The sequence below is a fragment of the Bacillus sp. SD127 genome, from assembly GCF_058566445.1.
Window position 1 is genome coordinate 2,871,851 of the sequence record NZ_CP191226.1, and the last position, 456,304, is coordinate 3,328,154.

The following is a 456,304-nucleotide window of genomic DNA, read 5'->3' on the forward strand; positions in this document are numbered from 1 at the left end:
ATTAGGCATCAGGATCAGCATTGACGATTTTGGCACGGGGCATAGTTCTCTAAGCTATTTAAAGGACTTTCCGATCCACAGGCTGAAAATCGATAAATCATTCATCGATGATATTCAGACACACCCAAAATCAGAACAAATTACAGGTGCCATTATTGCCATGGGCCATCAGCTGTCTTTACAAGTCATTGCCGAAGGCGTGGAAAACTCCGGTCAAAAACAGCTGCTTGACGAAAAAGGCTGTGACCATTTACAGGGCTTCTTTTTCAGCAGGCCGATACCGCCCGAACAGCTTGAACACTTGATATTGAACCAGCCGCCGCGTTAACAGCGCCGGCTTTTTTTTATACCCATAAGTTACTACACATGAATCACCCCTCTCATCTCCACAATAATGAAAAAAGGGGTTCATCGATATGCATACAATGTGGAAGGGATCCATCAGCTTCGGTTTGGTGAATATCCCCATCAAGCTTTATGCCGCCACAGAAGACAAAGACATCAAACTGCGAAGCCTTCATAAAGAAGATCATGCGCCAATTAAATATGAAAAAATGTGCACCAACTGCGAAAAAACGCTCAGCCCTGACGAAATTGTGAAGGGATATGAATACGTAAAAGGAAAATATGTCGTGCTGACTGATGAAGATTTAAAAAGCTTAAAGCAGGAGCATGAAGAGAAAGCGGTTGAAATTGTCGATTTTGTTCAACTGCAGGAAATTGACCCGATATATTTTAACCGCTCCTACTTTGTCGGACCCGGAGATAACGGCACGAAAGCCTATACTCTTCTTCGCGAGGCGCTTCGATCCACCGGAAAGATCGGGATCGCCAATATGACGATCAGGTCGAAACAGCAGCTTGCCATTCTCCGCGTATATGAAAATTGCATCGTAATGGAATCCATTCATTATCCCGATGAGGTCCGTAGTGCTGCCCACGTACCCGGAGTGCCTGATCAATCAAGTGTAAATGATAAAGAATTGCAAACCGCCATTACACTGATAGATGAGCTGACAACTGATTTTCAGCCGGAACAATATGAGGATACGTATCGAAAAGCCTTGCTGCAAAGAGTCAATGATAAGCTGGAAAATAAAGAAACAGCCGTCACTCCTGACAAAGCGCCTCCTCGTGAGGATGTGATCGACCTGGTCAGCGCACTTCAAGCCAGCATCGATCGAACCAAAAGGCCGAACCGGGAAAAACCAGCGGCAGCACCAGCCGAAGGCGGAGAACCGAAAGGAGCCGGAGAAAAAAAGCAGAAAACCACTAGAAAAAAAGTCTCCGGCACATCATAACCAATGGCGTTTACCATGCAGCCCGTCCTTACTTCTTCACCTCCAAAAGGAGCGGAATGGCGTTACGAAGTAAAATATGACGGGTTTCGCTGTATTCTCCGTATTCATCCGTCAGGCGTGACATTAACGAGCAGAAATGGCTTAGAGCTTAACAGCACCTTCCCTGAAATTGCTAATTTTGCCGAAACTGCTTTTCAGCATATAGAAAAGGAACTTCCGTTAAAACTTGACGGAGAAATCGTGTTTTTGGCGAATCCATTCCGTTCAGATTTTGAACATATTCAAGTGCGGGGACGTTTGAAAAGGCCGGAGAAGATACAGGAATCCGCAAACTCTCGGCCTTGCTGCTTTCTCGCATTTGACCTTTTGGAACGAAGCGGACAAGATGTATCGACTTATTCCTATACTGACCGAAAAACATCGCTGCATGAGCTGATGTCTGCTGCAAAGCTTCCGGCTGAGCCAAATCCTTATGCAAAGGAAACCATTCAGTATATCCCCTCCTACCAGCACTTCGATCCGATTTGGGAGAAGGTAATAAAGTATGACGGAGAGGGAATTGTAGCAAAAAAAATCAACAGCAAATGGCTCGAAAAAAAACGGTCATCTGATTGGCTGAAATATAAAAACTTTAAACATGCCGATGTTTGTATCACAGGATTTAATCCTCACAATGGATTTCTGACGGTTTCTGTGTTAAAAAACGGTGTAATGACGCCTGTAGCCTCTGTATCACATGGGATGAGCGAGGAAGAAAAAAATGCAATACGCGCGATTATGGAACAGCACGGACATAAAACAGCATCAGGTGAATATACGCTCGAACCATCGATCTGCGCTACTGTCCAGTACTTAACGATTTTACAAGGCACGCTTCGAGAGGTTTCGTTTGTCAAATTTCAATTTCAAATGGACTGGACCGACTGCACCTTTGCACAGCTTGTGCGCCGCTCAAAGCCGGTTCATCCAAAACTGCAGTTTACAAGCCTGGATAAAATCATATTTGAAAAGCATAAAAAAACAAAAGAAGATTTCATCCAGTATATGATTGAAATCAGCGACTACCTGTTCCCGTTTCTCAAAGACCGTGCTGTCACGGTTATTCGCTATCCGCACGGATCAAGGGGCGAATCCTTTTTCCAAAAAAACAAGCCGGATTATACACCGGACTTTGTCCAATCCTTTTTTGACGGTAGCCATGAACATATTGTCTGTAAGGACCTGTCCACCTTATTGTGGCTTGCCAATCAGCTCGCTTTAGAGTTTCATGTTCCTTTTCAAACGATTACAAGCAGAAGGCCGGCAGAGATTGTCATTGATTTAGATCCCCCGTCCCGAGATGACTTTCTGATGGCTGTTCAGGCAGCAAATGAACTCAAACGGCTCTTTGAATCCTTCGGCATCACATCGTATCCGAAGCTTTCCGGCAACAAGGGGATTCAGCTTTACATTCCCTTGTCACCAGAAGCATTTACGTACGAGGACACACGCCAATTCACACAGCTGATTGCCGAATATTGTACCAATGCATTTCCGGATCTATTTACAACCGAACGCCTGATCAAAAACAGGCATGGAAAATTGTATCTCGATTATTTGCAGCATGCTGAAGGAAAAACGATTATCTGCCCCTATTCCACCAGGGGAAACGAGCTTGGCACCGTAGCAGCGCCGCTGTATTGGCACGAGGTGCAGCCATCTTTAACACCGGCGATGTATACAATCGATACCGTCGTTGACCGGGTCAAGAAACACGGATGCCCGTTTTATGAATTTTACCGCATTCCGCAGGATGAACCTCTTGCCGCTATTTTGAATCAGCTGAAGAAAAAGAGCTGACTTATCCGGTCAGCTCTTTTTGTTGTTTCAACTGTATTTTTTCTCCAAACGCTCACTTTCCTGGCGCTGCAGCGGGCCCAAGGGTTCATTATACAAATCGATATCAACCGCATATTTCGGCCGTTTTTTCACTTCAGAGAAAATCGTTCCGATATATTCGCCGATAATCCCGATTCCCATGAGCTGCAATCCGCCCAGAAACCAAATGGAGATGATGAGAGACGCCCAGCCCGCATTAGTGTGGCCAAGCATTTTTTGAATGACTGCGCCAATCCCTGCCATGGCGCTTACCAAAAATAATAGAAAACCCAAAAGCGTAAAAAAGCGAATCGGGGCCACACTGAAGGATGTGATTCCGTTAAATGCGAATGAAAGCATTTTTTTCAGCGGATATTTCGTTTTTCCGGCAAAACGTTCTTTGCGGTCATACAAAACTTCGGCTGACCTGAAGCCGATCATAGGAACGATGCCCCTTAAAAACAAATTGGCTTCCGGATAGCGCGCGAGTTCTTCAAGCGCCCTTTTATTCATTAAGCGAAAATCGGCATGATTGTAAATTAACTTAATCCCAAGCTTATTCATGAGCCGGTAAAACCCTATAGCGGTCGTCCGCTTAAAAAAGGTATCGGTTTTCCGGCTGCGGCGCACGCCGTACACGATTTCAAAACCATCGTGATATCTCAGCATAAATTCTCTGATAACAGAGATATCATCCTGCAGGTCGGCATCAATCGAAATCACGCAGTCTGATTTTTGCTTTGCTTTATGCAAACCTGCTAAAAGCGCTTTTTGATGTCCGACATTGCAGGCTAATTTTAATCCGGTTACCTTCTTGTTTTTCACACTTTCCATGGCAATCAAAGACCAGGTGCGGTCTTTGCTGCCGTCATCAACAAATAAAATTTTACTGTCTTCGGATATCATTTTTTCTTCCATTAAGCTGTTTACAACCTCCGTCAGCTGACGGCTTGTCTCTTTAAATACTTCCTCTTCATTGAAACACGGAACGACGATGGTTAACACTGGCTGTGGCTGTTTCAATCGATATCCTCCTTATTTTGTTTCGTATAAATAAATGCGCCAGGCGGAATCTTTATGGTCAAATGTTTTCACGAGCGCCAGGTGGTTTTGGTCAGCGTTCATGATGGGAACCGAAGAAAAAATATATTGTCCGCCCATTTGTTTAAACACATCTGTATTTAATTCAAGATGATTGATTGTTTTCTTCGAATTCTTTTTAAAGTCATATCGTTTGCCAAGCTCATCGACGAACAGATAGCAGCGGCTCCCCCATTCATCAAAGTATCGTTTCAATTGGGCGTTTTTTTCTAGCTCTTTTTCAATGATTTTTCTAAATTCATATTTATATGAGAGCGGGTACAGGTTGTTATATGTATCTAAGGTGTAAAAACCGTTGTATTGGGCAATAGACGGATGCAGACCGATACTCGCCACCCTGTACGAATCTTGCGGGCGCCCGATATACTCCTTAATTTCTTTAAATTGGTCAGACGCGTAAAATTCACGAAACGTCGGCGCGTTGTAGTGAACGCCATACGTATACTCCTCATTAAAAGGCGCAAGGACCATCAGCTGCGCAGTAACTGCCGCATACACAAGCCATCGCCACTTTTTCCCCATCCGCCAGATGAGGTACAAAGCGAGCGCAAAACTCATGTAGATCACCAGCGGGCGCAAAAAATGAAAACGGGCAAAATTAAATTCAGCTAAAAATGCAAATTTCTGCTTTGGAACAGCCCATATTTTGTTGAACCAAAACGCATACCACAGTGACAGCGCATAATTCAGCACGCAGAGAAAAAGATAAACGTTTTCTTCCCTTGTCCGATTTCGTTTGAACAGCACAGCAAAAAATACGAGTAATAAGATTGGAAGAATCACAACGGTATGAACTGTCATGACATGGTTGTGTCCGTAGACAAAGTTTTTGACGGACAAACGCAGAGAGTGCCAAACATCATGCCTTGATGAAATAAATTCAATCCGGTGCATCGGCGCGTGTGAAATCAACATCGAATAGACAAGCCGGTACTCGACAAATAGATAAATACTTGTCATAAAAGCGATGCTGCCTAAGAAAATGAAATTCCATTTTCTTTTTGTGATGACATCATACAGCCAGAAGCATGCCATCCCAGCCAAGAAAAAGAAGAAGCCTAATACAAAGCTTGAATACAACGGCAGCAAACCGAGCGTCAGCCATTCTCTCCATGAGATATCCCCTTTTCGGATATTCAAAAAAGCCCACAGCGCCAAAGGGTATCCAAGCGTGCTCAGCATTCCAGAAGGCCAAAAAGGCGTTAAGGCAAATGCGAGTGATACGCCAATTCGGATCAATGCCGCTTTCTCCTCCGGAATCACATGTTTCTTCAGCAGCACATACATTCCGAAGAAAGCGACAACTCTCGTAATGGTCTGGCTTACCGCATAGGCGGTCATAGAAGAAAACAACGCGTGCAGCCAAACAATTCCGCTCCACTCAGTGCCAAACGCGTCCCGTGGCAGTCCGTTAATGATTTGCGGAATGGCCGCATCAACTTTGCCGATGATTTCTCCGCTGTCGGCCAGCACCTTGTACCAAGCGATATTGGAATCCAAATTATCGTGTACGCGAATATGGGCGTCTTCCTTCAAAATAAAAAGCGGGGAGACATACAGCAAAAGGAGAAATAAAGCCATCAAAAGATAATATGTTTCTTTTTTGTGTTGTCTTAATCGTAACATCCCTAACACATCCATCTGTTATTCTGACTTCTATTGGGCATGATCTGCCTCACCTGTCAAAATTTATTATCCCTTTTCCCTTCTAAAACATTCATCAAATGACAATCCTTTCTGCATTTTTCAAACTGGTCTTCAACCCATTAATTCCCGCTATCCATAAGGCTGGATCACTTACTATACTGGTAGAAGGGAGGGGATACATGTGTTCATCTTACTTTCATTGGTCATACTTGCTGTTATGCCATTTATATATAAAGCAAACCGCAACACAAAAGATGTGAAGGTCAACACGATTTCAATTGATCAGCAAGACGGCCTTCCAACAAGAAAAAAACTGAATATCCTTCATTTATCGGATCTTCATTTAGAAAACATTTCTGTTTCGCCTGATGAGCTGTATCGTTTAACAAATAATCAACCTGTAGACCTCATTGCGCTTACCGGAGATTTTCTTGACCGGAAACGAAATATTCCAAAGCTTGCCGGCTACTTGCAGGCACTGCAACAACTGAAGCCTGCGTATGGCATGTACGCGGTGTTTGGCAATCATGATTATGTATTAAAAGAAAAGGACTTTCAAAGATTAAAGCGAGTGCTGGAGGAAAATGGCTGCATTACGCTGCAAAATGAACATGTTCACATCAATACTGATGCAGGGCCTGTTAATATTATCGGAATTGACGATTACAGTACGAATCGCAGTAAAATCACAAACTCTTATAAAGGCCTTCAGAATGGCTATCACCTTGTATTGACACATGATCCAAACATTATTTTAGAGATGCAGGATATTCATTTTGACTACCTGTTATCAGGCCATTTTCACGGAGGGCAAATCCACTGGCCAAAGCCGTATCATTTGGTGAAAATGGGCAAGCTTGTACGCATGAATATGATTAAAGGTCTTCATTATCATCACGATAAACCGTTTTATATCAGTGAAGGTTTAGGACAAACTGGCGTTAATATCCGTGTAGGAAGCCGCCCCGAAGTGACTTTCCATCAAATTTAAAAAGACTGTGCTGACCATGGCATCAGTCTTTTTTTTGATAGGTTTGCTGAAGCTTTTCTTTCGAGATAAACAAATAGGATGAATCCGGCAGATCTCGCAAGCTCACTGGCTTTGACGTTAAATATAAAATCGGCATATGGGTGATTTTTTTAAAGGATCTGTAAAAAGGATTGACCGGGGTTACCACGTCAAAGCCGAGCCTTTCTACCCCTTTATCAAGCATTGTAATGCCAATGATCCCTTTGATTTTTTCGCTTTTTTTATGATTGTTGATATAATCCAGCAGCATCGGCATGGATTGATATACTTTTTGATAAATGATGATTCCTTTTCTGACCGCGCTTTCAATGCTTTGCAGTTCCCTGATCAGCTTGATGTTGTGCAGATGGATTTTAACGAGCACATCGTTTTTTCTTATATGCGTTCCGTCACTCAGCACCACATGATGCCCTTTGTATTTCGTCAGTCTGACTCGCAAGACGCATTTTCGCTCATCTTCAATCAAAGTCAGCCTCGAAAAAAAGAAATAAATCGGGTCAATCACTCTCCAAATGGAAAGGAAACAGGTTTTCATCTCTTCACCTTCCTTATCATCAAAAAAACACCCTTATATTTTGTGATGATTCTCCCCAAAATATAGTTGCCATATTTTTAAGGAGGACAGACATGACAAACATTCTTATTTTTCCTTTTTTAAGCATTTCCACCGGGCATCATCATGTTGCTGATACCCTGAAGGCTGATCTGGAATCTAAAGGACTGCATTCAGAAAAAATTGATATCTTTTCACATACGTATAAACGTTTAGAACAACTGTCCTCCTCAGCTTATTTAAAATGGATTCAATATTTCCCGAAAACGTACAGCGGAATATACAAGCTTCTCGCTTGCGGAGAGTGTAAAAATGTCAAACGCTATGCCATGTATGAATGGCTGTTTATGCAAAGCATGAGACAGATTCTCAAAGAAAAACAGCCTGATATCGCCTTCTGCACACACGCCCTGCCTTCTTACCTGCTAAACCGGCTGAAACCGGAATATCCAAACATGACCATTGTAAATGTATACACGGATTTTTTTGTGAATCAGGTATGGGGGCGGAAGAACATTGACTACCACTTTGTCCCGATCATGGATATCAAGAAGCAGCTCATGACCGAAGGAATCAGCCAGGAAAAAATATTTTTGACCGGCATTCCCGTTCACCGGGCTTATGAAACAGGAACCGCAGAAACCTGTCAGCATCGTCTGCCTTATACCGTTATGATCACAGGCGGCAGTATGGGAGTCGGAGGTATTTTTAAGCTGGTCCAGGAGCTGTCGCCAGGCGGAAACATCTTATACAAAATATTATGCGGCAGAAACGAAAAGCTCTACCGCTATGTCAAAAGTTTACAACATCCTTTTATCGAAGCGATCCCATACCTTCACAGCAAAGCAGAAATGAACAGTCTGTACGCACAAGCCTCAGGCGTCATGACAAAGCCAGGAGGCGTAACCATCAGTGAATGCTTAAAGAAAAGGCTTCCGGTTTTTATCTATCATGCGCTGCCGGGACAGGAGGAAATGAATGTGAACCTGTTAAAAGAACGGCAGCTTGTCACAGATATAAGAAACTGGGATATGAAGCGGGCAGAGGAACGCATTTCCGCATTTTTTCAATCGAATGAACGGGCAGCAGCAGAGAAGCAAGTCAGGGAGTATCTTGGCCAAATGTGTGACCGGGAGATTGGGGAGGTTTTAAAAAGGATATTAGATGAATGTGAACATAAAAAAACACCCTCCTGAAAAGAGAGTGTGGAATGACTAACGAAACAGTAAATGCTGGCTGTGAATACCTGCTTTCTTCAGCAGGAGGATCAGCTGGTCCTGCTCATCAGACGAAAGGCCTGAAAACGCTCTCGCTATACGGAGCGCATGGATTGGATAAATTTTATCCAAATACTCATTCCCTTTATCCGTGAGATGCGCGTAAACGGAGCGTTTATCTTTCGGGTCCTGCTCCCTGACTAAAAACCCGTTTCTTTCTAGCTTGTCAATGACATATGTGACGTTTCCGCTTACAAGCAGAAGTCGCGACCCAATTTGCTGTAATTTTTGCGGGCCTCTCGTATACAAAAGTTCCAGTACGGCAAATTCTGTGGGATTAAAGCCGTGCTCTTTGCTGTCACGGATGCTGTGTTCAGACACACTTTTGAAAGCCCTTGCAAAAACTCTGTACAAATTCATCGCACGCTCAACTTCTTCTTCGTTAAACGATAATCTCATCATATCTACCCCGTATATAGAATTTTTATAAAAAAATAATGAAAACCCTTACATATAATAAGAGTTTAATGCCCTTATTATTTTTATTCGCTATAATTCGAGAAATTCCTTTTTAGGAAACAAAAAAATCCTTATACTCGTTATTTTGTATAAGGATTTTTTTGGTGATATGGTATGCTGCGAAAGAAATATGCGTATTCCTTCCGCAGTTCAGAAAGTGTCATTTTGTTCATTACTTCTTTATTATAAACTCCGATTTGAAAGAGTTTTTCTGAATAATGGCTACGTTCTTTTTCTAATGCAGTTTTCAATAAATTACTCATAGCGTCCTCCTTCATTTTAAGGTATCCTCTAAATAAGATACTCTTTTTAAATGAATGTGGTGTGAATCTAATGTAAAGAATTTATGTTTACGAAGATTTTCGGTAAAGTCCGTTTTGAACTGATCTTAAAAGCTGAAAAGCATGTTCTCCGGCAAGCTGCATAAACGTTTCAAGCATTTCATCCCGTTTCATATCCAACTCGATTATTTCCTTTGCCAGTGAGACCGCTTTTTCTTCCTCCATGATTATCCTTCCTCCTCATTTAATCGTTACATAAAGGATAAAACGCGCTTATAGGTTACGCATCATTCTTGTTAATTTTTCTGCCGTATTTTTTCAAAAATCTGCTATTTCATGTTAGAAAATATAACAAGCGTCAGGTTTTTTCTCTATGTTTTTTATATACTATTATCAAAAGACATCCAGGGGTGGAAAAATGACCACAGAAGATCATTCTTATAAAGACAAAAAAGTGATTTCAATCGGGATTGTCAGTGAATTGACAGGGTTATCCGTAAGACAGATCAGGTATTATGAGGAGCGTAAGCTGATTTATCCGCAGCGTTCTTCAAGGGGAACGAGAAAATATTCTTTTGCCGACGTCGAGCGGCTGATGGATATCGCGAATAAACGCGAAGACGGCGTGCAGACAGCTGAAATTTTAAAAGATATGCGCAAAAAAGAACAAATGGTAAAAAACGATCCGCAAGTACGAAAAAAAATGCTGGAGGGGCAGCTTAATGCTCACTTTAGGTACAAAAACCGTTAAACGATAAAAGTCCGCCTCGCAATCTGAGACGGACTTTTATCGTTTATAATGAGTGAATGAATGCAGTCGCAATACCAAAGTAAATTAATAATGACAAAATATCATTTAACGTCGTAATGAGCGGGCCTGACGCAATGGCCGGGTCTACATTCAGTCTATGCAGAATAATGGGGATGATTGTTCCGGACATCGTGCCGATAATTAAGGTCAGCAGCAGTGAAGAGCCTACAACAAATCCTAAAAGCACATTCCCCTGCCATATAATGGCGATCACCGTAATTAAGACAGAACAGACGGCACCGATATAAATACTCGTTCTGAGCTCCCGAAAAATCAGTTTCACAATCGTTGTTTTATTCATTTCTTCTTTAGATAAACCTCTGATGACAACCGCGAGAGACTGTGTTCCTGTATTCCCTGTCATCCCTGACACCATCGGCATAAAGAATGCCAGCGCCACGACCTGCTTCAGCGTATCTTCAAAATAGCTCATGATGCTGCCTGAAATCAGCCCGATGAACAAAAGCAGGATCAGCCATGGAAGGCGGCGGTATGCTGCAACATATGCTTTTGTATCGAAGGTAATGGCTTTACCTGATGCGGCGAATTTTTCGTAGTCCTCATCGGCTTCCCGAATAACGACGTCGATGATATCATCGACCGTCACGATCCCGACAAGCACATTGTTTTCTTCCACAATCGGAATCGCTAAGAAATCGTAACGTTCAATCAGCCGCGCCACTTCTTCCTGATCTTGAAGCGCGTCTGCTGCAATGACACGGGTAAACATCAAGTCTTGTACCTTTTCTTCCGGTTCCCCGAGAATCAAATCGCGATATGACAAAACGCCGACAAGCTGCTTACTGTCATTTATAACATATAAGTAGTTGATAGACTCTGCGATTTCCGCGAAACTTTTTAGTTTGACGACCGCGTCTTTTACCGTGTAATGCTGAGGAATCCACACATAACGGTTGGTCATCATGCGCCCCGCTGAATCAGCCGGGTAGTTCATAAGGAGCTGAACAGCTTTTGACTCTGATGCTTCCATGCTGGATAAAAGCTGTTCCTTCAGTTCTTCATCCATTTCTTCAAGCAATTGAGCGAGGTCATCGTTGTCCATTTTGTTCATGGCGAGTGTTGCTTTTGTTTTTCCGACTTTATTTAAGACGGCTAGCTGAAATTCCCGTTCCAGTTCGCCGATCATATCAGTAATATCATCAACAGTTAAATAAGATAAATAGCGGGCGCGGTGTTTTTCCGGCATTTCTTTAAAAATAAACGCCATATCATAGGGCTGAAGCTCATCAATAACACTTCTGAAATCCCTGATTTTTCCGTCTCGCAATAAGATAATGATGCGTAAAATGAGTTCGTCATAGGTCATGTTTTGAACCATCGGGACTCGTACCTCCTCTACGGAGACGTGCCGGCCTCGCCAGAAGGTGCGGCAGATCGTCTCCTCATCGTGTAATCAATTGTCTTGCTGTCATAGTATATGGGTACTTCTTCAGATTGACTCGAATGGGGAGAATCCATACTCCGCACCTCCTTTTTGTTCAACATTTCGTTTTCAAGGCATAAAAAAAGCCTTCTGGATTGAAGGTGAAAGAAGCACGGCAAAAAAAGCGTGCGGGCGCCTTCAATCGTAGAGCTTTAGCACTGTATGGCATAGGAGCAATCATCCAGCTGCATTAAAAATCACCTTATGTCGATGATTTCTGTTGACCCATTGGCGTCTTTGGACATTTTTGGGCAGCAGCGTATCTCCATACAGGAGCCTCACCTAACGAAGTTCGTAATTGAATTGACACACTGAGATTACAGAAAAAAACAAGCTATGTCAACTTAAAAAAGTTATTTATGCGTTTACATCTCATCAAATGAAATAAAATAAGGGCCTTAGCCCTTATTCTGTTGTTTGCGTCTCATCATCTTCAGAAAGCAAATGATAGGTTTCATGAAGAAATAAGGCGTATTCCCCTTCCTTCGTCGGATGTGGAACATACTCAGCCTGATTGATGTATTGTTCTTCTTTCTTTTCCAAGCGCTTCGCCTCCTTTTCTTATTAGATTGTCCAAAAAGCGGTTCGTTATCATGAAAAAAACCCCGCGGGTGCGGGGTTAGTCGTCTAATTCCTGTTTCATAATACGTCCGTCCTTTGCAGAGATGTCAAATTCTGCTTCAGTCCCTTGTTTCGTTTGAACCTCAATTTCGTAGATATAAGCACCGTCGTCTTCATCCAGCTTGCTTTCTGTGACGGTTCCAGCTGTTTTCTTTAGAGCAATCTGTTCTGCTTCTTCTTTTGTCAAAACAACTTGCTCTTTTTTCTCTTTTAACGGGTCATTGAGCGCTTGTTTGGTCTTGATATCCACATAAACATCATAATCTTCACCGTCTTTTTCGATTTCAACTTCATAAGCTTCTTTGCCATTATAGATGTCTCTGTCGATGTCATCCACTGTTCCGTCAACAACTGTTTTGGCAATGGACTCCGCTTCTTGTTCAGTAAGTCCGCCAGTTTCAGAAACAGACTGTGTTTGTTCATTATTTTCTTTCGCAAACGCGTTGTAGCTGAACCCTCCGGCCGCTAAACACCCTGCTAATAAGCCAATCATCCATCTTTTCTTCAGCATATGTGATTCCTCCCTTGTTCATTATGAGATCAGTTTACACACTCAACATGAAAGGAAAACGAGAGAAAGATGAGAATTTGATGAGAAAACCATTAGTCTTCATAGATAATATTAGAAACTTTGCCGGTATAGGCGTTTATTTTCACCGTAGCTTCCTTGTCATTCGGGAGATCAACATCTACTTCAAACAGGAGAGTGCCTTCGCTTTCTTCCAAATCGGCGTCATCCGCTTTTCCTCCAGCCTCACGCTCTGCAATGGCTTTTGCCTCTTTTTCCGAAATTGTTGTCTTTTGTTTGTCTTTGCTGCTGATTTTATCAGCGGACACCACCGCTTTTGTCTTCATATCTACCTTCACTTCGTATGTTTCCCCATTATTTTTTTGAATGGTATACGACGCAACTCCGTGTTTTCGCGTGTGTTTTTTGACGGTGCCCGGCACCCGCACCAGAGCGAGCTGCTCAGCTTCTTTTTCTGTCATCTCAGATGTGTTCGTCTTTTTCACTCTGTTCATTGACAATATGTCGCCCGATTTAGCATCAGCTTTTAGAAAATAAATTCCTTTTGGATTTTCCAAAGTCATATCATACGTTTTTTTATCATTGGATTGCGTCACTTTTGTGATGTCGCCTTCATAGGAGGTTTCTACTTTTTTTATGACTGCCTCCTTTGACAGCGCGTCCTCATGGGTTTGCTGAATGATAAGAACCGCGCAGATGACAATGGCTAAAACGGCTGCCGCAGCAGCAGCTCCTGTTTTCATTCGTTTTGTCATAGCGCTCCCCCATTCTGTTCTCTAAATTGCATCGTGACATTTGTTCCCTGTCCCGGTTTGCTTTTTACAGACAGGTCAATACCATGCTCATCGGCAATATGTTTGGCAATGGATAGACCTAAACCCGTTCCGCCTGTTTTGCGGTTACGTGCCTCATCCGCCCGGTAAAAACGTTCAAACAGGCGCGGGATATGATCTTCAGGTATGCCGATTCCTTCATCCCTTACGGACAAAAACGGACGTCTGTTATTGGTTCCTGCGGAAATCACAATGGCCTTGTCACTATACTTTATGGCATTATCAAGCAAAATCGTCAGCAGCTGCTTTATGCGTTCTTCATCTGCCGTTACAAGCAAATTCTCCTTGTCCGTCTCAAGAAGGATGTCGCGTTTATAAACCGGCTGGAGTGTTTGTATGACGGCGCGCGACACTTCGATCAGGTCAACCGTTTTCAGATCAAGCTCCAGTTCTTTATGGGTCTTGGCCAGCGTAAGCAGCTGATTGGTCAGTTTTTTCATATGGACCGCTTCTGAATGAATAGCTTCAATGGATTCCTCAAGCACTTCAGGCTTTTTTGCCCCCCAGCGTTTCATCAGATTGCTGTAGCTTTCAATAATGGTGAGCGGGGTTTTCAGCTCGTGTGAAGCGTCTTGGACGAATTGCTGCTGTTTATCGTAGTGCTCTTTCAGCATGCTCGCCATCTCATTAAAGGTCAGCCCCATTTGATACAGTTCGTCATGCGACTGTCCTTCCAGAGAAATTGTTTTGAATGCTTTTTCTCTCTGTATGTCTTTCATCGTTGTCACCAATTGTCTGATTGGATTGGTGATATGGCGGGCGAGTAAGCTGCCGGCAAAGAAGGAAGCGATACAGACAGCCGCGCTGGCCGCAATTAAGATGATTCTTAGCAGAAGAAGACTCTCTTCTGTATGCTCCAGCCTTTCCACGAGCTGAAGCGATACGACTTGTCCGTCTGTCCAAATGACCGGGACAGCTGCTGCTGCAAACAGTTTGCCTTCATGCTTTGTCACGTCTGTCGTTTCCCCGCTGTGAAAAGAAAGAGGGAAGTCTTTATATGCTTTTTCCTTTGTGATGGTCATGACGGCTTTCCGATCCGCACTCACTACCCGCACCATTCCGTTTGCCGGAAGATAGGCCTGCAGCATATCCTGCAAAGCCACCCCTTGTGTTTCGGCGGTATGAAGAGCTTCGGTGATATTGTCCGTTTCATCGGCAAGACGGGCCGCATCCTTTGAGGTGAGTGCCGATGAAAAAATGAGATAGACCGCAGTATGAACCAACATTAATAAAATCAACAGCCAAATGGAAGTATACAGATGAATCTTTGTCTTCAGCTTCATCATTTACCCCTTAATGGTATAGCCGACCCCGCGTACGGTATGAATCAGCTGTTTTTCGTAAGGATAGTCCAATTTTTTTCTGATATATCTTATGTACACGTCGACGACATTTGTATCACCGATGTAATCAAACCCCCATACAGAGCTGAGAATTTGCTCCCTCGTCAGCACTTGCTGCGGATGCTTCAGCATATAGACAAGCAAATCAAATTCCCGGGGCGTTAATTCAACCTCTTTGTCTCCCCGTCTGACTTCACGTGTTTTCTCATTCACCTGCAAATCATCATATGTCAAAAATGTGCCGATATCCTCTGTTTTGCTTCCGGTTTGGCGGAGTGCCGCTCTGATTCTGGCAAGCAATTCTTCAATTTCAAACGGCTTGGTGACATAGTCATTCGCACCGATGTCAAGCCCCGTTACCTTATCTGGAACGCTGTCGCGGGCTGTTAATAAAATAACCGGTGTCTCTTGATCCGTTTTCCTCAGCCGGCGCAGCACTTCAAGCCCGCTCAACCCCGGCAGCATGACATCGAGCAGCAATAGGGAATACGAACCTTCCGTGGCCGCGTTAAGTCCTTCAGAGCCATTATGTTTGATGGTGACGCTGTATCCTTCATATTCCAATTCAAGCTGAAGGACCCTCGCGATTTTTTCTTCATCTTCCACAATTAATATGTGCCCTTTTTCCAATTCCGATCATCCTCTCATGTTCCTATATGAAAAAAATGATTTCATTGTTTACAAAATGATTCTTATCATCTATTATGATGTCAAAATAAAAAATTGTATACGGAAAGCACTAGGGGTGCTGTTATGGCTGAGATAAAGCGCGCAAAAACGCGCTTTGATCCCTTATGACCCGATCTGGATAATACCAGCGTGGGGAAGTGCAGGTTGACCGAAAGGTGTATTTTTTCGTGCGCTTACTCGATCTATGACTGCATATTCCCTAAGGATATGCAGTTTTTTATTTTACCAAAAAAACAGGAGGTCAGAGAAATGGACAACTTATGCGGTACAAGCAGAATCGCCGGATTTCGGTTTTCTTTATACCCAATGACAGATGATTTTATCAGTGTGATCAAGTCTGCGCTGAAAAAAACGGATACGTCAAAGGTTTGGACAAAGACCGATCATATCAGTACAGTTTTGCGCGGATCGATCGCTCATGTATTCGACGCCGCTAAAGCCATCTACCTGTATGCAGCAAATAGCGAAAAGCACATTGTCATGAACGGGACGTTTTCCATCGGCTGCCCGGGCGATACACAAGGAGATACATATCTGACAGCAGATGAAAAGCGAGTCAATGAAGAATCTGTTCACGACCTGAAAGCAGAGGCTCCATGCCAATTTGCACTTTATCCGATGAATGAGCCGAATTATATGGACATTATCATGAAAGCTGTTGAAATCGCTAAGGCTGACGGCACCTTTGTACAGGGTGTTCATTACGCAAGTGAGATAGACGGAGATGCACACGACGTGTTCCGGACACTGGAAGCCGCTTTCCGCATGGCAAATCAGCAAACAGCCCATGTCACCATGACCGTGAACTTCTCGGCAAACAGTCCATCAAGAAAACAGAAAGCAGGGATAAAATGAAAAGCTGGAAAGTAAAAGAAATTGTCATCATGTCTGTTATCAGTATTGTTTTTGGCATTGTGTATTTAGTATTCACCCATTTCGGGAACGTACTTGCAGGGATGTTCGGGCCCATCGCTTATGAACCGATTTACGGCATTTGGTTTATCGTGTCGGTGATTGCCGCGTACATCATTCGTAAACCGGGCGCGGCCCTTGTTTCAGAAATCATCGCAGCTCTCGTTGAATGTTTGCTGGGAAATCCTTCAGGCCCGATGGTTATCGTTATCGGCATTGTTCAAGGTCTCGGAGCAGAAGCTGTATTTCTTGCGACACGCTGGAAAGCTTATTCCCTTCCTGTGCTGCTTCTGGCGGGTATGGGGTCTTCGGTGTCCAGCTTTATTTATGATTTCTTTGTTTCCGGTTATGCGGCGTACTCACCGGGCTATCTGCTCATTATGCTTGTGATCCGTCTCGTTTCAGGTGCGGTCCTGGCCGGCCTACTCGGAAAAGCTGTCAGCGATTCTCTCGCATATACGGGTGTCTTAAACGGAATGGCACTCGGAAAGGAACTGAAAAAGAAACGGAAACGGGTATCAAATCATGCAAGCCTATAACAAGTTGCTTTCGGTTGACCGGCTTAGCTTTTCATATGAAGAAAACGAGAAACCGATTTTTCAGGATATAACGTTTGAGCTCCAAAAAGGAGAATGCGCTTTATTGTTAGGGCCGAGCGGGTGCGGAAAAAGCTCGCTTGCCCTCTGTTTAAACGGGCTTTACCCTGAAGCTTGCGACGGGATGCTGTCTGGGCATGTATTCTTATTTCAAAAAACGATCACTGACGCTGAAACCTCTGAAACAATCGCTCAGCATGTCGGAGTCGTCTTTCAGGACCCTGAGCAGCAGTTTTGTATGCTGACAGTAGAGGATGAAATCGCCTTTGGATTGGAAAATCTGCAAATCCCCCAAGAAGAAATGGTGAAGAAAATTGATGACGTTCTGGAAAAATTACACATCACTCATGTAAAGGAAAAAACGATTTCCACTCTGTCAGGGGGACTGAAGCAAAAAGTCGCGCTCGCCTGTATTTTGGCGATGGAGCCTGAGCTTATTATTCTGGATGAACCGACTTCCCTTTTAGACCCTTATTCAGCACGGGAATTCGTTCAAATGATCAAAGAGCTTCAGCAGGAAAAAGGCTTCGGCCTTCTCGTGATCGAACATCAGCTTGATGAGTGGGCGCCTTGGGTTGAAAGAACAATCGTACTGGATGGAGCAGGCAAGAAAGCCTTAGACGGGCCGACTAAGGATATGTTTCAGCATCACTCAAACATGTTAAGAACAATGGGAATCGCTGTGCCAAAAATTTGTGGCTTACAAGAAAATGTGAGCATACCGTTTACATTGTCAAAAGAAACGCTGTTCAAGGAACCCTTCCCTGCTGGGCCTGCTGAAGAAGCGGCGGTTCTTTCTGCTGAACACGCAGTGCAGGTCCAGAGCTTATCGTTTTCAAGAGGACAGCAGACCATTTTCAAAGACATCAGTTTTTCATTGCGTGCAGGCTCTTTGACGGCACTTGTCGGGCCAAACGGCACAGGAAAATCTACGCTGTTGTCTGTTCTCGCCCGTTTGCTCAAACCGAAAAGCGGCAAGATTCTTCTGCATGATAAGCCGCTGGAGTCTTACAAAGAAAAAGAGCTTCGCAAACAAATGGGATTGGTTTTCCAAAATCCAGAGCACCAGTTTGTGACTGACACAGTATATGATGAGCTGCTGTTCGGCCATGCGGCAAATGCCGAAACCGAGAAAAAAGCGCAGAACCTGCTGCAGCGTTTCGGCCTTGCACATTTGGCGGACCACCATCCGTTTGCGATCAGCCAAGGGCAAAAACGGCGGCTGAGTGTCGCCACAATGCTGATGCACGATGTAACGGTTTTGCTTTTAGACGAACCGACCTATGGCCAAGACGCCAAAACAGCCGCTGAATGCATGGAAATGATTCAGCATATCCAGACAGAAGGCACCGCTGTCCTCATGATCACACACGATATGGAGCTTGTATCTTCATATGCTGACAGCGTGCTTGTGCTTCACGGCACACATTTGGCCTTTGACGGAACACCGGAACAATTATTTTCCAGGGAAGCCGAGCTCGTCCAAAAAGCAAAGCTCACCCTCCCCCTTCGATATGAATGGATGACATACCAGCAGGAGGTGCGTGATGAAGCAGCCGTTACATCTCATTAACCCGGCAGTAAAAGCAGGGGCGGTTTTTTGCTGTGTCGTCATGCTGTCGTTTATTTACAATCCTTACACACCGGCGTGCTTTTATATCATGATTGTTGCGGGTGTCCCGTTTGCGGCCAGAATACCGCTGAAAAAATGGCTTTTGTTCACGATTCCGTTTTTGATTTTAGCATTCGGCTGCGTATGGACAGCCGCTGTTTTCGGCAAGATTCCGACGACCGCAGATAATTTTCTGTTCCAAGCCGGCCCTTTTTCGATCAACAGTGAAAATGTGGCTGTCGGCATCTCACTCGGGTTTCGTATTTTGTGCTTTTCTGCCTTATCAATGATGTTTGTTTTTACAACCGATCCGATTTTATTTATGCTGAGTCTTGTGCAGCAGTGCAAGCTGTCCCCGAAGCTTGCATATGGCGTCATTGCCGGATTTCGTTTTCTCCCTCTGTTAAAAGAGGAGGTCCAGCTGATCCAGCAGGCACATAAAATCCGAGGCGGGGCGGCGGAAAATGGCTTAAAAGAAAAAATAAACGCGTTAAAGCGCTATACCATCCCGCTATTAGCAAGCGCGATCAGAAAAGCGGAACGAACAGCTCTTGCGATGGAATCAAAAGGATTTACAGGCAGCCGAAACCGGACGTATTACCGGTCGCTTACCGTCAGCCCGCGCGACTGGCTGTTCTTTTTCCTCATTCTCTTGTTATTCGCAGGATCTTTTCTTGTGTCTTTATGTTTTACCTCATAGAAAAAGCCGCTATGTTGAATAGCGGCTTTTTTATTATTGATGATAGTTCAATGCTTGGGCAAGATTGGTTTTAATATTAATGTTCGTAAAATCAATTCCAAGCTGTACAGCGGTTTGCGCAATTTCTGGTCTGATTCCAGACAATGTGGATCTGACACCGATTAAAGTAAGCGCCTCAATCAATTTAAAGATTTGGTGCGCCACCATTGTATCAACAACGACGACACCTGAAAGATCGATCAACAGATGCTCAACGCGTCTTTTCGCACATGCATTAAGCGTGTTCTCAAGAATAAACTTTGCCCGTTCAGTATCAATATCACCGACAAGCGGCAGCAGAGCTGTCGTTTTGCTCAGAGTAATGACAGGCGAGCTTAATTCCAGTATCATTTCTCTCTGGGCATTTAATTGCTGTTTTGCATTCGATTCAGCGTGATCGACGAATGTATAAATGGTAAAATCAAAAACTTTCACAATCAAATCGGCCCATTTTTGTTTCTCTCCCGGTCCAAATGCCGACTCGTTTTCTTCTGCGAACTTCTCAAAATACTTCGTATATAATCTTCGATTTCTCATAAACTCACGGATGACGTATTGCACCGGGGTATCGAGATGTTTTTGATCATTCGTCAGCTCAATAACCCATTGTTGAAATTCATCGAGAAATTGTTTTTCCGGTAAAACATACATGTAATTCAGATGCCGGTAGAACTCTCTGTCCTGCTCTTTCAGCTCCTCGGTTACAGTTGCATTATGTAAGGCATAAATCGAATTCGGATCGCTTTCCTCCATTGTGTCAATCCATTCCTCGGCCATTTGTTCTACATGCTCAGAAAAAAACGCAAATATTTTTTCATTCAGTTTCATCACACTGCTCCTTTCCCAACTTCTATTATAACTTGACTGACAGCTGAATCCCAGCCATACACGCTAGAGACATCCATTATTTTGAAAATTACTAATCCATTGGATTGTATCCTATTTTTTCAAAATGCTTCAAACGACACTGTCCGAGCGGCTGCTTTTTTCATATAATGTGAGATAACACCCTTGTATCCACTTGCAAGCATAAAAAAGGAGGGCTTTTTTATGAATGGTGAAATCCGCTTGATCCCGTATGTGACGAATGAGCAGATCATGGATGTGAACGAGCTTCCTGAGGGTATTAAAGTGATTAAGGCGCCAGAAGTGTGGTCAAAAGGGGTTAAAGGCAAAGACGTAAAAATTGCTGTATTGGACACCGGCTGCGATACGAGCCATCCCGATTTGAAAAACCAAATCATCGGCGGAAAGAATTTCACAGATGATGACGGCGGCAAGGAAGATGCCATTTCCGACTACAACGGACACGGCACACACGTTGCCGGAACGATTGCGGCTAACGATTCAAACGGCGGCATCGCCGGGGTTGCGCCTGAGGCAAGCCTTTTAATTGTAAAGGTGCTTGGCGGTGAAAACGGCAGCGGAAAGTACGAATGGATTATTAACGGCATTAACTATGCTGTTGAGCAAAAGGCTGATATCATCTCAATGTCCCTTGGCGGACCGAGCGATGTGCCTGAACTGGAGGAAGCGGTCAAAAACACCGTCAAAAACGGAGTGCTAGTCGTTTGTGCCGCGGGAAATGAGGGTGACGGCGACGAACGCACAGAGGAGCTTTCCTATCCTGCTGCGTATAATGATGTAATTGCGGTTGGATCTGTTTCAGTAGCGCGTGAATCGTCAGAATTTTCAAACACAAACAAAGAGATTGATCTTGTTGCACCTGGTGAAAACATTTTATCCACTCTTCCCAACAAGAAATACGGGAAGCTTACCGGCACATCAATGGCTGCCCCTCATGTCAGCGGAGCGCTTGCTTTAATTAAAAGCTTTGAAGAAGAATCTTTTCAAAGAGAGCTCTCTGAATCTGAGCTTTATGCGCAGCTGATCCGCAGGACACTTCCGCTCGATATCGCAAAAACATTGGCCGGGAATGGATTCCTGTATTTAACCGCTCCTGATGAGCTGTCAGAGAAAGCAGAGCAGTCACATTTACTGACCCTATAATATTATTTTTCTCATATAATATATACCGTAAATTGTAAAAAAAATTTCAAAATCTTTGTTGACAATGAATTTGAATTGCTGTTAAGATTACCAACAAATGATTCAACTTTTCAAAAAATTAATAACATTTTCTCTTATCGAGAGTTGGGCGAGGGATTGGCCTTTTGACCCCAACAGCAACCGACCGTAATTCCATTGTGAAATGGGGCGCACTGATTTTCGCGCCGAGATTTATATCTCTTAAGGCACGGTGCTAATTCCATCAGATTGTTTCTGAGAGATGAGAGAGGCTGTATGTTTTGCAAAAAAGCCTCTTTCTCTCATGGGAAAGAGGCTTTTTAGTTGTGAGAAAACCTCTTAACAGCCTGTATCCGCGGGTCAACAAGAGTGTTTTACATATAAAGGAGGAGAAACAATGACAACAATCAAAACATCGAATTTAGGATTTCCAAGAATCGGACTGAACAGAGAATGGAAAAAATCGCTTGAAGCGTATTGGAAAGGAAACAGCGATAAAGATACGTTTTTGAAGCAAATCGATGAATTATTCTTATCCGCAGTGAAAACGCAAATTGACCAGCAGATTGATGTTGTGCCTGTTTCTGATTTCACACAGTATGATCATATTCTTGACACTGCGGTCAGTTTCAACTGGATCCCGCAACGCTTCAGACACCTGACTGACAGTACAGATACATACTTCGCCATCGCCCGCGGAATAAAAGACGCCGTATCAAGTGAAATGACAAAATGGTTTAATACAAACTACCATTACATCGTGCCGGAATATGACGAGAGCCTAGAGTTCCGCCTGACAAGAAACAAACAGCTTGAAGACTACCGCCGAATCAAACAGGAGTACGGCGTTGAAACAAAACCTGTTATCGTCGGCCCTTATACGTTCGTCACGCTTGCAAAAGGCTACGAGCCATCTGAAGCTAAAGCAATTCAAAAACGTCTCGTGCCGTTATATGTACAGCTTTTAAAAGAGCTTGAAGAAGAAGGCGTAAAATGGGTTCAAATTGATGAACCTGCGCTTGTCACCGCTTCAGCTGAGGATGTACGCGGCGTAAAAGAGTTATTCGAGAGCATCACAAATGAGCTTTCTTCCTTGAATGTGCTTTTGCAAACGTATTTCGATTCTGTTGATGCTTATGAGGAGCTTATTTCTTATCCTGTACAGGGTATTGGGCTTGATTTCGTTCATGATAAAGGCAGAAACCTGGAACAGCTTAAGACACACGGCTTTCCGAAAGATAAAGTGCTGGCAGCCGGTGTCATAGACGGACGCAACATTTGGAAAGCGGATCTTGAAGAACGCCTGGATGCCGTGCTTCATATCCTCAGCATTGCACAGGTTGATGAACTGTGGATTCAGCCTTCCAGCAGCCTTCTTCATGTTCCGGTAGCGAAACACCCAGATGAGCATTTGGAACAAGATCTGCTGAACGGATTGTCCTACGCGAAAGAAAAACTGGCAGAGCTAACAGCTTTAAAAGAAGGCTTAGTATCAGGCAAAGCCGCCATCAGTGAGCGAATTCAGCAAGCGAAAGCGGACATCAAAGCGCTCAAACAATTTGCAACAGGAGCCAATTCTGAACAAAAGCAAGAGCTGGAACAATTAAGCGATAAAGACTTCAAGCGCCCCATTCCGTTTGAAGAACGCTTAACCCTGCAAAATGAATCTCTCGGACTCCCGCTTTTGCCGACAACAACAATCGGAAGCTTCCCGCAGTCTGCTGAAGTACGCAGCGCACGCCAAAAATGGCGGAAAAACGAGTGGTCTGATGAACAATACCAAAACTTTATCAACGCGGAGACGAAAAGATGGATTGATATTCAGGAGGAATTGGATCTTGATGTTCTTGTTCACGGTGAATTCGAACGGACAGACATGGTTGAATACTTTGGTGAAAAGCTGGCCGGCTTCGCCTTTACGAAGTACGCCTGGGTTCAATCATACGGTTCACGCTGTGTACGCCCGCCGGTCATTTATGGAGATGTAGAGTTTATTGAACCGATGACAGTGAAAGATACTGTATACGCTCAATCGTTAACATCCAAGCATGTAAAAGGAATGCTGACAGGTCCTGTTACGATTTTAAATTGGTCCTTCCCTCGGAACGATATCTCGAGAAAAGAAATCGCATTCCAAATCGGACTCGCCCTCCGCAAAGAAGTAAAAGCGCTTGAAGACGCGGGCATTCAAATCATTCAAGTCGATGAGCCAGCCCTGCGTGAAGGCCTTCCGTTAAAAACCCGTGATTGGGATGAATATTTGACTTGGGCTGCCGAAGCATTCAGATTAACAACCTCTTCCGTGAAAAATGAAACACAAATTCATACACATATGTGCTACAGCAACTTCGAAGACATCGTCGATACGATCAATGATCTTGACGCTGATGTCATTACGATCGAACACAGCAGAAGCCACGGAGGATTTTTGGATTACTTAAAAGAGCATCCGTATTTGAAAGGGCTCGGGCTTGGTGTTTATGACATTCACAGTCCACGTGTCCCGTCAACTGAGGAAATGTACAACATTATCGTTGATGCGCTTGCTGTATGTCCGACTGACCGTTTCTGGGTAAATCCTGACTGCGGTTTAAAAACAAGACAGCAGGAAGAAACAGTCGCAGCCTTAAAAAATATGGTTGAAGCGGCGAAACAGGCAAGAGCTAAGCAGACACAGCTTGTATAATACGAAAACCATCTGCAAATGCAGATGGTTTTTTCTTTTAGAAAACGGGAATCGGTTTTCGATGCTCCCCATCCCCTTCTTTTAGTATTTTGGCTGTTCCATTTTTATCAAATGCCACAAGGCTCAATGATGTATCATGTATGTAAGCAGAATTCCATATGTCATGAATGCCTCTTCCCTTTATGATATTTAACAGCATTAATATAAAGACAGAATGGGTAACCAGAAGAATATTCCCGGAAGAATGGCTGTCTAAAATCAATTGGAGAGCCAGCCTTGCCCGGCTTTCGAGGTCAAAAAACGTTTCACATCCCGGCTGGCGATATGCTTCAGGATGATGAAAATAAGCATGAAAAAGATCAGGTTCGTCTCTTTCAATATCCTCTTGTTTTTTCCCTTCCCATGGCCCCAGAGACATTTCTCTGAATATACGATCTTTCACCAGCGGCAGGCAGCGCGGTCCCAATATAGCTTTTGCCGTCTCTTCTGTCCGCTTGCTCGGGCTGATGTAAACCTGATTGAATTTAATATCCTTCAGCCGTTCTCCAAGAGCTCGGGCATTGTACAGCCCAAGTTCTGTTACACCAGAATCCAGCCAGCCCTGCATTCTTTTTTCTACGTTCCAATGTGTCTGTCCATGCCTGGCGATATACAAATGCAGCATATGCTCCCCCTCCCTTTTTTTCATCTTAGCAAATCACCCAAATATTTTGTTTATTTTTCATTTTTTTGAGAATGTTTTTTGCACTTCTTTTCGGCTATACTTATATCATTCGATCGACTGGGAGGGTATGGGATGAATCATGAAACGTTTTTAAAGCGGGCTGTCGAGCTTGCTCGTGAAGGAGTGATTGCTGGAATCGGCGGGCCTTTCGGAGCTGTTATCGTGAAGGACGGGGCCATTATAGCCGAAGGACAGAACAACGTTACTACAAGCAATGATCCGACTGCCCACGCGGAAGTAACTGCTATTCGAAACGCCTGTAAAGCGCTTGGGACATACCAGCTGGATGACTGCATGTTGTATACGAGCTGCGAGCCATGCCCAATGTGCTTAGGCGCCATCTACTGGGCCCGGCCGAAAGCCGTTTACTATGCTGCTGAGCATACAGATGCTGCTGAAGCCGGTTTTGATGATTCATTCATTTATGAAGAAATCAATAAACCTGCTGAAGAAAGAACGATCCCCTTTTATCACGTAACTCTCACGGAGCATTTATCTCCGTTTCAAGCATGGCGGGATGTTGACCATAAAAAAGAATATTAAAGGATCAGGCATGTGCGGCCTGATCCTTTGTTAATTCACTGAGCAGCTGCTGTGCCTGAGTACACCTCGGGTTTGCTTTCAGCGCTTTTTGCAAATATAAAACTGCTGTCATATGTTGATGCAATTCAGCGTGACAGACGCCCAGCCAGCAAAGGGATCGAAAATCAGCGGCCCCTTTAACCTGTACGTACTGATGGTTTTCACCTTGCGTTTGCAGACAGGATTCAAATGCTGTAATCGCTTCTCTGACTTTTTTAAGCTGATACTTCATTATCCCTTTGTAGTAGTAAAGGGTGCTGTAATCTGGATAATGCCGCAGTGCTTCATCAATATCCCGCTCAGCTTCTTCATACCGTTCAGAATCAATGAAGAGTTGAAACTTGATATAATATAAAACCGCTGGAGGAATTTGCTTTTTGCTGTTGCATTCATTTATGCACTTCATTGCCAGGCGGATGGCTTTGCTCTGTTCACCGCCTCTGTCGTACTCAGCTGCTTTCTGATAAATGAGAAGCGGGTCGGCATATGACGTCAATAATTCTGTATTCAATATGCTTAAATTACGTTTATGCTTACACTTTGCCTCCTGCTCCAGATAGCCGTAATGGTGAATAACACAAGGGAGAGAGAAAGCGCCGCTTGCCTCCTCACCCACGGGCTTTTCGCAAATTCTTCCCTTAAACGTTATCTTCCGCTGATTCCGTATCAGCCTGATCTGCATTTGTTCAAATGCTTCGTTTTCATCCCATTGCTTTCCCGTATAGTTTATAACCTTTACGTAACCAAGGGACTGCCTGCAGTCATTCAGCAGTGAACGCAGCAAGCTTCCCGTATCCACGTCTAACTCTTCATCTGCATCCAAAATCAAAATCCACTCACCCTTGGCATGCTGTAAACTGATGTTTCTTGCCTGCGAATAATCCTGTGTCCATTGATGATGATAGACCTGAGCATGAAAACTTCTGCAAATTTCTACTGTTTGATCGTTTGATCCGGTATCAACGACAATGATTTCATCAGCAATATGCTGCACACTCTCTAAACAGCGGACAATATGACGTTCTTCATTTTTGACAATCATACAAACTGACAGCATCGGTCTTTTCATTCGCTCACCTTTTCTCTAGTCTGAATCCACCTATACTACATGTATTCACACTTCGAAAAGATCATAACCAATCCGTTCATATCAAAAAAACATCCTGAGAACTCTCAGGATGCTGCAAATTATTTTAATTCCAATTTTACATCAACATTTCCTCTTGTCGCTTTAGAATAAGGACAAAATTCATGAGCAGCCTCGACAAGCTTTTGGGCCTGATCCCGATCCAATCCCTTTGTATTGACGACTAGTGTGACTCCAATTTTAAAGCCGCCGTCTTTCTCATCCTTCATGAGGCTGACCTGTCCTTCAATTTCTGAATCAATGTCAATATTTTGTTCTTTGGCCACGTGTTCAAGCGCGCCGCCAAAGCATGCTGCATAACCTGCGGCAAAGAGCTGTTCCGGGTTTGTTCCAGTTTGTCCTTCTTTTTTTGCATTGGGCATGACAATGTCAAAATCGAGAACCCCGTCATCTGATTGAATATGTCCTGAACGTCCGCCGCGAGCAGTGGCTTTTGCTGTAAATAATGCCATTTGTTTTCAGCCTCCTTATTTGTCTTTAGTTGTTATATTTCCCATACACATCTTTTTAAACATGTTTTGTTTGCCGAGAATAGGAAAAGTGGTGATTTTCAGCTACAATAGTATGTAATGTCAGAAAGAGTTGGTGAACACAGATGCAAAATGGATTTGATCATATGAAATTAGAGAATCAGCTTTGTTTTTTGCTTTATGCGAGTTCGCGGGAAATGACAAAGCAGTACAAGCCGCTGCTTGAAAAGCTGAATGTGACATACCCTCAATATTTGGCTTTGCTTTTATTGTGGGAACACGAAACACTTTCCGTCAAAAAAATGGGCGAGCTTCTGTATTTGGATTCCGGAACGCTGACACCGATGCTGAAACGGATGGAGCAGCAGGACTTGATTACCAGAAAAAGATCTGAAGAGGATGAGCGGTTGGTGATGATCAGCCTGACAGAGAACGGAACGTTATTAAAAGAAAAAGCGGCTGATATTCCGGGAACGATTCTGGGACTCTCAGGCCAGTCCGGCGAGGAATTAAAACACTTAAAATCGGCTCTATATACATTGCTTGAAACGCTGCACCAAAAAAAATGAGGATGCCCTATGTGAGGCATCCTCATTTTTTATTCAGCGACTTCCAATGTGACATCGATATTGCCGGATGTTGCTTTTGAATAAGGGCAGACACCGTGCGCTTTTTGCACAAGTGCCTGTAATTCTGATGCACTGACTCCTTTTCCTTTCACCTGCAGCGTCACACCCAGTTTGTAGCCCTGATCTGCTTCATCCTTTAGCAGGCTGACATGCGCTGTAACCTCTGTCTCCACTTTTACTCGTTCTGTTCTTGCTACAAGCTGAAGTGCACTGTCAAAGCAAGCTGCGTAACCTGCCGCAAACAGCTGCTCCGGATTTGTCGCTTTTTCTAATTTCTTTGCTCTCGGTGTTCCCGGCATTGCGACATCGAGCTCGAGAACGCGGTCTGATGAAATTACCTTTCCTTCTCTTCCTCCTACGGCTGAAACGGATGCTGTAAATAATGGCTGACTCATTTTTGTATCCCCCTAAATATATTTTATACAATTAAATTGTACACAATCTAATTTGGAGTCAATTTTTTAGTGCACAAAAAAAAAGCTTATCCCGTTACGAGATAAGCTTTTTCATCGAACATTGCCCCGCTATTCGCGAATTTGTCCTGTTCCTTTAATGATATATTTTGTAGAAGTTAATGCAGGAAGCCCCATCGGTCCTCTTGCATGAAGCTTTTGTGTACTGATGCCGATTTCTGCTCCGTAGCCAAATTCAAAGCCATCGGTAAAACGGGTCGACGCGTTATGATAGACCGCGGCGGCGTCTACAGCCGTTTGAAAGTAAGCCGCATGCTTATCGTTTTCAGTTAAAATGGCTTCAGAATGATTAGTGCCGTATTTCTGGATATGCTGCACAGCTTCCTGTACACTTTCAACCGTCTTTACACTGATGACAGGCCCTAAGTATTCCGTTCCCCAATCTTCTTCTGACGCCTGTTTGCTTGAAGAATGAAGCCCGCATACGAATTCATCGCCGCGGATTTCGACTCCCGCTTTTTCCAGCTGCGTCAGCAATTCTTTTCCGTGCTGCTCTGCCCACGCTTTGTGGATCAGCAGTGATTCAATCGCGTTGCACACGGAAGGGCGCTGCGTTTTGGCGTTTATGACAATCTTTTCAGCCATTTGCTGATTTGCCGTTTCATCTATGAAAATATGACAGTTGCCGGCTCCGGTTTCTAATACCGGGACTGTTGATTCTCTTACAACGAGATCGATCAGTTTTTTTCCTCCGCGCGGAATCAATACATCCAAACCGTCATTTAACGTAAAGAGTTCTTTTGCTGTCTCTCTGCTCGTATCCTCAATCAGCTGCACAGCGTTGATTGGAAGCTCTGATTGCTCAAGCGCTCTGTGAATAACACTGACGAGTGCTTTGTTGCTGTGAATGGCTGAGGAGCTCCCCCGCAGGACAACCGCATTTCCTGTTTTCAGGCAGAGGGTAGCCGCATCAACTGTGACGTTTGGCCTCGCCTCGTAAATCATTCCGGCAACACCGAGCGGCACACGGATTTTTTCAATAAACAGGCCGTTCGCTTTTTCAATTGTTTCAAGAGATTCGCCGACTGGGTCAGCCAGATCAATCAATAGCTCTACCGCGTCCGCGATGTCGCGTATGCGTTTCTCATCCAGCGTGAGACGGTCAATGACATCGGGTGTTAACCCATTTGCTTTTCCGTTCTCAATGTCTTTTGCATTTTCCGATAAGAGAAAATCCAATTCTTTACGGAGTCCATTTGCAATGAGACTGAGCGCCTCATTTTTTTCAGCCGTTGTTTTCATCATCATTTCAGCTGCTGCTTCTTTCGCCAGCGTCGATTTTACAGAAACTTCACTCATTTTTCCGCCCCCTAGTCTTTTAAGTTGACCCAGTCATTCCTGTGAATGACCTCAAACGTTTTGTCAAAATCAAGCTCATTGCTTCGTTTTCCTTTTGCCTCCATAATCTCCTCAGATGAATAATGGGTCTGGCCTTTGCCGATCACACCGCCCGGTCCCCGGACTTCAACGACAGCCCCTTTTGGAAAGCTTCCGTTCACGCCCACTACGCCAGCCGGTAAAAGACTGCTTCCGTTATGAACCATCGCCTCTTCGGCACCCGCGTCAATGACGATTTCCCCTGATATCGGCGAGTGGAATTGAATCCATTGTCTCGTATTGTTGACTGAGGATAGCTCCTTGTCGCCGATATAAGTCCCATCTCCCCTGCCGTCTAAAATATCCGCCAGCTTTTGTTCGCCGCTGCCTGTTCCGATGAATACTTTGACCCCAAGAGACAGTGCGGTTTGTGCAGCTAACAGCTTTGATTTCATACCGCCCGTGCCGACCCTTGATCCGGCTGAACCCGCGTATCCCAGCAATTCAGGGGTGATCTCCTGCAAATAATCAAATCGTTTCGCATCAGGATTTTCATTTGGATTGGCATCATACAGCCCGTTAATGTCAGTCAGGATCATGAGCTGGTCTGCATGAATTAATCCGCTGACCAAAGCAGAGAGCATATCATTGTCGCCAAAAGTCAATTCTTCAACAGACGTAGAATCATTTTCATTAATAACCGGGATAACACCGCGCTCCAGCAACTCCATAATCGTTGCATACGCGTTTCGATACCGCTCTCTCTTCGAAAAATCATTTCTCGTCAAAAGGATTTGTCCCGGGGTAAGTGAGTATTGTTTAAATTGATTCATGTATTGCTGCATTAACAGTGTTTGTCCGACCGCGGCTGCCGCCTGCTTTCCCTTGAGGGTAACAGGACGGGACGGATAACCGAGACTGGAAAACCCCGCCGCTACTGCTCCCGAGGTAATCAAAAGCATTTCATGCCCCGCTTTTTTCAAAAGAGAAATTGCCTGAACGTGTTCTCTGATTTTCACCTCATCAATGCTTCCTTTGCTATTTGTAAGCGAACTGCTTCCTATCTTCACTACTATTCTTTGTTTTTTCATTTATTCTCCTCCGCGGCTCTTCGCCAGCCAACTTACAATAAAAAAACCCATTTCATCCTCATTCATAAGGACGAAATGGATTTCCGTGGTACCACCTTGTTTGAACGCACTTCAGCACGTTCCGCTTCCCTGTAACGCCAGGTTATGCGCCTAGGTTTTCCCCCTAAGACTCCAAGGCAGGTTCGGCAGGTTTCATGCGGCAAAATGTTTCAGCCACTCATTTTGCTCTCTGTCACAGAAAGGTCTGCTTACTAATCCTCTTCAACGCTCAATGATTTTTTTATATTATGCAAAGAAAAAAGCCTCTTGTCAAGGTTTTTTCCACATCAAAAAAGCCCGCATTGCGCGGGCGTCTGGCAGTCTAGTTAAAGACAATGGTTTTATTTTCGTGAACGATGACGCGGTCTTCCAGGTGCCATTTCACAGCGCGGGCAAGAACGCTGCGTTCAATCGTTCTGCCGATATTTTTCAGCGCGTCGGCATTGTCGCGGTGGTCAACACGCTCAATGTCCTGTTCAATGATCGGACCTTCATCAAGGTCATTTGTGACATAGTGAGAAGTTGCGCCAATCAACTTGACCCCCCGCTCATAAGCCCGTTTATACGGATTGGCACCGATAAAAGCAGGCAGGAAGGAATGGTGGATATTGATGATTCGATTCGGATGAGCCGACACAAAATCAGGCGTTAAGATCTGCATGTAGCGAGCAAGAACGATCACATCAATATCATATTGTTCCAGCAGTTCAAGCTGCTGTTTCTCAACTTCCGCTCTGATATCTTTGTTCGCTTTTAAATAGTGGAATGGAATGTTCAGCGGTTCAACAAGGTCTCTCGCATCTTCATGGTTGCTGATGACAACCGCGATTTCCGCCATGAGATTGCCTGTTTGCCATTCCCAAATGAGCTCATGCAGACAGTGAAGCTCCTTTGATACAAAAATAGCGACACGCTTCAGCTCGCTGGCCATCGTTAAGCTCCACGTCATGTCGAATGTATCCGCAATAGACGAAAACGCATCCTGAAGTTTTTCTTTTTTCTCCTGAATGCCTTCACAGTCGAAGTCAATTCTCAGGAAAAAACGCCCGCCTTCAGGATCTGTCGTATATTGATTGGATTCAATAATATTGGCGCCATGTTCTAATAAAAACGCAGAAACCGCAGCAACAATACCCGGCTGATCAGGACAGCTGACCAAGAGGCGCCCTTTATCTTCATTTCCGTCACGGTATTCATTTAACCGCTGGGTCATATATGATTTCATGAATAATCCCTCTTATCTTTGTAAGTCTAAACTAATTATCCATTATACTGAAGATTTGATAAAAATCAATTTATGACAGAATTTTTAAACCGACGGCTGAGCACAAGATTAATGCGATAAAGAAGATCCGTTTGGCGTCTTTCGGCTCATTGTAAAAGAGAATGCCGATAAGCGCCCCGCCCGCGGTGCCGATTCCTGTCCAAACGGCGTAAGCGGTGCCCATCGGAATGGTTTCCATAGCAAATGATAATAAGGAAAATGAGGCGGCAAAACCGATAATGATCAGCACCACCCATTTCGCACTTTTTTCTTTCGCAAATTGATTCATAAGTGCGACGCCTGCCATTTCCAAAAATCCCGCGCCTAATAAACTGATCCAATGAAGCATTATGCCTCGCCTCCTTTTTCATCAGCCTCATCCTGTGTCACAAGCTTCAATCCGATCACACCGATTAAGAGCACGCCGATTAACAAAAGCTTCGGCAATCCGACCGGTTCGTGAAACAGAAACATTTCACTCATCACCGTTCCTGCCGTGCCAAGGCCTGTAAAGACGGCGTATACGGTACCGACCGGCAGGCTGGCTGTCGCCTTCATTAACAAATAAAAGCTAACTATGATACCGACGGCAGTTCCGCTCCATGTTAAGACTGAGTCAGCATGCTTTAAGCCCACAACCCAAACAACCTCAAACACGGCGGCTAGCACAACCAATCCCCATTTCATATCACATCATTCCTTTCTATTTATGCAATAAAATTCTCCGAAAACAAAAAAACCCCGGACAGTCGACTCATAATGAGCTTGACTCTCCCGGGCTTTTTTCCCTCCGTGTGCATATGCGCTGTTATGATGCGCATATGTGTTTTCTCTCGGACCAGTCCATGTTAATTAACATGCGGAACCCTAGAAAACTTTATCTGGTCTTATGATACTACACCTCGACGCTGTCTTCAATTGTAAGATTTTCTTTCATACACAGCGATCGGTTTATTCCATTTTCTGATCGTCCGGCTGTAAAGCATGCCGATTTTCTCTGCCACCCGTAAAGACGCTTTGTTATCCGGGTCAATCAAAGCTGCAATTTTTCCGTACTGCCTCTCCTTGAAACCATAGTCCAGGCAGGCTTTGGCCGCTTCTTGCGCATAGCCGTTTCCCCAGTGCCGGCGGGCAAACATATAGCCGATTTCCATTGCCGTTTCATTTTCGGTTTGCTGAGGCACGATTCCGCATTGGCCTAAAAAATCCCCCGTCTGTATGTCTTCGGCGATCCAGAGACTGACCCGGTACCCTTTTTCATTTCTTTTGTTCCAAGCGATCCACTCGCGAGTTTGCCGTTTATCTTTTAAACCGGAATAATATTTCATCACTTCAGGGTCGCTGAAAAGCTCAAGTAAAGATTCTTGATCCCGGTCCTCCATACAGCGCAAACGAATCCGTTCGGTCACAAGCTTCGTTTCAGCGTCCATTTTTGATCATATCCTGCTTCCATTCTTTTTTAAGGGCTTCAATATGGGCTTGATGATAGCGATTATGGTCCGCCATATGCCATATCCCCCATCTTACTGTTGCCTTGTCACCCTCGTAAGAAAGTGTTTGATGCAAATCGCTCTCGGTCAAGGTCTTACATACCGATTTCAGCTCGTTTATGACATGTTGATGTCTTGTCAAAAGTTCTTCTAAACCCAGCTGATTCTTTGGTTCAGGCAATCGTCCGCTTTCATCTGTCATCGGGCCGTAAATGTCTTCAATATGTTCTGGGACCCGATTCTCCTTTATGCGCCACACCCATCTGATATCAACATTTGCGATATGCTGCATCAGCTGTGCCGTGCTGTTTTTTGTTTGACAGCACCCCTTATAATATAGCTCTTTGTGAGTCATGCGGCTCACAATGGATGCCAGACGGAGGCTGTTTTCTTCCACTGCAGAATACAGCAGACTGACTGTCGGCGCCATGTCTTTTCTAATGAATAAGTCCCTCATGTTCCATTCCCTCCTTACCTATGTGTACATTTTGACGTAAGGGGGGACATTTCCTTTGCAGAAGGCACAATCTAATCTATCAAGAAAGCGCCAAAGATGTCGGCAGCACATTTAATTGTTATTTCCAGGCTTGTACAAATACGGATCATGGTGCGCATCGTTGGATGTATTCAAATCGAGTGAGATGTCACCGCGGTCATTTAACGTGCCGAGCGTGACCAAAGACAGCTGTTTTGGGCTGTGTCCTTTTTCCTTAAGTTTTTCAAACAGCCAGCTTCGGTTTTTTTGCAGGTACTTCAAATTGTGATCAAGGATCTCGCCGTCCAATATGAGGGGTATCGGGATAAAGTTCCGTTCAGCCTCTATATTCAAATCCCGCACCTGCACTGCTCTCGCTTCTTCTGTCGGGATCACGCTTACTTCTCCCGTTTCTTCAATGATGGCAAGGTCAATATCAGCCGGATCAGCATAGCCCTTTTCTCTCAGTTTTCCGAGCAGCTCATTGACGGTCAGCCTCTCTTTTTTGAGTCCACGCTCATCGATATCCCCGTTCCGGATTAACACTGTCGGACTGACCACCAGCAGCCATCTCCACTTATTAGAAAGAGCAAGCTTGCTCATCAGAAGATAAAGCAATAAAAAGGCGCCTGCGTAATAAATAGACATCGGCAGCTTGGATGTGAGGATTGGCTCACTGATGATGGTTCCGATTGCGAAGGTCAAAAGCAAATCAAAATTGTTCATTTGTGACACGGCTTTTTTTCCGGCAAGCCGAAACAAAATATATGCAATCGAAAACACGATAACAGGCTTGAATAAAAATGCCCATACCATCCATAACACTGATCATTGCCCTCCATCCGCTAGTCATAATGAATATATTGTTCCCAGTAACTGAAACACTATGCATATCTTACCTCTTCATCCAGCATCCAAATAGGCGAACGTGCAGAATGCAGGCACATAACATAGTAGAAAGTCATGTTATTGGAGGGACAGCATGAAACATCAGCATAAGAGTGCCAATTGGCACTATGAAAGCATACAGTCAAAATCCGCATCCTATCAGCCATACCATACAGCTGACAGGCTGGCCGGTTTAGAGCTTAAAATGGAGCATTTGATCAGAGCCATCGAGGTGAACAATGAATTGCTGAGAACGATTCAAGAGCAGCAAAATCGCGTATGCACAAATGGAGGCGGATCAGTCATTGTGCGGATGTAGAAGAAGGCGCGTCCGCCTTCTTCTATTTACCTAAAAAAAGCCCTTCTCATATAGGAGAAGAGCTGTGTGTATTAAGAAATGGACTGTGCGATGCTTAATTGAGGACCGAACAGTTCGTAATGAATAGACTCTGGCGCTGATCCGAGTTCCGATACAAGCTTATGCATTTGAGTGATAAATGACGGTGAACCGCAAATATAATAATCCGCATCTGTATTGGCGATCAGGCTTTTGAGGAACTGCTGGTCAATTTGACCTTCATGAAATTGAATGTCACCCGCGCGGTCTTCTTCTGTCGGCTCGCGATACACAAATGCCGTTTTAACAGAAGAATGCTCTGCTGCCTCTTCTGCTTCATCGCGTAGCGCGTGGTATTCACTATTTTTCGCGGCATGGATAAACAGAATCTGCCGCTCAGGCTGTTTGGAAACAGACGTTTTCAGCATGCTGATCATCGGTGTGATGCCAACTCCGGCACTAAGCAGAACGAGATCTTTGCGGGATGAAGAATCTAAAACAAAATCTCCTGCCGGTGCGCTGATTTCTAATGAATCCCCCTCATGCAGCCCTTCGTGTAAATAAGAAGACACAGCACCGTCTTTCTTAACTGAAATTCGATAATAGTCTTTTCCCGGCATATCAGACAAGCTGTATTGACGGATATGCGTATATTCAGAATCAGGAATCCGGACTTTGATGCTGATATACTGCCCTGCTTGAAATTCAGGTAACGGCTTGCCGTCTTCCGGTTTCAAATAGAAGGATGTTATTTCTTTGCTTTCACGCACTTTTTTCGCAACGACGAAAGGCTTATACTCCTTCCATCCGCCAGTTTGGTGTTCCGCTTGTTCATACATTTCTTCTTCAATTCCGATAAAAGCGTCAGCTATAACTCCATACGCTTTCTCCCACGCCTGCATAATGTCAGGGGTCGCTGCATCTCCCAAAACATCTTTAATCGCAATCAGCAAATATTTGCCGACAATCGGATAATGTTCAGGCTTAATACCGATACTGCGGTGTTTATGGCCGATTTGTTTGACGACCGGAATGATATTGCCAAGCTGGTCAATATTGGCTGCAGCTGCAATAACGGCATTTGCCAGAGCGGTACGCTGTGTTTTTTTCTTTTGGTTTGTTTGATTAAAAATGTTTAAAAGCTCAGGATGATCTTGGAACATGAGGTCGTAAAAACGTCCTGTAATGGATTCTCCGTGCTGCTGTAATACTGGTACAGTGCTTTTTATGATTTCGATTGTTTTGTTATCTATCATCGTTTAACAACCCTTCCGAAAAGATGTATTTAAAATATATCTTTAAAATACATGATCCTGCCTTTAAAAGATATATTTAAAATGAATCTTTAATAAAGTTGTCACAAAATTATCAATTTAACGTGACAATTGTTGCTTTTTTATAGAATCCCCTAGCAAAAACGGACTAACCTCTGTAATGATCACATTAACAGCGAAATAATGGAAGGCACAAAAAAACCCAAAACAACGTATGTTTTGGGTTTCATGTTTACCAAGGCTTGTCTGTTCCAAGCGCATTTGCCAGCGCCTGACTGTGTTTTTTTCGGTTTTTCCGTTCACTGGCACGCTGAACCGCTGTGTTATGCAGCATGATTTCCTCTTCTGTTTCCGGTACAACTCTCGGCACAGGCACCGGCTTACCGTTTGAGTCTAATGCGACAAAGGTCAAAAAAGATGTCGCGGCGAGCTCCCGTTCACCAGTCATCAGATGCTCTTTGATGACTTTCACAAACACCTCCATGGAAGATGTGCCGACCCAAGTCACATATGATTCCAAGCAGACAGACTCCCTTTGCCCGATCGGTTTCAGAAAATCGACAGAGTCCATCGAAGCCGTTACCGTATCACGTCTGCAATGGCGCGCTGCGGAAATAGAGGCAATATCATCGATATAACTCATCAGTTTTCCGCCAAACAGCGTATTATGATTGTTCGTATCGAGAGGGAATACCCTGCTGGTTTTCACAACCTTTGACTCTTTACAAAATTTTGTTTCCTGTGCTTCCATACCTTTCTCCCCTTTGATGTCTGATCGATTAGTAAATGCACTCATATTCTCCTATTAAACAATATTCTCATCCATTTGTCTAAAATTTAAAATGATTTGTCTGTCAGGTTTTCTTTCTTAAATGTTTAATGATTTGGCTGACAAGGGAATAATATACGTATTCTTCACACGGTCAGGAGGAGAAACAAATGGATGTATCCGTTCCAAAACATCAGCACAAAACGGTATGCCAAACAGAATATGACACCTTGAAGAAAGTTATTTTATGCAAACCCGAGCATATGACAATTAAGGACGTTATTAATGAAACCCAAAAACATTTTGAAGATGACAATATTCAGGTCAAAACCGCCAAAGAGCAGCACAAACGCTTAGTAGAAGAGCTCAGGTCACACAGCATTGAGGTCATCCTTTTGCCTGTTCAGCACGGACTGCCTGAGCAGGTATTTACCCGGGATATCGGTTTTGTCATCGGGGAAAAAGCCTTTCTTTCCAGCATGACTGAGCCCATTCGCCAAGGGGAAGAAGCTGTGATAAAAGAATTTTTCCACAATCAAGGGATTCCTTATACCCGGATGCTGGATACTAGCATTGAAGGCGGGGACGTCGTCATAGATGGTGATACCGTTTATGTCGGAATCAGCCAGCGCACGGACATCTCAGCGGTCGGCCAGCTGCAAGAAGAGCTTCCTGAATATACCATCATCCCAGTTCCGCTCCATGAAAAATTTCTGCATCTGGACTGCGTATTTAATATTATTTCTGAAAGCGAAGCATTAATCTACCCTGAAGCCCTTCCGCAGCAGGAAGTCGATATGCTGGCAGAGCGTTACAATCTCATTGAGGTACCCGAAAACGAACAATTTACACTTGGCACAAACGTCCTGTCTATCGGCAGAAAGACCATCATCAGCCTGCCGGGCAATCGTCATGTGAATCGTGAATTATCCAAAAGAGGCTATCACATCATCGAAATTGACTTGTCAGAAATTATCAAATCAGGCGGTTCCTTCAGATGCTGTACGATGCCGCTCATTCGAGGCGAATGAAGAATATTCCCCTTTTTCATGTTTTGAACAGCGTATTTCTTTAAGATACGTTAATATAGAGATGACATCATTTTTAAGGGGGAAATCGCATGACAAAGTACATAGGATATGTCGGAACATATACAAAAGGCGGAAGTGAAGGCATTTATTCATTCGAGCTGGATACTGAGAAAAAAACACTCAGCGAGCCAAAACTTGCCGCAAAGCTGGGAAACCCCACATATGTGACGCCGAATAAAGACAACACGATTCTTTATTCAATTGAAAAAGCAGACGGTAAAGGCGGTATTGCTGCCTATAAAATCGATAAAAACAGCGGCGAATTAACATTTCTGAATCATCAGTTAATCGATGGCCCATCGCCATGTCACGTGAGTGTCGATGATCATCAGCAATTCGTATTGACAGCCAACTATCACAGCGGGAAGGTGCACGCTTTTCCGGTTCAACAAGACGGAGGTTTGCAATCTCCCGCTTCTGAAGCCGCCCATACAGGAAAGGGTCCGCATGAAAGACAGGAAAAGCCGCATACACACTATGCGGGCTTTACACCTGAACATAATTACGTCGTAGCGGTTGACTTAGGAACAGATAAGCTGTACACCTATAAGCTGAAAGACGGTGAATTGACTGAATCCGGAAGCCATTCCTTCGCTCCCGGTGCAGGCCCTCGCCATATCGCTTTTCACCCGAAAGAAAAATACGCATATGTCATGACAGAATTAAGCAATGAAGTCATTGCGCTTGAATACAATCCGACAGCCGGCGAATTCAGAGAACTTCAAGTCGTCTCTGCCATCCCTGATGATTTCACAGATAACAGCCAGGGGAGCGCCATTCACGTCACTCAGGATGGGCGTTTTGTTTACGTTGCAAACCGTGGCCATGACAGCATCGCTGTGTTTGAAGTAAATCAATATTCAGGCGAGCTGGCATTTGTGGAAAGAGTATCGACTGAAGGAAACTGGCCTCGTGACTTTGTGCTGGATCCAACGGAGACCTTCCTCGTTGCTTCAAATGAAGAAACAGGCAATCTCGTATTGTTTGAAAGAGACACAGAGACAGGCCGACTGACGCTGCTTCCTTCAACCGTTTCTGTCCCTTATCCAGTGTGCGTGAAATTTTTACAGCAATGATAAATGAAAGCTGGCTCCCAACAACGGAGCCAGCTTTTTGTTTATCTCACCTTTTCTTTCGTTTCAGCATTTCGATATAAATGGCAGGCAACGAAACGGCCGGCTTCGATTTCTTGAAGCAAAGGGCGTGATTCCCCGCATTCAGGCATCGCCTCCGGGCAGCGCGTCCGAAACACACAGCCGCTCGGCGGATGTACCGGACTCGGCAGCTCCCCTTTTAAAATGATGCGCTCACGCTTGTCCTCTAATTCGGGGTCCGGAATCGGAATCGAGGACAGCAGCGCCTTCGTATACGGGTGCAGCGGTTCACGATACAATGTGCCGCTATCTGTAATTTCCATCATGTGGCCTAAGTACATAACGCCGATTCTGTCGCTGATATGCTTTACCATCGATAAATCATGGGCAATAAACAGAAATGTGAGCCCTTTTTCTTTTTGAAGCCGCTTCAGCAGGTTGACCACTTGCGCCTGAACCGACACATCAAGCGCAGAAATCGGTTCGTCCGCTACGATAAACTCCGGATTCAATGAAAGCGCTCTGGCAATCCCGATTCTCTGCCTTTGACCGCCGCTGAATTCATGCGGATAACGGCTGCCGAAATCCGGGTGAAGCCCCACTGCCTCAAGCAGCTCGTCCACAACGAGAAGCCGCGCTTTATGGGTATTGTAAAGATTGTGAATTTCCATCGGCTCTAGAATGATTTCTCGAACGGTCATCCGCGGATTGAGCGATGCATAAGGGTCCTGAAAAATCATCTGCAGTTTGCGGTTATAGGCAAACTGCTCTTTCTCACTGAGGGCGTGAAGATTTGTTCCGCGGTATTTGACGCTTCCTTCTGTGGGATGGTAAAGACGCATCAGCACTCTTCCCAAGGTTGATTTCCCGCAGCCGGATTCTCCGACAAGCCCGAACGTCTCCCCCTCATGAATCTGGAAGGTTACCCCGTCGACCGCTTTGACTGTTCGCTTTTTCCCTGCATCAAAATGCATTTTCAGCTGACTGACCTCTAGCAGTGGTGTCATGTGTCTCCCTCCTCATTCTGAAAAACAGCGGCGTGCCGCACAAAGCTCTTTTTCATATCCTGTATCTTTCAGCGTGATAATTTCGATCGATTTCCCTGTTTTAGGAGAATGGAGCATTTTTCCGTCTCCTATGGACAGACCTACATGATGAATTGCTCCATTTCCTTCCTCATATGCATAAAACAGCAGATCACCTGCACCGATGTCGTGAAGCGGCACTTCCTTCCCTGTTTTCGCCTGGTCTCCCGCATCACGGGGAATCCTGTATCCATTTGCTTTAAATACGCTGTACATAAAACCAGAGCAGTCAAATCCAAACCCGCTTATACCTCCCCATAAATAAGGAAGCCCGAGAAAACTTGCCCCTGTATGAATGATGTCTTCGGCCGTTCCTTTTTTATCCCGAACAAGCGCCGCATCAGTTTGTCGCAGGAGCCTATCTCCGAAAGGAGTCGCTACCTTGAAAAAGCCGTCCTCTTCCCCAATGAGAGGCAGAGCAGTTAAGAAGCTCAGTTCAATTTCCTTATCTCCGGTATCCCCATACAAAAAAGCTGTTGGTTTAGTGATCGCCACGGTGTGATTCGATTGTGGGAGATTTGTGTTTTCCAGCTGGTTCTTTTTCATCCAGCCCGGATATCCGCGTTTATCCTTGCGGGATGACTGGCCGGGCACAACGACAGACACCCATTCATCCTGTTCTGCCGTGACCAGCACCTCCTCACCAAAGAGAACCTGCGTCTGAATCACATTATCTGTACATAACCCAAGCCGCTGATCATAGGTCATGCTCTTCAGCCATTCTCTGATCGACACGGTTGGATCGAGCATTTTGTGATCAAATGGACGAGGAGTATCAGGTGCTGTCCATATGTTGGCAACTGCTGATATAACAGTATGGTTCATGTCTCTATCCCTCCTTTCTGATGCACGACACCGGTAATGCCAAGACCAGCTTTGTCAGGCATCGTAATCGTGCTGCCGCTGTAAATAATCCCGCCCTTGATCAAATCCGTTTTCAGCATGAGCGGGGCGTCGAAATCAAAGCGGGTAATGTTTTTTTTGCTTGCCGCGAAATGCGCCGCAGCTGTTATGCCGAGCTTTGTTTCGATCATGCTGCCGACCATGCACTCCACCCCGCAAATCTCAGCCATGGCATTGATTTTCTCTGCACCGCTGATTCCTCCTGCCTTCATCAATTTAATATTGATCAGGTCGGCGCTGCGGGTTTGAAGGACTTCGAATGCCTGTCGCGGAGTAAATACACTTTCATCAGCCATGATTGGCGTGTCCGTTGCATCCGTAACTTTCTTGAGCCCGGCAAGATCATCCTTATGGACAGGCTGCTCGACAAGCTCAATGTCCAGGCCGGCATCCTCCATTTTCCGAATGGCCGTTACCGCTTCTTTCGGCACCCATCCCTGATTGGCATCCAAACGCAGCTTTACCCCAGGCCCGACACGCTTTCTGATTTCTTGAATACGGGAGATATCTGTCTCAATGTCATCTCTGCCAACCTTTATTTTTAGCGTTTGAAAGCCTTGTTTAAGAAAGCTCTCTGCATCCGCCGCCATCTCTTCAGGCGAGTTCACACTGACGGTGTAGTCCGTTTCAAGTGTGCTTCGATACCCGCCGAGCATTTGGTAAAGCGGCTGTCCGCTCATCTGCGCCCAGCCGTCGTATACAGCCATTTCTACAGCTGCTTTTGCGCTTTGATTCCCTTCCAGAAGATGCTGGATGTCATGCAGAATGGCCTCGCAGCCGGACAGTCTTCTTCCAAGCAGTGCCGGCTTTAAGACGTTGTGAATCGCACTTTCAATACTGTCCATGCTGTCTCCGGTAATCACAATTGTCGGAGGCGCTTCTCCCCATCCGATTGCGCCATTATCATAAGTGATCGTTACGATAACAGATTCAGCCGTATACACTGTGCGAAGCGCCGTTTTAAACGGCTTTGTCAGCGGCACGGCGACCCGTTTCGTGTCTATTTTTGTGATCTTCATACTCAAAGCGCCCCTTCAGAAACGCCCGCCTCAATGACGACCGTTTTTTCGGCTGTATCCATGGCAGCGTGCGCACCGATCGGAACGGCAATACTCGGCGAACAGTGGCCGATCTTAAACCCTCTAAGAGCAGGCCTTCCGGCGGACACAATATAGTCTTCGAGCACCTGCTCAAGTGTCAAAGATTTCTCCCGCTTCACCGGGATGCAGTTATGAAAATCACAAACAAGAATACCGGCTGCGTCCGCTAGCTTCCCTGCCATTTTCAGCTGATTCAGCATCCGGTCAATTTGATACGGCTCTTCATCAATGTCTTCAATAAACAGGAGCTTTCCCCTCGTATCAATTTCAAACGGCGTGCCGAGTGTCGATGACAGCAAGGAAAGATTGCCGCCGACAAGCTCTCCTTCCGCTTTTCCCGGAACAAGCACCGTCAGCGGAGAAAGCTTTTCTGTATAGGTGAATACTGTCTCTTGAAACAGCTGCTCATACGACGCTTTTGTCAGGGGATGAACGTCTTCCAGGCCTATATCTGAGCTGAGCATCGGCCCGTGAAAAGTGACGAGGCCTGTGTTTTGATGGATGGCGGTATGTAAAAACGTAATATCACTGTATCCCCAAAAGATTTTAGGATGTTTGCGGAGCAAGCTGTAATCAATGCCTGAAGCGATCCGTCCCGTGCCAAAGCCTCCGCATGCGCACAGCACCGCTTTCACCTCCTGGTCTTTGAACATCTCGTGCAGATCAGCCAGCCGCTCATCATCCTGTCCCGCTAAATAGCCGTGCTGGTTTTTCAGCGCCTTGCCCAGCTTTACCTGAAGACCGAGCTCCTCTAAAAACAAAAGCGCCGTTTCAAGCTTTTTCGGATCAGGCGGGCTTGCAGGTGCGATGACACCGACTGTATCGCCTTTTTTCAGTGCGTTCGGCTTGTGATTCAACTCCGATCAGCTCCCTTCATTTGCTCTGCACCCTACGTATACGTGAAAATAAGAGAAAAAATACCGCTCCTTCACATAAAGAGAGCAGTATTTTCTCTATCGCCGCGTTAGTTTTTATCGGCCCATTTTAAATCGATGTAGCCGACAGGGTGCCGGACGATGTCCTTTACATGTTCGTTTTGCAGATTGACCTGATTATAGAAATACACCGGAATGATCGGCGCTTCATTGATGAGAAGCTTTTCCGCCTTATGCATGAGTGAAAAACGCGTTTTTTCATCCGCTTCATTTTTCGCCTGTTTCATCAGCTGATCATATTCTTTGTTGGTCCAGCCTGTGCGGTTCATTGAATTTCCTGTTTGGAAGGCTTCCAGAAAACTGATAGGGTCCGCATAGTCAGGCAGAAATGAGCTTTGTGAGAATTGAAACTTAAGCGCTTTTTGCTCCTCTAAAAACACGTTCCACTCCATATTGGCCAGCTTCACATCGACGCCAAGGGTATTTTTCAATTTTTGCTGGATGGCTTCAGCAATCTTTTTATGCTCCGGTTTCGTACTGTAAGTAAGCATGATCGCAGGCAGCTTGTCATACTTCTCTTCCTTCATTCCTTTTTCCAACAGCTGCTTCGCTTTGTTTCCATTTGGTGTGATCAGGTCTCCGCCCGCTTCCCGGAAATCCTTGCCGTCAGGCTGTGTAAACCCGGGCGAAACAAAAGCGTGTGCCGGTTTTTCATTGTTTTTCGTGACGTATTTTACGATTTCCTTCTGATCAACAGCCATTGCGAAAGCTTTTCTGATGTTTTCATTTTGAAACGGCTCCATATTGACATTAAAGCGGTAAAAGTATAAACCCGCCTGATCAACGATGTGCACGTTGTCTTGATCCAGCAGCTGGTCACTTAGCTCAGCCGGTACGTATGCGGTGTCCAATTCACCGGACTGGAACATTTGGTAATCTGTATTTCTGTCACTCACCATTGCCCATTTCACTTTGTCAAGCTTCACGGTTTCTTTATCCCAGTACGTATCGCTTTTTTCCATTGTGATGCTGTCATCATGCTTCCATTCTGACAGTTTAAACGGGCCGTTTCCGACAAATGTATCGGCTTCAGCAAACCACTTTGGATTTTCTTTGTCGACTTTTTCGTTAACCGGAAAATACGCCGGGTTTGACACCACGCTCAGGAAATATTTTTGCGGTGCGGCAAGCGTCACTTCAAGGGTGTGATCATCCTTTGCCGTCACCTTCACATCGTCTCTTTTCCCTTTTCCGCTGTTATAGGCTTCGCCGCCTTCAATAAAATAGCCGAGAAACGCGGAAGAAGCTCCTGTTTTCGGGTCAAGCATCCGTTTCCAAGCGTATTCAAAATCTCCGGCTGTCACAGGGTCTCCGTTCGTCCATTTCGCATTTTCCCGAATCGTAAATGTGTACGTTTTCTTGTCTTTCGACACAGACCACTTCTCTGCCATCGCCGGCTCCGGTTCATTGTCTTTGCCGAGGCGCGTTAACCCTTCCATGATGTTATTTAACGGCTGCCAAGACACGTTATTAAAACCGATCGGCGGATCAAACGATGTCGGTTCATTTTCATTATTTAAGTACAGTACCTTTTCTCCGCTTGTCTTTGCCTTATCTTCTCCGCTTTCTTTTCCAGCCTGCTCATTAGCTGTACATCCCATCAGCGCAAATGAAAGTCCCAGTGCAAGGCCCATTCCCCATAGCTTCTTCACTCTCTTCATCCTCTTCCCCCTTTTTCGTTATTCATCCTTCGCTCCCGGCAGCACCGCATGCTCAGCCCGTTTATCCTGAAGCCAGCAGTGTACAGCGTGCGTGCCGGATCGAACAGTGTGATAAGGGTATACCCTGTCACACACGATCATTCTGCTCGGACAGCGGGCGGCAAATGGGCAGCCCGGCGGCGGTGAAAATAAATCCGGCGGCGTGCCGTCAATCGGAATCAGCTCCGCGCCCTCAAGATCCAGCCGCGGGACAGAATTCAGCAGCCCTTTTGTATAAGGGTGCTGCGGCTTGTAAAATATATCTTTTCTCGTGCCAATTTCCGCTATTTTTCCGGCATACATAACAGCCACCCTGTCAGCAACCTGGGCAACCACGCCTAAATCGTGTGTGATCAAAATGACAGAAACCTTTGTTTTTCGCTGAATCTCTTTAAATAGTTCCAGTATTTGCGCCTGTATGGTGACGTCAAGGGCAGTTGTCGGTTCATCCGCTATTAAAATATCAGGCTCGCAGATCAGCGCCATCGCAATGACAATCCGCTGTCTCATGCCGCCGCTGAATTGATGGGGGTACTGCTTCAGGCGTGCTTCAGGATCCGGAATGCCGACCAATGCAAGCATGGACAGAACCTCTTTCTCAGCCGCCTTTTTCGTCATCCTTTTGTGACGAAGAAGCGCTTCCGCCAGCTGGTCGCCGACAGTCAGCGTCGGGTTTAGCGCCGTCATCGGGTCTTGAAAAATCATTGAAATGTCCGCGCCCCTTATGCTCCTCATTTCTCTGTCAGAGAGACGGCAAAGGTCTTTGTTTTTAAATAAAATGCTGCCGTCTGTCACCTTCGCTGAATAGGGCGGGAGCAGTCCCATAATGCTTTGAGAGGTGACGCTCTTGCCGCAGCCCGATTCACCGACAATGGCAAAGGTTTCGCCTTTGTACAAATCGAAGCTCACGCCTCTGACCGCCTGAACCGTCCCGCCGTAAGTCGTAAAAGAAACGTGCAAATCATTGACTGACAGAACTTTCTCCATACAGCTACCTCCTTAGCTTAGGGTCCAGTGCATCCTGCAATCCGTCCCCCAGCACATTAAACGCGTACATCGTTAACGAGATGAAAAAGGCAGGAAAGAACAGGCGCCACCAATGCCCGGACAAAATGGTCGGCAGGCCGTCATTCGCCATCACACCCCAGCTGGCAAACGGCGCTTGAATGCCGAGACCGAGAAAGCTCAAAAATGATTCTGCGAATATGGCGGTAGGTACAGTTAAAGTCATTTGTACGATGATCGCGCCCATTGTATTCGGCAGCAAATTTTTGCGGATGATGCGAAAGGTTTTTGCACCAAAGGTTTTCGAGGCGAGCACATACTCGTAATTTTTTATTTGCAGCACTTGGCCTCTTACAATTCTCGCCATGCCGACCCATCCCGTAACAGTCAGCGCTACGATAATGGTGCCGAGCCCCGGACCCATCAAGACCATCAGCAAAATGACAACAAGAAGATACGGCAGCCCGTACAGCACTTCAATAATCCGCATCATGACACTGTCTGTTCTGCCGCCTTTATAGCCGGCAATGCCTCCGTAAATGACACCGATCAAAAAATCAATCAGTGCAGCCATCACTCCGACAAATAACGAAATCCTCGCTCCGTACCATGTTCGTGTAAACACGTCCCGGCCAAGCTCATCGGTACCGAACCAATGATCTGTAGAAGGCGGAAGATTTTGTTCTGTCAGCGATTGGCGCTCGACACTGTGAGGAGATAAAAAAGGACCAATTGCTGCCATCACAAATAGAAATAAAAGAATAAAAAGCCCGGCCATCGCTAGTTTATTTTTTTTCAGCCTTCTCCAGGCATCCTGCGCATAGGATAAACTCGGCCGTTTGACTGAATCGGTCTCTTGGGTCTTTTCCTGATTCGAAACAAACCATTCGTCCGGCACCTGAGCGTGCTGCTGCGGCTGGCGTTCATCTGTTTGTACAGGGAGATTCATACGCTTCACCCTTTCTTATGCAGTTTAATGCGCGGGTCCAGCAGACCGTAGGCCAAGTCGACCAAAAACAGCATTACGATCAAAATGACGCTGTAAAAAACGGTCGTTCCCATAATCACGGGATAGTCCCGCTGATTAATGCTTTCGACAAAATATTTTCCCATTCCGGGAATGGCAAAGATTTTTTCAATCACAAAACTTCCTGTTAAAATGCTGGCAACGAGAGTTCCCAGTACGGTAATGACGGGCATGAGCGCGTTTCTGAGTGCGTGTTTTACGATAATTTTGAGCGGAGACAGCCCTTTTGCTTTCGCTGTGCGGATATAATCCTGTGTCAGGACTTCGACCATGCTTGATCTTGTCAGCCTGGCGATAATCGCCATCGGTCCAACTGCAAGCGCTGCGGTCGGAAGCACCATATGGATCGGGCTCGTCCACGTAGCGGCGGGAAATAGTTTAAAATTGACGGCAAACTGCTGAATAAGCAACGTCGCCATAATGAAATTCGGGATGGAAATGCCGAGTACCGCGAGGCTCATCGCAGCGTAGTCCAAAAAGCCGTTGCGGCGCAGCGCGGCAGTTACGCCAAGTATCAGCCCTGAGATCACAGCAATGACAATCGCTGCCATCCCAAGTTCAAAGGAAACGGGAAATCCGCGTTCCAGCATATCATTTACGCTGTCTGACGGTTTTTTAATAGAAGGGCCAAAATCGAATGTAATGATGGATTTTAGATAGATGATGTATTGGATAATGAGAGGATCGTCTAAGTGATAGTAGGCTTCGAGATTTCTTTGAACCGCTTCATTTGTGCCCCTCTCCTCATTAAAAGGAGATCCGGGAATGACCTTCATCAGAACGAAAGTCAGGGTGGTAATGACCAAAATCGTAGCTGCCATTGCCCAAAAACGCTTCATTATATATCTTGCCAAAGCCTTAACACCCCTTTAGCAGAATGATGTTCGCATTGCCAGTTCAGTCATGACAAGCATAGCCTGATAGGCTTCAAGCATATCCTTCGCCTGAAATTGAACGGTTGTGGTTCCCGGTTTGATTTCTGTACCCGGCATTAGATGAGCCCACTCAGCTTGGCCGTAATTGGCAAATTCAATGCTTAATACAGGCCTGTCAGGCGGTGTAAGCGGTTTAACTTTATCTTTGTTCTGCAAGGCATATGCGGTTTTTTCTGTCAGCAGCCGGCCGGCTTTCGCAGGCGACAGACATTTGACTGCAGACCTTGAAATCGTTTGTTTAACAGCAGCTGTCGTGACATTCGGGATGAGCTCTTCAGCTTCTTTGGCCGCCCGGTCATCACCGGCTACCATTATTACCGGGACATCGTAATAACCGGCAACGTAAGCATTTAATCCAAGCTCACCGACAGGCTGATCATTTATGTAAAAATGACGGACACCGAAAATCATGCTATGAGACATGACACCGGGAGTTGAGGCTCTTGCGTGATAACCGAGAAACAAAGCACCCGTGAAAGTATCATCTAGCCCCTGCACCATTGAAAATGGTTTAACATCGCCGGAGATCAAATCTGCCTCGGGATGAAGCTTTTCAATCATCAAATTATTCATTTTCGAATGGCTGTCATTCACCAGCACCTCCGTACACCCGCTGTTAAACGCTTCGGTAATACAGTAGTTTGCTTCTTCGGTCATGATCAGCCGTCCGCGTTCATAATTACGCTTGCCGGAATCAACAAAGGTATCATCCGGAAGACCTGAAATACCCTCCATATCTACTGACATGTACAGTTTCATAACGCTCCTCCTTTTTTACTAAATTATGAATATTCTAACAGATTATATTAAAAAAAGAGGAAAAATGCAATATAGCTGGGAAAAATCACTAACGTTCAGAGATAAAAAAGAATCCTCTTTCAAGGATTCATGTTTCTTTTGCTGCCTGTTCTGTCAGCTGCTCATATTTTTCGAGTGTTTTTTCAAATACTTGATCAAAAACATGCGGCACAGAGGCACGTATCACCGCCGCTCCCTCCCCTGTAATTCCGCCTTTCGTTGCAACACGGTTCAGCGTCTCCTCAAAGGACATCTTCTTTTCGATCAGCAGCTTGCCTGTCCCATACAGTGAGTGTATCAGGAAATCAAAGGCTTCTTCTTTTGTCAGGCCGCTGTTTCTCACAGCCGACAGCGCTAATTCTTCAAACACTGCGGCGATGAAGCCCGGAGCAGAGCTCGTCAGATTACTGGCGGCATCCAAATTTGATTCTTTTATTTCTCGCACACTGCTGAAAGCCGATAACAATTCATACAAACGTTCTTTCTTCTGTGCCGCCAGTGCTTCACTGTGAACAACCAGTGAGATGCCGGCTTCCGCTTCAGATGTAATGGCCGGAATCACCCGTGATATTCCAGCTGCCGTTTCACCCTCTAAAAGCCGCAGAGGCACACCAGCCGCAATGGATACAATATGAGTATTCCGGTTCACATACGGGTGAAGCCGGCGTACTGTTTCAATGACATGGAGCGGCGGGACACATATAAAGATCAAGGCGCACTTTTCCGCCCATATCTCAAGCGGTTTTGCCGAAACGTCTGGATAATCAGCGAGCAAAGCCTGAAGCCGCTCTCCCTTAGTTCTTGTCTCAACAAACAGCTCATTTTCCTCTACTTGTTTATGCTTCAACAGCTGCCTGGCGATCATATCCGCCATGCTGCCATATCCTATCAATCCGATTGACTCCATCGTTTCAGCCCTTTCATGTACAATATTCCTTATAAAGTGTACCGTTTTTCGCACTTTTTCACAATTTCCCATAATGTTTTCATTTTTATCCCACAGTTTTTGTTTATGATAAACTCAAGTCATAAAACTGCCATAATCAAAATGTAATGAGTTGAAAATAGAGAGAAACGGAGTGAACATGATGGATAACTATCGTGACGAAAATAGAACAGAAGGACAAGAGAATGAGGTTTTTTTAACGAAAGAGAATGATCAAAACCCGTCTTACTCAGCCCGCAATGTGATTCATGATCAAGAGAAGAAAAAACGCGGATTCGGATGGTTCAGGCCGCTGCTTGGCGGAGTCATCGGCGGAAGTCTCGCCCTTGGCATTTATACGTTCACACCGCTTGGCGACCACGATTCTCAGGACGCACCGAAACAGACGTCCAGCCAGCAGCAAACTCAATCTGTTACAGCTAAAAGCACATCCTCTGAATCAAGCAAAAGCTCGACAAGCTCATCTGCATTTAAGAGCGAGGATTCTTCTAAAATCTCAGATATGGTGGAAGATCTTTCACCGGCGATTGTTGGCATCACAAACCTTCAGGCTCAGTCAAACAGCTCTTTGTTTGGCTCTTCCGGTTCCAGCTCTGATTCAAGTGAAGATACAGAAAGCGGCTCAGGATCGGGTGTCATTTTCAAAAAAGAGAACGGCAAGGCTTATATTATTACGAATAACCACGTTGTAGAAGGCGCAACTTCACTCAAGGTGTCTTTATACGACGGCACTGATGTGACAGCTAAGCTCGTAGGCAGTGACTCTTTAACAGATTTAGCTGTTCTTCAAATCAGTGATGACCACGTAACAAAGGTAGCAAACTTCGGTGATTCATCAGATCTCAGAACAGGCGAAACCGTCATTGCGATTGGAGATCCGCTCGGAAAAGACCTGTCTCGCACAGTAACACAGGGAATTGTAAGCGGCGTGGATAGAACAGTTTCAATGTCAACCTCAGCCGGTCAAACAAGCATTAACGTGATTCAAACTGATGCCGCGATTAACCCGGGTAACAGCGGCGGTCCATTGTTAAATACAGACGGTAAAATTGTCGGCATTAACAGTATGAAAATCAGTGAAGATGATGTTGAGGGCATCGGATTTGCCATTCCAAGCAATGATGTAAAACCGATAGCTGAAGAATTGCTGTCTAAAGGGCAAATTGAACGTCCGTATATCGGTGTCAGCATGCTTGATTTAGAACAAGTGCCGCAAAACTATCAGGAAGGCACACTCGGCCTGTTCGGCAGCCAGCTGAATAAGGGCGTATATATCCGCGAGGTCGCTTCCGGCTCTCCTGCTGAAAAGGCTGGATTAAAAGCAGAGGATATTATCATCGGCCTTAAGGGCAAAGAAATCAATACAGGCAGCGAATTGCGCAATATCTTATATAAAGACGCAAACATCGGCGACACCGTCGAAGTGAAAATTCTCAGAAACGGAAAAGAAATGACGAAAAAAATCAAACTCGATCAAAAAGAAGAAACACCTTCTTAAGAAAAGCGCCTCAGGCCGCAAAAGCTGCCTGAGGCTTTTTATTAGATAAAAGACCTATACACTCTACGAAACTTTCTGCCGAGACACCCGTATATGATACAGGCTGACATCATTCTAATCAGATGCTTGAAGCATTGTTTAAAAAGGAGGAATGACATGAAAACCGTAGGATTGAGCATAATTTGCGCAGGATTGGCTTTTCTGATGCTGAGCTTTCTCCTTCCTGCATCAACATTGGCATGGGGAGTTACACTGGGTACCAGTATTCTATTAAACATAACAGGCACTGCTGTGATTATGCGTTTCTTAAAAAACCCTCAATCTAACAGCTGATTTCAGTAGCGCCTAAGACGAAAGCTTTTAGGCGTTGCCGTTTTTATTTCAGCTCGCCTGAACCGCAGTGCAAGTTCACAGTCCCTTCTTCTCTTCTTCTTCCTTCCCTATCAGCATCTTTTACTTTGATCATCATGCAGGACATAAAAAACCCCTGTCCGTAATGGACAGGGGTTCAGGTTAGGACATATGCTGGTCTCTATAGAGTCTTTTATTTTCAATCCCGTACGATTTCTGTACGATGTAAAGCGGCCGGTCTTTGGCTTCATCATAGATTCTGCCGATATATTCACCAATCATGCCCAGTATCAGAAGTACGATGCCGCTGAACAGGAGCTGGATGACGATAAGCGATGACCAGCCGGTAATGGTGCTGTCGGTGAACAGCTTCAAATACAGTACGATAAACATATACAGAAATCCTGCGCCTGACATTAAGACCCCGACATAGCTTGCCAGCTTCAGCGGTTTATGTGAAAATGTCGTAATGCCGTCCATTGAAAGCTTCAGCATTTTCTTAAGCGGGTATTTCGTTTCTCCGGCAAGCCTTTCATCACGTACATACTCAACTGCCGTTTGTTTGAAGCCTACCCAGCTGACGAGTCCTCGGACAAAAGGGTTTTTTTCCTTTAATTTTTTCATTTCATCACAGACTTTTCTGTCCATGAGACGGAAATCCCCGGTGTCAATCGGGATATCAATATCTGTCATGCTGCTGAGAAGCCGGTAAAACATGGCCGCTGTCTGTTTTTTGAAAAAGGTTTCCCCTTTTCGTTTTGTCCGTACGGCGTATACGACCTCATAGCCTTCCTTCCACTTTTCAATCATGTCTAAAATTAACTCAGGAGGGTCCTGCAGATCGGCGTCAATGACGGCGATTGCATTCCCCTGTGCATAATCCATTCCCGCTGTAATCGCGATCTGGTGCCCAAAATTCCTGGAAAAATCAATGATTTTCACTCTCGGATCAATCAGACTGTGTTCTCTTAAAATCTCAATACTGCGATCTTTGCTGCCGTCATTGACAAATAGCAGCTCATAGTTTTCCTTCGTTTGATCCATGACCTCTTTTAAGCGCTGATAGGTTTCATGAATGACAAGCTCTTCATTATACACAGGTACCACAATTGAATATTGAATATGTCTGCTCATGTTTTTTTCCTCCTATTCATCAGCATGTAGTTCGTATAATGCAGCTGACTGGTTCATTCCGCCAGGCCCGCCGCCCATTTTGCCGGTTTGGCCTGAAGCGTTGCTCTCGCTTGACGTACCTGATGAATCAGTCTGATCAGATGATGTCTGCTGATCAGCGCTTGACTGCCATTTATCAGAAGAAACTTTCTTGCCGTTTTCTTGAACCCATTCGACAATTTCATTGTTTCCGCCTTTCCCCATTCCTGAAGCCAAGAAGTATTTCACTTTTCCTTCTTTTACGAGCTTTTTAAATTGAGTCAGCGTGATGGCCGGGTCAGAACCGCTGAATCCGCCGATCGTCATGACGGCCTTTTTCGTTTTGATGATATACGGAGCCGCTGTGTTTGAATCAGTTGTGGCGAATAAATATTCCGCTCCGGAGTTGTTTTCTTCTAAATACTCAATTAATTTTTCATTTACACTCGACTCGTTCATTCCCATGCCTTTTCCGCTGCTTGAAGAGAGCTGCGGCCCTGTTTCAGGAAGAGAGCTGTTTCCTCCGTACAGGAGAGGTGTGCTTGCCCAATAAATCGGCATCACAAGCAATACGAGAAGACCTGCAAGTGATATATAATATGTGAGCGGTTTTTGGCGCTGTTTAAAAATCAAAAGAGCAATGGCAGATAACGCACCGATAACCCCTACGCCGATACTCCATCCAACACCGATTTGATCGTTGTAGTTTCTCAGAATAAACAATTCAAATCCTGTTGTGGCAATCATCGCCGCCGGCAAAAGCCAAGACTTCCAGCCTGTATGGTTTCGGTATAACTGAACGAGCGCAACCCATCCAGCTCCGATAAGTGCAGCAATCGGCGGCGCCAGCATAATGAGATAATAATGATGGAAAAATTCTGCTACGCTGAAGAATCCGGCAATCGGCACAAGCCATGCAACCCAGAACACCGTCTCCTTCTGCTCAACAGATAATCTTCTTCTTTCTCTCGCGCCTGCAATCAGCAAGCCTGCAATTCCAAAAAGCGCAAATGGCAGCAGCCAGCTGATTTGATCAGCTAGCTCTTGTTGGAAGAGCCGAAGCGGGCCAGGTGTTCCCGTTCCGAACATACCTGTACCTGATTGCATTTTCGATCCGCCTGAACCGCCCTTACCTCCGTCGCCGCCAGGTCCGCCTTGTCCGCCATCTCCTCCGCCGTTAGGAGGGCCTCCTTGACCGCCGCTTGGCATTTCCCCATTGGATGGCGGTGCCGTCATATTGCCATTTGCAGATTTGTCATCGTTTGATGAGCTGCTGCTTGATGACTGATTAGGCGGTGCCTGAGCGTCAGATGAACTGTTCTCCGAAGAAGGCATTTCTTTTGCTGTGTCTCCGCTTGACCCGCCCTGACCGCCGCCGAAATTTTGCCCTGTCAGCCGCTGAATTCCGTTGTATCCGAAAGCCAATTCCAAAACAGAGTTGGTTTGGCTGCTTCCGACATAAGGACGTTTGCTGGCAGGGATATTGTCAACGATGAGCGGCCATGATAACGAAACTGCCGCTAATACGACTAATGCGCTTCCTAATGAAATGATTTTTTTCTTGATTGTGGCATTTGCCGCAATCAGGTAGAACAATAAGAAAGCCGGTAAAATCATATAAGCTTGAAGCATTTTTGTGTTGAAACCTGCACCAACGACGAAAAATGCTGCTAACAGCCAGATCAGCTTTCCTTTTCTGATGGCTTTAAAGAGAAGCCATGTAGCCAGCAATAAGAAAAATACCAGTAATGCATCAACATTGTTTGTCCGGGCCACAGCCACCGCAATCGGTGTACATGCCATGATGAAAGAGGCGATTCTTGCTGCCGTCTTACCGAATGTCGGTTTTATTAACAGATACATTAAAAGGACAGAACCTACACCAGCAAGTGCCTGAGGCAGGATGACGCTCCAGCCGTGCATACCGAATATAAGTGCGCTGATGGTTTGTATCTGGAACGTAACAGGCGGTTTATCAACCGTTATAAACCCCGCCGCATCGAATGAGGTATAGAAAAAATTATGAAAGCTTTGCATCATACTTGTGACTGCAGCGGTGTAATAAGGATTCACCGTATCATCATTCCAGATGTTATAGATATTTAAAAATGCAGATGCGAGCAAAATGAGAATCAGGAAGATGTCCAGCTCGCGTTTTTTCTTTTCCACGTTTGTCTTCACTCCTTTTCGTCTAACTTTGAAATAGTGTAACAAGCAAATATGAAAAAACTATTAATAAACAAAGGCAATATTTTTGCCAAAACCAATTCATACGATCAGTCCATAAAAGCAAAAGTTTTCGGGTCTTTATCCTGATCTAAATCTGATATTTTGTACCTAATCATCCATATGTAAGCCGTTTTTGAACAAAAATAGCCTTCCGGTGACGCCGGAAGGCAAAGAATCACAATATATCGTTATTGAATCGGCTTCAGTCTTGCTTCGATTTCCTCTCTTCTATGCTCAAGATATGGCGGAAGAGCGATGGTTTGGCCAAGCTCATCAATTTCTTCATCAACCATAAAGCCCGGACCGTCTGTAGATAATTCAAACAGAATGCCGTTCGGTTCTCTGAAATACAGCGCCTTGAAATAGTAGCGCTCAACGATGCCTGAGTTGCTAAAGCCTTCCCGGCTGATGATGCGGTGCCATCCGGCAAGCTCTTCTTCGTCTCTCACGCGAAATGCGACATGATGGACACTTCCTTTTCCTTGACGTTCGCGCGGAAGATCATTTCTTTCAATTAAATGGATTTCTGTGGCCGCACCGCCTTCTCCAGATTCTAAAATGACCGCTGTTCCCTGTCCTTCAACCGGCTCTCGGCTGACCTCTGTAAACCCAAGAATATTGGTTAATACATGTAATGTTGGTTCAGCGTACGGCACTGTCAATTCAACAGGCCCTAACCCGCGAAATGAAAATTCTTCCGGAATGCCGCTTTGTTTAACAGGCAGACCATAACCTTTGCCTTTCTCATCAGCAGTCAGCACAAGGCGCTGTCCTTCATGATCTTCGAACGCCAATATGTCACGTCCGGCTCTTTGGGCGATGCCGCTATGCGCTACCTGATGCTCTTCAAAACGTTCTTTCCAGTAATGCAGCGCTTCTGTGCTTGGAACACGCAATCCAATAGAAGAAATACTGTTTGTTCCCGCATGAAACGGCGCAATACGGGGAATCTCAAAAAACGTCAGTTCCGTTCCCGGATTTGCCACTTCATCTCCGTAAAATAGATGGTACATCGTCGGTTCATCTTGGTTTACGGATTTTTTGACGAGTTTTAATCCTAATACTTTACTATAGAAATCTAAGTTTTTTTGCGCGTCAGCTGTTAATGCGGACACGTGGTGAATGCCGTTGACTTTCATATGCTGTCCCTCCAGGTCAATTTATCTCGATTTCGAGATATTATATTAAAGATGTATATTTATTTTCCTAATTACAAGGTATTTTATTCACATACGAAAGTCAACATATCAGCTTCATCTAGGTCCGGCATCCTGCTAAGTCCCGATGTCAGCCGTTTAATGTGCTCATTCTCCGCTTGAACACCTTTCGCAAAACACGAACTTTAGATAAGATTACACTCAATTTCATTCGTTTCAATAGATAGTAAATAGACGATTTCACAGATTTTACGAATGGAAATAAAGCAAATATCGAAAATCAGAAAATTTATTTTATTTCACTTTTCTAAAATAGGGTTTACAATATGAAAAATAGATTCTTCATCACGAAGCTTCATCATAGGAGGTTAAGGACATGCATACTGAAGAAAACGGTTTAAAAAAAGAGATAGGCCTCTTGTTTGCCCTTACTCTTGTTATTGGAACCATTATCGGTTCCGGCGTTTTTATGAAGCCCGGTGCTGTGCTCGCTTATTCAGGAGACTCAAAAACTGCGCTATTTGCGTGGCTGTTGGGCGGTATATTAACGCTGGCAGGCGGACTGACGATTGCAGAAATCGGTACGCAGATTCCGAAAACAGGCGGACTTTATACGTACCTTGAAGAAGTGTACGGCGAGTTTTGGGGATTTTTATGCGGCTGGGTGCAGATCATTATTTACGGCCCGGCGATTATCGGGGCACTCGGTTTATATTTTGGATCTTTAATGGCGAATCTTTTCGGCTGGGGTTCAGGACTATCAAAGGTAATCGGTATTATCGCAGTTATCTTTTTATGTGTAATTAATATTATCGGTACAAAATACGGCGGTTTTGTTCAAACGCTGACTACGGTCGGAAAGCTGATTCCGATTGCTTGTATCATTATTTTCGGCCTTTGGAAAGGCGATCAGCATATCTTTACAGCAGTAAACGAAAGCATTTCTGATATGAATTTCGGTGCAGCCATTTTGGCCACATTGTTTGCTTATGACGGATGGATCCTGCTTGCAGCTCTCGGCGGAGAAATGAAAAATCCTGAAAAGCTTCTGCCTCGCGCAATGACTGGCGGACTGTTAATCGTAACAGCCATTTATATCTTCATTAATTTTGCGCTGCTTCACATCCTGTCCGCAAACGAAATTGTGACACTTGGAGAAAATGCGACAAGCACTGCTGCCAGCATGCTGTTCGGTTCAATCGGCGGAAAGCTGGTCAGTATAGGAATTATTGTCAGCATCTTCGGCTGTTTAAACGGAAAGGTTCTTTCTTTCCCGCGTGTGACCTTTGCGATGGCAGAACGAAAACAGCTGCCTTTTGCTGAGAAATTGTCCCGCGTGCACCCGACATTCCGCACACCGTGGATTGCGATTTCTTTCCAAATCGCTGTGGCGATCATCCTGATGCTCATCAGTAATCCTGATAAGCTCTCTGAAATCTCTATTTTTATGATCTATATCTTTTATGTGATGGCCTTTTTTGCAGTATTTATTCTTCGCAAACAAACAAAGGGAAAAACGCGTGCTTACAGTGTTCCGCTTTACCCGTTCATGCCGATATTGGCGATCGCAGGTTCATTCTTTGTATTGGGAAGCACACTCATTACAGACACATTAAGCTGCGGATTATCAATTCTCATCGGTCTGGCCGGACTCCCTGTGTATTATTGGATGCAAAAACGAAAAGCCAGCTAAAAAAACGGTTCCCTTGTTTAGGGAACCGTTTTTTAGTGAATCAGAAGATAAATGTTGACAAAAAAAACACAACTTTTGATATACTTTTTACGTTAACCAGAAAGATTTTGCAAACTTGGTTCGTTTTTTTGAGGTGAAGTAGGCCAAAATAAGGAGACACGTTTTATCGAAAAAGTCAAGCCGCGTTTTTTTCGACTTTTCCTGTTTTTTTTCGACAAAAGGCTATATAATAATTTGATGTGTGCATTGTTCATTCAAACTATGGAGGGTTTTTAATGATAAGAAGAAAAAAAGATAAGTTCTCACTCCTTTTAACAGAAATTGCAAAGAACATAGACGAAACTGCAGAATATTTTTTGAATTTTAAGGTCACTAACCAAACGACGCTTAAAGAGTTTGCAGATACGTTAAAGGAATATGAAACAAAAGGTGACAATCATGTTCATGTCATGATCAAAGAGCTTAACAAAGCATTCATCACTCCTATTGAGCGCGAGGATATCCTTCAGCTGACAAACAGCCTGGATGATGTGCTTGACGGAATCGAACATTTCTCTGCCATGATGGAGATTTTCTCAATTACTTCATCAGACGAGCATATCGATAAATTCAGCGGATACATCAGAGAATGCGCGAAAGAAATTTTGATTACAATTGAGCTGCTGGCAGAAAACCGCTTAAAGGATATTCAGCCTCACGCGATCAAAATTAAAGAGTATGAGCACAGCTGTGACAACCTGCACAGAAAATCATTAAAGAATCTTTTCGGAAATGAAACAGATCCAATTAAAGTCATTCAATATCGTGAAATTTACGAAACACTTGAAGAAATTGCCGATTCGTGCCAAAGTGTTGCCAATAATCTTGAAACCATCATTATGAAAAACGCGTAACGAGGGGTAAAAATGGATATTCTATTTATATTAACGATACTAATAGTCATTTTTGCTCTGGCGTTTGATTTCATCAACGGGTTTCATGATACGGCGAACGCAATTGCGACTTCAGTATCAACAAAAGCGTTGAAACCGCGCCATGCCATTATAATGGCGGCAGTGATGAACTTTGTCGGAGCAATGACGTTTACAGGTGTTGCCAAAACCATTACGAAAGATATTGTAGACCCTTATACTTTGGAAAATGGCTCTGTTGTTATTTTGGCTGCTTTAGTCGCAGCAATAGCGTGGAACCTGCTCACTTGGTATTACGGCATCCCAAGCAGCTCATCCCATGCCATCATCGGGGCGATTGCCGGTGCAGCCGTTGCGGCAGCCGGATTTACTGCGTTAAATTATAAGGGCTTCATTAAAATCATTGAGGCACTCATCTTATCACCAATTATTGCCTTTGTCCTTGGTTATATTCTTTACAGCATCGTCAAGCTGATCTTCAAAGACAGCAATTTGGCGAAAACGAACAAGCAATTCCGCAGAGTGCAGATTATAACTGCTGCCCTGCAATCCTATACACACGGAACAAACGATGCGCAAAAAGCAATGGGAATTATCACAATGGCTCTCATCACAGCAAATTTACATACTTCTGCTAATGATATTCCAACCTGGGTGCAATTCGCCTGCGCGACAGCCATGGGTCTCGGAACTTCAATCGGCGGATGGAAAATCATTAAAACCGTTGGCGGAAAAATCATGAAGATTCGTCCGGTAAACGGTGTATCCGCTGACTTAACCGGGGCAGCCATTATTTTCGGCGCCACATTTATTCATTTGCCGGTCAGTACAACCCACGTCATTTCTTCATCAATCCTTGGCGTCGGTGCATCACACCGGGTAAAAGGCGTAAACTGGGGCACAGCTAAGCGGATGCTCATTACATGGGTCATCACGCTTCCGATTTCAGCGACACTTGGTGCTATCGCCTACTTTATTTTAAATATGATTTTTTAATGTGGAACCGCTTCTTAACAGAAGCGGTTTTTTTGATGGAACAGGAAAACCAGCCGCATCTCTCGAATACAATAATCAGAACCTATTTCAGATGCGAGGGATTGATGTATGCTTTTATTCTTTCAAATCATGGTCTGGTGCACTATGGCCGCTTTAGGCTTATACGTATACGCCACATGGCGGTTCGAAGCGAAGGTCAAAGAAAAAATGTCCGCCATCCGAAAAACATGGTATTTGCTGTTTGTTTTGGGCGCCATGATATACTGGACATATGATCCCTCTTCCCTGTTCACAAACTGGGAACGGTATGTCATTGTCGCTGTCAGCTTTGCTTTAATTGACGCTTTTATCTTTTTGAGCGCTTATGTGAAAAAACTGGCCGGCAGTGAACTGGAAACAGACACAAGAGAAATTCTCGAAGAAAACAACGAAATGCTCCACATGTATCTCGATCGGCTGAAAACATACCAATATCTATTGAAAAACGAACCGATTCATGTTTATTATGGAAGTATAGAAGCATATGCTGAAGGAATTGATAAACTGCTGAAAACCTATGCTGATAAAATGAATCTGACGGCCAGCCTTTGTCACTATTCGACACAGTCTGATAAAGACCGGTTAACCGAGCACATGGAGGATCCCGCTGACGTGCAAACGAGGCTGGATCGAAAGGATGTCTATTACGACCAGTATGGAAAAGTAGTGCTCATTCCCTTTACAATTGAGACACAGAGCTATGTCATCAAACTGACGTCTGACAGCATTGTAACGGAATTTGATTATTTGCTATTCACATCATTAACGAGCATATATGATTTGGTGCTGCCAATTGAGGAGGAAGGTGAAGGATAATGGAAAACGCGTTTCAAAACGGATGCCATCCGCGGGCAAAGAAACCGTTTAAAATCCTGAAAAAACGTTCAACCACCAGTGTCGCAAGCTATCAAGTCAGTCCGCACACAGCAAGAATCTTCAAAGAAAACGAACGGCTGATTGATGAGTATAAACGAAAAAAAGCATGATCACACTAAAAGGACAAGAGAAACAGCTCTTGTCCTTATTCCTTTTCTTAAGGGGCTACATATAATAAAACAAACAGAGGATAATGTCAGGTGATACAGTGAAAAAATTGGTGCGGCGTGTGAAGGTTATTGATTACGGGAGGTTTGGCTTTTCCGGGTATTCGCTTCGGGTGAGGGAGCGGAGTGCAGGAATTTTAAAAAAATTGAAGAAGAAAAAATAAATCCCGGAGCAACTCCGGGATTTTTATGTTCTTTCATCAGCTAACTTGAGCTGAGATCTTCGCTTTTGTCGCAGGTCCGTAGATACCGTCGGCGGGTAGACCGTTAACAGACTGAAAACGCGCAACCGCGTCTGCTGTTTTCGGCCCGTAAATGCCGTCGATTCCGTTGTTCACAGCTCCTTTATCAGGATAAAAGTAGAGAGCCGCCAGCGCTCGTTGCACCTGAAAGACGTGTTCGCCTGAGGTATATGGTGTTGTCAGCTGAATGATACCGTCAGGGAGCGGATAGAGTTCTGGCTCTGCAGCGGACGAAGGAGCACTTACAATTAACACTTGACCAACCTGAATGAGATTCGGATCTTCGATATTGTTCCACTCTTGCAGCTGAGCAACAGTAACACCGAACGCTCTCGCTATGGATGTAAGTGTGTCACCTTTTTTTACGACGTAAGTTTGGCTCCCGCCGCCGCCAATTCCCGCTTTAAACGAGTCCCACGTATCCAACAGTTTGCGAGGGCATTCCTTCCCTGACCAATATTTATGAGGCACGACGTTAGCGAGACTGATACCGTGTTCATCCATCAATGTTTTGATCAGCCACTGGGCATTAGCTGTTGCTTGTGCAAAGTCACCATCCGCATTTTCACAAATTTCAATCCCAATAGAAGCCCGATTGCCGCTTCCGTTCCCGTCTCCTGCATGCCAGCCGTTTTCATTTAACGGCAGATGCTGATAAATCTCTGTATCATCAACTGTAAAATGCCAGCTTGTCGCCGTATCAGGGTTTTTCAAATAGCGGGCATGCGCTTGGGCATCGGCGCCTGCTGCCGTGTTCGCTGTATTGTGTACGGTAATATAAAGAGGTGTCATCGCGTAGCCTGGACGGTTATTTGCACCGACCGGAATAAAATCTTGAATAATGTTAACCATTTTCATCTCTCCTTATTTCGTCAGATTATTTTCCTTTAACAAGTCGCGTTGCTTTTTCCCTCTTTCTGTTACATAGTTGTTTTTAAACCAAGCTGCTAGTGTTGTCCCAATTGTGAAGATCACTGATCCTGCTGAATACAGAGCATCTGCAAGCTGATTCACCTGCTCTTCCTGTATGTCCAATGGTGATTTGCCAAACATCAGCATGCTCTGGTTGATGAGCGCAAGCAAAAGAAGCACCGTCCTAGTGACCGTGCCTTTATCATACGTTTTCATGATAATCCCCCTTAATGCTGCAGCAGGTTGTACATAATGGCGATCGCTCCGCCAATGATCCCTGTGCACACTGCTGTAATGATGGCACCTGTAATGGTGCGCTTAATCCATGTTGTATTTTCATCAATTTTGTTTAATTTTTCGTTCAGCGTCATGATTTGCTGGTCTTGCCGGTCAGACACGCGTTCCAATGCCGAAACTCTCTGTTCGAGCGCTTTTTGTTCACCTTTTATGTCTGCTAAATCCTGCTGAAAGACATTAACATCTGCCTCTTGCTGCATTACTCACTCCTCCTTCACATGCAGATCACCTCCCTTCCGAGAGCCAAAACTGTTATGAAACAGCGGTTCCTTTTACCGAAAGAGTACCGCCGGTGATACTGACGATCTCCATAATGATCTCCTTAAACCCTTTAATATCAAAGGCCCACGCCTCAGCTTTTCCTAATGTACTCAATGCAGAGCTGGCATCATCAGTTTTCACGCCTCTGATCGGTAGTTTCTGTCCTGACACCGATTTGCCCCAAAATTTGACTTCGCTCATTTCCGCTGTGCCGTATACTTCAACGAGTAAATGCTCGGCACCGTCAACAGGTAAAGCAGCACCCTCACTGGCGGACTCTGCATTTTCATGAAAGACAAAGTCAAATGTTTTGCGGGCCTCCACTTTCAACCGTCCATCGTGTGTTTGATTCTCCTGAAAGTCAATCTGCAAAGGCGCTTTTCCACTGACACGCACATCCATTTCACCCGCACCGACTGATTGGTATAATACAAAGTCTGATTGCTGAAGATTCCCGTTCACATAGCGGAAGCGGTAATAGCGTTTAGAAAGATATACCCAGTCCGTCGCTGTCAGGACACCTGCTGCGACATTAACTGATGCTGTCGTCGTCCAAACATTGTTATTGTCACTTTCTTCTATAAAGAGCGTACCTTCACGATCTGCATACGCCCAGCCCTTCACTTTTGAAATCAGAACTGCGCCAAGCCTGTCCTGCCCGAGCTGACTGTATGCCTCAGTCGCCTTTAAGGAAGCATTTGTTAAAATCTCCGCTACACCCGACAAATTCGAAACAGGTGTCACAAAATCATTTTTTCCTCCTCGATAGGGCTTTACAGCTCCGGCTTTTCCAGTCTTATCGAGAGGAAATTCATATTGATACTTGACCATTTTTATCCTCCTTTTCATGTAAAAACGAGCAAAATAAAAAAGCCTACATGGCTTTACCGGTAATTTCTTCATACTGGCCAGAAGTGATCAGTTTTTTGTTCACGCCTTCTGCCAGATCCTCAAATGAACAGTCTTGATATGCGATGGCCTGTTTCACCATATCCGTTGTCGCCCACTCATAGTAGAGGGCAAGCACCCAATAATTCATTCAGCACTCTCTCCTTTCAAAGATAATAATGAAAGCTTTATATCTGACAGCTCGCTCCCCAACGTTTTGTTTAGCTCTTCAAGCTGCTTGCGTGCCAGCTTTTCCTGCGATAATTCCTGAGCAAGCAGCTCCACCTGATCAGGCGGCTCGTACGGAGGATTTTTTTGCGATTCCTCCCACCAGGCTTCCAGTTCTTTTTGCGTCGGGATCGGGGCGCGCAGGTTCCATTTTTCAATGTAGGAACCATTTCCGTCATTCCGCAGCTCGAAATCCTTTCTTGGCACAGCGTCAGGGTATTTGTACATGATTGCATCGTATAATATCATTTTGCACCTCCTATAGTGTAGGGAAATTTCGGCCTCCAAGTTCTAGGATATCAAAGTAATTTTTACTAACGGACGTATCATCAACAATATACCGAGTTTCTGTACCTGTGTACCCCACATAAACGTAGATTTCGACATAATCACCCGCATTAAGCGATACCGCAACCGATCCTGTAACAGTTACATAAAATTCTTTTGAATCACTATTATCTTTAGGAGCTGGCGTTCTAAACTGATTCATTAATTTATATTGCGAACCATTCACATACGTATACAACTCAAAATTGGAATACTGTAATGTATTTTGAAAATATAAGCTGGCATTAACCAAATACATACCAGCGTGACTTGCTACAAATCTACTGTTCGATGGATCATACAGTTTATTGCTATCCTTCAATACATTTTTAAATAATATTTTATTTTGTTCCCCTTTATTCAGCGCTTGTTTACCTGTTGTTTTTGCAATCATATGCCCGAAACCAGAGATTTTTTCCCAAGGAGTCCATCCTGAACCAGACCACCAGTGACGTATCCAAGTTCCGGTACTATTTGCATATACACTTGTTTCATTACCTGTGCCATAAAAATATTGTGTAAAACGATAATCACTATATTTTTCATTTTTCACAATTCCATACCCTAGCGGATAACCTGTTGTATTTCCTTGGCCAATATCCATTAGTGTTAACCCCGGAGGATAATCATTCCCTCCAGTTCTTGCGTCTTGTATTGCATTAGAGCCTGTAAGAATGGTTAACTTTTGGTTTGTATAATTTGTGTCAACATAGTTTTTAGCATCAGCCAAAGCTTTATCTGCTTTGGTTTGAGCACTTACCTCAGTCTCGATCTTATTCCATCCTTTAAACACGCCATCTGTATGAATCGTTGCCATCCAAAAGGTTCCGTCGTAACTTCTAGATGCAAAAATGGTTTTTCGCCCGCCACCTCCTGTTTCGATAACATCATAGTTATACCATGATCCATCTCCTGAAACAGGATTGTTTGTTATGACATTCCCTAATGCATAATAAAAACCAGAGGGCAGCGTTAATAAGTCAGTTCCATCTGGGATTTTAGTCCGGCAACCCTGAGTATCAGTTAATTTATATAGTTGTGCATTATTCCATTTGTCCTTATCGGCTTTTGTTACGTGGATATCTGTTTTATTGGCATGTGCATCTATTTTGTCCTGTGAACCTTCAACCGATTCGATCTCTCGCCAAGGTGTCCAAGCCTCTGAATTAGCCACTTTATTCCTCATGAATTTCCTTCGGCCAGTAGATATTGTGTCAATGCTACTATAAGACGTGTATTCTTGATATGCATACGTGCTGTAGTTATAAACCATTAAATAACCATTGTTATCCACTGGAGCATTTAATGCTGTAGTCACACCACTCATGTAATAGAATCCTGTTTCGGTGATCGTATTGAAATCTGCACCTTTACGGTACTTTGCGACACCGTTATCCTGAGTTATTTTAAAGAGCTGTGAGTCGTTCCACTTGTCTTTATCGGATTTTGTTACGTGAATATCTGCTTTATTGGCATGTGCATCTATTTTCTTTTGAGACCCCTCTGTAGTTTCTGATTCAATCCATGCCGTCCATGTTGTAGAATCATTTTTTCTTATTCTAAAAAGTGATTGTTCTCCCTTAAATCCGTCATAAGCTATTTGAACAAGTGTGTTTTTATAGCTCATCACAAGGAGAAAGCACATGTTTAGGCCCGGACCGTTCAAGCCGTCATTGTATATCAAGTACATACCAGTATCGATTAAATCATTATAATCAGTAATTTCGTTCACACTCTTGTAGAAGACTCTACCATCATCGCCTGATATCTTACTTAACTGCGCGTTGTTCCACTTTGACCTGTCAGTAGCAGTAATGTGTATCGTATCGTCATTCACGTGCAGTTCAAAATCTTTTTTTGGTGCCTGCTGCACATTATCCACATTCCCCAGCCCGATTTGCGCCTTTGTTGTGTTGTGGGGGTTGTTCATGTCGTTTTTGTGGGCAGCCAGGTCTGTGTGGGCGTCTTTTATGCCTTTTTCCCAGCGGTTGACGTCGTCCTCGTTAATTGGATCATCCGGAAGCCAGTCTGTTTTTTCTTCGTATGCCATATTTACACCACCTCAAAGGTAAATCTGAAATCGAGTGTTCTGTTTTCACTGACGTCCAGGTCTGTTTTTCTTTCTGTAATGATGTTGCCCAGCTCGTCTAAAATTTGTACCGTTTCTATATGTTTAATATCTTCCTCACGTTTTGTCAGAACGGTCACTGTTGCTCCTTCAATGGTGAGCTCCACTATTTCTGTTTCTTGGCCGTTAAGCAGCACGTGATGAATCCTGCTTTTGAGATCGGTAGCTGTACGTTCTCTGTATATGGTTGAAATCAAGTTAAGACCACCTCATTATTGTTAAGGGTGACAGAATAACCGACCTTCAGCTCACTGGCTGTTCGGTATCTTCGGTGATTCAGGATGACTCTGTCCTTTATTTGGAGCGTCTCATTCAATCCGCCTCTGAGCGTATACGCCAGATGTGCCGGCTTCATATTTTCCAATGCTTCGATCAGCTCATTCATGTGCTGGAGATCATCAATATTGATGTCTACATTAAAGCGGTATTCACCGGGCAGCAGGCGGACTTGTGCCGACGGTTTTTTTAAGAAACGGTTCACCGCCTGCTCAATGGCCCTGTAGGTGATCGGCGGGATGTTCGACATCTTCGAAATGAGCCGTAATCGCCTGATTTCATCGGTGTCTCCAGATTCCCGCGGCACGTTTAAAATCTTTTCCCAGCGGCTAAGCCCCCATGTTGCTGTTGGCACAAATAACTGGTCTGTCAGATCAAATATGCTGTTATTTTGCTGATCAAACTCAGGTGCTTCCGCTTTCAGCAGCTCCGACATTTCTTTTAAGCTGGTGAGAAACGGCGGCAGATATGAAATCATGTCATCTTGTTTGCTCAATGATCTTCACCTGCCCAAGCTTAGGGATTTCTACGTCGCTCAGCACTAAATTTTCGGAAGTGCCGTTGATTTTAATATTTGAATAATCACTGACAGACGGCGAATTATAGACGATGTTATTAATTTGAGAAAGGCGGATAATGTTATCTTCGAATGCCATTTTCTTAAAGAGATTTAAAACGCCTTCTTGAATTTCTGTCTTTACTTCATCAATCGAGTGATTGACTTCTGGAAGCACCTCGGCAGAAATCTCAACTTCCTTCCAGACCGCGCTTTCTACTGTGACAACGGCTCCGATTGGCGCCTGCCCCTCGCCCTGACCGGGCTCAGGATCAATATAGTCTTTCACTTTTTGAATTAAGATTTCAGAAGCCGGTTCAAGGTTAGCATTCGTGACGACAATTTTAACCGTCCCGTCTCCGTTCCAAAGCGGGAAGATCTTTGCCTTTCCAACACCGTCCACTTCTTCAGCCCACTCTTTATAATGCATTTTATTGGCGCTGACAGCCTCACGCCGAACCCTCGTAAAATACCGTTCTCTTAAGCTGTCATCTCCTTCTTCTTCACGCCCGGGAATCAGAATCTCTTTGACAATCGCTTTTTCCAATCCCGGGATGGTATCCAGTGACAACAGATTGCGTCCGGTCAGATTGGCGTTTCCTGCTTCTCCCGGCGTTTCACAGACAAGCGTCCCGTCTCTTGTATATTGAAAATAAAGATTGTCCACATAGAAGCGGGAGCCTTCAGGAATTCTGACGCCAGCTGTGAACTCCCCTGCTCTCACGGCCTTTGTGGCAGCTGTCCGTTCAATCCCCGCTTCCGCAGCGCGCCGGTCCAAAAACTCTCCTTGCGCAGTATCAGAAAACACAAGCTCAAGCACGGTATCAAGCCATATATACGACTTCGCAAGCTCGGCTGCCGCCGGGGCTAATGCGTTATAAATAACACTGCCTTCTCTCGTGTCAATATCTGCGGAGATGCTGTTCAGCATACGCTCCATAATATCTTCAAAGGTCTGGTCCTCAAACATCTTCGCCAATCACCTCCTCAATCTCAAGCGATCCTTCATCTGTCTCGACTACAAAGGAAACATGAAATGCATCGCCTTGTTTTTCTATCTCAAAGTCTGTTACAGCGGAAATACGGTCATCATAAACAAGTGCCTCCTCTATGAGCCTTGGAATCTCCATTTTTTTGTAGGCATCAGTCGTCTCATGATCTGTAAGCACGTCCTGAAGCTCATTTCCGACATTATGGCTATAAACTGAATACGCATATCGTTCAGTTTGTAAGGCGATATACACAAACTGTCTGATTGCTTCAAGCCCGGTAATCAACTCATTTGTAATTCTTCCGTTTTCAAAATCTATTTTGTAGGTTTGCGAGGTTTCAATGACTTCGCCGTCATCTTCAATATCCTCAAACTCCACTTCTGGTGTCAGGGCCATGATGCCCACTCCTTTATACATGCTAAATAAAAAACCACTTCGTCCGAAGCGGTTTTGTTTACAGTTTATCTAAAATAAAAAACGATTGTCCGCCTGTCAGAGCTGCAGTCATGACGCGATCCCCCAGCTCGAGTGCATCATCTCCTCCGGACTGCATCCGTTTTGGGATGATGAGGGCGTCAGCCGGTATAATCAGTTTGCTGTTTTCTTTTAATTTGATTTCAACAGGAGAAACCGAAACCACCTCAGCTGGGAGCAGCTCCACCGGAGATTCAGCATCAACCGCACCGACGGCCAAATGTTTGATGGCTTCACTCAGTCTCATCAGGAAACCCCTTCCGGCATCGTATTCTTTTCGACAACATCAATGGTCATCGTATGTTTCGTTCCTTTAAACTCATGCCGGTCTGTATCTACCCAGTAGATTTTCTTAATCCCTGCCTCCGGAATGGATATATAGACAGGCAAGCCGCTCTGCACTTCTGGAATGCCGATGGCCTGAATATTTTTCAGTTCTTTTTTTACGCCCTTTTTTTCAGCAAGGCGTACGTCGGCCCTCTGCTGAAGCTGCGCCTGGTTAATTTCGTCTGTTACGGTCTCCGTATATTGAAGCACGCCGTATTTGTTTAAGCCTAAATTGTCCTTCGCAGACGCTTTATACGTCTTATTCTCCTTCTGGCGGCGCAGCACCACCCGTGTTGCGGTATCATTTATAGACGTGCTGTATTGGTAGCCCGTAATATTGACGCCGGTTTCCAGCACCCATACCTCTGATGGATCTGGCCAAGCGCGCAGACCGAGCTTTCCTTTTTCCGAATACAGCTGATAATTCCTGCCCGTCTGGCTCTTTGTCTGTTTTAAAGCCTTCAATATGATGTCGTACAGGCTCGTATCATTTTTAATCACAAGGCTTTTGATCGTATGACTTGTGTTCGCAATAGAGGTTGTCGGAATTTGAAAATCATTGGCGATCCTCCTGATCATCTGGTCAGCACGCTGATTGGAAAACACGTACACATCCTGATTTTTGACCAGATATTGCAGCATATCGTACGCACTGAAGGCAAGCGTATGTTCATCAGGCGTTCGGGCGAAGACGATCCCGCGGAAAAGCTCTTTTCCCTTCCACTTAAACAAGACGGTATCTCCTTCTGTGACGCTGTAATACGTTTGGTCGCCCTGTTTGATGACGATGGTCGCTTCTATGGAGCGCGGCGCTTGATATCGGTGTCCCTCCAGCGACACGCTTTCCGCTACCAGCTCAAGCCATTCTGTATCTTTAATGACGAACAATTCTATCATCATACATCACCTGCTTCATTGCGGTATCTTTAATTTTTGACCGGGAAAAATCCAGTGGCCCGGCTGCCTGATATTTCGTTTACTTCGCTTGATCATCGCTGTTTTATTGGCGTTCCAAATTTTGCGCCATTGCGTGCTGTTCCCGTAAAATCTGCCGGCAATGTCCCAAAGCGTGTCTCCCTTTTTCACTGTATAGGTTTTCGGAGAGGCCTTTGACGGACGTTTTGCCTTTGTTTTTTTCTTTTGCTTGATTTTTCGGGGGGAAGCGGTTTTGTATTCTTTTAATTGAATATCAAACGAGCGATCACCGATATCCTGCTGGCCTTCGCTGTAGGAAAATCCCTCAATGCTGCAGGTCAGATTGACTTTTGTCCCCGTAATCAAAAACTGGACCGTTTTTTTGGCCTTCATCCATTTTTCAATTTTTGTTATCGCGTTTTCCGGCGACGGGAAGTTTTGATATTCAGCTATCGGGCTGTATTTCTTCGGAAAAAACGAAGAGAACGAAATTTCTTTCGCTCCCTGTTCGTCAATAAATGTAAGGTCACCAAACTTGGCTACTTTAACCGTCTCATTCTGAACCGTATTTGAAATATTCAGCTGGTCGGGAAGTACGGGGAGCCGCAGCTTGTCCTTCCCTTGTGAAATCCAAAATTCATATACGGATTTAGTCAAATGCAACGACTCCCTTCGTTCCAATATTGATATCCTTTTGCAGTTCGTCTATAAGCGCCTGCTTGATTTTCGCTGCAAGAGTTTCGGCGTCTTGTCCATTATGGAAGTGCTGGTCACCATTAAATTGAATATAAATTTCTTTTGATCCGGATACCGCTGTCGTTGGCCGGCTTGCCGAAGTAACAGCGGAGACTTGGCCTGAAGAAAGCTCAGACTGCTGGGATTGAGACGGATCTGTCACTTCCATACCCAGAGCTTGCGCTGCTCTCTGAAGGAGGTAGCGGCCGCGTATGCCTCGCTCCTCCGGAATGATCCATTCCCGCTTGTTTCCTTCACCGACACGGGCGATTTGTTCTTTTGTGATCAGTCCGCCGTTGGCATAACCGACATAGGGACCGCCACGTTTCAGGCTTTTAATGCCAGGTACATTATCAATTGAGCCGTATCTGCTTTTGATATAGCCGATAGCGGCAGCAGCGTTGTGAATCGGATTTCTGATGTTACCCATGCCCGGTGCTTTATGAGCATTAAATGTGGTCGGGACTGTCTGCATGAGTCCTTGTGATGGATTTCCCGCCTTCGCGTTGCTATCCCACAGGTTAATAGAGTTCGGGTTGCCTCCTGATTCATACTGAGCAATCGTCATCAATCCTGGAAGCCAGCTTAAAGGTGTCTTTGTGGCCATCATTGCAGCCATAAGCCACTGCTTCACATTTCCCCCTACTGCACCCATTCCGGAATAAGCAGCTGCCAGTGAACCGGCTTGCTTTTCAGCGTATTTTTTCACATCGACAGAATCCAATCCTTTTACTACCCCGACAGATGCAAAGCGGCCGAGACTCATCATAACTCGAGAAGGCGAATGGATATCTAATTCTTCACGGAAAGCCTTCTCAACTTTTTTCGCGAGTTCCTTGGCAGCTTCATGGACTTCACTTGCCTTTGAAGTCATACCTGAAACAAAATTCCCGATCATGCCGCTACCCCAGCCGTTTGATGATTCTTTAGATCGCAAAAACGGCTTATTCACATGTGTATTTACATATTGATCAGTACCGGTTTGGGAACTATTTTGTCCTGAAGTAAATCCTTTGATTGTACTGCTTCCCCATGATGAAGATTTGTTTACAGTAGCTTGGAACGGTGTTTTGACTTTTGATTGTAAAAAGCCGTCTGTTCCGGTTGCTGTGCTGTTTTGCCCCTTAGCATAGCCGCTTACCATCTGTTTTCCGTAATTTGGTGAAGAAGAAATCATTTGTGTAAATGGCATATTGATGTTTTTCTTTTTCCAATCTTCCATTTTGACCGGCTGATTGCTGATGCCTTTACCAAAGCCTTCTGAAAATTGCTGTCCGAGGTCTGAAGCTTGGCCGTTAAGGCTAGATGTGTTAATAGAAGATGGCATTGAAGCAGAATGGCTGCCAACAGTGTTTAGAGCTGTCCCACCTGAAAGTGTAGAGGCTGATGCCATATCATCGACCACATGCATGCCCAATTTCGATGCTGCTTGCCCTAACAGCATTTTGCCGCGACCGCGATTATTATCGACTGGAATGACAAATTCCTTACCTGCCTCACCGATCCAGGAGATAGTCGGTTTGGTAATAAAACCACCTGTGGCGTTTTTGTCAGCTTTCATCCCAAAGTCTCTGTGAGCCTTCTCTCGTCCTTTTTGAAAATGATCTACCTTTTCTTTAACCCAAGACGTCACTCCGCCGCCCACTTTTTGAGCAGTTTTTACTACTTTTCCGCCTGCAGACTTTACTGCATTCCAAGAATCTCCTAATATATTTTTTCCCCACTCTTTTACTGAGCCCCATTTTTCAGACCACCAGTCTTTATTAAATAGGCTGTCTTCAAGTGTGGATTTGAATTTTTTCCAAAGCGACTTTGTGTTTTCCCATTTTTCTTTTGTCCAGCCTTTAACACCTTCCCATTTACCGGACCACCAGTCTTTATTGAATACTGTTTCTTTTACTTTCGACTTAATTGATTCCCAAACAGAAACGGCACCGTTCCATTTTTCTTGAGCCCAGCTCTTAACGCCTTCCCACTTACCGGACCACCAATCTTTATTAAAGACTGTTTCTTTTACTTTTGATTTTACAGAGTTCCAGACAGAGGAAGCTTGATCCCATTTTTCCTGTGTCCAACCTTTTACAGACTCCCATTTTCCGCCCCACCAATCACTATTGAAAAGTGTAGACTCTAATGTACCGTATGCATAACCAGCTTTTTCTGCCCACCAATTTGAGTCAAAAAAAGTAGTAGAAGCTGTATCTTTTATATTAGTCCATGTATCACTAAGGCCTCCGAGAGTATCACTCGTTGTTGTTTTAACACCTGTCCATTTTTCATTCCACCAATCACCATTAAATAATGTATTTGAAATGTTCTCTTTGATTTGAGAAGTATCAAACATCTTACCAATGTTCTTACCTGCTTCTTCGCCGCCTATTCCGCCTACTAAACCGCCGCCGACTCCGCCGATAGCTCCCCCGATTACTGTACCTTCCGGACCCACAAAGGATCCGATTGTCGCACCAGCCTCTGCTCCGGCAGTTGCTCCTGCTTCTGCGCCGGCAATGCGTCCTCCGATTGAACCAACCTTTTCACCAGCATTATCTTTATTGATTCCAGCTAGATCGAACATTGCTAAAGCAGATCCTACGTATGGAACAGCCTTACCCATTCCTCTGAACGCTTTTCCTAGTTTGGATGAATCCTTCCCTAGCGATTTTAAGCTTCCGAGCCAGTTCTTGAACTTCGAACCAGAGGACCGTGGCGCACTTTCACCGGATGTGCCGCTCTGGCGTCTTCTTATTACCTCTCCAGGAACCCTAAGTGTTCTGTTTGGAGCCTTTGTCGGGCTTTTCTTTTTTTTATAGGTTTTTCTATTTTTACTGCCCGGACTGTTACCCCCGTCTTCACAGCAGCAACAGCAACAATTTCCTCCTGTATTACGGTTAAGGACTTTATTATCCGTTTCAGAATTTTCACCAGAATCGTCCTTTTTTTGAGGTCCTAGAATTTTATCAATGATCTTATCAAACACATCATTTTTCAGCTTTTCTATCAATCTTTCTTTGAAACGATCCAAAAAAGCTTTGCCTATTTGGTTGAGCGTATCCTTAATCCAAGGCCAAGCTGACTTTGTCCACCAATCCTTCAGCCATCCTTTGATTTTCCCGACCCAGCCAGGTTTTTGATCAGAACTTTTGTCAGCGCCTTTATCCGAAGCTTTGTCTGATTCTTTCTTAGATTTGTCTTTATTAATCGGGCTTTCTTTTTTATTGATTTTGTCTGATATTTTTGTCTTAACAACGACCTTTACATAATAGGTTTTTTCAAATTTCTTCAAAAGTGCTGTTAATCGATTCACTGTTTTTGTAATTTCATCGATAACTTTTAATTTGACTGTATATCCGTTTTTCAAATTTTTCTTGATATAACCAATAATCTTTTTAACGGCTGAAGTAACCTTGTCATCTGGAACCAAAAGGAATGATAGTTTTTGTTTAGATAGCATCTTCTTTATTTTTTTGTACGCAGCTGCTGTCCGGTCTACCAAAGATACAGTCAGCTTCTTTTCTTTCGGCAACCGTTTTAGTTTTTGTTCAATCGCTTCCAGCTTTGAAGTGGCTTGGTCATCAAGTACAACTTTGATTTCAAGTGATTTCGCGAATTTCAAAATAATGTAGTCATTTATTTTTCTCAGCCGGTAAAATGCCTGATCTTCTGCTCTGATACTAATTTTGATTTGCCGATTAATGGTCTTTACTTTTTTTTCGACCTCTTGGAATCCTTTATGTATCCGTTTTAGTTTTTTAGATACCTTGTCTTCGAGATCAAAGCGGGCTGTTAATTTTGCGATTTTAATTCCCTCCTCTCCTTGATTCTTTTTCTAATAGATCTAACTTATATCCAATCAACCCAAATAAAAGAGCTTTAAAGTGCTTTGGTGCTTCATATAATTCAAGAAGCTGGGATGGCGAATAATGAAGTTCATGCATTGCATAATACAAATACACAGTTTCCTTATCGCCATCCTTTACTAGTTTTTTGCTTCTTCTTCTAGATCTTCAAGATCATCTTCAAAACCATTGATTTCAATTGCTTTATTCAGCCAGTTTGCATATTCTCCTCCCACCGATAGTACACGTTTGGCGACTTCCACCGGGTCTGCTGTTTTGTATGCCTCTCTTAAATCTTTTGAACGAAAATCCGGATAAATAGTGGATTCGATGGCAATTCTCGCATAAAAGCGCTGGGAGTCTAAATCTTTAACGCGTCCGCGGCCTTTCACATTTTTAAATGTTGTATTTTCTTTCTCCAGTTCATCAATTCGTTCGGTGGTAATTGGTTTTAAAATAAACGGTATGACATTCCCTTTTTTATCAACAAAACGTTTAGAGATCGGCACTTTGATTTCTTCGGCTTCGATTGTTTTTCCCGGCATAAAAAAGGAAAGATCATATACGTTTTCGTTCTTCTCGCTCATGTAAAAAACTCCCTTATCTTTAAATTGATTTCATCATTTACAAACAGACCTTTCTCAGAAAGGTCTGCTTATGGCTTGTTCAGTTTTGATTAAAACGTGTCAGAAAGCTTTTCAGGCACGTCGAAGTCTTCAAATGTAAACGGAACTTCTTCCTCTAATGCTTCTGAATCGACATCGAGGCTGGCGATTTTTGCGGAGTCGAAGTTTACGTCGTAAAGCGTGACTCTTTCTGTTCCTCTTCCGGAAGATTTATCATCTAACACAGCCTGCAGGGTGAAATAAGGATCGCTGCCTTTTTTGACGTAATCCATCATAAGGATCACAAATTTTGATGTGACTTTGTAAAACGTCGCTGTGCCTGTTCCGTTTGCGCCTGTTGTTTTATGGCCTGTCATGCGACGGCCCATAATATTTACTTCAGACTTGTTTTTCTCCACATTTGCTTCAAATGTTTTGATATGCGCCATTTCTTCGCCATCGAGAAATAAGCGTCCTTCTTTACCTGAAATCGTGTTTTGTGCTTTTAATGCCATATTAGTTTACCTCCACATTAAAGTAGAATTTTTCTGCCGCGTCGACAGGCTGTACAGCAAGGTCAATCAAGAAGCCGTCACGGTCTTCATTCATTGAAATTGTGATATCTTGATCAGAATCAAAACCGGTAATGCCGCCCGCATCCTGAAGTGTTGTCATGTATTGCGTAATCATCGTTTTCACATACTGAAGCCCGTCTTCAGAGGCCGGGATGTCGCTTCCGCTTCCCTTTCTTGATTTGATTAATGCTTTCAGCTCGCGTGTTAAATCGTTATTGACTGCGTCGAGTACACGGACGATTTTGTTTTTCGCAAACTTCTTGTTTTTCTCAGCCGTAAACGTGACAAGTGAGTTAATGTCTTTTTCTACGCTTACCGATTTATCGCGGGCGTCAAATGTGAATAAAAATTCGCCTTTGGCTAAGCGTTCCACAATCGCGTCGTGGTCAAGGCGGTTTAAGACATCAACGGCACCTTCATACTCCACAAATGTGAGAGATTGGTTAAAGGTTGCTCCCGCACTTGCGCCGGCTACCCACGCCGTCGCTTTGTCCGGTGTCACTTCTGTTCCATCTTCCAGCAGCACACCTTCTGTCACGTTGATGATGCCTTCATAGTCACCGCTGTAGTTGGCTGTTACCCCTTGGACTTTTTGCCCTTGACCGTCACGCAGACGCTTAATGAATGCGGCAAAGGTCGCCTTCAGCTGATCTCCTTCTGCAACCGGCAAAGCGATGACATCAAAGCTCTCCGTTTCAGCCGCAGCCAAGAAATCAGTATAGTCTGAGTTGACCGGCGCTTTATCTGTACCGCCGGATAAACGGATACCCGCAGATGCGTTCAGCGTCTCGGCAGCCGCGTCTCCCTCTGATCCAGTCAGCGGAATTGAAGAGGAAAGGTCTCCTTTTCCGGTAAATGTCACATAGCCGTTTGCTGTTAATTCTTCAGCTTTTTTGACAGTCTGTTTATCCACTTCTGATTCATCCATATACGTTGTGACATCAAATGACGCTGCATCCAGTACATTTTCATTAATGCGGATGATGATGTCATTCCCTTTTGATCCTCCGTATAGAGCAGTCGCTTTAACGCCTTCGGCAATATCGGCAGATGCTCTGACGCCTTCAGTGAGGCGGTACATCAATACCGTTTTCGCGTTTTTCTTCGCTTCACGCAACAGTAATAAAGATGGATCGTCGATGCTGAGACCCACTTTTTTGTTTAAATCCTCCACGCTTGAAATGGAGACGAATGTTTTCGCTTCGCCCCAGCTTGATGCGACCGGAAGTGCGACCGTCCCCCGTTCACCGAGTGACACCCGTTCCTGTGCCGTCGTTTTAAAATTGAAATAAATGCCTGCACGGTCCTTTTCTTTTCCTGCTGTAAATGTTCCGCCATTCATTATTGCATGACCTCCTTAGTTAAAAATGTTTGTATCAATTGACTTGCCTCTGATTTCGTCAGGCGTGTTTTGTCCACGCCAAATAAAGCCCCCTGAAGGATCTCCGGCTTAACGCCGAACAGTTCCTTTGCGTGCTTGATCAAATCCGCTGTATCAAAAAGAGCTTCCCGGCTCTCTGTATGTACAGCCTTCGCTTGTTTCTGCTTTGCCACCGCTATTTCACCCCGCTGTTCATATCGATATCCTGTAAGACAGGCTGTTCTGTTTTATGATAATAATATCGGCTGCTCCACCTGATCACCATGACCGCCTCGCCCCTGTCTCCCACCCTTGTCTCAATTCGGGTGATGCGAAGCATATCCCCTGTCTTCTCACCGGATTCACTAAGCAGCGGAACTATATTTCTCGCTTCTCTGATGGCATCCGCCAGCCTGTCCGCTTCATCCAGCGCCTGCACGGAGTCAAGATGAAACAGCTTTACATTGAGACTGTAGGTTTTTTTAAATGTGGAGACTGTATCTGTTTCTTCAAAAACAGATGGCGCAGGGACATATAAAGACGGCACTTGAAACTGATCAGGCAGCTCGCTTTCATAAATGGGAACAGACCACTGGCTGTACAAAAAAGCCATGATCGATCCTGTTTCGCTGTTCATCCGGCTCCTCCTTTACATCTTTTTCAGCCACTGGCGCAATTTATGTTCCATTGATTTTGCAAACATCTGTTCATATAGAAGCAGTGCATGCTCCCAATAGCTCGTGCCGGGTATCCATTTTTTCTTGAGTGCCATGCCTGTGAAAGAAGCCGGATCATAGATAAACCGTGAGCCTTGAAAATGCCCCGGCACCCATCTCACATCGTCTCCTTTTGACGTCCAGTGGCCGTCATTGAGAAAAGAAGCATATTCAAGCTGGGTCCCGACCTCAAGTGAGAGTCCGCCGCTTTGTACCTTCCAGAGGTTGTCCTCTGAGCCTTTCTGAAAGGAGCTGAGCAGTTTTTCTGTATCTATCGTTTGCGTGCTGATGAGTTCAGATTGTACGATCTCCAGAAAATCTTGCCCACACTCTTCAAGCCACCGGGACGCCTCGCGGGAAAAACCGCCGGATGCCGCTTCTTTTAACGATGCGTTCAGCTTTTTAAGTCCCGCTATCTTCATAGACTTTCATCTCTGACAGCGATGACTTCCCAATGATGGTGTCTGATCTTTTTTGGCAGCTTCAGAATATAGCTGTTGTGTTGCCAAATGATTTTGTCGTTCATCCGGATATCCGCAGAGAATGGAAAATGGACAAGCAAGCTGTGATACACGGTTTGATCAGGCTCCTCCTGAATCAGCTGCTGCGTTTTTTCTGTAAAGTAGCAAGGGACATTTTCTTCATCAGGTGTATTCGGATATGAAAAGACCGGCTGAAGCTTGTCCGCCGGAATTCCGAATCGTCCCGCCGGCGGCGGCTGCGCTGTTTCATGATAAATATCACAGCGATGGATCAGCATCTGCTGATAACTCATAACGACCGCACCTTCAATCTGGCAGACTCCGGAACATAGTCCGGTGCGATAAACTCTTCCAGCAAATGATATACATCGGGCTTTTGAATGCCGGCTTCACCGGAAACCGTGTAGGAGTAATCCCCCATTTTCTCAGACTGATATCTTGATGCGGCTGATTCGTCGCTGTTTACTAGCGCAAAGTATTGGGCGAGCTTCAGCAAAGCTAATCTCGCCTTTTCAGGGAGCGGGTCGTAGATGCTGTCTGTAAAGCTGTGCCCTGTAATGAGGGCCGCTTCCGATTCCGCCTCGATGATATCCTGCGCCAGCAGTTCTTCCGGCCTGTTTTTCACCTGGTCATAGACCGAATAGGCGGTAACGTCCGTCGGTTCGATGAGCATATAAGCTGGCCACCCCATTTCGATTATTCTTTTACGTTAATTAATTTAGCGCAGGCATCCTCTTCCTCGAACTTGCTGTCCAGCTTCGCCGTTAAGACAATGATGAACTTACGGGAGCGGATATCCTTGTCGACTTCAATTCGAATATTGCGTGAGAAGCCGAGAATGATATTTTTCGGATGTGTCAGAATGATATCGGACGCATCATATTGCGCGTCTCCCTCTCCGACTGCGTACGGCTGGATATTGGATACCCCTTTTACCGGTACGCCGAATGCTGTGGACAAGCCGCCCTGAACAGCCTGGTCCCCAAGATTTGTCTGGCGGTCCGCCACGCGGTCCTTCCATTCAACTTCTAAGCCGTGCGATGTATAGAATCTGAATTCCTGAGGGATGCGCAAATATTTTGGCGGAACAGCCTTTAAGCCTTTTTTAAATGTCGCTCTGGACAGTTCTTCACCGTTCATATCGACGATGTGTGACACTGCTTGTTTACGGATGCCGTCCAGCTGCGCCAGGTATGGATCTGCTGATGCAGTATCTCCGTTTACGATCAGCTCTTCAATATCAACTGCCGCCCGCTCTGCTAAAATTTGCATGATCGTTTGCTGCAGTCCGCCTTTTTCAATATTGTTTTCGAGCGTGTCGTACGTAATGTTAATTTCCGCAATGACTTCCTTTGTGTTCAGCTGGACAGTGCTTGTCGTCGGAACCGTCAGTTCGTCTGCTGTCAGCGCCTTTCCTTCTTGAGCCGCGCGCAAAATACGCTGGCCGAAACCGATTTTCTCAAATTTTTGCGAATCGTTTTCCATTTGAATCACACGGGATTCACTGAAAATCGTCGGCGTGTTTTGCACCATGCGGATAAAAGCTGATGCTTGTGCAGGGTTCATGAGCCCGCCGCTTTTTAAAGCAGAAAGCGACATTTCCGCTTTCCGAATGATCTCTTGATTTCTCAATTGATTTCCTCCTCTTTGACTGGTTTACAGCAGTCCGCTCCAGATTGATTTTTTGACTTGCTCTGTATTGCCGGCCGCATCGTCCGCCGTCTGTTTAGAGGCTCCCCGAGCTTTTTCCAGGGCCTCAATGCGTTCGATCAGCGGGGCAATCATGTCCTCAACGAGCTTCTTCAGGCGCTCGTCATCTCCCGTCTGCTCCGGTTTTTCCTCTGTTTCTGTGTTTTTTTCAATTGTCTCCAGCCGTTTGAGCAACGGATACAGCGCATGCTCGATTGATTCCCTCATGTCTTCTTTCCTCATTTCTTCAGTCTCCTTTCCTGTTTTGTCGGCCAGCAGCTGCTTAAACACGCTTAGAAATCCGGCTTTTTCAACCGGTTCTTCTTCATATACATCAGCAGTGCCCGCCATGCTGTAGCCGGTGATGATGCCGGCTTTGATTTGTTCCCACACCTCATCTGACGCTCTTGTCACAAGCACCCACGAGCCCTTTGTAATCCGTTTTGTTCCGATGATAAAATCATCGGGCGCCACATAGGATTCAACGACCACACCTGTGCCGCCTTCAAAGCTGTGATTGATATCAATCTCCCGCGCGTCTGCAAGAAAGCCATGCGCCGCTTTTTCAATTTCTTCTGCGGTCATATAGTCGCCGTGGGCATCTGGAACATCAGGCTCATACACAATTCCGTATACGAGCTTTTGTTCATCCTGCTCGCTTTTCGTAAACAGCCGAACTTTTTTTTCAAATGACGGAGGTTCGGCTGACTTCGTAAAGAAAAATTCTGTCTGGTTTGCCGCCTTGTCCACATAGCTGACAAAGCTGATTTTGGCATTTTTCAATTCCCGCGCCACCTGCTTGATTCACCTCCCTTCAGGACGTTTTGATATCTTCGATGCTGTCCTTCAGCTCCTGCATAAGTGCTGTCAGATTTGTCTTTTCAGCATCCTGTCCGGCAGGGCGTTTGTAAATGTCCTCCGGCCACTCCTCAAGCGTTTTGCCGAGCACCCGTCCGGCAAGGTCTCGCAAATCATTCGGCGAAACGGCTCCAGCTGTAATAAAAGGACCGAGCACTTTCGCAATCTCAAGCGGATCACGAAAGTCCGGTCCTTTTAATGTCAGCCTCACATCGTGAAGATTCAGCTCCGGCAAAAGCAGTGTGTTCAATTTGTTGACAAGCGTTTTCCGCTCTGGCTGAAACACCTGCTCCTCCGTAATTTTTCTCGCTGTATCAGCCGTAGCCCGGTTGTATTCCTGAGCTTCTCCCGTATAAAGCGGCGGCAGACGGAAAGCAGAGCGCAGCTTATTTCTGCTTTTTTCATCATATTCAAGAAACAAGGCGTCGTTTTGCAGGATTTCCGCAAGGGATTTGATTTCCACAGAAACCGGCGTGATATCTTCACCGCCGTGAAGGTCCTTCTCCTTCGCGATGCCTTCCGCCTCAATCAGAAGAAATTTATGGGCGTTTTCCACACCTTCAAGGTCATTCATATACTCCTGCAGTTCCCGGTAAGAAGCTTCAGACAGCATCCCGTTTTCCACCGTAATCGCAGCGGGTACGTGACGCCCCTGCTTAAAGTACATAAAATTGAGCTCTTCCGCTTTCCGGGCGCCGTATAAATTGACGATATTGCCTACCCAGCGGGGCACGCCGTATACGCCGCTTCCGATTTTAAGATGGATCACTTCGTTTGCTTGGTGCTTTTCAGCCAGTGTGCTGACATACTCGCCCGTGCGCATGTCCATTTTTCGGGGATCGCCGTATTCTTTGAAAAATACTTTTTTTCCATTGATCATCTGTACAAATTTCCGAAACCGTTTTTGCCTTTTGATTCTCTTCACTTTTCCGTTTTCTTCATACATAAAAGATACTTCGACAGGCTCGCCGGCTCCGCATACGCGCATATATTTCACATCCAAATATTCAATGCCAGCCGGTTTTCCCATCCCGTCGCGAAGCACTTCCATAAAGCCGTTTCCGGTTTTTTCCCTGTCTTCAATGGCATAGCCTAAAATCATTTCAGCAGATTCATCAAAGTGAAGGCATTTGTAAAAGGCTTCAAGTCTGGCCCAGTCTTTTTCTGCTTTTTTCTTTTTCTCCTGGTCGACATCCGTGGCGTTGACATCAAACGTGTACTCCACATCAAAACCAAAACCAGTAATATTCACTCTGTACGCATCAATGCATTGCTGAAGAATGGTTGAGTATTCAGCAATTGTTTTGAGCTCAGTGATATTGTAGGGCGGAGCGATGATATCCTCTCCGTACAAATCAGAAAAGTCGTCTTCATAAATTTGCTTTGTCTGAGGAGCAGATGCATTGGCTTTTAAAACCGTTGCTCTGACTGTTTGATTGTGCGGCATTTATGACCTCCTCCTTTCTCGGTTCGGACGGATTCGTTTTTGCGCTGTTTCCTTCACATCTGCGACCTCATAATCATCGAGCGCATACCAAATAGCAGAAAGCGTATGCGGGTCAATCGTGAATTCATCCTCAATCAGCGCGCCGTTTTTATCTTTGGCGTACGTCAGTGTCTTGAGCTCATAGATGACATTTTCACAGCGGTCCGAACAGAAGATCTTTTTGAAGCGTTTCACCTTTTTGGTGTATTGAAGCCTGGAGCCGGGAAACTTCCTGGCTCCGACCATCCGAAAACCCTGCTGGCGGAAATATTGAATGCTTTTCGGCTCAGCAGAGTCGGCTTTGATCATTTCCTGTGTTTCAGCCAATTCCCGCAGCTCCTCAGCGGTCCTGTCATCTGTCATTTTGTTTTTATAATACTCCCAATAAATGTAGAGATATTTCTTATCAGGATCGACGGCGAGACGGACGACAGCATTGTAGGATTCTTCGAAACCAAAATCCATGCCTGTGCGAAGGATCGGCTGGCTGATGGCGGCAATACGTTCTTCAATACGGTCGTGCGGGAGCACCTCAAACTGCGGCAGCACCCTGATTCCATTGACGCCGAACCTGCCTTTACGGGCAATTCGGTATAAGTCAGGATCATATTCCTTCAGTCCGTCAAGCTGCCTGATATAGCTTTTCGGGAGAAAGAGGTTGTCGTTTGCCGTGGAATGATGGTAATACGTATCTCTCCTGACAAGTGTCCGCTTTTCGTAAAGCTCGCTGTCATCCAGCACAAACCGCTGATTGCGTTCATCCCGAAAAAAATGCCGGTACGTCCAATTGGAGGTGCCGACGGGATTGGTGGTGCAAATCATATGCAGCTTCAGCTCAGGGTGGCGAAGACGGCCGATTAATTCCTTAAAGCCTTCATACTTCACCTCAGAGCACTCTTCAATCCATATTAAAGAAATGTTGTGAACAGATTTCAGCTTCGCCGGGTTGTCCATTCCTTTGAACATGATCCGGCTGCCGTTTTGAAACCGCAGCTGAAGCGGGGAAGAAAGTGCTGCGGCTGCCTTCGAGAGACCAAGCTCTTCAATCACCTCTTCAAATAAAGCGAAGGTCGAATCCCGGTGGGTATCGAACACCTCGCGTATGACGAGCGCCGTCCGCTTTTCCTTCAACAGCTTTAACACGATTTTCAGCGCCGTATGATAGCTTTTTGATGAGCCGTAGCCGCCGACGAGAAACTGGTACGTCTGCTCCCAATTGAACACGTAATCTTCAAAATGAGGATTGATTTCTTTTACAATCATGCCTTGTCCTCTTTTCGTTTGATCATGATTTCAATTGGCTCGCGGCCGTCATCAGTTTTTTCCGCTTTTTGTTTCGCGAGCTTTAACTTCTCATTTTCTATTTTTTGTTTAAATTGATCCGGAAACAAATCAAAGTATAATGACAGCTTTTCAAGTGCTTTCATCTTATCGGCAAGCTTAATGGCGATGCCTTCCTTGCCGAGCTTTGCCTCCGTGACAATGGTGCCGTCAACGAGACCGGAGTCTTTGACGTCGACAAAGCTGATTTCCTTCATGATCGGGTTATCATCTTCATCAAACAGCGGTCCCGACTTTCCGACGGCCTGCACCTCTTTTTTGCCAAAGGTCACATAATCCGTGATATCGGCGAACGCGATTTTGACATATACCTGCAAAACGTCCATCGCTTCAATAAACACTTCATTCACCATTTCTTTTTTTATCCGCCTGATTTCAGCGGCAACCTTTTCATTCTTTAACAGCCGGCAGCCCGTCACATGGGCGCTGTCCGGAGAATAGCCCGCCTTGATCGCTGATTGTGTCGCATTGAAGCTTTTTACATAGTACAGGCAGAACAGCCGCTGCCGTTCATTTAATTCATCGTTTTCTATGCGGCGCTGCTTAAGTCCGTTTTCAGAAAACAAAACTTCTTTCCATCCGTCCTGTTTTTTCCAGATGCCGATTGTTTTCGCCGAAACGCCGATTGTGTCTGCAATGGCCCTGTTTGTGATATTTCCCTGATGGTGCTGATAGATTGCTAATGCTTGTTCTCTCTGTTGTGTTTTCATGCTACGGCATCACCGCCACCTCCAGCATGGATTTCTATTCATAAAAGCGGCCGGTTATGCCGTCCGCTTATGTGTCATGCTCTTTTCACTTATAGGTGGCAAACGTATGACAAGCATTCAGGCAAGCGATCGGTTTATTTCCTCCTGCTGTCTTTGCATCTTTAATAAAGCCCGTTTGATTGTTGTCTGCACAGTTGATTTTTTGACGCCAAGAAGATCGGCAATGCGTTCATAAGAAAAGCATTCCACCTTGTGCAGCAAAAACATTTCTTTCTCCCTGTCCGTTAAAAGGGATAAAGCTTCTCGGATTCTCTCCCTGTCTTCCTCAGATACCTGTCCGTCCGGCTCAAACATCATATCGCAAGAAAATGATTCTATGATTCTTGGATCTTTGATCATCAGCCGCTGATACGCATCACGCCGGTCAATCGCCCGTCTGATGCCGGGCTGTCTTCCTTTTTCAAGCCATTCTGTTACATATTCAAGGTCTGTGATGATGTTTCTGATAATCTTTTTATCCTTCATGTCCTCAGCTGAGAGCACTGATTCATCTGCTTCAGCGAGCGGTTTATATTGTGTTCTTGTTTGTTTTAATGTGCGTTTATATTCAAATAATAAGTCTTGCATTCTATGATTCCTCCTCATTTGTGCAATAAAAAAGCGGACACCAATCAACGCACAAATGCTGTGCATGTTGATCAGTGTCCGCAGGCTTTCCGTCTTGGACGTATTCTTTTTTCGCTTTAGTTTAATTTGTAGCCGATTTCAAATTCTACTCGGGCAAGGTCTCCCTTTCTCGTTTCAACAAGCGTTTTCCCGTGCTCCGGAGCTTCTGTGATCCAGGCTTCATGCTTTATGCCGTCGACTATAATAACGCGGATTTTCCCATCCTCAAGCTGGCTGTCGAGCGTGATGGAATCAATATTTACGAGCTTTTTAGGGTTGATCATATGTCTTTTCCTTCCTTTCGGGTTCAGCACTTTTGTTAGCTTTTTCTAATACCCTTATGATGTGCTCCTTGGAGTGAGCGGAATTCCCGTTTAGAAAATCCAGCGCCGCTTTAGCCGCTTCCTTCAGCTCAGGTGCGGCTGCCATCAAGTTGGCATTGCTTATTTGCGAAAAAGAGCTGAGGTCAAATACAGCGGCGATCAGCCGGCCGTTTGAATAAGGGAATCTCTCTTTTTCTTCTTCACTGTAAGCAGAATAGATATAAATTGGCTTCGTATCTCCGCTTGCGACAGCACGCCACGGCGCAGGACTCATTTCAAATTGTTTTGTTTCTTGCATCTGCTTCACTTCCCATCATCCTTGTACCATTGTTCGATGTTTTTTTCTGTCCGCTTCGCCCGAAACAGCAACGCGAACAGAGCAGCCAGCTGTTTAATCACGGGCATTCAGCCCCGCTTTTCCGGCTGTCAGCATTTGTTCCAGCTTTTGAATAACCGGCGTTAAATCATTGCCGGACCGGCAGTTCGGACATGGATGAAAAACCGCTCCGATCCCGGTATGTTCAACAATTACTTTCTTTGTCTTACAGAGCCTGCACATTATCTGATGCCCTCCAATCTATGATTCAGGTCATACGCTGTTCCTTTGATAATCACTAAATAATCACTGCACATTTCATAGATTCTCGTGCCGATCGCTTCATCAACCCGGACGAGCGTTTCAATCGTAAGCTCGCTTGAAAGCAGAATCGGTTTATGATTTAAGTAGCGGTAGTTCAAAACGGAATACATTTGTTCCAGCTGCCAATCAGTGGCGCGCGGTTTGCCGTTTACCGGTTTAAAGAGATCATCAATGAACAGCACATCTGCCTGCTTTATTCGATTCAGCTTGGCTTCCAAAAGATCAAAATCATTTTTTAAATCAGTAAAGCCTTCAACGAACGGAAAATAAATGACCGGCACATGGCGCTTTCTCATCAGGTCATTGGCCGCAGCGGTAAGAAGATGTGTTTTCCCGGAACCAGGCTGACCCAAAAGGGCGATGCTGTTTTTCCGGCTGTCCTTGATTTGTTCATAATCCGCCACAAACTCTTTGGCGCATTCAAACGCGTCCTTGACGGCCTGTGGCTTCCCTTGGGTGCGGAATTCATGGAAGCCAAGCTGTCTGAAAGCAGGTGTAATTTCACTTGCGCCAAGCAGCCGTTTCACTTTTCGTTCTGCCATACAGCTGCACATTGTCCACACTTCCAGACCGTCTTGCCGGCTGAGATATCCTCCCTGATCCTTGCAGCGCGGACAATCATACCGGCTTGCGTCTGATTCGGCCGGTTTGTCCGCCAGTAATGGACGTCTCCCTTTTCTCAACTCGTCTAAAATCTGCTCGATTGTATGTTTTGTCATTACTTTCATTCCTCTCATGTTGTATTGCGGCGGTCTTTTTGGCTTGCTGCGCGAAAAATCGGTCTTCGATGAATTTCGAACAGTAGCGAAAGGCCTTTATCGTTTCTGAAGCAGCAGTTCGCCGGTTTTCAAAAGCTTGAAAACATTCCTCAAGCCATTTGATTGTTTGCGTTACGGGAACGCCGATGGCGACAATACGGGCGATGGCTTGATAATCTCTGGAGGAAGGATACACGGTGCGTCCTTCTTGAGCCGACCGTAATTGTGTAAACCGCTTCGCAATGTGATCCACTGCATCATCAGCAGCAGTATATGTTTTTGCTTTATCTATATTAGAGCGGTCTTCTTTGTCCTGTGCCAGCGGCGAAAATGACCGCTCATTATCGCTGCGGTGTGCAGTTTTGTCCGATCTGAAGCTGAATTTTTTAGAGTGCTTCACAGAAATCATGAGTCCGTATGGCGCGCGGGCAGCCTTTATGTATCCATGGCTTTCAAGAAGCTCCAGCCATCTTCTGACTGTTTTTTCACTTACACCGAATACGGCCGCCATCTCTCTTGCTTTTAATGGCTTATGGCCGAGCACAATTCCCCAGCTCACGCCGTCCTTTTCAATTTCTTTTGTCGTTGAGCTGATAAACCAGAGAAACAGCCACAGGGCCGAGCCTATTTTGTCATAATGTTCTGAATTCAACAGCCCTGAATACATAGGAAAAGGATAGCTTTTATCCATTTTCATTGCGTTTCACCTCTTCTTTTAACAGCAAGTACGCTTGAAATTGTTCTCGATTTTCAAAATGGAATACCGGAAGGCCGCATGCCGTAAAAGAAATGGAGCCGCCGGATTGTCCGAGATGGCGCTGATCTATCGGATGTTCACTAAAAACGATTTGAATCGGATGCATGTGATCACTCCCCCGATTTGTTTTTGATACAATTCGTATCAACTGTTACCAAGTATAAACGATACATTCTGTATCATCAAGTTATTTTTGATACTTTTTTTATCATAACTTTATTTTGATACAGATTGTATCTATAATCATAAGTAACTTAGGGAGTTTAAAAAAGAGAGGTCATAGTATGATAGGCGGCAGATTGAAGAGTCTCAGAGGGAAAAGGACACAGGAAGAAATCGCATCTCACATCGGTGTATCGCGCGCACGATATTCTCATTATGAAAACGGGCGAAGCGAACCTGATTACGACACACTGCAAAAGCTGGCTGATTACTTCCAAGTGACAACGGATTACTTATTAACAGGAAAAGAAAAAAAATCTGATGATGATATGTTTTCTGATCCGGACTTGCAGCTCGCATACCGGGATATGCAGGATTTTTCCCCTGAAAGCAAACAGCAGGCCATCGAATTTATCAACTATTTAAAAGAAAAAGAGAAAAACCGGAAATCGAAAAACAAATAAATATTTCTCTGTTCTCTAAAACATATAAAAAATAGACCGATATAAAGAAAAAGTGTTTATTTTTTAAAGAAAAGGGAAAGATTTCAACACACTTTTTAGTCCTAAACGGGCTTTTCTTTCTCGCTACAAACAGAACATATGTTCGAAAGGGAGTATTCAATTGGGCGATTACTTATCACATCTGGAGGAATACGTAAAAAATTTATACAGCCGGCTGGGCATCACCTCTCCCCATCACATTGACATGCTGAAAATCGCAAACGATCTTGATATATGGGTTCATTTCGAGGATATGGGAAGCATGATGGTGAAATACGACGGCATGTACAGTATCATATTGAACCAAAGAAAGTCCCAGGAAGAGCAATGGGAGGATTTTGGCCATGAACTGTGCCACGTATTAAAGCATGCAGGCAATCATTTTCAGATGAACAAGCTCTTCAGGGAGCTGCAGGAATTTCAGGCGAACCAATTTATGTACCACTTCTGTGTGCCAACCTTTATGCTGTTGCAGATGGAACTGCCGCAATGGAGAAGTCAGGCTCTTGCAACCATTGCGACGGTATTCCGGGTGACAAAGGACTTTGCTGAGAAAAGACTTGAAATGTTTGAACGGCGTAAAGCAGGTATTCAATTTCAGAAGCGGCTTGCTTATTTATTATCTGATAAGCGGCCAAAAGCGGAATATGAGGAAGATCAGCCCCCATTACAGGTAGCGGAAGCAAAAGCACTGTACAATATCAGAAGGCGCGGCTGACATGAAAACGGTCTGGGGACATATGTCCTCAGACCGCAGAGAAACTAGCATTTTGACATGGGAGGCATCGTATCATGCAACCACTTCGGTGCCGGTTTAAGATGAGGTTCCGGACCAAATGCAATCGGAGCCGGTATATATCTGAATTCTCCCCGGCCGTCAAATGATTCGCCATGAGCCCACCTTCCCTGTGAGCTTTCATCCCCTCTGGAAAAGTTAAACAGGTCATAGGATACTTCCTGCTTTTCTAGCTCACGCGGAAATGTCGTGGGAACGACAATATCCCGTTCTCTTTCTTCCAGCTCTTTAATCGCTGCATACCACATATTTTGATGATAAGTATCCCTCGCAATCAAAAATGACAGCATATCTCTTACCCCGGGATCATCAGTCATGGCGTAAAGCCGTGTCACCTGAAGGCGCCCCTGGGCTTCCGCATTTAAGTTTGCACGGAAATCCGCCAGCAGATTTCCGCTTGAGATAATGTATTTTGCATTCCACGGATAGCCCTCACTATCTGATGCCATCGCACCCAAGCCGGACACAATAGCGTGCTGAGGATTCATCCCTGACATCACTGCTGCAATAGCGGGGTTGCTTTTGTAAGCATTCTCCTGTACATCAGCGGGAGCATCATCCAGAAGCCTGGAAATCATCGTAGCCAACATTTCCACATGTCCGATCTCTTCCGTCCCCACATCACATAGCAAATCTTTATACTTGGCATCCGCCCTGCAGTTAAAACCCTGAAACAAATATTGCATCATCACACTAATTTCACCAAATTGGCCGCCCAGCACCTCTTGGAGCTTTTTCGCATAAACAGGATCCGGATGGGAAGGCTTTGCCTGATACTGAAGCTCTTTAATATGATAAAACATCGTTTATTCCTCCCTGCGCATTCAAACAATCACAGCATATGAAGGAATAGGCAGTTATTGCAGGTCCTGCTTGCTTCTTCCATAAAAACCAAGCTTAACGGCATTCACATATCGAGAAAAAAGATTGTTTTCTATGTATTGTCCCTTACGGCAGCCAAAATTGTGAAACAGCGCGCTCCGCTGCGCCGTACTCAATTCCAGCTGCAGCCCCATCTCCCTTTTCGTCCGATTGACGATATTTTGCGGATGAACACCTGCCAGCCGGTCTTTTTCACTGACCAGTTCCGCACTGAAACCTGCCTCATTCAGCAACTCGCAAATGGCTTCTGCTTTTATCCGATCCGCGCCCCCGACCAATGTATGCGGCTTTTTCAGATCATGATAGCCGTGAAATGCCAGCGCGAATCGGTGGGCGTTTACTTTTTCTATGGCAAGCGGTTCATCAAAACGAGTGCTTGTCAGGTGGAGCGAACGGTTGTTGCGCTGCTTCAATCCTTCAAAGATATAAATGGAACTTTGATCAGCAAATGCCCGCACCAGTTCGCTGACGCCCGGCTCAATTCTTCCGCCGTGAGGGCCGATGACAATATGCTCGCTCCCGCTGTTCTCTTCATAAATAATCCGGTATTCCGATTCAGACGCAGAAAGAGATAAAAAACTGTCATACATATCTTTCATGTTAAGCGCTCTCCTTTATCAGTCAGCACCAGTTTACTCTACTCATCTATGAATGAAAACCTTTTTATCGTATTTCCATATCAGGAGATATATGAAGGGATTTATCGATATCTTGCTGGAATGTGTCAACTCTTTCAACAGCTGAGGCGATAGAAAAGTAAGCACTTATTTTACTAGAAAGAAAAACTGCGGCGTTTAAATGGGGGCCTTATGCGGTCGATCTACAGGTGGATTAAGTATAAATGTTATAAATCATTCTTTTAAAAGGCTTATGTAAGCTGGCACGCTATCCATTTTTATCAGTTTGTTTTTGAAAACAGCCTTTTTTTGATAACGAATACATTTGACCATACCATCTCTTTTTTAATCCATATAATAAAACTGATCAAACATTAAAGGAGGCGTTAGTATGGGTTATTATAAAAAATATAAAGAAGAGTATTACACTTACAAAAAGAAGTACTACAAGAAGTATTACGACCACGATAAAAAGTATTATGATGATCATGAGAAAGATTATGATTGCGACAAAAAATACTATGACCATGACAAAAAATATTATGACCACGGCAAAAAGTGTTATGATCATGACAAGCATGACTATGATTACAAAGTAGAATATAAAAAGTATTACTAAACCTTTAACGTTCTATTTCTTTTCCCCGGTGATCACCGGGTCTTTTTATTTTCTATTTTATTGCTCGAAGGTTTTTTGCTTTTCTAGATTTCTTGTTAACTTTATGCCTAGCAAATTGTTCATAACTCTTAACATCCTATTGTGGCGCGGCGCTCTCCTGCTGTGCCAAATCAGTCAAAAGGTTCTTGCTGCCGTTTGTATGTAAGGTAAAAAAGGAAGCTCCATCCAAGTGAAGCTTCCTTTTTTCATTATAGTTTTTGTTCAATTTTAGCTTTCGTTTTCGGCCCGTAAATGCCGTCTGCCGTTAATCCGCTGACAGATTGAAAGCGTTTGACAGCATTTGCTGTTTTTGGCCCATATACACCGTCCACCCCATGATTCTTCGCCCCTTTATCAGGATAAAAATAAAGAGCTGCCAGCGCAGTCTGAACCTGCTTTACTTTTGTGCCTTTTGTCAGCGGGCTCGTTACTTTGATTACCCCCGATGGCAGCGGATAAGAGGATGCGGCATGGCTTTTAGAGGAAGAGGCAGTCCCGGAAAGCTTGATCTCCTGTCCGACTTTAATGTAATTTGGATCAGTGATGTGATTTAAGCTTTGCAGAGTTTTCACACTGATACCGTGTGATGCTGCGATGCCGGACAGCGTATCTCCTTTTTTCACATGATACACTTGCGCAGAAGGAGAAACCTTTTTCGCTGAGGCGCTGCCGTTTAATTCCGCTTCAATTGCCGCCTTGACTTGCTCCCAGCGCCCCTCTGATAAAATGCGGTGCGGGCAGTATTTTCCGTTCCAGTCTTGGTGCTTTCTGACTCGATCAATTCCCCAGCCCCGCTCCTTCAAAAGCTGTGCCACAAAAGAGATCGCCAATGCCTCGGCTGCCTCGTACTTTGGGCCTCCCGATTTGCTGTAGCAAATTTCAACGCCAATCGACTTGCGGTTGCCTGTACCGTTTGTGCCGTCACCAGTATGCCAAGCGTTACGGTTAAGCGGCAATCCCTGAATCACCTCTTTATCATCAACCGCGAAATGAAAGCTTGTCGAGCTGGTGTTCCCGATCATGTAGCTAATTTCGTTGGCAGCGGACGCGTCGTTTGCCGTGTTGTGAATGGTAATATATTCAGCGGACATCGCATTCGGGCATTTCAGCGCGTACTTTGCCTCAGAAACCAAATTTTTCTTCACTTGAATGCTCACCTATCATCTCTCCTTTTTCTTTTTTCATCAATAGGTGGCATTCGTAGGACGAAAAGCACCGCTATATGGATAATTGTGCTAAGCTAAAGTTCAAAAGGAGGAGACATTCTTGAATACGTACTTAATGCTGACTACGAGAACAGATCAATTCAATCAGAAGCATGCAGCCGGACACTATGAATTTTTGGACCGTCTGCAGGCAGAAAAACGCTTAAAAATGTTCGGGCCTTTCAGCGACGCCACAGGCGGAGCCTACGTCATCAAAGCGGGCTCACTGGAAGAGGCGCGCGAAATCGGACAAGCTGATCCATTGGTGTTCAGCGGGTCCTCTGAGCTGACCATTAAGGAATGGAAGCTGAAATAAAAAAGACCCTTCCGCAACCGGAGGGTCTTTTTTTGTCATCATCATGTTTGATTGCGTGCCGCGATATGAAATGTTTTTCCCTCTGTATCTGCTGTTTCTCCTGCATGGACCATCACCTGAGTAAAGCTGAACCCGACCGCAACGAGCAACAAACCTGTCATCCATTTAGATTTCATATAAACAATCTCCTCTCTGGATTTGTTTTTGTGCGTGCACCATTTTCTCATAAAAGGAAAGTGCTTTTTCAGGCTGTCCATTCTCTATATAGTATTGGGCAGCATCATGCGCCAGCTCTTCAATGTAAGGATACAGCATATGTTCTTCAAGAAATTGAAAGGTGTGTGAGACTGATTCTGTGTCAATGTTTTTTCCGTATAACGCATGTAAAAATTGAAAAAGCTCCACGAATAATTCATCACTATACTGACGGGCGATTTCCAATCCTTGACGATATTGCTTTTGCGCTTCGGCATCATTTTTTTGTTTATACAGAACTTGTGTTAATGAGTAGATAGAATGCGGAAGATTATCGAACTTTTCCGACTTGCAAATAGAAACAGATTTCTCAAAGTATTCGGCTGCCTTTTGCAGTTCACCCATTTTCTCGTAACAGTTCCCGAGATTGTAAAGGGCCGAACTGATCAGGCGGGGATTGCCTTCTTTCTTTGCAAGATCTAAAGCCAGTTCTAAATGGGGCAATGCTCTTTCTGGATACTGCATATCATCATAATTACCTGCAATAACGAATTCACATTGGATTCTGCGGACAGTGTACGTTTCATACATCTGATACGTTTCTAACGCCTGAACGGCATAGCTCATAGAGACATAAGTCTGCTTTAAATTGTAAAAGATCTCAGCCATTTTAAAAGCAAATTCAGCTTTTTCAATGTCGTCTGACACAAGGGCAAGGTTCTTTTCTGCCCTCTTATAGTACATCATGGCACTGACAAACATTTTCTGCTTAAATTCATACATCCCGCGAAAAAAGTTAAAGTAGTATTCGAGCAGTCCTGTCAGCTTGTACTGATTCCCCTCGATGTCTTCTAATAATTCTGAAAACTCTAGCTGCGAGGTGTCCTCTCCCAAAGGCTTAATGTAATCCAGCATAACACGGTGCCTAAATTCCATTAAAGAATAATACAGCAGCAAATCTTGATCTTCTTCCATATCCTCGATTTCTCTTTCTACTTCGAGCTTGACCCGTTCGGCTTCAGCTACGTGAAACTGCCGGATATGGGTATACCATTCATTAATTTTAAGCCCGACATAAGAGGACGGAATAGTCTGCTTCATCCTCAATTAATCCCCCCTTTTATATACCCGAGATATGTCATATTTTATCATATTTACAAGAAAAAGAAGAACGCAAAAAGACCGCAATTGTCGAATTTCGGCTAACCGCAAAAAATACAATCACTTCTCAGCATATTGCTTGTTAATTTATGCCCATTGATATAGGATTTCATTGCACCATTTATTTTTACATATGGAGGAGATTCTATTGAGCCAATCCACTCAAATTGTGAGTCACTTTTTGTCACATCGCAATGTGACGATTGAGCTGACAGAAAAAATCAGCAAAAATCATTACAGCTACAAACCGACGGAAACATCAATGTCAGCAGAAGAGCTTGTCAAGCACATCCTGACGACTTTCCATCTGTTCGCAAATGTCATTAAAGAAGGCAATGCCTCACCTTTTCAAAACCAGCAGGAAGAAACGGAAACAGATCTCAATGTTTTGGCTAAAACGTTTACAGAAAAAACGGCTGCCATCCTTGAGCAGCTCACTGAGGAACACCTTGACAGAGAAATTGACCTGACAGCCACTTTCGGAAGAAAAGTCACTGGCAGCGCATTGCTTCAGCTTGCGATGGAGCATGAAATTCACCATAAAGGCAACCTGTTTGTTTATGTAAGGGAAATGGGCCATACGGAGCTGCCGTTTTATCAGCAGCGCATGTAACCTAAAAAAAGATACCTGATCTAAAGGTATCTTTTTTATTGCCTTCAGTTCACTACCGTATCCAATATACCCCATTCCCAGTGACAGCCAGTATTTGCATATAGCTGACTGGTTGACCTCATTCAGCCAAATACCGACCGGAATTACCTGTTTTAACCGGTCAAACTCAATCCCATCTCGTCCTGACACTCATTATAGGGCAAATGAATAAAGATATTGAGCATACAAAAATCAAAGAAACACCCGTACAAATATTCAAAAAATTTAATTGATTAAAGCGACCTAATCATATATAATCTGATAAAAATAGTCGGGTTTTCAGGAGGCCTTTATCATGAGTGTTAGCATCATTTTGATGGGTTTGTTAGTCGGTGTCTTAGTCGGATTGACAGGTGTAGGCGGAGCTGCGCTTTTAACTCCTCTTTTAATAGTGCTTGGAATCAATCCTTCCATTGCAGTCGGTACGGACCTTGTCTATAACTCGATCACCAAGCTGTTTGGTGTTGCGTCCCATTGGCGGCAGAAAACAATCAATTTTAAATTGGTAAAATACTTAGCCATCGGCAGTATTCCGAGTGCTTCTATAGCCATTGGCATACTTCATTTGTTCCCCGCCTTCCACCAGCATCAGGAAGAGATTATTAAACACGCTCTTGGTTATGTGTTGACCCTAGTTGCCATTTCGATCATCGTCCGCCTGTTTCTGGACAAAAAACTTCGCCCGAACCGCTGGCAGCTGATGCCGCTAGAAGACAAGCGGATGCTTACGATTCTTATCGGTGTCGTGTTTGGATTTATCGTTGGCTTAACGTCGATCGGTTCCGGCTCGTTGTTTGCGATTGCTATGCTGTACTTATTTAAAATGAAAACATCCGACATTGTCGGAACAGATATTGCGCATGCTTTTCTGCTCGTTACTGCGGCAGGTATTTTAAACGCAAGCTTCGGGAGCGTTGATTATTTGTTAGCGGCCAATTTGCTTATCGGTTCCATTCCGGGGGTGCTGGTTGGCAGTCATCTCTCACCTAGATTTTCACCCCGTCCGCTGCAATTTATTATGGCATCCATTATCTTAATCAGCGGCTTGAAGCTGATTTAATCAACAAGGCTATCCTGAACAGGATAGCCTTTCTTGGTTTATAGCGTCACACCCGATTTAAAAATGGCAAGCTCTCTGAAGTCATTTTTTTCGTGATTCACGAGCTCTCCGCTTGCAACCTTCGTGATATAATCGATAAACTCACGAAGCACAAATTCCTCATGAACATCATCCTCTGCTAAGAGACCTGCGTTAAAATCAATCCAGTGCGGCTTCGTCTCGTACAGCTGTGTATTCGTCGCCACCTTTACCGTTGGAACAAAAGTGCCGAACGGCGTGCCTCGTCCTGTTGTAAACAGAACAATGTGGCAGCCGGCAGCAGCCAATGCGGAGGAGGCGATTAAATCATTGCCGGGCGCGCTCAATAGCGTCAGTCCGTTTGTCTGAAGCACTTCACCGTATTTTAATACATCCGAGACAGGAGAAATCCCCGCCTTTTGCGTGCAGCCCAGCGATTTATCCTCAAGGGTGGAAATGCCGCCTGCTTTGTTGCCTGGCGAAGGGTTTTCGTACACCGGCTGATCATGCTTTATAAAATATTGTTTAAAATCATTGATTAAATCGACAATTTTATGGAATACCTCTTCATTGGCAGCCCGCTGCATCAGCAGCGTTTCCGCACCGAACATCTCCGGCACCTCCGTCAGCACCGTGCTGCCTCCCTGCGCAATGATATAATCAGAAAATCGTCCGAGCAATGGGTTCGCTGTGATGCCGGAAAAACCGTCAGACCCCCCGCATTTCAACCCTATTTTCAGTTCAGAAAGCGGGATGTCTTCCCGTTTATCCCCTTTGGCCGCTTCATGGATGTCCTTCAGCAATGCGACACCTGCCTCCATTTCGTCTGTCACCGACTGGGATTCGAGAAATTTCACCCGATCCTTGTTGACATCCTGAAGCGCTTTTTTCATTGCTGCCAGCTCGTTATTTTCACAGCCGAGCCCCAGCACCAAGACACCGCCGGCATTTGGATGGCGAATGGCGTTCAGCAGGATTTGCCTAGTATTTTCGTGATCATCGCCAAGCTGTGAGCATCCGTATTGATGTTTTAGCACTAATACGTTGTCAAATGGGGCAATATCCCTCGTTTCTCTGACAAACCGCTGAAGCATTTTTTCGGCTATTCCATTGACACAGCCGACGGTTGGCACGATCCACAATTCATTGCGAACACCGGCATTGCCGTTTTCTCTTCTATATCCTTTAAATGTCCGCTCCTCATGTGTGTATGGATTTTGTTCAAATCTCGGTGTATAACTGTACGTTTGGATATCAGATAAATTTGTTTTTGCATTATGAACATGAATATGCTCCCCAATAAAAATATCTTTTAACGCATGCCCGATCGGAAACCCGTATTTGATGATGCTGCCGTTTTCCTTTATATGCTGCAATGCAATCTTATGGCCTCTTTTAATATCATCTTTTACTTCAATCGACACGCCGTCCGCGTTCAGCCGCTCCCCCTTCCGAATATCACGCAGAGCAAGCAAGACATTATCCTGTCTATGAATTTTTATAAATGATTTCACAGCACTTTCCCCCTTTGCAGACAGCATTGTTCAAGAGCCCGCTCCATTCCCAGTTCTTGAATATCATTCAAGTAATCAGCGACTCTCTCAGTCAGCTTCGGAATTTCATTCAGATTTGCTCCCCACAGCCATTGTTCTCCTAATAAGGCTGAAGCGATACGGAGCATATCTCCGATCTCCTGATTCCAAACCTCTTGGAAAAATTGAAGAACAGCCGGGTCATCCTGCATTTCCTTATTTCGATAAACATACAGAAGCGCGCTGAATGAAAACACTAAACGTGCAGGAAGCTGACCCTTTTGTTCAACATATTCCTGAAGGGTCGGCAGGTTTCTCGTTTTGAACTTTGACACTGAATTCAGTGCAATGCTTTCCACATAATGTTTGATGTACGGGTTTTTAAAGCGATTCAGCACATCCTCCGCATATTGAGCAAGCCCTTCCATTTTCAAAACAGGAAGTATTTCATCATGAATCAGCTCCTCAACAAAGCGCCCCACTGCCGGATGTTCAACTGAATCACGCACCGTTTTCAAACCGTATAAAGAAGACACTGGCGTCATTGCCGTATGCGCGCCATTTAAAATTCTCACTTTTTTCGTCCGGTATGGGGTCAGATCGCTTACAATCTTTGTATGAAGACCGGCTGCCGCAAAAGGCAATTCTTCTCCAATCCAATTCGGCCCTTCAATCACCCATAAATAATACTGTTCTCCCACAACAACCAGTTCATCTTGATAGCCTAATTCCGCAGTGATCTCATTAATGCTGTCTACAGGAAAACCGGGAACAATGCGGTCTACTAAACTATTACAAAACGTGTTGGCGTTCTGAATCCATTGCGTAAACCCCTCTTCCAGCTCCCATAGACCAGCATAATGCAGAATCGCTTCCTTCAGCTTTTGCCCGTTATTCTCAATCAGCTCACACGGAATCAAGACACACCCTTTTGTCTCGTCTCCAGCAAAAGCCTGGTAGCGAAAGTACAGAAAAGCTGTTAATTTCCCTGGAAATGTTTTTTGCGGCCTATCCTCTAAGCGGTCTTCTTTCTCACAAACAATACCAGCTTCGGTCGTATTAGAAATGATAAAACGCAGTGCTTCGCTTGAAGCCAACTTTTTGAACTCGTCATAGTCGGAAAACAGATCAATCCCGCGGCTGATTGAATTGATAATCATCTTTTCGTTTACCGCTTCTCCATCCTTCATTCCCTGTAAAAAAAGAGTATACAAGCCATCCTGGTCATTTAATCTTTTGATTTTCTCTGAACCTCTCGGCTGTACAACCGCGACACTTCCATTGAAATCAGTATGTCGATTCAATTGCTCAATTTGCCAATCGACAAACGCCCGCAGAAAATTTCCTTCTCCAAACTGGAGAATCCTTTCCGGATACTGTGTATAGCTTTCGTACAATTTTTTATTCAGCTTTTGCACCGTCATTGCCTCCCTTTCAGATTTATGCACACGTTAACATTTTTCTCTATAAAGAATGCCCGCTGGAAAAACGGGGCATCATGTCGTGACATCTTTTACTGAATCACGCACCATAAACTCTGTGTTTTCAAAGATTTTTTCTGCTTTCGTATCAGGTGTGCTGATCAGCGCCAATAATTTTTTTGCACCGAGCACGCTGATTTTTTCAACAGGACGTTTCACTGTAGAAAGCCTTGGCGTGATATATTGCGAAAAACCAATATCATCAAATCCGATGACAGATATATCATCAGGCACGCGCATCCCCTTGGCAAATATGGCATTCATTGCTCCGATCGCCATGTCATCATTCGAACAAAAGACAGCGGTTGGAGTGTTCGGAAGCGCCAGCAGGCGTTCCATCGCCTGAAAGCCGCTCTCCATATCGTATTGCCCTTTTACACTGTATTCATGTTTGATCGGTATATGATGGCGAATCAGCGCCGCTAAGTAGCCTTCCTTTCGCTGCTGAGAGGATTTAAATCCTTCGATTCCCTCAATGATGGCGATGTCTTGATGTCCGTTTTTAATCAAGTATTCTACAGCTTCCTGAGAACCTTCCTTGTCATTGGACAATATGTTGGTAATGCTCCTGTCATCGATATCCCGGTTCAGCACGACGAGCGGAATCTTTTTTTCCCGAATATGATAAATAAAAGAATTATCAATATCGCTTTGACTCATTAAAATAATGCCGTCATATCTCATTGGTGTTACAGAGTCATAGCTTTTCAGATCATCAATGCCGCGCACATACAGATTGTACTCCTCGCTGATTGCCTGGTTTACGCCTTTTATGGTATCAGCGAAAAAACTGTGTGAGGTTCCGTTTGTGATGCTTGTAAAGAAAAGCCCGATCGTATGGGATTTTTGCATTGCAAGGCTTTTTGCATTCACATTCGGTGTATAGTTGAGCTGTGAGGCAAGCTCCAATATTTTTTTCTTCGTGTGTTCTTTAATATAAGGGCTGTTATTGAGTGCTCTGGATACGGTTGTGTGGGATACGTTTGCAAGTTTTGCGATATCTTTTATGGTTACCATCTATTTCCCTTCCTTATCATACCGGCTGCGATTCGTTATTACATATTGTATCATCAAACACACCGCCTCTCCCACCATATTTCCAGATTAATAAGAAACCGTGTCATCAGCATGCGTTCCTGCAGCGCTGCCGATGATCGGCCGCACAAAACGGATGACAGCCAGTGAAGCGAAGACGGCCAGCCCTCCGGCAAGTAAAAATGCGCCAGTAAAAGTACCCGTCCGGTCAACTATAAAGCCGGTTAAAGCGGGACCGATGATGCCTGCGGTGTTGGCGAGAAAATGCATGAATCCGCCAACAGAACCGACATTCTTTTGGTCGACTACATCCTGAATAACAGCCCAGTAGATCGCGCCCGTCAAATATAAAAAGAAGACAGACAGAGCCACGAGTGTAACAGCGCTTACAGTTGTGGTGACAAGCCCAGCTAAACCAATCAATACCGCGGAAGAAAACAAACACGTGACGAGCACGACTTTACGCGAAAACAGCACGCCTTTCCGGACTGTTTTTTTGTATACATAGTCCGAAACAAATCCCCCGGCTGCCAGGCCGATAAATCCTAAAATCCACGGAATGACTGTGATGACACTCATTGACCCAACACTCAATCCCCGCTCCTCGACAAGATAGCTCGGAAACCACGTCAAAAAGAAGAAGAGGATGTAGTTGTAAGCGAAAAAAGCAAACGCCGTGAACAAGACTGTTTTTTGTTTCAGATAAAAGGTCAGCGGAATTTTCTCCTCGGGAGCGGCTTCAACTTTCATCGCAGGTGCATTGCCCATTGGCTCAGCCGGCTTTTCTTTTACGCATTTTAACCAGAGAAATGCCCAAATCAATCCGATGATCATGATGAGAACGAAGGAAACCTTCCAGCTGAATGCAACGGCGATCATGCCGACAATTGGTCCGGAAATGGCTCCGCCAAGGGGCGTTCCGCTATTTGTGACTCCGACAACAGACGCCCGCTGAGTCGGCGGAAACCAGTTATTGACCATTTTATTGATGGTCGCCGAAAGCGGCCCTTCCCCCATTCCAAACAAAATTCGTATGATCAGCAGGCTGACAAAGCCAAAAGCCAATGCAACTGCTCCGCTGAACAGCGACCAAACGACCATGGCCACAAATAAGGTCAATTTTGCTCCATAGCGGTCGGATGCCACACCGCCAAGAAAATTGAAAACGGCATATCCAATCGAAAAACTGCTGAAAATCAAGCCCATTTGTGTAGCGGACAGTGTGAGATCATCCTGAATGAATGGAGCTGCAATGGACAATGCCGAACGGTCCAGATAGTTAATCACACCAGCCAGGAACAAAAAAAGGATGACTGGAAGCTTATCTTTTGAAAACATCTCAACCTCACCCCTATGTTGGTTCAGTATCTGTATCTGCTTTCGTCACACTCCTGAATAAGCCATAAAACCTCCATCGACAGGAACGGTGATGCCGGTGACAAAGCCTGAATAGGAATCATCCGCCAGCCAAAGAAGCGTGCCGAGCAGGTCCTCCGGTTTTCCAAATCGCTTCATCGGTGTTCCCGCAATAATCTTTTTAGAGCGGTCTGTAAAGCTTCCATCCTTATTGATCAGCAGATCGTGATTTTGTTTTGTCAGAAAAAAGCCTGGTGCGATTGCGTTAACCCTCAGTCCGGTTTCCGCAAAATGCACAGCCAGCCACATTGTAAAATTATTGATTGATGCTTTGGCCGCACTGTACGCCGGAACCTTCGTCATAGGTGAATAAGCGCTCATTGATGAGATATTCACAATGGCTGGTGAGTCTGCCTTCAGCAATTCCCTTCCAAATACTTGGGTAGCCAGAAATGCCCCAGTGAAGTTGGTTGAAAAAACAGTTGAAAATCCGTTTTCATCCATGTCAAAGAATGATTGCCCTTCTCCTTCTGCTTCATATGTCTCCACATCAGTAATCGCAGCGGGATGATTTCCTCCTGCTCCATTGATTAAGAGATGAACAGCGCCAAATCGGTCAAGGATATCAATCTTCGCCTTCTCTAGCGACGTCCTGTCCAGCACATCAGCAGAAACGGAATATGCCGTGCCGCCAGCTTTCGTAATTTCCCTCACAACCTCTTGTCCTGTTTCAGCTGACCGGTTCAGTATCGCCACCTTCATGCCATGGCGGGCAAGCTCCCGGGCCATGGCCGAGCAGAGCACACCGCTGCCGCCTGTGATAACAGCAACTTTACCTGCCAGCCGATGATGAAGAGGAATCATAATTCCACCTCTTTTTTCGCCATTAATTCGTACGCGTCCCACAGTCCGTTCAAATACATGATGCCTAAAGCGCGATCATATAAGCCGTAGCCCGGACGGCATTGCTCTCCCCAAATATGGCGACCGTGATCCGGCCTGACATATCCGTTGTAATCCTGCTTGTGCAGTTCTGCCATGACCCCATGAATATTAATCGAACCGTCCTTTGTCAGATGAGACGTTTCAATAAAATCCCCATTTTCAAAGATCTTCACATTGCGGATGTGTGAAAATGGAGCAAGCCCGGCATATGTTTTAGCAATTTCCACCATGTCATTGGCGGGATTGGCCCCCATGGAACCGGTACATAAGGTGATGCAGTTAGAAGGTGAGTCTGATATGGCCCGCAGCTTCTCATAGCTTGCCTCTCCTGTGATAATACGCGGCAATCCAAAAATCGGCCAAGGCGGGTCATCCGGATGAATGGCCATTTGAATGCCGTGCGCTTCAGCAACCGGCAGAATTTCCTTCAAAAAGAACGATAAATTGTTCCAGAGCTGTTCTTCATCGACCGCCCTGTAGGCCTCAAACAGTTCTTTGATCTGAGCCATTTTTTCAGGCTCCCACCCCGGAAGTGTCAGGTCAGACGCTTCTTCCACCGTCCGGATCAGCTCTTCAGGCTCCAGGCTCTCCACTTTGGCTTTCTCAAAAAACAGAGCGGTTGAGCCGTCCTCCAGCGGACGGAACATGTCGGTGCGCGTCCAGTCGAAAATCGGCATAAAATTGTAGCAAATCACTTTCACGCCAAAAGCAGACAGATTGCGGATGGTCTGCTTATAATGTTCAATGTACCGGCCGCGTTCTTCGCTGCCCAGTTTAATCGCTTCATGAACGTTTACGCTTTCGACAACCTCTGCATGAAAACCATGGGATTGTATATATTCCGTCTCGGCTTTGATTTCCTCTATTTCCCACACTTCCCCGGCAGGTTTGTGATGGAGAGCCCAGACAATGCCTTTCACCCCGGGAATTTGTTTCACGTGTTCAAGTGTGACTGTATCGTTGCCTCGTCCATACCATCGAAATGTAATATTCATCCTAAACCTCCGGATTGAGCCTTTTAATCAAATGTGATCACTGCCTTCCGCACCTGATCAGGATGCTCCTTGATAAATTGAAACGCGTGATGGACATCTTCAACTGAAAACGTATGGGTGACGAGCCCGTTATGCGCTAACCGGCCTTCATTCAGCAGCTTTACAACTTTCGGAAACTGATTTGTCTGGAGTCTTGAGCCGGTAATCGTGACTTCTTTTTTTGTAATGGGGAGCTGAGGAATTTGTGACGCTCTCTCATCAAATCCAAGCACCACCACACGCCCTGCCGGAGAAACAACATCAACGGAAAGCTCAAAAGTCGCAGGGAGACAGACAGCATCAATGACTACATTGGCTCCTTCATTGCCCGTCCATTCCCGAACCCGCTCAGCCGCATGTTCTGTTTGAACATTCACAACAGCGTCGGCACCGTTTTCTGTAGCAAATGTCAGCCGCTCATTATTTAAGTCGGTTATCATGACGGAAGCACCCGCTAGCTTTGCCATTTTTAACACACAGATGCCGATAGGCCCCGCCCCCTGAATCAGAACGCGATCACCCTTTTCCACCTGTCCCCGCCAAACAGCCTGGGCACCTATTGTATAAGGCTCGGCCATAACTGCCTCCTCCCAAGGCAGCTCTTTTGAAACCGCGTGAAGCTGCTTTTCAGGAAGCACAACATATTCCCGCATCCCGCCGTCTTCATGAACGCCAAACACAGAAAGCTTCGCACAAACATTTGGCCGGCCTTTACGGCAGGCATAACAGTTTCCGCAATAAGAAATCGGTTCAATCACAACATGGTCTCCGGCTTTCAGGCCTTTAACATTCGCACCAACCTCCTCCACTTCTCCCGTTACCTCGTGTCCGATTACTCTCGGAAGGGTCGCAAGCGGATTCGTGCCATGATAAATATGCATATCAGAACCGCAAATTCCGACTCGTTTTACTTTGACGAGCACCTCATCAGCCTTTGAAAGAACAGGCTTTTCCATGTCTGCTGTCACCAAATCATACGCTTTTCGCACTTGAACCGCTTTCATTTTCTCACCTGCTTTTTAAAAATTCATACACGCTCCGAGCAATTGAAATTCCGTGTTTCCTGTTTCTTTCCTCATGCAGCTGCTCCAATTCGCCAGGCACATACACTCGCTCGACTCCTCTAGCCGAAGGTGATTGCTGCAGTTCATCAAGCATGGCGTCCATCTGCTCTAAAAACGTATCTTGTCCGGTAAAATAGGACGGATGGATCGCGCAAACATAATGTCCAAGCTTCCTATTTTGATCAAGATCGCCATACATTTTAGCGATATGCGGACCAAAAGCCGCCCCAGCCAGCAAACCTGAAAACACATCCACCACAACAGATAGCCCGTAGCCTTTAGGACCCCCGAACGTTGAAAGTGAGACGACCTTGTGAGGGTCTGTTACCGTCTCTCCGTTTTCATCGACTCCCCATCCTTCTGGTATTTCTCTGCCCTCTTCACGCGCCTGCAGAATCTTTCCAAATGCCACTTTTGACGTCGCCATATCTAGGATAAACGGTTTTTTATGCTTTGCCGGCACACCGTAAGCAATTGGATTCGTGCCTAAAAAAGGAGACCTCCCGCCAAACGGGACTACAATACTGTCAGTATGAGACATAGCGATTCCGATCAGTTTTTCCTCAGCCGCTTGTTGCACAAAATAACTTAACGCTCCGCAATGGCTGCTGTTTGTCGCGGTGACCATGCCAACACCATTTTTCTTTGCCATTTCAATGGCATGAGCCATCGCCTTATCGGCAATCACATGGCCGAACCCGTCATCACCGTCCAGCACTCCTGTCACCGGCCCCGTTTCTTTAAAAATGGGACACGCTTTTGGATTGATGCCTCCAGCCCTCAGCCTGTTCACATAATGTTCTGTTCGCAAAACACCATGAGAATTCACATTGCGTAAATCGGCGTGTATGAGCACGTCTGCTACTTTTTCGGCATCTCGTTCATTCAAATTGGCGCCGATCAGCTTTTGCTGAACCAGTTCCTTCGCTTCTTCAGCGGAAATCGTTACCGTATTCAATTCAATAAAGAGCCTCCTTTCTTTCAGTTTCATCACTTAGCGAAAACCCTTACAAATTATTATTACTTGCGAACTATTCAAAATATTCTTTATATGATTGTTTGATCAGTTTCTATGCTGAAGCTCTTCGACAATCTGTGCATGCTGCTGATCTGTCAGTTTATAAAGAAAACCGATAATGACCATAGCTAATGCCAAAGCAATGGCGGGATACAGAAGAAGAAGCGCTTTAATGCCGAGCAGCGCTTGTGCCGTCTGGGCTACGTTCGGCATATATCCGACAAGCCCCAATCCGATCCCCGAGAGAAAACCAGACAATGACTGAGCAAGCTTTCGCGAGAAGTTAAAGAGGGAATATGTCGTTGCTTCTTTCCGCTCACCGGATTTCCACTCGCCGTAGTCAATGATATCTGAGACAAGCGCCCACGTAATGCCATTGGGAATACTGATCCCAATAAACGCGATGCTTGCAAGGATCGTAAACACATATACATTTGAAGGAAGCATAAAGTTGATCAGATCCGCGGCAACACTGATGCCGAAACCGATCATTGCGGTTTGTTTCTTTCCAAACATCTTGACGAGCTTTGGCAGAAACACGACGCCCAAAAAGGAAGATCCAATAATGATAAAGTTCATATAAGCCATCAGTTCGACATTGCCTAGGTTATATTGTGCGAAGTATACGAGCATTGCGGATTTAATGTTGTATGCGGAAATCGAAAAAATGGTCATCAGGACAAGGGTTAACAGCGGTTTGTTCGTTATAAACGTTTTGACGACAGATGAAAATGTTAATTTCTCTTTTGGCGCTTCCGCAAGAACAATACGTTCCTTGCAGTTGCGATAGCAAATATAAAACCAAAGCACACCGAGAACAGCAAACAATCCCATGACCACCGGATAGCCTACCTTCGGGTTATCAAACTTGACGAGCAGCGGCATGACGGCCACGCTCGTGATAAACAAAGCCCCGAGTGAGCCGATTTGGCGAAAAGTAGAGATAGAAGTCCGGTCTTCGGTATTTTGAGTCATCGCCGCTCCCAATGAGCCGTACGGAATGTTTACAAATGAATAGCCCACGCCCCACAGTATATAGGATGCATACGCATAAATCAGCTTGCCTGTCGTTGATACATTCGGGGACAGAAAAATAAGAACAGTAAGCACCGCAAGAACAATGCTGCCGATTAATAAATAAGGCCTGAATTTCCCCCGCCTGCCGATGTTTTTGCGATAATCAATTGATGAGCCGACAATGGGGTCTGTTACAGCCGCAAAGAGCTTGCTGACTAAAAAAATACTTCCCGCCATTGCGGCCGGAATTCCCGCCACATCAGTAAAATACTTTAATAAATAGATTTGGCCTAAATCAAACATAAAACCGTTCCCAAAATCACCAAAACCATAGGAAATTTTCTCCTTCAGCGAAAGCCTCTTCTCCGTTTCAATCGACACAACCTTATTTTCCAGTTCTGCTCGCATCTTCCACCTCTGTGTCTTAAGAATTTTCGATGAGATGTCCGCTCAGTATGACGCTGGCTATTCTGAGCGGAACTTATTTTATACGTTTGCCTTTTCTTCTTGAAATTGAAAATATTGTTTCGCATTGTGATAGCAAATGCCTTGTACGATACCGCCAAGAAGCTCCATATCTTTCGGCACTTCACCGTTTTCAGCCCATTCGCCGATCAGATTGCAGACAATCCGTCTGAAGTATTCATGGCGTGTATACGACAAAAAGCTTCTGGAATCAGTCAGCATGCCGATAAAACGGCTGAAAAGCCCGACGTTTGACAACGCTTTCATTTGATCGAGCATCCCATCCTTGGAATCGTTAAACCACCATGCTGTGCCAAATTGTATTTTCCCAGGCGTGATGCCGTCTTGAAAGCTATTTATCATGCTGGCAATGACATAGTTATCATTTGGGTTGAGCGAATATAAAATCGTTTTCGGCAGCTGGTTTTTCATTTCGACTGAATTCAGCAGCCTGTACAAAGGCTTCGCAATTTCTTCGTCATTCATAGAATCATAGCCTGTATCCGGCCCCAATTTCTTCTTCATTTTCGTATTCGTATTTCTGAGTGCATTGATATGAAACTGCATCGCCCAGTCAAGCTCAGCATACAATCCGCAAAGAAATTGAAGCGTATATGTCTTGAATTTCTTCTCGTCTTCGTAAGAAACCTGTTCCCCGTTTAATCTTGAGGTAAAAATGAGGTCCGCTTCCTCTTTGTCCGTTTCGGCAAACACCATTGAATCAATCGCATGATCAGATACTCTGCCGCCGACTGAATGGAAGAAACGCACTCGTTCTTCAAGAGCCTTCAAAAACTCATCATAGGTTGTAATCGAAAGTGACGCAGCCTTTTCAAGCGCCTGCACCCAATCCGGGAAGCCTTCGCGATTGATTTCCAGCCCTTTATCCGGCCGAAATCCCGGCAGCACACTGACAGGAAAATCTTTGTCCTCTTTTAATAATAGGTGGTACTCGAGGGAATCGACAGGGTCATCGGTTGTGCATACTACTTTTACATTTGATTTCACAATGAAATCCCTTGCCCCGAAGCCTTCTCCTTGCAGCAGTTCATTCGTCCGTTTCCAAATATTTGGCGCCGATTGCTCATTTAATATCTCGTAAATCCCAAAAAATCGCTGCAGCTCTAAATGGGTCCAATTGTAGAGCGGATTGCCAATCGCCATCGGTACTGTTCTCGCCCATGCCATGAACTTCTCCTCATCAGCTGCATCGCCTGTAATGTATGTTTCTTCAATTCCATTGGCTCTCATGATGCGCCATTTGTAATGGTCTCCATACAGCCAGGCTTCTGTCATGTTTTGAAATCTCTTATTTTCATAGATTTCTTTCGGACTCAAATGGCAGTGATAATCAATAATCGGCATGTCTTTCGCATAATGGTGATAGAGGTTGACAGCGGTTTCATTTTTCAGCAAAAAGTTTTCTCCCATAAAGGGTTCCATGTCCTCACCGTCTTTCATTCTATTTCAAAATGTTAACGTTAACATTTTGATTTGTTTTTATTTTACCTTTATATTCCTCTGGGATCAATCTCTTTTTAAAATTTAAATGTTAACGTTAGCAAATAAGCGCAAAAAAGACATTGCCGTAAAGCTGCCTGAAAAGACCTCTTTTTGGCAATGTCCGATTTTACAAGAAAGGATTAGTAAGCCAGGCTGAATAGTCCTTTAATGTGTGTTAAGTAGCGTACATTACTTGCTTCTTTCATCAAGGAAGCAGGAAGACCTTTAAGCGGTGTAGAATTAGCACCAATGATGGCTACCGCATCTTTGCGTCCAAGACTTGCAAGTGTACCAGAGTTTACTGGCTGGAATGTTTCAAGTGTTTTTCCTTCTAAGTAAGCGAATAGATTGTAACCGATCAGCTCACCCATTTGCCATGCGATTTGTGCAGTTGGCGGGTATGGACGGCCGTCTGCCGCAAAGTAAACTGCGCTGTCACCCGCAACAAATACATCTTCATGAGATGTAGATTGAAGGAAATCGTTAACTGTCGCACGGCCGCGGTTCACTTCAAGACCTGATTCGCCGACTAAAGGATTTCCTTGTACGCCGCCAGTCCAAACAAATGTGTTGGCAACAACTTTTGATCCGTCTTTCAGATCAATCACGTTTCCTTCTACATTTGTAACAGGAAGGCCTGTTAAGAACTCAACGCCGCGTTTTTCAAGGCTTTTAGTTGCGCGTTCGATAAGATCATCCGGAAGAACAGGAAGGATTTTCGGACCTGCTTCAACCAATTTCAATTTGATTTCTTTGTGGTCTACGCCGTATTTTTTCGCAAGGTTCGGCATGATGTCAGCAAGCTCACCGACAAGCTCAACGCCTGTTAAGCCGCCTCCGCCGATAAGGATTGTTGCATCCGCTTCGTTTTTCGTTTTAGAGTACTCGCGCACACGGTCTTCAACGTGGTTGAAAACTTTGTTAGCATCAGCAGCAGATTTAAGAACCATGCTGTTTTCTTCAAGTCCTGGGATGCCGAAGTAAGCAGTGACAGAACCAAGGCCTACTACTAGCGCATCATAAGTTAATGCAGAACCGTCAGCAAGCGCAACCTCTTTTTTATCAACAGAGAAAGAGCTGACTTCCGCGATTTTAAGATCAATGTCTTTGCCTTTGAAAAGTTTTTCTAACGGCATTGCAACCGCTTTTTCAGACACGTTGCCTGCTGCAAGACGGTGTAATTCCGTAATGATTTGGTGAGTTGGGTATTTGTTTACCACTGTCACGCGTGCTTGTTCTTTTGTGTAATGTTTGCGAACTGTTAAAGCAGAAAGAACACCGCCATAACCAGCGCCTAAAATGACAATATGTTTTGACATCGTATATCCTCCGTCCTTTATATCAATTTGAATCTGAGATTATTTTTGTTTTTCGTTCATGATTTCAAGGTAGCTGTTAGCAAAACGGAACAGCTTTTGAGCTTGAGGATCTTTCAGCATGCGCAACAGGCCGAAAAGTCCAATCGTTTCGTTGCTAGCATCCGCGCGGTCTTTCGCTTCGATTGCAGTCGCAGCCACTTCTTTTGCTGTTTCTTTTACAGGCTCAAGAATTTCAGTGATTGCACCGACTGTATCGCTTTTCAATACTTCGTCAGTCGCAACAGACTGAGCGAAATCATAAGACTTCGTTAAAATATTCACTAACTCAGTCAGCTTTGGAAGCTGGTCAACTAAAACAGTCAGTGATTCTTGAACTTCTGGCTTTAACAGCTGATCAATAAGATCTTGCTGGCTTTGGCTGACAGACGCATTTGTTTGATCGATTGTTTCTGGCATATCCAATTCTCCTTTACTATAAGCAGTATGCTGATTTTTTGGAAAGGGTAGTGCCTCTCCCTGATCTCATGTTTGAAAGCATGAGAAGAAGGATTGTGAATTCGTGCACAATCATTCGCAAAAATAAATGTTTACTACCCAGTTTTTCATCTTGCCATATTCAGTATTATTTTTATCTCAAAAATAAACCATTGAATAAGTCAAAATCCTTTACTCTCTCTGAAAATAGCAAACATAAAAAACTCCAATTTGATTACCTTCTATATGATAACACTTTTTGAACAAAATTTGAACGTGAATTGCTTCGATTATGAAATTAATTTATATGGTGCCCGTGTCATAACATTTCTTCAGCACTAGTTATTGACAATCCATCAATTTTCTCCCCTACGCGTTACCCATATGTCCAATAGAGGTTCTCTTTTTCCTGTAACTGGATCCAATGCCGGAAGTACTGCTTGCTCTATATTCTCTAGCGCAGCCGCTCTTTCATCCGGCTTTCCCGTCTTCATATCATACCGAGAACCATCTGGATAAGCGCCGATCACGGTAAAATCGGGGCTCGCGCTTAGCTTTTTATGGCCGACACCGGCTGGAATGACCGCTGCGTCGCCCGTTTTGATAGGAACAGCAGCTCCTTTTTCTCCCCCAAATTGAATAACAGCCTCCCCTCGGACTGCGATTAGGACTTCATGCGTGTTGCTGTGATAATGATGGTACGGAAAAACACTGCCCGACCAGCTGTTTAGCCAGCCATGCCGGTTGACGATCCGCTCTGCCTGTTCAGCACGTCCCATAAAAACATTTTTATAGATAACGAGCGGAAAATCAGGGTGATTTGGAACCCTGCCGTCATCCTGAAAAAAGTACGTTTCTGTTTCCATCATTTTCACCTCCCTATTTCTGTCTTCCACATATATTGATCCGTAAAACATCATTATTTTCTCACAATTCCGTTGATCTGTATCATCCCGGGTAGTATAGTATAAAAAAATAATGCCAGAATGAGGGATTTGATGAAAGCGATCATAATCGGAATATTGGCTTCTCTCTTTTTCGCCGTTACCTTTATTTTAAACAGGGCGATGGAATTATCCGGAGGCAGCTGGCTTTGGAGCGCCTCGTTACGCTTTATTTTTATGGTTCCGTTTTTATGTCTGATTGTCATAATGAAAGGGAAGTTCGTTCCTCTTTTACAAGAGATGCGGAAAAAGCCGTTTTTTTGGATAAAGTGGAGCTTTGTCGGCTTTGTTCTTTTTTATGCGCCGATCACGTTTGCCGCCGCATTCGGGCCGGGCTGGCTCGTAGCCGGAACATGGCAAATTACCATTGTAGCCGGTGTGCTGCTGTCTCCATTTTTCTATGAGAAAAAAGACACGCCTGGAGGCACTTTGCTCGTTCGGCAAAAGATTCCCCTTGTTTCGCTGGGCACTTCCGTCGTCATTCTGATTGGGGCAGCGCTGATTCAGCTCCAGCATGCAGAATCGCTTTCCGGAAAAATGCTGCTCTTCAGCGTGCTGCCGGTTGTCATTGCGGCTTTCGCCTATCCGCTGGGAAACCGGAGAATGCTTGAGCAATACGGAGGCAGGCTTGATACGTTCCAGCGTGTGCTGGGAATGACCCTTGCAAGCCTTCCATTCTGGCTTGTATTGGCAGCTTACGGCTGGTGGTCAGATGGCCTCCCGACCGCGGGACAAACCGTTCAATCCTTTATCGTTGCCGTCAGCTCAGGCATCATTGCGACCGTTTTATTTTTCTGGGCAACGGATATGGTAAGAGATAATCCGCAAAAGCTTGCTGCTGTTGAAGCAACACAATCCGGGGAAGTGATATTCGCTTTGCTTGGTGAAATAATCCTGCTGTCAGGTGTTTTCCCTTCCATTTTATCGTTTGCCGGATTAATGATCATTATTGCCGGAATGGTGTTACATACCTTCGCTTCCCAACAAAAACCTAAAGAGAAAACTCAGTCAAATCTGACTGCTTAGCGGCTTCTGGAGAATGGGCGAAAGCCCGTTCTCCTTTCTTTTTAACGCCTTCCAAAAGAGACCTGTTTCACGTTATATTTATGTATAGTCTAAGCCCACTTAACTGAAAGGTGATATTTTAATGGAAGCAAACAATCAAAAAGACGATATACCAGCAATCTCATTCACATCTGTGCGAAAAAGCTATGAACAAGAGGGACAAACCTATGATGTATTAAAGGATGTCACCGGAGACATTCAACAGGGTGCAATCGTGGCACTTTTGGGCCCTTCCGGTTCAGGAAAAAGCACACTGCTGTCCATATGCAATTTGATGAAAACACCGGATCACGGTGAAGTGAAGATTTACGGAAAGGAAGTCAGAGACTGGAATGTGAATGAACTGAGGCGGACGGCCTCCCTTGCCTTTCAATCCGCCCCCGTCCTTGACGGAACGGTGCGTGACAATCTGAATCTGGTACAAAAGCTCCACCAAACCCAGCTTTACTCTCCTGAAGAGCTCGCTTCACTGACAGGCCTGTCTCCAGAGCTGTTAGACAGAAGCGCCAAGGATTTATCAGGCGGACAGCGGCAAAGGCTTTCACTTGCCAGAACACTCGCAAACCCTTCCTCCATCCTATTATTGGACGAAATTACATCTGCCCTGGACCCTGTTTCTGCTCTGGAGATTGAAGAGCTGATCAAAAGGCAGCATCAAGAGAAAAAACTGACGGTGATGTGGGTGACCCATAACATGGAACAGGCGAAACGAGTAGCCGATACCATTTGGTTTATGGCTGATGGCCGGCTGTTGGAAATCGCGGAGACAGACACATTTTTCTCGCATCCTCAGCATGAAGCAGCCCGTGAATTTTTGAAGGGAGGCACACGGTAATGGATTACCTTTCTCTCTCATTCACCATGATCTTTGTGCTGATTGCCTTGTTTTTATCAAAATCCTTTAAAGCCGGCGTTGAAAAAGATATGATGATTGCAACGATCCGGGCGGCGGTACAGCTGCTTGTGATCGGTTATGTGCTGTCGCTGATATTTCATGGAGATCACCCTGTGTTTATCCTGCTGATGGTGCTGTTAATGCTGGCGGTGGCGGCGCAAAACGTCGTCAAACGAAAGAAAATGAAAATCGGTTCTTTTTGGAGGGTGTTTGTGGCGTTAGCGATTGTAGAAATCGTCACCCAAGGCATTCTTTTGGCGCTTCACATCATCCCGCTTACCGCACGGTATGTCATCCCCATCAGCGGAATGGTCATCGGAAATTCAATGGTGCTCGCGAGCCTGTTTTTAAACCGGCTCAGCTCCGAGGTCGGGGTGCGCAAGGAAGAAATTCAATTGATTTTGTCGCTTGGCGGCACACCAAAACAATCCATACAGCATATCCTGACTTCCGCCATGAAAATGAGTATGATCCCAACGCTCGAAAGCCAGAAAACATTAGGGCTCGTCCAGCTTCCCGGCATGATGACCGGCCAGATCTTAGCGGGCGCCGATCCGATTCAGGCGGTACGCTTTCAGCTTTTGATTGTTTTTACAACGATGGCGTCCGCCGCGCTGACTTGTGTCCTACTCAGCATGCTGACATACCCGTCATTATTTACCGCGCATCAGCAGCTGAAGCAAAATGGTTAACATTATGACAGCGATTTCGGGATTTGCAGATTACACAAAAGCCGCTTCTCAACAGAAAAGCGGCTTTTGTGCTGGTTATTCCCCAGCCATTTCTTCATAATACCGTGAAAGTTCAATAATCATCGCGCCCATCCGCTCAATCTCCGGAGCAAGCAGCCTTGTGATGCCTTCTTCCCGCAGCGCTTCAGCAGTCACTTTTCCGACAGCCGCTGCGATGGCACGCTCTTCGAATACAGCCTTCACTTCATTGATAAAGCCGCGCTCCTTGGCAAATTGAAACAGAGAACGAACCTGAATCGCCGTGGTAAAACAAACAGCATCCAATTCACCATTCAGCAGTTCCCGGCATAACTGTTCTACCGTTTCCTCCTCTGGCGGGATATGCTGATAAGGGAGAATCGGCAAAACTGAAGCTCCTTTTTCCTCCAAAAATGCTATGAGGGCAGGTGCATTTTCTCCGTGAAGCTGCACCATTACTTTTTTTCCTGAAAAGTCGTAAGGCTCCAAGGACCGGATCAATCCGCTGGTTGTCCCATCTTCATCAGAAGCCTCTGCGGTGATTCCAAGCTTTTTTAACGCAGACAATGTTTTGTACCCTCGGCACGCCGCTTTAGCCTGGCGAATCGCCAGCAGAAACTCGTCCTTTACGCCGATTTTCTCTGCCATCTTCACAAGCGTCTCCGTACCGATGCCTGTCGTAAAGATCACCCAGTCGGCTTTTTCTTCCGCAAATTTGCGCAGCTCCGGCTCCACCTGCTCCTCTGCCAAGTACACTGTTCCTTGGAGAGGCCGGACGACAGGAATTCCGCCCTGTTTTTCAATGATTGTGCTGATTTCTTCCGTTTTCCGAGAACCGCCGATCGCAACGCGTTTTCCATGTAAACCTTTACCCATATCCGTTCCTCTCCTCTTTGCCAGCTTAGGCTTTATATGTATATAACCTTTAATAAAGCTATTGTGTCGCAAACCAAGGGAGAAATCAAGATGAACCAAATGCCTCTCATTACCCGTTGAATACACCGGATGCATGCTGTAATATAAACAACAGACACGCTTTAACGGAGGATCGACCATGGAAACAAAAGAAGAATACGAAACAAAAGGCTACGACACATCGGTTATTTATGAATTCAACGAATATCCCGACGTCCATAGCGGACGCTGTGATAATTGTGACTATACGCTTTTTAAAAGCTCCGTAAAAGGCGGAAAGTTTTTGAGAGAATGCCGGAGATGCGGGATGAAAAAGAATATTTAATAGATGGTGTTCGCGGGTCAGGGGTTAGCCTCTGCACCCGAGAACAAGCTGGAGAAAGCGGAATTCATTATTTTATTTTCGCTGCAGTCTCCAGCCCTTTGTATATCATTCCCACCGTCTCTTCCGGCGTCATCTCTGACGAATCCAGCCACAGGCCAAGACGCGGTGTTTCTGACTGCAAGACGGCATCGAGAGATTCAATGCTGATATCTCCATATCCTTTTTTCTTGCGTGCTGATTCTCTTGCGGCTATTATGTCAGCTCGGGGTGCCAACACGATCACATACAATGGACGATAACTGATCAACTTCACCATTTCTTCTAACATAGGTCCGATGATCACATCCTGCACCACCGTATGAAACCCCGCTTCAGCATACATATCTGATACGTTAGCCGCCAGCCGGTAGCGAAGACGCAACTGTTCCAGCGCCTCAGCTGAAGGAGTGTCTGACATTTGCATTTCGCCGTTTACAATCATTTTTCTAAATACATCTCCCCTGACATGAACGCTCTTGTCTAAACGCTCAGAAAGAAGCTGGGCAACTGTGGACTTTCCCGCTGCCATCACCCCTGTAATCAGATAGACGGCGTTTTCTTTACTCATTGCATCCCATCCTTTTTAAAAGAAGAAAAACCGAAATCTCAGCAGATTTCGGGTGCAAATATGTTATTGCGGAACGACAGACTTTTTTATGAAGGCTTCAATTTCCGCGGCTGCCTTCTCCGCTCCGCCTGCTTCTTTTACGTCTTTCTGCATGTCTTTTACGCGGTTGAGCATTTCTTTATCTCCGGATACGTCCTGAACTGCCTTCTGCAAACGGGAGACGCTGACCTCTTCTTTCGGCAAATAGACGCCGAGGCCTAATTCATCAACACGCCGGGCAGTGAGCTCCTGCTCATACATTTGCGGAATCACAACAAGCGGTACCCCCGCATTCATTGCCTCCATCGTACTGTTCATTCCCCCGTGAGAAACAAACAGATCGGCTTTCGCTAAGATATCCAACTGCGGAACGCGCTGGCGTACTGTAAAGTTGTCAGGAATGTCACCTAGACTGTCAGGTTCAATTGATATCCCTGTTGACATCACAACATGCCAGTCGGAATTCCGAAATGCATCTATACACATACGATAAAATTCCGGCCATGCGTTAAAAGCGGTTCCCAATGAAATCAGCATGAGCGGACGATTGCCTGTTTCCGGCAGCAGGCTCTCTTGTTCACCTCGTTTTCCAAGTGAAGGGCCGACAAAGCAGAATCGCTCATCAAAGGTTTCGTTTTTAATCTGAAAAGACTTCGGCATAAAGACAATATTTAACGCTTCCGGTATAGCCAAGTGTTCAAATGAGACAGCCGGTAAGTTTTCTTTCTCAAGGTAAACCTGGAAATCGGCCTCCGCTTGTTTGAGTTGCTTGAGCATCTCTTCACTTCCAAGCTGGAAGGATTCATTTTGCGCATAGGAAGAACAGAGCCTGATGGCCGGCACATTCAGCTTATCAGCAAACAATTTTCCCGCAAATGCGATAAAATCATAAACGATAAGATCAGGCTGGTCATTTTGATATAATTCTTCAAGCTGAGGCAAGATTTCGAGCGATTCTTTTAAAATGCTAATCGGTGTTTCATTTTTCTCTATCATTTCCTTAATGCGTTCCGGTTCCACGTTAATCGTAGTTTGATATAAAAGCGGGCTTGCCCCGGCTTGCTTCACCGCAGGCGCGAATTCCTCAGTCGTCGCATAAGTAACACGGTGCCCTTTTTCACAAAGCTTCTCCACTAACGCAAGAGTTGGATTCACATGTCCGTATGCCGGGATATTAATAATTGAGATATGATGCTGTCTCATCATTTCAGCCTCCAATTTTCATATTATATGTTGACGCGAAAACTCTTTAGTCCGTAAATCACGCTATTTTCAATCGGGGTGATACTGACCGGCTCCATACGAGAAAACGTTTGAGTCAATGCCGTTAACGCGATGGCTGCTTCAAGCCGTGCAAGCGGAGCCCCAAGACAAAAATGAATGCCGTGGCCAAACGCAATATGCGGATTGGGATGGCGGTGAATATCAAACATGTGCGCCCTGTCAAACTTCGCTTCATCACGATTTGCAGACGCCACAAACGCTAACACCATGTCGCCTTCTTTCATCTGATGGCCACCAATCTCCGTATCCCTCTTGGCAATTCGCCGCAAAACAGGTGCAGGCGCCCTGAAACGCAGAGCTTCTTCCACCGCCTGAGGCATCAGCTCTGGATGCCGCCGCAATTCGTCATAAACGCCCGGCGTGTCTAAAATGCTGTACATCGCGTTTGAAATCAAGTTCGTTGTCGTTTCATTTCCCGCCACCAGCAGTAATGTACAAAACGGAATCAGCTCTTCTCCGGAAAGCTTCTCACCGGTTTCTTCCGCTTTAATTAAAATGGAGATGATGTCCTGTTCCGGTTTCTTCCGTTTTTCTTCTATGATGCCGGCAAAAAACGCGGCTAGCTCTTCCTCGCACTTGTTCCGCTCTTTCAGAAAGGCTTTCTCCGCTTCCTCACTTCCATCTCTTGGTGTGCTCACCAAAATATCAGACCATGTCTTAAACGCATCCATATGCTCTGAAGGAACGCCTAAAAGCTCAGATATCACAATGACAGGAAGCGGATATGAGAAATCCTGAACCAAATCAAACTCGCTTCGTCCATGAAAACGATGTATCAGATCATCTGCGATGTCTTGAATTCTTGGTTCCCACTGCTTCATGACACGCGGTGTAAACGCTCTATTGACAACAGAACGGATTTGCGTGTGTCTTGGCGGGTCCATATTAATGATCGAATTCCCGATAGAACTTGTCTGCTCCGGCATATAACTGGAGAAAAGCTCTTTATCCCCAATCACTTTTTTGACATCATCATAAAGAAAAACACTCCATACTTGATTGTCTTCATCATAGGTAACAGGAGCTTCCTTTCTCATCGATTCGTACCACGGAAACGGATGATAAGCATCCTGTTTATTTTTTCCGTTCATCAGTGCACGCTGCAAAGCTTGTCGCCGATTTACCACATTCATGCGTTTCCCCTCCCCATGAAAGAAAAGATTCAGCAATTGACGAACTTCACCACCTCCTGCTATCGAAAAAGAGAGGGACATCCATTTTGTCGTCTGAAACAGCAGGCAGGTCTTCAAGATGCCGGTGCAGGCATCATATAATCCCCCTCGAATGTTGTTCATCTTACCATAATCTTTCAATTTTTTTCTATTACGCACACCCAATTTGGTTCACAACGTGACCTTAGGCATGCTCATCGATTTTAGAAACGCAATCAATAGCTTATGAAAATCTCACACGTCGCCCTCATCCGCAACGTAAGCACTACTCTAAAAGATGACTTTTCCATTATGTAAAGCATGCTGAAGATATGATTAAATAGAAAGTAAAATGGTGAAGGAGAGAACAAATGACAGCACAGATCAACCGTAAAAAACTAGTTGTCGGCATCGTACTTTCACTTGCATTTGTATTGTTTGTGTTCTCTTTTTCTGAGAGACATTCAAAACCGCTCGTTGAGGGAAAAAAACAGGAAAACTGGCATACTGTCGTCGACAAAGCCTCTGTCGATATATATGGAAGCCGTTTAGTGGAAGAAAGCAAACTAAAACAAAAGCTCGGCCATAAACAAGCCGATTCGGTACTAACCCTTTTGAAGCTAGCCAGCGAAAAACATATTGCCCTGTAAAAACAAAAAAGAGCCTCCGGCTCTTTTTTGTTTAATCCAATACAGTTTTTTTATCCGGATGACGCTGAAAGTCAAAAAGCATACTGAGCTGTGACTGTGTGTTTCGTTTTGGAGAAAGCGGAGGGAGCCTGTCTTCCGGAAAAAAAGCGGCATGGTTCGTCTCAATTCCGGTTTTCTGCTGCCCGCCCGTTATGCTGCATTCAATGAAGATCTTATAGTAATGATAAGGCTGAGGGGGATGAGGATGCTTATGGCTGTCCAGCACGGCCAGTAATCGAGAAGGCACTGTATCGTAACCCGACTCTTCTTTGATTTCCTTGATCACATTTTCAGCGGGTGATAAACCAATTTCACAAAAACCGCCTGGGAGTGACCACAGCTCGTCATGCTTCTCCCGGACAAGCAATATGCGATTCTCTCGAAATACCGCGCCGCGAACATCCGCCTTCGGTGTCGGATAGCCTTTCTCGCCTTTCCATAAATCAGTGATGACTTCAATGTCCTTCTCCGAGTAATCCGCCATCATCTCTGCGCTGAGCTTCATCAGCTCTTCGTACCTTTCCCTGTCATACACATCCTTGGAAAAAGCAAGCCCCGCCTGTGCGATCGCCTGAATCCGCTGGGCCCGTTCCAGCCATTTGGTTTGCATAATTGATCACCTCACTACCATTTTATACTATCAATCTCTTTTAAATTAAAAAAGCATGCTCCGATTTTCCGGTGACATGCTCAAAAGATACCTTAATTCAGTTTTACGAAATATGTAATATCCTCTGTTTCAAAATTTAAAAATGATGGACTATATGACAGATTAAGGTTTTTTTCTCCTTTTGGAATCACGAAACTGACTGTGCCTGTTACCTTTTTACCCGAGGCTAACTTTCCTGATTTAAGGCTTGTTTTCAGGTCAGCAGTAGATACTATGTTTGCTCTGATTGATTGATCTTTGCCATCTTTCAATTCAAAACCGCCACTCGTATAATTGAAAGACTTGTCGCTTGTATTTTCGATCGTTACCTCAGCTATTAAAAATTCTTCATTATTATTTATTGTTTTTTCTTTCTCGCCAATTTTTGTCTTATACTCGCCTTGTTCTGCCGTTGTATATACTTTATTGACCGAGAAATTTGTGCTGGAAGCTTTAAAAGTTTCGCCTACTTTATACACCTTTTCATCCGTTTTGGTTTCTTTTTCCTTTGTTTTCTTTTCCGTTGCTGTTGCTTCTTTCTTTTCTGTCTTTTGCTCAGCTGACGCATCACTGGACTGGCTGCACGCAGAAAGCGCAAATCCAATCGTTAGCACAAACAAAATGAATAATGCTTTTTTCATTGCCGTTCCTCCATCTAAAGTAATCATTTTCTATTATAATCACGCTTTTCCTTTTCTTAACAGGGAATAAAGTAACAAATTACTCTATCAAATCCATTCATAGTATTGGTCAGCTAATGACATAGATATTTATCCTTTACTGGAAAAAATACTGGACAGGCCGGTGATGGCATATCATTTTCCAAAACAAAAGCTTCTTTGTCTTGTTTCTAATTCGGATATTTCCTCCTAGTTCTAAAGACTCATATCGACAAAAACCCGAGCTGGCATTAGCCGGCTCGGGCGGGTGTCAATCTCGCTTATCCATTCCCCTTTTCTTTCGGGGTTCCTGATGATGCTTTTGATGTTCCGGAGGCTGAGTTGTGCGTTCCAGCTCCTTTGTATCTTGTCCCATTCCTTTTAAAAAGGAGAACAGCAGCGTAACCGCTTTGTTGATTTCCGGGTCTTTAAGCGAACGGATGATATCAAAATAACCTGTTTTCTCTTCGCTGTTCTTCTGTTCTACCGCGTTCGCCACACCGGCATTCACTTTCAAAATGAGCGGCTCCAGCTGTTTGACATCCAGCATGCCGAGTGTTCCAAACAGGAGAAGCAGGTTTTTAAGCATATTGGCCGTTTCCTCTGTATCTGTCTTTTTCACTAGGATGTCAAGGACTTTATCACCTTGGCCAAAAAGACCGCGGAGCAAAGGCAGCACGCCCCGTTCGTTCATGTGCCCAAGCATTTGCAGCGTCTCCAGAATGGCTTCTTTGTTGTCGACTAAGGCATCTTCGATTTCTTCCAAATCACGTTTGCGCTGATCTTCTTCGGTCACCTGTACTTTCTGAATGCGTTTAATCGCTTTAGCCATTGTGCCCAATCCCCCTTTTCACAGCATCGCCAGGGAAGATGTAATCCTTCCGCGCCCATTTCTTATGAACCTGCACACCGATTTGCGGCTGCGGATTTCCGTTGCGGTGATTGATTTTAGGCAGCGGATTGATTCCATCCTGCTTCAATATTTCCATCTTTGCTGATGTTTCTTTGTACGCAGGCGTGTCGGTATCCTTGTCCGCGTGGCTGCCTGTTAACAGGTTGATCGCCGCTTCCCCAGAATCGTTCATTGGCAGATACACTTCCTTCCCTTTGACACGATCAGTGATCAGGCATTTCACCTTCACATTTCCAAAAGGCGACGTGAGTCTGACAAGGGTCCCGTTCTGGATTCCCCGTTCTGCCGCAAGCTCTGGAGAAATTTCTAAAAATACATGCGGCGTTTTTTCAGAAATGCCTTTTGATTTATACGTCAGGTTTCCTTCATGGAAATGCTCCAAGAGTCTGCCGTTATTTACATGGATGTCATATTCCTCACCGAACTCCTCAGGCTCAGTCCATTGAACCGGATAAAGAATCGCTTTGCCGTCCGGAAAAGGAAAGCGTTCTGTAAAGAGTAAAGGTGAATCCTTCCCATCAGCACTTACAGGCCATTGCAGGGAGTTGTAGCCCTCAAGACGTTCATAGGTTACTCCTGCATAAATTGGTGACAGCATTGCAGCTTCTTCCATAATATCGGAAGGATGCTCATAATTCCAATTGGCCCCAAGCTTATTCGCTACCTCCATAATAATCTGCCAGTCCGGCTTTGATTCACCCATAGGTTCAAATACCTGGTATAAACGCTGAATACGGCGTTCAGTGTTTGTAAAGGTTCCTTCTTTTTCAAGGCTCGGGCTCGCAGGAAGAACAACATCTGCAAATTCTGCCGTCCGAGATAGGAAAATGTCCTGCACAACAAAGAAATCAAGTTTTTCATATGCGGCGTGTACATGATTGATATTAGAATCGACAAGGCCCATTTCTTCCCCTTTTACATACATCGCTTTCAGCTGGCCGGAATGGATTTTTTCAATCATTTCATGGTTGGTCATGCCCGGCTCCTTCGGCAGCTGCACACCCCAGGCTTGTTCGTATTTCTTGCGGACTTGTTCATCCTTCACTTTTTCATAGCCCGGCAGGCTGTCTGGCATGCTTCCGAAGTCACTTGCTCCCTGCACGTTGTTATGGCCGCGTAATGGATAAGAACCCGCACCCGGTTTTCCGTAGTTTCCTGTGACAAGCAGCAAATTTGAAATCGCAGTGCTTGTATCGCTGCCTCCAATGTGCTGTGTCACGCCCATGGCCCACAACGCACACACACTGTCAGCCTCATGAATCATTTCAGCCATTTGAATCAGGGTTTGTTTATCAATTCCGGTTTTCTCCTCTGCATATTCAAGTGTGTACGGCGCAAGGCTTTTCACGTATTTATCCCGGCCGTTGACCCTTTCCTGCAAAAAGCGTTCATCGGCCTTGCCGTTTTCAATCAGATATTTGGAGATGGCATTCAGCCAGACGATATCTGATCCGGCACGCGGCTGAACAAATAGATCAGAACGCTCAGCCATTTCGTGTTTTCTGATATCAGCCACGATAACCTTCTGCCCTCTCAGCTTGTGAGCCCGTTTAATGCGGGTAGACAATACCGGATGCGACTCTGATGTGTTCGAACCGATAATTAAAACAAGATCTGCCTGGGCGATATCTGTAATCGATCCTGAGTCACCGCCGTATCCGACTGTCCGGAACAGGCCGGCAGTAGCCGGAGACTGGCAATAGCGCGAGCAGTTATCCACATTATTTGTGCCGATAACCCCTCTGGCCAGCTTTTGCATCAGGTAGGATTCTTCATTCGTACATTTAGACGACGTGATAAAAGCAAGTGAGTCAGGGCCACATTCTTCTTTCAATTCAGTGAACTTGCTTGCGATCAGTGTTAAGGCTTCCTCCCACTCTGCTTCCCGGAAATGGTCGCCTTCGCGGATGAGCGGTTTTGTCAGACGCTCCTCACTGTTTACAAAATCCCAGCCGAACTTGCCTTTTACACAAGTGGAAATGCCATTGGCAGGCGCCTCCTCCTGCGGCTCCACTTTCAGAATATCTCTGCCCTTAGTCCAAACATCAAAACTGCAGCCGACACCGCAATAGGTGCAGACGGTTTTGGTTTTTTTGATTCGTTCATCACGCATGGCAGATTCCATGTCAGAAATGGCGAGAATCGAGCCGTATCCTGTCTCTACGCCTTTCGTAATCTCGATCATCGGGCGCAGTGATTCGTTATTGATGCCTGTTAAATATCCGGCCTCCCCTTCCATTCCTTTTTCCATCATCGCGTTGCACGGACATACGGTTGAGCAATGGCCGCACGACACACATGACGACTCGTTAATCGGCACGTCATGATCCCAAATGACGCGCGGGCGTTCCCGCTCCCAGTCAATCGTCAGTGTTTCTGTCACCTGTACGTCTTGGCATGCTTCGACACAGCGGCCGCACAAAATACATTGATCAGGATCATACCGGTAAAACGGATGGGATTCATCCTTATGATAAGGCTTTTGATCAAACGGGATGCTTTGGTGATTGATTTTCATTTCTTTCACCGTATTATGTATTTCGCATCCTCCATTGTTGTAATCGCAAACAGTACAGTAAAGCTCATGATTATATAAGATTTTATCCATCCCGATGACCTGTGCCTTTTTCACGTCAGACGCAAGCGTATCAATGACATCGCCATCCTTTATTTCAGCAGAGCACGATCTCTTCAGCTCACCATTGATGCTGACAATACACGTATCACATGTTTCTATCGGCCCAAGGCTCGGATGATAGCATACTTGCGGCACTTCGATTGAACTGTTATTCAAAAGCTGCAGCACCGTCTGGTCTCCGGCTGTCTCCATCTCAACGCCGTTGATTGTTACTTTTTTTGTGTCCGCCATCTCCATTCCCCTTTCTTGCGTTTATATACCGAATTACCCATTTCAGTTCCCTTACATGTGCTGATTAAAACATACAGAGCGCATACAAATGTTTTAATGCACGAACATCGGGAAACGTCATGATAGACAAAAAGGGAGGGATAACCATGAAGAAAACCATTTCCGCATTAACAGCAGCGGCAGCACTGTCAGGCACTGTTTTTGGCTTCGGGACGGCAATTCCGGCAAAAGCTGCCGCTCAGGCAAATCCGCCTGCTGAAGAAACAACCTCATCATCCGCTGAGCTTGTAAAAAATCTTTATAACACCGCTTTTACAGGTGAAATGCCGCAGCAGGTACAAGGTCTTACGATTAACAAAAGCACAAAAGGGGATGTCCATGCCAAGATGGGAGAACCGGAAAGACCGGCTGGAGGAAACAATATGTTTGATCTATACAGCTGGAATATGGGAAATCCCGGCTACGGCTTTTCCTATAACAAAGACATGACCATTTCAGAAATCCGTTACTTTGGAACCGGAGTAGAACGCCGTCTGAATCTTGGAGGGGTTACACCGGATGTGCTGAGCGATAAAATTGGCCCCGCCGACCGAATTTTAACCGTCCCATTCACGGATGAAATCGACTATATCTATGATACAGGCCGTTATGAGCTCCATTTCGTCATTGGAAAAGACCAGACAGCCGACCATGTCAATCTAAGAGCAAGATAAAAGTACCTGCAGCTCCAGCCGCTTTTTTTTATGGACAAAGTGAGGATGGATTCTTTACAATACATGGGAGGGAAAATGCGGGAAGAGGTATCAATCATTAATGAGAAGGAACCGGTTCATATATGCGGCCTTTACAATCCTCATCATTGGGTTGGGACTGGGGTCAAGAGCATTCTCCAGTTTTCTTCCGGCTAGCGTCAATGCCTATCTCGGAGATGCGCTGTGGGCCGCAATGATTTTTACGGGCTGCGGCTTTCTGTTTCAGACGATGAAAACCATCATGACAGGCATTATCAGCCTTTCATTTTGCGTTATTATCGAATGCAGCCAGCTGTACCATGCTGAGTGGATCGACCGGATCAGGGACAATTCGCTCGGCGGCCTCGTGCTGGGGTACGGATTTTTATGGAGCGATATCATAGCTTATACGATGGGAATTGTCACCTGCACACTCATAGAGCTGATCCATCAAAACATCAAAAAGCGCCGCTGACGTGACGCTTTTTCTTATGTCGAGAACAGCCCGCACTGAGACAGAATCGTCTCTGTATCCAAGAGTGTGGCCTCCTTTATATCGACCCGGTGTTTATTCATAAAAGACTGAACAGCGTGATATCCAACCGCATATCCGGCAAAAGCAGATAATCCCGCCGGCTCAAAGCCTTGCGCTTTCGCTATTTGATCTCCAAACATGTAACGGCTCACCTCCGAAAAGCCTTTTACATCAATCACCTCTTTTATGACTTCAATGGAATATTGCAAATCGTCCCGATCAAAGCGAGTAACCCAAGGGCCTAATTGTTCTTCGCCAAAGAGCTCCCGCGCAAATGACTCAGCCAGCCCTTCAATGACAAGATAATCCCCGACTGACACAGAACCTCGGTGAAAATCAAAATACGAAAACCGCAGATTATGGTGAAATTCATGGGCAATCATCGATGAAATCCTAAGAAGGTTATAGCTGTTCGGATACATCCAAACGTGAATAAAGCCTGGAATTCCCCCAAACCCGCAATACCCTTTTTGCAGCTTCAGCTTGCTTGGATCAGCAATGTAAAGCCCGAACCTCATTTCTTCCGCATTTACTCGCAGCTTTTCACGCTCGGCAAAATGTATACACTGCTGCAGCGCAGATTCAGCAGTCTCGGCAATATGCAATTGCTGCAGTTTTCTTAATGCTTTCTGTCCGGTTTCAGCATTACACACATCCAAATAACCAAGCATCTTTACAGCCATGATCACATCATATCCATTTGGTGTCTTTGCTTTTAGGGGAACCTGTATGGCGCTCCACATTTTTTCAAACGGTCCCATCATCGTATACCGAAACTCGTCCTCTCTTTCGTGTTCTTCCATCGAAAACAGCTTTTCATATTGCTGAAAGGTCTGTTCTATTACGATATTCATCCTAATCCCTCCTCACGAAAAATATACGGTATGCCGCAGCGTAAAGGTCAACAGAAAAAATTAAGCCTTTCTGCCCTATAAAATCAAAGCCGGCCGCCGATAGGTAAGGCATAGGAGGTGTAGCAATGGATATTCCTGCATTATCAGTTGCCATGCATCAAGCAAACCTGGCCCAAAATGTTGATATCGCTTTAACGAAAAAGATGCTGGACACTGCCCAGCAAAATGCTGATCAAACCCTTAAGCTGATTCAGCATCCGACGCTCGGACAAAAAATTGACCTGAAAGCTTAGCTTCACACCCCAGGCGGCCAAGAACTCCATCCTCCCGGCCGCCTTTATTTTTCACAAAAAAGCATGCATGTTTTGGCCTTTCCTCCGTATGATTTATTGTTTGTCATTTTAAGGAGGTCAGGAAGAGATGAAAAGAATGGTTAAAAAGGTGTCTTTGGTGTTGTTCGCATTCGTATTTATTTTTGCCATCAAGGGAGCACCCGCTCATGCGGAAACACATGCCTACGATGGAAAAAGCCCTTATTACAATGATTGTGCGTCCAGCGCCGCCACAAAAAAATCTTCTAACTTAGTGAACGCAAACAATCAAGTCATCGGAGTCGTCGAGCTCAAGTTCAGCAGTACATGCAAAACGGCATGGGCAAAAATAACGATGAACAACACCTTGACAACAGGCTATGAAGCAAATGCGGAAATAACCCGGAACACAGACAAAAAGAGATATAACTGTGACTCTGCAGGCGGCAATGGCAAAGCGGTGGCAGGCCAAAAATCTTGTTATACGCCTATGGTCTATGACTTAGACCCGAGAACCTCCTACGCTTTCGGTAAATATTCAGGCCCCAACCTGAATGTATGGGCAACCACAGGCTCTTATTAAAAAGAAAAAAGGCTGTCCAACGGGCATTTCCCGCGACAGCCTTTCCACATTTATTTAGCTTCCCTTTGTTTTTTTACCTCTTCCAGCTGAGTGACCGTCACCAATTGATAGCCTTGATCGGTCAGTCTTTTGATAATCTCATCGGCCGCATCAGCAGAAGTGCCGTAAATGTCGTGAATTAAAATCGTCTTTCCGTCAGCCGCGTGGCTCATGACTCGGTTGACAATTGTATTTTTATTTCGGTCTTTCCAATCTTCCGGATCAATGTCCCATAACGCGACATCCATTTTCAGCTTGCTGCGCAGTTCATCATTAATGCCGCCATATGGAGGACGCACAAGCGTCGGACGATACCCGCTTATTTTTTCAATCATGTCCTGCGTGTCATTGATCTGCTTTACAGCCTCTTTCACTGAAAGCCTTGTGAGAAGCGGATGGCTCCATGAGTGGTTCCCCACTTCATTTCCTTCTTTCAGCATTCTTTTTAACGTTTCCGGATAATATTGAACCCTGCTGCCCAGCACAAAAAACGTTGCATGCCCTTCATATTTCTTCAAGGAGTCCAGAATCTGATTTGTTGTCGCAGGATTCGGACCGTCGTCGAAAGTAAGCGCAATGACTTTTTTATTCGGATCAACTGTTTCTTCTTTGGGTAATGAAATGACTTCGTGCTTCGGTTTTTGTTCTTTGATTTTATTTTTGTTTTTCGCTTTATCAATATATTGTTCTTTCAATATATCTTTTAAAAGATGTTTCTTAATCGCAATCGACTGCTCTCCAAGATAGCCCGCAGCGACTTGATATGTATCAAAATAAAACTCGATATAATCTTCCTTGACGGCAAAACGGCTGAAATTTTCTTTTGCCGGTGCAGTTCCTTCTTTTAACAATTCGTCGTCCGCTGCAATGTCCTTATTCTTTTTAAGCTCATGATAAGCGATCAGCGAAAGCTTTTGTAAATAATCAGAGTCCTTTTTGAAAATATCATCAATAGAAAGAAAGGCTTCCTTGCTAAAATCAAAGTTAAATGTTTTTTTTACGTTTTGTCCATGCGCGCCGCCTATGTATTTATATTCATTAAAGACCACTGCCGCTGTCTGCTTGGCATAATGAACAATTTCATAATCGATGTTGAGTTCATTGCGCTTTTTTGTATGCTCCTGGTCAGCATCTTTCGTTTCCTTCTGAAATTGGCGAACCTCTTTCTCTGCGAAACTCTTTAATGCCGCATCCATTTTTTTATTTTTAAAAACAGGGTAGTTGACCGCGTAATTGAATGTTTTCCCGTCATTCACAAGCGTTGCGATCTCTACATCTCCATACTGAGAATCGGTTTTTACCTGATTCATGACCGTTTCTTTTTTTGATGTATTATGGCAAAAGCCTATAAGCCCTGCCGCACAAACAACTGCTAATAATACTTGAAACCATTTGATTCTTCTCGCCAACAACACAAACTCCTTCTTTCGTAATCACTTCGATTTATATCCCATCAAAAGATTCAGATGATGTTTTTTATGCTCATTCGTACTCAATTAGAAATATTTTTGTAACATTAAAGTAACATTTATTTCACTTTTGTAATAATAGGAGATTTAGAAGTTCTTGTCAATCCCTTTCTGAGGATTTACTCAATTAAAAAAAAACAATTTGGTCGATGGACATACACCCATTTCTCATATCAGGAATAAGGTAAACAGAATAAAAAATGCTAGGGAGGTAACCCTATTGGAATTTCCTGTTAATTACGATCAGTTTGAGCAAGTTTCACCTTTTGATGAAAGACAGCCATATTACTACCCGCGTCCGCGCCCTAGACCGCCATTTTATCCGCCTTATTATTACCCAAGACCGTTTTATCCGTTTTATCCGCGTCCGCCTTACTACTACCCGCGCCCACCTTACTACCCTTGGTACGGGTACGGCGGCGGATATGGCGGCGGATATGGAGGATACAACAGATAGCAGGCGGTGTTTACCGAGAATGGGGGCAGTCCAGCTCCCCTTTTTTTGTATAAAAATTGACAATATAATGACAAATATAGGAAATAATTGTGATCTGGCTGGCCTCTTGGTACGATAACTAAAGCATGCAGTTTTGGGGGAGGCGTCTATTTTTGGAGAATTCAAGAGTTTCTGCTCCGATTTCTGAAACAAAATACATAAAAGCCTCGAACCGGGTATCCGTTTACGATTTTATAAAGCTTGCAAAACCCGGCATTATCATATCAAACTCGATAGCAGCCTTCGGCGGATTTTGGATCGCATTTGTGAGCTCAGAAATACCATTAACAGGACTCGCTTTTTTCATGACAATGATAACGGCAATGCTGGGAACCGCGTTCGTCATGGCCTCCGGCACTGTCTACAACAACTATTTTGATCGGCATATGGATGCAAAAATGGAGCGCACCCGCAGCAGGGCCTCAGTCACAGGAAAAATGCCGCCGGCTTTGATCTTAACGTATGGCTCTGTTTTAGGAATAGCAGGTCTTGCCATGCTGTATTCCCTCAACCCTTTAACTGCAATTCTCGGACTGGCCGCCTTTATTTTTTATGCCATCATCTATACAGTATGGGTGAAACGGGCCTCGGTATGGAGCACGTTTGTCGGAAGCTTTCCGGGAGCTGCTCCGCCGCTGATGGGTTATTGTGCCATCACAGGAGAAATCAGTTTAACCGCTGTCATGTTATATGCCATTATGTTTCTGTGGCAGCCCCCGCATTTTTGGGCTATTGGGATAAGACGCAAAGAGGAATATCGGGCGGCGGGTGTCCCGCTCTTGCCTGTTGTAAAAGGAAATCATGTAACGAAAGTAAAAATGATTCAATATATTGCAGTCCTGGTGCCGGTTACGCTATTATTTCCTTTTTCTCTCGGCACCGGCCATATAAGCCCATTTTATTTTTTAACTGCCTTGGTTCTCGGAGGTATATGGATCAAAAAAAGCATGCAAGGATTCAAAACAGACGATGACGTAAAGTGGGCAAAGGATATGTTTGTCTACTCACTCATTTATTTTTGCTTGCTGTTTTTTGTCATGATGATTGATTCATTTGTAATGTTATTAATCTGATGATTTTATGCAAAAAGAGCCACACATTAATGTGACTCTTTTTTGTTTGGGAAAACAGTCTCTAATAGAAATGTCAGGATAATAAACACAGCCGCGCAAATCAAAAATCGGACGATTTCAGTCAAAATCCAGCTATGGGCAATACTCATATCATCGGTTTTCTGGAGGGCTGCACATATTGAAAAAATAGTGAGTATGTATTTTAGGATTTCTTTGTTCATGGACACCATCACTTTCTGGATATGATCACCAATATCCAAAATAACACATAGTTGAGAGCGGCAAAAGCCGAAAGAGCAAAAAAGTACCAGCCCAGCCTGAACTAAAGCTCCAATGAAAGACATACTGGCTCTCCATTCTAAGATATGAAATATTACAGATTGAGATCCTTTCCATTGTCAGCTATCCCAGTCCGGAATAAAGAAAAAATTGTCCAACCACCTACATTATGGTAATATATGATCTGCTTTTCTCATGTTCATTGATTTGGAGGCGTACGATGAAAGGGATTGTTTTAGTTGTTCAGCTTGGATTTTCATTCATGGCTTTTCTGTTTTTAGCCGCTGTCAATTGGTATCAAGGAAGCGAGCTTGTTTCAGATCAATTCGATTGGAATTACACAGCCAAATTTTCAAAGCTCCTTAACGGCATTGACACCATCACAAGCCCCAAACAAATTTCACAGCTGGATTTTTTCATATACTCTGCGAAACACTATCCGGTCATGAATATACTGATGATCTGTTCGTTTTTATATGTGTTATTATCACTTTTTTTGCTGATTCGCGATTGCCACACGGCTCGGTAAAGAATATGTCATTTCCCATGCCCCATTGAAATACCATAAAAGGAGCACCGTTATGATCCTCCCCCTCTTTTTTCTTTAATCGCCAGTTCATCTAAAGGATATGGCAAGGCGTAGCTCGCTCCGCGCACTTGATTGCTAAGCATTCCACGATTAGGTGCACGATTTATATCTTCTCTATATTCGTATGGTCAATCAGAACTGCGTTTATATGATCTGAACTTGAATGTTCTTGTTTCATTGGTAATTTCGGTATGTTCACCTTTTGTTTTTCCATCTTTCGGAACTTTCCTCTCGCTCTTTCGTATAACCTTACAGGAGGTATCACATGATGAAAGAGTATGAATTCGTTAGAGTCGAACTTAGTACCATGAGAAGAAGACCCAAAGAAGACTACCAACAAATCATTCGTGACTATGCTCAAAGAGGATGGAAGTTTATTCAGATTTTCGCCCCTAGTATAGACGGGTATGGAGCAGCTGCTTATTTTGAAATGATATTTGAAAGAGATGTGGAAGATGCTTAGTCTTTATGGCTAAGCATTCTTACCATTGAGTAACTTACATTTATAAATGACAAATCATAAAAAGCTTACAATTAGTAAGCTTTTTTGACCCTTCATGACAAAGAAAGACTCTAGTTTTTTCTATCGTGCTTCAAACTTCGCTTTCGTTTTCGCTCGATAAAGTTCATGCATCAGTTCGATGCTTAATCATTTACTTTCCCAGTATACACATAGATCACCTGTCTTAGAAATTCAGCTAATCCCTCACCATGTTGATCGTAATATCGTTTAAAGCGCTCATCTGATACATACATCTCCCCTAGACCTGCATGAGCTTCTTTGCAGTAGTCGCTCCAATAATATTGAAGCCATTTTTTGTGCAATTCCGCCGCTTTCAAGGCATCTTCACTTTTTGGATCTCCTTCTTCAAATGCTTTTTTAAGTTTTTCAAACATTTCTTTTTCTGTAGCGGTCAGCTCTTCATATTGCTCCTTTGTCATATTCAACACTTTTTGGTTAGTATCTTCCACCGCTTCTTCTCCATACTTTTGGCGTATTTCCGCTCCGTATTTCCTCTCGTTTTTTTCCACAAGCTCTTTTTTAAATCCTTTAAATTTCTCTTCATCTCTCATCTTTTCATTTCTCTCCTCTGCATGAATTGTTTTCTCTACATTTTGGATAAGGCTATCAATCCGGGCTCTTTCTTCTAAAAGCTCTGCATGATGATCCTTTAATGCTTTCTGACGATTAAAAGATGGGGAAAAGATTAATTTTTTTATCTCCTCTAATTGGAAGCCTAACTCTCGATAAAATAAAATGTGCTGTAATTGGTTGACTTCTTTTTCCCCATAAATTCGGTATCCAGATGAATTAATCCGTGCTGGCTGTAAAAGGTTGATCTCATCATAATACCTAAGCGTTCTTGTGCTGACTCCCGCTAATTTGGCTAACTTCTGAACGGTATATTCCATTTCTTCTCCCTCCTTATACAGTAACCGTACACTTTGACGTAACGTGAATGTCAAAGCTTTTTTTAAAAAAATCTCCTTGAATGTTTCAAGGAGATGATTTATCTGCAACATGTCATATACCGAAACTTATTTGATGTCTCTATTAAGAAGTTCTTTTAAAAGTTGATTGAACTCCTCCTGTTGTTTTATATTTTTGCGGCCATTTCGATTAATGGCTGCTAGTTCGCAGACGATTCCAGCCGAAATAAAAAACAATAAACCTTCAAACATATAGCATCCTCCAACGTTTAAGAGATAGTCAACTGTGTTTGTTCATTTTCTAAAGACCGCTTATCATTTTTATCTTCCTTACGCTGAAAAATGTTATTTAGAATAAGCGCTGTCATGACAAGCAGTGTTCCTGCTACATCAAAAGTGGTGATTTTAGATCCTTGTATCATCATGATTAACAATGTAGTAATGGGAACAAAGTTAATAAATAAAATCCCGTTAATGGGTGATAAAATTTTAACACCATAGTTCCAGCTAAGGAGAGCTACGATACCTGGTAAAGTAATCATAAATATTAAGTCATACTTAATTTCAGCAATCACATTTATACTAGGTATGGACACGTATCCTTGAGCGGTGAGCGCAGCTGTTAGAATACCTGTTACAGCTGTACCGAATAAACACGTCAATGTTGAATAACGCAGCGTAGACCATTCTTGAAATAGCTGTCCCCCCATTGTATAGATTACCCATCCCACAACACCCATTAAAATAAAGGTTAACGAAAACAGATTATCTTTCAATGTATAAAAGAAACTCATATCGCCTTTGGTAATAACGAATGCGGCTCCAAAAAAAGCAATCATAATAGATATAATCTTATATTTTTTCGGTTTCACATGTTTATATCCCCACAGGATAAAAATAGAAATGATTGGCATAAGTGCCTCTGCAATAGACGCAGTCATGATTCCAGACTTCCCCATCAACCTTTGGCCCAAAAAAATAAAAACGTTGTATACAGTAAACGCCATTACACCAAAAAAAATGAGCAATTTTGCTTTACCCTCTAAACGAAATGATCTCTTCCCCTCCCTTACCAATAATAAAATCACTAAGATAACTGCTACCACGCCATATCGAATAGATGAAAAATAAAATGGATCAACAAATGCTAATGCATGATCTGCAACTGGAAACATTGCGCCCCACGACATACTTGCTACTAAACATGTGAGGACACCAATGAATAATTGACCGTTTTTCATTGTAATTCCCCTCCTTTTCTTGTATTGACAATGAGAATTATAAAAAGAAGGATGACATCATGTAAAATGAATAAAAATGATGAAAAACATCATTTATAATGATATTTTAAATGAAGGAGGGATACTAAATGGAACTGCGAGACTTACAAATTTTCCAAAGCGTTGCCCATCACAAAAGTATTACCGGCGCTGCAAAGGAATTAAGCTATGTACAATCCAATGTAACAGCACGTATTAAGCAATTAGAAAACGAACTCAAAACACCTCTTTTCAATCGGCATAAAAAAGGGGTAACATTAAATCCTGAGGGCCGAAAAATGCTTGAATACGTTAACAAAATCTTGAAAGATGTTGAAGAGCTAAAACAAGTCTTTCTTGATAGTGATATCCCCTCTGGAATATTAAAAATCGGTACAGTGGAAACAGTGAGGATACTGCCGACCATCTTAGCCTCCTATTATAAAAAGTATCCAAACGTGGATTTATCATTGCAGGCTGGTTTAACGGAGGAACTTATTGAGAAGGTAACCAACCACGAATTAGACGGGGCTTTTATATCAGGGCCAATTAAGCATTCCATTCTCGAACAATATGATGTCTATACTGAAAAACTTACTCTAGTAACGGCAAATAAAACGTTTCGAATAGAGGATTTTATGACGACGCCGATCCTTGTGTCTAATCAAGGATGCGGATATCGTTCCAGGCTGGAACATTGGCTCAAAGATGAAGGTTTACTGCCAAAAAGAATTTTGGAATTTAACATTCTAGAGACCATTTTAAATAGTGTTGCACTTGGTCTTGGAATCACAGTCGTACCCGAATCTGCCATAACACATCTTTCAGCCGCAGGTAAGGTTTATTGTCACCCGCTGCCTGAGAAATATAGCATGATCTCAACCATCTTTATTCGGCACAAAGACGCTTACATGACAAATTCGATGCGCAGCCTGCTGAAGACGATTAGTGAGCATCAAAGTATGAGTATGTCTTAAGGGAGTCTGCTACTGCTTTGTTCTCACCGCCAAACTTATGCATATTCTTGTTAGCTGCACATATCTTTTCATAATAAAGAGCAGGCATCATCTCTGCTCCCCCTTTACTCCTTATTATCCGTTTATTTAGACCCAGACGGTTATTCTTACCATTTGAAATTTGAAATCATACTGATTTCTTTATCGTTTTTTTCTGTTATCAAGTTCATGAATTTTTTTGGTGCGGCACATATTACGGATACATTATAGAGAGAGAAAATAATGAATATGCATTGTGACAAACTTGTTATAGAGAGGACAATTAATTCTCGATTCATGGTAAATGAACATAAAAAGAATCACATGTATAGATATCAAATAGAAGAGAGGCTAAAGAGATGGTTCTCCTTGAAACGGATCGGTTACTATTAAAAACGATTGATGTTAACCTTCTAGACGCTGCATCTAAACGAGATCATCAGGCTATTATAGACCTGGGTTATAAAACAAATGGAGAATGGCCAAACTCCGATTTTTTTGAAGCAATTCCTTATTTCCGCGAGATTTTAATGAAAAATAAAGGGACAAGAGGATTTGATTCATGGATCATTTTAAAAAAGAATGATTATGAAATTGTCGGAGGAACTGGGTTTTTAGGCGACCCTGATACGGATGGCATGGTTGAAATCGGTTTTGCAACAAATAAAAGTCACCGCCGTAAAGGTTATTGTTTTGAGGCTGCCCAAAAGTTAATAAACTGGGCATTAAGCGAAGAGAATGTTAACTGTATTGCGGCAAGATGTGAACATGGCAATATGGGATCACAGCATATTTTGAAGAAGTTAGGGTTTAAACTGGACCGTGAAGAAAAAGACTTTATCCATTGGAGATACGCTAAAGTGTAAAAACATATACTTCACTTATAAGAAAGCAGGCTCTATGCCTGCTTTTTCAAGCTATTTTCCTTTATGCTTTTTTTTAGCTTTTTGCTTTCTGATGAGATATTTTTGTTCTTTTATTTTTTCTCTTTGTTCTTTCGTTATTTGTTTTTTCTTTTGCTTCTTCGCTTCCAACTCTTGTTTCATCGCATCCTGTGCCTTTAAGGATGCTCCGGCACGTTTCAATTCCTTCGAAACCTGACGTTGCAATCTTTTCGGATTTATCTTTTTCTGATCTTGGGCCTTTACACTAACTCCTTCCTGCTCAGACTGGGACAGAGTCTTTAAGAGTTGTCTATTAACAAAATCTAATACTTCAGAATCCTTCGGCTCTTTTCCAAACAAATGCTGAGAGGCCTTTAGTTTTCCGTTTTTCACAACCTCAATAACTCCTACCCAAAACTGACCATTGTAGTAAATCGTTAATTTCATAACGATTCCCCCCTCTTTAAAATGATGAAAGAATGACGGACATCCCGAGGAGGGGAAGGTTACTGACATGATAAAAATGCATTCGGACTACCAACCGAATCGTGTTTTTTCATTCTTCCGCTTAAATTTTATCAATTTTTCCCTTTAGAGAAAAGATATTAAAGAATAAGTCATGCATCAGCTTGAACCTTTTTTCTCTTTTCAAAATCAAGGAATCCAAAGAAGACTGAAAAAAATTAAATAGAATTGCATTCTCTTCTTTCAATAGAATATCAAGCTACGGTTTCCTTTTGTTTCGCAAAAGCGAGGATCCCATTATTTGCATGCCCCTTTATGAAAGCAGCTTCTGCCGAACCAGTTTCATCTTTGTACTGAAAACGGAACTAACTCAAGTTCATTCGAGTCAGCTCCGCTTGATTATTAGTCCAAGTTTTGGTCGATGGTTCCCTCAAAATAGTCATCACTGACTTGTTCATGCGTTTCAGCCAAACCCTGTTCCAATTGTGTGGTTCCTTTGTAATCTGACGGTTCAAAATATCTTCCTGCGACATCCATATTTTCGTTTGCTTCTTCTTTGTTATTGGTTTGTTCGTTCTTACCTAATGTCTCTGACTTAGGATCGCCATTTTGATTAAAATCAAAGTCCTTGTCAATTTCCGAAAATCTTTTATAATCATCAGGTCTGTCTGCTCCATTTTTTTGAGTCACATCATCCACTCCCATTCCTTATCAATCAATATGACAGGCCAAAAACAATTGGCCCTATCTTGATATTAGGCTTTCCATTGAAACAAAACTTATTTGGTCCTCTTTGAACCTGTGCCATGTTTTTTAGGGTCATCTGCCTTGAATGCTGTTTCAGTCTCATGATCATTTCTTATTTGTTCAATACTTGAATTTTGAATCCCTTTTTTAGTCATGCTTTCACCTCTTTTCTGAAAACATTGGAATATCAGCTTCACCCTTATTCTGTCTTTTGAGCAGGCATTCATTCACCCCTTTTGACCAATAACAAAAAAATCATTCGTCATTAGTTCTGTATCTGCCAAACCATAATTTATCTTTCAGTCAACACAATAAGTTTAAAGAATGTAATATGACAGAAACTGTTCCCTTTACTGTAAGAAAAACACTCTTTATTTAGAGGATCAGCCAGCATGAAAACAAGTCTAGAATTATGTATTAAGCCTAATTGCTGATGTGACTGCCGTTGGATCGGATACATTCATGCTAGTGAATCGAATCTGGTTTTTTTCATTGAATCGGAAAAGCAGATTAGATTGAAATAAGCCCTTCTCTCTGAGAAAGGCTAAGTAATGGTAATGACATTTACACAATCGGTTCATACGTTAACCACCGCCATATAATGAGGGCGGCGGGTGTATTCGCAAAGGGTGCAGCCGGTTTCTTTACACTCGCTGCTTATTTGATTACGAAATCACCGTATTCTGCTGAATGGATATTGATCGGTCCGTTCAGATTGTAGTTGTTCGACTTGGCGATAGAGCGAACACATCCACACGGGCAACCGATTCTCTCCACTCATCACGGGTGTCCGGATCTGCTGGATTCATCAGATCGTCATAGCGCACGTCCAGAAATTTATTTAACCATTTCTTCTCATCTATTCCGTCTTTAGGTGAGCCGCCCGCCTTTTTGTTCGTGCGTTTGATCAAGGCATAAAAAGAGTCAGGGTCATCACCATCGCCATGCTGAATAACTGTATCGTACATCACAGCTTTTGCCAGTGCCGTTTTCAATCCGGCATTCTCTGATCGTTTCATGGCAGGCTGATAATACAAGCGATCATTTACCTTGTCTTGGGCAGCACGGAAATCTTTATCATTTCCAAGCGAACGCCAGGCAGAAGCAAATCCCTTGAGGTTGCTTATGTCATCGCTTTCTTCTTCGGCCAGACGGCGCAATTCAGGCAGGTACTTTTTCAGTTTGTTATTCGGTACTGCCTTTGTGTATACTTCAACTACTTCCAATGCATCCCCGGTAGCCGTTGTAAAGCCTGCCCGGCCGCATGTATAGCCTCTTCCATCCCCCAAGGGTTCCACATATCCGTATTGGATTTCCGTCGTGCCGTTTTCAAAGATACTGGTCAGCTGTTCCGCCCGGCGCTTTTGATCCTTGTTCAGTCCGGCCGCAAAAACCGTATCACTCATCATCAGGGTAAAAAACATGGTAAAAATAAATGATGAAATCGCTGCCTTCTTCCAGAAACCTGCTTTTTTCTCCAAACTGATTTTCATTCTATTACCCCTTTCTACATATTGTAATTACGGACTCAGTATACATGAAGGGGTTGCCCTTTTGTTGAAAATACATCGATTTGTCAATTTTTTGAATCTTAATTACTACTCTTAATGGTAAATAGATTGCGGGTCTCATTTAAAAGACAGACATCATTTACACCACAGAGAGATTCTTGAGAGAAAAGGCTTTCCGACAAGGACTTCTCTTATTATCATTCGTTCCATTTTTAAAAGTAATCATTGCCAATCAGCTATCGTAGAAACTGTAACTAATAGGAATTCATGTAAGTCAAAAAAAGAATCCTTCTTTGTAAGGACTCTTCCCAATACCAAGATGTTTTTATTTAAACCATGCTTTCTTTAAATTGCTGGTAAAGTTATTATCATTAAAAGGAACATTTGCTTTACCGAAATCTGTTGTATGTAATGCATTCCTTGCGGCAGGAGTTAAATCATCCCATCCGATTAACGGTTGAGTTCCGCCTACTACATCATCGCTCATAAGTAATTCATGGTTCAGCGGCCAAGTGCTGTCATATGCAATCAAAGGATGATTATCTCTCATGTTGCTTCCACTTGGTGCTGCATTTGTGAATTTTCCGTGTCCGGAATATGCAATGGATAAAACTTTTGGATGTTGATTTGCTGGATTATCAATCCATACAACGATTCCTTCCCAGTCATGTCTGTGACCTAATTTTGGAGAGGCTTCATCTTTTGGAAAATACCAGGAATACATAATTGCCCAAACACCATTGTACCAAGCAGAACGCGAATATACTTGTCCAGTATTTTTGCTGCAATGTCCTTCAGGCGCTCCAGTAGGCTCTAAACCTCCACTTGTATTGCCTTGTGCATCGACTGCAGGAAAAGGCACGCACCCGCTATAAACCTTCAAATATGGCTGAAAACGTTTCGCCGCTTTTTGAGTAACAGTGGCAGGCGCTGCCTCTTTAAAACCGACAACCTTGTCATGATCGATTACTGCTGCATTTGCTGTTGAAACAATGCTGACAGAAGTGAAAACGGATAAAAAGAGAGCCAAGAAAAATTTGTTCATGATTCCAACTCCTTTTGACAATATAGACAATTATTAGTTATCAAAAATTCGAGTTGAAATCAATGTCATTTTTACAAACTTCACACATTTTGTTTCTAAAGTATTATTTGAATTTTTCTTATGTTTTAAATTCGGTAAATCATATTCATTTCAAAAACGTGTCACAAACACACAATAAGCCCCATCCACTAAGGACAGAGCTTTTTGTCATTTTAGAACCTTTCAAGCACGTTTTTCGTCTGTAGCACCGCCAGCAGAAAGCATCAGAAAAGAATACTAAAACTTCTTTGCACGAAGTGTCGGTTCTTCTGCAAACAATGATGATGTGCTGTTTCCTTACTCATCTTTTTTATCTTTATCGGCATCTTCATTATCCTCAACCGGATCTTCGGGATCAGTCTCATTATCTTTTTCATCATCTTTATTGATCGTATCGTCCTCATCAACACCCGGCGCATTGTTACCATTATTATCTTGATCGTTCTCCTCAACATCTGGAGTATTGTTATCTTGATCATTATTATTTTGATCATTATTACAGCCCATTAATATAAAAGTGGATAGACATAACGCAGTTATTATTTGCAACCATTTTTTACTCATTTCCACCCTCCTCTCTTCTTTTTAATCCATATAAGTTTGTCCATTAAGTTCACTTTGATTCGTTCCATTCTAAATGTCTTCTTGATCAGCATATTAATTCAATCCTTTGCGAAAACTATAAACAAAGGTGCTTAGGATGTGGTTAAGAAGAAAAATAAATAACTATTCAAAATGCAGTTAACCACGTTAAATCAAATAATGTAAGATCATTCATGCCGATATCCTGCAGCACAATATTCTCTAAGGTTGATTTATTCCTCCCTCTTTGGTGAAGTTGTTCTCTATCTTGAATATGTAGTTTCCTTATGAGTTTTTCAGGCTATAAAAAACACCCCAATCGCTAAACTCATTGTCTAACAATTGGGGCGCAATTTACGATTCATTTATAATCTTAGGATTTGCTCCATATTGATTCTCTATTGTTTCACTATCTTGGCAGTTAAAGATCAGCATAATAATAGGACCGACCACCGGAATAAAGCCTATAAATATCCACCAGCCACTTTTGCCGATATCATGCAATCTGCGGATACTGAGAGCAAGAGACGGAAGAAAAACAGCTAACTGATAAAGAAAGATCAGAATATATGCCAGTAATCCCCCGCCATATCCAATTACATATCCTACTTGAGAACTGGCATATCCTTCTGCCGCCAATGGGCCTGATGTAAATAATCCAACTAGTATTAATGATAGCAGTAATAAAATAAAACAAATGATGCCATTAAAGAGATGAAACATCCAATATTCCTTTCGCCGAGCTCTCCCTTCAAAATTGACATAGTTCTTTAAGCCATTCCAATACCATTTCATATAGTTTCCTCCATTACCAACACTATAGATTACTGCAAAACATATCCATTATATCATAAAAATGATTTGGCTATAAAACTAGTCAATGGCAAAAAGACCTCATAGAACTTGCTATACAAAAAATGAAGGCAGTCGTAAAACAAAAATGGACAAGCTGATTGTCCTCACTCCTTTAGTTCCATTCTTAGTCAACTGACAACAAAACAGGAATTAACGAAATACGCCAACATACACTTTGTATGAATGTAAACGAAGGAGTGGTTGCTTTGTATCATTACTTTTATGTTCCTGTGTTAATTCCTCACTTACCACCTGCTCATCACACGCAAAGAAATCAAGACTTTTCAGAAAGACAGCGAAGAAGAGAAATCACATTGAATGTAGATGGTTTTATACCGCCATCTTCCACCGAGGATCTCGGAGACGGCTTTTATTCTTACGCATGGACTAACCAACAGGTCATAGATCCCGGTGAATACCTTGTTTGTTATCTTGAAGGAAGAGATATAAAGGTAATAAATGGCGGGTTTACTCCACGTGATTATGCTCCAATGTATGCAATAGGCAGTTTTCCGAGGAGAAGAAACCAGTGGGTGATTACGATTCATAATCCTCTTCAAACCCAAAGAGCCATATCACTTTATCTCATTGCGAAAAGATAACACAAAACAAAAACGGCAGGAACGCCTTTATCAGCGTTTCCTGCCGTTTTTCTGTATGATTCCGCCTGGGTTCGAACCAGTGGCCTCTCCCCTGTCAAGGAGGAAGGGACTATATGCCGATACGAACTTACGTATTATTTTAATAACCATATTTTATAGGGTTTTCTAACAAGAATTTCTGATAAAAAACCTTTTGTTTTGACTAAAAAGTTTGTCCCCTATTCGTCCCCATCTGTTCCCAAATGGCATTACAACATACTTCGTCTATTCACTGTGATCGAATCCTTTCACCTAACTTATATTTGGTTATCAGAAACAGCCCTATTAATAAATTATTAGTGAATTTGGCCATACCATATCATATAAACTTCATATATTAATATTGATTAAAATAATAGGAGGGCTTAAATTGGGTTATTATAAAAAATATAAAGAAGAGTATTACACTTGGAAAAAAACTTATTACAAAAAGTATTATGACCACGATAAGAAGCATTATGATTGCGACAAAAAGTATTATGACTGCGATAAGAAGCATTATGATTGCGACAATAAGTATTATGATTTTGATCATAACAAGAAGTATTATGATGATGATCACGATTATCATTACGATAAAAAGTATTATGATGACGATGATCATTATTATGATTTTGTCGAATCGTATAAAAAACATCACTAAATCTCTTAAGCATCTATAAAAGTTTCTGCTTTATATCAAGTGATGCGAAAATAGAAAAGCTCCCTATTGTGTGGGAGCTTTTCTTAGAAAATTGAGATTTTATGTTCCTATCCAGGTTCAAATTAAACACCGCTGAACTTTTCAATGATTTTGACCCTAAAAAGAGACAGGATCAATGAATTTCTAAGCCGAAAAATCAAGTTTGCCCTTTTATTTCAAAGCCTATTGAATTGTACATCTGATGACTTCTGAATGAAAATAATGATTGTTGGCAGAATTGGACAACAATCCGCCAACACTTTACTACTTAATTACAGGTGGTTGATTCTTAACCATTGAATGTTTTTAAGGAACCTTTTACTCATTCACATTGCTTTTCATTAACCATTCTACTTCCGTTAATTCTTGTTTTTGAACGTCTTTTGTGTGTTTTTTCGTGAAATGTTCTTTAACAGCTTCTTCGTTTTCCCAAATCTCCCAAAGCATTATTTTGCGTTCTGATGGTTCAAGCGGATATGCATGGAATGTAATACACCCTTCTTCTTTGTTTGTTTCTTCCTCAAGTTTTTTAAATTCCTTCATTATTTCATTAAGGTCTTTATCACTGATGATTTTTAAGCATGCAGTTATGTAATGCACCGAAATTCCTCCTCACATCATTTTATGACTTTTCATTATAACATTTTCTTGAAAAATGTAGATGTCATTTATAAATCATTAAACGACATCGATAGCCTTTTAGACCAATTTTCTATAAATTCTAAAGCAAGCTAAAGGGTCGATATCAGACGATATGGTCCTCATTTATGTTTATTCCGACCCTTTTCAGTCTAAATAGAGGGACTTTTCAAAAAAATACTCTATTAGAGGGGGTCCTTAGTGGTATAATATTAAATATATGTAAAGAAAAGGAGGTATTTGATTGCCTGTTTCGGATTTAATCCCATATCATTATGTAACTACAGACATTAATCATTGGTATGTTGTAATAAAGTAGGGTCGAGTTGAGAAAGCAAAAGAAATGAAAAGAAAAGTTGAAAAAGAATTCGATATGATGGAGAAAGATGAAAAGGTTGCAGTCTATCTTCAGCTATTAAAGCTACGGCACGAAATAATGCTGTCGTATCTCGAACCTGACTCTGTTAAAAATATAGATGGTGTTTATCTGCTCTTAAAAAGACAAGGGAGAATATGGCCCCTGAATCCCTTACGAATACAATAGAGTTCTATTATAATTTTTTTACCGGTATGTATCATTTCAGAACAAGAGATTTAGTTATTGCCTTAACATATTATCGCGAAGCTGAAAACGCAAATACAGATAATGCCGAGTTCTATTTTAAAGTATCAGAGGTCTATTACTATATGAAAGAGACTCATTTCTCAATGAATTATGCTCAGCGAGCATATTCTATATTTAAAGAGCAAAAAGATGCTCAGGGTAACCTTACATATGGCAAAGAAATGGTCCAATGTCAGTTTGTTGTCTTTGGGAACTGGCTAGATAAAATGTGTTATGAGGATGCTTTAGAAACAGCTGAAAAAGCCTTAAATGATGCTATAAAAATAGGGGAGCAACATTTAATTGGTTCAGCTCATTTTAACGTGGGATTATGTTATAATAGCCTTGAAGAACTTGACAATTCTGAGAAACATTTTCAAATTGCCTATGAAATTCATAAGGATCGAAAACACATTTATGAGTCCAAAGCGATTTTTAATCTGGCATATGTCAAAGCAAAGAAAAATGATTTAAAGACTGCATTAGAATTATACCAGGAAGGTCAGAAGGTTGCTGCCCGACACAATAACCAGGAAGTAACCGAGAAATTAAAACTGGTTAAAGGTCTTTATTTATCATTCGACTTACAAACACTTAGAGAAGTGTTCAAGTTCTTCGAAGAGAAAAACCTTTACGGTGATATGGAAGAATACGCTGTTGCTGTTGCTGATTTTTTGACCAACAAAGAAGACAGACATGATATTGAAGCACGCAAACAAATTCAAAGGGGGAAACATTTAAATGAAAAAATGTAAAATTGCAATTTGTTTAGCGCTCTTGCTTGGCGTTGTTGGAGTATCTAGCGCTTCATACGCTCTTTCTGAGCAGTCCACTTATAAGGTCGCAGATAGAGCAGCAACTTAATATGAAATCTAAGAAATAACCCCATTTTGGACTTTACAAATGGGGTTTTTACTTTATCTTCTCAACTCAATTTTTATTCTTGGGTTTTCATTTAAATCATATTCTGCATTAATAAAACCGACAACCCCTATAAAAAGTAAAAAACCCTTGCTGCGCAAGGGTTTAAGCTATGATTCCGACTGGGCTCGAACCAGCGACCTCTACCCTGTCAAGGTAGCGCTCTCCCAGCTGAGCTACGGAATCATGATATGTATGTGTTGCTGGGTATGTTGTTGTCTTTCTGACAAGTTCTATTATATAACCTTCCCTTCTATTCGTCAACTGCTTTTTCAGAAAAACTTTTTTCGGACTTGCTGTTATGTTCATCGGCTATTATAATATGTCTTAATTTTCTAACAATAGGGGTGATGGGGTTTTGCATTCTTTGATTTCTTCTGATGATGTATGGGTATTATGGGGATTTATTGCGGTGTGGGCGGCAGTGAGCATCTGGCTGGAGCAGCGGTTTAAGTGGGCTTCCGCTGTGTCAGGGGCTATTATCGCACTGGCAGGTGCAATGGTGTTTACAAATATAGGAGTGCTTCCTGTTGAATCGCCTGTATACGACACCGTATGGTCATATGTAGTGCCGCTTGCGATTCCTCTTTTGCTGTTTCAGATCAATGTGCGGCAGATTTTTAAGGAAAGCAGGCGTTTGCTGTTTATTTTTCTTATAAGCTCCTTAGGGACAGTGGTTGGCAGCATCATCGCTTTTTTTCTATTAAAACAGCATATTCCCTATCTAGATAAGATCGGCGGGATGATCAGTGCCTCCTATATTGGCGGCGGGATTAATTTTGCGGCGATGGCTGCGAAATTTGAGACACCGGGCGAATATGTGTCGGCAACGGTTGTGGCAGATAACTTTATGATGGCGCTGTTGTTTTTTATTTTAATCAGCATTCCCGCACTCAAATGGTTTCGCCGGCATTATGCGATGCCGTTTGAAGATCAGGCAAAAGCGGAAGGAAACAGTGGTAACAGCGCGGAAAGCTATTGGAAGCGGAAAGACATTTCATTAAAGGACATTGCCTTTAACGCTGGAGCTGCTTTTGCTCTTGTTGCGGTAAGCGGTAAGGTTTCCGGCTATTTCAAAATTACGTTCTCTCACCCCCTTTTGACCGGGACGCTTGGCGATCAGTACCTTGTGCTTACGTCTTTATCCGTTCTTATCATCTTTCTGTTCCCTCGTTTTTTTGAAAGGCTCAATGGATCTCAGGAGCTTGGCACCTACTTGATTTATTTGTTTTTTGTGGTGATTGGCATTCCTGCAGATCTCCGGTTAATCATCACAAATGCGCCTCTTATTCTCTTATTTGTCTTTATCATCGCCATCAGCAATTTAGCGGTTTCCTTAGCTGTCGGTAAATTGTTCCGCGTGCGCCTTGAGGAAATTCTGCTTGCCGTAAACGCCACAGTCGGCGGCCCTACGACAGCAGCTGCGATGGCGATTGCCAAAGGATGGCGGGAGCTTGTTGCACCGATTATGCTGGTCGGCACACTCGGCTACTTGATCGGCAATTATGTTGGCACCTTTATGGGAAATTGGTTTTCTTCCTTTTTATAAAAAGGATTTTCACACTTTCCTCAGAATACTATGTAAGAGAAACGGAGAGATCACTGTATGTTAAAAGGACATACCATTTATATAAGACCTTTAGAAACAGAAGATGCTGAAGAGAATCTTCGGCTGCAAAGCGAAAACCGGGCATTTTTTGAACAGTTCTCCATGATTCGCGCAGACGATTACTATACGATTGAAGGGCAGAGAAAAAGGATCGAACAATATCAGCAAAGGCTGGTAAATGACCAAGAGTATCACTTCGGCATCTTCACAAATAAAGACCATACATTAATCGGGACGGTTTCCCTTTTCCAAATCATCCGCGGAGCGCTGCAATGCGCGTTTATTGGATACTTTTTAGATAAAGCCCATAACGGAAAGGGCCTTATGACAGAGGCGGTCAGACTGATTGTTGATTATGCGTTTCACGATTTGAAACTGCATCGCATTGAAGCCGGTGTCATGCCTCGCAATCTGGGGTCCATGCGCGTATTAGAAAAAGCGGGATTTCATAAAGAGGGTATTGCCCGAAAAAACGTGAAAATCAATGGAAAATGGGAGGATCATCAAGTACTGGCGATTCTGAATCCTGATGATGAAAAATAAAAAAGAAGCCGGGATATCGCCCGGCTTCTTTTTTAACGCGCAGCTACGGGCGCAATTTCTTTCAGCGCTTGTTCGAAATCACGTTCTAAATCATCTGCATGTTCGACTCCCACACTTAGACGGAGCAGGCCGTCTGTGATGCCGCGTTTTTCACGCTCTTCCTTAGGCATTGCCGCGTGAGACATCGTTGCCGGATAGGACAAAATCGATTCCACGGCGCCAAGGCTCACAGCAAAGACCGGAAGTGATACATTCTCTACTAATTTCTTAACGGCCTTTTTGCTTTCAAGCTCAAAAGAAAGCACAGCACCCGCTCCCACCGACTGACTTTTATGGGTTTGGGCCCCCGGATGATCAGACAGCCCCGGATAATACACGCGTTTCACCGCCGGATGCTTCTGGAAAAATTCCGCAAGCCGCTGCGCTGTTTGGCTCGCTTTTTCTAAACGGACCTGCAATGTTTTTAAGCCGCGCAGCACGAGCCAGCAATCTTGCACGCCAAGGACGGCGCCGAACGAGTTTTGCAGCTTATACAGCTGCTTCCCAAGCTCTTCATCCTTGACAGCAGCCAGTCCTGACAGCACATCGCTGTGTCCGCTCAGGAATTTTGTTGCGCTGTGAAGCACAATATCCACGCCGAGATCAAGCGGACGCTGCAGTGCCGGTGTCATGAATGTATTATCCAGAAAGGTCAGACAGCCGTTTTCTTTTGCAAGCTGGACAACCGCTTTAATATCAGTAATTCCAAGTGTCGGATTTGACGGTGTCTCCATATAAATGACCTTTGTGTTTGGCTGGATATTCCGTGCCACTTCGTTGATATCCGTCATATCAACAAACGTGTGCTCAATGCCAAAACGGGTCAAAACCTCTGTCACCATGCGGAAGGTTCCGCCGTATACATCTTCTGTCACAAGAACGTGATCGCCCTGTGAGAGAAGTAAAAATGCTGTTGAGATCGCAGCCATGCCTGAACTGAAAGCAAACCCTCTCGTTCCGCCTTCCAGTGCGGCAATTGTTTCTTCGAGAGCTGTTCTTGTCGGCGTGCCTGAGCGGCTGTAATCATATGCGCCAAATTCTTCAAATGAAGATTGATGGAAGGTCGATGCGTGCTGGATCGGTACACTGACCGCCCCGGTTGCACCGTCTGTTTTAAATGGATTGTGCACGAGCTGGGTTTCCAGCGTCCAATTGTGATTACTCAAATGAAACAGCTCCCTCTTTGACCTGACATAACGCCTGTTTTAGGTCCTCTTTTAAATCTTCCGCATGTTCAATTCCGACTGAAAAACGCAGCAGACGATTGCAGACACCGTTTGCGATACGGATTTCTTCAGGAATATCCATGTGCGTCTGTGTGGCAGGGTATGTAATAAAGCTCTCCACCCCGCCGAGGCTTTCTGCAAAGCAAATCGTTTTCAGTGCTTTTAAAAATGGATTCACCCATTCTTCTTTTTGCAGACGGAAGGACAACATGCCTCCTTTTCCCGGGTAAAGCACATCCTTGATTTCTTCTTGCTTCTCTAAAAAGGCCGCTAACTCCTGAGCGTTCGCCTGATGCTGGCGCATTCTGAGACTGAGCGTCTTCATTCCTCTCATCAAAAGCCATGAGTCAAACGGAGGCAAGACGGCGCCGATGGCGTTTTGATGCTGAAACATTTCTTCTCCAAGCTGTTCATCCTTGACAACAACAAGCCCCGCAAGCAGATCGTTATGCCCGCCTAAATATTTGGTTGCGCTGTGAATGACAATGTCGGCTCCAAGCTCAAGCGGACGCTGCAAAACCGGTGTATAAAATGTGTTGTCAACAATCACCAGAAGATCGTGCTCTTTTGAAATCCGAGCGATCTTTTCAATGTCCGCCTCCTGCATCAGCGGATTTGTCGGTGTTTCCACAAACACTGCTTTTGTATTTGGTGTAATCTTGGAGCGTAAACAGTCCTCATCGCTGAAATCATCATAATAAAAGGTCAAGCCGTATTTTTTCCATTCATTTTCAAACAGACGGTACGTGCCGCCATACAAGTCCGATGAAACGATCAGTTCATCCCCGCTTTTAAACAGCGCCATAATCGTTTGAATTGCTGCCATTCCCGAACTGAAGGCAAGCCCTCTCGCTCCGTTTTCTAAACTGGCAATCGCGTCCTCAACAAGCTGGCGTGTCGGGTTTTTTGTCCGAACATAATCAAATCCGGTCGATTCGCCGATCCCTCTGTGGCGGTATGCTGTTGATAAATAAATAGGAGGACTCACTGTTCCCGTTACTTCGTCGCTTCGGTTTCCGATTTGGGCTAATTTCGTTTCAACGTGCTGTGACATATAGCTGACACCTTCCCTTTTCATAATAAAAAACCCCTTCTTCATAAGAAGAAGGGGTTTAACGCTTCTTCTTATCTTCCAAGCATAGTACGCTTGCTGGATTTAGCACCTTGGCGCTTTGCACGTATGCAAAACAAGCCGGTTGCTGAGGTTTCTAAGGGCCAGTCCCTCCACCTCTCACGATAAGAAATATCGATTTCAATTTTCTGATTGTTTTATATTAGCGCAATTTGCAGTTTATTTCAATACTTTTTTCTTCGGGCACCGAACTATTTAAAGAGAGAAATTTCTAATAATTCATGGTACAATAATTTCAAACGCAAGAAAGTCTAGTGATGCCCTGGAGGAATGTATTATGGCACCGAAAAACGGCACAGTTCAAGAAAAGAAGCTCTTTTCAAAAGAGCTTAACGAGGAAATGACAGTACTCGTTTATCTGCCGTCAAACTACTCCCCTCTTTATAAATATCATCTTATTATCGCGCAGGACGGCCACGATTATTTCAGGCTGGGGAGAATCGGCAGACAAGTGGAGGAATTGCTGTCCAAAAGAGAAATAGACCGATGCATTATTATCGGTGTTCCTTACAAGGATGTAAAAGAACGCAGAAAAACCTATCATCCGGAAGGTTCTAAGTTTTCGGCATATAAACGATTCATTGCCCACGAGCTAGTTCCTTTTGCAGATCATGAATTTCCGACGTACCAAGTCGGCTACGGGCGGACACTGATCGGTGATTCTCTCGGAGCGACCGTTTCTCTTATGACAGCGCTTGATTATCCGAATATGTTTGGTAACATCATCATGCAGTCTCCCTATGTAGATCAACATGTATTAGAAGCCGTGAAACAGTCAGACGACATCAAACACCTCTCTCTTTATCACCAAATCGGAACAAAAGAAACAGACGTCCATACGACAGACGGCAATATTTTGGACTTCACAGAACCGAATCAGGAGCTGAAAAAGCTTTTGGAGGAAAAGCTTTCCGATTATTATTTTGAGCCATTTGACGGAGACCACAAGTGGACATACTGGCAGCCGCTCATTACGCCGGCTCTGAAAAAAATGCTCTAACATACTTTATTTTCAGGAGGGACATACTATGAAATACGGAATTGTTTTATTTCCATCAAAAAAACTGCAAGATCTCGCGAACTCTTACAGAAAGCGCTATGATCCGAGCTATTCACTGATCCCGCCTCATTTGACGCTGAGATCTTCATTTGAATTTACAGAAGAGGAAGCCGGTGAATTGGTATCACAATTGAGAGAGATCGCTAAAGAATCTCATCCGATTGTTCTCAAAATGACCAAATACAGTTCTTTTGCGCCTGTCAATAATGTCATTTACATTAAAGCAGAACCGACGGAAGAATTAAAAACACTGAATGAAAAACTTTACACCGGTGTATTAGCCGGTAATCAGGAATACAATTTTGTTCCGCATGTGACGGTCGGCCAAAACCTTTCCGACGATGAGCATTCGGATGTATTAGGGCAGTTAAAAATGCAGGAAGTATCTCATGAAGAAATTGTTGACCGTTTTCATCTGCTGTATCAATTGGAAAACGGTTCGTGGACGGTATATGAAACGTTCCTGTTAGGCGGAGGAGAATAAACGATTGGAAGCAGTTATCGCAAAAAATGAAGAACAAATGAAAGATGCATTTTATGTAAGAAAAGAAGTCTTTGTCAAAGAACAAAACGTACCAGCTGAAGAAGAAATTGATGAGCTAGAAAACGAATCAGAGCATATTGTGGTATATGACGGAGATCAGCCGGTCGGCGCCGGAAGATGGCGGCTAAAAAACGGATACGGCAAATTAGAGCGAATTTGTGTCTTAAAAAGCCACCGCTCAGCCGGTGTCGGCGGCATCATTATGAAAGCGCTGGAAAAAGCGGCAGCAGACGGCGGTGCTTCAGGTTTTATGTTAAATGCGCAGACACAAGCAGTGCCATTTTACAAAAAACATGGATATCGGGTGCTGTCTGAAGAGGAATTTCTCGATGCCGGCATTCCCCATTTGCAAATGATTAAGGATTAAACACCATCCGGGTCTTCTGAGATCCGGATTTTTTCGCATATAAAAAACCGCTCTCTCATGTGAACGGTTTTTTATACATATCGATTAATAGATGTGCCTATCCCTTTTTCTCGAAATCTTTTATAAAGAGAGCGCTTACGTTTTGCCTCGTTTACTTTCCTTTCAGCAGCCGTTAGATTCTCCTGCTGCTTTTCAAGTTCCTTGTATACCCGCTGAAATGGGACATAGCTGATCTTCTCTGTTCCGGCATAATCCTGTTTATGGCCTATTGTGCGATTGGCATATTGAGCGTATTGCTGGTTCTGAATTTGACCTGCATATATCATACGATCCCCACCCTTCTGCTGTTCTTTTCCCTTAAACTTACTTTTTGAAACACGTTTCTTTTGATATGATAGTCTTTGTCTGTAATGAACACCTTTTTATTGGGAGGACCCCTTTTTGAAATGCGCCCGACTGAATGATCGAACAATACATTTACATACATATTCGAGAGAACATTATCAATTCCTCTATGAAGAAGGAATAAAAGGGAATTTATTTTGTTCTCATTGCGGAAAGCCTGTTTTGTTAAGGCTCAACATCGCTGAACCGCCTGCATTTATTCACCGGCAGCCTGGTGATTTCCCGGCGTGTGAGGAAGCCTGCGAACCGAAACCGGCGAAAGAAGAGAGAAAAGAAGACTTTCAGGAATCCGGCGTCTTTCGTTTGCCTAAAGGAAAAGCGATATCAGCTGATCCGGCACCCGGTGTCACGGAATGGCAGACTCCAAGACATATTAAACCTGGTACACCTTTTATAAAAAGACCGGAAACACCTGATATGAGCCTTTTTCCGACTGTCGGCTTAAACACAGATCAGCTGAAAGCTGTCACGGAAACGGAAGGCCCTTTATTGGTGCTTGCCGGTGCAGGAAGCGGAAAAACACGTGTGCTGACCGCGCGCGCTGCCCACATGATCGAACACTTAGACATACCGCCGGAACATATGCTGCTTGTCACCTTTACAACAAAAGCCGTCGCGGAAATGAAAGATCGCATGGCGAAGCAGTACGGATTACAGCCGTCAAAAGTCAGAAGACTTGTCACCGGAACATTCCACAGCTTGTTTTATAAAATCCTATATCACTATGATTCTGCCAAATGGAATGGCGAACATTTGCTTAAAATGGAGTGGCAAAAGGAACAATATATGAAAAAAGCACTCTATGAAGAAGGCGTAGATGAGAAAGAGTTCCCTGTCGATCAGGCTTTGCAGCAAATCGGCTTCTGGAAAAACACTTATTTGCCGAATGAACATATTCCTTTAAAGGATGAGTGGGAAAAACAAGTCTACCGCCTATACGAATATTATGAGCGCCAGAAAAAAGAACACCGCCAATTTGATTTTGATGATATGGCGTCAGCCTGCTATGAACTGTTTATAGAACGGCCTGACCTTCTGGAGCAATATCAATCTAGGTTTACGTATATTTTAATCGATGAGTTTCAGGACATTAATCCGGTTCAATATAAAATCATGCAAATGCTGGCGAGTCCGGAACAAAACCTGTGCTGTGTCGGTGACGATGATCAGTCAATCTATGCGTTTCGCGGCAGCAGCCCTTCTTTTATTCTGGATTTTCAAAAGGATTATCCCGGTGCCAAAACAATCTATTTAACAGCGAACTACCGTTCAACACATCCGATCGTTTCCAGTGCTGATATTGTCGTGAAAAAGAACAAAAACAGGTATGCCAAGATGCTGGAAGCCGCACGTGACGACGCGCAGGTCCCTGTGCTGTTTTATCCTTATGACGAAGAAGAAGAAGCGACAATGGTGGTTTCCGATATGAAAGAAAAAATTCAAAACGGCGCAAAACCTGAAGATTTTGCGGTTCTCTACCGGACAAACAGCGCCGGCCGCGCCATTTATGAAAGGCTTCATCAATCATCCATTCCGTATACCGCAGATCGCGGCGTCCAGTCCTTTTACAGCAGAAGGATCGTCCGCCAGATACTCGCATACTTGTACGCAAGCCAAAACGAGGATGATACTGAAGCGATTAAGCACTTGCTGCCTGCCTTATTTCTAAAACAGTCTGCTTTAAACACGCTGAAGGCGCTCTCGATTACCGAGGACTGCTCCATGATCAAAGCGCTGGCCAAATTGCCGGATCTGAAGCCGTTCCAGCTGGATAAAATCAAAAAAATCGTGCCCTTTTTCGCAAGCATCCGCACCATGAAGCCGGTGGAAGCCATTACCTTTGCCGAAGGAAAAATGGGCTTCTCCGAATACTTAAAAAAACGGGGCAACGAAGGAAATAAGCTGGAAAAAGGCTCTGATGACCTGCGTGACGTCAAGGTTGTCGCCAAAAAATTCAAAACCATCCCTGACTTTCTCGCCCATGTCGATCACATGCGGGCTGCTGAAAAAAACAAAACGGATGAAAACGGCGTTCAGCTGATGACCATTCACCGGTCAAAGGGCCTCGAATTCAAAACCGTCTATGTATTAGGCACGGTAGACGGCTCCATCCCGCATGATTTCTCACTAGAAACAGCGAGAAAGGGAGACGAAGCTCCGCTTGAGGAAGAAAGACGCCTTCTGTATGTTGCAATGACACGGGCCAAACAGCATTTATATTTGTCTTGTCCCGCAAACAGGCGCGGCAAAACCGCCCACCGTTCAAGGTTTTTGTATCCTCTTTTGCAGCAAACGAGACAGCCTTTGCCCAAATAAACAGCCCGGCAGTGATACTGCCGGGTTTTTCACTGTAAAAAAGGCCCGCTGCCCAGGCCATCCGCTTATTTATTATCCAACATTTTAGAAATCGTTCCAAAATCAAGCTTTTCTTTTCCGCTTGTAATGGACTGGACAATCTTATCTTCCAGTTCTTTCGGCACGCGTCTGTTTGCCAGCTGCGCCACGCGTTTAATGACGCTGCGGACTGTGTTTTCATCTTTAAAATTGGCGTTTTGGAGTGATCCTGCAAGATTCATGACATCCTGCATGTTCACGCCTGTTTTCTTTTCAATGTTCTTAAAAAATTGATTATCCATGATACGCCTCCTTTTGGCGGAGTAATACAGTATTGTATGAACGCTTTACGCATAATGTGATGATTCGCAATCAAAAATAAGTTACTGATTTAAAAAGCAGCAAAGGGTACATAAAGTAGGAAGAAGCACGGGAATCATCCGCACTTCCTCCTTCATTCATTTCTTAGTAGTTAAAAAAAGATGCACCTACGATGATGAGAAGAATGAACAGTACGACCACAAGAACGAATGTTGAACCGTAACCGCCTGAATATCCTCCAGCATAACCGCCGCCGTAGCAGCCGCCTCCGTAACCAAATCCCATAACTAAGCACCTCCTTTACTCTCTATACACTATGTGAGACATCATGATCGGCTTGGATATTCGCATAGGGCGCTTGCGGATTTATGATGGATCATGCTGCGCCTGCCGTTTTTTCAGTAAGGCTTCCGTCTTTTCAGCCAATTCTTCAATTTCTTGTTCAAACGACAGGCCGGCTTCGTCAAATAAAGCCAATTCCTTTTCAATATGTTTGATCGTCTTGTCATGTTTGTTTTGCTTTTGATCGTGCGGTCCATACCTGCCCTCTATGAATTTTTCAAACTCGTTCATGAGATCCCCCCCTCTCATGACATATGCTGAGCGTATCAGCATTGTTAAAAAAACAAAAAACCGGACATCTCCGGTCTCTTGTCAGTGTCAAGCTATTGAGGTTTTTTCTTTTTACTGCCGCATCCGCAGCCTTTCTTTTTGATCTTTTTTGTTTGATACGATGAATCTGTATATGGAGTTTTTTGGGAAGGTTTGTTAAATTGATTCACTTTGATCCCTTCCTTTCCTTATGTCATATATGCTATTTTATGCGGATTCTGACGGAAAGTTACTGGTGGGAATGCCTCATTCCTGCAGCCATTTTGATACAAGGGTTTCAATAATACCGGCCAGCCCTGCGATCGCCAGCAGCAAAACCAGCCACTGGGCCGCCTCTGGAATAAAGGCCTGGCACAAAATCAAAAAGCCGGCGCACCACACGCCTGTGCACCAATAGCAGCTCAGCAATTCACCGATAAACGCCCTGACACCCGTTCCCTTTATGACAATATACGTTTCAATGTTCCCGTCCGCATCCTTTTCCTCCTTCTCTTCATGAAAAAGGCTGCGCAGCGGCGCCATAATCGTATCAAACACGAAAAGACGCGCGAGCCGGAAGACCGCAAGCGAAAGAAGGAAAAGAGACAGCCAATTGATAACCACTTGTTCACTCCTTTCATCATCCCCTTCACATATATGCAGAAACCCTAGCTTTCATGATTTTGTATCTTGTCCTGTTGAAAATTGGTTATTTTTCTTATTCCGCTCTGCACTTGTTCTGCATTATATACAGTATGGATAAGAAAGGAGTGAAGGTTATGTCGTTTGAAGAAAATGTTGAATCCCTGCATCCTGAAATATTTGAGCAATTATCTAGCGAATTCGAACAGCAGATCGAAGTCATTGATTGCGAGAATATCACAATAGATACGTCACATATAACATCTGCCCTTTCTATACAAGCCTTAGTGACAACAATGATTATCCTGGCAACACAGCTCGTCATCGCCGACGAGGACTTAGCTGACGCAGTGGCAAGCGAAATTCTTATTCTCGATAACTCCCAAATCAAAAAAAGAACCATCATTAAAATTATCAACAGCCGAAACATCAAAATTACTTTGTCTGCCGACGAAATAATAACCTTTGTACAAATTTTGCTTCAGGTGCTAAACAGCATTCTCAATGAACTTGACGTCCTTTAACCCTTTCTTTTCACAAACTTAAAAGCTGAGGTGAAAACAAATGTCAGATAACGATAAAATCAAAGAAGAGATTGCAAAGCTTCCCGAAGCAGATCCGATGACGAAAGCGCTGGTTCAAAATATCTTTCTTAAACACGGTGTCACGAAAGACAAAATGAAAAAAGTATCAGATGAAGAAAAGGAAATGCTTTTGAATATGGTAAAAGACTTGCAAGCTAAATCAGCGGAAATAATTGAAAAACAAAAGAAGAAAAAAGAAGAAGCCACCGTGCAAGAGCAACAAAACGAAAAACCGCTAAGCCGCAGAGAACAATTAATTGAGCAGCTCAGACAAAGACGTCAAAACAATAACAATTCAAACCAATCATAAAAAATAGGGCACATCATCAAGATATATGACTCAGTCAAAGTAAGAGGCTCGCTCATTTAATAACAGTAAAAGAAAAGGAGGAATAGATATGGAAAGCAGACCATACTCTTGGGTTGCACTTGATCCTGACTGTGACCATCCGTTAGACGAGAAAGATAAAAAAGAAGAAAGAAAATGTAATTGCGATATTTGCTGCAATGGCAATGGGTTTTTTGGCAACGACAACGCATTGATTGACCAAAATCTGGCTCAGGCAAATCTCAACAAACAAGTCTCCGATGAGACAATTATTATCAGAGATTCTTGTGACATCAACGTTTCATCTACAGATGTTCAAGCAGTAACATCAGTTTTAACGGCGCTTAATTCCGCAACCATAGTATTAACTCTAACATCCATTGCAGACGGAGTAATTGCCGAATTAGTCGCACAAGATTTATTGCAGATTGCAGCTAACAAACAAGTAAATCGCCAAAAACTTCTTATCGAATGCTCCCGCGGCGTAAATGTTACAACAGTAGATGCCGATATTGCAACAGTTGTTTCTACAGCAGTAAACCTCCTAGTCGCTGTCTTAACAATCACTCTTGTCCTCTAGAACCTAAAAGCAGAGCTAAAAACGCTCTGCTTTTTCTTATTTTCCCGCATATGATGAATATATAGACGTTCACCCACACCAAGTGAGGCACGAGTACATATGTTGTTAAGGACTAAAGTCAAATACCCTATAAAGAAGGAGCTGAAATCAATGAGCTGCGGAAAAACCCATGGCCGGCATGAGAACTGTGTATGCGATGCAGTGGAAAAGATTTTAGCAGAGCAGGAGGCAGTTGAAGAACAGTGTCCGACTGGCTGCTATACCAACCTTTTAAACCCTACGATTGCTGGAAAAGACACAATTCCGTTTCTCGTTTTTGATAAAAAAGGCGGATTGTTCTCCACATTCGGAAACGTGGGGGGATTTGTGGATGATATGCAATGCTTTGAATCCATTTTCTTCCGCGTTGAAAAATTATGCGATTGCTGTGCAACACTTTCTATTTTACGCCCGGTCGATGTCAAAGGCGATACCTTAAGTGTTTGCCACCCTTGCGACCCGGATTTCTTCGGGCTAGAAAAAACAGATTTTTGCATCGAAGTGGACCTCGGATGCTTCTGTGCGATTCAATGCCTGTCACCAGAGTTAGTTGACAGAACTTCGCCTCATAAAGATAAAAAGCATCATCACAATGGATAAACACTTGTAAAGAGGAATCCCCTTCCAAGCTCTATTACAGGTGCAAATTATTCAGCTGCTTCGAAAGTGAGGCAGCTGACTCTCCATCATTTCGCCAGTCTCAAAATTACAAGGCAGGAGGGATAATATGAGCCAGAAAACATCAAGCTGCGTGCGTGAAGCGGTAGAACAAATTGAAGATCTGCAAAACGCGGTTGAAGAGGATTGCCCGGCCGGCTGCCATTCCAAGCTTTTGTCTGTAAGCCATTCATTAGGCGATACAGTGCCTTTTGCAATATTTACATCAAAATCAAAGCCTTTAGTCGCCTTCGGTAATGTCGGCGAGCTGGATAACGGACCTTGCTTTAATACAGTATTTTTTAGAGTAGAAAAAGTTCATGGCAGCTGCGCAACGCTATCCTTATTAATCGCTTTTGACGAACACAAACACATTTTGGACTTCACCGATAAAGACACGATTTGTGAAGTGTTCCGACTTGAAAAAACGCACTACTGTATTGAAGTGGATTTAGACTGCTTCTGCGCGATCAATTGCTTAAATCCCCGTTTAATCAATCGAACACATCATCATTCATGATAAGGCGGAAAAGCTTGCAGATTTGCAGGCTTTTCTCTATGTAAAAAAGCTGCCGGAACGATCTGCCGGGCAGCTTTTTGCTTTCATTAAAAACCTAACGGGTGCAGAGATGTGATATCATCGATCGCCAGCTCAGTCGGAGCGCCGTTTCCGGTCGTCCGAAGCAGAACGGAATCATTTCTTCTTCCGACAATCACGCCTCTGTACGTTTTCCCATTGGCTTCAATCAGACAAAGCGCTCTCGGCATGTTATGCGGCAGTTTTGTTAAAAAGTCGATTTTTTCATGGATGGACATCTTGCTCATCGGTTTTTTCACTTTTCTGGCCGGCGGTGTCTTTTCTTCAGCTTTAGCTGCATTATGAACGGCCTCCGGTTCCTTTTCAGGCTTACGGGCTTCAGGTGCAGGCTCTTCCTTTTTTTCCGCTTCCTGAGGTTGCTGTTTGGCGGTGTCTTCAATTGCCTGCGGCTCTTCTAACGGTTCCTGCTGCTTTTTCTGGTTCTCCGGCTCTCTCGCCTCTTGTTTTTGCTGACTCACTTGTTCCTCTGCCTGTTTTTTCTCTGTTTGCTGAGCATCTTTTGCCTGAATGTCTTCCCGCTCTTTTTCCTCTGTTTCAATTGCACCTTTTACCTGAATGTCTTCCCGCTCTTTTTCATGATAAACCGGCTGTTCCTCTGCTTTTGTCGGAGCCGGTTTGGCTTTTCTTTTAATGACGATCTCCTGCATGGACGAGCGTGTTTCCATATAATCCGGCTGAACAATATACATGAGCGGTTTTTTATCCGCGTTTCTTTTCTTATTAGACATCTTCATCCCTCCGATTCTGTCATATTCTATCTATATGACAGAATGCTGAAAATCAGAAGAAATAAAAAAGCAATCCCTATTTGGGACTGCTTGATGGTGAATCTGCTTAGCGGGCAGTGATATGGAAACCTGAATCAACATGAAGATTTTCACCTGTGATGCCTCGGGACATATCGCTAAATAAAAATGCTGCTGTATCTCCCACCTCTTCAGGTGTAGTCGTGCGGCGTAGCGGCGCACGCTCTTCAATGTCTTTTAAGATGGAGTTGAAGTCACTGATGCCTTTAGCAGACAATGTTCTGATCGGACCGGCAGAAATGCTGTTAACGCGGATATTTTCTTTTCCTAAGTCAGCAGCTAAGTACTTCACACTTGCGTCAAGAGAAGCTTTCGCTACACCCATCACGTTGTAGTTCGGCATAACGAGCTCTCCGCCAAGGTAAGTCAGCGTTACGATGCTTCCGCCTTCAGTCATCATCGGACGCGCCGCTTTTGCGACAGCGGTCAGTGAGTATGAGCTGATGTTGTGAGCTAGAAGGAAGCCCTCACGATTTGTGTTTAAGTATTCGCCGACAAGCTCTTCTTTGTTGGCAAACGCGATACAATGCGCGATACCGTGGATCACACCGACCTGCTCCTTAATGCTTGCGAAACAAGTTTCGATTTCCGCGTCGTTTGTCACGTCGCAAGGAAGGATAATGGAATCGTTTCGCTCCAAAGTTCCAGCGAGTTCATGAACAGATTTCTCCAGGCGTTCACCTGCATATGTGAAAATCAATCGTGCGCCCGCTTCATGTAAAGAGCGCGCAATTCCCCAAGCGATACTGCGTTTGTTGGCTACTCCCATAACAACAATGTTGCGGCCTTCAAGTGAAAAATTCATATGTATAAAGCCTCCTATATTTGTTAAAGACATAGTATTAGTACCTGATCTTAATACCTATCATATCATAACCTTGTCCAGATGAAAAGCGCATACCAAAGTCAAACATGAAAGAGACCCCCATAAGCAGGTGGTCTCATCGGTTTATTTTTATACTGTTTCGTTTAAAAGCGAAATGATTTGTCGGTCCGTGGCCCGATCCGATGCCGAGCGTATTTTCCACAGCTTCGCGGACAAAGTTGGCAGCAACCTCGAATGCCTGATGGATGCTGTCTCCTTTAGCGGTTTGGGCTGTTAAAGCCGCAGCAAAGGTGCAGCCTGTGCCATGCGTATGCTTCGTATCGATATAAGGATGGCTGATTTGCATAAACATGTTTCCATCAAAAAGAAGGTCAGTAATGTGATTGTCCTCAGGCTGGTGCCCACCTTTGATAATCACATGCTGCGCACCCATCTTCACCAGCTGTTCCGCAGCTTTCTTCCGGTCATCAAGCGAACGGATCGCCATACCCGTCAGCGCTTCTGCTTCCGGCACATTCGGCGTGATCGCATAGCTTCTTGGAATCAGCAGCTCCTTCAGCGTAGCGATTGATTCATCGCGAAGCAAGGACGCCCCGCCCTTCGCGATCATAACCGGATCAACGATCACCCGGCTTAATTCGTATTGATCAATTTTTCTTGCCACTTCTTCAATCATTTCCGCATTCCAAAGCATTCCTGTTTTTACGGCGTCCGGTCTCAAATCCTCCGCCACAGCGTCAATTTGCTCTCTCAATGCCTCTGCAGTCAGTGGATACACACCGTGGACGCCAAGTGTATTTTGAGCAGTTACCGCCGTAATGGCAGACATTCCGAATACACCAAGCTCCTGAAAGGTTTTAATATCTGCCTGTATCCCCGCGCCGCCGCCTGAGTCAGAGCCGGCGATTGTCAAGGCTTTATATATACTCATCAAACTACACTCCTTTTATTACCCAATCCATTTATGATAGATGGATTTTGCCCTGGCAATATCATTTGTTCCATGGATCAATGCTCTGCCGTCCCTAAACAGCACCATTTTCATGTCATCCGAGCGGCAGGAAATTAAATACGGATTCGCTGCTACTTCCAGCCCCGCCTGCCTCAGCTGCCCCGCCAACACGTCAAGATCTGCTTCTTTTGTGAAAGAGAATCTGATTTGCACCGTGTTTCTGCCGCACAATACTGCTGCTTTCGTTTGGTTTTCGTATGATAAAAACGGAAAATCCTTTGTGCCGCAGCTTGGACACGAGTCATCTTTAAGTCCCGCTGCTCTTACCTCTGACCGCTCATTGTTCCACAGGTCAAAGGAGCGCAGCACGGGCTCGCATTCCTCTCCCGTCAGCAGTTTCAGGGCGTCTGTCACCTGAAGGACAGCAACCTGCAGAACAGCTGGGCTGATAATGCCGGCTGTGTCGCATGTCGCACCGCCAATCGGAAGAGTATCGAGTAAACAATGAAGGCAGGGTGTTACTCCCGGCAATACAGTAAACGTGAGACCGTAGCTCCCTACACAAGCGCCGTAAAGAAACGGAATGCCTTCTTTCACCGCAGCATCGTTCACAATGAGCCGGGTTTCAAAATTATCGGCGGCATCTACAATGATTGATGCGCCGCGAATCAGCTCCGATACGTTTTCTGCTGTGACATCCATGACAAGTCCGGTCACATCCACATCACTGTTAATGGAACGAAGACGCTGCTCAGCAGCTGCTGCTTTCGGCAGTTCCTTTTTGACATCATTTTCTGTGTAAAGCTGCTGGCGCTGCAGATTGCTCCATTCGACGTAATCTCTATCGGCGATTTTCACCGATCCGACTCCCGCTCTCACCAGCATCTCTGCGCTGGCTGTTCCCAGTGCGCCGGCGCCGATGATCACAACGCGCGCCTCTCTCAGTTTCTTCTGGCCTTCGGGGCCGATTGGAGCAAACAGCTCCTGTCTGGAATACCTGTCCGTCATACAGGAAGACCTTCTCCCGGACTGCTAGCCGTCCCATATGACTTGGCTGGAATGCGGCCTGCTTCATAAGATAGACGTCCTGCTTCTACCGCGAGCTTCATGGCGTGTGCCATTTTCACCGGATCGTTCGCACCTGATACGGCCGTATTCAGCAGTACGCCGTCCGCTCCAAGCTCCATTGCATATGCCGCATCTTTTGGCGATCCGATTCCGGCATCCACGATGACAGGCACTTTCGCCTGTTCAATGATAAATGACAGATTCAGAGGATTTAAAATCCCCTGTCCCGATCCAATCGGAGAAGCCCCCGGCATAATGGCATGAACACCAAGCTCTTCAAGCTTTCTCGCCAGTACCACATCATCCGAAGTGTACGGCAGCACAATGAACCCTTCTTCAAGAAGCTGTTCAGACGCTTTTAACGTTTCCACAGGATCGGGCAGCAAGGAGCGGCTGCACCCGATGACTTCGACTTTAATCATGTCACAAAGCCCGGATGCCTTCGCAAGCCGTGCAATTCGAACTGCTTCTTCCGCCGTGCTGGCGCCTGCTGTATTTGGCAGAAGCGTATATTTTGATAAATCAAGCTGCTCCAGAAAATTAGGCTGAGACGCTTCAAAGATATTCATTCTCCGCACAGCAAATGTTAAAATATCAGACTCTGAAACAGCCACCGCTTCCTTTTGAATGTCAAACGATGGATATTTTCCCGTGCCCAGCAGCAACCTTGATTGAAATTGTTTCCCGCCAATTGTTAGCATTCTCATCCGCCTCCTACAAAATGGACAATTTCGATGACATCACGATCAGAAAGCTCTACCTCGTGATATTGTTCTTTACCGATAATTTCTTTATTTCTTTCAACGATCACGATTTTATTTTCAAGCTGATAAGACGCAAGCAAATCCTGAATCGTACCTGTGTCTCTATCCCACTCAACTTGTTTACCGTTCAGCTGAAGCATCATATCTGAACCGCCTCCTTGCGATCAATTCGAAAGGCGTGCAGCCAGTCTGCCTTGACCTCTTTATTCATAATGAGATCACCGATTAAAGCACCCGTTGCAGGAGCAAGCAGAATCCCGTTTCTGAAATGGCCCGCCGCAAATAAAATGCGGCTGTCCTCAGGGTGTCTGCCAATGTATGGTTTTCCGTCCTTTGTCCCCGGACGCAGTCCCGCCCAAAAACGATCAACCTTCATATTCTGAATCGCCGGCAACATCGTTTTCGCTTTTTCCATAACCGACTGAAGTCCGCCAAGATCCGGCTTATCGCTCCAATCACCAGGCTTCATCGTCGCGCCGACAACCAGTCTGCCGCTTTTTCTCGGTACGATATAGCAATGATCATGATAAAGTGTTTTTGTCAGCGGAATATCATCATTCCAAACAGACAGGCACTCTCCTTTTACAGGAAAAAATGACTGGTTCAACCCGAGCTGTTTAAAAAACATCCCGCTCCAGACCCCGCTGGCAACCACGACATGGTCCGCATGCACGTCACCGGAACCCGTTTTGATCAAAATGGATTCACCGCCACGCGTCACATCGAGAACGGGAGTATGCTCAAAAATATCCGTACCAAGCGCTTTAGCCGATTTAGCGTATGCCTTGCACACAAAATAAGGCTCAACATGAACATCGTCCTGAATAAAGCTCGCCCCGTAAATCTCACCGGCCGTATACGGCTCTTTTTCCAGCACTTCTTCTTTTGTATGCCAGCTGACAGTATGCAAATCGTCCATCCGTCTCAAGCGGGACACGTCTTCTTCGGAGAATGCAAGCTTAAACATACCGCCTTCATGCCTTCTGATATCAATGCCGGATAAGGCAAGTAGCTCCTCTCCAAGACCCTGATACAAACGCTGACTGTGCATGGCGAAATCAAAAAACGCATCCCGCTCCTCGCACTCGGCATGGGCGCCAAGCATCCCTGCCGCGGCGCTTGTTGTTCTGCCGCCGATTGTTCCGCTTTCAAGCAATGCGGTGTTTTTCTTTTCTTTTGCCAACTGATAAGCTATCGCGGAACCAATAATTCCGCCTCCAATGACAACTGCATCATAATGCCTTTTCATACTGAATCTCCTTTAGCTTGCGGGAATATCGTCTGGCAGCTTCCAAAGGATCATCGGAAGAAAAAATTCCGGACATGACAGCGATACCGTCTGAACCTGCTTGTTTCACTTCTCTTAATCTGGCAGGTGTCATTCCGCCAATTGCAATAACCGGAATCGAGATCCTCTGTTTGATTTCTGAAAGCAAAGACACGCCTCTGCCATCAAGGCCTTGTTTGCAATCCGTTTCAAACACATGGCCGAACAAAACATAATCAGCGTCTTCCTTTTCTGCCTGAAGCGCTTCCTCCAGTGAATGCACCGATCGCCCAATGTGCAGGTGAGGAAATCTGGCTCTTACTTGTTTCGGCGAAAAGCTGCTGCTCGGCAGCTGAACGCGGTGAATATTTGAAAAAAGCGCAATATCAACCCGGCCATTCATCACCAGCTTTTGCTTATCAACACCGCCTTCAGAAATAAGCTCCAGCAGTTTCAAAATGTCAGCCGCCGATTTAGACCGTTCACGAATATGGATGAAATCAACCTCATCCTGAATGGCTATAATTGATCTCATTAGATCTTCAACCGGCTTGCGGTCATCAGTTATGGCGTGCAGCTCCAAGCCCTTCCACCTCTTTTACGCCGCTGTCTGACCAGCCTTCTTTTCGATAAGCCATTCCCCAGAACTGATATTCATAATAGCTCGAAATAACGAAATTCTCTTTCATCTTGGCACGCACTTCCTCTGTGCTGTTTTCCGCCAGCTCATCCAGGCGGTTAATTTGTTCTTCCACCTGCTGTCTGAACCAGTCACCGCCGTATGTGCTAATCCACTTCTGGTAAATCGGATGCCCCGGATCACATGTCAGCAATTTCTCACCAACCTCATAATAAAGCCAATAGCACGGGAGAAGAGCTGCCAAGATTTCTGCAAAATTCCCGCTCAAAACCGAACGGTACATATGGGATGTATAGGAGTAAGCGGTAGGAGATGGCTTAAATGACTTCCGTTCTTCCTCACTGATTTCCAAAAGCTCCGTAAACTCGCGATGAAGCGCCATCTCCGCTTCATATGTACCTTGAGCATGGCTGGCCATGCGTCCTGTTGTATAAAGATCCTTTGCATAAGCGGCACCGAACGATTGCACCTTTGCAAAATGAGTTAAATAGTAAGAATCCTGAAGCACGTAATATTTAAAGCGGTCGATCGGGAGAGTTCCGTCACCGATCCCCTGAACAAATGGATGGACAAAGCTGCCTTCCCACCATTCTGCGGCTGCACTGCGGCATTCTTCTGAAAACTTCACACGTCATTCCCCCTGTCTGTTAATAAAAAAACCACTTTCCCGCAAGGAAAAGTGGTTTGGAATTGGCATAGTTGTATAACACAAATACCGCTCCACTTCCCTACGCAGGTCTGAACCTGTTCAAGTTATGAGGGTCTAAAAGTCACACTTTTATCTCAGCCCTTATAAAGGACACCCCTAGTGGTTTTACGAATACATATTGAATTGTTCTGCACCTCTATATTAACACGAATCCTTATTTGGTCAAGATATTATCCTTCCAATGTTTTCTTAAGATCCGTTACGTACCCGCGTGATCCGGTGACAATTAAGCGGTCTCCGATTTTCAGCCTTGTATCGCCGTGAGGAACAATGCTGTCGACACCTCGGAAAATCCTGACAAAAATCACATCGCCTGTTAAAGGGAATTCACGGAGAATCACGCCGTCGTATTTGCTGTTTTCCATATTAATTTGATACAGCGAGGACTCTTGGTTCGTGAGCAGTTTCATGACGCCAGGCGCTTCTATCAGCGCGCGAAGCAGCGTTTTGGTCGACAGCAAGATGGAAAAGATGCTGATGCCCTGCTCTTTCAATTTCGCTTCGTTCTCCGGTGATCCGGTGCTGGCAATGACTCTTTCTGTTCCTTTTTCTTTGGCGTATAGTGCGATGTCCGTATTCATGTCTTCATCCCCTGTCGCCACCACAAGGATTTCTGTATCAAATATACCGAGTGATTCAAGGGTTTGATGCTCATAATCAGAAATCGTTTCGACGGAAAATACTGAGTCTGACAGCTTTTCCTCAGCGTTTTCTTGATAAACGTGCACGACACGCACTTTATACTCGCTCTCAGGCAATTCAAGTGTCACAGGCAGTGTCATTTGATTAGCGCCGATAAATGTGATCTTCTTTTTCTCCTCCGGCTGCTCCTGTTTTTTGTACAGCTTTTTAAAACCGACCGGCGTAAAAATACTTGCAATAACCGCCACCAGCGTAAGCGCTCCTGACATATTTGCGCTGATTACATGAAGCTGCTGGCCGATTGTCGCAGCGGCAATCACAAGAGAAAGCGTTGATGTCAGCAGGAAACCAGACGCCAATATTGTGCGGTTATCATACCATTTCTTCAAGTACAGGACAGGAAGAATTTTGCTTACTAACAGCGCCATAAGCAACAGCGGAATCATCACTAAAATTTTCGGGTCCTGAAAAAGTGTCCAAATATCCAATTTTACACCGACCATCACAAAGAAAATCGGTATTAAGAACCCGTAGCCGAAGGAATCAAGCTGCTGAACCAGTTCCTTGTTCGGCGAGAGCAGGGAAACAAGCACGCCCGCTAAGAAAGCGCCGAGAATATTTTCTGCCCCCAGTGATTCAGACAGAGCCACCAGTACGATAATTAAGGTGAAAATAGCACGAGTCCCGATCTGGATCGTCCCTTTTGACATGGATTGAACAAAAGAACGGTGTTTGAAGACCCGGCCGAAGAAGTAAAGCACTACTCCGGCTGCGAACAGGATCATCAAGAGCCACATGTTTCCGCTGTCCTCTCCGTATAGAGAAGAAAATACAGCAAGAAGAATCATAGTGACCAAGTCAGCAATCACAGCAACAAGCAGGATAATCTGCCCGATGTTTGAATCCATGATCCGTTCTTCCTTTAAGGTTGGAACAACAACACCTAACGAAATCGTAGAAATAATAAGCGTCATTAAAAAAGCATTTTGGATAAATCCGGCCAAGACGAACCCATAGGACAGCAGCAATGATAAAATAAAAATACCGATAAAAATAATGGATGCTGTGACAAATGTATTGGGTGCTTCCTTGCCGTTTTGCAGAAACTGTTTTTTCTTTCCTCTCTCAAAGGATGAAAAATCAATTTCAAGCCCGCTTAAAAACATTAAAAAGATAAATCCCAGCATAGAGAGCGTCTGAAGCCAAGTATCACCCTCCACAACTAAATTAAGACCGCTTTTTCCTATAATCAATCCCATAATAATTTCAGCAACTACAACAGGGATGCTGAGTTTAAACCGATGCAAAAGGATGGGAGTTAAAAATGCAACGATAAGTACGACAACTAATGATGCGACAGATGTATGCGCCATAATCTGAACCTCCTTTTAAAAAAACATAACGCGATTTTAACAAGGGTGATGATGAAAAATAAAGTAATAAGGTCTCATTTTTTTCAGAAAATGATTCTTCTATAATTTGCACATAAAAGCTGGTGATGACTCACAGCAATTTGCTTCATAATAAATAAAATCATGAGTAAGGAGGATGCTGCATGGCTTACTACGATATCATCAGCGATATTCATGGCTGCTATGATGAAATGACAGCCCTGATAGAAAAACTTGGATACACAATAAAAAATGGATTGCCTGTACATGATGAAGGCAGGATGCTTGTTTTTGCCGGGGATTTGACAGACCGAGGCCCTAAATCAATTGAAGTCATCCGCTTTGTAGCCGGCGCTTATGAACAAGGAGCAGTGCGTTATGTCCCGGGAAATCATTGCAACAAGCTGTACCGCTACTTAAAAGGAAATCCCGTTAAAGTGATGCACGGTCTTGAAACAACTGCGGCAGAGCTTAAAGCACTTTCTGAAGAAGAAAGAAGAAAAGTCAGCGAACAATTTATGAAGCTTTATGAAACTGCGCCGCTTTACGACATCTTACATAATGGAGAATTGGTTGTCGCCCATGCTGGCATAAAGGCTGACGATATCGGCAAAAACACAAGGAGAGTAAAGGACTTTGTACTTTACGGCGATGTGACGGGTGAAACGTATCCGGACGGCAGACCCGTCAGGAGGGATTGGGCCGCCGCCTATAACGGGAAAGCATGGGTTGTATACGGACACACACCTGTTAAAGAGCCCCGCATCATAAATCGCACCATTAACATTGATACAGGCTGTGTGTTTGGGAATGAACTGACGGCCTTGCGTTTTCCCGAACTGGAGACAGTCTCCGTTCCAAGCTCTATGCCCTATGACGAATCTAGATTTCGCCCCATATAAAAAAGGAGAGAATCGTTTTAATGATTCTCTCCTTTAACTAATTCTTGCATATCGTGCGGCAGAGCCGCATGAAACGTCATTTTCTCCTGCGTCAGCGGGTGGATAAACGACAGCTGCTCACTGTGCAGCGCCTGCCTGTCAATCTTTTGTCTCGTTCCGCCGTACAACGTATCGCCGCACAGCGGGTGTCCGAGATAGCTCATATGGACGCGAATCTGGTGGGTCCGCCCTGTCTCAAGCTGCAATGCCACCGAGGTTAAGTCATCTGTTATACGTGTGACACGAAAGTGAGTAACAGCCTTCTGACCGCCCGGTGTCACCATCCGTTCAATGATACTGTCAGGATGTCTGTCAATCGGGGCGTCTATCTTTCCCTCTGTCTCTGTCATACGTCCATGCACAACCGCAACATATCTGCGTTTCACAAGGCCGTTTTTTTGCGCCGACGATAAAATGGAGTGGGCAAAGCGATGTTTGGCAATCAGCATGACACCAGACGTGTCCCGGTCTAGCCGGGTGACAAGATGCACCGTGGCCCGCACTCCGTTTTTTTGGTAGTGATGGATGATGCCATTTGCTATGCTTCCCGCCGGGTGCTCTCGCGACGGAATAGATGACACATACGGCTGTTTGTTTATCACAAGCACGTGTTCATCCTCATACAGAATATCGAGCGGAACTGGCTCGGCCAAAAGCGTCTCGCTCACCTGTTCCTCAGGAAACTTTACAACAAGAAGGTCTCCCTCTCTCAATACGTATTTAACAGTCACATGCTTACCGTTAATGAGAAGATCTCCTCCGCTAAACTTGATGTCGGTCAGCAGACGTTTAGAAATCCCCAGCTCGCCCGCATATTCCTTTAAGGTCATTCCGTCTTCAGCGGAAGTGATGTTCTTTTCAATAATAAATTGCTCCACGATACGTCCTCTTTCTACTCACCTTTTCCGATAAATGAATCCTGGACTCTTTTCCAAAACGGAAACGGACGGAATCTTGCAAATCTTACATTTTCGGATGCAACCTGGCAGCGGATGGACTTTACATCCTTATGAAGCAGAGTTAAATGGTCAATTGTTACTTGAAAGTCAACTTCGTTTCTCGGTTTAATCATGCAATCATGATGGGATGGGAGAAGGAGCGGTGATCCGACCGTCCGGAATACGCGGTTATTGATAGATGCCATTTCCGCCAGCTGAATCGCTCTGATGGATGGATGGATAATCGCTCCGCCCAGCGCTTTATTATAGGCTGTGCTCCCAGAAGGCGTTGACAGGCAAAGGCCGTCGCCTCGGAACGTTTCAAAGAGCTGCCCTTTGATTTCCACATCCGCCACAAGGCTTCCTTCTATGCTTTTAATCGTACATTCATTTAACGCCAAATATCTTTCCTCCCGCTCATTTTCATGATAGGTCACTACCACTTCAAGGAGCGGATATTCCACAGTATGATACGGTGTTTTCGCAATTGCGAGCACGAGTTTTTCAATTTCATGAGGAACCCAGTCCGCATAAAACCCAAGATGACCCGTGTGAACGCCGACAAAAGCCGTTTTATCTAACCTGTCGCTGTATCTGTGAAAAGCGTATAAGAGCGTCCCGTCGCCCCCGACTGAAATGACGATTTCCGGTTCATTTTCATCCAGTTCCATGTCAAAATCCAATAAATACGCCTGTATTTTGCTTTTCAGCGTATCAGAAACATTATCTCCTTTTGACGATACGGCAAATTTCATGCTTTTTCTTCCCCTTTACCTATTGATGCTCGCTTCCTTTTTTCTTTCTAGAAAAGGCAGCTTGAGCTTCCTGTATTTCACCCTTGATCTCCGACATCTCTTCATCAAGCCGCGAAGCCGCTTCAGAAGCGCGCTGAAGCCTCAGTTTTACTTTTTCAGGAATGTTTCCGCTGTATTTATAATTTAATGAATGCTCAATGGTCGCCCAAAAATTCATCGCCAGCGTACGGATCTGTATTTCAACAAGAACATGTTTCTCTCCGGATATCGTCTGCAAAGGATACATCACGACAAGGTGATATGACCGATACCCGCTCTCTTTATGTTCTGCAATATAATCTCTCTGATCCACAACGGTGAAATCTTTTCGGGCAAACAGCATTTCCTTTACAAATTGGATGTCATCGACAAATTGGCACATGATCCTAAGGCCTGCGATATCCTGCATGGTTTCAATTTCATGTAACGGTATGCTTTTCCGTCTGGCTTTTTCGAGTATACTCGCCACAGGCTTGACGCGTCCTGTCACAAACTCAATCGGTGAATGGTCATCCTCATATTCATAAAGCGTGCGGATCCCCTTAAGCTTCACTTTTAATTCTTCAACAGCCTGGCGGTACGGCACTAAAAAACGCTCCCATTGCTTGTCATCCATCATACATCCCCCAATTCAGCACCAGTTTCTATAGAAATACGCGTTTCACTTTTTCTTCCATTTCTTCTCCGTAGTTCGCATTATCTTTAATATTTTCTAAAAGATACTCCAGCTCCTCATAGAGGCCTGACAGCTCAATGCTTTCCTTCCCTGCCTCTAAAACAATCGGTTTTCTTTGATCATGGGCCTGCTTCAGTTCAGGCCATATATGTTCCTTTATCATGACATATTCAAAAGAATCAGCTAATTCAAGTATGTATACAAAAGCAATGTTGTCAGAATCAACAAGCATTTGACCTGACGGCTTGCGATCTGCTTCGATTCCTTCTGTCTCACAGGTAAGGCGAAGCTCAACATCCGATAGTGTTGCATTTAAGATTTCGATTCTGTTTTGCATAATGCTCTCCTTTATAAACAAAGTACAGATTCATTTTATCATATCAAGCTCGATATTGATAAACCTAACATCTAAAGAGATAATAGTAAAAATGAGATTTACAGAGCTGAAAGGAAGACAATCATGAGCCAAGAAATTGAAATTGAATTTAAAAATCTGCTGACAAAACATGAATTTGAAAACATAGCTGCAGCACTGCACTTGACAGAAAAAGAATTTACAAATCAAGAGAATCACTATTTTGATACAAACAGCTTCGCACTGAAACAAAAACATGCGGCGCTTCGAATACGCAAGAAAAATGGCGAGTATGTGCTGACGTTAAAAGAACCGGCTGAAGTTGGACTTCTGGAAACCCACCAGAAACTTTCCGGCGTATCCGACTTTACACGTTTCACGATTCCGAAAGGCCCTGTCGAGGACCAGCTGAAGAAGCTTCACATCGATACAGACGCCATTCATTATTTTGGATCTTTAGCAACAAACCGTGCAGAAAAAGAAACAGAAAAAGGTTTAATAGTTTTAGATCACAGCCGATATTTAAATAAAGAGGATTATGAAATCGAATTTGAGGCGGCTGACTGGCATGAAGGCAAGCTGGCCTTTGAAAAGCTGCTTCAGCAATTCAGTATTCCTCTGCGCGAAACCAAAAATAAAATTCAGCGTTTTTATGAAGAAAAACGAAAGTCTATATAAGGTGGAATGACATAGTGAACGTAACGAATTGGGCGGCTCTCCTTCAGCTTCAGGCATTACAGTCTATATCAAATGCAAGCAGCACAGGCAGTCAGAGTGCCGAAAGCCCGCTTTCAAGCTTCAGCTCCTTGCTCAGCCAATATACAAATGGACTGTCCCAGCAAACAACAGCGTCAGCAGCATCTTCAAGCCCGCTCAGCCAGCTGAACAGCGTTTACGGGACATCGCCGTCACTGCTTTCAGCTTACGGGCTTACCTCCTATTCAAACGGCAATGCCGGCCAAATGACAAAAGCGAGTGAAAGCACTGAAACAGCTGCTGTTGATACCTCCTCAAACAAACAAGAGGATAAAACCGTCAGCTCGGGTGATTTCTCAATCGACAGCGCTATAAAAAAAGCCTCTGACAAATACGGAGTCGATGAAAAATTAATCCGCGCTGTCATCAAACAGGAATCAGGCTTCAATGCAAAAGCCGTCAGCGGTGCAGGCGCAATGGGCTTAATGCAGCTGATGCCGTCAACAGCAACCTCACTTGGCGTTTCCAATCCGCTTAATCCGCAGCAAAACGTTGAGGGCGGAACGAAGTATTTAAAACAAATGCTGGATAAATATGATGGCAATGTATCCATGGCGTTAGCAGCTTATAACGCCGGACCGGGAAACGTTGATCGATACGGAGGCATTCCGCCTTTCAGAGAAACTCAAAACTATGTAAAAAAAATAACAGCAACCTATTACGCGTAACCGGAGCGGCTCTTGCCCTCCGGTTTTTTTGCGGAGTGAAATCTTACACATTCATGATTTGTATGTGATATGATATGAAATACAAACCCGGCTCTAAAGCCGAACCCTGTCTTCAAGCACATAAAAGGCAGTTTGTTTGTAGAAATGATGCCTTGTTGCTAAAATAAATCATAGATGAATTGAAATAAATACAGAAAATAACTTTTTGCAATAGGAATTATGATTCCTATTAGCCATATTTAAAGGAGTAGTCAACATGGGACAATCGTTTAACGCACCTTATGAAGCGATTGGAGAAGAACTTCTATCGCAACTTGTTGATACTTTTTATGAGCGTGTCGCGTCTCATCCTTTGCTTAAGCCCATATTTCCGAGCGATTTAACAGAAACGGCCAGGAAACAGAAGCAATTTTTGACACAGTATTTAGGCGGGCCTCCCCTTTATACTGAGGAACACGGCCATCCCATGCTCAGGGCAAGACATCTTCCCTTTCCAATTACAAACGAGAGGGCCGATGCGTGGCTCAGCTGTATGAAAGACGCAATGGACCATGTAGGACTAGAGGGCGATATTCGTGAATTTTTGTTTGGCCGGCTGGAGTTGACAGCAAGGCATATGGTGAATCAAACAGAAGCGGAGGATCGATCATATTGACAAACTATCAGCATGAGCAATACTTCGCCCATTGCCACGGCCATCCAAAAAAACCGCTGGAAATCTACATGTTTGTTGACCCTTTATGTCCCGAATGCTGGTCCTTAGAGCCTGTCATAAAAAAAATGAAAATCAGATACGGACGTTTTTTCACCTTACGCATCATCGCATCCGCAAGCCTTACAGCGTTAAATAAGAAACGCAAAAAGCATCTTCTGGCAGAAGCTTGGGAAAAGCTCGCTAGCCGTTCCGGTATGCCGTGTGACGGCGGTGTATGGTTTGAGCAAGATCAGCCGCTCTCTTCTCCATATATGGCCGCTCTCGCATTTAAGGCAGCCGAACTTCAAGGAAGAAGAGCCGGTATGCAATTTCTTCGGAATATGCAAGAGAGTCTGTTCGTTTCGAAGAAGAATATTACGGATGAAAACGTGCTTTTGGAAATAGCGTCAAAAACAAGCCTAGATCTCGAGGAATTTCAAAAAGACCTTCACTCCCAAAGCGCGGTAAAGGCGCTTCAATGTGACATGAAAATCGCGGCTGAGATGGATGTTACAGCCACACCGACGCTGACGTTTTTTAATACGCAGCATGAAGACGAAGGACTTAAAGTCCCCGGCAGCTATTCATATCATGTATATGAAGAAATCTTATTTGAGATGCTTGGCGACGAGCCGAAGCCGTCAGAAACACCGCCTCTGGAATGTTTTATTGAATATTTCCGTTTCGTTGCCTCTAAGGAAATCGCTCTTGTATATGATTTGAGTCTTGAAGAGGTAGAAAAGGAAATGAAAAAATTGGCGTTTGCTAAAAAGGTTGCCAAAGTAGAGGCCAAGCATGGAATGTTTTGGCAGTCCCTCACCAGCAGTTCTGATGAATACCAATCATGTGAAAAATAGCCGCAGGCGTGTATATGCTTGAGGCTGTTTTTTTGCGCAAAAATCAAACATATGTTCCGTTCAAAGCACTAAAGAAACCGCGCCGGGATAAGCGCGGTTTCATATGTCTTAACGACAACAAAGGGGATGGGAGAAATTTTTCACGGTCAAACAAAGGGGTAATGTTTGTTTGTGATCAATTTCACATCCTTATCATATCAAAAGTTGTCGACTGTTGACAACCATTAAGCTTAATGTTCATATTTTTGTCACAAAACATAACTGACAGATTTCATTCATATGCTTGTAAGGAACAAGGACGAGGAGGATCGCCATGATGTTTAATGTGATCTCAATTGTGTGCATTGTTGTTTTTTTCTGTTTAAATTTATTAGCTATGATGCATATGCTGCCTCTTTACATTACATCCCCTCTGCTGTTTCTCTCTATTCTGTTTACCTTGTACCGCCTGAACCATCGGAAAACCTTTAAAGGATTTTAAAAAGCCTGTGCATCATTTATGCACAGGCAATTTTTTTAAGACTGCTTTACTTTTAACAGCAGTTCTTCCATCTCATCAAGTTTTTCCTCAAACATTTTGCACGCAGCTTCAATCGGTTCTGGAGACGTCATATCAACGCCCGCTTTTTTCAGGATGTCGATCGGATATTGTGAGCTGCCCGCTTTCAGGAAGTCAATATAACGGTCAACCGCAGGCTTGCCTTCCTTCAAAATTTGGCTGCTTAACGCCTGGGCCGCACTGTACCCTGTCGCATACTGATATACATAGTAGTTGTAATAGAAATGCGGAATCCTTGACCATTCAAGTCCGATTTCTTTATCAATCACCATGTCGTTTCCGAAATACTTTTTATTCAGATCATAATATACATTGGTCAGGAGCTCAGGTGTCAGCGGCTCTCCTTCTTGCGCTTTTATATGGATAAGATGTTCAAATTCTGCAAACATCGTTTGTCTGAAGACGGTTCCTCTAAAGCCCTCAAGCATATGGTTGAGAATATATAAACGCTGTTTTTCGTCCTCTAAATTGTTCAGCAAATATTCACCAAGCAGCGCTTCATTTGTCGTGGAGGCAACTTCCGCGACAAAGATGCTGTAATTGCCGTAAGGATATGGCTGGTGTTTTCTCGTATAGTAGCTGTGAACAGAGTGGCCGAACTCATGGACCAGCGTAAAGAGATTATTGACGTTATCATGCCAGTTCATTAAAATATACGGATTTGTGCCGTATGTTCCAGAAGAGTAAGCGCCGTTGCGTTTCCCTTTATTTTCATAAACATCAACCCAGCGGTTTTCAAGCCCCTCTTTTAAGATAGAGCGGTATTCTTCTCCTAAAGGTGCAAGCCCCTCTAGCATATAATCTTTAGCTTGTTCGTACGTAACCTTCATCCCCGCATCCTTCACAAGCGGTGTATACAGATCATAGATATGCACTTCATCCAGCTCAAGCACTTTCTTTCTCAGTGCAATATAACGATGCAGCAGCGGAAGATGCTTGTTAATCGTTTTGACGAGATTGTCGTATACCTCTTCAGGGATACTGTTGTTAGAAAGCGCAGCTTCTCGTGCTGATTTGTACTTTTTCATTCTTGCGTAGAAGTTGTCTTTTTTCACAGTCCCGCTCAAGGTAGTCGCCATTGTGTTTTTATATTGGCCGTATGTTTTATATACAGCGTCGAACGCATTTTTGCGGACTTCGCGGTTTTCGCTTTCTAAGAAATTAATAAAATTGCCGTGAGTGATCTGTTTTTCATTTCCCTCTTCATCTTTAATAGATGGGAATGTAATATCGGCATTATTTAACACGCTGAACGTATTTGACGACGAAGACAGCACCTCAGAAGCTTCAGCCAGCAGCGCTTCTTCCTTCTCGCTCAGCACGTGCGGGCGTTCCTTTGTGATTTCTTCAATCGCGTGTGAGTAAAGCTTCAGCTCTTCTTTTTCAAGAATAAACTGCTGCAGTTTGTCTTCCTCTATGGATAAAATCTCCGGAACAAGATAGGCTGTTGCGCTTGCGGCCTGTGTATACAGATTTCCAGCCTTATCATTAAGCCCCTGATAAAAGGAGTTCCCGGTATCTTGGTCTGAGCGCATATGCGCGTATGCGTAAAGTTTGCCCAAACGCTCCATCACCTTATCTTGGTAAGTAAGGGCTTCGTATAAATGATCAGCTGAATCAGCCAGCTTGCCTTTATACTTAGATAAATCCGGTATTAATTCTTTGACAGCTTGAAATTCTTTATTCCAGGCCTCATCACTAGGAAAAATATCCTCTAGTCTCCATGTGTCCTCTACCTTAACCTCGCTTCGGTCAGGCAGTTGATTAGCTTTTTTTTCCTCAGCCATGGTGATCCCCCTCGTTTTCTTTGATTCAAGCCAATTGAAAAAACGGTTGTTTCTCAATAAACTTGTGTTGTGAATATCTTCCGGTTTTTCACTGTCATTTGTCAAATCATATGCAGTTATGAAGAGAACGAATGCCAAAAAAGCAGTAAAAACACGAAAAACCTTTCCTTTTGTGCTTCTCACAACCAGCCCACCACCTTTGTCTTAGGGTGAGCCAAATCAGGAAAACTCATTCGATAAAACAGCTTCTGTCTTTTTCAATGAGATCCTGTAATGATTGGCTGCGCTTTGCGGGCTGATTCAGCACATATACTTCTTTCTGAGTCTCCCTCAAAAATCCCTTCTTGCACAAAAACTCAATGTACTGTTTAACCGCCTCAATGAAATCCTGATCCCTGTATACGCCTCTTAGCAAAATGTTCTTTTTATGAATGTGTATTTTGCAGTGCTGCAAAACGGCTGAAAAACGAATGGGCGCATGTTTATATCCAAGATCCGTAATAAACAGATAAAGATAGCCCTGCCATACAAAAACGGGGCTCTTAAAAACAGCTCCTTTCTTTACAGGAACAAACACCTCTGTCGGAAGAAAAGAGAGAGGTGTTTGCCGTTTTTCATAAAACAGAAGCCTGATCCGATTCATATCTTTAGAGAGAAAGCGATGAGTTTTGCGGCGAAAACGGAGAATGGCTCCTGTCCAATCTGAGTGCTTAAACGAAGAATCTGGTTCCGTGCAAAATAAATCTTCAGCCGCTGCCTGGCGGATTGGAATCGTTTGGACGGAGCAGTAAAAATGGGTTGTGTAAAACGGGATCATGCGGCTGAGCCTCAGGAAAGAATGTGTTTCGGGGCAGTAACATAACAGATCACTGTTCGGACTGGCATTGATAAACTGCCAATGGAAAGCGGACAGCTGGTAAAAGGATGATGATGTCCGTTTTAAGCGGCTGCCTCCAAGAATCCACTGCGGTATCAGTCCTGCTTGTTTGAAACCGGCTGTTCTTTTTTGAAAGACATCTGGAGCGAGAGTCGCGCATTGGTATTCAACTGCAAGCGTATCCCCCTTTACTTTTGCCAAGATGTCGGGCCTTTGTTTAATCTCTTTCACGTACGGCTCTAAGAGCGGGGAAGCCTTTTGCGTTTTCAGCCATACATAAAGCTGCCGTTTTCCTTCTAAGTGATAGGCGCTCTCAGGTTCTATGTCTATCGTGCATGACTTGTTCTGTTTATGGGCAAAATGCGGCGCTTTCTGAGACCCTAGCTTCACATCGAGCTCCTCTGCACACACCGGGCAGAAAAATCTGGTCTGCTTTAATTGTTCTCTCCTCTGCCTGCCTATAAGGTGAAACACTTGGCCGTCTTCTGTCACAGCACTAAACAATTGTCATCTCTCCTTTCCAGATTCATAACTCTTTCTGGAAATAACCGATGAACTCCTGTTCGCTGATGTTTTGCCTCTATGTATGTTTTTGATTTTCCAGCTTCAATATGTTGTTTTGAAATAGAAAAAAACCGATTTCCGTCAAGAAATCGGTCTGCTATGATGCAAAGTGTTTTTTTATCGTTTCAAGAGCGTGCTCTGACACAACCAGCTTGCCGTATTCTTCAAGACGGTGTATGCTGATTGAGGATTCAGACGCGTACTCCAACAGGATGCTTAGCTGATTTTCAACCTCTTCATCAGTCAAATTGTAAAAATCCACATATAAATAATATCGGTTCTCAAACGAATATAAAGTCGTTTTACTTCCGTTAACGTTTAATTTAGATAGAGAAATTACATCTTCGAAGTCATCAAACCGCAAGACAAATTGAAGCTTTTGCTCCTTTTCTTCCTGATTGACTTCTTGCTCTTCTTTTTGAAAATCATCCAGCAAGGCGTCAAGATCCTCAGATGCTGGTTCTTGCTTTTTATCCTCAGGAATCGGCAGTTCGAGCTTTTGTCCGTCTTTGGAAAGCTGGGCTTTGGTGACGATAATTTCTAATCCTTTGTCCAGTGCCTGAACTTGAATCCAAAGAGGACCTTCAACAGCGAATTCCTCTTCCTCATGAACTTCATCCATAACTTCCCAGAATAGTTCTTCACTGCGCTCACGGTTATACCAAATTTCTTCTCTGTCAAAACCGCGATCTTCAATATCTCCATAAGACATATAAAATTTTACTGTATGCTCGTTAATTCTTTCAATTTCCATTTGCCAACCTTCCCTTCTATATAAGATGTTGAAGGGACATCTAAGCTCCCGATTAATAGTACTTTACTACACTTTACCCATTCCGTCCACATCTTAACCTTGAACCAAGGCAAGTGTGAATTCCTTTGTATTTCTATTTTATGATAAATCAGTCACAAAAGAAATAAAAATGCATCTTCGGCCAAAAAATGGCTTGTCTTCCGCACCGCTATCATAAATTGCGTCCCGCTTCATATATTAGTGGTACAAGCGATGGAACGAAAGCGAGGTGCCGATTCATGGAGCATGACTATCTGATATCGCTGCTGCTTATCGTCGGAATTGATCTGATTCTCGGCGGCGATAATGCAGTCGTGATCGCCATGGCCAGCCGAAATTTACCGGACAAGCAAAGACAGCAAGCCATTATTCTCGGAACATTTATCGCCGTTGCGATGAGAATCGGATTAACAAGCGCAGCGGTTTATCTTTTGAATATTCCTTTCCTGCAATGCGCCGGCGGAATTTTCCTTCTATATTTGGGATACCAGCTATTAATTGAAAAAAAAGACGCCCAGCATGTCAAAAGCAGCACCTCTCTGTGGAAAGCCATACGAACAATTGTACTCGCAGACCTGTTTATGTCGCTGGACAATGTTATTGCTGTCGCAGGAGCGTCGCACGGTGAGCTTTCTCTCGTTATGATTGGTCTGTGTGTATCGGTGCCGGTAATTATTTGGGGCAGCAAACTTATCCACATCGCGCTTGAGAAAATACCTTTATTGATTTATGCGGGAAGCGGATTATTGGCTTATACAGGCGGAGAAATGATTGTCCGGGATAAAAAGCTGTCTTTTTTTATGGCTCAGCACGGCGCCGTTGAAGCGCTTCTCCCCATTTTAACCGTCGTCTTTGTCATCCTTGCCAGCATTTATTATCAGCAGGTTGAAAAATAAAAGAAGGCTGATGTCTCAGCCTTCTTTTTAACGTGCGATCTATTAGTTTGCCAAACGCTGTGCTTCTCTTAATTGGAAAGAGCGGACTTTTCTTGGCAGGAAACGTCTGATTTCGTCTTCGTTGTATCCGACCTGCAAACGTTTTTCATCGATGATGATCGGACGGCGAAGCAAACCTGGGTGCTCGTTGATCAAGCGGTACAAGTCTTGCAGCGGCATTGATTCAACGTTCACATTCAATTTTTGGAATACTTTTGAACGGGTTGAGATGATCTCATCTGTTCCGTCCTCAGTCATTCTTAAGATTTGTTTTATTTCATCAATTGATAAAGGTTCAGAGAAAATGTTTCTTTCTACATAAGGAATCTCATGCTCCTCGAGCCACGCTCTCGCCTTTCTGCATGAAGTACAGCTTGGTGATGTGTATAATGTAACCATTCATCTTCACTCCTCTAATTAGTAGGATGAACATCTATTTTATTCTTAAATTGAAATTACTCTAAAAAAGGAATCTTTATAGGTATTATACTATAAAAAAGTAAGTGTGAACAGTGTCCTAAGAAAAAAATGTGTCAATCCAGCAAATTTTTATTTTATTCATGTGTTTGCATTCTCAATTAGCTTAACTCATCGAAAATATTTTTTTGCTTTTCTTCATCAATGAGTGTCAGGACTTCATCCGTTTTTTCGTATGATTCCCCGTACCATTTCTCATCTTTATAAGTATGAATGTTTTCATATGTCTGTTTCATGGCTTCAAGAATTTCTTCTTCTGATTCTGTTTTCGGTGACCAGTACAGAATCTCCATCTTGTTGACTTCATTCGTAGCCAATGACCGGCGCCGGTACCCAATTGACTGAGCATGCTTAAAATGCTCTCTTTGATAAAATCTCAGGCGTTTTTCTGTATCAGCATCATCTTCATCCACAGGCTCCACCTCAAGCAATATCGGCTTATTTTTCTTTTTCAGCTTGGCAATCAGTTTGCCCCCAAGCCCCTGCCCTCTTGCATCTTTTGACACATACAGATAATCAACGAAGATAAAAGATTCAAATTCCGCAAACATTAAAATATGATGCTTGCCTTCGTCTTTATGATAAATATCGCTTCGCTCTTTCAAAAGAGCTTCCATATGCGCTTTTGATTTCAATTCTTCAATTGGAAAGTACTCGCTAAGCTTTTCGTACCAGTTCATTGATTTGCTCCTTATGAGTTCGTTGTCTTCATACTTTTAGATATACCCCATTTCTTCTTGTTTAAACAGCCTTACATCTATAAAGACGTACGAACTTTCCGCATGGTTTCATTTTTTTTCGGCAAGTAAGACGATTCGTCGTTCCACCGGAGATGTTTGATCATGCTCAATTCGCGTGTTTTTCACGTTTGTAATGACTCAGGCCGGGCTGCGCCAACACAATCAAAAAAGTCATGCCGTATAATACAGCCGCCGAAATAAAAGCTGTTTTTGCACCAGCAGCATCAGCCAGCAGTCCCATGATGGAATAAGTAACACCAGACCAAGGAGTCAACAGCGCGTTTTTGGCAGCCATGATCCCGATGCGCTTATGTGCCGGAATGACCTCCTGCAATACGGTTTCCTGACAAATATCTCTGACCTGATAAAAAGGCCCCATCGCCGCGCAAGCCAGGGCGCATAAAAATGGGAAGGGAGAAACCGCAAAGAAAAATGTCAGCACTGACATTACAAGTGAGCTGAATATAATCGCGTACCCCATGTTTCGCTCAAAAAATGCAGAAAAATGGATGGCGATGACACTGCCGATCATAGCACCTATAAAATAAGAAGCGTTAAAGATTCCCCACCACACTTCTGTTTCATGCAGAACAGCCACTGTAAAAGCCAAAAGAATGGCAGATGACCAAACTGAGCCGGCTAGAGCTTCTATCATGTCCATTGCAGTGATGTCTCTTACAATCGGGGTTGTCATCAAATCCTTCCATACACTTCTGGCAGATGCTGTTTCAGCTGTTCTTTTCATTCCTTCATCGTTCACATGAAGCAGGCTGATGAAAGCTCCGGAAAAGACAAACAGGCATATGGCACTGCCGACAACGAACTCAAAAGATACAGCATATGTAAGAAAACCTCCAAGTCCCCAGCCAGCTGTTAAAAACAATTGATTAGCGAGTGAAATCACGCCGTTCGCTTTCACGTAATGCTCTTTTGAAACAATGACAGGCAGCAGCGCGAACCTTGCAGGCTGAAAAAAGGCGCCCGAAAATGAAAAACAAAAAACAAACAGCAGCGTCATGATCAAGGAGGAAATTCCGTTTTGGCTGACACTGTATGCGATTAGCATCGCAAAGACCGCTCTCAGCAGACTTGCACCGGCAAGCACCTTTTTAAAACCAAGCTTATGGAGTGCATCTGAAATGCAAAAGCTTGCCGCAACACTTGCAAACGACATGAATGATAAAATAAGACCCGAAAAAAAGACAGAATCGGTCATTTGATAGACCCTTACCATTAAAATGATTGTCACTAGTACTCCAGCTAAAGATTGCAGAGATTGCGACAGAAGCAGCGCAAAGACATTTTTCTGATGAATAATTTGAATAGTGTCCGCCTCCGTTTTTCCTCTAATTGTAAAAGATATGACTCTTACTTTCTATCAGCCTGTATAAAAAAATCCTTCAAAACATTTGTTTTGAAGGATTTTCAACTTATTATGAGTAGGCTTTAAATTCTTCTTCCGTGCACATCACAAAATGATCTGGTTTTACTTCACGGAATTCCATCTTTTCTCCATCCTTTAGCCGATGCACGGACGGATCGTATTTCTGGCGGACACGATTTCTCTCATAATCCGGGTCAGGAAGCGGAATGGCAGAAAGCAATGATTTTGTATACGGGTGTAGCGGGTTTTCGTAAAGTTCATCTGCCGGCGCAAGTTCAACCAGCTTTCCGAAATACATCACTCCGATACGGTCGCTGATGTATTTGACCATTGATAAATCATGGGCGATAAACAAGTAGGTGAGTCCTTTTTCCTTTTGGAGTTCTTTCATTAAGTTCACGACTTGTGCCTGAATAGACACATCCAATGCAGAAATCGGTTCATCCGCGATAATAAATTCAGGATCAACGGCAAGAGCTCTCGCGATCCCGATTCTTTGCCGCTGTCCGCCGGAAAATTCATGCGGATAACGGTTGGCATGCTCCTTGTTTAAACCGACTGTTTGCAGGAGCTCATGAACCCGCTGCATACGCTCTTTCTTCGTTTTCGTCAGCTTATGAATGTCGAGGCCTTCAGCAATAATATCTGCGACTGTCATTCTCGGATTCAGCGATGCATATGGGTCCTGGAAAATCATTTGCATTTTGCGGTTGAATTCGAGCAGCTTTTTGCGGGATTTTTTACCGTGAACATTTTCACCGTTAAACAGCACTTCCCCATCAGTTGCTTCGTACAGCCGAATGATACTTCGGCCTGTTGTCGATTTACCGCAGCCAGATTCACCAACCAAACCTAATGTTTCGCCCCTATAGATATCAAACGACAGGTCATCTACGGCTTTAACCGTTCCTCTCGGCGTAACAAAGTGCTGTTTTAAATGTTTGATTTCTAATAGTTTCTCCGTCAATTTATTCACCTTCTCTCACTAAGACAGGTTTTTGATACGTATTCGCCAGCGTCCGCATTTTCGCTTTTACCGTTTCAGGCGGCTCTACCTTTGGCGCATCAGGATGAAGCAGCCACGATTTCACATAATGAGTATCGGAAACCTTAAACATTGGCGGCTCCTGTTCAAAATCAATTTTCATCGCATATGAGCTCCGGAGCGCAAAGGCATCTCCTTTTGGAGGATTTGTCAAATCAGGCGGCGTGCCCGGGATTGCCGTCAGCTGTTCGTCTCCTGAGCTGTCAAGTGTCGGCATGGATGCCAGCAGCCCCCAAGTATACGGATGTCTCGGATCATAAAAAATCTCGTCTACCGTACCGGTTTCTACAATCTGTCCCGCATACATGACAGCGACCCGGTCAGCAACGTTAGCCACAACACCGAGATCGTGAGTGATAAAGATGATGGACGTGTCGATTTTCTTTTGCAATTCTTTCATCAATTCAAGAATCTGCGCTTGGATGGTCACGTCAAGAGCAGTTGTCGGCTCATCGGCAATTAACAGCTTCGGATTCGCCGCAAGTGCCATCGCAATGACAACACGCTGTCTCATCCCGCCTGAAAACTCGTGCGGAAATTGATTGACCCGTTTTTCCGGCATTGGGATACCTACTAAATCAAGCAGCTCAACAGCACGTTTTTTCGCAGCTTCCTTTGAAATGTTTTCGTGTTTAAAAAGCACTTCCGTAATTTGTTTGCCGACTTTCATTGTCGGGTTTAAAGAGGTCATCGGATCTTGGAATATCATTCCGATCTCTTTCCCCCGTACATTTTGCATCTCTTTTTCGGACAGCGGCACTAAATCCTTGCCGTCAAATAAAATCTCACCGCGTTTAAAATAACCCGGAGGCATCGGTATCAGCTTCATGATCGCTTGAGATGTCACACTTTTTCCAGAGCCTGACTCCCCGACGATTGCCAATGTTTCTCCTTTATTCAGATGGAAATTCACTCCGCGGATCGCCTGGACCTCTCCGCCGTATGTTTTAAATGAAATCGCTAAATCTTTTACTTCTAATAGGCGTGTCACCCGTATCACTCCCTTATTTACGTAACTTAGGATCCAATGCGTCTCTTAATCCGTCGCCGACAACGTTAAAACCAAACATGGTAATGCAGATAAAACCGGCAGGGAAAAACAAACGCCACGGATAATAGGTCAATGCAGGCAATCCGTCAGAAGCCATCGTTCCCCAGCTTGCAAGAGGAGCCGGAACACCAAGTCCTAAATAGCTTAAAAAGGCTTCTGTAAAAATCGCGGTTGGAACAGTTAGTGTCATCGTGACTAAAATAGAGCCCATTGCGTTCGGCACGATATGTTTAAACAGCAGACGGGATGTTTTCGCCCCGAGTGTCTGCGACGCAAGCACGTATTCCTGGTTCTTCAGCTGCAGCACTTGTCCGCGAACGATTCTGGCCATATTAATCCAGCCCGTAATCGTCATGGCAATAATAATCGTTAACAGCCCTTTCGGAAGAACGACCATCAGCAGGATAACCATTAATAATGAAGGAACAGCCCAAAGGATATCTGCGATACGCATCATAATCTCATCTGTTCTGCCTCCGCGGAACCCTGAAATACTGCCCCAAATCACACCGATCAGCAAGTCAAGAACAGCGGCCGCGACACCGATAAAGATTGAAATTCGCGCACCTACCCATGTACGGACGAAAATGTCCCTTCCTAGATCATCAGTCCCGAACCAGTGATCCTTTGAAGGCGGCTTATCCGCATTTAAGAGATTGGTAGTCGAATAATCATATTTTGAGAAAACAGGCGCAAAAATCGCCATGAGAATAATGAGAACAATAATAACAAGCCCGACCATCGCAAGCTTATTGCTGCGGAAGCGTAGCATCGCATCTTTCCAGAGGGAAAGGCTCTTTTTACTTATTTTCTCAGCATCGCCGGCATTCGCTGCGGCTGGTTCAAACATGTTTTTTGGAATGTTCTGCATGGCCTAGGCTCCTTTCTTTGCTTTGGAAAGCTTGATTCTTGGATCAATAATGCCGTATAACACGTCTACGATTAATACACATAAAAGCAGGATGACACTGAAGAACACCGTTACACCCATAATGACCGTATAATCACGGTTTGTAATACTGTTTACGAAGTGTGAACCAAGCCCCGGGATACCAAAAATGGTTTCAATGATAAAGCTTCCAGTTAAAACTTGAGCGGCCATAGGGCCCATATATGTAACGACTGGCAACAGCGCGTTTCGGATGGCGTGCCGCACTGTAACTGCAGGACGCGACAGCCCTTTCGCTTTCGCTGTACGAATATAATCACTGTTTAACACTTCAATCATGCTTGAACGGGAAAGTCTGGCAATAAACGCCATCGGCATGGAAGCAAGTGCGATGGAAGGCAAAAAGGTGTATGACCAGGACTCCCACCCCGCGACCGGAAACAGCTCAAGCTTCATGGAGAACACATATTGCAGCACAGCCGCCATGATAAAGCTCGGAACTGAAATACCAAAGATCGTTAAAATCGCGACGGTATAATCCTGCCATTTATTATGATAAAGGGCTGCAATCACCCCAAACAGTACACCAAACGCTAAAGCGAGGAGAATAGCTTCTGCTCCAAGAGTGAATGAAACGGGGAAACCTGAACTGATCAGGTCGTTAACACTCTGACCTTTATATTTAAATGACGGTCCGAAATCCCACATTGCAACTGATTTCAAATAGCTCGCATATTGTACAAACAGCGGCTTGTCCAGGCCATAATGCGCATTTAAGTTTGCTTCAATTTCAGGCGGAAGCTTTTTCTCACCTGAAAATGGCCCGCCCGGTGCTGCTTGCATTAAGAAGAATGTCACGGTTACAATCACAAATAATGTGATAATCATATAGACTAAACGTCTTCCGATATATTTTAGCAAGGGGGAACACCTCCATGGTTTTTACATTTTTACAATCCATCAGTAAGAAAGGTATATGGGAAATAGGTCCCCATATACCTTGAGGTTTTTGTTTTCACAAATAAGACTTATTGAAAGTACGAGTTTCTGAAATAAATTTCTCCGGTTCCAGTAATGATGGTTCCTTTCAGATTTTCGTCTTGCACCCAAGGAATCGTATAAAAATAAACTGGCGCTACTGGCATTTCATCAATGAAAATACCTTCTGCTTTTTTCAGCAGCTCAGCACGTTTAGTTGGATCAGTTTCAGTTTGTGACTGGTTCAGAAGTTTTTTGAATTCTGGATTTTCCCAGCCGGTATCGTTATTTCCTCCGTCTTTGTCACGGAACAGCTCAAGGAAGTTAATAGGATCATTGAAGTCGCCAAGCCAGCCCATACGGCCGATTTGATAATCTTGGCTGTGAAGCTTATCAATATATACATTCCATTCTGAGTTATCAAGCTCTACATCCACGCCTAAATTTTTCTTCCACATTTCTTGCACTGCTTGAGCGATTTTTGCATGTGCATCATCAGTGTTATAAGATAATTTGATTTTCGGCAGGTCAGATGCCTTGCTTAAGCCCATTTCTTTCAGGCCTTTTTCAAGGTATTCTTTTGCCGTTTTGACATCGTTGTCTTTGTAGTAGCCTTCTTTGTTATCTTCAAATCCCTTCATTGTCGGCGGCACCGCAGCCATTGCCGGGATTTGTTCACCCTGTGTAATGTTTTTAACAATCGATTGGCGGTCAATCGCATAAGATAATGCTTTACGGATATTGACGTTGTCTAACGGCTTCGCTTCAGTATTGAATTTGTACCAATACACACCTGCCATCGGCTCAACATGTAAAGAACCGTCTTTTTTCAAGCTAGGGAGCGATTCAGTCGGAAGCTGTCCGAGCGGCAAACCAGCCCAATCAAGTTCGCCAGCTTGGAATTTTTTCAGTTCAGTATTGTTGTTGTTGATCATAACCATATTGATTTTCTTCAGTTTGACTTTGTCTTTATCCCAGTATTGATCATTCTTTTCAAGATCGATAGATCCGCTGTGTTTCCATGCCGTCATCTTAAATGGCCCGTTTGACACATAATCGTCTCCGGCATTTGTGTTCCACTTTTTGTTTTTCTCTGCAATTTTTTTGTTAATCGGCATATAAGTATAAAATGCTGTTAATTCAGTGAAGTATGGAGTCGGGTTGTTTAGTTCAACCTTTAATGTCTTATCGTTTTCAGCTTTCACTGCCACATCATCAAGGCTGCCTTTACCGGTATTTGCCGCCTCAGCACCTTTTATGTAGTAGAGCTGGTAAGCGTATTGTGATTCGTTATTAGGATCAAGCGCCCATTTCCATGCATATTCAAAATCTTGCGCTGTGACAGGGTCACCGTTTGACCATTTTGCATCATCACGAATCGTAAACGTATAGGTTTTTCCATCTTTGCTTGTTTCAATTTTAGAAGCTGCGCCTTCTTCAGGTTCACCATCTGCATTAATACGTGTCAATCCTTCAAAAGTCTGACGGATAACCCCGCCTGATACCGAGTCATTTGCCAATCCGGGATGTAAGGAGAACGGCTCAGTTTTAATATTAATGTTAAGAGTCGTCTTCCCTTTGCTGTCTTTTTTCCCATCACCGTTTGAACCGCTGCCGCCAAAGCCGCATGCGCTCAGCACGAGAGTGAAAATGAGCATTAACGTGACAATCGACCAACGTTTTTTCATATCCACAAACCCCCTAATAATCATTTTTTCAGCTCCTTACGGCTAAATCCTCAGAAATATCAGACAAATGAACCTAAGTTTACATAACTTTTATTCTGTTCCGTCTTTTCTGATTATTTTTGTAAAAAAGCTGTAACAATAGAGTGAACAAGTTCATCATAATGAAACAAATTCTTTATTGCAATATTATTTTATCAATTTAAAATTTTTAAACTTCGTTAGTTTTTCTGCCAATAACGCGATATCCTTCTGCCGTTTAAAGCATAAATTGATTAAAAACTATTTTAGAAGTTTCCAATCCATATTGCTTTATACATATAATATCTGGCTGTTTAACTGCTGAGAGCGGTTATCATTTGGGCGATTTATAACTGTTCTTTTATTTATATCATTACAATTTTCATGCAAAAAGAACGTTTTTTCAGGATGACAATTGGTTATAATTGATTTATAATGAAGCAATCAAAAGAAAAGCTTGCTATGAAAAAGAGTAGTACACATTTCACCCGTTTGAAGAGAGTCTGCGGTGCTGGGAGCAGATATCGGGCAATGTGGAATGGACTTTGGAGCAGCTGACCGAACCAAAAAGTAGGCTCAGCCGGAGCAGTCTCCGTTACAAACGTCAGAGTGATTCCATTTTAATGGAATAATCAGGGTGGTACCACGGTTCATTCGTCCCTTTTTTACAGGGGAAGAATGAGCCTTTTTTATTATGTTCTAAGAAATGAGGTTGATTTTCCAATGAAACAGACGATTTTTTCAGGCATCCAGCCAAGCGGTTCCGTTACACTCGGCAACTACATCGGTGCAATGAAGCAGTTTGTCGAACTGCAGCATGATTATAACAGCTATTTTTGCATCGTAGACCAGCATGCGATCACAGTGCCTCAGGATCGGCTTCAGCTGAGAAAAAACATCCGCAGTCTGGCTGCGCTTTATCTAGCTGTCGGTCTCGACCCTGAAAAGGCAACACTGTTTATTCAATCAGAGGTTCCCGCACATGCACAGGCCGGTTGGATGATGCAGTGCGTCGCTTATATCGGCGAGCTTGAACGAATGACTCAATTTAAGGACAAGTCAAATGGCAAAGAAGCAGTTGTCTCGGGCCTGTTAACGTACCCGCCGCTGATGGCTGCTGACATTCTGCTGTACGGAACAGATCTTGTGCCTGTCGGCGAGGATCAAAAGCAGCATCTTGAGCTGACACGAAACCTTGCAGAGCGCTTTAACAAAAAATATAACGACATCTTTACAATTCCGGAAGTGAAGATTCCAAAAGTAGGCGCCCGGATCATGTCTCTGACTGACCCGCTGAAGAAAATGAGTAAATCTGATCCGAACCAGAAATCTTTTATTACATTGCTGGACGAACCAAAGCAGCTTGAAAAGAAAATCAAAAGCGCTGTGACAGATTCTGAAGGTATTGTAAAATTTGATAAAGAAAACAAACCGGGCGTTTCCAACCTTCTTACGATTTATTCAATTCTCGGCAATACGACGATTGAAGAACTTGAAGCGAAATACGAAGGAAAAGGCTATGGCGAGTTCAAAGGTGATTTGGCAGAAGTGGTAGTCGGTGCATTGAAGCCAATTCAAGACCGTTATCATGAACTGATTGAGTCCGAAGAATTAGACCGGATTCTTGATGAAGGCGCTGAGCGGGCGAACCGAACAGCAAACAAAATGCTCAAAAAAATGGAAAATGCCATGGGTCTCGGCCGAAAAAGACGATAACAAAAAGACCGCTCTTGCGATTTGCAAAGAGCGGTTTTTTTTAATTTACCTTTGATTCATTTTCTATTTCCCAAAGCTTCTCGAAAAAAGGCTGTCCTTTGATCAGGTTTTCGCAAAAAGCCAAATGCTTGTCCGACCAGCCTTCAATGGTTTCGTTATACAGCATGTCCCAAATCTCTTCAAAGCTCATCCGTTTGATTTGTTCATACATATGCGGGTTCCACTCTGTGTACCAGTAACCAATCTCCGCACGGTTTTTCAGCCCTTTTAATTGATCCAGCGCCATAAACATAAGCTGCTTAATTTGCCGCTCTTTTCTCGTTAATCCTCTGACGTGCTCTGGTGCCAATGATAAGATATGATATTCTTTTGAAGACTCCAGCTTCTTCGGCTCAAATTCATACGTTTCCGGCTCTACATCTTTCACCATTTCATACACGAGCTGCTCCTGGCGCGGAATAAGGCGGCTTTTTCTGACAGGGATCGTGTAGCCGATTGTATCAACAGCCAAAATGCCGATTCCGTCCGTCACAACAAAACAATACTCCAGCTTTGTGCGTTCATGATTTTTGCGAATGTACGATTTTTGATGAACCTCTTCAAGCAAATCTTTTGGAAGCTCTGACAAATCGTTTTCTATGTAATGAAACAATACTGACGGCACCCTTAAGAGAGGCACCTGATCCAAAAGCTCAACCGTATCTTCCTTGCGCCATTCATGAAAGTGGCATACATTGTAGCCATTTTCTTCCCCTTCAAACCAATTGACCCACACATCATGAAGAAATAACATCTCTAACCCCTCACTTTATAAAAACTGTTGTCCACAGTATAGGCAAGGTGCAGAGAAATTATTCCATAGAGATTGAGGAAATCTGGAATAACTGGGTTTCTGTTAGAAACACAAAAAGCAGACTTCCTCGTATATTTTCTGACAAAGGAAATCTGCTTACTCTAGGAATTCGTTACATTTTCTAACGAACATGATTTTCATTTTTATTTAATATTTTTAGGATCAAGAGCATCCCGCAAACCGTCTCCGACAAAGTTGAAGCACAGCACGGTAATTAAAATAAATAGCCCGGGAAATAATGGGTACCACCATGCTTGAATCATCACTGTGAAATTTTGTGCGTCTTGAAGCATATTTCCCCAGCTTGCGATTGGCGGCTGAATTCCGAAGCCTAAGTAGCTCAGCGCGGACTCAGCGAGAATAACTGAACCTACCTTTAATGTTGCTGACACAATAATCGGTCCTAATGCATTGGGGAGAATATGTGAAAAGATAATTTTGTGAGTCTTCGTTCCGATTGTTTTAGCAGCCAGAACGTATTCCCTTGAACGAAGCGATAGAAACTCTCCTCTTACCAATCGTGCCGTTGTTGTCCAGCCGGTGAGACAGAAAATTAAAATTAGTTTGTCCACGCCAGGCTTAAAAATGGTAACCAGCGTGATCAGCAAGAAAATATCCGGAATGGATAATACAATGTCGACTAAACGCATAATGACAGCGTCGACAATTCCTCTGAAATAACCTGCTAACGCACCTAATACAGTTCCGATTAAAATAGAACCGACTACAGAAGCAAAACCGACCAATAAAGAGACGCGCGCTCCATACAAAATCCGGCTGAAAATATCGCGGCCGAATTTATCCGTTCCCATCAAATGTTCAAGGCCCGGCGCTTTATACTTATCAAGCAGGCTTTGCTGCTCTTGGGGGTAAGGTGCAATCAAAGGAGCGAAAACAGCCGACATAATAATGATAAATAGAATGACGGCACCTAGAATGGCCAGCTTGTTTTTCGAGAATTTCTCCCAGAAGATCTTGGTCATCGTCTCTGGTTTTTTCGAAATGTTTTCTTTTAGTCTGATCTCCGGCGAGGGAGTTGTTTGCAGCTCTGACATCTCTGTTTCCCTCCTCTTAATATTCGATCCGCGGATCAACAATCGCGTAAAGGATGTCTGCAATGAGGTTTCCGATCACGACAAGCACTGCCGAAATCACGGTCATTGCCATAATAACCGGATAATCACGCTGGAATGCCGAATCGACAAACAGTTTCCCCAGCCCCGGCCAAGTGAAAATCTGCTCTACAACAACCGCTCCGCCGATAAATGAGGGAATCATTAAACCGAAGATCGTAATAACAGGCAATAGCGCATTCCGCAAGCCATGCTTAAATAGCACGCGATTTTCTTTAAAGCCTTTTGATCTGGCTGTTCGGATATAGTCTTGATTTAACACATCAAGCATGTTTGACCTTGTATATCTCGTTAAGCCAGCCATATCTGCCGTAGCTAACACAAATGCGGGTAATAACAAATGATGAATCCGGTCTAATAAGCTAAAATCTGTATTAAGAGTAGCGACTCCCCCAGTTGGGAACCAGCCGAGGTTCACAGCAAACACCATAATTAAAATCAGACCGAACCAAAAGTTCGGAATGGCTAAACCGATAAATGAAGTAAATGTAATGCCATAATCCAGTTTTGAATAAGGTTTTTTTGCAGAAATCACGCCAAATGGGATTGAAATGATCAGCGCCAAAATCGTCGACACCAGCATAAGGAGGAGTGTGTTAGGTAGCCTTGCTATAATCAGCTCTGAAACAGGCGTTCCTTTTCTGATAATGGACGTCCCGAAATCCCCCTGAACCATATTGCCGAGCCATTTTAAATATTGAACGTATTCCGGGTCATTCAGGCCGTATTTTTCAATAAACTGCGCTCTGTCTGCCTGGCTGATGGTAGGGTCCATCATAAGCGTCATCGGATCTCCAGGAGCCGCTTTCATAATGACAAAAGACAAAATTGTAATTCCTAATAAGATAGGAATCGAAGCTAATGTTCTTCGAATGATATATGTAACCATATTCTTGTCCCCTTTGTGGTTCTTTTTCAATATAGAAGGGGAAGGAAATTCGCTCCCTCCCCTTCAAGGGAAAATTATTGGGCAAGCCACCATTTTTCAATCTGATATAGTTCACGTTTTGGATGATACACATACCCCTCTAAGTTAGCTGGCATCGCCATATGGTTGTTTGGATAATAAAGGAAGGTATACGGCTGATCTTCAGCAAGCTTTTGGTAAATCTTCTCATACGCTTTAGAGTATTGCTCACGGTCACTGATCGATTTTGCAGCTTTCAGAAGTTTATCGACCTCTGGATTTTTATACCACATGTTATTTAAGCCTTTTTCAGACTGGCTTGAATGGAAAATATCGTAATGATCCGGGAATGTGGACAGGCTCCAGCCTAATACCATTGCGTCATAGTCCCAATTAGGGGCGCTGGTTTGCTCAACAAGCGCACTCCATTCCACGATTTGCGGCGTTACTTTAATACCGACTTTCTTCAGCTGCTCTTGAACAACAACTGCAATATCTTCACGCACCTTATTTCCTTGGTTCGTTTTCAGCGTAAACTCGAATTTTTTGCCGTCTTTATCTAAGATGCCGTCACCGTCAGTATCTTCCCAGCCGGCTTCTTTCAGCATCTTCTTCGCTTTCTTCACATTGTATTTAAATTTAGGCACTTCTACGCCTTTCGGATAGTTCCAGGAAGCCGGACTTTCCGGGATATAAGCGACCTCTCCGTCGCCATCCAATACAGTTTCCACCATCGTTTCACGGTCTAACGCTGTGGTAAGCGCCTGGCGCACTTTTTTGTCTTTAAAGAGCTCGTTTTTCTCATTCCAGCCGATATATGAGTAGCTAAGCGCCAAGTCTGTTACAACCTTGACATTATTAAACGATTCAGCTGTCTTATAATCAGTTGACGGAACGTTAAAGAAATCAATATCCCCCGCTTGAAGCTGGGCAACCGCAGCATTGGCATCAGGAATGATTTTATACGTGACACTGTCTAAATACGGACGTCCGTCATAGTAGTCATCATTGGCAACGAGCTTGACGTATTGCCCATCTTTCCATTCTTTAAATTTGAAAGGCCCTGAGCCGATCGGATTTTTCCTGTTAAATTCATTATCTTCAAGCTGCGCAACCGGTACATCTTTTAAAATATGCTCCGGAAGAATGCCGTAGCTGTCTAATGTATTGTTATAGAAGTTAGGGTCTTTGTATTTCAGGGTAAATAAAACCTCGTAATCTCCCTTTTTCTCTACTGATTTCAGCATTTCAAAGTTAGATCCGCGCTCACCTTTGTAATCCTTGTTCAGCGGGATGTTAAACGTAAATACTACATCGTCAGCAGTAAGTTCTTCTCCGTCATGGAACTTCACGCCTTTTTTGATTTTTACATCATATTTCAGACCGCCATCCAGCTCTTTGACACTCTCAGCCAATGACATTTTGACATTTAATTTTTCATCTGTTTTTGTTAAAAAGCTGTAAATCATTTGTTCTATATCCGTACTCGATTCATCTGTTGAATATAATGAGTTGAAAAGTGTCGGGGCACCGATTGAACCAACAACCAAGTCCCCGCCCTGCTGCGGTTTGCCGGTTGATTTTTTCTCGCTGCTGCTTGACTTCGATCCCGAGCAGGCCGATAAAAAGATGGCCATCACCATTAATACACTTAGCATCATCAGTGCGGTTTTACGTCTTTTCATTAGATATTCCCCCTCTTGAAATGTTCGTTCTTCTTAGCTGCTGTTTATGTAGTATGCATACCCCCTCTCAAAGCTGTGCGGGCGACAGTTAGCTATAAAGGTGACAAGCCACAAAATGGCTGGGAGCAGCTTCTTTGAATTCTGGTATTTGTTCCTTGCATATCGGTTTTGCAACAGGACATCTCGTATGGAAAACACAGCCTTTAGGCGGATTGGCCGGGCTGGGCAGTTCTCCTTTCAGGACGATGCGTTCGCGTTTGACAGATCCTTTTTTTCTTGTAACCGGGACAGATGATAAAAGGGCTTGGGTGTATGGATGTAGCGGATTGTCATATAACTCATGCTTGTCGGTCAGTTCCATCATTTTGCCGAGGTACATTACTCCGACCCTGTCACTGATATGGCGGACGACACTTAAATCGTGAGAGATAAATAGATACGTCAGATTAAATTCTTCCTGCAATTCTTCCATTAAGTTGATGACCTGGGCCTGAATCGATACATCAAGTGCAGAAACCGGTTCGTCTGCAATGATAAGCTCCGGATTCAGCGTGAGGGCTCTCGCAATGCCGATCCGCTGACGCTGCCCGCCGGAAAATTCATGGGGATAACGTGAGGCAAACGACGGATGAAGGCCTACTCTCGCAAGCAGCTCTTCGACTTTCTCATTTCGTTCTCGCATCGTGTACATGTGATGTGTGTTAAAAGGCTCCTTAATAATAGAACGCAGCGTTTTTCTTGGATTCAGCGAAGCAAATGGATCTTGAAAGACCATCTGAATATTTTTGCGGACGTTTTTTCGTAAATTCTCCTCTGACAGATTGGAAATATCCTGTCCCTTAAAGAGAATCTGGCCTTCAGTCGGTTTGTACAGCCTGATCATCGTTCGGCCGGCAGTCGATTTTCCGCAGCCCGACTCTCCAACGATTCCGAGTGTTTCTCCTTTTTTTAAAGAAAACGAAACACCGTCCACCGCTTTCACATCACCAACTTTTCTTTGAAAAAAGCCTGAGCGGATCGGGAAATATTTTTTCACGTCCCGAAGTTCTAAAATTGTTTCCTGATTAGCTGCTGTCATGATTGTTCGGCACCTTCTTCCTCATATAAAAAGCATCTCACTGACCTTCCGCTTTTGTGTGTCAATAGCGAAGGCTGATGGGTCCAGCATTTATCCATGGCTTTTGGGCACCTTGGAGCAAAACGGCACCCCGGCGGCAGATTATCTGGTGTCGGCACGCTGCCTTTAATCGCAGTTAATTTATCAATCTCTCCATCTATGACTGGAATAGACAATAGCAGTCCTTCTGTATAAGGATGAAGGGGCTCTAAAAATAACTCATCGACTGAGGCATTTTCTACGACTTGTCCGCAGTACATGACAATGACTCTGTCGGCTGCTTCCGATACGACACCTAAGTCATGTGTAATCAGCAAAATTGAAGTATCAAACTTCTGGCAGAGATCTTTCATTAGCTCCAGCACTTGGGCTTGTATTGTCACGTCTAACGCCGTTGTCGGTTCATCGGCAATAAGCAGTTTTGGATTACAGCTGAGCGCGATGGCAATCATCACCCTCTGTCTCATGCCGCCAGATAGACGGTGCGGGTATTCCTTCATAATTTGCTCCGCTCTTGAAAACCCAACCATCTTCAAGAGTTCGACGGCTCTTTGATACGCTTCTTTTTTCTTCATATTTTTATGGTAAATCAGCACTTCGGTAATTTGTTCTCCGATCGTTAACACCGGATTAAGGGAGGTCATTGGTTCTTGAAAGATCATGGATACTTCGTTTCCGCGGATTTTACAATAGTCATTTTCAGTGAATGTGGTGAGGTCCTTGTCTTCGAGTTTAATCGTACCGTCCATGATTTTTCCGCCTGAGCTCTGGACGAGACCCATAATAGACAATGAAGTAATACTTTTGCCGGAGCCCGATTCGCCTACAAGCGCGACGGTTTCGCCTTTTTTGATGTAGAAATCGACTCCGTCCACCGCAGGGATCGGCTCCTTTTTTCTGAAAAAATAAGTCTTTAAATTATTCACTTCTAAAAGTGTGCTCATGCTAGCTCCCCTTCCCCCTCTTGTCGTCAAACGTTTTCAAGAGAAAGTAATCCCTCTATTCAGAAATAATAAACAATATTGAATTATCGAAAAATTTTATAGTTGTATATTATTACAATCATTTTGCAAAATCAAGAATTTTTTAGGATAAATGTAATATTATTAACGAAATTCCATTATTTTATTCTATTAAAGCGTTGCTTTCAAAAAGGCTTCAGGAGAGATGGACAGCCCATCTGCTGTACTGGCTCTGTTCTCTGTTAAATATTTTTTTACAATATTGAATCCGACTGCGTATCCAAGCATTTTCGGCTGATATCCTTTGCCGTATAAAAGCTGATCGAACAATCGATGACCCCGTTTGATGTTCAGATGGGGCGCAATCTTTTTTTCGTAAAACACCTCAAGCTGCAGAGGGGTATACCAGGTGGTCCATTCAGCCGTTTGACTCTGGCCTAACCTCTCATAAACAGCATATTCTGCCAGCCCCTCCATGATGATTGTATCAAGTAATGTGACGTCTTTTTCCTCTTTTGTCATATGATCTAACCGGCAAACATGATGATATTCATGTGTCATAAGGGCTGAAACCGAGGACAATTCGATATCTGACGAGAGAAAGAGAAACATTTTATCTGGAAAGGCGAGCCCTGATTTTGACCCGAATTCTAAACGGATTCTTCTGTTTCGTTCATCAACCGGCAGTGCTACGATTGGCACGTCAGGTCCTTGCCACTTCTTTTTGAGGTACTGCTCCTCTTTTTGTATATGCCGGAAAAGTCCTTTTTCTTTCAGAATGGAAGACGTGCTTATTCCCTCTGTTATGTTTTTAAACATTCCGTGATGCTGCAAATGTCCCAAGATGCCTTTCCAGTCTTCTTTCTTCCTTCTTGAAAAGTACGGGACAATGTAATGCGCCAGATCATCTATTGAAGCGGCTTTTTCAAACCATTTGTATGTTTGTTCCACGCTCATGCTATCGCCTCCTCTTTTTTATCCTATGCGCACGAAAAAAACCGGCTACCCTTTTAGGGCAGCCGGTTTGGCGTCATGATTACTGATATTTTTTGAAGATTAGCGTTGCATTATGTCCGCCGAATCCCAGTGAGTTGCTGAGAACATAGCTGAGATCCTGTCTGCGTGCTTCATCAGGCACATAATCTAAATCGCATTCTTCGTCAGGCGTTTCAATATTGATTGTTGGCGGGATCATGCCTTCTTTAATGGCAAGGATAGAGAAAATGGCTTCAATACCGCCCGCCGCGCCTAGAAGGTGGCCCGTCATAGATTTTGTAGAGCTTACCGCAAGTTTATAGGCATGCTCGCCAAAAACTGTCTTAATCGCCATTGTTTCATATTTGTCATTGTAATATGTGCTTGTGCCATGAGCATTGATATAGTCAATCTCTTCAGGCGCAATGCCCGCATCTTTAATGGCTTCTTGCATCGCTCTCGCTCCGCCTTCGCCGTCTTGGGCAGGCGCTGTGATATGATAAGCGTCTCCCGTCGAACCGTAACCGACGATTTCTCCGTAAATTTTGGCGCCGCGTGCAAGTGCATGCTCAAGTTCTTCAAGAACGATAATACCCGCACCTTCACCCATAACGAATCCGTCACGGTTTTTATCAAACGGACGGCTCGCAGTTTTCGGATCCGGATTTGTAGAAAGCGCTTTGTTGGCACTGAAGCCCGCGAATGACATTCTAGTCAGCGGCGCTTCTGTTCCGCCTGTGATCATAGCGTCTGCATCGCCGCGCTGAATCACTTTAAATGCGTCACCGATAGAGTTTGTTCCTGTTGCACATGCAGTTACCGTACAAGAGTTAACTCCCTTTGCTCCTAAAGCGATAGAAATTTGGCCTGTCGCCATATCAGGAATCATCATCGGCACAAAAAACGGGCTTACCCGTCTTGGGCCTTTTGTTAAGAAGATTTCAAACTGAGACTCAAGCGTTTCAAGCCCTCCGATTCCGGAACCAACCCAAACACCGACTCTCGGCGCGATTTCATCAGTAATTTCAAGACCTGCGTCTTCAACTGCCATTTTCGCAGCAACAACCGCATATTGAGTGAAACGGTCCATTTTTCTTGCTTCTTTTTTGTCCATGTAATCTTCAACATTAAAGTCTTTTAATTCAGCGGCTACTTTAGCCGGATATTCTTCAGAATCAACACGAGTGATCGGACCGATCCCGGACACACCGTTGATTGCGTTATTCCAACTTGTATCGACGTCGTTGCCAAGCGGAGACAATGCTCCGAGTCCTGTAACAACTACTCTTTTTTTACTCATCTTGTGTGCACCTCACCTTTTTTTATCGGCCCCAGCGGATTGCAATGGCGCCCCAAGTTAATCCTCCGCCGAATCCTACCATGACGATCACATCGCCATCTTTGATTTTACCGGCTTCCAATTCTTCTACTAGAGAAATAGGAATGGATGCGGCAGAAGTGTTTCCATATTTATGAACAGTTTTAGACATCTTTTCGACAGGAAGCTCTAAACGCTCACGTGCAGCTTCCATGATGCGGATGTTCGCCTGATGCGGAATCAAAAAGTCGACGTCCTCTTTTGAGAGTCCGGCTTTTTCAATGACATTTACGCATGATTCACCCATTTGGCGGACCGCAAATTTGAAAACTTCACGTCCATTCATGATTGTATGTCCTTTTTCATTCAGATACAAGTGCTGACCGCCTGTGCCGTCTGCTCCTAGTTCAAATGAAAGAATTCCTCTGTCATCACTGACTGGCCCGACTACCGCAGCGCCCGCTCCGTCACCAAACAGAACGGCTGTGTTGCGGTCTTCCCAGTCTGTAATGCTTGAGAGCTTTTCTACACCGACAACAAGGACATGCTTATAAGTTCCGGATTCAATAAATTGTTTACCCGTTACAACCCCGTACATAAAGCCTGCACAAGCCGCGCTGATATCCATGGCACATGCTTTCTTTGCGCCGAGCTGTTCTTGAATCATACAAGAAACTGTAGGAAATGACTGATCAGGTGTGACAGTCGCAACGAGAATCATATCGAGATCCTCAGCGGACACTTCAGCTTGTTCCAGCGCTTTTTTCGCTGCTGCAACAGCCATATGTGATGAATATACGTCATCAGCGGCAATTCTTCTTTCTTCTATTCCTGTTCTTGTACGAATCCACTCGTCAGAAGTTTCAACCATTTTTTCTAAATCATGATTTGTTAAAACCTTCTCAGGGATATAACGTCCAACTCCAAGTATTCCAGCTTTCATAAGGGAAGACTCCTTTATATAGTTAATTTAGAAGATCAATCAGGTTATGATCAATTATTAGTATCAGGTACTAATTCTATCTTATTTTTTTTCACATGGCAATATATTCGTCTAAACTATCGGTTCATCTTACTCATAGAGTATGGTATATGGAAAAGGAGGCGTATGCAGGTGGATGTGTTTTCAAAAATGATGTTCGGCGATAACGCCAAACAAAAAACAGAAAAAGAAGAAGTGCAGGAGGAGGAGGTTTCCCCGACAAACGAAGAAGAGACGATTGATTACATGTATATTATGAACCAAATCGGTTCGATTATGAACTCTCTCGATCAAATCAAGCCCGCTCTGAAGGAACTCGCGCCTATGGTATCCGCTATTAAAAAGAAAATCATGTGAAAAGCCACTTTCGAGAAAGTGGCTTCTTCTTATTCGGTTTCAGATTTCGCGTCGGATTTACCCAGCTCATAGGCTTCCGCCATTACCGTTGTAAATAAATTCATAAACGGCTGAATGGCCTCCATCGACAGCTCTATTCCTGATTTTTCAAGCTGCTCTTTCGCTTCAGGCAGATATTTCATTGCTATTTGCAGAAACTCAAGTGATTTTTCGTGCTGCATGTAAAGTCACCCCGTTACTCGTTTTTTGGCAGTTCACCTGTTTTGTTATATATTTTGACCAGTTTGGCGATTTTTTTCTGAAAGGCTTTGTCCACAAGCGGACTGAAGGTTCCCATTTCGACAACTCGGCTTTTCAGATCGTAATAGTGATCGCCGCCTTTTAAAGTCCCTTTGTCGAATTGCTCAGCTATAATTTCATAGGCCTTGTCCACATTTTGCACCGTGCTGGTTAACACGGTGTTTTCGCCAAGATCGGATTGATCTGTGACATAGCCGATCGCATATAGGCCGTCTTTTTTGATTTGCTGAATGACAGGAACATTATACCCGTCTCCGGCAGGATACACAACATCCGCGCCTTCGTTCTTCATTTTTTGATAAAGGTTCACCGCAGTCGAATCATCATCCCAGTGATCCGTATATTTTGTATTCACTTCTATATTAGGATTTTCATACTTAGCCCCTTTTATAAAGCCGTCCACTTCTGGCTGCCATGAAAAAGAAGCGATGACGCCGACCTGATTGGTTTTTGACATATGGGCAGCGGTCATTCCGCCGAAAAAGCCGATTGCTTCCCCGCTGAGATGAACGCTTGTGACATTGTCCGCTTTTGCTTTTGCATTTGAAATCACAAACTGCATATCCGGATAGTCTTCACTGACCAAGTTAAATACTTCTTCATACTCACTTCCATGGCCAAAGAGGAGATTGACGCCGCGCTTATGAAAATCTTCAATCGCATTTATAATATCTTCATCTGTTTTTACGCCTTCTTTATAGTAGACGTCCACATTGTATTTAGATTGTATATTCAGTAATCCTTTATACCCTTTTGTGCCCCATACGAGGTCATTAATCGTATCAGGAAAGAGCATGCCGACCTTCTCAATTTTTCCTTTAAACGGAGTTTGTCCACATCCGCTTAATAAAAGGAGGACAGAAAAGATCATGACAAGCCTTGTGATCAAGTCATGTTCAACTCCTTTTGACAAGCTATCACATGTATTAAAATGATACGTTTATTGTATCTAGAAAACTCGAAACATGGAAGGTTTTTCTTAATATTTGTCGAAAATTGATGAAAATTGTCTTTTCCACTCGAGAATTTTTGTTTTCGCTTCATCTTTTGAAGTTTTTTTCGTGACTTGCAAATCAAAAATGCAATCTTTGCCGGTATCACGGCCGGGCTCAAGCAGGAATCTCAACAGCTCGTCAGCTACATCTTCTGTATAAAAGCCCTCTTCCTCCTGTTCTTCTTTCCACGGCCCATACATTTTAGGAAGGATCACCGCTTTTTCTGAACCTGTCTTTTCACGTTTCTCCCACTCTTTTCGGTCTTGTTCGTATACCAATACATATGCGGATTTATATTGGTCCAAAGGCAAAAAGCCGCTGCCATATTGGATACAAATTGTATCATACTTTTGATCCTCAATGTGCTCAAGCTGCCGAAAGTGCTCGTTTCTTCCAAGCCACATGAGTCTTTCTTCTAAGTACATTTGTCTGTTTTCATCATCTGTTTCAGCCAAAACGACATCGACGTATATGCCTTCATCCATCATTCGCTCGCATAAAGAAAGGCCGAAAAATTCATCCGCCCCTACAATCAGCGTTGATTCCATTTCATCTGCCGCCCTTCCGGTTTTTCATTTATCCAAAGCAAAACAGCCTCCGCAAAAGAGAAGGCTATTTTTATTGTATTCTTTATAACTCTTTTTCATGCCTGTGAAAGAATTTGCAGATTGATGCATAGATCCTGCTCGGGTGCTCAAATAAATGAAACGTTATGTCAACCGGACAGCCTTGGTTTTGCTGCTGCTTTTCCTTAAATACTTCCGCATGCAGGCTGTACGGATACGGTGCTCCGGTCATCCGCTGCCATATATGAACCGGTACGCTGCTCGGATAGCTTTCGATTGTTTTATAACGGAGTGAAGCCGCTTCTTTTTCGGAGATTTCGTAGCTTTCCGATACCTCTTTCAAAAATTGTTTATAGAAAAATTTATTTTCTTTTTCTGATTCATAATGTGCCTGAAGATCGAGACAAGGATTCAACATCGCGGCTGATCGGATATGATCCGGGGAAAAACGAAGCAGTTCATCGGCCACGAGAGCGCCCATCCCTTCTGCTAAAATATGAATCTTCGGATTGAGTATTTCCTGCTTCAACACGAAATGTATCAGCTGTTTGGCATAGGTGACCGCTTTTCCCGCGCCCCAGTGCCTTCCGAACAGATTGCTGTTAAAAATGGTATAGCCTTCGTCCCTCAGCATATTTAAAAGCTGATTTCTGCCATAATGCTGAAGCCAAAAACTTGAATCATTACCGACAAAGTGGGTTCTGTCCCCGAGGACAAAGATGCCAAAGCCGTTCGGACGATAGGGCAGATGAATCACGTTATGCTCCGTTCCCAATTGAAAATACCTTTCCGTTATTCCCATCGCTTGCCCGCCTCCTTTCACACTTCATCTCACGCTATCTTATGTAAAAAGAAAAGAAACGAATAAGGTAAAGTCCTAGCCTTTCTATCTTTTGGCTATTATACCAATTGACGATATTTATTTTTTATATTTTACCATTAAAAATGTGACGAATCAGACTCTTTTGTCACCTCACTTTCTTCTAAAATTAGATTCCCCCTTGGCTTTATGTATGGTATGATAACTTCTAGAATAGAATGAGAAGGACGAGGTGGAAACGTGCGATTTATTATTGCTTTTATTTGGACGTTCCTTTTATCGCATATGGCATGCTATTTGATTGCCAGCATGAACAGTGTAGCGTATAACTTCACAACATCATCCGTAATTGCTGTCGTTTTATATGTGCTGATCATGGCGCTAGCAGCAATCATGCCTATGAACAACAATGCCAGCCAGCATTAATAAGCCAAAAACCCAAAACATGTATTGTTTTGGGTTTTTTCGTGATCACGGTTTTCTTTTATACGTCCACAAGCGGTTGTGATTAGATGTTTCAGGAAACATATCTCCTGCTGACAGATGGACCTTTTGCGGGTTTTTGACCATACTCCCCGTCTCGCCGATTTCTACGTAGATGCCGTTGTTGGGCGCTTTCTGCCCGGGCCGGAATTGATGCTGCTGTCCCACTGTTTTTCCTCCTTTTCCTTTTTCGTGTAGTATGCGCCTAAGCGGGTGTGAATATGTTTCCATAAAAAAACTGCTGAGACCGGCTCAGCAGTTTTTTCGGTTATTCCCCTTTGTAAAGGATCGCCTTTAACAGCGCTTTTTGCACATGGAGACGGTTTTCGGCCTGCTGGAATACAGCGGAATTCGGACCGTCAATAATCTCTGCCGTCACTTCTTCTTCACGGTGTGCAGGAAGACAGTGCAAAAATGTATAGTCAGGTTTAGCATGGCTGACAAGCGATGCATTCACCTGGTAAGGCGCGAAGACTGCGAGACGCTCTTGTTCTTCCGCTTCCTGTCCCATGCTTGTGAATACATCTGAATAAATGACGTCCGCATTTTTTACGGCTTCAATCGGATCAGCTGTAAGTGTAATGGAAGCACCGGATTGAAGGGCAAATGCTTTGGCTGCTTCCGCCGCTTCGTCTAACACTTCGTATCCCTTAGGCGAAGCAATCGAGATATCACAGCCCATTTTTGCGCAGCCGATCATCAGGGAGTGCGCCACATTATTTCCGTCACCGATATATGCGACTTTCACACCTTTGAGATCGCCTTTGATTTCCTTGATCGTCAATAGGTCCGCCAGCGCCTGGCAAGGATGATATTTATCAGTAAGCCCGTTGATGACCGGAATATCAGCGTGTTCAGCAAGCTCCTCCACCTTTTCATGCTCGAAGGTCCGGATCATGATTGCATCTACATAGCCCGAGAGCACTTTTGCCGTGTCAGCCACAGTTTCACCGCGGCCCAGCTGCAGATCTTTCTGGCTTAAAAAGAGGGCATTTCCGCCAAGCTGCGCCATGCCGGCCTCAAATGAAACACGTGTCCGTGTGGATGATTTTTCAAAAATCATCGCAAGGGTTTTGCCTTGAAAAATAGGCTGAATCTTGTTTTGTTTCAGTTCACTGGCTTCAGCAAGCAACGCGCTGATATCCTGTTCACTGAGATCTTTTAGCGTTAATAGGTCTTTTCCGAATAGATTGGTTTGCATTTCTCCTATATTCACTGTGTGCATGATGCCACTTCCTTTTTATAAAGATCTCTGAGGGAAACAGGGTGCGGACTGCCTGATCCGCTTTGCAAAAACGCCCGTACGGTTTCCTCTTCAGTAAAGACGGTAATGCCGTGTGTCATGGCTTCCAAACGCTCTTTGCGTGCTTCTTCAGAGCCATTCAAATGGATATGGAGCGCTTTTTCATCCTGTTCCATCCATGAGGCGAATGTGCCTTCATGAACCGTAAAGCCGGCGTTTTCCGCTAATGTCTTCAAATCTTCCGGTCCGTTTTGCAAATAAATGCTTCCTTTTTGATTCCAAACACGCGTGTAGATTTTTTTCAAGGCGCTGTCGGCGTCGTATGCAACACACATGCCTTCTCCTGTCGATTTCATCTCCGGTCCAAGCTTGACATCTACATCTTGAATCGCATGTGAGGAAAAGACCGGGAACTTTACAGCAACGCCGTGGTGATTTTGAACTGCCGGGTTTACATCTTTTAGAGATGCCCCCGCCAGCAGCCTTGTGGCGAGCGGAATCATCGGGACGCCCATGACTTTGCTGACGACCGGAACTGTACGGCTCGCTCTCGGGTTCACTTCAAGGACGAGAATGGTTTCGTTGTCGATCACAAATTGGATGTTCATAATGCCTTTAAACGAAAGCTTTTGGGCAATTTTTTGAGCAGCATCTTTTATTCCCTGCTGCAGCTTGTTTGTGACAGAAGGCCCCGGGAGAATGGCGAAGCTGTCTCCTGAGTGGACGCCCGCCCGCTCAATATGTTCGGTATATGTCGGGATAAAGACTTCTTCGCCATCGGAAATCAGATCAATTTCGACTTCTTTTCCTGACACGTACTGATCAATCAAAATCGGGTACGGCATGCTGTCTTCTCCGTCCAGCAGCTGAGAAAGCGCAGCTTCCGATTCAACGATGATCATGCCCATTCCGCCAATGACATAAGAAGGACGGATTAATACAGGATAGCCGATGCCGTTTGCTTTCTCTGCAGCCTCTTCTTTTGTATAGGCAATTTCTCCTTTAGCGTGCTGCAATCCGAGTTCATCAAGAAGCTGATAAAATTGATCGCGATCCTCTAACACGTCAAGCGTTTCAAACGATGTGCCGAGAAGCGTGATTCCGGCTTTTTCGAGCGCTTCAGCAGCATTGATCGCGGTTTGGCCGCCGAACTGCACGATCGCAAAGTCAATGTTTTCCTGCTCCGCCACGTTTAATATGTGCTCCGTTGTCAGCGGTTCAAAATACAGGCGGTCCGCAATTTCATAATCTGTGCTCACGGTTTCCGGGTTGTTATTAATCATAATCGTTTCGAATCCAAGCTTTTGCAGCGTTAACACCCCATGAACAGCACTGTAATCGAATTCAACGCCCTGCCCGATGCGAATCGGTCCTGAGCCGATAATCAGCGCGCGCTTTTTCTCTTTGCGGCTGATGTCTCCATCGGTTTCTCCGAAATACGTGGAGTAAAAATAGTTGGTTTTCGCATCAAACTCAGCTGCGCAAGTATCAACAATTTTGAAGGAAGGCGTAATCCCCTTCTCTTTGCGAAGAGCGCGCACCTCTGCCTCTGTCTTGCCGATAAGCGAGGCAATCGTTGCGTCTGAAAACCCTTTTTCCTTTGCCTTTTTCAATAAATCAAAAGAAAGGTCGCTCCCCGCTTCCATGATCTGATTTTCCAGCTTGATGATATTGTTAAAGGTGTGAAGGAAAAACGGGTCGATTTTTGTTTTTGCATGGATTTCTTCTATTGATATGCTTCGGCTTAACAGCTCCATCACAACGAAAAATCTTCGATCGTCAGGTGTGATTGCCAGCTCCCAGAGCGCTTCAATTGATAAGCCGCCGAGCTCCGGCAGATGCGTGCCGACGTTTTTCAGCTCAAGGGAGGCTGCCGCCTTTTGGAGCGCCGCTTCTACATTACGTTCAATCGCCATCACTTCTCCGGTGGCTTTCATTTTTGTGCCGAGCTTGCGGTCCGCGTTTTTGAATTTATCAAACGGCCAGCGCGGAAACTTGACGATGACATAGTCCAATGCCGGTTCGAAGCTCGCATAAGTGGAGCCTGTAAGCGGGTTTTTTAATTCGTCAAGCGTGTATCCGACCGCCAATTTCGCAGCCATTTTCGCAATGGGATAACCTGTTGCTTTTGACGCGAGAGCAGATGAACGGCTCACACGCGGATTCACTTCAATGACGTAGTATTGCTTGCTGAACGGATCAAGCGCAAACTGAATGTTGCAGCCGCCTACGACATCAAGTGCCGAAATGATCGTCAGACTTGCCGTCCGGAGCATTTGATAGTCTTCATCAGTTAATGTTTGTGAAGGCGCCACTACGATCGAATCGCCTGTATGCACACCGACCGGATCGATGTTTTCCATATTACAGACGGTAATGCATGTGTTGTTGCTGTCGCGCATCACTTCATATTCAATTTCTTTAAAGCCGGCAATGCTCTTTTCTACCAGGCATTGATTGATCGGGCTAGCCAGGAGCGCTTGCTTGATCATGGCGGCAAATGCTTCTTTCGTGGGCGCGATCCCCCCGCCTTTTCCGCCTAACGTGTAAGCAGGCCGGATAATGACAGGAAAGCCGATGGATTCCGCAAAACGAAGGGCATCTGTTTCGTTATCGACAATTTCGCTTTCTGGAACTGGCTGATTCAGCTCGTTCATTAAAGAACGAAATTTTTCCCGGTCCTCTCCTTTTTGTATTGTATCAACGGATGTACCAAGAAGTTTGACGCCGTGCGCCTTTAAAATACCCGCTTCTTCAAGTTCAACCGCAAGATTCAGTGCAGTCTGCCCGCCTAAATTGGCCAGAAGTCCGTCGGGCTTTTCTTTCTTAATAATGTCTGTCAGGCTTTCTGCTGTCAGCGGTTCAAAATAAATGTCATCCGCGAAAGCTTCATCGGTCATAATTGTTGCCGGGTTGTTGTTGACGAGAATAACCCGATAGCCTTCTTCCTTGAGCGCGATGCAACCTTGAGTGCCTGAATAATCAAATTCTGCCGCCTGGCCGATGATGATCGGGCCTGAGCCGATTACTAATATGCTTGAAATACTGGTGTCTTTAGGCATGGGCGATTTCTCTCCTTGCTGGTATCACATTCTTTAAATAATCATCAAAAATCCATTCGCTTTCCGCCGGTCCGGGATGGGCTTCCGGGTGGAATTGCACACTCATGACGGGCAGTTTTTTATGGGAAAGTCCTTCAACTGATGTGTCATTGACATGATGGAATCTGATCGTCAGCTCTTCTTGATTAATAGTTTTTTCATCGACCACATAGCTGTGATTTTGGCTGGTCATGAAAACCCGCTTCGTTTCACGATCGATGACCGGATGATTTGCGCCCCTGTGTCCGAACGGCAGCTTAAACGTATTTCCGCCGAAAGCGAGTGCAATCAGCTGGTGGCCGAGACATATGCCGAGTGTCGGAAAGCGGCTGACAATGTTTTTGATTTGTTCCATATACGGTGTAATGGCTTTCGGATCTCCGGGTCCGTTGGATAACACGACACCGTCGGGCTTTATGCCGTAAACCGATTCCATTTGCTGATACGGTATAACAGTGACCTTGCAGCCTCGTTCCACGAGGGATGATGCAATTGATTTTTTATAGCCAAAGTCAATGAGAGCAATATGTTTATTTCCTTCACCGATTGTGCTGATGTCCTGTGCGGTCGCCTGTTCTGCGACGTTCTCAGGCTGCAGGGCAATCTCAGCCGCTTCTTTAGAGGCAGTGACAGACGCCCCCATCGTTCCGTTCGCGCGGATTTTTTTGACGACAGCCCTCGTATCGACATGGGACAAGAGCGGGATGTTCCATTTTTTCAGATATTCCTTAAGACTGTATACCGCTTCATGATGAGAAAAATGATCGCACGCCTCGTAAACAACCGCTGCTTTCACTTGCGGTTTTTTGCTTTCAAAGTCGTTTTCATTAATACCGTAGTTGCCGATCAGCGGGTACGTAAATACGATAATCTGTCCTTTGTATGACGGGTCTGTCAGCACTTCCTGATAACCCGTCATTCCTGTGAAAAACACAGCTTCGCCCGTGCAGTTTTCATGTCCGTCCAGTTCTCCGCTGAACACTGTTCCATCTTCTAATACTAAATAACCTTCCATCTAAAAGCCCACCTCTTGATGAATAATTAATTATAAAAATGAATTTTTATGCTTTTACATCGAAAAAAATTACAGATTGACAGCGGAATGCTGAGCAATCGCTTGTTTCAGCTTGCTGACGGCTTCTGTTATTTCATCCTTTGTCACGGTGAGCGGCGGCAGCAGACGAATCACGTTCGGTCCGGCCGGCAGTACGAGCAAGCCTAATGTCTGCAATTCAGCAATGATGTCTGCAACCGGCCCATCACACTCAATTCCAAGCATTAATCCTTTGCCGCGGATTTGCTTCACAAAAGGACTCTTCAGTTCAGCCTCCAGCTGTTCTTTCAAAAACGCACCCTTATCAGCAGCCTCTTTCAGAAAGTCAGGCTGGAATACAACCTGCAATGTTGCATTGACGGCGGCCATCGCCAGCATATTCCCTCCGAAAGTCGTTCCGTGAGACCCAGGAGTAAACGCTGCTCCCAGCTCTTTCTTTCCGATTACCGCACCGACTGGAAAGCCGTTCCCCAATCCTTTTGCAGCCGTGATGATATCAGGTGAGAGGCCGAAGTGTTCGTATGCGAAGCCCTTTCCCGTCCGTCCAATGCCGGTCTGAATTTCATCTACGATCAGAAGCGCCTGCTTTTCCTTGCAAAACGACTGTACGGCTGTAAAAAATTCTGCACTGGCCGGATTGACTCCGCCTTCTCCCTGTACGGTCTCAAGCATTACCGCGGCTATGCCGTCTTCCTCCCCAAGAGCATCAAAAGCGCCAGGATCATTGTACGGGAGGTAGTGAAAGCCTTCCAGCATCGGACCGAAGCCTGTTTTGATTTTATCCTGTCCGGTAGCTGCCATCCCTGCATAGGTGCGGCCGTGGAATGATTGAAGAAATGTGATGATTTTCGTTTTTCCAGTTGCTTTTCGCGCCAGCTTAATCGCGCCTTCATTCGCTTCCGCTCCGCTGTTGCAGAAAAAAACGAGATCTCCGGCACTGTTTGCTGCTAACTGCTGTGCCGCTTGCTCCTGAAGACTGTTTTCAAACAGATTGGATACGTGCCATACGCTGTCGAGCTGTTTTTTGACCGCTTCTGTGACCGCTTCATGGCAGTGACCTAGGTTGGAAACCGCAATCCCTTGAATGAAATCGAGGTATGTTTTGCCGTTTTGATCCTCAACGTAAGTTCCCTTCGCTTTCTTTATCTCAATGTTCCACCGTCCGTAGGTTTGAAACAAGCTGCTCATGAAACAGCCTCCTTTGCTTTGACGATTTTTGTTCCTTGAAATGTTTGATCTGAGAAAAACGATCCTTTTCCATTTACGATCATCACTTCTGATACCTGATCCGATAATGCTGACAAGGCTGAATTGACCTTTGGTATCATCCCGCCTGTGATCACTTCCTGTTTAATGAGAGTCTGAATTTCCTCAGGGGTCAGGATGTCGAGACGCTGTTTTTCCTTCATAATTCCTTCCACGTCTGTGACGAACATCAGCTTATCGGCTTTCAGCGCCCCGGCGACTGCCGAAGCTGCAAGATCAGCATTGACATTCAGTGTTTTGTAATCGCTCGTCAAAGACAGGGGCGCAATTACCGGAATGATGCCTTCATCCATCAGCGCGTTTACCATAGAGGCATTAACTTTTTTAATTTCTCCGACTTCCCCGTATGTGTCCGGATCAAGATAGTCTGCTTCGAGAAGGCCTCCATCCTTGCCGGACACTCCCGCAGCCCGGAGCCCGTGTTTTGCAAGCTCGGCAACGAAAAATTTATTCACTGAGCCGGACAGTACCATTTCAGCGACTTCCAATACCGGTTTGGTTGTTTTCCGCTGTCCGCCTGCAAATTCTGTTTTGATGTTTAACCGTTTCAGCATATGTGTGATTTCCGGTCCGCCGCCGTGCACGATTGCCAATTTCCATCCTGACTCCATCAATTCTTTCAGGTTTTGAAAAAATTCTTCCGACAGCTCACGGATGACACTTCCCCCGCATTTAAAAACGATTGTTTTCTTCATTGTGCTCCCCTTTATTACGTGCGATAGCTCGCATTAATTTTGATATAATCATAGGTCAGATCACAGCCCCATGCTCTTCCGTTCCCGTCTCCTTCATGCATATTGATGACAATGGCTATCTCATCTCCTTCAAGATATTCTTTCGCGAGAGATTCAGAGAATGGCTGAGGCTCGTTGTTTTTAAACAGGCATTGGCCCCCGAGATAAACCTCTACTTCTTCAGCCTTCACCTGAGCCGCGCTGTGCCCGATAGCCCCGATAATGCGCCCCCAGTTCGCGTCTGTTCCGTATACAGCGGTTTTTACGAGGTTCGACCCGACAATTTTCTTGGCAATTACGTTTGCATCAAGATTGTTTTTCGCCCCTTTTACTTGGGCTTCGATTAGTTTTGTCGCGCCTTCTCCGTCTCTGGCAATCTCCTTAGCCAAATCTTCGCAAGCCATAAGAAGCGCTTTTTTAAAGAGCGGCCAGTCTTTATGATCTTCCGTAAGGCACTCATTTTCCGCGCAGCCATTTGCCATGACCAATACCATGTCATTGGTGGAGGTTTCTCCGTCAACTGTAATTTGATTAAAAGAGACGTCAGTGATGTCGCGGAGCGCTTTTTGCAGCGTTTTTTCTTCGATTGCCGCGTCTGTTGTCACAAACCCCAGCATCGTTGCCATGTTTGGGTGAATCATTCCGGAGCCTTTAGCCGCTCCGCCGATGGTGACTTTTTGACCGCCGATTGTCAGTTCATAGCACGTTTGCTTGATGACGGTATCTGTCGTTAAAATCGCTTCCTCGAAATCTCCAGATCCCGCAGGCGTTTCTTTCAAAAGCTCGATGCCGGCCTGAATGTTTTCCATATTTAAATGTTCGCCGATGACACCAGTTGAAGAAACGGCGACAAGCTCCGGCTCAATGCCCAGCTGTAAAGCGAGGCTCTCCCGCATTTTGTATGCATCCTCTAAGCCCTGTTCCCCTGTACAAGCATTGGCAATGGCGCTGTTGACAATGACTGCTTTCAGAGCTGATCCATGCTTTAAGCTGTCCTGTGTGACTTTAATCGGAGCCGCCTGAAAGTGGCTTTGCGTATAAACTGCCGCGCTCACTGCCGGTGTCTCGCTGATGATGACGCCAAGGTCTTTTTTCGAGTAGCGCAGCCCGCAATGCACGCCCTTTGCCTGAAATCCTTTTGGCGAGGATACATCGCCTTTTACTTTCACTATTTGATCTTCACTCAACTGAATCATGGTTCGATTCTCTCCTGTTCTATGGATAAATTGGTGTCATGGTAAGACCTGTCTCTTCGTTCCAGCCATTCATGATATTGAAATTTTGTACTGCCTGCCCAGCGGCACCCTTCATCAGATTATCAATTACCGATACGATCGTGACCCTGTTCGTTCTTTCGTCGAGGGTAACGGATACATCGCAGAAATTGCTGCCGAACACTTCCTTCGTTTGCGGGTAATGACCCTTTGGCCTCACTCTCACAAAATATGAATCTTGGTAAAATTCCGAATATAAATCGTGCAGATCTTCTGCAGATAGGTCAGATGTTAATTGCGTATACATTGTCGCCATGATTCCCCTTGTCATCGGAACCAAGTGAGCAGAAAATGTAATAGCCTTCAACTCTGGCTGCCATTCTTTTAAAGTCTGTTCAATCTCAGGGGTGTGCTGATGTTCATTTACTTTATAAATTTTAAAATTGTCGTTAAGCTCAGAAAAATGGGTTCCCATGGATGCTTTCCTCCCCGCACCGGAAACACCTGTTTTCGCATCAACGATAACGAACGATTCATCAAGCAGCTTTTTTTGAGCCAGAGGCGCGAGGCCTAGCAGTACAGCCGTCGGGAAACACCCCGGATTGGCGATGAGCTTCGCCTGCTGAATGTTCCTTTGATTCAGCTCCGAAAGACCGTAAACTGCCTCTTGAATTGTTTCTTTTGGTGCCGCTGTCCGTTTATACCACTTTTCATATACAGCAGGCTCTTGGATCCTCAGATCACCTGACAGATCAATAACCGAAATTCCCGCCTCTGCAAGCTGCGGAGTCAGTTCACTTGATACTCCCGGGGGCGCAGCAAGAAACATGACATCGATTTCCTGTTTGATTGTATTCATATCAATGGGCTTCAGCCTCTGCTCAGCCAAGCCGGTAAGATGAGGGTAAGCATTACTATAGACATTTCCTTCCCCGCTGGATGAATAAAGTATACATTCTTCTGTATGAGGATGATGTGTAAGAATCCTGACAAGTTCGGCGCCTCCATAACCCGTAGCGCCTACAATTCCTATTTTCAAAACGAATTCACCTTCTTGGTCTTTGTGAAATTATTTAACATTATAACATGAATAAAAATTAATTCAATCGTATATTTAATATTTTTATTCATTTATAAATTTTCTGTTCAATAAAAAAACCGGCTCTTAAAAAGCAGGCAGATATCGCTTCAAGTTGTTGGTACGGCGCCATTTGCAGCTGTATAAAAAAACAGGCTGACCGTGTCAGCCTGTTTTCATCATCATCAATCCGCTCAGAAAATATAGAATAGAGCTTGTATAAAAAATCATTTGCACCGTAAAAAAGTCGGCGAGAAAACCGCCGAGCATAATGGCAGCCGCTGAAAAAACAGCGGTCCAAAAATGATAATTCCCAATCTTTTTTCCGCGTTCCCCGGTGTCTGTAAAGTCGGCGATTAATACTTTTTCTCCGTGTTTTTGCATCGCCCCAAAGAGACCTAACAGCACTTGCACGATGTACACTTGAAGAACGCTGTTAACATGCGGGACATACAAAAGCAGAACCGCCATGCCCCATGAGTTCGCAAGCAGATAATAGCGGCTGTCGATCCTTTCAGAAAGCCGGCCGAGGAGCGGGTAAATGAGCGCTCCGCTCAGTCCGAATAATCCGTAGGAAAACCCGAACTGCGTGTAGCTTGAGCCGATATTCTTCACAAACAGAATATAAAACGGAAAGATTAAACTGCTTGCGAAAAACACGCTACTTTGTGAAAGTGTCAGCCATTTTAATTTGTTTTTCCCCATTATTTATACCTCTGATAAAAGTAATTCATAAACCGCTCATCCGGATCATACGTCTTTTTTTTCTGAAAAAACGCTTCGCTTTTCGGATACGCCTGTCTCATTTGCGCTTTTGTCTGATATGTCATATACGGCAGATAATAGCTTCCTCCGTGTTTGAGCGCAACGTCTGTCATGCGCCTGATGATCCTGGCAGCGTCAGCCTGGTCTTCTTTTGAAAAGCCCTCGTTGATTAAAAGCACGAGCGAAAACATATCATCCTTCGCATAAGACAGGTCGGCTTTTTCGTTTTTTTGCACATACCGGATCGTGATATTAAGCAGATTCAGGTCTTCGTGTGACAGCGTTTGTCTCAGGTCATCAATATAGGAAGCGTACTCCTTCACCGGCACAAAGTATTCCTGCAGCACGTCTGTATTTTCATTATTTTCGTATTCGAGAAATTTTGATTCTGACCGCATGACGTTATTGCGTGAGATCTTTGTTCCATTTTGGCTTAGAAAATAGGATTGCTGGGTATTCCACAGCCAGTTTCTGCCCCACCCGTACCTTCTTGACAGGCCGAGCGCGAATTTCGTCACCTGTGTATGCTCATCCTCTTTGAGATCGCTGTAAGATGTCAGCTGATCCTGCTCGTCTGATAATACGTAATTTGTGACATACATGTCTTTCAGAAATCCTTTTTCTGCTGTTGAGATGCGAGCGAGGTGCATACGGACACCGGGATTGCCTTTGACATGCTTTGTAAAATAGTCAGCGTATGTACTGTAGTTCATTTTTTCCGTCTGCATGACGTACAGCTCGTCATCCGTTAATTCAAGCTCAGCATCGAGAATCACGCCAAAAAGACCGTACCCGCCGATGACTGCTGAAAATAAGTCATCTTTTGGAGTGACAGTGACAATTGTGCCGTCGGCTTTTAAAAGACGGAATGATTTGACTGTATCAATCAGCGATCCATAGCGGATATCACGCCCGTGGGCATTGGCGCTGAGAGATCCTCCGATTGTAAAAATATTTTGTGACTGCATGACTTTTACCGCAAGCCCGTATGGATTTACGTATTTCTGTATGTCATTCCACGTCGCCCCGCTTTGGACCCTGATGGTTTTTTTCTCTTTATCGAAAGCGAGGATATTGTTGTAGCCTGTCATGTCGAGAACGATGCCGTCCTCGTAATATGTATGGCCGCCCATCGAATGCTGGGTTCCGGCTATTGAGATTTTTATGTTTTTTCGATTGGCCTCTTTGACTGTGTCAATGAGGTTATTTTCTTCCTGCCCTTTCACCGTCTGCTTAATTTTCACCGGCATCAAGCGGCTGACATCGGTCATCTCGCTGGAGCCGCTTTTTTGCTCTGAGTGAACAGAGTACGCAAACAGGGCCGCATACGCACCGGTGCACAGCGCGAATGCAAGCAATTTCTTTTTCATGGCGCTCTCCCTGCTGTTTTTTATGGCCATTATACCATGTTTGCGTCCTCTTTTTTCCAGATTATCGTCTTGCCCGTTTTTCAGCGCGGCGGTCAGCCACGATAAAACAAGCGTGAATGGCGCCCGGCAGCCAAAAAATGCATGTCAATATGAGATTGAGCAGGGCCTGAAACGGCTTTCCCGTAAACAAAACAGCAAGCGGCGGACATAGAACGGCAAGAAGGTACATCATTTTGCTTCACTCCTTTTCAGCTGTAAAAAGGACAGCCTCACAGTAAGGCTGTCCTCTTTTGTTTTATTGTATGCCAAGCGCGATTTTTGCATATCTTGACATTTTGTCCCGAGTCCACGGCGGATTCCACACAATGTGAACTTCCGTCTCTTTCACTTCCGGAATGTCCGCAAGCGCTTTTTTCACTTCATCCACAATAATCGGCGCTAAAGGGCATCCCATTGACGTCAGTGTCATTGTGACGTGCGTTAAGCCGTCTTCGTCCATATCAACATCGTATACTAACCCGAGGTTCACGATATCAACGCCAAGCTCAGGATCGACAACCTGTTCTAGGGCGCCCATAATGTTTTCTTTTAATGCTTCTTCCACGTTCCCTCACTCCTTTTTTCTACAGTATAACGTAAATCCGGTCTGTGTTTACACCTTTGTGCTTTATAAATGCGTTTCAAACCATTCAACGGTTTTTAACACAGCGGCCCGCGGCACTTTGTGATCGGCTCGTTCATCCGCAATAAACTGGAGATGTTCCGGCTGCTCGCTGTAGTAAGATTTGATCGTGTCATAAAATTTCCGGGTCGGCGCGTAAGGCACGACTTGGTCTTTAACGCCATGCCAAAATAAAAGCGGGCGCTGGCGAAGTTTCTCCGGCTGAAGGCTGAGATCCAGCACTTTAAGGCGCTCCATGAGCTCCCGCACCCTTTCCTCCGGCACATCGATATCAATGCCCTGAGATTTGATGTGGTCGATCTGCTGCTGAAACAGCTCGACATAATTCGGGCTTCCCATCAGGCTGACGCCGGCTTGTACCCAGTCATAAACCGTTAAGGCGCCAAGCGTTGTAATGCCGCCCATTGATGTACCCGCAAGCCCGATACGGCCGCCTTCTATCAGGCCTTCCTTCTCAAAATGGTTCTTGAGTACTTCAAGCTCTTCAATCTCGTTTAGCACGATGTCCCAAAAATGGCCGGCCAGCTTTTCAACAGCCATTTGCTCTCCCCGTTCACCATGGTGCAGAGCCTCCGGCAGAACGGCTCTAAAGCCCTTCTCCGCAAGCAGATAAGCAATATGAAGGTTGTGTTCCTTTGCGCTTGCAAAGCCATGTATAAAGAAAACAAGAGGAACAGCACGGTGCCGGTTCTCTTCTTTTACAATATGTAAAAACGGAATGCCGGAAACGGTCTGATTTTCAATTTGAATCACAATGTCCCCTCCTTAGGATAACCATAATCATAAGTGTAACATGTAGACAATAAAGATGGTAAAAAGCTACACTGTCATTAAGGCAACTCGCGTAAAATCTTAGGTTAAAGGAGCTTTTCATGGAGACAAAACCCTATGTAATCGCATTAGATTTAGATGGAACATTATTAAAGGACGATAAAACAATATCAGAAAACACCCTTCAAACGATACAGCGCCTAAAAAATGACGGACATTACGTCTGCATCTCCACCGGCCGGCCGTACCGTTCAAGTTCCATGTACTATGAGCAGATGAATCTGACAACGCCGATCGTCAATTTCAATGGAGCATTTGTTCACCATCCGCAAGATGACAGCTGGGGACGGTATCATACCTCACTGCCGCTTCAAGTTGTCAAACAGCTTGTGGATATCAGCGAGACTTACAACGTACATAATATACTTGCTGAAGTCATCGATGATGTGTACTTCCATTATCATGATGAGCATCTGATTGATGCCTTTAACATGAACACAACAAATGTCACCGTCGGCGATTTGCGTGAAAATCTCGGTGAGGATGTCACCTCTGTTCTCATCCATGCGAAAGAGGAAGATGTGCCAGAGATACGCGCTTATTTAACAGATGTGCACGCCGAGGTGATCGATCACAGAAGATGGGCAGCCCCGTGGCATGTGATTGAGATTATTAAAAGCGGCATGAACAAAGCGATTGGCTTGCAGAAAATCAGCGATTACTACGGCGTGCCGCGAGAACGGATCATCGCTTTTGGCGATGAAGATAACGACCTGGAAATGCTCGAATTTGCAGGATGCGGCGTTGCCATGGGAAATGGAATTGACGCAGTCAAGCAGATCGCTGACAAAACGACGGTTTCCAATGAAGAAGACGGCGTTGCCCAATTTTTGAAAGAATATTTTTCAATATAAAGAGCGAAGTGTTTTAATTTTTCCCACTTATAAACCTTTACAGCCCCAGCATACTATAGGAGACGACTCATCTCGTCAAAGTATGGAAGGGGGCAGTCTCACAATGGGTAAACGAAGCAAATCCAAAAGGTTTATTCAGCAGGGTAAAGACTCCATCGGGCAACACGCCGCAAGATTTCCATATCGGTCTACTTTAGAAGAAGCTCACCAGCATGCCGCGGCACGAGACTCGGCTGAAAGGCAGTATGAATATTAAATGAGAAACGAACTGTTTCAGCAGGCGAAATCATTTGTTCAACAGGCTGTCATGGTGACAAACGGCTTTGAGGAAGGCGATCAGGAGCAAGCGATTCTGAGGGCCAAAAATGCTGTGTCTTCTGCGTATGCCAATTCGACAGATGCGGAACGTCAACAGCTTCATCAATTTCAAGATCAACTGGATAAATTGCAATAAAAAAAAGGCTATGGCGATTCGCCATAGCCTCTTATTTGACTTCAAATTGCTGAACCGACTGAACCTGCTTGAGATTTTCCGCTTTGCCCTTAAATGTTACCTTCACCTCGTAAGTTCCCGGCTCCGGTACTTCCTTCCACTCATCAGTGAAATCATAGGTTTCTCCCGGTTCAAGCGTCAGGTTTTGAAAAGCCTGTGTAAACATTTTGTCTTTCGAATAACGGTATCTTTCTTTGTGTTCTGAATCGTACACGACAAGTTCAAATTTTTGTCCCGTGCTGAATTGAAACTCCACACTGCGTTCGCTTTGGTTCTTCAGTGACATGTTAAACTTGATTTGTTCAGGCTCCTGAATTGCGTCAACAGATAAAACAACCTCTTGATTCTCCATTCCGCCTGATACCTCCTTATCGGGTTCTGTCCGCTCATTTTTCCCGCAGCCCATTAAAAGCACCACAGGCAAGAGCATCACAAGCAGCCGTTTCACGACTTCCACCTGCTTTCGTCAGTCTTTTCTAAAGAAACCAAAAATCCCGGTCGTTTGGACAATGTTTGTAAATGCTTTCGGGTCCACTTCTTTTACAATTTTTTCTAAATCGTACAATTCATACCTCGTGATGACGATAATCATCATTTCTTTCTGCTCGTTTGTAAAAGCTCCTTTGGCTGGGACAGTCGTTATGCCCCGCACCATTTTTCCATAAATGGCTTCTTTGATTTCGTCCGCTTTTTTCGTCACAATCATTGCTGTCAGCTTCATGTGCCGGGTATGAATCGCGTCGATCACCCTCGTTGTCACATACAAAGTAACAAGGGTATATAAAGCTTTCTCCCAACCTTGCAATAATCCTGCCGTCAGAATGATAATCCCGTTCAGAATAAAGAAATACGTGCCGACGGGTTTATCCTTCCACTTGGCCAGCACCATAGCGACGATATCAAGGCCGCCTGTCGAAGCGCCGTACTTTAATGTTAAACCGATTCCGACCGCGGAAATCACGCCGCCGAATACCGCGTTCAGCAGGATGTCATGAGACAGTCTCATTTCCGGCAGGATTCCCATAAACAATGTGGTCAGTGCGACACTCAAAATGCTGTACACCGTAAACGATCTGCCGACCTTCAGCCATCCTAAAATACCGACCGGAATATTTAAGAGGAACAAGAGCGTTCCCGTCGATATGTAGAAAGGGGCATATTGGTCAACGACGCTTGATAAAAGCTGGGCGACACCCGTGAATCCGCTGGCATATACATCTGCCGGAATCAGAAATAAGTTCAGCCCGGCCGCATTAAGTAAGGCCCCGATGATGACGATGAGTAATTTTTTTGTTTGATCTAGTACCATGGCATGTTCCTCCGCTCATTCTTCTTTATTATGTTTTCCCTTAAAACAAATATTTGAACACGATTTTGACAAATTAATATGATATAGTTGGCTTAAATCACATGATGACGAGCGATAAACGGAAAGAAGGGAAGCAAAATGACAGTTCATCTCATCGCTGACAGCGCCGCTGATCTGCCTCGTTCTTATTTTGAGGAAAACGGCATTGGCTTTATCCCGCTTAGGGTTTCTCTCGGCGACAAAGAATATGAAGATGCAGTCACGATTCATTCGGAACAAATATTTGAAGCGATGCAAAATGGGGAAGCGCCAAAGACGTCCCAAGCCTCACCGCAAACAATTAAAAATGTATTTTTGCAATATGCCAAAACAGGAGAGCCCGCACTTTACATCGCTTTTTCCTCAGGACTCTCCGGCACCTATCAGACAGCCGTCATGATCGCCAATGAAGTGAAGGAAGAATTCCCCGATTTTGATTTGCGGGTGATTGATTCCAAATGCGCTTCATTAGGCTGCGGTCTGGCCGTCCGGCATGCACGCGAACTCTGTATCAACGGAAATACAATACAAGAAATTGAAACGTCTGTAAAGAGCTTTTGCGCACAGCTTGAGCACATTTTTACAGTCGATGATTTAACGTACCTCGCCCGGGGCGGCCGAATTTCAAAAACGTCCGCTTTTGTCGGCGGTCTGCTTAATATTAAACCGCTTCTTCATATGGAGGACGGCAAGCTTGTGCCTCTTGAAAAAATCCGCGGACAGAAAAAGCTGTTCAAACGGATTATTGAATTAATGAAAGAGCGAGGAGACAATTGGAGCGATCAAACCGTCGGGATCAGCTATGCCGCTAACGAAGGAACAGCCAATGAAATGAAACACTTGATCGAAGACGCGTTCAAGCCGAAAGACATCATCATGCACTCCATCGGCTCTGCTGTCGGATCCCATTCCGGGCCGGGCACACTGGCCATATTTTTTCTGGGTAGATCATAATAAAACAGCCAGGCTAAAAAAGCCCTGGCTGTTTTTTCATTTTTATTGAATTCCGACTGCGTCATATGCCTTTTCGACAGAAGCTGATTGCTTCGAGTCTTCACCGTATAAATCATTGGCAGCTTCGATAGCCGCTTGCTTCATCATGCTGAAGTCTGAAGAAGGCGTTACGTAATATGTCAAAGCCCGGTAATAAATTTGCTCACAAGCTTCACGCCCGATCCCCTCAACCCGCACATCATGGTGCACGCCGCCTTCTGCGAGAAGATATGCCGCTTTATTGTGGATCGACGAATTAATATGCACCCCGCCGTAATCCTCTGTGCCCGTATAACGGTTTGAATAATGATCCGGATTCCCCTGCTTGGAAGGGTCCTCTAATGAACGTAAAGCATCCCCGCGTACATCCGGCGTATATACATCCTCGCCGATTTCCCAGTCATCCCGGTCTGTCATCGCCGCCATAATATCAGAAATGGATTCGTTTAACGCGCCGGGTTCTCCCTGATATAAAAGGCCGGCGGAATACTGGGTGACCGCGTGTGTCATTTCATGCGCCACAATGTCGAGCGATCCGGACAGCGGCTTAAACCTAGCGCCGTCACCATCCCCGTACACCATCTGCACACCGTTCCACGCCGCATTGTTCCACTGTGTTCCCACATGTACGGTAGACGTAATTCTCGCGCCGTTTTGATCAAAAGAATGGCGGCCGAACGTGCGGCTGTAATAGTCGTAAACGGTTTGTGCGTTTGCATGGGCATCTACAGCCGCCGGGTCATGAAATACGGACGTGCCGCTGACCACTTCACTGCCTGTATACCCGATCAATTGAGACAAAAGGGTAAACAAGGTTTCGTTCAGGTTCTTTGCGTCAAAAGTATTTATCCCTTTTCCCCTTGTTTCGTCAGCCAAATAATAACGCCCATTCTGTTCAGTTACTTCAAAGCTTTTTTCTTCGCCTGATACGCCGATCCCTGTACCGGCTGCTTCATGAATGGCATTAAAAGAATCGATGACCTTTCCGCTTTTGGCATGAATGAAATAATGCCAATAACCAGGCTCAGGTTCAGACGTCGAAAGTCTTACAAGGTAGGCAAGATCATATGCGCCTTCGTGCGGATAAATATATAATTCGGCTTTCGGTTCTCCGTCAACATACTCGATTTTTCCAATGGAGGCCTCAAGCGCACGGCGCGCTGTATGTATGGCTTTTTTCTTAGATACAGACGGTGTGACAGATATGTCATTTATTTGCGGGTGCACCTTCCCGAAGAAACTTTTCACTTGTTTGTTTTCCTTCATCGCGACCGCCTGTCCAAAGCCGTAAACAGGAATCCCTTTATACACTTCCTCTAATTTAAAAAATGTTTGTTTTGTCTTTGAATCCTTTATTGTTTTTGAAATGCGAAAATGTCTGTTCGCGTTTCCTTTGAGCTTAAAATGGGTTTGTTGCTTGTCCAGATATGAAAATAGCGCTTCTTTCTGCGTTAGGTTTTGAGCTGGCTGCCATGATGGCTGTGATTTTTCGATGATGTATGAAGGGGTTTGATACGTATGGTCGTATTTGATGCTTTGATCTGCTGAGGCATTTGATGCAAAAACACATTGAGCCGCCGTGCATAAGCCGGCCATAAACAGAGATGTTTTGAACAGTGTACGCAAAACACCACATCCTTCCTGTTTTGGAATCTATTTTTTCGTTCATCCTAACAAAAAAACCGAAACTTGTATGTGGTGCTTCGTTCCTATTTTCAGGAAAAAGAAAGAAGGACAGAGCTTTCGCTCCGTCCTTCAGCTCCTATTCTACCAGTTTTTTATTCACGTAAATAATAACCCCTGCGCCATATGCCAAAATAAGCGGCGGAATCAGCTGCTCCTGGCCTTGAAATGAGATAAAGCTGTTCAGCAGAATGAACAAACCGGAATTCAAGAAAAAGTAGCCTGCTATTCTGGCCAGCCGATCCTTATCCCGGATACGTGCCTCATTAAACCCCGCCAGCATCCACGTCTGTTTTTTGATCCCGACAAAATAGGCTACCACAAAGAATAAAAGCGAAATGACAATTAATAGATAATTGATGCTGATCTCCATATTACAGCCTCCTACAACATTACTTGACGTTTAAATAAAGAAAAAAAGCGGCACAGCTAACCACAATCAGCAGAAGGACGACGAATGCATTGATAAGCGGCTGCACAAGAAGCAGAACAGCCAAAAACAGCAGATAGCCCGCACCGACCCTAGAAATCGTGACAATCTCATGTTGAGAGCGCATTTTGTTTTTTCTTACACCCGCAAACATCATTAACTTCTTCCGCTTCCACACATAGCCTGCGAGCACCGCCAAATAAAGAGCCAATGGCACATATCTGTATGAGGGCGGCAGCAGCGGCAGGAGTATGATTACAGCAATGAGAAAAACTGAAAGTCCGCTTTTTCCTAACACAGAACCCCTCCGTTTCTGTTCCTCCCCTTCGCCCATCATCGCTTCGGCAAGCTCTTTCGGATGAGAAAACTCATTTTCAACAGCTTCCCGCAGATCCTCTACACCATGGCCGGCATTCAATCTGTCTTGTACAAAAGCGGTTAAATGGCCCTTCAGTTCGGCTAGCGTGTTTTCTCTCTCTACTTCAGGCATATTCGCCAGCTCAGCGTTTAGTTCCTCCGTATAGCGGTCAATGATGTGCTGTGCATTCATAGCAAATCCCCCGATAAAGACAATAAAGCTTGATGGGTTTCCAGGTACTTCTCCAGCCGTTCTTTTAACATCTCTTCTCCTTTTTGCGTCATTTTGTAGTACTTCCTTTTCGGGCCGTCCAAAGAATCTTGCCAAAAAAATTCGACCCAGTCCTTCTCCGTCATCCGTTTCAAAATGGGATAAATCGCACCCTCTGAAATAGCCAGTGCCGGGGTTGTTTTTAAGGACGATGTCAGCTCATAACCATACATCGGTTTTGAGCGCAGCAGGGATAAAATAGCCAGCTCGAAAATCCCTTTGCGAAATTGAACAATCCAGCGGTCGTTAATTTGATTCGTTTTCATGGTTTAAATATATCGAAAAAATCACTATATATCAATGACATATAGCTATGAAAAATGTCCTATTTTTCCCATTAACAAAAATGGAATTTCTCATACTTTTTAACCTTTTTATTACAAAAATGTTTTTATATTATGAAAAGTAAGAAAAGTGAATTTCTTCAGTTTGAAAAGGAGCAGTCGAATGCAGAAATCGATATCATTTTTTATCATTTTTTCAGTCCTCTGGGGGTCTTTATTTCTGTTTTCAATCATTGGCAGCTTAGGGACAACCCCGATTCCGCTGACAAAGGACTCCAAATTTCTCATGTCCAGCGTCATTCCTCAAGGCTGGGGCTTTTTCAGCAAAAACCCCCGTGATACCTCCATCGGCTTATATGAAGATGGAGATGCCAGCGCCAAGGTCAGGTGGCCTAATATGAGGGCTGATAATCTATTCGGCCTGTATCGTTATGGGCGATCGCAGGGCGTAGAAATGGGCGTGATCTACAGCCAAGTCGGCAAGGAACAGTGGACAGAATGTAAAGAAACGGACCTGAGTGCCTGCAAAAGCAAAGCCAAAACCGTTCAGCTGCAAACACCGGCGCCCCGCCCGCTGCTTTGCGGCAGCTATTATTTGACGAAAGAGGACATCGTTCCATGGAGCTATTCTAAATACACCGCTTCGTCTTATCAGGTAAAAAGCATAGTCAAGGTTGTGATCTCATGCTCGAAAACATAAAACAGACCATCACCGGATGGGACCAAAAAAACCCGTGGACAAATGTATACGGACTCGCGCGAAGCATTATTGCTTTATCCAGCCTGCTGACGCTGCTTGTCAATCATCCGAGCCTCATTATGAAGCCAGCCAGCGGAATCAGCAGTTACCCTGCTTGTAAAATGAATCTCAGTCTCTTTTGCCTCGGCGAAAATAACTATATGATGTTAAATCTGTTCAGGTGGGTCTGTATTGCCATTCTGGTGCTTGTTGTGATCGGGTGGCGCCCCAGAATCACCGGGATTCTCCATTGGTATGTCAGTTACAGCCTGCAGTCGTCGTTAATTGTCATCGACGGAGGCGAGCAGGCAGCCGCGGTTATCACATTTTTGCTGATTCCTATCACGCTGACTGACCCGAGAAAATGGCATTGGAGCGGAAGGCCTGATGACCCAGAGGGCCAAAGAACAATTGGTAAAATCACAGCTTTTATTTCTTATTTTGTCATCAGACTTCAAGTAGCGGTACTTTACTTCCACTCTACTGTCGCTAAGCTGTCTCAGCAGGAATGGGTGGACGGAACGGCCGTCTATTATTTCGCCCAGGAAAAAACCATCGGCTTCAACGGCTTTTTTCAGGCTTTAACGAAGCCGTTTGTATCAAGTCCGTTTGTGGTGATTCCGACATGGGGGACGCTTCTCGTTCAGATTGTCATCTTTGCGGCACTGTTCGCGCCGAAGAAGCATTGGAGATTGATTTTAATCATCGCTGTTTTTATGCACGAGATATTCGCGGTTATGCTGGGTTTAATCAGCTTTTCACTCATCATGGCCGGCATTTTGATATTGTATCTCACTCCAATTGATTCCACGTTTCAATTTACATATATACGCAGACTGAAGTGGAATAAAAAAGAAAAGAAGGGAGAGGTTTCAGTTTGAAGAAGGCGTTTCTTGTATTTTTGTCGGTTGTATTGGTGACGACAGTGTTTTTGGTGAAGCAGCAGGAAAGTGTAGCACAGGCGAAGCAGCTTGAGTATTCAGGTGAAGAGATTTTTAAAGGGTTTGTGTTTGCTCAGGGTGAAGTGGGCAAAAAGCTTCCAGAGGTATTTAATAAAGCCATGACTGACAAGCTCAACACAAAACAGGCAAAGGCTTTTGCCAATCAGGTTGTTGCTGATATCAAAAAAGAGGATGCTGACTTTTTTGACAATCTGAAGAAAGCTGTTTACAGCAAAGATGCAATGAAGGTGGATGAACTGCTGAAAAAAGCAGGTCAAATCGTTGAAGAAAAAGTAGAAGCTGCAAAGGACATCGCCGCTTCCAAGGATGATACGTCCAGAGTTCAAGCCGAGCTCGTCAACACGGTCGATACCGCTAACTATTTCTATTATGTTTCTTATGTTGCCGCAGCCGGTGCGCTGATTCTTGTCATTCTTGCCATTGATATTACGCCGATCGCGATTTCAGACAATGTGGATCGCGAAATGGCAATCAGAACGCTGGTTGATGAATTAAATTAGAATTAAAAAAGGCTCGCTCCGCAGTTCTGCTGCAGGCGAGTCTTTTTCATGCATTATTTTTTCTCGTATGTCCAGCCGTCTTCCTGATACACTTTTCCGTTTTTCATTAAGTGGCCAAGCGCCCGTTTAAAGGCAGCCTTGCTCATGTTAAAACGTTCTTTGATATCATCGGGCTGGCTTTTGTCGCTGTACGGCATGGCGCCGTTTCTCGTTCTTAAATACGTTAGAATATACTCGGCATCAACAGACAGCGCATCCTGCTTTCTCGGAAGAAGCGACATATTCACTGAGCCGTCTTCCTTCACTTGAATCACACGTCCTGTCACTCTTGAGCCGAGTCTAGGCTCTTCTTTTCTTTCTGATGAATGAATAAAACCGCGGATTCCGTCATCCGTAATGATGAACGATCCTGAAGCGATCAGCCTGTACACCGTTCCGGTCAGCTCTTTATTCATCAGATCGTCTGAAGCGTCCGTAAACAGCTCGCTGATGATATCCTCCGGTGCGGGTTTGGCAAACATGCGCCCCCGATTTGTCACCTTCAGCATACAGTAGAGCTTATCCCCTTTTTGCGGCCAGACATCTTCATACGGCGGCAGATGCTCTGTTGCGACAAGCGCGTCTTTCGAAAGGCCGACATCGACGAATACGCCCATATCATCTACCGTGTCCACCACTTCTACCCATCCGTACTCATCAGCGCTGATGACCGGAATTTTCATCGTTGCTGCAAGCCGTTCCTGCTGGTCAACGTATATAAAGACCTCTACCTCATCTCTGTCTTCTATATCCTCTGTCACTTCACTGTTATGTAAGAGAATCGTATCTTCTCCATCGGTTAAAAAGTAACCGAAGTCCGTTTCGTGATCTATACTCAAGGTTAATTGCTGCCCTGGTCTCATGCTATCGTCCTTCCTCTTCCCGCTTATTTCACTGCGGATCTTGTTAACATTTTTTCCAATCATCACAAATTGATTCTTTGTTTTGTTGGAAGTTTCTCTTTATTCTACTATAATCAACACATAAGTTAAATGTTATGGAGGTTTTCATATGGCAAAAGAAAGTTCATTTGATATTGTATCCAAGGTGGAACTCCCTGAAGTGCAAAACGCGATTCAAATCGCACTGAAGGAAATCAGCACACGCTATGACTTCAAAGGGAGCAAAAGCGACATTTCATTAGATAAAGAAGAGCTTGTTCTTGTTTCCGATGACGAATTCAAATTAAGCCAGCTCAAGGATGTGCTTGTCAGCAAATTGATTAAGCGCAGCGTGCCGACAAAAAACATTGATTACGCCAAAATTGAGAACGCGTCCGGCGGCACCGTACGCCAGCGCGCAAAGCTTGTTCAAGGGATTGACAAAGACAACGCCAAAAAAATCAATACCATCATCAAAAACTCCGGACTGAAAGTAAAATCTCAAGTGCAGGATGATCAAGTGCGTGTCACCGGAAAAAACAAGGATGATCTTCAGCAGGTTATCGCAGCAGTTCGAGGTGCCGATCTGCCAATTGACGTTCAATTTATAAATTTCAGATAAATTTTCTGATTCCTATTGATTATTGTCTTTATTTTCGGTAAATTTGGAGAAAGGGAAAATGCCAGGCATCTTTTGGCAGCTCCTGAACATGTAAAATTTCATATCCGTTCTTATCAAGAGAAGCAGAGGGACTGGCCCGACGAAGCTTCAGCAACCGGTGTAATGGCGCATTGCCATGACCAAGGTGCTAAATCCAGCAAGCTCGAACAGCTTGGAAGATAAGAAGAGACAATATCACTGACAAAGTCTTCTTCTTAAGAGGACTTTTTTTATTTCTCTTTTTTCCTTGCTGAATGTGAATAAAGGAGGCAGACAATGGGACTTTTAGAAGATTTGAAGAAACAGGTGTTAATCGGTGACGGCGCAATGGGCACGCTGCTTTACTCCTTCGGAATAGACAGGTGCTTTGAGGAGCTTAATCTTTCAAAACCTGAGGAAATTCAGCGTATACATAAAGCCTATGTCGAAGCGGGAGCAAACATCATTCAGACCAACACGTACGGAGCGAACTATATTAAATTATCGAGACACGGCCTTGAAGATGACATCAAAAAAATGAATCAGGAGGCTGTAAAAATCGCGCGGGCTTCCGCCGGCGATGCGTATGTGCTCGGGACGATGGGCGGCATCCGCACGTTTAACAAAAATGCGTACAGCCTTGACGAAATCAAACGAAGCTTTCGCGAACAGCTGTATTTACTGCTGCATGAAGAGCCGGACGGTTTGCTGTTAGAAACGTATTATGATTTGGAAGAAGCCCGTGCAGTGCTGAAAATCGCCCGAAAAGAAACCGATCTTCCGATTATGCTGAATGTATCCATGCATGAGCAAGGCGTACTTCAGGATGGAACGCCGCTTTCTGATGCGCTGCGCTCGGTTGCGGATCTCGGTGCCGATATCGTCGGCATTAACTGCCGGCTCGGCCCTTACCACATGATTGAAGCGCTCAGTGAAGTGCCGATTTTTGATGACGTGTTTTTATCTGTCTACCCGAACAGCAGCCTCCCCTCACTCGAAGAAGGCCGGCTTGTATATGAAACTGACGACAAGTATTTTCAAAACAGCGCGGCTGAGTTCCGCAAGCAAGGCGCGCGGATTATCGGCGGCTGCTGCGGCACCACGCCAAACCACATCCGGGCTATGGCAGAGGCTGTGGGCGGACTCGCCCCTGTTACGGAAAAGCATGTAAAGGTTCGGGCAAAGGAATTGGTGACCGTTCAGCACGAACGGACAGAGCCGGGATTAAATGAAATCGCTGCGGAAAAGCGCTCAATTATTGTTGAGCTGGACCCGCCGAAGAAATTGAGCTTTGACAAATTTCTGTCCGCCGCTGCCGAATTAAAAGAAGCGGGAATCGATGCCCTGACGCTCGCCGATAACTCACTGGCAACCCCGCGGATCAGCAATGTTGCCTGCGGCGCCCTTGTCAAGCAGCAGCTCGATATGCGGTCTCTTGTCCATATTACATGCCGGGACCGAAACATTATCGGACTCCAGTCACATTTAATGGGACTGGACACATTAGGGCTGCATGATGTGCTGGCGATTACCGGCGATCCTTCTAAAATCGGTGATTTCCCGGGTGCAACGTCTGTCTATGATTTAACATCCTTTGATTTAATCAGGCTGATTAAACAGTTCAATGAAGGGCTGTCTCTGTCCGGAAAACCGCTCGGAAAGAAAACCAATTTCTCAGTGGCCGCTGCTTTTAATCCAAACGTCCGCCATCTCGATAAAGCCGTAAAACGGCTGGAGAAAAAAATAGACTGCGGCGCTGATTATTTTATCTCACAGCCCGTCTATTCGGAGCAGCAGCTTGTCGATATTCATAATGAAACAAAGCATTTGAAGACTCCGATTTATATCGGCGTTATGCCGCTGACAAGCAGCCGGAACGCTGAGTTTATCCATAACGAAATTCCGGGCATCAAGCTGTCCGATTCCATCCGCGAAAAAATGGCGCGCGCCGGCGAAGATAAAGAGAAACAAAAGGCGGAAGGCCTTGCGATTGCACGCTCCCTGCTGGATACTGCCTGCGAGCTGTTTAACGGCATCTATTTAATCACGCCTTTTCTCAGATCTGACTTGACGTCGGAACTTACTTCTTACATTAAGCAAAAAGATGAACAGCGTCAGAATATTTATTTGCATTAAAATCGCTTTCTAAGACTGTCCGAACCAATTGGGCAGTCTTTTTCAAACCCGATTCGTGTTACGATATAGAAAATAAATCACATAGGAGGAGGAACATCATGCTTGAAGTGAAAACCATACCCGCAGAGGATACATATGAAATCAGGAACCGCATTTTGCGTCCCCATCAATCAATTGAACAATGCAAATATGAACAGGATCAAGCAGAAGGCTCTTTCCATCTCGGCGCTTTTTTTGAAGGAACGCTGATCAGCATCGCTTCCTTTTCTCCCGAAAATCAGCCGCTATTGACTGATTCACCCGCATATCGGCTTAGAGGCATGGCAACGCTCGAAGAATACCGTGATCAAAAAGCCGGAAGCACACTGATCACATACGCGGAGCAGAAGCTGGCCGATATGGGCGTGCAGGCGGTCTGGTGCAACGCAAGATACCATGTGAAAGGCTATTACGAAAAGCTTGGCTGGAAAGAACTTGGCGAGCCGTTTGAGATTTCCGGCATTGGCACCCATATTGTGATGTACAAAAAAACAGGAACAAGCAGGTGATGACATGCATTCAGCAATTGAGCTGATTCAGCTTACTGAAAAACATGTGCCCGGCCTATTGCATCTGTGCCGGCAAGCCGGGTGGCCGGATTACGGCGAACGAGAGCTGCAGTTGCTTGTAAAACATGGACGCTTCTTCGGGTATCAAAACAGCCAAGGAGACATCATCTCCTGCATCGGTTTGTTTTTGTATGGCCGACTTGCTTCTATCGGACTCGTTATCGTCGACAACGAGTACAAACGGCGAGGTCTGGGGCGGCGTATGGTGAACGCGTGTATCAGCCAAGTCGATGAAAACACCGCCATCATGCTTTGCGCCACGAAGGAAGGTTTGCCGATTTATGAAAAAGCCGGATTTCAAACAGCGGGTTCAATCCGCAAATACAGCTGTCAAAGCTTCAAGCCGCTTACAAAGCAGCATGACATTGAACTGACATCTTTTACAGAAAAGGATTTTCCGGAATTAATCGCGGCTGATCAAGCCGCCTTTGGCGGAGACAGAGCAGCACTTCTGCATCATTTGATCTCTCAATCAGCGGAATGTGTAATTGCCAAAAATAATGAAGGCACATTAATTGGCTATGGCTTATCTGTCCAGACACCGGCCAATCTGAAATTAGGACCGCTTATCGCACCGTCACCGGGTCTCGCTGCTGTATTGGTCAACAGGCTGGCTGCAGGAAAACAAGGACCGATGCGAATCGACGTGCCTGGGGACAGCCTGTTTCTGCATGACAGCCTGGAAGCAATGGGATTTCACTTAGACGATGAGCCCCCGCTTATGATGTACCAAAAAAAGACGCTGCCTGCACGAAACAGACAATTATTCGCTGTCATCTCACAAGCGCTCGGTTAACCCTTTTTTACCCGAACAGGAAGATTCTGTTCGGTTTTTTTAATGCCTTCAGGGACACTCTAAGCAGAAGAAAAGGAGTGTGCTTTGAGATGGAAACATCAAAACAAAATAACGGAATGACGATTGTAGCTATCGGTTCAATCCCTTTAATATTAACCCTTGGAAACTCTATGCTTATTCCTATACTGCCAAAAATGAAATCTGAACTTCATTTATCCCAATTTCAAGTCAGTCTCGTGATCACGGTGTTTTCCCTGATTGCGGCGTTTGCGATTCCGATTGTCGGCTATCTCGCAGACCGGTTTTCACGGAAAATCATCATTATTCCCTGCTTATTTTTGTATGGAGCAGGCGGATTGCTGGCCGGGTTTGCGGCAGGTTTTTTTGACAATGCTTATCCGTGGGTCATGGCTGGCCGGGCTCTTCAGGGTATCGGAGCAGCCGGAACGGGACCGATTGCGATGGCGCTGTCAGCGGACCTATTTAAAGGCGCGCAGGAAAGCAGAGTGCTCGGCCTTGTTGAAGCGTCAAACGGAATGGGGAAAGTTCTATCGCCGATTATTGGTTCACTTATCGCCCTGATCGTTTGGTATGGCGCATTTTTTGCCTTTCCTGTGTTTTGTATCATTTCAATCGTGCTGACTTGGATTTTTATTAAAGAAAAGGAAAAAGATAAAGAACCGCCTCCTATCGGAAAATATGCAAAAGGGCTGTTAAGTGTATTTAAGCATGAAGGCAGATGGCTGTTTACCGCTTATTTAGCCGGGGCTACCTGTTTGTTTACCTTATTCGGCATTTTGTTTTACCTATCAGACGTACTGGAAAAAACATACGATACAGATGGCGTCAAAAAAGGGCTGATTTTGGCGATTCCCCTTTTGGTCATGTGTGTGACATCTTATACGACGGGCAGCAAAATCGGGCAAAAGCAATCGTTAATGAAAAAGCTGATCGTCATCGGTTTAGCGTTTATGACTGTGTCTTACGCGGCACTGTCATTCATTGAAAATCTCGTCCTGTTTATCAGCGTTCTCGTGCTGAGCAGTATCGGTTCAGGCCTTGTCCTTCCTTGTATTAACAGCTTTATCACAGGCGCTGTCGGCAAAGAACGACGGGGTTTTGTGACATCGCTGTACGGATCAGTGCGTTTTCTGGGGGTGGCGATCGGGCCTCCTATTTTCGGGCGCTTGATGCAGTGGTCAAGACCCGGCATGTTCTTAAGCATTGCGGGCTTGACGCTGGTTGTCGGCATTCTTGTGCTCACGCTGATTCATGTCAAACAAAATAAAGACGAGACGAATGAAAAAGAAGAGCCTGCAATGAATGGCAATCGGCTTCAGCCGGCTGAGGAAAGGTAGCGTCCGGTTTGAAAATCGAACGGATCGAGACCTTTCCGCTCTTGCACCGATTAGAGAAACCTTACGGAGATGCAAACGGATTTAAACAATACCGGACATGCTATCTGATCAGAATTATCACAGAAAGCGGCATTGACGGCTGGGGAGAGTGCGCGGATTGGCTCCCGGCCCTGCATGTCGGTTTCACAAAACGAATCATTCCCTATCTCTTAGGTAAACAGGCAGGCAGCCGCCTGCCTTTAGTGCGCACAATCAAAAAATGGCATCAGCGGGCGGCATCGGCTGTAAGTATGGCACTGACGGAGATTGCGGCAAAAACAGCAGGTTGTTCCGTATGCGACATGTGGGGCGGGCGGTACAGAGAAGAACTCCCTGTATATGCCTCTTTCCAATCATATTCAGACCATCCGCAATGGATCAGCAGCTCGCTTACGAATGTTGAAGTTCAATTGAAACAGGGCTTCAATCAAATCAAAGTCAAAATCGGCGGGACAACCTTTGAGGAAGATGTGCGGCATATCACTGCCCTGCAAAACACGGCCGGCAGCTCTATTTCTATTATTCTGGACGCAAACCAAAGCTACGATACAGCAGCAGCTTTAAAGTGGGAGCGTCTTTTTTCGAAATGGACCAATATCAGCTGGCTGGAAGAGCCTCTGCCTTTTGACCAGCCGCAGGATTACACTTTTCTGCGGAGCCGTTTATCCATTCCTGTCGCCGGCGGAGAAAATATGAAAGGCGCGGCACAATTTGCGCCTCTCCTCTCACAGCGCTGCCTGGATATTATTCAGCCTGATGTCATGCATGTCAATGGAATCGATGAGTTTCGCGACTGCCTCCAGCTCGCGCGTTATTTCGGTGTGAGAGCGTCTGCCCATGCCTATGACGGCGCTCTTTCCCGGCTTTATGCTTTATTTACGCAGGCCTGTCTGCCTCCGTGGTCAAAAATGGAGAACGACCAAATTGAACCGATTGAGTGGGACGTAATGGAGAATCCTTTTACAGAACTGATCAGCCTTCAGCCTTCAAAAGGAATCGTGCACCTCCCGAAAGGAACAGGGATCGGCAGAGAAATCAATATGGAGATCATCAATCGGTATATGTGGGATGGTTCAGCGTTTTAAGCTGTCCCATCCCTTTATTTATAGACATAAATCATGGACAGCCTCATAAAATGGTAACAGCGGACAAGTCTTTTCATAAAGGAGCAAATGACTTAATGGCTGAACTGCTGATGAAAGCAAAACTCACGTTTATGATTGTCACAGGCGGTGTATTACAGGGACTCGGCATGTCCTTATTTTTATTTCCGCATGATATTCCGACAGGCGGGGCGGCAGGTATTGCGGTCTTATTGCACCATTTGTTTCACATTCCCCACGGCTTCTCGGTATGGGCTGTGAATGTGTCAATGCTTTTCACTGCTTTAAAATGGCTGGAGATGAGAACATTCACCGGCACTCTCGCCTCGATTACCGTCACCTCTGTATCGGTATTGATCTTCGATGTCATTTTTCCGGACATCACCTCAAACCTGTGGCTTGATTTGGCAAGCGGCGCTGTTTTATTAGGACTCGGCATCGGACTTTTATACAAATATAAAATTTCTAACGGAGGGTTTGGAGCCCTTGCTCTTATGATCTCAATTTACCGGGGCGGAAACCCGGGAACCATCTTGCTCATTATGAATTGCATCATTTTTATGATTACCGCATCAATTATTGCCTGGGGCATTGTGATTCAAGCTCTGATTTGCCAAGTGATATCAACAAGAGTCATCGACTTCATCTATAACATCCGCCTGACCTCTCTTCCCATACTTACGCCTATGTACCGTCATAAAAAATAATAGGCAAGAGGCTCTCCCGATACAGAGAGCCCTGCAGCCGCTGTTTTACAAATAAAAGGTATCGGATCTTAACCCCAAGCGCAAAGTCTCCAGAGCAATCGCATCATGAAATGAGATATTCGCCAGATTGACATTCGGCCCGATCCTTTGAATAAAACCTTGCTGGAGCGTTTTGTTCGGTGCTTCAAATATCATTCGGCTGATATCAATATCCGACAAAATGATATCATCAACGATTTGAAACCGGACATCTCCGCTGCTGGAACAGATCCCCCCTGTCCCGCTTTCCCTTGCTTCCGTAATCACTTTCTCTGCGCCTGCCTCCATATCTTCGAGAATATACTCAAGCCATTCCTCAGAGCACTGGCAGCTTGATACTTCCTCATCCTTGCTGCCCACCTCGCTGAGAACAAGAAATTCATCAGAAAAATCAGCAATATAAGCCGCTTTTTCTTTATTCGTCATCGGGAGAGTGCCGTTTGAAATCTCAATATATTCGCACCCGAAGTAGGTGCAGTACCGATGAAATTCGTTGACTTTATTCTGGCTTACATATTTCTCAAACAGCGTGCCGCCGAAGAAAAACTTCACGTCATGCTCTTTCAGGGAGCTGATTTTTTCTTCAAGGTCTTTCGTAAGTAATGAAGTGCCCCAGCCGAACTTCACAAAATCTATATAGTCGGATGCCGCGCCTATCACATCTTTGAAAAACTGTAAGGGGTAGCCGTTGTCGATTAAAATGGTCTGTCCGTTTTCCCTCGGTTTACTTGTTCTCATTGGCAATTCTAGTGAAAAATCATTCATATCATGACCCTCTCAATCGTTGGAACTTCTCTTTCTTGTTTTACTTTCATCACGAAATCGCCCATTATTTCTTTTGTACAGTACGCAATATCTTCCGGTTCAAATAACGGCTGGCTCCTGTCAAAAAACTTCTCCGCAACGGATGAGTTTTTGATTCTTTCAATCACTTCGGCCGCCGCACCATTCGTCCCTTCTATGATGCCTTTGATATATTCCGCACACGCCATATCATCATCACCTGACGGATGGGAAGCCACAATGTTCAGCACACAATCTTTTGCAGCGAGCTTATTCACATATTCCGCTGTTGTTCTGGCATTAGAAAATCCGGTCACAAAAAGATGCTTGGCCTTCAGCGCTCCTAACGCCGCTGTGACGCCGTTTGTCGTTTTCTGGATCAGCCGCTTATCCGCCATATCCTGCTCTGCCATACGTTTTGGAGAATTATCCAAATCAAATCCTTTGATTCCGACCCCCTTTTCCTCTCCTGTTAATACATAATCCGGATAGGTTTCTTTCAACTTGAAAGCTTCTTCAGTTGTCCGGACCAAGAGAATTTCTTTCGCCCCGCCGATAAAAGCAAAATGGGCCACGGTAAAGGCTCGAATGACGTCAATAACGATATTGATATCTGCCGGGACAAGTGAATGATGATGCCCCTGATAAATGGTAATCGGCATAATACCTCTCCTTGGGCATAAAACCATTTTGCTAAAAAGCATATTCAGCTGGTCTCTTATTGGTTCCGCCGCGCCTCCGTCTCCTCATTTTAGGCGGCCGCACACCTAAAAACCCTGAACCTTTATCTCAAAAGTGAATAGTCTGCCTATAACTCGATCAATAGATAAAAAACAGACAGATGCAAAACGGGGGGAAAATATTGAACGAACACATCACCTTTGACACATGGAACGAAACGCTGGCAAAAGAGATGACGGACCAATTGATCGATGAGCTCGATGTATTGAAATGGGCTTACAGGACATACGGGGATAAGATCGTGTATGCATGCAGCTTTGGCGCTGAAGGGATGGTGCTTCTCGACTTAATTTCAAAGATCAACAAACATGCGCACATCATCTTTTTAGATACAGGGCTCCATTTTCAGGAAACATATGAGCTGATCGAAGCCGTCAAACAAAAATACCCGGCATTTACGATCCAGCTGCTTGAACCCGAGCTGAACTTAAAAGAACAAGCGGCGCAATACGGCGATGAATTATGGAAACACAACCCGAATCTCTGCTGTCAATTACGGAAAATTGCACCTCTGCAAAAACACTTATCTGGCATGACAGCTTGGATATCAGGTCTGCGCCGGGAGCAATCGCCGACGAGAAAGCATATTCAATTCATCAATCAGGATCAGAAATTTAAGCTTATTAAAATCTGTCCGCTCATTCACTGGACATGGGATGATGTTTGGACGTACATCCGGCTCCACAATTTGCCTTACAACAAACTGCACGATCAAAATTACCCGAGCATAGGCTGTGAAATGTGCACATTGCCTTCTTCAAACCCAAATGATGAGAGAGCGGGAAGATGGGCCGGACGCGAGAAAACTGAATGCGGTCTGCACCAGGAATGAAAGACCGTATGTCGTGAGAATGGAAGCGCCGGCAGGTTTCAATCTACATTTTCTATTGATGAGAAAGCCCGTCCAGCGAAGAAATGGCAGACTATTAAAAAACAATGTAAAACGCAAAGATGGAGGTTAAGCACGTGAATGCAATCGAGCCCCATGGAGGGGTGTTAATCAACCGCATCGATCCCGCATGCACTTTTGATGGCTGCACTTGCGAAGCTGAGCTTGATCAGCTGGCACTGAGCGACCTCGAGCTTATCGCGATCGGCGGCTACAGCCCGTTAACAGGTTTTTTGGGAGAAAAAGATTATCATTCCGTTGTGAAAGAGATGAGGCTGGCGAACGGTTTGCCGTGGAGTCTGCCTATTACGCTGCCTGTCAGCGAAGAAACAGCCAAACAGCTGTCTGTCGGAAATCACGTGAAGCTTGTGAAACACGGCGTGACGTACGGCATGATGACAGTGACCGATATCTATCAGCCAGATAAAACACAGGAGGCGCTGTCTGTTTATAAAACAAACGATCCCGCCCACCCCGGAGTAAAAAAACTGCTGGAGCGTCCGGACTTTTATATTGGAGGGCCTATCCTTGTCAGCCGCCTTCCCGATAAGTCCTTCGAACAGTTTTATGCAGCGCCGGCACAAACGAGAACGGCCTTTGAAAAGCTCGGCTGGAAAACAATTGTCGGCTTCCAGACGCGGAATCCCGTTCACAGAGCCCATGAATATATTCAAAAAACAGCGTTGGAAACCGTCGACGGTCTGCTGCTTCATCCGCTAGTAGGAGAAACGAAATCAGATGATATTCCGAGTGATATCAGAATGGAAAGCTACCAAGTACTGCTTGACCAGTATTATCCAAAGGATCGGGTGATGTTATCGGTGTTCCCTGCCGCCATGCGGTATGCCGGACCGCGTGAAGCGATTTTCCATGCGCTCGTCCGCAAAAATTACGGCTGCACCCATTTTATCGTCGGACGCGATCATGCAGGTGTCGGCAGCTATTACGGAACGTACGACGCACAGACCATTTTCAAATCATTCACTGAAGAAGAGCTGGGCATCAAGCCGCTGTTTTTTGAGCATAGCTTTTACTGCCGGAAATGCGGAAATATGGGCACCTCCAAAACGTGTCCGCACAGCGCGAGAGATCACATCCATTTATCAGGCACCAAAGTGAGAGAGCTTCTCCGCCAAGGCAAAAAGCCGCCGAAAGAATTCAGCCGGCCCGAAGTTGCAAGCGTGCTGATAAAAGGGCTCCATCAGCAGCCTGTTGCCATTCAGAGAAACAGCGGGGGATCAGAATGACACACAACCCGAATATCGTTTGGCATCCAGCGGTGATCCAAAAATCTGACAGACAGAGCTTAAACGGACATAAAAGCTGCGCCCTTTGGTTTACCGGTCTGTCCGGCTCAGGAAAATCAGTGCTCGCCAATGCCGTAGATGAAAAGCTCTATCACATGGGAATTCGGAGTTATGTTCTTGACGGCGATAATATCCGCCACGGATTGAATCGAGATCTCGGCTTTCGGACTGAGGACAGAATCGAAAACATCCGCCGGATCGGGGAAGTCGCGAAGCTGTTTGTCGATAGCGGCCAAATGATCTTAACAGCCTTTATTTCTCCGTTCAGAGAGGATCGGGATATGGTCAGAGCGCTGTTTCCCGATGGAGAATTTCTCGAAATTTATGTGAAGTGCCCGCTCCAGATTTGTGAACAGCGGGATCCGAAAGGCCTTTATAAAAAAGCGCGCAACGGAGACATTAAACATTTCACGGGGATTGATTCTCCCTATGAAGCGCCTCTTTCTCCCGATTTGATCATTGAATCTGACCAAACGTCCATTGCGGATGGAGCTGATTTGATCATCAAAAAATTGCAGCACAAAGGCATCATTTAAAAAACCCGACATTGATCGGGTTTTTTTATTTAGCAAACTGCGCAATCAGGCTGTTTATTTTTTCTTTTTCCTCATAAAAGAGCCCGTGCCCATTGTTTTCAAACGGAACCAATTCTGACTGCTTTATGCCGCGTTTTAATTCTTTGGCAAAATCAAACGGAGCGATTTTGTCCTTTCTGCCATGCAAGATGAGTGTCGGCACCTTGATTTCCGCCAGATCCTTTCTGAGATCCTCGTCTCTTAACGCAATGCCTGAGTGAATCGTTCCGTAAGAGGAAGCATCCAGCAAAAGATTCTGAAACCATTGCTGGAACTCCGGAGAAACTTGTTTCTCGAAAAACTGTCTTCCCAGGTCAGCAAGCGTCTTCGGCCGATCGCTTTTGAATTGTTCAATCATGTCATCAATGTCCTGTTTCCTCATGCCGTACGGATAGCCCGGGCGCTTTGTAAATGCTGGCGCGGCCGCTGACAATAAAACCAGTTTATCGATATCGGCGCTCTCATGCCTTGCCATGTAGCGGATTGCAATCGCACCTCCCATCGAAAAGCCGGCGAGAATCGCATTCTCAAGCTGCAGCGTATAAATGACGGCCTTCACGTCATCTGCCATCGTATTATAATCGTAGCCTTCCCACGGGCGATCGGAATCACCGTAGCCCCGAAAATCGATGCCAATAAAACGGAATCCTCTTTTCGGCAGCTCATTCATTTGATATTCAAACATCTTATGGTTCAGCGGCCAGCCATGCAAGAAGATAATAGGCCTTCCATGCCCGATATCCTCCACAAACAGTGTCACATGCTCCTCGGTTTTTACGTAATGCCCCACTCCACATTCCTCCTATTCCCTTTTCTTTCCCGTCTTGTAAACGCCTTGACGTGCGGGAAGCTTTGCATTTATGCTTACAAAACAAGCGGGGTGCAGCACCCAGAAAAGGCTCTTCACGTTTTACTATATGTATCAATCCGCGGAAACGATCAATGAAATTGATCCTGATGGCTTTAGGTCATTCAGGAATGTAAAGGATGTCAAATGATGAATAAAACAGCGATTCAAAAACCGTACGTACCAGAAAACCTGCAAGCTGCCGATTTTCATGAAACGGCTGCAACAGATGATGTGATCAGCATGCATTTATTTGAAGATTGTTCAATTTCCGGTGAGGACATAGACAGGCTTTGTATTGAAAAAACCATATTTCGGAATGTCGTGTTTATCGATGTTTCCTTTCGTTTTATTGAGCTGACAGATGTGATTTTCGAAAAATGTGATGTATCGAACGCCGATTTCAGCGGGGCTGTTCTGCACAGAACTTTATTCAAGCAATCGAAAATGGTCGGGATGAACCTGGCGGACTCAACGCTGCGGAATGTATCGTTCGAGGAATGTCACGGACAATTCAGTTCATTTTATTATTCGAGTATGAAACACGTTCTATTTCATCATTGTGTCCTTCTGCAAAGTGAATGCAGCAGCATGGCGCTTCAGCAGACACACTTTGATGCGTGCGAACTGGAGGGCGCCAACTTTACCGGTACGTCACTTCAAAACGTGGACATCAGCTCCTGCCGGTTTGAACAGATCCATGTCTCACTAGACAAATTAAAGGGCTGCAAAATTGCTCCTGAGCACGCAATGGCCTTTGCGAGAGCGCTGGGAGCTGTCATCGTCTAGCTTAAGCCTGCGTCATCAGGCGGCGGGCTGTATCTGCAGCCGCCTTGATGCCGATTTTCAGATCCTGAAGAGACGCATAGGAATACGACAGCCGGATGCTGCGCCGGTCATCGCCGTCATAAACGGAACCGGGGTTCACCAGCACCTGCTGTTTCAATAATTCAAGAAACAGCTGCCTGACAGGCAGTTGTTTATGGAATGTGACCCATATATAAAAGCCGCCGGCTGGGATTTCCCACTCTGCAATATCTCCTGCATACTGCTGAAGAAGCTGAAGTGCCGCGTCTCTCCTTTTCTTCAGCTCCTTTCTTACCCAAGCGAGGTGTTCTTCATAATATCCTTGTGACAGCCATTGCGCCGCGGCCCATTGAGAGAGGCCGCTCGATCCGTAATCCGTCTGCATTTTAATGTCAGCCAGCCTTTCAATAACTGGTTCCGGGCCGGCCAGCCAGCCGATTCGAAGACCGGGGCTTACTGTTTTCGAAAACGTGCCGAGATACAGGACATTGCCTTCCTGATCCATCGACTTTAACGGCAGCGGCGGCTGTTCTTCAAACCACAAATCACCGTACGCAGCATCTTCAATGACCGGCAGCTGCTCTTTTTTTGACAGACTGACAACCTCTTCCCTTCTCTTCTCTGACATGACAATGCCAGTCGGATTATGAAACGACGGAATTGTGTAAAGCAGCTGGCCCCCGTATTGCTTCCGGTAAGCTGAAATCAGCCCCGCCTGCATTCCTTCTTCATCCATCGGCACACCGCGAAGCCGCATCCCTGCGGATTGAAAAACATGCAAAGAGTGAAGATAGGAAGGTTTTTCTGTCAAAATGACTGAGTCCCGCTTTAAAAGCCCGATCGAAATGAGCTGGAGCGCCTGCAGTGCGCCGGATACAATTAAAATGGCTGAAGGTGACACATTGATATGCTTTGTTTTTAAATGCTCAGCCACCGCCTCCCGCAGGTCTATATTTCCTTTCGGCTGTTCGTATCCTAAAGACAGAACATGCGGATTGATTTGCTGAAACATCCTGCGCATCGTTTCAGCCGGCAGCAGCTCTGGTGAAAGCTCTCCCGTCCCCAGCCGAATGATATCCGCTCGCGCCTCGTTTTTATTGATATCCTGAATGATAGAAGAATTGGGATGATGAATCCCTGAGCGGACATAGGTGCTCCAATCAAGCGGCGGAGCTGACGCAAGCACGCTCCATGTGCTGTTTACTACCTTTGTGCCGCCGCCTCTTCTCCCCTCTAACAGACCTTGAGACGTGAGTTCATCAATCGCCGATGTCACTGTGCTTCGGTTGACCTGAAACATATCCGCCAGCGTTCTTTGCGACGGAATTTTCGTCCCTACAGCCCACTCGCCATGGAGAATTTTTTCTTTTATATATTGTTCGATTTGCCGATGAAGCGGAATGTCTGATTCACGGCTTGGCTGCCAATGTGACAACGTCAAGCCCCCTTTTTTTCACATTATACATTTGGCTGGTTTCAAAACCAACCAAATGGCCGGAGACATGTAAAATCTTCTCTATTATTATGAGAAAAACAGATGTGAAAGGAGTTTTTCAGCATGAATGCAATGATTCACGGAATCGTGCTGGCCTTCAGCTTAATTTTGCCGCTGGGGGCGCAGAATGTGTTTATTTTTCAGCAGGGAGCGTGGCAAAGGCATATTTGGCTGGCGCTTCCAGCCGTCATCAGTGCTTCTGTCTGCGATACCCTGCTCATTGTGTTAGCGGTTGCGGGTGTATCTGTCATTGTGCAGCAGGTGCCTGTTTTTGAGACGGGAATGATGGCCGTGGGATTTTTGTTTCTCATTTACATGGGCTGGGTGACATGGAACAGCCGTCCGAAAACGGATGACAAAGAAAACAATATATTCACAGCAAAGAAACAAGCCGCATTTGCCGCAGCCGTGTCTCTGTTAAACCCGCACGCCATTTTAGACACTGTCGGCGTCATCGGTACAAGCTCTTTACAATATTCTGGACTGGAGAAATGGCTCTTTATGGCCGCCTGCATCGCTGTGTCTTGGATTTGGTTTATCAGTCTTGCAATAGCGGGCCGGCTGTTTCAGACGATAGATACGAGCGGCAGGCTTATGTTGATCGTAAACAAATGTTCTGCGGTGGTAATGTGGGCTGCCGCCGTCTATTTCTTGTTCTCGATCTTTCGTTAACTGGAGGAAACCACAGCCCAAACATCGAATTCTATTTAGAAAAGGGGGCGATGTTTGTGACTGATGCTAAACAGTTTTATGACTACCATTCCTGGGCGAACAAGCGAATCTTGAACCATATCGAACACCTGCCGGAGGAAACTGCTTATCAAGAAGTAAAGAGCGTATTCCCTTCAGTCAGTGACGTACTGCTTCATATGTGCAGGGCTGACTACATATGGCTGAACGTTCTTTCGGGAGTGGACTACCAAGAGATTATAGACGGCACAGGCAAATTCGAGTCCGCGCATGGCAATATGGAAGCGATTAAACTGCACGCTTCCGAGTTGGAATTACAGTATCATCATTTCTTCAGCCGCCAAACGGACTTAGAACAGACCTTCTCCATGCAGCATCCGAAACTCGGTACACTGGAATCAACCTATGCAGACACCATCCTGCATGTCGTCAATCACGGCACTTATCACAGAGGGAACGTGACAGCCATGCTAAGACAGCTGGACCATTCAGGCGTACCTACTGATTATATGTACTATTTATATGAGAAAAGAGAAAGCAAGGGCTAAACTGTCCTTGCTTTTTTTGGCGGAAAAGCCTCAAATGGAACCTATTAACTTTTACATACCTGTATAAGCACGCTCCACATCAAGCTGTACAGGCCTGCCGCTTCGATACGAATCGGTCGCGGCGATGCCGACTTCTAAATTGATCGTCGCATCGACATCTGTCACAATCGGTGTTTTTCCATTCCGGACGCACTCTGCAAAATGCTGCAGTTCTAAGCAGTAGGCTTCATGAAAACGAGTTTGAAAGTCTGGGATGATCTCATAGCTGCTCCCTTTAGCGGTCAGGATGGTCACATTTTGGTTTCTCAATGCCCCTATGAAAATACTGCCTTCTGTCCCGATAATTTCTGCACGGATGTCATGGCCGTATGGAGAGGTTCTGCTTGCCTCGACGTCTCCCGCTGCGCCGGAATCAAACTCTAAATACGTCAGCGCCTGATCAACATCGCCGTATTGTTCCATAAACGGGTTGTTTAAAATCCGGCCGTGTCCGGAAACAGAAGTGATCTCCGCTCCGAGCAAATAACGGGCAATATCGTAATCATGGATGGAACAGTCGATAAAGATCCCTCCGCTATGTTTGATAAACTCAGCGGGAGGCGCTCCTTGATCGCGTGTAAAGCCTTTATAATAGATGGGTTTGCCGATCTCACCCGCGTCTATCCGCCGTTTCGCATCCGCATATGCAGGATCAAAACGCCTCATAAAACCGACTTGGCAGATGACACCTGTCTCTTTTATTTTTTCAGAAACTGATTTTGATTCCTCAAGGTTTAATGTCAGCGGTTTTTCAACGAAAATCTGCTTGCCGTTTTCCGCCGCTTTGATGATCATTTCCCCATGTGTGCTTGTCGGCGTTACGATGACCACTGCATCAATCTCGGGATCTGCTAAAATCTCATGCGGATCATCCGACCATTTTTCAAGCCCGAATTCTTTAGCGACCTGCTCGGCTCTTTCTGTCATCGGATCACCGACACTGACAAGCTCAGCTCCCGGAACGCTGGTCATAAGGTTTCTTGCGTGATAGTATCCCAGTCTCCCTAACCCTAATACCGCGCATCTTACTCGATTCCCCATGTCCTCATCTCCTTATTCTCCTTTTTTTTCACCTAATGAAAGCGCTTTACCAGAATGATTAAAAAAATAGCGGTTCATCCACTATTTGGCCGATATATTTTTGCGCAAGCGCTTTCTCAAAAGGTGATTTCATTTTACAATGTCCTTTCTTCCCATGCAATATCTTTTTCGCCTTCGCTGTCAAAAAGAAAAGAACCCGCTGCATTATCGGATTCTTTTCTTGAACGGTGCTGTAGAATGTCTGATCACTAGCTCGGGTGATAACACTATTTTTTGTTTTGCCTTTCGTTTTCCTTCGATTTCTTCCCCCAGCAGTTCAATGACGCGCTGCCCCATTTCTTTAATCGGCTGGGCTACCGTTGTCAGGGGCGGATCGACCATTTCAGCAAGGATGGTGTTATCAAACCCGATGATGGACAGGTCATCCGGAACCTTGATGCCTCTTATTCTCGCTGCCTGAATGGCGGCACAGGCCAATACATCGTTAAAAGCAAAAATAGCGGTTGGCCTATCCCTGTCCAGCAATTTTCCCGCCTCTTCCTTTCCGCTCTCCAAAGAGAAGCGTGTCGGAACGATCAGCGACTCATCGACCGGCACATTCGCTTCCCCCATCGCCTGCCGGAATCCTTTGATTCTGTCTGTTTCACCTGTCGTTGACCCATCACCCACAATGCAGGCAATCCTCGTGTGGCCCAGTGACAAAAGATGCTTGGCAGCCTCATACCCGCCGAGAACATCATCCATCACAACGATATCCATCGGAAGAAGGGGCTTATCCTGAGAAATCATGGCGAGCGGGATATGTTCGCTAATGATTTCCTCTAAAGCTGACATGCTGTCATGATTCTCAATTCCTGTCGCAAAAATGATGCCGTCTACGTTTTTTTGCTTTAGGACAGAAAAATATTTCGTTTCTTTTTTCGGATCGTAATCGGTACTGCAAATGATCATCTGAAAACCAAGCTCATCCGCTCTTTCCTCTATGCTTTTCGCGAGCTCGCCGTAAAACGGGTTTGAAATATCAGGCGTCACAAGGCCGATAATATTGGTCCGCTTTCCCGATAAAGCAGCGGCGTGGACATTGGGCGTGTACTCCATTTCCTTCATCACATTCATGACCCTTTGCCTTGTTTTGTCACTGATCCGGCCCGTATGGTTAATGACGCGCGATACGGTCGTGATCGAGACACCCGCCTTCCTCGCCACATCGTAAATTGTCGTTTTCATCTTCATCCCTCGTCTGCTCATTGAACTTTCCGGCTGACAATTTTCCGGTATTCAATTGGTGAAATGCCTTCAATTTGCTTAAAGAGCTTTGAAAAATATGTCGGGTCCTCCATTCCAATCGTTTCCGCGATGACGCCCATTTTATCATTTGTCGAGGATAAAAGACGCTTTGCTTCAGTCATTCTCACCCGATTTGTGTATTGCCCCGGCGTGACACCAAGCACTTGCTGCATGCAGCGGGTCACATAATCCTGATTATAGTGCAGGGCGAGCGACAGATCCTTGATTGTCGTTTTCTCCTTATAATGCTCCTGTAAGTATCGGGCCGCCTCCCATGCCACCCGCTCTTTTGCAGATGGAATTTGAAACGCCTCCTTTTGAAGGTGCAGCATCAGCTCTTCAAACAAGATTTGTTTTCTGAGCGGCAAATCGGAGTTTTCTGCGGAGTAATCAATGAGCCTTTCAAACTGCTGCGCCATAAATTGCGGGCGCTGCACCTTGCCTTTTCTCGGCAATGCGAGTCCATAGCGGGCCGGCTCCTCGAAGCTCCCCTTTTCCTGCTGAAGCTCTGCCCAATTGCTGCCCCCTTTTGCAGTAAATTCATATTGATGTTCATCAAAGTGAAGCCAATAATAGGAGGTCGCTTCATCACTGCCCTTTGTCCCATAGTGTTCAAGACCGGGAGAAAGCAAGATATATTCGCCCCCTTCAACAGAGAACGATTTTTCATTTTCAGTGATATATAACGTCCCCTGCTTGACGTATATCAGATCAAATACAGAAAAAACGCGTTTGACATGGGTTTCTCCTTTTTTAAAAACCCCTTCTCCGGCTGCGATAAATACCGGAAAAGGCGGGACTGTAAACAGGATGCGAGGCAATTTGATCACCCTCCTTTTTAAGTCGGATTTTTGCAAGAAGTATCGTTTCTCTCCCTTTTTATTATAAGGAAATGGAGGTACACTTTAAAACGTTGATTTTATTTACGAAAGGGGTTAGACACTATGAAACAAGCTGTCTTCAAATCAACTGCTTTGAAAAAACCCGCTGACAAATCGTTCTCATTATTTTCGCTTACTTGGCCGATCTTTATTGAGGTCTCATTATATATGTTTATGGGTAATGCTGATACACTGATGCTGAGCCAATACTCAGATAACAGTGTGGCGGCAGTCGGCGTCAGCAACCAGATTTTGAATTTAATTATCGTGATGTTCAGCTTTATCGCAACAGGAACAACTGTTGTCATCTCACAATTTTTAGGATCCCGGAAAAAGAAAGAAGCTATGGAAGTCGCTTATGTGTCAATCGCAGCCAACTTCTTCATCAGCCTTGCGATCAGCGCTCTCATCTTTTTTGCGGCAGTTCCTCTGCTTCATATGATGGGATTATCAAATGAGCTGATGCCTGACGCTAAAGTCTTTTTACAAGTTGTCGGAGGTCTGTCCTTTATTCAGGCTTTAATCATGACATTCAGCGCGATCTTAAAAAGCTATGGCTACACAAAGGATACAATGTTTGTCACAATCGGCATGAACATTTTAAACATTGCCGGAAACTTTGTTGTCATTTTCGGTCTGTTCGGCTTTCCAGTTCTCGGCGTAGCCGGTGTTGCCATGTCCACATCTATCGCGCGTGTTATCGGATTAATCGCGATGATTGTCATTGTCAACAAACGCATTCAGCTGAAGATGTCGTTGAAAAAAGTATTTCATATGCATAAAGACCATTTGCGCAAGCTGCTGAAAATCGGCATTCCTTCAGCAGGCGAACAGCTTTCTTATAACCTTTCGCAAATGATTGTCACATATTTTATTGCCATCATGGGTGCGCAGGCTTTAACAACCAAAGTGTATACGCAGAATATTACGATGTTTATTCTGCTCTTCGGGACTGCGATCAGCCAGGGCACACAAATTTTAATCGGCCGCTATATCGGCGGCAAACAGTTTGACGCCGCTTATGAGCGCTGCATGAAAAGCTTGTATTGGGCGCTCGGAATCGCTGCGGCCACATCTGTTTTGATGACAATCTTTTCAAAAGACCTTATCGGCATCTTCACACAAAGCCCTGATATTATTGCTACCGCAAGCCTTTTGATTGCGATGACCATCATCCTTGAACCGGGCCGCTCGTTTAATGTGATTATTATTAACTCTCTGCGCGCCGCGGGGGATGCGAAATTCCCGGTCTACATGGCGATGATTTCCATGTGGGGCATCGGCCTTCCGCTTGCTTATCTATTCGGCATTCATCTCGGTTTCGGGCTTGCCGGCGTATGGATTTCTTTTATCGCGGACGAATGGGTCCGGGGAATCTTAATGTACAGAAGATGGCGCTCACGGATCTGGATTCAAAAAGGTATGGCGTAACACCCGGCAGAACAAGCCGGGTGTTTTTTTACAGCTCGGACAGAATCAATTTTGCTTCGCTGTCTGTTAAGGCATGCTTGTGTCCAAATACGTTGTACTGCTCCGCTCGGATTTTTTCCAGAATGGCTCGGTACAGCTGAGCTGCAGCTTTTACCGCTTTTTGAGAATACTGAGGGAAAATCGGCAGGGCATCCAGGCACTCTTCAAGGTAAGCCTCCGCTTCAAAAGCGATGTACTCCCACGTCATCGTGAACGCTTTATTGACGGTGCCTTTTTGGAGATCGTCTTCCGTATAGCCGAATTGCTGCATCACCTGGCGGGGAATGCGTTTTTTTTGATGCTGGTCCGTTCCGAGATTGTTTAAAATTCGAATCAGCTGTATGGCCAAGCCGAGAGAGACCGCTGCTTGTTTGAGCTGATCTTGATTTCGGCGCGTCAGCATCGGCAGCAGCATCAATCCCGCGTTTCCGCCCGTCTGATATGCATCCATGAGCAGTTCATCAAGGGTTTCATGCGTCTTCGATTCATCTTTCTTTGCGGCAAGGAACTCCCGAAAAGGCTCGCTGTCTAATGTAAATGTCTGATACGCATGGTCGAACGCTTTCCACAAATCGTGTTTCCCGTTACTTGCCCTTTGAAAAACATGTTCAGCCTCAGCTTCAAATACAGGTATCGCCTTCTCGTCTGCACTGGCTGCCGTATGGCAAAACGCCAAAACCGCCCAAGCAGCTTGTCTTTGCTTCAGCGGGAGAAATGAGAATGCCTGGAAACAGGCTGGCGCGTACTCGCTGACAATCTGTCCGCACTGCTGATAGGCTTCTTTTATCTCTTTCATTTCTTTTCACTCCTATGTATCACTGCTTCTTCAAGTCTATTATGTTTTCTCCTAATTGTATATGAAGAAAAAGCCGATTCTTACTTTGTAAAAGTAACAAGAATGAAAAATGCGCAACATGCTGCTTCAATCATATAAACCTCGAATACCTAGTCTGAACTGGACCATCAACGAGATATGCTTTTTTATTTTTAATGCCATACAACAGATAGAGATTAAACACTTCTCAATCACTGCTTCAATAAAAGAGGAATCACGGAAAAAAGGGCTAATTGTTATTTAATACATTATAGTAATGGAGTGAGTTCAGTGATAAAATTTTTTGAATATAACTGGCAGGTTAGAGATCAATGGTTTACTTGGTGTCATCAACTAAGCACTGAAGAGTTACTTAAAAACCATCTTGGCGGGGTAGAGAATATTTTATATACCCTTTTTCATATTATTGACGTGGAATATAGTTGGGTTCGTGCTATCCAAAGAAAAGAAGATATCGTTGTTCAGTTCGCTGATTTTCATACACTCGATAAAGTGAAATCCCTCTCAAATACATTCCGAACTGAAATTATTGATGTTTTAGAAACACATTCAGAGCAAATAAAAGATGAACTTGTAAGCGTTCCTTGGGAGAAAGATGTTCTATATACGCGAGATGAAATATTACACCATATAATCGCTCACGAAATCCACCATATTGGTCAACTTTCTGTATGGGCTAGGGAATTAAAGTTAAGCCCAGTATCAGCTAGTTTTATCGGCAGAACATTAAAACCTATTCATTCATATTGAAGGAACGTGGGGACTTTGGCGCAACAACACTTCGATATTGCTGTTGTAAAAAAAAGGATAGATAGAGCATATATTTCTCTGCCCATCTATCCTTTCTTATTTTAATCTATACATCTCCGGCTTTTAAAAACATTTGCATAGAACCTACCTCTCGTCAATATCAATCCGATACGCCTCAAACCATGTATGAATTTGGGCAAGATGGGCGATCAGCTGCGGTCCTTTCATCAGCTGTCCGTACCATGGGACCTGAAAGGAGGAGCCTTCCGTGTCTAAAAGCTGATCCAATTGGTTTCTGTCCAGCAAGGTATGGAGCACGGAGTCCTTTTGGCTCCTGATCGCTTTCAGCCACTCGCTGACGCCTTTTGTATATTCAGGATGGTGCGTTTTCGGATACGGACTTTTTTTACGATATAAGATTTCATCAGGCAAAATGCCTTCAAGCGCTTTTCGCAAAATGCCTTTTTCCCGGTTGTCATGCATTTTCATTTCCCATGGGATATTCCAGACATATTCAACGAGCCGATGATCTGCAAACGGCACCCGCACCTCAAGGCTCGCCCCCATGCTCATGCGGTCCTTCCGGTCCAAAAGATTGGTCATAAACCAAAGCATATTTAAATAGAACAGCTGTCTTCTTGCTTTATCCTCACCTGTTTCACCGTCTAATAACGGCGTTTCGGCCAAGGTTTCTTCGTATTTCGCATGTACGTATTCCTTCAAATTCAATTTTTTTTGCCACGAATCGGAGAGCAGCTTCACCCGCTCTTCAGTTGATCTCATCCATGGAAAACCGGACTCAACGTCTGCTGTATGGAACCACGGATATCCGCCGAAAATCTCATCCGCGCATTCTCCTGACAGGCTGACGACAAAGTCCTTTTTGATTTCACGGCAAAACCACAATAGGGATGAGTCGACATCAGCCATTCCCGGCAGGTCTTTGACCAGAACGGCTTCCTCCAAATGATCGACGAGATCTTTTTGGCTGATGACGCATTTATGGTGCGTCGTGCCAAAGGCCTCTGTCATTTTTTCAATCCACGGCCCGTCGTCATTCGGCTGAAAGGCGCTCGCTTGAAAAAATTTGTCGTTTTCTTCGTAATCAATCGAATAAGTATGAAGCGGGGCTTTTCCTTCCTTTTCAAAATGGCCTGCGGCAATGGCGGTAATCGCACTCGAATCAAGTCCGCCGGATAGGAACGTACAAACCGGAACATCCGACACTAGCTGCCGCGTCACCGCATCCTGAAACAACGATCTCACATTGGCCACACTGTCTTCAAAGCTGTCCGTATGTTTCTCGCTTTTGACATTCCAATAACGCCATATGTTCAGTCCGTCTTTAGAAAACGTCAGCGCATGGGCCGGACGGACTTCATTAATGCCTTTAAACACGCCTGTCCCCGGGGTTCTGGACGGTCCGAGCCCGAAAATTTCCGAGAGACCCGTTCTGTCCACCCGCGCCTTCACCTCGGGGTGTGCGAGGATGGCTTTGAGTTCTGATCCGAAGAGAAAAGAAGAGCCTTGCTCCGTATAAAAAAACGGCTTCACGCCAAGACGGTCTCTCGCCGCAAACAGCAGATCACGCTTTTCATCCCACACGGCAAAGGCGAAAATGCCGTTCAAGCGATCCACACAATTCTCCTGCCATTCAATGTAGCTGTGCAGCAACACCTCGGTATCAGATGTCCGCTCGAACTGATGGCCCCGCGCCCGCAGCTCTTTGCGCAGATCTTCCGTGTTATACAGCTCACCATTGTAAATAATTGTGTACGTATCCCCTTTATAGGTGCATGCCATCGGCTGGCGTCCGCCTTCAATATCAACAACCGCAAGCCTTTTATGTCCGAATAAAACATGGTGCTCTCCCCAAACGTTAGAATCATCAGGCCCCCGTTTGGAAAGAGTGTCTGTCATTCTGTTCATCGTTTGTTTTTCTTGGACGAGCTGCTTTTTAAAGTCGACCCAACCCGTAATTCCACACATGTGATATCAGCTCCAATCCCGTTTCTTTCGGTATCAAATTCGTTTCTTTCAGCACCTTAGTAAGTTTATGCATCTATAGACAGATAGTTGATTTGTCCACAAAAGAGTTGTATGGGACAGGCTTGTATTGGAAAGAAAAGAGAGGAACGAAGAAAAAAGGAGAGCACTTCATTTATGAAACGAAAACAATTTCTATATAAAGATGAACAGAAATGGGAATACGGCACCATTCTGGTCGAAGAAGGCATATGCTTAATCGAAAACCAGGAAGGTGAAGTGCTGCTGGCGGAAAGTCTTCAAAACAGACCGATCTGGATTCAGCGCGAAGGGAAGTGGGAGCAGGCCGATTTCCAGGACAAAATGGTTCTGACATGTTGCGGAGAAGACATCTCCCTTTCCGGCGGAGAATGCATACGCTATGAAAAATCGGTAAAACGTCCGCTTATGACGCTTCTGGATTCGCTGGATGATGAAACCTTTCTCGCTTTTTTGCAGCATTTGCACAGCTTTGGTTTATCGGTATTCGATTGCGTGTTTTCTTATAATAAAGAGGTCTTTTCGAATATCTCAGAGGAACAGGGTGTTTCCTTTTATCACTTTTCAAATGATACCGCCCAATGCGCGCTGCAGCACCATTACAGCAGAGGAGCGGCTGGCGACCGGTTCGAATGGACGGCTTCCGATGGAAAACGTTCCATTATGTATTCAGCGGTCCAGCGGGGACGCAAATAAAAAAGCGGTGCTTCAGCACCGCTTTTTCTTTATTTTTCTACAACAACCTTTATAGCCTTGCTTTCTTTTTTATCCGTATCAGCTGCCGTGACGTACAGCACCGTACCGGCTTTTTGTTTTTTGATTTTTACCGTAAAGGCACCTTTTGCGTCAGCTTTACCAGAAGCGATCACTTTTTTCGATTTGTTTTTCACTTTGATCACCGCTTTGCTGTTGGCCGTGCCTCTTACTGCTGTGTCTTTCGTTTTGACAGCCTTTACTTTCGGTGTGCCGGATGGTTTTCCTTTCACGACAACCACTTGTATGGATGTTTTTGCATCGCCTTTTGAGGCTTTCACATGCAGGACTTTATCTTGTTTCTGAGTCGGGATGCTGACTTTAAATGTACCGTCTTTTCCCGCTTTGGCACTGCCGAGTTTTTTCTTGCCGCTCATCACCTCGATCAGCGTGCCTTCTTTCGCTTTTCCTCTGACGGCTGTTTGCGTGCTTTCCAGCTTATTGACCTTCACCTGTAAATCAACAGCGCTGACAGCCTGCATCACATTCAGCCGGCCGTATCCGGAATGCCAGTCAACTCCTGGAATGCGGGGAATTTCGATTGGATCGCCATTATCGTCATACATTTCCTCTTCTTCACCGTCGGCGCTTTCAAAGGAAATATCGTCCGCTGTCTTTTTCAGGAGTTCCTCTACTTCTGTTCTTTTAAGTTTCGGATTTTGCGCAAACAGCAGCCCTGCCGCAGCTGCCGCATAAGGCGTCGCCATGGACGTTCCGCTCATGTACGTCACATTTCCGTTCGGCACCAAGCTCGGGATATCAGAACCCGGCGCACTGATGTCGAGACCTTTCCCGTAGTTAGAAAAGTCTGCTGTCATATCCATGCGGTTCGTCGCTCCGACTGACATGACATATTTAGAGGAAGCTGGGTAAGATAAGGAATTGGCTCCGTCATTTCCGCTGGCTGCCGCAATCAGGACGTTTTTGTCAGCCGCGTATTTCAAAGCAAATTCAAGCACGCGGCTGTAGCCTCCGCCTAAGCTTAAGTTAATGACCTTTGCTCCTTTGTCAGCTGCGTATTTGATGCCGAGGGCAATTTGTTCAGTATCTCCGGAGCCTGTTGAATCAAGCACCTTAACCGGTATAATTTTCGCTTTGGCGTTCAGGCCAGTCATGGAATAGCCGTTATCACTTTGGGCGGCGATAATGCCGGCGACATGCGTTCCATGCCCTTGATCATCCATTGCATTGTTATTCCGTCCCACAAAATTGTGTCCCAGATCGGTTCTTACTTTCCCTTTTAAATCAGCAAGCGTACTGTCTACACCTGTGTCCACAACCGCAATCAATGTATCGTTCAGCTTGCGCTTGGACAGCAATGTGCTGGCAGGCTCATATTTGACATCTGCATTTTTGATGCCGCCGTTTTCACCATTGTTTCTAAGCGGCCACTGGTAAGAGTACTGAACGTCGTTAGACATGCTTTTGTATTCCTGAACCGGTTCAGCAAATTCTACGTTAGACATTTTGGATAATGTCGCGGCAGCGCTTTTCACACGTTTTGCGCTTGCCGTGTATGTCCCGCTTTGCTTTTGATCCTTCGGCAGTTCAAAAGAGTAGAGGTTGTCAAACAGTTTCTTTGCCTTTTTCACATTGGAAATGTCTTGTTTCGATTGCGCGCTGGCAGAAAAGCCCTTCATTTCGTTATGTACTGATGAGAGGCTTTTATTGTCTTTTACCTTAAAAATCACCTTTGTTGTCTGAACTTCGCTTTTTGCCGCCAGGCTGTTTTCAGATAAAACCGCTCCTGCCGTCTTGCCCTCAAGCTTTGTGATGTTTAATCGCTCCGCCTGTTTCTTTATATCCCTTTTCAGGAAAGACGGAACGGATTGTAAAGCTGTTTCATATAACCGATTGATTGCTTTTTGATCCTTTTCGGTTACCTTATATGCAGACGCTGCGCCATTTTCTGACACATCGTCAAACATCGGTTTTAACGTCACAAGATCTTGATAGACTTCATTTCTCTCTGTTTTATTGAGTGCGAGTTTTGCAGCAATAAATGGAGCCGCTTTGTAGTAAAGGCTTGTCAGTTCTTTGCCCTCTGCTGTTTGGCTGAGCTGCTCATCACGAATCGCTCTCAGTTTTGCCAGAATGCCTTTTCCCGATTTTTTCTGATCGACACTCATTTCCACCGGGCAGGCTTCTGCCTCTTCCAGATCTGAGGGCTGCTTTTTGGTGCCTGTATATCCAATCGTATATTTGGCTTCGGCAGCTGCTTCTGCGCTTCCTCCGTCTTCCGTTTCCTCTTCCCCAAGGTTCTCAACCTTTACATAGTAAGGGCCGCTCCATGCATAAGGAAAAACAATTTCACTCTTTCCATCCTCTGCTGTGTAGGAACGGTACATGTCAAACGTCTCATCTTTAAGCGCTTTTTCCTTGCTTGGGTAGACAGATACATTCAGAACAGCATCACTCTTAACAGTCAGTGCCATATGAGAGTCTTTCTGAATATCTGCCTTTCCCGGATTCACTTGATACCATTTCGCCTGCTCCGGTTCCTTCATGGTTCCCGTTTGTTCTTTTCCTTTTTCCAGCACACCAGCTACATCAATGGTTCCGGCAGCAGCTGCTTTGGTGCCTGGAGAAAAAAGGCTGAAGATCAGTGCGAAAATGAGCACTGCCGCCAAAAAAGAGCTGAATTTTCTTCGTTTCATGTTATCCCTCCTGTAAAATAATGAATCTTTTTGAAGAGTATCATAATTTCATAGGCCGAGATACCGCTTACAGGGAATTTTAAGGTTATTTTAAATGATTTGGAATATCAGGGAGGAACCATATAAAAAAACCCGATTCTCTTTAGAACCGGGTTCAAGCTTTTTCTATTAAAATAATCGGAATCCAATCGGCAGATGAAGACCGAGCAGCACTGTCAGCACAAGGACAATGATAAAGCCGATCCACAGTCCGCCAGTTGATTTTTCTTTTTTCTTGCGGATCAATAGCATTTCCATCAGGCCGATGGTGATAATGCCAAGCAGCATTTTTCCAGCGTATTCCCCGTTCCAGTTGGCGAAACGGACAAACAGCTCAGCACCTGTCAAAATAATAATGATATAGAATAACCGCAGAATCATATGAGTGATTTTGGCGCCCTTCGCACTTCCTGATGAATACAGCGAGTAGCTGACGAAAAGCAGGATCAGCGCTACCACCCATGATGTAATATGCATGTGTGTCATACATGTTCCCCCTATCAGATAACATTACCCCACTTATAGTACCACGAACTTGTCCCTGGCTACAAAGATGATTCACAGAAAAAGCGGGCGGTTCCTGTGCCGCCCTCCTTATGATCAGCCGATTTGATTTGACAGCGTTCCGATGGGTTCAATCGTGATGTCGATTTGATCGCCTCGCCGCAGAAATTTCGGCGGTGTAAAGCCTTTTCCTACCCCAGACGGCGTGCCGGTCGCAATGATGTCCCCCGCTTCAAGCGTCATCCCCATTGAAAGGGTTTCGATTAATTCCGCGACAGAGAAAATCATATCGCTTGCCGAGCCGGATTGGCGCAGCTCGCCGTTGACCCTCGTTTCAACCTTAAGGCGCTCCGGATCGGGGATTAACGATTTATGTACAAGCACAGGTCCCATCGGACATGTCGTATCCAGACTTTTTCCGATAAAAAACTGCTTATGTCTTTTTTGCAGATCCCGCGCCGTGATATCATTCACAATCGTGTATCCGAAAATATGGTCATAAGCTTCTTCTTTTGAAATGCGGGTGCCGCTTTTTCCGATGACGACAGCAAGCTCTCCTTCGTAATCGAGCTGAGAGGTGACCTCCTCATGGCTGTTTACCGCATCACCGTGGCCAGTGACTGTTACAGGCGATTTTGTAAATACCATCGGATGCTCCGGAATGTCAGCCTCGCTGCCCATTTCAATTGCATGATCCCTATAGTTTTTGCCGATGCACATGATATTTTTTGACGGCTTAGGAATAGGCGCATGGAGCTTCACGTCAGATAATGAGTAAATAAATGACCCAAGCTCATCATTTGGTTTCTTCGCCCACTCGGCCAGCTGCCTTGCATGCGCAACAAATTTATCCCCTTCTGCGATACACTCAATCAGCGAACTCGGAATCGTCTCAAGTTCAAACAGTTTTTTTTCAGCCCTTTGCAAGTCCATAATTTTATCATCTTCAATGATCAGGCCGACAAACATTCGGTTGTAAAGTTCCCCTGTCGCAAATTTCATGTTATTCCTCCATCATCTTTTAAATCAGAGTTCTACTTCAGTTATTCTCTGTCGAATGCTGAAATTCCTTTTTATCAAATGCGTGTTTTCATTCCCGTTTCGGGACTGGCTCGCTGTACATATCATACAAATGGCTTCTGAGGAGGAGGAAAGAATATGGAAAGCATACATTTATTTTTTCGTCGGCAGCAGCTTAACAGAACGGGGACTGCCAAAGGACTGATGATGACAGACAGAATCGTTTCTCCCATTCTTCTCACACAGCGTGACAGCCTGCAAAAGGCGTCCTATGAAATAAACTGTGATCAGTCTCCGCTCGGTGAAAAAAAGTTTTATCTGAATGCGGAACAAGATGATCCTTCACTGATGCGGCGCAGGCTTGCTTATTGTTTTTTTCATCAAATCGGCGTCGCTTCCCAGGATGCTTCTTACATCTTTCTGATCATCAATGGCCAAAGGGAAGGCATTTATTTAAAAATTGATGGGCTCGATGAGAATCGCCGGCTTCCGAAAGGAGCCATTTATGAAGTGAAGGATACCGATCCGAGGGTTCCGCTGTCTGTTTTCAAACACGAAGCTTCCATTGAAAACAGACAGCGCACCGCATACTTACGTGAATTTCTCACGCTGATCTGTAAAGCGGAGGATGACGAATTTGCCGAACGAATTAAAATGTATCTTGATGTAAAGCTGTTTTTCCTGTGGCTGATCGGCAGCGCCTGCACCCGCCAAGCCTTTTATTACAGCTTTTGTTTGAACGAGGCCGGCCGCTTTCACATCGCTCCAATGGAAACAAAAGCGCTTGCCGCATACGGATTTACAGAAGAAGACCCTCTATTGACAAACGGCCGTACACTTGCGTCAAGACTTCTCTCCATCCCAGCTTTCCGGGCACAATATCACGCGCTAATGAAAAACGTGCTGAGCCGGGAGTTTACGATTGACCGTCTGTCTCCGTTTATCAGGGACTGGCATTTTGACATTTGTCAAAGAGCAAGCGATGATCCGCATATGAAAAAAAGCCCCTTACAATTAGAGAAGGAGCAAGCAAATATCCTGCGCGAAATCGAAGAGCGGCAGGACTTTTTACAAGTACACCTGGCGAGACTATAGTCCTTTCTCCACCAGAGCAAGTCAAAAAGACCGCAGCAAAAATTGTCGCTTTTTTAGTCAAATTGACGAAAGGCAACCTTTTCAGCCAAAATAGGTTATACTATCTATATCCAGTATGCATCAAAATAAAATCTAGAATTGGAGATTGTTTCATGAATACAAAAATTGAAGAAATGAGAGTTATGCTAATTGAAACAGCACAAAAATACGGTATGAATTCGAAAGAAACGATTCAATGCAGCCAAGAGCTGGACAGTCTGCTCAATATTCGAATTAAAGAAGAAATCACCTCTTGGGGGCAAAACGCCCGTGTGTGATCATATGATATGTATTTAAAGGCTTCCCGCCTCACCCGCCGCTATTGCTCATCAACATCCTGAGACATGCTTCAGGTCGAGAATTTGCCGCCCGAAAACAACATGTTGAACAATACAGCAGACCCTTTCTGGATCAGCATGAAACATCACGGCAGATAACACTCCAGCAGCACGAATTACTCCGAAAGACATTTCCTGTACCTCTTTTGCACATACACCAACGCAAAACAATATACAATCACGCAGGCGGACAGCGGCAGCATCGCCGCATTTCCGCTTGGCCATAGACAATACCCAGCTTCTGAAATGTTTAAACCTTCATCTGGAAAAAATAAACGGATTTTTTTAAAATCTCTCCGGCATGTCCCCATTTAATTTTCTCTCACACAAATGTGCGTTTGTCATAAGCTATCGTGAATAGCCCAGCACAAACAAATCTTGTCCTTACTTCACCTGCCTTTTTTCAATTTTCCAACAAAGGATGTGCTCGTATGCCGGCAATTGTCGGAGCGTTTAAAATTAATGCGGTCGGTACGAGCGGAGTCGTTCATATCGGAGACTGCATTACCATTTCTCCTCAAGCCGAGGTCAGAACGTTTGCCGGGGCAGGCAGCTTTAATACCGGTGACAGTCTGAAGGTGATGAATTATAAAAACGCAACGAATGTGTACGACAATGATGTGGTTGATCAGCCGATCGCAGGCAATGCGTAAAGGAGCGGTGCTTCATGAATTTTTATATCAATCAAACCATCCAAATTAACTATCTCCGGCTGGAATCAATCAGCAACTCCTCCATACTGCAAATCGGGAGCGCCGGATCTATTAAGTCTCTTTCAAACTTGTATAATACGGGCAGCTATGTGGAACCCGCACCTGAAGTTTCCGCTTCGGGGGAACAGGTTGAATCGGAAGGGCCCGATACAGGATCATTGGTGCCGCTCCAGCCCCCTGGCCGTTAATAATAAGATGAGAGGTGAAAGAACATGTATGATCAATCCATTTCCTCTTACTTGCAAAATTTGAATTCCTTCGTTCAGCAGCAGGCGCTGCATATTCAGCAGCTCGAACGCCAGCTGAAAGAGATGCAAACTGAAATGAATACGATGAAACAGCGGCCGGCCACAACCATTGAGCGTGTGGAATATAAATTTGATCAGCTGAAAATCGAACGGCTCGACGGCACGCTGAATATCGGTTTAAATCCGACAGAACCGAACAGCGTTCAAAACTTTGAAGTGAGCCAGACTACACCGGAAATCGGAATGATGCAGCAGGAAGAGAGCGCCCAGCTCATGCAGCAAATCCGGCAGAACGTCGACATGTACTTAACCGAGGAAATCCCGGCTGTTTTGGAGCAGCTAGAAAACCAATATGACAGCAGGCTTGACGACACAAATCGGCATCATGTAATTGAGGACATCAGAAAACAAATAGACAGCCGGATTCACTATTATATGTCCCATATCAAAAAAGAAGAAAACACGCCGCCCAAACAATATGCGGAACATATCGCTGAGCATGTGAAGCGTGACGTGATCCGTGCTGTGGAACATTTTCTCGAACATATCCCCTCCGAGATGAAAGGAGATGAGCAAGCATGATCTTTACCGTCGTCAACCGCAGCCTGGAAGTCGGGGATATCCGAATGAACGGTGTATCCAGTTCCTCTGTTTTCCAAATTGGAGACGCAGAATCCATCTATTTATCTTCTATTTTCGATACGCCGCCTGAATCCCTTATTATCGGTCCGTTTGCTCCGCTGCCGTCGAATCATGCTTAAGCGTATATCACGCATCAGACAGATTAAGTTTAACTCACTCGGAATATCAAGCGTATTTCAAGCAGGCGATACAAACGAAATTGATATGAAAATAAAAGTGCTCGCTGTTCAGCGCTCGCTTTCAACGTTTTATGAAAATGAGGGCTCATTTAACAGAAAGGAGTACCCTATTTTTGATCAGCACGCTGTGAAGCTTCTTCCGGAAACGGGCGTGCAAACCGCTTTTTGCCATGAGGTGCCTGTCATCCATGTCCGCAACATCAAAATTCAAGGGGTCTCATCCTCTTCCGTCTTTCACGCAGGCTCAGCTTCGGTCGTACGCGGCGACGCGCGGATTAAACATATCCGTCAGATTCTGCCTCCAAACTCACAATCGTCCGGCACGGGCATATAATAAACAGAGACTTCTATAAAGGGTGTCGTCTATGCCAGCAATTGTCGGGCCTATAGCTATCAATTCCATATCGGGCGGAGTCGTGAACTTTGGTGATTCCTTTTACCTTTCTCCGAAAAGCTCTTCAAAATCTGCGCTCGGTTCGGGAGCAGGAAACACGGGAGATTTCCTTCTTTTAAACAATGCAGTCAACGCGACAAATTATATAGACCCCGATGTCAGCGATCAGGATATGGTTGGAAACGGATAAAAAGCAGCCGCTCTGCAAAGAGAGGGCTGCTTTTTATTTTTTCTTTTTCCGTTCATTGGACTTCTTTGTTTTAATCAGCTTTTCAGGCGGCTGTTTTCTGATCCATTTAACAAACCGGGCAAGCTGCGGATCGTTTCTGAGCTCTTCTATTCCGGACAGTCGAACTGCCAGCTCCTGATTTGTATACAAGGCGTGGATCTGTTTATGGCAAGGGATGCAAAGCATCGCAGTCGGCAGGAACGTTCCGCCTTCTTCCTTCGGTGTGAGGTGGTGCTCTGTCAGCTGGACATCGCTCCGCCCGCATAGCTCACATATCCCGACAGTCTGTTTTGCCACATCCGCGCCCCCCTTACATCATCTCAAGTGTTACCCTTGTGCCGCGTCCGCTAGGTTCAGCCGGATGTACGATCAGCTTTTTCGGAAGCCGCGCCCGCAGTTCCTGCACATGGCTGATCACGCCGACAGACAGATTGTCTGATTGCAGTTTTTCCAAGGCGGTGACAACCGTATCAAGCAGATCTTGGTCAAGCGTTCCAAACCCTTCATCCAAGAAAAAGAACTGCAGCGGGTATTCACCGCGAAGCTGGATCTGTGCAGAAAGTGCGAGAGCAAGAGAAAGCGAGGTAAGGAAGGTCTCCCCTCCTGACAAGCTTGATACCGGGCGCTTAACACCTCCATTGGCATCATCCCGCATCACAAATCCGCCTTCTGAATCCACTTCAATGGCATAACGCTGTCTTGTCAGCACGCCGAGCCGTGCTGACGCATCCCGTGCAACACTTTCAAGCTGTTCCTCAGCTAAAAATTCAACGAACGTATTGCCTTTAAACACTGCTTGAAGCTTGTCCAGCCTGTCGATATGGGTCTGCCATTTTTTCAGCTCAGCTTCAATTTCATTGAAACGTTTGTGATGGTCGCGGATCACAGCCAGTGCTTTGGCCGCCGCTCCTTTTTCTTCCATAGCAGTCCCAAATGCCTCCTCGGCTTCTTTTAAGGACGTGACGGTTTCGTTCCATTCACTTTCGGATAAGGATCTGCCGGCGAGCTTATCAGACACACGTTTTAAGTTTGCGGCATTTTGCTTACATTTATCCAAAAACTGGTCAATGCTGCCTTTGATCTTTTCAAGCTCATCGGCTGGGATAAGACTGCGCTCCACCTCGTCAGCCCGGACAAAGCGGGTGCTTTTCGCATGTTCAAGCCAATCCGCTTCCGCTTTTTTCAACCTTTCTTCCGCTTCCTTAAGCGTATGCTCGCTTGCTGAAGCGCGGCTTTTTGCCTGATTGAGCATCATTTGGGCGCTTTGCAGCTCTTCATATAGAGATTGTTCTTTTTCCTTTAAACATTTCAGATCCTGCTGAACTGAGCGGAGCTTCGTTTGGATGGAATCCTCTTTTACATAGTCTCCGAGTTCCTGCTTATAATCAGCTACGACGCCCTTCGTACGTTCTGCGGCATAGTGAAGCTCCAGTTTTTCCCTTTCAAGCTGATGGCTCGATTCCCGCAGCCGCTCCTTTTGTGACTCATGCTCAGAAAGAAAAGCGATACTGCGTTCAATTCGTTTCTCGCACTCTTCCGCGGCCCGATCCTTTTCTTCAATGGCTTGCTGCCATTTTTCCGCTTCATCCAGGGATTGGCCTTCAAATGCTTCATGAAACATCTTCTGCTGGCTGTCCATCGAGGACTGAAGCTCTGCGATCATGCTGCCAATACGGTCAGCCTCTCTTTTTTCAAAACTCATTCTTTCATTAAGCTGCTCGACTTTTTTTAATGATTCCTGATATGCGCCAATCATTTGGGTCATTCGTGTTTTGACTGACAGGATGTCCTGTTTGATTTGCTTCCATTCAATTTTTGCGGCATGAAAAGCTTCCTGCACCGGCTGATTCTCGCAGGAAGCAGCTGCCTCAAGAGTCGGCGCTTGAATCGATTTCAAAAACGGACACTGCTCGAGAAAGCGGGCGGACTGCTCTTCAAGTGTGATTTTGGCAGAAAGAATCTCCTGACTGAGCGCCGCCGCTTCTGACAGCAAATCTTCTGTCTGTTTGATTTCTGCTTCAACGTTGCGATCCGGCTCATATGTCCCATGTGCTGAGGCAGACGGATCATGATCGGTTGAACCGCAGACCGGGCAAGGTTTTCCGGCAATCAATTTTTCCGATAACTCCTTGGTAAGTGCCGCCATTCTTGCTTTCTCACGCTGAGTATGAAGTGTGTTTTGTCGCTGTTTTGCCTGATCAGCAGTACGCGTAAGGGATCGTTCCGTCTCGCAGACCATATGATACACAGCTTGCACAGCCTCATATGCCTGTATGATTTTATTTTCTTCCGCTTCAGCCTTTTGAACGAGTGTGTTCTTTTCCTCATTCATCTTCTGTAATACAAGGTTCAATGCGTCAATGCGTTTTTTCTCTTTTGCCAGCTGCTCCTCAGTCTGTCTGATCCGCAAAGCCATTTCAGCGGCCTGCTGGCAGCTTTTCCGCTCATCAGTGGTTACCTGCAAGGTTTTGAGCTGCTGTTTTAATTCCGTCTGTCTGTTTTGTCCCCTTGTAAGACGGTCAGTTACGGTTTCTAATTCCTTCATGACAGATTGAAGATTTTCGGCCTTCTGCTGAAGTTCAGCCTGTTTGCGCTCTGCCTCCTGCTGGGCCTCTCTCAATTTGATTTCGATCTCCTGCAAGCGGAAGAGCTGTTCCTGCTCAGCTAAAAGCTCTGGCTCTTTCTCGCTTTTATGGCGGCGCCACGCTTCATATTCTCCATTCTTTTGCTGAAAGAAAGCGGTACGTTCTGTTAAATCCTTTTGGGCAAGCACTTCTTCCCTCGCGGCCTTCTCCTCATGCTGTACCGCTTCCAAGTACCGGTCCGCATACGGCTTTAAAGCGGCTGCTGTTTCCGCTTCCGCCAGGCGTTTTTGCATGCTGCCGACATGCGGTTCTTCCTCTTCAAGCTGCTTTTTCTCTGCTTCATAAACGATTTTTTCCTTTTGGACATTCCAGATCTCTTGATGCTCCGCAAACCGTTCTTTTATTTGATCACGATTTTTTCTCACTGATTCCAGTTTGGCTTCCGCTTGTTCAACCGCTTGTTCAGCTTGTTCAACCGCTTCTGAACTCGCCTCGCCGAGACCCGATTGCTCTGCAAGCATTTCGTTTTTTCTCGCATTGGCTTCCTGCGCCTGCCGTCTCAGCTTTTTCACAAGGCGGTCTCCATACTGTTCCAAATTGAATAAACGCTGAAGCATATGCCTGCGTTCCGCCCCTTTTAAGGAAAGAAATTCAGCAAACTTCCCTTGCGGCAGCACAACCGCTCTCGTAAAGTCGTCGATGGTCAGCCCCAAGAGCTCCTCGACTCTTTTGTTCACTTCATTGGCCTTATCAGCAAGCACAGTTTGCTCATCCTTGATCTCGATGAAACGGCAAAGTGCTGTTTTCACCTTCATTTCATCCGTTCTCTTAAACACACGCTCGACTTTGTAAGAGGTTTGATGATTGGTCTGAAGCGCAAAGGTAAAGGAAACAGTCAGCGAATCTTCCGCATGGTTTAAGATCCCGTGCGTATTGTTCGCCGCCCGCTCTACCTTTCCGTATAAAGCAAGGGTCATCGCATCAAGGATCGAGGATTTACCGCTTCCTGTCGGCCCGAAAATACCGAAGACACCCGCACCGGAAAGGCTGTCAAAATCTATCGTCTGCTCCTCCCTAAAGCTGTGGAGCCCTTTTATCGTTAAGGCGATCGGCTTCATCTTGCTTCCTCCTCATCTTCTGCGCCTGATGCAAGCTCTAAAAACAGCTTCACCATTTCATCATCCGGCACTGCGCCGCCTGTCTGTTTTTCATAAAATTTCTTAAAACGGTCTTCGATGGACACATGCTTAACCTCGATCCGTTCGCGCTCACTATTTTGTTCTTCAAAGACCGGCCTGATATGGATAAAGCCCGGATGTGCTTTTCGCAGTCTGTGAATGTCTTCAAGTGACAGCTGGTCCGTCACACGGATTTCAAGATCAATCCAGGCATTCTGATCCCTGCCTTCATCGAGCCAGCTGTATACCTCGCTTAAACCATTTTGCGCTTTCCATTTCACGAGAGACTTGCCGCTTGATAATAAAACCTCATGCCATGAGGCCTCTTCGCCAGGCTTTGCGTCTACAATGGTCACCGATTTGGCGTAGCCTGCCTCAGAAAAGCTGTAGGCCAGCGGAGATCCAGAATACCGCGCAAGCGTTCGCGCCCGTTTAATCGTTTGCGGCCGATGCAAATGGCCAAGCGCCACGTAAGCGGCATCCGCCGGCAGGCTTTCAGCGGCCACCGTATAAGCGCCGCCGACTTCAATCGGCCGCTCCGAGTCCGTTTGGTTGCCGCCCGCAACATAAATATGGCTGGCGGCAATCTTTACGGCGTCTTTTCGGAAGCGGCTTGTAATCTGTTCAAATGCCTGACTGATTTTCACATCATAGTGATCACGGAGAAGCTTCTCATCAAATGTATCGGAAAGAACCTCATTTAACCGTGCCTCAGACGGGTATGCCAGCGCTCCGACAGCCAAAAGCTCACCTGCTGAAGGCACTTCTATATGAAGCGGTTCAGTTGTCGGATAGCCGATTAAATAAATGCCGTTCTCATGTGTCAGCGGTGAAGCAGCGGACAATCTGTCAGGATTATCATGGTTTCCGGCAATGACAACGATCGGGCGCTTTCCTCTGTCACTGAGAGCGGACAGGCTTTCATAAAATAACTGCTCGGCTAAAGCCGGCGGGTTCACGGTATCAAACGCGTCTCCCGCCATCACAATAGCATCGATCTGCTCTTCCTTTACGATTGTATTCAGTTCGTCCAATACATCCGCCTGTTCACTCAGCCTGCTTCTTCCTTCAAGCGTTTTTCCTAGATGCCAGTCAGCCGTATGTAAAATCCGCAAATGCGTTCACCTCTCTTTTGTATAGAAAACGAGATCCGCTCCGTCTGAATTCCCGGAGCTTATGGATCTCGTTATAAAGTCAGAATGTGCCCTCCGTCAAAGAAATAAAGCGCACACCCTTTTACCTTCGTTTGAGCAATTTGTTCAACGGCCCTTGTGTACAGCTGAATTTGCGTTTCATATCTCTTTTTCAGGATCGGGGCTGCTCCTTCAAAGCCGTGCTGGAATTTACCCTCAATTCGGTCTGTTTTATAGTCCAGCAAATATAAGCCATCCTCTGTTTCGTAGAGACAATCGATGATCCCCTGCACCAATAGCGGCTCATCCGCCTCTTTCGCATCAGGATAAATCTCTTTTGCCGGAAGCGCCAAACTGAATGGAACTTCGCGGTTCTTCCATTTAGCGCCGATCAGTTTTTCGCCAATTTCCGTATGGAAAAATTGAACGATTTCCTCGATATTGATAGCGGATTGCTGTTCTTCGGTGAGCAGCTCTTTTTCATAAAGATGCTGCACTGTCCGCTCCGCTTCTTCTATCGTCGGCACATGTGTCAGCGGAATATGCTGCATGACCGTATGCATAGCTGTTCCTTTTTCTGCTGCTGTCAGGCCTTTTTTCATCATGAAAGCCGGGCGTCTGTACAGAATGCTTCCATCAGCCGGTTTAACGGGCGCCCGTCCGCTGTATTCGTCTTCGTACTCTCTTCTTCTCTTAATCTCAGAAACGGACTGCTTCGTGCGAATTTGTGTCACCTCGTGATGCGAATACTTCCAAGCCAGCCGCTCGCGAGCTTTTTCCTCAAATGCAAACGGGCCGGGAACCGGTTCACCACGGCGGATCGCTTCAAGACGTTCACTTTTTTCTTCCAGTCTCTCTTCCAGCTCATCATCAAGCAGATCATATGAATGGATCATTTGAATAGCAAAGCGGGCCGGATGGCCTGATATATCAGAAACCGCTGCCGTACCGCCCTCAGCTAAAGACTCCAAGTCTCTGTGTCTGACAAGAGCTGGTCCGATGAAATCCAAATACGTTTTCGCCTGATAGCGGTCAAATTCTGGCAGAAGCCAGTCAGCTTGGGACGCGGATGCCTGCCATTTTGCCAGCTGTTTCTGATGATCCTTGCATGAGCCTACAAGAAACAGCTTTTCCTTTGCCCTCGTTAAAGCAACATAGAGGACACGCAATTCCTCAGACAGCAGTTCCCTGCGCATTTTTTTCTTCATCGCGATGAGCGGAAGCGTCGGATAGCTGATGCGCCATTCAGGATGGATAAATTTCGTGCCAAACCCAAGCTCCTTGTCCAGCAGGTAGGATTTGTTGAGATCCATCATGTTGAAATTCCGGCCGAGTCCCGCTGTGAAGACGACTGGAAATTCGAGCCCTTTGCTGCTGTGAATCGTCATCAAACGGACAACATCCTCCTGTTCGGTCAACGCTCTCGCCGTTCCCAGATCATCGCCGCGTTCCTGCATGCGTTCGATAAACCTCAAGAATCGAAACAGGCCGCGAAATGCCGTCGATTCATATTGGCGCGCCCGGTCATAAAGGACGCGCAAGTTAGCCTGGCGCTGTTTTCCGCCCGGCATCCCGCCGACATAATCCATATATTTTGTGTCGCGGTACACTTCCCAGATCAGCTCGGACACCGAATGGTTTTTCGAAAAAGCGCGCCACTTTTGCAAATGTCCGTAAAACGTTTGCAGCTTTTGATAGAGCTCATCGTTTCGGTCGCCGGCTGCCAAATAGTCTTTCATTGCTTCATAGTACGGCGCCTTTTTGTTTTCAAGCCGGATCAAAGACAGCTCGTTCTCGTCAGCACCGACAATCGGTGAACGCAGAACGGAAGCAAGCGGAATATCCTGATACGGGTTATCAATCACCTTCAGGACAGAAAGCACCACAGACACTTCTACCGCATCAAAGTAGCCTGATGTTAAATTGGCGTAAACCGGTATGCCCTGAGCTCGCAGTTCCTCCATGATTTGCGGCGCCCACGGCATCGATCGCAGCAAAATCACGATATCGCGGTATTGAATATTGCGATGTGTCTTCGTTTTCCCGTCATATACTTTAAATGGCGATGAGATCAGCTTGCGTATTTCTTTAGCGATCGCTTTAGCTTCGAACTGCACCGTTTCCAGCTCTTCCGCTTCCTCGCCTGCGTCCGCCTCCTCTGACTTGTCAATCAGCAGCAGCTCTGTTTCCGTTTCGTTGTTTTCCGGATACGCCGCTCCGAGTTTCAGCTCAGCCTGTTCATCATAATCGACCTCGCCGATTTTGCCGCCCATCAGCTGTTTGAACAAAAAGTTTGTGCTGTCTAAAATATCAGCCCTGCTTCGAAAGTTTTTGTTCAAGTCGATTTTCCGGCCAGTACCTTCTCCGCTCTCTGTAAACCGTTTGTACTTTGAAAGAAAAAGAAGCGGCTCCGCAAGCCTGAATCGATAAATCGACTGTTTGACATCTCCTACCATAAACAGGTTGCCTGTCTCTTCCGGCCCGCTTGTGACGAGCTGAAGAATGGATTCTTGCACCAGGTTGGTATCCTGATATTCATCGACAAGCACCTCATGAAACTGCTCTTGATAAAATCTTGCCGCCTCACTCGGCTCACGTTCGCCTTTTTCGTTCACAGCGGTCAAGATGGACAGGCAATAATGCTCCAAATCAGAAAAATCGATAAGCGATTTCTCCTGCTTCGCGGCTTCAAACCGTTTCCCGTAGCTGATAACAAGCTGGACGAGTGTTTCAATGACAGGCTCCATGTCAGCCAAACTTTTTACATGCTGCTCCGGGCTTCTGGTGAAGTAATCGGTTTTAAGTTTTTCAAGCAGTTTTTTGGCGCCATTTCTTAAGTCTGTCGCTTCATCAAGCAAGACGGAATCGAACTCGTCCCCTTTCACCGCTTTTGCACGCTTAAAGGAGACAGCGGGCACGCGTTGATAAAGTTCATTGAAGTCATCCTGATGCTGAATCAGGTCATCAATCTGCGCGAGATCATCGAGAAAATTTTCAGCGCGCGGCGCAGGTCCGCCCGGCGCTTTTGTCAGCTCAAGGGCACGCTGCAGCTTTTCCTTTGCTCCGTTCAGCACCATCGCAATATCTTCTTTGACATACGGATAAAACGGCAGTTCCTCGATCGCGCTCTTTTCTGTTACATCATACAAATGAACAAAGCTTTTCAGCCATGTCTCCGGATCAGGATGGGAACGGGAATACTCGTACACCTGTTTCACGAGATATTGCAGATCTAAGTCATGCCGGTCAGTCGTGTAGCGGTCGACAAGCTCAAAGAACGCCTTATCACCCTTTGCATATTCATCCTCAAACAGCTCATCAAGCACCTCGTCCCCGAGAAGCTCGCCTTCTGTCTGATCAGCAATCCGAAAGCCCGGATCAAGATCAATCAGGTAGTAATATTTTTTCAGCACCTGCAGGCAAAACGAATGAAGCGTTGAAATGCTGGCCCGGTTTAACAGCGACAGCTGGCGTCGGATATGCAGTGATCCTGGGCGTTTCACCAGCTCTTTTTCCAGTGCATCCGCGATCCGGTGTTTCATCTCTGCCGCTGAGGCGTTTGTAAAGGTGACAACGAGAAGCCGGTCTACATCAATCGGATTTTCTTCCGCCGTGATTTTCCGGATCATTCTTTCGACAAGAACAGCGGTTTTGCCGGAGCCTGCCGCCGCTGCCACAAGGATATCCTGGCCGGTTGAGACGATGGCATTCCACTGGTCATCTGTCCATGTGCTGTCTGCCGGTTTAGGAATGTTCATTGCCATCAGCCTCCTTCTTTATCCAATCAAGTACCGTCTTGTCCTTTTCGGCCTTTAACAGACGATACTCGTTTTCTTCTAATGATTCATCAAATTGGCATACTGATTTGAACGCACAGTATGTGCAAGGCGTCTTGTTCTTCATTTTATACGGCTCAATGGATACGCGCCCGTCAGTGATTTGCTCGCCTGCTTCTTGGAAGGTGCGGCGCACATGCTTCGTCAACAGTTCAAATTCTTTTTCACCGACTGCCGCTGAATCCGATCTGAGTGAGCCGTCTTTCTTCAGGCCCGCATTGATGATATTTGATCTTCCTTCTTGAAGGGTTGTATCCATGAGGCGAATCGCTTCCTGATCACCAAGGAGGAGGCCCTTCATCTTAAATTTCTTAAAAATTTCCTGTTCAATTTCATCAAGTCCGAGCGGAAGATTCGATTGGATCATCGGGTCATGAATATGGAAATACAGCACTCCGGCCGGCGTGGCTTTCATTCCTAGCCAGTCTAACGAATGTGTAATCGATAAATCCAGATACGTCAGCATTTGCAGCGCAAGTCCGTAATACACTTCCGCCAAGTCAAGGCCTTTATCGCTGGATTTATAGTCGACAATTCGGAGGAGCAGGCCTTTAGAGCTTTCCGCTTTATCCACGCGGTCAATCCGCCCGACGAGCTCCATCGTACAGCCGTTTTTCAGCTTAAAGGTAAGCGGCGGGAGCGGGCCCTTTCCGCCAAAGCCCAATTCAAGGCCGATCGGCACGAATCCGCTCGCTTTTGCATGCTCGCTTAAAATGCCGGATACGCGTGTCACAATTTTTTGCAGTTTTTCCTTCACGTAATAATGTCTGTTTGAACTGAGCAGAATTTCTTTTTGCAGTTTCGGCGCCAGCCGCTCGACCGCATCATAAGAAAACAGCTCGCACTGCTCCTTCGTTAGGTCGCGCCAATCTATTTTTTGCTCACGAAGCCGGTCTGAAATCAGTTTTAAGCTGGAGTGAAACAGCTGCCCGATATCCGGTGCTTCAAGCTTGAAAAATTGACGTTCCTTCAGATGCAACCCGTGGGACGCAAAATGGGAGAACGGGCAAGCGTTAAAGGTTTCCATCCTCGACACGCTCCCTTGAATGCGTTCACCATAGAGCTGTCTCGATACAGAGCGTTCAAGCTGCTTGACTTCATTTCGGAAAAACAGGCTAGAGAAAAGCTTTTTCGATTCCAGCCTGTCAGGTTCATTCATCAGCGCATTATACGCGCTCCACCAGACGTCGCTGATCTCATATTCCCTCGTCCATAATCTGAGCTGGCTAGCGGTGTATGATTGTGCCACGCTTTTATTGACAAGGTACATAAGCTGTTCCTCATCGCTGACCTGCTCCGGTTCATTTGTCAATAGACGCTCACGATGCTGCGGAAACAGTTCTTCCAGCCGCTTGATTACAATCGACGGCAAAAGCGTTTTCCCTTCCGCATCAGCAATCGGATACGTCACATAAAGGCGGTCAGACGGGCTTGAAAGCGCCATATAGATGAGGAAATGCTCATCAAGCAGACGCTCCCGCCCGCCGGAGGAAAGCTCTATACCTATCGTCTTCAGCCACTCACGATCATCATCCGACAGCACCCCGTTTTCGTCAGGGCGAGCCGGCAGGACGCCGTCGTTTGCCCCGATCACAAAGGTGCATGAGGTGCCGTATATTCTGGACAAATCCATATTGCCGACAAACACCTGATCAAGCGCCGGAGGGATGAGAGAGAATGTCAGCGACTCTGCACCAGTCTCCATCATTTGCTGAAACAAATCGAGAGAAATGTCATCTTCGCCCATCATTTCCACAAACTCCTCAAGCAGCTGAATGACTGCATCCCACGCCTGCTGGTGCTGCTGTGCTTCAATGATTCTGCCGTCTTCCTCAGCCCGCTGTCTTTCCTGATCCAGCTTCAGCGGCACATCTGTCTCTTCTAAATAACGGTAAAGCGCCTCCGCCTTCTCTTGAACCGTTTTTGCTTTTTTCATTCGTTTCTGCAGCTGGAACAGCGGCAGAACAATCCAATCGCGCGTGTCATTCAGCATGTTTTCCATTTCGATTTCTTGATCGGTCTGCGCAAATTCATCATCTAACGACACAAAACGTCTGTAATGGAAACGGTCACCCTTTGTCCAGCGATCGCCTTTGATCCCGTAAGCGATGCAGTAATTCTCCAGCTGATCAACCTGCTCTCTTACCTTGGCCTTCGGCTGGTTAAGCGGGAATAACAGTTCGGTTTTCACGCAGCGGAACACCGCTTCATAACGCCAATTTCCCTTTAATACGTCAAGGCTTGACCGGATAAATTCTACTAACGGGTGGTTCAGCATAGATGTTTTCCCGTCAATAAAATAAGGAATCTCGTAATCTGCAAATACTTCCTTGACCATATCCTTATAGTCTTCCGGCTGACGCGCTAGAATCGCCATATCCTTGTAACGGTAGCCCTTCTCTCTGACAAGGCTGTGGATTTCCCGGGCAATACCTTCCAGCTCTGCTCGTCTGTTTGCGGCCTGCATCACGGTAAAAGCCTCTTGTTTCTCAGCAAACGGAATAACCGGACGCGCTTCATACTGTGCTTCTAAATGGGCTAATTCCGGTGCGCGCTTGTGCCGCTTTGATTCATCAAGCTCTTTATAGGTGATGTCCAGATTCAGTTCCTTTGCCGTCTGGTGGAGGCGATAATACGTTTTTCCCGTCATTCTGAACAAATCAAGTTCCTGCGGCTCCCCCTCATGTGACGGCTTGTCCGCTGTGAGTGAAAACGTGATATGCTCTGCCTGAAGCATAAGCTGCTCTAACACCCTGAATTCCTGCGGTGTAAACTGATAAAAGCCGTCTACATAGACATGTGCCCCTTTCAAATCTTCCGCCTGCGGGATATGCTCTGCCAATAGTGTCAAATAATCCTCAGAATGAAGATACTGATCCTCAAGGCTTTTTTCCATCTGCTGGTACAGGATCGATAAATCATGAAGCTTTTCAGATAAAACACGTTCCCCCCGATACTCGGAAGCTGTTCCGCTATCCGCCATCCGTCGAATATCTTCCGGTTCCAGACAGTATCTCTTAAACTCAGTCAGCATCCGTTCTACCTGTGCGGTAAAACCGCTTTTATCACTTGCTTTTTGATAGACTTTAAACTCCTGTTTGTGCTCTTCAATGAGCTTCCGCAGGAGCATCTGTACGCCCGTGCTCGTAAGAAACGGCCTGCTCATTCCTCCCGTATGCTGGAGGACGCGCCAGGCCAGTCGTGAAAAGCTGAAGACTTGAGCACGAATCATGCCGCCCGTATCAGGCGTTTTAGCAAGCTCGTATTCCATTAAAAACGTCATTTGATCCGGGACTAGAAAAATGATCGGTTTCCCGAATGGAGCCCGGCGCAGTTCATCTTGAATGCTGTCGATGATCAGCTTCGTTTTTCCACTCCCGGACCTGCCTACTAAAAACTCTGCTCCCAAATTAGAAGACCCCTCTCTTTTTATCTGTTTATATTTTATCGAACATTGACGAAAATGACCAATCTGATCTATTGGTAAAAACGGCCTTTTCACTTATGAGAAGCTGAATTTCTCCGCACATGTTTTCTGGCCTCACATATACTTTTACAGAAGCCCAATTCCTTAAGAATGGAGTTGAACCCCTTGTATTACAGCTATTTTCCTTATCCAGCGCAATATCGGGAAGACCCTGTTTTGATTCAAAATCTCCAGAAAGCCATCAACGGAGAATTCAGCGCGGTTCAATGCTACCGCAGGCTTGCTGAACTTGCCCACCCTGCCGATGTCAGAAAACAAATTGAAGAAATCAGGCGCGATGAGATCCGCCATCTCCGTAATTTCTCCTCATTATACGGAGCCATTACAGGCAAACCTATCATGCCGAAACAAACAGAGAAATGCCCGGACACTTTTACAAGAGGACTTGATGCCGCTTTTAAAGATGAACAAAAAACCGTTGACTTTTACTTACGCGCAGCTGAGGAAACCTCAAATGTAAAGGCAAAGGGTATCTTTACGCGCGCCGCACGAGATGAACAAAATCATGCTGTCTGGTTTTTATACTATTTGATGGATCGCTAGCACACGATTTTGATAGACACGATCAGATTATATTTACACCCTCTCCCCCTAAAACACACTCCACTGTTTTTCTTAACCTCAGCCGGGAAACATAAAATCATACACGAACATATGAGGGGGAATCAAGCATGCAGCAAACCATTGAAGCTTGTATCGAATGTATGGAAGCTTGCAACCATTGTTTTACAAAATGTTTAGAAGAAAGTGCGCACCACGATCTGAGCGGCTGCATCCGGCTTGACAGGGAATGTGCGGATATTTGCGCGCTGGCAGTGAAAGCCATGCAAACGGACAGCCCCTTTATGAAAGAAATTTGCGCACTTTGCGCCGATATTTGTGAAGCCTGCGGCACTGAATGCGAAAAGCATGATCATGATCATTGCCAAGCGTGTGCGACGTCTTGCTTTGCCTGCGCCGATCACTGCCGCAAAATGGCTGCGTAACAGGAAGATAAGAGGGGGCAAATGAGAGCCCTCTTCACTCTTTTGACAGCCATACAGAGTAAAAATCAATCCACCCCTCTTCATCCAGCATCAGACCCTCAACAGTTTCACTCGATGCAACCTCAAGCACATTTTGATACAGCGGAATCGCGCTGACATCGCCTATAAGCTGACGGTCAATTTGTTTTACTATATTCATTCTGGAAGGCAGGTCGCGCAATGAGAAAAACCGTTCTATCATTTCTGAAAATGTCCGTTTCTGTTCATCTGAAAGATGCTGATGCAAAAAGCTGTTCTCCGAAAGCAGCAAATGCAAAAAACCAAACTCGCTTTCTTCATAAAACGTTGCGCTGTCATGAATGATGTCAGCCATTTGTACGATTTCCGGGCGGCGCAAATCGGCAGCAGCACAAAATTCCAGGTCAAGCCTAATGCCGTTCCGTTCACAAACCTCTTGAATCCATGCTGCGTCCTCGCGATGATCTGTTTCAGAAAAGGTAAACAGTGACAGCGTTTCCCCCGCATATCCGCTTTTTTTTATTAATTCCGCAGGTGAAGCATATCCCCAGTCAAAAGGCGCCGGGGGGAAAAAAGATGATACCGGAATGCTTCTGTGTCCTCCCGCCTCACGAACGAGCTGTTCAGATGAAATCAGCAGCCGAAGGGCTTTTCTCAAGCTTGGATGCTGAAGCGGCCCTTTCTTTCTGAGGTTTAGTGACAAATATTGAACATGCCGTTCTTCAAAAACAGTTTGCCTCTCAGGAGGTTTCTGTTTTTCTCGAAGGGTAAAACCGTACATATCATCTGCTTGCTCAGAAAGCACAAACTCAATACGATCTAAGAATGCCCGGCCCTTAAAGTAACGCTCGTTGGCTTGAAGAATGAGCATGTGTTCGTCATGCTGAACAAGGCAAAAAGGTCCCGTCCCATTCACCCCGCCGTTCGTTTCTGCCGGCAGGATAGACAGCCGTTCATCACAAAGAATATACGGCAAAAGCTCATTCGGCTGATCGAGCTCAATGTCCACACAAAAAGGCCCTTTCTCTGAAATCCGTTCAACACCTTTCAGCAGCCATTTATATGGATTTTCATCATGATCCATAAAACGCTGAAACGTAAATACAACATCCCTTGACGTCAATGGCTTTCCATTATGAAAAGAAACGCCTTTCCGAAGAAAAAATCGCCACCTTTTTTTCCCTGCCTTATTCCATCCGTGGATTAAATGCGGCTGCGGCTCTCTCTTTTCCCGATCAAATCGGAGCAGTGTATCATAAATCTGCTTGACAAAATGGCCCTCTGATCGCAGAAAGATCCTGCACGGATCAAAACTGCTTACCGCTGCTGGGGCTATAAACAAGCGCAGCACATCCTGTTCACCATCCTGTCCGGTTTCTGTTACAAAACCGAACACCTCAGAAAACCACATGTCATACATATTTTGAATCCCCGGAAACGCCGGCTGATAATGGTCAAGCAGTTCTTTTGCTTTTTCAAGTTTACCGGCTGTTGTATATTCCTTGGCAGTTTGAAGCAGCAAATCTTCCGGCTGACGGAGAAAAGCGATTTTTGATTTATGGCCGCGCCCCGATCCGCTTTCACGAATGATCCATTTTTTGCTCTCCATCTTATGTAAAATCAGCTTCGCATTTCTCTCTGTACAATATAAACAAGCCGCAATCTCACTGAGCGGCATTTCCTTCATCTGTCCCGGTTCGCCGCTCTCAGCTTTTGCGAGCGCCACATAGTGGTCAATCAGCTTCAATCCCTGCACCTCCTGACAAAAAAGGGGAATCTTTTTCTCTTATTTTCTTCTCTTTTTGGCCCGCCGCCCCTTCTATACACTACTACTATATCAAACAGCGAAAGGCGGAAATCACATGTTTATCCTCTTCCAATCAATTAAATCCCGCTACACAGCACCCGTTTGGCTCCGATTTTTCGGCGAAATGCTGACAAGCCTGACAGGGGCCATGATGGGGCCGTTTATGGTGCTGTATCTGCATGAGCAATTAAACGGAAGCGTGATGCTTCCCATGCTTATCATCAGTCTTCAGCCCTTCGCTGATATTTGCCTGACACTCATAGCGGGACGTGTGACAGATCAGCTCGGACGGCGAACAGCGATCCTGACTGCCCTGCTTCTGCAAACAGCGGCAATGGCGGGTTTTGTTTTTTGCTCATGATGCGTATTTTTTCGCTTTCCTTTATATCCTCAACGGCATCGGCAGATCCCTGTACATTCCTGCATCACGCGCACAGATCGCCGAAAGCACGCCGGAAAGCAGACGTTCGGAAGTTTTTGCCGTCATCAATGCCATCTACTCAGCAGGCTTGACGGCAGGTCCGCTGCTTGGGCTGCTGCTGTACGCTCATGATCCCGTTTGGATATTTGCATTAGATGCCGCGGCGCTGTTCATTTATTTTCTTATCGCCGCCTTTAAATTACCAGAAACAAAGCCGCTAAAAGCCGATCATCCCGCAGCATTATCCGCGCGTTTCACAAGATATCGGCCTGTTTTGATCCTTTTGCTGCTTTCTCTCCCAATCAGCATGTTATACGCGCAAACAGAAACGACATACAGGCTGTTCAGCAAAAGTATGTTTTCTGATTACCTGTCCATGCTGGCAATCTATTCGGCGGCAAAAGCTTTATTAAGCTTTGTTCTTCAAGTACCTCTAGTAAAATGGACAGAAAAGTTATCGATGAAAACGATTCTTCTCATCACCTATATCAGCTACTCACTTGCGGCCGCCGGCTTTGCATTCTCAACATCTTTAACGCTGCTTATGCTGACTGCTGCCGTGATGACGGTTGGAGAAAGCATCGGACTCACTCATATCCAAACCTTTATTTCCCGGCTGGCGCCGCCGCATATGCTCGGCCGTTTTTATGCGATATACGGCTTGCATTGGGATATTTCACGGTCAATCGGACCGCTGGCCGGCGGACTGATCCTGACTTCGTTTGGCGGAGAAATCATGTTTTACACTCTTTCCGTGTGTCTTCTCGCCGCCGGTTTCTTGCAGTCTCATATCATGGAGAGGATTGAATATAAGGTCATAAGAAAAATCAATGGCTGACAGAAAAAAATTCATAATTTCTTTATCAACAAAAATATACTATAGTAATCATACATTCACTACATGAACAATTGGAGCTGTAAGTTAATAGGAAGAAGGGTTTTATATTGAAGAAAGACAAAAATCTCCTCACAGATCTATGGTTTATCGCAATCAGTGCAGCCGGGGGGTTTATTCTTTCGTTAACCGGAATATCGATCGGATGGATGATCGGAACGCTGATTGTCGCCTGCTGTCTTGCTATGATACGGCCGGCTTGGCTGATGATGGCGCCAGACCAAAAAGGAATTAACCGCCGGTGGCTCGCTCTCGGGCAGATGATCCTCGGCATTGAATTGGGCCAAAAGCTGAACCTATCCGTTCTGTCTGTCCTCAAAGATCATTGGTTTTCGGTCGGCATCATGCTGATTTTATCGATACTTCTTGCCATGCTGTCAGGCTATGTGCTGTGGCGTTTCAGCAAAACGGATATGATGACCAGCTTTGTCGGCACGGCTCCCGGCGGACTGTCCGCCATGCCGAGTATTGCTCAGGAGGTCGGTGCCAATACCGCTATTGTCAGTCTCGTTCAAATGATGCGGGTGCTGCTCGTGGTCCTGTCTATTCCGTTTTTGGTTATCCTGATTTACGCTAAACAAGATGGCCCTGCAAGTGCCGCAACACAAACGGTATCCGCTGCTACGACAGAAATCGGGCTCGCTCCCGTACTGTGGACCGGCGTTCTCATTTTCATTGCCTGGGGAGCTTGTAAAGCGGCAAAATATTTAAAATTTCCCGCTCCGTGGCTGCTCGGCAGTATGCTCGGTGTAGCGGCCGTGCACATAGGCGGCGCTTCAATAACAGGCCATGACATGCTTGCATGGTGGCCGTCACAGGCCAACCATCTTTCGCAGATATTTCTGGGGGCTACAATCGGTTCTAAGATGTACAAAAGCATGTTTGCCGGCGTTACACGTATCATGATCGTCGGTTTCATTTCATCAGTCGGCTTAATTGCCGCTATGCTTTTAAGCGCGGTGATCGTTTCCAAACTGACAGGGATTTCGCTGATCACCTCTGTTTTGGCATTTGCACCCGGCGGCATTGCAGAAATGGCGACGACGTCTGTTACATTGCATGCCGATTCCACCTTTGTCGTTGCGGTTCAGGTCATACGCGTCATCCTTGTCATCGCCCTCTTGCCGCCGTTTTATCGTCTGCTTCACCATCTTCATGGTGAAAAAAAAGGCAAAGAGAGTTCGATAAGCGGCAGCAATGCCTAGTTAAAAAAAGGAATACTTAGGAAGAAAAGGGCAGGAGCGACTCTATTCTGCAGAGTATGGAGACTTCAAAATGAGGCAGGAAAGTGAAATTTCCTGATTGAAAAAGAGGTTATATATGATAACCTCTTTTTTCTATACAAAGTGATAAAATGATAAGGAAGTGAAAATTTATAGTTACGTTGATTCTCTTATAATAAGATTTGTTGGCAGCTTAATAATTTTTCTGTTTAAAGAAGTGTTCCCCGAAATATACTCGATTATTTTCAACACAGCCTGTTGACCTAATTCTATTATGGGAATATCAATTGTTGTTATGGTCGGAGTAACGACTTGGCAAATCGAATGGTTGTCAAAACCAATTACAGCTAAGTCTTCTGGAACTTTAAAGCCATTTTTTATCGCCTGTTTAATAATCCCTGCGGCGACTTGATCATTTCCTGTAAATATTGCTGAGGGTCTGTCCTTTAGATCCTTTATCTTATGAAAAACACGAAAGCCATCCTCGATATTAAACAATTCGCCGAATATCCATTCGTTTCTATGATGTAAATTGTAATCTTGTAAAGCTTTCAAGTAACCCTCTCTCCTCTGACATTGAGCTTCGCTATATGGAGTATCAAAACAAAATCCAATTTTTTTATGTCCTCTTTCAATTAAATGTGCTACCCCCATGTATGCGGCTTCAAATTCATCATACCCAATGATCGTTATGTCCGCTGAGTGATGATATTCATTACACAATAAGATAGGACCATACTTTAAGAAAGGGGATATCTTATCCCATTCATTTTCTAAAGTTCCAAGAATAATGCCATCAACTTCTTTATGTTTCAATAACTCTAATAATTCCAGCTCTGTCTGTTTGTCATAAAAGGTTTGAAATACAATGACCTTGTAATTCTTAAACAGCGCTTCATGAGAGACCCCTTTTATTAATTGAGCAAAAAATGGATGGTCGATACTCGGAACCGATAAAGCTATCGTTTGTGTCTTATTTCTCCTAAAATTCCGAGCTAAATAATTGGGAGTGTAGTCAAGATCGTTAATAGCCTCTAAGATCATATCTCTTTTTTCTTTTGATACATAAGGATGATTATTCAATACTCTTGATACTGTGGTTTTAGACACATTGCACAATTTTGCTATTTCATCAATTGTAGGCATATTTTCCCTTCCTCAAAAAAGTTATTGACATGTTATCGGTTTCAGAAATTAGGATAAATTTGTATCAAATTTTCCAGATTATAAAAATCATTGGAGGTACTGTTCATGCAAAAACAGGTTAGAGTTTCAGGTAAAAGTAAAGAAAACATGTTATTGCTAAAACACTTAAAAGGTGACATGCAAGGAAAAGAACTTGTTATTGAAGACAGTATTGCAAACGAGCGGTGGAAACAAGTATTAAAAGAAAATACAGATATTGAAAACGACCTTTTCAACTACCAAAAAAATCGTGAAATCAGTAAAGTCCCTTTTATGCCTGTAGACAGATTAATAACCAATGATGAAGTGGATGATATCTTAAATACTTTAACTAAAGTTTTGCCAACTGGAAAATTTACGAGTGGTTCCTATTTAGAGCAATTCGAAGATGTTTTATCTACATATTTACATAAAAGGTATGTAATTGCAACTAGCAGTGGAACGGATGCTATTATGATAGGATTATTGGCTTTAGGGTTAAACCGCGGGGATGAAGTGATCATGCCAGCTAATAGCTTTTCAGCTACTGAAAATGCTGTGTTAGCTTTGGGAGGCGTTCCTATCTATGTAGATATTAACCCGCAAACATTCTGCATCGATCCTAACAAAATCGAGGAAGCAATAACTCCTTATACAAAATTTATTCTGCCTGTGCATTTATACGGAAAACATTCAGACATGAAGCATATCCGTCAAATCGCAAATCGTTATCAATTGAAAGTAATTGAGGATGCTTGCCAAGGAATTGGACTGACAGACTTAGGAAAGGATGCAGACATAACCACATTAAGTTTTAATCCATATAAGAATTTTGGTGTATGTGGTAAGGCTGGAGCAATAGCAACTGATAATGAAGAACTCGCTAAAAAATGCATTCAATTTAGTTATCATGGTTTTGAAGTAAATGTGAAAAATAAGAAAGTCATCGATTTTGGACTTAACTCAAAAATGGACAATTTACAAGCAGCTATTGGTTTAGAGAGAATGAAGTATCTTTCATTAAACAACTTCAAAAGACTGTTTTTGGCGGATAGATACATTACTCAATTAGCAGAATTACAGAATAAAGGTCTTATTGAATTACCGGAATTAAGTGAAGATCATGTGTGGCATCTGTTTCCTATTAAGGTAAGAACAGAAGATAGGACAAATATCATGACGAAATTAAATGAAGGTTTTGGTGTTCAAACAGATGTATATTATCCAATCCTGTCTCATATGCAAAAAACTCCTTTAGTACAGGACAAGTATACAAAACTCCAATTGGTTCATACGGAAAAAGCTCATAGTCAGGTACTGCATTTGCCATTATATCCGTCATTTACTTTAGAAGAACAAGACAGAGTAGTGGAGGGTCTGTTTCATGTTATTAAGCAAGAAGTCAGAGTATAAAACGTTATCCAAGGTTGACCATCCTAAGTATATTGTTTTTTGTGATTTTGATGAAACGTATTTTCCGCATACAATCGATGAACAAAAACAACGAGACATATATGAACTCGAAGATTATCTAGAACAAAAAAGTAAAGATGGGGAACTACTCATCGGATGGGTTACCGGGAGCAGTATAGAATCTATTCTCGATAAAATGGGACGAGGAAAATTTAGATATTTCCCGCATTTTATAGCTAGTGATCTTGGAACTGAAATTACGTACTTTTCAGAGCATAATTTCGGACAGCAAGATAATGAGTGGAACAGTCGTATAAATGAAGAGTTTAGTAAAGAAAAGATTGAGATACTTGTAAAACAGTTACATGAAAATCATAACATTCTTTTGAATCCGCAAACTCAATTAGGAACGTCACGGTATAAGCATAATTTTTATTATCAGGAACAAGATGAAATAAACGACAAGAAAAACCTATTAGCAATTGAAAAGATCTGCGAGGAATACGGAGTTTCAGTTAATATAAATCGTTGCAATCCCTTAGCAGGTGATCCAGAAGACAGCTATGATGTAGATTTTATACCCATGGGAACAGGAAAGAATGAAATTGTAAAGTTTATGTTAGAGAAATACAACCTAAATACTGAAAAAGCTATCGCATTTGGAGATAGCGGAAATGATGTTCGGATGTTACAGGCAGTAGGAAATGGATATCTACTTAAAAATGCAACACAAGAAGCCAAAAATCTGCATCAATTGATAACCGATAGTGAGTACTCAAAAGGAATTACCAATACCTTGAAAAAATTAATTGGATAATGAGGAGGAAATAGAGTATGAAGAAGATTGGTATCATAGGTGCAGGCGGTATTGCAAGAGCGCACGCAACTGCTTTATCTACAATTAAAAATGCAGAGTTAGTAGGGGTGTATGACATAAATCAACAAAATGCGGAAAGCTTTGTTAAAACTTTCGGTGGGAAGACATATGAAAATGTAGATGAACTAATTGATGTCTCAGAAGGTTTAATTGTAGCATCTCCAAACTTTTGCCATAAAGAACATGCTTTGCAAGCATTAGCAAAACATAAGCATGTATTGTGTGAAAAGCCTATGGCTATTTCTCTTGAAGAAGCAAGCATTATGAAAGATACTGCTGAAAGGTTAGACGTAAGAGCTAGTATGGGATTTAATTATAGATATTTGTCTTACGTAAATATCTTAAAAAGCTTAATTATCAATAATGAACTAGGTAACATACTGTCCATAAAAGTACACTTCAAGAAAAATAGTGCACTTAGACGTAAGAAGTTTACTTGGAGAGATGACGCTAATAGTAAGAAGACCAGCGGGTCATTGGGGGATCTGGGTATTCACCTTATCGACATGGTATGGTATTTGTTCGAGAGTGATTTCATCACAGAATCAGTAAGGGCAAAGATGAACACAAATGTAAAAACAAAAGAGGATAAACAGGTACTTGTAGATGACTATGCAGAAATTTATGGTCAACTGAAGAACAAGGTATTTGTAAATATCATCACATCAAAATGTTCTGTACCTGAAGACTGCGGTTTTAGCATTGAGGTAGTTGGACACAAAAAAGAGTTTAAATACCACACAGGCAATCCTCACGTTTACAAGCTCATAGATGGCTTGAACGTGGTAGACTGCCCAGTGCCGCAAAGTCTCTTAAACGATCCGCCAAACGAATTTTATGGGTGGGCTGATTCTTTTAGAAGCGAGTTAATCAATTGGATTTCATCAACTCAGAAAGATTGGGTTGAGATCCCTTCTTTTAACGATGGTTTTAGATCTCAGGAAGTATTAGAAATGTTCTTTGAGAAAGATAGCAACTCTCAAACAATGTCTGTTTTAGCAGTCAACTAGTATTTCGAAGAGATAAGTTACTGAAAAAGCAGGAATTTATTTTCCTGCTTTTTCATATAGGGGTGTAATGAATGTTAAGAGGGACATATTTATTTGGATATGCTTTCTTTTTCACAGTGGGTATTATCCATATATCAACAGGAAGTTTGACACCATTTCTTTTAGAGTCTTTTAACAAGACAACAGATGATATTTCGGTCATCATTTTCTTTCAGTTTACCGGATTCCTAAGCGGGGTATTAATCGCACCGTTAATGATTAAGAAATACAGTCACTTTAGGACACTTACTTTAGCTTTGATCATAATGCTTGCAGCGTTAAGTATCTTTTTTCTCACTAAGGATTGGTATTATATTGTTGTAATGGCTTTTCTCTTAGGATATGGAGCAGGTACATTAGAAACGACAGTTGGTTCCTTTGTTATTGCTAATTTCGAAAGTAATGCAGAAAAAATGAGTAAGCTGGAAGTCCTCTTTGGATTAGGCGCTTTAACTTTCCCATTATTAATTAATTCCTTCATCAATATCAATAACTGGTTTTTACCGTATTACTGCATATTCACCTTTTTGTTCGTCCTATTAGCAGGGTGGTTAATTTTCTTATCCAAGAACCGAAAGTACGCTAAGAATGCTAACCAGCAAGTGGCCTTGCCAAATGTAGGAGCATTTCAATACTTTATAGGAGACAGAAAAAAATCAAAGCAATTAGGCTTTTTTGTATTTTTTGCTTTTCTATATGCTGGTATCGAAACAAATTTCGCCAACTTTTTACCTTCAATTATGATAAACCAAGACAATGAACAAATCAGTCTTATCAGTGTCTCCTTTTTCTGGGTAGGGATCATCATAGGAAGAATACTGATTGGTTTCGTAAGCAGAAGGCTTGATTTTTCTAAGTACCTCCTATTTAGTTGCAGTTGTTTAATTGTTTTGTTGATCGCCTTCTCTTATATAAATAACCCAATACTTCAATTGGGTGGCACATTTTTGATTGGTCTAAGTATAGCGGGCATATTTCCCATTGCTTTAACACTAGCATCAATCATTATTCAAAAGTACGTTGACGAAGTTACAAGTTTATTTATTGCTTCGGCAAGTTTCGGCGGAGCGATAATCTCTTTCTTAATTGGATGGAGTTTAAATCATGATACGATCTTATTAACCATGGGAATATTTACAACGATGGCGGTAATTCTAGTAGGTATTTCTGTAAAGATTAGGAGAACTAAAACAGAAGACCCTATTTCACTTGAAAGCAAAGCTTCAAAAACACAGTAAAAAACGTGTGAATTAAAGATACTAATAGACATATCGTAAGTAAGAAGAGGACTTAATGTCCTCTTTTTTATCAGGAGAAAACAGTGTTTTAGCAAGGGAGATAGTAGATGATAGAAGTGATTATGATTCTGTACCTGTCCGAGATACGTTCAGGTAACAAGCAAAGGTATTTACAGAATTGTTTTATGATACATCCATAAATCAAGGTATACTAGACTGTTGCTCCCCATCAAAAATAATTCCTAAATTTCCTCAGCATATTCTGAGGAAGCATCAAAAGCCAAAGATCGAATTTTGAGATTAACCGAAGATGCATGTAAACTAAAGGAGAAATCATAAAATTAATAGGGGCGTTATGATGAAAAAGATTTTTAAAGGGAGTTTGCTGCGCGACAACCCCGAGAAAGCAATGCACTTATATTATGGAATATGTTTAGGAATCTGGCTGATTTATAATTTGGTGACATCCAGCTCCCCTGGACTGCCGCTTATCATTTTAGCCGGAGGAAATCTGATTTACCTTACAATCTTGAAAAAGAAAGAAGAAACGTAAAAAACACGCACCTCAGTGCGTGTTTTTTATTTGAAAACGTTGTGAAACCCCTCTTCCATTTCTTCTGAGGACGGATACCATTTCGTCGCCAGATCCCGGAACAGCCTTTCCGCAAACAGAATCTCTTCCTCTGTATATCGGTCAAAAAAGGAAAGAAAACGCTGCTCAACCTTTTGATGATAGTATAGATGCAAGCTGTGCAGCTTCTTCCCTGCCGGCGTCAAACGGAAGTAGACCTCCTTCTTATTATCGCTGAGCTGTGTTCTGTGAAGAAAGCCGGCGCCAAGCAATTTTGTGCTGATGCGTGACACCGTCGCTTTCGTCGTATTCATTTTGTCGGCAATCGAAGTGACATTGATCGGCTCATGCTCCCCCACACAGGAAAGAACATGAATTTCTGTCATCGTTAATTGAGATTTTTGTCCGTGCTCCTGATCCAGCTTCTTCATTTCATCAGCCAAAAAGACTTTTATGAGCCCCTCCCATTTCTCCTGCTGATGAATGAGTTCCGCATATAATTCAAAAATGTTGCGTTTCGTATGGTCTGTATTCATCGGATTTTCCAACCTTTTTCATTCAATTGTTTCTTATATCATAACGTTTTGTTACAGATGAAACAATCGATTTGTGTTACACACGGCTGGCAATCGGGAGCCAGCGTCTGATACCTGATTGAATCACTTCTGCCGTATCTGGCCCGGCGGCATCGACTGCCCAGGCGGCATGGCCATCAGGCCGAACCAATACAGTATGCACGTCTCTCCACTCTTCACGCGGTTCTGCAAGAGAAGCACACACTGTGTGCAAGCCTTTAAATGGGATGTGGTCATTATCAGCTCCTTGTTTCAGTGACAGCAAAACGTATGCCCCGTTATGCAGGCAGTTATAGAGGCGTTCCATACTGCCATCAGGAAGCCGCAGTTCCACATCCGGAAGTCTTTTGCCGTTCAACCGATGCGGCGGCATGTTTTGGTCAGCTTCATACCCGACATCGATTGCAGAAATTTGGCCCGCTATAAAGCGATTCACATCGGGAAAAGCAAGCATATCGGACACCATGCTTCGCAAATGGAGACCGGCCTTCGTGAAATCCATCAGCCGCGTCTGCGCCTCTGTGTTCCGAAGAAGATCTTCCGCCACCGGATGCCGCTCTGCGTGATAGCTGTCCAAAAGCCATGAAGGTGCAGAGCCGCCGACAGCCGCCGCAAGCTTCCATCCAAGGTTCATGGCATCCTGAAGACCGACATTCAGCCCTTGGCCGCCAGCAGGAAAATGAATATGTGCTGCATCGCCCGCAAGAAAGAGTCTGCCGCTCCGATACTCCTTCGCTTGACGGGAGGCATTCCCGAATCGGGACATCCACGTAGGCTCGTTTAAGCCAAAATCAGTTCCGCATATCCGGATGAGATCTGTTTTCAGCTCCTCTTCTGTGACAGGAGCATCTTTCGGCGTCTGCGTGCGGTAAGGGCTGATCAACACAACGCGATACCGGTCAGGAGAAAGCGGAACAATCATGACTCCTCCCTCTGTCGTACAAAGCGACAAAACTCCTGATGGCGGCGGAGAAAGAAGCTTCACATCACCAAGAGCTGCGGTGACGGTGCTGTCTGTTCCAGGAAACGCAATTCCCGCCTGTTTCCGAACGACGCTCCCTGCTCCGTCAGCGCCAACGGCAAACAGGCTGCTCAACGTCCGCACAATGCCTTCCCGATCCTTGAAAATGGTTTGCACTGCCTCTTCGTTTTGCGTTACCGTTAGCACCTCTGCCCCCCGTAACACCTCTGCCCCCAGGCTTCGCGCACGTTCCTCAAGCAGCTGTTCAGTCTCGGTCTGCGGAAGCAATAGCGTATAAGGACAGCTCGTATCCAGACTGGAAAAATCAAGACGCGTATCGAGCATTGAAAAATGGCCGGAAGATATCTTTTTCCCACGAGACGCAAAACGCTCAAGCAGCCCTCTCATTTCAAAAAGCTCAAGCGTGCGGGGGTGCAGCGTCAACGCCTTCGAATACGGCACTGGCTGTTCAAGCCGCTCAAGCACGCATGTTTTTACCCCTGCTAATGCCAGCTCAGAAGCCAGCATCAATCCAACCGGTCCGCCTCCGATAATAACTGTTTTGTAATCCATCATGAGATCACTCCTTTTGTTTTATCTGCAACTAAACAAAAAGCCTAAGAAAAAAAGAAATAAGTGTTAATGAATATTTCATTTTGTTACACACGTAACAAAAATAATTATATCGGGTGACAAATGATCTCGCAACATATTTTTCCAACCAGCACAAAAAAGACGCCTTTCAAATGGCGCCTTTTTCTCAGTGTACAGTTCCTAATCCGAAATGACTCCGACAATGTCTTTTTCCCTGATCGGACCGAAATGCCGGCTGTCAAAGCTATATATGCGATTATCTCCGATTACAAAATATTGCCCCTTCGATAACGTCTTTTTCCCTGTCGTTTCTTTCAGTGAAAAATCTCCCGTTACATGGCTTCCGGCAGATACAGATTTCAATGGTTTCAAAAATGGTTCAGCCACCTGTTTTCCGTTCACATACAGCTGATCGTCATTATATTTGATCGATTCACCGGGCAATCCAATGACTCGCTTTATCAGCACTTTTTGATCAGGGCCTTTAAACAAAACAATATCAAAACGATGGATGGTTTTGAATCGATGTGAAAATTTATTGACCAACAGTTCGTTCCCTTCCTGAAAAGTCGGGTTCATGCTGATGCCTTCTACTTTGTAATCAATAAAGACGGCATTTTTGACTTGAATGGCGAGAACTACGGACACGACACCGGCAAGAAACCAAAACCGTTTTTTCATGTTACTGTCTCCCTCCATCATGCTCACGCTGGCTGGCTCTCACATGCAGATGCCGTTCCACCCTTTTGCCGACATACCATAAGACAGCAATCACCAGAACGGCAATAACCGTGCGAATCGGCTGTGTGATCAGCGCGTGAAGATCATATCCGATGAAGCTGATCATAAAAATCATGACGAGCTTTCCCGAGGCTGCCGCCAAAACAAACGGCCGCGTCCCGATCCTTGACAAACCGGCGACCACATTCACCGCGGCAGACGGTGTAAATGGAAAACAAAGCAGCAGAAACATCGGGCCAAAACCGTGTCTTTCCACCCATAACATAAGCTTTCTGACAGACGGATGCCTGCGGATGAATCCAAGAGCTCTTCTTTGTCCATAATGACGGACAATGAAAAACACGAGAATGGACCCCGCTGTTGATCCGGCCCATGACAGGATGAAGCCTTCCCACAATCCAAACGAATTTGTATTCGCCACCACAAAAACGATAAGCGGCAAAAACGGAAGAAATGCTTCAATTAAAGGCAGCAGCACAGCAATAAGCGGACCGAAAGCCCTATAGCTTTGAAATAATTCAGTTAAACGATCCTCTGTCAAATAGTATAAAAATTGCTCCAACGTTTATACTCCTCACCGGGTTTGTCTATTCTTATTCTACACATTCTCGGCGAAAAACTAAAAAGTTTTGGTGATTTTTTCTGTCTTGAAACATTTCACCAGCCGATATAGAATATAACAAGAACAAACGTTCCCTTAAGAAAGAAGGAGTTACCATGCCGCATTTGCAGCCGGAAGGATATGAATTGATAGAGCGGGCTCTCTTTTTGCCTATGGTCATTACCATTTTAAACCGCGATCTCGGCGGAATTGAGAAAAGCTCATTAAAATTGAAACACCCTTATATACAACTTATCAACGAATCATTAAAAATAGCACAAAAGGATCTGATTGAGGTCAGAAAAGAGCTGAGGAAAAGAAAAATCGCCATCCACGAGGCTGAGCGTGATGAAGCCTTTACGCTTTATTTATTTGTCATCGATGGCTACGAAGAAAAACACCGCTATTTTAACCCGCGAATCCGGGAGCAAGTAAGCAGTTTGTTAACATACTATTTATTTGCGCCGGACTCGCCATGAGTCTTTCGAATCATTCTGTATTCCCCTCCTTGCGCCCGTCCCCCCTTCTAGCTCCTCAAGAATAAATTTCAGACAATTCACACTATACAAACAAAATAAATTTATTTATAATTCGTACCACAGCCTTTCACTCCCCAAAAAATGACATGTGCCGCCAGATTAGCGACATGATTTGCAGCCCGCGCATGACACGCACCGCCCAACTTTTGATCAAAGGAGGATTTTATGAAACTGATTCACATTCTTGCCGCTTTGCCCTTCATCGGACTTTTGCTTGGCATCCCTTTTGCAAACAAAGTGACACCCTATCTGTTTGGCATGCCATTCATTCTCGCCTATGTCGTCATGTGGGCTTTGCTGACCTCTGTCCTGATGGCGATCGTGTATGTCCTCGACAAAGAAAATAAAAGGGAGGAAGCAGAATGAACGCAGCTCTCATCATCATTTTCGGTGTCCTGCTATTCAGCATGTTTCTCGGCGTACGCGCCCAAAAAGGAAAAGACATGGACCTTGAGCAGTGGACGGTTGGAGGCCGCGGCTTCGGTACTGTCTTTGTTTTCCTATTGATGGCAGGAGAGATTTATACGACGTTTACGTTTCTCGGCGGAAGCGGCTGGGCTTACGGAAAAGGCGGGCCTGCCTTTTACATCATCGCCTACGGCTGTCTGGCCTATATTCTTTCTTATTGGCTCCTGCCGGCGGTATGGTCCTATGCGAAACAGCATAAGCTGATGTCGCAGTCCGATTTTTTCATCAAAAAGTACAACAGTCCGCTGCTTGGTGTGCTCGTCTCACTTGTCGGCATTGCCGCGCTTATTCCTTATCTTGTGCTGCAGCTGAAAGGGCTTGGATTGATTGTATCGGAAACGTCTTACGGAAAAATTTCTCCTACTGCTGCCATTTGGATCGGCGTCATTTCAATCACAGTTTACGTTATGGTATCCGGCATCCACGGGTCCGCCTGGATATCCGTTGTCAAAGACATCATGATTTTGGCCGTCGTTTTATTCTTAGGCATATATCTGCCGATTCATTACTACGGCGGATTTCAAGACATGTTTCAGCAGATTGAAAACGCAAATCCCGGTTTTATTACCCTGCCCGAAACAGGGCAAAGTGCTGCATGGTTCAGTTCAACCGTGCTGCTGACGGCGCTGGGCTTTTACATGTGGCCCCATACGTTTTCCGCTTCCTATTCAGCAGAAAACCCAAAAGTCTTTCGAAAAAACGCCATTATTATGCCTTTATACCAGCTGGTCCTTCTATTCGTCCTTTTCGTCGGCTTTGCGGCTATCCTGCAAGTTCCCGGTCTGAAAGGCGCAGACGCGGATCTATCACTTTTGAGACTGTCTCTTCAAACCTTTGATCCTTGGTTTGTCGGAATCATCGGTGCAGCCGGACTGCTGACAGCGCTTGTGCCGGGTTCCATGATTTTAATGTCGGCCTCCACTTTGTTTGCAAAAAATGTTTATCAAGTGTTTGCTCCCCGCACGACGGAACAGCAGGTGTCATTATTAGCTAAATGTTTAGTGCCTGTGATTGCGCTGATTGCTGTGTACTTTACATTCAAAGGCGGGAACACAATCGTTACGCTTCTCCTTATGGGATACAGCCTCGTCACACAGCTATTTCCGGCCCTGCTGTTCAGCCTATTCAAGCATAAGATCGTGACCAAACAAGGAGCCTTTGCCGGCATTATAACGGGAGTCGGAGCGGTTTCTTATATTACGGTTACGGAAACAACAATCGGCACTTTATTTCCGGCGCTGCCGCAAGCGGCGAAAGACTTAAACGTCGGCATTGTCGCTTTGCTGCTGAATGTTACGGTCATGATAGCGGTAAGTCTCGTGACAAGAAAAACGAAAAGCACAGCTGCTGATCAAGCCGCTTAAACAAGAAAAAAGCAATCTGGACAACAGATTGCTTTTTTGTTTAGCGTTCGCAGGCGATAAAATCTTTATCACGGTCGCTCTTTTTATTGGCATCATAAAGCGCCTTAGACACGTAAGGCTTGTACTTCGTTTTTCCGCCTTTATTTTTCACCTTGGACGTACGGGCTACCCCGCCTTTGTACACTTTGTTTAATTCCTTGCAGTTCTTATACGTCTTTACCTTCGTTTTGGCTTCCGCCACATGGTCAGCTCCGTATGAAAAACCGAAAACGAGACCGAGTGACAGCAAAAGCGCCGCGGCTTTTTTCATGACAATATACTCCCCCATACCCAATATTTAGTTGTTTTATAGCGATTTTATCATAATTCAATTCGTCATATTTCACAAGATAAATATGGAAGGAGCGGCAGTTTTTTTTACTTTCTTTGTCTTGCAGAGATGCAAACTGCCAAAACATGTTTTTCTCACTTTGCTCAAGGGTACACATACGAATGTACACCACACAAAAAGGAGCGTTGATGATGTCTGATACAAAACGAAACAATCCTTTAACAGCATTTTTTCACGATGAATTTCCTGAACAATACCAAGAACCGCCCGGCTTGCAGCAAAAAATGAAGCCGATTCCGGACTGCGGAGAAAAAAGCTATAAAGGAGCTGGCAAACTAAATGGCCGAAAAGCTCTTGTCACCGGCGGTGATTCCGGTATTGGCCGCGCTGCCGCCATCGCTTATGCGCGGGAAGGCGCCGATGTGGCAATTAACTACTTGCCCGCGGAACAGCCTGATGCAGAAGAAGTAAAAGAACTGATTGAAGCAGAAGGACGCAAGGCAGTCCTGATTCCAGGTGATCTGAGTGACGAATCGTTTTGTCACGATTTAGTCAAACAAGCGCATAACGAACTCGGCGGGCTGGATGTGTTAGCGCTCGTTGCCGGTAAACAGCAAGCAGTGCAAAACATCGAAGACCTTCCTACTGAACAAATCTATAAAACGTTTGAAGTGAACGTCTTCTCGCTATATTGGGTTGTTAAAGCGGCGCTTCCGTATTTGCCGGAGGGTGCGTCTATTATTACCACAACTTCAGTTGAAGGCTACAACCCAAGCCCAATGCTGTTAGATTACGCGGCGACGAAAAACGCCATTATCGGCTTTACCGTTGCGCTCGGAAAACAGCTGGCGCCCAAAGGCATCAGAGTGAACTCTGTTGCGCCAGGACCAATCTGGACTCCGCTGCAAATTTCCGGCGGACAGCCAACTGAAAACATTCCGAAATTCGGCAAAGGGACGCCGCCGTCACCATTAAACCGCGCGGGACAGCCGGTGGAACTGGCAGATGTTTATGTATTCTTAGCTTCAGAGAATTCAAGCTATGTGACATCTCAAATATACGGCATCACCGGCGGAATTCCGACGGCCTAGCGTTAGAAGGGGCTCTCCTTATTTTACTGGAGTGCTCCTTTTTAATATCGATATCCAGACTCTACAATTTGAGGTTACATATTAATCACGTTTGAAATTTGTAAATTTTGTTAACTTCTTGCTAACAAAAAGGATTTTCCAATTAATTGAAGTAATTTAACTATGTATTAAAAAAAGGAGGAATAACAATGAATAAAAAAATCCTTTCAGGAGCATTAGCTGTCGGACTACTAGTGACAGGAGGCACAAATGTTTTTGCAGCTGAAAACCACACACCAGCACAAAAAGCATCCTCAATTAAACCGATGAGTGCTGCTTATACAACCGTAACGGCTAGCAACAATCAGGTTACCTTATCAATCAATGGACTATCAAACCCGTTCACATCCAAATACTATAATATGGTAGCTTGGACAACTGATGGCGGCCAACCTGACAGCACGAAAAGCAATATCTTAGCAACTAAAAGAGCCGGAGATACAACGTCTATCACTTTATCCCTTGATGAAGTAAAAAGAAAATTGGGTACTGGAACAAGAATTTATGGATGGGCGCAAGCAGCAAATGGAACTTGGTACACCTGCGGAAGTGACTCAATTTCCCTTTAACAATTGATCATTTAATAAAGAGCTCAATACATTTTAACGTATTGAGCTCTTTTATTTCACCAACACTTTTTTATTTCTGGAATGCCTTAGCTAAATTTCCCTTAAAAAGTTTATGTTGCATCAACATTGCAAAGCACTCTCAAATTCACTTTTATCCTTCTAATACCGCTCCCAAGCTCACGCAAAATAAAATCATAAATCATCTTCGTCCGCTCTTCCTTCGGATACAGCATAAATTCCTGCCGTTTCGGGACACGGTGTTCGATTCTGTCCTGAAATTTGGTTCTGAGCCAGGCTGTCCGGTATACCTGATTCTCGAACGAATTGCAGGAGACCGGCAGTTCCATCGTTTTTCCGTTTGAAAACGTCACTTCCGTATCGTCGAATTCAGTCGGTTTGAATTCTTTTACATGCACATGGGAAATCCAGCCGCATTGGGGTCTAGTCGAAGAAAGTGTAGGGAATAAAAAGATTTGGTTCGAAGGGTCCACCATGATTGGCGGTTTGTGAGAAATTTTTGTCACTTCATAAGTTCCCGCTTTTCTTCCCGCGTAGCTTGATCCGAAAAATCGGCAGCTTCGGTCGACAATTTGCAGCGGCTTCATGCTGACGTAAAACATACAGTCTTTTTCAATGATTTTCGAACAGATTTTGCCGTCGATTTCTTCTGGCAAAACGGCAATTGTTGCGCTGTTTACTTCATATGATTCTAATGGTGCGTCAGTTTTCTGACTCATGTTATGGCCTCCATCCTTTTTCTGCAAAATTTATACTAATAATCTATCATCTGTGTTTATAAAACGACAGGATTTTTTAACAAATGAACTAAAATCATCTTTTATTTATATTTTTTAGTTCTATTTTACTAGTAATAACCCGATTTTATTTTACTGCATGATCTCAGATCACAGCATTTCGCAGGATATGTCGATAGATTGCCTAGTATTAGTTGTCTAAAGATTATAAAAATTTATTGATTTTTTCGACCGTTATCCATATACTATAAAAAAGGCATTGGGGGGATTCTTTATGAAAGAGAAAAAGTCGTACACTGAGCTCATGAAGTCCCGCAACACGCAAAAAACAAAAGAATTTGATGTAACAATGATGGATATTTACATTCAAATGGTGCTCGATGAATCCTTGTTTAAGCGTCGGTTGACCATGCTGACTGACCAAATCAACAAAGCCTTGGACAAAAAAGATAAAGATGCGTTTCTTACGCTCTCTAAAGAATATGCAGCGCTCAAACAGAGCGAATAAGCCAATCCTTAAGGATTGGCTTTTTTAATTACCCATTTACAATCGTTCCCCCGTTGACATGAATTGTCTGGCCGGTGACGTAAGTGGAATCATCGCTGGCAAGATATAAATAGCTCGGCGCCACTTCCACCGGCTGGCCCGGCCGTTCCATCGGCACATCCGAACCAAACACTTCCACATCTTTTGCAGCAAAGCTGGCCGGAATGAGCGGTGTCCAGATTGGCCCCGGCGCAACCGCATTGACACGAATGCCTTGCTGGACAAGCGATTGGGAAAGGGATCTTGTAAAAGTGACAATGGCTCCTTTCGTCGCTGAATAATCGATCAGTGTTTTATTGCCTTTGTACGCGGTGATCGATGCTGTATTGATAATACTGCTTCCTTTTTTCAAATGAGGCAGCACAGCCTTCGTTAAATAAAACATAGAGAAAATGTTCGTCTGGAAGGTTCTGATCAGCTGGTGGCTAGTGATTTTTTCAATGCTCGGCTGCACATGCTGCTCAGCGGCATTATTAACCAAAATATCTATGGTTGGAAAAGCCTGGCTGGCCTGTCTTACAACTTCATTACAAAAGGCTTCATCTCCGACATCTCCTGCAATCAGCAGGCACTTCACCCCTTCTTTCTCTACATACTCCTTTGTTTCTTCGGCGTCCTGATGTTCATTAAAATACACAATGACCACATTCGCCCCTTCTTTTGCGAATAACACCGATACAGCGCGTCCGATCCCGCTGTCTCCTCCTGTAATAATGGCCGTTTTGCCCGCTAGTTTTTTTGCCTTCTTCGGCTTATCAAATACCGGACGGGGATCCATCAGATATTCGAATCCCGGCTGCTGGTCCTGATGCTGCGGCGGCAATGTTTTCTTTTTCTCATTCGCCAATGCAATCACTCCTTTTCAACCCTATTATGGTATGAACAAAGCCTGCTTCCTATGTATGAAAAGATAGAAAATGGAAAAATTAAGAATAAATGATATTGGAGGTACAATGGTTTGGCTAATCAACCTTTTTCAAAAGAAGCTCCCGAAACATATTGGAAAACATCGGCGGACTTGCCTTCTTTTCCGGCGCTGCAAGAAGATACGGAATGTGATGTCACCATTATTGGAGGAGGCATTACAGGAATCACGACGGCCTATGAGCTGTCCAAAAGAGGCTTCCGTGTCATTCTGATTGAAGCGAATCAGGTTCTCAATGGCACAACGGCCCACACAACGGCAAAAATTACAGCGCAGCACGACATGATTTATGATGAATTTATCCGCAATTTCGGACTGAACCACGCAAGGCTTTATTATGAAGCGAACCAGAATGCAATTGATTATATAAAAGGAATTGTTGATGAACTTCAGATCGATTGCGAATGGGCCGAACAAGACGCTTACCTTTACACAACAAGTGAAGATGCTGTACAAAAAATCCGCACTGAGCATGAGGCATACACAAAACTCGGGATTGAAAGGGATCTCATAAAAGATCTTCCGCTTCCCGTCGGCTCTAAGCTGGCGCTCGTGATGAAGAATCAGGCCCAATTTCACCCGCTTCACTTTTTAACCGGGCTCCTTGATCAGATCGTGCAAAAGGGCGGACGGATTTATGAAGAGACTGTTGCGCTTGATATTAAAAAAGGAGAAATGCCTGAAGTTGTTACAAAAAGCCGGCACGCCATTAAAAGCCGATTTATCGTATGCTGCTCCCATTTCCCTTTTTATGACGGGGGCGGATTATATGCAGCAAGAATGTATTCTGATAGATCCTATGTCCTCGCCGTCAAGCCGAAGATCGACTATCCTGAGGGCATGTATGTAAGTATAGACCAGCCGTCAGTTGCGCTTCGCTACACCATTGTGAACGGAGAAAAGCTGATTCTCTTCAGCGGAGTAAGCCATAAAACAGGCCAAGGCAAAGACATGTCGACCCATTACGAAACGCTGAGACAATTGGCAGAAAGCACAATTGGAATCGAAAGCATTCCCTATTACTGGTCCACACAGGATCTCGTGACAATCGATAAAATCCCATTCATCGGGCCTATGTCTGAAAACGAAGACAATATTCTCGTTGCGACCGGCTTCAAAAAATGGGGCATGACATCAGCAGCTGTCGCAGCTCAGCTTTTGTCAGACCTTGTGGAGAAAAAAGACAATCCATATGAGAGCATTTTTACACCGTCTCGTTTCCATCTGAATCCCGGCTTGCAAAAGGTGATTTCTTACAATGCAGATGTGGCTAAGCATTTCATTAAAGGGAAGCTTGAAAAACCGAACGTCGATTTTGAAGAGATCGCGCCAGGTGAAGGAAAAGCCGTCACCATTAACGGCAGACGCGCGGGGGCATTCAGAGATGAAACGGGCTGCCTGCATCTTGTTGATACAACCTGCACCCATTTAGGCTGTGAAGTGGAATGGAACGATGGAGAGCACACATGGGATTGTCCGTGCCACGGATCACGCTTTAAACCAACTGGCGAGGTAGTCGAAGGACCGGCCATCAAACCACTAAAACAAATTGACCTTAATTAAACCGTTCATATAACTGAACGGTTTTTTTATAAATATTTTCTATCTGCCGTCTTCATTCGTGCTTCCCTTGACCGATAAAAAAGAAAAAGGCTTAAAAAGCCAAAAGATAAAATTATATTTTCCCAAGGGGGATCACTGTATTGTTATTTAAAAAAGATAGAAAAAAAGAAACGGCTTATTTTTCAGATTCAAACGACCAGCAAAAAAACCGCATTCAGCTCACAAACAAGTTCTCAGATGTGAAAAAACAGCTCAAAATGGTCAGACTGGGAGATCCAGAGCTGCACGTGCTGCAGGAGCTACAGCCCTTAATCCAAGAAAACATTGTTTACATTGTTGACGCTTTCTATAAAAATCTCGATCATGAAAGCTCATTAATGGATATCATTAACGACCACAGCTCAGTTGACCGCTTAAAACAAACGTTAAAACGGCATATTCAAGAAATGTTTGCCGGTGTCATTGATGATGAATTTATTGAAAAACGAAATAAAATTGCTTCTATCCATTTACGAATCGGCCTTCTGCCAAAATGGTACATGGGGGCGTTTCAGGAATTGCTTCTATCAATGATTGACATTTATGAAAAATCAATTACAGATCACCAGGAACTGCTGAAAGCAATCAAAGCAACAACTAAAATCTTGAACTTAGAACAGCAGCTTGTCCTTGAAGCGTTTCAGGATGAGTACAACCAAACCCGCGATGAACAAGAAGAAAGGAAAAACCTTCTGCATCAGAGAATCCAAGAAACCTCCGGGTCGATCGCAAATTTGTTTTCAGAAACGAGCCGATCCGTTCAAGAGCTTGTTGACAAATCTGAAGGCATTTCCGAAGCATCCAAAGCCGGCACAGTGACATCCAGCACCGTTGAAGAAAAGTCGATCGGCGGGAAAAAAGAGCTTGAAATCCAGCAAAAACAGATGAACCAGATCGATACAAGCCTCGTCCAAATCGAAAAAGAAATGGTCAAGCTGGATGAAATCGCACAGCAAATTGAAAAAATCTTCGGCATCGTCACAGGCATCGCCGAACAAACGAATCTTCTGTCGCTAAACGCATCTATTGAATCAGCCCGTGCAGGCGAACACGGCAAAGGCTTTGCCGTTGTGGCAAATGAGGTGCGAAAGCTGTCTGAAGATACTAAAAAAACCGTTTCTACAGTGTCCGAGCTTGTGAACAACACCAATACACAAATCAACATCGTGTCGAAGCATATCAAAGACGTGAACGGGCTTGTCAGCGAAAGCAAAGAAAAAATGACACAAATTAACCGTTTATTCGATGAAATTGTTCACAGCATGAAAGTCAGCAAAGAACAATCAGGAAAAATTGACGTCGATCTGCAGGCCTTTCTCGGAGGGCTCCAGGAGGTCAGCCGCGCCGTTTCTCATGTGGCTGCTTCTGTTGATTCGCTTGTCATTCTTACAGAAGAATAATCATCAAAAACCGGCCGGCCGCAGGGCCGGTTTTTTTGCGCCCATTTGTAAACCCTAATTAAAATTAAGTTGACATAAAAGCTGTCTGCATTTATTTTATAACCATATTTTATTCGTTAGCTGGAGGATTTCATATGAAATTACTAGACATGATGCACATTGCAATCTTTACTGCACTGATGGCAGTGCTTGGTTTTATCCCCCCTCTTTTCTTATCCTTTACACCTGTTCCCATTACACTGCAGACGCTCGGTGTCATGCTGGCCGGCAGCATTCTCAGACCCAAAGCCGCTTTTTTAAGCCAGCTTGTCTTTTTGCTGCTCGTCGCCTTTGGAGCGCCGCTATTGCCCGGCGGCCGCGGCGGGTTTGGCGTTTTTTTCGGACCGAGTGCGGGTTTTCTGATTGCTTATCCGTTCGCCTCGTGGCTGATCAGCCTAGCTGTTCACAGACTGCGTAAGGTGACAGTGTTCCGTCTCTTTTTCATTCATATTGTATTCGGCATCGCCTTTATTTACCTGCTTGGCATTCCTGTACAAGCTTTTATCATGCATATTGATCTGTTACAGGCCGGTTTTATAAGTCTTTCATTTGTGCCCGGCGATTTATTAAAAGCGGCAGCATCTGCGCTGCTTGCCATTAAGATCACCCAAGCCTTGTCTCTTTCTGATACGATGTATACAAAAGGAGGCTGACATTCTGTGACCATTACACATACATATCTATCTTTTGCCAATAAAAATCCAGGCCGGATTGCGATCCAGACTGAATCTGAACATATTACATATCGGGATTGGAACCGGCTCGTCACCCAAACTGCCAATTGGCTGCGGGCGCAGCCAAACGTTCCAAAACGTGTAGCCATCCTGCTCCCAAACAGCCTTGCATTTTTACAGCTGTTTGCCGGAGCTGCCGCGGCCGGATGTACGGCGGTTCCTATTGATACACGCTGGAGTGCGGCTGAATGCGGTGAGCGGCTGGCATTAAGCGGTGCTGATTTTGTGGTGGCTTCATCTCTTTTTAAAAACAAACTGACAGATTGTCTGACACCCGTAGTTTGGCTGGAAGACTGTATGGCGCATATCGCAGAGGCATCCGCTGCCCCGGCCCCAGCCGTTGATCCGGAGCTTCCCTTTTATATGGGCTTTACATCAGGCTCAACAGGCAAGCCGAAAGCATTTACGCGCTCTCATCGCTCTTGGATTGAAAGCTTTCATTGTACAAAAACTGATTTTTTGGTCTCTTCAAATGACAAAGTTCTGATTCCGGGAACATTACTGTCCTCTCACTTTTTATACGGTGCTGTCAGCACTCTGTATCTCGGGGGTACCGTTTGTTTGCTTAAAAAATTCATTCCCGCTCAAACGAAGGAGTGGCTAACACAGAAATCCATCAGCGTACTCTATACCGTACCGACAATGACAGATGCCCTCGCCAACATTCACACTTTTCCTGACAGCTCCGTTACAATCATTTCATCGGGAGCGGACTGGCCGGCAGCATCCAAGGAGAAGCTCGCAGCCAAATGGCCTCATTTGAAGCTGTACGATTTTTACGGCACATCTGAGCTTAGTTTTGTGGCGTATCTCTCACCGGAAGACAGCAAACGAAAACCTCATTCAGCGGGCCGCCCTTTTCATAATGTCCGCATTGAGATTCGCAGCGCCGCCGGGGACCTCTGTCAGCCTAGGGAAATCGGGAAAATATTCGTCAAAAGCCCGATGAAGTTCTCAGGCTATGTAAACAGCCGCACACCAGATCAATCGGAATGGATGACAGTAGATGACATGGGATATGTTGATGAAGAGGGATTTCTGTACATTGCAGGACGGGAAAACGGAATGATCGTATATGGCGGATTAAATATATTCCCTGAAGAAGTTGAGCGTGTGCTTCTCTCCTGCCCAGAGGTTGAAAAAGCAGCTGTGGCGGGCATTCCGGACGAGTATTGGGGAGAAATCGCCGCGGCCGTCATTTGCGGGAATACAGACGTCAAAAAGCTGAAAGCCTGGTGCAAGCAGAAACTGGCATCCTACAAAATCCCGAAAAAATGGGTATTTACAGACAGTATGCCGGAAACAAGCAGCGGCAAAATTGCCCGTTCCAGCGTAAAAAAATGGCTGCGGGGTATGGTGAATTGAACGCGGTTATTGCAGATGCAAAACGAACGATTTTCGGAAAAGAAAACGGACTGCTGAAACAGTTTCTGCCGGAGGATTTGGCCGCTCCTCTCATCAGCTGTCTCGGCCGAAAGTTAGAGGATCAAATTGACGAGGTGATTTTGGGAAACGCCACTGGCAGAGGCGGCAACCTCGCCCGGCTGTCAGCACTTCAAGCTGAACTTCCTTTATCTGTTCCCGGCATGACGATTGACAGACAATGCGGCTCCGGGCTTGAAGCAGTGCGTTCCGCATGCAATCTTATCAAAGCGGGTGCCGGAAACATTTATATCGCAGGCGGCGCAGAAAGCAGCAGCCGGTCGCCTTTTTCAGAAAGAGCCCGCTTTTCGCCGGACACTGTTGGTGATCCCGATATGGGCATGGCGGCCGAATATACAGCAGCACGCTATGCCATCCCAAGAAACATGCAGGACGAATACACACTTCTCAGCTATCAACGCAGCTGGAGTGCTCATACCGAAGGATTGTACCGTGAAGAGATTGTTCCTCTCGGGGAGTTGGAAACAGACGAAGCTTTTCTGAAAAGACGGCCGATGGAATCGATCATTTCTCGTGCAAAGCCGGTGTTTGACACCAGCTCCGGAACGGTTACAGCCGCCAATAGCAGCGGCATTTCAGATGGAGCGGCTGCACTCCTTGTCATGGAAGAGAAAAAAGCTGCATCCCTCGGCTATAAACCTGTGCTGCGCTTTATCGGAAGCGCCGTTAGCGGCATTCATCCCAACTATCCGTCCGCTGCGCCGATTGAAGCGATCAAAAAGCTTTTAGCTGCAAACGCGTTGACAAGTGACGATATCGGTTTATACGAAATCAACGAAGCCTTTGCCGTTAAAATATGTGTCTGCTCACAAGAACTTTGCATTCCCTATACGAAGATCAATGTGCGGGGCGGCGCGTTAGCTCTCGGCCATCCTTACGGCGCTTCCGGGGCGGCACTGGTCACCAGATTGTTTTATGAAGCGCAGAGACGGACAGGCTGTCAATATGCTGTCGCCGCCATCGGAATCGGCGGCGGAATCGGCTTGGCTTTATTATTTGAGGTTTTGGCATAGGCTTTTTCATAGGATGCATGCCTCTGATTTAGTATAATAGCGATAAGATCAAAGTCAGGAAGGGGATTTTATGACAGCCGTTTGCTTAGTAAGACACGGAGAAACCGATTGGAACCTGCAGCAAAAATGCCAAGGGAAAACAGATATCCCGCTGAACGCGACAGGCGAACGCCAAGCAAAAGAAACCGGAGAATACTTAAAAGATTTCTCTTGGGATATCATTGTCACCAGCCCGCTGAAAAGAGCCAGAAGAACCGCGGACATTATTAATGAATACCTCAATCTTCCTATCGTCGAGATGGATGACTTTAAGGAGCGTGATTACGGGGACGCGGAGGGCATGCCGCTTGAAGAACGGACAAAGCGCTATCCGGACAAGAACTACCCAAACATGGAAACGCTAAAAGAGCTCACGGACAGGCTGATGGGCGGATTGGTGAAAGTAAACCACGCATATCCAAATCAAAAGGTACTGATTGTCGCGCACGGCGCAGCGATTCACGCACTGCTGACAGAGATTTCCGGCGGTGATGCCGAGCTTCAAAATACGCGCCTTGTCAATGCCTGCCTCAGTAACATTGAATTTGCAGAAGAAAAATGGAAAATTAAAGATTATAACATCAATAGCCACTTATCCGGTTTTATTCAATAAGAAAAGACAGGCGTTTGCCTGTCTGTTTTTATTTATTTTCTGCTGCCATATCATTTTGAAGCTCATCTAAAATCGCATTCGCTCCGTCCACACTGCGGCGCAGAGACCATACCTGACGGTCAACATGGTACACATGCCCGTTTTTCACTGCCTTCAGCTTCTTCCACAGAACATTTTTTTCGATCGGGCGTTTGCCGTCCGCGTCAATGTCGTCTGTTTTTCCTGTCATCAGTATGATTACATCCGGGTCTGTTTTCAGCAGCTGCTCAAGTGTCATTTTCATGTTCACAGAGTCGCCGCCATTACCGGTTTTTTTGTTATCGGACGTGCTGATCGCATATTGATAGCCGACTTGTGTTAAAAGTCTCGATGTGAAGAAATTTTCATCTCTGGCCATAATCGTATCATTTGTATTTCCAATCAAAAGCACAGATTGACTGTTCGCACTGATCTTTCTCTTTGTTTCATTTACTTTTTCTTCATGCGCTGTCAGCTTTTTCTCCATTTCCTTCTCTTTGCCGACTGCTTTGGCAATGGTAAGAGAAGCGTCAATTGTATCCTGATAATCAGCATTTAAATTATTAAGCGCGATCGTCGGCGCGATGTTTTTCAGCTGATCATATATCTTCTTATGACGGGTCGTGTCTGCAATAATCAAATCCGGTTTTAGCGAAGCGATTTTTTCCATGCTTGGCTGTGACCGTGTGCCGACAGAGGTGTAGCCGTCAATTTTTTTCAGTACATCCTTGTTGATCAGCTGCTTTGCTTTATTGTCATCCGCCACTCCAACAGGCGTAATGCCGAGATCAAGCAAAGTGTCGATAAAGCCAAGCTCAAGCACAACGACCCGCTTCGGATGCTCAGGCACGTTCGTTTTCCCTAAATCATGTGTTACCGCTGCTTTATTTTCTTCACTGTTTTGATGGCCGGCTGAAGAAGAACAAGCCGCTGTCAAAACAGAAAGAAGTAAAACTGTAAGAATAATCAGTGTTTTTTTCATAACATTCCAGTCTCTCCTGTATGTAGTTTCTCAATTAAGATGTCCAAAAGATAGTATAACACGGAATGATAATCATTATCACTATTATTATTGAAAATCAGTATAGAAAGTTTCACATCGAAGTATCGTTTCTCTGTTGCTATGAGATGCACTTGCATATTCTAGAATCAAACAAAAAAGCTTGCAGAAAAAGCATCGTGTTTTCTGCAAGCTGAAACTTCAATTTTACAGTTTTACAAGGACTCTTCCTTGAATGTGATTTTGCAAGATATCTTTTAGCGCATCAGGTGCTTCTGTTAATGAGACTTCCTTGTCTATGATTGTCAGAAGCTGTTCCGGCTTAAGATCGGAGGCCATGCGCTCCCAAACCGCCGCTCTAATATCCATTGGACAATAGACTGAGTCTATCCCCAGCAGGCTGACTCCGCGAAGAATAAACGGATACACCGTTGCAGGAACCTCTCCCCCGCCCGTTAGACCGCTCACCGCGACAGATCCGCCGTATTGGATTTTGCTTAAAAGCGAGGCAAGCTGCTTACCGCCGACAGGATCGACAGCTCCTTGCCATTGCTGCTTGGACAGCGCCTTACGTTTACCGTCATAGACATCTTCCCTGCTGATTACTTCATTAGCACCGAGCTGCTTCAAATAGTCAGCCGCCTCCCGGTTTCCTGTGCTTGCGACCACGTTGTAGCCGCGTTTGCTGAGCATCGTTATTGCAATTCCGCCGACACCGCCGGTTGCTCCGGTGACAAGCACGCTCCCTTTTTCAGGAGAGAGTCCGTTCTGTTCAAGACGATGCACAGATAACGCCGCTGTAAACCCCGCCGTTCCGTACGCCATCGCTTCCTGCAGCGAAAGGTTCTTTGGCAAAGGCACCAGCCAGTCGCCAGGCACTGAAACATATTCGCTTAATCCGCCATGACGTGAGACACCAAGCTCATAGCTTGTCGCAATGACTTCATCCCCTTCGGCAAAACGCGGATCATTTGAAGAGACAACCGTACCTGCAGCATCAATGCCTAAAATAAGCGGATATTCTCTGACAATATTGCCGCCCGCTTTTCCGGCCAAGCCGTCTTTGTAGTTGATGCCTGAATATGCTGTTTTAATCAGCACGCCGTCTTTCGGCAAATCCTCTGTTGATATGGTTTTGATATTGACTGAAACATCATCTGCATTTTTTTCTGCCAGCAATGCTTGAAATAACGTTGACATTCGGCACACTCCTTTTCATTTTTATCGTAACCGAACATCGGCCAAAAAACCAAATCATGAGGCCTCTATTTTCATTTCTCCGGCACATTAAGGCTGTAATGCACAAATGCGGTTTCCTCTTCATAGCCGTTTTGCTCATATAAACTTCTTGCCGCCCGGTTGTGATGTTCCGTCTGCAGCTTTAAACATTTCGCTCCGTTTTCCGCGGCATAATCCTTTGCAGCGGAAAGCAGCCGCCGGCCAACTCCCTTTTTTCGTACAGAAGAAGCGGCGAATAAATCATTTAATATGTAGATTCTTTTCATAGCCACGGAAGAAAAGGCCTGGATAAAGCTGTGTAAAACCAATGAATTCCCCATTTTCTTCTGCGATAAAAATAACAGACTCTTCCTTTTCCAGGCGTGCTTTCAAAAAAGCCTCCGCTCCTTCCAGATCCGACTCCTGCTTATAAAATTCCCGATACTGATTAAACAGCGGTGCTATAGCTGCCGCATCTGCTGGTAAAGCTTGACGAATGTTCATCTCGTTTCCTTCTCTCTATATGCTGTTAAGAAGTACATTTTATATTAGAATTTTCTGTAAACCATATTGATCAGAATACTTTTTTCAGCATGCATGGAAAAAATATCACGATAATATCCATTGATCTCATAGAAAAACATGCAGGTCAATGGAACTGATTTATTCGACAGGGTTTTTTCTGGTCGCGGGAGGATTTAACCTGAAAAAACATGAAATTTCAACATAATGATTATTTACTCATGTCTATTTTCGTTCTTTTCTGTATGAATGCAGTTATTTCGAGTCTCTATAGAAATAACGAGAGATGATATACCTAAATAGAAATAAAACAATCTCAAAAAAATGGGTCTACTAAAATAGTATCCAATCTATTACAATAAATTCACAGAATAGTCTATTAATAGGCTGCTCTGAAATTGTAAAGGAGAGGGTAAAGAGTGAGAAGCAAAAAATTGTGGATCAGCTTGTTGTTTGCGTTCACGCTAATCTTCACGATGGCATTCAGCAACATGTCTGCACAGGCTGCCGGAAAAAACAGTGAAGAAAAGAAGTACATTGTCGGGTTTAAACAGACAATGGGAGCTATGAGCACCGCCAAGAAAAAAGATGTTATTTCTGAAAAAGGCGGGAAAGTTCAAAAGCAATTTAAGTATGTAAATGCAGCCACAGCAACATTGGATGAAAAAGCTGTAAAAGAACTGAAAAAAGATCCGAGTGTTGCTTATGTGGAAGAAGATCATGTTGCACATGAATATGCGCAATCTGTTCCTTACGGCATTTCTCAAATTAAAGCGCCGGCTCTTCACTCTCAAGGCTACACAGGCTCTAATGTAAAAGTAGCTGTCATCGACAGCGGAATTGACTCTTCTCATCCTGACTTAAACGTTCGAGGCGGAGCAAGCTTCGTACCTTCTGAAACAAACCCATACCAAGACGGCAGTTCTCACGGCACGCATGTAGCCGGTACTGTTGCCGCTCTTAATAACACAATTGGTGTTCTGGGCGTAGCGCCTAGCGCATCATTATATGCAGTAAAAGTGCTTGATTCTACAGGAAGCGGCCAATACAGCTGGATTATTAACGGTATTGAATGGGCGATTTCTAACAACATGGATGTCATCAACATGAGTCTTGGCGGACCTACTGGGTCTACAGCGTTGAAAACAGTAGTCGATAAAGCGGTTGCAAGCGGTATCGTCGTTGTTGCCGCAGCCGGAAACGAAGGAAGTTCAGGAAGCACAAGCACAGTCGGCTACCCTGCAAAATATCCTTCTACTATTGCAGTAGGCGCAGTAAACAGCAGCAACCAAAGAGCTTCTTTCTCAAGCGCAGGTTCTGAGCTTGACGTTATGGCTCCAGGCGTGTCGATCCAAAGCACACTTCCTGGCGGCACATACGGCTCTTACAACGGAACCTCAATGGCGACACCTCACGTTGCCGGAGCAGCGGCTTTAATCCTTTCTAAACATCCGACTTGGTCAAATGCGCAAGTCCGTGATCGTTTAGAAAGCACTGCGACAAACCTTGGCAGCTCTTTCTACTATGGAAAAGGGTTAATCAACGTTCAAGCAGCTGCACAATAAGATAAAAGAGAAGCAGGTCACTCCATACCTGCTTCTTTTTTTATTGGTCGTCCCCCTGTTCTGAGGCCGGGTGTTCTGAGGTATTTTCTTCGGTTTCCGCATGTTGAATCCGTTCCATGATCGAAGGATGGCTCCCTCTGAAAAGTTTCACGAGAAAAGGCGGATCAACCTGGCTCAGCCCCGTAACAGCCAAATCCTGAAACGTTCTGACTGCGGCTTCGCTGTCCCCTGTCAGCTCAATCCCATATTGGTCAGCCTTATTCTCCTGATAGCGGGAAACAGCATTAGAAAAAGGCGTAACAGCAAAGCTCAAAACAGATACGATAAGCAATAACAGCGGCAATGCCGCAAGATCACGCCGGCTCTCTACATGAAACAGATTGCGTGCAAGCCGTACCCCCCGCTTGTAAAGCTTATCAACCATATAAAATCCCGCTAGCGACACGATTAAATAGCCAGCCAATCCGATATACACGTGCTTCATGACATAATGGCCCATTTCGTGCCCCATAATAAAGAGAATTTCTGAATCGTCGAGTTTATTCAGCGTCGTATCCCATAGAACAATCCGCTTATTAGCCCCAATTCCTGTCACATAGGCATTAAGCGCGTTTGTTTTCTCTGACATATTCACTTCATACACATGATCAGCCGGAATATCGGCTTCTTCAGCCAGTGCTAAAATTTTGCTTTCCAGCTCTTTGTTTTTCAGCGGATAAAAATCGTTGTATAAAGGATCAATAATCACCGGCTGAATAAAAAACAGAAACAGCGAAAACGGCACTGTTAACAGCCAGGCGTAAAACCACCATTTTTTTTCATGCTTTTTGATCAGCCAATAAAACACCAGCACGCAAAGCGTAAAGATCGGAAAACTGATCCAAAAATCAATGACTTGATCTTTAGCCCAGCTGGAGGCTGTCTGCGTCGAAATATTGTAATCAAGCGATACCTGATAGCCTATCCAATCCAAAGGCAGCGTCACCAGAGCCGTGATCAGCGAAAGCACAAACACAAAACCGATGATCTGCAAAAAACGAAAACGCACAGCCGCTTCCATCCATTGCTTGATTTTCTTTGAAACACCGCTGGTCAGCAATACAAAAAACAGAAACCAATCAAGAGGAATACTGATAAAAAATAAAAAGTTCTTCACATCAGAATACTGTTCGGCGACAGCCAATTGAGACGGCTTCATGAAAGAAGCCGGGTCAGCCTGTGTTCCTTTCACGGCCTCCGGGACAGCGGAATCGCCGGACATAAAGAAATACCAATAGAAAAAAAGCCCATACAGCACATATGCAAGCCCTGCACCCGCAATCCACTTGCGCATAACGCCTCACTCCTCACATCTAGACCCATTACTTCTATTGTAATCATAAATTCAATTTCTTAGAACCAAGCTGTGAGTTCGGACTTTTTCGCATGGAATCGCCCTTTGCTGGAGAAACTAGCAAATGTTTGGAGTGATGCAGATGAAAAAAATAGTAGCAGCCATCGTTGTTATCGGTCTTGTGTTTATTGCATTTTTCTACCTTTACAGCCGGTCAGGCGATGTATATCAATCGGTTGATGCGGAATTGATCACCCTGTCTTCAGACGGGCGGGAAAAGATTGAAATCGAAAAAAGACAGCACGTCAAAGATATGCTGGACATTATGAATCAGGGAAAGCAGCTGAAAACCGAAAAAACATCAGCTCCTGATTACGAAGGCACGATTAAATTTCATAAAGACAGATTTGACTCATTCAGATTATGGATTGACGACAGCCAGCAGGCCATTTTTTTGAAAGACGGCACGTATTACAAATTAACGCGAAACGATACCAAAGCGCTGCAAACTATCATTAAAAAAGAAGCAAAGGATTAACAATGAAAAAAGCGAAGCCCACTGGCTTCGCTTTTTTCACATTAATGAGGCAGCATATCTTTGAGCGCCCGTCTGAGCATTTTGCCTGTCGCATTTTTCGGAATCTCATCAAGAAAGATGATCTCGGCAGGCCGTTTGTATTTTGCCAGATGCTTTTCACAATGCGCCATCATTTCTTCTTCTGTGACACCAGACCGTTTCGGTACGACATATCCCTTTACCGCTTCGCCGCTTTCAGCATCAGGCACGCCGATGACAACAGCCTCCTTTACGTCCGGGTGGCTGTACAGGACCTCTTCCACTTCACGCGGATACACATTGTAGCCGCCTACAATAATCATGTCTTTTTTCCGGTCAACAATGTAAAAATAACCGTCCTCATCCCGCCTTGCCAGGTCTCCCGTATAAAGCCATCCGTCCTTTAAAGCGTGCTCCGTTTCCATCGGCATATTATAATAGCCCTTCATCACATTGGGCCCTTTTACGATCAATTCGCCCACCTGGTGATCAGGGACCTCTCGGCCGAGCGGATCGACGACCTTGTTTTCGACATGCAAAATACTTGTCCCGATGGAGCCTGGTTTTCTCCCTCTGTCAAACGGGTTAAAGCATGTGACAGGCGATGCTTCCGAAAGCCCGTAGCCCTCCAAAATGGTGACGCCGAATTTCTCTTCAAATGCCGTAAGCAGCGCGACCGGCATGGCCGCACCACCCGAGATGCATAGGCGAATAGAAGAAAAATCATCTGCCTTGCCTTCTTCATGCTGGAATAAATAGTTATACATCGTAGGCACGCCGGCAAAAATCGTTGCCTGCCGCTGCTTTACAAGCTTAAAAACAGATGCGGGGCTGAACTGCGGTTCAATCAGCACGCATGCGCCGCTCATCAGCGGAGCGTTCATGCAGACAGTTAAGCAAAAAACATGAAACATCGGAAGAGCGCAAACCACATTGTCTTTCTCATCCATTCCCAAATACCCGGCGACATCGTTTGCATTGCTGAACAAATTCTGGTGGGTCAGCATCGCGCCTTTCGGTCTTCCCGTTGTTCCTGACGTATATAAAATTACCGCAGTATCATCAGGCACAACCTCTGGATGGCGTGCAGCACCGGGTGTCGGACGCAACATTTTTGTAAACGTTGTCATTTTCATTCTGACCTCAGGATCTGAAGCTTCCAGCTCAGTTTCTCCTGTCCGGCATAAAATGACGAGTTCGACCTTTGGCAAAGATTCGTGCATGCTTTCATAAATCGGCAAAAGCTGATCTACTCCTACGATTGCTTTGACATCGCCGTTTGTCAGCATATAGCCGATTTCTGTCGGCGTGTACGTCGGATTGATCGGCACCACCACAATACCGGCCTTTAATGCGCCGAAAAATGCGATGACAAAATCAGGCGAATTGCCAAGCAGCAAAGCAAGGTGATCCCCTTTTTCCATACCCGCTTCCTGAAGGCCGTCCGCAAAACGCTGAATATTGTCATTCAGATCCTTGTAAGTAATCACTTGATCCCTAAACCTGCATGCGATGCTGTCCGGCTTCTCAGATGCTGTCTCTTCTAATTTTGAAACCAGATTCATTCTCCCACCCCTTAAAGTGAATGAGTAGTCATTCATTATTGAAGATAAGCTTTCCTTTTCATTATAGAGAAACACAAAAAAACACTCAAGAGCAAAAAGCCCCGAGTGTCAGTAGTGTTATAGATTCTTCAAAGCTTCGGCAATCGGTGTATCTCCTTCAGTGAGATCAAAAGCCCGATTTTCCGTGTTGGTTTCATCTAAAGAGGCAATGACTGCTGTCGCAACGTCATCACGTGATATATCACCCCGCTCTAGATCTGGGGCTGCGGAAACCGTTCCTGTTCCCGGTTCATTGCGAAGGCCTCCCGGACGTATAATCGTATAGGCTAAGCCGCTGGATTCCAGAATTTTATCAGCATAATGCTTGGCCACGTAATAAGGTTTAAGTGCCTCATTCCAATTTTCACGGCGGTGGGCCTGCAGGGCGCTGACCATAATAAAACGTTTGATTCCCGCGATTTCCGCAGCCTCTATTGCTTTTGCCGCTCCGTCAAGATCCACCAGCAGCGTTTTATCATAGCCTGTGCTCCCGCCGGAACCCGCCGTAAAAATAATCGCGTCACAGCCTTTTGCCGCAGCTGCGATTTCTTCCGGGCTTCCTTCTAGATTTGCTAGCACAGCTTCCGCGCCGGCCGCTTCCAAAGATGCTTTCTGTTCTTCTTTTCTGACCATCGCTCTGACGGAATGATCAGCATTCTCTTTGAATAAAGAAACAAGTCTTTGTCCGATTTGTCCGTTCGCTCCGATTAAAAACACTTTCATGTGAATCCCTCCTGCCTCCATTATTTCAAAACACAAATTTCCTTTCAAACAATGTGTTTTACATTAATAAATCAGATCAAGAAAATCTTCTTTCGTAATGTTCCCAAAATAATGCTTCAGATTCACATCAGCCAGCGCATCAGCGATCACACTGCGCTCATATTGCTTTCCAATCAGCAGGTTTTCGATTTCCGACACATCGCCCACACCGAAGAAATCGCCGAAAATTTTGCAGTCTTCAATTTTCCCTTTTTTTACTTCCAAACGCAAATCAATGGACCCGACCGGATAACGCTTTGAATGGTTCAGGTTAAATTTAGGTGAGCGGCCGTAGTTCCAGTCCCAATTTTGATAGCGTTCTTCCGAGATTTTGCGAATGACTTCCCAATCTTTTTCAGTCAGCTTATACTCCGGCACATCTTGAATGTGATTTGTATTGAAAATATGTTTGAGCAAATGACTGCGGAAATCTTCGGTCGTCATTTTATCATCAAGAAACTCACTGATGTTTGCCACACGGCTTCTGATTGATTTGATGCCCTTTGATTCAATTTTATCCTTTTTGACTTTTAAAGCGGACACAACATGATCAATGGCTGAATCAAACATGAGGGTGCCATGGCTGAAGATGCGGCCTCTTGTGGCAAATTGGGCGTTACCTGATATTTTGCGGCCATCTACCACAATATCATTCCGGCCGCTTAATTCCGCTTCAACTCCGAGCTGATGTAGCGCTTGAATCACCGGCTCAGTGAATTTTTTGAAGTTATGAAAGCTTTCACCGTCATCCTTCGTGATAAAGCTGAAATTTAAATTCCCTAAATCATGATACACAGCCCCGCCGCCAGATAAACGGCGGACGACGATAATTCCGTTTTCCTCTACATACTTTGTATTGATTTCTTCTATTGTATTTTGGTTTTTTCCGATGATGATAGACGGCTGATTCACGTAAAAAAGCAAATACGGCTGTTCAGGGTCTAAATATTTAAGGCAATACTCCTCGATAGCAAGATTGATCCGCGGATCATTGATATTTTGATTGTCAATAAATAACATCGTGCTCCTCCTTTATCCTTCCCACACAAAACCAGATTTCGCAATGTTCACTTTCCCGTTAAAAACGGTCTTGGCTTCTTTGCGAAGGTTGTCATGCACGCCGAAATGAGGCAGATGGGTCAGCAGCAGCCCGCCCGCTCCCGCTTCTTCTGCAATTCGCCCTGCTTCCAAGCTGTTCATATGGCCTGCGCTTGTCCCGTCTTGATCAGCATAAAAATTACATTCTGAGATCAATAAATCAGCGTTTTCCGAAAACGGAATAAATGAATCCTGATAGCTGGAATCAGCAGTATACACAACAGTATGGCTGCCGTCAGTAATCCGCATCGCATAACAAGTCACCGGGTGAACCGTCTTTAAAAAGGTGATCGTAAACGGACCGACAGTCAGCTGCTGATCAGGCTGATAGGCAATCCCTTTCGTATGCGTTTTATATGTAAGCTTTTGAAACTGTTCTATATCAGCATCATGTCCGTAAATCGGAAGCGAGTGTTCTCCTTTGCCGAGGAATGATCCGACTTGCTTCGCAAATTGCAGCGGCCCGATGTCCGCAATATGGTCATGGTGATAATGAGACAGAACCACCGCGTCCAGCTTTTCCGCCGGGACATATCCAAACAGCTTAGATAACACGGCACTTCCGCAGTCCACTAACAATGAAAAATCCCTCGATTGAAACAAGTAACCCGACGTCGCTTCATTTGCGGCCGGAAAACCGCCGTAGCATCCGATAACTGTAACTTTCATAATGTCCTCCTTCTTTTCAAAGAAAATTGATCCTCCTTCAATATACCCATTTTTCTAAAAAAAAGCATGTTTTAAACATTGTATCAAAACAGATGTTGAATTTTACTTTCTGTTATATTACAATGAAAACATTACAAAGGGGAAAGAGGGATTGGTTATGCTAGGGAAAATTACTGAATTTTTTAGAAACCTGCCTTCGAAAAAGTGCGCGGAATGCGGAAAAAAGATTGATGAGCAGCATGAGTGTTATGGTAATATTTGCAACGACTGTATAAAAGTAAGCGATATGTAAAGAGGCGAAAATCTCACGCATACAGTGTGAGATTTTCTTATTCTTCTAACTTCTCTTTATATTGAAATAATAATCAGGTTGGGTCAAAGCTCACCTGTTTTTAGATAATTCTGGTGATTCACTTGATATTTTTGAATATTCTATATTTTCAAAATATAATTTACTATAGACGAACCTATTTCTTATCTATTATAATTTGATCTAATAGTGAGATTAAATATATGTCTATTCATGATATATGTTGATACTTTGTTTTTTGGGAGGTAATCTATGAAAAGAATTAGGTTTGGATTAGCTACGCAAATATTCGTTGGACTTATTCTAGGTGTTATTGCTGGCGTTATTTGGTACGGCAACCCAGCACTGCCTACTTATCTGCAGCCAATCGGGGATCTCTTTTTACGCTTAATCAAAATGATAGTGATTCCTATTGTTGTCTCCAGTTTAATCATCGGTGTAGCCGGAGCCGGAAATGGAAAGCAAGTTGGTAAATTAGGCTTCAGAACAATTCTGTACTTTGAGATTATTACGACCTTTGCCATCATTCTCGGACTAGCCCTTGCAAACATCTTCCACCCGGGTACAGGAGTTAATATACACGAAGCTCAAAAAACAGACATCAGTCAATATGTTGAAACAGAAAAAGAACAAAGCAATAAATCAGTGGCAGAGACATTCCTGCACATTGTGCCGACAAACTTCTTCCAATCCTTGGTCGAAGGGGATCTTCTTGCCATCATCTTCTTTACCGTACTATTTGCATTGGGAATTTCCGCGATCGGTGAAAGAGGCAAGCCAGTATTAGCCTTTTTTGAAGGCGTTTCCCATTCGATGTTCCATGTGGTAAACCTTGTGATGAAAGTAGCGCCATTCGGGGTTTTTGCTCTAATCGGAGTTACTGTCTCTAAATTCGGACTCGGTTCTCTTCTATCTCTCGGAAAGCTTGTCGGATTGGTATATGTCGCACTGGCTTTCTTCTTAATTGTCATTTTTGGGATTGTCGGAAAAATTGCCGGTATCAGCATCTTCAAATTCCTGGCTTACATGAAGGACGAAATTTTATTGGCGTTCAGTACGTCCAGCTCTGAAACCGTTCTTCCGCGCATCATGGAAAAAATGGAGAAAATCGGCTGTCCGAAAGGTATTGTGTCTTTCGTTATCCCGATTGGATATACGTTTAACTTAGACGGCTCCGTTCTCTATCAATCTATTGCAGCGCTGTTTCTTGCACAAGTATACGGCATTGATTTAACAATTTGGCACCAAATTACGCTTGTATTAGTTTTGATGGTGACATCTAAAGGAATGGCTGCCGTTCCGGGAACTTCTTTTGTCGTCTTGCTTGCAACACTGGGCACGATCGGTGTTCCGGCAGAAGGACTTGCCTTTATTGCCGGTGTAGACCGCATTATGGACATGGCACGTACAGTTGTAAACCTGACTGGTAACGCACTTGCTGCCGTTGTAATGTCTAAATGGGAAGGCATGTTTAATCCTGCAAAAGCGGAAGCTGTCATGAGCCAATCTAAAGCAGATCAAAACGCAACCATTTCCGGTTAATCAAAAAGCCTGCGGGGTTCTCAACGCCCCGCAGGCTTTTTTTAATCTTGGACAAGCTCAAACAGCTCTGTAATCAAAACAGTGTCCTCATTCAGTTCCATTTCGCCATTTTTGATCAGCTCCGCCCATGCTCTTCGATGGTCCTCTTGAAATTCATCAATTCGGTCTCCGTTGCCCTCTCCTTTGACTAACCTCCTATCAGGCGCTCCAAAGGTCGTTTCAAACACATCTGTCACTTTTATATTGCATCTCGGATGATCATGTTTATCATAAACGGTTACAAGCTGTCCCGCTGTTTGATATACATCACTCAGTTCATCTTTTGAATATAATGATTTCGGCGCGCAGGTGGCCGTTTTTTCTCCAGCAAGGATTTGCTGGATCAGCTGTTCTCCAAGACCTTCATCGCCTTCCCAGCCGAAAGTGCTTTTCAGTTCATAGATTTTCATTTGTTTTCTCCCTCTTATACCATCGGTGATTGCACATAATAATACAGGAGCTTCGCTGTATGGCGGAGAGAAGACTTATGCGTGCGCTCAAAAGCGTGCGAAGCGTCAATTCCCGGCCCGATCAGGCCGTGCACAATATCATGCCCGGATTTGATCGCTGCTGAGGCGTCCGACCCGTAATACGGGTAAATATCAAGCTTATAGTCAATATGGTGCTTTTCAGCTAAATCGACCAAATGCTTTCTCAGCTGATAATGATACGGACCGCTCGAATCCTTCACACAAATCGAAACCGAATATTCGTCTGTCGCCTGGCCGTCGCCGATAGCCCCCATATCCACCGCCAAGTATTCAACAGTTTCAGCAGGAATATTAGAGTTTCCGCCATATCCGATTTCTTCATTATTAGAAATCAGAAAATGAGTCGTATACGGCAGTTCAATTTCTTCTGTTTGAATTTGATGGATTAAGCGAAGCAACAAGGCCACACTTGCTTTGTCATCTAAATGGCGTGATTTAATGAATCCGCTTGATGTGATCTCAACACGGGGATCAAACGAAACAAAATCTCCGACGCCAATGCCAAGCTCTTCCGTATCCTTACGGCAGTGCACAGGCTCATCCAGGCGGATTTCCATATTCTCTTGATTGCGCTCCGCTTTTCCCGCGTCTTTGTACACGTGCACAGACGTTTGATGCATTAAAATGGTGCCCGTATACGTTTTCCCTGAAGCCGTTTCAATTTGGCAATACTCCCCTTCGATCGAGTTATAGCGGAAACCGCCGATCAAATCGATTTTCAGCCGGCCGTCAGCTTTAATTTCTTTCACCATCGCGCCCAAGGTGTCAACGTGCGCCGTCAGCATTCGGTGACGGGATGTATCGCGGCCCGGAAGCGTGGCGATCAAACCGCCCTTATGGTTCAGAACCGTTTCGACCTTCCATTCTTTTAAAAGGTTTTCAACGTATTTGATCACCTCATATGTATTCCCTGTCGGACTTGGAATAGAAACGAGTTCTTTAATCAGCTCCATTGTTTTACGAACGGACGTCATAGGACATTCCTCCTTTTATTTTCTATTTAAAATATACTCTTTTCCCGCTGAACCCGTCCAATCTTTTCCTATCAATCTAGCATATGCTGTAGAGAGCATGGGAAGAGGAGGGATATCTATGTGCTGTCGTCATTCACATGAACGGAAACATCATTGTAATTTTTGGTTTGATGATTTTTGGTTCTTTGACGAGTGGTTCGATAAGGATTTCCACGACCATTGCAAGAAAGAGAAAGAATGCCATGACCCTTGCGAGAAAAAGAAGAAAAAGAAAAGACATTGCTCTTGCAAAAAACGCTGCCACTCTTGCTGTCATTGCTAAGGACTGAGTCAGAAATATTCTGATACCCCATGCCTAAACGAATATTTCATTTTTCCAAGCGGGCTGTTACTGCTGCTTGGATTTTTTATTGAAACAGCCTTTTTGCCTTTACAATCCAAACCACTGATGCCGCAGCTATCCCAGCAACGATGAGTTCAACAGCCGCCGCATGTTCTATCACTCCTTTTTGGTATAAAACCGCCGGTACATTAAACAGCCCGTGTAAGAGAATCGAATACAGCAAAAACAGCGGCCGGCGGCTTTTAACCGCATACAGCACAAATAGTGACAGACCGATTTGAACAGAGATGGCGCTGATTCTTTCAATTCCGCCGAGCAGCCATTCATACGAAGGTGTATTCAGCAGCTGCGCCTGAATCGGCATAAGTGCCTGCTTCACATCTTGATTAATCAAAAGCTGTTCAAAAGTGCCGCTATTGATCGCAAAAGCGTACACGATAAGCGTAATGCTGGACAAGCCGGTTATTAGTATCGCCTCCAGACCGCCGTGGCCCGCTCCGAAGGCCAGACCGTCCGCCCAAGAAAGACGGCGCTTCATAAAGAAACGCATCATGATATACCTTCCGCACTCCTCAAAAATCCCGGCCATCAAGCATCCGTAAATGGCATACCAGACTGGATGCTTCATCACTTCTTTCGTCGTTTCATTCATTTGCAGAACATAAACATGAACGCCGCCCTCCAACAGCTGAGCAAAAACAAAAAACGTAAGAGCGCCAATAAAAAACACCTTAATCGGAGCATGATACTTTCGCCTAAACCATATCATCAGTCCGATCGGCAACAAAAACGCAATAACCCCGGAAATAATCATAGAGGCTATCGCTCCTTGACTGACCATTTTTTTCCTCCTTTTCTGGTTTTCTACTGACAGTTTCTCTTTTTTTATCAAAAATCCTCTTTTTAATACCAGATACTAATATCTAGTGTTATAATCTGATAATAAAAGGAGTTGTGTTATTATGTCAAAAGCAAACATTACAGCAATCGGCACCTATGCGCCGACCCGGCGTTTAACCAATGCGGATCTGGAAAAAATCGTAGATACGTCTGATGAATGGATTGTTCAGCGCACAGGAATGAGAGAACGGCGGATTGCCGATGAGCAGCAGTTCACTTCAGACCTATGCATTGAAGCAGTCAAAGATCTCAAGAGCCGTTACGAAGGAACACTTGAAGATGTGGATATGATTCTCGTCGCCACAACAACAGCAGATTATGCCTTTCCGAGTACGGCTTGCCGGGTGCAGGAATATTTCGGCTGGGAGAACACCGGCGCGTTAGATATCAATGCGACATGCGCAGGACTGACATACGGTCTCCATTTGGCAAACGGATTGATTACATCCGGGCTTCATCAAAAAATTCTCGTCATCGCCGGAGAAACATTGTCAAAAGTGACTGATTATACAGATCGAACGACATGCGTTCTGTTCGGCGATGCTGCGGGCGCACTATTGGTTGAACGAACTGAAGAGGCACCGGGATTCCTCGCCTCCGTCCAAGGAACATATGGAAAAGGTGCAGATATTTTGTATAGGGCCGGACTGCGGAGCGAACTCAACGGCATGCCGCTTGCGGATTCCGGGAAAATGGTCCAAAACGGACGCGAAGTGTATAAGTGGGCCGCAAGAACCATTCCCCGTGAATTTGAACATCTTTTACACAAAGCAGGGCTCAGCCGTGATGATCTTGATTGGTTTGTTCCCCACAGCGCCAACTTGCGCATGATCGAATCGATTTGTGAAAAAACACCGTTTCCGATTGAACAAACACTCACCAGTGTCGAATACTACGGAAATACATCCTCAGTCTCTATTGTTTTGGCCCTTGATCTGGCAGTGAAAGCCGGGAAGCTGAAAAAAGACCAAACCCTGATGCTTTTCGGATTCGGCGGAGGATTAACGTATACCGGACTTCTGATTAAATGGGGATGTTAAATCAAAAAAGACCTTGTTTCCTGAGAAACAAGGTCTTTTTCATTAGGAAGCCGGCTGTTCTTCTGAAGTGTCTTCCTTCCGGCTTAAGATCGTAAAGTAGGTAATGCTCAGCGCGATCATGACTAGAGCAATGCCGATTAAGACACCGGCCATCTGCCACATGTAGCCGAAATCTCCGTTTGAAATCACCGCTCTGAACCCGTTTATGCTGTAGGTCATCGGCAGCGCGCCATGGATCACCTGATAGAAATTCGGAAGCAATTCTAATGGGAAGGTTCCTCCGCTGGCCCCGAGCTGCAGCACTAAAATAATGACTGCAATAAACCGGCCCGGATTGCCCATCGTCGTGGCCAAAAATTGAATCATTGCAAGAAAAGCGAGACTCGTAATGATCGTAAACACGTAAAACCTCCACGTGCTCTCAACCTCGAGACCAATTCCCAGAAGCAAGACCGTCGCCACAATCAGCGATTGAATGATTCCAACGAGCATCATGACATTAAATTTACTGAAGAACCACTCAAATCCGTTTCTCGGACGGCCTGATGCTTCTTTCAGCGGGAATACGACCGTCAGCATAATGCCGCCGACATACAAGCCCATTGATAGGATATAAGGCGTCAGCCCTGTTCCGTAGTTAGGGACGGAATGAATCGCGTCGTCATTAGTTTTGACCGGATCCGCAAACATACCGTATGTTTTATCATCAGCGCTGATATCCCCTGTTTGATCAGCCGCATCATTCAGCTTATTAGACAGCTGTCCTGTGCCGTCCAATAGCTTGCCTAAACCTGTATCAAGCGATTCAGATCCCTCAGCGAGTTTTGATGATCCATTTTGAACTTGTTTAGAACCGTCTAACAGTTTCAGTAAGCCGCCCGACACTTGGCTGCCGCCTGTCACCAATTGTTCTGAGCCCGCTTTTGCTTTTGCAAACTGTTTATTGTATTCTCCAATACCGGCTGTCAGTTTATTTTGGCTATCTGTGATCTGCTGTGAACCGTTGTATATCTTCTCGGTTCCTTCAGTTAATTTGTCAATTGCATCTTGCGTCGCTTTTGCACCGTTATAAAGCTTAGATGTAGCTTCCGGCATTGCTTTCAGCTGTGCCGCCTGCTCTTTTACATCTTCCAGAGAAGCTTTAATCGTTGAAATGTCAGGAAGCTGATCCACTGAAGGGAGCCGGCTAATGATTTGATCAAAATCAGGCGCATCTACTTGCGGAAGCTTCTTCTCAACAGAATTGATCAGCTGGCTTTTTTGTTCCGCTGTTAAGAACTCGCTTGAATTGATCACATTTTTAAATGCCTGATCACGGTTTTTCAAGCTGTTTTCAAACTCTGTCAGCTGCTTTTTAAATTCATTCATGGCAGTTTCAGATTTTTCAAGGTTGCTGACAGCTGTTTCAAGCTGTGTCAAATCGACTGCGTTTATGACCTTCTCTGCTTTTTCTACTTTCTGAGAAGCCTCTGCGGCCTTTGTATTAAGCTGATCCAGCCCGTTTGTAATCTTTGGAAATCCCTGCTGCAATGTCTGCTGGCCGGCTAGAAGTTCATTCAGCCTTCCTGTCAGCTCACTTGATCCCGCGGCAATTTTTCCTGAATTTTCATAAATGGTATTGCTGCTGTCCTGGAATTTGCCGAGCGAGCTGTCAAGCGATTGAATGCCGCTTGTTACTTTAGCTGCTCCTTCTGCAAGCTGCGCCGTTTTGTCGCTGATTGTCGCAGTGCTTTCTGTCAGCTTCTCCAGATTTTCTTTCAGCTTGGCGCTTCCGTTTTTTGCGTCCTTAGTGCCGTCATCAATTTTTTTCGCTCCGCTGCTCGCGTCGCTGAGACCTTTGGCAATATCTTTAAAGTTATCAAAAATCACTTTCGTATATTGCTCGGTCACTTCTTTAGAAACAGAAGCTTTCAGTTTATCAATCGCTTTTTCGCCAATCGTTGCTCCTACATAGTTTGAACCGGCATTCGTATGGTATTTCAAATCCAGTTTTTTCGGATTTTTGTCCATTACAGTGCTGGCGTTTTTAGAAAAGTCTTCTGGAATCTCGACTACTAAATAGTATTTTTGATTTAATAAGTCCTTTAACGATTGGTCGAGATCAGTGGAAAAATGCCAGTCAAAGCTTTTATTATCCTTTAATTCTTTTACCAGATCATCACCGATTTGTAGCTTTTCTCCCTCATATGTCGTTCCTTTATCCTGGTTGACGACAACGACAGGCAGCTGGTCAACTGTGCCGTACGGGTCCCAATAGGCCTTTAAGAAAACACCGCTGTAAATAAGCGGGACAAACAAAATGGCGATGATGGGAATCAATAATTTTTTACTCGTTACGATGTCTTTCCATTGACTTCGTATTGTGTTCATCCTGATGCCTCCATTCTAAAACTGACTCATCATGAAAAATGGTCATTTTCTTGTAAAGAGAAAGGATTATCTAGTTGGCTGACAATCCTTTGACAACATACAACTCAAGCAGTTCCGCAATCGTTTCTTTATCAAGCGGGGGATGCTGTTTTTCCCAATCAAAAATGAGCGCGATATAAAGCTTCAACATGACAAAAGCCGTCAGCTCAGGATCACACGGCTTGATATCTCCGTTTTCGACACCCTCTTCTATCTTATTTTTAATATAAGAAAGAATGGAACGCTCCATTTTCTGAATCACGTCCTGAACTGCCATTGTACCAATCTCAGCATTTTCTTGAAAAATTTTAATCGTCAGCTGATGTGTTTTCCTGAATTCAAGAATGGCAAACAGCGCTCTGTGAACATTTTCATGGAACGGGAGATCAGGCTCCATCGCTTCGTCAGCTTTTTGCTTCATTTCTTTTAATAACGTAGAGAAAATATCATCAAACAGCTCTTCTTTATTTTTGAAAAACGTATAGATGGTTCCTTTTCCCACGTTCGCAAGCTTCGCCACCAAATCCATTGTCGTCGCTTTATAGCCAAACTGTGTGAAAGACTTTGTGGCAGCCTCCAAAATGAGCTTTTTTCGATCTATTGACATTGTATATCACCTCAAAACTGACCATTTGAACATTTTAGTCAATAAGTACATATGCAAATGTATCATACCATGCTGAACAATTCAAACATTTTTTACACAATATTGCCATCATCTAGACACAAAAAACCTCCGTACCGGGTACGGAGGTTTTTTAGTCGAATAAATATTTCAGCGCGTCTGACACAGCTGCTTTTCCTTGATCGATACAGTCCGGGATTCCAACACCCTCGAAGGATGCGCCAGTCATGTACACACCAGGATATGAGGAAGCCAGCGCTTCACGGAGCTCATTGATACGGCGTTTATGGCCGACATGGTACTGAGGCATACTTTCATGCCAGCGCGTGACACATGTCATTTCCGGCTCACCGTTGATTTTCATTACTTTCTTTAGGTCTTCCAGCACAATGTTGATAATGTCGTTATCTGAGAGGTCGACGATGGATTCGTCTCCGGCTTTTCCGACATATGCCCGAAGCAGTGTTTTGCCTTCCGGCGCTGCGTGCGGCCATTTTTTGTTCGTCCACGTACAAGCTGTGATCGCGAAATCACTGTTTCTTGAGATGACAAAGCCCGTGCCCTCATGCTCCATTTGGACGGCGCCTTCCGGGAAGCCCAAGGCGACATTCGCCACAGATGTGGAATGCATGTTTTTCAGATTTGCAACAGCCGGCAAATCTGAAAGCATTCCCGCGGCAGCTTTATGCGGTGCTGTTACAATCACTGATTCGGCATCAAGTGATACGCCGTTATCAAGATCAAGCGAGTAGCCCGTGCCCTCTCGGCTAATCTTGGTAACCTTTGTGCCTTTGTATACCTTTGTCAGCTTTAGTTGATTTTCAATCTCTTCGACAAGCGTCTGCAGGCCTGTTGTCAGCGTCTGAAACTGCCCTTGTTTTTTGGCTGTCAGCTGCTGGCCGGAACCTTGAGGTCTTGTTTTTTTCATCCCAAGGATCAGGCTTCTGTGCTTTTGTTCCGTCTGATAAAATTGTGGGAATGTTGACATCAGGCTGAGTTTGTCGATATCACCTGCATAGATGCCTGATAAAAGCGGCTCGATTAAATTCTCGACAACTTCATCCCCGACACGTCTGCGGAAAAATTCTCCCAGTGACTGATCCTCTTTTGATTTACTTGCGGGCAGGATGAAATCCATTGCAGCTCGCGCCTTCCCTGACAGAGAAAACAGCCCCGTTGACACGAACGGCGCGATTTTTGTCGGTATTCCCATTACAGCCCCCTTCGGCATCGGATGCAAAGTGCGGTTGACAAGCACGTAAGATTGTCCGGTCGCATTGTTCACAAGCAGATGGTCAAGACCTAAGTCTTTGACAAGCTGCGGAGCGCTTTTTTTCCGTTCCAGGAATGAATCAGGCCCTCTTTCGATGATATAGCCGTCCTTCTTGACTGTCTGGATTTTTCCGCCTACTCTCGGACTTGCCTCAATAAGCGTCAGCTCAAGCGGCAAATCTTTGTCTCTGATTTCTTTTTCCATGTAGAAGGCGGCGGCCAAACCGGTAATGCCGCCGCCGATGATGACTACATGTTTTTTGCCGTCACTCATGTTCATCGCCTTCTTTAACGTCCTAATTTTTTCAAAACGACTGTTGCTAAAGCATCAATAAATGCCGGCTTAGCGTTTGGCATTTCCGGCCGGTAATAGCTGGCGCCGATATCGTCAGTCACCACTTTGCATTCATAATCGTTGTCATAAAGCACTTCTAGATGGTCCGCGACAAATCCGACAGGCGCATATACAAATGCTTGATAGCCTTTTTGTTCAAATAAATCACGTGTCAGATCTTGCACGTCAGGTCCGAGCCACGGATCAGGCGTGTTGCCTTCACTTTGCCAGCCGACAGCGTATTCAGATACGCCTGCGCCTTCAGCGATCAGCTTTGCGGATTCATGAAGCTGATCCGGGTACGGATCTCCGTACTCTTTAATTTTTTCCGGAAGGCTGTGCGCAGAAACGATGAGCATCGCGTTTTCTCTTTCTTCCTTCGGCATTGACGCGTACGTGTCCTTCACTTGGTCAACCCAATATTTCACAAACTTCGGTTCATCGTACCAGCTTTCGACAGACGTAATTGTTAAGCCGCCGAGTTTTTCAGCCTCTTCTTTCGCACGTTTGTTGTAAGACTGCACGCTGAATGTGGAGAAGTGCGGTGCCAATACAAGGCTGACCGCCTCTGTAATGCCGTCCTTATGCATCTCTGCCACAGCGTCTTCAATAAACGGCTCGATATGCTTCAGCCCGATATACGCTTTAAACGTAATCTCATCCTGAATCTCGTTTAAGTGCTGTTCAAGCTTATAAGCCTGTTCTTCTGTGATTTTGGCAAGCGGCGAAATGCCCCCGATTGCTTCATATCTGTCTTTCAGATCCTGAAGCATTTCAGGCTCAGGCTTTCTGCCTCTTCTGATATGTGTATAATAACGCTCTATATCTTCTTCTTTGTAAGGCGTGCCGTACGCCATAATGAGAAGCCCCATTTTCTTTTTACCCACTGTTTACACCCTCTTTAGATGATCTATCACAAAACAATTTTGACAGGCTTTTATCCTGATACCAAAAAATATGCTCAGGAGTATTGGCCTATTTTCTTTGATTGAGAATATTCATGTACAAATGCAGTCAGCTTTTTCAGCACTTCCGGACTGACATCAGGAAATACACCGTGCCCGAGGTTAAAAATGAAGCTGTCCGATTTTAAGCCTTGATCAAGAATCTCTTTCGTTCTCTTCTCGATCACTTCCCAAGGAGCAAGCAAAATGGACGGGTCCAGGTTGCCTTGCACCGTTTTGGTGATGCCTTTTGATCTGGCTTCATCAATGCCGAGTCTCCAATCGAGCCCCACAACATCGAGAGGCAGGTCATGCCAATCCGTTGCTAAATGGCTGGCACCTACACCAAACATGATAAGCGGCACATTTTCCGATGCCAGCTCAGAAAAAATTCGGTTCATCACCGGTTTGATGTACGTTCTGTAATCCGCTTGATTCAGCGCGCCAACCCATGAATCAAAGATTTGAATGGCTTTTGCGCCCGCCTTAATTTGCGCTTTCGCGTACACGATAATCATGTCGGCAAGCTTTGTCATCAGCAGGTTCCAGGCATCCGGCATGCTGTACATAAAGGCTTTTGTTTTATTGTAGTTTTTCGAAGGCCCGCCTTCGATCATATAGCTGGCAAGCGTAAAAGGCGCACCAGAGAAACCGATTAGCGGGACGTCAAGCTGTTCATTGACAAGCAGTTTGATCGTTTCGAGCACATACGGCACGTCCTGTTCCGGCTCAAGCTTGCCGAGCTTTTCAATGTCCTGCAGTGAACGAATCGGCTGATCAATCACCGGCCCGATTCCATTTTTAATTTCAACATCTACACCGATCGACGGAAGCGGCGTCATAATATCTTTATAAAGGATTGCAGCATCGACTCCGTATTGCTCGACCGGAAGTCTTGTGACGTACGCACACAATTCGGGCTGATGTGTAATTTCGAACAATCCGTATTTTTCCTTCAGCTTACGGTATTCCGGCTGTGAGCGCCCGGCTTGTCTCATGTACCAAACAGGCGTGTGATCCGCTTTTTCTCCCCGCGCAGCTTTTAAAAACGTCTCGTTAAACGTTTCTCGTTTCCTCATCTGATTTCCACCTTTCATACTGCAACCATACGTTCGTGTTCCTTGACCATTACACTATACCTCGTTTTGGGCAAATGGTATAGAAATGCGGCTCAAAGTTCAAAAAATCGCCGAATTCCATTAAGAGGAAAACAGTTTCGGCTGAACGTAATCGGTTCCTTCTCCTTCTTTTTTTGTCTGTGTATTATAAGGCACCACTTTATAGGAAGCGCCCGAAAACAAATTGGCATATGGGATCTCATAGCTTCCCTTTCCTTCAACAGAATCAAGAAGCGTTTCCTTGCCGTCCTTATTTACATAAATTCTGTACACTGCCCGATCATCCTCTTGCGCATCCCATTTTAATTCAATCGTAAACAGCCCCGCTGCCCTAAATGTATAGTCAGCCGTCAGCGTTTTGACAGGCTCAAGCTCAATTGGGCTTTCAAGTTCTTTTACTTTTTTAGGCTTCGCAAACGCAGAACCCGTTTCGCCAGCCTGTGTCAAAATATCCTTAAACATTCTGGTCGGATATGCGCTTCCGCCTTTTAAGTAATGGTTTTGATCTGTTTTGTCATAGCCCATCCAGACAGCTCCCGTTATGTTCGGCGTATAGCCTGCAAACCAGGCATCCTTTGTTGCGCCGGAAACGCCTGTATATGAAGTAGAACCGGTTTTCCCGGCAAGATCGCCGTGATAGGTGCCGGACGTTGCTGTTCCCTTCTTAACCACCTGCTGAAGCATTCTCGTCATGTTCCAAGACGTCTGTTTGCTGAATACTCGTTTTCCTTCTTCTTTATGATCGGCTATTGTTTCCCCGTCTTCATCTGTTATGTTTGAAATAAAGTACGGCTCGGTGTATGTTCCATTCGCGGCAAACGTATGAAAAGCGCCGGCAAGCTGGAGGGGTGATACGCCTTTTTCCAAACCGCCGAGAGCCAGAGCAAGCCCTTCATCCGGTATATCAATGCCGTTTGCCTTCAAATAAGATTTCCCCGTTTCCACACCGATCTCATTCAGCGTCCACACTGCAGGCGCGTTTTTGCTGTAAGTGATGGCATCAGACATCGTGACTTCCCCTTCATAACGGCCGTCATAGTTTTTCGGTGTGTAATCTCCGTAGGATTGTAATTCATCCTTTAACAGAGAGTACGGCTTAAATTTCTTTTCCTGCATCGCAGGTCCGTATACGGCCAGCGGCTTAAACGTTGACCCCGGCTGGCGCACAGCTGTCACACGATTATATCCTTTAGCCGTGTAATCTCTTCCGCCGATCGCTGCTTCCACACCGCCTGTTTTATTGTTGATAAAGACTGCGCTTCCTTCAGCATCTTGATCTGTTCCGGGATAATAGCTGCCTTCCTTCATGACTTGATATGCCGTTTTTTGCAGTTTTGAATCAAGCGGCACCTTAATCGTGTACCCGCCTTGAAGCAGCTGCTCTCCGGAAATGGAATACTTGTCCTCCGCTTCTTGGATCACAAGGTCAATATAGCTGTCAAACCAAGGTGTTTCCGACTGTTTTTTCACGTTCAGCCCGAGCGTCCTCCCCTGCGCGCTGACAGCCTCTTTCGCACTGATATAGCCTTGGTCATTCATCATGCCGAGAATCGTATCACGCCGCTCCTTGCTTTTATCAGGATGCAAAACAGGAGAATACGTAGAAGGCGCCTTCGGAATAGCAGCCAAGACCGCGCCTTCTGACACGGTTAAATCTTTAACTTCCTTATTAAAATAATAATGGGATGCAGCTTGAATTCCATAAACCCCGTGTCCGAAGTATAGCTGGTTCAGATACATTTCCAGCAGCTTGTCCTTGCTGTAATCCCGTTCAAGGTTGATCGCTATGATCACTTCTTTCGTTTTTCTTAAAAACGTTTTGTCATGTGTCAGAAAAATATTTTTGGCAAGCTGCTGGGTGATCGTGCTCGCGCCTTCTACTTTTCCTCCTGCTAATATATCGCGGTACACCGCTCTTCCGACAGATTTCACATCGATACCGTGGTGTTCATAAAATCTCTTATCTTCCACTGAGATAAACGCTTCTCTGACCTCTTTCGGAATTTCATTGATAGAGACCGGTTCACGATTTTCTGTATACAGACTTGCGACCTCATCCCCGTTTTGGTCAACAATTTTTGAAGATGCGTGAAGGATCAGCTTCTTTTCATCTATGACATAATGACCGAGAAAAATGATTGAAATATATCCTATTAAAGCGAGAAAAGCAGTTAACACTAAAATAATGATGGGAATGAAAAGTTTCTTTTTCTTTATCTTAAACATGAACTCACCTCGCCTTTCTAAAGGTAGTATGGGAAAAATTGTTTGGATTTATGTTTGAAGCAGTCGCCAATAGAAACTTATACCATTGTTTTGATATACTAGCAAGCAGGAGGTGGCTGATATGAAGGTTTATATTACATATGGGACAGCCGATTTTTTGAAAAACATCGTGCAAAAACATTCCTCGGAAAATATGCTTTTGATGCAGGGACAGGAAAATGCGATTTTAATTCACGAAACAAACGGAGAAACGGTTTTTCAGGCCCCCCATTCCTATGAAGTCATTGACCAAGTCGGGGACATGAAGCATCCCGGTTTCGCAGTATTGAACAATATAGCCGTCACACAGGAAGGACGGCCGCTGTTTGAAAACAGATTTAAAAACAGAGCGGGAAAAGTCGAAAACGAGCCAGGTTTTGAAGCCATTCGTGTCCTGCGTCCGCTTGACAGCGACACGTACGTCATTCTCACCTTGTGGGAAACAGAAAGATCCTTCCAAGACTGGCAGCAGTCAGGCTCATACAAAGAAGCCCACAAAAAACGCGGCACGTCTGCCGGAGTTGACACAACGTCCATTTTCTCCCGGCCTTCGTATGTCACCACATATGTTGCTGTCGAATAGCTGCCGGAATGTCCGGCAGCTTTTTTTATGGCGAAAGGGAGGGAAGCTAGATGAGCCAAGTCTGCGGGTTTAAAGGGCTGACAGAACCGGCATATGATGACCAAGGGAATCACTCCTATGAAATCTGCTCGTGCTGCGGCTTCCAATTCGGATTTGACGATTTTGAAATGACGCGTGAGGACGGTTCATATTCAGAGCCTTTGGAAAGCATAATCGCCTACCGAAAAAACTGGCTTGCTGTACCCGCAGCATCAGCAGCAGGCTAAAAAAGTATTGAAGCACGAGTTGATCGAGCAGCTAAAGCATATCTGTCTTATCTGAAGTAATATCTGCGGTCAGATGCTATCTGTCCCGGCACCTTCCGCCCGCCTATGAATAATCTGTAGGAAGCGGAAGGAGTGATCAATGATGGAAATCGGGATTATGTCTGTTCATGTTCTTTATGTGTTTTTTATTGGAGCGATCATTCTTTTTATGCTGCTGCGAAAAGATACAACCTTTATTTCGTTATTTGGGATTTTCATCATTTCGTTATGGGCCAGCCATTCGCTTTCAGCTTCGGTCAGCAGTTTATTCCACAGCTTCATCTATGCGGCATCTGAGCTGCTTCCTACGATTTTCATCATCTGTTTTATCGTGTCTATGAGTGATGTGTTAACGAAAACAGGGATAAATGAAGCGATGATTTCTCCCTTTGTCCGTCTTGTTAAAGGTCCTGTAATTGCATACTGGCTGATTGGCGGACTGATGTTTGCCATTTCTCTATTCTTCTGGCCTTCGCCGGGTGTCGCTTTAATCGGCGCCGTTCTGCTTCCGGCAGCCGCCCGTGCCGGCCTGCCGCCTATCGCTGCCGCCATGGCAATGAATTTATTCGGGCACGGCTTTGCCCTTTCAGGAGACTTTGTCATTCAGGCAGCGCCAAAACTGACAGCTGATGCAGCAGGCATCCCTGTCGGTGATGTCATCTCAGCAAGCATTCCGCTCGTTTTGATTATGGGCGTGACCACAACAACTGCGGCTTTCTTTATGATTCAGCGTGAACGCAAAAAACAATTGCGGCCCGCTTCTTTTTCCCCGATGTCAGAAGAACATGACACTTCAATGTATTTGCCGAAACGTCTTCGGTCAATGCTGGCTCTTTTGATTCCTCTTGTATTTGCCGCTGATATCGCGTGCATGGTCATATTCAACCTTCAAGGAAATGATGCAACCGCGTTAATTGGCGGATCGGCCATTTGCATCCTGCTGATCGTTCATTTCCTTGTGTATAAACAGAAAGGGCTTGAAAAAATCACTGGATATTTTATCGAAGGGTTTCAATTCGGCTTTAAGGTTTTCGGTCCCGTCATTCCAATTGCCGCTTTCTTTTATCTTGGTGATTCCGGCTATGAGAGCATCTTGGGTACTGAACTCCCTAAACATTCACACGGCATTGTCAATGATCTCGGCATCGCCTTATCCCACGCCATGCCTATGTCTAAGGAGCTTGCCGCCGCAGCCTTGACTGCCGCTGGAGCCGTAACCGGACTCGACGGTTCAGGTTTTTCAGGCATTTCCCTCGCCGGCTCCATCGCCAAGCTCTTTTCATCCGCTCTCCATGCTGATCCAGCCGTCCTGACCGCACTCGGGCAAATATCAGCCATCTGGGTGGGCGGCGGTACACTTATTCCATGGGCGCTCATTCCCGCTGCAGCCATTTGCAAGGTCGATCCATTTGAGCTTGCCAGAAAGAACTTCCTCCCCGTTGTGATCGGACTTTCGGTGACAACCATTGCAGCGATGATCATGCTTTGAAACCCGACCAGTTGAAATATTCAGACTTTTTCTATACAATCATGGAAAAGCTTAGAAAAGGGGGAAGCGGCTTTGTCCATAAAGACGCTGCAAAAAGAGATAAACAAACAGCTCGACAGCTGTTTCGATGAAATGGTGGAAATCAGGCGCCATTTCCATATGTACCCTGAACTGTCCAATCAGGAAGAAAAAACGGCCGCTTTTATTGCTTCCTATTACGAATCGTTAGGAGTCCCGATCCGCACCAAAGTCGGCGGCAATGGAGTTTTGGCTTATATTGAAGGCAGCGAGCCCGGTCCTGCTGTCGCATTGCGGGCCGATTTTGACGCCCTTCCCATCCAGGATGAAAAAGATGTTCCTTACGCCTCCAAAGTGCCCGGTGTCATGCATGCATGCGGCCATGACGCCCATACAGCGGCTCTGCTTGCCGTCGGAAAGGTGCTTTATCAGAACAGGCATGATCTGAAAGGAACATTTATTATGATCCACCAGCACGCTGAGGAGTACGCGCCAGGGGGCGCAAAACCGATGATTGAGGACGGCTGTCTTGAAAACGCAGACGTCATATTCGGCACCCATCTTTGGGCGACTGAGCCGATCGGTACCATTCTCTGCCGCTCCGGTGCCGTAATGGCCGCAGCTGACAGATTTACAATCAGCATTCACGGAAAGGGCGGCCATGGTGCTCACCCCCATGATACAAAAGACGCCGTCCTGATCGGCTCGCAAATCGTTTCCTCGCTGCAGCATATTGTCAGCCGCAAAGTCAATCCGATTCACTCCGCTGTCATATCGACAGGCTCTTTCATGGCTGATAACCCGTTTAATGTGATTGCAGACCATGCAACTCTCATTGGCACAGCTCGTTCGTTTAATGAAAATGTCCGCGACATTCTGGAAAAAGAAATCGAAGCTGTTGTAAAAGGTGTGTGCAGCATGCACGGCGCTTCCTATGACTACAACTATGAACGCGGCTACCCGGCGGTAGTCAATCACCCTGCGGAGACCGACCATCTGGTAAACGTCGCAAAAGCCACAGACGGCGTTCATCAGGTTCTTCAAGGTGAACCGCAAATGGGCGGCGAAGATTTTTCTTATTACTTACAGCATGTCAAAGGAACCTTTTTCTTTACCGGCGCCGCTCCTGAACAGCCTGAACGTATCTTTTCCCACCACCATCCAAAATTTGATATCAATGAAAAAGCGATGCTGACTGCTGCAAAAGTGCTTGTGGGCGCTGCAATCACTTACCATTTATCTTAAAAAAACAGCCGGAGTTTTACTCTCCGGCTGTTTCCTTTAATATTCTCAGATGAAAAACGTGTCTTGCTGTATCTCCAAGCTGAGCAAGCAGTTTATAATTGGCAATTCCGCCGACTGCGGCCCCTACCCCTGGTAAAAGCTGAAAAAGCTTGACGACATCAATATAATCGCGATACTCCTGCTGAAACACTCTCCAGTCAATATCCTTTTTCTCCGTCTCCCAGTTTTCAATGACCGAAAAAAGTGATTTGCGGCAGTCATCACTTGAAAAAGCAAGCTGAAATACAAGAAGTAAAAACATCCTTTCTTCTGCATTCTTCACATCAAAACCGTATATCGAGGACAAAGTGAATAAACATTTCATCTTAATGGAAAGCAGCAGCGGGAAATCGGCAATACCTAAAAAGATGCCGCCCGCCCCGGTGCCGACTCCTTCAGCAGCCGCCACTTTCTGATAAGAAGCAATCGTTTTTTTCGCAAGCTCGTTTTTTTCACTGAGTGAAAGCGTGCTTGTATCCTTCTTATAAGTGGTGATATTAGATCCTGCCATCGTTGCTTCCACCATTTTTTTCACGCTTTCAGTTACCGCTGCATGAATTTTTTCAGGTATTCGTTCATTCACCTTTGTTTGCACACGCTTTGAGAAGCGTTCAAACATGGAATCCTTTCGCAAAAAATGCATTTTCCATTGAAGAGCTTCCTGCATCAGCAGATTCTCGCTCATTTGACCTACCCCTTTTTTCAGCTCACAGCTTTCCGTGTTTTTTTAATCTGGCGGTCATGTAAGACGGCAGAACGACAAAGATCAAGACGGCAGAGCCGATCAGCGCGTACAGAAAACCTGCAGCGCCCGCAGCATATGCAGAGGCCGCTGCCATGAGCAGAGCCTGCACGCTAAGCGCAGTTTTTAATAGAGAGAAATAGCTTTTCAGCTTCGCTTCCTTTTTGACAGGATATAGCTCTTGAAGCGCCAGATGGTCAAAGTGGCCAAACAGCGGCAGAAGCTGAATGCCTGTGATAAAGACGGTAAACACAGTCAAAATCCCTGCGATCATCGGGCTTGCAGACGCATACATAATAATCAGCGCGAAAATAACGGTTAATCTGACTTGAATGCCCAGATAATCACTTGAACGCAAAAACGCGCGGGCAAACATATAGGCGAACGTTTTACGCTGTTCAAACGGCACAAACCGCAGCAAAAAGTCGAGATACGCTCTCCGTTTCGCTTGTTTCTTTAAATGCGGCACATCCGTAAATAGGTTGGCAATCCGGTAAAAACGCTGCTTGCGTCTCAATTCGTATTCAATATGGCTTTCCCATTTAAATGTTTTTCCTTTTGCAGCGGAAGACACATAAAGATAAAGAGCCGCCATAATGATATAGATCACAAGCGCATACACATAAACAGACTGAAAAACAAAATACAGAACGAGTGTATTAGCGGCAAAACGAATGACAAGATCCATCTGTTTCATGCTTCGATCATTTTGAAACGTCATACGCCATTCCAAGGCCTGATTCCACGCTTTCAGCAGCAGAAGCTGTACAAATACCGCCGCGTACGACACGAGCGATGCTCCCGGCGTGACAGCGAAATAAAGCGGCATCGCTACAAGGCTCAGTGCAATCAGCGGAAACAGCTGGGACACATAGCTGTAAACAAACGCCTGTCTCAAATACGGCTCCATCTTAGCCTCAAGCGGCAATAAGAAGACAAGGTCAGCCTCCTTTAAAAGCGTCCGCACATAAGATCCTGTCAAAACGAGTGAAAACAGAACGGCCATCACCCAAAAGGACGGAAAGTGAGCGGGAATGTCCCGTACCCATTTGCTGTACCAGCTCGCCGCACCTGCGATAAAAAAGATCAAAACGATAACGAGGTGATCGTTGAGCATATATTTCATGTACATTCTTGTTTCTTTAATATGCTCCTGCAGCCGAGACTGCCAAATATCCAGCATGTTATTCATGGCCAGCGTCTTCCTTTGTGAGCTCTAGATACAAATCATCCAGCGCCGCGTCCTTCATTCCAAACTGCTCTCTGAGCTCGGACAGCGTGCCGCGCGCCCGCACTTCGCCGTTATGTAAAATGATAAACGAATCGCAATAGCGCTCCGCCGTTGCCAGGATGTGCGTTGACATCAGTACGCTCGCCCCACTTTTCTTCGCTTCATTCATCCGCTCAAGAAGAGCATTGATTGCCAGCGGATCAAGTCCCAGAAACGGCTCATCAATGATGTAGAGCGCAGGCTCTGCCAAAAACGCACACATGATCATGACCTTCTGCTTCATTCCTTTAGAAAAATGCGCCGGGAACCATTTCAGCCTTTTTTCCATTCGAAATTCCTTTAACAGCGGCGGCAATCTTTTTTCCATCGTTTCTTTTGAAAGGCCGTATGCCATCGCCGTCAATTCAAGGTGTTCCATCAGCGTCAGTTCTTCATATAAGACGGGTGTCTCAGGAATATAAGTGAATTGGGACCGATAGCCTTCCCGATCCTCAGCAAAGGTTTTCCCGTTTAACTCAATAGATCCTTTATGCGGGTCCATCAGCCCGATGATATGTCTGATTGTTGTACTTTTACCTGCACCATTTAAACCGATTAAACCGACAATTTGGTTCGGCTCAAGGGCGAATGACACGTTTTTCAAAACCGGATTTCTCGTATAACCGCCGGTTAAGTCTTTTACCGATAGCAGAGACATAGTTTCTCCCCTTATATTGTTTTTCTTCATAGTACCAAAAACAAAGCCTGATTTGAAACAATTCCCTTTTAACAAATGATGAATTTGCTGTAATAAAGAGACAGGTTTCTGGACAATATAATCGTTGTAGAGGAAAAAGCATATCAACTGAAAAATGAGGTGTTTGTCAAAGACGTCTTAGGCACAGTTGGATAGAAAATAACATGTCCTATGCTCAAACCTTTTTGCATTCACTGAATTGATGAATCTTCATTTCTGAAGCTGACTATCAAATGAGGTGTTTATCGCAGGAATCGTTAGGCATTAAACAAGTCTTCATTTTATTGACAAATGAGGTGCTTACCAAAGGCATATCACATTTTCTTCATAAAGCTGATTCCTCTGCATTCAGGGTGAACGCTCCGCCGTTCATCCTGTTTTCTATTTTCTTCATTTCTGTGGTACGATGAGTTTATACATAAAAAAACAATTTCATAAGGAGGAACCCTCATGCATAGTGCAGAGAACTGTATCTTTTGTAAAATTATCGCCGGCGAAATCCCGTCAGCAAAGGTTTATGAAGATGAACATGTGCTGGCATTTCTCGATATCAGCCAAGTGACGAAAGGCCACACCCTCGTTATCCCGAAAACCCATATTGAAAATGTTTACGAATTTACAGACGAATTAGCGAAACAATATTTTCACGCCGTTCCGAAAATTGCCCGCGCAATCAGGGATGAATTTGAACCGATCGGCTTAAATACGTTAAACAACAACGGCGAAAAAGCAGGACAATCTGTTTTCCATTACCATATGCATATTATCCCGCGCTACGGAAAAGGAGACGGATTTGGAGCAGTGTGGAAAACACATGCAGATGATTACAAACCGGAAGATCTCCAAGACATTTCTTCATCCATTGCCAAACGCCTGGCCTCATCATAAAGATGAGGTTTTTTTATTTGTGAACAATTCGCAAATATTCGTCATTTTCTTTTGATAATTCTAATTTTTTATCAAAAAAACTGAATTTTTGTGATAGGATAATTGTATTATTTATTACATTAACGTGGAAAACAGGGAGAGATCATGATGGAACGTACAACGAATTTTAACGCAGGTCCTGCAGCGCTGCCATTAGAAGTTCTGCAAACAGCACAGAAAGAGTTTATTGATTTTAATGAATCCGGCATGTCCGTTATGGAGCTTTCCCACCGCAGCAAAGAATATGAAGCGGTGCATCAAAAAGCGAAAAGCTTGCTGATTGAACTGATGGACATCCCGGAAGACTATGACATTCTGTTTCTTCAAGGCGGGGCAAGCCTTCAATTCTCAATGCTTCCGATGAACTTTTTAACACCTAAAAAAACCGCTCATTTTGTGATGACAGGCGCTTGGTCTGAAAAAGCGCTAGCTGAAGCGAAACTGTTCGGAAACACATCTGTGACGGCAACAAGCGAATCAGACAATTACAGCTACATTCCCAAGGTTGACCTTACAGATATAAAAGACGGCGCATATTTACATATTACATCTAACAATACGATTTTCGGCACACAGTGGCAGGAATTCCCGAATTCTCCAATTCCGCTTGTCGCTGACATGTCCAGCGATATTTTAAGCCGAAAAATCGATGTATCCAAATTTGACGTCATTTACGGCGGTGCCCAAAAAAACCTTGGTCCTTCAGGTGTTACCGTTGTCGTAATGAAAAAATCATGGCTGCAAAATGAAAATGCCAACGTTCCGAAAATCCTTAAATATTCAACACATGTCAAAGCGGATTCTCTTTACAACACTCCGCCTACATTTGCCATTTATATGCTGAGCCTCGTCCTTGAGTGGCTGAAGAAAAACGGCGGAGTTGAAGCCGCTGAACAGCGCAACGAACAAAAAGCACAGGTTCTTTACAGCTGCATTGACGAAAGCAATGGCTTCTATAAAGGCCATGCCAGAAAGGACAGCCGTTCATGCATGAACGTTACCTTTACGCTCCGTGATGACGGTTTAACGAAAAAGTTCGTTCAGGAGGCAAAAGAAACAAAAATGGTAGGCCTTGGCGGACACCGTTCAGTAGGAGGCTGCCGTGCTTCCATTTATAATGCGGTGTCACTGGAAGACTGTGAAAAATTAGCTGCGTTCATGAAGAAATTCCAGCAGGAAAATGAGTAAAAAGTCTGGCTGTGCAAACCATTCGTTTGGTATACTGTTTGCATAACAAATTCTTTAAGCCTTCGCAATAAATGATGAGCATATTATTGGAGGGCAAAAAGCTTAGCAGAGGAGAGCATAGTTATGAAAACAAAAGAGTTAGTCATTATGGCTCTGTTTGCCGCAATCGGCGCAGCGCTCCATTCCATTATTCCGCCCTTTTTAGGCGGGATGAAACCAGATATGATGCTGATCATGATGTTTATGGGCATCCTTCTGTTCCCGCGGGTGCAAAATGTACTCGTTATCGGGATTGTGACCGGAATCATTTCAGCTCTTACAACCGCATTTCCGGCCGGACAGATTCCGAATATCATTGACAAACCTGTATCAGCGTTTCTGTTTTTCTTCCTGTTCCTTCTGGTCAGAAAGAGCCATAAAACAGCTGCAGCCGCAGTGCTGACAGTCATCGGCACCATCTTATCAGGAACTGTATTTTTAACGTCAGCTTTATTTATCGTCGGTTTGCCTGGCGGTTTCGCCGCATTATTTGCCGCAGTCGTTCTTCCGGCAGCTGTATTGAATACAATTGCCATGATCATAATGTATCCGATTGTGCAAACCATTTTAAGACGCTCAAGTTTTATGGAAGCTGCAAAATAAATGTGACACAAAACCTCTTCCGCTTCCGGGAGAGGTTTTTTTAAAAAAAGAGCCCGCAGCATGTCAGCATGTTTTAAGCGAGGAGTTTTGTGAAAAAGATAAGACATAGTGTAAAGGCGGTTCCGGTTGAACAAACAAGCGCTTTCTGCCGGATGACTTTCTTCGGCGGATAAGAAGCAGCCTGGCTGAGAAGTCTGATATAGTAAATGGCGCCTGTTGCAAAGGCAAGGGTGATGCAGGATAACACAATCATAAAGACAGACAACCTTCTCCCTCCTTTTCACTTAAAAAATATGCTAAAATAAAGCAAGCTATGTATAGAAGTTCATTCTTCGAACAAAATTGAAAAAGCTGCACGTATCATATTTCAAGAAAAAAACGGGGTGATTTTAATGGCGGACGGACGTTCTCTATTAACAGGACTATTCGTGGGCGGCATCATCGGTGGTGCTGCAGTTCTTCTATCAGCACCTTCTTCAGGCAAACAGCTGCGTGAAAAAATCAAAACCAATTGCGATTCTTTTGAAGAAACGATCAAGCGCTTAAAATCAGACGGCTTAACTTTAAAGGACCAGCTAGTGAAAGCGGCAAAAGAAAGTGCAGATGTCATTAAAGACGTGAGCGGTGAACTGCAAACCTCAATTAAAAAATGGCAGGAAGAGATCAAACCTCATCAGCAGGATCTTCAAAAAGAAATCGCCGATATTGAAGAAAAAATCAAACAGCTGGAGAAAACCTTACAAAACTAATATCCTATTCAAAGGAAAAAAGTGCGGGTCATAACATGACCTGCACTTTTTTTATTCGCAAAAGCCTTTCCTAGCAACGGCTCAAGAATTTATTAAAAAATTCTTACATTTTCATCTTTATTAATCTTTATTTTATTGGCATAATAGAGAAAAAGATAAAGAGAAGCAGGTGACGTAATGAATCAAGTGGAACCGCCTTATGATGTGAAAGAGGCTCTGGTCTTCACCCAGAAAATGGCTCAGCTTAGCAAAGCTCTTTGGAAATCGATTGAGAAGGATTGGCAGCAATGGCTCAAACCGTATGACCTGAATATTAATGAGCACCATATTTTATGGATTGCTTATCAGCTGAATGGAGCTTCCATTTCTGAAATTGCAAAGTTCGGAGTCATGCACGTTTCAACGGCATTTAACTTTTCAAAAAAGCTTGAGGAACGCGGGTATTTAAGGTTTTCAAAACGGCTGAACGATAAACGAAACACTTATGTTCAGCTGACTGAGGAAGGAACTGAGGTATTCTGGAGCTTGCTTGAAGAATTTGATCCGACGCGCAACGCGGTTTTTAAAGGGTCACAGCCTCTGTATCATTTATTCGGAAAGTTCCCTGAAGTGGCAGAAATGATGTGTATGATCCGCCATATATACGGCGATGATTTTATGGAAATCTTTGAAACATCACTCACAAATATCGACAACGACTTTGAAAGCGTAAACGGAAAACTGAAGAAAAAAGCAACGGACACTGCTGCGGATGAATCAGCCGAAGAACTTGAACCTGTAAACAGTTAATCAAAGTGTCTGATAATGTCTATAAAAACTTCCATCAGTTCTTTATAAAGCCCCTGCTCATACAGGGCAAAAATCGTTTCATGAACATCTAATTTTTCGTTCAGCTGTCCGGCAAAAAGCGCAAGGAGCTTATCAAAGGTTACAAATCCTTGCGCTTTTTGTGCTGCCAGCTCCTCCGACAATTCACCGCATATGCGCACAACCTCTTCCCCTTCTTCTCTGCTCAGCCCTTTATCAATCAGCAGCGCATAGAAAGGGTACCTGTCCATATCCACTGTTTTCACTAATAATTGTATGTAATATTCCAATCGCTCAATGCGATGATCCATCGAATCCATCCACACCACTTCTTTCTATCTTTAATCTTATTTTAGCTGATAATTCACTGAGAAGAAAGTTCTAACCCCATATTTCATAGATTGTTTGCTCCTTTCAAAAAAATACCTATTGAAAGATATTTTTTCTTAAAAAAGCATTGATTTTTTTTCTTGGGAGGAGTAAATTATTTTGAGATTCTATTCAAGATGTACGGAAGGATGACTTTGATGAATTGCTGGAAAACCATAAATCTGATGAAAGATTATGGTGCCGTTCGCATAATATTGATTGCTGTGTGTTTCATGATTATGGTTTTTATATCTAACTTCTTAGCATTTGAGCTGTTGCGGCCTAAAACAAGCTTGAGCGATGAATATGTACCGCTGTTCGGCGTTTTGCTCGTCGTTATTTTATTTGTACATAAAGTCATCCATGTCCTGCCGATCATCTGCAAAAAAAGAAAAATAGAAAAAAAGATTTATATATGGCGTATGCGAACGTGGAAACGAATACCGAAAACGACGATGCTGATTTCACTGTTAAGCCCTTTTATGCTGATAACACCTGTATTATTTTACGCCGCGCTGGCGTTTCCGAATCACGCCCATTACTTCTGCATGATTTCAGGCATTCATGCAGGCTACTGTCTGCCTGATTTTTTGCTGGCTCTGAAGCTGATGCAAGCACCGAAAGCATGCTTTATCGATCAGGAAGCAGACGGCTTGGATATTTTGGTCGAAAAGTAGCGGACGCTTGGCGCTGTGCCGATTTTTCAGTTTACATTCTATCTTTTTTGATAAATATTTGGTAATGTAATATGGGAGCAGTTCAGAGAGAGGGGGAATCTCCCATCATTTTATTCTATTTTATCGTGACTGCCTTGTTTATTGTTTACTTTATAAACAGGCTCACCAATACATTATGCCTTGTCAGAGAGATTCCTGAAGAGCGCCAGGATAAGGTATTTCGATTTATCAATGTATGTATATTAATTTTACTGATCTCTTCATTTGTGGAGATATCCTTTACTGTTTAAATATGAAGGAAGTAAAGAAAGCATAGCTGCCGGTCTCGCTAGAACCGGCAGCTATGCTTTTTTGCATTGATTAGTAAAGCCAAGAAGCGCCGATGATAATCAACAAGATAAATAAGACGACCAATAAAGCGAAACCGCCTGCAAATACTTCACCCATCTTAAAAAGCACCTCCTGTAAAAAGCTTTATTTTCCAATTACATCTTATGCAGTTAATTGATGAAACGATTAGGCGCTTGTGAAAGCAAAGGATCGCTTATTCAACAAGCGATCCCTTTTGCCGCTTAGTAGATGTAAGCTGCACCTACAATGATAAGCAAAATGAACAGTACAACAAGCAAAGCGAAACCGTTTGAATATCCTCCGCTCATGTTACATACCTCCTTTTCTTGATCAATATATTTGTATGTCATCAGGAAAAGTTTGACTAGACGAATGCCCTTTATTTAAAATCTTTTTACAGAAAGCCACAATATGTTATGATACGCATAGGCAATTCAATTTGGAATGATTAGGAGTGTTTGAAACAATGAAGAAAATCGCAATAGCAGCTATCACTGCTACAAGCATCCTCGCTCTCAGTGCTTGCAGCAGCGGCGACAAAGAAGTCATCGCAAAAACAGACGCAGGCGATGTAACAAAAGGCGAACTTTACACAAACATGAAAAAACAAGCTGGAGCGAGCGTCCTGACTCAGCTGGTGCAAGAAAAAGTTTTGGACAAGAAATACAAAGTATCAGATAAAGAAATTGACAACAAGCTGAAAGAATACAAAACACAGCTCGGGGATCAATATACTGCGTTAGAAGATCAATATGGAAAAGATTACCTTAAAGAACAAGTTAAATTTGAATTACTTACACAAAAAGCAGCTAAAGATAACATCAAGGTTACAGATGACGATATAAAAGAATACTGGGAAGGCTTAAAAAATAAAATCCGCGCAAGCCACATCCTTGTCGCTGATAAAAAGACAGCTGAAGAAGTGGAGAAAAAGCTGAAAAAAGGCGAGAAATTTGAAGACCTTGCGAAAGAATACTCTACAGACAACTCTGCTTCACAAGGCGGGGACCTTGGCTGGTTTGCGAAAGACGGTATGGTCGCTGAATTCAGCAAAGCTGCATTCAAATTAAAAACTGGCGAAGTCAGTGATCCTGTGAAAACACAATATGGCTACCATATCATCAAAAAGACTGAAGAACGCGGAAAATATGAAGATATGAAAAAAGAGCTGAAATCTGAAGTTCTTGAGCAAAAACTTAATGACAATACAGCTGTGCAAGCAGCCGTTCAAAAAGTAATGAAAAAAGCTGACATCGATGTGAAGGATAAAGATTTGAAGGATACATTTAACACTTCTGCTTCTACTAGCAGTCCTTCAAACAGTTCTAAATAATAAAAAAAAGCTGTGCAGGCTCACCGGAGCTGCGCAGCTTTTTTTATGCGATGGAATGATTTTGGTTTTCTTCCTCACGCTGCTGGGACGTGCGGCGTTCTTTTTCTTTTTCCATCCTTTCAATATAAATCTGACCTTCTTTTTCAATAAAAGACTGGTCTAACTTATCTTCCTCTTTGGCTGCTGACACCAGCTTATATGCACTGAAAATGATACCCACAATACAAAGATATACCCACCATGGAAAAAACAACACGGGCTTCTCCCCCTTTTGCATAGATTCTTTATTTTTAACCTTATGCAGGAATGAGACAGGTTATGAGCGGGAAAAGCATGTAAAAAAGGACTGAGCTGAACATGTCAGCATCAGTCCTTTTTGATTATTGATGAAAAGTCGGTTTATAAAAGGAACGGTTTTCAAGTGCAAATACACGTTCAGTGTACTCACCCGGCTTCACGCGCTCCAGCGCTCTGTCCATCATATTCATTTTCGCATCCAGATTATCAATATAGTGCAAAATTTCCGCTTCTTTTACCATCGGCGGTTTTGGGCTGCCCCATTCTGCTTTGCCGTGATGGCTCAGGATCAAGTGCTGAAGAATCAACACCTCTTCAGAATCGATTTGAAGCTCCTCAGCCGCTTTTGACAGCTCTGTGACCATAATGGAAATATGGCCGAGCAGATTGCCTTCTACTGTATAGGAAGTGGAAACGGGCCCGGACAGCTCTTTCACTTTTCCGAGATCGTGAAGGATAACTCCTGCATAAAGAAGATCACGGTCAAGAGACGGATATAAATCAGCAATTGCTTTTGCCAGATTCAGCATAGAGACGACGTGATACGCTAAACCTGAGACAAACTCGTGATGATTTTTCGTAGCCGCCGGATAATCCATAAATTCTGCTTCGTGCTTTTTGACCAAATATCTTGTTATCCGCTGGATATTTGGATTTTTCATTTCAAATATATATTGAGTGATGGTATCCAGCATTTCATTTTTCGGAATCGGCGCAGTTTCCAAAAAATCATCAATATTGACGTTTTCATTCTCGCTTACCGGTCTGATATTTCTCAGCTTCAGCTGGGTGCGCCCGCGGTAATGGTGGACATCCCCCACAACCTTAACAATCGTCTGCGGCGCATAGGTTACTTCATCACTTTGCTTGGCATCCCACAGCTTGGCTTCAATATCACCTGACTGGTCTTGAAGCATCAGAGTTAAAAACGGTTTTCCATTGCTTGCAATCCCTTTTGTTAAGGATTTGATCAATAGATATTGGTCAACCTGTTCGCCAACCTCATGTAGCATAATCCCTTTAGCCATACTATTAAAGCTCCCTCCGTATCTTACATAATATCAGTATATCACATACCGATTTTCAGCTATATAACCTCATTTATGATACTAAATGGATGATTTGATCACTTTGAAACGCATTTTTTACATGTTCATGGCATGTAAAATAGAAAATCTGCCGTTCTCCTCCTGATAAAACAGCAAGCATTTCCAGCACGCGGTTCAGACGTTTCTGATCGAAATGGACAAAGCTGTCGTCGAGCTGGAATGGCAGCATTGCCCCATCCTGACGAGTAACGGCCAGAGCGAAACGAATTGCTGTATACAGCTGTTCACACGTGCCCTGAGACAGCTCTTCCGTCTGAAATACCGTTCCAGCGCTGTTCATAACCATGATGGAATCATCTGTTTCGGAAAAATAAATCGATTGATAGCTGCCGTCAGTCAGCGGGCGGAAGAATTCTCCAGCCGTCTCCAAAAGACGCGGCAGGCCGACTTTTTTATGCCGCTCCATTTTGTTTCTGATCACATGTCTGACCATTTGAATCGATGCCCATTTTTTTGCAGCTTCTTTCACACGCTCTTTTTGCATTTCAGTTTGCAATTTGAGATCTGAGACCAATCCCGAAGCCTCTAACTGTTCCTGTTTGACCAAAAGCAATGCGATTTGAGCGCGCAGCTGTTTCAGCTCCTCATCGAGCCGTTCTTTTTTTTCATGTTCCTGCAGTCGTTTTTGTTCCAATTCAGAAAGAGTGCCGGAGTCCGCCAGATGAAGTTCTGCTGAGCTGACACCTTGAAGCTGTGCATTAACGTTATACAGCCTTATTTCAGTATCCTTCAATTTCTTGCTGATGTCGGCTATGGCGAAAAACTCATTTCTGTTTTTTGCACCCGCCTCAGTGAATAATTGTTCGATCTGCGCTTGGAAATACCGTATTTCTTGCTCCAGCTCCAGCACCTGCTCTTCGTGAAATTGGATATCTGTTTTAATTTCTCTTTTTTGCTTCTCGATCTCTTTTTCGCGTTCCGCATTTTTCCGCAGTGCGTGAAGGACATCAGCCACGAGGGTTTGAGAATCGTTTTTGCCAGAATGCAGCATTCTGACGCGTTCCTCAAATGTCCGCCGATGCTTTTGTAATCTCCCGGCTTCGATCGTCAGCTCATGTTTTTTCTTCACTACTTTTTTTACATCCTTCATTACATTGTAAGCATCCAGTAAGAAGGAAGGGTCTTCCTTAAATCCGAGTTCATTCATGAATTGCTCAGCTTGGCTGAAGGAGGGAGCCATATCGGCCTCCCACTGTTCGAATTGCTGGATGATCCTTTCGTAGGCTGCCTCTTTCTGCTGGAGCTCTGCCCGCAACGATGTGAGGTGCTGTTTATTGCGGTCATCCTCCCATAACGCTTCTCTAATCGCTTCGGCTTCTCGCGGAGAAATATCCATTTCTGGCTCTTCCCTCTCCCTTGCTTCTTCAGAAGATAGCGGCTTTCTGCCAGTTGTAAAGGCATACAGCATGAATGCAGCGCCGACGCATATGGCTGGAATCCATTGCCCCAGCAGCAGAAAGAGAACCATGAAGAGAATGCCTGCTGCAATCACGATCTTCTTTTGTTTCGCCTGCTGCCTTTCGAAGAACTTCAGCTGTTCCCTCAGTTTCATCTGCTCTTGATGCTGTCCCTGTGCTTCATCATATGCTTTAAGAGCGGCTTCTTTTTCTTTTCTTTGGCTGTTTTCAAGTATGGCGGTAGATACGTCACGAATTGCCCTTTCAGCGTCTTCCAGCTCGCGCCGCGCCGCTTCAAACGCTTCATCAAGCTGTCTTTTTCTGTCTCTTGCCTGTACGTAATGCCGCACCGCCTGCTGGAGCTGCCATTCATAGTCATAAGACGTGTTCATATTCAGCAGTTCATTTTCATCTGTTTTATTCAGCTGCTCCAGCCCAGCCGCTGCCTGTGAAGAGGACTGACGCAGCTGAGCCTGGATGGCGGCAAGCTGTTCCCCGTAGGATTGGTACATATGATACGCTGATGATAGCTCTAGGATAAGCGCTTCATTCGCCAATATATCCTCATTCGGGTTAAGCTTTTGCAGCTGTTTGTCCAACTCTGCAAGCTTTACCCGAAGCGCCTCCAGCTGTGCGGATTTCGGATGAAGATGGGATTCATACTTTTCTAAACGATGTAACCCGTCAGCAGGGAATTGCCCCGCATGCTCCGGATATTGTTCAATCGCCTGTTCCAACGCAGTTTTTTCGATTAGCACCGGCTTCAGTTCAATGGCTCTGTCGATGTTTCGAATATGTTCCGCAGTCTCATTCAGCTCTGTTTCAGCAGCAGCAAGACGGGATTCGAGCGTTCTTTTCTCCTCAAGTAGCTGATGATAGCCCGCCTCCTCCGCTTCAGCCTGCTTCAGCTTTGCTGCCAGCTGTTTCAGCGTTTCCAGCTCCTGATTCAAATGAGGGTTTCGGCCGTTTGGTTTAAAGAGCCTTTCGCTTTCCTTCATCAGTCTTGAATCAAGCTTTGATACAGCTTCAGCGCCAAACAGGCTGGAAAACAGCAGGAATTCTCCAATCTTGTCCCGATTAAAGGCGTGAATTTCCTGCAATCCGAATACGTCAAACGAATAAATGGCTTTGTACAGCGCCCTGTCCGTACCCTGGAACAGCTGCTTCAGAAAATCTTCCTGCTTTACCTCTCCGGTTTCTGTGTACACCCTTACCTTCTCAGCGGTTCCTTTCGCCCGTTCAATCTTCATCACGCCGTATTCAGGGTGTTCAGCCTCAAGAACACCGCCATACACACCGCCTGATTTCGGTTCATATTTTTTCGATTTCGGAAAACCAAACAGCATGCTTTCGATAAATGACATCATCGTCGTTTTTCCTGCCTCATTTAATCCGTAGATTAATTGGACAGGCGAGGCGGAAAAGTGAAAGGTTCGATTTGAAAATTTTCCGTATTGGTAGATATGTATTGATATGATTCGCATAGCTTTCACCGCCTCATGACTCAAGCACCTTAAGCTGTCTTTTCAATAAAACCTGTGCCTGCTCTTTTATTTCCTTTATCTCCTCTTGACTAAACCGGTCTGCGTGTCTCCTATATACAGGATGCCGTTCAAGTCCTTCCAGCACGCCTGCAAGATCAGTCTGTTCAATGTCTTCCAATAAACCGCCAAAAAAAGGATCAAGGCTCTTAAGCTCTGCTTCATTTTCCGTCTCATCTTCCAATGAGAGCGGCCATATAAAATTCTCCTCGTCCACCTCTTGCTCCTGAAAGGCTTCAAGGAGCTCGTCCAGTGAACCTCTCGGCGCATCCGATAACCATTCTGGCGCGATCCCCTGTAATACGAGCTTCACACAAGCAGGAGTCCCTTTTTTCCGCAGCTTTGAAAACGTGTCCTCGACAATTTGAAAGAGCGCGGTCATATTCTCTATCGCTGACACATCAACTTCTGCTTTCTCCCACAGGACGTCATGCGCTTTCTTAAATTCATAGGAAATATCTCCGCGCTCCACACGGACAAGATAAAAGCCTTTATCTCCTGTCTCCTTCATATGGCGCGCTTGAGGATTTCCCGGATATATCACGGCCGGATTCCCGGCAGAAAGAACCTGGCTTTTGTGAATATGGCCAAGCGCCCAATAATCCATCCCGCTTTTCACAAGATCATCCTGAGTAAACGGACAATATGGATCGTGTCCTTCAGATCCTGATAACGTGCCGTGGAGCATCCCGATATGAAAGGGCGCGTCAGTTGATCTCCGGTAGCGGGCGGCTTGGTTTTCCGTCACGGCTCTGGTCTGATAGCTGAAACCGTAAATGCTTGCTGCGCGCCTGCCATCCTTATAAAACGATTTTTCTTCAGGGACTGGGGATGTAAACATGTGAACATTCTCCGGCCATTCAATCGGCGTCCATTCTCCGCCGAGATGATCATGGTTCCCAAAAATCACATAGACTGAAATCCCGTACTCTCTAAGTCTATCGAACTGTTTTTTCAAAAAGAGCTGCGCCTTTAAACTTCGATTGGCCTCATCAAACAAATCCCCCGCCAGCAAAACGAAATCAACGTTCTCTGTGATTGCAGCGTCTATGATATGTCTCACGCTTGAAAACGTGCTTTCTTTGATCCGGGCAAAAATGGGTTCCGGCAGATGCGATATCCCGTAAAACGGGCTGTCGAGATGAAGATCTGCCGCATGAATAAAGGTTAGATCAGTCAACATTCTGCTCCTTTCCAGGATGAAGTACCCTTATTTTAGCACCGATTTCTTACGAATGCACGTTCTGTCAAAACGAATACAATCAAAAACAGCCTGAGCATCCCCAGGCTGTTTTCCAATCAGCTTTTTGACAAACGCAGCGCTTGTTTGATTGCTTTAAACGCGCTTGAGTTGCCGTAAATCAAGACGCCGCCTTTATAGATTCTGGCGCCAATGACGGCAAGTATGATAATGGTGAGCAATGTTATCCCGATGCCGGCAGCCGCCTGCCAAAACGGAATATCAAGCATGCCGACGCGCAAGAACATAATCATCGGCGTAAAGAACGGGATAAACGATGTGACCGTAATAAATCCTGCGTCCGGAGCGTTTAGTCCGAACATGGCAATCATAAAACCGGCAACCACCAAAAGCGTCATCGGTGTGATCGTTTGCTGCACGTCCTCTATTCTGCTGACGACGCTGCCAAGAAACGCGGCCAGTGTCGCATATAAAAAGTAACCGAGCAAAAAGAAAATAACAGCATATATCACGGTAGAAACGGGAACGTCGGTCAGATTAAGAAAACCGCCGACAGATGAAGCCGTTTCGCTCGTTTTGTTCAGCTTCAGCGATAGATATCCGGCAGAAATAATGACAGCAAGCTGTGTTATTCCGACAAGCCCGATGCCTAACAGCTTTGCAAACATTTGCTGGATCGGCGGCATGCTTGAGATGAGGATTTCCATGACACGCGAAGATTTTTCAGTCGCAACCTCCATCGCAATCATACTGGCATACATAATAACGGAGAAATATATGACAAACAGCATAATGTAAACAAGCCCCATCGCCTGCCCCAGCTCTTCCTCAGACTTTGCACCCTCTTTCAGCGCCTCCTGCCCGACAGTGACAGGCGCATAGAGGCTGCTGATGGTTTCCTGCGAAACGCCGAGCTCCTCTGTTCCAACAGCGGTTTTTGTTTGTGTTAACGCCTGCTGCAGTGTTTGGTACGTGCTTTCATCCGAAATCGTTAACGCTTTGTACGTCCCTGAGATCGTCCCTTTTTCATCTCTTTTGATAATGAGCATCCCATCAAGCGTTTCCTCTTTGACTTGCTTTATAACCTTTTCCTCTGATTGCTTAGACTGCTTCACATCAAGATCGCTATCTGTATCGACTGCTTTCAGCTGCTTTGAGAAAATCGGATATAATTCGTTTGTTTCATCAATAACAGCAATTTTCTCTTTTGTATCTTCTCCTTGAAACATAGAAATGATCGATTCTAAATTGGTGACAGCCAATACAAGCAGAACCGTAATGACAGTAGAAATAATAAAAGACTTTGCCATAATCTTATTTTTGTATGTATGAGAAAGCATGATCAAAAATTTATTCATAGACGGCCCCCACCTTTTCTATAAAAATATCATGGAGTGACGGCTCTTCAAGCTCAAACTTTCGAATAAATCCTTTTCCTTGGAGCATGGCGAAGATCTCTTGAGAGATGTCTTCATTGGCAATTTGCAGCTTTACGCCGCCCGCCGTTTCTTTCCATTGCGTAATTCCTTCATGCCCCTGTAAAAAATGCAGATCGTCATCGGAATGAATGGTCACATTCTTTTTGCCGAATGAACGTTTAATTTCCTTCAGTCTGCCTTGCACAACAGGCTTCCCTTTTTGCAAAATACAAAGGTGCTCACACAGCTCCTCGACATGCTCCATCCGATGGCTGGAAAATAAAATCGAGACACCGCTGTTTTTCAAAGAGATAACAGCCTCCTTCAACAGCTCGACATTGACAGGGTCCAGCCCGCTGAATGGTTCATCGAGAATCAGCAGCTCAGGCTTATGCAAAACCGACGAAATAAACTGGATTTTCTGCTGGTTTCCTTTTGAAAGCTCTTCTACTTTTTTATTCTCGTATTCTGTTATATTGAAGCGTTCAAGCCATGTTCCGAGCTCTTTTACGGCTTCGCGTTTCTCCATGCCTTTTAATCTTGCCAGATAGACAAGCTGGTCCTTTACCTTCATTTTCGGATAAAGTCCGCGCTCTTCCGGCAAATATCCGATTTTGTTGCTCATACTGTAGTTGACGGGACGGTCTTTCCAGCTGATCGTACCCTCCGTAATGCTTAATAAGCCGAGAATCATGCGAAAGGTCGTCGTTTTTCCCGCTCCGTTTGCGCCTAAGAGGCCAAACATTTGCTGTTCCGGAATTTCCAGATTCAAACCGTCAACCGCTTTATAATCTCCAAATGTCTTCGTTACGTGATCAATCGTCAGCACCGAATCTCCTCCTTCCCTGCCCCATTATATACTATATTTGGTTAAAACATAATAAAGGATTTTGGTTTGCTATTTAGAATATAAATGAAGAAAGAACGATAAATGATGAAGTTGGAGGCGAAATATAATGGCGGAGTATTTTCTTACGGCTTTTGATCCTTCGGGAGAAACACTGATAAACGAGCGATTTGACGCAGAAAACGAAGATGCGGCAAAACAGCAGGGTGAAGCCCTATTAAAGGAAAAAGAGCTTCATCGTCATACCCATCGTTTAGTGAATGCAGCCGGAAAGCTGATTTTGTTTCAGAGATGATCAGCTTCCCGGCTGATCTGTTATGCTTGAAACTTCGGCTCCCGTTTCTCTAAAAATGCACGGATTCCTTCCTGGTGATCTTTCGTCCTCCTCATTCTCTCCTGGGCACTTCGTTCAAGAGCCAGCACCTTCTTCAATTCATCAATATGGAGGCTTTGAAAAATGGCTTTCGTCTCAATCATTGCCAATAAGGGCGAGGCTAAAAGCGTTTCAACATAAGGTCTTGCACCTTCCGCAGGATCTCCGTTAAATGTTCCATCCAAGAGACCCATGCCAGCCGCTTCTTCAGCGGATAGCTTTTTCCCGCTCCAAATCAGCTTTTTCGCTTTCGCTTCCCCAAGCCTTTTTTTCAGCAAATAATGTCCCCCGCCATCAGGAACAAGGCCGATGCCGATAAAGTTCATTGCAAGGACGGCATTTTTCTCCGCAAGCACAATGTCAGCACAAAGTGCTAAACTCAAGCCCAGCCCAGCGGCAGCACCATGGACAGCGGCAATTGTCACTTTTTTCATTTCGTATAACGTTAAAGTAATGGCTTCGATCGTATCCATCAGCTGCCTAAATTGATCAGGGTCATGCTCAGAGGTCATCATCCGTATATCGCCGCCTGCCGAAAAACCTTTTCCGGTACCTCTCAGGAGGACGATGAGCGCCTCGCTTTCAGAAACCTTTTCACACGCCTCCTTCAGCTCGAAAAGCATTTGCTCATTCAAGGCGTGATGAGCATCAGGACGATTCAGCACAATTTCTGCCACAGGCCCCTTCAGTTCATATTGAATATAATCCATATGAAACACCTCCATGTATACGCTTTCTTTTTTCTTTCTCATATACATTCCCCACCGTCCTTAAAGAAACCTTTTTTATTTTTCAAGGTCAATAGATACTGAAAAATGCATATCATTTGAATGGGAACATAAAGTTTTATATAGTGAAATGGAAGGGATATAGAATGAGAAAGGGGGAAGGTAACATGGATAAATTGCTGATCAGCTTTCTATTAAGCTTATTTATGGTGTGCTTTCCCCCTTCTGACGTGGCCCTGCCCTCACAGTTTGATGCAAGCACTGACAGCTATGTGCCAATGTCCTCATATCCGAAAGAATCACAATCAGCCAAAACGCCGTCACCGGGCAGTCTGCATCTGGCGGAGTTTATGAAAGAGTACAATCCATTGGCGCAGTCTATCAGAACGTTATCTGTCAAGCCGCTTGATGATCCTCACATCAACAGGCTGGAAAGGGTTTGTGCCGTCCCTGTCAAATACCAGTCTAATTACCTCCGAATATGAATGTATATCGTTTTGTTTGTACCCTATCTTTTATGCCAACACTACATTCGGAGGGATTTTCATTGAATATAAAAGAAAACGATCTGCCGGGAATCGGCAAAAAATTTGAAATTGAAACAAGAAACCGCGAAAAAATGACGATTATCATTCATGATGACGGAAGAAGAGAAATCTATCGATTTGATGATCGGGATCCGGATGAGCTTCTTTCCAATATTTCATTGGATGATTCTGAAGCAAGGCAAATTGCAGCCATTTTAGGCGGCATGGTCTATAAGCCGCAGGCGCTGGAATCCATCGAGATGGCGTTTAGCGACCTCATTATTGAATGGTTTAAGGTGGAAAAAGGCGCGAAGTCAATCGGGCGCACCCTCGGCGAACTTGATGTCCGTCAAAACTATGATGTCACTGTCATCGCCATCATTAAACACAACCAGCAAAAGTTTTTAAATCCAGGCGCTGACTCGGTGATTGAAGAAGATGATACCCTTGTCCTCTCAGGTGAAAGAAAGCATCTGAAAAAACTGACTCATGATTTTCTTTCTAGAGAGGGCGTGTGATCAGCGGATGGATCATCTTGTTTTTGAAGTCGGAACCGCGCTTGTGCTTGTGGCAATTGCCAGTGTCATCGCAAATAAAATTAAGTTTTCAATTATCCCGTTTCTCATTATTTTAGGGATGCTGCTTGGCCCTCATGCCCCTAAAGTCGGGATCATTGACCTCACGTTTATAGAAAGCAGTGAAATCATTGAGTTTTTCGGGCGGATGGGCGTGCTTTTCCTCCTTTTCTATCTCGGACTTGAATTCTCTGTCGGAAAGCTGATCAAGTCTGGAAAATCCATCGCAATTGGCGGATCAATTTATATTTTGATTAACTTCAGCCTCGGACTGCTTTATGGCTTTATCACCGGGTTTTCTTTTCTGGAAGTCCTCGTGCTGGCAGGCGTCATCACCATTTCTTCAAGCGCGATCGTCGCAAAAGTGCTGGTCGATTTAAAAAGAACGGCCAACCCGGAAACAGAGCTGATTCTCGGCATTATTATGTTTGAGGATATCTTCCTTGCCGTGTATCTGTCTGTTGTTTCCGGCCTTGTGCTTGGAGACGCGACATCAGTCGGGAGTGCGCTTTTGTCCATTCTGATCGCATTTGGCTATATGCTGCTGTTTTTTATCGCGGCCAGAAAGCTCCCGCCGCTTTTGAATAAGCTGTTGGACATTCGCTCGAACGAAGTGTTTATTATCGTCATTTTTGCAGCGCTCTTTTTCATCGCCGGATTTTCAGAGACAATTCATGTGGCAGAAGCCATCGGCGCGCTGCTGCTCGGTTTGGTATTTTCGGAAACAGAGCATTCCGATCGGATTGAGCACCTTGTCGTTCCGTTTCGCGACTTTTTCGGCGCGATGTTCTTTTTCAGCTTCGGCCTCAGCATAGACCCTTTTTCACTTGGTGAAGCGGTTTGGCTGGCATTGGGAGCTGTGATCCTGACCATATTCGGAAACTTTATCGCCGGAATGGTGGCTGGACGCCGCGCAGGGCTTTCTCATAAAGCCTCATCCAATATCGGTCTTACGATCGTATCACGGGGTGAGTTTTCGATTATCGTTGCCAACCTCGGCATAGCCGGCGGCCTGTCAGCCACATTAAAGCCGTTCGCCGCATTATATGTCCTCATTCTGGCGATTTTGGGGCCATTATTAACAAAAGAGTCAAAATGGATTTACCGCCAGCTGAACAAGGTGTTTAAATGGAAGCCGGACGTTCAGCCTGTGAAAAAACAGCGGGGATAAAAAAAAGCAGCACTGTGATCAGTGCTGCTTTGTCGTTCTCTCAAAAATCTGCTCTAAATATTTGATCTTTTCGTCCGTGTAGTGCTCAAATCGGTCATTGTATGATTTCGGGTCTTTCGGATTGGCAAAGTGTGTGATTTTCCCTGTATCCGGATCAATAAATTTACTTGCCGCACCGCAGCCGATGCCGATAATCGTCTGCACTTCTTCCATAATCATAATGTTGTAGATGCTTTCCTGGCCCGGAATCGAGTACCCGACGTTTTCCAGATTTCCAAGAATATTTTTCTGGCGGTATAAATAATAAGGCACGTATCCATGTTCTTTCGTCCAAGCTACCGCATCATCCATCATTTGAGAAACCTCTTCTCTCCCGGCAACTTTGTATTTATGTTTGTTTCTTGTCATTTCTGACGCCCGCTTAAAGGAAAGGGTATGAACAGTCAGCGATTCCGGCATCAGTTTCTCGGTTTCTGAGAGGCTGTGTCTGAACTCCTTCACGCCTTCGCCAGGCAAACCGATAATTAAATCCATATTGATATTATTCATGCCGTGCTGGCGTGACAGATGATATTTTTCAATGGTCTCTTCCACCGTATGATGACGGCCGATTGCTTTGAGCGTTTCGTTTTCATAGGATTGCGGGTTAATGCTGATCCGGTCAATATCATATTTGTTCAACACGGCAAGTTTTTCTTCAGTAATCGTGTCGGGGCGGCCGGCTTCCACAGTAATTTCCCGAATGTTTTTCACATCCGGGAAGGAGCGGACCATTTCTTCATACAGTAGATCCATCTCTTCCGCTGTAATGCTTGTAGGCGTCCCGCCGCCAAAATATATGGTTGTGACCTTGACGTCATGCTCCTTGAGCCATTCGCCGATTTTCTGCATTTCGTAATGCAGCCCCCATAAAAATGAGCCGACTCTGCCTGCTTGTCCTTGGATAGCGTATGCAGGGAATGTGCAATACGCACATTTGGTCGGGCAGAAAGGAATGCCGATATAAATACTGACTTCGTCCTTTACTTGATACAAATCAGGAACTGCCGCCAGCTGCCTGTCGACAATTTGCTGCATCAATTCGATTTTCTCATCATGAATTAAATAGTCTTTTTTCAATTCTGCATGCGCCTGTTCCTTCGGCATCCCGCTTTGCAGCTTTTTATGAAGCAGCTTGGTCGGGCGGATTCCCGTGAGGATTCCCCACTTTTGCGTCATGCCCGTATGCGCTTGAAGAAGATTTAAGTAAACATAAGAAATTGTGTTTTTTACTTGTTTGAAAGCTTCTTTTTCATTCATATCAGGAGAAAAAGATTTAGTATGGTGTTCCTTAATTCCGGTTCCTTTCACTTCTCCTGAAACCGTCACATGCTCATCCGTTTGCGTGCACGCTAAAGAGATGACAAGATCCGCCGGCTCCTCTCCGCCGTAGACAAGACCGCATTCCTCATAAAACAAATTTGCGATATTTTGCAGTGGCCGATGAAGGCGGTCATCGTGTATGCCTTCTATTTTAATTTGCAACTTCATCACCTAATTTATCAGATTCAAAACTTTCTTTAGTGTACAGAAATAAACAGCTAAAATCAATCCGGCAAAAAAGCCGCCGCACCTGTTTGGGCGCGAGCGGCTTTTTTTATACGCGTTTCATGTGGAACTTATCGAGGAACCCTTTTCGCTGCTGCATACGGAAATATTCCTTCATCATATATGCGACGCCTTGCTCGTCATTTGACCTTGTGACCCAATCTGCTTTTCTCTTTATTTCCGGTGCAGCGTTCCCCATTGCAACCCCAAGTCCGGCAAGCTCAATCATCGGAAGATCGTCTTGCTGATGGCCGATAGCGACTACATCCTCCATCCCCAGCCCCAGTTCCGAAGCAACAAGTGCAAGGCCCGCTTCCTTCGAAACTCCCTTTGGAACAATGTTCATCTTCTCATCGTTTACGCGAATCACGTCAACCGCCGGGAAGGCTTTTGTAATCGTTTCTGTAATGTCTTGCTGAATATCGTGTTCTGTATATACTTCGATGACGGGCGCACTCACCGGTTCATCCATCAGAAGATCGCTTAACGATTCAACAAACTGAACCGGGTAAAAGATGGGATCTGACGGGTGGATCAGCGCTTTCCCAAGCAAATTTGAATTGACCTTTTTCTTGTTTCCAATCGAATATTTCTCGTGAAGAAGCCTGATGTTGCATTGATAGCTCTCAAGCACTTGAACGATATTAAAAGTATGATCGTCAGAAATTCTTTTTTCAAAAAAGGGCGCGTCTATTTTCTCAGCGATATAGGCGCCGCTGTGGGTGATCAGCTTTGCATCAAGCTTCAGCGATTTTGCTATTTTCTGAGCTGAGCGAAAATGGCGGTTGGTGACAAGTGTGACGTAAATCCCTTTTTTCTTAACATATTCAATCGCGTCTTTCGTTGCCTGATGAATTTTCCCGTTCGACCGAAGCAGCGCTCCATCTATGTTTAAGGCAAGCAATTGTTTAGACACAGAGATGTTCCCCTCCTTGATGACTGTACTTGTGTATAGGATATGACCCTGTCTCTGTGTTTAGAACAACCTTTTCTGTACAGCAAAAAAAGCCTGACTCAGCAGACTTTATATACGCAATCATAATAGGATACGATCGAAGCAGCCATTCTCCCTAATATCGTTATTTCGATTTACTTACGAAAAATCATGTATCAGGAACCCCTTATTTGACCAATGATGCGCTCCGAACACTTACTCTCTGTTGCTTATCCCCTCTATATAACGGCATGATATGCGACCGTATCCATTTGAAATAGGTAAGTGTAGGCGCTTTCAATGTTATTATCCCAGTTTTCTCTGCAGATGACAAGGGTTTTTTTAACTAAAAAAAGTAACCAATATCTGTGTAACTAAGGTAGCGTGTAATGTTAATTATTGGATTTCACCACTTGAATAAGAACGTACATTCGTATACAATATAAACATTAAATGAAAAAAGCGGTGGTCCAATGACTGTATTAAAAGAAATTTATAATCAAGAACTGATCTCTCGATTGACAGATACTGTAAAAGAAACCTATCCAGCGTTCAACAAAGACAAATTCGAGGAACTCTTAATGACGGGAGAATGGCCTGGGCTCGCATTAAAAGAACGCATGCGCCGCATTACCGTTGCTTTATACGAAACACTGCCGAAACATTATGGCGAAGCGCTTGCAGTATTATGGGATGCAGCTCCTCATTTTAAGGGACTCAGCGGAATCATATTTCCTGATTATGTGGAGCATTACGGCTTAGAGCATTGGGATGATTCAATGAAGGCGTTAGAATACTTTACGGCATATTCCACTTCAGAATTTGCTGTGAGACCTTTTTTGCTTTTAAATCAGGAAAAAATGATTGCACAATTCCTGATATGGTCTAAGCATGAAAATGAGCACGTAAGAAGACTTGCGAGTGAAGGAAGCAGGCCCCGCCTCCCATGGGGAAAATCGATACCCGCTTTGAAATCGGACCCCTCCCCCGTGCTGCCGATCCTCGAGCAGCTGATGCAGGACGAGTCTTTGTATGTGAGAAAAAGTGTGGCCAACAACCTTAATGATATATCAAAAACGCATCCTCACTTGCTGAGAAAAGTCGCAGAACAATGGTATGGAACACATCCTCATACAGACTGGATCATCAAACACGCTTACCGGACCTTGTTAAAAAAAGGCGATAAACAGGCTTTATCGCTTTTTGGCTATCACGATGCTGACTCGATTCAACTGCAAGAATTAACGTGCGAGTCCAGCCGTATTTCTATTGGCGAAACCCTCAAGTTTACTTTTCACATTCATTCAGACAGGGATCAGAAAGTAAGAATTGAGTACGCCATTGATTACGTAAAAGCCAGAGGCCAGCATCATCGAAAGGTATTTAAAATAACAGAAACGAATATACGAAAAAACGAAACAAAATCATATACCAAAACACAAACCTTTAAGGATTTATCTACAAGAAAACATTACAAAGGAATTCATACATTATCAGTAATCATCAATGGAGAGGTAAAGAAATCGCTGGATTTTCTAGTTTGCTAAACGAATAAAAAAATCCCTTCTTTTCCAGAAGGGATTTTGAATGATTAGCCTTCGACACTGCCGTAAAGCTCTTCTAAAGGCTTCATGATGATTTTGTTTAATTCGCCGATCAGCATACTCATACGCTGCTCCGCTTCCATCAGCTGAGAGATTTTTTCGTGCTGCTGCACAAGCGCAACGGTTTTTTGAGCCTGCTGCACTTCGTCTTCTGTAATTTCTTCTCCAGCCATTTGTTTTTGCTGAAGTCTCAGCTGCACATCACGGAAGTTTTCGAACATTCGTTTCGCAGACTCGTCTGCGTTTACTTCATCGTACAGGTTTTTTAAACGGGTAAACTCTTCGCTCCCGCGCAATGCATTTTCCAGATCATACGCTACATCATAAAAATTAACAGCCATTGTAAATAGCTCCTTTCATTATTGCCGATTGACATACCACTCCACTATAACAGACTATGGAGCTCCTTTCATTAATCGAAACCCGTTTCTTCTTAAAAAAGGATGACAAACAACGCTTGAATTGCACCTATGATTCCGCCGAGAAGGCCGCCCAAATAGGTTATCATTTTAAATTCTTTTTTCGAAATCGACAGCACCATTTCTTCAAGACGCTGTACCGGGAACTGATCCACCTGCTCCTTTACAATTTCCTCAAGGCGCATTCGTTTTAATACACTTTCAAGATTGGTTGAAATCCCCTCAAGCAATTTGTCTAAAAGCGCCGGCAGGATACGATGGTTCAGATCATTTTCATAGCGGGCTGTAAGCGAGCCAATCGTATTTTCAAAAAACGGAGCAGTTGAAAATGCTTGCAGCACTCTTTGTTTCAGGCTAAAGATTAGTACTTTTGCGTTCCATTTTTCGTCCGCTTCATTAAATGTATACTCCTTCAGCTTGCCCCATTCGTTTTTCAGAAGATCAGAAAGCAGCTTATTCGTTTCCTCATTCCGCAAAAACTTCAGAAGCTCCGGCAGCACGCGATCAGCAAGGCTTGAATTGCCGAGAAACATTTGCACCATGCTTCCAAGCATACCGCGTTCTTTTAAGAAATCATCAATCATATTGCCGAGACGGATTTTTCCTTCTTCACTTTCAAAATAATGAATGCTTCGCGCCAAAATATAGCCTGAAATCATCGGTATCTTCTCTTCTAGCTTTTCCTGCACTTCCAATGGCAGTGCTTCCTTTAACGTTTGATGCTCATATCGGCGGAAAAGTTCATTCAATTTATCATCCGTCCAGCGGCTGATCCAAGCGTCTGCCGCTTCACCCGGATGCTTTACTCCGGCTTTTTCAAGCGCTTCTTTTACTGTCATTTCAGATAGCGACAGGTTTTGAATCAGCTGTTCTCCGACTTGAAGCGCCTGCTTTTTGGCTGAATCTGAAACAAGCCGCTTTTTAATACCCTCAGGCGTTAATAAATGGTTTACCACCATCAGCCCCATTTGTTTCGCAAGCTCATCACGTCTTCTTGGAATCAATCCCGGAGTAAAAGGGACTCGTTTTCCAAACAAATAATATGCCTTATATGGCCTAAATAGCATTTGAATTGCTAAATGATTGGTCACCGCGCCGATAACTGCGCCGATCACGATCATAAATATAAAGGTTCCTGCAATACCCATTCCTGCTCATCTGCCTCCATCTGTGCTTTTACTTTTTCATAAATAGAATGACCTATTTGTATTATAGAGGTTGGTGTGATCACTTAGCAAACAAGGAGACAAAACATATGGCCATAAAATCAGCTTGTTTAACAGGAATAGGGCAAGATGCTGAATCGTAATCTGTAAAGTAGACTACCGACAGCTGTGTTCCTGATGTTTTTTGAAGCGTAAAGCTGCTGACACCGGCCGGCAGCTTTTTAATAAAAGGGGGAGTCTCACCATGATAACACTCGGTTTTATGTCCTTAACCCGCCAGCACGAGCAGGATTATTCCGCAGAATTGGCTACAAGAGCGCCCGAATTCGGCATACGTTTGATCCGCTTTACACCGTTTGACATTTTGCCCGACACCCTGCGTGTCAAAGCGCTGGTTTATCATCCAGCGAGCAGCAATTGGAACGAAACAGAACTTGCGATTCCCGATTATATTTATGACCGCTGCTTTTATGGGAAGGATTCACAATCACAAAAAGCAAAGCCGATCGTTGAATGGCTCAAAAAATATCCGAAAACCGAATTTATCGGGCGGGGTCTTCCTGATAAATGGACTGTGTTTCAAGATTTGCAGGAGCATTCTGTGATCAATCCTTACATTCCAGAAACCATGAAAGTGAGCCGATTTGAACAAATCCATTCGTATTTATTGAAAGAAAAAGCCTGTATTTTAAAGCCAGCGTTCGGTGCTGGCGGCAGAGGCGTGATACTTCTGGAGCTTGGCAAGAAAAACATAACCGCCACCTACCATATCGGAAAGGATAAACAGACAAAATCCTTTTCCAACCAAGCTTCATTTAAAACTTGGTGCAAAAAAGTGCTTCAGCACCAATATTTGATGCAGCCTTATTTAAATATCCAAGATAAGGAGCAATACCCTTGTGATATCCGGCTGTTTATGCAAAAAAATGAGGACGGTGAATGGCATACCGTCGGAAAGGCAGTGAGACGCGGATACAAAAACGGGCTGCTGGCCAATTTATCAGGCGGATCGGATACGCTTACATTTGATACATGGTTTGAAAATATCCCGAAAAAACAGCAGGTAGTCTTACTGGATGACGTATTCTCGATTACCCAATCGGTTCCGTATTATCTTGATGAGCGATACGGGCCATTATTTGAACTCGGTCTGGATATATGCCTTGCGAAGGACGGGAGGATCTGGATCCTTGATATCAATTCTAAACCAGGCAGAAAATCAATACTTCATGTTTCTCCTGAGAAAAAAGAACATCTATATACTTGTCCTCTTAAGCGGTGCAAATTTCTATTTTCGCTGCAAAACCAGAAAGGAGTCCTTCCGCGTGAATCGTAAACGGTTTTTGATCGGCATAGACAAAAACAGTGAAAATACTCTGTTTCTGCCCTCCGCAATGAAGCAAGACGGCCTGTTGTCTGCCTCATTCGGAACGAAGGTTGTCAGATGCCATGTTACTTTCAGACGAAATCTCGAACAGACAGTGCTCCTCTCTGAAAATCTGTTTCACGAACTGCTGATACCGCATCGCAGCCGGGCTGATATTCTCATTCATGATCATTCGGTGCACATTGGTCCGTTAATCGGCATCTTCACCGCGGGGTTTACCGCATCACTTGAGCGCCCTTTTAAGGACCGTTCTCTCTTTTTTTCTAAACTGCTCACTTTGCATGAACAAACAGGAAGCTATTGCTTCGTGTTCGGCGCGCACCAAATCAATTGGCAGGAAGGGACGATTGAAGCGCTTCTATACAGGGAAAATGGCTGGGAGAAACACATTGTCCCGCTGCCGAACGTCGTGTATGACCGTTTGCCGAATAGAAAAATCGAGAACTCAATTGTCTTGCAGAATACAAAAAACCGGCTGATCAATGAATATCAAATCCCATGGTTCAATAAAACATTTTTCAACAAATGGGATGTTCATCAATTGCTGGAAAAAGACCCGAGAACGGCTCCTTACTTACCGAAATCAATCCTTCATCCTACTGTTGAGCGGATTGAAGAGCTGAGTGATTCATTCGGCAAGGTTTATATAAAACCGGCGGACGGAGCACTCGGCACCGGGATTTATCAGCTCGCCAAAACAAAATCCGGTTTGACTGTGAAACATACAAATGATGCCAAATCTTTTTCTTCAATCGACTATCCCGATGCTTCCGCATTTCTGGATGAATTTCAAAAACAGCATGATCCCGCTGTCTTTCTCGTTCAGCAAGGGGTAAATTTGATTGAATTTCAGGGAAAACCAGCCGATTTCCGCGTTCATACGAATAAAAACAGTAAAGGGAAATGGACTGTGACCGCCATCGCAGTAAAAATTTCAGGAGAAAACAGCATTACAACACACCTATCGAATGGCGGAAAAGTGAAAACGCTGGCCGAAGTATACGATGATCCGGCGGAACGAATACATGTCATTAAAAAGCTTTCTGCGGCGGCATTGACTGCCAGCCAAGTGCTCCATGACCATATCGAAGGGTTCATCGGCGAGATCGGTTTTGATTTTGGCATTGACCAAAATGGTAAGGTATGGATGTTTGAAGCGAATTCACGTCCGGGCCGCAGTATTTTTTCTCATCCGAGTCTGCAATCTGTCGATTCTTTGACAAAACGAAGAAGCTTTGAATATGCTTCATATCTTTCGAAGATGGCCATTACCTCCCATGAATCGCTGTGGCCATCCTAATTTGCCCGCTTTATGTAAAAGCGGGCTTGAAGTTTATTCAACGCAAGGACAAGTTCATCATAAAGCCCCTTCAATGATGTTTTGCAACAATGATACAATGAATGTAATTCGTCCGTATCCATGTCAATTGATATCAATTTCAAGGAGCGTGGCCCCTGATGATTTCTCATTTCAGCTGGAAACCTTTGTTTCAAAAACAAAAACTGCCCGGATGGACAATTTCGTTTTACTATAAAGGCATGCATTACGAGGGCATCTATCATAAAAGCGGCGAGATTGAATGGGGAGATTTGTTTCCCACCCGTGCTGATGAGCCTGCACTCAAAAACGAGATACATGAATTGATGCTTTTTCATATTTACGATTAGCTTAGCCTGAGCGGCTAAGCTTTTTTTATGCCTTCTCAAGATTTACCACTAAAATCCCCGCATGAGTTTCAGTCAAATCTAACATAATACGTAGTAACAAGCCGGCAAAGCATTGGGTTACGCCGAGACGGCAGTGACACCCGAGACGGGTCCACAGACTGGTGCAACTCCAGTTAACCCAACCATATCAAATAAAAAAGGAGATTTTACACATGGCAAACCAAAACTCTTCAAATCAATTACTAGTACCTGGCGCAGCTCAGGCTATCGACCAAATGAAACTTGAAATCGCTTCTGAATTCGGCGTTAACCTTGGAGCGGATACGACTTCCCGCGCTAACGGTTCTGTCGGAGGAGAAATCACAAAACGTTTAGTATCTTTCGCTCAGCAGAACATGGGCGGACGCGTACAATAACAATTCAATAAATGGCTGACAGAAGGCGCGGTTTCCGCGCCTTCTTTATATTTGTCACCCTTTTTTCCTACACCACATATCCTAGGAGAAAAGGGAGGGAATCAAGGTGCCATTCATCGCTATTGTGAATTGGGAGCTGGTGCAGTTCGTAAGTATATCCATGATTAATGAATATGTTTCCCATCGTTCTGTCTTTTTGTACAGGTATTCTTTCCCGCGCTGTTCAAACTGAGTACATCCTTTTATAATGAGGGGCGAGGAGGTTTTTTCATGAAAATTGCCTTATTTGGCGCAACCGGCCGTGTCGGACAAGCCTTTTTAAGATTGGCAGGCACCAATGAACAACTGGATATTTACGCTCTGATCAGATCATCGAATGATAAACTTGGCCTGCCGAAAGAACGGATCGTTATCGGGAATGCCCGCTGCCGAGAAGATGTGAAAGAAGTTATGAAGGATGCTGAGATCGTCATCAGCTGTCTCGGTACAGATGGCGACGATACGTTGTCAGCTGCCATGACACATATTCTTGCCATTATGCAGGAAAAGCATATCAAACGGCTCATAACGATCGGCACCGCGGGCATTCTTAATTCACGATTTGAACCAGGAAAATACCGATTTGAAACAAATGAATCAAAACGAAAGCTGACCCGCGCTGCCAAGGAGCATGCAAAGGTATATGAAATGCTTAGAGATTCGTCCTTAGACTGGACCATGATCTGCCCCACATATCTCCCCGACGGAGAAGCAGCAGGTGAATACCGTGCAGAGCGCAACGTCTTGCCGGCGGAAGGCAAAAAGATCACTGTCGGCGACACTGCGGCTTTTCTGTATCACGAGCTTCTTACAGGAGACTATATCGGCTGCCGGGTAGGACTGGCTTATTAATGCGTACAAAAACCCAAAACATTGAATGTCTTGGGTTTTTGAAAACTATGCAATGGAGTGCCTCTGTCCTTTTTGCAGCTCATACATTTGATAATATTGCCCTTTTAACGCCATTAGTTCCTCATGATTCCCTTTCTCAACAATTTCTCCTTTTTCAAGCACTAAAATTTGATCCGCGTTTCTGATGGTTGAAAGCCGATGTGCAATGACAAATGTCGTGCGCCCTTGTTTCACTACATCCAGTGCCTTCTGGATCAAAGCCTCTGTCTCCGTATCAATATGCGCCGTTGCTTCATCCAAAATCAAAATGGCGGGATCGTACGCCAGAGCTCTTGCAAAGGAAATGAGCTGCCGCTCTCCCGAGGATAGCGTGCTGCCTTTTTCAATGACAGGTTCGCTGATGCCTTTCGGAAGCTTTTCAAGAAGCGACTCAGCCCCAACTTGCCGCAGTGCTTCTATGATGTCTTCTTCTGAAATTCTTTCATCCTCCAGACTGACGTTAGAACCGATTGTTCCTGAAAATAAGTACGGGTCCTGCAGCACAATCCCCATATGGGATCTAAGTTCCTGCCTTGACATGCTGTAAATGCTTCTCCCATCGATGAGCACATCCCCTTTTTGCGCATCATAAAAGCGGAAGAGAATATTCAAAATCGAGCTCTTGCCTGATCCGGTATGGCCGACAAGCGCTACAGTTTCGCCTTTTTGTGCTGTAAAGGAAATGTGTTTCAAAACATTTTGTCCTTCTTGATAAGCAAATGATACGTCTCTAAATTCAACCCGCCCCAGCGCGCGCTCCTTCGCCGGTTCACCCGTTTCTTCCGTTTCCTTTTCTTCAAGCAGTTCAAAAACACGCCCGGCGGACACCCGCGCCAGTTCCAGCTTAGAAAACTGATTGACGATACCTGTAATCGGCTGGAATAAGCGGTTTAAGTAATCCACAAACGCGTACAGCACACCGATGGAAACAATTCCTGCCGCGTTTAGACTTGCGCCGCCAAAATGCCAGATCAGACAGACAAACGCAAGGTTGCGGATCACATTCACAAGATTGTGTGACATTAAGGAGTTTAAATTCAGCATCCTGTTCTGATAGTAATAATGAGATTCATTTAATTCCTCAAACTCTCTCATTGTTTCTTTTTGATGGCGAAAAGCTTGGATGATCGGCATGCCTTGAATAGACTCATTCATTTTTGCATTAATGTCACTATTGATCGAACGGATTTGATGATTGTAATAGGAAGCGTATTTCCGGTAGATAATCGACCACAGCCAGATGATCGGCACAATCGCCAAGCATAAAAACGCGAGCTTTACATCCAGCAGGAACAACGCCGTAAATATCCCGATCATATATATGCCGCTTGTCACAAACGTCGACAGCACTGTCACATATAAATCTCTGATTGCCTCGGTATCATTTGTAATTCTTGCGACTACTTTGCCCGCGGGAAGATTATCAAAATAGCGGATCGGCAGTCTCTGAATGCGGGAAAACACATCCTGTCTCATCTTTTGAATAATGCGGTTGGCACTCATCTGCAATAAATAATGCTGCCCATATTGGAAAAATACCGAGAAGACAAGCAAACCGGCATACAGAAAAACAAGAAACGTCATCCCCTTCATTTCCGGCTTATAGAACTGAAAAATCTCCTGCTTTGTCAGCTTTTCAGCAGGATACGTCCGGCTTTCATTCCCATTAGTGATCGTCAGCTTTCCGTCAGAAACCGTTCTGTTCCCGTCAAAGCTGACAGCCTGATCAACGAAATAAAACGCCATTCCCACTTGATAAATATGCGCTTCTTTCTCTTTAGCAGCCGCTCCCTGCATCCGGTCCTCCCTGACATAGGAGGTGCCGTCAAATTCAACTGCATTTTTATCTTTTTCCGAGACCTCATACCATGTTTTTTCAATGCCGAGGATGTGGTCGTCAATCATTTTTTTGCCGATAAACGGTCCGGTCAGCTCTGCCCCGACTGCAATCGCAAGTAACAGGACGGCAGTGATCAGCAATTTTTTATATAGGAGTGCGTATCTCCATAATGTTTTTCCCGTGTTCATGCCCCTGCTCCCCCTTCTTCTGCAGTGAACAGCTGCTGCCTTTCGTATTGTTCCCGATACCATCCGTTATTGGCCATCAGCTCTTGATGTGTGCCTCTCTCAGAAATCACGCCGCCGTCCATCACAAGGATGAGATCGGCATGCTCCACAGCTGATAAACGATGCGTCAGAATAAATGTCGTTTTCTCTTGGCGGTTTTTCCTGATATTGCTGATAATAGCCGCCTCCGTTTTTGCATCTACAGCGGAAAGAGAATCATCCAGGATTAAAATCTCCGGATTCGCCATCAGCGCCCTCGCGATTGAAATTCTTTGTTTTTGCCCTCCAGAGAGTGCGACGCCTTTTTCACCCACCATTGTCTCCAGACCGGCCGGAAGCATTTGCAAGTCTTTTTCAAAATGAGCTTCTGAAACAGCCTTCTTTACCTCAGCATCACTTGCGTCAAGCTTTCCGTACAAGATGTTTTCTTTTACAGACCGGGAAAACAGTAAATGATCCTGCGGCACATATCCAATCCATCCGCGGAGCCGGTCAAGAGGAATCTGCTCAATCGGCACACCTGAACATGTGATACTCCCTTCACCGGCTGGATACTGGCGCAAAAGCTGCTTAATGATCGTCGTTTTACCGCTCCCTGTTTTACCGGCAATCCCGACAGTCTGCCCTTTTCGCACGGCAAAAGAAATATCTTGAATATTCACATTTGTTGAGCTTGGGTATGTAAAGCTGACATGGCTGAAAACGATATCTCCAGGCTCTTTTAAATCAGACGGCCGCTTCGGATCTGTCACGTCCGGTTCATAAGAAAGGGTTTCATTTACCCGATCTAAGGACCCGTTGCCGCGCTGCATCACATTAATTAATTCACCGATCGCAAACATCGGCCAAATCATCATGCCCAAATAGACATTAAAGGAAACAAGCTCGCCAAGCGTCAGCTCATTACGGAAAACAAGAAACGCTCCATACCCCAGCCCAATCAGATAGCTGGCGCCGACAAGCAGCTTAACAGTCGGCTCAAACAGAGAATCGATAAAGGCTACCTTCATATTCTTCCGGTACACATCGGCCGTCATTTCATTAAAACGGCGTTCATCATTCGTTTCCTGCACATAAGCGCGAATCACTCTCACACCCGAGACCGATTCGAGCACCCTGTCATTCAGCGCTCCGAAAGAATGTTGTGCCTCTGTAAACCTTTCATGAATTTTACTTCCGTATATGCTGATCGCAACAGCCATAATGGGAAGAGGTATTATGGCTGCAAGCGTCAGCTTCCAGCTGATCAAAAACCCCATCGTCAAAAAGATCGTCATCATAAACATTGTGGAATCGACTAATGTCAAAATGCCAAAACCCGTCGTTAAACTGACAGCCTGGAGATCATTTGTCCCCCGCGCCATTAAATCTCCTGTTCTGTATTTTTCATAAAACGGCGGCGCCATTTTCAGCAAATGGCCCATCAGCTTTGAGCGGAGAATTTTTTCCATCACATTCGCTCCGCCGAACAGCTGGTGCATCCAAAAATAAGACATGATATACACCACCGCCGTCAAACCTAAAAATACGCTGACATAAAACAGCAGCCCGCCTGAGGTAAACTCCCCCGATTTCATATCATCGATGGCGTTCCCCAACAGTTTAGGCGGAAACATCTCAAGTACATTTACACATAATAAAAGCACAATCGCAATGGTATAGCGCAGCCAGTAGGCTTTAAAAAACCAGCCCAGCTTTTTCAATACTGAAAACATCCATCCCCATCTCCTTTATCTCGTCAGCCGCCTTCTATTTTTTCCTTGCAGCTCTTTTCGTTCAGGTTGTCATAACTAATCCTTGCCTCTGTATCTGTCTTCACATCCGATACACCTGTCTTTCTTAAGATTTTGTATATAAAAAAGGCATGAAGCGTCAGCTCCATGCCTTTTGTTATCGATTATGATGTACAGAGCGCTTTTCGGCGCGCGGATTAACCCAATTCAAAAAAACAGAATAAGGGTTTGCCGCGCCAATATGAAACTGTTCTGTAAGACATATCATTCCTTGGCATAGCAAACCCTCCATTCATTCTGATTTTTCACTCTTTTTTCATAATATAAACAAAACCTTTTTTTGTCAATCATTACTTGAACAGAGAAAAGATTAAATAGATATGATGTCGGGTATTGTATTGTACGACGTTTTTTGAAAGGGTGAGAATGATGTTTCATGCTGACCGTATTATTGTTGCGTTTGACGGAAGTGAAAACAGTAAGAAAGCGCTTCAGACAGCCATTGATCTTGCGAAAACGGTAAATGCAGCCATTACAGTCGCCCATTCACATGATATGAAAGACAACCAGACCATCATCGACCCGCCGAGGCCCGCAGCAGGGGCAAGCTATATTGGCGGAGGCATGACAAGTGTTCCTGACCCGCTGATATCAGATGTTGCGCCACCGGAGCCAATGATTTATGAAGACCGTACGGAAGAAGTCATCGCCGAAGCCAGAATGATGCTGAATGATCAGCAGACAGAGGGAGATATCGATATATTGGAAGGTGACCCGGCTGAATCAATTATCGAGCATGCCAACCGGGTTTCAGCCAATCTGATTGTAACCGGAAGCAGAGACCAAAACAGACTGAAGAAACTTTTGTTTGGAAGTGTAAGTGAAAAGCTTTCGGCGAAATCAGATATACCGGTTCTGATCGTAAAGTGAGCACGCCACGTGCTCGCTTTTTTATATTCATAATTGTGAAAAAACACGGATTTTCGTTTTTTTCTGATATAATGCTTTCGTGCCCAAAAGCACAAAAGCATTAAAGAAAATGATGGGGTGTTGTTTTGGATTCTCAAAAAAAGCTGACGTTTCCGTTAGCCGTCGGTTTATTTATATTAATGTTAGGAGTCATTATCTCCTGCTTATTTTTTCTTCATACAGAACCGCATATCCCGCTGTTCCTATGTGTTGTCCTGCTTTCAGCAGCCGGTTTATGGTACGGTTTTTCCTGGAACAGCCTTGAAAAAGGAATTGTAAACGGGATTAAAAACGGTGTACAGCCGATCATTGTTCTGGCACTGATCGGTATCTTAATCGGCGCTTGGATGTACAGCGGCGCCATACCGTCCGTTACAGTTTATGCTTTGTCCTTTATTGAACCGAGCCATCTTCTGTTGACTGCTTTGTTTTCCTGCATGATCATCAGCACGCTTGTCGGCTCAAGCCTGACAACTGTAAGCACAATTGGCGTGGCACTGATCGGCGTGGCGAGCGCGGCAGGCGTTCCGCTCGAATGGACGGCGGGGGCAGTCATTTGCGGAGCCTGCTTTGGTGATAAAATGTCACCGATGTCGGATACAACAAATTTTGCTGCGGGTATAGGCGAAATATCTATCTTTGAACACATTCGCCACATGATGGGCACAACCATTCCCGCCTTGCTGATCACCGTTGTCCTTTTTTACTTTCTTGGTTTATCAGTCTCAGCAGACGCTGCTTCAACAGATGATATTGCACATGTTATTGCCGGAATAAAAGATGCAGCAAACGTCACACCGTGGGCGCTTCTTTCTCCGCTCTTAGTTGTTTTGCTGGCGATTAAGCGCGTGTCCGTTATTCCCGTTCTGACTGCCGGTATTATTTCCTCGGGAATTTTGACAGCCATCTTTGTTCCCGACAGCAGCATTCAGGCTTTTATGTCAGCCCTGCAAAATGGCACCATGTTCGAAACTGACAATGAGGCTGCCGCTAAAATCATCAACAGAGGCGGACTGCAATCCATGATGGGCTCAGTTTCTCTTATTATGATCGCTTTTGCACTCGGCGGTTTAATGGAGAAAATCGGCCTGATCTCCGCACTATTGGAGGGTGTGATGAAAGGAATCCGTTCAAAGGGCAGTCTCATTGCAGCAACTGTCTGCTCCAGTATCGGTGTCAATCTTGCAACAGGCGAACAGTATTTATCTATATTAATACCGGGACAGTCATATAAATCCTTATATGACAAACAAAACATTCAGCGGAAGTTTTTATCAAGATCATTAGAGGACGGCGGAACATTGATTAATCCATTAATCCCTTGGGGCGTCAGCGGGGCTTTTATGGCAACCGCGCTTGGTGTTCCCGTCATTGACTATATCCCATTTACGTTCTTCCTCTATATATCGCCGATCATCTCGATTTTAGTTGGATTTGTAAAAAAATAAAAAGAGCGCCGCTTGCAAAGCGGGCTCTTTTTTATCATTAAAATGATACGCGGGCTGCCTGCTGAATGCTTTCTTGAAAAGCCGCCTGCAGCTGTTTTGTCACCGGTCCGGGCACTCCGCTTCCGACTGATTTTCCATCAAGCGTCACAACGGGAACAATCTCTGCCGTCGTTGAAGAAATAAAGATTTCCTCCGCCTGTCTCAGCTCTTCTTCAGTAACGGGCCTTTCATCAAACTCTATGCCGTTCTTTACGATGAGATCCAAAATCTTCATTCGTGTAATCCCATTGAGAATCATTCGGTTAGCCGGATGCGTCCGCACCGTACCGTTTAAAACGGCATAAACATTAGAAGATGTACCTTCTGTAACAATTCCGTCTCTTATTAAAATGCCTTCAAATGCTCCCGCTTCGTAGGCTTTCTGCTTTGCCATCACATTATACAGTAAATTCAGACTTTTAATATCGCATCTCAGCCAGCGAAGATCCTCATCCGTGATGGCTGAAACGCCGTATGTCTGCTCCTGTTCCGGCTTTTTAACAGAAAATGTATAGGCCGTCGTCTGCGGCTCAAGGCCCGCTTCATATTGGTGTTTTCGCGGAGCAACCCCTCTTGTGGTTTGAATGTAAACCGCTCCGTCGCTGACCGCATTTTCCTGCACAAGCTTTTGCAGGTCCCACTCTAAATCTTCTAAACTGAACGGCAGTGAAATTCCGATCTCAGCCGCGCTTCTGAATAAACGCTCCGCATGCTCGCGCAAGCCGAATAATACCCCTTTATACACCCTGATAACCTCATAGATTCCGTCTCCAAACTGATAACCGCGATCTTCCACATCAACGGATGCCTCGTTTCGCTCCACCAGTTGGCCATTGACTAAAATCTTCATATAAGCCCTCCCTTTTTCGTATTTATCCTGATGCCTAATCAAGCTGTCATTGTCACTCATTCTACCATATCAAACCAGCTGAAAAACAGAAAGATCGAAGAACTCAATAGCTGGGAAGGAGATTATTTTTTCCTTAAAATCTGACATTTCGACATTTTTTCTATGTTCTTTCCAGTTTTATTCCTGTATACTTGACTCGTAATACATAGGTTGTAAACAATGGCACCTTCAGAGCTGCCAATACAGCGGTATGTAGAGATTTTATGCCAATGGAGAGATTGTTATGCGACAAACGAGAGGAGACGCTTCTCCTTCTGCAGTTTCGCTTGCTTTTAAATTTGCAAGTTTAGCAGTTTTATGTGTGCTGCTTTTGCTTATGGTGATTTTAGGTTATTCCAACAGCTCCTCGAAAGCAAAGGAGATCACTGTCACAACAAACAGCCAGCTTCGTGATGAGAAGGAAAGCCTGAAGCTGAAAGACGACTCCCCAGGCCTGCTGATAAAACATTTGCAGACCGAGCAGAATATGGGAGACAAAACGGTTTATTTAACCTTCGATGATGGCCCGTCAGCCTCTACAAACCGCTTGCTGGACGTACTGAAAAGCGCCGATGTAAAGGCGACATTTTTTATGCTGTCACCGCGAATGAACGAATTCAAACACGCGGTTAAAAGGGCCGGAAATGAAGGGCATGCACTCGGTTTACACGGGGTCACGCATAATAACAAATTGTTTTATCAAACGCCGACATCACCGCTAAAAGAAATGCAGCAGGCGCGTGACACGCTGGAAAGCATTACAGGCTATCGCACTGATCTCGTCAGAACGCCCTACGGCAGCAAGCCGTCTCTTACAGATTCACAAATTCGCAATCTAGAAAAAGACGGTTTTGTGTACTGGGATTGGACGATTGACAGCATGGACTGGAAATACCGCAACTCAAAATACGTAGCAGAAGTATTGCAGCAGCTTGACAATATGGAACACAGCCATTCTAATCGGCCGTATGTGATTCTCATGCACGATCTTCCTGCTACAGTAAACGCACTGCCGGTGCTAATCCATAAACTGAAAGAAAAGGGCTATTCCTTCGGTGTGTTAAAGGATACAATGGTTCCGGTTCATGAATAAAAAGTGAGGCGCTTATCTGCGCCCTCACTTTTTTATGCCCAAGCTCCGGGCAAACTCTCCGATTTTTTGATGGATGACGAAATCAAACAAACTGTCGCAGTACGTCGGCTCCAGGTTAATAATGGCTTTTTTTATGCCTGGAATCCGGCTTGCATCCTCAGGCACAAATCTCGCGGGAGCAACCTCAAGAGACGTGCCGATCACCAATAATAGGTCGGCTTTATCCAGCTTTTCATAAAGCGTGTCAAAATGCAAAACGGCATCACCAAACAGAACGACATCGGTTTTTAATACCGTTCCGCACACCTCACCGTCATTTCCGAACGCTGTACACTCCGGCACATCATGCTTCAGTAAATGAGGGAGATCATATCGGGCGCCGCATGAGAGACAGCTCGCTGTTTGGATAGAGCCATGCAACTCGTATACATGTCTGCTTCCGGCTTTTCTATGAAGGCCGTCAATGTTTTGTGTGAATATATCCACCTGCTTCCCTTGTTTCTCCAGTTCTGCCAAAAGCAAATGCCCTTCATTCGGTTCATAGCTCCCGCTCATTTTCATTTGAAACAATTCTTTGAACTTAGGCCAAAACAGACGCGGATAGCTTAAAAAATAATCAAGGCTCATCGCCTCCATCCTTGAGGCATCCTCAGTCCAGATGCCGCCGGCTGAGCGAAAATCGGGTATGCCTGATTCTGTGCTCATTCCCGCTCCGGTCAGCACGACAATTCGCTGCGCTTCATTCAGCATGTTTCTGAATGCTTCCAATTCAACACCGCCTTACAGTCTTTTTTCTTATTTTACCATGAAAAAGACCCCGCCTCTTTGAGACGAAGTCTTTCTTTTTTAAGCCCGTTCCTTTTCCCCTTTATTGAGATTTACTTGAAACGGATCGTGCTGGTGCTTCTGGTTGACATACACCATTTGTCCGGGATAAGCAAATTCAACCCCTTCAGCGCCGAGGATTTCAATAATTTTATAGTTGATATCCTCTCTGACATGAAGGTTCTCCGCCCAAACCGTTGTTTTTGTATAGAAGTTGAAAAATAAATTGTAATAGCTGTCAGCAAACGTATCAAAATTGACCATGATTGTATCATTATCGACGCCTTCATGTTCAAGCAGCATCTTTCTGAGCGAACGAATGCAGCGTTCCAAATTCTCAATCGGCGTTGCGTAGGATACATGAATGGAAAACGTAATCTGGCGCTTGGTCATTCTCGTCCAGTTCGTGATGGCTTCCATCGACAGCGTGGAATTCGGCACCGTTACAAGCGCACCCTGCGCTGTTCTGAATCTTGTGCTTCTGAAGGTAATATCCTCCACTGATCCGGTCACTGTCGCCGTCTCCACCCAATCACCGATCGTAAACGGCTTTTCAGTGATAATGATGATTCCGCCAAAGAAGTTGCTGATCGTGTCTTTCGCTGCTAGCGCAAAAGCCAATCCGCCAAGCCCAAGGCCCGCCACAAACCCATTGACGTCATAATTAAATTCCTGCGCGATCACGCTCACACTGAGCGCTATAATGACAAAACGGAGCAGCTTAGACAAAAATGGCGCCAGAATATCATCCATATCCAGTTCGAAGCGCTGATTCACTTTATGAAAAATAAAAGATGATGTAGCGGTCAAATTACAAAGCCCCCAGCTCAACAGCGCCACAATCAGCGAGCGGTATATTTTGCTGATCAGCGGCATCTGTGCATCTAAAAACGGTGAATAGCGAATCGCTAAAAACAGCCCTAAGGCAACAAAAAACCATCTGGCAGGCTTATCGAATGCCACAACCACCTGTTTAAAAATTTCGGTTTTCGGTTTGTTTGTTATATTAAAAAGCAAATTAAAGAAATATCTTGTAAACAGTTTTCTTAGTATAAGAAACAACAGCAAAATTGCCAAACTGATGCCGGTTTGTATGATTTTATCTAGCGTGAAATATTGCTGCAGATGATCTAGCATGGCAGTCTCCCCTCTATCCCAATCGAATGTTTATTATACTAAAATATTCGGCAGAATGCTTCCCTAAATGTCTTTATAAAACACAAAACCCCGGCGGAGCGCCGGGGCAATTTCTCATTTTAACCATTCAGCCAGATTCAATAGGGACAGTCACTTACTTTTTTTCGTTTGTGTCTGATCAAGGAGAGTTGCTTTTTGCATTTCAACATCCGTTTCGGCTTTAATTCTTTCCTCCACTCTGATTCTCCCTTTTCCCATGATCTCGCCTCCTTTTTTGCTATTATAAAATAACAGAATATTTTGTGAACATGTCGAAAGCACTATTTTTCTGCCGAAATATGCTCGGATACGGTGAGTGTTCTTGTTTCAGTTATACGTTGTTTTCAGCTTGGACTATTCAAATATGACAGAAAAAAATTCACAAGTTGGTATCGCGGTGCATATATGGATTTGATACAATAACAGAAATGCCCATATGAGGAGCTGACAAGCTTGTACACCATTGCCCACCGCGGAGCATCCGGCTACGCTCCCGAAAATACAATTGCTGCATTTGATCTCGCGGCAGAAATGAATGCAGATATGATTGAGCTGGATGTCCAGCTAACAAAAGATAGGCAGATTGTCGTTATACACGATGACAGAGTGGACCGGACAACAAACGGTTCAGGCTTTGTTAAGGATTTTACGCTGAAGGAGCTGCAGGCACTCGATGCAGGAAGCTGGTACGGCCCCGCTTTTCAAGGAGAAAAAATCCCGACTCTGGAGGACGTGCTCAAGCGCTACCATAAAAAAATCGGACTTTTAATTGAACTAAAAGGCCATCCTTCGCAAATCGGGATTGAAGAAGAAGTGGGACAGCTGTTAGGACAATTTTCTTTTTCTATTAACAATATTGTTCAATCCTTTGGGTTCCGCTCCATCCAAAGGTTCTGCGAACTTTATCCATCGATTCCGACAGCCGTTATTACAAGGCCGAATTTTGGCATGCTGTCCAGAAATCAGCTGAAAGCCTGCAAATCTTTCGCAAATTATGTCAACATCAAATACACACGTCTCAATCGTCTCATGATCGCTTCCGCCCATAAAAACGGATTAAAAGTGTTTGCATGGACAGTAAGGCATCAGAAAACAGCAGCCAAATTGCAGGCCATGGGCGTGGACGGTATTGTCACAGACTACCCGGACTACGTATTAAAGGATGGAAAACATGAATAGATATAGTGCAGTTTTTATCGGAGGCGCCCTTGGCGCTTGTCTCCGATACGGATTGAACATCGGCATAAACAATGACATATTTCCGGCTGCAACTTGGCTGGAGAACGCGGCAGGCAGCCTTCTACTAGGCGTTCTGACCGGTTTTTTTATGATTAGGGCGAAACGGCCTTTGCTATCGGCTTTTTTAGGCACCGGTTTTTGCGGAGGCTTTACAACCATGTCAACATTTTCTAAAGAAACGGTCATGCTGTTGCAATCCCATTCGTCATTAGCTGTTTTGTATATGGTGTCCTCATTCATATCCGGAATCGTACTTGCCCTCTTTGGCGTTTTGGCAGGACGGCAAATAGCCCGATCTCAAATAGGAAGGGGGCGGAAGCAATGATGACACTAGCTGGTATTTTCGCAGCGGGAGGACTCGGTGCTGTGCTGCGTTTTTGGCTCGGCAATGTCATAACATCTAAAACCGAAAGCCTTCGTTTTCCAGTCGGTATTTTGACCGTTAATATACTGGGTGCCCTCGGTCTTGGTCTTTTTACAGGGCTTCACGTGACAAATTCATCTGCAGCACTCATCATCGGCACCGGCTTTTTTGGCGCCTTTACCACTTTTTCCACTTTCAGCGTTGAAAGTGTTCAGCTCTTGCTGGCGAAGCGTGTAAAGGAAAGCATCCTATACATCGGCTTAACGCTTTGCGGGTCCCTCTTGGCGTTTTGGTGCGGCTGGACGCTGCTGACATAAAAAAACCTTGAGCTTATTTCTCGCTCAAGGTTGCACTGTTCAGCATGACCGGCTCGGGCATCGGCAGCGTATGGTGGGCCGTAACCCCGGTTGTCTTGCTGATTTCTTCTTTTATATCTATTTGCTTAATCAGACGGCCATCCATCTTCAGCACCTTTATTGTATATGATCCGATGCGAATGGATTCACCAGCCTCAATATCAATGTTTTCTTTCAATATCAGCCCGCCGATAGTGTCCACGTCTTCTTGAATCGATGCGCCAAGAAGGCTGTTCACCTGATCCATGCGAACCTTTCCATCCATAATATAATGGCGGTCGCCAAGCTTTTGGATCAGCGGCTGTTCGTCTTCATCAAATTCATCTCTGATCTCGCCGACAATTTCTTCAAGAATGTCCTCTGTCGTGACAAGTCCCGAGGTTCCGCCGTATTCATCCGACAAAATCGCCATATGAATGCGTTCACGCTGCATTTTAATCAGCAGATCATGAACCGGAATTGTTTCAATGACTTCAATCACTGGCCGCACATACGGATGGATTGTCATTTTCATTCTTTCCTCTTCTGTCATAAACAGCAAATCAGAAAACAAATGCTTCGTATTGACCAAACCGATTACACTGTCTTTGTCCCCATCTGTGACAGGCCAGCGGGTGTATTTTTCTTTCAGCATAACCTCCAGCATCTCGGCCATTGTCATATCTGTTGATACAGCGGCCATTTCCTTCCGCGGTATCATAATTTCTTTGGCAATGCGGTTATCAAATTCAAAAATCTTATTCACATATTTATATTCAGACGGATTAATCTCTCCGTTTTTTAAACTCTCAGACAACAGCATTCTGAGTTCTTCTTCAGAATGAGAACCCTCATGTTCTGACGCCGGCTTTAAACCAAACATGCCGCATAAAAGCCGCGCCGATCCATTCAGGATCCAAATAAACGGAAACAGGAGCAAATAGAATAGTCGCAGCGGACCCGCTATCAGCAAGGTTAGCTGTTCAGCCTTTTGAATCGCGACCGTTTTCGGGGCCAGTTCACCTACAACAACATGCAGAAATGTAATCAAGCCGTACGCGACCGCAAAAGAGACTGCATGAGAAACCGATTCCGGCAGGCCGAGCGGTTCAAACAATGGGTGCAGCAGCCGTTCAAATGCCGGCTCCCCCAGCACGCCGAGTCCAATCGATGTCACTGTAATGCCCAGCTGGGATGCAGATAAATATTCATCCAAATCTGTAATGACACGCTTTGCGAGTATCGCCCGTTTGTTTCCTTCTGTTATAAGCTGATCAATTTTGGATCTCCTTACTCTAACAATCGCAAACTCACTTGCGACGAAAAATGCAGTTAAAGCAATGAGCACACCAATTAAAATCAGACTGTCAATATCGTCCATTTAACCTTATCCCCTCATTAAAGGATAAGGAGTCACCTCCTGATATAATCATTTTTCCTTAACATTGAGGTACGCGGTGTATTGTTGCCTAAGCAGAGGGCCCCATCATACCACCTCCAAGTCAAAGTTTGATTATAAATTGTATATTTTATTGTAACACAACTCATTCCAAAAATGATTTTTAATTTTTAGACTTTTATCACGGGACAAACTATTGATTCATCCGGCCAGCAGGTTCTCGATATCTGTGTATAGCCTTTCAATCTCTGACTCTGCACCTGTAAAGATGCTAAAGGCTATTGGCAAGACGCTGTTCGCTGAAATATCAGACATTGATCTGTTTTTCAAGCTGAAGCTCGTATACTGATTCAAAGGCGTGCATAGGATGAAGCTCGTTTAAGACGGAACAATTGGTGACCGTTAGATCATTTGAATGCTTAAAAGATGCGTCTGTCACGCAGCGCAGGCAAGGGCCAGTAATTGGCTTATCCAGTATGCGTTATAAATGGTTTTTCCTTCATTTGGCGGGCTCTGCTGTTATGATTGAATTTGGCGGTTTATCTAAGGGAGAGATAAAATCAGGAATTGAAAAACAGGACAAAGCTTGGGGCATACGACAAATAAAAAAGATAACAGCCTCAAATAGCTGTTATCTTTTTGTCTGAGATGGCCTATGAAAAATCTTTATATAAGGCAATAAAGATGTCGCGTGATTTTTTGATCTGCTCCAGCGGCACACTGAAGGATAAACGGAAGTGCCCTTTCATCCCAAAACCGCTGCTCGGTACAATTAACAATTTATACTTTTGCGCTGCATGCACACAAAATGCGACTTCATCTTCAATTGGCGACTTCGGAAAAACGAAGAAACCGCCTTTTGGCATTTCAAATTCAAAACCGGCTTCCTTTAAAATATCAACCATGAGATCCCTGCGCTCTTTATAAGCGCTTGCGTCTATTCTTAAATCATCCATTCTCGCCACAGCCCGCTGCATCATGACAGGCGCATTTACAAATCCAAGCGTTCGATTGCAGTACACAAAAGCGTTTATCAAAAGGTCAGCATCCGGCATGCTGCTGTCTAAGCCGATATAACCGAGCCGCTCCCCTGCTATGCCGAGGTCTTTACTGAATGAGCTCGCCAAAATGACACGGTGATACGATTGAAACGGATTTGCCAGTTCTTCATCATAAATCAGCTGACTGTACGGTTCATCAAACAGCACATAGATGGTTTGGCCGTTTGTCTCTTCGATCTCTTTTAACAGAGCGCCTAGATCATCTATATTTTTCTGGCTGAGTACGGTTCCCGTCGGGTTATGCGGTGTATTCAGAATGAGACCCTTCGTCTGCGGGGTGATCGCCTGCCTGACCGCTTCAATGTCAATCTCGAACCGGGCTGTCAGCGGGCAGCTGACAGCCTTCCCGCCATAGTTCTCAATATACAATTTATATTCTGCAAAATAAGGAGCGAGAATCATGACCTCTTCTCCCGGATTTAATATACTTTTTAACGCCACATTCAATGCGCCGCCCGCACCTACTGTCATGACAACGCGCTCAGCTGAAAACTCGGCAGCAAAGCGGCCTGCCAGAAATTGCGCGACTTTTTCTCTAGCTTCAGGAAGGCCCTGATTTTGTATGTATCCGTGGTTTCCTTTTTCAGCTTCTTCTATTAATGCTCTCGTAAAGGCTTCAGGCGGTTCAACTACCGGGTTGCCGATTGAAAAATCAAACACCTGGTCATTCCCGAACTCTTTCTTCAGTCTCGCTCCTTCATCGAACAGCTTTCGAATCCACGATCCTTTATTAAGGTTCTCTTCAATTTCCCGCGATAAACCAGCCAATCTCATCTGTCCCTTCTGCACATATAAATTGAACATTCTATCTATCTATGTTACTTCAATCAGAATTCGGATGCCACAATTTCCATATCCGGCATCTCAAAAAAACAATAAACTTGTGTAAGGCACCCTTCATATATTAAACTATTCTCATAACTATAACGTGATGGTTGGGAGGGATTTAGATGGGGCTGAGACTTATCGTATCAGTGAACTAGCGGCACTTGCCGGAGTAACGAAACGAACAGTTGATTATTATACGAATCTTGGTCTGCTGACGCCGGCCAGATCCTGTTCAAATTATCGTTACTACGATGAAAACGCACTTAAACGACTCATATTTATTGTAGATTGCAAGCAGCAGAGATTGGCCCTGTCCGATATTAAAGATCGACTGGAGAACCAGTTTCCCTCTTCAGCCATAGATCATGATGAAATTGGAAATCTGGCATCTGAAATTGATTATATGAATCAAAACATCTCCGGAATCTTGCATCGGTTTGAACGGCTGGAGCCTGAGGAGCGTGACAAGCTAAAAAGCAAACTTACACCCGAAAAGCTCGCCGTGTTCCAATCATTTATGCTGCTGTTAAGTTAAAACCATTTTACTAACAGGAGGTGTTACCTTCATTCTCATTGTAGAGTGAAGGTTCTAATTGGACATAGTGAATTTGATTTTAGTCGCTGTTTTAATCGCCCTGACGGCGTTTTTCGTAGCATCTGAGTTTGCCATTATCAGAATCAGAGGCTCACGGATTGATCAGCTGATCGCGGAAGGAAATAAAGCAGCAATTGCCGCAAAAAGAGTGACCACGCATCTTGATGAGTATCTATCTGCGTGTCAGCTTGGAATTACATTGACTTCCATTGGATTAGGGGTTTTAGGGGAATCAACGATTGAAAGGCTTGTTCATCCGCTTTTCGTACAATTGGACGTACCAAGTTCCCTTTCACATATCATATCGTTTATTTTGGCGTATGCCATTATCACGTTCCTGCACGTTGTTGTCGGAGAACTTGCACCTAAGACAGTTGCCATCCAAAAGGCGGAAGCAGTGTCTATGCTGTTTGCGAAACCGCTGATTTGGTTTTACCGCATCATGTTCCCGTTCATCTGGCTTTTGAACAATTCCGCACGGTTATTGACAAAAGCTTTTGGCCTGGAGACCGTATCAGAAAACGAACTGGCTCACTCTGAAGAAGAGCTAAGAATCATTCTGTCGGAAAGCTATAAAAGCGGTGAAATTAACCAGTCAGAGTTTAAATATGTGAATAAAATCTTTGAATTTGACGACAGGCTCGCGAAAGAAATTATGATCCCGCGGACCGAGATTGTCAGCCTTCCGCATGACATTAAGATTTCTGAAATGATGGAAATCATTCAAATTGAAAAATATACCCGCTACCCAGTAGAAGAGGGCGATAAAGATAATATTATCGGGGTTATTAATATTAAAGAAGTGCTGACCGCCTGCATCAGCGGCGAGGTTTCTGTTGATTCCACCATCTCTCAATTTGTGAATCCGATCATTCATGTGATTGAATCTGCGCCGATCCATGATTTGCTTGTCAAAATGCAAAAAGAAAGAGTCCACATGGCAATCCTGTCAGATGAATACGGCGGAACTGCCGGACTGGTGACCGTAGAGGACATTATTGAAGAAATCGTTGGCGAAATCCGCGATGAGTTTGATATTGATGAAATCAGCGAAATCCGCAAGATCGGCGAAGGCCATTACATGCTGGACGGTAAAGTCTTGATCGACCAAGTGAACGACCTGCTCGGCATTCATTTAGAGAATGAAGAAGTCGATACGATCGGCGGCTGGTTCCTTACTCAGAAATACGATGTTGAAAAGAACGATTCAATTATCGAAGAAGGCTGTGAATTTATTATTAATGAAATTGACGGCCACCACGTCGCTTATATTGAAGTGAAAAAGCTCGCAGCAGAAGAGCTGATAGAAGTTGGAGAGTCGAAAGAAGCATAATTTGAAAAAGACACCCTTTATTGGGGTGTCTTTTTTTATTCTGGTCCGTTTTTGACGTGATCATACCTCTCTTCTGAAAACTGCTGCTAATAAATCGGTCATCCGCGGGAACTCTAAAAAGGTGCAACTGCGAGAAAAACGAACATCTCTGCATTATTATCGAAAAGGAGCGAAAACATGAAAGTTGTCGTAACTGGAGCAGCAGGTAAAATCGGACGCTGGGCTGTAAGAACAATATTAGAGGCCGGCCATGATGTGACAGCATCAGACAGAGTATTAAAAGAAGAATCCGCATCGAAAAAATTTATTCAAGCTGATTTACGGGATTACGGTCAGGTATGTCAGCTAATTATGGGCTGTGACGCTGTGATTCACCTTGGGAATATCCCTACAGATGTCAGGAATACATCACAGGCGATATTTGAAAATAATATGCTTGTTAATTTTAATATCCTGGAAGCCTGTAAAGATTTTAAAATCCGTAAGCTTGTGTGGGCTTCAAGTGAAACAGTGCTGGGATATCCATTTGTGCCGGACGAGCTCAGTTACCTTCCCGTAGACGAGGAGCATCCAACGATCGTAAAGTCATCTTATGCGATGGCAAAACGGCTGACCGAAATCCTCTCAGATATGTATTCAAAGCTGATCAATACACAAATTGTCACTCTCCGCTTTGCGAATATATATGAGCCTGATGAGTACGAAAAAATCCCAGGCATGCACTGGAACGAGCAGCAAAAGGATATTCAAAAGAAAAACGCATGGGCGTATTGTGATGTCAGGGATGCTGCACATGCTTGCCTTCTAGCACTCGAAAAAAACAATCTCGGAAATGACGTCTTCCATATTACTGCACCCGATACCATCATGAAAGAGCCGAGTGAAGACTTAGTAAAACGATTTTTCCCCGATGTATCTTTAAAGAGAGATATAAAAGGATATGAAACGCTGATGGCAATCGATAAAGCCAAAAAGGTCCTTGGCTATGAACCGCGTTATACATGGCGTTCTGTATTAAATAATGACGGCTCTCTTAAAGCACTGCCAGAGGATCAGCTATCATTATCAAAAATATAAACATCACAAAAAAGCAGCAGGCGATCACCGGACTCCTGCTGCTTTTTTTATATCATAATCATCTAAATTGATATCCAAATCCATTTTGAGGGCCATCTTCGCCAACTGCTCCCCCATATAGGGGCCCATTGTTAAACCAGACGATCCAAGGCCGTTTGCCACTATGATCCCATTCCAGCCGGGAAGAGATCCGATCACCGGCACATCTCCTGGTGTAAAGGGGCGTAAGCCGACTCTTGCCTCTTGAAAGGTGCTGTTCGCTAAGCCGGGAGCCATTTCTAATCCTTTGCTCAGAAGTTCCTGCAACCCGCCGGCCGTTACCCGCACATCACGTCCGCCTATCTCATCTTCACGTGTCGCACCGATGGCTATTCTATTGTCATGATAAGCTAAAAGATATTCTTTGGAAGGCGGCATCACTGCAGGCCAGCTGTCGATATGATTTACATTCGGCACCTGCACATACACAATTTGCGCTTTTTGCACACTTACTTTGAAGTGAATTCCCAAAGGCGCTAACAATTGGTCTGCCCAAACGCCGGCACAAACAATAACCTCGTCAGAAGAATAGATTTCATTACCGACAGTTACGCCTGTGACACGATTCGAATGATGTCGAAGCGCAGCATCACCTTTTAAAATGACTGCGCCGTTTCTTTGAGCAGATCTCAATAATGTATCTCGCAGCACTTCTCCATCCACGCGGGCGGCTCCGCTTATATGAACAGAATGGTACCGTTCAGTCAGCAGAGGAAACAAATCAGCGGTTTGGTTTTCATGAAGAAAGGTAATCTCACCAATTTCGGCGGCAGCTTGTTTACGCTCCCGCACACGTTTTTCGATCTTTTCTATCTTTTCTTTATCGTGATGAATACTGAGAGCACCGACTTGAGCATAACCAATGTCCGTCTCGCCTTCTTTTCTAAGTTCTTCTATGAACCGAGGATAAAAGCGCGCTCCGTCCTTTGCCAGCCGATACCAAGCCTGATCACGGCGAGGAGACAGCCATGGACAGATAATGCCTTTCGCTGCATGGGTGGCCTGGCCCTTATCTTTCCGATCTATAACAAGAACCTCTGCACCCATTTTGGCTAGCTGATATGCTGTTGATGCTCCCAAAATTCCAGCCCCGACTATTATCATTTTTTTCATGATCCGTAACCTTTCCCAATGATCAATACCTCATTTAGTATAGCTAATGGCCCAGGAAATTATAAACAATCGGGAAATGGATGAATGCAATGACTGATGAATTAAAGTTGTTCCAGCTTCTTTTCAAGCTCTTTAATGCTGTTATTCAAAGCCTCTGTCATAGCCGCCAGCCTTTCCTTAGACGGAAGGTGGGCAAAATCGGCCTGCTGCAAAGGTTTACCGATAATCAGCTTCATTTTTCCTTTTTTGAACAACGCCTTTCCGCTTGAAGGTCCTTTATAAGCGGCCGGAACAAGGGGCGCTTTCCCCATTTGCGCAATTGTCACTGCGCCTCTTTTTAAAGGCACATCCTCAGAGGTTCTTGTTCCGCTTGGGAAGATTCCGACAATTTCTCCTTCTTTCAGCAGCTTAATCGGCGTTTTAATGCTGCTTGGGCCGGGATTTTCCCGATCTACCGGAAAGGCATGAATTTTCTTCAGAAACGAACCGATCCATTTATTTTGAAAAAGCTCTTTTTTCGCCATGTAGTGTATTTGATAAGGAAGAATCCCGACTCCGAGTGTGATCACATCAACCCAGCCAGAGTGTGTACACGCGATGACAAAACCTGAATCGGCCGGAAGGTTTTCTTTGTTATACACCTTCACTCCTCCGCGAAGAGAAAGAATAACTTTTAAAGCATTTGCACAAAACTTATACATATCGCACTTCCTTTGTCGTAATCAATGATTCTTTCTGTTACTTATTATAACAACATTTTTTATTACCTGGTACTAATTTTTAAGATTTCTCTTTTCTTAACGTCAAAAAGCTGAGGAATCATCCTCAGCTTTTTGTTATATGCCCTCTCTTGTCGGAGGCGCCATAAATTCCGGTCCGACCGGGTTTGATATCGTATGTTCCAATATGGTATTGATGTCTTTTTTATCTTCACTGCTCAGCGTCCAGCCGGTAATTTCTGAAACCGCTTCTATTTGCTCAGGTTTTCTAGCCCCCCAAAGGGCGATCCCAGCTCCCGGCTGGTCTAAAATCCATCTGACGGCCAGATGAATCACTGATTTTCCATACCGTGTCTTCGCCAGCTCATCTAATTGATTGACAGCAGAAAGATACTCTTTAAATCTTGGCTTCTGGAATTTCGGATCGTGATTTCGGAGATCGTCTCCCTCAAACGATTGATCTTCTGTCATTTTTCCTGTTAACAGCCCTCTGCATAAACTGCCGTACAATAGTGTTGTCATCTGTTTGTCTTTCGCATACGGGAGCACATTCTCTTCAATTTCCCTTTCAAACAGATTGTAAGGAGGCTGGATTGTATGAAGCGGAGCAACAGCCCTAAATGTATCCATTTGTTCAACCGAAAAATTACTGACGCCGATCGCGCGGATTTTCCCGGCATCATATAATTCCTTCATCACTTCTGCTGTTTCCTCTATCGGGACAAGCGGATCAGGCCAGTGCACCTGATATAGATCGATATAATCCGTCTGAAGACGTTGCAGGGAATCTTCGACCTCCTGTATAATTCTCGCTCTGTTAGCATGGCGGAACAGCTGATTGTTTTTCCAATCCAGCGCCGTTTTAGTGGCAAGAACAACCTGATCTCTTGCCCCATGCTGCTTGATCGCCTTCCCGACAATTTCTTCGGACTGTCCGAAGCCATACGCCGGCGCGGTGTCAATCAGTGTGATCCCCTTATCAAGAGCGGCGCGGATGGTTTCGATCGATGTTTTTTCATCAGTGCCTCCCCACATGGTGCCGCCGATCGCCCATGTGCCGAGTCCAATTCGTGAGGCTTTTATTCCTGTGTCTGAGATACTGGTGTATTCCATTGTGCCACTCCTTCACTTTTTCACTATGGTTTCCCTGATGGAAAAAATGTTAAACATTTCTCACCACTATCTTTCAGGGCAAATTTTAGGTACTATAGAGTAATGGTGTTTGATTACGTATTAAAAAGCCGTTTGCATGTAATGTGCAACTTTAAACCTTTCTTATGCGTGTATAACATAGAGGGGAGAAAAGGCAGTGACGATCGATGAAATTTACCAAATGTACATGAATGATGTTTACAGGTTCCTGCTCTCCATGACAAAAGACAAGCATCTTGCCGAAGACTTGCTGCAGGAAACCTTTATGCGGGCATACATACACATTCACTCCTATGATCACAGCAAAGTAAAGCCCTGGCTTTTTCAAGTGGCGCGGAACGCCTTCATTGATTACGTCAGAAAGCATAAGAAAGAAGTAACCATTTCTGATGATTTGATTGGAAGTCTCTTTCAAACTGCTGTTCAGAGCCCTGCCCATCAGGTAGAGATAAAGGAAGTGCTGACTGGTTATATGTCCGAGCTCCCCGATAACTATCGGGAGGCGTTAACACTATATTATTTAAAAGAATTAAATTACAAAGAAGCATCCCATATTATGAATATTTCAGAGGCGAATTTTAAAAGTGTTTTGTTTCGTGCCAGACAGCGGCTGAAAGCACTTTATAATAGAGGTGTTAATGATGAATGAAGAATTTAAAAAGCGTTTTGATCAATATAAAAACGGTGAAATGAGCGATCAGGAAATGACCGCGTTTGAAGAGGAACTTGAGAAGCTCGAAGTGTATCAGGAAATGATTGATAGTGAGCTGCCAGACGATCATGATTGGGATGTCGACATCAGTCCTGAAAAACAAAAAGCCATTCTGGCCTACGGCAAACGGAAGTCTTATTTGCGTATTTCCGCGCTTGCCGTCATTTCGACATTAATGATTTTGCCGCTATGTACGCTGGGAAGCTACCTCTATTACGGAATGGGAGGAAAACACAGCACCGGCAATGAATTTATGGAAACTGCCGCAGTCACTGTAGCCCTGACTATGCCAAATGTTCTTGTCGATACTTCTGGACTGAAGAGCCAGGTGAAGCTGTTTGGCATGAATACAGAATTCCCGCTGCAAAAACAGATTGGCACAAAAACGGCCGCCGTGGGGAATGAACGGGTGGAAATGTTTTATGACAGAGTGAAAGCGCCGGTCGTCAACTACTATGACTTAGAAATCCATAAAGCCGGCCATTACTTTACACACCCATCAAGCGGATCTGAACAAACAACCGCAAAAGCAGAAAAAACATTAAAAACTTTGCCTGAAGGGACTGTTTCCGAGGTCTACCTTTCTTATGACCGGGCATATCCGACAAAAGAAGTGTATCAAAAATTCAGCGGCTATGATGTAAGCTTTTTGTGGAACGCAGTTGAAACAGAGAACAATACAAAGGATACCCCTTACGCAGAGCCGCTTGGCTACCCAGGGAAAGATTCAAAGTTCCTGACTGCGCTTAATACAAAAGGCAAGTCAAACGGCGACCAATTTATCGATGCTTTAACTTACATATCGAAGCACGAGAAATGGGCGCAGGTCATCTCAAAACGAAAAGATTTAAAAGTGGACTCCCGCTTGGATTATGTAGAGAAAAATGGTGTTAATGTATACGGCTCAGTCGTTACAGGACCGACCAAGGAAATACAGCGCATGCTGAAAAACAAATCAGTAAAATCAGCAAATGTCGGCGAGGTGGAATTATGGAATTGGTAAGAATTTTTAAAGAACATAATGTATTTGGCTGGATATCTGTCGGGACAGCAATTCTGTCTTTGCTCTTGCTTAATTTGGCGATTATCAGCAATGTGACCTCTTATTCTTATCAAATGCTGCCGTTTGCCATGGCCGCCGTTCCGTTTGGCGTTATCGAGCTTTTCATCAAAAGAGGACGCACGGGTCCCGGCCTGCTCGGCGTTGTACTTAATCTCTTTGTGATTATCTGTGTGTATACCATCGTATCAGTGGATACCAACTTACAGTTTGGCTTTTAGCAGAAAAGACGCCTGAAACGGCGTCTTTTTTATTACAGCTGTTTTCTGAATAAATAACTTTCAATCGCAAATCCCATTTTATCCGTATAAAATCTGTGGGCGTCTTTGCGCTGAAGGCCTGATGAAAGACTGACAAGAGGATAGCCCGCATCTTTCGCCCAGTTTGCCGCATAATCCAAAAGAAGTTTGCCGTACCCTTTAGATCTATGAGACCCGCTTGTGACAAGATCCGCTATCCATACGTACTCTCCTTTATGAAGCGAGACCCTTGGCAGTGCGCCGCACAGCGCCCTAATCGCTTTATCCTCATATAAGGCAAACAGCATATACGACTCTTTTTGGACACAGCGTTCCAGCCTATGTAAATACGTCTTTTCATCCAGCTCTGTTCTTAATTCGTGCATCACCGGATATGCTTCCATCCATTCTTCTCTAGTCGTTAATTGTTTGATATGAAGCATCTTATCAATCCCCTCTCCATTCGTTACAATGATGATATCCGATTTATGGCATTCACCAAATAGCCAAAACCTGAAAAAATGACCATGCCAGATGCAAAGGAGAGATAAAATGGATATCACGCCGTTTCTGGACAAAACAAGCAAAACACCGCTGTATGAACAGCTTTACACCTATTTCAAACAAGAAATGACACATGCCAGAATCACCAAGGGAATGAGGCTTCCGTCAAAACGCAGGCTCTCCGGCTTGCTCGGTGTCAGCACGGCAACGGTAGAACGCGCCTACGAGCAATTAACCGCTGAAGGATATGTCAAAAATAAGCCTAAAATCGGCTGGTTTGCGGCAGAAATTGAACCTGAGTTTCCGGCTGCTCCAGTATCATATCAACCGCCTCCTCAATCGGTCACTCATAAAGAAATAGAACCTGTTATTAACTTTCATCAAGGAAATGTCGATCCGGTCCACTTTCCCTTTAACGCTTGGCGAAAAAGCATAGTGAAAAGTCTCGATCTGTATTCTGAACAATTTCACACCTCAGGCGATCCTCAAGGAGAACCTGCACTCAGAGAAATGATAGCCCGATTTGTCAGACTGTCACGCGGTGTCAATTGTGACCCCAGCCAGATTATTATCGGAGCAGGCACTACTGTCCTTCTGCAAATTCTTTGCCTTACGCTTCAGCCGGGAACAAAAATCGGTTTTGAAGAACCGGGATTTCACCGTTCAAGACGAATGTTTGAGGCCAATCACATGAACGTGATTCCCATTTGCACTGATGAAGAAGGAGTCCTGCCGGCTATCCTTACACACGAGAGCCCGCATCTTGTCTATACGACTCCCTCGCATCAATTCCCGCTCGGGAGCATAATGACGATCGCCCGAAGACAGGAACTGTTATCTTGGGCAAAAGAGGCAAACTCATTTATTATTGAGGATGATTATGATGGAGAATTTCGCTACAGCGGGCAGCCCATTCCATCTCTGCAAGGCCTTGACCCGAATGGCAGGGTCATTTATCTCGGCACTTTTTCAAAATCATTGCTCCCTTCCTTGCGGATCAGCTATATGATTCTTCCTGCTGCACTTATTGAACCCGTAAGAAAAAATGCGCTTTTGATGAAACAGACCGTCTCTTCTCATAATCAATTGGCATTGGCAGATTTCATTGAAAACGGCGAATGGCAAAAGCATTTGAACAGGATGAGATCCTTGTATCGAAAAAAACATGCTGTTCTGCTGGAAGCGATTCGAACTGAACTGGGAGACAGTGTGGAGGTTCTCGGAAAAAACTCGGGGCTTCACATCCTGCTCCGGCTTATGTTTTCAGCCAGTGAGGATAAAGCAATAAAAGCCGCTGCCAAAAACAGAGTGAATGTCTATCCGGTATCTCCATCGTACAAAAGCCAGCCGCCGTTTGTTTCTGTCTTAATCGGTTATGGAGGGCTTTCTGAAGAGGACATCCGGCTCGGTATCAAAAAGCTGAAAACCGCATGGGAGCCGCTGATGAAATCATAAAAAACAAAAAAACAGGCCCCCAGCGGAGCCTGTTTTTCTAAAAGGATATAATCCCGATTAAATTTAAGAACACAATAATAATAGCCAGCGGCACAACGAAACGAAGCAAATAAAACCATATATAAAAGAATGCTTTTCCGGGATGCGATCCTTGTCTCATTTCTGCCCACAGCTCCTGTTTCGATATTTTCAGCGGAATGAAAATAGAAATTAACAGGGCGCCTAATGGCAGCAGAACATTGCTGACAGTAAAATCGACAACGTCAAAAAACGTCTTATCAAATATGTGCACATCGCTCAGCATGCCATAAGATAAGCAAGATGGGATACCGACTAAGAAGATTAAAAACCCGCTTGTCCATGACAGTTTTTTCCTCTTCGTTTCATCGCCTTTGCCGATAATGGCTACAATTATTTCCACCATTGAAAAGGCAGAGGTCAGTGCGGCAAATAAAAATGCGACTAGAAAGCCGATGAAAAACAGGATGCCGAACGGAAGCTGTTCAAAAACGGCCGGAAGCACTGTAAACAGCAAAGTCGGACCTTCATTCGGCTCCAATCCGAAGGAGAAAACCGCAGGAAAAATAGCCAGGCCTGCCAAAAGTGTCACAATGATATTCATGACGACAATGGAGGCTGCAGAACGCGGGATATTTTGCGTTTTCGGCAGATAGGAGCTGTAAGTCACCATGACCGAAACCCCCAGTGTTAACGTAAAGAAAGCCTGTCCCAGCGCAAATAAAACAGACTCCGGCGTCAAATCGCCGAAATGAGGCACAAGCAAAAATTTCACGCCTTCAATCGCATGATCCAGCGTGAGCGACCGAAGAACAAGCAGGACAAACAATATAAACAAAATCGGCATCATCACCGCGCTTACCCGTTCAATCCCTTTTTGAACCCCTCTGGCGACAACCAGCACAGTCAGCACCATAAAGATAAGCTGAGCCGCGAGCGTCTGCACGGGATTTTGAATAACAGAACCAAAAAGTGCACCGTACTGTTCCTGGGTGAGTCCTGACAGTGAACCTGATGCTGTTTTCACTATATATAGTAAAATCCATCCTCCGATAACACTGTAAAACGATAAAACTAAGAAACAAGCCGCTACGCCGACCCAACCTGTGAGAAACCAAGCTGTTCGCGGCGCTTCTTTTTTATATGCATCAATGGCATTCGTTTGGTTCCGTCTTCCAAAGATAAATTCTCCCACTAAAAGCGGATAGCCCAAGAGAATGGTAAATAGCACAAAAATAAGGAAAAAGGCGCCTCCTCCATTCGTCCCCGCTACATAAGGGAACTTCCAAATCGCGCCTAAGCCGATAGCTGATCCAGCGGCAGCCATGACGAAACCGATTTTTGAAGCCCATTGGACTGGTTTTTGCTCAGACAATGATGTCACTTCCTTTCCAGCCTATATTATCTCTTATTTTTATGCTTATTTCTATATATTCATTTGATGAGAATAGAAAAAAGAGCGGCCAGTGTAAGCCGCTCTCTTCTTTGAGAGTTATTGATTTAATTTTGAATGCTTTCTTGAATATAAGAAATAGATCGCCATGCCAATTAACAGCCACACAAGGAAGCGGACAATCGTTACCCATCCAAGATTAAAAATTAAGAACAGGCAGAAAAGAATTGCTAAGCCCGGGATAACCGGAACCCCCGGACATTTAAAAGCTCTCGGGAGATCAGGCTGTTTCTTTCTCAATACGATAACCGCCACAGAAATCAGCACAAACGCTGACAGCGTACCGATGTTTACCAGCTTGGCAAGCTCATCAAGCGGAACAAGTGAACCGAGAAGCGCCGACATAATGCCGAAAAACCAAGTCGCAACATAAGGTGTTTTATGCTTCGGATGAACCTTAGAAAGCGAGCCCGGAACCAGGCCGTCACGAGACATAGCAAACATAACGCGTGTCTGTCCATAAAGCATCACAAGCATAACCGTTGTCATTCCCAAAACCGCGCCGATATCGATAATGCCTGCCACCCAGTTTTGCCCCGCGCTTTGAAGAACGAGAGAAACCGGATGATCGACGCCTGCAAACTGGGCAAACGGAACAACCCCTGTCATGATGGCTGATACAGTAACATATAAAATCGTACAAGCCAATAATGAGAAAATAATTCCTTTCGGCAGATCCTTCCCAGGGTTTTTCGTCTCTTCCGCAGCAGAGGATACAGCGTCAAATCCGATAAAAGCAAAGAAAACGAGCGCCGCTGCGCTGAAAACGCCGCCAAAGCCCATTGGCATAAACGGCTGCCAGTTATCCGGCTTCACGTAAACAGCTGCTACCGCAATAAATAAGAGAACGACCAGCACTTTTAAAATCACCATAATGTTGTTGACTCTTTTAGATTCTCTGATGCCTAAATAAAGCAAATACGTAATCGCAAGAACAATGACAAACGCAGGCAGATTAAAAATGGTAAATGTTCCTTTTACAGCCCCCGGAGCAGCCGTTAAGGCAACCGGAAGATGAATGCCCAGCCCGGACAAAAATGATTGAAAATACCCGGACCACCCGACTGAAACGGCACTTACCGCCAGCATATACTCTAAAATTAAATCCCACCCGATAATGAAGGCCAAAAGTTCTCCCATTGTAGCATAAGTAAATGTGTACACGGAACCTGAGACAGGCACACTTGAAGCAAATTCAGCATAAGACAATGCAGCGAATAAACAAGCCAGCGCTGCGACAACAAATGAAATGGTCAGTCCGGGTCCGGCAGTTACCGCCCCTGTCCCCGTCAGTACAAAAATCCCAGTACCAATAATGGCCCCAATCCCAAGCAATGTTAAGTCAAACGCCCCTAATTCTCTTTTTAAGGATTTTTCTCCATTTGTTGCAGCGATTAAATCTTGTATGCTTTTCTTCCTAAATACGCTTCCTTTCATTCCCCTTCAACTCCTAGCTGATGTTTTCTTTATATTTTATTTGAATTTTCTGAATTCATGAGCGGTAATGGCCGTTTTTCTTTTTTTCTACTATATTTGTACTGGTGATGAATCATTCCTTTCTCCTACTCAATATTATATATAAAAATCTGAAAATGAAAACTAAATTTTTAAAAAATTCGACAAATTTCTGCGGTAACATATTTTCATGCACAAAAAAACCAGCAAATCTGCTGGTTTTTTGTACATTATGTTGAAATAAAACGGCCGCCATTTACATGAATCGTCTGTCCCGTCATATAGGAAGATTCGTCAGATGCGAGCAAGACGTACGCCCCCGCATGCTCAACCGGCTGTCCCGGTCTGCCCATCGGTGTATCAAGTCCATGCTGTTTCACTTTTTCTTCCGGGAATGTCGCCGGAATCAGCGGTGTCCAAATCGGACCGGGCGCCACCGCATTCACTCTGATGCCTTTGTCCGCAAGAGATTTGCTCATTGATCGTGTAAAGGAGACAATTGCCCCCTTTGTACTGGAATAATCAATTAATGCGGTATCCCCCTCATAAGCGGTAATCGAGGTCGTATTAATGATTGCGCTCCCTTCTTTCAAATGAGGCAAAGCTTTCTTTGTCATATGAAACATTGAAAAAATGTTCGTGCGGAAGGTTTTTTCAAGCTGTTCTGTTGAAATATCAAGAATACTGTCCTGCGGGTGCTGTTCAGCTGCGTTGTTAACCAAAATATCCAGCTTCCCAAAATGGTCTACGGTTTGCTGTACAGCCTGTTCACAATGCTTCTCATCTCCGACGTCACCCGGAATCAGCAGGCAGCGGACGTTTTCCTGTTCAATCTGTTTTCGCGTTTCCTCCGCGTCAGAATGTTCGTCCAGATAAAGAATGGAGACGTCCGCCCCTTCTTTTGCGTACGCGATTGCTGCCGCTCTCCCGATTCCGCTGTCGCCTCCTGTAATGATCGCGACTTTTCCTTTCAGTTTTCCGCTTCCTTTATAATCACGGTCCTCTGATAAAGGAAGAGGATTCATTTCGGACTCAATACCCGGCTGCCGGTCCTGCCGCTGCGGTTCTTGTCCTTCTGTTTGTCTGTCCATTGGGTTCATATTGATCACTCCTAGACATGATAATACTGATCGTTTACCACATCACAGCAGCGAATAAACCGCAAAATATGTTTATAAAAGTACTTCTTCAGGAATAGCCCCTGTATATTTAGCTGACGGGCGGAAAATCATGTTGTTTTCTGCTTGTTCCAGCACGTGTGCGCACCAGCCTACCATTCGGCTTGCGGAAAACGTCGGTGTAAACAATTCATCATCAAAATCAATCGCCTTCATGACAGCAGCTGCATAAAATTCAACGTTTGTGTACAGCTTGCGGCCCGGTTTGTAGATGTCCAGCAAACGAATCGCTTCTGCCTCTACATGCAGCGCCAGATCCAAATCACGGTCATCGCCTGCAACCTCTTCAGCTTTCTGTCTCAAAGCTTCTGCCCGCGGATCTTTCGTCTTATACACGCGGTGCCCAAATCCCATCAGGCGTTCTCCTTTTTCAAGTTTTGCTGTCAAATACGCTGCAGCATTCGCTTTTTCTCCAATGTCTTCAAGCATTTTCGTCACAGCAGATGGAGCCCCTCCATGAAGCGGGCCTTTCATCGTGCCAAGCGCCGCGGTAATGGCCGATACCAAATCACTCTCTGTAGACAAAGTGACCCGTGCCGAGAAAGTTGATGCGTTCATGCCGTGCTCCATGGCCAGAATCATATATGTTTCAAGCGCTTTCTTTTTTGCTTCTGAAGGCTGTTCACCTGTGAGCATATAATAATAGTTTTCGACATGTCCGTACTGGGAAGATGGCTCAATGGCTTGCTCGCCGCGCACCCAGCGTTTTCTGTAAGCGATAATGGACGGCGTGATGGCAATCAGCCGAATCGCTTCTTCTATTTTTGGATAAAACGTGTACGTATTTTCCCCTAATGCTGAAACAACCGTTCTCAGTACCGACATGTCGTCCATGTTGTTTGGCAGCGACTGAATCAAACGCCCGATGCGGTCAGGCAGATTTCGCTCCGCAATCAGCTTTTTTTCAAATGTCTGTAATTCATCTGATGCCGGCAGTTTTCCAAATAAAATCAAGTAAGCGGCTTCTTCAAAGCTGTGATGCAGCGCGATGTCTTTTGCATGATGCCCTCTGTAGATAAGGCGACCTTTTTCGCCGTCAATATGGCTGATTGATGTGTCCACACATGTAATTCCCTTTAATCCGTAATGTACCATTTGTATTCCCCCTATCCTTTTCTGTTATTATAGTAAATATAATATTTAAAAAATATTGAATATTTTAAAGGGTATTAATTAAAAATCTTAATCAGAGGGAGAATGGAAATGGATTTCAAATGGCTTCACACCTTTGTGACCGCAGCGAAATATGAAAACTTCAGAAAAACAGCAGAAACGCTTTTTTTATCTCAGCCCACTGTAACCGTTCATATCAAGCAATTAGAAAAAGAAATCAGCTGCAAGCTGTTCGAGCGAAAAGGCAGGCAGATTCAGTTAACCGATGAAGGCAGGGCTTATTTGCCGTTCGCACTGAGGCTGCTTGATGACTATGAAAACAGCATGGCAGAGCTCCACAGAGTGAGACAAGGCTACTCTCAAACCTTACAGCTCGCGGTTTCGCCGCTTATTGCCGATACCGTGCTTCCATCTGTTATGAAACGATACACTTCAATGAATACCGAAACAGAAATTGCAGTGAAAATTTTTGAATCGGCAGAAATCTCGTCTCTGATTAAAGCCGGCGAGGCGGATATCGGACTGAGCTGTTTAAAAGTCCAGTCTTCTTCTTTAACATGCCACTGTTTATATAAGGACCCTGTCGTCCTCGTTGCGCCTCCTGATCAGCGTTTCACATCAGACGAAGAAATTGATGCCAAAGAGGTGCTTGAGCAATACCTGCTTTTGACCCACAATCATCCTGACTACTGGGACGACTTACTCCGTCAAGTCAGAGTGACTTTTCCATTTGTGAGAACAATGAAAGTCACACAAACCCATATAACGAAACGGTTTATAAAAGAAGGACTTGGCGTTTCATTCCTCCCCTTATCTACAGTAAAGCGCGAATTAGAGGAAAAACAGATGATCAGAATTCCTTACCATTCTGTGCAGCTGCCTTATGCCGGTGCTTATGCGATCGCCCTTTATGAAAATAAGAAGGAAAAAAAGTTTTTGGACTTTTTATCACATTTTCATTTTTAGATGTAACCAAAACGAAGATGCTCCGTCTAATGAAAAAAACCCGTTCTATGAACGGGTTACTTCGTAAAATTAGAATCTTTTCGCACCGAGGTAGCGAGGCTTCCAGTAGCTGTTGTTCAGGCTGCTGATTTGTACACCGTCAGATCCTGCATGAACGAAACTGTTGTTTCCAATGTAAATCCCCATGTGAGAAGGGCCGGATTTATATGTTGTAAAGAATACGAAATCACCGACAGACGGGCTGGCAATGCTCTTCATGGAACTCCAGTATCCCGCAGTGCTCGTTCTTGCCACACTTGTTTGTTTGTTTAATACGTACCAAATGAATCCGCTGCAGTCAAAACCGGAAGTTGTTGTTCCGCCCCATTTGTACGGCGTTCCAGTTAGCGCTTTTGCATCAGAAACCAGTTTGCTTACGTTAAGTGATGTAGATGATACTTTGCTGCTTGAACTAGATGAAGGCTTAGAGGAAGTGACAGGTTTTGAACTTGTTCCTTTCACCTTCAATACTTGTCCGACATAGATTAAATCTGATTTTAAGCCGTTGAGACTCTTTATTTTGCTAACCGTTGTGCCGTATTTTTTCGCGATTTTAGATAGACTGTCGCCGCTTACTACTTTGTATGTAGAAGTTGCAGACGTAGACACGCTTGATGAGCCGGAGCTGCTTGAACTGCTTGAGCCCTTCACTTTCAGAACTTGTCCGATACGCAGAAGATCTGATTTTAAGCCGTTCAGTTTTTTCAGTTCATTGATCGTCATGCCGTATTTTTTCGAAATCTTCCAAAGACTGTCGCCGCTCACTACTTTGTATGTAGAAGAAGATGAACTGCTTTTTGAACCTGATGCTGCCGATTTACCGTTAATAGATAAAGTCTGTCCTGCGTAAATAATATCGGAATGAAGCTTGTTTTCTGATTTAATTTTACTTATTGTGGTGCCGTATTTTTTTGAAAGATCCCATAACGTGTCGCCTTTTTTCACCTTGACGCTTTGTGCAGATGCCGCTCCTGCAAATAAGGTCGATCCTAAAACTACTGCTGTTGTAGCTGTAATGATTTGCTTTTTCATGTTTTCCTCCCTAAATATGTATATCTATTATTATCTCTTTTTTTAATTAATCATCTTGTTTTCTATTATAAGGATGGATTCCCAACAGAAATAGTCTTGACTTCACGTGACAAATTTCTTAATTATTCGTTTTCAAAAAAAGTTTTTAAGGGTATTAAATATTTCATTTTCATTTCAAAGGTGACAAAAAACGAGTGCTTTTGTCATGTTTTTTGGGCGGTTTATCAACATTTAGGAAATAATTGAAGAAGGTTTTGGGGATTTATGACATAGCGAAAGAATGTGGAACTTATAGGTTTCGATAAAAACTGCGGGCATCCGCAGTTTTTTTATTTAAACAACCATATCACGCATAAACCATGAGGTAAAGATTTTTCCGGAAAAATGAATGCTTTGATGAAAGAAAGGCAAGATAACGGACACAGACAATTTATATTCATCACAATCCTTTACCTAATGTTTACAGGATCAACAGCCGCACTTAACAAACATTCCCTATCGTAATAAGCAGAACAAATTAAAGGAGGCCTGCAAAAAAATGAGTCTGTTTCAAAAAATGAAATCAAAATTGCTGCCAGTCGCAGCTGTTTCCGTGCTTACAGCCGGTATATTCGCCGGTGCAGAGCTGCAGCAGACCGAAAAAGCAAGCGCCAAAAAACAAAACAAAGATGAGATCAGAAATGTCATTGTGATGATTGGGGACGGCATGGGAGCATCATACATAAACGCCTACCGTTCCATGAAAAATAACGGTGAAACACCGAACAACCCGAAGTTAACTGAATTTGACCGGAACCTGACAGGCATGATGATGACGCACCCGGATGACCCTGACTATAATATTACAGATTCAGCAGCCGCCGGAACAGCATTGGCGACAGGCGTTAAGACATATAACAATGCAATTGGCGTCGATAAAAACGGAAAAAAAGTAAAATCAATACTCGAAGAAGCCAAGCAGCAAGGCAAGTCAACAGGGCTTGTCGCAACTTCTGAAATTAACCACGCCACACCCGCATCATACGGCGCTCACAATGAATCGCGGAAAAATATGAACCAAATCGCCAACAGCTATATAGATGATAAAATAAAAGGCAAACAAAAAATTGACGTTTTGCTTGGCGGCGGAAAATCCTACTTTACCCGCAAGGACAGAAATTTAACGAAAGAATTTAAACAAGCGGGCTACAGCTATGTGACAACAAAACAAGCGCTGAAGAAAAATAAAGATCAGCAGGTGCTCGGGCTTTTTGCAGACGGTGGGCTTGATAAAGCGCTCGACCGCGACAGCAAAACCCCATCCCTGAAAGATATGACTGTTTCAGCAATTGACCGGCTGAATCAAAATAAAAAAGGGTTTTTCTTGATGGTTGAAGGCAGCCAAATTGACTGGGCCGCTCACGACAATGATACTGTCGGAGCCATGAGCGAGGTTAAGGATTTTGAACAGGCCTATAAAGCAGCTATTGAATTTGCGAAAAAAGATAAACATACGCTTGTGATTGCAGCTGCTGATCATACAACAGGCGGATTTACCATCGGTGCAAACGGCGAAAAAAATTGGCATGCGGAGCCGATTTTGGCCGCGAAAAAAACACCTGAGTTTATGGCCAAAAAAATCAGCGAAGGCAAACCGGTCAAAGATGTGCTCGCCCGCTATACAGATCTGGATTTCACACGTGAAGAAATGAAAAGTATTGAAGCCGCTTCACAGGCTGACAAAAGCAAAGGCGCCTACAAAGCCATCATCAAGATTTTCAACACCCGCTCTAACAGCGGCTGGACCAGTACCGATCACACCGGTGAAGAAGTACCGGTATACGCGTACGGCCCCGGAAAAGAGAAATTCAGCGGACTGATCAACAATACCGACCAGGCAAAAATCATATTTAACATTTTGAAAACAGGAAAATAAAAAGGATGCAGAACACTGCATCCTTTTTTCTTATAAATACCTGCGGTGAACCCCTTTTCCGTCATACGAAAACATCACTTGCTTATCCTCCAGCACAGATTCGATATGCACGCTTCTTCCCCACAGCTGGTATAAATAAGGAAGCACTTTCTCCAAGTATTTCAAATCCAGTTCTATGCCCTCATACCAATGCTTAATTAAGAGCTCGTTATTTTTCAGATAATCGCCTTCGTTTACTGTCAAATACGGAAATCCTCCGTTTACCCGCATGCTCACAAGCTGATCGCGGACAGCCTCCCACTCTTTATCGACGATTTTGTAGTCTCTGCCCTGCTTTTGGAACAGGTAAAGATCCTCGCGCATCACTAAATCTTTTGTTAAATAATTGCGGATGAATGAGATATCTGATTCAATCTCTCTGACCTCAAACATTTTCTCCCGGCCTGAGTTCGGCTTGACGCCCATTTTCTTCATTTCCTCAGTCGGATTGTTATACCGTTCCTCAATATCTTCAAAAATCTTCAGTCCCAAATAATAAGGGTTGATTCCCGTTTTTGACGGCTGGACAACCCCGGCATTCAGCTTGGCGAACTCTATCGCTTCATCAGAGGTTAAATCAAGCTCCCGGATAATTCTTTGATGCCAGTATGAGGCCCATCCTTCATTCATAATTTTCGTTTCCAGCTGAGGCCAGAAATAAAGCATTTCTTCTCTCATCATCGTCAAAATATCACGCTGCCACGGCTCAAGTTCCCTTGAATGCTCTTCAATAAAAAGCAGAATATCTTTCTCGGGCCGCGGCGGGAAAGGTTTTTTTGATTTTTTCAGTTGCTTTCTCGGTTTCTTTCCATCTAAATTCCATAGATCATCGTACGGCGTAGCCATTTCCTCAAATTCTTCTTCCTCATCATCCACACTCCACTGGAGCTTCGGACGCACCAAAGAAGGATCGATATGCTCCTGGATTGAAAGGATCGCGTCTAAAAAGGCCTCCACTTCCTTTATTCCGTGAATCCGTTCATAATACTTAATCCGCTCCGCCGTTGCCGCCATGCTTTCCACCATGTCACGCTTCGTGTTTTGGAAGCGGCAGTTGTTTTTGAAAAAGTCACAGTGGGCGAGTACATGGGCGACAATCAATTTATTTTGAATCAGTGAATTGCTGTCCAGCAAAAAGGCGTAGCATGGGTCTGAGTTAATGACAAGCTCATAAATTTTGCTTAATCCAAGGTCATAATGCAGTTTCATTTTGTGAAACTGTTTCCCGAAGCTCCAGTGGCTGAATCTTGTCGGCATCCCGTACGCGCCGAATGTATAAATAATTTCAGCCGGGCAGATTTCATATCTCATCGGATAGAAATCAAGGCCGAATCCTTTTGCAACTTCGGTAATTTCCTCAATTGCCCGCTGTAATCCCTTTTTCTCCTCCGCGTTCAACCGAATCCCCCCTACTTGGACTTATCTATAATGTATGAGCCCGCCTGATAAAAGATGATAAGTCACATTTCCGCCTGAAAAAAACTTGCCCTGCACATTGGCCTGTTTGCCAAATGTGTCAGTGGGTAAAAACAGACCATATTACGAAAAAAAGGAGCGATACCAATTGAATGCAGCAGACATGTTTTCTTCTTATCTCAGTAAATTGCCAAACCTCATCATTGCTTTGCTTGTCTTATTAATCGGATGGGCTATCGCCAAAATCATTGAAAAAGCGGTGTACAAAGGGCTCAGAAAAACAAAAATCGACGACAAGATCTTTGCTGAGAAAAAGCCGTCACGCTATTCATCGGAAAAAATCGTAAGCAAGGTCGTTTATTTTATCGCTTTGATTATCGTCTTTATTTTATTCTTTAACATTTTGCACCTGACAACAGTGGCTTCGCCTTTTGTCAGCATGCTTTCTGCTATTGCAGCAGCTGTTCCGAGCGTGCTGAAGGCCGGATTGATTCTGCTGTTAGGCTGGGCGGCAGCTTCTGTGTTAAGCTTTCTTGTCAAAAAAATCGGGATGAAGCTGAACACGAGCGAAAAACTGCGCAAATGGAACTTGGTATCTGAAGGGAAAGATATTCACCAGGCAGTTAACGCAGCTTCACAAATTGTCTTTTACCTCGTGCTGCTCATATTCTTGCCGGGAGTCTTATCTTCACTGAATATCAGCGGAATTTCAGGCCCGTTTACAAATATGATGGAAAGCGTACTCGCTTTTCTGCCGAAATTATTCGCTGCGGCGCTGATCGTTTTAATCGGCTGGCTCATCGCCCGCCTGGTCCGTGACATCATCACAAATTTCCTAGCAAGCATCGGTACAGAAAGATTCGCTGCTCGTATGGGGTTATCCATTTACTTAAAGGATACAAGCCTTTCAGCTGTCATCGGGACCATTGCTTATGTGCTGATTTTAATTCCGGTTGTCATTTCAGCGCTTGATCGTCTTGATGTCGCCGGCATTTCTCAGCCAGCCGTCTCTATGCTCAATACCATCTTAAACATGCTTCCGAATATCATTATCGCCATCGTACTGATTTTAGCCGGTATATGGGCCGGAAAATGGGTAAACACAATGGTGTCCGGACTGCTCCGCCGTGCAGGCTTTGATTCTTTATTAGGAAAAATGGGCGTAGAACCTGGCGCATCCGCAAAGCTGTCACTCTCCCAAGTTGTCGGTATGATTGCGCAAATCATTGTGATCCTGCTGTTTACAGCCGAGGCGCTGCAAATTGTTCAGCTGCATTTACTCGTTGAGATCGCAGGAGGCATCATCGCGTATCTGCCGAATGTCCTTGTCGCAGTATTTATCCTTGGAATCGGCCTTTACGCCGGAGAATTGGTGCGCAAGGTACTGGCCAGCATGATCAAAGGTCAGGAGTTCAAATCTTTAGCTGCGATTGCAAAGTATACAATCATCGCACTGGCTTTCTTTATGGCACTAGATCAGCTCGGAGTCGCTGACACAATTGTCAATTCCGCATTTATCATCGTGCTTGGCGGATTCGCACTTGCATTCGGTTTATCATTCGGTCTTGGCGGAAAGGATTTTGCTTCACGTTATCTTTCTAAATTCGAACGCAAAATTCAAAACACCGAGGTTGATACGAAAAACCGTTCAAAACAAAATCCTTCCAATGACATGAATTAAAAAAAAGCGTGTGCCCAGCAGGGTGCACGCTTTTTTAGGGAAATTCCTTTTTTTTCATTTTATAATAGATTATGATAAGATATAGAAAATGTCTTATTCCGAGGTCTTAATATGAAGTTAACAAATTATACAGATTATTCATTACGAGTTTTGATTTTTCTTGCTGCAGAACGTCCCGGAGAACTTTCAAATATAAAACAGATCGCCGAAACGTATTCTATTTCAAAAAATCATCTCATGAAAGTCATATACAGGCTCGGTCAGCTCGGATATGTAGAAACGATACGCGGACGTGGAGGCGGCATACGTTTAGGCATGGATCCTGAAGACATTAATATTGGAGAGGTCGTCAGAAAAACAGAAGACGATTTTAATATTGTTGAATGTTTTGATGCGAATAGAAATCTCTGCATTATTTCTCCAGTGTGCGGCTTAAAACACGTGCTTAATGAAGCGCTTATGGCCTATCTTGCCGTTTTAAACAAATATACGCTGCGAGACCTTGTCAAAAACAAAGAGGAAATTATGCAGCTTTTGAAAATGAAGGAATAGTTGATGATTCCTTCTTTTTTTATGCCCTTTTTCCTGCTTTCTGTTAAGATAATATGACTGATTTTTAAAAAAGGCAAAACGATGAGTTGAATCTGCCGATATAAAAAAGAAACAGCATATTCAAAATCATTGGGGGAAAAAGGAGAGCTCAGATGAAAAAGAAATTAGCAGCAGGGCTGACAGCATCCGCGATTGTCAGCACAACACTAGCGATTACACCCGCTGAAGCAGCAACGATTAAAGTCAAAAGCGGAGATTCCTTATGGAAGCTGGCGCAAAACTACAACACAAGTGTAGCGGCCATCACATCCGCCAACCATCTTTCGACTACCGTCCTGTCAATCGGCCAGACGCTTACCATCCCAGGCAGCAATTCCGGCACTTCATCATCTTCTTCAGGCTCAACAGCAAAGAAGAGCGGAAATTCTGTTTACACAGTGAAAAGCGGCGATTCACTATGGCTGATTGCCAATGAGTTTAAGATGTCGGTACAGGAACTGAAAAAGTTAAACGGATTGAGCAGCGACATGATTCGTGCAGGGCAAAAATTAAAAGTATCCGGAAAGGTTTCTTCAAATTCCAGTTCCGGCACTTCAAGCAGCTCTAAATCGAGCTCAAGCTCATCAGCTTCGACTGGCACTTACAAAGTGCAGCTAGGTGATTCGCTTTGGAAAATCGCGAACAAAGTCAATATGTCCATCGCTGAATTGAAGGTATTGAACAATTTAAAATCAGATACCATTTATGTGAATCAAGTATTAAAAACAAAATCAGCGGGTTCTAATTCGTCATCCAAAGACAATTCATCCAAATCAAATCAATCAACATCAGCAACAACGAAGTACACCGTAAAAAGCGGAGACTCACTTTGGAAGATCGCAAACAAATATAACCTGACTGTACAGCAAATCCGAAACAGCAACAATCTGAAATCAGACGTTCTGTACGTCGGACAAGTGCTGAAGCTGACCGGCAAATCAACTTCCGGCACATCAACAACACCGTCTTCGTCAAATTCAAGCTCCGGCACAACGACGACTACATATACGGTGAAGAGCGGGGATTCCTTATGGGTGATTGCTCAAAAATTCAATGTGACAGCCCAGCAGATCCGGGAGAAAAACAACTTGAAAAACGATGTCTTACAAATCGGCCAGAAGCTCACGATTACAGGCAAAGCTTCATCTTCAAATTCAAGTTCCGGATCTTCAGGCAGCACGATCTCAACAAGCGCGAAGATTAACAAAATGATCGCGGCCGCTAAGGAGCAGCTTGGCGTTCCATATCGCTGGGGAGGAACGACACCGGCCGGATTTGACTGCAGCGGATTCATTTACTATGCGCTAAACAAAGTGACATCTGTGTCCAGATTAACGGCGGCCGGCTACTGGAACACCATGAAATCTGTCAGCCAGCCTGCAGTCGGAGACTTTGTCTTCTTTTCGACATACAAAGCCGGCCCTTCTCATGTCGGGATTTACCTCGGAAACGGGGAATTCATTAATGCCAACGACTCAGGGGTTGTCATTTCAAATATGAACAACTCATACTGGAAACAGCGCTACCTCGGAGCAAAGCGTTATTTCTAAAAACAAAACTGTATGGCCTTTGTCGGCTGTACAGTTTTGTTATTAAAGACGAAACACATTGATGCTGATCATATGTTTTGTCACAGGGTGAAAATATACTTCCGCACGCACGGAAAATGTTTCATCATTCTGTTTGACGGTCACCCGAAAGACATCCTTTGTCTGCTGGTCATTCACCTCGGTCCGCCCCATATAGGCGTAATCGGAAAAAGAAGCCCCTTTATATTCATCTTGAATTTTACTCCAAGCGAGCTGTTCCCACTTTTGAACAGACTCGTTCATGTTTTCTGAATGCCCTTTTGCAGCCATCGATAAGATGATGAAACCGCAAAACAGAAGCGCAATGGCATACGGCAGAGATTTCATGTTTTCAGTCTCCTGTACCCAGATTATTTTCATCTTAGGTTTTCCAAAACCGCTTGCTTCATTCAGACATTTTCATTTTATGTCTCCCTCATATTGCTACCCCAGTTCTGACGCAGACGCCAAGTTTTGCCCCGTCAATAACAGCTGATGCGGCATAAACTAATCCTGAACTTCTCACACAGGAAAGGAGAAGCGATTGATATGGATTATGCTGATTACGACAAAGCATTGTATTACACCCATCGTTCCCAATGGGATAATTTATTAATTTTAATGGTGCGGACAGAGGATGATTTGTTATCAAAACGAATTGAGCATTTTTTGCATGCATACCATTTTGAACAGGATTATGCTGTATTAGAAAAGGTGCTGTATTCTCTTCTCCGCTATATTGACCATGCCACTGAGCTGACATATGAGGATCAATTAGCGCTTCTCACATAAAAAAACCCCCGGTGTTTAGACGCCGGGGGTTCCTGCATTTGCGAACATGTGCAATTCTTCCATCAGCTCTTTTATGCTGGCCGCCATGTGTTCCGTTACTGTTGCGTTTTCCACATCAATCGTTACCGGATCAAGCACAAGCTGCCTCGGAATGACATTGGCATATAAGCCCCGCATCACGGTTCTCATATTGTTCAGCGCATTGATTCCGCCTTTTCCGCCGCCTGCTGCTGCCAAAAGAGCTACTGGCTTATATTTAAATTGTTCGCTGCTTAAAAAATCCAGTGCATTTTTTAAAGCGCCGCTCATGCCGCTGTGATATTCAGGAGATAGTAATACAATCGCATCCGCTTTGCTGACGCGCTGCTTCAGCTCTTGTACCCGCATAAGCTCGGCCTGTTCGGCTTCACCGTTAAATAACGGCAATATAAATTCGCTCAAATCAATCAAATCCGTTTGATACACAGATGAAATATAGGCTGCCGCAATTCTTGTCCTGCCATGTGTTCTCGGCGAGCCGCTAATCACTAATATGTTCACTTTGTGGTCTCTCCATTCAGGTTGTATTTCACTGCAAAAAGCGCTGCTTGTGTGCGGTCCGTCAGCTCAAGCTTTGCTAAAAGATTAGACACATGGGTTTTTACTGTTTTTTCTGAAATAAACAACGATGCTGCGATTTCTTTATTGCTTTTTCCGCAAGCAATTTCGTTTAGCACATCTCTTTCCCGCCGGGTTAATTGATAAAATTTTTCTTTTTCCGGTTCATTCTGTTTTTTCATATGTGTCAGGACATGGGGCATAATAGCTGAAGACAGCATATATTCGCCTGAATCAACCTGTCTCAGTGTTTTCACCAATTCCTCCGGCTCCGTATCCTTTAGCTGATACGCCTTCGCTCCTGCCTGAAGCGCAGGGATTACATGCTCCTGATCAGAGTAGCTCGTCAGCACGACGATATGGACACCGGGAAATTGCTGTACTGCTTTTTTTGTTGCTGCTATTCCATCCATATCCGGCATCGACAGATCCATCAGAACGAGATCAGGCTTTGTTTCTTCGATGACACGGAGGGCCTCACTTCCGGTTGCCGCTTCTCCGACAACTTCAATGTCGTCCTTGGTGGCAAAGAAAAAACGAAGCCCCTTCCGGACAACATGGTGATCATCCGCTATTACAATTCTCATCTCACTGTCCTTCCTTTCTAATTGGTAAGCGGAAGTCTGACAGACAGCTTCGTGCCAGCTCCAAGCTCTGACTCAATGAAAAATTCCGCGCCGGCTTTTTCTGCCCGCTCTTTCATTCCTTTGATGCCAAGTGAAGGCAGTCCGTCGTGCGCTTCATAACGAAACCCTGCCCCATGATCGATAATATCCAGTTCTGCATAGGACGAAGAAGCAGTAATTCTGACATACGCTGTATCAGTCCCGGCATGCTTTTTGCAATTATTGAGGGCTTCCTGCACGACACGCCACAGCATATGCTCCTCTTCATCACGAAGGGCCGGACATCCTTTTTGTGTAAAGACGACATTCAATCCGATCAGAGTGCCGTAGCTTTTAATGGCTTCAGCCAGCCCTTTTTCCAATCCTCCGGGGCGAAGCTGCCAGATTAAGGACTTCATTTCAGCCAGCGCGTCCTGCGTTAACGTTTGAATAAAATCAATCATTTGCTGCAGGGTCTCTTCTTGTGTTAATGTCTTTGCCGCTTTTGCTGTTAAACTGACGGAAAACAGCATCTGGTTGACTGAATCATGCAGCTCCTGAGCGAGACGGTTCCGCTCCATTAAAAGAGCGTTTTTTTGTTTGTATTCAGCAAGCCTCATCCGCTGTATCGCCGTTCCGATCTGAAAAGCAACCGCCTCCAGCAAATGAAGCTCCTCCTCATCAAAAAGTGTCTTTCCGGCCGCCGCCACATTTAATAAACCAAACCGTCTGTCTCCATCTTCTAAGGGAACGGTTGCATGATGCGTAATCCCTTCTGTGTCAAAACAATGCAGCTCTTCAGCTGATTCTATGCGTTTACAGTTCATAATATTGGCTGCTTTTCTAAGTCCGCCGTTATTGAATTTCGTCAGGCAATAGCACTCCCCTTCACACATCAGCACTTTTTCCCTGCGGCTTAAAGCAGGCGGCAGGTATGCGTCTGCTGCTAACGTATAGGAACCGTCCTCTTCAATGAGAAAGATCCATCCAGACTGAAGATTCGTTAAGCTCAGCAATTCTTTTAAAACTTCATTCAGCGTTGCTTTGACATCGTGTCCTTGATTCAAAGTCTCGGCAATGGTTTTCAGTGTTCTTAATTTTTCCACCCTCGGTTTGGTCACGTCTCTCACTCCGGCTATGGTTATTATCTAAGATTATACCAGTTTTTTGAATATTGTTACTTCACATGAAGGATGATTTTCTTTCAGACTTTTGGATGAGAAATAGAAAAAAGCTGGATCACATTGCGTGATCCAGCTTTTTTAGAATTACTTTGCTGTTGCTTCGACAATTTCGTCAACTGTCTTCATGACATCGTCAGAAAGTGCGGCAAGACGCTGTTCACTGTCTTGTAGGGATGTTCCTTTTACGGCGAAATAAAATTTGACCTTCGGCTCAGTACCAGAAGGACGGAGGCAGAACCAAGATCCGTCTTCCAAGAAGTATTTCAATACATTTGATTTTGGCAGGTCGATGGCTTCTTCTTTATTTTCCGTCAAAACCATCCGTTTGCTTACAGCGTAATCCTCAGCAGTGACAACCTGTTTACCGGCCATTGTTTGCGGCGGATTTTGCCTGAAGGAAGCAAGAATCGCTTCAATCTGCTCCGCTCCCTGTTTTCCTTTCAGCGTCAGTGATTTCAGCCCTTCACGGTAAAAACCATATTCTTTGAAGATATTCATTAACGCTTCGTACAATGACGTTCCTTGTTTCTTATAGAACGCGCAAACTTCAACTGCCAAAAGTGCGGCCTGAATGGCATCCTTGTCGCGGGCGAAATCTCCGATTAAATAACCATAGCTTTCTTCATATCCGAATTGGAAAGTGTACTGGCCTGAGGCTTCGTATTCTTTAATCTTTTCACCGATAAACTTAAAGCCCGTCAGTGTATCAATCGTATCGAGTCCGAATGAAGATGCGACATCGCGGCCGATTTCACTTGTTACGATTGTTTTGAGAACGACGCCATTCTCAGGCAGGGTTCCTTGTTTTTTCTTTTCAGAAAGCAAATAATGAAGCAGCAACGCGCCGGTTTGGTTTCCTGTCAGCACTGTATATTTGCCTTCATCATTTTTCACCGCAATGCCAAGGCGGTCCGCATCTGGATCTGTTGCAATAAGAATATCTGCATTTTGCTCTTCGCCGAGCTTAATAGCGTATTCAAATGCAGCATGCTCTTCCGGGTTCGGAGATGTTACAGTTGAAAAGTCCGGATCTGGCCGTTCCTGTTCCTTCACGACCGTGACATTTTGATAGCCAAGGGCTTCGAGCCCGCGTCTGACCGGTTTGTTTGCGGTTCCATGCAGCGGAGTGAAAACCACTTTCACATCCACTTCTCCGGATAACTCAGGATGAACGGAAATAGATGTCAGTTTTTCAGTATAGACCTTATCAATCTCTTCACCGATGATCTTTATTAAGCCTTTTTCTTTTAACGCTTCTTCATCATCGACCGTGATTGTCAGTTCATTTTCGATGGCGTTTACCTGCTCAATGACGATGTCTGCTTCCCGCGGAGGCAGCTGGCCGCCGTCATCACCGTACACTTTGTACCCATTATATTCAGGCGGGTTATGGCTAGCCGTCACGACAATTCCTCCGTAAGCGTTCAGTTGTCTGACAGCGAATGACAGCTCCGGCGTCGGGCGAAGCTCATCAAATACGTACGTTTGGATGCCTTGTGTAGCAAGCGTTTTTGCAGCTTCCATCGCAAACTCCGGTGATTTATGGCGGGAATCATACGCAATGACAACGCCCCGTTTTTTCGCTTCCTCACCCTGCTGCAAGATGTATGCCGCAAATCCCGCTGATGCCTTGCGCACCGTGTAAATATTCATCCGATTCGTACCGGCGCCAATTTCTCCGCGCATACCCCCAGTTCCGAATTCAAGGTTTTTATAGAAGCAGTCTTCAAGAGCCTGATCATTCCCCTCTAATTCAGTGAGGAGCTTTTTTAATTCAGGATCTAAATTTTCTGTCTGTTTCCAGCGTTCATAGCTCTTTCTCCAAGTCATAATTCGTCCTCCTATGTATCAGCCATATGCCATTATTTTAATATGAAGAGAGCGTCTCTGTCACTTGATATCTTGAGATCTGACGCTTTCTGGCTCATAAAAGAAATAACGGGCTGCAGACAGCCCGTTATTTTTATTGTTCGACCGGTACAACCGCATCGTGTAATAGCTTGTTAAGGTTTTCTGTATGTTTGTTTTGCGTCTGCTTATCCCACTGGAATCGCTCGCTCATAAAATCAATAACGGCGTCTTTATATGTTTTTACCCAATTGATATCAAAAAATAAACGTCCCGTTCTGCGGACAAAGAAGTCAGCAGGCGTTGCAGTCAATTCTTCTTCGATGCTGTATTCTGCCTCGGCAAGGATATGAACCGGGATATTTCGCTTCGCAGCCTCGTCTTTCAGTGCCTCGACCCGATTAAAGACACGCTCTACGTTGGAGCCGTATCTGATAGCCAGCTGTTTCGCATCTTTTTCTGATAAGCCGGCCGCAATGCCTTCTTTCGTTTTCGCCGTCACGAAGGATGCAAGGTTTTTAGAACCGCCGACGTGCCCGCCTGAAATCGGCATGTTTTTCGTTTTGCATGGGCCGAAATCCTTTTCGCCTTCCTCTTTTAATCGATCACGAACAAGATCGACAATGTGCTCCGCCATTTTTCTGTACCCGGTCAGCTTACCGCCGGCAATAGTGATCAAGCCTGAATCTGACGTCCAAATTTCATCTTTGCGTGAAATCTCGGAAGGGTCCTTTCCTTCTTCATGAATGAGCGGACGCAGGCCAGCCCAGCTTGATTCGATATCATCAGCTTTAATATTCAGTTCCGGGAACATGTAATTGATTGAATTGATGACGTAATCGCGATCCTCAGTTGTCATGCGCGGATGCTCCAGGGCCTCTTTGTAAACGGTATCGGTTGTGCCCACGTATGTTTTGCCTTCACGAGGAATAGCAAACACCATGCGGCCGTCCGGTGTATCGAAATATACCGCTTGTTTCAAAGGAAAGACAGATTGGTCAAATACAAGGTGAATACCTTTTGTATGCTGAAGGTGCTTTCCGTTTTTAGAATGGTCTTTTTCTCTGAGCTGGTCTACCCAAGGGCCTGTCGCATTGACGATTTTTTTCGCGTATACTTTATATTCTTTTTTCGTCAAAACGTCTTCAATTAATACACCGACTGCTTTGCCTTTTTCATAAAGGAGTTCTTTTACTTTGGAATAATTCACAGGCTCTGCCCCGAATTTGACTGCTTCCTTCATGACTTCGATTGTCAGTCTCGCATCGTCAGTGCGGTATTCAACATAGTAGCCGCCGCCTTTTAAGCCGTCTTTTTTCACCAAAGGCTCTTTTTGCAGCGTTTCTTTTGCTGAAAGCATGCTTCTGCGTTCTGATTTTTTTACGCCGGCTAAGAAGTCATAAACTCTTAAACCGATAGAGGTTGTGAATGAACCGAATGTGCCGCCTTTATGAAACGGAAGCAGCATCCATTCCGGTGTGGTAACGTGCGGGCCGTTTTCATAGACAATCGCCCGCTCTTTCCCTACCTCAGCGACCATTTTCACTTCAAATTGTTTTAAATAGCGCAATCCGCCATGAACCAATTTTGTTGATCTGCTTGATGTTCCAGCCGCGAAATCCTGCATTTCGCTGAGTGCGACCTTCATGCCCCTTGATGCCGCGTCAAGAGCTGTACCAGCTCCTGTAATTCCTCCTCCGATAATAAATAGATCATATGTTTTTTTCGTCATGTCTGTCAGCATGCGATCCCGCTCAAGACTTGAAAATTGATTTTTCATTATTACGTTTCCTCCTTGTTGTCACGGTAAGTAAATAGAAAAAGAGACCACAACAGCCAAAGTGCATGTTCACACTTTGGTGCTGTGGTCTCTCCTCATCTCAGGACCGTTCTTATTAACTTGTAACCATTATAACATACTCTTATTTTATTTAAAAGCCATAGCTGCTTTAACGGCTTTTTGCCAGCCTGTATACAGCTCATTTCGTTTTTCTTCTTCCAATTTAGGTTCAAAACGCTTATCCAGATTCCACTGGTTAATAATTTCAGAACGATCCTTCCAGAACCCCACAGCGATACCTGCCAAATATGCCGCGCCAAGCGCAGTTGTTTCATTGATTTCCGGTCGTTCCACAGGCACATCCAAAATATCCCCTTGAAACTGCATCAAAAAGTTATTTTTAACAGCGCCGCCATCCACACGAAGCGTTTTCAATGAAATGTTAGAATCCGCTTCCATTGCATCAAGCACATCTTTCGTCTGATAAGCCAATGACTCCAGCGTGGCACGGATAAAATGTTCTTTTGTTGTGCCTCTTGTCAGGCCGAAAACTGAACCGCGCACATCGCTGTCCCAGTAAGGCGTTCCCAAGCCGACAAAGGCCGGAACGACATATACGCCGTCAGTTGAATCAACTTTCTCCGCGTATGATTCGCTAAGCGAAGAGTCCTGGAACATTCTCATTCCGTCTCTGAGCCATTGGATGGCTGAGCCTGCGACAAAAATACTTCCTTCTAAAGCATATTCAACTTTACCGTCAATGCCCCAGGCGATTGTTGTCAGCAGCCCGTGTTCCGACTTAATTGCTTTTTCCCCTGTATTCATCAGCATGAAACATCCTGTGCCGTATGTGTTTTTCCCCATGCCTGCTTCAAAGCACGCCTGGCCGAACAGCGCGGACTGCTGGTCGCCTGCCGCTCCAGCAATCGGAATATTTTTTCCGAAGAAGTGATAATCAACTGTCTCCGCATACACATGAGAGGACGGTTTCACTTCAGGGAGCATTGATTTCGGAACGCCTAAAATCTCAAGCAGCTCATCGTCCCATTTCAAATCGTAAATATTAAACATCAGCGTTCTTGAGGCATTGGAATAATCCGTCACGTGGGCTTTTCCGCCTGACATTTTCCAAATGAGCCATGTATCAATCGTTCCAAACAGCAGCTCGCCTTTTTCCGCTTTTTCTCTTGCGCCTTCCACATTGTCTAAAATCCATTTCACCTTCGTGCCAGAAAAATATGGATCTATCAAAAGGCCTGTTTTCTCTCTGAATGTATCATTATATCCTTTTTCACGAAGCTCCTCGCAGATTCCAGACGTCTGTCGGGACTGCCAAACGATCGCATTATACACAGGCTTTCCTGTATCCTTATCCCAAACAACCGCTGTTTCCCTTTGGTTGGTAATGCCGATTCCGGCAATTTGAGAAGCGCTGATTCCCGATTCAGAAATGACTGATGCGATAACAGCAAGGACAGATCCCCAAATTTCATTTGCATTATGCTCAACCCATCCTGGATGCGGGAAGTATTGTGTAAATTCCTTTTGAGCGGAGTGAACGATTTTGCCTTCTTTATTAAACAGAATCGCTCTTGAACTTGTTGTCCCTTGATCTAAGGATAAAATGTAAGTTTCCATAAGATGTCTCCCCTTTGCTTAAATATATTTTGAATTTGATAGTGTTTTAGCTGCATGTTTTTTCGTATAGCCATAGAGTCCTAACAATACCACAACCAATACAACGCTTACAATCCAGAAACTGCTTGTAATCTGCCCCTGAAACGCGGCGCTGTAAAATACACCGCCGAATGATCCGCCCAAAATCGGGCCGGCAACAGGAACCCATGCGTACTTCCAGTTTGATGAGCCTTTCCCCGGAATCGGCAGAAGTGCGTGGGCAATCCGCGGACCTAAGTCGCGGGCGGGATTAATTGCATATCCCGTGGTTCCTCCAAGAGAAATACCGATAGCAACGATGAGAAAACCGACGATTAAAGGGTTAAGTCCCTCTGTAAACTCATTTGCCCCAATCGCCAAAATTCCAAGCACAAGGACAAATGTCCCAATAACCTCACTTAAAACGTTTGCAAACGTATGCGGAATGCTGGGTCCGGTTGAAAAAACACCCAGCTTGGCAGCCGGATCATCGGTAGACTTCCAATGCGGCAGGTAATGAAGGTAAACAATCACCGCACCGATCATTGCTCCGATCATTTGCGCCGCAATGTAAACCGGAACCTCTTTCCACGGAAAATCACCAACAAAAGCAAATGCTATCGTTAACGCGGGATTGAGATGGGCGCCGCTGATGCCGCCGACCGCATAAGCGGCCATTGCCACACCTAATCCCCATCCAAATACAACAACAATCCAGCCAGATTGATATGAAAGCGATTTCTTCAAATTGACTCCTGCACAAACACCTGCGCCAAAAATAACAAGCAGCATCGTACCGATTAGTTCTCCCCAAAATGCTGTCATAGATAATTCCTCCTAAGGTTGCGATTAAGAAGTATGATAGAGAATAAAAAAACCACAACAAACCGCTTTACGGATGTATAACTTTTACCGTAAAGAGCTGCTGTGGGTCTCCGGATTCTCCATCACATTGTATTAACCTAGTTCAATTGTATCAGTGGATGAAAGCGGTGTCAATCACTTTCTGTCAAAAAGTTTTCATATTTTTTCCATAATTTGGTGTTAGATGTGGTGACAGCAACGGCACCAGCTTTCAGTGCCTGTTCTACATCTTGTTCTGTGCGGATGAAACCTCCCGCAAAGATAGGGATACCTGTTTTCTCTTTAATTTCCTGAATAAGTGACGGCACGATGCCCGGCAGCACTTCAATGAAGTCAGGCTTATGCTTGCCGACAAACTCCATGCTTTTTTCCATTGCGCTTGTATCAAGCAGAAACAAACGCTGGATCGCATAGATTTTCTTCTGCTTCGCTTTTGCAATCACGTTTGATCTTGTTGAGATAATCCCCGCTGGCTTGATATCCTGGCAGATAAATTCCGCTCCGTATTCATCATGTTTGATCCCTTGGATTAAATCGACATGCACCATCATCTTCTTCCCGTGCTTTTGCGCCTCTCTGATCACGCCCTTTAATTGTCCGAGATGAATATCAAGTATCACGCCGTACGAAAACGAGCTGTTTAAAAACTCATCAAATTGCTTCATATTACGAATAGCCGGTAAAATAGGCTGGTTGTGAAAACTCATAGTGTGCTCCTTTAACAAATCACTTTTGTATCAAATCGTCAGTATGCTTTCCTTCACCGTTTTTACGATAAATGCAAGGTCTTCTTCTGTCAGACAAAATGGCGGGGCGAGCTGAATGACATTGTTATATCCGGCGACTGTATCGCCGTTTTTGCCGATGATCAGCCCTTTCTCTTTGCATGCCGCAACCACTTGGTTCACTTGGTCAGCGCCAGCCGGCTCTTTAGTCAGCTTATCTTTGACAAGTTCGATTCCGACCAGCAGCCCTTTTCCCCTTACATCTCCTACTGCAGAGTGTTCTCTCAACGACTGAAGCTCACCTAAAAGCTTTGCTCCGAGATCGCGGGATCGCTGAATCAGCTGTTCATCCTCCATAATTTGCAGGTTTTTCAAAGCCAATGCGCAGGCTGCCGGGCTGCCGCCGAATGTGTTGACGTGGCGGAAACGGTCATAAGGAGCTTCTCCTTGGTATGCTTCAAAAATCTCCCGTTTAACTGCGGTCGCTGACAATGGCAGATACGCGCTTGTAATCCCTTTCGCCATTGTAATGATATCGGGCTTCACGCCGTAGTGCATAAATCCGAACGGCTCGCCAGTCCGCCCAAATCCGCAGATGACTTCGTCACAAATCAGCAGGGCGCCGTGGCGGCGGCAGATTTCCTCCACTTTCTTCATATATCCGTCCGGCGGCATTAAAATGCCTCCGCCAGTAATAATGGGCTCCATAATGACACCGGCAATCGTTTCGCTTAATTCCCATGTCATGATGCGGTCAATTTCATTTGCGCTCTCTAGCGTATCGGCGTCTTCAGGATTTCGGTAGACATCAGGCGGGGCGGCGTGCAAGAATCCTTGGCTTAACGGTTCATATTTATATTTCCGCTGTGCCTGGCCGGTTGCAGAGAGTGCTCCCAACGTATTGCCGTGATAGGCTCTATATCTAGAGATGAATTTATAACGGCTGTGGTCGCCGTTTTCCAGATGGTACTGGCGAGCGATCTTAAAAGCGGTTTCATTTGCTTCCGATCCGCTGTTGGAAAAGAAAATCACATAATCGCCGCCAAGCCACTCATTCAGCTTCTCCGCCAAGTGAATCGCAGGTGCGTGACTTTGCGTTAACGGGTAATACGGCAGTTCCTTTAATTGTTCATAAGCAGCCTCCGCAAGCTCTTTTCTGCCGTAACCAACATTAACGCACCACAAACCGGACATCGCATCAAGATAGCGGCGTCCGTCTATATCAGTCACCCAGGCTCCTTCCGCCTTTTGGGCAATCAGGCTGTCCGCTTGATGCGCTCCCTTCATAGCATGCCACACGAATTGCTCATCCTTTTGCTTTAATCCCTGATTTTGCTGAATGTTTTCCATCCCCATCATCTCCATTTCATTAGCGTTCAATAAATAAATTGAAACAGACCTTCTCTTATGTGATGTCTAGGTGATGATTTCCCTGACTTCAATATAAAGCCAGACGACAAAGGAGTCAATAAACCGCCGGGTAATTAAAACATCCTCTTTCATCAAGAAGAAAGAGGATGCAGCATCCAAAGCAGGACCGGCAAAGTGACTATGCTCAGCATTGTGCTGATAAAAGTGGCACTGGAAACGACTTCGGGCCTTGTATTAAACTGAACGGCCATTAAGGTCGTATTGGCAGCGGTCGGCATGGCCGCTACGAGAATCATAATTTGCTTCGTCATGTCATCCACAGGCAAAATCAATGTGAAGGCCAGCGCAATTAACGGTGATACCATCAGCTTCAGCAGCAGAGAATAAGAAATTTTTCTGTATTCAATATTCCTGAAAGAGATCAGCGCAAGCTGCATGCCAAGAATAATCATGATCGTCGGAATCGTCGCATTTCCGACCAGTTCAATGCCTGTCATTAACTCTTTAGGGATTGAAATATGCATAAGCTGAAGTATTGCGCCTAAAAGTGCTCCGTACGCCACAGGCATACGGATAACCCGAGTCATCACCGTTTTACATCCGCCTTCCTCCGAACCGCCCTTTGCAGCGTAATACATGCCGATAGTACTCATAATTAACTGTTGCAGCACCATTAACACAACAGCCGTATCCAGCCCCGCCGTCCCAAACACAAGCAGTACGACAGGCGTGCCATAATTGCCGTTATTCATAAAGGCTGATGAGAGAATCATGGCACAGCGATCTTGGTTCGGATACCTATGAAAAAAGGATAAAAAGGAGACCAACAGCACAAGAACCAGGCATAGACCCAGCACAAAAATAGACAGATACACATAGTCCATCGTCAGCTCGTTTGAATAAAACGTATCAAAAGCCAAAAAAGGAGACATTAAATATAAGGACATTTTGGACAGTGTCTGAATATCAAAACCGAGTGTTTTCTGTCCGATATAACCAATTGCGAAGATTCCGAAAACAGGAACTAAAACAAGCAGAAACTCCATAGGGCACCTTCTTTTCCGATGTACACACATTTATTTCTATTTTAAAGAAAGCACGGAAGCGTTTCAATTCCGTTTTTTTTAAAAAAAGCCCGCCAATTCAGGCGGGCTTTCGCATTATTTTTTATAGTGAATATGATAAATATCGCGGCGTCTGTCTTTGAGCTGACGCACTGTTCCGTTTTGGCGCTGTCTTCTGAGAATTTCTAAGTCAACATCGCCAATGACGACCATTTCAATATTCGGGTTGGTTTCCCCAACGATGCCGTCTCTTGCGAATTCAAAATCAGAAGGGGCAAAGATGCCGGACTGAGCATATTGGATATCCATATTTTCCGTTTGCGGCAGGTTTCCAACCGTTCCGGAAATGACGGTATAAATTTGATTTTCGACTGCTCTTGCCTGTGAACAGTATCTGACACGCAAGTAGCCTTGGCGGTCTTCCGTACAAAATGGCGTAAAAATAATTTTTGCGCCTTTATCGGCCGCAATACGGGCAAGCTCAGGAAACTCAATGTCATAGCAAATTTGGATCGCAATTTTCCCGCAGTCCGTATCAAACACACGTACCTGGTCGCCCGCGCTGATTCCCCACCATTTCCGTTCATTCGGCGTAATATGCAGTTTATATTGCTTCTCAATCGTTCCATCGCGTCTGAACAGGTAGGCGATATTATAAATTTTCCCTTCCTCTTCTACGAAATGAGATCCGCCGATAATGTTGACATTATACTTAACAGCCAAGTCTGTAAACAGACTGATGTAATCCTCAGTATACTCGGTAATTCTCTGTACCGCCAAGCTTGGTGAACGTTCCTCAAGGAAGGACATCAGCTGGGTTGTGAAAATTTCCGGGAACACTGCAAAATCAGACCTCGCGTCAGATGCGACATCGACATAGTACTCTACTTGATTCGCAAATTCCTCAAAGGAATAGATTTTTTTCATTTCGTATTGAATGACACAAATTCTCACAGGGAAGGCCGATTTATAATAACGCTTTGTCTGCTGCGGCAGATAATCGACATTATTCCATTCCATCAGCGTCGCATATTTGATTGAAGCTGTATCATCCGGGAGATAATCCGGGTTAATCCGCATCAGGGTAAAGCCGTTCATCAGCTGAAAAGAAAGGACAGGATCGTAAATTTGATGGCGTGTTACCTGTTCAACATACTCTCTCGCAGTCATTTCATCAGCATATTTATGATAGTTCGGTATCCGTCCGCCTATGATGATGCTTTTCAGATTTAAACGTCTTGCCAAATCCTTTCTTGCCTCATACAAACGATGGCCGATTTTCATCCGTCTGTAATCAGGATGCACCATGACCTCGATCCCGTACATGTTTAAGCCATCCGGATTGTGATTGGTGATGTATCCGTCATCTGTAATGTCCTGCCACGTATGGCGGTCATCATATTCATCAAAATTAATCAGGAGGCTTGAGCACGAACCGATAATTTCACCTTCGAATTCTGCACAAAACTGCCCTTCCGGAAAATGCTCCAGATGGCTGATTAAATGCTCTCGCTTCCACGGCTCCATGCCTGGAAAGCAGTCCTTTTGAAGGTCGATAATGTTGTCAATATCTTTCTCTTCGATATTACGGATGACCATTTTCTTTTCAAAACGGGTCAAATCTAATTTCTCAGACAATCTACTCGCTCCTTTCTAGTTTTGTGCGTTCAGATGATCAAGCAATAGGGCGAGCTCCATCTCCGCCATTGATTCGAGCCTGTGATCATATTCTTCAAACATCAAGGTGCCTGTTACTTGATTTGGAACGATTACACACTTCATGCCCGCTCGCTTGGCAGCAATCGAACCATTGACGGAATCCTCAAATGCGAGACATTCCGACGGCGATACTCCAAGATTCTTTGCCGCTAACAAATACAGCTCGGGATTGGGTTTGACCTCTTCTACATCATCAGCTGTCTGAATCACTTCGAATTCGTCAAACAGGCCAAGTTGCTTTAAATGGCCGGATACCCATTTATAATCTGAGCTGGAAGCCAGTCCTACTTTTAAACCTAAATCCTTTGCCGCATTCAGATACGCTTCAACACCAGGTCTCGCTTTTTCTGTTTCCATGCGTTTTGCAAACCGGTCTCTTCTCAGTTTTGTCAGCTCTTCATGGTTCAGCTTTTTGCCTATCTGCTCTTCTAAGTATTCAAATGGCCGAAATCCCGCCGCTGTTCCGATAACCTTGCCCCAAACGGATAACGGCAGAACTGAGCCATGTTCCTCAAAAATTTCCTGAAGGACTTCATATTCATGTGTTTCTGTATCAAGAATAAGCCCATCAAAATCAAAAATTAACGCTTTTATCACTGCGTACAACTCCTTTGGCCCGAATTGAGACATATGTATACACTATACCCCGAAACGTCTCTGCTTTCAAAAAGTAAGGGTTTATGTGAAGAAAGAGCCTGCACATTGCAAGCTCTTTCTTATTAATGCAAGTTTTGATGAGAAATGTTTGTCAGCGCTTCTCCAGCAGACTCGTTCGACATCTGATTGACAGCCAGGTCTCCAAGCGCAACGATCCCGACTAGATTGTTTTGATCTACAATAGGAAGGCGGCGGATTTGGTGCTGGGCCATCAGATGCGACGCGTCTTCCAGACTCATATTAGGATTTCCTGATACGAGGTCTGTTGACATCACTTCTGAAACGGGTGTCTGGCCATCTCGGCCTTGAGCTGTGGTTCTCAATGCAATGTCACGGTCAGTCAGCATTCCTTTTAAAACACCTTGCTCTACCACGGGAACCGCCCCGACGTTATGCTGTTTCATCAGAGAAGCCGCTTCCTGAATCGTTTGATTCGGAGAAACGGTTGCTACCTGCGTTGTCATTGAATGTTTAACTGAACTCATTGGTCAGCACCCCTTTCAATCATTAGTATGTTCAGACACCGGATGATTAAAAAGGGAGTTGCAGGAAAGGTTTTGTGGTATGATTTCTCTGATGCCAAAAGAGCTTTTCTCGAAACGGAAAAGCTCTTGCCGCAGATTATATCAGCCTTCTGTGACCCGAAAAGGCATTGTTTGTTTTCGGTTGAAAATCATATAAAGCAAACGGAAAATATACTCCGCAATCATTCAGCATCTTGCTGTTTTTATCAAAAATGGCTTGATCACTCAAGTCATCGTGCGGTGAAGGCTTTGTCAGAATAATATGTATCATTTGCAGACAAGCCATAATTTGAAAAGCTTCTTTTAATGTTCCTTGGTAATATTGGTTATTTAAAGACAGAACACCTTTCTTTTTAAAGCGCTGAATGTCCAGTTCGGAGAAATAAAGAGGAAATACATGATGGAAAAGCTCCATTGACAGTTCCTTGATAAAGCTTTCCTGTTCTTCAGTTGCTGCGTTCACGATTCTCACGTCTATCACCTTTCTTGCCATCGAATATCCAAAGTCTTTCTCAAGAATATCACAGAAAAAAACGCGAAAGCTAAGGTAAGTGTTTCCTATGAGAAGCAGCGGCCTTTCGCGCAAAAAAGGAGCCATTTGATCATGAAAGAAAAAGGCAAAGGGCTAGAGCTGATAATCAGTGAAAAACAGGACGGACAATGGCTGTTTTCTGTGCTGAAAACAGAGCTCAAAGCTTCTAAACCCGTTATCCAAGAATGGATGACTTATCACAATATAAAGGTCAATCACGAGCCTGTCAAAAACAATATACTCGTAAAAAAGGGTGACCGCCTTTTTATTGATCTTCAGGAAAACGAAGAGTCCTCCGTCATACCTGAGTATGGAGAGCTTGATATTTTATTTGAAGACCGCCACATGTTAATCGTCAATAAACCAGCTGGTATTTCCACTCATCCCAACGAGGAAGGCCAAACCGGCACACTCGCCAATTTGATCGCATATCACTTTCAGGTGAATGGCGAAACAATCAAAGTGCGCCATGTCCACCGTCTTGATCAGGATACATCAGGCGCTGTCGTATTCGCCAAGCACCGTCTGGCGCATGCCATCTTAGACCAGCAGCTAGAGCAAAAAACACTGAGGCGTACGTATCTCGCAATTGTTGAAGGAAAACTGAAACCAAAAAAAGGCAAGATCGATTCGCCGATTGGAAGAGACAGATCACACCCGACAAGACGGCGGGTTTCGCCAGGCGGACAAGCCGCCGTCACCCATTACCGTACCCTTGCTATCAATGCGAGAGAACAGCTCTCGCTTGCTGAATTAGAGCTAGAAACAGGCAGAACACATCAAATCCGTGTGCATATGGCAAGCATCGGCCATCCGCTTACTGGGGATACACTTTACGGAGGCGGGAGCCAATTTCTTAACAGGCAGGCACTGCATGCCAAAAAGGTACAGGCTGTTCATCCGATTACCGAAGAGCTGGTCGTTGCCGAAGCACCTCTTCCCGCTGATATAGAAAGCCTTTGCCATACGTATTTATCATGAAAGAAAAGCCGCAGGGATTGGGACTGACCCCTGTTTTTGAGACAGGGATCAAAACACCTTTTATACAGCCAATTGCCGATAGCTTATCGGTGATTGGCTGTTTAGTTTCGTTTGAATACGAATGTTGTTATAATAATAAATGTATTCTTTGACAGTGCGTTCTACGATGGCGGTCGTGGTTCGATTAATGCTGTTAAGATAGAACGTTTCAGACTTTAGTGAGGAATGAAACGATTCGATGGAGGCATTATCAGCGGGCGTCCCTTTGCGGGACATGCTCATGGTAATGCCTTTTGTTTTAACAGCTTTCTGATACTCATAAGATGTATACACAGATCCTTGGTCACTATGTAACACGCAGTTCTGAGGCAGTGTTGGCAGTTGATCAAGTGTGTTTAAGACAAAGTCTGTGTCCTGCTTATCTCCAATCGTGAAAGCAATTACTTCTCCATTGTATACATCCAATATACTGGAAAGGTACAATTGTTTCTGTCCATAAGGCAAATACGTGATATCCGTTACTAGTTTTTCAAGAGGATGATCGGACTGAAAATTTCGATCTAATATATTATCAACCACGGCATATGGCTGCCCATTCTTCTTGCGCTTTTTCACCTTAACCCGGCACTGCCACTGATTTTTCTGCATGATACGCTGAACCGTTTTATGGTTAATACGCATTTCCTTTTTTAATATAGCTGTAATTTTTCGATATCCATATCGATACTTGTGCTCTCGGCACAACGTGCCGATTTGTTTTTCCAAATGGCGCTTGGGATGATCTTTCATCAGGTTCTTCTTCCAACGATAATAAGACGCTCGTGAGATACCTAAATGAACACAGATATTCTGTACGGTCATTGTGCCGTGCAATACTTCTACAAGTTCGACTGACGTTTGGCTATCAACTTCCTTTCCAATTCGTTGTACTTTTTTAAAACTTCATTTTGTTGTTTCAGATAACGGTTCTCTGCCTGCAGTTTCTCTAATTCGGAAGAATACTCCGGACCTTTTCCGTAAGTGTATTGCTTACCAACAGGCTGTTCAAATCGATGTGTATCCCCAGCTTTATGCCATCTAACCCATGTCTGAACCTGCGTCTTATTCCTGATATTCAATTCCTGCATGATCTCTTTCATAGGCACGCCTGCCAATCTCATTTCTACAGCCTTCTGTTTGACTTCAATCGGATAACTCATTCTTGTTCCCATACAAAAAACACCTCCAAGTCTTATTTCGGATAACAACTATCCGTTTTCAAACTTGAAGGTGTTTTTTATTTGTCTCATCTTATGGGGTCAGTCCCGATTGTCTTGCGGCTTTTTTTACGAAATACGTTTTCCGTAAATAATATAACGTTTCGGGGCATCCCCGACGTATGAAAAAGGATAGCAGGTGGTCAGAATGAGCTCTTCCTTTTCGTGCTGCAGCGTAATAATGGAGGTATCATCCTTATCCACGATTTTTGTTTTTTCAATTTCATATGTGAAATCACCATATGAAAGGATGATGTTGAGCCGGTCACCTTTTTCAAGCTCGCCTGTCCGGCGAAACACGGTGTCACGATGTCCTGACAGTACAATTTGCCCGTTTTCATCTGGATAATAGCTGTCCTTGTAATGCCCCACACCCTTTTCTAAATCATCCGCATCGGTCCCTTCCACGATCGGAAGCTCCGCATTGATTTTCGGTATTTCCAGTATGCCGCTTGCTTGGCCAGTCTTCGGCTTAAACGATGATTTTTTCTCGGCTTGATTATCGTTTTTCTTCGTGCCTGCAATGGCCTGCTGCTGTTCAGCCGCCTTTTTTGCTTCTTTTAATGTCTGCTCTGTTTTCATGCTGGTATCTATCAGCTTGAAGCCCCCGTAGCCTGTGATCACAAGACCGATCACAATGATCACAAGAGGAATATATTTTTTCACGTCGTAGCGGCACTCCTTTTCCTTCTGATATATAAATACGTTCCGGACAGTGAGACCGCTGCGCCGATCACAATAAAGTTGTAGTATCCTGCTGATGTATCCGGAAGCTTATGATCAGAACCGCTTTCCTCACTTTCTTTATGCAAAGGCAGTGTGTTTATACGGCCGGCGGCAGTGGCAGGCTTTTTGGTCTCTGTTAATTCTTCAAAGGTCGAAATGACTGCAGGCGGCAGCTGATGGACCGGAGCTGTGCCCGGGGTCTCTCTTAGATCAGGCTGTTCTTCCCCAGGTGTCGGATTTGCCTTGCCCGGATCGTCTGTTCCCGGACTGTCTGCCGGGTCTTCAGTGACTGGGTCTTCAGCCTGACTGTCTTCAGCCAGTTTTATTCTGCCTTCTTTCGTATATGAAATCGGCTTATCAAAGCTTTTTACATACTCTACAGTCGCTTCTAAATCCTCAGGCCCTGTAACCGGATGTTTCCCAAGCAATCCGATTGGCTGGTATTTTGCTCCTGTCGCCGTCGCCATAAAATGATTAACGGTCAATGTGTATGTGGCATCCGGCTGGATTTCGGTTCCGTCTGCCATCTTTATATCAACCGCTTTGCCTGTTTCTGTATCCCACGTATACGTAAACCCGCTTATGCTGTAGTCAGGGCCGAAAATCGGTGAGATTTGCGCATTGATGATCTCCCGCAAATCTTTTCCTTTAATCTCAAGCTTCGTCAGCACATTTCCAAACGGCTGAATGTTATAAAGGTCTCCCCATGTAATTGGGCCTTTCTTCAGTCCTTCCCGTATCCCGCCGCCATTCATTAGCGCAAAATCCGTTTTCATCTCCGCTCTCATGCCATCAGCAATCAAATTCCCAAGTGGTGTGTCGCCATCATTAGAATAACCGCCTTCAATATCAACAGCCGCCTCACCGACTACTTCGCTGATAATCGGTTCAGCAAGGGCCTGATACTTCCTTAAAATAGCTGAGGCGCTGGCATCAGGTTTTTTCTTGCTTTGATCGACGTATTCGATATCAGCCGATTTTTTGACGATGTCTTTTGTCTGTTTATTGATTTCCAGATCAACGACACCTATCGATTTTCCGTATTCAAACGCCTGAACGATCAGCTTGCCGTTCACTTCACCATTGACGACCTTATGGTTATGCGCTGCAAAAATGATGTCTATCTCAGAATCTGATTTGTTTGCAAGGTCAGCGGATTCGCCTGTAATTGTGGTGCCGTTTTGTTCGGCAGACATATGTGCGAGCACTGCAATGGCCCTGATGCCTTTTTTCTTCAGCTCTTCGGCAGCGTCATTTACCGCTTGTACTTCATCGGTAAACTCAATATCCTTTATTCCGTCAGGCATGACCATTCCGGCCGCCGACTGTGTGACAACCCCAATAAAAGCAACAGGTATGCCCTCTACGTTTATAATGTCATAAGCCGGCAAAAAGGGTTCTCCGGTAGACTTCATTTTACAATTGGCGCACACAAGGGGAAAGTTTTGTCCGTCATAGCCGCTAGTGCCTTTCGGGTGATCTCCCCCTTTTAACATTCTCATGAGTTCATCCGTACCTTCATCAAACTCGTGATTGCCCACAGTTCCGACATCAAATCCGATATCCTCCATCAGCTCGACAGTTGGTTCGTCTTGAAGAAGAGATGATACGGGCGAACTTCCCCCGATCATATCCCCGGCGTGCACAGTGAGCGTGTTTTTCTTTTCCGCCTTTTTTTCTTTCAAATAGGCAGCTGCATAGTCCATGCGTCCGAATGTGCCATCTGGAGTGCCGTCTCCATCAAGGTCAAGCTCGTATTGCTGATCGATTTTCCCATGTAAATCGTTCATGCTTAAAATTCTAAGCGGTATATTTTCTTGGAGAGAGGTTTGCTTTTTCTTGTAACCGGCACTCTCTGCTTCAGCTGCTGAAGCAAAGAAGATCCTGTTTTCCACAGCCACCTGCTTCCAGTCTGCTGGCGTAACATAGGTCTTGTTTGATGAGTCTCCCACATACCTTGTCAGCCCTTTCCCCTGCTCTCTGGCTCTAAATTCAAACGGCATTTCCATAAGAGGATCCGCTTCATTCCAAATGCCTTTTTGCTCTTTTTTAGCATTGGCGGCTGCGGCCTGAAATTCCTGATAATCCTCTTCATTTTCAACAGGCCAAATAAAATATGTTGGAGCATAGCCATTTTTCACGAGTTCTAAATTTACATTTGCCCCTGTCTCAGTCACAACCTGTCCAAGAAGCCTGCCATAGCTGTCCTTGGCTTCGCTGCCGACTTTTACCGTTATTTGATCTCCTGGAGACAAAACAGTTTTTAAATAGTCAGAGGCTTCCTTGCCAAATTTTAACTGATTTTCATCCGCTTCATTTTTTGGTGTGTGGTACGTTTCTGGCGTGTCTACATTTACAAAACGGATTTTTGCCGTGCCAAGTATCGGTTTTTTGACATGAATGGTATCACCGTCTACAACGCGATCAACCACAGTTTCATATTCGCCTTCTGAAGACGGCGGGGCAGGCTGCTCTTGAAGCAGCTTCATGTCTGCTGATTTTCGCGGAAGAAGCTGAAGGGATTGATATCTGCTCAACACGCCAGTGATTTCATACCATTTATCCTCAGTCAGTTCATCAATGATACCTGTCTCACTCATAACACGCAGTGTCATTGCGTGGTGATCATTATCAATCATCGTAACATTGTAACCGCCGCCTGCTTGAGAATTTGGAATGGAAGAAATATAAGCTTTGACTGTTACAAGACGCCCTTCATATTGATCACCCAAGCTGCCATTGACCAGTTCATTGATCGTTGAAAATTCAGGGACAGGGAGAGGCTGATTTGATTGGGTAATGCGGATGCCTGATGTATCCGGAACTATTTCAGTAAGCCCTTGGTAAGTCGTTATTTTCCCTGTCACCGTAATGTGCATTCCTTCTTTTAACTCAGGGAAATTCTCTGGTGCTGCCGAATAAATGTTGATGCCGCCTGTGTCATCCTGCATAAAGGTCGACAGCTTTCCGCCTCCGATTGCGCTCTGATCGGCAGTAACAACGCCTTTAATCGTGACATGTTCATTCATTCGGCCGCGCGCTTCCTGTATTGTAATAGGCTGTGCTGCCGGCGGAGATTCAGCGTCATCCTTTAAGACCATTGACTGAACCTTCTTAAGACCTGTCGTATTAAAATAATGTTCAAGCTCGCCTTGAACAGCTATCTTTTTCCCAAGAAGCAGCGGGTTCGTTTGCAGTCCGAATTGGCTTCTAAATGCGGAGGGGATTTGCACGGGAAGAATGTGATCGGGTGATGTCTCGTTTTTGCTGTCCGCTATAGCAACGTTATAATCATTTGAAAAAGGGCTTGTCAGATTGTAATGCTGGGGTGAAACGGCTTGGCCGATTGTATATCCTTCGACAAGAGCTTGGCCCTCTTTTTGCTGTATCGCTTTTTCAACCGATATTGGTTCTGGCTCAGCAGCTCTTACAGCTTCATAAGCGGACATGACATTCAAGAAAATGAAAAGTATGATCAAAACAACATGCAAAAAACGCCTCATCAGTTTTCCTCCCTTACATCTTGCATCATTCGTTTATTTGATAATCACTTCGACAATCAGCATATAAATCCTGTCAGGCGCTGCATAAAACACCGCAGACAAGCACAAAATACAGCTGATCTGAAAAAAAAGGAGGAATTCGGTTTGGATCAGCAATTTCAGCAGCAATCACAGAATAAAGGGATACCAGGCAAACCGCATCAAAATCACGGGGGACATGAAATGTTTGATATGCACGAGGTGCTTTCCGGAACGCTTACTGTGCTTGATCAGTTTATGATGCTGAGACAATTCTGTAAGGATCAGGAATTATTAAACATCCTTGACCGTCAATATCAATTCATTACATCTCAATATAACTTAACGGCAGAGTGCTTCAAAACAGGAAGCGAGCCTTCACAAAAAACGGCAACTTATATGATGAAAGAAGACAACCAGACTGTTTACGGTATGCAGCCGGCACAGCCTAAGAAACCTGTTCAATCCATGAATGACATTGATGACAGCATCATCAGCCGCCAAATGCTTTGCGCTGTTAAGGCACAGGCATCTATGCTGACGATGGCTTCTCTAGAAATGACAAATCCGGCCGTAAGACGTGTACTGTCTGCGCAAATTCAGCAGTATGTCGAAATGGCTTTTGAGATTTTCCTTTACCAAAACAAACATGGTTATTACCAAGTTCCGCAGCTTGATGCGCAGGATATGGAACAACTGAGAAATTCATTTGCCCCTGCACAAGGACAAATGCCTCCGACTCAAGGCGGTATGGGCCAGCAGGGACTTCATTAAATAAAAAAGGCATTGGATAGAAACTATCCAATGCCGCATTTTCTTCAAACGTTCTGGTAAAATCTTTTTCAAATTGATCAAGACTATCCTGCGTCGCCGCTTTAAACCCTTTTTTAAAATCCCCTTTTTTCGCTGTTTCCTTTATAATCTCCAAAATAATGTCTTTCCCGTATGTTTCCGTCAGCTCATTGATCATATAAAAGCTTTGCAAATAAACATCGGTTTCATATTCCGATCGAGCTTCCTGCCAGTTCTGATCTGTCTGCAAACGGTCAAACGGCACGACAGTAAACGTGATCGGATCTATGAGCAATTCATAGTTCGCGATCCACTCGCTTAATCCTTCATGGAACCATAAGGGGAACTCATCAGGATCTGCTTCGAGCTCCCGTAATTTCTGATGAAACGCATGGTGTGTGTACTCATGAATCAATAATCTCTGATACAGATAAACTGCTACATCATCACCTTCTAAAAGCTGCTTTTTCTCTTCAGGCAATAATCCGATCAGCTGCTCCCGCTCAGAATAAAAGCCGACAACATCCAATAAACCGGAATAAGCCTCCATCTGTTTTTCATTAGGAAAAAAAATAATATCAATAGGCTTATGATTCGAATATTCAAGCATGACCTGATTAATACTCACCGCATATTCAAGCGTTTCTTTCGTTAATGGCAGTAAGGATTTTTCCTTAGAAGTGTAATAAACATCGGCCTGTTTAAATGACTCTTTCTTCATGTGCTTCGTCACTTGTTCTTTCGTTATCCCAGATGTCTGCCCTGGCAAAGACAGAATATACATCGTGCTTGATACGATGGCCGAGCTTACGGCCAGCATCACAAGGACTCCGCACAGGAATAGAGCGGATGCCGCACGCTTTCCTATGCCACCCTGCAAACGTCTCCCTCCCTGAGCCGGTCCGTCTTGTACCTTTTATTTTTACTCTATGCAGCCTTAGTTCACAGCGTGTCATTTCTGCAAAGAAAAAAGCCGCACAAGTTATGCGGCTTTTTATCTGTTATTCAGCTTGCGGAAAGACACGTTGTACTGTTTGACTGAATTCATCAAAGAATCCTGCAATCGGATCACCATTTTGAATCCGTTCGCCATACCCCTGCATCCGATCAACAAAGTCTGGATTTGCAGAAACATAAACATTGTCCATGTTCTTATCAGTGTCTCTTACTTTATCGGAAATTTTCTTTTTCAGATCTTTTCCAACTTCTTTTTTCCCATTTGTTAATACAACTGCAACATACGCTTGATTTCCGGCAACAATCACATTCGCGTGTTTAACTTCTTTCATATCGGTAATTTTATCGGCTGCATCATCAGCAACTTCCAACTTACGGTTATCATTACCGTTATTGTCATTACCATTATTCGTCATATTATTATCAACGTTGTCACGGCTATCATTTGCATTGTTGATATTTCTTGTGCCGTTATCATTTGCCGGATTGCGGTAGTTAACATTTTCAGGCTCTGCATTATCACGTCTGCCCTCACCCTGATTGGCCATACTGCAGCCAGTCATAAGCAAAGGGATAAGAAGCATGGACGCAAGGACTTGTTTTTTTCCAAGCATGTGAATTCCTCCTTTATCACTTTACTTATAGGTTTTTCTAATTGGCTCTAAATATGCATGAAAAAATAACGGAAATGCTTTCCCGGGAAATAAAACGGTTAATTTGTCTAATCAGAGGGGAAAATATCAATACACTTATAAAGGAGGGATCACGTTGTTCAATCAGCGAAAAGGAATCAGTCCGACAGCCTTAGTTATCGGTTCAACTGTGCTTGTTGCTGCTTTATCACCGCAGATCCGGCAAAAAATCAGCGGGTTTATTACAGGTCAAATGAGCAACCGGAATTCTCAAAATAAGTCATTTGATGTTTCTAATGTTGGAGATATGATGAAACAGGCGTTTGGCGGGAATAATCAAGATCAATCTCAAAATCGTCAGCAAAATGGCCGGCAGCATCAGCATGCAGGCCAGCAGCAAAGCCACCCTCAACAGCATCAGTCTCAGTCTAAGCATAATCGCCAAACGGACACAACAACAGCCAGAAATAGACAGCAGCAATATGCAGAGCCAATCCATTTCGAACAAAGCGCAATGAATGTAATGGATGACAACACTGTAATGGAAATGCTGGAAGACTTAGAACCCGGCCGTTAAAAAAAACGTGTAATCCCGTGGGGATTACACGTTTTAATATGACTAGGCTTCTTCCGCTTCGATCACATTGGATCGATCTTGGAATACACCAGAATCTATTTCCTTCGTGACTTTGCTGGTAATCAGGCCTGATGTCATACTTCCGCTGACATTCAGCGCAGTACGTCCCATGTCAATCAACGGTTCGATAGAGATTAATAAACCGGCGAGCGCGACAGGCATATTTAACGCTGATAAAACGAGCAGCGCAGCGAATGTAGCTCCGCCGCCAACTCCGGCGACACCAAACGAACTGATGGCAACAACCGCGATCACTGAGATGATAAACGCCGGATCAAACGGATTTTGACCGATTGTCGGGGCAATCATCATCGCCAGCATAGCCGGATAAATGCCTGCACAGCCATTTTGGCCGATAGATAGCCCGAACGAGCCGGCGAAATTCGCAATTCCTTCCGGGACACCCAAGCTTCTTTGTGTTTTAATATTCAGCGGCAAAGCGCCTGCGCTTGATCGTGACGTAAATGCAAACACGAGTACAGGCAGCGCTTTTTTCAAATAAACAACCGGATTTAATCCGCTGATCGTCAGCAGAAGCAAGTGGATGATAAACATTACAATTAACGCGGCATATGAAGCAATGACAAACATACCCAGTTTCAAAATGCTGTCAATATCACTTGTCGCAATCGTTTTTGTCATAATGGCCAGCACACCGTAAGGCGTCAGTCTCAAGATGAGAGTAACAACACGCATGACAATGGCGTAAACAGCATCAATCAATTTTTTGAACGTTTCAGCCTGTTCCGGCTGTTTCCGTCTCACACCTAGAAATGCAATGCCCAGAAAAGCGGCAAAAATAACGACTCCGATAGTTGATGTCGGTCTAGTCCCTGTAAAATCCAAAAACGGATTTCCAGGAAGCAGCTCAATCATTTGCTGCGGCAGTGTTTTCGCTGTCATCTCCTCTGATTTCTGTTCAAGCTCCTGTCCCCGAGAAAGCTCTGTATTTCCTTGGTCAACCTGAATCGCCTGAAGATCAAAGGAAAGGGCGGACGCAATACCAACCGCCGCGGCTACCGCTGTAGTCGCAACCAAAATCCCGATAATCAAACCGCTGATTTTCCCAAGATTTTTTGTCAGCTTCATCTTTGTAAAAGCGCCTAGAATGGAAATAAAAACAAGCGGCATGACAATCATTTGAAGCAATTTGACATATCCGCCCCCGGCAATATTAAACCAGTCGGCTGTTTGAACCACAATGTTTGAAGTCGGACCGTATATCAGCTGAAGCGCAAATCCAAAAACGATCCCCAGCCCCAGGGCAGTAAACACACGTTTTGAAAAAGAAACATGTTTCTTCTGCATGGCAAATAGCCCAATAATGAGTAAAAGTAAAATAAATACGTGCAAAATGACTAGCAAAGTCTCCAATTGAGGCAAACTCTCCCTTCAAAATTTTTCTTATATACTATATTACACAAATTCCGATAGTTCAAGTAAGAATTATTTCAGCATCAATATTTGGATAAAAAAACCCAATGAATACCGTTTTTGTTCTTTTCATTCCCCCCTTTCTTTAGTAACTTATATAAGGGTGATAATATTGCTGAAAGAACTGTTCGTAAATTTGACCATTTTAATCACATTTAATTATCTGTTCACCCACCTGTTTAAAGAAAGGTTAATACATAAAAAAGACCGCCTGTCCTTTCAGTTAATAAAAGGAACTGCTTGCGGTCTCCTCGGGGTTATTCTTATGAATTTTGGTCTGACGTACCACCATTCAATCATAGATTTTAGAAATATCCCTATTATGATCGCCGCTCTTTATGGAGGCTGGGTGTCTACGGCGGCAGCCCTGATGATAATCGCAGCAGGCCGCATGCTGATCAGCTTGAATGAATCAGCGCTGTATTCCATGATTACAATTTGTATCGCTGCCGTGCTGTCACTTATTGCATCAAGGAGAGAAAAAGTTCAGCTGAAACACGTTCTGTTACTTTTAATCATTTCAAATGGTTTCATCTCCTTTTTCTTCTATGTATTTGTTGATATCTATTCACTTAAGCTTCACTTTTACTTTTGGCTGATTTCAATTATCGGCGGCATGCTCAGCCTATATATTATCGAGCATGAAACAAATGCACATCTTTTATTTAAACAGTATAAGTTCCAGGCGCACTTTGACTTTTTGACAGGTATTTATAACCGCAGAAAGTTTGAAGAAATCACACAAGACCTGTATCAACAGGCTGCACACACTCCATCTTTACAATTTTCGCTTATTTATATGGATATCGATCACTTTAAAACCATTAACGATCAATACGGCCATCATGAGGGGGATCAGGTTCTAAAAGAGCTGGGATCCCGACTAAAACAAAATATCCGCAACACTGATCCTGCCGCACGGATCGGCGGCGAAGAATTTGCCGTCCTCTTGCCAAATTGCACGCCCGAGAAAGCATTCCAAATCGCCGAACGGATCAGGCACTCGATTAGTCATACACCGATTGTATTAACAAACGGGGAAAAGCTTGCCGTTACGGCCTCACTGGGGGTAGCCCATTACCCCCGAAACACAGATAAGCCGGAAACCTTGCCGGTTCTTGCTGATCAAATGCTGTATAAAGCGAAAGAAAGCGGCCGAAACAAAGTATGGTTTTCCGAAAAAAAAGAATGAATTCATTTTTTGAATTCATTCTTCCAATCTGAAAGACGATGTAAAGGCAAAAAAGCGGGAACAAGCATCCCTTGATACTCTTTCTCTATAAATGCCGCTGTATCATCTGATTGATAGAGTTCAAGGATGGTTTGCAGTGTTTCGCGATCTCTGTCCTCAGCTCTGACAACAATTACATTCATATCTTCCTTCCCGGTTTGTCTGCCGCCCTTTAATGTATGCTTCTGCAGGTTCAGCCCCGCTTTTTTTGCGGCGGCTGTATTCATCACAAACACGTCGGCTCCGCTCAATACATCCTGTCGGCGTACGGTTTTCAATTTCAAGTGTTTCGGATTATCTTTTATCACATCAATTGAACCGGTTCCGTTAAATCCGTTCTTCAAAGTAAGCAAACCCGCTTCCTGCAGCAGCGTAAGGGCTCGCCCAAAATCGAGCGCTTCATCTGGGACAGCAACAACAGCACCGCGCGGAATATCTTTGATTCGCTGATATCGTTTTGAATAAATGCCCATAGGCGCTATGTATGTCGTGCCGAGCGGTGCCAGTTTATGTTTGTATTTCTTTGAAAACGACTGAAAATATGAAATGGATTGAATAGCATTGGCATCAATCTCTTTGTTAGCCAGCGCAATATCTGATTCTGCATAATCAGAGAATGGAATCAGCTGAATATCAAGCCCTTCCGCTTCAGCCTTTTTTACGATATAGTTCCATATCGCTTCGTCCGACTCAGCAATTCCAATTTTTATCGTTTCATGTTCTGCTGACGGTGAGCATGCAGTAAATGAAATGAAAAGAATAAGAACAAAACTGCATACAAGCCACTTTTTCATTGTGACACCATACTCCTATCTATTTATTAGAGCATGCAAGCAATATCAGACATAAAAATCAGACGCTCTTAGTTGATAAACGTTGTCATTTGTAACATTGGTTAACTTTACCTTACTCATATCAGATAGGGTTGTCAATTACTATTACCCTACCTTTGCGTAAAGAGAAATTAAAGTAAAAAGTCCTGCAAACATATGATCACGTATCGAAAAAACAGATACATTTCGGCAAATAAATATCAAAATGAAAAATAATATGTTATTTTCCGAAAAAAGTTTCGTTTAACAGTTGTTTTTTCTCAAAATTACTGGTAGAGTAAAGGTAATTATTTTTGTTCGAACTATCTTTAAGAAGAAAGTTTTGTAAGAGTTTTCGTCTTGGAAGTTTGTTTTAGAGCAAGAATAGTGAATTTAAGCGTTATGATCGCTTTAGGAGGAAATTTCATGTTAGAAGGTAAAGTAAAATGGTTCAACTCTGAAAAAGGTTTCGGATTCATCGAAGTAGAAGGTCAAGACGATGTATTCGTTCATTTCTCTGCTATTCAAGGCGAAGGCTTCAAAACTTTAGAAGAAGGCCAATCAGTTTCTTTCGAAATCGTTGAAGGAAACCGTGGACCACAAGCTGCTAACGTTACTAAAGAAGCGTAAGCATAAATTGATAATAAAAACTGCAGGTGCAAGCCTGCAGTTTTTATTTTAAAGAAAAAGCTGTTTTGCTTATGCAAAACAGCTTTTTTCATTAGTTCGCAATATCCCGTTTCATAAAGATTCCGAAAGCAAGCAACAGGAAGACGACAAAGTAAATCACCAGCATCACAGTAGAAAAAGTGGTTGTCATCCCTTCCACTAACGGTGTTCCTTCTACATACTGCATCAGATCAACATTGGCAAATAAAATATACTTCGCCCAGTCAAACTTCATCGCTATAAATGTAGTGGCTGTCGTGCCCGTTACCAATAAAAAGATAGAAAACCCTACAGCAAGAGAGCTGTTTCTGAATACTGCGGACAGCATAAATGCCATCGTAGCCAGCATTAAAGCCGCAACAGATTCTGAGAGATACGTTTTGGCCAAATATCCTAACATGTTTTGTTCCAATACATGACCATCTTTATAGATTAAATGAACATTCGCGGCAGTGTCCCCGCCTGTTCCAAAAAAGACCAGTCCCAGCAAAGTTGAACCTATAAATAATATAAACAGCAATAAGAGACCAAATAAAAGAACGGTAATATATTTAGAAAGCAGAATTTGAAAACGGCTGAGCGGCCGAATCATTAACAGCTTAACCGTACCCCAGTTAAATTCGTTTGCGACGATGCCAGCTGCAATTATAATCGTGAACAGCCCAGTAAGGATTGTAAAACCGGCAGAATCCGTTACATAAGACCAAACGGTATATCCAGTGTCACTCGGGATATTATGTTCAATGCGATAGTTATTGATTGTAATCGTTTCTTCATATTGTCCTTTTAGGGAAGGATCTTCTTTCATCGCCTTCTTCAAATCAGCATTTTGTGCTTGAAGCGTTTCTTTCCACTTCGGATTTGCTTCATCGGTTGAAAAGTGGTTTGTTAAAAATGCCCACCCGATCATTGTCAAAGCCAGGATTCCGATCATCACCCATGTTCCGACACGGCTGAAAATTTTGATCCACTCATTATAAATCAAATTAAGCATGTTGAACCTCCTCTTTTGCTTCGCCTGTGATTTCTAAGAAACGATCCTCTAATGATTTTGTAATCACTTTGACTTCACAAATGCGGATTTGCTGCATGACCAGCAATTCAATGACTGCAGGGACGTCCTCTTTAGCCAGTTTGATTTCCAAACCGTTTGTCTTGATTACCGAATCATATTCTTTTAGAATCGCAGCAGCTTCTTTCGGCTGCTCCACATGGAAGAAATATGTATCCTTTTCATCAGTTATTTCATCTCTTACATTCTGAATATCGATAAGTTTTCCTTTTTGGATAATCGCAATTCGGTCACACATTAGTTCCATTTCTGACAGCAGATGGCTTGATACGATGACAGACATTCCTCTTTCTCGCGTCAGCTTCTTTAAATGGTCTCTGATTTCTCTGATTCCCGCCGGATCAAGGCCGTTTGTCGGTTCATCCAAAATCAGCACTTTCGGATCGTGCAGAAGGCATTGTGCCAAGCCGAGACGCTGTCTCATCCCCAGAGAGTAGGTTTTCACTTTATCATGGATTCTTTCTTTGAGGCCTACCAGTTCTACCACTTCATCAATTTTTTCCTTCGTGACACCCTTTACCATCCTTGCGTATTGCTGGAGATTTTTATATCCGCTTAAGAATTTATACAGCTCTGGATTCTCTACAATAGCCCCGATATGTTTGATTGCCTTGGCATAATCTTTTGTGATTGATTGGCCGCAAATGAGCACGTCACCTTGTGACAGCTTCATTAAACCGACCATCATTCTGATTGTCGTCGTTTTCCCTGCTCCGTTTGGTCCCAGAAATCCAAATACTTCGCCTTCGCGAATCGTAAAGCTCAGATGATCAATGATCGTCCGGCCTCTGATGTTTTTTGTCACATTTTTTAATTCCAATACTGTTTTCATCAAATTCCTCCTCTTTCTAGTAAACTTCCATATTCGTTTTAAACCATTGCAGCACGGACATACCTTCCTGCTCGCGAATCTCTTCTACATCACGCTGTGCCATTTTTTCTCCGTCGGCGAGCACGATGACCTCGTCAAGCAGGATTTCAATTTCATCAATTTCGTGTGTCGCAATGACAACGATCTGCTGCTCAAAATCAATATAAGAAACGAGGCTGTTTACGATTGAATCCCTGACCATTGGATCAAGACCGGAAAAAGGCTCATCCAGCAGAATGACGGAAGCTTTTCTTGATAGTGCCAGCACGATTTTAAGACGGCCTCGATTCCCCTTAGAAAGCTGCTTTATCTTTTTTTCAGGCTTCAGCTGCATTTCCTCAAGAAGCTGATAGGCTTTTTCCATCTGAAAGTCAGGGAACTGTGATTCGTAAAAATCGAGCATATCTTTCACCGTAAATCCGGGATAAAACATGTCTAACTCTGTTAGATAAGCCGTCTGCTTGATCATGTCTCTTGTTACAGGCTGTTCACCCGCTTTTACTGAACCTGTAGTAGGAAACATCAATCCGGCCATTAATTTCAAGGTTGTCGATTTCCCGCTGCCATTCGAGCCCAAAAATCCGTAAATTTTTCCCGGATATAAAGTGAATGATATATTGTTTAGCGCCGTGTGGCCGCCGTATCTCTTAGACACATTGTCAAATACAATATTCATTCCTGTCCTCCTCCCGTGTATTTTTTAATGCCTGCCAGCATTTCTTTTTTTGTTAATCCCAGCTCTGCCATTTGATGAATAAAGCTTTCAAACACTTCACGGGTAAGCCTCTCTTTCAGTTCATCCACGAGTTCAGCTTTGTCAGCGATAAACGTCCCTTGCCCTCTTCTTGTCTCCACAATTCCCAGCCTTTCCATTTCACTGTAGGTTCTTTGAATCGTATTCGGATTTACTTTTGTTTGAATTGCCATTTCTCTGACAGACGGCAGCTTGTCTCCGGGAACAAGCTCCTGTCTGACCAGCCTATAAAAGATTTGATCAGCAATTTGCAAATAAATCGGTTTAGAGGATTGAAAGTCTTGTCTCATGTTCTCTACACCTCAACTTTTCGCTGCAGGAGCCTGGAAGCCAGAAAAAGAAATACAGCTGCCAAAACCAGCATGACTATAATAGACGGATAGGGAAGATGGAAGATGTTTAATTCCACGATCCACCCTAAGGATCCCTTGTATGTAAAACCGACATCTCCATACGTTGTGAAATAATACAGTTTATCCAGCGGTGTCAGCCAAGGCATGATCAAATGGTCCTCTACATAAAACCACCCTATCCCCAGTAACATACAAATGAACCAGCGAAACCGCCTGATGAAGGAAGAACTCGATTTTAAAGAATGAAACACATTCCACAGCAGGATCACCGCACAGGAAAGATAAGCAGTAAATACCAGCCCATAAAGATTAAAGATCAGTATAGTGCCTGCAAGCGGAACTTGATCAGCAATGAGCGCTTTTGAGTTAAGGTACTGATAAAGAAAGACTCCATAAACTGAAATCAAAAACTGAAAAATAAATTGATAGACAAGACCGGTAGTCAGCTTCGAGAGTAAAAGCGCGGCTGCGCCGTTTGGATTATATAACCATAGCTGATTTTTCCCCTCTACACGAAGACTATTGTAGATCAGCAAAGGAGCTAAAAACACTTGAAAAATGGCAAGCATTACCCAGCATCCAAAAGCAGCTAAAGGTTCTTCAGTCAATCGTTCCAATAAAAAGCTTCCGGCAGCTAAAAGTATGACTGCACCGAGACATGCAAAAAACCGCATTTTTGACAGTCTCAGATCCTTTTTTACTAAACCCCAAAACGGTTTCATTGTTTTTCCTCCTAAAAACACTTATGAAGTGTATGACTCAAATAGTACACTAGAACTTTCTGAAATACAACATATTCCATGGATTTATTTTATAAAAAACCAAGTTTTATGCATTTAAACAGCATAAAAAAAGCAAACCCGCCATGAGTAAACGGATTTGCCTTTGATATTATTTCTTTTTATTTTTCATGGAGAGCAGCGCATCACGATAACTGCTGTCCTGCATTTTGTCACTTTTTTCAGTGACCTCTTTGTCTTTCTGATCTTCCTCAGAATGCTTAAACTTTTGAAGCGCCTGCCTGTAGAAGTCATCCCCAATTGAGTCACTTTTCTCTTTTTCAGAGTCAGTTTTTACAACGGCTGGGACATGCTCAGCAGCCCGTGCTTCAGCAGGGTATTGTGCTTCGTTTTCTTCCTCTTCTGGAGGGGCGATTTTTTCAGCTGTTTCTCGCTTCTCGAGTCCAGCAGAGGCGTTGCGGACGTTATACGTGATAAGGCCCGCAATCACAATGACAGCAGCAATAATTGCTATAATAATGGCCATTTTAACCTCTCCTTACTGTCCGGCTGTTAAGTTTCCTGTGACTTGGCTGACGCGTCTTCCTAATGCGCGGCCCAGCTGGATACCTTCCTCAGACATTAACTCATCACTGTCTACCGGGCAAGTGACGCCCGCTCCGTAGTAAGAACCGTACAGCGCGTTTTCAGGCACATTGCCAGGCAGACCGACAACAATCATCCCTTGGTGGAACATTGGCGTGATTAAGTTGTGCATTGTCATTTCCAAGCCGCCGTGTGTTGTTGCCGTTGTGCAGAATACTGCGCCGACTTTGTTGATCAGCTCGCCTTCAGCCCATAAGTAGCCGAGTCTGTCGATCCAAGTTTTCAGACCTGCACTGATTGTTCCGAAATGCCCGGGGCATCCCCAAATAATCGCGTCCATGTCTTTAAGCTTGCGGATATCCGCCTGATCTACGTGGTCGATGAATACTTCAGCCGCGTCGTTTTCCCGAGCGCCTTCAGCAATCGCTTCTGCCAATACCTTTGTATGTTCGCCTTCACTGTCATACACTACATAAATTTTCATTCAGGAAACCTCCCTGTACAGTTTAAGATTCCTTAACTTCTTTTGGAGCCGGAAGCAATGAAAGCTCCTCTTTTTTCTTTTTCTCCGCACGCAATTTATCTTTTCTGACATCACGCAGGAAAAGACTGAGAATCACACCTGCCACACAGAATAATGTCGCCCACATAAAGGCGTCATTAATCCCCATGACGTTTGAATCGAGTGTCGCGTGTTTATAAATATGTGAGTAAACATACGTTTTCGCTGTTTCATAAGGCACATTCATATTCACCATTATATTCGAAACTGCATTTTGGAACGCATGGAGGAAGTTCGGGTCCGCCGTGCTTGTTTTATCTGCAATTTGTGAATAATGGAATGTCGTGCGGTTTGTATAAATCGTCGTAATTAAGCTTGTTCCAATTGATCCGCTGATTTGGCGGAGCGTGTTGCTCATCGCCGTTCCGTGACTGTTCAGACGGGCAGGAAGCTGGTTCATCCCGGCTGTCATGACAGGCATCATTAAGAGTGACATACCGAATGCGCGAATTGAGTATACAAGCATAATGTGTGTATACGGTGTATCGATGGTCAATTGCGTATATTGGAATGTTGTCACCACTGTCACGACCAGACCGATAATCGCAAGCGGTCTCGGGCCGAATTTATCAAACAAAATACCTGAAATCGGTGACATGATCAGCATCACGATCGCACCCGGAAGCAGAAGCAGACCGGATTGAAGCGCCGTAAATCCGACCAGGTTTTGCAGATAGATCGGTAACAGGAACATACCAGTGTAAAGTGCCACTGTAATAATGATATTAATAACACTTGAGAGTGAGAAAATGTCGTATTTAAACACTCTGAAATCAAGCATCGGATCATCATGGCGCAATTGCTGAACAACAAAAGCAATAATTGCAATGACGCCGATTATAACTGTAGACAGTACAACCGGGTCGGTCCAGCCGTCAGAACCCGCTTCACTGACTCCGTATAATAAGGATGCGAAACCGACAATTGAGAGGATCGCTCCAAGTGTGTCAAGTTTGATTTTTTGCGGCTCCACCAGATTCTTAAAGATGAAGAAAGCCACGATGATAACAATTGCGCCGACCGGCACAAGTCCGTAAAACATAATGCGCCATGTGTAATGCTCAATAATCCACCCAGAAAGAGTCGGGCCGACCGCTGGAGCAAACATCATCGCAAGTCCGAAAATCCCCATTCCTTTCCCCCTGCTTTCAGGCGGGAAGATTAACAGAATGGTTGTCATAACGAGCGGCTGCAAGATACCTCCGCCCACGGCCTGGATCAAACGGCCGATCAGCATTACAGAGAAGTTAGGTGCGATACCGCAGACTAACGTACCGAGCGTAAAACAGAACATCGCAACGAGAAAGAGACTCCGTTGGCCGAACCGTGTAATCAGGAAAGCAGATAACGGAATCAATACGCCGTTAACAAGCATGTAACCTGTTGTCAGCCACTGAATCGTCGTTGCACTTACGCCAAATTCAGTCATTAAGTGCGGCATTGCGACGTTAAGCAATGTTTGGTTTAGTATTGCCAAAAACAAACCCGCCATTAGCACAATCAGCAATGTCATAGGGCTTTTTGTATTTTTTTCTTTGCCTGTAGCCATCTAAGACAACCTCCTTTCATGGTTTGATGACTGATCTGTTTTACTCAGAAATCTTAACAGATGCATTCATACCTGGAAGCACCTTATCAGATGGGTTTTTGATTGAAATTTTAACAGGAACTTTTTGCGTTACTTTTGTGTAGTTTCCGCTTGAATTTGTAGATGGAAGCATATCAAAAGTTGAGTTAGTCGCATAGCCAATTTCTTCTACAGTACCGTCAAAAGTTGTATCAGGATCTCCGTCAACTACTACGTCTACACTATTTCCTACTTCAACATCCGCAATATCTGTTTCTTTAATATTTGCTGTGATGTACAGGTTGTCCATGTCAATCGTTTGCGCAATTGTTGTACCAGCCTGTACGGTTTGTCCGTTTTTCACTTCGTTTTTCACAATTGTTCCATCCATGATGGATTTTACATCAACAGTTTGTTCACCTTTGATTTTTGCAACTGTGTCGCCTTTTTTCACTGTTTTTCCTTCTTCAAGATCCCAGTCGGATACTTTGCCTGCTGCTGGAGCTGAGATAGCTGCCATATCGCCGGCTACTTTTGCTTCATCTGTTTTTACGTAGTTTGTGCTTTGATAATAGTAGTAAGCACCTCCGCCTATAATTGCAAGAACAACAATCAAACCGATAATGTTGGTCAGAATTAAACGTCCTCTGTTCATTTTGTTTTTCTCCTTTCGTTTCTTCCTCTATCATTTTGTGGAAAGCTGGTGAAAATATGTGGGAAGTTTTCAATTACCGCTTTTTTCTGCACAGCCTTCAGCGAGCTTAGATAAACTCCCGGCAAGCTTACGCAAATACTGAAGCTGAGACGTGTCAAGCTTCTGATACAGGCTCGCGCCCATTTTTGCGTATTGCACAGCGGCTTTCTGTAAAAGTTTTTCCCCCTCTTCGGTTAACTGAATCATGACGATACGGCGGTCATCCGGACTGTCATATCGATTCATCAATTGCCGGTTATATAGGATATCGGTCATCCGGGTCACAGAAGCAGGCTTAAGATCAAGAGACATGGCCAGCTTGCTGAGCGGCGTGCTTCCGCTTTGATGAATTTTAAACATCAGTAAATATTGAAGGACTGTAATATCAAAAGGCTCAAGCACAATCTCCAATATCTTCTTCTGTTTTTTATAGATAGCCCGAGACGTATCGAAGAGCTGTTCAAAAGTGAGCAAAGCACGTTCTGATTCAGTCAACTCCTTTTCACCTCATTCCTCAATAATAGTTCACAAGATAAAATATTAATAAATGAAAGAAGATTTGTCAAAGGAAAAATTCCTTTTTTCCTCTTATTTTTTTCGTAATCGCTTTCTTACTTTTTTTAAATAAAAAAAAGCCCTGAAATGGGCTATTCACTAGGATAATTGATGGCTGATGCCAGTTTCTTCATTTCTAAAAAAGTTCTTCAGCGCCTGAAAAACGTCTGACTTCTGCTTTAAAATATAGTATTTGAATTTCTCGTCTTTCACATTTTTATAAGCCGACATTAACGTCGAGTGTCTATTGTATTGATTGACCTCGCCATAACAGAATAAATTTGCTTTCTTCATAATATCATTCACCAATTTCACGCACCGGGCATTATCAGATGTGAGATTGTCGCCGTCGGAGAAATGAAAAGGGTAAATATTATAACGGGCGGGGCTGTATTTTTCATCGATCAGCTCAAGCGACTTTCGATATACGGAAGAACAGATTGTTCCGCCGCTTTCTCCCTTTGAAAAGAAATCTTCCTCAGACACAACTTTTGCTTCTGTATGATGGGCAATAAATTCAATTTCAACTGTTTCATATTTCGTCCGTAAAAAGCGGGTCATCCAGAAAAAGAAGCTTCTCGCCATGTACTTTTCCCACACGCCCATACTGCCGCTCGTATCCATCATTGCTAACACGACAGCTTTTGACTCAGGCTTCGTGACATCATTCCATGTTTTATATTTTAAGTCCTCCGGATAAATCGGATAGAAAGACGGCTTCCCTGTCATCGCGTTGCGTTTAAAAGCCGACATCATTGTTCTTTTCTTATCAATATTACCGGTTAACCCTGTTTTACGGATATCGTTAAACTCAATATCCGTGTGGATGATATTATCTCTTTCTTTTTGCTGAAGATTCGGAAGCTCTAATTCTTTGAAGAGCGCTTCTTCTAAATCCATTAGTGAAACTTCTGCTTCATAATAATCCTCGCCTGCCTGATCTCCGGCCCCCTGGCCTTTACCCGGCCCCTGCTTTTTGTCTGATCCGTCCCGGGCTACCACATCTCCAACCTGGCTGTCGCCGTCCCCTTGCCCTACATGTTTATTTTTATCGTAGTTATAGCGGATTTTATACTCATCCAGTGAGCGGATTGGAATTTTCACTACATCCTTGCCGTTAGACATAATAATGCTTTCCTCGGTTACGAGATCCGGGAGATTGTTTTTTATGGCTTCCTGTACTTTTTTTTGGTGGCGCTGCTGGTCATCGAAGCCTTTGCGATGGAGGGACCAGTTTTCCTCAGAAATCAAAAAATGGCCGCTGTCATTTTGGGACATGAATTCCCCTCCTTAACCATTTATGGTCGTGATACATACCTATTCCGGCTTGTGCCAGATTATGAAACAAGTCTTTCGAAAAGATTTATATTCATCATATGCGCATAAGTACAGTTAATTGACAAACTATTTAGAAAATGGTACAAAACAACCCGCCCTGTTCGGACGGGTCACTTGCTTATCGGTTCAGCAGGCTGCCGACGTATTTCAGCAGCTCATTGGCACTCGTCGAGTTGTAGCCGTGCTCATCAATTAAACGGGCCACGACTTCATTTACTTTCTTCAGCTGCTGCTCATCAGGCGTTTTCGTTGAGGTCGTAATTTTAACGACATCCTTCAAATCAGCAAACAATTTTTTCTGAATGGCTTCACGCAGTCTTTCGTGGGAATTGTAGTCAAACCGCTTTCCTTTTCTCGCATAAGCGGAGATGCGGATTAAGATTTCTTCGCGGAACGCTTTTTTCGCGTTTTCGGAAATGCCGATCTGTTCTTCGATCGATCTCATCAGCTTTTCGTCCGGATTCATTTCTTCCCCTGTCAAAGGATCACGCAGCTTATTTTTATTGCAATAAGCCTCTACGTTGTCGAGATAATTATCCATGAGCGTTTTGGCTGATTCTTCATATGAATACACAAACGCTTTTTGGACTTCCTTCTTCGCAATATCATCATATTCCTTACGTGCTGCGGAAATAAAATTCAAGTACCGCTCCCGATCCTCGTTTGAAATAGACGGATGCTGATCAAGTCCTTCTTTTAAAGAACGGAGAACATCAAGGGAATTGATCGACTCCATATTTTTTCTGATAATGGTTGAAGAAATGCGGTTGATCACGTAGCGCGGGTCAATTCCGCTCATCCCCTCATCATTATATTCTTTCTTCATGTCCTCAACGTCTACTGAATTAAAGCCTTCCACACTTTCTCCGTCATACAGTCTCATTTTCTTCACCAGATCAATATCAGACCGCTTCGGCTCTTTTAATCTCGTAAGGATTGAAAACATCGCGGCGACCTTAAGGGTGTGAGGAGCAATATGAACATCCGATACATCACTTTCTGCGATCATTTTTTCATAAATTCTTTCTTCCTCAGACACTTTTAAGTTATAAGGAACAGGCATCACAATAATTCTGGAGTGCAGGGCTTCGTTTTTCTTATTAGAAATAAATGAGCGATACTCCGTTTCATTCGTGTGAGCTACGATCAGCTCATCAGCAGAAATTAACGCAAATCGCCCGGCTTTAAAATTCCCTTCCTGTGTCAGTGAGAGCAAATGCCAGAGAAACTTCTCATCACATTTCAGCATCTCCTGAAACTCCATCATGCCTCGGTTCGCCTTGTTCAGCTCTCCGTCAAACCGGTAGGCGCGCGGATCAGATTCAGAACCGTACTCGGCAATGGTTGAAAAATCAATACTTCCCGTCAAATCGGCAATATCCTGAGATTTCGGGTCAGACGGGCTGAAGGTGCCGATTCCCGTACGCTTATCCTCAGAAAAGAAGATCCGCTCCACCCTCACATCTTCAATACGCCCTCCGTACTCTTCCTCCAGCCTCATCACATTTAATGGTGAAAGACTTCCTTCTATTCTAATGCCGTATTCTCTGTAAAAATCCTCCCGCAAATGATGAGGGATTAAATGAAGGGGGTCCTCGTGCATCGGGCAGCCTTTAATCGCGTATACAGCACCATTATCCGTCAGCGTGTACGCTTCAAGACCTTTTTTGAGCATCGTGACCAGCGTTGATTTACCGCCGCTCACAGGGCCCATTAAAAGCAAAATCCGCTTTCTGACATCAAGCCTTTTCGCAGCCGGATGAAAATATTCTTCCACAAGGCGCTCGAGGGATTCTTCAAGCCCGAACAGCTCGCGGTCAAAAAAGCTGTACTTCTTCCGTCCGTCAATCTCCTCTATCCCGCTGTCTTTTATCATATTAAAAACACGAGAATGAGCAGATTGCGCGACCATTGGATTTTCTTTAATAATCTCCAAATAATCAGCGAATGTTCCTTCCCATTTCAGACGCTGCTCTTCCTCTCTGTACTTTTCAATTTTCTTTAATATATCCATAAGGACCTCCTCTATCATGTTTGATGCGCTGTGCAAAAAAAGGTACTTTGATACAATCTATGCCGTCAGCTCGTGATACATGCTTTGGTTTCTTAAAAATAAAGATACCTTATACAGCGTTGACAAGGCAGACTGCGTGCGTTCATAATAAAGAAAATACAGAATCATCCAGACTCGGACAGCAGGAAAAATTGAAGAGGGGGAGAGACGGTGAAAACAATCATCATGATGGGAGTCATTGTCACTTTTTTAGTATCAATTTTTACCGCAGGGTACGATAGCAAGCCGGGAAAAGAATAAAAAGAAAAGGGTGCTCCCTCCTGAGAGCACCCTTTTTCTTTGTAACAGAACAATGTTTTACAACTTAATTCTTTTCATCATTTTTGAATGCTGATCGCATTCGCATTTGTTTTCAAACTCAACTGTGCCGATTTTACAGCCGGGCCCGATAACGACTTCTTTCCCTCTGACAACCGCCGCCTCGGTATTTTCCAAATAGATTTTATCTCCTTCAATCAGCTCCGCAGTTAGTTTCGCTTTTTTTCGCGTAAAAAAGCGCGCACGTTTTTTTACAGTAATGGACGTTCCGCCTATTTCCCGAACCCGGCTGGCATCATGGCTCAATCCGATATCAATCTCGCCTGCATTCAACAAACCTGTTACGTCCACACAGCCAGTGATATGAAACGATTCGATTTCACAATCGCCTTTCACGCTGAGCTTTCCTTTTGCTTCACACGAATCCCCTGCCATATTGCCGCCGATCTCAGTCAGACCCTTCAGCTTCAATCGGCCAACATGAAGAGCGCCTCTGACTTGCATCGTCCCATATATGCTGATTTTGTCCGCAGTCAAATCACCTTCAAACTCGCTTTCTCCGAATACTTTCAGCCGTTCAGTCTCCGCGTTCCCGAGAAAACGGCCTGTGCCGTATATGCGGCAGCCTGCAGCAGACAGTCCTTCTCCAACCGTACCTTCACCTTTGATGCTGACATGGTGATAGGCACCTCCCGCAGCGTGTCCGGCACCATATAATTTTAAATTCCCTAATTTTACTGTTTCCATATGATCCTCCTTACATTCTTGTGTACGTGCCTACCGAAGCGTTCGGATCACAAGTATAATCACCGCTGTATTCCACGGTCTCAATCCGGCAGTTCGGACCGATTTTCACTGTGTTTCCCCGCACAGTCTTGGCGTTCGTATTTGTCAGCTCAATCACGTCCCCCTCGATCAGTTCAGCCGTTAACACAGGGGTCGGCATCAGCTTCAGCAATGTCAGCATCCCTTTTCTGCCCGTCACTTGAAGATGGCGGCAGCCGATTTCCCGCACATAACTCTCTCCGGAAGAAAGCTTTATATTCACCTGATCAGCATTTAAAAGACCGCTGACTTTGCATTTCCCTTCGGTCTGAAATGTTTCCGTTTCACAATCAGCTTCCATGACCGCCTTTCCGGTGATCACAATGTCATCAGCCTTGACTGTTCCGCCAAATGTTGACGATCCCGCAACCTTCAATTGTTTAGCGGCGGTATCACCTTGAATAAAGCCTGTTCCATTCATGCGGATGGATTCTGCTTCAACATCCCCATGAATTTTCCCTGAACCGCTGATGGTTACTGTTTTTGCCTTGACGCTCCCATCCGCTTTACCGGTCCCGTTAAATGAAAAAGAGTCACACTCCACGTCTCCGGCCACGGTTCCGCTGCCATTAATCTCAACTGATTGAAATTTTCCGCCCTTTGAACTCCCCGTACCGTTTATCACCAGATTATCCATTATTTCCATTGATGGCCCTCCTGCATATATTTTGTCTTTAGTTCCTCTGAAGCATTTGCTAAATCCACTCTATCGACAATCTTGACGGACGACTCAAAAAGGATGCTGTCTGCGGCAGCCGCTATAAAACAAGTCGTTACACCCAGCTTGCGTAAAATGATCAGTTCCGTCTGCTTCTTGATCTCCGCTGTATCATACTTCCTCAATACCTCAGCAGCCATTTTCACTTCTTCCAAGCTGACATTTCCGGATTGTAAAAGCCCTTCAAGCACATACAGCGACAACAGCTCCCGAGAAGAAAACACCGTGTCTGCTCCGCCTTCTGAAAAGACATGCAGAGCCGGCTTTGATATCAAACCTTTCGTCAGCAATTCATCAGCTGTCATGTTCACATCCTTCATTTTCGGTGACAGCATCTCCCGCATCTCATCCAAAGACAAATTTTCTTTCATCTTTTGAATGATTGAAATGCGCTTTAAAATATCCTCTCTAGGAAAAAACGTCTCTTGCCCTGTAAATGTGGATTTACGTATAAACCACTCCTCAGGGATTAAATTTTTTCGTTTCCATCGATACAGCTGACCGTATGAGATGGATGTTTCTTCAAGCAATTCTTTTTTAGAGATTAATTGATCTTCCATAAGTCCAGCTCCTTTGATGGATACATTGTAACATAACACTGTTACGTTGTTAAGCCCAGAATAAAGTTCCATAACACAAAAAAACCCGCCCATACACATGAGCGGGTTTTTCACTATTTTAAATCTCGGTAATTTTGCTGACGCAGCGCCTCATACACAAGAATCGCTGCGGTATTGGACAGATTTAGCGATCTGACATGCTCTGTCATCGGAAGACGCAGGCATCGGTCCATATTATTTTGAATTAATTCCTTTGGCAAGCCGCTTGTTTCTCTTCCGAATACAAAGAAATAATCCTCGTCAATATCCGTGTAGTCAAAAGATGTATGCGGCTTTTGGCCGAATTTCGTGATGAAGAAAAACTGCCCTTTTTTATATGCCTCAAACAATTCTTCTAACGAGTCATGATACACTACGTTTACAAACTCCCAATAATCAAGTCCGGCGCGCTTCAGCATTTTATCATCTGTTGAAAAGCCGAGCGGACGAATCAGGTGGAGCGTTGTATCTGTTGCTGCGCAAGTACGTGCGATATTCCCTGTATTAGCAGGAATTTCTGGTTGATATAAAACGACATGTAATGCCACTGTGTTCACCTCTATTTTTCTTATCCGCCCATCATTATATCATTAATTACTCTTTTGTCGTATCATCAACGATATGAAAAAAGGCATATCGGATAGACGGTGTGTATGCAGTTGAATCCTCGTATGACCAATACCTCATCCGGCTGTCATAGGACTGGGCGTTGACAAGCGGCATATTGCCTTTGTCCTTCGCCACCACAATCGTTGTATGATTAAACCGGCCATCTCCCTCAAAATCATAGCAAATCACATCACCCGGCACCAGCTCTTCCGCTGATTTCACCCGAACCGCTCGAAGGCCGGCCTTGGAATTCGTCAAATACATTTTCATCGAGTGCGCCACCGTCCAGCTATAGCTCCAAGAGCTTTGTTTCATCCACCAGCCAGATCCTCTGTTCGGGTGACCGCGCATTGGCGCTCCTCCTGCATGAAGACACTGAGAAATAAAATTCGTACAATTATCGCTGAAATTCTTATAAGCCGGATTACGCTTGTTCCAATATTTTTCGGCATATTGTACCGCTCCGAGCCGGTCATATTGAAAAGCTCGGCCAAACGCTTCCCTTTCTTCCTGTGAATAGTCAATAATGCTTTGGCCTTCACTAAAGCCCGCCGGTTTTTTTATCACTTCCTGATCCTTAATCAGAATTTGATCATAAACAAAAGCGACTCTTTCTTCTATCTGCTCTTCCATATACAGACTGTCATCCTGCTCCTTGTATAGATATTCGAAGTGTATGATATACCTGATGCAGGCGGTTCCGTCATCCTCAACCTGCACATAGTCTATGACAGCTTTTGCTTTCGCTTTTATCATCTCAATCTTACGTTTTTCCAGAAGCTTTTTCTTTCGTTCCATGACTTCCAGGTCTCCGACTTGAGGCTCCTGTCTCAGATCATGCCCGTTTACCAGATAGCTGAGACGCTCCTCCGCTAGTTGTTCTAATATGTGCTTCAAGCTCACCCCACCCGACATACTTTTTTATAGAGAAAAAACACTTGGCTGCATCTCAAGTGTTTTTTCCTTCTGCTCTATACGTATGTCAGGACAAGACTTATTTAGTCATGCCGGCTTTTAGCAATTCAATTCCTTTTTCAATTTCCTGCTTTGCCTCTTCATCATTTTCTTTTTCCAGTGCTTTTTCAAGCTCCTCCGCGTATGTGTTGTCTCCGATTTTCCCGATCGCCCAGGCAGCCGTCCCCCTGATTACCGGGCGCGCATCTTTATGCATAAGCTCCGTCAGTTCAGACAGTGCGGAGGTGTCTTTAAAGTGGGCAAGCGCCAGAATCGCATTCCGTTGAATCGGTTTTTTTCCGCGCCACGAGCCTGAAACATGTCCGAATTTCTCTTTAAATTCACGGTTGCTGATGGTTAAAAGCGGCTTCAATAACGGTTTTGCAATCTCGGGATCCGGTTCCATTTCAGGATGCAGATGAAAATCCTTCCCTTTATTGATTGGACATACCGTTTGGCACGTATCGCATCCATACAGTCGGTTTCCGATTTTCGTGCGGAATTCATCCGGCAAAAATCCTTTTGTCTGGGTCAGAAAAGATATACAGCGCTGAGCGTTAAGCTGCCCAGGGTTCACAAGCGCTCCCGTCGGGCAAGCATCTAAACATTTGGTGCATGATCCGCACATATCCTCAATCGGCACATCCGGCTCGAAAGGTATATTTGTAATCATTTCCGCCAAATACACATAAGACCCGTACTCCGGCGTTGTAATCATACAGTTTTTGGCGCTGAACCCAATTCCGGCCCGTTCCGCCACTGCCCGATCAGACAATTCACCCGTATCGACCATTGATTTTGTCCTGATATCCTCATGCTTGCTTCTCAGGAAATCCTCCAGAAGATCGAGCTTTTCCCGCAGGACGTCATGATAGTCCTTTCCCCAGGAGGCTCTGCAAAAAATGCCTCTGCGCTCAGTTCGCGTGCTTCTTGGCGCATCCTTCATTCTCGAAGGATAAGCAAGTGCAATCGCCACGATTGATTTCGCTTTCGGCAAAAGCAGCGTCGGCGTCACTCTTTTTTCAATATCAGGCTCTTCAAAACCGGAAAGATATCCGAGTGACTCCTGAAGAATCAAACGGTCTTTTAAACTGTCAAATGTATCAGCGGTCGTAAAACCGATCTTGTCCACGCCAATGCTTTTCGCGTATTCAATTAATTCTTCTTTCAGCTGATAAACGTTCATGGTTTGCACAGCCTCCTTTCTTTGTGATAAAACAATAAGCCGTTGTATAATAGGTTGATATCCCGTAATTGGAGTGAATGCATGTGAATATCAAACTTGATCCTGTTATTACTGAACGAGCGGCAGGAATAAATGCAGCCGCTGTGATATATGAAAATATTGAAGTCGGATCCTCTCCGCAAATGCTGAAAGGCAGACTTCGTTTATTTCAAGAGTCCCTGTTTTTTGACTATGCGGACGGCGGAATTTCCAGCCAGCCTTACGTCAAAGAATGGCAGACAATCTTTAAGCAGCTTGACCCTTCATTCGAGGGAGAAAAAACGCCGATGGAGCAAATGCTGATCCCGATATCCAAAGAACAATTCATGGAAAGCGAGGATTCAGCCCATGATACCATACATTTTTTCGCGTTAAAATATTCTCTCCCCATTATGATCTATGATGCCGGCAAGCTCCAGGAGCCAGTCCGGATTTCAGTAGGAGAAAAAGATAACATACTGATTTATTCTGATGAAGACGGGGTATTCGGCGATTTCAAAAACAAAGTCAATCAAAAACCCGTCACCGCAGATACAAAAAGCATGCTGCAAATCATCTTTTTCCCGCCATCGATTAAAAAAGAAAACGCCGTTAACCTATTAACATCATTAACGAAAATGTTTGAACAAATTCACGGCGGCGGCCATACAGTACATTGGCTTACGTAAAAGAACACGAGATTCGTGTTCTTTTTCACATAAAAAAACGCAATACTTCGTTTATCTGAGAAACGAAACACTGCGTTAATAACGTATGTATGGAGCGGGTGATGAGAATCGAACTCACGACATCAGCTTGGAAGGCTGAGGTTTTACCACTAAACTACACCCGCATTTGTTATTGGCGGTGTCAGCACCGCTTTGACTTTTATTATGTTACACGTTTATTAATTTTTCGTCAAGAGAATATAAAAAATTTGTCGAAAGAAATTTTTATTTTTGTAATATTGTTAAGTTACATTTACATAATGTTAAATAAACTATACAATGGAAGAAAGTGAGAATGTGAAGGTGGCAGACGTCATGATGAAAAATAAAGTGAAAGAGCTCAGAGCGCGCTTCAGCTATTCTCAGGAAAAACTCGGAGAAACGGTCGGCGTCACGAGACAAACGGTAGCAGCAATTGAAAAAGGAGACTATGTTCCCTCACTGTTATTAGCATTAAAAATCTGCAAAGCCTTCTCCATGAAAATGGAGGATGTCTTTTGGCTAGAGGAGGAAGACTAATATGGGCATGAAAACAAAAGCAGCATTTCACCTCGTTTTGTTCGGCCTTGCATGCTGGACACTGATTTCATACTTTGAAGCTTCGGAAGGCATTGGAGCCTTTTTCAGCACAAGGAACGGCCAGATGATGTTTGAAATAAACATCACCCCGTTTATTCTTTTTATTGCGGCAGCTGCAGTTTATATCTATTTACAAAAGAAAAGCCGACCTGCATCAAAAAATCTTCTGCTGCCAGATGAATTTGAGGAACAGGATGAAAGAGAGCAGATGATGACGGCAAAAGCCTGCCGTGCGTCATATATCGCCGTCTACTTTTCACTGCCTGCCGCCGCTGTCCTGCTCATTTTTTATCCGCTGTTTCAGTCACACATTCCCTTTTTCCCTATTATTATCGTGTTTATCATCATGATCATCCAGCACATATCCTACGTCATTTCCTTCAAGAAAAATGAAAAAAACTCCGGCGCGGTGTAATCGTCCGGAGTTTTTTTCTTACCAGCTTGCTTTTTTCACACCGGGAATGTGGCCTTTATGCGCCAGCTCCCTAAAAGCAATTCTGGACATTTTAAATTTTCTCATATATCCTCTCGGGCGGCCCGTTACCATACAGCGGTTATGGAGTCTTCCCGGTGCTGAATCTCTCGGCAGCTTGCTGAGTGCTTCGTAATCTCCTTTTGCCTTTAACTCTTGTCTGATAGCAACATATTGTTCAACAAGCTTCTGGCGTTTTAATTCTTTTGCCACTTTTGATTTCTTAGCCAAGAAAAAGCCTCCTTTAAATCGTAATATTTACGATTTAAAATGTATCACGATGTATTCTAAAATGCAAGCACACCGCTCGGTAAAACAGACGGCCGAAGCCGTCCATTCTATTTATGCAATTCAATATAATAAAGCAGAGCATCTTTATGTTTAATCAGTTCATTTTTGTTTTCAGAGGTTTTCATTGTACCGTTAGAATCCTTTATGCTGCTGCCGATCAATATCGGTTTCCCGAAAGAAATTGGCTCCGCTGATGATATATTTTGAGTCATTTCCTGTACAGCGCTGACGTCACGCTGAAACGATGAAGCAGCCGTGCTGCTCCCTTGTTCATCAACAATGCCAAAGTGAACGGTGCTCATTTTTTTCTGCCCTTCCTCATTCTCAAAATAAACAAATTGTAATGTATCGGGATTTTCTTCCGTGAAATCAGCAGTTACCGGACCTATCGTTTCAACAAGCTTTCCGTTTTGGTAATGTTCAATGTACATGTCAGCCTCAGAAATGCTTTCGTTGATATTAGTCACTTCAGCAGCGAATGAATGCGGAGCCGCAATCTTCATTCTGTTTTTTTCAATATCTGAAACATCTGCCTCTTTGATTTCCATGTGCTTCGTATTTCCGCATGCTGACAGCATGACCATCAGAGTAACGGCACTTATAAGTATTCTCAGAAAAAACAGCCCCCTTTTTTGATTATCATACCATGTTCGGAGGCTGTGTTTTCACTTAAACTGACGCATGATTCTCTTTGACAAAATAAGTGTTACCGACGGCTTCTCCTCTTTTTTTCTGAAGTTTCCTTGTCCGCTCATTTTCGAACGGCAAAAGCGGGAAGACGAGCTCTGCAAAATAGTACGCTTCTTCTAAATGAGGATAGCCGGAAAAAATAAATGATTCAATGCCGAGGGCCTGGTACTCCGCTATGCGGTCGGCAATAGTCTGCGGATCTCCGACAAGAGCCGTGCCTGCCCCTCCTCTGACCAGGCCGATACCCGCCCACAGATTCGGGCTGATTTCAAGCTTTGTCCGATCGCCTCGATGAAGCTCCGCCATCCGCTTTTGACCCGAAGAATCAGCACGGCGCAAAGCGTTCTGTGCTTTGGCAATCGTGTCATCATCCAAATGGCTGATTAAACGCTCAGCCGCTTCCCACGCCTCATGTTCTGTTTCACGGGCGATCACATGCAGCCTAATGCCGAACCGCACTGTTCTTCCCTCTTTTTCCGCTTGCTTTTTGACTCTCTCAATCTTTTCTTTTACCTGCTCAGGCGGCTCACCCCACGTTAAATACACATCTGTATGCTTTGCCGCGACTTCAATTCCAGCCTGTGAGGACCCGCCGAAATAGATAGGCGGGTGCGGTTCTTGCCGCGGCGGGAATAGCAGATTGCTGTTTTCCACTTTTATATGGTTTCCTTCATAGGTAACCGTTTCTCCGCGCAAAAGCCCCCGCCAAACAGTTAAAAATTCGTCCGTTGCTTCATAGCGCTCATCATGACTGATAAACAGTCCGTCCCCGGCTAGCTCGTACGGATCGCCCCCTGCCACAACATTAATCAGCAGCCGTCCATCTGAAATGTGATCTAAGGTAGAGGTCATTCTGGCTGCAAGAGAAGGCTGCATTAACCCGGGCCGTACCGCGACTAAAAACTTTAAGTCCTTTGTTTCCCCGGCTAACGCCGCGGCTGTGAGCCAAGGGTCCTCGCACGATCTTCCCGTCGGCAGAAGGACTCCTGTATACCCCAGCCTGTCAGCGGCCTGCGCCACTTGTTTAAAGTATTCATGATCCGCCGTCCGTCCATCGCTTTCCGACCCTAAATACCTTGCATCTCCATGTGTCGGAATAAACCAAAGAATGTCCATATCAATCTCTCCTTTTCGTCTATTTTCCCTCGTAACTGTTTCTCCACTTTAATAGCTTTCGTTCAAGCAGTCTGACAAAAGAATCCGTCAGCTTTCCAACCACCGCAAAAATGATAATCCCGGCAAACACTTTATTTGTTTGTGAAAATTGTCTGGCATCCATGATCATATAACCGACCCCTGAGCTTGAACCCATCAGCTCCGCTACAACAAGCCCAAGCCATGCAATACCTAGCGATAAGCGAATGCCGAGCAATATATTGGGCAGGGATGCCGGCACAATCACTTTTGTCATCTGCTGGTGCCATTTAAATTCAAGCACCCGGGCAACTTCGAACAGCTTAGCGTCAACTCCGCGAATGCCGTTAAATGTATTGATATACACAGGGAAGAAAGCGCCGAGCGCAATCAGCAAAATTTTAGATATTTCATCAAAACCGAACCATAAAATAAACAGCGGCGTGACAGCCAGATGCGGAACGGTTCTGAGCATTTGCAATGATGGGTCAAGATACAATTCCGTCCGTTTTGAAAATCCGGCCAAAATTCCGATCAAAAGTCCAAGCCCCGCACCAAGTACAAAACCAAGCGCTGCCCGGTATATACTGATTTGCAGATGGCCAAAGAGCTCGCCTGTCAAAATGAGCTCTTTAAACGTCAGCAAGATCGCAACAGGTGTAGGGAGCACTGTCGCCGACACGATGCCAAGACTGCCGATCACCTGCCAGATGGCTATGATCACAGCAGGCAGCAGAAGCCCCTTTGCCCACCCGTATTTGATTCTATGGGGCTTTCTTTGTATCGCTTCAGCATTTGCTTTCGGCAGTGAACCTGCAGCCTCTGCTTTCATGATGGATCACCTCCAGAGACTTTTTCCTTTAACGCTTTTTTGATAAATGAATTATCAACAACTTCTCTCACATCAATTTTCTTATCTATCGCTTTTGTTTTAAATTGAAAATCCGCTGTCTCCTGCTGCGCTTTTATAATGTCTTCACTAATAACCTCATTCAGAGGCTCCGTATTTTTCAGCACATTTTCAACGACCTTTTTATCGAGATCTTTTATTTTTGCATACAAGTCAGCCGCTTCATCCGGATGTTCCTTTTGCCAAACAACCGCCTGATTAAATACCTTCAGAAAACGGACCACTTCGTCTGGATGTTCCTTAGAGAATGTTGTTCTAACTAATGTAAACCCTGGTGAATATAAATCGGTGCTTTCCCCGTTCACAAGAAGTTTCGCTCCGTGTTTGATTGTTTCTAAGGATAGGTACGGCTCCCAGATGGACCAAGCGTCAACCGAACCGTTTTCAAACGCAGAGGCCGCTTCATCAGGCTGCAGCTGAATAATGGTCACGTCATCAGCTGACAAGCCTGATTGATCAAGCGCTTTATACAAAAAGTCAAAGCCGCTGCTGCCTTTCGCTACAGCAATTTTCTTTCCTTTTAAATCTTTGACCTCCTTAATCCCGCTGGCTGGATTCACAAGTATGCCGTTCGCCTTTAATCCGTCCTGAGACAAGCCAATTTCTTTAAAATCAATGCCTGCCGCCTGTCCAGCGATCACTGGTGAATTGCCGACTTGAGAAAAGTCAAGTTTATCTGCTGCAAGCCCTTCAAATTGTGGCGGCCCGCTTTGAAACTCCACCCATTTCACCTTGATGCCTTCTTTTTCAAAAGCCTTTTCAAACCAGCCTTTTTCCTTGGCAATTAAAAGCGGGCTTAAGCTTTGCTGTATTCCGATCCGAATTTCTTTCAATGGTTTTTTATCACCGCTGGCTCCATTTGCTCCGCACCCTGCCAGCAGAAAAAAAATAGATGCCAATACAATGATTCCTTTTTTCATCTCTGCTTCAGCCCTTTCTATATCCCTGATCCTTCTGCATACTCAAAGTCTTCTGTTTTTTCGAATTCCGACAGCACTTTCTGTCTGATCGCTTGGAAATCAGTCGTCGTCCTGTTTCGGGGATAAGCCAGATGAATTGGCATCAGCTTGTGAATTTTTCCCGGTTTGGCTTTTAGGATCGCAATCTCATTCCCTAAATAAACAGATTCATCTATATCATGAGTGACGAGTATCATCGTTGTCTTTTTCCTCCGCCATATATCCAGCAGCACGTCTTGAAGGTGTTTTCGAGTAAACGCGTCTAACGCACCGAACGGTTCATCCAAAAGCAGCACCTCCGGCTCCCGCAGAAGAGCTCGTGCGATGGCCACTCTTTGAGACATACCGCCCGACAGCTCACGCGGATATGCTTTCTCCGATCCTTTTAATCTGACAATCTCGATCAGTTCATCTACCTTCTGTTTGACTTTAGGATCTTTCAAATTCAAATCGGCGGCAATATTCTGCTCAACCGTCAGCCAAGGAAAAAGACGGTGTTCCTGAAAAATAAATCCTTGCTGAATACCTGGTGCAGTCACATAGCGTTCGTTAATTTCGACACTCCCGCTAAAATCAGAATCAAGTCCTGCAATTATCTTTAAAAGTGTGCTTTTTCCGCATCCGCTCGGTCCGATGATCGTTAAAAACTCACCCGGTGCAATTGATAATTGAATATTCTCCAAGACCGTAGTTTGGCGGCCTTCTTGAGCAAATGCTTTTTCCTTGATGTTGATGGTCACAGCCACTTTTATCCCTCTCCTTCTGCCAACCCCGCCTTCTAAAAAAACAAAAAGGCCCCCATCTCTGTTTTTGTAGAGATGAGAGCCTTCGGCGGTCCGATCAGCTGCCCAATTGTTTTTTTGTTTGAATATCATGTTAATTCAAATTATTCCGATATGTCAACTCTTTTTTATTCAACATTTTTTGGATGAATGTTTATCACTTACTTTTCATATTCGCAAATAGCGCTTATTTCTATGAACCCTCGATCATCTCTATTAAACTGTTCTGCCAAGGGTTTTCTGCTTTTTTCAATAGTTTTTATCGTATTATACAAATGATTATTTTATAATCATTATAAAATAATATTGACTTTTTACTTAGAGATGATATTATGTTCTTATCAATTCCAAGAGGTGATGACATGAGTTCAAATAAACTGACAACTAGCTGGGGAGCTCCAGTTGGAGATAATCAAAATTCAATGACTGCCGGTTCTCGCGGACCAACTTTAATCCAAGATGTACACTTACTCGAAAAATTGGCCCATTTTAACAGAGAACGTGTTCCTGAGCGTGTCGTTCATGCTAAAGGTGCAGGCGCACACGGTTATTTTGAAGTGACAAACGATGTAACAAAATATACAAAAGCTGCTTTCTTATCAGAAGTCGGCAAACGCACACCTTTGTTCATCCGTTTCTCAACAGTTGCCGGTGAACTTGGCTCTGCTGACACCGTTCGCGACCCGCGCGGATTTGCTATTAAGTTTTATACAGAAGAAGGAAACTATGACATCGTCGGCAACAATACGCCGGTATTCTTCATCCGCGATGCGATTAAGTTCCCTGATTTTATCCATACACAAAAAAGAGATCCAAAAACACACTTGAAAAATCCTACAGCTGTATGGGATTTCTGGTCACTTTCACCGGAATCTCTACACCAAGTGACGATCCTGATGTCTGACCGCGGAATTCCTGCTACACTTCGCCACATGCACGGTTTTGGTAGCCATACATTCAAATGGACAAATGCCGAAGGCGAAGGCGTATGGATCAAGTATCACTTTAAAACAGAACAAGGCGTGAAGAACCTTGATGTGAAGACAGCAGCAAAAATTGCCGGTGAAAACCCGGATTATCATACTGAAGATCTGTTCAATGCAATCGAAAACGGCGATTTCCCTGCATGGAAATTATATGTGCAAATCATGCCTTTAGAAGATGCAAATACGTACCGCTTCGATCCGTTTGATGTCACAAAAGTATGGTCTCAAAAAGACTATCCGCTCATTGAAGTCGGCCGTATGGTTCTTGACAGAAATCCGGAAAACTACTTTGCAGAAGTAGAACAAGCAACATTCTCACCTGGAACACTGGTCCCCGGTATTGATGTATCACCGGATAAAATGCTTCAAGGGCGTCTGTTTGCGTATCATGATGCGCATCGCTACCGTGTGGGAGCAAACCACCAGGCCCTGCCGATCAACCGCGCACGCAACGAAGTAAGAAACTATCAGCGTGACGGACAAATGCGCTTTGACAATAACGGCGGCGGCTCCGTCTACTACGAGCCAAACAGCTTCGGCGGACCGACTGAGTCACCTGAGGATAAACAAGCGGCTTATCCAGTACAAGGAATGGCTGACAGCGTAAGCTACGATCACAATGATCACTACACACAAGCAGGCGATCTCTACCGTTTAATGAGCGAAGAGGAACGCACACGCCTTGTAGAAAATATCGTAAATGCAATGAAACCAGTAGAAAAAGAAGATATCAAACTCCGCCAAATCGAGCACTTTTACAAAGCTGATCCTGAATACGGAAGACGCATAGCAGAGGGCTTAGGTTTGCCGATTAAAAAAGAAGTTTAATAGCATAGAAAAAAACCCGCTGTTATTCAGCGGGTTTTTTACATAGATTTACGGATTGCCGTATGCTTCTCGTCAATCTTCATATAAATTTTTTCCATTAACTCCTCACTATTCATTATCTCCCGCTTGTTCTTTTCAATAAGAAGCGCCAGCGGCAGCATCTGATTGCCATATGTTTTTCGTTTTCTGAAGCGTCTTCTCCCTTTCTCTTTTTTGGTTCCCATCATTTCTCCCTCCTTTAAAAATAAAAAAGGCTCTTATCTCAAAAGATAAGAGCCTTCGGTGATCCGATCAGCAAATGTTGGAAATGTATATTAGCTATATTAAAACGTATTCAATTCGGCCTGTCAATGACTTTCTATACTGTTACTTATAAAGTTTGCTGCCTTGATTCACAAATTCCTCGGCTTTTTCTTTCATGCCCTCCTGAATGGCATCCCACTCATTAAGCTCTTTGTCTTTGGCATAATCACGGATATCCTGAGAAATTCTCATGCTGCAAAATTTCGGCCCGCACATCGAACAGAAATGAGCCGTTTTCGCCCCTTCAGCAGGCAGGGTCTCATCATGATATTCAAGCGCTCTTTCCGGATCAAGCGAGAGGTTAAATTGGTCTCGCCAGCGGAATTCAAAGCGGGCTTTTGATAAAGCGTCATCTCGTATTTGCGCTCCTGGATGCCCTTTTGCAAGGTCAGCCGCATGCGCCGCAATTTTGTATGTAATAACCCCTTCCCGCACATCTTCACGGTTTGGCAGCCCGAGATGCTCCTTCGGCGTCACATAACACAGCATGGCCGTACCGTACCAGCCGATCATCGCCGCTCCGATCGCTGATGTAATGTGGTCATAGCCCGGTGCAATATCCGTCGTCAGCGGCCCTAGCGTGTAAAAAGGCGCTTCTTTACAGATTTCCATTTGTTTATCGACGTTCTCCTTGATTTTATGCATCGGCACATGACCCGGCCCCTCAATCATCACCTGAACATCATGCTTCCAGGCAATTTGCGTGAGTTCTCCGAGAGTCTCTAATTCAGCAAACTGCGCTTCGTCATTGGCATCGGCAATTGACCCTGGGCGAAGCCCGTCTCCAAGAGAAAAGGCAATATCATACGTCTTCATAATTTCACAGATTTCTTCAAAATGAGTATACAGAAAGCTTTCCTTATGATGAGCCAGACACCACTGTGCCATAATCGCTCCTCCGCGTGACACAATTCCCGTTGTCCGTTTAGCAGTTAGCGGCACATATCGCAGCAAAACACCCGCGTGAATCGTAAAATAATCCACACCCTGTTCAGCCTGCTCAATCAGCGTGTCACGGTAGATTTCCCACGTTAAATCCTCCGCTACACCGTTTACTTTTTCAAGCGCTTGATAGATCGGAACGGTGCCAACAGGAACCGGGCAATTTCGGATAATCCATTCACGCGTCGTATGAATATCTTTCCCCGTGGAAAGATCCATCATCGTATCTGCTCCCCAGCGAATCGCCCACGTCATTTTTTCCACTTCTTCTTCAATCGAAGATGTAACTGCTGAATTCCCGATATTCGCGTTAATTTTCACATGGAAATTTCGGCCGATAATCATTGGTTCACTTTCCGGATGATTAATATTTGCTGGAATAATCGCCCGGCCGCTGGCTACTTCATCTCTGACAAATTCGGGAGACACATGCTCACGAATAGCGATAAACTCCATTTCAGGGGTAATTATCCCCTTTTTCGCATAATGCATTTGAGTGACATTTTGGCCCGTTTTCGCCCGCAGCGGTTTCCGTTTTAACCCGGGATAGCTTACATTAGGGTTAGCCTTTTTATAGCCGTTGTCTTCTGGCTTCACAGCACGTCCATTGTATTCTTCAACATCGCCGCGCCCAGTGATCCACTTGTGCCGAAGCGGTTTTAAACCTTCTTGAATATTAATTTTTACATCGGGGTCCGTATACGGTCCGCTTGTATCATAGACACGAACCGGCGCGTTTTCCTCTTCGCCGAATGATCCTGTTGTCGGACTGAGTTCAATTTCTCTCATCGGCACTTGAATATCCGGCGAAGCCCCCTCTACATATACTTTTTTACTCCCCGAAAAACTCGACATAATGGAAATGTTGGCTTGCTGCACTGAATGATTTTGCATCACTTATCCTTCCCCTCTCTTTGTTTGAAAGGACAAAATCAAGCCCATAACCAGCACAAAAAACCGGATTCAATTGAATGAACCCGGTTACAGTCAGAAAGAAACATATTATTGCAGTATTCAGCAATAATAAAAACAATTCCTCTACTTCCCCACGCTGGTACGAACCAGATCAGGTCCAAAGGGTTAAGAAGCATATCTTCTCTCTCAGCCCGTCAGCGGGCACCCCCAGTAACTATTAATTTCGCACTTATCGTATCATAAAAACAAACTGAAAAAAAGAGCAATGTATAAAATATTCAGCAAATTCAAGACAAATATGTAATCGGCAATGCTATTTCAGAGATTTCATTTTCATGAAGCACCACCTGATACGCATTTGCATCAGATCTTGAACTCACAGCCTGAAAAAAATGATCATCAATAAAATGAAGAGCTGCTCCATCATCCGCCGCATAACCGCTGCTCAACGCTTTCTCTGATATCATGTGATGATATGTAGGTCTCCGATCCTTTTCTCCATCATAATGAGGACAAAAACTGCCTTGCAAAAAACCCAAGCTTTTCAAACCGGTCAGCGGTCCGGCAGAATCCGTCACACCTTCTTCAAACCAGCAGATCGCACCTGCACTTAATCCCGCTAAAATAATCCCGTTCTCCCAAGCTTTTTTCAATATGTGATCCAGTCCCCACTCCTTCCACAGCACCAGCAAATTTCTTGTATTTCCCCCGCCGACATAAATCACATCTTTCTCCATAATAAAGGAGGCTAAATCTGTTGTCGGCGGCTTAAATAAAGACAAATGAGACGGGTCACAATCAAGCTTTTGAAAAGCATGGTAAAACCGCTGAACATAGTTCTCCGCATCCCCGCTTG

The 456,304-nt window shown here is 44.4% G+C and carries 482 protein-coding genes, 2 tRNA genes, 11 pseudogenes, 8 riboswitches and 1 other annotated feature (2 of these 504 cut by a window edge); of the genes and pseudogenes, 180 read left to right on the top strand and 315 right to left on the bottom strand.

The features are described from left to right. The 3 genes from ACQVGS_RS14905 to ACQVGS_RS14915 all read left to right on the top strand — a co-directional run. Nucleotides 1–328, top strand: partial view of a bifunctional diguanylate cyclase/phosphodiesterase gene (locus ACQVGS_RS14905; RefSeq protein ID WP_188323700.1) — the 3' portion only. Its footprint begins 2,075 nt before the window's first position; the window shows 328 of its 2,403 coding nt (coding positions 2,076–2,403); the start codon falls outside the window, past its left edge; it ends in the stop codon at nt 326–328. A gap of 88 nt (nt 329–416) precedes the next feature. Then, entirely contained in the window at nt 417–1,301 is an 885-nt protein-coding gene (gene ku, locus ACQVGS_RS14910; RefSeq protein WP_103671596.1) for a non-homologous end joining protein Ku, read from the top strand. Between the two features lie 3 nt (nt 1,302–1,304). Continuing rightward, nucleotides 1,305–3,140, top strand: a complete 1,836-nt coding sequence (locus ACQVGS_RS14915; protein WP_476965919.1) for a DNA ligase D — start codon at nt 1,305–1,307, stop codon at nt 3,138–3,140. Between the two features lie 27 nt (nt 3,141–3,167). On the opposite strand, the gene ACQVGS_RS14920 is transcribed toward ACQVGS_RS14915, so the two are convergent. Then, nucleotides 3,168–4,181, bottom strand: coding sequence for a glycosyltransferase family 2 protein (locus ACQVGS_RS14920; protein ID WP_106020412.1), 1,014 nt, complete (start codon nt 4,179–4,181; stop codon nt 3,168–3,170). 12 nt (nt 4,182–4,193) lie between these two features. Next, complete coding sequence (locus ACQVGS_RS14925) at nt 4,194–5,885, bottom strand: DUF6044 family protein (RefSeq protein ID WP_106022223.1); 1,692 nt, start codon at nt 5,883–5,885, stop codon at nt 4,194–4,196. A gap of 238 nt (nt 5,886–6,123) precedes the next feature. Between ACQVGS_RS14925 and ACQVGS_RS14930 the strand changes: the two genes are divergently transcribed. Continuing rightward, the gene (locus tag ACQVGS_RS14930) at nt 6,124–6,897 is read left to right on the top strand and encodes a metallophosphoesterase (RefSeq protein ID WP_400153645.1); all 774 of its coding nucleotides are present in this window, start codon (nt 6,124–6,126) and stop codon (nt 6,895–6,897) included. A gap of 22 nt (nt 6,898–6,919) precedes the next feature. On the opposite strand, the gene ACQVGS_RS14935 is transcribed toward ACQVGS_RS14930, so the two are convergent. Beyond that, complete coding sequence (locus tag ACQVGS_RS14935) at nt 6,920–7,471, bottom strand: YkoP family protein (protein ID WP_255004308.1); 552 nt, start codon at nt 7,469–7,471, stop codon at nt 6,920–6,922. 92 nt (nt 7,472–7,563) lie between these two features. Between ACQVGS_RS14935 and ACQVGS_RS14940 the strand changes: the two genes are divergently transcribed. After that, nucleotides 7,564–8,685 carry an MGDG synthase family glycosyltransferase gene (locus tag ACQVGS_RS14940; protein ID WP_255004306.1) on the top strand — a complete coding sequence of 374 codons (1,122 nt, stop codon included), beginning with the start codon at nt 7,564–7,566 and terminating at the stop codon, nt 8,683–8,685. Nucleotides 8,686–8,703: 18 nt separating this feature from the next. On the opposite strand, the gene ACQVGS_RS14945 is transcribed toward ACQVGS_RS14940, so the two are convergent. From ACQVGS_RS14945 to ACQVGS_RS14955, 3 genes are all read right to left on the bottom strand, one after another. Beyond that, entirely contained in the window at nt 8,704–9,168 is a 465-nt protein-coding gene (locus ACQVGS_RS14945; RefSeq protein ID WP_081638289.1) for a MarR family winged helix-turn-helix transcriptional regulator, read from the bottom strand. Nucleotides 9,169–9,305: 137 nt separating this feature from the next. Beyond that, complete coding sequence (locus ACQVGS_RS14950; RefSeq protein WP_024121137.1) at nt 9,306–9,488, bottom strand: hypothetical protein; 183 nt, start codon at nt 9,486–9,488, stop codon at nt 9,306–9,308. A gap of 87 nt (nt 9,489–9,575) precedes the next feature. After that, a complete protein-coding gene (locus ACQVGS_RS14955) occupies nt 9,576–9,731 on the bottom strand; it encodes a hypothetical protein (protein ID WP_010333974.1) in 156 nt (51 codons plus the stop codon). Nucleotides 9,732–9,924: 193 nt separating this feature from the next. On the opposite strand from ACQVGS_RS14955, the gene ACQVGS_RS14960 reads away from it, so the two are divergent. Then, a complete protein-coding gene (locus tag ACQVGS_RS14960) occupies nt 9,925–10,257 on the top strand; it encodes a MerR family transcriptional regulator (protein ID WP_003239028.1) in 333 nt (110 codons plus the stop codon). 43 nt (nt 10,258–10,300) lie between these two features. On the opposite strand, the gene mgtE is transcribed toward ACQVGS_RS14960, so the two are convergent. The 7 genes from mgtE to ykoG all read right to left on the bottom strand — a co-directional run bounded on the left by mgtE (nt 10,301) and on the right by ykoG (nt 15,717). After that, nucleotides 10,301–11,656, bottom strand: a complete 1,356-nt coding sequence (mgtE, locus tag ACQVGS_RS14965) for a magnesium transporter (RefSeq protein WP_024121136.1) — start codon at nt 11,654–11,656, stop codon at nt 10,301–10,303. 17 nt (nt 11,657–11,673) lie between these two features. Beyond that, a complete protein-coding gene (locus ACQVGS_RS14970) occupies nt 11,674–11,796 on the bottom strand; it encodes a hypothetical protein (protein WP_010330178.1) in 123 nt (40 codons plus the stop codon). A 95-nt stretch (nt 11,797–11,891) separates the two neighbouring features. Then, nucleotides 11,892–12,058: riboswitch (M-box (ykoK) riboswitch) on the bottom strand. Nucleotides 12,059–12,166: 108 nt separating this feature from the next. Next, nucleotides 12,167–12,304: a transcriptional regulator SplA domain-containing protein gene (locus tag ACQVGS_RS14975; RefSeq protein WP_003218541.1), complete on the bottom strand. Its 138-nt coding sequence runs from the start codon at nt 12,302–12,304 to the stop codon at nt 12,167–12,169. A gap of 76 nt (nt 12,305–12,380) precedes the next feature. After that, nucleotides 12,381–12,893: a PepSY domain-containing protein gene (locus ACQVGS_RS14980; protein ID WP_024121135.1), complete on the bottom strand. Its 513-nt coding sequence runs from the start codon at nt 12,891–12,893 to the stop codon at nt 12,381–12,383. Nucleotides 12,894–12,985: 92 nt separating this feature from the next. Beyond that, nucleotides 12,986–13,666 carry a PepSY domain-containing protein gene (locus tag ACQVGS_RS14985; RefSeq protein ID WP_106020416.1) on the bottom strand — a complete coding sequence of 227 codons (681 nt, stop codon included), beginning with the start codon at nt 13,664–13,666 and terminating at the stop codon, nt 12,986–12,988. Then, nucleotides 13,663–15,027: a sensor histidine kinase gene (locus ACQVGS_RS14990; protein ID WP_106020417.1), complete on the bottom strand. Its 1,365-nt coding sequence runs from the start codon at nt 15,025–15,027 to the stop codon at nt 13,663–13,665. Before ACQVGS_RS14990 ends, ACQVGS_RS14985 begins: the two co-directional genes overlap by 4 nt. Nucleotides 15,028–15,030: 3 nt before the next feature. After that, nucleotides 15,031–15,717, bottom strand: a complete 687-nt coding sequence (gene ykoG, locus ACQVGS_RS14995; RefSeq protein ID WP_024121132.1) for a two-component system response regulator YkoG — start codon at nt 15,715–15,717, stop codon at nt 15,031–15,033. A 101-nt stretch (nt 15,718–15,818) separates the two neighbouring features. Continuing rightward, nucleotides 15,819–15,930, top strand: a riboswitch (TPP riboswitch). A 96-nt stretch (nt 15,931–16,026) separates the two neighbouring features. Here ykoG and thiU point away from each other — a divergent pair. The 4 genes from thiU to thiX are packed head-to-tail and all read left to right on the top strand — an operon-like array spanning nt 16,027 to nt 19,597. Beyond that, nucleotides 16,027–16,632: an HMP/thiamine ABC transporter substrate-binding protein ThiU gene (gene thiU / locus ACQVGS_RS15000; protein WP_326324117.1), complete on the top strand. Its 606-nt coding sequence runs from the start codon at nt 16,027–16,029 to the stop codon at nt 16,630–16,632. Beyond that, a complete protein-coding gene (locus tag ACQVGS_RS15005; protein WP_101860626.1) occupies nt 16,629–17,228 on the top strand; it encodes an ECF transporter S component in 600 nt (199 codons plus the stop codon). The genes thiU and ACQVGS_RS15005 overlap by 4 nt, the downstream gene beginning before the upstream one ends. Then, nucleotides 17,215–18,858, top strand: coding sequence for an ABC transporter ATP-binding protein (locus ACQVGS_RS15010; protein ID WP_400152376.1), 1,644 nt, complete (start codon nt 17,215–17,217; stop codon nt 18,856–18,858). The genes ACQVGS_RS15005 and ACQVGS_RS15010 overlap by 14 nt, the downstream gene beginning before the upstream one ends. Continuing rightward, a complete protein-coding gene (thiX, locus tag ACQVGS_RS15015) occupies nt 18,833–19,597 on the top strand; it encodes an HMP/thiamine ABC transporter permease ThiX (RefSeq protein ID WP_106020421.1) in 765 nt (254 codons plus the stop codon). The genes ACQVGS_RS15010 and thiX overlap by 26 nt, the downstream gene beginning before the upstream one ends. A gap of 33 nt (nt 19,598–19,630) precedes the next feature. On the opposite strand, the gene rsbRB is transcribed toward thiX, so the two are convergent. Further along, nucleotides 19,631–20,464 carry an RsbT co-antagonist RsbRB gene (gene rsbRB / locus ACQVGS_RS15020; protein ID WP_024121127.1) on the bottom strand — a complete coding sequence of 278 codons (834 nt, stop codon included), beginning with the start codon at nt 20,462–20,464 and terminating at the stop codon, nt 19,631–19,633. A 222-nt stretch (nt 20,465–20,686) separates the two neighbouring features. Here rsbRB and isp point away from each other — a divergent pair, with 222 nt between their 5' ends. Both isp and metE read left to right on the top strand, forming a co-directional pair. Beyond that, a complete protein-coding gene (gene isp, locus ACQVGS_RS15025) occupies nt 20,687–21,646 on the top strand; it encodes a serine protease Isp (RefSeq protein ID WP_491830295.1) in 960 nt (319 codons plus the stop codon). A 131-nt stretch (nt 21,647–21,777) separates the two neighbouring features. Beyond that, nucleotides 21,778–21,933, top strand: a riboswitch (SAM riboswitch). Between the two features lie 128 nt (nt 21,934–22,061). Beyond that, nucleotides 22,062–24,350, top strand: a complete 2,289-nt coding sequence (gene metE / locus ACQVGS_RS15030; RefSeq protein WP_106020423.1) for a 5-methyltetrahydropteroyltriglutamate--homocysteine S-methyltransferase — start codon at nt 22,062–22,064, stop codon at nt 24,348–24,350. 37 nt (nt 24,351–24,387) lie between these two features. Here metE and ACQVGS_RS15035 read toward each other — a convergent pair whose 3' ends face one another. Continuing rightward, entirely contained in the window at nt 24,388–25,014 is a 627-nt protein-coding gene (locus ACQVGS_RS15035; protein WP_106020424.1) for a histidine phosphatase family protein, read from the bottom strand. Between the two features lie 132 nt (nt 25,015–25,146). Between ACQVGS_RS15035 and guaD the strand changes: the two genes are divergently transcribed. Then, entirely contained in the window at nt 25,147–25,617 is a 471-nt protein-coding gene (guaD, locus tag ACQVGS_RS15040; RefSeq protein WP_106020425.1) for a guanine deaminase, read from the top strand. Between the two features lie 4 nt (nt 25,618–25,621). On the opposite strand, the gene ACQVGS_RS15045 is transcribed toward guaD, so the two are convergent. Together ACQVGS_RS15045 and ohrB are read right to left on the bottom strand one after the other, a co-directional pair. Continuing rightward, nucleotides 25,622–26,725 carry a glycosyltransferase gene (locus ACQVGS_RS15045; RefSeq protein ID WP_491830296.1) on the bottom strand — a complete coding sequence of 368 codons (1,104 nt, stop codon included), beginning with the start codon at nt 26,723–26,725 and terminating at the stop codon, nt 25,622–25,624. 119 nt (nt 26,726–26,844) lie between these two features. After that, nucleotides 26,845–27,255 (bottom strand): organic hydroperoxide resistance protein OhrB, encoded by a 411-nt coding sequence (ohrB, locus tag ACQVGS_RS15050; protein ID WP_010333958.1) that lies wholly within the window; start codon nt 27,253–27,255, stop codon nt 26,845–26,847. Nucleotides 27,256–27,398: 143 nt separating this feature from the next. On the opposite strand from ohrB, the gene ohrR reads away from it, so the two are divergent. Next, a complete protein-coding gene (ohrR, locus tag ACQVGS_RS15055; protein WP_095713468.1) occupies nt 27,399–27,842 on the top strand; it encodes an organic hydroperoxide resistance transcriptional regulator OhrR in 444 nt (147 codons plus the stop codon). Nucleotides 27,843–27,871: 29 nt separating this feature from the next. Here the strand turns inward: ohrR and ACQVGS_RS15060 are convergent, their stop codons facing one another. The 9 genes from ACQVGS_RS15060 to ACQVGS_RS15100 form a co-directional block, all read right to left on the bottom strand. Then, nucleotides 27,872–28,297, bottom strand: a complete 426-nt coding sequence (locus tag ACQVGS_RS15060; RefSeq protein WP_010333956.1) for an organic hydroperoxide resistance protein — start codon at nt 28,295–28,297, stop codon at nt 27,872–27,874. Nucleotides 28,298–28,426: 129 nt separating this feature from the next. Next, nucleotides 28,427–29,674 (bottom strand): glutamate-5-semialdehyde dehydrogenase, encoded by a 1,248-nt coding sequence (gene proA / locus ACQVGS_RS15065; protein WP_188323698.1) that lies wholly within the window; start codon nt 29,672–29,674, stop codon nt 28,427–28,429. An 11-nt stretch (nt 29,675–29,685) separates the two neighbouring features. After that, nucleotides 29,686–30,783 (bottom strand): glutamate 5-kinase, encoded by a 1,098-nt coding sequence (proB, locus tag ACQVGS_RS15070; RefSeq protein WP_491830297.1) that lies wholly within the window; start codon nt 30,781–30,783, stop codon nt 29,686–29,688. Between the two features lie 361 nt (nt 30,784–31,144). Next, the gene (gene purU, locus ACQVGS_RS15075) at nt 31,145–32,047 is read right to left on the bottom strand and encodes a formyltetrahydrofolate deformylase (RefSeq protein WP_024121117.1); all 903 of its coding nucleotides are present in this window, start codon (nt 32,045–32,047) and stop codon (nt 31,145–31,147) included. A 70-nt stretch (nt 32,048–32,117) separates the two neighbouring features. Continuing rightward, nucleotides 32,118–32,435: a DMT family transporter gene (locus ACQVGS_RS15080; RefSeq protein ID WP_059292921.1), complete on the bottom strand. Its 318-nt coding sequence runs from the start codon at nt 32,433–32,435 to the stop codon at nt 32,118–32,120. Continuing rightward, nucleotides 32,435–32,773, bottom strand: a complete 339-nt coding sequence (locus ACQVGS_RS15085; RefSeq protein ID WP_024121115.1) for a DMT family transporter — start codon at nt 32,771–32,773, stop codon at nt 32,435–32,437. Before ACQVGS_RS15085 ends, ACQVGS_RS15080 begins: the two co-directional genes overlap by 1 nt. Before the next feature lie 82 nt (nt 32,774–32,855). After that, nucleotides 32,856–32,968: riboswitch (guanidine-I (ykkC/yxkD leader) on the bottom strand. 32 nt (nt 32,969–33,000) lie between these two features. Beyond that, entirely contained in the window at nt 33,001–33,516 is a 516-nt protein-coding gene (locus ACQVGS_RS15090) for a GNAT family N-acetyltransferase (RefSeq protein WP_069486443.1), read from the bottom strand. After that, a complete protein-coding gene (locus tag ACQVGS_RS15095) occupies nt 33,506–34,033 on the bottom strand; it encodes a DinB family protein (protein WP_127695394.1) in 528 nt (175 codons plus the stop codon). Before ACQVGS_RS15095 ends, ACQVGS_RS15090 begins: the two co-directional genes overlap by 11 nt. A 111-nt stretch (nt 34,034–34,144) precedes the next feature. Further along, nucleotides 34,145–34,876 carry a DUF421 domain-containing protein gene (locus ACQVGS_RS15100; protein WP_044156192.1) on the bottom strand — a complete coding sequence of 244 codons (732 nt, stop codon included), beginning with the start codon at nt 34,874–34,876 and terminating at the stop codon, nt 34,145–34,147. A gap of 157 nt (nt 34,877–35,033) precedes the next feature. Here ACQVGS_RS15100 and ACQVGS_RS15105 point away from each other — a divergent pair, with 157 nt between their 5' ends. After that, nucleotides 35,034–35,258 carry a hypothetical protein gene (locus ACQVGS_RS15105; RefSeq protein ID WP_106022232.1) on the top strand — a complete coding sequence of 75 codons (225 nt, stop codon included), beginning with the start codon at nt 35,034–35,036 and terminating at the stop codon, nt 35,256–35,258. Nucleotides 35,259–35,329: 71 nt separating this feature from the next. Here ACQVGS_RS15105 and hmpA read toward each other — a convergent pair whose 3' ends face one another. Continuing rightward, nucleotides 35,330–36,532, bottom strand: coding sequence for an NO-inducible flavohemoprotein (hmpA, locus tag ACQVGS_RS15110; protein WP_106022233.1), 1,203 nt, complete (start codon nt 36,530–36,532; stop codon nt 35,330–35,332). Nucleotides 36,533–36,782: 250 nt separating this feature from the next. Continuing rightward, a complete protein-coding gene (locus tag ACQVGS_RS15115; RefSeq protein WP_010333945.1) occupies nt 36,783–37,301 on the bottom strand; it encodes an acyl-CoA thioesterase in 519 nt (172 codons plus the stop codon). A gap of 188 nt (nt 37,302–37,489) precedes the next feature. Between ACQVGS_RS15115 and ACQVGS_RS15120 the strand changes: the two genes are divergently transcribed. Together ACQVGS_RS15120 and pgl are read left to right on the top strand one after the other, a co-directional pair. Continuing rightward, complete coding sequence (locus tag ACQVGS_RS15120) at nt 37,490–38,350, top strand: dimethylarginine dimethylaminohydrolase family protein (protein WP_095713475.1); 861 nt, start codon at nt 37,490–37,492, stop codon at nt 38,348–38,350. Nucleotides 38,351–38,439: 89 nt separating this feature from the next. After that, a complete protein-coding gene (gene pgl / locus ACQVGS_RS15125) occupies nt 38,440–39,486 on the top strand; it encodes a 6-phosphogluconolactonase (RefSeq protein WP_024121108.1) in 1,047 nt (348 codons plus the stop codon). A 41-nt stretch (nt 39,487–39,527) separates the two neighbouring features. On the opposite strand, the gene ACQVGS_RS15130 is transcribed toward pgl, so the two are convergent. The 10 genes from ACQVGS_RS15130 to proG all read right to left on the bottom strand — a co-directional run bounded on the left by ACQVGS_RS15130 (nt 39,528) and on the right by proG (nt 49,899). Next, nucleotides 39,528–40,511 (bottom strand): ABC transporter ATP-binding protein, encoded by a 984-nt coding sequence (locus ACQVGS_RS15130; protein WP_101865257.1) that lies wholly within the window; start codon nt 40,509–40,511, stop codon nt 39,528–39,530. Nucleotides 40,512–40,523: 12 nt separating this feature from the next. Beyond that, a complete protein-coding gene (gene eepC, locus ACQVGS_RS15135; protein ID WP_400152390.1) occupies nt 40,524–41,414 on the bottom strand; it encodes a gamma-D-glutamyl-L-lysine dipeptidyl-peptidase in 891 nt (296 codons plus the stop codon). Further along, a complete protein-coding gene (gene ykfB / locus ACQVGS_RS15140; protein ID WP_095713478.1) occupies nt 41,411–42,511 on the bottom strand; it encodes an L-Ala-D/L-Glu epimerase in 1,101 nt (366 codons plus the stop codon). The genes eepC and ykfB overlap by 4 nt, the downstream gene beginning before the upstream one ends. Before the next feature lie 2 nt (nt 42,512–42,513). Next, a complete protein-coding gene (locus ACQVGS_RS15145) occupies nt 42,514–43,449 on the bottom strand; it encodes a S66 peptidase family protein (protein ID WP_024121105.1) in 936 nt (311 codons plus the stop codon). A gap of 107 nt (nt 43,450–43,556) precedes the next feature. After that, nucleotides 43,557–45,188 carry a dipeptide ABC transporter substrate-binding protein DppE gene (dppE, locus tag ACQVGS_RS15150; RefSeq protein WP_106020435.1) on the bottom strand — a complete coding sequence of 544 codons (1,632 nt, stop codon included), beginning with the start codon at nt 45,186–45,188 and terminating at the stop codon, nt 43,557–43,559. Between the two features lie 18 nt (nt 45,189–45,206). Beyond that, entirely contained in the window at nt 45,207–46,214 is a 1,008-nt protein-coding gene (locus ACQVGS_RS15155; protein ID WP_106020436.1) for an ABC transporter ATP-binding protein, read from the bottom strand. Nucleotides 46,215–46,218: 4 nt separating this feature from the next. Beyond that, entirely contained in the window at nt 46,219–47,181 is a 963-nt protein-coding gene (dppC, locus tag ACQVGS_RS15160) for a dipeptide ABC transporter permease DppC (protein WP_400152394.1), read from the bottom strand. A 5-nt stretch (nt 47,182–47,186) separates the two neighbouring features. Then, entirely contained in the window at nt 47,187–48,113 is a 927-nt protein-coding gene (gene dppB / locus ACQVGS_RS15165; protein WP_044156207.1) for a dipeptide ABC transporter permease DppB, read from the bottom strand. A gap of 15 nt (nt 48,114–48,128) precedes the next feature. Next, nucleotides 48,129–48,953: a D-aminopeptidase DppA gene (gene dppA / locus ACQVGS_RS15170; protein WP_024121100.1), complete on the bottom strand. Its 825-nt coding sequence runs from the start codon at nt 48,951–48,953 to the stop codon at nt 48,129–48,131. Between the two features lie 127 nt (nt 48,954–49,080). Then, complete coding sequence (gene proG / locus ACQVGS_RS15175; protein WP_268543563.1) at nt 49,081–49,899, bottom strand: pyrroline-5-carboxylate reductase ProG; 819 nt, start codon at nt 49,897–49,899, stop codon at nt 49,081–49,083. 181 nt (nt 49,900–50,080) lie between these two features. Here proG and htrA point away from each other — a divergent pair, with 181 nt between their 5' ends. Together htrA and ACQVGS_RS15185 are read left to right on the top strand one after the other, a co-directional pair. Beyond that, nucleotides 50,081–51,436, top strand: coding sequence for a serine protease HtrA (htrA, locus tag ACQVGS_RS15180; protein WP_106022237.1), 1,356 nt, complete (start codon nt 50,081–50,083; stop codon nt 51,434–51,436). Nucleotides 51,437–51,592: 156 nt separating this feature from the next. Next, nucleotides 51,593–51,769, top strand: coding sequence for a hypothetical protein (locus ACQVGS_RS15185; protein ID WP_164848133.1), 177 nt, complete (start codon nt 51,593–51,595; stop codon nt 51,767–51,769). Between the two features lie 180 nt (nt 51,770–51,949). On the opposite strand, the gene ACQVGS_RS15190 is transcribed toward ACQVGS_RS15185, so the two are convergent. The 4 genes and pseudogenes from ACQVGS_RS15190 to ACQVGS_RS15205 all read right to left on the bottom strand — a co-directional run bounded on the left by ACQVGS_RS15190 (nt 51,950) and on the right by ACQVGS_RS15205 (nt 56,307). Next, complete coding sequence (locus ACQVGS_RS15190; RefSeq protein WP_105953633.1) at nt 51,950–52,921, bottom strand: glycosyltransferase family 2 protein; 972 nt, start codon at nt 52,919–52,921, stop codon at nt 51,950–51,952. A 12-nt stretch (nt 52,922–52,933) separates the two neighbouring features. Beyond that, nucleotides 52,934–55,108, bottom strand: coding sequence for a glycosyltransferase family 39 protein (locus tag ACQVGS_RS15195; RefSeq protein WP_491830298.1), 2,175 nt, complete (start codon nt 55,106–55,108; stop codon nt 52,934–52,936). Between the two features lie 8 nt (nt 55,109–55,116). Then, nucleotides 55,117–55,212 (bottom strand): annotated as a pseudogene (locus ACQVGS_RS15200) (hypothetical protein); the annotation flags it as partial. Nucleotides 55,213–55,356: 144 nt separating this feature from the next. Then, a complete protein-coding gene (locus ACQVGS_RS15205) occupies nt 55,357–56,307 on the bottom strand; it encodes a ring-cleaving dioxygenase (protein WP_024121094.1) in 951 nt (316 codons plus the stop codon). 394 nt (nt 56,308–56,701) lie between these two features. Here ACQVGS_RS15205 and steT point away from each other — a divergent pair, with 394 nt between their 5' ends. The 6 genes from steT (at nt 56,702) to spoIISC (ending at nt 61,171) form a co-directional block, all read left to right on the top strand. Beyond that, nucleotides 56,702–58,018, top strand: coding sequence for a serine/threonine exchanger (gene steT / locus ACQVGS_RS15210; RefSeq protein ID WP_099042852.1), 1,317 nt, complete (start codon nt 56,702–56,704; stop codon nt 58,016–58,018). A gap of 275 nt (nt 58,019–58,293) precedes the next feature. After that, nucleotides 58,294–58,911, top strand: coding sequence for a DUF47 domain-containing protein (locus tag ACQVGS_RS15215; protein ID WP_010333926.1), 618 nt, complete (start codon nt 58,294–58,296; stop codon nt 58,909–58,911). 12 nt (nt 58,912–58,923) lie between these two features. After that, entirely contained in the window at nt 58,924–59,925 is a 1,002-nt protein-coding gene (locus ACQVGS_RS15220; RefSeq protein WP_024121092.1) for an inorganic phosphate transporter, read from the top strand. A gap of 108 nt (nt 59,926–60,033) precedes the next feature. Continuing rightward, the gene (spoIISA, locus tag ACQVGS_RS15225) at nt 60,034–60,780 is read left to right on the top strand and encodes a toxin-antitoxin-antitoxin system toxin SpoIISA (protein ID WP_024121091.1); all 747 of its coding nucleotides are present in this window, start codon (nt 60,034–60,036) and stop codon (nt 60,778–60,780) included. Beyond that, nucleotides 60,780–60,950 carry a type II toxin-antitoxin system SpoIISB family antitoxin gene (locus ACQVGS_RS15230; RefSeq protein ID WP_024121090.1) on the top strand — a complete coding sequence of 57 codons (171 nt, stop codon included), beginning with the start codon at nt 60,780–60,782 and terminating at the stop codon, nt 60,948–60,950. The genes spoIISA and ACQVGS_RS15230 overlap by 1 nt, the downstream gene beginning before the upstream one ends. 83 nt (nt 60,951–61,033) lie before the next feature. Next, complete coding sequence (gene spoIISC, locus ACQVGS_RS15235; RefSeq protein WP_125825426.1) at nt 61,034–61,171, top strand: three component toxin-antitoxin-antitoxin system antitoxin SpoIISC; 138 nt, start codon at nt 61,034–61,036, stop codon at nt 61,169–61,171. 36 nt (nt 61,172–61,207) lie between these two features. Here spoIISC and ACQVGS_RS15240 read toward each other — a convergent pair whose 3' ends face one another. The 36 genes from ACQVGS_RS15240 to ACQVGS_RS15415 form a co-directional block, all read right to left on the bottom strand. Continuing rightward, nucleotides 61,208–62,101, bottom strand: coding sequence for an N-acetylmuramoyl-L-alanine amidase (locus ACQVGS_RS15240; RefSeq protein WP_127695400.1), 894 nt, complete (start codon nt 62,099–62,101; stop codon nt 61,208–61,210). A 12-nt stretch (nt 62,102–62,113) separates the two neighbouring features. Continuing rightward, entirely contained in the window at nt 62,114–62,377 is a 264-nt protein-coding gene (locus ACQVGS_RS15245; protein ID WP_106020444.1) for a phage holin, read from the bottom strand. A gap of 11 nt (nt 62,378–62,388) precedes the next feature. Further along, complete coding sequence (locus ACQVGS_RS15250; protein ID WP_106020445.1) at nt 62,389–62,658, bottom strand: hemolysin XhlA family protein; 270 nt, start codon at nt 62,656–62,658, stop codon at nt 62,389–62,391. A 52-nt stretch (nt 62,659–62,710) separates the two neighbouring features. After that, nucleotides 62,711–63,550 carry a phage-like element PBSX protein XepA gene (gene xepA / locus ACQVGS_RS15255; RefSeq protein ID WP_127695402.1) on the bottom strand — a complete coding sequence of 280 codons (840 nt, stop codon included), beginning with the start codon at nt 63,548–63,550 and terminating at the stop codon, nt 62,711–62,713. Between the two features lie 43 nt (nt 63,551–63,593). Continuing rightward, nucleotides 63,594–63,758, bottom strand: a complete 165-nt coding sequence (locus ACQVGS_RS15260) for an XkdX family protein (RefSeq protein ID WP_185848046.1) — start codon at nt 63,756–63,758, stop codon at nt 63,594–63,596. Beyond that, nucleotides 63,755–64,084 carry an XkdW family protein gene (locus ACQVGS_RS15265; RefSeq protein ID WP_059292939.1) on the bottom strand — a complete coding sequence of 110 codons (330 nt, stop codon included), beginning with the start codon at nt 64,082–64,084 and terminating at the stop codon, nt 63,755–63,757. Before ACQVGS_RS15265 ends, ACQVGS_RS15260 begins: the two co-directional genes overlap by 4 nt. A 10-nt stretch (nt 64,085–64,094) precedes the next feature. Continuing rightward, nucleotides 64,095–66,212, bottom strand: coding sequence for a pyocin knob domain-containing protein (locus ACQVGS_RS15270; RefSeq protein WP_491830299.1), 2,118 nt, complete (start codon nt 66,210–66,212; stop codon nt 64,095–64,097). Between the two features lie 2 nt (nt 66,213–66,214). Then, nucleotides 66,215–66,487 carry a hypothetical protein gene (locus tag ACQVGS_RS15275; protein WP_106022242.1) on the bottom strand — a complete coding sequence of 91 codons (273 nt, stop codon included), beginning with the start codon at nt 66,485–66,487 and terminating at the stop codon, nt 66,215–66,217. Continuing rightward, nucleotides 66,484–67,062: a YmfQ family protein gene (locus tag ACQVGS_RS15280; RefSeq protein ID WP_059292942.1), complete on the bottom strand. Its 579-nt coding sequence runs from the start codon at nt 67,060–67,062 to the stop codon at nt 66,484–66,486. The genes ACQVGS_RS15275 and ACQVGS_RS15280 overlap by 4 nt, the downstream gene beginning before the upstream one ends. After that, on the bottom strand, nt 67,046–68,092 hold the full coding sequence (locus ACQVGS_RS15285) for a baseplate J/gp47 family protein (RefSeq protein ID WP_106022243.1): 1,047 nt from the start codon (nt 68,090–68,092) through the stop codon (nt 67,046–67,048). The genes ACQVGS_RS15280 and ACQVGS_RS15285 overlap by 17 nt, the downstream gene beginning before the upstream one ends. Beyond that, a complete protein-coding gene (locus ACQVGS_RS15290) occupies nt 68,085–68,510 on the bottom strand; it encodes a DUF2634 domain-containing protein (protein WP_024121077.1) in 426 nt (141 codons plus the stop codon). The genes ACQVGS_RS15285 and ACQVGS_RS15290 overlap by 8 nt, the downstream gene beginning before the upstream one ends. A 58-nt stretch (nt 68,511–68,568) precedes the next feature. Continuing rightward, on the bottom strand, nt 68,569–68,835 hold the full coding sequence (locus ACQVGS_RS15295; RefSeq protein ID WP_024121076.1) for a DUF2577 family protein: 267 nt from the start codon (nt 68,833–68,835) through the stop codon (nt 68,569–68,571). Beyond that, nucleotides 68,835–69,812: an XkdQ/YqbQ family protein gene (locus ACQVGS_RS15300; RefSeq protein WP_127696906.1), complete on the bottom strand. Its 978-nt coding sequence runs from the start codon at nt 69,810–69,812 to the stop codon at nt 68,835–68,837. Before ACQVGS_RS15300 ends, ACQVGS_RS15295 begins: the two co-directional genes overlap by 1 nt. A gap of 15 nt (nt 69,813–69,827) precedes the next feature. Further along, nucleotides 69,828–70,487 carry a LysM peptidoglycan-binding domain-containing protein gene (locus ACQVGS_RS15305; protein ID WP_106020454.1) on the bottom strand — a complete coding sequence of 220 codons (660 nt, stop codon included), beginning with the start codon at nt 70,485–70,487 and terminating at the stop codon, nt 69,828–69,830. Next, entirely contained in the window at nt 70,480–74,361 is a 3,882-nt protein-coding gene (locus ACQVGS_RS15310; RefSeq protein ID WP_106022245.1) for a transglycosylase SLT domain-containing protein, read from the bottom strand. The genes ACQVGS_RS15305 and ACQVGS_RS15310 overlap by 8 nt, the downstream gene beginning before the upstream one ends. Nucleotide 74,362: 1 nt before the next feature. Continuing rightward, the gene (locus ACQVGS_RS15315; RefSeq protein WP_003239113.1) at nt 74,363–74,512 is read right to left on the bottom strand and encodes a hypothetical protein; all 150 of its coding nucleotides are present in this window, start codon (nt 74,510–74,512) and stop codon (nt 74,363–74,365) included. A gap of 29 nt (nt 74,513–74,541) precedes the next feature. Further along, the gene (locus tag ACQVGS_RS15320) at nt 74,542–74,988 is read right to left on the bottom strand and encodes a phage tail assembly chaperone (protein ID WP_003232676.1); all 447 of its coding nucleotides are present in this window, start codon (nt 74,986–74,988) and stop codon (nt 74,542–74,544) included. An 89-nt stretch (nt 74,989–75,077) separates the two neighbouring features. Further along, nucleotides 75,078–75,521, bottom strand: coding sequence for a phage tail tube protein (locus ACQVGS_RS15325; RefSeq protein ID WP_003220592.1), 444 nt, complete (start codon nt 75,519–75,521; stop codon nt 75,078–75,080). 1 nt (nt 75,522) lies between these two features. Beyond that, nucleotides 75,523–76,923: a phage tail sheath family protein gene (locus tag ACQVGS_RS15330; RefSeq protein ID WP_106022246.1), complete on the bottom strand. Its 1,401-nt coding sequence runs from the start codon at nt 76,921–76,923 to the stop codon at nt 75,523–75,525. Continuing rightward, a complete protein-coding gene (locus ACQVGS_RS15335; RefSeq protein WP_059336109.1) occupies nt 76,923–77,135 on the bottom strand; it encodes a YqzN/YkzM domain-containing protein in 213 nt (70 codons plus the stop codon). The genes ACQVGS_RS15330 and ACQVGS_RS15335 overlap by 1 nt, the downstream gene beginning before the upstream one ends. Before the next feature lie 2 nt (nt 77,136–77,137). Next, nucleotides 77,138–77,578: a phage tail terminator family protein gene (locus tag ACQVGS_RS15340; protein WP_106020456.1), complete on the bottom strand. Its 441-nt coding sequence runs from the start codon at nt 77,576–77,578 to the stop codon at nt 77,138–77,140. Between the two features lie 12 nt (nt 77,579–77,590). Then, nucleotides 77,591–78,079, bottom strand: coding sequence for an HK97 gp10 family phage protein (locus ACQVGS_RS15345; RefSeq protein WP_106022247.1), 489 nt, complete (start codon nt 78,077–78,079; stop codon nt 77,591–77,593). After that, nucleotides 78,076–78,432, bottom strand: coding sequence for a YqbH/XkdH family protein (locus ACQVGS_RS15350; RefSeq protein ID WP_095713499.1), 357 nt, complete (start codon nt 78,430–78,432; stop codon nt 78,076–78,078). Before ACQVGS_RS15350 ends, ACQVGS_RS15345 begins: the two co-directional genes overlap by 4 nt. Then, the gene (gene yqbG / locus ACQVGS_RS15355; protein ID WP_024121067.1) at nt 78,429–78,812 is read right to left on the bottom strand and encodes a protein YqbG; all 384 of its coding nucleotides are present in this window, start codon (nt 78,810–78,812) and stop codon (nt 78,429–78,431) included. The genes ACQVGS_RS15350 and yqbG overlap by 4 nt, the downstream gene beginning before the upstream one ends. 23 nt (nt 78,813–78,835) lie before the next feature. Further along, nucleotides 78,836–79,771, bottom strand: coding sequence for a phage major capsid family protein (locus tag ACQVGS_RS15360; RefSeq protein ID WP_024121066.1), 936 nt, complete (start codon nt 79,769–79,771; stop codon nt 78,836–78,838). Between the two features lie 24 nt (nt 79,772–79,795). Next, nucleotides 79,796–80,623 (bottom strand): XkdF-like putative serine protease domain-containing protein, encoded by an 828-nt coding sequence (locus ACQVGS_RS15365; protein ID WP_024121065.1) that lies wholly within the window; start codon nt 80,621–80,623, stop codon nt 79,796–79,798. A gap of 19 nt (nt 80,624–80,642) precedes the next feature. Further along, nucleotides 80,643–82,133 carry a phage portal protein gene (locus tag ACQVGS_RS15370; RefSeq protein ID WP_024121064.1) on the bottom strand — a complete coding sequence of 497 codons (1,491 nt, stop codon included), beginning with the start codon at nt 82,131–82,133 and terminating at the stop codon, nt 80,643–80,645. Next, nucleotides 82,134–83,435 carry a PBSX family phage terminase large subunit gene (locus ACQVGS_RS15375; protein WP_106022248.1) on the bottom strand — a complete coding sequence of 434 codons (1,302 nt, stop codon included), beginning with the start codon at nt 83,433–83,435 and terminating at the stop codon, nt 82,134–82,136. It abuts the gene before it with no gap. Then, on the bottom strand, nt 83,432–84,223 hold the full coding sequence (locus ACQVGS_RS15380; RefSeq protein WP_106022249.1) for a terminase small subunit: 792 nt from the start codon (nt 84,221–84,223) through the stop codon (nt 83,432–83,434). The genes ACQVGS_RS15375 and ACQVGS_RS15380 overlap by 4 nt, the downstream gene beginning before the upstream one ends. A gap of 117 nt (nt 84,224–84,340) precedes the next feature. Further along, nucleotides 84,341–84,850 (bottom strand): sigma-70 family RNA polymerase sigma factor, encoded by a 510-nt coding sequence (locus ACQVGS_RS15385; RefSeq protein ID WP_024121061.1) that lies wholly within the window; start codon nt 84,848–84,850, stop codon nt 84,341–84,343. 116 nt (nt 84,851–84,966) lie between these two features. Then, nucleotides 84,967–85,173: an XtrA/YqaO family protein gene (locus ACQVGS_RS15390; RefSeq protein ID WP_010333893.1), complete on the bottom strand. Its 207-nt coding sequence runs from the start codon at nt 85,171–85,173 to the stop codon at nt 84,967–84,969. Further along, nucleotides 85,160–85,510, bottom strand: coding sequence for an XkdD/Y8K6 family phage-associated protein (locus ACQVGS_RS15395; RefSeq protein ID WP_106020462.1), 351 nt, complete (start codon nt 85,508–85,510; stop codon nt 85,160–85,162). Before ACQVGS_RS15395 ends, ACQVGS_RS15390 begins: the two co-directional genes overlap by 14 nt. 93 nt (nt 85,511–85,603) lie before the next feature. Beyond that, nucleotides 85,604–85,771, bottom strand: coding sequence for a hypothetical protein (locus ACQVGS_RS15400; protein ID WP_106020463.1), 168 nt, complete (start codon nt 85,769–85,771; stop codon nt 85,604–85,606). Continuing rightward, nucleotides 85,771–86,571, bottom strand: a complete 801-nt coding sequence (locus ACQVGS_RS15405) for an ATP-binding protein (RefSeq protein ID WP_082687928.1) — start codon at nt 86,569–86,571, stop codon at nt 85,771–85,773. The genes ACQVGS_RS15400 and ACQVGS_RS15405 overlap by 1 nt, the downstream gene beginning before the upstream one ends. After that, a complete protein-coding gene (locus tag ACQVGS_RS15410) occupies nt 86,471–87,307 on the bottom strand; it encodes a phage portal protein (RefSeq protein ID WP_106022251.1) in 837 nt (278 codons plus the stop codon). Before ACQVGS_RS15410 ends, ACQVGS_RS15405 begins: the two co-directional genes overlap by 101 nt. After that, complete coding sequence (locus ACQVGS_RS15415; RefSeq protein ID WP_024121055.1) at nt 87,294–87,473, bottom strand: YjzJ family protein; 180 nt, start codon at nt 87,471–87,473, stop codon at nt 87,294–87,296. The genes ACQVGS_RS15410 and ACQVGS_RS15415 overlap by 14 nt, the downstream gene beginning before the upstream one ends. A gap of 178 nt (nt 87,474–87,651) precedes the next feature. Between ACQVGS_RS15415 and xre the strand changes: the two genes are divergently transcribed. Further along, nucleotides 87,652–87,993, top strand: coding sequence for an HTH-type transcriptional regulator Xre (gene xre / locus ACQVGS_RS15420; protein WP_106022252.1), 342 nt, complete (start codon nt 87,652–87,654; stop codon nt 87,991–87,993). A 160-nt stretch (nt 87,994–88,153) separates the two neighbouring features. After that, nucleotides 88,154–88,750: an ImmA/IrrE family metallo-endopeptidase gene (locus tag ACQVGS_RS15425; protein ID WP_095713506.1), complete on the top strand. Its 597-nt coding sequence runs from the start codon at nt 88,154–88,156 to the stop codon at nt 88,748–88,750. A gap of 44 nt (nt 88,751–88,794) precedes the next feature. Here the strand turns inward: ACQVGS_RS15425 and ACQVGS_RS15430 are convergent, their stop codons facing one another. Continuing rightward, nucleotides 88,795–89,631 carry a manganese catalase gene (locus tag ACQVGS_RS15430; RefSeq protein ID WP_024121052.1) on the bottom strand — a complete coding sequence of 279 codons (837 nt, stop codon included), beginning with the start codon at nt 89,629–89,631 and terminating at the stop codon, nt 88,795–88,797. Nucleotides 89,632–89,685: 54 nt separating this feature from the next. Continuing rightward, entirely contained in the window at nt 89,686–90,309 is a 624-nt protein-coding gene (locus tag ACQVGS_RS15435) for a poly-gamma-glutamate hydrolase family protein (protein ID WP_024121051.1), read from the bottom strand. Between the two features lie 409 nt (nt 90,310–90,718). Between ACQVGS_RS15435 and ACQVGS_RS15440 the strand changes: the two genes are divergently transcribed. After that, nucleotides 90,719–90,946 carry a hypothetical protein gene (locus ACQVGS_RS15440; RefSeq protein WP_024121050.1) on the top strand — a complete coding sequence of 76 codons (228 nt, stop codon included), beginning with the start codon at nt 90,719–90,721 and terminating at the stop codon, nt 90,944–90,946. Between the two features lie 248 nt (nt 90,947–91,194). Here the strand turns inward: ACQVGS_RS15440 and ACQVGS_RS15445 are convergent, their stop codons facing one another. Further along, complete coding sequence (locus ACQVGS_RS15445; protein WP_106020465.1) at nt 91,195–92,142, bottom strand: N-acetylmuramoyl-L-alanine amidase; 948 nt, start codon at nt 92,140–92,142, stop codon at nt 91,195–91,197. A gap of 109 nt (nt 92,143–92,251) precedes the next feature. On the opposite strand from ACQVGS_RS15445, the gene ACQVGS_RS15450 reads away from it, so the two are divergent. After that, entirely contained in the window at nt 92,252–92,506 is a 255-nt protein-coding gene (locus ACQVGS_RS15450; protein WP_044156268.1) for a YciI family protein, read from the top strand. A 41-nt stretch (nt 92,507–92,547) separates the two neighbouring features. On the opposite strand, the gene phrA is transcribed toward ACQVGS_RS15450, so the two are convergent. Together phrA and rapA are read right to left on the bottom strand one after the other, a co-directional pair. Continuing rightward, nucleotides 92,548–92,682: a phosphatase RapA inhibitor PhrA gene (gene phrA, locus ACQVGS_RS15455; RefSeq protein WP_024121047.1), complete on the bottom strand. Its 135-nt coding sequence runs from the start codon at nt 92,680–92,682 to the stop codon at nt 92,548–92,550. Then, nucleotides 92,672–93,808: a response regulator aspartate phosphatase RapA gene (rapA, locus tag ACQVGS_RS15460; protein WP_081638280.1), complete on the bottom strand. Its 1,137-nt coding sequence runs from the start codon at nt 93,806–93,808 to the stop codon at nt 92,672–92,674. The genes phrA and rapA overlap by 11 nt, the downstream gene beginning before the upstream one ends. Nucleotides 93,809–94,010: 202 nt before the next feature. Between rapA and ACQVGS_RS15465 the strand changes: the two genes are divergently transcribed. Further along, nucleotides 94,011–94,475: a DinB family protein gene (locus tag ACQVGS_RS15465; RefSeq protein WP_024121045.1), complete on the top strand. Its 465-nt coding sequence runs from the start codon at nt 94,011–94,013 to the stop codon at nt 94,473–94,475. A gap of 334 nt (nt 94,476–94,809) precedes the next feature. Next, on the top strand, nt 94,810–95,574 hold the full coding sequence (locus tag ACQVGS_RS15470) for a sulfite exporter TauE/SafE family protein (RefSeq protein WP_044156273.1): 765 nt from the start codon (nt 94,810–94,812) through the stop codon (nt 95,572–95,574). Nucleotides 95,575–95,612: 38 nt separating this feature from the next. On the opposite strand, the gene ACQVGS_RS15475 is transcribed toward ACQVGS_RS15470, so the two are convergent. The 13 genes from ACQVGS_RS15475 to ACQVGS_RS15535 all read right to left on the bottom strand — a co-directional run bounded on the left by ACQVGS_RS15475 (nt 95,613) and on the right by ACQVGS_RS15535 (nt 110,704). Next, the gene (locus tag ACQVGS_RS15475) at nt 95,613–97,106 is read right to left on the bottom strand and encodes a UxaA family hydrolase (protein ID WP_106020466.1); all 1,494 of its coding nucleotides are present in this window, start codon (nt 97,104–97,106) and stop codon (nt 95,613–95,615) included. Then, nucleotides 97,103–98,542: a tagaturonate reductase gene (locus ACQVGS_RS15480; RefSeq protein ID WP_106020467.1), complete on the bottom strand. Its 1,440-nt coding sequence runs from the start codon at nt 98,540–98,542 to the stop codon at nt 97,103–97,105. Before ACQVGS_RS15480 ends, ACQVGS_RS15475 begins: the two co-directional genes overlap by 4 nt. A 78-nt stretch (nt 98,543–98,620) precedes the next feature. Next, the gene (locus ACQVGS_RS15485; RefSeq protein ID WP_106020468.1) at nt 98,621–99,622 is read right to left on the bottom strand and encodes a LacI family DNA-binding transcriptional regulator; all 1,002 of its coding nucleotides are present in this window, start codon (nt 99,620–99,622) and stop codon (nt 98,621–98,623) included. 87 nt (nt 99,623–99,709) lie between these two features. Further along, nucleotides 99,710–100,978, bottom strand: coding sequence for an MFS transporter (locus tag ACQVGS_RS15490; RefSeq protein WP_106020469.1), 1,269 nt, complete (start codon nt 100,976–100,978; stop codon nt 99,710–99,712). Nucleotides 100,979–101,023: 45 nt separating this feature from the next. Next, a complete protein-coding gene (locus ACQVGS_RS15495) occupies nt 101,024–101,860 on the bottom strand; it encodes an SDR family oxidoreductase (protein WP_106020470.1) in 837 nt (278 codons plus the stop codon). Beyond that, nucleotides 101,857–102,936 carry a mannonate dehydratase gene (uxuA, locus tag ACQVGS_RS15500; protein ID WP_106020471.1) on the bottom strand — a complete coding sequence of 360 codons (1,080 nt, stop codon included), beginning with the start codon at nt 102,934–102,936 and terminating at the stop codon, nt 101,857–101,859. Before uxuA ends, ACQVGS_RS15495 begins: the two co-directional genes overlap by 4 nt. 23 nt (nt 102,937–102,959) lie before the next feature. Further along, nucleotides 102,960–103,979 carry a zinc-binding alcohol dehydrogenase family protein gene (locus ACQVGS_RS15505; RefSeq protein ID WP_151174950.1) on the bottom strand — a complete coding sequence of 340 codons (1,020 nt, stop codon included), beginning with the start codon at nt 103,977–103,979 and terminating at the stop codon, nt 102,960–102,962. A 4-nt stretch (nt 103,980–103,983) separates the two neighbouring features. Beyond that, nucleotides 103,984–104,997 carry an ureidoglycolate dehydrogenase gene (gene allD / locus ACQVGS_RS15510; protein WP_106020473.1) on the bottom strand — a complete coding sequence of 338 codons (1,014 nt, stop codon included), beginning with the start codon at nt 104,995–104,997 and terminating at the stop codon, nt 103,984–103,986. 105 nt (nt 104,998–105,102) lie between these two features. Beyond that, nucleotides 105,103–106,482: an MFS transporter gene (locus tag ACQVGS_RS15515; RefSeq protein ID WP_106020474.1), complete on the bottom strand. Its 1,380-nt coding sequence runs from the start codon at nt 106,480–106,482 to the stop codon at nt 105,103–105,105. A 78-nt stretch (nt 106,483–106,560) separates the two neighbouring features. Then, entirely contained in the window at nt 106,561–107,982 is a 1,422-nt protein-coding gene (gene uxaC, locus ACQVGS_RS15520; RefSeq protein ID WP_491830300.1) for a glucuronate isomerase, read from the bottom strand. Nucleotides 107,983–108,182: 200 nt separating this feature from the next. Continuing rightward, nucleotides 108,183–109,361 (bottom strand): NAD(P)/FAD-dependent oxidoreductase, encoded by a 1,179-nt coding sequence (locus tag ACQVGS_RS15525; RefSeq protein WP_024121033.1) that lies wholly within the window; start codon nt 109,359–109,361, stop codon nt 108,183–108,185. Between the two features lie 39 nt (nt 109,362–109,400). Then, on the bottom strand, nt 109,401–109,817 hold the full coding sequence (locus ACQVGS_RS15530) for a helical membrane plugin domain-containing protein (RefSeq protein ID WP_010333866.1): 417 nt from the start codon (nt 109,815–109,817) through the stop codon (nt 109,401–109,403). A 374-nt stretch (nt 109,818–110,191) separates the two neighbouring features. After that, entirely contained in the window at nt 110,192–110,704 is a 513-nt protein-coding gene (locus ACQVGS_RS15535; RefSeq protein WP_373271218.1) for a cupin domain-containing protein, read from the bottom strand. 129 nt (nt 110,705–110,833) lie between these two features. Between ACQVGS_RS15535 and ACQVGS_RS15540 the strand changes: the two genes are divergently transcribed. The 3 genes from ACQVGS_RS15540 to ACQVGS_RS15550 all read left to right on the top strand — a co-directional run bounded on the left by ACQVGS_RS15540 (nt 110,834) and on the right by ACQVGS_RS15550 (nt 113,431). Next, nucleotides 110,834–111,805, top strand: a complete 972-nt coding sequence (locus tag ACQVGS_RS15540; protein ID WP_024121031.1) for a DMT family transporter — start codon at nt 110,834–110,836, stop codon at nt 111,803–111,805. Between the two features lie 121 nt (nt 111,806–111,926). Beyond that, nucleotides 111,927–112,679 carry an ABC transporter ATP-binding protein gene (locus tag ACQVGS_RS15545; protein WP_127695430.1) on the top strand — a complete coding sequence of 251 codons (753 nt, stop codon included), beginning with the start codon at nt 111,927–111,929 and terminating at the stop codon, nt 112,677–112,679. Next, a complete protein-coding gene (locus ACQVGS_RS15550; RefSeq protein WP_024121029.1) occupies nt 112,679–113,431 on the top strand; it encodes an ABC transporter permease in 753 nt (250 codons plus the stop codon). The genes ACQVGS_RS15545 and ACQVGS_RS15550 overlap by 1 nt, the downstream gene beginning before the upstream one ends. A gap of 75 nt (nt 113,432–113,506) precedes the next feature. On the opposite strand, the gene ACQVGS_RS15555 is transcribed toward ACQVGS_RS15550, so the two are convergent. Further along, nucleotides 113,507–114,325 carry a uroporphyrinogen-III synthase gene (locus tag ACQVGS_RS15555; protein WP_095713520.1) on the bottom strand — a complete coding sequence of 273 codons (819 nt, stop codon included), beginning with the start codon at nt 114,323–114,325 and terminating at the stop codon, nt 113,507–113,509. A gap of 178 nt (nt 114,326–114,503) precedes the next feature. Here ACQVGS_RS15555 and ACQVGS_RS15560 point away from each other — a divergent pair, with 178 nt between their 5' ends. Beyond that, nucleotides 114,504–114,689 carry a DUF8096 family protein gene (locus tag ACQVGS_RS15560; protein WP_010333860.1) on the top strand — a complete coding sequence of 62 codons (186 nt, stop codon included), beginning with the start codon at nt 114,504–114,506 and terminating at the stop codon, nt 114,687–114,689. A 67-nt stretch (nt 114,690–114,756) separates the two neighbouring features. Here the strand turns inward: ACQVGS_RS15560 and ACQVGS_RS15565 are convergent, their stop codons facing one another. The 3 genes from ACQVGS_RS15565 to yjiB form a co-directional block, all read right to left on the bottom strand. Then, nucleotides 114,757–115,296, bottom strand: coding sequence for an AAA family ATPase (locus ACQVGS_RS15565; RefSeq protein ID WP_105953680.1), 540 nt, complete (start codon nt 115,294–115,296; stop codon nt 114,757–114,759). A gap of 63 nt (nt 115,297–115,359) precedes the next feature. After that, entirely contained in the window at nt 115,360–116,538 is a 1,179-nt protein-coding gene (locus ACQVGS_RS15570) for a macrolide family glycosyltransferase (protein WP_024121025.1), read from the bottom strand. Nucleotides 116,539–116,561: 23 nt separating this feature from the next. After that, a complete protein-coding gene (gene yjiB / locus ACQVGS_RS15575) occupies nt 116,562–117,752 on the bottom strand; it encodes a monooxygenase YjiB (RefSeq protein WP_095713522.1) in 1,191 nt (396 codons plus the stop codon). A 389-nt stretch (nt 117,753–118,141) separates the two neighbouring features. Here yjiB and ACQVGS_RS15580 point away from each other — a divergent pair, with 389 nt between their 5' ends. Continuing rightward, the gene (locus ACQVGS_RS15580; RefSeq protein ID WP_024121023.1) at nt 118,142–118,420 is read left to right on the top strand and encodes a hypothetical protein; all 279 of its coding nucleotides are present in this window, start codon (nt 118,142–118,144) and stop codon (nt 118,418–118,420) included. A 31-nt stretch (nt 118,421–118,451) separates the two neighbouring features. Here the strand turns inward: ACQVGS_RS15580 and ACQVGS_RS15585 are convergent, their stop codons facing one another. From ACQVGS_RS15585 to fdhF, 4 genes are all read right to left on the bottom strand, one after another. After that, nucleotides 118,452–119,069 carry an NUDIX hydrolase gene (locus ACQVGS_RS15585; protein ID WP_127695432.1) on the bottom strand — a complete coding sequence of 206 codons (618 nt, stop codon included), beginning with the start codon at nt 119,067–119,069 and terminating at the stop codon, nt 118,452–118,454. A gap of 92 nt (nt 119,070–119,161) precedes the next feature. Then, the gene (locus ACQVGS_RS15590; protein ID WP_151174946.1) at nt 119,162–119,749 is read right to left on the bottom strand and encodes a DUF4352 domain-containing protein; all 588 of its coding nucleotides are present in this window, start codon (nt 119,747–119,749) and stop codon (nt 119,162–119,164) included. A gap of 289 nt (nt 119,750–120,038) precedes the next feature. Further along, on the bottom strand, nt 120,039–120,599 hold the full coding sequence (locus ACQVGS_RS15595; RefSeq protein ID WP_316961218.1) for a helical membrane plugin domain-containing protein: 561 nt from the start codon (nt 120,597–120,599) through the stop codon (nt 120,039–120,041). Further along, the gene (fdhF, locus tag ACQVGS_RS15600; protein WP_106020478.1) at nt 120,592–123,549 is read right to left on the bottom strand and encodes a formate dehydrogenase subunit alpha; all 2,958 of its coding nucleotides are present in this window, start codon (nt 123,547–123,549) and stop codon (nt 120,592–120,594) included. Before fdhF ends, ACQVGS_RS15595 begins: the two co-directional genes overlap by 8 nt. A 146-nt stretch (nt 123,550–123,695) precedes the next feature. On the opposite strand from fdhF, the gene ACQVGS_RS15605 reads away from it, so the two are divergent. After that, nucleotides 123,696–124,262, top strand: coding sequence for a YjgB family protein (locus ACQVGS_RS15605; protein WP_106022267.1), 567 nt, complete (start codon nt 123,696–123,698; stop codon nt 124,260–124,262). A 100-nt stretch (nt 124,263–124,362) separates the two neighbouring features. Beyond that, nucleotides 124,363–124,755: a ribosomal maturation YjgA family protein gene (locus tag ACQVGS_RS15610; RefSeq protein ID WP_106022268.1), complete on the top strand. Its 393-nt coding sequence runs from the start codon at nt 124,363–124,365 to the stop codon at nt 124,753–124,755. Between the two features lie 14 nt (nt 124,756–124,769). Here ACQVGS_RS15610 and ACQVGS_RS15615 read toward each other — a convergent pair whose 3' ends face one another. Then, on the bottom strand, nt 124,770–125,669 hold the full coding sequence (locus ACQVGS_RS15615; RefSeq protein WP_106020480.1) for a DUF2268 domain-containing putative Zn-dependent protease: 900 nt from the start codon (nt 125,667–125,669) through the stop codon (nt 124,770–124,772). A 125-nt stretch (nt 125,670–125,794) separates the two neighbouring features. Between ACQVGS_RS15615 and ACQVGS_RS15620 the strand changes: the two genes are divergently transcribed. Both ACQVGS_RS15620 and ACQVGS_RS15625 read left to right on the top strand, forming a co-directional pair. Further along, complete coding sequence (locus ACQVGS_RS15620; protein ID WP_010333849.1) at nt 125,795–125,962, top strand: YjfB family protein; 168 nt, start codon at nt 125,795–125,797, stop codon at nt 125,960–125,962. A 127-nt stretch (nt 125,963–126,089) separates the two neighbouring features. Then, nucleotides 126,090–126,563, top strand: a complete 474-nt coding sequence (locus ACQVGS_RS15625) for a YjfA family protein (protein ID WP_059336143.1) — start codon at nt 126,090–126,092, stop codon at nt 126,561–126,563. A gap of 50 nt (nt 126,564–126,613) precedes the next feature. Here the strand turns inward: ACQVGS_RS15625 and ACQVGS_RS15630 are convergent, their stop codons facing one another. Then, complete coding sequence (locus tag ACQVGS_RS15630; RefSeq protein ID WP_099042818.1) at nt 126,614–128,014, bottom strand: polysaccharide deacetylase family protein; 1,401 nt, start codon at nt 128,012–128,014, stop codon at nt 126,614–126,616. 277 nt (nt 128,015–128,291) lie between these two features. Here ACQVGS_RS15630 and ACQVGS_RS15635 point away from each other — a divergent pair, with 277 nt between their 5' ends. After that, the gene (locus tag ACQVGS_RS15635) at nt 128,292–128,528 is read left to right on the top strand and encodes a hypothetical protein (protein ID WP_024121014.1); all 237 of its coding nucleotides are present in this window, start codon (nt 128,292–128,294) and stop codon (nt 128,526–128,528) included. A gap of 125 nt (nt 128,529–128,653) precedes the next feature. Beyond that, nucleotides 128,654–129,640: a heme o synthase gene (cyoE, locus tag ACQVGS_RS15640; RefSeq protein WP_316961217.1), complete on the top strand. Its 987-nt coding sequence runs from the start codon at nt 128,654–128,656 to the stop codon at nt 129,638–129,640. 26 nt (nt 129,641–129,666) lie between these two features. On the opposite strand, the gene ACQVGS_RS15645 is transcribed toward cyoE, so the two are convergent. Further along, nucleotides 129,667–129,984: a hypothetical protein gene (locus ACQVGS_RS15645; RefSeq protein WP_254518193.1), complete on the bottom strand. Its 318-nt coding sequence runs from the start codon at nt 129,982–129,984 to the stop codon at nt 129,667–129,669. Nucleotides 129,985–130,139: 155 nt separating this feature from the next. On the opposite strand from ACQVGS_RS15645, the gene ACQVGS_RS15650 reads away from it, so the two are divergent. Further along, nucleotides 130,140–130,448, top strand: a complete 309-nt coding sequence (locus ACQVGS_RS15650; RefSeq protein ID WP_254518192.1) for a YjdJ family protein — start codon at nt 130,140–130,142, stop codon at nt 130,446–130,448. Nucleotides 130,449–130,776: 328 nt separating this feature from the next. Continuing rightward, nucleotides 130,777–130,971: a DUF4177 domain-containing protein gene (locus ACQVGS_RS15655; protein ID WP_024121010.1), complete on the top strand. Its 195-nt coding sequence runs from the start codon at nt 130,777–130,779 to the stop codon at nt 130,969–130,971. Between the two features lie 182 nt (nt 130,972–131,153). Here ACQVGS_RS15655 and ACQVGS_RS15660 read toward each other — a convergent pair whose 3' ends face one another. From ACQVGS_RS15660 to ACQVGS_RS15670, 3 genes are all read right to left on the bottom strand, one after another. Further along, entirely contained in the window at nt 131,154–131,921 is a 768-nt protein-coding gene (locus ACQVGS_RS15660; RefSeq protein WP_400152438.1) for a MerR family transcriptional regulator, read from the bottom strand. Between the two features lie 126 nt (nt 131,922–132,047). Next, on the bottom strand, nt 132,048–132,191 hold the full coding sequence (locus ACQVGS_RS15665; RefSeq protein WP_106020485.1) for a YrzO family protein: 144 nt from the start codon (nt 132,189–132,191) through the stop codon (nt 132,048–132,050). Nucleotides 132,192–132,208: 17 nt separating this feature from the next. Further along, nucleotides 132,209–133,180: a DMT family transporter gene (locus tag ACQVGS_RS15670; RefSeq protein WP_127695442.1), complete on the bottom strand. Its 972-nt coding sequence runs from the start codon at nt 133,178–133,180 to the stop codon at nt 132,209–132,211. Between the two features lie 128 nt (nt 133,181–133,308). On the opposite strand from ACQVGS_RS15670, the gene ACQVGS_RS15675 reads away from it, so the two are divergent. Further along, nucleotides 133,309–134,175, top strand: coding sequence for a LysR family transcriptional regulator (locus tag ACQVGS_RS15675; protein WP_101863885.1), 867 nt, complete (start codon nt 133,309–133,311; stop codon nt 134,173–134,175). Nucleotides 134,176–134,552: 377 nt separating this feature from the next. After that, the gene (locus tag ACQVGS_RS15680; protein WP_316961216.1) at nt 134,553–135,059 is read left to right on the top strand and encodes a GNAT family N-acetyltransferase; all 507 of its coding nucleotides are present in this window, start codon (nt 134,553–134,555) and stop codon (nt 135,057–135,059) included. Nucleotides 135,060–135,110: 51 nt separating this feature from the next. Here ACQVGS_RS15680 and ACQVGS_RS15685 read toward each other — a convergent pair whose 3' ends face one another. The 7 genes and pseudogenes from ACQVGS_RS15685 to ACQVGS_RS15715 all read right to left on the bottom strand — a co-directional run bounded on the left by ACQVGS_RS15685 (nt 135,111) and on the right by ACQVGS_RS15715 (nt 140,261). Beyond that, nucleotides 135,111–135,524, bottom strand: coding sequence for a YjdF family protein (locus tag ACQVGS_RS15685; RefSeq protein ID WP_105990617.1), 414 nt, complete (start codon nt 135,522–135,524; stop codon nt 135,111–135,113). Nucleotides 135,525–135,944: 420 nt separating this feature from the next. Beyond that, nucleotides 135,945–136,232 carry a YozQ family protein gene (locus ACQVGS_RS15690; RefSeq protein ID WP_024121001.1) on the bottom strand — a complete coding sequence of 96 codons (288 nt, stop codon included), beginning with the start codon at nt 136,230–136,232 and terminating at the stop codon, nt 135,945–135,947. Nucleotides 136,233–136,321: 89 nt separating this feature from the next. Beyond that, a complete protein-coding gene (locus ACQVGS_RS15695; protein ID WP_059292995.1) occupies nt 136,322–136,444 on the bottom strand; it encodes a hypothetical protein in 123 nt (40 codons plus the stop codon). Between the two features lie 502 nt (nt 136,445–136,946). Next, nucleotides 136,947–137,782, bottom strand: a pseudogene (gene csn, locus ACQVGS_RS15700) (chitosanase). 343 nt (nt 137,783–138,125) lie between these two features. After that, nucleotides 138,126–138,845 (bottom strand): NPP1 family protein, encoded by a 720-nt coding sequence (locus ACQVGS_RS15705; protein ID WP_106020490.1) that lies wholly within the window; start codon nt 138,843–138,845, stop codon nt 138,126–138,128. Nucleotides 138,846–139,181: 336 nt separating this feature from the next. Continuing rightward, a complete protein-coding gene (locus ACQVGS_RS15710; protein WP_024120997.1) occupies nt 139,182–139,448 on the bottom strand; it encodes a hypothetical protein in 267 nt (88 codons plus the stop codon). Between the two features lie 372 nt (nt 139,449–139,820). After that, entirely contained in the window at nt 139,821–140,261 is a 441-nt protein-coding gene (locus ACQVGS_RS15715) for a DUF805 domain-containing protein (protein WP_151174938.1), read from the bottom strand. 266 nt (nt 140,262–140,527) lie between these two features. Between ACQVGS_RS15715 and ACQVGS_RS15720 the strand changes: the two genes are divergently transcribed. After that, complete coding sequence (locus tag ACQVGS_RS15720) at nt 140,528–140,923, top strand: hypothetical protein (protein WP_024120994.1); 396 nt, start codon at nt 140,528–140,530, stop codon at nt 140,921–140,923. A gap of 409 nt (nt 140,924–141,332) precedes the next feature. After that, complete coding sequence (cotU, locus tag ACQVGS_RS15725; RefSeq protein WP_127695450.1) at nt 141,333–141,605, top strand: spore coat protein CotU; 273 nt, start codon at nt 141,333–141,335, stop codon at nt 141,603–141,605. 357 nt (nt 141,606–141,962) lie between these two features. Here cotU and ACQVGS_RS15730 read toward each other — a convergent pair whose 3' ends face one another. After that, complete coding sequence (locus ACQVGS_RS15730) at nt 141,963–142,250, bottom strand: putative quinol monooxygenase (protein WP_223203927.1); 288 nt, start codon at nt 142,248–142,250, stop codon at nt 141,963–141,965. 409 nt (nt 142,251–142,659) lie between these two features. Between ACQVGS_RS15730 and ACQVGS_RS15735 the strand changes: the two genes are divergently transcribed. Together ACQVGS_RS15735 and ACQVGS_RS15740 are read left to right on the top strand one after the other, a co-directional pair. Then, a complete protein-coding gene (locus ACQVGS_RS15735; RefSeq protein WP_263463623.1) occupies nt 142,660–142,827 on the top strand; it encodes a hypothetical protein in 168 nt (55 codons plus the stop codon). Further along, nucleotides 142,797–143,642, top strand: a complete 846-nt coding sequence (locus tag ACQVGS_RS15740; protein WP_491830301.1) for a tetratricopeptide repeat protein — start codon at nt 142,797–142,799, stop codon at nt 143,640–143,642. Before ACQVGS_RS15735 ends, ACQVGS_RS15740 begins: the two co-directional genes overlap by 31 nt. Nucleotides 143,643–143,921: 279 nt before the next feature. Here ACQVGS_RS15740 and ACQVGS_RS15745 read toward each other — a convergent pair. Next, nucleotides 143,922–143,994 (bottom strand) — tRNA-Val (locus ACQVGS_RS15745). A gap of 172 nt (nt 143,995–144,166) precedes the next feature. Between ACQVGS_RS15745 and ACQVGS_RS15750 the strand changes: the two genes are divergently transcribed. Next, on the top strand, nt 144,167–145,357 hold the full coding sequence (locus ACQVGS_RS15750; RefSeq protein ID WP_127695456.1) for a DUF819 family protein: 1,191 nt from the start codon (nt 144,167–144,169) through the stop codon (nt 145,355–145,357). A 57-nt stretch (nt 145,358–145,414) separates the two neighbouring features. Then, on the top strand, nt 145,415–145,960 hold the full coding sequence (locus tag ACQVGS_RS15755; RefSeq protein WP_101860793.1) for a GNAT family N-acetyltransferase: 546 nt from the start codon (nt 145,415–145,417) through the stop codon (nt 145,958–145,960). A gap of 32 nt (nt 145,961–145,992) precedes the next feature. Here the strand turns inward: ACQVGS_RS15755 and metC are convergent, their stop codons facing one another. Beyond that, nucleotides 145,993–147,165 (bottom strand): cystathionine beta-lyase, encoded by a 1,173-nt coding sequence (gene metC / locus ACQVGS_RS15760; protein ID WP_188323693.1) that lies wholly within the window; start codon nt 147,163–147,165, stop codon nt 145,993–145,995. Continuing rightward, nucleotides 147,158–148,279, bottom strand: coding sequence for a cystathionine gamma-synthase/O-acetylhomoserine thiolyase (gene metI / locus ACQVGS_RS15765; protein WP_151175199.1), 1,122 nt, complete (start codon nt 148,277–148,279; stop codon nt 147,158–147,160). The genes metC and metI overlap by 8 nt, the downstream gene beginning before the upstream one ends. A gap of 68 nt (nt 148,280–148,347) precedes the next feature. Further along, nucleotides 148,348–148,468: riboswitch (SAM riboswitch) on the bottom strand. Between the two features lie 166 nt (nt 148,469–148,634). On the opposite strand from metI, the gene ACQVGS_RS15770 reads away from it, so the two are divergent. The 3 genes from ACQVGS_RS15770 to ACQVGS_RS15780 are packed head-to-tail and all read left to right on the top strand — an operon-like array spanning nt 148,635 to nt 150,328. Next, nucleotides 148,635–149,357 (top strand): esterase family protein, encoded by a 723-nt coding sequence (locus tag ACQVGS_RS15770; protein WP_024120954.1) that lies wholly within the window; start codon nt 148,635–148,637, stop codon nt 149,355–149,357. Nucleotides 149,358–149,385: 28 nt separating this feature from the next. Further along, nucleotides 149,386–149,901, top strand: a complete 516-nt coding sequence (locus ACQVGS_RS15775) for a YjcG family protein (protein WP_010333788.1) — start codon at nt 149,386–149,388, stop codon at nt 149,899–149,901. Nucleotides 149,902–149,905: 4 nt separating this feature from the next. After that, complete coding sequence (locus tag ACQVGS_RS15780) at nt 149,906–150,328, top strand: GNAT family N-acetyltransferase (protein ID WP_010333787.1); 423 nt, start codon at nt 149,906–149,908, stop codon at nt 150,326–150,328. Between the two features lie 71 nt (nt 150,329–150,399). On the opposite strand, the gene ACQVGS_RS15785 is transcribed toward ACQVGS_RS15780, so the two are convergent. Further along, on the bottom strand, nt 150,400–150,654 hold the full coding sequence (locus ACQVGS_RS15785; RefSeq protein WP_095713603.1) for a hypothetical protein: 255 nt from the start codon (nt 150,652–150,654) through the stop codon (nt 150,400–150,402). 115 nt (nt 150,655–150,769) lie between these two features. Here ACQVGS_RS15785 and ACQVGS_RS15790 point away from each other — a divergent pair, with 115 nt between their 5' ends. Next, complete coding sequence (locus tag ACQVGS_RS15790; protein ID WP_339236630.1) at nt 150,770–153,049, top strand: ATP-dependent helicase; 2,280 nt, start codon at nt 150,770–150,772, stop codon at nt 153,047–153,049. A 65-nt stretch (nt 153,050–153,114) separates the two neighbouring features. Here the strand turns inward: ACQVGS_RS15790 and spoVIF are convergent, their stop codons facing one another. From spoVIF to ACQVGS_RS15810, 4 genes are all read right to left on the bottom strand, one after another. Beyond that, nucleotides 153,115–153,369 (bottom strand): sporulation-specific transcription regulator SpoVIF, encoded by a 255-nt coding sequence (gene spoVIF, locus ACQVGS_RS15795; RefSeq protein WP_014113403.1) that lies wholly within the window; start codon nt 153,367–153,369, stop codon nt 153,115–153,117. Nucleotides 153,370–153,532: 163 nt separating this feature from the next. Next, a complete protein-coding gene (locus tag ACQVGS_RS15800; protein ID WP_010333783.1) occupies nt 153,533–153,673 on the bottom strand; it encodes a YjcZ family sporulation protein in 141 nt (46 codons plus the stop codon). 81 nt (nt 153,674–153,754) lie between these two features. Further along, nucleotides 153,755–153,961, bottom strand: a complete 207-nt coding sequence (locus tag ACQVGS_RS15805) for a hypothetical protein (protein ID WP_095713604.1) — start codon at nt 153,959–153,961, stop codon at nt 153,755–153,757. A gap of 285 nt (nt 153,962–154,246) precedes the next feature. Further along, nucleotides 154,247–154,603, bottom strand: a complete 357-nt coding sequence (locus tag ACQVGS_RS15810) for a DUF1360 domain-containing protein (protein ID WP_010333781.1) — start codon at nt 154,601–154,603, stop codon at nt 154,247–154,249. A 155-nt stretch (nt 154,604–154,758) separates the two neighbouring features. On the opposite strand from ACQVGS_RS15810, the gene cotV reads away from it, so the two are divergent. From cotV to cotZ, 5 genes are all read left to right on the top strand, one after another. Then, nucleotides 154,759–155,145, top strand: coding sequence for a spore coat protein CotV (cotV, locus tag ACQVGS_RS15815; RefSeq protein WP_024120946.1), 387 nt, complete (start codon nt 154,759–154,761; stop codon nt 155,143–155,145). 40 nt (nt 155,146–155,185) lie between these two features. Further along, complete coding sequence (locus tag ACQVGS_RS15820; protein WP_024120945.1) at nt 155,186–155,515, top strand: hypothetical protein; 330 nt, start codon at nt 155,186–155,188, stop codon at nt 155,513–155,515. A gap of 88 nt (nt 155,516–155,603) precedes the next feature. Further along, nucleotides 155,604–156,113 (top strand): spore coat protein CotX, encoded by a 510-nt coding sequence (cotX, locus tag ACQVGS_RS15825; protein WP_024120944.1) that lies wholly within the window; start codon nt 155,604–155,606, stop codon nt 156,111–156,113. Nucleotides 156,114–156,263: 150 nt separating this feature from the next. Then, a complete protein-coding gene (cotY, locus tag ACQVGS_RS15830; RefSeq protein ID WP_003239243.1) occupies nt 156,264–156,752 on the top strand; it encodes a spore coat protein CotY in 489 nt (162 codons plus the stop codon). A gap of 127 nt (nt 156,753–156,879) precedes the next feature. Further along, nucleotides 156,880–157,329, top strand: a complete 450-nt coding sequence (cotZ, locus tag ACQVGS_RS15835) for a spore coat protein CotZ (protein ID WP_024120943.1) — start codon at nt 156,880–156,882, stop codon at nt 157,327–157,329. Between the two features lie 86 nt (nt 157,330–157,415). Here cotZ and cotO read toward each other — a convergent pair whose 3' ends face one another. The 10 genes from cotO to ACQVGS_RS15885 all read right to left on the bottom strand — a co-directional run bounded on the left by cotO (nt 157,416) and on the right by ACQVGS_RS15885 (nt 166,454). Continuing rightward, the gene (gene cotO, locus ACQVGS_RS15840) at nt 157,416–158,141 is read right to left on the bottom strand and encodes a spore coat protein CotO (protein ID WP_081638279.1); all 726 of its coding nucleotides are present in this window, start codon (nt 158,139–158,141) and stop codon (nt 157,416–157,418) included. A 100-nt stretch (nt 158,142–158,241) separates the two neighbouring features. After that, the gene (gene fabI, locus ACQVGS_RS15845; protein ID WP_024120941.1) at nt 158,242–159,018 is read right to left on the bottom strand and encodes an enoyl-ACP reductase FabI; all 777 of its coding nucleotides are present in this window, start codon (nt 159,016–159,018) and stop codon (nt 158,242–158,244) included. 136 nt (nt 159,019–159,154) lie between these two features. Next, nucleotides 159,155–159,970, bottom strand: coding sequence for a bifunctional hydroxymethylpyrimidine kinase/phosphomethylpyrimidine kinase (thiD, locus tag ACQVGS_RS15850; RefSeq protein WP_024120940.1), 816 nt, complete (start codon nt 159,968–159,970; stop codon nt 159,155–159,157). An 18-nt stretch (nt 159,971–159,988) separates the two neighbouring features. Further along, entirely contained in the window at nt 159,989–160,999 is a 1,011-nt protein-coding gene (thiF, locus tag ACQVGS_RS15855) for a thiazole biosynthesis adenylyltransferase ThiF (protein ID WP_400152456.1), read from the bottom strand. Next, entirely contained in the window at nt 160,996–161,766 is a 771-nt protein-coding gene (gene thiG / locus ACQVGS_RS15860) for a thiazole synthase (protein ID WP_081638278.1), read from the bottom strand. The genes thiF and thiG overlap by 4 nt, the downstream gene beginning before the upstream one ends. Continuing rightward, nucleotides 161,763–161,963 (bottom strand): sulfur carrier protein ThiS, encoded by a 201-nt coding sequence (gene thiS / locus ACQVGS_RS15865; RefSeq protein WP_081638285.1) that lies wholly within the window; start codon nt 161,961–161,963, stop codon nt 161,763–161,765. Before thiS ends, thiG begins: the two co-directional genes overlap by 4 nt. After that, nucleotides 161,963–163,072, bottom strand: coding sequence for a glycine oxidase ThiO (thiO, locus tag ACQVGS_RS15870; RefSeq protein ID WP_106020538.1), 1,110 nt, complete (start codon nt 163,070–163,072; stop codon nt 161,963–161,965). The genes thiS and thiO overlap by 1 nt, the downstream gene beginning before the upstream one ends. Next, complete coding sequence (gene tenI / locus ACQVGS_RS15875; protein ID WP_095713613.1) at nt 163,056–163,673, bottom strand: thiazole tautomerase TenI; 618 nt, start codon at nt 163,671–163,673, stop codon at nt 163,056–163,058. Before tenI ends, thiO begins: the two co-directional genes overlap by 17 nt. After that, a complete protein-coding gene (gene tenA, locus ACQVGS_RS15880; protein WP_044156371.1) occupies nt 163,651–164,358 on the bottom strand; it encodes a thiaminase II in 708 nt (235 codons plus the stop codon). Before tenA ends, tenI begins: the two co-directional genes overlap by 23 nt. An 80-nt stretch (nt 164,359–164,438) precedes the next feature. Continuing rightward, a riboswitch (TPP riboswitch) is annotated at nt 164,439–164,547 on the bottom strand. Between the two features lie 62 nt (nt 164,548–164,609). Next, nucleotides 164,610–166,454 (bottom strand): monovalent cation:proton antiporter family protein, encoded by a 1,845-nt coding sequence (locus ACQVGS_RS15885; RefSeq protein WP_400152459.1) that lies wholly within the window; start codon nt 166,452–166,454, stop codon nt 164,610–164,612. Nucleotides 166,455–166,636: 182 nt separating this feature from the next. On the opposite strand from ACQVGS_RS15885, the gene prpE reads away from it, so the two are divergent. Continuing rightward, nucleotides 166,637–167,374 (top strand): bis(5'-nucleosyl)-tetraphosphatase PrpE, encoded by a 738-nt coding sequence (prpE, locus tag ACQVGS_RS15890; RefSeq protein ID WP_024120932.1) that lies wholly within the window; start codon nt 166,637–166,639, stop codon nt 167,372–167,374. 17 nt (nt 167,375–167,391) lie between these two features. On the opposite strand, the gene ACQVGS_RS15895 is transcribed toward prpE, so the two are convergent. The 4 genes from ACQVGS_RS15895 to ACQVGS_RS15910 are packed head-to-tail and all read right to left on the bottom strand — an operon-like array spanning nt 167,392 to nt 170,158. Beyond that, nucleotides 167,392–168,291 carry an RluA family pseudouridine synthase gene (locus tag ACQVGS_RS15895; RefSeq protein ID WP_180948926.1) on the bottom strand — a complete coding sequence of 300 codons (900 nt, stop codon included), beginning with the start codon at nt 168,289–168,291 and terminating at the stop codon, nt 167,392–167,394. A 14-nt stretch (nt 168,292–168,305) separates the two neighbouring features. Next, nucleotides 168,306–169,106: an NAD kinase gene (locus ACQVGS_RS15900; RefSeq protein WP_151174929.1), complete on the bottom strand. Its 801-nt coding sequence runs from the start codon at nt 169,104–169,106 to the stop codon at nt 168,306–168,308. 19 nt (nt 169,107–169,125) lie between these two features. After that, entirely contained in the window at nt 169,126–169,761 is a 636-nt protein-coding gene (yjbM, locus tag ACQVGS_RS15905; RefSeq protein WP_024120930.1) for a GTP diphosphokinase, read from the bottom strand. A 28-nt stretch (nt 169,762–169,789) separates the two neighbouring features. Next, nucleotides 169,790–170,158: a UPF0738 family protein gene (locus tag ACQVGS_RS15910; protein WP_188323688.1), complete on the bottom strand. Its 369-nt coding sequence runs from the start codon at nt 170,156–170,158 to the stop codon at nt 169,790–169,792. Nucleotides 170,159–170,281: 123 nt separating this feature from the next. Here ACQVGS_RS15910 and ACQVGS_RS15915 point away from each other — a divergent pair, with 123 nt between their 5' ends. The 5 genes from ACQVGS_RS15915 (at nt 170,282) to ACQVGS_RS15935 (ending at nt 173,632) form a co-directional block, all read left to right on the top strand. Beyond that, nucleotides 170,282–170,854, top strand: coding sequence for a CYTH domain-containing protein (locus ACQVGS_RS15915; RefSeq protein ID WP_024120928.1), 573 nt, complete (start codon nt 170,282–170,284; stop codon nt 170,852–170,854). A gap of 14 nt (nt 170,855–170,868) precedes the next feature. Continuing rightward, nucleotides 170,869–171,600 (top strand): bifunctional muramidase/murein lytic transglycosylase, encoded by a 732-nt coding sequence (gene cwlQ, locus ACQVGS_RS15920; protein WP_491830302.1) that lies wholly within the window; start codon nt 170,869–170,871, stop codon nt 171,598–171,600. 256 nt (nt 171,601–171,856) lie between these two features. Beyond that, on the top strand, nt 171,857–172,255 hold the full coding sequence (locus ACQVGS_RS15925) for a globin domain-containing protein (protein WP_010333756.1): 399 nt from the start codon (nt 171,857–171,859) through the stop codon (nt 172,253–172,255). Further along, nucleotides 172,252–173,151 (top strand): protease adaptor protein SpxH, encoded by a 900-nt coding sequence (spxH, locus tag ACQVGS_RS15930; protein ID WP_491830303.1) that lies wholly within the window; start codon nt 172,252–172,254, stop codon nt 173,149–173,151. The genes ACQVGS_RS15925 and spxH overlap by 4 nt, the downstream gene beginning before the upstream one ends. Before the next feature lie 313 nt (nt 173,152–173,464). Then, the gene (locus ACQVGS_RS15935; RefSeq protein ID WP_024120925.1) at nt 173,465–173,632 is read left to right on the top strand and encodes a hypothetical protein; all 168 of its coding nucleotides are present in this window, start codon (nt 173,465–173,467) and stop codon (nt 173,630–173,632) included. Nucleotides 173,633–173,667: 35 nt separating this feature from the next. Here ACQVGS_RS15935 and pepF read toward each other — a convergent pair whose 3' ends face one another. The 4 genes from pepF to ACQVGS_RS15955 all read right to left on the bottom strand — a co-directional run bounded on the left by pepF (nt 173,668) and on the right by ACQVGS_RS15955 (nt 177,784). After that, complete coding sequence (pepF, locus tag ACQVGS_RS15940) at nt 173,668–175,497, bottom strand: oligoendopeptidase F (protein ID WP_167492246.1); 1,830 nt, start codon at nt 175,495–175,497, stop codon at nt 173,668–173,670. Nucleotides 175,498–175,726: 229 nt separating this feature from the next. Then, nucleotides 175,727–176,878, bottom strand: coding sequence for a competence protein CoiA (coiA, locus tag ACQVGS_RS15945; protein WP_106020543.1), 1,152 nt, complete (start codon nt 176,876–176,878; stop codon nt 175,727–175,729). Between the two features lie 157 nt (nt 176,879–177,035). Continuing rightward, complete coding sequence (gene mecA, locus ACQVGS_RS15950; RefSeq protein WP_024120921.1) at nt 177,036–177,692, bottom strand: adaptor protein MecA; 657 nt, start codon at nt 177,690–177,692, stop codon at nt 177,036–177,038. Then, on the bottom strand, nt 177,659–177,784 hold the full coding sequence (locus tag ACQVGS_RS15955; protein WP_120698858.1) for a hypothetical protein: 126 nt from the start codon (nt 177,782–177,784) through the stop codon (nt 177,659–177,661). Before ACQVGS_RS15955 ends, mecA begins: the two co-directional genes overlap by 34 nt. 186 nt (nt 177,785–177,970) lie before the next feature. Between ACQVGS_RS15955 and ACQVGS_RS15960 the strand changes: the two genes are divergently transcribed. Next, entirely contained in the window at nt 177,971–178,627 is a 657-nt protein-coding gene (locus tag ACQVGS_RS15960) for a TerC family protein (RefSeq protein ID WP_044156385.1), read from the top strand. Nucleotides 178,628–178,669: 42 nt separating this feature from the next. On the opposite strand, the gene spx is transcribed toward ACQVGS_RS15960, so the two are convergent. From spx to oppA, 8 genes are all read right to left on the bottom strand, one after another. Then, nucleotides 178,670–179,065, bottom strand: a complete 396-nt coding sequence (gene spx, locus ACQVGS_RS15965) for a transcriptional regulator Spx (protein ID WP_024120919.1) — start codon at nt 179,063–179,065, stop codon at nt 178,670–178,672. Between the two features lie 179 nt (nt 179,066–179,244). Further along, complete coding sequence (locus tag ACQVGS_RS15970; RefSeq protein ID WP_010333747.1) at nt 179,245–179,823, bottom strand: GNAT family N-acetyltransferase; 579 nt, start codon at nt 179,821–179,823, stop codon at nt 179,245–179,247. Between the two features lie 166 nt (nt 179,824–179,989). Beyond that, the gene (locus ACQVGS_RS15975) at nt 179,990–181,207 is read right to left on the bottom strand and encodes an MFS transporter (RefSeq protein ID WP_106020544.1); all 1,218 of its coding nucleotides are present in this window, start codon (nt 181,205–181,207) and stop codon (nt 179,990–179,992) included. 109 nt (nt 181,208–181,316) lie between these two features. After that, the gene (oppF, locus tag ACQVGS_RS15980; protein ID WP_106020545.1) at nt 181,317–182,234 is read right to left on the bottom strand and encodes an oligopeptide ABC transporter ATP-binding protein OppF; all 918 of its coding nucleotides are present in this window, start codon (nt 182,232–182,234) and stop codon (nt 181,317–181,319) included. Nucleotide 182,235: 1 nt separating this feature from the next. After that, a complete protein-coding gene (oppD, locus tag ACQVGS_RS15985; protein WP_081638274.1) occupies nt 182,236–183,312 on the bottom strand; it encodes an oligopeptide ABC transporter ATP-binding protein OppD in 1,077 nt (358 codons plus the stop codon). 4 nt (nt 183,313–183,316) lie between these two features. Next, nucleotides 183,317–184,234, bottom strand: coding sequence for an oligopeptide ABC transporter permease OppC (gene oppC / locus ACQVGS_RS15990; protein WP_024120915.1), 918 nt, complete (start codon nt 184,232–184,234; stop codon nt 183,317–183,319). Between the two features lie 3 nt (nt 184,235–184,237). Continuing rightward, complete coding sequence (oppB, locus tag ACQVGS_RS15995) at nt 184,238–185,173, bottom strand: oligopeptide ABC transporter permease OppB (RefSeq protein ID WP_024120914.1); 936 nt, start codon at nt 185,171–185,173, stop codon at nt 184,238–184,240. 107 nt (nt 185,174–185,280) lie between these two features. Next, the gene (oppA, locus tag ACQVGS_RS16000; RefSeq protein ID WP_024120913.1) at nt 185,281–186,918 is read right to left on the bottom strand and encodes an oligopeptide ABC transporter substrate-binding protein OppA; all 1,638 of its coding nucleotides are present in this window, start codon (nt 186,916–186,918) and stop codon (nt 185,281–185,283) included. A gap of 471 nt (nt 186,919–187,389) precedes the next feature. Then, nucleotides 187,390–187,601: a binding site (T-box leader), on the top strand. 58 nt (nt 187,602–187,659) lie between these two features. Here oppA and trpS point away from each other — a divergent pair. Beyond that, the gene (trpS, locus tag ACQVGS_RS16005) at nt 187,660–188,652 is read left to right on the top strand and encodes a tryptophan--tRNA ligase (RefSeq protein WP_010333741.1); all 993 of its coding nucleotides are present in this window, start codon (nt 187,660–187,662) and stop codon (nt 188,650–188,652) included. Between the two features lie 40 nt (nt 188,653–188,692). Here the strand turns inward: trpS and ACQVGS_RS16010 are convergent, their stop codons facing one another. From ACQVGS_RS16010 to fabH, 9 genes are all read right to left on the bottom strand, one after another. After that, entirely contained in the window at nt 188,693–189,445 is a 753-nt protein-coding gene (locus ACQVGS_RS16010) for a YjbA family protein (RefSeq protein ID WP_024120912.1), read from the bottom strand. A gap of 203 nt (nt 189,446–189,648) precedes the next feature. Then, nucleotides 189,649–190,560: an oligopeptide ABC transporter permease AppC gene (gene appC / locus ACQVGS_RS16015; protein ID WP_003224578.1), complete on the bottom strand. Its 912-nt coding sequence runs from the start codon at nt 190,558–190,560 to the stop codon at nt 189,649–189,651. 16 nt (nt 190,561–190,576) lie between these two features. Continuing rightward, nucleotides 190,577–191,527: an ABC transporter permease gene (locus tag ACQVGS_RS16020; RefSeq protein WP_010333738.1), complete on the bottom strand. Its 951-nt coding sequence runs from the start codon at nt 191,525–191,527 to the stop codon at nt 190,577–190,579. Between the two features lie 74 nt (nt 191,528–191,601). After that, entirely contained in the window at nt 191,602–193,230 is a 1,629-nt protein-coding gene (locus ACQVGS_RS16025; protein WP_101863854.1) for a peptide-binding protein, read from the bottom strand. An 88-nt stretch (nt 193,231–193,318) separates the two neighbouring features. Then, the gene (gene appF, locus ACQVGS_RS16030) at nt 193,319–194,308 is read right to left on the bottom strand and encodes an oligopeptide ABC transporter ATP-binding protein AppF (RefSeq protein WP_044156397.1); all 990 of its coding nucleotides are present in this window, start codon (nt 194,306–194,308) and stop codon (nt 193,319–193,321) included. Continuing rightward, nucleotides 194,305–195,291 carry an oligopeptide ABC transporter ATP-binding protein AppD gene (appD, locus tag ACQVGS_RS16035; protein WP_127695472.1) on the bottom strand — a complete coding sequence of 329 codons (987 nt, stop codon included), beginning with the start codon at nt 195,289–195,291 and terminating at the stop codon, nt 194,305–194,307. The genes appF and appD overlap by 4 nt, the downstream gene beginning before the upstream one ends. 189 nt (nt 195,292–195,480) lie before the next feature. Beyond that, a complete protein-coding gene (locus ACQVGS_RS16040; RefSeq protein ID WP_127695474.1) occupies nt 195,481–196,266 on the bottom strand; it encodes a DUF2268 domain-containing putative Zn-dependent protease in 786 nt (261 codons plus the stop codon). A 79-nt stretch (nt 196,267–196,345) separates the two neighbouring features. After that, nucleotides 196,346–197,584 carry a beta-ketoacyl-ACP synthase II gene (gene fabF, locus ACQVGS_RS16045; RefSeq protein ID WP_024120905.1) on the bottom strand — a complete coding sequence of 413 codons (1,239 nt, stop codon included), beginning with the start codon at nt 197,582–197,584 and terminating at the stop codon, nt 196,346–196,348. Nucleotides 197,585–197,606: 22 nt separating this feature from the next. Next, nucleotides 197,607–198,545 carry a beta-ketoacyl-ACP synthase III gene (gene fabH / locus ACQVGS_RS16050; protein WP_010333732.1) on the bottom strand — a complete coding sequence of 313 codons (939 nt, stop codon included), beginning with the start codon at nt 198,543–198,545 and terminating at the stop codon, nt 197,607–197,609. Between the two features lie 165 nt (nt 198,546–198,710). Between fabH and yjzB the strand changes: the two genes are divergently transcribed. Continuing rightward, entirely contained in the window at nt 198,711–198,941 is a 231-nt protein-coding gene (gene yjzB / locus ACQVGS_RS16055; protein ID WP_081638273.1) for a spore coat protein YjzB, read from the top strand. A gap of 29 nt (nt 198,942–198,970) precedes the next feature. Here the strand turns inward: yjzB and comZ are convergent, their stop codons facing one another. From comZ to ACQVGS_RS16075, 4 genes are all read right to left on the bottom strand, one after another. Continuing rightward, the gene (gene comZ, locus ACQVGS_RS16060; protein WP_003224559.1) at nt 198,971–199,162 is read right to left on the bottom strand and encodes a ComG operon transcriptional repressor ComZ; all 192 of its coding nucleotides are present in this window, start codon (nt 199,160–199,162) and stop codon (nt 198,971–198,973) included. Between the two features lie 14 nt (nt 199,163–199,176). Continuing rightward, the gene (locus ACQVGS_RS16065; protein ID WP_283912908.1) at nt 199,177–200,130 is read right to left on the bottom strand and encodes a BMP family ABC transporter substrate-binding protein; all 954 of its coding nucleotides are present in this window, start codon (nt 200,128–200,130) and stop codon (nt 199,177–199,179) included. Nucleotides 200,131–200,220: 90 nt separating this feature from the next. Continuing rightward, nucleotides 200,221–200,784, bottom strand: a complete 564-nt coding sequence (locus ACQVGS_RS16070; protein WP_487446107.1) for a hypothetical protein — start codon at nt 200,782–200,784, stop codon at nt 200,221–200,223. An 82-nt stretch (nt 200,785–200,866) separates the two neighbouring features. Then, entirely contained in the window at nt 200,867–201,604 is a 738-nt protein-coding gene (locus ACQVGS_RS16075; RefSeq protein WP_095713629.1) for a hypothetical protein, read from the bottom strand. A 258-nt stretch (nt 201,605–201,862) separates the two neighbouring features. Here ACQVGS_RS16075 and ACQVGS_RS16080 point away from each other — a divergent pair, with 258 nt between their 5' ends. Beyond that, entirely contained in the window at nt 201,863–202,048 is a 186-nt protein-coding gene (locus ACQVGS_RS16080) for a YjzD family protein (protein WP_010333727.1), read from the top strand. A 45-nt stretch (nt 202,049–202,093) separates the two neighbouring features. Here the strand turns inward: ACQVGS_RS16080 and ACQVGS_RS16085 are convergent, their stop codons facing one another. The 13 genes and pseudogenes from ACQVGS_RS16085 to ACQVGS_RS16145 all read right to left on the bottom strand — a co-directional run bounded on the left by ACQVGS_RS16085 (nt 202,094) and on the right by ACQVGS_RS16145 (nt 215,365). Continuing rightward, nucleotides 202,094–202,273: a YjzC family protein gene (locus tag ACQVGS_RS16085; protein WP_003239319.1), complete on the bottom strand. Its 180-nt coding sequence runs from the start codon at nt 202,271–202,273 to the stop codon at nt 202,094–202,096. 84 nt (nt 202,274–202,357) lie between these two features. Continuing rightward, a pseudogene (gene argF / locus ACQVGS_RS16090) lies at nt 202,358–203,306 on the bottom strand (ornithine carbamoyltransferase). An 11-nt stretch (nt 203,307–203,317) separates the two neighbouring features. Beyond that, entirely contained in the window at nt 203,318–206,410 is a 3,093-nt protein-coding gene (gene carB / locus ACQVGS_RS16095) for a carbamoyl-phosphate synthase (glutamine-hydrolyzing) large subunit (RefSeq protein WP_491830304.1), read from the bottom strand. Further along, a complete protein-coding gene (locus ACQVGS_RS16100) occupies nt 206,403–207,464 on the bottom strand; it encodes a carbamoyl phosphate synthase small subunit (RefSeq protein WP_213418508.1) in 1,062 nt (353 codons plus the stop codon). The genes carB and ACQVGS_RS16100 overlap by 8 nt, the downstream gene beginning before the upstream one ends. 69 nt (nt 207,465–207,533) lie before the next feature. Next, a complete protein-coding gene (argD, locus tag ACQVGS_RS16105) occupies nt 207,534–208,691 on the bottom strand; it encodes an acetylornithine transaminase (RefSeq protein WP_400152486.1) in 1,158 nt (385 codons plus the stop codon). Beyond that, nucleotides 208,688–209,464, bottom strand: a complete 777-nt coding sequence (gene argB, locus ACQVGS_RS16110) for an acetylglutamate kinase (protein WP_044156412.1) — start codon at nt 209,462–209,464, stop codon at nt 208,688–208,690. The genes argD and argB overlap by 4 nt, the downstream gene beginning before the upstream one ends. Before the next feature lie 14 nt (nt 209,465–209,478). Continuing rightward, entirely contained in the window at nt 209,479–210,699 is a 1,221-nt protein-coding gene (gene argJ, locus ACQVGS_RS16115; RefSeq protein WP_400152488.1) for a bifunctional ornithine acetyltransferase/N-acetylglutamate synthase, read from the bottom strand. A gap of 19 nt (nt 210,700–210,718) precedes the next feature. Then, entirely contained in the window at nt 210,719–211,756 is a 1,038-nt protein-coding gene (argC, locus tag ACQVGS_RS16120; RefSeq protein WP_106020554.1) for an N-acetyl-gamma-glutamyl-phosphate reductase, read from the bottom strand. A 204-nt stretch (nt 211,757–211,960) separates the two neighbouring features. Next, the gene (locus tag ACQVGS_RS16125) at nt 211,961–212,455 is read right to left on the bottom strand and encodes an MFS transporter (protein WP_082687957.1); all 495 of its coding nucleotides are present in this window, start codon (nt 212,453–212,455) and stop codon (nt 211,961–211,963) included. A 44-nt stretch (nt 212,456–212,499) separates the two neighbouring features. Further along, nucleotides 212,500–213,930 carry an FAD-binding oxidoreductase gene (locus ACQVGS_RS16130; RefSeq protein WP_188323684.1) on the bottom strand — a complete coding sequence of 477 codons (1,431 nt, stop codon included), beginning with the start codon at nt 213,928–213,930 and terminating at the stop codon, nt 212,500–212,502. Nucleotides 213,931–213,991: 61 nt separating this feature from the next. Beyond that, nucleotides 213,992–214,162, bottom strand: a complete 171-nt coding sequence (locus tag ACQVGS_RS16135; RefSeq protein ID WP_003224527.1) for a YqaE/Pmp3 family membrane protein — start codon at nt 214,160–214,162, stop codon at nt 213,992–213,994. 63 nt (nt 214,163–214,225) lie between these two features. After that, on the bottom strand, nt 214,226–214,534 hold the full coding sequence (locus ACQVGS_RS16140) for a metal-sulfur cluster assembly factor (RefSeq protein ID WP_003224525.1): 309 nt from the start codon (nt 214,532–214,534) through the stop codon (nt 214,226–214,228). A 63-nt stretch (nt 214,535–214,597) separates the two neighbouring features. Then, nucleotides 214,598–215,365, bottom strand: a complete 768-nt coding sequence (locus ACQVGS_RS16145) for a prolyl oligopeptidase family serine peptidase (RefSeq protein WP_024120892.1) — start codon at nt 215,363–215,365, stop codon at nt 214,598–214,600. Nucleotides 215,366–215,484: 119 nt separating this feature from the next. On the opposite strand from ACQVGS_RS16145, the gene ACQVGS_RS16150 reads away from it, so the two are divergent. The 3 genes from ACQVGS_RS16150 to ACQVGS_RS16160 all read left to right on the top strand — a co-directional run bounded on the left by ACQVGS_RS16150 (nt 215,485) and on the right by ACQVGS_RS16160 (nt 216,751). Continuing rightward, nucleotides 215,485–216,297 (top strand): Cof-type HAD-IIB family hydrolase, encoded by an 813-nt coding sequence (locus tag ACQVGS_RS16150; RefSeq protein ID WP_151174920.1) that lies wholly within the window; start codon nt 215,485–215,487, stop codon nt 216,295–216,297. Nucleotides 216,298–216,400: 103 nt separating this feature from the next. Next, nucleotides 216,401–216,553, top strand: a complete 153-nt coding sequence (locus ACQVGS_RS16155) for a hypothetical protein (protein ID WP_024120890.1) — start codon at nt 216,401–216,403, stop codon at nt 216,551–216,553. Next, on the top strand, nt 216,554–216,751 hold the full coding sequence (locus ACQVGS_RS16160) for a DUF3813 domain-containing protein (protein WP_003224518.1): 198 nt from the start codon (nt 216,554–216,556) through the stop codon (nt 216,749–216,751). Between the two features lie 31 nt (nt 216,752–216,782). Here the strand turns inward: ACQVGS_RS16160 and ACQVGS_RS16165 are convergent, their stop codons facing one another. Beyond that, nucleotides 216,783–217,238: a BsuPI-related putative proteinase inhibitor gene (locus ACQVGS_RS16165; RefSeq protein WP_338021172.1), complete on the bottom strand. Its 456-nt coding sequence runs from the start codon at nt 217,236–217,238 to the stop codon at nt 216,783–216,785. Between the two features lie 18 nt (nt 217,239–217,256). Beyond that, a complete protein-coding gene (locus tag ACQVGS_RS16170; protein ID WP_024120888.1) occupies nt 217,257–218,099 on the bottom strand; it encodes a YitT family protein in 843 nt (280 codons plus the stop codon). Between the two features lie 138 nt (nt 218,100–218,237). Between ACQVGS_RS16170 and ACQVGS_RS16175 the strand changes: the two genes are divergently transcribed. After that, a complete protein-coding gene (locus tag ACQVGS_RS16175; RefSeq protein ID WP_095713640.1) occupies nt 218,238–219,092 on the top strand; it encodes a DegV family protein in 855 nt (284 codons plus the stop codon). A gap of 42 nt (nt 219,093–219,134) precedes the next feature. Here the strand turns inward: ACQVGS_RS16175 and ACQVGS_RS16180 are convergent, their stop codons facing one another. From ACQVGS_RS16180 to ACQVGS_RS16195, 4 genes are all read right to left on the bottom strand, one after another. Beyond that, nucleotides 219,135–220,757: a M4 family metallopeptidase gene (locus ACQVGS_RS16180; RefSeq protein WP_106020556.1), complete on the bottom strand. Its 1,623-nt coding sequence runs from the start codon at nt 220,755–220,757 to the stop codon at nt 219,135–219,137. A 136-nt stretch (nt 220,758–220,893) separates the two neighbouring features. Beyond that, a complete protein-coding gene (locus ACQVGS_RS16185) occupies nt 220,894–221,187 on the bottom strand; it encodes a DUF3784 domain-containing protein (protein WP_024120885.1) in 294 nt (97 codons plus the stop codon). Nucleotides 221,188–221,206: 19 nt separating this feature from the next. Next, the gene (locus ACQVGS_RS16190) at nt 221,207–221,794 is read right to left on the bottom strand and encodes an HAAS signaling domain-containing protein (RefSeq protein ID WP_106020557.1); all 588 of its coding nucleotides are present in this window, start codon (nt 221,792–221,794) and stop codon (nt 221,207–221,209) included. After that, entirely contained in the window at nt 221,791–222,138 is a 348-nt protein-coding gene (locus ACQVGS_RS16195) for a PadR family transcriptional regulator (protein WP_010333707.1), read from the bottom strand. The genes ACQVGS_RS16190 and ACQVGS_RS16195 overlap by 4 nt, the downstream gene beginning before the upstream one ends. A gap of 181 nt (nt 222,139–222,319) precedes the next feature. Here ACQVGS_RS16195 and ACQVGS_RS16200 point away from each other — a divergent pair, with 181 nt between their 5' ends. From ACQVGS_RS16200 to ACQVGS_RS16210, 3 genes are read left to right on the top strand one after another with little or no spacing between them, the layout of a single operon-like run. Next, nucleotides 222,320–222,856 (top strand): SdpA family antimicrobial peptide system protein, encoded by a 537-nt coding sequence (locus tag ACQVGS_RS16200; protein WP_106020558.1) that lies wholly within the window; start codon nt 222,320–222,322, stop codon nt 222,854–222,856. After that, nucleotides 222,841–223,776 carry a sporulation-delaying protein SdpB family protein gene (locus ACQVGS_RS16205; protein ID WP_106020559.1) on the top strand — a complete coding sequence of 312 codons (936 nt, stop codon included), beginning with the start codon at nt 222,841–222,843 and terminating at the stop codon, nt 223,774–223,776. The genes ACQVGS_RS16200 and ACQVGS_RS16205 overlap by 16 nt, the downstream gene beginning before the upstream one ends. Next, nucleotides 223,773–224,357, top strand: coding sequence for a sporulation delaying protein family toxin (locus tag ACQVGS_RS16210; RefSeq protein ID WP_024120881.1), 585 nt, complete (start codon nt 223,773–223,775; stop codon nt 224,355–224,357). The genes ACQVGS_RS16205 and ACQVGS_RS16210 overlap by 4 nt, the downstream gene beginning before the upstream one ends. Before the next feature lie 53 nt (nt 224,358–224,410). On the opposite strand, the pseudogene ACQVGS_RS16215 reads toward ACQVGS_RS16210, so the two are convergent. Beyond that, nucleotides 224,411–225,309, bottom strand: a pseudogene (locus tag ACQVGS_RS16215) (CvfB family protein). Nucleotides 225,310–225,407: 98 nt separating this feature from the next. On the opposite strand from ACQVGS_RS16215, the gene ACQVGS_RS16220 reads away from it, so the two are divergent. From ACQVGS_RS16220 to ACQVGS_RS16250, 7 genes are all read left to right on the top strand, one after another. Then, nucleotides 225,408–225,899 carry a YajQ family cyclic di-GMP-binding protein gene (locus ACQVGS_RS16220; protein WP_044156433.1) on the top strand — a complete coding sequence of 164 codons (492 nt, stop codon included), beginning with the start codon at nt 225,408–225,410 and terminating at the stop codon, nt 225,897–225,899. Nucleotides 225,900–226,006: 107 nt separating this feature from the next. After that, nucleotides 226,007–226,124: riboswitch (SAM riboswitch) on the top strand. Between the two features lie 90 nt (nt 226,125–226,214). After that, nucleotides 226,215–228,053 carry a bifunctional homocysteine S-methyltransferase/methylenetetrahydrofolate reductase gene (locus ACQVGS_RS16225; protein WP_095713646.1) on the top strand — a complete coding sequence of 613 codons (1,839 nt, stop codon included), beginning with the start codon at nt 226,215–226,217 and terminating at the stop codon, nt 228,051–228,053. 98 nt (nt 228,054–228,151) lie between these two features. Then, nucleotides 228,152–228,601 carry a GNAT family N-acetyltransferase gene (locus tag ACQVGS_RS16230; RefSeq protein WP_101860826.1) on the top strand — a complete coding sequence of 150 codons (450 nt, stop codon included), beginning with the start codon at nt 228,152–228,154 and terminating at the stop codon, nt 228,599–228,601. Nucleotides 228,602–228,605: 4 nt separating this feature from the next. After that, complete coding sequence (locus ACQVGS_RS16235) at nt 228,606–229,457, top strand: GNAT family N-acetyltransferase (protein WP_400152499.1); 852 nt, start codon at nt 228,606–228,608, stop codon at nt 229,455–229,457. 89 nt (nt 229,458–229,546) lie between these two features. After that, the gene (locus ACQVGS_RS16240; RefSeq protein ID WP_024120875.1) at nt 229,547–230,815 is read left to right on the top strand and encodes an MFS transporter; all 1,269 of its coding nucleotides are present in this window, start codon (nt 229,547–229,549) and stop codon (nt 230,813–230,815) included. Nucleotides 230,816–230,823: 8 nt separating this feature from the next. Next, nucleotides 230,824–231,939 carry a mandelate racemase/muconate lactonizing enzyme family protein gene (locus ACQVGS_RS16245; protein WP_400152501.1) on the top strand — a complete coding sequence of 372 codons (1,116 nt, stop codon included), beginning with the start codon at nt 230,824–230,826 and terminating at the stop codon, nt 231,937–231,939. A 95-nt stretch (nt 231,940–232,034) separates the two neighbouring features. Next, nucleotides 232,035–232,664, top strand: coding sequence for a YitT family protein (locus ACQVGS_RS16250; RefSeq protein ID WP_010333695.1), 630 nt, complete (start codon nt 232,035–232,037; stop codon nt 232,662–232,664). 45 nt (nt 232,665–232,709) lie between these two features. Here the strand turns inward: ACQVGS_RS16250 and ACQVGS_RS16255 are convergent, their stop codons facing one another. Both ACQVGS_RS16255 and ACQVGS_RS16260 read right to left on the bottom strand, forming a co-directional pair. Beyond that, a complete protein-coding gene (locus ACQVGS_RS16255; protein ID WP_095713651.1) occupies nt 232,710–233,468 on the bottom strand; it encodes a phosphosulfolactate synthase in 759 nt (252 codons plus the stop codon). Next, nucleotides 233,465–234,148 (bottom strand): 2-phosphosulfolactate phosphatase, encoded by a 684-nt coding sequence (locus ACQVGS_RS16260; protein WP_127695488.1) that lies wholly within the window; start codon nt 234,146–234,148, stop codon nt 233,465–233,467. The genes ACQVGS_RS16255 and ACQVGS_RS16260 overlap by 4 nt, the downstream gene beginning before the upstream one ends. Before the next feature lie 200 nt (nt 234,149–234,348). On the opposite strand from ACQVGS_RS16260, the gene ACQVGS_RS16265 reads away from it, so the two are divergent. The 3 genes from ACQVGS_RS16265 to cysC all read left to right on the top strand — a co-directional run bounded on the left by ACQVGS_RS16265 (nt 234,349) and on the right by cysC (nt 236,959). Then, entirely contained in the window at nt 234,349–235,059 is a 711-nt protein-coding gene (locus ACQVGS_RS16265) for a phosphoadenylyl-sulfate reductase (protein WP_024120870.1), read from the top strand. 134 nt (nt 235,060–235,193) lie between these two features. After that, complete coding sequence (sat, locus tag ACQVGS_RS16270) at nt 235,194–236,363, top strand: sulfate adenylyltransferase (protein ID WP_151174914.1); 1,170 nt, start codon at nt 235,194–235,196, stop codon at nt 236,361–236,363. Next, entirely contained in the window at nt 236,360–236,959 is a 600-nt protein-coding gene (gene cysC / locus ACQVGS_RS16275; protein ID WP_024120868.1) for an adenylyl-sulfate kinase, read from the top strand. The genes sat and cysC overlap by 4 nt, the downstream gene beginning before the upstream one ends. Nucleotides 236,960–236,984: 25 nt before the next feature. Here cysC and ACQVGS_RS16280 read toward each other — a convergent pair whose 3' ends face one another. Then, on the bottom strand, nt 236,985–237,788 hold the full coding sequence (locus ACQVGS_RS16280) for an alpha/beta fold hydrolase (RefSeq protein WP_059293068.1): 804 nt from the start codon (nt 237,786–237,788) through the stop codon (nt 236,985–236,987). Between the two features lie 207 nt (nt 237,789–237,995). Here ACQVGS_RS16280 and ACQVGS_RS16285 point away from each other — a divergent pair, with 207 nt between their 5' ends. Continuing rightward, nucleotides 237,996–238,634: a pentapeptide repeat-containing protein gene (locus tag ACQVGS_RS16285; RefSeq protein ID WP_491831832.1), complete on the top strand. Its 639-nt coding sequence runs from the start codon at nt 237,996–237,998 to the stop codon at nt 238,632–238,634. A 1-nt stretch (nt 238,635) separates the two neighbouring features. Here the strand turns inward: ACQVGS_RS16285 and pdxR (ACQVGS_RS16290) are convergent, their stop codons facing one another. Next, nucleotides 238,636–240,093, bottom strand: a complete 1,458-nt coding sequence (pdxR, locus tag ACQVGS_RS16290; protein ID WP_127695494.1) for a MocR-like pyridoxine biosynthesis transcription factor PdxR — start codon at nt 240,091–240,093, stop codon at nt 238,636–238,638. Nucleotides 240,094–240,210: 117 nt separating this feature from the next. On the opposite strand from pdxR (ACQVGS_RS16290), the gene ACQVGS_RS16295 reads away from it, so the two are divergent. Both ACQVGS_RS16295 and ACQVGS_RS16300 read left to right on the top strand, forming a co-directional pair. After that, nucleotides 240,211–240,819 (top strand): LysE/ArgO family amino acid transporter, encoded by a 609-nt coding sequence (locus ACQVGS_RS16295; protein ID WP_106020570.1) that lies wholly within the window; start codon nt 240,211–240,213, stop codon nt 240,817–240,819. Between the two features lie 56 nt (nt 240,820–240,875). Further along, nucleotides 240,876–241,385: a DinB family protein gene (locus tag ACQVGS_RS16300; protein ID WP_188323677.1), complete on the top strand. Its 510-nt coding sequence runs from the start codon at nt 240,876–240,878 to the stop codon at nt 241,383–241,385. A 51-nt stretch (nt 241,386–241,436) separates the two neighbouring features. Here ACQVGS_RS16300 and iolX read toward each other — a convergent pair whose 3' ends face one another. The 3 genes from iolX to ACQVGS_RS16315 form a co-directional block, all read right to left on the bottom strand. Continuing rightward, the gene (gene iolX, locus ACQVGS_RS16305; RefSeq protein WP_024120861.1) at nt 241,437–242,465 is read right to left on the bottom strand and encodes a scyllo-inositol 2-dehydrogenase; all 1,029 of its coding nucleotides are present in this window, start codon (nt 242,463–242,465) and stop codon (nt 241,437–241,439) included. Between the two features lie 204 nt (nt 242,466–242,669). After that, on the bottom strand, nt 242,670–243,692 hold the full coding sequence (degA, locus tag ACQVGS_RS16310) for a transcriptional regulator DegA (RefSeq protein ID WP_283912896.1): 1,023 nt from the start codon (nt 243,690–243,692) through the stop codon (nt 242,670–242,672). Between the two features lie 17 nt (nt 243,693–243,709). Continuing rightward, nucleotides 243,710–244,573 (bottom strand): AraC family transcriptional regulator, encoded by an 864-nt coding sequence (locus ACQVGS_RS16315; protein ID WP_095713660.1) that lies wholly within the window; start codon nt 244,571–244,573, stop codon nt 243,710–243,712. 123 nt (nt 244,574–244,696) lie between these two features. On the opposite strand from ACQVGS_RS16315, the gene ACQVGS_RS16320 reads away from it, so the two are divergent. Continuing rightward, complete coding sequence (locus ACQVGS_RS16320; protein WP_059293074.1) at nt 244,697–246,064, top strand: MATE family efflux transporter; 1,368 nt, start codon at nt 244,697–244,699, stop codon at nt 246,062–246,064. 28 nt (nt 246,065–246,092) lie between these two features. On the opposite strand, the pseudogene ACQVGS_RS16325 reads toward ACQVGS_RS16320, so the two are convergent. Continuing rightward, a pseudogene (locus tag ACQVGS_RS16325) lies at nt 246,093–246,922 on the bottom strand (phytoene/squalene synthase family protein). 286 nt (nt 246,923–247,208) lie between these two features. On the opposite strand from ACQVGS_RS16325, the gene ACQVGS_RS16330 reads away from it, so the two are divergent. Then, nucleotides 247,209–247,688, top strand: a complete 480-nt coding sequence (locus ACQVGS_RS16330; RefSeq protein ID WP_255003965.1) for a DinB family protein — start codon at nt 247,209–247,211, stop codon at nt 247,686–247,688. A gap of 144 nt (nt 247,689–247,832) precedes the next feature. Here the strand turns inward: ACQVGS_RS16330 and asnB are convergent, their stop codons facing one another. After that, nucleotides 247,833–249,677: an asparagine synthase (glutamine-hydrolyzing) gene (gene asnB, locus ACQVGS_RS16335; RefSeq protein WP_127695502.1), complete on the bottom strand. Its 1,845-nt coding sequence runs from the start codon at nt 249,675–249,677 to the stop codon at nt 247,833–247,835. A gap of 174 nt (nt 249,678–249,851) precedes the next feature. Here asnB and ACQVGS_RS16340 point away from each other — a divergent pair, with 174 nt between their 5' ends. Beyond that, nucleotides 249,852–250,409, top strand: coding sequence for a DUF2777 domain-containing protein (locus ACQVGS_RS16340; RefSeq protein ID WP_024120853.1), 558 nt, complete (start codon nt 249,852–249,854; stop codon nt 250,407–250,409). A gap of 29 nt (nt 250,410–250,438) precedes the next feature. Here the strand turns inward: ACQVGS_RS16340 and ACQVGS_RS16345 are convergent, their stop codons facing one another. The 3 genes from ACQVGS_RS16345 to ACQVGS_RS16355 all read right to left on the bottom strand — a co-directional run bounded on the left by ACQVGS_RS16345 (nt 250,439) and on the right by ACQVGS_RS16355 (nt 254,668). Further along, entirely contained in the window at nt 250,439–253,123 is a 2,685-nt protein-coding gene (locus ACQVGS_RS16345; RefSeq protein ID WP_255003960.1) for a S8 family peptidase, read from the bottom strand. A 168-nt stretch (nt 253,124–253,291) separates the two neighbouring features. Next, on the bottom strand, nt 253,292–253,648 hold the full coding sequence (locus ACQVGS_RS16350; protein WP_044156468.1) for a YisL family protein: 357 nt from the start codon (nt 253,646–253,648) through the stop codon (nt 253,292–253,294). Between the two features lie 114 nt (nt 253,649–253,762). Continuing rightward, the gene (locus ACQVGS_RS16355) at nt 253,763–254,668 is read right to left on the bottom strand and encodes a fumarylacetoacetate hydrolase family protein (RefSeq protein WP_024120850.1); all 906 of its coding nucleotides are present in this window, start codon (nt 254,666–254,668) and stop codon (nt 253,763–253,765) included. A 156-nt stretch (nt 254,669–254,824) separates the two neighbouring features. Here ACQVGS_RS16355 and ACQVGS_RS16360 point away from each other — a divergent pair, with 156 nt between their 5' ends. From ACQVGS_RS16360 to ACQVGS_RS16395, 8 genes are all read left to right on the top strand, one after another. Beyond that, the gene (locus tag ACQVGS_RS16360) at nt 254,825–255,781 is read left to right on the top strand and encodes a CotH kinase family protein (protein ID WP_255003956.1); all 957 of its coding nucleotides are present in this window, start codon (nt 254,825–254,827) and stop codon (nt 255,779–255,781) included. 152 nt (nt 255,782–255,933) lie between these two features. Next, nucleotides 255,934–256,098: an aspartyl-phosphate phosphatase Spo0E family protein gene (locus ACQVGS_RS16365; protein WP_024120848.1), complete on the top strand. Its 165-nt coding sequence runs from the start codon at nt 255,934–255,936 to the stop codon at nt 256,096–256,098. A 491-nt stretch (nt 256,099–256,589) separates the two neighbouring features. Continuing rightward, nucleotides 256,590–256,811: a spore germination protein gene (locus tag ACQVGS_RS16370; protein ID WP_010333672.1), complete on the top strand. Its 222-nt coding sequence runs from the start codon at nt 256,590–256,592 to the stop codon at nt 256,809–256,811. 14 nt (nt 256,812–256,825) lie between these two features. Further along, complete coding sequence (locus ACQVGS_RS16375; RefSeq protein ID WP_024120846.1) at nt 256,826–257,059, top strand: spore germination protein GerPB; 234 nt, start codon at nt 256,826–256,828, stop codon at nt 257,057–257,059. 24 nt (nt 257,060–257,083) lie between these two features. Next, complete coding sequence (locus tag ACQVGS_RS16380; RefSeq protein ID WP_127695508.1) at nt 257,084–257,701, top strand: spore germination protein GerPC; 618 nt, start codon at nt 257,084–257,086, stop codon at nt 257,699–257,701. Then, the gene (gene gerPD, locus ACQVGS_RS16385) at nt 257,698–257,880 is read left to right on the top strand and encodes a spore germination protein GerPD (protein ID WP_024120844.1); all 183 of its coding nucleotides are present in this window, start codon (nt 257,698–257,700) and stop codon (nt 257,878–257,880) included. Before ACQVGS_RS16380 ends, gerPD begins: the two co-directional genes overlap by 4 nt. Further along, nucleotides 257,873–258,274 (top strand): spore germination protein GerPE, encoded by a 402-nt coding sequence (locus ACQVGS_RS16390; RefSeq protein ID WP_095713668.1) that lies wholly within the window; start codon nt 257,873–257,875, stop codon nt 258,272–258,274. The genes gerPD and ACQVGS_RS16390 overlap by 8 nt, the downstream gene beginning before the upstream one ends. A gap of 31 nt (nt 258,275–258,305) precedes the next feature. Further along, nucleotides 258,306–258,524 carry a spore germination protein gene (locus ACQVGS_RS16395; protein ID WP_010333667.1) on the top strand — a complete coding sequence of 73 codons (219 nt, stop codon included), beginning with the start codon at nt 258,306–258,308 and terminating at the stop codon, nt 258,522–258,524. Nucleotides 258,525–258,557: 33 nt separating this feature from the next. Here the strand turns inward: ACQVGS_RS16395 and hlpB are convergent, their stop codons facing one another. The 5 genes from hlpB to addB all read right to left on the bottom strand — a co-directional run bounded on the left by hlpB (nt 258,558) and on the right by addB (nt 270,704). Continuing rightward, nucleotides 258,558–258,860: an HNH nuclease-like protein HlpB gene (hlpB, locus tag ACQVGS_RS16400; protein ID WP_024120842.1), complete on the bottom strand. Its 303-nt coding sequence runs from the start codon at nt 258,858–258,860 to the stop codon at nt 258,558–258,560. Nucleotides 258,861–258,873: 13 nt separating this feature from the next. After that, nucleotides 258,874–262,266: an exonuclease subunit SbcC gene (sbcC, locus tag ACQVGS_RS16405; RefSeq protein WP_487446114.1), complete on the bottom strand. Its 3,393-nt coding sequence runs from the start codon at nt 262,264–262,266 to the stop codon at nt 258,874–258,876. Next, nucleotides 262,263–263,441 (bottom strand): exonuclease subunit SbcD, encoded by a 1,179-nt coding sequence (gene sbcD / locus ACQVGS_RS16410; RefSeq protein ID WP_106020584.1) that lies wholly within the window; start codon nt 263,439–263,441, stop codon nt 262,263–262,265. The genes sbcC and sbcD overlap by 4 nt, the downstream gene beginning before the upstream one ends. A gap of 71 nt (nt 263,442–263,512) precedes the next feature. Continuing rightward, nucleotides 263,513–267,217, bottom strand: a complete 3,705-nt coding sequence (gene addA, locus ACQVGS_RS16415) for a helicase-exonuclease AddAB subunit AddA (protein ID WP_491830305.1) — start codon at nt 267,215–267,217, stop codon at nt 263,513–263,515. Then, nucleotides 267,204–270,704 carry a helicase-exonuclease AddAB subunit AddB gene (gene addB, locus ACQVGS_RS16420; protein WP_491830306.1) on the bottom strand — a complete coding sequence of 1,167 codons (3,501 nt, stop codon included), beginning with the start codon at nt 270,702–270,704 and terminating at the stop codon, nt 267,204–267,206. The genes addA and addB overlap by 14 nt, the downstream gene beginning before the upstream one ends. A 183-nt stretch (nt 270,705–270,887) precedes the next feature. Between addB and ACQVGS_RS16425 the strand changes: the two genes are divergently transcribed. Next, nucleotides 270,888–271,325 (top strand): ferritin family protein, encoded by a 438-nt coding sequence (locus ACQVGS_RS16425; RefSeq protein WP_151174904.1) that lies wholly within the window; start codon nt 270,888–270,890, stop codon nt 271,323–271,325. Nucleotides 271,326–271,453: 128 nt separating this feature from the next. Next, on the top strand, nt 271,454–271,768 hold the full coding sequence (locus tag ACQVGS_RS16430) for a four-helix bundle copper-binding protein (RefSeq protein ID WP_024120836.1): 315 nt from the start codon (nt 271,454–271,456) through the stop codon (nt 271,766–271,768). A 34-nt stretch (nt 271,769–271,802) separates the two neighbouring features. On the opposite strand, the gene ACQVGS_RS16435 is transcribed toward ACQVGS_RS16430, so the two are convergent. Then, nucleotides 271,803–273,533, bottom strand: a complete 1,731-nt coding sequence (locus tag ACQVGS_RS16435; protein WP_491830307.1) for an SgrR family transcriptional regulator — start codon at nt 273,531–273,533, stop codon at nt 271,803–271,805. A 115-nt stretch (nt 273,534–273,648) separates the two neighbouring features. On the opposite strand from ACQVGS_RS16435, the pseudogene ACQVGS_RS16440 reads away from it, so the two are divergent. Then, a pseudogene (locus tag ACQVGS_RS16440) lies at nt 273,649–274,852 on the top strand (MDR family MFS transporter). A 107-nt stretch (nt 274,853–274,959) separates the two neighbouring features. After that, entirely contained in the window at nt 274,960–276,114 is a 1,155-nt protein-coding gene (locus ACQVGS_RS16445; RefSeq protein ID WP_101863817.1) for an AbrB family transcriptional regulator, read from the top strand. Nucleotides 276,115–276,288: 174 nt separating this feature from the next. On the opposite strand, the gene ntdR is transcribed toward ACQVGS_RS16445, so the two are convergent. Further along, the gene (ntdR, locus tag ACQVGS_RS16450) at nt 276,289–277,278 is read right to left on the bottom strand and encodes an NTD biosynthesis operon transcriptional regulator NtdR (RefSeq protein WP_024120832.1); all 990 of its coding nucleotides are present in this window, start codon (nt 277,276–277,278) and stop codon (nt 276,289–276,291) included. A gap of 105 nt (nt 277,279–277,383) precedes the next feature. Here ntdR and ntdA point away from each other — a divergent pair, with 105 nt between their 5' ends. From ntdA to ACQVGS_RS16475, 5 genes are all read left to right on the top strand, one after another. Further along, nucleotides 277,384–278,709 (top strand): 3-dehydro-glucose-6-phosphate--glutamate transaminase, encoded by a 1,326-nt coding sequence (gene ntdA / locus ACQVGS_RS16455; protein ID WP_151174901.1) that lies wholly within the window; start codon nt 277,384–277,386, stop codon nt 278,707–278,709. Next, nucleotides 278,681–279,526 carry a kanosamine-6-phosphate phosphatase gene (gene ntdB / locus ACQVGS_RS16460; protein WP_127695524.1) on the top strand — a complete coding sequence of 282 codons (846 nt, stop codon included), beginning with the start codon at nt 278,681–278,683 and terminating at the stop codon, nt 279,524–279,526. The genes ntdA and ntdB overlap by 29 nt, the downstream gene beginning before the upstream one ends. Before the next feature lie 17 nt (nt 279,527–279,543). Beyond that, nucleotides 279,544–280,596 (top strand): glucose-6-phosphate 3-dehydrogenase NdtC, encoded by a 1,053-nt coding sequence (gene ntdC / locus ACQVGS_RS16465; RefSeq protein WP_024120829.1) that lies wholly within the window; start codon nt 279,544–279,546, stop codon nt 280,594–280,596. 71 nt (nt 280,597–280,667) lie between these two features. Further along, nucleotides 280,668–281,873, top strand: coding sequence for a glucose/mannose transporter GlcP (gene glcP / locus ACQVGS_RS16470; protein ID WP_106020592.1), 1,206 nt, complete (start codon nt 280,668–280,670; stop codon nt 281,871–281,873). 355 nt (nt 281,874–282,228) lie between these two features. Continuing rightward, a complete protein-coding gene (locus ACQVGS_RS16475) occupies nt 282,229–282,426 on the top strand; it encodes a hypothetical protein (protein ID WP_032731040.1) in 198 nt (65 codons plus the stop codon). Nucleotides 282,427–282,452: 26 nt separating this feature from the next. On the opposite strand, the gene ACQVGS_RS16480 is transcribed toward ACQVGS_RS16475, so the two are convergent. The 4 genes from ACQVGS_RS16480 to ACQVGS_RS16495 form a co-directional block, all read right to left on the bottom strand. Beyond that, complete coding sequence (locus ACQVGS_RS16480) at nt 282,453–282,980, bottom strand: MarR family transcriptional regulator (protein WP_151174900.1); 528 nt, start codon at nt 282,978–282,980, stop codon at nt 282,453–282,455. 76 nt (nt 282,981–283,056) lie between these two features. Continuing rightward, a complete protein-coding gene (locus ACQVGS_RS16485) occupies nt 283,057–284,556 on the bottom strand; it encodes a monooxygenase (protein WP_188323665.1) in 1,500 nt (499 codons plus the stop codon). A gap of 198 nt (nt 284,557–284,754) precedes the next feature. Beyond that, complete coding sequence (lepB, locus tag ACQVGS_RS16490; RefSeq protein ID WP_024120824.1) at nt 284,755–285,255, bottom strand: signal peptidase I; 501 nt, start codon at nt 285,253–285,255, stop codon at nt 284,755–284,757. Nucleotide 285,256: 1 nt separating this feature from the next. Next, complete coding sequence (locus tag ACQVGS_RS16495) at nt 285,257–285,877, bottom strand: TVP38/TMEM64 family protein (protein ID WP_106020595.1); 621 nt, start codon at nt 285,875–285,877, stop codon at nt 285,257–285,259. 155 nt (nt 285,878–286,032) lie between these two features. On the opposite strand from ACQVGS_RS16495, the gene ACQVGS_RS16500 reads away from it, so the two are divergent. The 3 genes from ACQVGS_RS16500 to ACQVGS_RS16510 all read left to right on the top strand — a co-directional run bounded on the left by ACQVGS_RS16500 (nt 286,033) and on the right by ACQVGS_RS16510 (nt 288,287). Further along, entirely contained in the window at nt 286,033–286,395 is a 363-nt protein-coding gene (locus ACQVGS_RS16500) for a YhjD family protein (RefSeq protein ID WP_095713683.1), read from the top strand. A 225-nt stretch (nt 286,396–286,620) separates the two neighbouring features. After that, complete coding sequence (locus tag ACQVGS_RS16505) at nt 286,621–286,821, top strand: DUF3311 domain-containing protein (protein ID WP_010333642.1); 201 nt, start codon at nt 286,621–286,623, stop codon at nt 286,819–286,821. Continuing rightward, nucleotides 286,818–288,287 carry a sodium:solute symporter family protein gene (locus tag ACQVGS_RS16510; protein WP_024120821.1) on the top strand — a complete coding sequence of 490 codons (1,470 nt, stop codon included), beginning with the start codon at nt 286,818–286,820 and terminating at the stop codon, nt 288,285–288,287. Before ACQVGS_RS16505 ends, ACQVGS_RS16510 begins: the two co-directional genes overlap by 4 nt. A 40-nt stretch (nt 288,288–288,327) precedes the next feature. Here the strand turns inward: ACQVGS_RS16510 and ACQVGS_RS16515 are convergent, their stop codons facing one another. Further along, entirely contained in the window at nt 288,328–288,597 is a 270-nt protein-coding gene (locus tag ACQVGS_RS16515) for an excalibur calcium-binding domain-containing protein (protein WP_010333640.1), read from the bottom strand. 212 nt (nt 288,598–288,809) lie between these two features. Here ACQVGS_RS16515 and ACQVGS_RS16520 point away from each other — a divergent pair, with 212 nt between their 5' ends. Both ACQVGS_RS16520 and ACQVGS_RS16525 read left to right on the top strand, forming a co-directional pair. Continuing rightward, a complete protein-coding gene (locus ACQVGS_RS16520; RefSeq protein ID WP_106020596.1) occupies nt 288,810–289,709 on the top strand; it encodes an SDR family oxidoreductase in 900 nt (299 codons plus the stop codon). 188 nt (nt 289,710–289,897) lie between these two features. After that, a complete protein-coding gene (locus ACQVGS_RS16525) occupies nt 289,898–290,317 on the top strand; it encodes a hypothetical protein (protein ID WP_095713685.1) in 420 nt (139 codons plus the stop codon). A 110-nt stretch (nt 290,318–290,427) separates the two neighbouring features. Here ACQVGS_RS16525 and comK read toward each other — a convergent pair whose 3' ends face one another. Beyond that, nucleotides 290,428–291,054 carry a competence transcription factor ComK gene (comK, locus tag ACQVGS_RS16530; RefSeq protein ID WP_491830308.1) on the bottom strand — a complete coding sequence of 209 codons (627 nt, stop codon included), beginning with the start codon at nt 291,052–291,054 and terminating at the stop codon, nt 290,428–290,430. A gap of 292 nt (nt 291,055–291,346) precedes the next feature. Between comK and ACQVGS_RS16535 the strand changes: the two genes are divergently transcribed. Further along, nucleotides 291,347–291,580: an IDEAL domain-containing protein gene (locus tag ACQVGS_RS16535; protein ID WP_106020598.1), complete on the top strand. Its 234-nt coding sequence runs from the start codon at nt 291,347–291,349 to the stop codon at nt 291,578–291,580. A gap of 28 nt (nt 291,581–291,608) precedes the next feature. On the opposite strand, the gene ACQVGS_RS16540 is transcribed toward ACQVGS_RS16535, so the two are convergent. After that, nucleotides 291,609–292,466 carry an SDR family oxidoreductase gene (locus ACQVGS_RS16540; protein ID WP_059293097.1) on the bottom strand — a complete coding sequence of 286 codons (858 nt, stop codon included), beginning with the start codon at nt 292,464–292,466 and terminating at the stop codon, nt 291,609–291,611. A gap of 111 nt (nt 292,467–292,577) precedes the next feature. Between ACQVGS_RS16540 and ACQVGS_RS16545 the strand changes: the two genes are divergently transcribed. From ACQVGS_RS16545 to ACQVGS_RS16575, 7 genes and pseudogenes are all read left to right on the top strand, one after another. Next, on the top strand, nt 292,578–294,107 hold the full coding sequence (locus tag ACQVGS_RS16545; protein WP_106022378.1) for an FAD-dependent oxidoreductase: 1,530 nt from the start codon (nt 292,578–292,580) through the stop codon (nt 294,105–294,107). Between the two features lie 257 nt (nt 294,108–294,364). Then, nucleotides 294,365–294,742, top strand: a pseudogene (hemAT, locus tag ACQVGS_RS16550) (heme-based aerotactic transducer HemAT); the annotation flags it as partial. 9 nt (nt 294,743–294,751) lie between these two features. Then, entirely contained in the window at nt 294,752–295,546 is a 795-nt protein-coding gene (locus ACQVGS_RS16555; RefSeq protein ID WP_395939726.1) for a methyl-accepting chemotaxis protein, read from the top strand. 134 nt (nt 295,547–295,680) lie between these two features. Further along, nucleotides 295,681–296,238, top strand: a complete 558-nt coding sequence (locus tag ACQVGS_RS16560; protein ID WP_106022380.1) for a biotin transporter BioY — start codon at nt 295,681–295,683, stop codon at nt 296,236–296,238. A gap of 6 nt (nt 296,239–296,244) precedes the next feature. After that, entirely contained in the window at nt 296,245–297,684 is a 1,440-nt protein-coding gene (locus tag ACQVGS_RS16565; protein WP_491830309.1) for an acyl-CoA synthetase, read from the top strand. Next, nucleotides 297,681–298,775 (top strand): acetyl-CoA C-acyltransferase, encoded by a 1,095-nt coding sequence (locus ACQVGS_RS16570; protein WP_188323663.1) that lies wholly within the window; start codon nt 297,681–297,683, stop codon nt 298,773–298,775. Before ACQVGS_RS16565 ends, ACQVGS_RS16570 begins: the two co-directional genes overlap by 4 nt. A gap of 70 nt (nt 298,776–298,845) precedes the next feature. Continuing rightward, nucleotides 298,846–299,427 (top strand): histidine phosphatase family protein, encoded by a 582-nt coding sequence (locus ACQVGS_RS16575; RefSeq protein WP_095713691.1) that lies wholly within the window; start codon nt 298,846–298,848, stop codon nt 299,425–299,427. A gap of 28 nt (nt 299,428–299,455) precedes the next feature. Here ACQVGS_RS16575 and ACQVGS_RS16580 read toward each other — a convergent pair whose 3' ends face one another. The 3 genes and pseudogenes from ACQVGS_RS16580 to ACQVGS_RS16590 form a co-directional block, all read right to left on the bottom strand. Further along, nucleotides 299,456–300,427 (bottom strand): ABC transporter substrate-binding protein, encoded by a 972-nt coding sequence (locus tag ACQVGS_RS16580; RefSeq protein ID WP_151174888.1) that lies wholly within the window; start codon nt 300,425–300,427, stop codon nt 299,456–299,458. A gap of 225 nt (nt 300,428–300,652) precedes the next feature. After that, complete coding sequence (locus ACQVGS_RS16585; protein WP_151174887.1) at nt 300,653–301,645, bottom strand: NADPH:quinone oxidoreductase family protein; 993 nt, start codon at nt 301,643–301,645, stop codon at nt 300,653–300,655. A gap of 71 nt (nt 301,646–301,716) precedes the next feature. Then, a pseudogene (locus ACQVGS_RS16590) lies at nt 301,717–302,167 on the bottom strand (GNAT family N-acetyltransferase). Nucleotides 302,168–302,604: 437 nt separating this feature from the next. Here ACQVGS_RS16590 and aprE point away from each other — a divergent pair. Further along, the gene (gene aprE / locus ACQVGS_RS16595) at nt 302,605–303,750 is read left to right on the top strand and encodes a subtilisin AprE (RefSeq protein WP_095713695.1); all 1,146 of its coding nucleotides are present in this window, start codon (nt 302,605–302,607) and stop codon (nt 303,748–303,750) included. Nucleotides 303,751–303,790: 40 nt separating this feature from the next. On the opposite strand, the gene ACQVGS_RS16600 is transcribed toward aprE, so the two are convergent. Then, nucleotides 303,791–305,083, bottom strand: a complete 1,293-nt coding sequence (locus ACQVGS_RS16600; RefSeq protein WP_188323662.1) for a M48 family metallopeptidase — start codon at nt 305,081–305,083, stop codon at nt 303,791–303,793. Nucleotides 305,084–305,225: 142 nt separating this feature from the next. On the opposite strand from ACQVGS_RS16600, the gene ACQVGS_RS16605 reads away from it, so the two are divergent. Further along, nucleotides 305,226–305,621 carry a YhfM domain-containing protein gene (locus tag ACQVGS_RS16605; RefSeq protein ID WP_024120804.1) on the top strand — a complete coding sequence of 132 codons (396 nt, stop codon included), beginning with the start codon at nt 305,226–305,228 and terminating at the stop codon, nt 305,619–305,621. Nucleotides 305,622–305,662: 41 nt separating this feature from the next. On the opposite strand, the gene ACQVGS_RS16610 is transcribed toward ACQVGS_RS16605, so the two are convergent. From ACQVGS_RS16610 to ACQVGS_RS16625, 4 genes are all read right to left on the bottom strand, one after another. After that, entirely contained in the window at nt 305,663–307,204 is a 1,542-nt protein-coding gene (locus tag ACQVGS_RS16610; protein ID WP_127695544.1) for a fatty acid--CoA ligase family protein, read from the bottom strand. 117 nt (nt 307,205–307,321) lie between these two features. After that, nucleotides 307,322–307,966 carry an SDR family oxidoreductase gene (locus tag ACQVGS_RS16615; protein WP_127695546.1) on the bottom strand — a complete coding sequence of 215 codons (645 nt, stop codon included), beginning with the start codon at nt 307,964–307,966 and terminating at the stop codon, nt 307,322–307,324. A gap of 63 nt (nt 307,967–308,029) precedes the next feature. Continuing rightward, the gene (lplA, locus tag ACQVGS_RS16620; protein WP_101863799.1) at nt 308,030–309,025 is read right to left on the bottom strand and encodes a lipoate--protein ligase; all 996 of its coding nucleotides are present in this window, start codon (nt 309,023–309,025) and stop codon (nt 308,030–308,032) included. 12 nt (nt 309,026–309,037) lie between these two features. Beyond that, on the bottom strand, nt 309,038–309,772 hold the full coding sequence (locus tag ACQVGS_RS16625; RefSeq protein ID WP_127695548.1) for an MBL fold metallo-hydrolase: 735 nt from the start codon (nt 309,770–309,772) through the stop codon (nt 309,038–309,040). Nucleotides 309,773–309,929: 157 nt separating this feature from the next. On the opposite strand from ACQVGS_RS16625, the gene yhfH reads away from it, so the two are divergent. Then, the gene (gene yhfH, locus ACQVGS_RS16630; RefSeq protein ID WP_024120799.1) at nt 309,930–310,064 is read left to right on the top strand and encodes a protein YhfH; all 135 of its coding nucleotides are present in this window, start codon (nt 309,930–309,932) and stop codon (nt 310,062–310,064) included. A 270-nt stretch (nt 310,065–310,334) separates the two neighbouring features. Then, on the top strand, nt 310,335–311,624 hold the full coding sequence (gltT, locus tag ACQVGS_RS16635; RefSeq protein WP_024120798.1) for a glutamate/proton symporter GltT: 1,290 nt from the start codon (nt 310,335–310,337) through the stop codon (nt 311,622–311,624). 41 nt (nt 311,625–311,665) lie between these two features. On the opposite strand, the gene ACQVGS_RS16640 is transcribed toward gltT, so the two are convergent. The 4 genes from ACQVGS_RS16640 to ACQVGS_RS16655 form a co-directional block, all read right to left on the bottom strand. Beyond that, a complete protein-coding gene (locus ACQVGS_RS16640; RefSeq protein ID WP_106020611.1) occupies nt 311,666–312,073 on the bottom strand; it encodes an ASCH domain-containing protein in 408 nt (135 codons plus the stop codon). 14 nt (nt 312,074–312,087) lie between these two features. After that, on the bottom strand, nt 312,088–313,128 hold the full coding sequence (locus ACQVGS_RS16645) for a M42 family metallopeptidase (RefSeq protein ID WP_106020612.1): 1,041 nt from the start codon (nt 313,126–313,128) through the stop codon (nt 312,088–312,090). Between the two features lie 133 nt (nt 313,129–313,261). Continuing rightward, nucleotides 313,262–313,444, bottom strand: a complete 183-nt coding sequence (locus tag ACQVGS_RS16650; RefSeq protein ID WP_081638270.1) for a hypothetical protein — start codon at nt 313,442–313,444, stop codon at nt 313,262–313,264. A 91-nt stretch (nt 313,445–313,535) separates the two neighbouring features. Beyond that, complete coding sequence (locus tag ACQVGS_RS16655; RefSeq protein WP_095713702.1) at nt 313,536–314,312, bottom strand: YhfC family intramembrane metalloprotease; 777 nt, start codon at nt 314,310–314,312, stop codon at nt 313,536–313,538. Nucleotides 314,313–314,433: 121 nt separating this feature from the next. Here ACQVGS_RS16655 and fabHB point away from each other — a divergent pair, with 121 nt between their 5' ends. Beyond that, the gene (gene fabHB, locus ACQVGS_RS16660) at nt 314,434–315,411 is read left to right on the top strand and encodes a beta-ketoacyl-ACP synthase III FabHB (protein WP_106020614.1); all 978 of its coding nucleotides are present in this window, start codon (nt 314,434–314,436) and stop codon (nt 315,409–315,411) included. 42 nt (nt 315,412–315,453) lie between these two features. On the opposite strand, the gene ACQVGS_RS16665 is transcribed toward fabHB, so the two are convergent. From ACQVGS_RS16665 to ACQVGS_RS16690, 6 genes are all read right to left on the bottom strand, one after another. Next, nucleotides 315,454–317,781, bottom strand: coding sequence for a YhgE/Pip domain-containing protein (locus ACQVGS_RS16665; RefSeq protein ID WP_106020615.1), 2,328 nt, complete (start codon nt 317,779–317,781; stop codon nt 315,454–315,456). Nucleotides 317,782–317,851: 70 nt separating this feature from the next. Then, nucleotides 317,852–318,427, bottom strand: coding sequence for a TetR/AcrR family transcriptional regulator (locus ACQVGS_RS16670; protein WP_010333611.1), 576 nt, complete (start codon nt 318,425–318,427; stop codon nt 317,852–317,854). A gap of 151 nt (nt 318,428–318,578) precedes the next feature. Further along, nucleotides 318,579–319,991, bottom strand: a complete 1,413-nt coding sequence (hemY, locus tag ACQVGS_RS16675) for a protoporphyrinogen oxidase (protein ID WP_101863793.1) — start codon at nt 319,989–319,991, stop codon at nt 318,579–318,581. A 14-nt stretch (nt 319,992–320,005) separates the two neighbouring features. Continuing rightward, the gene (hemH, locus tag ACQVGS_RS16680) at nt 320,006–320,938 is read right to left on the bottom strand and encodes a ferrochelatase (protein ID WP_106020617.1); all 933 of its coding nucleotides are present in this window, start codon (nt 320,936–320,938) and stop codon (nt 320,006–320,008) included. A gap of 74 nt (nt 320,939–321,012) precedes the next feature. After that, a complete protein-coding gene (gene hemE, locus ACQVGS_RS16685; RefSeq protein ID WP_106022384.1) occupies nt 321,013–322,074 on the bottom strand; it encodes a uroporphyrinogen decarboxylase in 1,062 nt (353 codons plus the stop codon). A 120-nt stretch (nt 322,075–322,194) separates the two neighbouring features. Next, a complete protein-coding gene (locus ACQVGS_RS16690; RefSeq protein ID WP_101860874.1) occupies nt 322,195–324,339 on the bottom strand; it encodes a transglycosylase domain-containing protein in 2,145 nt (714 codons plus the stop codon). Nucleotides 324,340–324,460: 121 nt separating this feature from the next. On the opposite strand from ACQVGS_RS16690, the gene hmoB reads away from it, so the two are divergent. The 4 genes and pseudogenes from hmoB to ACQVGS_RS16710 all read left to right on the top strand — a co-directional run bounded on the left by hmoB (nt 324,461) and on the right by ACQVGS_RS16710 (nt 328,018). Beyond that, nucleotides 324,461–324,961 (top strand): heme-degrading oxygenase HmoB, encoded by a 501-nt coding sequence (hmoB, locus tag ACQVGS_RS16695; RefSeq protein WP_024120788.1) that lies wholly within the window; start codon nt 324,461–324,463, stop codon nt 324,959–324,961. 50 nt (nt 324,962–325,011) lie between these two features. Continuing rightward, nucleotides 325,012–325,282, top strand: a pseudogene (locus ACQVGS_RS16700) (hypothetical protein). Between the two features lie 84 nt (nt 325,283–325,366). Further along, nucleotides 325,367–326,755 (top strand): hypothetical protein, encoded by a 1,389-nt coding sequence (locus tag ACQVGS_RS16705; protein ID WP_151174882.1) that lies wholly within the window; start codon nt 325,367–325,369, stop codon nt 326,753–326,755. A 72-nt stretch (nt 326,756–326,827) separates the two neighbouring features. Continuing rightward, nucleotides 326,828–328,018, top strand: a complete 1,191-nt coding sequence (locus ACQVGS_RS16710; RefSeq protein WP_188323658.1) for a M20 family metallopeptidase — start codon at nt 326,828–326,830, stop codon at nt 328,016–328,018. Nucleotides 328,019–328,034: 16 nt separating this feature from the next. Here the strand turns inward: ACQVGS_RS16710 and ACQVGS_RS16715 are convergent, their stop codons facing one another. Genes ACQVGS_RS16715 through ecsA form a run of 3 tightly spaced genes read right to left on the bottom strand, consistent with a single transcriptional unit; the run spans nt 328,035 to nt 330,727 of the window. Next, on the bottom strand, nt 328,035–328,742 hold the full coding sequence (locus ACQVGS_RS16715) for an EcsC family protein (RefSeq protein WP_024120784.1): 708 nt from the start codon (nt 328,740–328,742) through the stop codon (nt 328,035–328,037). Nucleotides 328,743–328,764: 22 nt separating this feature from the next. Further along, nucleotides 328,765–329,991, bottom strand: coding sequence for an ABC transporter permease (locus tag ACQVGS_RS16720; protein ID WP_103672387.1), 1,227 nt, complete (start codon nt 329,989–329,991; stop codon nt 328,765–328,767). Continuing rightward, nucleotides 329,984–330,727 carry an ABC transporter ATP-binding protein EcsA gene (ecsA, locus tag ACQVGS_RS16725; protein WP_188323657.1) on the bottom strand — a complete coding sequence of 248 codons (744 nt, stop codon included), beginning with the start codon at nt 330,725–330,727 and terminating at the stop codon, nt 329,984–329,986. Before ecsA ends, ACQVGS_RS16720 begins: the two co-directional genes overlap by 8 nt. A gap of 489 nt (nt 330,728–331,216) precedes the next feature. Here ecsA and ACQVGS_RS16730 point away from each other — a divergent pair, with 489 nt between their 5' ends. The 3 genes from ACQVGS_RS16730 to trpP all read left to right on the top strand — a co-directional run bounded on the left by ACQVGS_RS16730 (nt 331,217) and on the right by trpP (nt 333,523). After that, entirely contained in the window at nt 331,217–331,654 is a 438-nt protein-coding gene (locus ACQVGS_RS16730; protein ID WP_003327743.1) for an HIT family protein, read from the top strand. A gap of 147 nt (nt 331,655–331,801) precedes the next feature. Continuing rightward, the gene (serC, locus tag ACQVGS_RS16735) at nt 331,802–332,881 is read left to right on the top strand and encodes a phosphoserine transaminase (protein ID WP_188323803.1); all 1,080 of its coding nucleotides are present in this window, start codon (nt 331,802–331,804) and stop codon (nt 332,879–332,881) included. A 123-nt stretch (nt 332,882–333,004) separates the two neighbouring features. Next, complete coding sequence (trpP, locus tag ACQVGS_RS16740) at nt 333,005–333,523, top strand: tryptophan transporter TrpP (protein ID WP_188323656.1); 519 nt, start codon at nt 333,005–333,007, stop codon at nt 333,521–333,523. A gap of 73 nt (nt 333,524–333,596) precedes the next feature. Here the strand turns inward: trpP and yhzF are convergent, their stop codons facing one another. Then, nucleotides 333,597–333,788, bottom strand: coding sequence for a membrane protein YhzF (gene yhzF / locus ACQVGS_RS16745; protein WP_024120779.1), 192 nt, complete (start codon nt 333,786–333,788; stop codon nt 333,597–333,599). 127 nt (nt 333,789–333,915) lie between these two features. Between yhzF and ACQVGS_RS16750 the strand changes: the two genes are divergently transcribed. Further along, entirely contained in the window at nt 333,916–334,272 is a 357-nt protein-coding gene (locus tag ACQVGS_RS16750) for a YtxH domain-containing protein (protein WP_024120778.1), read from the top strand. A 177-nt stretch (nt 334,273–334,449) separates the two neighbouring features. Continuing rightward, nucleotides 334,450–335,061 (top strand): HTH-type transcriptional regulator Hpr, encoded by a 612-nt coding sequence (locus ACQVGS_RS16755; RefSeq protein WP_024120777.1) that lies wholly within the window; start codon nt 334,450–334,452, stop codon nt 335,059–335,061. Here the strand turns inward: ACQVGS_RS16755 and ACQVGS_RS16760 are convergent. Further along, a complete protein-coding gene (locus tag ACQVGS_RS16760) occupies nt 335,058–335,399 on the bottom strand; it encodes a YhaI family protein (RefSeq protein ID WP_024120776.1) in 342 nt (113 codons plus the stop codon). The genes ACQVGS_RS16755 and ACQVGS_RS16760 overlap by 4 nt on opposite strands. Before the next feature lie 207 nt (nt 335,400–335,606). Here ACQVGS_RS16760 and ACQVGS_RS16765 point away from each other — a divergent pair, with 207 nt between their 5' ends. After that, on the top strand, nt 335,607–336,125 hold the full coding sequence (locus tag ACQVGS_RS16765; protein WP_024120775.1) for a DUF3267 domain-containing protein: 519 nt from the start codon (nt 335,607–335,609) through the stop codon (nt 336,123–336,125). A 71-nt stretch (nt 336,126–336,196) separates the two neighbouring features. Continuing rightward, complete coding sequence (locus ACQVGS_RS16770) at nt 336,197–336,415, top strand: hypothetical protein (protein WP_081638266.1); 219 nt, start codon at nt 336,197–336,199, stop codon at nt 336,413–336,415. A gap of 70 nt (nt 336,416–336,485) precedes the next feature. Here ACQVGS_RS16770 and yhzE2 read toward each other — a convergent pair whose 3' ends face one another. Further along, complete coding sequence (gene yhzE2, locus ACQVGS_RS16775; protein WP_003155248.1) at nt 336,486–336,572, bottom strand: sporulation protein YhzE2; 87 nt, start codon at nt 336,570–336,572, stop codon at nt 336,486–336,488. A gap of 125 nt (nt 336,573–336,697) precedes the next feature. Then, a complete protein-coding gene (gene yhzE1, locus ACQVGS_RS16780; protein WP_003327753.1) occupies nt 336,698–336,784 on the bottom strand; it encodes a sporulation protein YhzE1 in 87 nt (28 codons plus the stop codon). 158 nt (nt 336,785–336,942) lie between these two features. Between yhzE1 and prsA the strand changes: the two genes are divergently transcribed. Continuing rightward, nucleotides 336,943–337,809, top strand: a complete 867-nt coding sequence (gene prsA / locus ACQVGS_RS16785; protein ID WP_106020626.1) for a peptidylprolyl isomerase PrsA — start codon at nt 336,943–336,945, stop codon at nt 337,807–337,809. Between the two features lie 43 nt (nt 337,810–337,852). Here the strand turns inward: prsA and yhaL are convergent, their stop codons facing one another. The 6 genes from yhaL to ACQVGS_RS16815 form a co-directional block, all read right to left on the bottom strand. Then, nucleotides 337,853–338,065: a sporulation protein YhaL gene (gene yhaL, locus ACQVGS_RS16790; RefSeq protein ID WP_010333590.1), complete on the bottom strand. Its 213-nt coding sequence runs from the start codon at nt 338,063–338,065 to the stop codon at nt 337,853–337,855. 124 nt (nt 338,066–338,189) lie between these two features. Then, complete coding sequence (gene yhaM, locus ACQVGS_RS16795; protein ID WP_024120773.1) at nt 338,190–339,134, bottom strand: 3'-5' exoribonuclease YhaM; 945 nt, start codon at nt 339,132–339,134, stop codon at nt 338,190–338,192. 73 nt (nt 339,135–339,207) lie between these two features. Further along, on the bottom strand, nt 339,208–342,105 hold the full coding sequence (locus ACQVGS_RS16800; protein WP_263463612.1) for an ATP-binding protein: 2,898 nt from the start codon (nt 342,103–342,105) through the stop codon (nt 339,208–339,210). A 4-nt stretch (nt 342,106–342,109) separates the two neighbouring features. Then, nucleotides 342,110–343,336, bottom strand: coding sequence for a metallophosphoesterase family protein (locus ACQVGS_RS16805; protein WP_255003839.1), 1,227 nt, complete (start codon nt 343,334–343,336; stop codon nt 342,110–342,112). A 116-nt stretch (nt 343,337–343,452) separates the two neighbouring features. Next, nucleotides 343,453–344,712, bottom strand: a complete 1,260-nt coding sequence (locus ACQVGS_RS16810) for an ABC transporter permease (protein ID WP_024120770.1) — start codon at nt 344,710–344,712, stop codon at nt 343,453–343,455. Then, the gene (locus ACQVGS_RS16815) at nt 344,705–345,601 is read right to left on the bottom strand and encodes an ABC transporter ATP-binding protein (RefSeq protein WP_106020628.1); all 897 of its coding nucleotides are present in this window, start codon (nt 345,599–345,601) and stop codon (nt 344,705–344,707) included. The genes ACQVGS_RS16810 and ACQVGS_RS16815 overlap by 8 nt, the downstream gene beginning before the upstream one ends. Before the next feature lie 127 nt (nt 345,602–345,728). On the opposite strand from ACQVGS_RS16815, the gene ACQVGS_RS16820 reads away from it, so the two are divergent. Next, the gene (locus tag ACQVGS_RS16820) at nt 345,729–345,914 is read left to right on the top strand and encodes a YhzD family protein (protein WP_106020629.1); all 186 of its coding nucleotides are present in this window, start codon (nt 345,729–345,731) and stop codon (nt 345,912–345,914) included. Between the two features lie 20 nt (nt 345,915–345,934). On the opposite strand, the gene ACQVGS_RS16825 is transcribed toward ACQVGS_RS16820, so the two are convergent. After that, nucleotides 345,935–346,702, bottom strand: coding sequence for an enoyl-CoA hydratase (locus ACQVGS_RS16825; protein ID WP_487446128.1), 768 nt, complete (start codon nt 346,700–346,702; stop codon nt 345,935–345,937). Nucleotides 346,703–346,866: 164 nt separating this feature from the next. Between ACQVGS_RS16825 and ACQVGS_RS16830 the strand changes: the two genes are divergently transcribed. The 3 genes from ACQVGS_RS16830 (at nt 346,867) to khtU (ending at nt 348,993) form a co-directional block, all read left to right on the top strand. Next, a complete protein-coding gene (locus ACQVGS_RS16830; RefSeq protein ID WP_081638265.1) occupies nt 346,867–347,205 on the top strand; it encodes a hypothetical protein in 339 nt (112 codons plus the stop codon). 62 nt (nt 347,206–347,267) lie between these two features. Then, nucleotides 347,268–347,765 (top strand): K(+)/H(+) antiporter subunit KhtT, encoded by a 498-nt coding sequence (gene khtT / locus ACQVGS_RS16835; RefSeq protein WP_010333581.1) that lies wholly within the window; start codon nt 347,268–347,270, stop codon nt 347,763–347,765. 7 nt (nt 347,766–347,772) lie between these two features. After that, nucleotides 347,773–348,993, top strand: a complete 1,221-nt coding sequence (gene khtU, locus ACQVGS_RS16840) for a K(+)/H(+) antiporter subunit KhtU (RefSeq protein WP_010333580.1) — start codon at nt 347,773–347,775, stop codon at nt 348,991–348,993. An 18-nt stretch (nt 348,994–349,011) separates the two neighbouring features. Here khtU and ACQVGS_RS16845 read toward each other — a convergent pair whose 3' ends face one another. Both ACQVGS_RS16845 and ACQVGS_RS16850 read right to left on the bottom strand, forming a co-directional pair. Beyond that, a complete protein-coding gene (locus ACQVGS_RS16845; protein ID WP_106020631.1) occupies nt 349,012–350,517 on the bottom strand; it encodes a coproporphyrinogen III oxidase in 1,506 nt (501 codons plus the stop codon). Between the two features lie 112 nt (nt 350,518–350,629). Then, nucleotides 350,630–351,496, bottom strand: coding sequence for a Cof-type HAD-IIB family hydrolase (locus ACQVGS_RS16850; protein WP_059336402.1), 867 nt, complete (start codon nt 351,494–351,496; stop codon nt 350,630–350,632). A gap of 491 nt (nt 351,497–351,987) precedes the next feature. Between ACQVGS_RS16850 and ACQVGS_RS16855 the strand changes: the two genes are divergently transcribed. Further along, nucleotides 351,988–353,061 carry a DNA alkylation repair protein gene (locus ACQVGS_RS16855; protein WP_106020633.1) on the top strand — a complete coding sequence of 358 codons (1,074 nt, stop codon included), beginning with the start codon at nt 351,988–351,990 and terminating at the stop codon, nt 353,059–353,061. A 44-nt stretch (nt 353,062–353,105) separates the two neighbouring features. On the opposite strand, the gene ACQVGS_RS16860 is transcribed toward ACQVGS_RS16855, so the two are convergent. Both ACQVGS_RS16860 and ACQVGS_RS16865 read right to left on the bottom strand, forming a co-directional pair. Then, complete coding sequence (locus ACQVGS_RS16860) at nt 353,106–353,459, bottom strand: YlbF/YmcA family competence regulator (RefSeq protein ID WP_010333576.1); 354 nt, start codon at nt 353,457–353,459, stop codon at nt 353,106–353,108. A 92-nt stretch (nt 353,460–353,551) separates the two neighbouring features. Beyond that, the gene (locus ACQVGS_RS16865) at nt 353,552–354,685 is read right to left on the bottom strand and encodes a DUF445 domain-containing protein (RefSeq protein WP_095713720.1); all 1,134 of its coding nucleotides are present in this window, start codon (nt 354,683–354,685) and stop codon (nt 353,552–353,554) included. A 262-nt stretch (nt 354,686–354,947) separates the two neighbouring features. On the opposite strand from ACQVGS_RS16865, the gene ACQVGS_RS16870 reads away from it, so the two are divergent. From ACQVGS_RS16870 to ACQVGS_RS16895, 6 genes are all read left to right on the top strand, one after another. Then, entirely contained in the window at nt 354,948–356,039 is a 1,092-nt protein-coding gene (locus ACQVGS_RS16870; protein WP_106022389.1) for a YheC/YheD family endospore coat-associated protein, read from the top strand. Continuing rightward, entirely contained in the window at nt 356,029–357,390 is a 1,362-nt protein-coding gene (locus tag ACQVGS_RS16875; protein WP_024120760.1) for a YheC/YheD family endospore coat-associated protein, read from the top strand. The genes ACQVGS_RS16870 and ACQVGS_RS16875 overlap by 11 nt, the downstream gene beginning before the upstream one ends. A 158-nt stretch (nt 357,391–357,548) precedes the next feature. Further along, the gene (locus tag ACQVGS_RS16880) at nt 357,549–357,758 is read left to right on the top strand and encodes a YheE family protein (protein WP_286109196.1); all 210 of its coding nucleotides are present in this window, start codon (nt 357,549–357,551) and stop codon (nt 357,756–357,758) included. 212 nt (nt 357,759–357,970) lie between these two features. Further along, a complete protein-coding gene (gene sspB / locus ACQVGS_RS16885; protein ID WP_010333571.1) occupies nt 357,971–358,174 on the top strand; it encodes a beta type acid-soluble spore protein SspB in 204 nt (67 codons plus the stop codon). Between the two features lie 106 nt (nt 358,175–358,280). Further along, on the top strand, nt 358,281–358,406 hold the full coding sequence (locus tag ACQVGS_RS16890; protein WP_081638264.1) for a hypothetical protein: 126 nt from the start codon (nt 358,281–358,283) through the stop codon (nt 358,404–358,406). Nucleotides 358,407–358,444: 38 nt separating this feature from the next. Next, nucleotides 358,445–359,065, top strand: a complete 621-nt coding sequence (locus tag ACQVGS_RS16895; RefSeq protein WP_106020635.1) for an NAD(P)-dependent oxidoreductase — start codon at nt 358,445–358,447, stop codon at nt 359,063–359,065. Between the two features lie 45 nt (nt 359,066–359,110). On the opposite strand, the gene bmrD is transcribed toward ACQVGS_RS16895, so the two are convergent. After that, nucleotides 359,111–361,132, bottom strand: a complete 2,022-nt coding sequence (bmrD, locus tag ACQVGS_RS16900) for a multidrug resistance ABC transporter ATP-binding protein/permease BmrD (protein WP_106020636.1) — start codon at nt 361,130–361,132, stop codon at nt 359,111–359,113. Next, the gene (gene bmrC / locus ACQVGS_RS16905) at nt 361,129–362,886 is read right to left on the bottom strand and encodes a multidrug ABC transporter ATP-binding protein BmrC (RefSeq protein ID WP_491830310.1); all 1,758 of its coding nucleotides are present in this window, start codon (nt 362,884–362,886) and stop codon (nt 361,129–361,131) included. The genes bmrD and bmrC overlap by 4 nt, the downstream gene beginning before the upstream one ends. Before the next feature lie 447 nt (nt 362,887–363,333). Between bmrC and ACQVGS_RS16910 the strand changes: the two genes are divergently transcribed. Together ACQVGS_RS16910 and nhaC are read left to right on the top strand one after the other, a co-directional pair. After that, a complete protein-coding gene (locus ACQVGS_RS16910; RefSeq protein ID WP_188323802.1) occupies nt 363,334–363,834 on the top strand; it encodes a universal stress protein in 501 nt (166 codons plus the stop codon). Between the two features lie 125 nt (nt 363,835–363,959). Further along, nucleotides 363,960–365,321 (top strand): Na+/H+ antiporter NhaC, encoded by a 1,362-nt coding sequence (gene nhaC / locus ACQVGS_RS16915; RefSeq protein ID WP_127695576.1) that lies wholly within the window; start codon nt 363,960–363,962, stop codon nt 365,319–365,321. 37 nt (nt 365,322–365,358) lie between these two features. On the opposite strand, the gene dat is transcribed toward nhaC, so the two are convergent. Beyond that, nucleotides 365,359–366,210: a D-amino-acid transaminase gene (dat, locus tag ACQVGS_RS16920; protein ID WP_286109195.1), complete on the bottom strand. Its 852-nt coding sequence runs from the start codon at nt 366,208–366,210 to the stop codon at nt 365,359–365,361. A 283-nt stretch (nt 366,211–366,493) separates the two neighbouring features. On the opposite strand from dat, the gene ACQVGS_RS16925 reads away from it, so the two are divergent. Next, nucleotides 366,494–367,342 (top strand): polysaccharide deacetylase family protein, encoded by an 849-nt coding sequence (locus ACQVGS_RS16925; RefSeq protein WP_024120750.1) that lies wholly within the window; start codon nt 366,494–366,496, stop codon nt 367,340–367,342. A gap of 24 nt (nt 367,343–367,366) precedes the next feature. On the opposite strand, the gene ACQVGS_RS16930 is transcribed toward ACQVGS_RS16925, so the two are convergent. From ACQVGS_RS16930 to ACQVGS_RS16940, 3 genes are all read right to left on the bottom strand, one after another. Then, complete coding sequence (locus tag ACQVGS_RS16930; RefSeq protein WP_491831836.1) at nt 367,367–368,092, bottom strand: NAD-dependent protein deacylase; 726 nt, start codon at nt 368,090–368,092, stop codon at nt 367,367–367,369. Nucleotides 368,093–368,188: 96 nt separating this feature from the next. Then, nucleotides 368,189–369,304 carry a mechanosensitive ion channel family protein gene (locus tag ACQVGS_RS16935; RefSeq protein WP_283912867.1) on the bottom strand — a complete coding sequence of 372 codons (1,116 nt, stop codon included), beginning with the start codon at nt 369,302–369,304 and terminating at the stop codon, nt 368,189–368,191. 150 nt (nt 369,305–369,454) lie between these two features. Next, nucleotides 369,455–369,562 carry a YhdX family protein gene (locus tag ACQVGS_RS16940; protein WP_024120747.1) on the bottom strand — a complete coding sequence of 36 codons (108 nt, stop codon included), beginning with the start codon at nt 369,560–369,562 and terminating at the stop codon, nt 369,455–369,457. A 234-nt stretch (nt 369,563–369,796) separates the two neighbouring features. On the opposite strand from ACQVGS_RS16940, the gene ACQVGS_RS16945 reads away from it, so the two are divergent. The 3 genes from ACQVGS_RS16945 to crcB are packed head-to-tail and all read left to right on the top strand — an operon-like array spanning nt 369,797 to nt 371,263. Next, nucleotides 369,797–370,522, top strand: coding sequence for a glycerophosphodiester phosphodiesterase (locus ACQVGS_RS16945; RefSeq protein ID WP_491830311.1), 726 nt, complete (start codon nt 369,797–369,799; stop codon nt 370,520–370,522). After that, on the top strand, nt 370,515–370,907 hold the full coding sequence (locus tag ACQVGS_RS16950) for a fluoride efflux transporter FluC (RefSeq protein WP_106021544.1): 393 nt from the start codon (nt 370,515–370,517) through the stop codon (nt 370,905–370,907). Before ACQVGS_RS16945 ends, ACQVGS_RS16950 begins: the two co-directional genes overlap by 8 nt. Continuing rightward, nucleotides 370,907–371,263 (top strand): fluoride efflux transporter CrcB, encoded by a 357-nt coding sequence (gene crcB, locus ACQVGS_RS16955; RefSeq protein WP_024120744.1) that lies wholly within the window; start codon nt 370,907–370,909, stop codon nt 371,261–371,263. Before ACQVGS_RS16950 ends, crcB begins: the two co-directional genes overlap by 1 nt. 13 nt (nt 371,264–371,276) lie before the next feature. Here crcB and ACQVGS_RS16960 read toward each other — a convergent pair whose 3' ends face one another. Continuing rightward, a complete protein-coding gene (locus ACQVGS_RS16960) occupies nt 371,277–372,662 on the bottom strand; it encodes a hemolysin family protein (protein WP_101863766.1) in 1,386 nt (461 codons plus the stop codon). Nucleotides 372,663–373,333: 671 nt separating this feature from the next. Beyond that, nucleotides 373,334–374,515, bottom strand: coding sequence for a pyridoxal phosphate-dependent aminotransferase (locus ACQVGS_RS16965; protein ID WP_485859431.1), 1,182 nt, complete (start codon nt 374,513–374,515; stop codon nt 373,334–373,336). Between the two features lie 157 nt (nt 374,516–374,672). On the opposite strand from ACQVGS_RS16965, the gene cueR reads away from it, so the two are divergent. The 3 genes from cueR to ACQVGS_RS16980 all read left to right on the top strand — a co-directional run bounded on the left by cueR (nt 374,673) and on the right by ACQVGS_RS16980 (nt 377,574). Next, nucleotides 374,673–375,104: a Cu(I)-responsive transcriptional regulator gene (gene cueR / locus ACQVGS_RS16970; RefSeq protein WP_024120741.1), complete on the top strand. Its 432-nt coding sequence runs from the start codon at nt 374,673–374,675 to the stop codon at nt 375,102–375,104. A gap of 58 nt (nt 375,105–375,162) precedes the next feature. Next, nucleotides 375,163–376,497, top strand: coding sequence for a hemolysin family protein (locus ACQVGS_RS16975; RefSeq protein ID WP_024120740.1), 1,335 nt, complete (start codon nt 375,163–375,165; stop codon nt 376,495–376,497). Between the two features lie 177 nt (nt 376,498–376,674). Next, nucleotides 376,675–377,574 (top strand): NAD-dependent epimerase/dehydratase family protein, encoded by a 900-nt coding sequence (locus ACQVGS_RS16980; protein ID WP_101860894.1) that lies wholly within the window; start codon nt 376,675–376,677, stop codon nt 377,572–377,574. A 24-nt stretch (nt 377,575–377,598) separates the two neighbouring features. Here ACQVGS_RS16980 and ACQVGS_RS16985 read toward each other — a convergent pair whose 3' ends face one another. From ACQVGS_RS16985 to ACQVGS_RS16995, 3 genes are all read right to left on the bottom strand, one after another. Beyond that, a complete protein-coding gene (locus ACQVGS_RS16985; protein WP_188323649.1) occupies nt 377,599–378,726 on the bottom strand; it encodes an NAD(P)/FAD-dependent oxidoreductase in 1,128 nt (375 codons plus the stop codon). A 101-nt stretch (nt 378,727–378,827) separates the two neighbouring features. After that, complete coding sequence (locus ACQVGS_RS16990; protein ID WP_024120737.1) at nt 378,828–379,427, bottom strand: 1-acylglycerol-3-phosphate O-acyltransferase; 600 nt, start codon at nt 379,425–379,427, stop codon at nt 378,828–378,830. Between the two features lie 135 nt (nt 379,428–379,562). Then, nucleotides 379,563–380,558, bottom strand: a complete 996-nt coding sequence (locus ACQVGS_RS16995) for an aldo/keto reductase (protein ID WP_106022489.1) — start codon at nt 380,556–380,558, stop codon at nt 379,563–379,565. 196 nt (nt 380,559–380,754) lie between these two features. Here ACQVGS_RS16995 and sigM point away from each other — a divergent pair, with 196 nt between their 5' ends. From sigM to ACQVGS_RS17010, 3 genes are read left to right on the top strand one after another with little or no spacing between them, the layout of a single operon-like run. Then, a complete protein-coding gene (sigM, locus tag ACQVGS_RS17000) occupies nt 380,755–381,246 on the top strand; it encodes an RNA polymerase sigma factor SigM (protein WP_024120735.1) in 492 nt (163 codons plus the stop codon). Beyond that, the gene (locus tag ACQVGS_RS17005; protein ID WP_095713735.1) at nt 381,236–382,312 is read left to right on the top strand and encodes an anti-sigma factor; all 1,077 of its coding nucleotides are present in this window, start codon (nt 381,236–381,238) and stop codon (nt 382,310–382,312) included. Before sigM ends, ACQVGS_RS17005 begins: the two co-directional genes overlap by 11 nt. After that, entirely contained in the window at nt 382,300–382,590 is a 291-nt protein-coding gene (locus ACQVGS_RS17010) for a hypothetical protein (RefSeq protein ID WP_024120733.1), read from the top strand. The genes ACQVGS_RS17005 and ACQVGS_RS17010 overlap by 13 nt, the downstream gene beginning before the upstream one ends. Before the next feature lie 32 nt (nt 382,591–382,622). Here ACQVGS_RS17010 and ACQVGS_RS17015 read toward each other — a convergent pair whose 3' ends face one another. Further along, the gene (locus ACQVGS_RS17015) at nt 382,623–383,051 is read right to left on the bottom strand and encodes a GNAT family N-acetyltransferase (RefSeq protein WP_106021548.1); all 429 of its coding nucleotides are present in this window, start codon (nt 383,049–383,051) and stop codon (nt 382,623–382,625) included. A gap of 109 nt (nt 383,052–383,160) precedes the next feature. On the opposite strand from ACQVGS_RS17015, the gene pdxR (ACQVGS_RS17020) reads away from it, so the two are divergent. Then, a complete protein-coding gene (pdxR, locus tag ACQVGS_RS17020) occupies nt 383,161–384,567 on the top strand; it encodes a MocR-like pyridoxine biosynthesis transcription factor PdxR (RefSeq protein ID WP_127695588.1) in 1,407 nt (468 codons plus the stop codon). A 37-nt stretch (nt 384,568–384,604) separates the two neighbouring features. On the opposite strand, the gene ACQVGS_RS17025 is transcribed toward pdxR (ACQVGS_RS17020), so the two are convergent. The 4 genes from ACQVGS_RS17025 to citA form a co-directional block, all read right to left on the bottom strand. Next, on the bottom strand, nt 384,605–385,960 hold the full coding sequence (locus ACQVGS_RS17025) for a sodium-dependent transporter (RefSeq protein WP_188323647.1): 1,356 nt from the start codon (nt 385,958–385,960) through the stop codon (nt 384,605–384,607). 117 nt (nt 385,961–386,077) lie between these two features. After that, on the bottom strand, nt 386,078–387,475 hold the full coding sequence (gene bcaP / locus ACQVGS_RS17030) for a branched-chain amino acid transporter BcaP (RefSeq protein WP_101860899.1): 1,398 nt from the start codon (nt 387,473–387,475) through the stop codon (nt 386,078–386,080). A 248-nt stretch (nt 387,476–387,723) separates the two neighbouring features. After that, nucleotides 387,724–388,593 (bottom strand): SDR family oxidoreductase, encoded by an 870-nt coding sequence (locus ACQVGS_RS17035; protein ID WP_024120728.1) that lies wholly within the window; start codon nt 388,591–388,593, stop codon nt 387,724–387,726. 72 nt (nt 388,594–388,665) lie between these two features. Continuing rightward, nucleotides 388,666–389,766 carry a citrate synthase CitA gene (gene citA / locus ACQVGS_RS17040; protein ID WP_024120727.1) on the bottom strand — a complete coding sequence of 367 codons (1,101 nt, stop codon included), beginning with the start codon at nt 389,764–389,766 and terminating at the stop codon, nt 388,666–388,668. A gap of 108 nt (nt 389,767–389,874) precedes the next feature. Between citA and citR the strand changes: the two genes are divergently transcribed. Next, nucleotides 389,875–390,750 (top strand): transcriptional regulator CitR, encoded by an 876-nt coding sequence (citR, locus tag ACQVGS_RS17045; protein ID WP_024120726.1) that lies wholly within the window; start codon nt 389,875–389,877, stop codon nt 390,748–390,750. A gap of 69 nt (nt 390,751–390,819) precedes the next feature. Here citR and lytE read toward each other — a convergent pair whose 3' ends face one another. Then, nucleotides 390,820–391,821 carry a peptidoglycan endopeptidase LytE gene (lytE, locus tag ACQVGS_RS17050; RefSeq protein ID WP_024120725.1) on the bottom strand — a complete coding sequence of 334 codons (1,002 nt, stop codon included), beginning with the start codon at nt 391,819–391,821 and terminating at the stop codon, nt 390,820–390,822. Nucleotides 391,822–392,359: 538 nt separating this feature from the next. Between lytE and phoA the strand changes: the two genes are divergently transcribed. Next, nucleotides 392,360–393,736, top strand: coding sequence for an alkaline phosphatase PhoA (gene phoA, locus ACQVGS_RS17055; RefSeq protein ID WP_188323646.1), 1,377 nt, complete (start codon nt 392,360–392,362; stop codon nt 393,734–393,736). 30 nt (nt 393,737–393,766) lie between these two features. Here phoA and spoVR read toward each other — a convergent pair whose 3' ends face one another. Continuing rightward, on the bottom strand, nt 393,767–395,173 hold the full coding sequence (gene spoVR, locus ACQVGS_RS17060) for a stage V sporulation protein SpoVR (protein ID WP_024120723.1): 1,407 nt from the start codon (nt 395,171–395,173) through the stop codon (nt 393,767–393,769). A 166-nt stretch (nt 395,174–395,339) separates the two neighbouring features. On the opposite strand from spoVR, the gene ACQVGS_RS17065 reads away from it, so the two are divergent. The 3 genes from ACQVGS_RS17065 (at nt 395,340) to lytF (ending at nt 399,013) form a co-directional block, all read left to right on the top strand. Further along, the gene (locus ACQVGS_RS17065) at nt 395,340–396,872 is read left to right on the top strand and encodes a mechanosensitive ion channel (protein ID WP_095713742.1); all 1,533 of its coding nucleotides are present in this window, start codon (nt 395,340–395,342) and stop codon (nt 396,870–396,872) included. A 111-nt stretch (nt 396,873–396,983) separates the two neighbouring features. After that, the gene (nsrR, locus tag ACQVGS_RS17070; RefSeq protein WP_010333538.1) at nt 396,984–397,424 is read left to right on the top strand and encodes a nitric oxide-sensing transcriptional repressor NsrR; all 441 of its coding nucleotides are present in this window, start codon (nt 396,984–396,986) and stop codon (nt 397,422–397,424) included. Between the two features lie 152 nt (nt 397,425–397,576). Continuing rightward, nucleotides 397,577–399,013 (top strand): peptidoglycan endopeptidase LytF, encoded by a 1,437-nt coding sequence (lytF, locus tag ACQVGS_RS17075; protein ID WP_101860902.1) that lies wholly within the window; start codon nt 397,577–397,579, stop codon nt 399,011–399,013. Nucleotides 399,014–399,055: 42 nt separating this feature from the next. Here the strand turns inward: lytF and ACQVGS_RS17080 are convergent, their stop codons facing one another. Further along, nucleotides 399,056–399,379, bottom strand: a complete 324-nt coding sequence (locus tag ACQVGS_RS17080; protein WP_024120720.1) for a YqzG/YhdC family protein — start codon at nt 399,377–399,379, stop codon at nt 399,056–399,058. Between the two features lie 201 nt (nt 399,380–399,580). On the opposite strand from ACQVGS_RS17080, the gene ACQVGS_RS17085 reads away from it, so the two are divergent. Continuing rightward, nucleotides 399,581–399,823 carry a YhdB family protein gene (locus ACQVGS_RS17085; RefSeq protein WP_024120719.1) on the top strand — a complete coding sequence of 81 codons (243 nt, stop codon included), beginning with the start codon at nt 399,581–399,583 and terminating at the stop codon, nt 399,821–399,823. Between the two features lie 15 nt (nt 399,824–399,838). Here the strand turns inward: ACQVGS_RS17085 and ACQVGS_RS17090 are convergent, their stop codons facing one another. The 14 genes from ACQVGS_RS17090 to ACQVGS_RS17155 form a co-directional block, all read right to left on the bottom strand. Continuing rightward, on the bottom strand, nt 399,839–400,363 hold the full coding sequence (locus tag ACQVGS_RS17090; RefSeq protein WP_106022491.1) for an NADPH-dependent FMN reductase: 525 nt from the start codon (nt 400,361–400,363) through the stop codon (nt 399,839–399,841). After that, nucleotides 400,360–401,007: a response regulator gene (locus ACQVGS_RS17095; protein ID WP_106022492.1), complete on the bottom strand. Its 648-nt coding sequence runs from the start codon at nt 401,005–401,007 to the stop codon at nt 400,360–400,362. Before ACQVGS_RS17095 ends, ACQVGS_RS17090 begins: the two co-directional genes overlap by 4 nt. Before the next feature lie 17 nt (nt 401,008–401,024). Beyond that, a complete protein-coding gene (locus tag ACQVGS_RS17100; protein WP_106022493.1) occupies nt 401,025–402,146 on the bottom strand; it encodes a GAF domain-containing sensor histidine kinase in 1,122 nt (373 codons plus the stop codon). A 147-nt stretch (nt 402,147–402,293) separates the two neighbouring features. Then, nucleotides 402,294–404,039, bottom strand: a complete 1,746-nt coding sequence (locus ACQVGS_RS17105; RefSeq protein WP_106022494.1) for a phospho-sugar mutase — start codon at nt 404,037–404,039, stop codon at nt 402,294–402,296. A 133-nt stretch (nt 404,040–404,172) separates the two neighbouring features. After that, nucleotides 404,173–405,840: a glycerol-3-phosphate dehydrogenase gene (gene glpD / locus ACQVGS_RS17110; protein ID WP_127695608.1), complete on the bottom strand. Its 1,668-nt coding sequence runs from the start codon at nt 405,838–405,840 to the stop codon at nt 404,173–404,175. A gap of 144 nt (nt 405,841–405,984) precedes the next feature. Next, nucleotides 405,985–407,475: a glycerol kinase GlpK gene (glpK, locus tag ACQVGS_RS17115; protein WP_024120714.1), complete on the bottom strand. Its 1,491-nt coding sequence runs from the start codon at nt 407,473–407,475 to the stop codon at nt 405,985–405,987. A gap of 18 nt (nt 407,476–407,493) precedes the next feature. After that, nucleotides 407,494–408,318 carry a glycerol uptake facilitator protein GlpF gene (glpF, locus tag ACQVGS_RS17120; protein ID WP_095713748.1) on the bottom strand — a complete coding sequence of 275 codons (825 nt, stop codon included), beginning with the start codon at nt 408,316–408,318 and terminating at the stop codon, nt 407,494–407,496. Between the two features lie 170 nt (nt 408,319–408,488). Next, nucleotides 408,489–409,064: a glycerol uptake operon antiterminator GlpP gene (gene glpP, locus ACQVGS_RS17125; RefSeq protein WP_029441192.1), complete on the bottom strand. Its 576-nt coding sequence runs from the start codon at nt 409,062–409,064 to the stop codon at nt 408,489–408,491. A gap of 30 nt (nt 409,065–409,094) precedes the next feature. Continuing rightward, nucleotides 409,095–410,447, bottom strand: coding sequence for an aspartate aminotransferase family protein (locus ACQVGS_RS17130; RefSeq protein ID WP_254518134.1), 1,353 nt, complete (start codon nt 410,445–410,447; stop codon nt 409,095–409,097). 137 nt (nt 410,448–410,584) lie between these two features. Beyond that, nucleotides 410,585–411,499 (bottom strand): AEC family transporter, encoded by a 915-nt coding sequence (locus ACQVGS_RS17135; RefSeq protein WP_105990477.1) that lies wholly within the window; start codon nt 411,497–411,499, stop codon nt 410,585–410,587. Between the two features lie 114 nt (nt 411,500–411,613). Continuing rightward, complete coding sequence (locus tag ACQVGS_RS17140) at nt 411,614–413,155, bottom strand: bifunctional GNAT family N-acetyltransferase/carbon-nitrogen hydrolase family protein (protein WP_024120710.1); 1,542 nt, start codon at nt 413,153–413,155, stop codon at nt 411,614–411,616. Nucleotides 413,156–413,170: 15 nt separating this feature from the next. Beyond that, complete coding sequence (locus ACQVGS_RS17145; RefSeq protein WP_024120709.1) at nt 413,171–413,833, bottom strand: HAD family hydrolase; 663 nt, start codon at nt 413,831–413,833, stop codon at nt 413,171–413,173. A 122-nt stretch (nt 413,834–413,955) separates the two neighbouring features. Beyond that, complete coding sequence (locus ACQVGS_RS17150; RefSeq protein WP_024120708.1) at nt 413,956–414,378, bottom strand: CBS domain-containing protein; 423 nt, start codon at nt 414,376–414,378, stop codon at nt 413,956–413,958. A gap of 136 nt (nt 414,379–414,514) precedes the next feature. Next, entirely contained in the window at nt 414,515–414,910 is a 396-nt protein-coding gene (locus tag ACQVGS_RS17155) for a YhcU family protein (protein ID WP_101863935.1), read from the bottom strand. 111 nt (nt 414,911–415,021) lie between these two features. Between ACQVGS_RS17155 and ACQVGS_RS17160 the strand changes: the two genes are divergently transcribed. Next, the gene (locus ACQVGS_RS17160; RefSeq protein ID WP_044156627.1) at nt 415,022–415,930 is read left to right on the top strand and encodes an RluA family pseudouridine synthase; all 909 of its coding nucleotides are present in this window, start codon (nt 415,022–415,024) and stop codon (nt 415,928–415,930) included. A 60-nt stretch (nt 415,931–415,990) separates the two neighbouring features. On the opposite strand, the gene ACQVGS_RS17165 is transcribed toward ACQVGS_RS17160, so the two are convergent. The 3 genes from ACQVGS_RS17165 to ACQVGS_RS17175 all read right to left on the bottom strand — a co-directional run bounded on the left by ACQVGS_RS17165 (nt 415,991) and on the right by ACQVGS_RS17175 (nt 421,415). After that, nucleotides 415,991–417,141, bottom strand: a protein-coding gene (locus ACQVGS_RS17165) for an IS3 family transposase (RefSeq protein WP_151174800.1) whose coding sequence is annotated in 2 segments (ribosomal slippage) — nt 415,991–416,868 and nt 416,868–417,141 — 1,152 coding nt in all. Because the reading frame shifts where the segments join, the coding sequence is not laid out codon by codon here. A gap of 114 nt (nt 417,142–417,255) precedes the next feature. Further along, nucleotides 417,256–417,852 carry a class D sortase, LPxTATN-specific gene (gene srtD / locus ACQVGS_RS17170; RefSeq protein WP_101863750.1) on the bottom strand — a complete coding sequence of 199 codons (597 nt, stop codon included), beginning with the start codon at nt 417,850–417,852 and terminating at the stop codon, nt 417,256–417,258. Further along, on the bottom strand, nt 417,849–421,415 hold the full coding sequence (locus ACQVGS_RS17175; protein ID WP_491830312.1) for a DUF6359 domain-containing protein: 3,567 nt from the start codon (nt 421,413–421,415) through the stop codon (nt 417,849–417,851). Before ACQVGS_RS17175 ends, srtD begins: the two co-directional genes overlap by 4 nt. Before the next feature lie 144 nt (nt 421,416–421,559). Between ACQVGS_RS17175 and ACQVGS_RS17180 the strand changes: the two genes are divergently transcribed. Further along, nucleotides 421,560–422,207 (top strand): spore coat protein, encoded by a 648-nt coding sequence (locus tag ACQVGS_RS17180; RefSeq protein ID WP_024120704.1) that lies wholly within the window; start codon nt 421,560–421,562, stop codon nt 422,205–422,207. Here the strand turns inward: ACQVGS_RS17180 and ACQVGS_RS17185 are convergent. Together ACQVGS_RS17185 and ACQVGS_RS17190 are read right to left on the bottom strand one after the other, a co-directional pair. After that, nucleotides 422,139–423,105, bottom strand: a pseudogene (locus ACQVGS_RS17185) (gluzincin family metallopeptidase). The gene ACQVGS_RS17180 and the pseudogene ACQVGS_RS17185 overlap by 69 nt on opposite strands. A gap of 121 nt (nt 423,106–423,226) precedes the next feature. After that, nucleotides 423,227–423,796 (bottom strand): YhcN/YlaJ family sporulation lipoprotein, encoded by a 570-nt coding sequence (locus ACQVGS_RS17190; RefSeq protein WP_024120703.1) that lies wholly within the window; start codon nt 423,794–423,796, stop codon nt 423,227–423,229. Between the two features lie 154 nt (nt 423,797–423,950). Here ACQVGS_RS17190 and ACQVGS_RS17195 point away from each other — a divergent pair, with 154 nt between their 5' ends. After that, nucleotides 423,951–424,391: a hypothetical protein gene (locus tag ACQVGS_RS17195; RefSeq protein ID WP_024120702.1), complete on the top strand. Its 441-nt coding sequence runs from the start codon at nt 423,951–423,953 to the stop codon at nt 424,389–424,391. 42 nt (nt 424,392–424,433) lie between these two features. On the opposite strand, the gene ACQVGS_RS17200 is transcribed toward ACQVGS_RS17195, so the two are convergent. Next, the gene (locus ACQVGS_RS17200; RefSeq protein ID WP_106022500.1) at nt 424,434–425,825 is read right to left on the bottom strand and encodes an L-cystine transporter; all 1,392 of its coding nucleotides are present in this window, start codon (nt 425,823–425,825) and stop codon (nt 424,434–424,436) included. Nucleotides 425,826–425,997: 172 nt separating this feature from the next. Here ACQVGS_RS17200 and dgcK point away from each other — a divergent pair, with 172 nt between their 5' ends. Next, a complete protein-coding gene (gene dgcK, locus ACQVGS_RS17205; RefSeq protein WP_095713756.1) occupies nt 425,998–427,077 on the top strand; it encodes a diguanylate cyclase DgcK in 1,080 nt (359 codons plus the stop codon). 2 nt (nt 427,078–427,079) lie between these two features. On the opposite strand, the gene ACQVGS_RS17210 is transcribed toward dgcK, so the two are convergent. After that, nucleotides 427,080–427,910 (bottom strand): MetQ/NlpA family ABC transporter substrate-binding protein, encoded by an 831-nt coding sequence (locus tag ACQVGS_RS17210; protein ID WP_254518131.1) that lies wholly within the window; start codon nt 427,908–427,910, stop codon nt 427,080–427,082. Between the two features lie 444 nt (nt 427,911–428,354). On the opposite strand from ACQVGS_RS17210, the gene cspB reads away from it, so the two are divergent. Beyond that, the gene (cspB, locus tag ACQVGS_RS17215; RefSeq protein WP_010333511.1) at nt 428,355–428,558 is read left to right on the top strand and encodes a cold shock-like protein CspB; all 204 of its coding nucleotides are present in this window, start codon (nt 428,355–428,357) and stop codon (nt 428,556–428,558) included. A gap of 91 nt (nt 428,559–428,649) precedes the next feature. Here cspB and ACQVGS_RS17220 read toward each other — a convergent pair whose 3' ends face one another. The 18 genes and pseudogenes from ACQVGS_RS17220 to queG all read right to left on the bottom strand — a co-directional run bounded on the left by ACQVGS_RS17220 (nt 428,650) and on the right by queG (nt 444,911). After that, on the bottom strand, nt 428,650–429,591 hold the full coding sequence (locus ACQVGS_RS17220) for an ABC transporter permease (RefSeq protein ID WP_188323638.1): 942 nt from the start codon (nt 429,589–429,591) through the stop codon (nt 428,650–428,652). After that, a complete protein-coding gene (locus ACQVGS_RS17225) occupies nt 429,584–430,501 on the bottom strand; it encodes an ABC transporter ATP-binding protein (protein WP_491830313.1) in 918 nt (305 codons plus the stop codon). The genes ACQVGS_RS17220 and ACQVGS_RS17225 overlap by 8 nt, the downstream gene beginning before the upstream one ends. A gap of 16 nt (nt 430,502–430,517) precedes the next feature. Beyond that, entirely contained in the window at nt 430,518–431,216 is a 699-nt protein-coding gene (locus ACQVGS_RS17230; RefSeq protein ID WP_106021565.1) for an ABC transporter ATP-binding protein, read from the bottom strand. Further along, on the bottom strand, nt 431,213–431,584 hold the full coding sequence (locus ACQVGS_RS17235; RefSeq protein ID WP_106022503.1) for a GntR family transcriptional regulator: 372 nt from the start codon (nt 431,582–431,584) through the stop codon (nt 431,213–431,215). Before ACQVGS_RS17235 ends, ACQVGS_RS17230 begins: the two co-directional genes overlap by 4 nt. Nucleotides 431,585–431,589: 5 nt before the next feature. After that, on the bottom strand, nt 431,590–432,369 hold the full coding sequence (locus tag ACQVGS_RS17240) for a hypothetical protein (protein WP_491830314.1): 780 nt from the start codon (nt 432,367–432,369) through the stop codon (nt 431,590–431,592). A 169-nt stretch (nt 432,370–432,538) separates the two neighbouring features. Beyond that, complete coding sequence (locus ACQVGS_RS17245) at nt 432,539–432,913, bottom strand: hypothetical protein (RefSeq protein WP_024120693.1); 375 nt, start codon at nt 432,911–432,913, stop codon at nt 432,539–432,541. Between the two features lie 12 nt (nt 432,914–432,925). After that, nucleotides 432,926–433,456: an NAD(P)H-dependent oxidoreductase gene (locus ACQVGS_RS17250; protein ID WP_003224063.1), complete on the bottom strand. Its 531-nt coding sequence runs from the start codon at nt 433,454–433,456 to the stop codon at nt 432,926–432,928. 22 nt (nt 433,457–433,478) lie between these two features. Beyond that, nucleotides 433,479–435,083: an MFS transporter gene (locus tag ACQVGS_RS17255; protein ID WP_044156655.1), complete on the bottom strand. Its 1,605-nt coding sequence runs from the start codon at nt 435,081–435,083 to the stop codon at nt 433,479–433,481. Nucleotides 435,084–435,123: 40 nt separating this feature from the next. After that, nucleotides 435,124–435,790, bottom strand: a pseudogene (locus ACQVGS_RS17260) (biotin/lipoyl-containing protein). 35 nt (nt 435,791–435,825) lie between these two features. Continuing rightward, entirely contained in the window at nt 435,826–436,290 is a 465-nt protein-coding gene (locus ACQVGS_RS17265; protein WP_106021570.1) for a MarR family transcriptional regulator, read from the bottom strand. A 159-nt stretch (nt 436,291–436,449) separates the two neighbouring features. Next, nucleotides 436,450–437,628, bottom strand: coding sequence for a sporulation protein YhbH (yhbH, locus tag ACQVGS_RS17270; RefSeq protein ID WP_095713766.1), 1,179 nt, complete (start codon nt 437,626–437,628; stop codon nt 436,450–436,452). A gap of 178 nt (nt 437,629–437,806) precedes the next feature. Next, on the bottom strand, nt 437,807–439,702 hold the full coding sequence (prkA, locus tag ACQVGS_RS17275; protein ID WP_024120689.1) for a serine/threonine protein kinase PrkA: 1,896 nt from the start codon (nt 439,700–439,702) through the stop codon (nt 437,807–437,809). A gap of 357 nt (nt 439,703–440,059) precedes the next feature. Beyond that, nucleotides 440,060–440,767, bottom strand: coding sequence for a polymer-forming cytoskeletal protein (locus ACQVGS_RS17280; RefSeq protein ID WP_024120687.1), 708 nt, complete (start codon nt 440,765–440,767; stop codon nt 440,060–440,062). 10 nt (nt 440,768–440,777) lie between these two features. Further along, the gene (locus ACQVGS_RS17285) at nt 440,778–441,491 is read right to left on the bottom strand and encodes a bactofilin family protein (RefSeq protein WP_059352592.1); all 714 of its coding nucleotides are present in this window, start codon (nt 441,489–441,491) and stop codon (nt 440,778–440,780) included. Continuing rightward, nucleotides 441,482–442,123 carry a YhbD family protein gene (locus tag ACQVGS_RS17290; RefSeq protein WP_167492247.1) on the bottom strand — a complete coding sequence of 214 codons (642 nt, stop codon included), beginning with the start codon at nt 442,121–442,123 and terminating at the stop codon, nt 441,482–441,484. The genes ACQVGS_RS17285 and ACQVGS_RS17290 overlap by 10 nt, the downstream gene beginning before the upstream one ends. Before the next feature lie 113 nt (nt 442,124–442,236). Next, nucleotides 442,237–442,719, bottom strand: coding sequence for a tRNA (uridine(34)/cytosine(34)/5-carboxymethylaminomethyluridine(34)-2'-O)-methyltransferase TrmL (trmL, locus tag ACQVGS_RS17295; RefSeq protein WP_081638260.1), 483 nt, complete (start codon nt 442,717–442,719; stop codon nt 442,237–442,239). 37 nt (nt 442,720–442,756) lie between these two features. Beyond that, nucleotides 442,757–443,686, bottom strand: a complete 930-nt coding sequence (locus ACQVGS_RS17300) for an amidase domain-containing protein (RefSeq protein WP_081638259.1) — start codon at nt 443,684–443,686, stop codon at nt 442,757–442,759. A 79-nt stretch (nt 443,687–443,765) separates the two neighbouring features. Further along, nucleotides 443,766–444,911: a tRNA epoxyqueuosine(34) reductase QueG gene (gene queG / locus ACQVGS_RS17305; protein WP_106021571.1), complete on the bottom strand. Its 1,146-nt coding sequence runs from the start codon at nt 444,909–444,911 to the stop codon at nt 443,766–443,768. 83 nt (nt 444,912–444,994) lie between these two features. On the opposite strand from queG, the gene ACQVGS_RS17310 reads away from it, so the two are divergent. Next, the gene (locus ACQVGS_RS17310; RefSeq protein WP_024120682.1) at nt 444,995–445,618 is read left to right on the top strand and encodes a hypothetical protein; all 624 of its coding nucleotides are present in this window, start codon (nt 444,995–444,997) and stop codon (nt 445,616–445,618) included. Between the two features lie 90 nt (nt 445,619–445,708). On the opposite strand, the gene ACQVGS_RS17315 is transcribed toward ACQVGS_RS17310, so the two are convergent. Continuing rightward, nucleotides 445,709–445,782 (bottom strand) — tRNA-Gly (locus ACQVGS_RS17315). Between the two features lie 193 nt (nt 445,783–445,975). Between ACQVGS_RS17315 and ACQVGS_RS17320 the strand changes: the two genes are divergently transcribed. Then, nucleotides 445,976–446,176 (top strand): helix-turn-helix transcriptional regulator, encoded by a 201-nt coding sequence (locus ACQVGS_RS17320; RefSeq protein ID WP_010333491.1) that lies wholly within the window; start codon nt 445,976–445,978, stop codon nt 446,174–446,176. 1 nt (nt 446,177) lies between these two features. Continuing rightward, nucleotides 446,178–446,651 carry a hypothetical protein gene (locus ACQVGS_RS17325; protein ID WP_024120681.1) on the top strand — a complete coding sequence of 158 codons (474 nt, stop codon included), beginning with the start codon at nt 446,178–446,180 and terminating at the stop codon, nt 446,649–446,651. Nucleotides 446,652–446,669: 18 nt separating this feature from the next. Here ACQVGS_RS17325 and rpsN read toward each other — a convergent pair whose 3' ends face one another. From rpsN to ACQVGS_RS17355, 6 genes are all read right to left on the bottom strand, one after another. Beyond that, nucleotides 446,670–446,939 carry a 30S ribosomal protein S14 gene (gene rpsN, locus ACQVGS_RS17330; RefSeq protein WP_106021573.1) on the bottom strand — a complete coding sequence of 90 codons (270 nt, stop codon included), beginning with the start codon at nt 446,937–446,939 and terminating at the stop codon, nt 446,670–446,672. A 107-nt stretch (nt 446,940–447,046) separates the two neighbouring features. Then, nucleotides 447,047–447,613 carry a YgaN family protein gene (locus ACQVGS_RS17335; RefSeq protein WP_491731820.1) on the bottom strand — a complete coding sequence of 189 codons (567 nt, stop codon included), beginning with the start codon at nt 447,611–447,613 and terminating at the stop codon, nt 447,047–447,049. Between the two features lie 55 nt (nt 447,614–447,668). Beyond that, nucleotides 447,669–448,805, bottom strand: a complete 1,137-nt coding sequence (gene ssuD, locus ACQVGS_RS17340) for an FMNH2-dependent alkanesulfonate monooxygenase (protein WP_106021574.1) — start codon at nt 448,803–448,805, stop codon at nt 447,669–447,671. A gap of 19 nt (nt 448,806–448,824) precedes the next feature. Then, the gene (locus ACQVGS_RS17345; RefSeq protein ID WP_081638258.1) at nt 448,825–449,658 is read right to left on the bottom strand and encodes an ABC transporter permease; all 834 of its coding nucleotides are present in this window, start codon (nt 449,656–449,658) and stop codon (nt 448,825–448,827) included. Beyond that, the gene (locus tag ACQVGS_RS17350; protein WP_106021575.1) at nt 449,652–450,653 is read right to left on the bottom strand and encodes an aliphatic sulfonate ABC transporter substrate-binding protein; all 1,002 of its coding nucleotides are present in this window, start codon (nt 450,651–450,653) and stop codon (nt 449,652–449,654) included. The genes ACQVGS_RS17345 and ACQVGS_RS17350 overlap by 7 nt, the downstream gene beginning before the upstream one ends. Nucleotides 450,654–450,670: 17 nt before the next feature. Further along, nucleotides 450,671–451,438 (bottom strand): ABC transporter ATP-binding protein, encoded by a 768-nt coding sequence (locus tag ACQVGS_RS17355; RefSeq protein ID WP_106021576.1) that lies wholly within the window; start codon nt 451,436–451,438, stop codon nt 450,671–450,673. 398 nt (nt 451,439–451,836) lie between these two features. On the opposite strand from ACQVGS_RS17355, the gene katA reads away from it, so the two are divergent. After that, the gene (gene katA / locus ACQVGS_RS17360; protein WP_151174861.1) at nt 451,837–453,288 is read left to right on the top strand and encodes a catalase KatA; all 1,452 of its coding nucleotides are present in this window, start codon (nt 451,837–451,839) and stop codon (nt 453,286–453,288) included. A 38-nt stretch (nt 453,289–453,326) separates the two neighbouring features. Here katA and ACQVGS_RS17365 read toward each other — a convergent pair whose 3' ends face one another. The 3 genes from ACQVGS_RS17365 to ACQVGS_RS17375 form a co-directional block, all read right to left on the bottom strand. Then, on the bottom strand, nt 453,327–453,512 hold the full coding sequence (locus ACQVGS_RS17365) for an FbpB family small basic protein (protein ID WP_024120673.1): 186 nt from the start codon (nt 453,510–453,512) through the stop codon (nt 453,327–453,329). A gap of 142 nt (nt 453,513–453,654) precedes the next feature. After that, nucleotides 453,655–455,427, bottom strand: a complete 1,773-nt coding sequence (gene thiC, locus ACQVGS_RS17370; RefSeq protein ID WP_127696911.1) for a phosphomethylpyrimidine synthase ThiC — start codon at nt 455,425–455,427, stop codon at nt 453,655–453,657. A gap of 132 nt (nt 455,428–455,559) precedes the next feature. After that, nucleotides 455,560–455,667, bottom strand: a riboswitch (TPP riboswitch). Between the two features lie 68 nt (nt 455,668–455,735). Beyond that, nucleotides 455,736–456,304, bottom strand: the 3' portion of a protein-coding gene (locus tag ACQVGS_RS17375; RefSeq protein ID WP_101863931.1) for a Type 1 glutamine amidotransferase-like domain-containing protein. 124 nt of this gene lie beyond the right edge of the window; the window shows 569 of its 693 coding nt (coding positions 125–693); the start codon falls outside the window, past its right edge; it ends in the stop codon at nt 455,736–455,738.

Excerpts from the sequence above, each read along its gene's own strand:
- ku (WP_103671596.1), top strand. The coding sequence starts at position 417 with ATGCATACAATGTGGAAGGGATCCATCAGCTTCGGTTTGGTGAATATC.
- ACQVGS_RS14915 (WP_476965919.1), top strand. The coding sequence starts at position 1,305 with ATGGCGTTTACCATGCAGCCCGTCCTTACTTCTTCACCTCCAAAAGGA.
- ACQVGS_RS14925 (WP_106022223.1), bottom strand. The coding sequence starts at position 5,885 with ATGTTACGATTAAGACAACACAAAAAAGAAACATATTATCTTTTGATG.
- ACQVGS_RS14930 (WP_400153645.1), top strand. The coding sequence starts at position 6,124 with ATGCCATTTATATATAAAGCAAACCGCAACACAAAAGATGTGAAGGTC.
- ACQVGS_RS14935 (WP_255004308.1), bottom strand. The coding sequence starts at position 7,471 with ATGAAAACCTGTTTCCTTTCCATTTGGAGAGTGATTGACCCGATTTAT.
- ACQVGS_RS14940 (WP_255004306.1), top strand. The coding sequence starts at position 7,564 with ATGACAAACATTCTTATTTTTCCTTTTTTAAGCATTTCCACCGGGCAT.
- ACQVGS_RS14945 (WP_081638289.1), bottom strand. The coding sequence starts at position 9,168 with ATGATGAGATTATCGTTTAACGAAGAAGAAGTTGAGCGTGCGATGAAT.
- ACQVGS_RS14950 (WP_024121137.1), bottom strand. The coding sequence starts at position 9,488 with ATGAGTAATTTATTGAAAACTGCATTAGAAAAAGAACGTAGCCATTAT.
- ACQVGS_RS14955 (WP_010333974.1), bottom strand. The coding sequence starts at position 9,731 with ATGGAGGAAGAAAAAGCGGTCTCACTGGCAAAGGAAATAATCGAGTTG.
- ACQVGS_RS14960 (WP_003239028.1), top strand. The coding sequence starts at position 9,925 with ATGACCACAGAAGATCATTCTTATAAAGACAAAAAAGTGATTTCAATC.
- mgtE (WP_024121136.1), bottom strand. The coding sequence starts at position 11,656 with ATGGTTCAAAACATGACCTATGACGAACTCATTTTACGCATCATTATC.
- ACQVGS_RS14970 (WP_010330178.1), bottom strand. The coding sequence starts at position 11,796 with ATGGATTCTCCCCATTCGAGTCAATCTGAAGAAGTACCCATATACTAT.
- ACQVGS_RS14980 (WP_024121135.1), bottom strand. The coding sequence starts at position 12,893 with ATGCTGAAGAAAAGATGGATGATTGGCTTATTAGCAGGGTGTTTAGCG.
- ACQVGS_RS14985 (WP_106020416.1), bottom strand. The coding sequence starts at position 13,666 with ATGACAAAACGAATGAAAACAGGAGCTGCTGCTGCGGCAGCCGTTTTA.
- ACQVGS_RS14990 (WP_106020417.1), bottom strand. The coding sequence starts at position 15,027 with ATGAAGCTGAAGACAAAGATTCATCTGTATACTTCCATTTGGCTGTTG.
- thiU (WP_326324117.1), top strand. The coding sequence starts at position 16,027 with ATGGACAACTTATGCGGTACAAGCAGAATCGCCGGATTTCGGTTTTCT.
- ACQVGS_RS15005 (WP_101860626.1), top strand. The coding sequence starts at position 16,629 with ATGAAAAGCTGGAAAGTAAAAGAAATTGTCATCATGTCTGTTATCAGT.
- ACQVGS_RS15010 (WP_400152376.1), top strand. The coding sequence starts at position 17,215 with ATGCAAGCCTATAACAAGTTGCTTTCGGTTGACCGGCTTAGCTTTTCA.
- thiX (WP_106020421.1), top strand. The coding sequence starts at position 18,833 with ATGAAGCAGCCGTTACATCTCATTAACCCGGCAGTAAAAGCAGGGGCG.
- rsbRB (WP_024121127.1), bottom strand. The coding sequence starts at position 20,464 with ATGAAACTGAATGAAAAAATATTTGCGTTTTTTTCTGAGCATGTAGAA.
- isp (WP_491830295.1), top strand. The coding sequence starts at position 20,687 with ATGAATGGTGAAATCCGCTTGATCCCGTATGTGACGAATGAGCAGATC.
- metE (WP_106020423.1), top strand. The coding sequence starts at position 22,062 with ATGACAACAATCAAAACATCGAATTTAGGATTTCCAAGAATCGGACTG.
- ACQVGS_RS15035 (WP_106020424.1), bottom strand. The coding sequence starts at position 25,014 with ATGCTGCATTTGTATATCGCCAGGCATGGACAGACACATTGGAACGTA.
- guaD (WP_106020425.1), top strand. The coding sequence starts at position 25,147 with ATGAATCATGAAACGTTTTTAAAGCGGGCTGTCGAGCTTGCTCGTGAA.
- ACQVGS_RS15045 (WP_491830296.1), bottom strand. The coding sequence starts at position 26,725 with ATGAAAAGACCGATGCTGTCAGTTTGTATGATTGTCAAAAATGAAGAA.
- ohrB (WP_010333958.1), bottom strand. The coding sequence starts at position 27,255 with ATGGCATTATTTACAGCAAAAGCCACTGCTCGCGGCGGACGTTCAGGA.
- ohrR (WP_095713468.1), top strand. The coding sequence starts at position 27,399 with ATGCAAAATGGATTTGATCATATGAAATTAGAGAATCAGCTTTGTTTT.
- ACQVGS_RS15060 (WP_010333956.1), bottom strand. The coding sequence starts at position 28,297 with ATGAGTCAGCCATTATTTACAGCATCCGTTTCAGCCGTAGGAGGAAGA.
- proA (WP_188323698.1), bottom strand. The coding sequence starts at position 29,674 with ATGAGTGAAGTTTCTGTAAAATCGACGCTGGCGAAAGAAGCAGCAGCT.
- proB (WP_491830297.1), bottom strand. The coding sequence starts at position 30,783 with ATGAAAAAACAAAGAATAGTAGTGAAGATAGGAAGCAGTTCGCTTACA.
- purU (WP_024121117.1), bottom strand. The coding sequence starts at position 32,047 with ATGAAATCATATATGACCCAGCGGTTAAATGAATACCGTGACGGAAAT.
- ACQVGS_RS15080 (WP_059292921.1), bottom strand. The coding sequence starts at position 32,435 with ATGCTTCATTGGATCAGTTTATTAGGCGCGGGATTTTTGGAAATGGCA.
- ACQVGS_RS15085 (WP_024121115.1), bottom strand. The coding sequence starts at position 32,773 with ATGAAATGGGGATTGGTTGTGCTAGCCGCCGTGTTTGAGGTTGTTTGG.
- ACQVGS_RS15090 (WP_069486443.1), bottom strand. The coding sequence starts at position 33,516 with ATGGACGCTGAAACGAAGCTTGTGACCGAACGGATTCGTTTGCGCTGT.
- ACQVGS_RS15095 (WP_127695394.1), bottom strand. The coding sequence starts at position 34,033 with ATGAGGGACTTATTCATTAGAAAAGACATGGCGCCGACAGTCAGTCTG.
- ACQVGS_RS15105 (WP_106022232.1), top strand. The coding sequence starts at position 35,034 with ATGAAACATCAGCATAAGAGTGCCAATTGGCACTATGAAAGCATACAG.
- hmpA (WP_106022233.1), bottom strand. The coding sequence starts at position 36,532 with ATGATAGATAACAAAACAATCGAAATCATAAAAAGCACTGTACCAGTA.
- ACQVGS_RS15115 (WP_010333945.1), bottom strand. The coding sequence starts at position 37,301 with ATGGAAGCACAGGAAACAAAATTTTGTAAAGAGTCAAAGGTTGTGAAA.
- ACQVGS_RS15120 (WP_095713475.1), top strand. The coding sequence starts at position 37,490 with ATGGATGTATCCGTTCCAAAACATCAGCACAAAACGGTATGCCAAACA.
- pgl (WP_024121108.1), top strand. The coding sequence starts at position 38,440 with ATGACAAAGTACATAGGATATGTCGGAACATATACAAAAGGCGGAAGT.
- ACQVGS_RS15130 (WP_101865257.1), bottom strand. The coding sequence starts at position 40,511 with ATGACACCACTGCTAGAGGTCAGTCAGCTGAAAATGCATTTTGATGCA.
- eepC (WP_400152390.1), bottom strand. The coding sequence starts at position 41,414 with ATGAACCATACTGTTATATCAGCAGTTGCCAACATATGGACAGCACCT.
- ykfB (WP_095713478.1), bottom strand. The coding sequence starts at position 42,511 with ATGAAGATCACAAAAATAGACACGAAACGGGTCGCCGTGCCGCTGACA.
- dppE (WP_106020435.1), bottom strand. The coding sequence starts at position 45,188 with ATGAAGAGAGTGAAGAAGCTATGGGGAATGGGCCTTGCACTGGGACTT.
- ACQVGS_RS15155 (WP_106020436.1), bottom strand. The coding sequence starts at position 46,214 with ATGGAGAAAGTTCTGTCAGTCAATGATTTGCACGTTTCTTTTACGACT.
- dppC (WP_400152394.1), bottom strand. The coding sequence starts at position 47,181 with ATGAATCTCCCTGTACAAACAGATGAACGCCAGCCGCAGCAGCACGCT.
- dppA (WP_024121100.1), bottom strand. The coding sequence starts at position 48,953 with ATGAAACTGTACATGTCAGTAGATATGGAGGGTATTTCAGGTCTTCCG.
- proG (WP_268543563.1), bottom strand. The coding sequence starts at position 49,899 with ATGGAGTCAATCGGATTGATAGGATATGGCAGCATGGCGGATATGATC.
- htrA (WP_106022237.1), top strand. The coding sequence starts at position 50,081 with ATGGATAACTATCGTGACGAAAATAGAACAGAAGGACAAGAGAATGAG.
- ACQVGS_RS15185 (WP_164848133.1), top strand. The coding sequence starts at position 51,593 with ATGAAAACCGTAGGATTGAGCATAATTTGCGCAGGATTGGCTTTTCTG.
- ACQVGS_RS15190 (WP_105953633.1), bottom strand. The coding sequence starts at position 52,921 with ATGAGCAGACATATTCAATATTCAATTGTGGTACCTGTGTATAATGAA.
- ACQVGS_RS15205 (WP_024121094.1), bottom strand. The coding sequence starts at position 56,307 with ATGAAAGTCAACGGCATTCACCACGTGTCCGCATTAACAGCTGACGCG.
- steT (WP_099042852.1), top strand. The coding sequence starts at position 56,702 with ATGCATACTGAAGAAAACGGTTTAAAAAAAGAGATAGGCCTCTTGTTT.
- ACQVGS_RS15215 (WP_010333926.1), top strand. The coding sequence starts at position 58,294 with ATGATAAGAAGAAAAAAAGATAAGTTCTCACTCCTTTTAACAGAAATT.
- ACQVGS_RS15220 (WP_024121092.1), top strand. The coding sequence starts at position 58,924 with ATGGATATTCTATTTATATTAACGATACTAATAGTCATTTTTGCTCTG.
- spoIISA (WP_024121091.1), top strand. The coding sequence starts at position 60,034 with ATGCTTTTATTCTTTCAAATCATGGTCTGGTGCACTATGGCCGCTTTA.
- ACQVGS_RS15230 (WP_024121090.1), top strand. The coding sequence starts at position 60,780 with ATGGAAAACGCGTTTCAAAACGGATGCCATCCGCGGGCAAAGAAACCG.
- spoIISC (WP_125825426.1), top strand. The coding sequence starts at position 61,034 with ATGTCAGGTGATACAGTGAAAAAATTGGTGCGGCGTGTGAAGGTTATT.
- ACQVGS_RS15240 (WP_127695400.1), bottom strand. The coding sequence starts at position 62,101 with ATGGTTAACATTATTCAAGATTTTATTCCGGTCGGTGCAAATAACCGT.
- ACQVGS_RS15245 (WP_106020444.1), bottom strand. The coding sequence starts at position 62,377 with ATGAAAACGTATGATAAAGGCACGGTCACTAGGACGGTGCTTCTTTTG.
- ACQVGS_RS15250 (WP_106020445.1), bottom strand. The coding sequence starts at position 62,658 with ATGCAGCAAGAGGCAGATGTTAATGTCTTTCAGCAGGATTTAGCAGAC.
- xepA (WP_127695402.1), bottom strand. The coding sequence starts at position 63,550 with ATGGTCAAGTATCAATATGAATTTCCTCTCGATAAGACTGGAAAAGCC.
- ACQVGS_RS15260 (WP_185848046.1), bottom strand. The coding sequence starts at position 63,758 with ATGAATTATTGGGTGCTTGCCCTCTACTATGAGTGGGCGACAACGGAT.
- ACQVGS_RS15265 (WP_059292939.1), bottom strand. The coding sequence starts at position 64,084 with ATGATATTATACGATGCAATCATGTACAAATACCCTGACGCTGTGCCA.
- ACQVGS_RS15270 (WP_491830299.1), bottom strand. The coding sequence starts at position 66,212 with ATGGCATACGAAGAAAAAACAGACTGGCTTCCGGATGATCCAATTAAC.
- ACQVGS_RS15285 (WP_106022243.1), bottom strand. The coding sequence starts at position 68,092 with ATGTTTGAGGACCAGACCTTTGAAGATATTATGGAGCGTATGCTGAAC.
- ACQVGS_RS15290 (WP_024121077.1), bottom strand. The coding sequence starts at position 68,510 with ATGGCCCTGACACCAGAAGTGGAGTTTGAGGATATTGAAGATGACGGC.
- ACQVGS_RS15295 (WP_024121076.1), bottom strand. The coding sequence starts at position 68,835 with ATGAGACTGAGTGAAGCCATCAAACATTTGGCCGTCGGTGCGGTTGAT.
- ACQVGS_RS15300 (WP_127696906.1), bottom strand. The coding sequence starts at position 69,812 with ATGATAGAATTGTTCGTCATTAAAGATACAGAATGGCTTGAGCTGGTA.
- ACQVGS_RS15320 (WP_003232676.1), bottom strand. The coding sequence starts at position 74,988 with ATGAGCGAGAAGAACGAAAACGTATATGATCTTTCCTTTTTTATGCCG.
- ACQVGS_RS15325 (WP_003220592.1), bottom strand. The coding sequence starts at position 75,521 with ATGGCATTAAAAGCACAAAACACGATTTCAGGTAAAGAAGGACGCTTA.
- ACQVGS_RS15330 (WP_106022246.1), bottom strand. The coding sequence starts at position 76,923 with ATGAATGGCGGAACATTTACAGCAGGAAAAGAAAAGGACCGTGCAGGC.
- ACQVGS_RS15340 (WP_106020456.1), bottom strand. The coding sequence starts at position 77,578 with ATGAACAGCGAAACAGGATCGATCATGGCTTTTTTGTACAGCCAGTGG.
- ACQVGS_RS15345 (WP_106022247.1), bottom strand. The coding sequence starts at position 78,079 with ATGAAGATAGCGGGACTTAAAAAGCTGAACGCATCGTTAAAAGAAGCG.
- ACQVGS_RS15350 (WP_095713499.1), bottom strand. The coding sequence starts at position 78,432 with ATGAGTTATCAGCAGATGCTGATCCATCGCTGTGATATTTATCATGAA.
- yqbG (WP_024121067.1), bottom strand. The coding sequence starts at position 78,812 with ATGCTCATCGAACCGACGGACGTTACCGCCTATTCGGTCTATGACCAG.
- ACQVGS_RS15370 (WP_024121064.1), bottom strand. The coding sequence starts at position 82,133 with ATGCCGCACAATCAAACAGTCAGAGCAACGGTTTTAAAAGCCAATGCA.
- ACQVGS_RS15375 (WP_106022248.1), bottom strand. The coding sequence starts at position 83,435 with ATGATTGTAAAAGAAATCAATCCTCATTTTGAAGATTACGTGTTCAAT.
- ACQVGS_RS15380 (WP_106022249.1), bottom strand. The coding sequence starts at position 84,223 with ATGAAAACACAACAGAGAGAACAAGCATTAGCAATCTATCAGCACCAT.
- ACQVGS_RS15385 (WP_024121061.1), bottom strand. The coding sequence starts at position 84,850 with ATGCAAGACTTATTATTTGAATATAAACGCACATTAAAACAAACAAGA.
- ACQVGS_RS15390 (WP_010333893.1), bottom strand. The coding sequence starts at position 85,173 with ATGATCAACCCTAAAAAGCTCGTAAATATTGATTCCATCACGCTCGAC.
- ACQVGS_RS15395 (WP_106020462.1), bottom strand. The coding sequence starts at position 85,510 with ATGCAAGAAACAAAACAATTTGAAATGAGTCCTGCGCCGTGGCGTGCT.
- ACQVGS_RS15400 (WP_106020463.1), bottom strand. The coding sequence starts at position 85,771 with ATGTGCAGGCTCTGTAAGACAAAGAAAGTAATTGTTGAACATACCGGG.
- ACQVGS_RS15405 (WP_082687928.1), bottom strand. The coding sequence starts at position 86,571 with ATGACAAAACATACAATCGAGCAGATTTTAGACGAGTTGAGAAAAGGG.
- ACQVGS_RS15410 (WP_106022251.1), bottom strand. The coding sequence starts at position 87,307 with ATGAAAATGGATAAAAGCTATCCTTTTCCTATGTATTCAGGGCTGTTG.
- ACQVGS_RS15415 (WP_024121055.1), bottom strand. The coding sequence starts at position 87,473 with ATGCATCCGATTCAAATCGTTTTTAGTGAACATCCGATAGATCAGCGC.
- xre (WP_106022252.1), top strand. The coding sequence starts at position 87,652 with ATGATAGGCGGCAGATTGAAGAGTCTCAGAGGGAAAAGGACACAGGAA.
- ACQVGS_RS15430 (WP_024121052.1), bottom strand. The coding sequence starts at position 89,631 with ATGTTTTATCATATTAAAGAGCTTCAGTATCAGGCAAAGCCTTCCCAT.
- ACQVGS_RS15435 (WP_024121051.1), bottom strand. The coding sequence starts at position 90,309 with ATGAAAGATATGTATGACAGTTTTTTATCTCTTTCTGCGTCTGAATCG.
- ACQVGS_RS15440 (WP_024121050.1), top strand. The coding sequence starts at position 90,719 with ATGGGTTATTATAAAAAATATAAAGAAGAGTATTACACTTACAAAAAG.
- phrA (WP_024121047.1), bottom strand. The coding sequence starts at position 92,682 with ATGAAATCTAAATGGATGACAGGTTTGTTGCTCGTTGCGGTCGGGTTC.
- ACQVGS_RS15470 (WP_044156273.1), top strand. The coding sequence starts at position 94,810 with ATGAGTGTTAGCATCATTTTGATGGGTTTGTTAGTCGGTGTCTTAGTC.
- ACQVGS_RS15485 (WP_106020468.1), bottom strand. The coding sequence starts at position 99,622 with ATGGTAACCATAAAAGATATCGCAAAACTTGCAAACGTATCCCACACA.
- ACQVGS_RS15490 (WP_106020469.1), bottom strand. The coding sequence starts at position 100,978 with ATGTTTTCAAAAGATAAGCTTCCAGTCATCCTTTTTTTGTTCCTGGCT.
- ACQVGS_RS15495 (WP_106020470.1), bottom strand. The coding sequence starts at position 101,860 with ATGATTCCTCTTCATCATCGGCTGGCAGGTAAAGTTGCTGTTATCACA.
- uxuA (WP_106020471.1), bottom strand. The coding sequence starts at position 102,936 with ATGAATATTACATTTCGATGGTATGGACGAGGCAACGATACAGTCACA.
- ACQVGS_RS15505 (WP_151174950.1), bottom strand. The coding sequence starts at position 103,979 with ATGAAAGCGGTTCAAGTGCGAAAAGCGTATGATTTGGTGACAGCAGAC.
- ACQVGS_RS15515 (WP_106020474.1), bottom strand. The coding sequence starts at position 106,482 with ATGCGAGCAGAACTGGAAAATAAGGTTGTGTCGATTGAAACGGAGAAG.
- uxaC (WP_491830300.1), bottom strand. The coding sequence starts at position 107,982 with ATGGAACCCTTTATGGGAGAAAACTTTTTGCTGAAAAATGAAACCGCT.
- ACQVGS_RS15525 (WP_024121033.1), bottom strand. The coding sequence starts at position 109,361 with ATGTCAAAACATATTGTCATTTTAGGCGCTGGTTATGGCGGTGTTCTT.
- ACQVGS_RS15530 (WP_010333866.1), bottom strand. The coding sequence starts at position 109,817 with ATGCCAGAAACAATCGATCAAACAAATGCGTCTGTCAGCCAAAGCCAG.
- ACQVGS_RS15535 (WP_373271218.1), bottom strand. The coding sequence starts at position 110,704 with ATGATGGAAACAGAAACGTACTTTTTTCAGGATGACGGCAGGGTTCCA.
- ACQVGS_RS15540 (WP_024121031.1), top strand. The coding sequence starts at position 110,834 with ATGAAAGCGATCATAATCGGAATATTGGCTTCTCTCTTTTTCGCCGTT.
- ACQVGS_RS15545 (WP_127695430.1), top strand. The coding sequence starts at position 111,927 with ATGGAAGCAAACAATCAAAAAGACGATATACCAGCAATCTCATTCACA.
- ACQVGS_RS15550 (WP_024121029.1), top strand. The coding sequence starts at position 112,679 with ATGGATTACCTTTCTCTCTCATTCACCATGATCTTTGTGCTGATTGCC.
- ACQVGS_RS15555 (WP_095713520.1), bottom strand. The coding sequence starts at position 114,325 with ATGGGTAAAGGTTTACATGGAAAACGCGTTGCGATCGGCGGTTCTCGG.
- ACQVGS_RS15560 (WP_010333860.1), top strand. The coding sequence starts at position 114,504 with ATGGAAACAAAAGAAGAATACGAAACAAAAGGCTACGACACATCGGTT.
- ACQVGS_RS15565 (WP_105953680.1), bottom strand. The coding sequence starts at position 115,296 with ATGAGTAAAGAAAACGCCGTCTATCTGATTACAGGGGTGATGGCAGCG.
- ACQVGS_RS15570 (WP_024121025.1), bottom strand. The coding sequence starts at position 116,538 with ATGAGACAGCATCATATCTCAATTATTAATATCCCGGCATACGGACAT.
- yjiB (WP_095713522.1), bottom strand. The coding sequence starts at position 117,752 with ATGAATGTGGTAAATCGGCGACAAGCTTTGCAGCGTGCACTGATGAAC.
- ACQVGS_RS15580 (WP_024121023.1), top strand. The coding sequence starts at position 118,142 with ATGACAGCACAGATCAACCGTAAAAAACTAGTTGTCGGCATCGTACTT.
- ACQVGS_RS15585 (WP_127695432.1), bottom strand. The coding sequence starts at position 119,069 with ATGCAAACCAAATGGCTGGAACGGGCCCAGCGGATTCAGGCGATCGCA.
- ACQVGS_RS15590 (WP_151174946.1), bottom strand. The coding sequence starts at position 119,749 with ATGAAAAAAGCATTATTCATTTTGTTTGTGCTAACGATTGGATTTGCG.
- ACQVGS_RS15595 (WP_316961218.1), bottom strand. The coding sequence starts at position 120,599 with ATGGCTAAAGCGATTAAACGCATTCAGAAAGTACAGGTGACCGAAGAA.
- fdhF (WP_106020478.1), bottom strand. The coding sequence starts at position 123,549 with ATGGCGGACACAAAAAAAGTAACAATCAACGGCGTTGAGATGGAGACA.
- ACQVGS_RS15605 (WP_106022267.1), top strand. The coding sequence starts at position 123,696 with ATGAAGAAAACCATTTCCGCATTAACAGCAGCGGCAGCACTGTCAGGC.
- ACQVGS_RS15610 (WP_106022268.1), top strand. The coding sequence starts at position 124,363 with ATGAGAAGGAACCGGTTCATATATGCGGCCTTTACAATCCTCATCATT.
- ACQVGS_RS15615 (WP_106020480.1), bottom strand. The coding sequence starts at position 125,669 with ATGAATATCGTAATAGAACAGACCTTTCAGCAATATGAAAAGCTGTTT.
- ACQVGS_RS15620 (WP_010333849.1), top strand. The coding sequence starts at position 125,795 with ATGGATATTCCTGCATTATCAGTTGCCATGCATCAAGCAAACCTGGCC.
- ACQVGS_RS15625 (WP_059336143.1), top strand. The coding sequence starts at position 126,090 with ATGAAAAGAATGGTTAAAAAGGTGTCTTTGGTGTTGTTCGCATTCGTA.
- cyoE (WP_316961217.1), top strand. The coding sequence starts at position 128,654 with ATGCAGTTTTGGGGGAGGCGTCTATTTTTGGAGAATTCAAGAGTTTCT.
- ACQVGS_RS15645 (WP_254518193.1), bottom strand. The coding sequence starts at position 129,984 with ATGTCTTTCATTGGAGCTTTAGTTCAGGCTGGGCTGGTACTTTTTTGC.
- ACQVGS_RS15650 (WP_254518192.1), top strand. The coding sequence starts at position 130,140 with ATGAAAGGGATTGTTTTAGTTGTTCAGCTTGGATTTTCATTCATGGCT.
- ACQVGS_RS15655 (WP_024121010.1), top strand. The coding sequence starts at position 130,777 with ATGAAAGAGTATGAATTCGTTAGAGTCGAACTTAGTACCATGAGAAGA.
- ACQVGS_RS15660 (WP_400152438.1), bottom strand. The coding sequence starts at position 131,921 with ATGGAATATACCGTTCAGAAGTTAGCCAAATTAGCGGGAGTCAGCACA.
- ACQVGS_RS15665 (WP_106020485.1), bottom strand. The coding sequence starts at position 132,191 with ATGTTTGAAGGTTTATTGTTTTTTATTTCGGCTGGAATCGTCTGCGAA.
- ACQVGS_RS15670 (WP_127695442.1), bottom strand. The coding sequence starts at position 133,180 with ATGAAAAACGGTCAATTATTCATTGGTGTCCTCACATGTTTAGTAGCA.
- ACQVGS_RS15675 (WP_101863885.1), top strand. The coding sequence starts at position 133,309 with ATGGAACTGCGAGACTTACAAATTTTCCAAAGCGTTGCCCATCACAAA.
- ACQVGS_RS15680 (WP_316961216.1), top strand. The coding sequence starts at position 134,553 with ATGGTTCTCCTTGAAACGGATCGGTTACTATTAAAAACGATTGATGTT.
- ACQVGS_RS15685 (WP_105990617.1), bottom strand. The coding sequence starts at position 135,524 with ATGAAATTAACGATTTACTACAATGGTCAGTTTTGGGTAGGAGTTATT.
- ACQVGS_RS15695 (WP_059292995.1), bottom strand. The coding sequence starts at position 136,444 with ATGACTAAAAAAGGGATTCAAAATTCAAGTATTGAACAAATAAGAAAT.
- ACQVGS_RS15705 (WP_106020490.1), bottom strand. The coding sequence starts at position 138,845 with ATGAACAAATTTTTCTTGGCTCTCTTTTTATCCGTTTTCACTTCTGTC.
- ACQVGS_RS15710 (WP_024120997.1), bottom strand. The coding sequence starts at position 139,448 with ATGAGTAAAAAATGGTTGCAAATAATAACTGCGTTATGTCTATCCACT.
- ACQVGS_RS15715 (WP_151174938.1), bottom strand. The coding sequence starts at position 140,261 with ATGAAATGGTATTGGAATGGCTTAAAGAACTATGTCAATTTTGAAGGG.
- ACQVGS_RS15735 (WP_263463623.1), top strand. The coding sequence starts at position 142,660 with ATGGAGAAAGATGAAAAGGTTGCAGTCTATCTTCAGCTATTAAAGCTA.
- ACQVGS_RS15740 (WP_491830301.1), top strand. The coding sequence starts at position 142,797 with ATGGCCCCTGAATCCCTTACGAATACAATAGAGTTCTATTATAATTTT.
- ACQVGS_RS15755 (WP_101860793.1), top strand. The coding sequence starts at position 145,415 with ATGTTAAAAGGACATACCATTTATATAAGACCTTTAGAAACAGAAGAT.
- metI (WP_151175199.1), bottom strand. The coding sequence starts at position 148,279 with ATGTCACAGCACGTTGAAACGAAATTAGCCCAAATCGGAAACCGAAGC.
- ACQVGS_RS15770 (WP_024120954.1), top strand. The coding sequence starts at position 148,635 with ATGGCACCGAAAAACGGCACAGTTCAAGAAAAGAAGCTCTTTTCAAAA.
- ACQVGS_RS15775 (WP_010333788.1), top strand. The coding sequence starts at position 149,386 with ATGAAATACGGAATTGTTTTATTTCCATCAAAAAAACTGCAAGATCTC.
- ACQVGS_RS15785 (WP_095713603.1), bottom strand. The coding sequence starts at position 150,654 with ATGATATATGCAGGTCAAATTCAGAACCAGCAATACGCTCAATATGCC.
- spoVIF (WP_014113403.1), bottom strand. The coding sequence starts at position 153,369 with ATGGATAATCAATTTTTTAAGAACATTGAAAAGAAAACAGGCGTGAAC.
- ACQVGS_RS15800 (WP_010333783.1), bottom strand. The coding sequence starts at position 153,673 with ATGGGATTTGGTTACGGAGGCGGCTGCTACGGCGGCGGTTATGCTGGA.
- ACQVGS_RS15805 (WP_095713604.1), bottom strand. The coding sequence starts at position 153,961 with ATGAACGAGTTTGAAAAATTCATAGAGGGCAGGTATGGACCGCACGAT.
- cotV (WP_024120946.1), top strand. The coding sequence starts at position 154,759 with ATGTCGTTTGAAGAAAATGTTGAATCCCTGCATCCTGAAATATTTGAG.
- ACQVGS_RS15820 (WP_024120945.1), top strand. The coding sequence starts at position 155,186 with ATGTCAGATAACGATAAAATCAAAGAAGAGATTGCAAAGCTTCCCGAA.
- cotX (WP_024120944.1), top strand. The coding sequence starts at position 155,604 with ATGGAAAGCAGACCATACTCTTGGGTTGCACTTGATCCTGACTGTGAC.
- cotY (WP_003239243.1), top strand. The coding sequence starts at position 156,264 with ATGAGCTGCGGAAAAACCCATGGCCGGCATGAGAACTGTGTATGCGAT.
- cotZ (WP_024120943.1), top strand. The coding sequence starts at position 156,880 with ATGAGCCAGAAAACATCAAGCTGCGTGCGTGAAGCGGTAGAACAAATT.
- cotO (WP_081638279.1), bottom strand. The coding sequence starts at position 158,141 with ATGAAGATGTCTAATAAGAAAAGAAACGCGGATAAAAAACCGCTCATG.
- fabI (WP_024120941.1), bottom strand. The coding sequence starts at position 159,018 with ATGAATTTTTCACTTGAAGGCCGCAACATTGTTGTTATGGGAGTAGCC.
- thiD (WP_024120940.1), bottom strand. The coding sequence starts at position 159,970 with ATGAGTATATATAAAGCCTTGACAATCGCCGGCTCTGACTCAGGCGGC.
- thiF (WP_400152456.1), bottom strand. The coding sequence starts at position 160,999 with ATGACGGACAGGTATTCCAGACAGGAGCTGTTTGCTCCAATCGGCCCC.
- thiG (WP_081638278.1), bottom strand. The coding sequence starts at position 161,766 with ATGAGAATGCTAACAATTGGCGGGAAACAATTTCAATCAAGGTTGCTG.
- thiS (WP_081638285.1), bottom strand. The coding sequence starts at position 161,963 with ATGCTTCAGCTGAACGGTAAACAAGTTGAGTGGGATAGAGACACAGGT.
- thiO (WP_106020538.1), bottom strand. The coding sequence starts at position 163,072 with ATGAAAAGGCATTATGATGCAGTTGTCATTGGAGGCGGAATTATTGGT.
- ACQVGS_RS15885 (WP_400152459.1), bottom strand. The coding sequence starts at position 166,454 with ATGGCGCATACATCTGTCGCATCATTAGTTGTCGTACTTATCGTTGCA.
- prpE (WP_024120932.1), top strand. The coding sequence starts at position 166,637 with ATGGCTTACTACGATATCATCAGCGATATTCATGGCTGCTATGATGAA.
- ACQVGS_RS15900 (WP_151174929.1), bottom strand. The coding sequence starts at position 169,106 with ATGAAATTTGCCGTATCGTCAAAAGGAGATAATGTTTCTGATACGCTG.
- yjbM (WP_024120930.1), bottom strand. The coding sequence starts at position 169,761 with ATGGATGACAAGCAATGGGAGCGTTTTTTAGTGCCGTACCGCCAGGCT.
- ACQVGS_RS15910 (WP_188323688.1), bottom strand. The coding sequence starts at position 170,158 with ATGCAAAACAGAATCGAAATCTTAAATGCAACACTATCGGATGTTGAG.
- ACQVGS_RS15915 (WP_024120928.1), top strand. The coding sequence starts at position 170,282 with ATGAGCCAAGAAATTGAAATTGAATTTAAAAATCTGCTGACAAAACAT.
- ACQVGS_RS15925 (WP_010333756.1), top strand. The coding sequence starts at position 171,857 with ATGGGACAATCGTTTAACGCACCTTATGAAGCGATTGGAGAAGAACTT.
- ACQVGS_RS15935 (WP_024120925.1), top strand. The coding sequence starts at position 173,465 with ATGATGTTTAATGTGATCTCAATTGTGTGCATTGTTGTTTTTTTCTGT.
- pepF (WP_167492246.1), bottom strand. The coding sequence starts at position 175,497 with ATGGCTGAGGAAAAAAAAGCTAATCAACTGCCTGACCGAAGCGAGGTT.
- mecA (WP_024120921.1), bottom strand. The coding sequence starts at position 177,692 with ATGGAAATTGAAAGAATTAACGAGCATACAGTAAAATTTTATATGTCT.
- ACQVGS_RS15955 (WP_120698858.1), bottom strand. The coding sequence starts at position 177,784 with ATGTGGACGGAATGGGTAAAGTGTAGTAAAGTACTATTAATCGGGAGC.
- ACQVGS_RS15960 (WP_044156385.1), top strand. The coding sequence starts at position 177,971 with ATGGAGCATGACTATCTGATATCGCTGCTGCTTATCGTCGGAATTGAT.
- spx (WP_024120919.1), bottom strand. The coding sequence starts at position 179,065 with ATGGTTACATTATACACATCACCAAGCTGTACTTCATGCAGAAAGGCG.
- ACQVGS_RS15970 (WP_010333747.1), bottom strand. The coding sequence starts at position 179,823 with ATGAACTGGTACGAAAAGCTTAGCGAGTACTTTCCAATTGAAGAATTG.
- oppC (WP_024120915.1), bottom strand. The coding sequence starts at position 184,234 with ATGCAGAACATTCCAAAAAACATGTTTGAACCAGCCGCAGCGAATGCC.
- oppA (WP_024120913.1), bottom strand. The coding sequence starts at position 186,918 with ATGAAAAAACGTTGGTCGATTGTCACGTTAATGCTCATTTTCACTCTC.
- trpS (WP_010333741.1), top strand. The coding sequence starts at position 187,660 with ATGAAACAGACGATTTTTTCAGGCATCCAGCCAAGCGGTTCCGTTACA.
- ACQVGS_RS16010 (WP_024120912.1), bottom strand. The coding sequence starts at position 189,445 with ATGTTATTTCTTCATGATGTGTGGGTCAATTGGTTTGAAGGGGAAGAA.
- appC (WP_003224578.1), bottom strand. The coding sequence starts at position 190,560 with ATGTCAGAGCTGCAAACAACTCCCTCGCCGGAGATCAGACTAAAAGAA.
- ACQVGS_RS16020 (WP_010333738.1), bottom strand. The coding sequence starts at position 191,527 with ATGGTTACATATATCATTCGAAGAACATTAGCTTCGATTCCTATCTTA.
- ACQVGS_RS16025 (WP_101863854.1), bottom strand. The coding sequence starts at position 193,230 with ATGAAAAGACGTAAAACCGCACTGATGATGCTAAGTGTATTAATGGTG.
- appF (WP_044156397.1), bottom strand. The coding sequence starts at position 194,308 with ATGACAGCAGCTAATCAGGAAACAATTTTAGAACTTCGGGACGTGAAA.
- appD (WP_127695472.1), bottom strand. The coding sequence starts at position 195,291 with ATGAGCACACTTTTAGAAGTGAATAATTTAAAGACTTATTTTTTCAGA.
- ACQVGS_RS16040 (WP_127695474.1), bottom strand. The coding sequence starts at position 196,266 with ATGAGCGTGGAACAAACATACAAATGGTTTGAAAAAGCCGCTTCAATA.
- fabF (WP_024120905.1), bottom strand. The coding sequence starts at position 197,584 with ATGAGTAAAAAAAGAGTAGTTGTTACAGGACTCGGAGCATTGTCTCCG.
- fabH (WP_010333732.1), bottom strand. The coding sequence starts at position 198,545 with ATGAAAGCTGGAATACTTGGAGTTGGACGTTATATCCCTGAGAAGGTT.
- yjzB (WP_081638273.1), top strand. The coding sequence starts at position 198,711 with ATGCAGGTGGATGTGTTTTCAAAAATGATGTTCGGCGATAACGCCAAA.
- comZ (WP_003224559.1), bottom strand. The coding sequence starts at position 199,162 with ATGCAGCACGAAAAATCACTTGAGTTTCTGCAAATAGCAATGAAATAT.
- ACQVGS_RS16070 (WP_487446107.1), bottom strand. The coding sequence starts at position 200,784 with ATGGAATCAACGCTGATTGTAGGGGCGGATGAATTTTTCGGCCTTTCT.
- ACQVGS_RS16075 (WP_095713629.1), bottom strand. The coding sequence starts at position 201,604 with ATGGGAATAACGGAAAGGTATTTTCAATTGGGAACGGAGCATAACGTG.
- carB (WP_491830304.1), bottom strand. The coding sequence starts at position 206,410 with ATGCCTAAAGACACCAGTATTTCAAGCATATTAGTAATCGGCTCAGGC.
- ACQVGS_RS16100 (WP_213418508.1), bottom strand. The coding sequence starts at position 207,464 with ATGGAAGGTTATTTAGTATTAGAAGATGGAACAGTGTTCAGCGGAGAA.
- argD (WP_400152486.1), bottom strand. The coding sequence starts at position 208,691 with ATGAGCAGCTTGTTTCAAACCTACGGACGGTGGAACATTGAGATAAAG.
- argB (WP_044156412.1), bottom strand. The coding sequence starts at position 209,464 with ATGAAGAAAACAATCGTTTTTAAATGCGGGGGAAGTGTCATCCGTGAG.
- argJ (WP_400152488.1), bottom strand. The coding sequence starts at position 210,699 with ATGATTCAGTTGAGTGAAGATCAAATAGTGAAAGTAAAAGGCGATGTA.
- ACQVGS_RS16130 (WP_188323684.1), bottom strand. The coding sequence starts at position 213,930 with ATGAAAAAGAAATTGCTTGCATTCGCGCTGTGCACCGGTGCGTATGCG.
- ACQVGS_RS16135 (WP_003224527.1), bottom strand. The coding sequence starts at position 214,162 with ATGATGTACCTTCTTGCCGTTCTATGTCCGCCGCTTGCTGTTTTGTTT.
- ACQVGS_RS16150 (WP_151174920.1), top strand. The coding sequence starts at position 215,485 with ATGGAGACAAAACCCTATGTAATCGCATTAGATTTAGATGGAACATTA.
- ACQVGS_RS16155 (WP_024120890.1), top strand. The coding sequence starts at position 216,401 with ATGGGTAAACGAAGCAAATCCAAAAGGTTTATTCAGCAGGGTAAAGAC.
- ACQVGS_RS16160 (WP_003224518.1), top strand. The coding sequence starts at position 216,554 with ATGAGAAACGAACTGTTTCAGCAGGCGAAATCATTTGTTCAACAGGCT.
- ACQVGS_RS16170 (WP_024120888.1), bottom strand. The coding sequence starts at position 218,099 with ATGGTACTAGATCAAACAAAAAAATTACTCATCGTCATCATCGGGGCC.
- ACQVGS_RS16175 (WP_095713640.1), top strand. The coding sequence starts at position 218,238 with ATGACAGTTCATCTCATCGCTGACAGCGCCGCTGATCTGCCTCGTTCT.
- ACQVGS_RS16185 (WP_024120885.1), bottom strand. The coding sequence starts at position 221,187 with ATGGAGATCAGCATCAATTATCTATTAATTGTCATTTCGCTTTTATTC.
- ACQVGS_RS16190 (WP_106020557.1), bottom strand. The coding sequence starts at position 221,794 with ATGAATGCACAGCACATCATTGACCGCTATACGGAGGAACTAAACGCT.
- ACQVGS_RS16195 (WP_010333707.1), bottom strand. The coding sequence starts at position 222,138 with ATGAAAACGAATCAAATTAACGACCGCTGGATTGTTCAATTTCGCAAA.
- ACQVGS_RS16200 (WP_106020558.1), top strand. The coding sequence starts at position 222,320 with ATGCAGAAATCGATATCATTTTTTATCATTTTTTCAGTCCTCTGGGGG.
- ACQVGS_RS16205 (WP_106020559.1), top strand. The coding sequence starts at position 222,841 with ATGCTCGAAAACATAAAACAGACCATCACCGGATGGGACCAAAAAAAC.
- ACQVGS_RS16220 (WP_044156433.1), top strand. The coding sequence starts at position 225,408 with ATGGCAAAAGAAAGTTCATTTGATATTGTATCCAAGGTGGAACTCCCT.
- ACQVGS_RS16225 (WP_095713646.1), top strand. The coding sequence starts at position 226,215 with ATGGGACTTTTAGAAGATTTGAAGAAACAGGTGTTAATCGGTGACGGC.
- ACQVGS_RS16230 (WP_101860826.1), top strand. The coding sequence starts at position 228,152 with ATGCTTGAAGTGAAAACCATACCCGCAGAGGATACATATGAAATCAGG.
- ACQVGS_RS16235 (WP_400152499.1), top strand. The coding sequence starts at position 228,606 with ATGCATTCAGCAATTGAGCTGATTCAGCTTACTGAAAAACATGTGCCC.
- ACQVGS_RS16240 (WP_024120875.1), top strand. The coding sequence starts at position 229,547 with ATGGAAACATCAAAACAAAATAACGGAATGACGATTGTAGCTATCGGT.
- ACQVGS_RS16250 (WP_010333695.1), top strand. The coding sequence starts at position 232,035 with ATGGCTGAACTGCTGATGAAAGCAAAACTCACGTTTATGATTGTCACA.
- ACQVGS_RS16255 (WP_095713651.1), bottom strand. The coding sequence starts at position 233,468 with ATGAATGATTTTTCACTAGAATTGCCAATGAGAACAAGTAAACCGAGG.
- ACQVGS_RS16260 (WP_127695488.1), bottom strand. The coding sequence starts at position 234,148 with ATGCCGATTACCATTTATCAGGGGCATCATCATTCACTTGTCCCGGCA.
- cysC (WP_024120868.1), top strand. The coding sequence starts at position 236,360 with ATGACACACAACCCGAATATCGTTTGGCATCCAGCGGTGATCCAAAAA.
- ACQVGS_RS16285 (WP_491831832.1), top strand. The coding sequence starts at position 237,996 with ATGAATAAAACAGCGATTCAAAAACCGTACGTACCAGAAAACCTGCAA.
- ACQVGS_RS16295 (WP_106020570.1), top strand. The coding sequence starts at position 240,211 with ATGAATGCAATGATTCACGGAATCGTGCTGGCCTTCAGCTTAATTTTG.
- iolX (WP_024120861.1), bottom strand. The coding sequence starts at position 242,465 with ATGGGGAATCGAGTAAGATGCGCGGTATTAGGGTTAGGGAGACTGGGA.
- degA (WP_283912896.1), bottom strand. The coding sequence starts at position 243,692 with ATGAAAACGACAATTTACGATGTGGCGAGGAAGGCGGGTGTCTCGATC.
- ACQVGS_RS16320 (WP_059293074.1), top strand. The coding sequence starts at position 244,697 with ATGAAACAAGCTGTCTTCAAATCAACTGCTTTGAAAAAACCCGCTGAC.
- asnB (WP_127695502.1), bottom strand. The coding sequence starts at position 249,677 with ATGTGTGGAATTACGGGTTGGGTCGACTTTAAAAAGCAGCTCGTCCAA.
- ACQVGS_RS16340 (WP_024120853.1), top strand. The coding sequence starts at position 249,852 with ATGAAACGAAAACAATTTCTATATAAAGATGAACAGAAATGGGAATAC.
- ACQVGS_RS16345 (WP_255003960.1), bottom strand. The coding sequence starts at position 253,123 with ATGAAACGAAGAAAATTCAGCTCTTTTTTGGCGGCAGTGCTCATTTTC.
- ACQVGS_RS16350 (WP_044156468.1), bottom strand. The coding sequence starts at position 253,648 with ATGACACACATGCATATTACATCATGGGTGGTAGCGCTGATCCTGCTT.
- ACQVGS_RS16355 (WP_024120850.1), bottom strand. The coding sequence starts at position 254,668 with ATGAAATTTGCGACAGGGGAACTTTACAACCGAATGTTTGTCGGCCTG.
- ACQVGS_RS16360 (WP_255003956.1), top strand. The coding sequence starts at position 254,825 with ATGGAAAGCATACATTTATTTTTTCGTCGGCAGCAGCTTAACAGAACG.
- ACQVGS_RS16365 (WP_024120848.1), top strand. The coding sequence starts at position 255,934 with ATGAATACAAAAATTGAAGAAATGAGAGTTATGCTAATTGAAACAGCA.
- ACQVGS_RS16370 (WP_010333672.1), top strand. The coding sequence starts at position 256,590 with ATGCCGGCAATTGTCGGAGCGTTTAAAATTAATGCGGTCGGTACGAGC.
- ACQVGS_RS16375 (WP_024120846.1), top strand. The coding sequence starts at position 256,826 with ATGAATTTTTATATCAATCAAACCATCCAAATTAACTATCTCCGGCTG.
- ACQVGS_RS16380 (WP_127695508.1), top strand. The coding sequence starts at position 257,084 with ATGTATGATCAATCCATTTCCTCTTACTTGCAAAATTTGAATTCCTTC.
- gerPD (WP_024120844.1), top strand. The coding sequence starts at position 257,698 with ATGATCTTTACCGTCGTCAACCGCAGCCTGGAAGTCGGGGATATCCGA.
- ACQVGS_RS16390 (WP_095713668.1), top strand. The coding sequence starts at position 257,873 with ATGCTTAAGCGTATATCACGCATCAGACAGATTAAGTTTAACTCACTC.
- ACQVGS_RS16395 (WP_010333667.1), top strand. The coding sequence starts at position 258,306 with ATGCCAGCAATTGTCGGGCCTATAGCTATCAATTCCATATCGGGCGGA.
- sbcC (WP_487446114.1), bottom strand. The coding sequence starts at position 262,266 with ATGAAGCCGATCGCCTTAACGATAAAAGGGCTCCACAGCTTTAGGGAG.
- addA (WP_491830305.1), bottom strand. The coding sequence starts at position 267,217 with ATGAACATTCCTAAACCGGCAGACAGCACATGGACAGATGACCAGTGG.
- ACQVGS_RS16430 (WP_024120836.1), top strand. The coding sequence starts at position 271,454 with ATGCAGCAAACCATTGAAGCTTGTATCGAATGTATGGAAGCTTGCAAC.
- ntdR (WP_024120832.1), bottom strand. The coding sequence starts at position 277,278 with ATGCCTACAATTGATGAAATAGCAAAATTGTGCAATGTGTCTAAAACC.
- ntdA (WP_151174901.1), top strand. The coding sequence starts at position 277,384 with ATGCAAAAACAGGTTAGAGTTTCAGGTAAAAGTAAAGAAAACATGTTA.
- ntdB (WP_127695524.1), top strand. The coding sequence starts at position 278,681 with ATGTTATTAAGCAAGAAGTCAGAGTATAAAACGTTATCCAAGGTTGAC.
- ntdC (WP_024120829.1), top strand. The coding sequence starts at position 279,544 with ATGAAGAAGATTGGTATCATAGGTGCAGGCGGTATTGCAAGAGCGCAC.
- glcP (WP_106020592.1), top strand. The coding sequence starts at position 280,668 with ATGTTAAGAGGGACATATTTATTTGGATATGCTTTCTTTTTCACAGTG.
- ACQVGS_RS16475 (WP_032731040.1), top strand. The coding sequence starts at position 282,229 with ATGATGAAAAAGATTTTTAAAGGGAGTTTGCTGCGCGACAACCCCGAG.
- ACQVGS_RS16480 (WP_151174900.1), bottom strand. The coding sequence starts at position 282,980 with ATGAATACAGACCATACGAAACGCAACATTTTTGAATTATATGCGGAA.
- ACQVGS_RS16485 (WP_188323665.1), bottom strand. The coding sequence starts at position 284,556 with ATGATGGATTACAAAACAGTTATTATCGGAGGCGGACCGGTTGGATTG.
- lepB (WP_024120824.1), bottom strand. The coding sequence starts at position 285,255 with ATGAAAAAACGGTTTTGGTTTCTTGCCGGTGTCGTGTCCGTAGTTCTC.
- ACQVGS_RS16500 (WP_095713683.1), top strand. The coding sequence starts at position 286,033 with ATGCCGCATTTGCAGCCGGAAGGATATGAATTGATAGAGCGGGCTCTC.
- ACQVGS_RS16505 (WP_010333642.1), top strand. The coding sequence starts at position 286,621 with ATGAAACTGATTCACATTCTTGCCGCTTTGCCCTTCATCGGACTTTTG.
- ACQVGS_RS16510 (WP_024120821.1), top strand. The coding sequence starts at position 286,818 with ATGAACGCAGCTCTCATCATCATTTTCGGTGTCCTGCTATTCAGCATG.
- ACQVGS_RS16515 (WP_010333640.1), bottom strand. The coding sequence starts at position 288,597 with ATGAAAAAAGCCGCGGCGCTTTTGCTGTCACTCGGTCTCGTTTTCGGT.
- ACQVGS_RS16520 (WP_106020596.1), top strand. The coding sequence starts at position 288,810 with ATGTCTGATACAAAACGAAACAATCCTTTAACAGCATTTTTTCACGAT.
- ACQVGS_RS16525 (WP_095713685.1), top strand. The coding sequence starts at position 289,898 with ATGAATAAAAAAATCCTTTCAGGAGCATTAGCTGTCGGACTACTAGTG.
- comK (WP_491830308.1), bottom strand. The coding sequence starts at position 291,054 with ATGAGTCAGAAAACTGACGCACCATTAGAATCATATGAAGTAAACAGC.
- ACQVGS_RS16535 (WP_106020598.1), top strand. The coding sequence starts at position 291,347 with ATGAAAGAGAAAAAGTCGTACACTGAGCTCATGAAGTCCCGCAACACG.
- ACQVGS_RS16560 (WP_106022380.1), top strand. The coding sequence starts at position 295,681 with ATGAAATTACTAGACATGATGCACATTGCAATCTTTACTGCACTGATG.
- ACQVGS_RS16575 (WP_095713691.1), top strand. The coding sequence starts at position 298,846 with ATGACAGCCGTTTGCTTAGTAAGACACGGAGAAACCGATTGGAACCTG.
- ACQVGS_RS16580 (WP_151174888.1), bottom strand. The coding sequence starts at position 300,427 with ATGAAAAAAACACTGATTATTCTTACAGTTTTACTTCTTTCTGTTTTG.
- ACQVGS_RS16585 (WP_151174887.1), bottom strand. The coding sequence starts at position 301,645 with ATGTCAACGTTATTTCAAGCATTGCTGGCAGAAAAAAATGCAGATGAT.
- ACQVGS_RS16600 (WP_188323662.1), bottom strand. The coding sequence starts at position 305,083 with ATGCGCAAGTGGATTGCGGGTGCAGGGCTTGCATATGTGCTGTATGGG.
- ACQVGS_RS16605 (WP_024120804.1), top strand. The coding sequence starts at position 305,226 with ATGAAAAAAATAGTAGCAGCCATCGTTGTTATCGGTCTTGTGTTTATT.
- ACQVGS_RS16610 (WP_127695544.1), bottom strand. The coding sequence starts at position 307,204 with ATGAATCTGGTTTCAAAATTAGAAGAGACAGCATCTGAGAAGCCGGAC.
- ACQVGS_RS16615 (WP_127695546.1), bottom strand. The coding sequence starts at position 307,966 with ATGAAAGTGTTTTTAATCGGAGCGAACGGACAAATCGGACAAAGACTT.
- lplA (WP_101863799.1), bottom strand. The coding sequence starts at position 309,025 with ATGTTATTTATTGACAATCAAAATATCAATGATCCGCGGATCAATCTT.
- ACQVGS_RS16625 (WP_127695548.1), bottom strand. The coding sequence starts at position 309,772 with ATGAAAGTTACAGTTATCGGATGCTACGGCGGTTTTCCGGCCGCAAAT.
- yhfH (WP_024120799.1), top strand. The coding sequence starts at position 309,930 with ATGCTAGGGAAAATTACTGAATTTTTTAGAAACCTGCCTTCGAAAAAG.
- gltT (WP_024120798.1), top strand. The coding sequence starts at position 310,335 with ATGAAAAGAATTAGGTTTGGATTAGCTACGCAAATATTCGTTGGACTT.
- ACQVGS_RS16640 (WP_106020611.1), bottom strand. The coding sequence starts at position 312,073 with ATGAAAATCTATGAACTGAAAAGCACTTTCGGCTGGGAAGGCGATGAA.
- ACQVGS_RS16645 (WP_106020612.1), bottom strand. The coding sequence starts at position 313,128 with ATGACGTCCGTTCGTAAAACAATGGAGCTGATTAAAGAACTCGTTTCT.
- ACQVGS_RS16650 (WP_081638270.1), bottom strand. The coding sequence starts at position 313,444 with ATGACAGCAAGAGTGGCAGCGTTTTTTGCAAGAGCAATGTCTTTTCTT.
- ACQVGS_RS16655 (WP_095713702.1), bottom strand. The coding sequence starts at position 314,312 with ATGGTCAGTCAAGGAGCGATAGCCTCTATGATTATTTCCGGGGTTATT.
- fabHB (WP_106020614.1), top strand. The coding sequence starts at position 314,434 with ATGTCAAAAGCAAACATTACAGCAATCGGCACCTATGCGCCGACCCGG.
- ACQVGS_RS16665 (WP_106020615.1), bottom strand. The coding sequence starts at position 317,781 with ATGAACACAATACGAAGTCAATGGAAAGACATCGTAACGAGTAAAAAA.
- ACQVGS_RS16670 (WP_010333611.1), bottom strand. The coding sequence starts at position 318,427 with ATGTCAATAGATCGAAAAAAGCTCATTTTGGAGGCTGCCACAAAGTCT.
- hemY (WP_101863793.1), bottom strand. The coding sequence starts at position 319,991 with ATGAGTGACGGCAAAAAACATGTAGTCATCATCGGCGGCGGCATTACC.
- hemE (WP_106022384.1), bottom strand. The coding sequence starts at position 322,074 with ATGAGGAAACGAGAAACGTTTAACGAGACGTTTTTAAAAGCTGCGCGG.
- ACQVGS_RS16690 (WP_101860874.1), bottom strand. The coding sequence starts at position 324,339 with ATGTTTAAGATAAAGAAAAAGAAACTTTTCATTCCCATCATTATTTTA.
- hmoB (WP_024120788.1), top strand. The coding sequence starts at position 324,461 with ATGAAGGTTTATATTACATATGGGACAGCCGATTTTTTGAAAAACATC.
- ACQVGS_RS16705 (WP_151174882.1), top strand. The coding sequence starts at position 325,367 with ATGATGGAAATCGGGATTATGTCTGTTCATGTTCTTTATGTGTTTTTT.
- ACQVGS_RS16715 (WP_024120784.1), bottom strand. The coding sequence starts at position 328,742 with ATGAGCGAGAATCTGCTGATGCAGGAAGCTCTTCAATGGAAAATGCAT.
- ACQVGS_RS16720 (WP_103672387.1), bottom strand. The coding sequence starts at position 329,991 with ATGAATAACATGCTGGATATTTGGCAGTCTCGGCTGCAGGAGCATATT.
- ecsA (WP_188323657.1), bottom strand. The coding sequence starts at position 330,727 with ATGTCTCTGCTATCGGTAAAAGACTTAACCGGCGGTTATACGAGAAAT.
- ACQVGS_RS16730 (WP_003327743.1), top strand. The coding sequence starts at position 331,217 with ATGCATAGTGCAGAGAACTGTATCTTTTGTAAAATTATCGCCGGCGAA.
- serC (WP_188323803.1), top strand. The coding sequence starts at position 331,802 with ATGGAACGTACAACGAATTTTAACGCAGGTCCTGCAGCGCTGCCATTA.
- trpP (WP_188323656.1), top strand. The coding sequence starts at position 333,005 with ATGAAAACAAAAGAGTTAGTCATTATGGCTCTGTTTGCCGCAATCGGC.
- ACQVGS_RS16750 (WP_024120778.1), top strand. The coding sequence starts at position 333,916 with ATGGCGGACGGACGTTCTCTATTAACAGGACTATTCGTGGGCGGCATC.
- ACQVGS_RS16755 (WP_024120777.1), top strand. The coding sequence starts at position 334,450 with ATGAATCAAGTGGAACCGCCTTATGATGTGAAAGAGGCTCTGGTCTTC.
- ACQVGS_RS16760 (WP_024120776.1), bottom strand. The coding sequence starts at position 335,399 with ATGGATTCGATGGATCATCGCATTGAGCGATTGGAATATTACATACAA.
- ACQVGS_RS16765 (WP_024120775.1), top strand. The coding sequence starts at position 335,607 with ATGAATTGCTGGAAAACCATAAATCTGATGAAAGATTATGGTGCCGTT.
- ACQVGS_RS16770 (WP_081638266.1), top strand. The coding sequence starts at position 336,197 with ATGGGAGCAGTTCAGAGAGAGGGGGAATCTCCCATCATTTTATTCTAT.
- yhzE2 (WP_003155248.1), bottom strand. The coding sequence starts at position 336,572 with ATGGGTGAAGTATTTGCAGGCGGTTTCGCTTTATTGGTCGTCTTATTT.
- yhzE1 (WP_003327753.1), bottom strand. The coding sequence starts at position 336,784 with ATGAGCGGAGGATATTCAAACGGTTTCGCTTTGCTTGTTGTACTGTTC.
- prsA (WP_106020626.1), top strand. The coding sequence starts at position 336,943 with ATGAAGAAAATCGCAATAGCAGCTATCACTGCTACAAGCATCCTCGCT.
- yhaM (WP_024120773.1), bottom strand. The coding sequence starts at position 339,134 with ATGGCTAAAGGGATTATGCTACATGAGGTTGGCGAACAGGTTGACCAA.
- ACQVGS_RS16805 (WP_255003839.1), bottom strand. The coding sequence starts at position 343,336 with ATGTTGACTGATCTAACCTTTATTCATGCGGCAGATCTTCATCTCGAC.
- ACQVGS_RS16810 (WP_024120770.1), bottom strand. The coding sequence starts at position 344,712 with ATGAATAAATTTTTGATCATGCTTTCTCATACATACAAAAATAAGATT.
- ACQVGS_RS16820 (WP_106020629.1), top strand. The coding sequence starts at position 345,729 with ATGGCGGAGTATTTTCTTACGGCTTTTGATCCTTCGGGAGAAACACTG.
- ACQVGS_RS16825 (WP_487446128.1), bottom strand. The coding sequence starts at position 346,702 with ATGGATTATATTCAATATGAACTGAAGGGGCCTGTGGCAGAAATTGTG.
- ACQVGS_RS16830 (WP_081638265.1), top strand. The coding sequence starts at position 346,867 with ATGAGAAAGGGGGAAGGTAACATGGATAAATTGCTGATCAGCTTTCTA.
- khtU (WP_010333580.1), top strand. The coding sequence starts at position 347,773 with ATGGATCATCTTGTTTTTGAAGTCGGAACCGCGCTTGTGCTTGTGGCA.
- ACQVGS_RS16855 (WP_106020633.1), top strand. The coding sequence starts at position 351,988 with ATGACTGTATTAAAAGAAATTTATAATCAAGAACTGATCTCTCGATTG.
- ACQVGS_RS16860 (WP_010333576.1), bottom strand. The coding sequence starts at position 353,459 with ATGGCTGTTAATTTTTATGATGTAGCGTATGATCTGGAAAATGCATTG.
- ACQVGS_RS16865 (WP_095713720.1), bottom strand. The coding sequence starts at position 354,685 with ATGGGTATTGCAGGAACCTTTATATTTATGATCGTGATCGGCGCAGTT.
- ACQVGS_RS16870 (WP_106022389.1), top strand. The coding sequence starts at position 354,948 with ATGATAACACTCGGTTTTATGTCCTTAACCCGCCAGCACGAGCAGGAT.
- ACQVGS_RS16880 (WP_286109196.1), top strand. The coding sequence starts at position 357,549 with ATGATTTCTCATTTCAGCTGGAAACCTTTGTTTCAAAAACAAAAACTG.
- sspB (WP_010333571.1), top strand. The coding sequence starts at position 357,971 with ATGGCAAACCAAAACTCTTCAAATCAATTACTAGTACCTGGCGCAGCT.
- ACQVGS_RS16895 (WP_106020635.1), top strand. The coding sequence starts at position 358,445 with ATGAAAATTGCCTTATTTGGCGCAACCGGCCGTGTCGGACAAGCCTTT.
- bmrD (WP_106020636.1), bottom strand. The coding sequence starts at position 361,132 with ATGAACACGGGAAAAACATTATGGAGATACGCACTCCTATATAAAAAA.
- bmrC (WP_491830310.1), bottom strand. The coding sequence starts at position 362,886 with ATGTTTTCAGTATTGAAAAAGCTGGGCTGGTTTTTTAAAGCCTACTGG.
- ACQVGS_RS16910 (WP_188323802.1), top strand. The coding sequence starts at position 363,334 with ATGTTTCATGCTGACCGTATTATTGTTGCGTTTGACGGAAGTGAAAAC.
- dat (WP_286109195.1), bottom strand. The coding sequence starts at position 366,210 with ATGAAGATTTTAGTCAATGGCCAACTGGTGGAGCGAAACGAGGCATCC.
- ACQVGS_RS16925 (WP_024120750.1), top strand. The coding sequence starts at position 366,494 with ATGCGACAAACGAGAGGAGACGCTTCTCCTTCTGCAGTTTCGCTTGCT.
- ACQVGS_RS16930 (WP_491831836.1), bottom strand. The coding sequence starts at position 368,092 with ATGCTGAATGAAGCGCAGCGAATTGTCGTGCTGACCGGAGCGGGAATG.
- ACQVGS_RS16935 (WP_283912867.1), bottom strand. The coding sequence starts at position 369,304 with ATGCTAGATCATCTGCAGCAATATTTCACGCTAGATAAAATCATACAA.
- ACQVGS_RS16940 (WP_024120747.1), bottom strand. The coding sequence starts at position 369,562 with ATGGGAAAAGGGAGAATCAGAGTGGAGGAAAGAATTAAAGCCGAAACG.
- ACQVGS_RS16950 (WP_106021544.1), top strand. The coding sequence starts at position 370,515 with ATGAATAGATATAGTGCAGTTTTTATCGGAGGCGCCCTTGGCGCTTGT.
- crcB (WP_024120744.1), top strand. The coding sequence starts at position 370,907 with ATGACACTAGCTGGTATTTTCGCAGCGGGAGGACTCGGTGCTGTGCTG.
- ACQVGS_RS16960 (WP_101863766.1), bottom strand. The coding sequence starts at position 372,662 with ATGGACGATATTGACAGTCTGATTTTAATTGGTGTGCTCATTGCTTTA.
- ACQVGS_RS16965 (WP_485859431.1), bottom strand. The coding sequence starts at position 374,515 with ATGAGATTGGCTGGTTTATCGCGGGAAATTGAAGAGAACCTTAATAAA.
- cueR (WP_024120741.1), top strand. The coding sequence starts at position 374,673 with ATGGTTGGGAGGGATTTAGATGGGGCTGAGACTTATCGTATCAGTGAA.
- ACQVGS_RS16980 (WP_101860894.1), top strand. The coding sequence starts at position 376,675 with ATGAAAGTTGTCGTAACTGGAGCAGCAGGTAAAATCGGACGCTGGGCT.
- ACQVGS_RS16985 (WP_188323649.1), bottom strand. The coding sequence starts at position 378,726 with ATGAAAAAAATGATAATAGTCGGGGCTGGAATTTTGGGAGCATCAACA.
- ACQVGS_RS16990 (WP_024120737.1), bottom strand. The coding sequence starts at position 379,427 with ATGTATAAGTTTTGTGCAAATGCTTTAAAAGTTATTCTTTCTCTTCGC.
- ACQVGS_RS16995 (WP_106022489.1), bottom strand. The coding sequence starts at position 380,558 with ATGGAATACACCAGTATCTCAGACACAGGAATAAAAGCCTCACGAATT.
- ACQVGS_RS17005 (WP_095713735.1), top strand. The coding sequence starts at position 381,236 with ATGATGAATGAAGAATTTAAAAAGCGTTTTGATCAATATAAAAACGGT.
- ACQVGS_RS17010 (WP_024120733.1), top strand. The coding sequence starts at position 382,300 with ATGGAATTGGTAAGAATTTTTAAAGAACATAATGTATTTGGCTGGATA.
- ACQVGS_RS17015 (WP_106021548.1), bottom strand. The coding sequence starts at position 383,051 with ATGCTTCATATCAAACAATTAACGACTAGAGAAGAATGGATGGAAGCA.
- pdxR (WP_127695588.1), top strand. The coding sequence starts at position 383,161 with ATGGATATCACGCCGTTTCTGGACAAAACAAGCAAAACACCGCTGTAT.
- bcaP (WP_101860899.1), bottom strand. The coding sequence starts at position 387,475 with ATGAAAGGAAGCGTATTTAGGAAGAAAAGCATACAAGATTTAATCGCT.
- ACQVGS_RS17035 (WP_024120728.1), bottom strand. The coding sequence starts at position 388,593 with ATGAACCCAATGGACAGACAAACAGAAGGACAAGAACCGCAGCGGCAG.
- citA (WP_024120727.1), bottom strand. The coding sequence starts at position 389,766 with ATGGTACATTACGGATTAAAGGGAATTACATGTGTGGACACATCAATC.
- citR (WP_024120726.1), top strand. The coding sequence starts at position 389,875 with ATGGATTTCAAATGGCTTCACACCTTTGTGACCGCAGCGAAATATGAA.
- lytE (WP_024120725.1), bottom strand. The coding sequence starts at position 391,821 with ATGAAAAAGCAAATCATTACAGCTACAACAGCAGTAGTTTTAGGATCG.
- phoA (WP_188323646.1), top strand. The coding sequence starts at position 392,360 with ATGAGTCTGTTTCAAAAAATGAAATCAAAATTGCTGCCAGTCGCAGCT.
- nsrR (WP_010333538.1), top strand. The coding sequence starts at position 396,984 with ATGAAGTTAACAAATTATACAGATTATTCATTACGAGTTTTGATTTTT.
- lytF (WP_101860902.1), top strand. The coding sequence starts at position 397,577 with ATGAAAAAGAAATTAGCAGCAGGGCTGACAGCATCCGCGATTGTCAGC.
- ACQVGS_RS17080 (WP_024120720.1), bottom strand. The coding sequence starts at position 399,379 with ATGAAATCTCTGCCGTATGCCATTGCGCTTCTGTTTTGCGGTTTCATC.
- ACQVGS_RS17085 (WP_024120719.1), top strand. The coding sequence starts at position 399,581 with ATGGATTATGCTGATTACGACAAAGCATTGTATTACACCCATCGTTCC.
- ACQVGS_RS17095 (WP_106022492.1), bottom strand. The coding sequence starts at position 401,007 with ATGAGAATTGTAATAGCGGATGATCACCATGTTGTCCGGAAGGGGCTT.
- ACQVGS_RS17105 (WP_106022494.1), bottom strand. The coding sequence starts at position 404,039 with ATGACTTGGAGAAAGAGCTATGAACGCTGGAAACAGACAGAAAATTTA.
- glpK (WP_024120714.1), bottom strand. The coding sequence starts at position 407,475 with ATGGAAACTTACATTTTATCCTTAGATCAAGGGACAACAAGTTCAAGA.
- glpF (WP_095713748.1), bottom strand. The coding sequence starts at position 408,318 with ATGACAGCATTTTGGGGAGAACTAATCGGTACGATGCTGCTTGTTATT.
- glpP (WP_029441192.1), bottom strand. The coding sequence starts at position 409,064 with ATGAGTTTTCACAACCAGCCTATTTTACCGGCTATTCGTAATATGAAG.
- ACQVGS_RS17130 (WP_254518134.1), bottom strand. The coding sequence starts at position 410,447 with ATGGAGATGATGGGGATGGAAAACATTCAGCAAAATCAGGGATTAAAG.
- ACQVGS_RS17135 (WP_105990477.1), bottom strand. The coding sequence starts at position 411,499 with ATGGAGTTTCTGCTTGTTTTAGTTCCTGTTTTCGGAATCTTCGCAATT.
- ACQVGS_RS17150 (WP_024120708.1), bottom strand. The coding sequence starts at position 414,378 with ATGAGTTCAGTTAAACATTCAATGACAACGCAGGTAGCAACCGTTTCT.
- ACQVGS_RS17155 (WP_101863935.1), bottom strand. The coding sequence starts at position 414,910 with ATGGCAAGAAAGGTGATAGACGTGAGAATCGTGAACGCAGCAACTGAA.
- ACQVGS_RS17160 (WP_044156627.1), top strand. The coding sequence starts at position 415,022 with ATGAAAGAAAAAGGCAAAGGGCTAGAGCTGATAATCAGTGAAAAACAG.
- ACQVGS_RS17175 (WP_491830312.1), bottom strand. The coding sequence starts at position 421,415 with ATGAGGCGTTTTTTGCATGTTGTTTTGATCATACTTTTCATTTTCTTG.
- ACQVGS_RS17190 (WP_024120703.1), bottom strand. The coding sequence starts at position 423,796 with ATGCTTGGAAAAAAACAAGTCCTTGCGTCCATGCTTCTTATCCCTTTG.
- ACQVGS_RS17210 (WP_254518131.1), bottom strand. The coding sequence starts at position 427,910 with ATGAAAAAGTGGCTTGTATGCAGTTTTGTTCTTATTCTTTTCATTTCA.
- cspB (WP_010333511.1), top strand. The coding sequence starts at position 428,355 with ATGTTAGAAGGTAAAGTAAAATGGTTCAACTCTGAAAAAGGTTTCGGA.
- ACQVGS_RS17220 (WP_188323638.1), bottom strand. The coding sequence starts at position 429,591 with ATGCTTAATTTGATTTATAATGAGTGGATCAAAATTTTCAGCCGTGTC.
- ACQVGS_RS17225 (WP_491830313.1), bottom strand. The coding sequence starts at position 430,501 with ATGAAAACAGTATTGGAATTAAAAAATGTGACAAAAAACATCAGAGGC.
- ACQVGS_RS17230 (WP_106021565.1), bottom strand. The coding sequence starts at position 431,216 with ATGAATATTGTATTTGACAATGTGTCTAAGAGATACGGCGGCCACACG.
- ACQVGS_RS17235 (WP_106022503.1), bottom strand. The coding sequence starts at position 431,584 with ATGAGACAAGACTTTCAATCCTCTAAACCGATTTATTTGCAAATTGCT.
- ACQVGS_RS17240 (WP_491830314.1), bottom strand. The coding sequence starts at position 432,369 with ATGAAACCGTTTTGGGGTTTAGTAAAAAAGGATCTGAGACTGTCAAAA.
- ACQVGS_RS17245 (WP_024120693.1), bottom strand. The coding sequence starts at position 432,913 with ATGGCCATTATTATAGCAATTATTGCTGCTGTCATTGTGATTGCGGGC.
- ACQVGS_RS17250 (WP_003224063.1), bottom strand. The coding sequence starts at position 433,456 with ATGAAAATTTATGTAGTGTATGACAGTGAAGGCGAACATACAAAGGTA.
- ACQVGS_RS17255 (WP_044156655.1), bottom strand. The coding sequence starts at position 435,083 with ATGGCTACAGGCAAAGAAAAAAATACAAAAAGCCCTATGACATTGCTG.
- yhbH (WP_095713766.1), bottom strand. The coding sequence starts at position 437,628 with ATGTCCCAAAATGACAGCGGCCATTTTTTGATTTCTGAGGAAAACTGG.
- prkA (WP_024120689.1), bottom strand. The coding sequence starts at position 439,702 with ATGGATATATTAAAGAAAATTGAAAAGTACAGAGAGGAAGAGCAGCGT.
- ACQVGS_RS17280 (WP_024120687.1), bottom strand. The coding sequence starts at position 440,767 with ATGGAAACAGTAAAATTAGGGAATTTAAAATTATATGGTGCCGGACAC.
- ACQVGS_RS17285 (WP_059352592.1), bottom strand. The coding sequence starts at position 441,491 with ATGGAAATAATGGATAATCTGGTGATAAACGGTACGGGGAGTTCAAAG.
- ACQVGS_RS17290 (WP_167492247.1), bottom strand. The coding sequence starts at position 442,123 with ATGGAAGATCAATTAATCTCTAAAAAAGAATTGCTTGAAGAAACATCC.
- ACQVGS_RS17300 (WP_081638259.1), bottom strand. The coding sequence starts at position 443,686 with ATGTCGGGTGGGGTGAGCTTGAAGCACATATTAGAACAACTAGCGGAG.
- queG (WP_106021571.1), bottom strand. The coding sequence starts at position 444,911 with ATGAACGTTTATCAGCTGAAAGAAGAATTAATTGAATACGCGAAAAGC.
- ACQVGS_RS17320 (WP_010333491.1), top strand. The coding sequence starts at position 445,976 with ATGAAAAATAAAGTGAAAGAGCTCAGAGCGCGCTTCAGCTATTCTCAG.
- ACQVGS_RS17325 (WP_024120681.1), top strand. The coding sequence starts at position 446,178 with ATGGGCATGAAAACAAAAGCAGCATTTCACCTCGTTTTGTTCGGCCTT.
- ssuD (WP_106021574.1), bottom strand. The coding sequence starts at position 448,805 with ATGGACATTCTTTGGTTTATTCCGACACATGGAGATGCAAGGTATTTA.
- ACQVGS_RS17350 (WP_106021575.1), bottom strand. The coding sequence starts at position 450,653 with ATGAAAAAAGGAATCATTGTATTGGCATCTATTTTTTTTCTGCTGGCA.
- katA (WP_151174861.1), top strand. The coding sequence starts at position 451,837 with ATGAGTTCAAATAAACTGACAACTAGCTGGGGAGCTCCAGTTGGAGAT.
- ACQVGS_RS17365 (WP_024120673.1), bottom strand. The coding sequence starts at position 453,512 with ATGGGAACCAAAAAAGAGAAAGGGAGAAGACGCTTCAGAAAACGAAAA.
- thiC (WP_127696911.1), bottom strand. The coding sequence starts at position 455,427 with ATGCAAAATCATTCAGTGCAGCAAGCCAACATTTCCATTATGTCGAGT.